The 429603-nt window shown below is 49.7% G+C and carries 385 protein-coding genes, 2 tRNA genes, 35 pseudogenes, 2 CRISPR repeat arrays, 2 riboswitches and 1 other annotated feature; of the genes and pseudogenes, 320 read left to right on the plus strand and 102 right to left on the minus strand.

What is annotated here, in order from left to right:
• The first annotated feature begins 162 nt into the window (after positions 1 to 162).
• The 10 genes and pseudogenes from B9L21_RS05255 to B9L21_RS05300 all read left to right on the plus strand — a co-directional run.
• Positions 163 to 1281: an RNA-guided endonuclease InsQ/TnpB family protein gene (locus tag B9L21_RS05255; RefSeq protein WP_063857299.1), complete on the plus strand. Its 1119-nt coding sequence runs from the start codon at positions 163 to 165 to the stop codon at positions 1279 to 1281.
• Between the two features lie 385 nt (positions 1282 to 1666).
• Complete coding sequence (locus B9L21_RS05260) at positions 1667 to 2098, plus strand: MrcB family domain-containing protein (protein ID WP_063857313.1); 432 nt, start codon at positions 1667 to 1669, stop codon at positions 2096 to 2098.
• A 456-nt stretch (positions 2099 to 2554) separates the two neighbouring features.
• Positions 2555 to 3790, plus strand: coding sequence for a DUF3238 domain-containing protein (locus B9L21_RS05265; protein ID WP_063857312.1), 1236 nt, complete (start codon positions 2555 to 2557; stop codon positions 3788 to 3790).
• 141 nt (positions 3791 to 3931) lie between these two features.
• Positions 3932 to 4267, plus strand: a complete 336-nt coding sequence (locus tag B9L21_RS05270; RefSeq protein WP_044744776.1) for a hypothetical protein — start codon at positions 3932 to 3934, stop codon at positions 4265 to 4267.
• Positions 4268 to 4326: 59 nt separating this feature from the next.
• A pseudogene (locus B9L21_RS05275) lies at positions 4327 to 4854 on the plus strand (transposase); the annotation flags it as partial.
• Between the two features lie 123 nt (positions 4855 to 4977).
• Positions 4978 to 6012, plus strand: a complete 1035-nt coding sequence (locus B9L21_RS05280) for a nuclease domain-containing protein (protein ID WP_225995618.1) — start codon at positions 4978 to 4980, stop codon at positions 6010 to 6012.
• A gap of 224 nt (positions 6013 to 6236) precedes the next feature.
• Positions 6237 to 7784, plus strand: coding sequence for a type I restriction-modification system subunit M (locus B9L21_RS05285; protein WP_063857310.1), 1548 nt, complete (start codon positions 6237 to 6239; stop codon positions 7782 to 7784).
• A complete protein-coding gene (locus B9L21_RS05290; RefSeq protein WP_082828109.1) occupies positions 7781 to 9025 on the plus strand; it encodes a restriction endonuclease subunit S in 1245 nt (414 codons plus the stop codon). Before B9L21_RS05285 ends, B9L21_RS05290 begins: the two co-directional genes overlap by 4 nt.
• Before the next feature lie 35 nt (positions 9026 to 9060).
• Positions 9061 to 10356: pseudogene (locus tag B9L21_RS05295) on the plus strand (type I restriction endonuclease subunit R); the annotation flags it as partial.
• Positions 10355 to 10724: pseudogene (locus tag B9L21_RS05300) on the plus strand (transposase); the annotation flags it as partial. The pseudogenes B9L21_RS05295 and B9L21_RS05300, both read left to right, overlap by 2 nt.
• Before the next feature lie 2 nt (positions 10725 to 10726).
• On the opposite strand, the pseudogene B9L21_RS05305 reads toward B9L21_RS05300, so the two are convergent.
• Positions 10727 to 10975, minus strand: a pseudogene (locus B9L21_RS05305) (DUF6444 domain-containing protein); the annotation flags it as partial.
• Positions 10976 to 11345: 370 nt separating this feature from the next.
• On the opposite strand from B9L21_RS05305, the pseudogene B9L21_RS05310 reads away from it, so the two are divergent.
• Positions 11346 to 11900, plus strand: a pseudogene (locus B9L21_RS05310) (transposase); the annotation flags it as partial.
• A gap of 629 nt (positions 11901 to 12529) precedes the next feature.
• Here B9L21_RS05310 and B9L21_RS05315 read toward each other — a convergent pair.
• Positions 12530 to 13000: a hypothetical protein gene (locus B9L21_RS05315; RefSeq protein ID WP_063165560.1), complete on the minus strand. Its 471-nt coding sequence runs from the start codon at positions 12998 to 13000 to the stop codon at positions 12530 to 12532.
• Between the two features lie 755 nt (positions 13001 to 13755).
• Here B9L21_RS05315 and B9L21_RS05320 point away from each other — a divergent pair.
• A complete protein-coding gene (locus B9L21_RS05320) occupies positions 13756 to 14289 on the plus strand; it encodes an IS630 family transposase (protein WP_063165561.1) in 534 nt (177 codons plus the stop codon).
• Positions 14290 to 14520: 231 nt separating this feature from the next.
• Here the strand turns inward: B9L21_RS05320 and B9L21_RS05325 are convergent, their stop codons facing one another.
• On the minus strand, positions 14521 to 15204 hold the full coding sequence (locus B9L21_RS05325; protein WP_063165562.1) for a Crp/Fnr family transcriptional regulator: 684 nt from the start codon (positions 15202 to 15204) through the stop codon (positions 14521 to 14523).
• Positions 15205 to 15521: 317 nt separating this feature from the next.
• On the opposite strand from B9L21_RS05325, the gene argC reads away from it, so the two are divergent.
• The 9 genes from argC (at position 15522) to clpB (ending at position 28020) form a co-directional block, all read left to right on the plus strand.
• On the plus strand, positions 15522 to 16556 hold the full coding sequence (gene argC, locus B9L21_RS05330) for an N-acetyl-gamma-glutamyl-phosphate reductase (RefSeq protein ID WP_063165563.1): 1035 nt from the start codon (positions 15522 to 15524) through the stop codon (positions 16554 to 16556).
• A 16-nt stretch (positions 16557 to 16572) separates the two neighbouring features.
• Positions 16573 to 17805 (plus strand): bifunctional ornithine acetyltransferase/N-acetylglutamate synthase, encoded by a 1233-nt coding sequence (argJ, locus tag B9L21_RS05335; RefSeq protein WP_063165564.1) that lies wholly within the window; start codon positions 16573 to 16575, stop codon positions 17803 to 17805.
• A gap of 12 nt (positions 17806 to 17817) precedes the next feature.
• A complete protein-coding gene (argB, locus tag B9L21_RS05340) occupies positions 17818 to 18594 on the plus strand; it encodes an acetylglutamate kinase (RefSeq protein WP_063165565.1) in 777 nt (258 codons plus the stop codon).
• Positions 18591 to 19751, plus strand: a complete 1161-nt coding sequence (locus B9L21_RS05345; RefSeq protein ID WP_063165566.1) for an acetylornithine transaminase — start codon at positions 18591 to 18593, stop codon at positions 19749 to 19751. Before argB ends, B9L21_RS05345 begins: the two co-directional genes overlap by 4 nt.
• Positions 19752 to 19839: 88 nt before the next feature.
• Positions 19840 to 20904: a carbamoyl phosphate synthase small subunit gene (locus tag B9L21_RS05350; RefSeq protein WP_063165567.1), complete on the plus strand. Its 1065-nt coding sequence runs from the start codon at positions 19840 to 19842 to the stop codon at positions 20902 to 20904.
• Positions 20897 to 24025 (plus strand): carbamoyl phosphate synthase large subunit, encoded by a 3129-nt coding sequence (locus B9L21_RS05355; RefSeq protein ID WP_063165568.1) that lies wholly within the window; start codon positions 20897 to 20899, stop codon positions 24023 to 24025. The genes B9L21_RS05350 and B9L21_RS05355 overlap by 8 nt, the downstream gene beginning before the upstream one ends.
• Positions 24022 to 24960 (plus strand): ornithine carbamoyltransferase, encoded by a 939-nt coding sequence (argF, locus tag B9L21_RS05360; protein WP_063165569.1) that lies wholly within the window; start codon positions 24022 to 24024, stop codon positions 24958 to 24960. Before B9L21_RS05355 ends, argF begins: the two co-directional genes overlap by 4 nt.
• A gap of 184 nt (positions 24961 to 25144) precedes the next feature.
• Positions 25145 to 25324, plus strand: a complete 180-nt coding sequence (locus tag B9L21_RS05365; protein WP_011230299.1) for a YjzC family protein — start codon at positions 25145 to 25147, stop codon at positions 25322 to 25324.
• 107 nt (positions 25325 to 25431) lie between these two features.
• Complete coding sequence (gene clpB, locus B9L21_RS05370) at positions 25432 to 28020, plus strand: ATP-dependent chaperone ClpB (RefSeq protein WP_050368359.1); 2589 nt, start codon at positions 25432 to 25434, stop codon at positions 28018 to 28020.
• Between the two features lie 262 nt (positions 28021 to 28282).
• Here the strand turns inward: clpB and B9L21_RS05375 are convergent, their stop codons facing one another.
• Entirely contained in the window at positions 28283 to 28471 is a 189-nt protein-coding gene (locus tag B9L21_RS05375; RefSeq protein ID WP_033009318.1) for a YjzD family protein, read from the minus strand.
• 134 nt (positions 28472 to 28605) lie between these two features.
• Here B9L21_RS05375 and B9L21_RS05380 point away from each other — a divergent pair, with 134 nt between their 5' ends.
• Complete coding sequence (locus B9L21_RS05380; RefSeq protein ID WP_047817922.1) at positions 28606 to 29346, plus strand: alpha/beta hydrolase; 741 nt, start codon at positions 28606 to 28608, stop codon at positions 29344 to 29346.
• A gap of 35 nt (positions 29347 to 29381) precedes the next feature.
• On the opposite strand, the gene B9L21_RS05385 is transcribed toward B9L21_RS05380, so the two are convergent.
• Positions 29382 to 29630 carry a hypothetical protein gene (locus B9L21_RS05385; protein ID WP_050368360.1) on the minus strand — a complete coding sequence of 83 codons (249 nt, stop codon included), beginning with the start codon at positions 29628 to 29630 and terminating at the stop codon, positions 29382 to 29384.
• 274 nt (positions 29631 to 29904) lie between these two features.
• Between B9L21_RS05385 and B9L21_RS05390 the strand changes: the two genes are divergently transcribed.
• The 5 genes from B9L21_RS05390 to B9L21_RS05410 all read left to right on the plus strand — a co-directional run bounded on the left by B9L21_RS05390 (position 29905) and on the right by B9L21_RS05410 (position 34188).
• Positions 29905 to 30837: a beta-ketoacyl-ACP synthase III gene (locus B9L21_RS05390; RefSeq protein ID WP_044743391.1), complete on the plus strand. Its 933-nt coding sequence runs from the start codon at positions 29905 to 29907 to the stop codon at positions 30835 to 30837.
• 50 nt (positions 30838 to 30887) lie between these two features.
• Positions 30888 to 32129, plus strand: a complete 1242-nt coding sequence (fabF, locus tag B9L21_RS05395; RefSeq protein ID WP_033009311.1) for a beta-ketoacyl-ACP synthase II — start codon at positions 30888 to 30890, stop codon at positions 32127 to 32129.
• A 141-nt stretch (positions 32130 to 32270) separates the two neighbouring features.
• Entirely contained in the window at positions 32271 to 33062 is a 792-nt protein-coding gene (locus B9L21_RS05400; protein WP_050368361.1) for a DUF2268 domain-containing protein, read from the plus strand.
• Positions 33063 to 33155: 93 nt separating this feature from the next.
• Positions 33156 to 33362 carry a hypothetical protein gene (locus B9L21_RS05405; protein ID WP_033009308.1) on the plus strand — a complete coding sequence of 69 codons (207 nt, stop codon included), beginning with the start codon at positions 33156 to 33158 and terminating at the stop codon, positions 33360 to 33362.
• An 85-nt stretch (positions 33363 to 33447) separates the two neighbouring features.
• Positions 33448 to 34188 carry a YjbA family protein gene (locus B9L21_RS05410; RefSeq protein ID WP_033009307.1) on the plus strand — a complete coding sequence of 247 codons (741 nt, stop codon included), beginning with the start codon at positions 33448 to 33450 and terminating at the stop codon, positions 34186 to 34188.
• Positions 34189 to 34238: 50 nt separating this feature from the next.
• Here B9L21_RS05410 and trpS read toward each other — a convergent pair whose 3' ends face one another.
• Together trpS and B9L21_RS05420 are read right to left on the minus strand one after the other, a co-directional pair.
• Positions 34239 to 35222, minus strand: a complete 984-nt coding sequence (gene trpS / locus B9L21_RS05415; RefSeq protein WP_063165570.1) for a tryptophan--tRNA ligase — start codon at positions 35220 to 35222, stop codon at positions 34239 to 34241.
• Between the two features lie 50 nt (positions 35223 to 35272).
• Positions 35273 to 35505 (minus strand) — a binding site (T-box leader).
• A gap of 50 nt (positions 35506 to 35555) precedes the next feature.
• The gene (locus tag B9L21_RS05420; RefSeq protein WP_063165571.1) at positions 35556 to 35930 is read right to left on the minus strand and encodes a DUF3899 domain-containing protein; all 375 of its coding nucleotides are present in this window, start codon (positions 35928 to 35930) and stop codon (positions 35556 to 35558) included.
• Positions 35931 to 36347: 417 nt separating this feature from the next.
• On the opposite strand from B9L21_RS05420, the pseudogene B9L21_RS05425 reads away from it, so the two are divergent.
• The 7 genes and pseudogenes from B9L21_RS05425 to B9L21_RS05450 all read left to right on the plus strand — a co-directional run.
• Positions 36348 to 37187: pseudogene (locus B9L21_RS05425) on the plus strand (peptide ABC transporter substrate-binding protein); the annotation flags it as partial.
• Between the two features lie 131 nt (positions 37188 to 37318).
• Positions 37319 to 37417: pseudogene (locus tag B9L21_RS17880) on the plus strand (transposase); the annotation flags it as partial.
• Positions 37418 to 37449: 32 nt separating this feature from the next.
• Positions 37450 to 38250, plus strand: a pseudogene (locus tag B9L21_RS05430) (peptide ABC transporter substrate-binding protein); the annotation flags it as partial.
• Positions 38251 to 38391: 141 nt separating this feature from the next.
• Positions 38392 to 39321: an oligopeptide ABC transporter permease gene (gene opp3b / locus B9L21_RS05435; protein ID WP_014195171.1), complete on the plus strand. Its 930-nt coding sequence runs from the start codon at positions 38392 to 38394 to the stop codon at positions 39319 to 39321.
• The gene (gene opp3C, locus B9L21_RS05440) at positions 39318 to 40340 is read left to right on the plus strand and encodes an oligopeptide ABC transporter permease (RefSeq protein ID WP_014195172.1); all 1023 of its coding nucleotides are present in this window, start codon (positions 39318 to 39320) and stop codon (positions 40338 to 40340) included. Before opp3b ends, opp3C begins: the two co-directional genes overlap by 4 nt.
• A 21-nt stretch (positions 40341 to 40361) precedes the next feature.
• Positions 40362 to 41423: an ABC transporter ATP-binding protein gene (locus tag B9L21_RS05445; RefSeq protein ID WP_063165572.1), complete on the plus strand. Its 1062-nt coding sequence runs from the start codon at positions 40362 to 40364 to the stop codon at positions 41421 to 41423.
• Entirely contained in the window at positions 41416 to 42351 is a 936-nt protein-coding gene (locus tag B9L21_RS05450) for an ABC transporter ATP-binding protein (protein WP_063165573.1), read from the plus strand. The genes B9L21_RS05445 and B9L21_RS05450 overlap by 8 nt, the downstream gene beginning before the upstream one ends.
• 117 nt (positions 42352 to 42468) lie before the next feature.
• On the opposite strand, the gene B9L21_RS05455 is transcribed toward B9L21_RS05450, so the two are convergent.
• The gene (locus B9L21_RS05455; protein WP_063165574.1) at positions 42469 to 42651 is read right to left on the minus strand and encodes a hypothetical protein; all 183 of its coding nucleotides are present in this window, start codon (positions 42649 to 42651) and stop codon (positions 42469 to 42471) included.
• A 305-nt stretch (positions 42652 to 42956) separates the two neighbouring features.
• On the opposite strand from B9L21_RS05455, the gene spxA reads away from it, so the two are divergent.
• Complete coding sequence (spxA, locus tag B9L21_RS05460; RefSeq protein ID WP_008878970.1) at positions 42957 to 43355, plus strand: transcriptional regulator SpxA; 399 nt, start codon at positions 42957 to 42959, stop codon at positions 43353 to 43355.
• Between the two features lie 52 nt (positions 43356 to 43407).
• Here spxA and B9L21_RS05465 read toward each other — a convergent pair whose 3' ends face one another.
• The gene (locus B9L21_RS05465) at positions 43408 to 44076 is read right to left on the minus strand and encodes a TerC family protein (protein WP_063165575.1); all 669 of its coding nucleotides are present in this window, start codon (positions 44074 to 44076) and stop codon (positions 43408 to 43410) included.
• Positions 44077 to 44292: 216 nt separating this feature from the next.
• Between B9L21_RS05465 and mecA the strand changes: the two genes are divergently transcribed.
• The 4 genes from mecA to pepF all read left to right on the plus strand — a co-directional run bounded on the left by mecA (position 44293) and on the right by pepF (position 49892).
• Positions 44293 to 44973: an adaptor protein MecA gene (mecA, locus tag B9L21_RS05470; protein WP_063165576.1), complete on the plus strand. Its 681-nt coding sequence runs from the start codon at positions 44293 to 44295 to the stop codon at positions 44971 to 44973.
• Positions 44974 to 45068: 95 nt separating this feature from the next.
• A complete protein-coding gene (gene cls / locus B9L21_RS05475) occupies positions 45069 to 46577 on the plus strand; it encodes a cardiolipin synthase (RefSeq protein WP_063165577.1) in 1509 nt (502 codons plus the stop codon).
• A 169-nt stretch (positions 46578 to 46746) separates the two neighbouring features.
• Positions 46747 to 48036, plus strand: coding sequence for a competence protein CoiA (locus B9L21_RS05480; protein ID WP_143424842.1), 1290 nt, complete (start codon positions 46747 to 46749; stop codon positions 48034 to 48036).
• Positions 48037 to 48068: 32 nt separating this feature from the next.
• The gene (pepF, locus tag B9L21_RS05485) at positions 48069 to 49892 is read left to right on the plus strand and encodes an oligoendopeptidase F (protein WP_063165578.1); all 1824 of its coding nucleotides are present in this window, start codon (positions 48069 to 48071) and stop codon (positions 49890 to 49892) included.
• Positions 49893 to 49905: 13 nt separating this feature from the next.
• Here pepF and B9L21_RS05490 read toward each other — a convergent pair whose 3' ends face one another.
• From B9L21_RS05490 to B9L21_RS05510, 5 genes are all read right to left on the minus strand, one after another.
• Positions 49906 to 50103 (minus strand): hypothetical protein, encoded by a 198-nt coding sequence (locus B9L21_RS05490; RefSeq protein WP_063165579.1) that lies wholly within the window; start codon positions 50101 to 50103, stop codon positions 49906 to 49908.
• A 273-nt stretch (positions 50104 to 50376) separates the two neighbouring features.
• Positions 50377 to 51270 carry a ClpXP adapter protein SpxH gene (gene spxH / locus B9L21_RS05495; RefSeq protein ID WP_063165580.1) on the minus strand — a complete coding sequence of 298 codons (894 nt, stop codon included), beginning with the start codon at positions 51268 to 51270 and terminating at the stop codon, positions 50377 to 50379.
• Positions 51263 to 51676: a globin gene (locus tag B9L21_RS05500; protein WP_063165581.1), complete on the minus strand. Its 414-nt coding sequence runs from the start codon at positions 51674 to 51676 to the stop codon at positions 51263 to 51265. The genes spxH and B9L21_RS05500 overlap by 8 nt, the downstream gene beginning before the upstream one ends.
• Before the next feature lie 101 nt (positions 51677 to 51777).
• On the minus strand, positions 51778 to 52383 hold the full coding sequence (locus B9L21_RS05505; RefSeq protein ID WP_063165582.1) for a lytic transglycosylase domain-containing protein: 606 nt from the start codon (positions 52381 to 52383) through the stop codon (positions 51778 to 51780).
• Positions 52380 to 52970 carry a CYTH domain-containing protein gene (locus B9L21_RS05510; RefSeq protein WP_063165583.1) on the minus strand — a complete coding sequence of 197 codons (591 nt, stop codon included), beginning with the start codon at positions 52968 to 52970 and terminating at the stop codon, positions 52380 to 52382. The genes B9L21_RS05505 and B9L21_RS05510 overlap by 4 nt, the downstream gene beginning before the upstream one ends.
• A 134-nt stretch (positions 52971 to 53104) precedes the next feature.
• On the opposite strand from B9L21_RS05510, the gene B9L21_RS05515 reads away from it, so the two are divergent.
• The 4 genes from B9L21_RS05515 to B9L21_RS05530 all read left to right on the plus strand — a co-directional run bounded on the left by B9L21_RS05515 (position 53105) and on the right by B9L21_RS05530 (position 56069).
• Positions 53105 to 53482, plus strand: a complete 378-nt coding sequence (locus B9L21_RS05515) for a hypothetical protein (protein ID WP_063165584.1) — start codon at positions 53105 to 53107, stop codon at positions 53480 to 53482.
• A gap of 125 nt (positions 53483 to 53607) precedes the next feature.
• The gene (locus B9L21_RS05520) at positions 53608 to 54246 is read left to right on the plus strand and encodes a GTP pyrophosphokinase family protein (protein ID WP_063165585.1); all 639 of its coding nucleotides are present in this window, start codon (positions 53608 to 53610) and stop codon (positions 54244 to 54246) included.
• Positions 54243 to 55061 (plus strand): NAD kinase, encoded by an 819-nt coding sequence (locus B9L21_RS05525; RefSeq protein ID WP_063165586.1) that lies wholly within the window; start codon positions 54243 to 54245, stop codon positions 55059 to 55061. Before B9L21_RS05520 ends, B9L21_RS05525 begins: the two co-directional genes overlap by 4 nt.
• A gap of 108 nt (positions 55062 to 55169) precedes the next feature.
• Positions 55170 to 56069, plus strand: coding sequence for an RluA family pseudouridine synthase (locus B9L21_RS05530; protein WP_063165587.1), 900 nt, complete (start codon positions 55170 to 55172; stop codon positions 56067 to 56069).
• A gap of 8 nt (positions 56070 to 56077) precedes the next feature.
• Here B9L21_RS05530 and B9L21_RS05535 read toward each other — a convergent pair.
• Positions 56078 to 56584, minus strand: a pseudogene (locus tag B9L21_RS05535) (hypothetical protein); the annotation flags it as partial.
• A gap of 138 nt (positions 56585 to 56722) precedes the next feature.
• On the opposite strand from B9L21_RS05535, the gene B9L21_RS05540 reads away from it, so the two are divergent.
• From B9L21_RS05540 to B9L21_RS05560, 3 genes and pseudogenes are all read left to right on the plus strand, one after another.
• Entirely contained in the window at positions 56723 to 57025 is a 303-nt protein-coding gene (locus tag B9L21_RS05540) for a hypothetical protein (RefSeq protein ID WP_089134987.1), read from the plus strand.
• 496 nt (positions 57026 to 57521) lie between these two features.
• Positions 57522 to 57728 (plus strand): annotated as a pseudogene (locus B9L21_RS18255) (IS200/IS605 family accessory protein TnpB-related protein); the annotation flags it as partial.
• Positions 57729 to 58021, plus strand: a pseudogene (locus B9L21_RS05560) (IS200/IS605 family accessory protein TnpB-related protein); the annotation flags it as partial.
• A gap of 60 nt (positions 58022 to 58081) precedes the next feature.
• Here the strand turns inward: B9L21_RS05560 and B9L21_RS05565 are convergent.
• Positions 58082 to 58321: pseudogene (locus B9L21_RS05565) on the minus strand (metallophosphoesterase); the annotation flags it as partial.
• A 118-nt stretch (positions 58322 to 58439) separates the two neighbouring features.
• Positions 58440 to 59615, minus strand: a complete 1176-nt coding sequence (locus B9L21_RS05570) for an FtsW/RodA/SpoVE family cell cycle protein (protein WP_063165589.1) — start codon at positions 59613 to 59615, stop codon at positions 58440 to 58442.
• Between the two features lie 199 nt (positions 59616 to 59814).
• On the opposite strand from B9L21_RS05570, the gene fabI reads away from it, so the two are divergent.
• Positions 59815 to 60591 (plus strand): enoyl-ACP reductase FabI, encoded by a 777-nt coding sequence (fabI, locus tag B9L21_RS05575; protein ID WP_063165590.1) that lies wholly within the window; start codon positions 59815 to 59817, stop codon positions 60589 to 60591.
• A gap of 119 nt (positions 60592 to 60710) precedes the next feature.
• On the plus strand, positions 60711 to 61121 hold the full coding sequence (locus tag B9L21_RS05580) for a CotO family spore coat protein (RefSeq protein ID WP_063165591.1): 411 nt from the start codon (positions 60711 to 60713) through the stop codon (positions 61119 to 61121).
• A gap of 173 nt (positions 61122 to 61294) precedes the next feature.
• On the opposite strand, the gene B9L21_RS05585 is transcribed toward B9L21_RS05580, so the two are convergent.
• On the minus strand, positions 61295 to 62341 hold the full coding sequence (locus tag B9L21_RS05585; protein ID WP_063165592.1) for a CotS family spore coat protein: 1047 nt from the start codon (positions 62339 to 62341) through the stop codon (positions 61295 to 61297).
• A gap of 231 nt (positions 62342 to 62572) precedes the next feature.
• Between B9L21_RS05585 and B9L21_RS05590 the strand changes: the two genes are divergently transcribed.
• Genes B9L21_RS05590 through B9L21_RS05600 form a run of 3 tightly spaced genes read left to right on the plus strand, consistent with a single transcriptional unit; the run spans position 62573 to position 65316 of the window.
• The gene (locus tag B9L21_RS05590; protein WP_047817938.1) at positions 62573 to 63712 is read left to right on the plus strand and encodes a glycosyltransferase family 4 protein; all 1140 of its coding nucleotides are present in this window, start codon (positions 62573 to 62575) and stop codon (positions 63710 to 63712) included.
• A 5-nt stretch (positions 63713 to 63717) separates the two neighbouring features.
• Positions 63718 to 64737, plus strand: coding sequence for a CotS family spore coat protein (locus tag B9L21_RS05595; RefSeq protein ID WP_063165593.1), 1020 nt, complete (start codon positions 63718 to 63720; stop codon positions 64735 to 64737).
• 18 nt (positions 64738 to 64755) lie between these two features.
• On the plus strand, positions 64756 to 65316 hold the full coding sequence (locus tag B9L21_RS05600; protein WP_063165594.1) for a hypothetical protein: 561 nt from the start codon (positions 64756 to 64758) through the stop codon (positions 65314 to 65316).
• A gap of 56 nt (positions 65317 to 65372) precedes the next feature.
• Here B9L21_RS05600 and B9L21_RS05605 read toward each other — a convergent pair whose 3' ends face one another.
• The 3 genes from B9L21_RS05605 to B9L21_RS05615 are packed head-to-tail and all read right to left on the minus strand — an operon-like array spanning position 65373 to position 68769.
• Complete coding sequence (locus B9L21_RS05605) at positions 65373 to 66536, minus strand: glycosyltransferase family 4 protein (protein WP_063165595.1); 1164 nt, start codon at positions 66534 to 66536, stop codon at positions 65373 to 65375.
• Entirely contained in the window at positions 66533 to 67489 is a 957-nt protein-coding gene (locus B9L21_RS05610) for an NAD-dependent epimerase/dehydratase family protein (RefSeq protein WP_063165596.1), read from the minus strand. The genes B9L21_RS05605 and B9L21_RS05610 overlap by 4 nt, the downstream gene beginning before the upstream one ends.
• The gene (locus B9L21_RS05615; protein WP_063165597.1) at positions 67486 to 68769 is read right to left on the minus strand and encodes a UDP-glucose dehydrogenase family protein; all 1284 of its coding nucleotides are present in this window, start codon (positions 68767 to 68769) and stop codon (positions 67486 to 67488) included. The genes B9L21_RS05610 and B9L21_RS05615 overlap by 4 nt, the downstream gene beginning before the upstream one ends.
• 179 nt (positions 68770 to 68948) lie before the next feature.
• Between B9L21_RS05615 and B9L21_RS05620 the strand changes: the two genes are divergently transcribed.
• On the plus strand, positions 68949 to 69755 hold the full coding sequence (locus tag B9L21_RS05620) for a UTP--glucose-1-phosphate uridylyltransferase (protein WP_063165598.1): 807 nt from the start codon (positions 68949 to 68951) through the stop codon (positions 69753 to 69755).
• A gap of 66 nt (positions 69756 to 69821) precedes the next feature.
• Here the strand turns inward: B9L21_RS05620 and B9L21_RS05625 are convergent, their stop codons facing one another.
• The 3 genes from B9L21_RS05625 to B9L21_RS05635 all read right to left on the minus strand — a co-directional run bounded on the left by B9L21_RS05625 (position 69822) and on the right by B9L21_RS05635 (position 72367).
• Positions 69822 to 70904 carry a glycosyltransferase gene (locus tag B9L21_RS05625; protein WP_063165599.1) on the minus strand — a complete coding sequence of 361 codons (1083 nt, stop codon included), beginning with the start codon at positions 70902 to 70904 and terminating at the stop codon, positions 69822 to 69824.
• The gene (locus tag B9L21_RS05630) at positions 70901 to 71905 is read right to left on the minus strand and encodes a phosphotransferase (protein ID WP_063165600.1); all 1005 of its coding nucleotides are present in this window, start codon (positions 71903 to 71905) and stop codon (positions 70901 to 70903) included. The genes B9L21_RS05625 and B9L21_RS05630 overlap by 4 nt, the downstream gene beginning before the upstream one ends.
• Positions 71906 to 72064: 159 nt before the next feature.
• Positions 72065 to 72367, minus strand: coding sequence for a hypothetical protein (locus tag B9L21_RS05635; RefSeq protein ID WP_063165601.1), 303 nt, complete (start codon positions 72365 to 72367; stop codon positions 72065 to 72067).
• A 180-nt stretch (positions 72368 to 72547) separates the two neighbouring features.
• Between B9L21_RS05635 and B9L21_RS05640 the strand changes: the two genes are divergently transcribed.
• The gene (locus tag B9L21_RS05640; RefSeq protein WP_063165602.1) at positions 72548 to 72898 is read left to right on the plus strand and encodes a DUF1360 domain-containing protein; all 351 of its coding nucleotides are present in this window, start codon (positions 72548 to 72550) and stop codon (positions 72896 to 72898) included.
• Positions 72899 to 73083: 185 nt separating this feature from the next.
• Here the strand turns inward: B9L21_RS05640 and B9L21_RS05645 are convergent, their stop codons facing one another.
• Together B9L21_RS05645 and B9L21_RS05650 are read right to left on the minus strand one after the other, a co-directional pair.
• Positions 73084 to 73848: a hypothetical protein gene (locus B9L21_RS05645; RefSeq protein WP_063165603.1), complete on the minus strand. Its 765-nt coding sequence runs from the start codon at positions 73846 to 73848 to the stop codon at positions 73084 to 73086.
• 102 nt (positions 73849 to 73950) lie between these two features.
• A complete protein-coding gene (locus B9L21_RS05650) occupies positions 73951 to 74670 on the minus strand; it encodes a hypothetical protein (RefSeq protein WP_063165604.1) in 720 nt (239 codons plus the stop codon).
• Positions 74671 to 74824: 154 nt separating this feature from the next.
• Here B9L21_RS05650 and B9L21_RS05655 point away from each other — a divergent pair, with 154 nt between their 5' ends.
• The 11 genes from B9L21_RS05655 to B9L21_RS17570 all read left to right on the plus strand — a co-directional run bounded on the left by B9L21_RS05655 (position 74825) and on the right by B9L21_RS17570 (position 79968).
• Positions 74825 to 75160: a hypothetical protein gene (locus tag B9L21_RS05655; protein ID WP_063165605.1), complete on the plus strand. Its 336-nt coding sequence runs from the start codon at positions 74825 to 74827 to the stop codon at positions 75158 to 75160.
• Between the two features lie 272 nt (positions 75161 to 75432).
• Entirely contained in the window at positions 75433 to 75657 is a 225-nt protein-coding gene (locus B9L21_RS05660) for a hypothetical protein (RefSeq protein WP_063165606.1), read from the plus strand.
• Between the two features lie 27 nt (positions 75658 to 75684).
• A complete protein-coding gene (locus B9L21_RS05665; protein ID WP_063165607.1) occupies positions 75685 to 75888 on the plus strand; it encodes a hypothetical protein in 204 nt (67 codons plus the stop codon).
• Between the two features lie 158 nt (positions 75889 to 76046).
• A complete protein-coding gene (locus B9L21_RS05670) occupies positions 76047 to 76253 on the plus strand; it encodes a DUF1657 domain-containing protein (protein WP_020958988.1) in 207 nt (68 codons plus the stop codon).
• 95 nt (positions 76254 to 76348) lie between these two features.
• Positions 76349 to 76825, plus strand: coding sequence for a YhcN/YlaJ family sporulation lipoprotein (locus B9L21_RS05675; protein ID WP_063167323.1), 477 nt, complete (start codon positions 76349 to 76351; stop codon positions 76823 to 76825).
• A gap of 11 nt (positions 76826 to 76836) precedes the next feature.
• Positions 76837 to 77316, plus strand: coding sequence for a stage V sporulation protein AC (gene spoVAC / locus B9L21_RS05680; protein ID WP_063165608.1), 480 nt, complete (start codon positions 76837 to 76839; stop codon positions 77314 to 77316).
• Positions 77316 to 78329 carry a stage V sporulation protein AD gene (gene spoVAD, locus B9L21_RS05685; protein WP_063165609.1) on the plus strand — a complete coding sequence of 338 codons (1014 nt, stop codon included), beginning with the start codon at positions 77316 to 77318 and terminating at the stop codon, positions 78327 to 78329. Before spoVAC ends, spoVAD begins: the two co-directional genes overlap by 1 nt.
• Position 78330: 1 nt before the next feature.
• Positions 78331 to 78687 (plus strand): stage V sporulation protein AE, encoded by a 357-nt coding sequence (spoVAE, locus tag B9L21_RS05690; RefSeq protein WP_063165610.1) that lies wholly within the window; start codon positions 78331 to 78333, stop codon positions 78685 to 78687.
• An 11-nt stretch (positions 78688 to 78698) separates the two neighbouring features.
• Positions 78699 to 78905: a DUF1657 domain-containing protein gene (locus tag B9L21_RS05695; RefSeq protein WP_063165611.1), complete on the plus strand. Its 207-nt coding sequence runs from the start codon at positions 78699 to 78701 to the stop codon at positions 78903 to 78905.
• Between the two features lie 12 nt (positions 78906 to 78917).
• Complete coding sequence (locus B9L21_RS05700) at positions 78918 to 79778, plus strand: DUF421 domain-containing protein (protein WP_063165612.1); 861 nt, start codon at positions 78918 to 78920, stop codon at positions 79776 to 79778.
• 19 nt (positions 79779 to 79797) lie between these two features.
• Positions 79798 to 79968 carry a hypothetical protein gene (locus tag B9L21_RS17570; protein WP_168157876.1) on the plus strand — a complete coding sequence of 57 codons (171 nt, stop codon included), beginning with the start codon at positions 79798 to 79800 and terminating at the stop codon, positions 79966 to 79968.
• Positions 79969 to 80098: 130 nt separating this feature from the next.
• On the opposite strand, the gene B9L21_RS05705 is transcribed toward B9L21_RS17570, so the two are convergent.
• Positions 80099 to 80419, minus strand: coding sequence for a thioredoxin family protein (locus B9L21_RS05705; protein WP_063165613.1), 321 nt, complete (start codon positions 80417 to 80419; stop codon positions 80099 to 80101).
• A 128-nt stretch (positions 80420 to 80547) separates the two neighbouring features.
• Here B9L21_RS05705 and B9L21_RS05710 point away from each other — a divergent pair, with 128 nt between their 5' ends.
• The 3 genes from B9L21_RS05710 (at position 80548) to B9L21_RS05720 (ending at position 81372) form a co-directional block, all read left to right on the plus strand.
• Positions 80548 to 80784 carry a hypothetical protein gene (locus B9L21_RS05710; RefSeq protein WP_063165614.1) on the plus strand — a complete coding sequence of 79 codons (237 nt, stop codon included), beginning with the start codon at positions 80548 to 80550 and terminating at the stop codon, positions 80782 to 80784.
• Between the two features lie 77 nt (positions 80785 to 80861).
• Positions 80862 to 80993, plus strand: coding sequence for a YjcZ family sporulation protein (locus B9L21_RS05715; protein WP_082816535.1), 132 nt, complete (start codon positions 80862 to 80864; stop codon positions 80991 to 80993).
• Positions 80994 to 81114: 121 nt separating this feature from the next.
• Complete coding sequence (locus B9L21_RS05720; protein WP_063165615.1) at positions 81115 to 81372, plus strand: stage VI sporulation protein F; 258 nt, start codon at positions 81115 to 81117, stop codon at positions 81370 to 81372.
• 40 nt (positions 81373 to 81412) lie between these two features.
• On the opposite strand, the gene B9L21_RS05725 is transcribed toward B9L21_RS05720, so the two are convergent.
• Genes B9L21_RS05725 through B9L21_RS05735 form a run of 3 tightly spaced genes read right to left on the minus strand, consistent with a single transcriptional unit; the run spans position 81413 to position 83136 of the window.
• Positions 81413 to 81847: a GNAT family N-acetyltransferase gene (locus tag B9L21_RS05725; protein ID WP_063165616.1), complete on the minus strand. Its 435-nt coding sequence runs from the start codon at positions 81845 to 81847 to the stop codon at positions 81413 to 81415.
• A 1-nt stretch (position 81848) separates the two neighbouring features.
• Entirely contained in the window at positions 81849 to 82370 is a 522-nt protein-coding gene (locus B9L21_RS05730; RefSeq protein ID WP_063165617.1) for a YjcG family protein, read from the minus strand.
• Positions 82371 to 82407: 37 nt separating this feature from the next.
• On the minus strand, positions 82408 to 83136 hold the full coding sequence (locus B9L21_RS05735) for an alpha/beta hydrolase (RefSeq protein ID WP_063165618.1): 729 nt from the start codon (positions 83134 to 83136) through the stop codon (positions 82408 to 82410).
• 187 nt (positions 83137 to 83323) lie between these two features.
• Positions 83324 to 83434: riboswitch (SAM riboswitch) on the plus strand.
• A 202-nt stretch (positions 83435 to 83636) separates the two neighbouring features.
• Between B9L21_RS05735 and B9L21_RS05740 the strand changes: the two genes are divergently transcribed.
• Together B9L21_RS05740 and metC are read left to right on the plus strand one after the other, a co-directional pair.
• On the plus strand, positions 83637 to 84740 hold the full coding sequence (locus B9L21_RS05740; RefSeq protein ID WP_063165619.1) for a methionine biosynthesis PLP-dependent protein: 1104 nt from the start codon (positions 83637 to 83639) through the stop codon (positions 84738 to 84740).
• A 3-nt stretch (positions 84741 to 84743) separates the two neighbouring features.
• Positions 84744 to 85922, plus strand: coding sequence for a cystathionine beta-lyase (metC, locus tag B9L21_RS05745; protein WP_063165620.1), 1179 nt, complete (start codon positions 84744 to 84746; stop codon positions 85920 to 85922).
• A 107-nt stretch (positions 85923 to 86029) separates the two neighbouring features.
• On the opposite strand, the gene B9L21_RS05750 is transcribed toward metC, so the two are convergent.
• Together B9L21_RS05750 and B9L21_RS05755 are read right to left on the minus strand one after the other, a co-directional pair.
• A complete protein-coding gene (locus B9L21_RS05750) occupies positions 86030 to 86239 on the minus strand; it encodes a hypothetical protein (protein ID WP_063165621.1) in 210 nt (69 codons plus the stop codon).
• 16 nt (positions 86240 to 86255) lie between these two features.
• The gene (locus B9L21_RS05755) at positions 86256 to 86696 is read right to left on the minus strand and encodes a hypothetical protein (RefSeq protein WP_063165622.1); all 441 of its coding nucleotides are present in this window, start codon (positions 86694 to 86696) and stop codon (positions 86256 to 86258) included.
• Between the two features lie 271 nt (positions 86697 to 86967).
• Here B9L21_RS05755 and B9L21_RS05760 point away from each other — a divergent pair, with 271 nt between their 5' ends.
• From B9L21_RS05760 to B9L21_RS05775, 4 genes are all read left to right on the plus strand, one after another.
• Complete coding sequence (locus B9L21_RS05760; protein ID WP_413229270.1) at positions 86968 to 87663, plus strand: glycosyltransferase family 2 protein; 696 nt, start codon at positions 86968 to 86970, stop codon at positions 87661 to 87663.
• Complete coding sequence (locus B9L21_RS05765; protein WP_063165624.1) at positions 87663 to 88784, plus strand: glycosyltransferase family 4 protein; 1122 nt, start codon at positions 87663 to 87665, stop codon at positions 88782 to 88784. The genes B9L21_RS05760 and B9L21_RS05765 overlap by 1 nt, the downstream gene beginning before the upstream one ends.
• Entirely contained in the window at positions 88781 to 89836 is a 1056-nt protein-coding gene (locus tag B9L21_RS05770) for a polysaccharide pyruvyl transferase family protein (RefSeq protein ID WP_063165625.1), read from the plus strand. Before B9L21_RS05765 ends, B9L21_RS05770 begins: the two co-directional genes overlap by 4 nt.
• 119 nt (positions 89837 to 89955) lie before the next feature.
• Positions 89956 to 90028, plus strand: a tRNA-Val gene (locus tag B9L21_RS05775).
• A gap of 596 nt (positions 90029 to 90624) precedes the next feature.
• Here B9L21_RS05775 and B9L21_RS05780 read toward each other — a convergent pair.
• Positions 90625 to 90854, minus strand: a pseudogene (locus tag B9L21_RS05780) (tyrosine-type recombinase/integrase); the annotation flags it as partial.
• 315 nt (positions 90855 to 91169) lie between these two features.
• Between B9L21_RS05780 and B9L21_RS05785 the strand changes: the two are divergent.
• Genes B9L21_RS05785 through B9L21_RS05795 form a run of 3 tightly spaced genes read left to right on the plus strand, consistent with a single transcriptional unit; the run spans position 91170 to position 93680 of the window.
• Positions 91170 to 92447, plus strand: coding sequence for a hypothetical protein (locus B9L21_RS05785; protein WP_063165906.1), 1278 nt, complete (start codon positions 91170 to 91172; stop codon positions 92445 to 92447).
• Positions 92413 to 93015, plus strand: a complete 603-nt coding sequence (locus B9L21_RS05790) for a hypothetical protein (RefSeq protein ID WP_063165905.1) — start codon at positions 92413 to 92415, stop codon at positions 93013 to 93015. Before B9L21_RS05785 ends, B9L21_RS05790 begins: the two co-directional genes overlap by 35 nt.
• 5 nt (positions 93016 to 93020) lie before the next feature.
• Positions 93021 to 93680 carry a hypothetical protein gene (locus B9L21_RS05795; protein WP_063165904.1) on the plus strand — a complete coding sequence of 220 codons (660 nt, stop codon included), beginning with the start codon at positions 93021 to 93023 and terminating at the stop codon, positions 93678 to 93680.
• Positions 93681 to 93949: 269 nt separating this feature from the next.
• Here the strand turns inward: B9L21_RS05795 and B9L21_RS05800 are convergent.
• Positions 93950 to 94402 (minus strand): annotated as a pseudogene (locus tag B9L21_RS05800) (tyrosine-type recombinase/integrase); the annotation flags it as partial.
• Positions 94403 to 94662: 260 nt separating this feature from the next.
• Here B9L21_RS05800 and B9L21_RS05805 point away from each other — a divergent pair.
• The 10 genes and pseudogenes from B9L21_RS05805 to B9L21_RS05855 all read left to right on the plus strand — a co-directional run bounded on the left by B9L21_RS05805 (position 94663) and on the right by B9L21_RS05855 (position 104464).
• Positions 94663 to 95124, plus strand: a complete 462-nt coding sequence (locus B9L21_RS05805) for a restriction endonuclease (RefSeq protein WP_063857308.1) — start codon at positions 94663 to 94665, stop codon at positions 95122 to 95124.
• Positions 95124 to 95627: a DUF4652 domain-containing protein gene (locus tag B9L21_RS05810; RefSeq protein ID WP_063165903.1), complete on the plus strand. Its 504-nt coding sequence runs from the start codon at positions 95124 to 95126 to the stop codon at positions 95625 to 95627. The genes B9L21_RS05805 and B9L21_RS05810 overlap by 1 nt, the downstream gene beginning before the upstream one ends.
• A 1120-nt stretch (positions 95628 to 96747) precedes the next feature.
• Entirely contained in the window at positions 96748 to 98682 is a 1935-nt protein-coding gene (locus B9L21_RS05825) for an N-6 DNA methylase (RefSeq protein WP_063165902.1), read from the plus strand.
• Positions 98683 to 99378, plus strand: coding sequence for a hypothetical protein (locus B9L21_RS05830; RefSeq protein WP_063165901.1), 696 nt, complete (start codon positions 98683 to 98685; stop codon positions 99376 to 99378).
• 116 nt (positions 99379 to 99494) lie between these two features.
• Positions 99495 to 101042, plus strand: a complete 1548-nt coding sequence (locus tag B9L21_RS05835; protein ID WP_063165900.1) for a type I restriction-modification system subunit M — start codon at positions 99495 to 99497, stop codon at positions 101040 to 101042.
• On the plus strand, positions 101039 to 102241 hold the full coding sequence (locus B9L21_RS05840; protein ID WP_063857306.1) for a restriction endonuclease subunit S: 1203 nt from the start codon (positions 101039 to 101041) through the stop codon (positions 102239 to 102241). Before B9L21_RS05835 ends, B9L21_RS05840 begins: the two co-directional genes overlap by 4 nt.
• A gap of 35 nt (positions 102242 to 102276) precedes the next feature.
• Positions 102277 to 103569, plus strand: a pseudogene (locus B9L21_RS05845) (type I restriction endonuclease subunit R); the annotation flags it as partial.
• Positions 103563 to 103694, plus strand: a pseudogene (locus B9L21_RS17275) (IS982 family transposase); the annotation flags it as partial. The pseudogenes B9L21_RS05845 and B9L21_RS17275, both read left to right, overlap by 7 nt.
• A 169-nt stretch (positions 103695 to 103863) precedes the next feature.
• Positions 103864 to 104106 carry a hypothetical protein gene (locus B9L21_RS05850; protein ID WP_063165527.1) on the plus strand — a complete coding sequence of 81 codons (243 nt, stop codon included), beginning with the start codon at positions 103864 to 103866 and terminating at the stop codon, positions 104104 to 104106.
• Positions 104107 to 104122: 16 nt separating this feature from the next.
• Positions 104123 to 104464: an FAD-binding protein gene (locus tag B9L21_RS05855; protein ID WP_082816532.1), complete on the plus strand. Its 342-nt coding sequence runs from the start codon at positions 104123 to 104125 to the stop codon at positions 104462 to 104464.
• A gap of 14 nt (positions 104465 to 104478) precedes the next feature.
• Here the strand turns inward: B9L21_RS05855 and B9L21_RS05860 are convergent.
• Positions 104479 to 105524, minus strand: a protein-coding gene (locus B9L21_RS05860) for an IS630-like element ISBs2 family transposase (protein ID WP_089134988.1) whose coding sequence is annotated in 2 segments (ribosomal slippage) — positions 104479 to 105018 and positions 105021 to 105524 — 1044 coding nt in all. Because the reading frame shifts where the segments join, the coding sequence is not laid out codon by codon here.
• 259 nt (positions 105525 to 105783) lie between these two features.
• Between B9L21_RS05860 and B9L21_RS05865 the strand changes: the two genes are divergently transcribed.
• The 4 genes from B9L21_RS05865 (at position 105784) to B9L21_RS05880 (ending at position 110124) form a co-directional block, all read left to right on the plus strand.
• A complete protein-coding gene (locus B9L21_RS05865) occupies positions 105784 to 107043 on the plus strand; it encodes an ATP-grasp domain-containing protein (RefSeq protein ID WP_063165529.1) in 1260 nt (419 codons plus the stop codon).
• Between the two features lie 94 nt (positions 107044 to 107137).
• Complete coding sequence (locus B9L21_RS17575; protein ID WP_063165530.1) at positions 107138 to 107386, plus strand: hypothetical protein; 249 nt, start codon at positions 107138 to 107140, stop codon at positions 107384 to 107386.
• Positions 107387 to 107749: 363 nt separating this feature from the next.
• Positions 107750 to 108955, plus strand: a complete 1206-nt coding sequence (locus B9L21_RS05875; RefSeq protein ID WP_063165531.1) for an ATP-grasp domain-containing protein — start codon at positions 107750 to 107752, stop codon at positions 108953 to 108955.
• Positions 108956 to 108960: 5 nt separating this feature from the next.
• Complete coding sequence (locus B9L21_RS05880) at positions 108961 to 110124, plus strand: MFS transporter (protein ID WP_172796418.1); 1164 nt, start codon at positions 108961 to 108963, stop codon at positions 110122 to 110124.
• A gap of 51 nt (positions 110125 to 110175) precedes the next feature.
• On the opposite strand, the pseudogene B9L21_RS05885 reads toward B9L21_RS05880, so the two are convergent.
• Positions 110176 to 110358: pseudogene (locus B9L21_RS05885) on the minus strand (IS4 family transposase); the annotation flags it as partial.
• 177 nt (positions 110359 to 110535) lie between these two features.
• On the opposite strand from B9L21_RS05885, the gene B9L21_RS17885 reads away from it, so the two are divergent.
• The 17 genes and pseudogenes from B9L21_RS17885 to B9L21_RS05965 all read left to right on the plus strand — a co-directional run bounded on the left by B9L21_RS17885 (position 110536) and on the right by B9L21_RS05965 (position 128790).
• Positions 110536 to 110730 (plus strand): hypothetical protein, encoded by a 195-nt coding sequence (locus tag B9L21_RS17885; RefSeq protein WP_225995631.1) that lies wholly within the window; start codon positions 110536 to 110538, stop codon positions 110728 to 110730.
• A pseudogene (locus tag B9L21_RS17890) lies at positions 110679 to 111035 on the plus strand (UPF0236 family transposase-like protein); the annotation flags it as partial. The gene B9L21_RS17885 and the pseudogene B9L21_RS17890, both read left to right, overlap by 52 nt.
• A gap of 8 nt (positions 111036 to 111043) precedes the next feature.
• Positions 111044 to 111616, plus strand: a complete 573-nt coding sequence (locus B9L21_RS05895) for an Rpn family recombination-promoting nuclease/putative transposase (protein ID WP_082816568.1) — start codon at positions 111044 to 111046, stop codon at positions 111614 to 111616.
• Between the two features lie 532 nt (positions 111617 to 112148).
• Positions 112149 to 115394: a type I restriction-modification system endonuclease gene (hsdR, locus tag B9L21_RS05900; protein ID WP_063166553.1), complete on the plus strand. Its 3246-nt coding sequence runs from the start codon at positions 112149 to 112151 to the stop codon at positions 115392 to 115394.
• Positions 115395 to 116873: an N-6 DNA methylase gene (locus B9L21_RS05905; RefSeq protein ID WP_063166552.1), complete on the plus strand. Its 1479-nt coding sequence runs from the start codon at positions 115395 to 115397 to the stop codon at positions 116871 to 116873.
• Positions 116870 to 118336 carry a restriction endonuclease subunit S gene (locus B9L21_RS05910; protein WP_063166551.1) on the plus strand — a complete coding sequence of 489 codons (1467 nt, stop codon included), beginning with the start codon at positions 116870 to 116872 and terminating at the stop codon, positions 118334 to 118336. Before B9L21_RS05905 ends, B9L21_RS05910 begins: the two co-directional genes overlap by 4 nt.
• A 418-nt stretch (positions 118337 to 118754) precedes the next feature.
• Positions 118755 to 119495, plus strand: a complete 741-nt coding sequence (locus tag B9L21_RS05915) for an HNH endonuclease (RefSeq protein ID WP_063166550.1) — start codon at positions 118755 to 118757, stop codon at positions 119493 to 119495.
• An 84-nt stretch (positions 119496 to 119579) separates the two neighbouring features.
• Positions 119580 to 119723, plus strand: a pseudogene (locus B9L21_RS18190) (transposase); the annotation flags it as partial.
• 407 nt (positions 119724 to 120130) lie between these two features.
• Positions 120131 to 120946, plus strand: a complete 816-nt coding sequence (locus tag B9L21_RS05925) for an electron transfer flavoprotein subunit beta/FixA family protein (RefSeq protein WP_063166549.1) — start codon at positions 120131 to 120133, stop codon at positions 120944 to 120946.
• A 31-nt stretch (positions 120947 to 120977) separates the two neighbouring features.
• Positions 120978 to 122027, plus strand: coding sequence for an electron transfer flavoprotein subunit alpha/FixB family protein (locus tag B9L21_RS05930; protein WP_063166548.1), 1050 nt, complete (start codon positions 120978 to 120980; stop codon positions 122025 to 122027).
• Entirely contained in the window at positions 122020 to 123315 is a 1296-nt protein-coding gene (locus B9L21_RS05935; RefSeq protein WP_063166547.1) for an FAD-dependent oxidoreductase, read from the plus strand. Before B9L21_RS05930 ends, B9L21_RS05935 begins: the two co-directional genes overlap by 8 nt.
• Positions 123297 to 123602, plus strand: a complete 306-nt coding sequence (locus B9L21_RS05940; protein WP_063166546.1) for a ferredoxin family protein — start codon at positions 123297 to 123299, stop codon at positions 123600 to 123602. Before B9L21_RS05935 ends, B9L21_RS05940 begins: the two co-directional genes overlap by 19 nt.
• Positions 123603 to 123607: 5 nt before the next feature.
• On the plus strand, positions 123608 to 123808 hold the full coding sequence (locus B9L21_RS05945) for a hypothetical protein (RefSeq protein WP_063166545.1): 201 nt from the start codon (positions 123608 to 123610) through the stop codon (positions 123806 to 123808).
• 115 nt (positions 123809 to 123923) lie between these two features.
• On the plus strand, positions 123924 to 125366 hold the full coding sequence (locus B9L21_RS05950; RefSeq protein ID WP_063166544.1) for a glycoside hydrolase family 1 protein: 1443 nt from the start codon (positions 123924 to 123926) through the stop codon (positions 125364 to 125366).
• Between the two features lie 359 nt (positions 125367 to 125725).
• Positions 125726 to 126529, plus strand: coding sequence for a glycosyltransferase family 8 protein (locus B9L21_RS05955; protein WP_225995629.1), 804 nt, complete (start codon positions 125726 to 125728; stop codon positions 126527 to 126529).
• A gap of 28 nt (positions 126530 to 126557) precedes the next feature.
• Entirely contained in the window at positions 126558 to 128069 is a 1512-nt protein-coding gene (locus tag B9L21_RS05960; protein WP_063166542.1) for a glycosyltransferase family 8 protein, read from the plus strand.
• Positions 128070 to 128235: 166 nt separating this feature from the next.
• Positions 128236 to 128790 carry an NADPH-dependent FMN reductase gene (locus tag B9L21_RS05965; protein ID WP_063166541.1) on the plus strand — a complete coding sequence of 185 codons (555 nt, stop codon included), beginning with the start codon at positions 128236 to 128238 and terminating at the stop codon, positions 128788 to 128790.
• Between the two features lie 134 nt (positions 128791 to 128924).
• Here B9L21_RS05965 and B9L21_RS05970 read toward each other — a convergent pair whose 3' ends face one another.
• Positions 128925 to 129890: a multicopper oxidase family protein gene (locus tag B9L21_RS05970; protein WP_063166540.1), complete on the minus strand. Its 966-nt coding sequence runs from the start codon at positions 129888 to 129890 to the stop codon at positions 128925 to 128927.
• 228 nt (positions 129891 to 130118) lie between these two features.
• On the opposite strand from B9L21_RS05970, the gene B9L21_RS05975 reads away from it, so the two are divergent.
• Positions 130119 to 130208, plus strand: a complete 90-nt coding sequence (locus tag B9L21_RS05975) for a helix-turn-helix domain-containing protein (protein ID WP_015374211.1) — start codon at positions 130119 to 130121, stop codon at positions 130206 to 130208.
• 441 nt (positions 130209 to 130649) lie between these two features.
• On the opposite strand, the pseudogene B9L21_RS05980 reads toward B9L21_RS05975, so the two are convergent.
• Positions 130650 to 130760: pseudogene (locus B9L21_RS05980) on the minus strand (zinc ribbon domain-containing protein); the annotation flags it as partial.
• A gap of 124 nt (positions 130761 to 130884) precedes the next feature.
• Here B9L21_RS05980 and B9L21_RS05985 point away from each other — a divergent pair.
• Together B9L21_RS05985 and B9L21_RS05990 are read left to right on the plus strand one after the other, a co-directional pair.
• Positions 130885 to 131787 (plus strand): annotated as a pseudogene (locus B9L21_RS05985) (ISLre2 family transposase); the annotation flags it as partial.
• Between the two features lie 240 nt (positions 131788 to 132027).
• Positions 132028 to 132201 carry a twin-arginine translocase TatA/TatE family subunit gene (locus tag B9L21_RS05990; RefSeq protein ID WP_063165627.1) on the plus strand — a complete coding sequence of 58 codons (174 nt, stop codon included), beginning with the start codon at positions 132028 to 132030 and terminating at the stop codon, positions 132199 to 132201.
• Between the two features lie 166 nt (positions 132202 to 132367).
• On the opposite strand, the gene B9L21_RS05995 is transcribed toward B9L21_RS05990, so the two are convergent.
• The 4 genes from B9L21_RS05995 to B9L21_RS06010 all read right to left on the minus strand — a co-directional run bounded on the left by B9L21_RS05995 (position 132368) and on the right by B9L21_RS06010 (position 135883).
• Positions 132368 to 133693 carry a hemolysin family protein gene (locus B9L21_RS05995; protein ID WP_063165628.1) on the minus strand — a complete coding sequence of 442 codons (1326 nt, stop codon included), beginning with the start codon at positions 133691 to 133693 and terminating at the stop codon, positions 132368 to 132370.
• 76 nt (positions 133694 to 133769) lie between these two features.
• Positions 133770 to 134459 (minus strand): zinc metallopeptidase, encoded by a 690-nt coding sequence (locus B9L21_RS06000; protein WP_063165629.1) that lies wholly within the window; start codon positions 134457 to 134459, stop codon positions 133770 to 133772.
• A 19-nt stretch (positions 134460 to 134478) separates the two neighbouring features.
• On the minus strand, positions 134479 to 135438 hold the full coding sequence (locus B9L21_RS06005; RefSeq protein WP_063165630.1) for a sporulation protein: 960 nt from the start codon (positions 135436 to 135438) through the stop codon (positions 134479 to 134481).
• A 19-nt stretch (positions 135439 to 135457) separates the two neighbouring features.
• Positions 135458 to 135883 (minus strand): MerR family transcriptional regulator, encoded by a 426-nt coding sequence (locus tag B9L21_RS06010; RefSeq protein ID WP_172796416.1) that lies wholly within the window; start codon positions 135881 to 135883, stop codon positions 135458 to 135460.
• A 659-nt stretch (positions 135884 to 136542) separates the two neighbouring features.
• Between B9L21_RS06010 and B9L21_RS06015 the strand changes: the two genes are divergently transcribed.
• Positions 136543 to 137421, plus strand: a complete 879-nt coding sequence (locus tag B9L21_RS06015) for an IS982 family transposase (protein ID WP_063165631.1) — start codon at positions 136543 to 136545, stop codon at positions 137419 to 137421.
• Between the two features lie 889 nt (positions 137422 to 138310).
• Here B9L21_RS06015 and B9L21_RS06025 read toward each other — a convergent pair.
• Entirely contained in the window at positions 138311 to 138721 is a 411-nt protein-coding gene (locus B9L21_RS06025; RefSeq protein ID WP_063165632.1) for a type II toxin-antitoxin system HicB family antitoxin, read from the minus strand.
• A 27-nt stretch (positions 138722 to 138748) separates the two neighbouring features.
• The gene (locus tag B9L21_RS06030) at positions 138749 to 138940 is read right to left on the minus strand and encodes a type II toxin-antitoxin system HicA family toxin (RefSeq protein WP_063165633.1); all 192 of its coding nucleotides are present in this window, start codon (positions 138938 to 138940) and stop codon (positions 138749 to 138751) included.
• Positions 138941 to 139416: 476 nt separating this feature from the next.
• Here B9L21_RS06030 and B9L21_RS06035 point away from each other — a divergent pair, with 476 nt between their 5' ends.
• From B9L21_RS06035 to B9L21_RS06070, 8 genes are all read left to right on the plus strand, one after another.
• The gene (locus tag B9L21_RS06035; protein ID WP_063165634.1) at positions 139417 to 142194 is read left to right on the plus strand and encodes a tetratricopeptide repeat protein; all 2778 of its coding nucleotides are present in this window, start codon (positions 139417 to 139419) and stop codon (positions 142192 to 142194) included.
• Positions 142195 to 142454: 260 nt separating this feature from the next.
• A riboswitch (TPP riboswitch) is annotated at positions 142455 to 142564 on the plus strand.
• 72 nt (positions 142565 to 142636) lie between these two features.
• Positions 142637 to 143722 carry a long-chain fatty acid--CoA ligase gene (locus B9L21_RS06040; protein ID WP_063167325.1) on the plus strand — a complete coding sequence of 362 codons (1086 nt, stop codon included), beginning with the start codon at positions 142637 to 142639 and terminating at the stop codon, positions 143720 to 143722.
• Positions 143719 to 145170 carry an acyl-CoA reductase gene (locus tag B9L21_RS06045; protein ID WP_063165635.1) on the plus strand — a complete coding sequence of 484 codons (1452 nt, stop codon included), beginning with the start codon at positions 143719 to 143721 and terminating at the stop codon, positions 145168 to 145170. The genes B9L21_RS06040 and B9L21_RS06045 overlap by 4 nt, the downstream gene beginning before the upstream one ends.
• Positions 145171 to 145184: 14 nt before the next feature.
• Positions 145185 to 145931 carry an ABC transporter ATP-binding protein gene (locus B9L21_RS06050; protein ID WP_063165636.1) on the plus strand — a complete coding sequence of 249 codons (747 nt, stop codon included), beginning with the start codon at positions 145185 to 145187 and terminating at the stop codon, positions 145929 to 145931.
• A complete protein-coding gene (locus B9L21_RS06055; RefSeq protein WP_063165637.1) occupies positions 145928 to 146683 on the plus strand; it encodes an ABC transporter permease in 756 nt (251 codons plus the stop codon). The genes B9L21_RS06050 and B9L21_RS06055 overlap by 4 nt, the downstream gene beginning before the upstream one ends.
• On the plus strand, positions 146680 to 147714 hold the full coding sequence (locus B9L21_RS06060) for an ABC transporter substrate-binding protein (RefSeq protein WP_063165638.1): 1035 nt from the start codon (positions 146680 to 146682) through the stop codon (positions 147712 to 147714). The genes B9L21_RS06055 and B9L21_RS06060 overlap by 4 nt, the downstream gene beginning before the upstream one ends.
• A gap of 12 nt (positions 147715 to 147726) precedes the next feature.
• Positions 147727 to 148497, plus strand: coding sequence for a 3-oxoacyl-ACP reductase (locus B9L21_RS06065; protein ID WP_063165639.1), 771 nt, complete (start codon positions 147727 to 147729; stop codon positions 148495 to 148497).
• Positions 148498 to 148700: 203 nt separating this feature from the next.
• On the plus strand, positions 148701 to 149021 hold the full coding sequence (locus B9L21_RS06070) for a hypothetical protein (RefSeq protein ID WP_063165640.1): 321 nt from the start codon (positions 148701 to 148703) through the stop codon (positions 149019 to 149021).
• 85 nt (positions 149022 to 149106) lie between these two features.
• On the opposite strand, the gene B9L21_RS06075 is transcribed toward B9L21_RS06070, so the two are convergent.
• Positions 149107 to 150357: an aminopeptidase gene (locus B9L21_RS06075; protein ID WP_063165641.1), complete on the minus strand. Its 1251-nt coding sequence runs from the start codon at positions 150355 to 150357 to the stop codon at positions 149107 to 149109.
• Positions 150358 to 150706: 349 nt separating this feature from the next.
• Here B9L21_RS06075 and B9L21_RS06080 point away from each other — a divergent pair, with 349 nt between their 5' ends.
• Positions 150707 to 152143, plus strand: coding sequence for a sodium/proline symporter (locus tag B9L21_RS06080; protein WP_063165642.1), 1437 nt, complete (start codon positions 150707 to 150709; stop codon positions 152141 to 152143).
• Between the two features lie 145 nt (positions 152144 to 152288).
• Here B9L21_RS06080 and B9L21_RS06085 read toward each other — a convergent pair whose 3' ends face one another.
• The 3 genes and pseudogenes from B9L21_RS06085 to B9L21_RS06095 form a co-directional block, all read right to left on the minus strand.
• Positions 152289 to 152513, minus strand: a complete 225-nt coding sequence (locus B9L21_RS06085; RefSeq protein ID WP_063165643.1) for a 4-hydroxyphenylacetate 3-hydroxylase C-terminal domain-containing protein — start codon at positions 152511 to 152513, stop codon at positions 152289 to 152291.
• Between the two features lie 325 nt (positions 152514 to 152838).
• Entirely contained in the window at positions 152839 to 153975 is a 1137-nt protein-coding gene (locus B9L21_RS06090; protein WP_014195317.1) for an IS110-like element ISGka2 family transposase, read from the minus strand.
• Between the two features lie 275 nt (positions 153976 to 154250).
• Positions 154251 to 154727 (minus strand): annotated as a pseudogene (locus B9L21_RS06095) (IS4-like element IS5377 family transposase); the annotation flags it as partial.
• Between the two features lie 155 nt (positions 154728 to 154882).
• On the opposite strand from B9L21_RS06095, the pseudogene B9L21_RS06100 reads away from it, so the two are divergent.
• Positions 154883 to 155524, plus strand: a pseudogene (locus B9L21_RS06100) (ISLre2-like element ISGsp3 family transposase); the annotation flags it as partial.
• An 895-nt stretch (positions 155525 to 156419) separates the two neighbouring features.
• On the opposite strand, the gene B9L21_RS06115 reads toward B9L21_RS06100, so the two are convergent.
• The 6 genes and pseudogenes from B9L21_RS06115 to B9L21_RS06140 all read right to left on the minus strand — a co-directional run bounded on the left by B9L21_RS06115 (position 156420) and on the right by B9L21_RS06140 (position 160626).
• On the minus strand, positions 156420 to 157295 hold the full coding sequence (locus B9L21_RS06115) for a hypothetical protein (RefSeq protein ID WP_033025400.1): 876 nt from the start codon (positions 157293 to 157295) through the stop codon (positions 156420 to 156422).
• A 476-nt stretch (positions 157296 to 157771) separates the two neighbouring features.
• Positions 157772 to 157954: pseudogene (locus B9L21_RS06125) on the minus strand (AAA family ATPase); the annotation flags it as partial.
• 1 nt (position 157955) lies between these two features.
• Positions 157956 to 158191 (minus strand): annotated as a pseudogene (locus B9L21_RS06130) (hypothetical protein); the annotation flags it as partial.
• A 349-nt stretch (positions 158192 to 158540) separates the two neighbouring features.
• The gene (locus B9L21_RS06135; RefSeq protein ID WP_020755374.1) at positions 158541 to 158786 is read right to left on the minus strand and encodes a hypothetical protein; all 246 of its coding nucleotides are present in this window, start codon (positions 158784 to 158786) and stop codon (positions 158541 to 158543) included.
• Positions 158787 to 159045: 259 nt separating this feature from the next.
• A pseudogene (locus tag B9L21_RS17895) lies at positions 159046 to 159141 on the minus strand (ISL3 family transposase); the annotation flags it as partial.
• Between the two features lie 180 nt (positions 159142 to 159321).
• Positions 159322 to 160626: a diguanylate cyclase domain-containing protein gene (locus B9L21_RS06140; RefSeq protein WP_168157877.1), complete on the minus strand. Its 1305-nt coding sequence runs from the start codon at positions 160624 to 160626 to the stop codon at positions 159322 to 159324.
• 276 nt (positions 160627 to 160902) lie between these two features.
• Here B9L21_RS06140 and B9L21_RS06145 point away from each other — a divergent pair, with 276 nt between their 5' ends.
• The 8 genes from B9L21_RS06145 to B9L21_RS17580 all read left to right on the plus strand — a co-directional run bounded on the left by B9L21_RS06145 (position 160903) and on the right by B9L21_RS17580 (position 167572).
• Positions 160903 to 161418: a DoxX family protein gene (locus B9L21_RS06145; protein WP_063165645.1), complete on the plus strand. Its 516-nt coding sequence runs from the start codon at positions 160903 to 160905 to the stop codon at positions 161416 to 161418.
• 253 nt (positions 161419 to 161671) lie between these two features.
• Positions 161672 to 163327: an AMP-binding protein gene (locus tag B9L21_RS06150; RefSeq protein ID WP_063167326.1), complete on the plus strand. Its 1656-nt coding sequence runs from the start codon at positions 161672 to 161674 to the stop codon at positions 163325 to 163327.
• A gap of 58 nt (positions 163328 to 163385) precedes the next feature.
• Positions 163386 to 164933 carry an acyl-CoA carboxylase subunit beta gene (locus B9L21_RS06155; protein WP_063165646.1) on the plus strand — a complete coding sequence of 516 codons (1548 nt, stop codon included), beginning with the start codon at positions 163386 to 163388 and terminating at the stop codon, positions 164931 to 164933.
• A 316-nt stretch (positions 164934 to 165249) separates the two neighbouring features.
• Entirely contained in the window at positions 165250 to 165534 is a 285-nt protein-coding gene (locus tag B9L21_RS06160; protein ID WP_063165647.1) for an autorepressor SdpR family transcription factor, read from the plus strand.
• Entirely contained in the window at positions 165521 to 166168 is a 648-nt protein-coding gene (locus tag B9L21_RS06165) for an SdpI family protein (RefSeq protein ID WP_063165648.1), read from the plus strand. Before B9L21_RS06160 ends, B9L21_RS06165 begins: the two co-directional genes overlap by 14 nt.
• 22 nt (positions 166169 to 166190) lie before the next feature.
• Positions 166191 to 166973 (plus strand): YhfC family intramembrane metalloprotease, encoded by a 783-nt coding sequence (locus tag B9L21_RS06170; protein WP_063165649.1) that lies wholly within the window; start codon positions 166191 to 166193, stop codon positions 166971 to 166973.
• Positions 166970 to 167335 (plus strand): VOC family protein, encoded by a 366-nt coding sequence (locus B9L21_RS06175; RefSeq protein ID WP_063165650.1) that lies wholly within the window; start codon positions 166970 to 166972, stop codon positions 167333 to 167335. Before B9L21_RS06170 ends, B9L21_RS06175 begins: the two co-directional genes overlap by 4 nt.
• Positions 167336 to 167434: 99 nt before the next feature.
• Complete coding sequence (locus B9L21_RS17580; RefSeq protein WP_168157878.1) at positions 167435 to 167572, plus strand: hypothetical protein; 138 nt, start codon at positions 167435 to 167437, stop codon at positions 167570 to 167572.
• A 46-nt stretch (positions 167573 to 167618) separates the two neighbouring features.
• Here B9L21_RS17580 and B9L21_RS06180 read toward each other — a convergent pair whose 3' ends face one another.
• Positions 167619 to 167801, minus strand: coding sequence for a small acid-soluble spore protein H (locus B9L21_RS06180; protein WP_063165651.1), 183 nt, complete (start codon positions 167799 to 167801; stop codon positions 167619 to 167621).
• A 245-nt stretch (positions 167802 to 168046) separates the two neighbouring features.
• Here B9L21_RS06180 and bioF point away from each other — a divergent pair, with 245 nt between their 5' ends.
• Positions 168047 to 169219 (plus strand): 8-amino-7-oxononanoate synthase, encoded by a 1173-nt coding sequence (gene bioF / locus B9L21_RS06185; RefSeq protein WP_063165652.1) that lies wholly within the window; start codon positions 168047 to 168049, stop codon positions 169217 to 169219.
• Between the two features lie 83 nt (positions 169220 to 169302).
• Here bioF and B9L21_RS06190 read toward each other — a convergent pair.
• Both B9L21_RS06190 and B9L21_RS06195 read right to left on the minus strand, forming a co-directional pair.
• Positions 169303 to 169376: transfer RNA gene (locus tag B9L21_RS06190), tRNA-Pro, on the minus strand.
• Between the two features lie 310 nt (positions 169377 to 169686).
• Complete coding sequence (locus B9L21_RS06195; RefSeq protein ID WP_063165653.1) at positions 169687 to 170148, minus strand: Uma2 family endonuclease; 462 nt, start codon at positions 170146 to 170148, stop codon at positions 169687 to 169689.
• A 73-nt stretch (positions 170149 to 170221) separates the two neighbouring features.
• On the opposite strand from B9L21_RS06195, the gene B9L21_RS17585 reads away from it, so the two are divergent.
• The 5 genes from B9L21_RS17585 (at position 170222) to B9L21_RS06215 (ending at position 174193) form a co-directional block, all read left to right on the plus strand.
• A complete protein-coding gene (locus B9L21_RS17585; protein ID WP_156485820.1) occupies positions 170222 to 170386 on the plus strand; it encodes a hypothetical protein in 165 nt (54 codons plus the stop codon).
• 138 nt (positions 170387 to 170524) lie between these two features.
• Positions 170525 to 171499, plus strand: a complete 975-nt coding sequence (glsA, locus tag B9L21_RS06200; RefSeq protein ID WP_063165654.1) for a glutaminase A — start codon at positions 170525 to 170527, stop codon at positions 171497 to 171499.
• Positions 171468 to 171872, plus strand: a complete 405-nt coding sequence (locus B9L21_RS06205; RefSeq protein WP_063165655.1) for a hypothetical protein — start codon at positions 171468 to 171470, stop codon at positions 171870 to 171872. Before glsA ends, B9L21_RS06205 begins: the two co-directional genes overlap by 32 nt.
• 430 nt (positions 171873 to 172302) lie before the next feature.
• On the plus strand, positions 172303 to 172746 hold the full coding sequence (locus B9L21_RS06210) for a MaoC/PaaZ C-terminal domain-containing protein (RefSeq protein ID WP_063165656.1): 444 nt from the start codon (positions 172303 to 172305) through the stop codon (positions 172744 to 172746).
• 133 nt (positions 172747 to 172879) lie between these two features.
• Positions 172880 to 174193 (plus strand): MFS transporter, encoded by a 1314-nt coding sequence (locus tag B9L21_RS06215; RefSeq protein ID WP_063167327.1) that lies wholly within the window; start codon positions 172880 to 172882, stop codon positions 174191 to 174193.
• 488 nt (positions 174194 to 174681) lie between these two features.
• Here the strand turns inward: B9L21_RS06215 and B9L21_RS06220 are convergent, their stop codons facing one another.
• Positions 174682 to 175626 (minus strand): transposase, encoded by a 945-nt coding sequence (locus tag B9L21_RS06220; protein WP_063165657.1) that lies wholly within the window; start codon positions 175624 to 175626, stop codon positions 174682 to 174684.
• A 735-nt stretch (positions 175627 to 176361) separates the two neighbouring features.
• Here B9L21_RS06220 and B9L21_RS06230 point away from each other — a divergent pair.
• The 5 genes from B9L21_RS06230 to B9L21_RS06250 all read left to right on the plus strand — a co-directional run bounded on the left by B9L21_RS06230 (position 176362) and on the right by B9L21_RS06250 (position 181648).
• Positions 176362 to 177366 carry a LacI family DNA-binding transcriptional regulator gene (locus B9L21_RS06230; RefSeq protein WP_063165658.1) on the plus strand — a complete coding sequence of 335 codons (1005 nt, stop codon included), beginning with the start codon at positions 176362 to 176364 and terminating at the stop codon, positions 177364 to 177366.
• A 158-nt stretch (positions 177367 to 177524) separates the two neighbouring features.
• Entirely contained in the window at positions 177525 to 178604 is a 1080-nt protein-coding gene (locus tag B9L21_RS06235) for a Gfo/Idh/MocA family protein (RefSeq protein ID WP_063165659.1), read from the plus strand.
• 59 nt (positions 178605 to 178663) lie between these two features.
• The gene (locus B9L21_RS06240) at positions 178664 to 179413 is read left to right on the plus strand and encodes a ThuA domain-containing protein (RefSeq protein ID WP_063165660.1); all 750 of its coding nucleotides are present in this window, start codon (positions 178664 to 178666) and stop codon (positions 179411 to 179413) included.
• Positions 179410 to 180564 carry a Gfo/Idh/MocA family protein gene (locus tag B9L21_RS06245; protein WP_063165661.1) on the plus strand — a complete coding sequence of 385 codons (1155 nt, stop codon included), beginning with the start codon at positions 179410 to 179412 and terminating at the stop codon, positions 180562 to 180564. The genes B9L21_RS06240 and B9L21_RS06245 overlap by 4 nt, the downstream gene beginning before the upstream one ends.
• A 112-nt stretch (positions 180565 to 180676) precedes the next feature.
• Positions 180677 to 181648 (plus strand): sugar phosphate isomerase/epimerase family protein, encoded by a 972-nt coding sequence (locus B9L21_RS06250; RefSeq protein WP_063165662.1) that lies wholly within the window; start codon positions 180677 to 180679, stop codon positions 181646 to 181648.
• Positions 181649 to 181819: 171 nt separating this feature from the next.
• On the opposite strand, the gene B9L21_RS06255 is transcribed toward B9L21_RS06250, so the two are convergent.
• The 3 genes from B9L21_RS06255 to B9L21_RS06265 form a co-directional block, all read right to left on the minus strand.
• Positions 181820 to 182287 (minus strand): CBO0543 family protein, encoded by a 468-nt coding sequence (locus tag B9L21_RS06255; protein ID WP_063165663.1) that lies wholly within the window; start codon positions 182285 to 182287, stop codon positions 181820 to 181822.
• Positions 182288 to 182561: 274 nt separating this feature from the next.
• Positions 182562 to 182894, minus strand: coding sequence for a hypothetical protein (locus tag B9L21_RS06260; RefSeq protein WP_063165664.1), 333 nt, complete (start codon positions 182892 to 182894; stop codon positions 182562 to 182564).
• Between the two features lie 66 nt (positions 182895 to 182960).
• Complete coding sequence (locus tag B9L21_RS06265; protein ID WP_063165665.1) at positions 182961 to 183422, minus strand: CBO0543 family protein; 462 nt, start codon at positions 183420 to 183422, stop codon at positions 182961 to 182963.
• Positions 183423 to 183645: 223 nt separating this feature from the next.
• Between B9L21_RS06265 and B9L21_RS06270 the strand changes: the two genes are divergently transcribed.
• From B9L21_RS06270 to B9L21_RS06350, 17 genes are all read left to right on the plus strand, one after another.
• Entirely contained in the window at positions 183646 to 183972 is a 327-nt protein-coding gene (locus B9L21_RS06270) for a nucleoside triphosphate pyrophosphohydrolase (protein WP_063165666.1), read from the plus strand.
• The gene (locus tag B9L21_RS06275) at positions 183965 to 186412 is read left to right on the plus strand and encodes a DEAD/DEAH box helicase family protein (RefSeq protein ID WP_063167328.1); all 2448 of its coding nucleotides are present in this window, start codon (positions 183965 to 183967) and stop codon (positions 186410 to 186412) included. Before B9L21_RS06270 ends, B9L21_RS06275 begins: the two co-directional genes overlap by 8 nt.
• Before the next feature lie 102 nt (positions 186413 to 186514).
• Positions 186515 to 187306 (plus strand): putative hydro-lyase, encoded by a 792-nt coding sequence (locus B9L21_RS06280; RefSeq protein WP_063165667.1) that lies wholly within the window; start codon positions 186515 to 186517, stop codon positions 187304 to 187306.
• 872 nt (positions 187307 to 188178) lie between these two features.
• A complete protein-coding gene (locus tag B9L21_RS06285) occupies positions 188179 to 188568 on the plus strand; it encodes a DsrE/DsrF/DrsH-like family protein (RefSeq protein WP_020278573.1) in 390 nt (129 codons plus the stop codon).
• Between the two features lie 25 nt (positions 188569 to 188593).
• A complete protein-coding gene (locus B9L21_RS06290) occupies positions 188594 to 188839 on the plus strand; it encodes a glutaredoxin family protein (RefSeq protein ID WP_011231561.1) in 246 nt (81 codons plus the stop codon).
• A 46-nt stretch (positions 188840 to 188885) separates the two neighbouring features.
• The gene (locus B9L21_RS06295) at positions 188886 to 190013 is read left to right on the plus strand and encodes an MBL fold metallo-hydrolase (RefSeq protein WP_063165668.1); all 1128 of its coding nucleotides are present in this window, start codon (positions 188886 to 188888) and stop codon (positions 190011 to 190013) included.
• 174 nt (positions 190014 to 190187) lie between these two features.
• Positions 190188 to 190757: a class I SAM-dependent methyltransferase gene (locus B9L21_RS06300; protein WP_063165669.1), complete on the plus strand. Its 570-nt coding sequence runs from the start codon at positions 190188 to 190190 to the stop codon at positions 190755 to 190757.
• A 504-nt stretch (positions 190758 to 191261) separates the two neighbouring features.
• Positions 191262 to 191657 (plus strand): hypothetical protein, encoded by a 396-nt coding sequence (locus B9L21_RS06305; protein WP_063165670.1) that lies wholly within the window; start codon positions 191262 to 191264, stop codon positions 191655 to 191657.
• The gene (locus B9L21_RS06310; RefSeq protein WP_063165671.1) at positions 191624 to 191884 is read left to right on the plus strand and encodes a metal-sensitive transcriptional regulator; all 261 of its coding nucleotides are present in this window, start codon (positions 191624 to 191626) and stop codon (positions 191882 to 191884) included. Before B9L21_RS06305 ends, B9L21_RS06310 begins: the two co-directional genes overlap by 34 nt.
• 104 nt (positions 191885 to 191988) lie before the next feature.
• Complete coding sequence (locus tag B9L21_RS06315; protein ID WP_047818515.1) at positions 191989 to 192216, plus strand: sulfurtransferase TusA family protein; 228 nt, start codon at positions 191989 to 191991, stop codon at positions 192214 to 192216.
• Positions 192217 to 192267: 51 nt separating this feature from the next.
• The gene (locus tag B9L21_RS06320; protein WP_013145017.1) at positions 192268 to 192750 is read left to right on the plus strand and encodes a DsrE/DsrF/DrsH-like family protein; all 483 of its coding nucleotides are present in this window, start codon (positions 192268 to 192270) and stop codon (positions 192748 to 192750) included.
• A 14-nt stretch (positions 192751 to 192764) separates the two neighbouring features.
• Positions 192765 to 193130: a rhodanese-like domain-containing protein gene (locus B9L21_RS06325; RefSeq protein ID WP_063165672.1), complete on the plus strand. Its 366-nt coding sequence runs from the start codon at positions 192765 to 192767 to the stop codon at positions 193128 to 193130.
• Positions 193131 to 193142: 12 nt separating this feature from the next.
• Complete coding sequence (locus B9L21_RS06330; RefSeq protein WP_063165673.1) at positions 193143 to 193439, plus strand: rhodanese-like domain-containing protein; 297 nt, start codon at positions 193143 to 193145, stop codon at positions 193437 to 193439.
• 21 nt (positions 193440 to 193460) lie between these two features.
• Positions 193461 to 194030 (plus strand): sulfurtransferase TusA family protein, encoded by a 570-nt coding sequence (locus tag B9L21_RS06335; RefSeq protein WP_063165674.1) that lies wholly within the window; start codon positions 193461 to 193463, stop codon positions 194028 to 194030.
• Positions 194031 to 194079: 49 nt separating this feature from the next.
• Complete coding sequence (locus tag B9L21_RS06340; RefSeq protein WP_063165675.1) at positions 194080 to 195216, plus strand: MBL fold metallo-hydrolase; 1137 nt, start codon at positions 194080 to 194082, stop codon at positions 195214 to 195216.
• Between the two features lie 83 nt (positions 195217 to 195299).
• Positions 195300 to 196082, plus strand: a complete 783-nt coding sequence (locus B9L21_RS06345; RefSeq protein WP_063165676.1) for a sulfite exporter TauE/SafE family protein — start codon at positions 195300 to 195302, stop codon at positions 196080 to 196082.
• Positions 196083 to 196231: 149 nt separating this feature from the next.
• Positions 196232 to 196618 carry a DUF302 domain-containing protein gene (locus B9L21_RS06350; protein ID WP_011231549.1) on the plus strand — a complete coding sequence of 129 codons (387 nt, stop codon included), beginning with the start codon at positions 196232 to 196234 and terminating at the stop codon, positions 196616 to 196618.
• A gap of 317 nt (positions 196619 to 196935) precedes the next feature.
• Here B9L21_RS06350 and B9L21_RS06355 read toward each other — a convergent pair whose 3' ends face one another.
• From B9L21_RS06355 to B9L21_RS06395, 10 genes are all read right to left on the minus strand, one after another.
• Positions 196936 to 197376 (minus strand): DUF4871 domain-containing protein, encoded by a 441-nt coding sequence (locus tag B9L21_RS06355; RefSeq protein WP_063165677.1) that lies wholly within the window; start codon positions 197374 to 197376, stop codon positions 196936 to 196938.
• Between the two features lie 325 nt (positions 197377 to 197701).
• The gene (locus B9L21_RS06360) at positions 197702 to 198487 is read right to left on the minus strand and encodes an SDR family oxidoreductase (RefSeq protein ID WP_063166458.1); all 786 of its coding nucleotides are present in this window, start codon (positions 198485 to 198487) and stop codon (positions 197702 to 197704) included.
• Between the two features lie 106 nt (positions 198488 to 198593).
• On the minus strand, positions 198594 to 198815 hold the full coding sequence (locus B9L21_RS06365; protein WP_063166459.1) for a hypothetical protein: 222 nt from the start codon (positions 198813 to 198815) through the stop codon (positions 198594 to 198596).
• A gap of 523 nt (positions 198816 to 199338) precedes the next feature.
• A complete protein-coding gene (locus tag B9L21_RS06370; protein WP_012749092.1) occupies positions 199339 to 200619 on the minus strand; it encodes an IS110 family transposase in 1281 nt (426 codons plus the stop codon).
• A 189-nt stretch (positions 200620 to 200808) separates the two neighbouring features.
• The gene (locus B9L21_RS06375) at positions 200809 to 201216 is read right to left on the minus strand and encodes a hypothetical protein (RefSeq protein ID WP_063165678.1); all 408 of its coding nucleotides are present in this window, start codon (positions 201214 to 201216) and stop codon (positions 200809 to 200811) included.
• Between the two features lie 159 nt (positions 201217 to 201375).
• Positions 201376 to 202113: a hypothetical protein gene (locus B9L21_RS17900; protein WP_225995621.1), complete on the minus strand. Its 738-nt coding sequence runs from the start codon at positions 202111 to 202113 to the stop codon at positions 201376 to 201378.
• Positions 202114 to 202130: 17 nt separating this feature from the next.
• Positions 202131 to 203318 (minus strand): hypothetical protein, encoded by a 1188-nt coding sequence (locus tag B9L21_RS17905; RefSeq protein ID WP_225995622.1) that lies wholly within the window; start codon positions 203316 to 203318, stop codon positions 202131 to 202133.
• On the minus strand, positions 203311 to 203562 hold the full coding sequence (locus B9L21_RS06385; RefSeq protein ID WP_063165679.1) for a hypothetical protein: 252 nt from the start codon (positions 203560 to 203562) through the stop codon (positions 203311 to 203313). The genes B9L21_RS17905 and B9L21_RS06385 overlap by 8 nt, the downstream gene beginning before the upstream one ends.
• A gap of 393 nt (positions 203563 to 203955) precedes the next feature.
• Positions 203956 to 205074 carry a fatty acid desaturase family protein gene (locus B9L21_RS06390; protein WP_063165680.1) on the minus strand — a complete coding sequence of 373 codons (1119 nt, stop codon included), beginning with the start codon at positions 205072 to 205074 and terminating at the stop codon, positions 203956 to 203958.
• Positions 205075 to 205517: 443 nt separating this feature from the next.
• Entirely contained in the window at positions 205518 to 205931 is a 414-nt protein-coding gene (locus tag B9L21_RS06395) for an EamA family transporter (RefSeq protein WP_063167329.1), read from the minus strand.
• Between the two features lie 370 nt (positions 205932 to 206301).
• Here B9L21_RS06395 and B9L21_RS06405 point away from each other — a divergent pair, with 370 nt between their 5' ends.
• From B9L21_RS06405 to B9L21_RS06430, 4 genes and pseudogenes are all read left to right on the plus strand, one after another.
• Positions 206302 to 207150 (plus strand): Cof-type HAD-IIB family hydrolase, encoded by an 849-nt coding sequence (locus tag B9L21_RS06405; RefSeq protein WP_011231545.1) that lies wholly within the window; start codon positions 206302 to 206304, stop codon positions 207148 to 207150.
• A gap of 1268 nt (positions 207151 to 208418) precedes the next feature.
• Positions 208419 to 209192, plus strand: a complete 774-nt coding sequence (aroD, locus tag B9L21_RS06415; RefSeq protein WP_011231543.1) for a type I 3-dehydroquinate dehydratase — start codon at positions 208419 to 208421, stop codon at positions 209190 to 209192.
• Positions 209193 to 209302: 110 nt separating this feature from the next.
• The gene (locus B9L21_RS06420) at positions 209303 to 209869 is read left to right on the plus strand and encodes a shikimate kinase (RefSeq protein WP_011231542.1); all 567 of its coding nucleotides are present in this window, start codon (positions 209303 to 209305) and stop codon (positions 209867 to 209869) included.
• Between the two features lie 508 nt (positions 209870 to 210377).
• Positions 210378 to 213636: pseudogene (locus B9L21_RS06430) on the plus strand (hypothetical protein).
• A gap of 159 nt (positions 213637 to 213795) precedes the next feature.
• On the opposite strand, the gene B9L21_RS06435 reads toward B9L21_RS06430, so the two are convergent.
• On the minus strand, positions 213796 to 214140 hold the full coding sequence (locus B9L21_RS06435; RefSeq protein ID WP_063165681.1) for a hypothetical protein: 345 nt from the start codon (positions 214138 to 214140) through the stop codon (positions 213796 to 213798).
• Between the two features lie 114 nt (positions 214141 to 214254).
• Between B9L21_RS06435 and B9L21_RS06440 the strand changes: the two genes are divergently transcribed.
• From B9L21_RS06440 to B9L21_RS06450, 3 genes are read left to right on the plus strand one after another with little or no spacing between them, the layout of a single operon-like run.
• Positions 214255 to 214455 carry a glycosyltransferase family 39 protein gene (locus B9L21_RS06440; RefSeq protein ID WP_225995623.1) on the plus strand — a complete coding sequence of 67 codons (201 nt, stop codon included), beginning with the start codon at positions 214255 to 214257 and terminating at the stop codon, positions 214453 to 214455.
• Positions 214386 to 215231, plus strand: a complete 846-nt coding sequence (locus B9L21_RS06445; RefSeq protein WP_063165682.1) for a glycosyltransferase — start codon at positions 214386 to 214388, stop codon at positions 215229 to 215231. Before B9L21_RS06440 ends, B9L21_RS06445 begins: the two co-directional genes overlap by 70 nt.
• Positions 215203 to 215613 (plus strand): GtrA family protein, encoded by a 411-nt coding sequence (locus B9L21_RS06450; RefSeq protein ID WP_063165683.1) that lies wholly within the window; start codon positions 215203 to 215205, stop codon positions 215611 to 215613. The genes B9L21_RS06445 and B9L21_RS06450 overlap by 29 nt, the downstream gene beginning before the upstream one ends.
• 196 nt (positions 215614 to 215809) lie before the next feature.
• Here B9L21_RS06450 and ltaE read toward each other — a convergent pair whose 3' ends face one another.
• The 3 genes from ltaE to proB form a co-directional block, all read right to left on the minus strand.
• Positions 215810 to 216841: a low-specificity L-threonine aldolase gene (ltaE, locus tag B9L21_RS06455; RefSeq protein ID WP_063165684.1), complete on the minus strand. Its 1032-nt coding sequence runs from the start codon at positions 216839 to 216841 to the stop codon at positions 215810 to 215812.
• Between the two features lie 77 nt (positions 216842 to 216918).
• The gene (locus tag B9L21_RS06460) at positions 216919 to 218163 is read right to left on the minus strand and encodes a glutamate-5-semialdehyde dehydrogenase (RefSeq protein ID WP_063165685.1); all 1245 of its coding nucleotides are present in this window, start codon (positions 218161 to 218163) and stop codon (positions 216919 to 216921) included.
• Positions 218160 to 219284, minus strand: a complete 1125-nt coding sequence (gene proB, locus B9L21_RS06465; RefSeq protein WP_063165686.1) for a glutamate 5-kinase — start codon at positions 219282 to 219284, stop codon at positions 218160 to 218162. Before proB ends, B9L21_RS06460 begins: the two co-directional genes overlap by 4 nt.
• Before the next feature lie 835 nt (positions 219285 to 220119).
• Here proB and ilvD point away from each other — a divergent pair.
• The 3 genes from ilvD to pcaF all read left to right on the plus strand — a co-directional run bounded on the left by ilvD (position 220120) and on the right by pcaF (position 224595).
• Positions 220120 to 221799, plus strand: a complete 1680-nt coding sequence (gene ilvD, locus B9L21_RS06470) for a dihydroxy-acid dehydratase (RefSeq protein WP_063165687.1) — start codon at positions 220120 to 220122, stop codon at positions 221797 to 221799.
• A gap of 584 nt (positions 221800 to 222383) precedes the next feature.
• Positions 222384 to 223241: a 3-hydroxyacyl-CoA dehydrogenase gene (locus B9L21_RS06475; protein WP_063165688.1), complete on the plus strand. Its 858-nt coding sequence runs from the start codon at positions 222384 to 222386 to the stop codon at positions 223239 to 223241.
• Positions 223242 to 223386: 145 nt separating this feature from the next.
• Positions 223387 to 224595, plus strand: coding sequence for a 3-oxoadipyl-CoA thiolase (gene pcaF, locus B9L21_RS06480; protein WP_063165689.1), 1209 nt, complete (start codon positions 223387 to 223389; stop codon positions 224593 to 224595).
• Positions 224596 to 224806: 211 nt separating this feature from the next.
• Here pcaF and B9L21_RS06485 read toward each other — a convergent pair whose 3' ends face one another.
• A complete protein-coding gene (locus B9L21_RS06485; RefSeq protein ID WP_063165690.1) occupies positions 224807 to 225340 on the minus strand; it encodes a gamma carbonic anhydrase family protein in 534 nt (177 codons plus the stop codon).
• A 243-nt stretch (positions 225341 to 225583) separates the two neighbouring features.
• On the opposite strand from B9L21_RS06485, the gene B9L21_RS06490 reads away from it, so the two are divergent.
• Positions 225584 to 226006 carry a YqcI/YcgG family protein gene (locus B9L21_RS06490; protein ID WP_063165691.1) on the plus strand — a complete coding sequence of 141 codons (423 nt, stop codon included), beginning with the start codon at positions 225584 to 225586 and terminating at the stop codon, positions 226004 to 226006.
• Positions 226007 to 226224: 218 nt separating this feature from the next.
• On the opposite strand, the gene B9L21_RS17590 is transcribed toward B9L21_RS06490, so the two are convergent.
• Complete coding sequence (locus B9L21_RS17590) at positions 226225 to 226398, minus strand: hypothetical protein (protein WP_021095998.1); 174 nt, start codon at positions 226396 to 226398, stop codon at positions 226225 to 226227.
• Positions 226399 to 226480: 82 nt separating this feature from the next.
• Between B9L21_RS17590 and tnpB the strand changes: the two genes are divergently transcribed.
• The 6 genes from tnpB to B9L21_RS06520 all read left to right on the plus strand — a co-directional run bounded on the left by tnpB (position 226481) and on the right by B9L21_RS06520 (position 233792).
• Positions 226481 to 227605, plus strand: coding sequence for an IS200/IS605 family element RNA-guided endonuclease TnpB (tnpB, locus tag B9L21_RS06495; RefSeq protein WP_063165692.1), 1125 nt, complete (start codon positions 226481 to 226483; stop codon positions 227603 to 227605).
• 198 nt (positions 227606 to 227803) lie between these two features.
• A complete protein-coding gene (locus B9L21_RS06500; protein WP_063165693.1) occupies positions 227804 to 229294 on the plus strand; it encodes a peptide MFS transporter in 1491 nt (496 codons plus the stop codon).
• 317 nt (positions 229295 to 229611) lie between these two features.
• Positions 229612 to 230712: an ABC transporter ATP-binding protein gene (locus B9L21_RS06505; RefSeq protein ID WP_063165694.1), complete on the plus strand. Its 1101-nt coding sequence runs from the start codon at positions 229612 to 229614 to the stop codon at positions 230710 to 230712.
• Positions 230709 to 231653, plus strand: coding sequence for a carbohydrate ABC transporter permease (locus B9L21_RS06510; protein WP_063165695.1), 945 nt, complete (start codon positions 230709 to 230711; stop codon positions 231651 to 231653). The genes B9L21_RS06505 and B9L21_RS06510 overlap by 4 nt, the downstream gene beginning before the upstream one ends.
• Positions 231650 to 232462, plus strand: coding sequence for a carbohydrate ABC transporter permease (locus B9L21_RS06515; protein ID WP_063165696.1), 813 nt, complete (start codon positions 231650 to 231652; stop codon positions 232460 to 232462). The genes B9L21_RS06510 and B9L21_RS06515 overlap by 4 nt, the downstream gene beginning before the upstream one ends.
• Positions 232463 to 232478: 16 nt before the next feature.
• Positions 232479 to 233792, plus strand: coding sequence for an ABC transporter substrate-binding protein (locus tag B9L21_RS06520; RefSeq protein ID WP_063165697.1), 1314 nt, complete (start codon positions 232479 to 232481; stop codon positions 233790 to 233792).
• Between the two features lie 289 nt (positions 233793 to 234081).
• On the opposite strand, the gene B9L21_RS06525 is transcribed toward B9L21_RS06520, so the two are convergent.
• Positions 234082 to 234603: a hypothetical protein gene (locus tag B9L21_RS06525; RefSeq protein WP_089134992.1), complete on the minus strand. Its 522-nt coding sequence runs from the start codon at positions 234601 to 234603 to the stop codon at positions 234082 to 234084.
• 378 nt (positions 234604 to 234981) lie between these two features.
• On the opposite strand from B9L21_RS06525, the gene B9L21_RS06530 reads away from it, so the two are divergent.
• Positions 234982 to 236133 carry a CapA family protein gene (locus B9L21_RS06530; protein WP_063165698.1) on the plus strand — a complete coding sequence of 384 codons (1152 nt, stop codon included), beginning with the start codon at positions 234982 to 234984 and terminating at the stop codon, positions 236131 to 236133.
• A gap of 44 nt (positions 236134 to 236177) precedes the next feature.
• Here the strand turns inward: B9L21_RS06530 and B9L21_RS06535 are convergent, their stop codons facing one another.
• Together B9L21_RS06535 and B9L21_RS06540 are read right to left on the minus strand one after the other, a co-directional pair.
• Positions 236178 to 236771: a class D sortase gene (locus tag B9L21_RS06535; protein ID WP_063165699.1), complete on the minus strand. Its 594-nt coding sequence runs from the start codon at positions 236769 to 236771 to the stop codon at positions 236178 to 236180.
• Positions 236772 to 238088, minus strand: a complete 1317-nt coding sequence (locus B9L21_RS06540) for a processed acidic surface protein (protein WP_063165700.1) — start codon at positions 238086 to 238088, stop codon at positions 236772 to 236774. It abuts the gene before it with no gap.
• Between the two features lie 346 nt (positions 238089 to 238434).
• Between B9L21_RS06540 and B9L21_RS06545 the strand changes: the two genes are divergently transcribed.
• The 15 genes from B9L21_RS06545 (at position 238435) to B9L21_RS06620 (ending at position 253937) form a co-directional block, all read left to right on the plus strand.
• Complete coding sequence (locus B9L21_RS06545; protein WP_063165701.1) at positions 238435 to 238752, plus strand: hypothetical protein; 318 nt, start codon at positions 238435 to 238437, stop codon at positions 238750 to 238752.
• A gap of 172 nt (positions 238753 to 238924) precedes the next feature.
• Positions 238925 to 240415, plus strand: coding sequence for an alkaline phosphatase family protein (locus tag B9L21_RS06550; protein ID WP_063165702.1), 1491 nt, complete (start codon positions 238925 to 238927; stop codon positions 240413 to 240415).
• A gap of 522 nt (positions 240416 to 240937) precedes the next feature.
• On the plus strand, positions 240938 to 242419 hold the full coding sequence (locus tag B9L21_RS06560) for an aldehyde dehydrogenase family protein (RefSeq protein WP_225995624.1): 1482 nt from the start codon (positions 240938 to 240940) through the stop codon (positions 242417 to 242419).
• A 77-nt stretch (positions 242420 to 242496) separates the two neighbouring features.
• A complete protein-coding gene (locus tag B9L21_RS06565) occupies positions 242497 to 243303 on the plus strand; it encodes an enoyl-CoA hydratase/isomerase family protein (RefSeq protein WP_409071343.1) in 807 nt (268 codons plus the stop codon).
• 149 nt (positions 243304 to 243452) lie between these two features.
• A complete protein-coding gene (locus B9L21_RS06570) occupies positions 243453 to 244328 on the plus strand; it encodes a PaaX family transcriptional regulator C-terminal domain-containing protein (protein WP_063165705.1) in 876 nt (291 codons plus the stop codon).
• A gap of 91 nt (positions 244329 to 244419) precedes the next feature.
• The gene (locus B9L21_RS06575; protein ID WP_063165706.1) at positions 244420 to 245394 is read left to right on the plus strand and encodes an MBL fold metallo-hydrolase; all 975 of its coding nucleotides are present in this window, start codon (positions 244420 to 244422) and stop codon (positions 245392 to 245394) included.
• 307 nt (positions 245395 to 245701) lie between these two features.
• Positions 245702 to 246637, plus strand: coding sequence for a Phenylacetic acid catabolic protein (locus B9L21_RS06580; RefSeq protein WP_063165707.1), 936 nt, complete (start codon positions 245702 to 245704; stop codon positions 246635 to 246637).
• A complete protein-coding gene (locus tag B9L21_RS06585; RefSeq protein ID WP_063165708.1) occupies positions 246637 to 246957 on the plus strand; it encodes a metal-sulfur cluster assembly factor in 321 nt (106 codons plus the stop codon). Before B9L21_RS06580 ends, B9L21_RS06585 begins: the two co-directional genes overlap by 1 nt.
• Positions 246954 to 247169, plus strand: coding sequence for a hypothetical protein (locus tag B9L21_RS06590; RefSeq protein ID WP_063165709.1), 216 nt, complete (start codon positions 246954 to 246956; stop codon positions 247167 to 247169). The genes B9L21_RS06585 and B9L21_RS06590 overlap by 4 nt, the downstream gene beginning before the upstream one ends.
• 17 nt (positions 247170 to 247186) lie before the next feature.
• Positions 247187 to 247831, plus strand: a complete 645-nt coding sequence (locus B9L21_RS06595; RefSeq protein ID WP_172796440.1) for a Phenylacetic acid catabolic protein — start codon at positions 247187 to 247189, stop codon at positions 247829 to 247831.
• A gap of 156 nt (positions 247832 to 247987) precedes the next feature.
• Positions 247988 to 248785 carry an enoyl-CoA hydratase/isomerase family protein gene (locus B9L21_RS06600; protein WP_063165711.1) on the plus strand — a complete coding sequence of 266 codons (798 nt, stop codon included), beginning with the start codon at positions 247988 to 247990 and terminating at the stop codon, positions 248783 to 248785.
• A gap of 112 nt (positions 248786 to 248897) precedes the next feature.
• Positions 248898 to 250487, plus strand: coding sequence for a benzoate-CoA ligase family protein (locus B9L21_RS06605; RefSeq protein WP_063165712.1), 1590 nt, complete (start codon positions 248898 to 248900; stop codon positions 250485 to 250487).
• Positions 250488 to 250507: 20 nt separating this feature from the next.
• Positions 250508 to 250957: an acyl-CoA thioesterase gene (locus B9L21_RS06610; RefSeq protein WP_063165713.1), complete on the plus strand. Its 450-nt coding sequence runs from the start codon at positions 250508 to 250510 to the stop codon at positions 250955 to 250957.
• A gap of 75 nt (positions 250958 to 251032) precedes the next feature.
• Positions 251033 to 252811 carry an adenine deaminase C-terminal domain-containing protein gene (locus B9L21_RS06615; RefSeq protein WP_063165714.1) on the plus strand — a complete coding sequence of 593 codons (1779 nt, stop codon included), beginning with the start codon at positions 251033 to 251035 and terminating at the stop codon, positions 252809 to 252811.
• A 148-nt stretch (positions 252812 to 252959) separates the two neighbouring features.
• Positions 252960 to 253937: a bile acid:sodium symporter family protein gene (locus tag B9L21_RS06620; protein ID WP_063165715.1), complete on the plus strand. Its 978-nt coding sequence runs from the start codon at positions 252960 to 252962 to the stop codon at positions 253935 to 253937.
• 146 nt (positions 253938 to 254083) lie between these two features.
• Here B9L21_RS06620 and B9L21_RS06625 read toward each other — a convergent pair whose 3' ends face one another.
• The 3 genes from B9L21_RS06625 to B9L21_RS06635 form a co-directional block, all read right to left on the minus strand.
• A complete protein-coding gene (locus B9L21_RS06625) occupies positions 254084 to 254905 on the minus strand; it encodes a rhamnogalacturonan acetylesterase (RefSeq protein ID WP_082816538.1) in 822 nt (273 codons plus the stop codon).
• 99 nt (positions 254906 to 255004) lie between these two features.
• Positions 255005 to 255460: a CBO0543 family protein gene (locus B9L21_RS06630; protein WP_225995625.1), complete on the minus strand. Its 456-nt coding sequence runs from the start codon at positions 255458 to 255460 to the stop codon at positions 255005 to 255007.
• A complete protein-coding gene (locus B9L21_RS06635; protein WP_063165716.1) occupies positions 255387 to 256538 on the minus strand; it encodes a DUF2515 domain-containing protein in 1152 nt (383 codons plus the stop codon). Before B9L21_RS06635 ends, B9L21_RS06630 begins: the two co-directional genes overlap by 74 nt.
• Before the next feature lie 86 nt (positions 256539 to 256624).
• Here B9L21_RS06635 and shc point away from each other — a divergent pair, with 86 nt between their 5' ends.
• The 3 genes from shc (at position 256625) to B9L21_RS06650 (ending at position 259563) form a co-directional block, all read left to right on the plus strand.
• Positions 256625 to 258481, plus strand: a complete 1857-nt coding sequence (shc, locus tag B9L21_RS06640; RefSeq protein WP_063165717.1) for a squalene--hopene cyclase — start codon at positions 256625 to 256627, stop codon at positions 258479 to 258481.
• 61 nt (positions 258482 to 258542) lie between these two features.
• Positions 258543 to 258827, plus strand: coding sequence for a hypothetical protein (locus B9L21_RS06645; protein ID WP_063165718.1), 285 nt, complete (start codon positions 258543 to 258545; stop codon positions 258825 to 258827).
• 430 nt (positions 258828 to 259257) lie between these two features.
• Entirely contained in the window at positions 259258 to 259563 is a 306-nt protein-coding gene (locus B9L21_RS06650) for a 4a-hydroxytetrahydrobiopterin dehydratase (protein WP_063167333.1), read from the plus strand.
• 285 nt (positions 259564 to 259848) lie between these two features.
• Here the strand turns inward: B9L21_RS06650 and B9L21_RS06655 are convergent, their stop codons facing one another.
• From B9L21_RS06655 to B9L21_RS06665, 3 genes are all read right to left on the minus strand, one after another.
• Entirely contained in the window at positions 259849 to 260700 is an 852-nt protein-coding gene (locus B9L21_RS06655; protein WP_413229271.1) for a carbohydrate ABC transporter permease, read from the minus strand.
• A 28-nt stretch (positions 260701 to 260728) separates the two neighbouring features.
• Positions 260729 to 261616, minus strand: a complete 888-nt coding sequence (locus B9L21_RS06660) for a carbohydrate ABC transporter permease (protein WP_063165720.1) — start codon at positions 261614 to 261616, stop codon at positions 260729 to 260731.
• A gap of 75 nt (positions 261617 to 261691) precedes the next feature.
• Positions 261692 to 262930, minus strand: coding sequence for a sugar ABC transporter substrate-binding protein (locus B9L21_RS06665; protein ID WP_063165721.1), 1239 nt, complete (start codon positions 262928 to 262930; stop codon positions 261692 to 261694).
• Between the two features lie 649 nt (positions 262931 to 263579).
• On the opposite strand from B9L21_RS06665, the gene bglX reads away from it, so the two are divergent.
• From bglX to B9L21_RS06755, 18 genes are all read left to right on the plus strand, one after another.
• Positions 263580 to 265751: a beta-glucosidase BglX gene (bglX, locus tag B9L21_RS06670; protein ID WP_063165722.1), complete on the plus strand. Its 2172-nt coding sequence runs from the start codon at positions 263580 to 263582 to the stop codon at positions 265749 to 265751.
• Between the two features lie 12 nt (positions 265752 to 265763).
• Complete coding sequence (locus B9L21_RS06675; protein ID WP_089134993.1) at positions 265764 to 269108, plus strand: GH36-type glycosyl hydrolase domain-containing protein; 3345 nt, start codon at positions 265764 to 265766, stop codon at positions 269106 to 269108.
• A 142-nt stretch (positions 269109 to 269250) separates the two neighbouring features.
• On the plus strand, positions 269251 to 270234 hold the full coding sequence (locus tag B9L21_RS06680) for a LacI family DNA-binding transcriptional regulator (RefSeq protein WP_063165723.1): 984 nt from the start codon (positions 269251 to 269253) through the stop codon (positions 270232 to 270234).
• 42 nt (positions 270235 to 270276) lie between these two features.
• Complete coding sequence (locus B9L21_RS06685; RefSeq protein ID WP_413229268.1) at positions 270277 to 271650, plus strand: sigma-54 interaction domain-containing protein; 1374 nt, start codon at positions 270277 to 270279, stop codon at positions 271648 to 271650.
• Positions 271651 to 271888: 238 nt separating this feature from the next.
• Positions 271889 to 272575, plus strand: a complete 687-nt coding sequence (locus B9L21_RS06690) for a CoA transferase subunit A (protein WP_063165725.1) — start codon at positions 271889 to 271891, stop codon at positions 272573 to 272575.
• Positions 272576 to 272604: 29 nt separating this feature from the next.
• Complete coding sequence (locus tag B9L21_RS06695) at positions 272605 to 273264, plus strand: CoA transferase subunit B (RefSeq protein WP_023633765.1); 660 nt, start codon at positions 272605 to 272607, stop codon at positions 273262 to 273264.
• A 22-nt stretch (positions 273265 to 273286) separates the two neighbouring features.
• Positions 273287 to 274606, plus strand: a complete 1320-nt coding sequence (locus B9L21_RS06700; protein ID WP_063165726.1) for a GntP family permease — start codon at positions 273287 to 273289, stop codon at positions 274604 to 274606.
• Between the two features lie 58 nt (positions 274607 to 274664).
• The gene (locus tag B9L21_RS06705) at positions 274665 to 275468 is read left to right on the plus strand and encodes a 3-hydroxybutyrate dehydrogenase (protein WP_413229269.1); all 804 of its coding nucleotides are present in this window, start codon (positions 274665 to 274667) and stop codon (positions 275466 to 275468) included.
• 33 nt (positions 275469 to 275501) lie between these two features.
• Complete coding sequence (locus B9L21_RS06710) at positions 275502 to 276677, plus strand: thiolase family protein (protein ID WP_063165728.1); 1176 nt, start codon at positions 275502 to 275504, stop codon at positions 276675 to 276677.
• Between the two features lie 378 nt (positions 276678 to 277055).
• Positions 277056 to 280295 (plus strand): BTAD domain-containing putative transcriptional regulator, encoded by a 3240-nt coding sequence (locus B9L21_RS06715; RefSeq protein ID WP_063165729.1) that lies wholly within the window; start codon positions 277056 to 277058, stop codon positions 280293 to 280295.
• Between the two features lie 400 nt (positions 280296 to 280695).
• Positions 280696 to 281904: a substrate-binding domain-containing protein gene (locus B9L21_RS06720; protein WP_082816602.1), complete on the plus strand. Its 1209-nt coding sequence runs from the start codon at positions 280696 to 280698 to the stop codon at positions 281902 to 281904.
• Positions 281905 to 281986: 82 nt separating this feature from the next.
• Positions 281987 to 282736 (plus strand): ABC transporter ATP-binding protein, encoded by a 750-nt coding sequence (locus B9L21_RS06725; RefSeq protein ID WP_063165730.1) that lies wholly within the window; start codon positions 281987 to 281989, stop codon positions 282734 to 282736.
• Entirely contained in the window at positions 282737 to 283441 is a 705-nt protein-coding gene (locus B9L21_RS06730; RefSeq protein ID WP_063165731.1) for an ABC transporter ATP-binding protein, read from the plus strand.
• Positions 283442 to 283458: 17 nt separating this feature from the next.
• Entirely contained in the window at positions 283459 to 284325 is an 867-nt protein-coding gene (locus B9L21_RS06735; protein ID WP_063165732.1) for a branched-chain amino acid ABC transporter permease, read from the plus strand.
• 3 nt (positions 284326 to 284328) lie between these two features.
• Positions 284329 to 285315 carry a branched-chain amino acid ABC transporter permease gene (locus B9L21_RS06740; protein ID WP_143424844.1) on the plus strand — a complete coding sequence of 329 codons (987 nt, stop codon included), beginning with the start codon at positions 284329 to 284331 and terminating at the stop codon, positions 285313 to 285315.
• A gap of 46 nt (positions 285316 to 285361) precedes the next feature.
• Positions 285362 to 286222, plus strand: coding sequence for an alpha/beta fold hydrolase (locus B9L21_RS06745; RefSeq protein ID WP_063165733.1), 861 nt, complete (start codon positions 285362 to 285364; stop codon positions 286220 to 286222).
• Positions 286223 to 286242: 20 nt separating this feature from the next.
• Positions 286243 to 287136: an alpha/beta fold hydrolase gene (locus B9L21_RS06750; protein ID WP_063165734.1), complete on the plus strand. Its 894-nt coding sequence runs from the start codon at positions 286243 to 286245 to the stop codon at positions 287134 to 287136.
• Between the two features lie 36 nt (positions 287137 to 287172).
• Positions 287173 to 287949 (plus strand): 3-hydroxybutyrate dehydrogenase, encoded by a 777-nt coding sequence (locus B9L21_RS06755; protein WP_063165735.1) that lies wholly within the window; start codon positions 287173 to 287175, stop codon positions 287947 to 287949.
• Positions 287950 to 288182: 233 nt separating this feature from the next.
• Here the strand turns inward: B9L21_RS06755 and B9L21_RS06760 are convergent, their stop codons facing one another.
• Entirely contained in the window at positions 288183 to 288710 is a 528-nt protein-coding gene (locus tag B9L21_RS06760) for a YceI family protein (protein WP_063165736.1), read from the minus strand.
• Positions 288711 to 288874: 164 nt separating this feature from the next.
• Between B9L21_RS06760 and B9L21_RS06765 the strand changes: the two genes are divergently transcribed.
• The 4 genes from B9L21_RS06765 (at position 288875) to B9L21_RS06780 (ending at position 293219) form a co-directional block, all read left to right on the plus strand.
• Positions 288875 to 289732, plus strand: a complete 858-nt coding sequence (locus B9L21_RS06765) for a MurR/RpiR family transcriptional regulator (protein WP_063167336.1) — start codon at positions 288875 to 288877, stop codon at positions 289730 to 289732.
• A 133-nt stretch (positions 289733 to 289865) separates the two neighbouring features.
• Entirely contained in the window at positions 289866 to 290753 is an 888-nt protein-coding gene (murQ, locus tag B9L21_RS06770; RefSeq protein WP_063165737.1) for an N-acetylmuramic acid 6-phosphate etherase, read from the plus strand.
• A 24-nt stretch (positions 290754 to 290777) separates the two neighbouring features.
• Positions 290778 to 292142, plus strand: coding sequence for a PTS transporter subunit EIIC (locus B9L21_RS06775; protein WP_063165738.1), 1365 nt, complete (start codon positions 290778 to 290780; stop codon positions 292140 to 292142).
• A gap of 12 nt (positions 292143 to 292154) precedes the next feature.
• Complete coding sequence (locus tag B9L21_RS06780) at positions 292155 to 293219, plus strand: MupG family TIM beta-alpha barrel fold protein (protein ID WP_063165739.1); 1065 nt, start codon at positions 292155 to 292157, stop codon at positions 293217 to 293219.
• A gap of 132 nt (positions 293220 to 293351) precedes the next feature.
• On the opposite strand, the pseudogene B9L21_RS06785 reads toward B9L21_RS06780, so the two are convergent.
• Positions 293352 to 293615: pseudogene (locus tag B9L21_RS06785) on the minus strand (DNA-binding domain-containing protein); the annotation flags it as partial.
• Positions 293616 to 293750: 135 nt separating this feature from the next.
• Here B9L21_RS06785 and B9L21_RS06790 point away from each other — a divergent pair.
• The 36 genes and pseudogenes from B9L21_RS06790 (at position 293751) to B9L21_RS06965 (ending at position 335279) form a co-directional block, all read left to right on the plus strand.
• A complete protein-coding gene (locus B9L21_RS06790) occupies positions 293751 to 294698 on the plus strand; it encodes an aldo/keto reductase family protein (RefSeq protein ID WP_063165741.1) in 948 nt (315 codons plus the stop codon).
• Between the two features lie 180 nt (positions 294699 to 294878).
• Positions 294879 to 296594: a sigma 54-interacting transcriptional regulator gene (locus B9L21_RS06795; protein WP_063165742.1), complete on the plus strand. Its 1716-nt coding sequence runs from the start codon at positions 294879 to 294881 to the stop codon at positions 296592 to 296594.
• Between the two features lie 254 nt (positions 296595 to 296848).
• Positions 296849 to 298036, plus strand: a complete 1188-nt coding sequence (locus B9L21_RS06800) for an iron-containing alcohol dehydrogenase (RefSeq protein WP_063165743.1) — start codon at positions 296849 to 296851, stop codon at positions 298034 to 298036.
• A gap of 31 nt (positions 298037 to 298067) precedes the next feature.
• Positions 298068 to 299399, plus strand: a complete 1332-nt coding sequence (locus B9L21_RS06805) for a GntP family permease (protein WP_047757960.1) — start codon at positions 298068 to 298070, stop codon at positions 299397 to 299399.
• A 16-nt stretch (positions 299400 to 299415) separates the two neighbouring features.
• On the plus strand, positions 299416 to 300879 hold the full coding sequence (locus B9L21_RS06810; protein ID WP_063165744.1) for a CoA-acylating methylmalonate-semialdehyde dehydrogenase: 1464 nt from the start codon (positions 299416 to 299418) through the stop codon (positions 300877 to 300879).
• 486 nt (positions 300880 to 301365) lie between these two features.
• Positions 301366 to 301662, plus strand: coding sequence for a UPF0175 family protein (locus tag B9L21_RS06815; protein WP_225995626.1), 297 nt, complete (start codon positions 301366 to 301368; stop codon positions 301660 to 301662).
• Entirely contained in the window at positions 301655 to 302158 is a 504-nt protein-coding gene (locus tag B9L21_RS06820) for a DUF3368 domain-containing protein (protein WP_063165745.1), read from the plus strand. The genes B9L21_RS06815 and B9L21_RS06820 overlap by 8 nt, the downstream gene beginning before the upstream one ends.
• A gap of 142 nt (positions 302159 to 302300) precedes the next feature.
• Entirely contained in the window at positions 302301 to 303758 is a 1458-nt protein-coding gene (locus tag B9L21_RS06825) for a PTS mannitol transporter subunit IICB (RefSeq protein WP_063857351.1), read from the plus strand.
• A 313-nt stretch (positions 303759 to 304071) separates the two neighbouring features.
• Positions 304072 to 306162 carry a BglG family transcription antiterminator gene (locus B9L21_RS06830; protein ID WP_063165747.1) on the plus strand — a complete coding sequence of 697 codons (2091 nt, stop codon included), beginning with the start codon at positions 304072 to 304074 and terminating at the stop codon, positions 306160 to 306162.
• A gap of 5 nt (positions 306163 to 306167) precedes the next feature.
• The gene (locus B9L21_RS06835; protein ID WP_050367360.1) at positions 306168 to 306611 is read left to right on the plus strand and encodes a PTS sugar transporter subunit IIA; all 444 of its coding nucleotides are present in this window, start codon (positions 306168 to 306170) and stop codon (positions 306609 to 306611) included.
• Positions 306611 to 307771 carry a mannitol-1-phosphate 5-dehydrogenase gene (locus tag B9L21_RS06840; RefSeq protein WP_063165748.1) on the plus strand — a complete coding sequence of 387 codons (1161 nt, stop codon included), beginning with the start codon at positions 306611 to 306613 and terminating at the stop codon, positions 307769 to 307771. The genes B9L21_RS06835 and B9L21_RS06840 overlap by 1 nt, the downstream gene beginning before the upstream one ends.
• Before the next feature lie 182 nt (positions 307772 to 307953).
• Positions 307954 to 308782: direct repeats of the CRISPR family, unit length 30 nt; unit sequence GTTTTTATCGTACCTATGAGGGATTGAAAC.
• Between the two features lie 100 nt (positions 308783 to 308882).
• Positions 308883 to 309803, plus strand: a complete 921-nt coding sequence (locus B9L21_RS06845; RefSeq protein WP_063165749.1) for an Rpn family recombination-promoting nuclease/putative transposase — start codon at positions 308883 to 308885, stop codon at positions 309801 to 309803.
• 381 nt (positions 309804 to 310184) lie between these two features.
• A complete protein-coding gene (locus B9L21_RS06850; protein ID WP_063167338.1) occupies positions 310185 to 311225 on the plus strand; it encodes a Bug family tripartite tricarboxylate transporter substrate binding protein in 1041 nt (346 codons plus the stop codon).
• 52 nt (positions 311226 to 311277) lie between these two features.
• The gene (locus B9L21_RS06855) at positions 311278 to 311733 is read left to right on the plus strand and encodes a tripartite tricarboxylate transporter TctB family protein (protein WP_015375035.1); all 456 of its coding nucleotides are present in this window, start codon (positions 311278 to 311280) and stop codon (positions 311731 to 311733) included.
• Positions 311734 to 311746: 13 nt separating this feature from the next.
• Positions 311747 to 313273, plus strand: a complete 1527-nt coding sequence (locus tag B9L21_RS06860; protein ID WP_063165750.1) for a tripartite tricarboxylate transporter permease — start codon at positions 311747 to 311749, stop codon at positions 313271 to 313273.
• A 75-nt stretch (positions 313274 to 313348) separates the two neighbouring features.
• Positions 313349 to 314958 (plus strand): annotated as a pseudogene (locus B9L21_RS06865) (ATP-binding protein).
• 13 nt (positions 314959 to 314971) lie between these two features.
• Positions 314972 to 315664 (plus strand): response regulator, encoded by a 693-nt coding sequence (locus B9L21_RS06870; protein ID WP_044743595.1) that lies wholly within the window; start codon positions 314972 to 314974, stop codon positions 315662 to 315664.
• Between the two features lie 193 nt (positions 315665 to 315857).
• The gene (locus tag B9L21_RS06875) at positions 315858 to 316793 is read left to right on the plus strand and encodes an AEC family transporter (protein WP_044743596.1); all 936 of its coding nucleotides are present in this window, start codon (positions 315858 to 315860) and stop codon (positions 316791 to 316793) included.
• Positions 316794 to 316976: 183 nt separating this feature from the next.
• A CRISPR array of direct repeats spans positions 316977 to 317815; the repeat unit is 30 nt; unit sequence GTTTTTATCGTACCTATGAGGGATTGAAAC.
• Between the two features lie 174 nt (positions 317816 to 317989).
• Positions 317990 to 318892 carry an Rpn family recombination-promoting nuclease/putative transposase gene (locus B9L21_RS06880; RefSeq protein ID WP_063167339.1) on the plus strand — a complete coding sequence of 301 codons (903 nt, stop codon included), beginning with the start codon at positions 317990 to 317992 and terminating at the stop codon, positions 318890 to 318892.
• Between the two features lie 700 nt (positions 318893 to 319592).
• Positions 319593 to 320609 carry a LacI family DNA-binding transcriptional regulator gene (locus B9L21_RS06885; RefSeq protein WP_063167340.1) on the plus strand — a complete coding sequence of 339 codons (1017 nt, stop codon included), beginning with the start codon at positions 319593 to 319595 and terminating at the stop codon, positions 320607 to 320609.
• A gap of 17 nt (positions 320610 to 320626) precedes the next feature.
• Complete coding sequence (locus tag B9L21_RS06890; protein ID WP_063167341.1) at positions 320627 to 322171, plus strand: gluconokinase; 1545 nt, start codon at positions 320627 to 320629, stop codon at positions 322169 to 322171.
• Positions 322172 to 322379: 208 nt separating this feature from the next.
• Positions 322380 to 323051 (plus strand): annotated as a pseudogene (locus B9L21_RS06895) (permease DsdX); the annotation flags it as partial.
• Between the two features lie 117 nt (positions 323052 to 323168).
• The gene (locus B9L21_RS06900) at positions 323169 to 324566 is read left to right on the plus strand and encodes a methyl-accepting chemotaxis protein (RefSeq protein ID WP_021321537.1); all 1398 of its coding nucleotides are present in this window, start codon (positions 323169 to 323171) and stop codon (positions 324564 to 324566) included.
• 289 nt (positions 324567 to 324855) lie between these two features.
• On the plus strand, positions 324856 to 326112 hold the full coding sequence (gene urtA / locus B9L21_RS06905) for an urea ABC transporter substrate-binding protein (protein ID WP_033005789.1): 1257 nt from the start codon (positions 324856 to 324858) through the stop codon (positions 326110 to 326112).
• A 61-nt stretch (positions 326113 to 326173) separates the two neighbouring features.
• Positions 326174 to 327067, plus strand: a complete 894-nt coding sequence (gene urtB, locus B9L21_RS06910; protein ID WP_042380689.1) for an urea ABC transporter permease subunit UrtB — start codon at positions 326174 to 326176, stop codon at positions 327065 to 327067.
• Positions 327068 to 327078: 11 nt separating this feature from the next.
• On the plus strand, positions 327079 to 328137 hold the full coding sequence (gene urtC, locus B9L21_RS06915) for an urea ABC transporter permease subunit UrtC (protein WP_063167342.1): 1059 nt from the start codon (positions 327079 to 327081) through the stop codon (positions 328135 to 328137).
• Positions 328112 to 328876, plus strand: a complete 765-nt coding sequence (urtD, locus tag B9L21_RS06920; protein WP_063165751.1) for an urea ABC transporter ATP-binding protein UrtD — start codon at positions 328112 to 328114, stop codon at positions 328874 to 328876. Before urtC ends, urtD begins: the two co-directional genes overlap by 26 nt.
• Positions 328855 to 329556 (plus strand): urea ABC transporter ATP-binding subunit UrtE, encoded by a 702-nt coding sequence (gene urtE / locus B9L21_RS06925; protein ID WP_063165752.1) that lies wholly within the window; start codon positions 328855 to 328857, stop codon positions 329554 to 329556. The genes urtD and urtE overlap by 22 nt, the downstream gene beginning before the upstream one ends.
• Before the next feature lie 84 nt (positions 329557 to 329640).
• Positions 329641 to 329946 (plus strand): urease subunit gamma, encoded by a 306-nt coding sequence (gene ureA / locus B9L21_RS06930; RefSeq protein WP_020755308.1) that lies wholly within the window; start codon positions 329641 to 329643, stop codon positions 329944 to 329946.
• A gap of 44 nt (positions 329947 to 329990) precedes the next feature.
• Positions 329991 to 330326, plus strand: a complete 336-nt coding sequence (locus tag B9L21_RS06935) for an urease subunit beta (protein ID WP_015375019.1) — start codon at positions 329991 to 329993, stop codon at positions 330324 to 330326.
• Positions 330323 to 332032 carry an urease subunit alpha gene (ureC, locus tag B9L21_RS06940; RefSeq protein ID WP_063165753.1) on the plus strand — a complete coding sequence of 570 codons (1710 nt, stop codon included), beginning with the start codon at positions 330323 to 330325 and terminating at the stop codon, positions 332030 to 332032. Before B9L21_RS06935 ends, ureC begins: the two co-directional genes overlap by 4 nt.
• A gap of 10 nt (positions 332033 to 332042) precedes the next feature.
• On the plus strand, positions 332043 to 332489 hold the full coding sequence (gene ureE, locus B9L21_RS06945) for an urease accessory protein UreE (RefSeq protein WP_050367339.1): 447 nt from the start codon (positions 332043 to 332045) through the stop codon (positions 332487 to 332489).
• Complete coding sequence (locus B9L21_RS06950) at positions 332482 to 333159, plus strand: urease accessory protein UreF (protein WP_033025553.1); 678 nt, start codon at positions 332482 to 332484, stop codon at positions 333157 to 333159. The genes ureE and B9L21_RS06950 overlap by 8 nt, the downstream gene beginning before the upstream one ends.
• 49 nt (positions 333160 to 333208) lie before the next feature.
• Positions 333209 to 333823, plus strand: coding sequence for an urease accessory protein UreG (gene ureG / locus B9L21_RS06955; RefSeq protein WP_033011718.1), 615 nt, complete (start codon positions 333209 to 333211; stop codon positions 333821 to 333823).
• Positions 333820 to 334635, plus strand: coding sequence for an urease accessory protein UreD (locus tag B9L21_RS06960; RefSeq protein ID WP_015375015.1), 816 nt, complete (start codon positions 333820 to 333822; stop codon positions 334633 to 334635). The genes ureG and B9L21_RS06960 overlap by 4 nt, the downstream gene beginning before the upstream one ends.
• Before the next feature lie 20 nt (positions 334636 to 334655).
• Positions 334656 to 335279, plus strand: coding sequence for an urease accessory protein (locus B9L21_RS06965; protein ID WP_015375014.1), 624 nt, complete (start codon positions 334656 to 334658; stop codon positions 335277 to 335279).
• 110 nt (positions 335280 to 335389) lie between these two features.
• Here B9L21_RS06965 and B9L21_RS06970 read toward each other — a convergent pair whose 3' ends face one another.
• Together B9L21_RS06970 and B9L21_RS06975 are read right to left on the minus strand one after the other, a co-directional pair.
• Positions 335390 to 335869, minus strand: a complete 480-nt coding sequence (locus B9L21_RS06970) for a GNAT family N-acetyltransferase (RefSeq protein ID WP_063165754.1) — start codon at positions 335867 to 335869, stop codon at positions 335390 to 335392.
• 329 nt (positions 335870 to 336198) lie between these two features.
• Complete coding sequence (locus B9L21_RS06975) at positions 336199 to 337368, minus strand: MFS transporter (protein ID WP_063167343.1); 1170 nt, start codon at positions 337366 to 337368, stop codon at positions 336199 to 336201.
• A 270-nt stretch (positions 337369 to 337638) separates the two neighbouring features.
• Between B9L21_RS06975 and B9L21_RS06980 the strand changes: the two genes are divergently transcribed.
• Both B9L21_RS06980 and B9L21_RS06985 read left to right on the plus strand, forming a co-directional pair.
• Positions 337639 to 339018, plus strand: coding sequence for a D-serine ammonia-lyase (locus B9L21_RS06980; protein WP_063165755.1), 1380 nt, complete (start codon positions 337639 to 337641; stop codon positions 339016 to 339018).
• A 51-nt stretch (positions 339019 to 339069) separates the two neighbouring features.
• Entirely contained in the window at positions 339070 to 339627 is a 558-nt protein-coding gene (locus B9L21_RS06985; protein ID WP_020960046.1) for a sugar O-acetyltransferase, read from the plus strand.
• Between the two features lie 60 nt (positions 339628 to 339687).
• Here B9L21_RS06985 and B9L21_RS06990 read toward each other — a convergent pair whose 3' ends face one another.
• On the minus strand, positions 339688 to 340338 hold the full coding sequence (locus tag B9L21_RS06990) for a cyclase family protein (protein ID WP_063165756.1): 651 nt from the start codon (positions 340336 to 340338) through the stop codon (positions 339688 to 339690).
• Between the two features lie 426 nt (positions 340339 to 340764).
• Here B9L21_RS06990 and B9L21_RS06995 point away from each other — a divergent pair, with 426 nt between their 5' ends.
• From B9L21_RS06995 to B9L21_RS07135, 30 genes are all read left to right on the plus strand, one after another.
• Positions 340765 to 342201, plus strand: coding sequence for an aldehyde dehydrogenase family protein (locus tag B9L21_RS06995; RefSeq protein WP_063165757.1), 1437 nt, complete (start codon positions 340765 to 340767; stop codon positions 342199 to 342201).
• Positions 342202 to 342545: 344 nt separating this feature from the next.
• Positions 342546 to 343310, plus strand: a complete 765-nt coding sequence (locus tag B9L21_RS07000) for an enoyl-CoA hydratase (RefSeq protein WP_063165758.1) — start codon at positions 342546 to 342548, stop codon at positions 343308 to 343310.
• 283 nt (positions 343311 to 343593) lie between these two features.
• Positions 343594 to 343698, plus strand: a complete 105-nt coding sequence (locus B9L21_RS17595) for a hypothetical protein (protein WP_236933440.1) — start codon at positions 343594 to 343596, stop codon at positions 343696 to 343698.
• A 213-nt stretch (positions 343699 to 343911) separates the two neighbouring features.
• On the plus strand, positions 343912 to 344259 hold the full coding sequence (locus B9L21_RS07005) for a hypothetical protein (protein ID WP_089134994.1): 348 nt from the start codon (positions 343912 to 343914) through the stop codon (positions 344257 to 344259).
• 207 nt (positions 344260 to 344466) lie between these two features.
• Positions 344467 to 345483: a LacI family DNA-binding transcriptional regulator gene (locus B9L21_RS07010; RefSeq protein ID WP_063165760.1), complete on the plus strand. Its 1017-nt coding sequence runs from the start codon at positions 344467 to 344469 to the stop codon at positions 345481 to 345483.
• Between the two features lie 300 nt (positions 345484 to 345783).
• The gene (locus B9L21_RS07015; protein WP_063165761.1) at positions 345784 to 346788 is read left to right on the plus strand and encodes a Gfo/Idh/MocA family protein; all 1005 of its coding nucleotides are present in this window, start codon (positions 345784 to 345786) and stop codon (positions 346786 to 346788) included.
• 17 nt (positions 346789 to 346805) lie between these two features.
• The gene (locus tag B9L21_RS07020) at positions 346806 to 347993 is read left to right on the plus strand and encodes a Gfo/Idh/MocA family protein (protein WP_063165762.1); all 1188 of its coding nucleotides are present in this window, start codon (positions 346806 to 346808) and stop codon (positions 347991 to 347993) included.
• A gap of 62 nt (positions 347994 to 348055) precedes the next feature.
• Positions 348056 to 349081, plus strand: a complete 1026-nt coding sequence (gene iolG / locus B9L21_RS07025; RefSeq protein ID WP_063165763.1) for an inositol 2-dehydrogenase — start codon at positions 348056 to 348058, stop codon at positions 349079 to 349081.
• 143 nt (positions 349082 to 349224) lie between these two features.
• A complete protein-coding gene (locus B9L21_RS07030; RefSeq protein WP_063165764.1) occupies positions 349225 to 350193 on the plus strand; it encodes a sugar ABC transporter substrate-binding protein in 969 nt (322 codons plus the stop codon).
• 983 nt (positions 350194 to 351176) lie between these two features.
• Positions 351177 to 352688 carry a sugar ABC transporter ATP-binding protein gene (locus B9L21_RS07035; protein ID WP_063165765.1) on the plus strand — a complete coding sequence of 504 codons (1512 nt, stop codon included), beginning with the start codon at positions 351177 to 351179 and terminating at the stop codon, positions 352686 to 352688.
• A gap of 17 nt (positions 352689 to 352705) precedes the next feature.
• The gene (locus B9L21_RS07040) at positions 352706 to 353710 is read left to right on the plus strand and encodes an ABC transporter permease (protein WP_011231383.1); all 1005 of its coding nucleotides are present in this window, start codon (positions 352706 to 352708) and stop codon (positions 353708 to 353710) included.
• Positions 353711 to 353729: 19 nt separating this feature from the next.
• Positions 353730 to 354572, plus strand: a complete 843-nt coding sequence (locus B9L21_RS07045) for a sugar phosphate isomerase/epimerase family protein (protein ID WP_011231382.1) — start codon at positions 353730 to 353732, stop codon at positions 354570 to 354572.
• A 21-nt stretch (positions 354573 to 354593) separates the two neighbouring features.
• A complete protein-coding gene (gene iolD / locus B9L21_RS07050; RefSeq protein ID WP_063165766.1) occupies positions 354594 to 356528 on the plus strand; it encodes a 3D-(3,5/4)-trihydroxycyclohexane-1,2-dione acylhydrolase (decyclizing) in 1935 nt (644 codons plus the stop codon).
• Between the two features lie 18 nt (positions 356529 to 356546).
• Positions 356547 to 357473, plus strand: coding sequence for a myo-inosose-2 dehydratase (gene iolE, locus B9L21_RS07055; RefSeq protein ID WP_063165767.1), 927 nt, complete (start codon positions 356547 to 356549; stop codon positions 357471 to 357473).
• An 18-nt stretch (positions 357474 to 357491) separates the two neighbouring features.
• Complete coding sequence (gene iolB, locus B9L21_RS07060; protein ID WP_063165768.1) at positions 357492 to 358316, plus strand: 5-deoxy-glucuronate isomerase; 825 nt, start codon at positions 357492 to 357494, stop codon at positions 358314 to 358316.
• A gap of 36 nt (positions 358317 to 358352) precedes the next feature.
• A complete protein-coding gene (gene iolC / locus B9L21_RS07065; protein WP_063165769.1) occupies positions 358353 to 359360 on the plus strand; it encodes a 5-dehydro-2-deoxygluconokinase in 1008 nt (335 codons plus the stop codon).
• Between the two features lie 20 nt (positions 359361 to 359380).
• Complete coding sequence (locus B9L21_RS07070; RefSeq protein WP_063165770.1) at positions 359381 to 360841, plus strand: CoA-acylating methylmalonate-semialdehyde dehydrogenase; 1461 nt, start codon at positions 359381 to 359383, stop codon at positions 360839 to 360841.
• Between the two features lie 79 nt (positions 360842 to 360920).
• Positions 360921 to 361808: a class II fructose-1,6-bisphosphate aldolase gene (gene fba, locus B9L21_RS07075; RefSeq protein WP_063165771.1), complete on the plus strand. Its 888-nt coding sequence runs from the start codon at positions 360921 to 360923 to the stop codon at positions 361806 to 361808.
• A 31-nt stretch (positions 361809 to 361839) separates the two neighbouring features.
• On the plus strand, positions 361840 to 363030 hold the full coding sequence (locus B9L21_RS07080; RefSeq protein ID WP_318825730.1) for an MFS transporter: 1191 nt from the start codon (positions 361840 to 361842) through the stop codon (positions 363028 to 363030).
• 407 nt (positions 363031 to 363437) lie between these two features.
• Entirely contained in the window at positions 363438 to 364484 is a 1047-nt protein-coding gene (locus tag B9L21_RS07085) for an aldose epimerase family protein (protein ID WP_063165772.1), read from the plus strand.
• A gap of 263 nt (positions 364485 to 364747) precedes the next feature.
• Positions 364748 to 366085 (plus strand): xylose isomerase, encoded by a 1338-nt coding sequence (gene xylA, locus B9L21_RS07090; protein WP_063165773.1) that lies wholly within the window; start codon positions 364748 to 364750, stop codon positions 366083 to 366085.
• A gap of 13 nt (positions 366086 to 366098) precedes the next feature.
• A complete protein-coding gene (gene xylB / locus B9L21_RS07095; RefSeq protein ID WP_063165774.1) occupies positions 366099 to 367598 on the plus strand; it encodes a xylulokinase in 1500 nt (499 codons plus the stop codon).
• A gap of 115 nt (positions 367599 to 367713) precedes the next feature.
• Complete coding sequence (locus B9L21_RS07100) at positions 367714 to 368016, plus strand: hypothetical protein (RefSeq protein ID WP_011231363.1); 303 nt, start codon at positions 367714 to 367716, stop codon at positions 368014 to 368016.
• 305 nt (positions 368017 to 368321) lie between these two features.
• On the plus strand, positions 368322 to 369365 hold the full coding sequence (locus tag B9L21_RS07105; RefSeq protein ID WP_063165775.1) for an NAD(P)H-dependent flavin oxidoreductase: 1044 nt from the start codon (positions 368322 to 368324) through the stop codon (positions 369363 to 369365).
• Between the two features lie 107 nt (positions 369366 to 369472).
• A complete protein-coding gene (locus B9L21_RS07110; protein ID WP_063165776.1) occupies positions 369473 to 370660 on the plus strand; it encodes an iron-containing alcohol dehydrogenase in 1188 nt (395 codons plus the stop codon).
• A 171-nt stretch (positions 370661 to 370831) separates the two neighbouring features.
• Positions 370832 to 371233, plus strand: a complete 402-nt coding sequence (locus tag B9L21_RS07115; protein ID WP_063165777.1) for an acyl-CoA thioesterase — start codon at positions 370832 to 370834, stop codon at positions 371231 to 371233.
• Positions 371234 to 371686: 453 nt separating this feature from the next.
• Positions 371687 to 374113, plus strand: a complete 2427-nt coding sequence (gene nirB, locus B9L21_RS07120) for a nitrite reductase large subunit NirB (protein WP_063165778.1) — start codon at positions 371687 to 371689, stop codon at positions 374111 to 374113.
• 195 nt (positions 374114 to 374308) lie between these two features.
• A complete protein-coding gene (nirD, locus tag B9L21_RS07125; protein WP_063165779.1) occupies positions 374309 to 374614 on the plus strand; it encodes a nitrite reductase small subunit NirD in 306 nt (101 codons plus the stop codon).
• Positions 374615 to 374631: 17 nt separating this feature from the next.
• Positions 374632 to 376773, plus strand: coding sequence for an assimilatory nitrate reductase catalytic subunit NasC (gene nasC, locus B9L21_RS07130; protein WP_063167345.1), 2142 nt, complete (start codon positions 374632 to 374634; stop codon positions 376771 to 376773).
• Positions 376774 to 376965: 192 nt separating this feature from the next.
• Positions 376966 to 378177, plus strand: coding sequence for a nitrate/nitrite transporter (locus B9L21_RS07135; protein ID WP_063165780.1), 1212 nt, complete (start codon positions 376966 to 376968; stop codon positions 378175 to 378177).
• Positions 378178 to 378314: 137 nt separating this feature from the next.
• On the opposite strand, the gene B9L21_RS18040 is transcribed toward B9L21_RS07135, so the two are convergent.
• Together B9L21_RS18040 and B9L21_RS07140 are read right to left on the minus strand one after the other, a co-directional pair.
• Positions 378315 to 378449 carry a hypothetical protein gene (locus B9L21_RS18040; protein WP_257722321.1) on the minus strand — a complete coding sequence of 45 codons (135 nt, stop codon included), beginning with the start codon at positions 378447 to 378449 and terminating at the stop codon, positions 378315 to 378317.
• Entirely contained in the window at positions 378409 to 378624 is a 216-nt protein-coding gene (locus B9L21_RS07140; protein ID WP_063165781.1) for a Fur-regulated basic protein FbpA, read from the minus strand. The genes B9L21_RS18040 and B9L21_RS07140 overlap by 41 nt, the downstream gene beginning before the upstream one ends.
• A gap of 182 nt (positions 378625 to 378806) precedes the next feature.
• Here B9L21_RS07140 and B9L21_RS07145 point away from each other — a divergent pair, with 182 nt between their 5' ends.
• From B9L21_RS07145 to B9L21_RS07180, 8 genes and pseudogenes are all read left to right on the plus strand, one after another.
• The gene (locus B9L21_RS07145; RefSeq protein WP_063165782.1) at positions 378807 to 379112 is read left to right on the plus strand and encodes a MerR family transcriptional regulator; all 306 of its coding nucleotides are present in this window, start codon (positions 378807 to 378809) and stop codon (positions 379110 to 379112) included.
• A gap of 274 nt (positions 379113 to 379386) precedes the next feature.
• Positions 379387 to 379698, plus strand: coding sequence for a PTS sugar transporter subunit IIB (locus B9L21_RS07150; RefSeq protein ID WP_063165783.1), 312 nt, complete (start codon positions 379387 to 379389; stop codon positions 379696 to 379698).
• A 1-nt stretch (position 379699) separates the two neighbouring features.
• Positions 379700 to 380032 carry a PTS lactose/cellobiose transporter subunit IIA gene (locus B9L21_RS07155; protein WP_063165784.1) on the plus strand — a complete coding sequence of 111 codons (333 nt, stop codon included), beginning with the start codon at positions 379700 to 379702 and terminating at the stop codon, positions 380030 to 380032.
• A 16-nt stretch (positions 380033 to 380048) separates the two neighbouring features.
• The gene (gene celB, locus B9L21_RS07160) at positions 380049 to 381368 is read left to right on the plus strand and encodes a PTS cellobiose transporter subunit IIC (RefSeq protein ID WP_063165785.1); all 1320 of its coding nucleotides are present in this window, start codon (positions 380049 to 380051) and stop codon (positions 381366 to 381368) included.
• Positions 381369 to 381393: 25 nt separating this feature from the next.
• A pseudogene (locus tag B9L21_RS07165) lies at positions 381394 to 382176 on the plus strand (glycoside hydrolase family 1 protein); the annotation flags it as partial.
• Positions 382177 to 382268: 92 nt separating this feature from the next.
• The gene (locus B9L21_RS07170; protein WP_225995630.1) at positions 382269 to 383198 is read left to right on the plus strand and encodes an IS982 family transposase; all 930 of its coding nucleotides are present in this window, start codon (positions 382269 to 382271) and stop codon (positions 383196 to 383198) included.
• Between the two features lie 12 nt (positions 383199 to 383210).
• Positions 383211 to 383846: pseudogene (locus B9L21_RS07175) on the plus strand (glycoside hydrolase family 1 protein); the annotation flags it as partial.
• 151 nt (positions 383847 to 383997) lie between these two features.
• Positions 383998 to 384711, plus strand: a complete 714-nt coding sequence (locus B9L21_RS07180; protein WP_063165787.1) for a GntR family transcriptional regulator — start codon at positions 383998 to 384000, stop codon at positions 384709 to 384711.
• 72 nt (positions 384712 to 384783) lie between these two features.
• Here B9L21_RS07180 and B9L21_RS07185 read toward each other — a convergent pair whose 3' ends face one another.
• A complete protein-coding gene (locus B9L21_RS07185; protein ID WP_063165788.1) occupies positions 384784 to 385917 on the minus strand; it encodes an MGDG synthase family glycosyltransferase in 1134 nt (377 codons plus the stop codon).
• Positions 385918 to 386079: 162 nt separating this feature from the next.
• On the opposite strand from B9L21_RS07185, the gene B9L21_RS07190 reads away from it, so the two are divergent.
• The 4 genes and pseudogenes from B9L21_RS07190 to B9L21_RS07205 all read left to right on the plus strand — a co-directional run bounded on the left by B9L21_RS07190 (position 386080) and on the right by B9L21_RS07205 (position 388998).
• Positions 386080 to 386655, plus strand: a complete 576-nt coding sequence (locus B9L21_RS07190; RefSeq protein ID WP_063165789.1) for a YkoP family protein — start codon at positions 386080 to 386082, stop codon at positions 386653 to 386655.
• 60 nt (positions 386656 to 386715) lie between these two features.
• Entirely contained in the window at positions 386716 to 387570 is an 855-nt protein-coding gene (locus B9L21_RS07195; protein WP_063165790.1) for a metallophosphoesterase, read from the plus strand.
• Positions 387571 to 387739: 169 nt separating this feature from the next.
• Positions 387740 to 387952, plus strand: a pseudogene (locus B9L21_RS07200) (sodium:proton antiporter); the annotation flags it as partial.
• A gap of 119 nt (positions 387953 to 388071) precedes the next feature.
• Positions 388072 to 388998 carry an endonuclease I family protein gene (locus tag B9L21_RS07205; RefSeq protein ID WP_063165792.1) on the plus strand — a complete coding sequence of 309 codons (927 nt, stop codon included), beginning with the start codon at positions 388072 to 388074 and terminating at the stop codon, positions 388996 to 388998.
• A 138-nt stretch (positions 388999 to 389136) separates the two neighbouring features.
• Here the strand turns inward: B9L21_RS07205 and B9L21_RS07210 are convergent, their stop codons facing one another.
• A complete protein-coding gene (locus B9L21_RS07210) occupies positions 389137 to 390096 on the minus strand; it encodes a bile acid:sodium symporter family protein (protein WP_063165793.1) in 960 nt (319 codons plus the stop codon).
• Positions 390097 to 390239: 143 nt separating this feature from the next.
• On the opposite strand from B9L21_RS07210, the pseudogene B9L21_RS07215 reads away from it, so the two are divergent.
• The 13 genes and pseudogenes from B9L21_RS07215 to B9L21_RS07275 form a co-directional block, all read left to right on the plus strand.
• Positions 390240 to 390374, plus strand: a pseudogene (locus tag B9L21_RS07215) (FeoB small GTPase domain-containing protein); the annotation flags it as partial.
• Positions 390375 to 390665: 291 nt separating this feature from the next.
• Entirely contained in the window at positions 390666 to 391262 is a 597-nt protein-coding gene (locus B9L21_RS07220; protein ID WP_063165795.1) for a DUF5317 domain-containing protein, read from the plus strand.
• Between the two features lie 343 nt (positions 391263 to 391605).
• Positions 391606 to 393432, plus strand: a complete 1827-nt coding sequence (locus tag B9L21_RS07225; protein WP_063165796.1) for a diguanylate cyclase — start codon at positions 391606 to 391608, stop codon at positions 393430 to 393432.
• A gap of 175 nt (positions 393433 to 393607) precedes the next feature.
• Positions 393608 to 394063: a c-type cytochrome gene (locus tag B9L21_RS07230; RefSeq protein WP_033010814.1), complete on the plus strand. Its 456-nt coding sequence runs from the start codon at positions 393608 to 393610 to the stop codon at positions 394061 to 394063.
• Between the two features lie 21 nt (positions 394064 to 394084).
• Positions 394085 to 395953 (plus strand): Sec-dependent nitrous-oxide reductase, encoded by a 1869-nt coding sequence (nosZ, locus tag B9L21_RS07235; RefSeq protein ID WP_063165797.1) that lies wholly within the window; start codon positions 394085 to 394087, stop codon positions 395951 to 395953.
• Positions 395954 to 396004: 51 nt separating this feature from the next.
• The gene (locus tag B9L21_RS07240; RefSeq protein WP_042382788.1) at positions 396005 to 396571 is read left to right on the plus strand and encodes a hypothetical protein; all 567 of its coding nucleotides are present in this window, start codon (positions 396005 to 396007) and stop codon (positions 396569 to 396571) included.
• The gene (locus B9L21_RS07245) at positions 396568 to 397869 is read left to right on the plus strand and encodes a nitrous oxide reductase family maturation protein NosD (protein WP_063165798.1); all 1302 of its coding nucleotides are present in this window, start codon (positions 396568 to 396570) and stop codon (positions 397867 to 397869) included. The genes B9L21_RS07240 and B9L21_RS07245 overlap by 4 nt, the downstream gene beginning before the upstream one ends.
• Positions 397866 to 398663, plus strand: coding sequence for a hypothetical protein (locus B9L21_RS07250; protein ID WP_063165799.1), 798 nt, complete (start codon positions 397866 to 397868; stop codon positions 398661 to 398663). Before B9L21_RS07245 ends, B9L21_RS07250 begins: the two co-directional genes overlap by 4 nt.
• Positions 398660 to 399322 carry an ABC transporter ATP-binding protein gene (locus tag B9L21_RS07255; protein WP_033010819.1) on the plus strand — a complete coding sequence of 221 codons (663 nt, stop codon included), beginning with the start codon at positions 398660 to 398662 and terminating at the stop codon, positions 399320 to 399322. Before B9L21_RS07250 ends, B9L21_RS07255 begins: the two co-directional genes overlap by 4 nt.
• A 1-nt stretch (position 399323) precedes the next feature.
• The gene (locus tag B9L21_RS07260) at positions 399324 to 400235 is read left to right on the plus strand and encodes a FixH family protein (protein ID WP_225995627.1); all 912 of its coding nucleotides are present in this window, start codon (positions 399324 to 399326) and stop codon (positions 400233 to 400235) included.
• Positions 400236 to 400420: 185 nt separating this feature from the next.
• A complete protein-coding gene (locus tag B9L21_RS07265) occupies positions 400421 to 401173 on the plus strand; it encodes a DeoR/GlpR family DNA-binding transcription regulator (RefSeq protein ID WP_063165800.1) in 753 nt (250 codons plus the stop codon).
• Complete coding sequence (gene pfkB / locus B9L21_RS07270; RefSeq protein WP_063165801.1) at positions 401170 to 402081, plus strand: 1-phosphofructokinase; 912 nt, start codon at positions 401170 to 401172, stop codon at positions 402079 to 402081. Before B9L21_RS07265 ends, pfkB begins: the two co-directional genes overlap by 4 nt.
• Positions 402082 to 402106: 25 nt before the next feature.
• Positions 402107 to 403978 carry a fructose-specific PTS transporter subunit EIIC gene (locus B9L21_RS07275; protein ID WP_063165802.1) on the plus strand — a complete coding sequence of 624 codons (1872 nt, stop codon included), beginning with the start codon at positions 402107 to 402109 and terminating at the stop codon, positions 403976 to 403978.
• Positions 403979 to 404034: 56 nt separating this feature from the next.
• Here B9L21_RS07275 and B9L21_RS07280 read toward each other — a convergent pair whose 3' ends face one another.
• Positions 404035 to 405012 carry an MBL fold metallo-hydrolase gene (locus B9L21_RS07280; RefSeq protein ID WP_063165803.1) on the minus strand — a complete coding sequence of 326 codons (978 nt, stop codon included), beginning with the start codon at positions 405010 to 405012 and terminating at the stop codon, positions 404035 to 404037.
• 88 nt (positions 405013 to 405100) lie between these two features.
• Between B9L21_RS07280 and B9L21_RS07285 the strand changes: the two genes are divergently transcribed.
• Complete coding sequence (locus tag B9L21_RS07285) at positions 405101 to 405502, plus strand: secondary thiamine-phosphate synthase enzyme YjbQ (protein ID WP_063165804.1); 402 nt, start codon at positions 405101 to 405103, stop codon at positions 405500 to 405502.
• 121 nt (positions 405503 to 405623) lie between these two features.
• Here the strand turns inward: B9L21_RS07285 and map are convergent, their stop codons facing one another.
• Together map and B9L21_RS07295 are read right to left on the minus strand one after the other, a co-directional pair.
• Entirely contained in the window at positions 405624 to 406373 is a 750-nt protein-coding gene (gene map, locus B9L21_RS07290; RefSeq protein ID WP_063165805.1) for a type I methionyl aminopeptidase, read from the minus strand.
• 208 nt (positions 406374 to 406581) lie between these two features.
• Positions 406582 to 407886 (minus strand): ATP-binding protein, encoded by a 1305-nt coding sequence (locus B9L21_RS07295; RefSeq protein WP_063165806.1) that lies wholly within the window; start codon positions 407884 to 407886, stop codon positions 406582 to 406584.
• A gap of 264 nt (positions 407887 to 408150) precedes the next feature.
• Here B9L21_RS07295 and B9L21_RS07300 point away from each other — a divergent pair, with 264 nt between their 5' ends.
• From B9L21_RS07300 to B9L21_RS07325, 6 genes are all read left to right on the plus strand, one after another.
• Positions 408151 to 410517: an immune inhibitor A domain-containing protein gene (locus B9L21_RS07300; protein WP_063165807.1), complete on the plus strand. Its 2367-nt coding sequence runs from the start codon at positions 408151 to 408153 to the stop codon at positions 410515 to 410517.
• 306 nt (positions 410518 to 410823) lie between these two features.
• Complete coding sequence (locus B9L21_RS07305; protein WP_063165808.1) at positions 410824 to 411072, plus strand: hypothetical protein; 249 nt, start codon at positions 410824 to 410826, stop codon at positions 411070 to 411072.
• 232 nt (positions 411073 to 411304) lie between these two features.
• Positions 411305 to 412099, plus strand: coding sequence for a uroporphyrinogen-III synthase (locus B9L21_RS07310; RefSeq protein WP_063165809.1), 795 nt, complete (start codon positions 411305 to 411307; stop codon positions 412097 to 412099).
• A gap of 186 nt (positions 412100 to 412285) precedes the next feature.
• Positions 412286 to 413302 carry a 2-oxoacid:acceptor oxidoreductase family protein gene (locus B9L21_RS07315; protein WP_172796415.1) on the plus strand — a complete coding sequence of 339 codons (1017 nt, stop codon included), beginning with the start codon at positions 412286 to 412288 and terminating at the stop codon, positions 413300 to 413302.
• Entirely contained in the window at positions 413293 to 415587 is a 2295-nt protein-coding gene (locus B9L21_RS07320; RefSeq protein ID WP_033010899.1) for a thiamine pyrophosphate-dependent enzyme, read from the plus strand. The genes B9L21_RS07315 and B9L21_RS07320 overlap by 10 nt, the downstream gene beginning before the upstream one ends.
• A gap of 141 nt (positions 415588 to 415728) precedes the next feature.
• Positions 415729 to 416256, plus strand: a complete 528-nt coding sequence (locus B9L21_RS07325; RefSeq protein WP_063165810.1) for a hemerythrin domain-containing protein — start codon at positions 415729 to 415731, stop codon at positions 416254 to 416256.
• Between the two features lie 216 nt (positions 416257 to 416472).
• Here B9L21_RS07325 and narI read toward each other — a convergent pair whose 3' ends face one another.
• Genes narI through B9L21_RS07345 form a run of 4 tightly spaced genes read right to left on the minus strand, consistent with a single transcriptional unit; the run spans position 416473 to position 422929 of the window.
• Positions 416473 to 417177 carry a respiratory nitrate reductase subunit gamma gene (gene narI, locus B9L21_RS07330; protein ID WP_063165811.1) on the minus strand — a complete coding sequence of 235 codons (705 nt, stop codon included), beginning with the start codon at positions 417175 to 417177 and terminating at the stop codon, positions 416473 to 416475.
• A complete protein-coding gene (gene narJ, locus B9L21_RS07335) occupies positions 417153 to 417728 on the minus strand; it encodes a nitrate reductase molybdenum cofactor assembly chaperone (protein ID WP_063165812.1) in 576 nt (191 codons plus the stop codon). Before narJ ends, narI begins: the two co-directional genes overlap by 25 nt.
• A 52-nt stretch (positions 417729 to 417780) precedes the next feature.
• Entirely contained in the window at positions 417781 to 419253 is a 1473-nt protein-coding gene (narH, locus tag B9L21_RS07340; RefSeq protein WP_063165813.1) for a nitrate reductase subunit beta, read from the minus strand.
• Positions 419243 to 422929 (minus strand): nitrate reductase subunit alpha, encoded by a 3687-nt coding sequence (locus B9L21_RS07345; protein WP_063165814.1) that lies wholly within the window; start codon positions 422927 to 422929, stop codon positions 419243 to 419245. The genes narH and B9L21_RS07345 overlap by 11 nt, the downstream gene beginning before the upstream one ends.
• A 172-nt stretch (positions 422930 to 423101) precedes the next feature.
• Between B9L21_RS07345 and B9L21_RS07350 the strand changes: the two genes are divergently transcribed.
• From B9L21_RS07350 to B9L21_RS07370, 5 genes and pseudogenes are all read left to right on the plus strand, one after another.
• Entirely contained in the window at positions 423102 to 423605 is a 504-nt protein-coding gene (locus B9L21_RS07350; RefSeq protein WP_063165815.1) for a metal-dependent hydrolase, read from the plus strand.
• An 86-nt stretch (positions 423606 to 423691) separates the two neighbouring features.
• The gene (locus B9L21_RS07355; RefSeq protein ID WP_063165816.1) at positions 423692 to 424444 is read left to right on the plus strand and encodes an alpha/beta hydrolase; all 753 of its coding nucleotides are present in this window, start codon (positions 423692 to 423694) and stop codon (positions 424442 to 424444) included.
• Between the two features lie 145 nt (positions 424445 to 424589).
• The gene (locus tag B9L21_RS07360; protein ID WP_063165817.1) at positions 424590 to 428753 is read left to right on the plus strand and encodes a tetratricopeptide repeat protein; all 4164 of its coding nucleotides are present in this window, start codon (positions 424590 to 424592) and stop codon (positions 428751 to 428753) included.
• Between the two features lie 90 nt (positions 428754 to 428843).
• Entirely contained in the window at positions 428844 to 429107 is a 264-nt protein-coding gene (locus tag B9L21_RS07365; RefSeq protein WP_063165818.1) for a hypothetical protein, read from the plus strand.
• Positions 429108 to 429313: 206 nt separating this feature from the next.
• Positions 429314 to 429603, plus strand: a pseudogene (locus B9L21_RS07370) (RNA-guided endonuclease TnpB family protein); the annotation flags it as partial.

A 429603-nucleotide genomic window follows, 5' to 3' on the forward strand; every position in this document is an offset into this window, starting at 1 on the left:
GTTCGCCGTTTTTTCTCTGGGCAGCTTCCTCTCGATTGGAAATCCGGGATGGCCGCTGCTTTGTTTGAGTATGCCCAAATTTATGGAAGGCGTATGTATAATTTTGGATAATCAACACTCGTGATATTATATAATATATTTAGTGAAAGAGAGGTGAGACAAATGGACATGACGTTAACAGCCAAAATCAAAATTTACCCAACAGCGGAACAAGCAGAAGTATTGAAAGCCACCCTTTCCGCTTATCGACAAGCGTGCAACGCTGTGTCTGTTGTGATTTTTGACACAAAAGTGCTTGCACAAGCCAAGTTACACGACATGACCTATCGTCTACTTCGATCAAACTACGCTTTGCGTTCGCAAATGGCGCAATCTGTGATTAAAACGGTGATCGCTAGATACCGTTCCCTAAAAAGCAATGGTCACGAATGGACATTGGTTCGCTTTAAAAAGCCTGAATATGACCTCGTTTGGAATCGAGATTACTCCATTGTTCAAGGGTTATTTTCTGTCAATACACTAGAAGGACGAATCAAAGTGCCATTCGAACCAAAAGGCATGGAACCATATTTTGATGGCTCATGGACGTTTGGCACAGCCAAACTCGTCTACAAGCATAACAAATTCTTTTTGCACATTCCCATGACCAAAACGATTCCAACCGTGGATGAACACAACATCCGCCAGGTGGTCGGTGTCGATGTGGGTGTTAACTTTCTTGCAGCAGCTTATGATTCGCAAGGGAAAACCACCTTTTTTAACGGGCGAAAAATCAAGCATATGCGTGCCAAGTACAAACGAATGCGAAAAACCCTCCAGCAAAAAGGGACGGCTTCTGCGCGTCGGAAGTTGAAAACAATCGGACAACGAGAAAACCGTTGGATGACGGATGTGAACCATGCTGTCACGAAGGCACTCGTTCGTCAATATGGAGAACGTACCCTTTTTGTATTAGAAGATTTAACAGGCATTCGTGAAAAAACAGAACGTGTACGTATCCATGACCGATATGAAACCGTATCGTGGGCGTTCTATCAGTTCCGTCAAATGTTAGAGTATAAGGCACGTTTGCATGGGTCAAAAGTGATGGTGGTTGCTCCGCATTACACCTCTTTGACATGTCCAAAGTGTGGTCATACGGAAAAAGCCAATCGAAACAAGCGTACACACACCTTTTGTTGCCGAACATGCGGATACACCTCAAACGATGACCGCATTGGTGCTATGAACCTTCAACGAAAAGGAATAGAGTACATCGTTGAAGGAACGACACAGGCATGACCTGCGTCGTTGGGCAGTTGTCAACCTGCCCCTAATGCAACCCCAAGTCAAGGAAGGAGGACGAAGTCCGCTCGCACTTCTGGGGAGTTGCAAGCCCCCACTTCAAGCGTTAGCGAAGTGGGGGTAGTTGACAAAGAACGAAACGATATCATGCAAGCCTTTGATCGATGGCTTATATCCATGAACATCCGGAGAAGGTGCTGCAGCGCTTGGGGGATGGGGCGTGATGAGAAGTCCACTCTTCATGTTGCATGTATATACATAAAGAACGCCTGCTCGTGACGAAAGAAGCGGCTCTCTCACTAGTTCAGAGAGCCGCTTTTTTAGTAGAATAGAAGAAAAATAGAAACGAAGAATAACATTTCTATACGAAGGAGTTATTCCCATGTCATTGCACGATCTTTTCCGCCAAGTGATGGCCATTTACGAACAAGAAAAACGCGAAAAACTGTCAAAAGAGCGACGGTCGTTTCAGCTGGTGACACGAGCGATTCCAGAGGTGTTGAAAACATTGCCTTTCTTACCGCCTGACCGGTATGTGGTGAAAGGTTCTGTCGGTCAAGGGGTGTGGACCGACGTGCCGTGGGTGGCGGTGATGGATCAAGAGGTGACGGATTCGACGCAACGCGGGTATTATATCGTCTACTTATTCAGTGAAGATAGGCGCCGGCTCTATTTGACGCTCGCCCAAGGAGTGACGGAGACGCCGAGAGACGAAATGGAGCGGGTGAAGCGGGACATCCGCCAACTCATTCCCGCTGAAGACTTTCATTCTACAGGAGATCTGCCAGCAAGGGCTATTTTTATACTTGTCTGAGTTTTATCTAGCACCACGGGTTCAACTTGTTTGTCGAGTAATGTTGAATTTTTAGTAGCGATTCTTCTTGACTTTTTTTTTTTGGAAAATATAATTGTCAAAAAGCATTAGAGGAGGTGTATTTTCATGAGCGGAAAAATTATAGTTCGACAAAGGGGATAGCTGTAATAATGGTTTGGCTTGTTTAATAAGTTGGGACCATTGAACAAGGGATGTTCATTGTTCATTTACGGGAAGTTGATTTGGAATTCGAACAAGCGATGATCCCTCAACCAATGTGAAAGATGCTGCGACGTTTACCTGCCCTCATATACATGCAACACCAAGAGTGAACTTTCCATTCATTACAAACTCTAAACATTGCAACAATTCCTCCAGACGCTCATGGATATGCTCTAGGAACCGCTCAATCGCTTGGATGATATCCCGAAATGAGATTGGAGTGGGATTTCTTTTATGAAGAAAACGATTTCGTTAGCAACCATTATTATTTTATTATTATCTCTTGGCACTGTTACTAACGGTTTCTCGGATTATATTGAGGTGTATTCAATTGAAAAACACAAGGATAGCTTGCGTTTAACCTGGAAACAAATTTCTAATGCTAAGAAATATGTTTTATATGATAAAAATGGAGCAGTTTTGTATGAGGGAAATGAAAGGGAGTTTATTCACAAAAACCTAGTAATGGGTGAAATGTATGAGTATGTTTTAGCTGCATTTGATAAAGACGATCGTTTATTGACTAAAATGAATATTATTACAAACACATTACATCCTCTATCGAATGATAGTGTGAAGGTAGATATGTTTTTGAACGAAAGAATGATAAAAATTGATTGGTCAGATATACCACATATTCAAAATTATACAGTTTACCGTGATGGTGAGCCAATAATGATTGTTTCACAGAGTGAGTTTAAAGACTTTAATGTGTCTTTTGGTCGAGAATATATGTATACCATTGAAGGAATCGAAAAAGTAAAAAAATTTGACGAAGCAAAAGGCAAAGTAGTTGAAGATGAAAAAAATCATGTTATCCTAATCCCTTTGAGGCAAGTAATTGATAAGCGTAATACGCATTTTCAGGAATTCTCTAAGTCATTCTCAACATTTGCAGTTGACCCCGTAACTTCTTATCGCAATACCACATTCATTAAGCCTGCTAAAATATCCGCGCCAGACGGTTACTGCTATGGAGGAGATAATCGTAATTTTTCCGCGTCTGCTAGCACATATCGTACTCGAATTGATCTTTCGATTTATTGGCGGGATGGGTCCTATGGATTTTCAAAATATACAAGAGATTCTATCCGTTATAATAAAAACGATAATGGCACATGCGGTTCAAATGAATTGGCAAGGCAAAATGCTGGGACATCAGGTATAACGGCTGTAAAGGAATGGATTACACCGGGCGAAGCACAGTTTCAAATTTCTCATTCTGTTGGATTACCATTTTACATGGGGGCTCCACCAAATATTGATTACAGTTATAGTTTAAATATTCAAAAGAGTGGAGTTACTTATATTAGTGGTAGCCATGATCAGTATCCTTGGCATGAAATTTATAGATCAGATAACGGGGGAACGTGGAAAACTCTGTATCAATTTGATCCTGATGTTGCAGGTACAAATGTCAATTATTTATTTCCTTGGTACCCCAATAAAAAAATCGCAGTGGGCAAGTAATTTTGCATTTAAATAAAGAATTTTCGATATTGATGTCCCGTTTTTATCACCTGACAAGCGGGTACGTTGACAAGAAGGGCAAACAATGCCATGTAAAGCAAGATTGCAACTTTATATTTATATAATAAGGGGATAGTATGAGTGAAAAAATTTTTTGTAGAGGTTTTGTGGGCGTTTGTCATGTTCACGTTTTCTCTCTCTTTGTTTAGTGATTTTGCCTTTGTCATTGCCATTTTACCGTTTGCGGCATTGGCTATTTTTCTTATATGCGCAGTGACAGAAGTGTTTGTTTCTTATTTTGAGAGAAGATGGGGAGTGAAGTGGGGTTGGACAGTTGTTTTAGGAATTGCAATGGTTACGTCGCTTCCTTTTTATCCGTCTTTTGTCTTTATGATTCCCATTTATATTGGGGCAATGGGGTATTATGCAGGGAGGCGACTATTTACTAAATTTTGTAGGATGCAAGGAAAAGCTTAATCACTCACTTTTTGCACCCTCCCGACGAAAATCGGGAGGATTTTTTGCGCTCATCGTCGATGGAGACGCTGTATCTTTTGCGCCTGGACGTCGAATTCGACCAAAATGCGTGGGAACAGGCGAGACGGAAAGCGTCCCGGTTTGTCCTCGTCACGACCGTTCCGAAGGAATGGAAGGGCCAACCCATGGATGCTCAAGAGATCTTGAAGCTGTATAAAGGGCAAATCTCGGTGGAAATGAACTTCGCTTTTTTGAAAGACCCTTTTTTCACGGATGAGATTTACGTCAAAAAGCCAGAACGAGTGGCGGTATTAGGCTATTTGTTTCTGTTGGCCTTGGCCATTTACCGCGTTTTTCAGCGCCGGGTGCGTCAGTTCATTACACCAGAACACCCGTTGAAGGGTCCTGGAGGCCGCAAGCTGACCCGGCTGACGGGGCAGGCAATTTTTCAGCTGTTTCAATATGTGAACGTCGTCCTGCTCAAGCTGCCGGATGGACGCATCCAACGCTCACTGGATCGCTCCCTCACCCCTGATCAGCGAAGGATTCTGCAGGGATTGGGCATGGATGAGAGCATCTACGTGTAACGTGATACGGAACGACGAGCGATGGTAAAAAAGGATTACCATCGCTCGTCGTGTTGGCCAAAAAGTTATTCTGAAAAACTAAATAAAAAAATCCTTTGTTTTGACCTTGTTAAGGTGTGAAATGTGAGTTCAACTACCATTTTCGACGCCAAATACCGCCTGGACTTCGCCGTTTCGGGCAGCTCATACGAAAAACGGTACGGAATGCCGGGCCCGATGGAAGACGACATCAACACGATGCACCGCTACCGCGATTCGCTTGTCGCCCGCCGCGGCGGCCCATACGAGCGCACCGCCTTTGGCGCCTACGTGCTGTTCCCGTGGCATGACGAAGACAGCTACCAAGCGCACCCGCTGTACAAAAGCATCAACGACGTCAACATCGGCGGCCTGCCGTTTTTGCCGAACGCCACCCGCCTGGTCGAGCAGTTCATCGAGCGGCTGATTGAAAAGAATCCCGAAGAACTGCAAAACGAAGGCATTTTGCCGCAAGGGATCATCGAAGAATGGCGGTCGGCGTTCGATGAGCATGTGCTCGTCGGCATGGTGCCAAGCGCGCGGCATTACGAAGCCTATGTGAAGCATCGCTTCTACCATATCCCGGTCAAGCAGCTGAAAAAAGGCTGGCAAGACGCGCGCTACATCGCCCTTTACCCGAAACAAGGAGCTGCCCCGCAAAACGGGGTCACGTGCTTTGGCAAAATCACCGCTGTGAACATCGTCAAACGATCGGCCATCACCGAGCTGCCGAAACGAAGTGATGAGGAATACGTTCGCTTCGAAGTCGAAAGCTGGCACTTTCTCCAACACGTCATCCGCCCCGTCGGCTACGGCATCGCCGTTTATGCGATGACGACGCTCAACACGCTCAAACAGGCGAAAGAACTGCCGGAACTGTTCATGAAATCAAGCGAGGAAATCGCCCTTTGGCGCATACTGCGGCGGCTGTCCGACCGCATCCGCTTCGACCTTGACGCCCGCTACTTGGATCAGGCGTCCAAGATCACCGCGTACCGCGTCAAAAACGTGTCCATCCGCCTGGAAAGCGGCCGACTCATCATCACAAACGGCGCAAAGTACAAAACAATCCCCGCCGACCTGCTCCGCAAGCAGCCGTCGGCCGTGTTTCGCGAAGTGGTGGGGATGATGGGGGAGTGAATGATGGATGATCATGCGTTTATGATCGAGAAACGAGGCCGTGCCTCCATGAACAAGTCGTGTGCATGATGATCAATTTTTGTTTCGACAAATTTCGATATTGTTTTCCGGAATGTTTTAGTAAAATAGATGTGAGCCCATGGTCAAACATGCTTAGATTATTTCAACTGCGTTGAAAGAACGATTCTTTTTATGATTTTGAAACTAACAGGGGTGAACAGCATATGACTGTAAAAGCAGACATCGATTTTCAGAAGGATTTATTTGAGGCAGCCAATAAAATGCGTGGGAGTGTGGCTCCTGCTGATTATAAACACTATGTACTTCCGTTAATCTTTTTGCGCTATCTTTCCAATAAGTACGAACAGCGTCGAAAAGAATTAGAGCAAATTGTAAAAGATCCAAGCAGCGATTGGTATACAGAAGATGATGAAATGCGGCAAGTCATCATCACTGACCCGGACCAATATAAGGCAGAAAACGTCTTTGTAGTGCCTGAAGAAGCAAGTTGGTCTTATATTATGAAAAACGCCAAACAGCCGAATATTAAAGAGATTCTTGATAACGCAATGAAGCGTCTTGAAGAGGAAAACCCAGAACTGGAAGGCATATTGCCGCGAATTTACCAAGGTTCGAACTTGCCGCCTGAAAACGTGGCGGGATTAATCGAAATTTTTTCCCGTGATGTATTTAGCGCCAATACGGATGACAGTGTAGATATATTGGGCCGTACATATGAGTATTTTATTAGTTCGTTTGCCGCTTCCGAAGGCAACAGAGGCGGAGAATTCTTTACACCGTCAAGTATCGTTAAATTGCTTGTTGCCATGCTGGAACCGAAAAGCGGGATTGTGTTTGATCCTGCGTGCGGCAGCGGCGGGATGTTTATACAAAGTGAAGAATATGCGCCAAACAAACACGCTCTTTCGTTTTACGGGCAAGAAAATGTGGTAACGACCGTACGTCTTGGAAAAATGAACGTTTTATTGCATGGCATCAATGCGGAAATTCGTTTAGGAGACTCGCTGTTAAACGATCAGTTCCCTGATTTAAAGGCCGATTACGTGATTGCCAATCCGCCGTTTAACCAAAAAGACTGGGGAGCAGACCGTTTATCAAAAAATGACCCGCGCTTAATCGGGCCAGTTACAAACAGCAATGCAAACTATATGTGGATGCAGCACTTCCTATATCATTTAAATGATACAGGTACAGCAGGATTTGTCATGGCAAACGGAGCCATGACAACGAATGTGAAAGAGGAAAAGGAAGTTCGTCAAAAATTAGTGGACGAAGGATATATTGACTGCATTGTTCAATTACCTGAAAAACTGTTCTTTACCACAGGCATTCCATGCTGCTTATTCTTTTTAAGCAAAAACCGTGATGGCAAAAACGGCTACCGGGCAAGAAAAAATGAAATTTTGTTTATCGATGCCCGCAAAATGGGAACCCTCGTTAGTCGTAAGCAAAAAGCGTTATCTAAAGAAGAAATTGATAAAATCGCAGCCGTTTATCGTTCCTACAAATACGATGGGGCAGAAGGATACGAAGACATTGCCGGGTTCTGTAAAGTTGCCACAATTGAAGAAGTACGAGCCAATGACTACAAATTAACACCGGGGATTTACGTTGGGACGGAAGTATCCAATGAAGACGATGTACCGTTTGAAGAAAAAATGGCTGAATTAACTCAGCGTCTTTTAGAACAGTTTAAAGAATCGAATCGCCTTCAAGAAAAGATTAAGAGAGACTTGGAGGGATTGATGTGAGTGAGTGGAAGCAGATATCATTAGGAAATTTAGTAGAAAGTATCTCTAAAAGACATGCTTTTAATAAGGATCGTTTAATATTTCTTAACACATCAGATATTTTTAATGGAAAGGTTTTAAATAATGAATATACAGATATAAATACTTTACCGGGACAAGCAAAGAAGAGTATTCAAAAAAACGACATTTTATTTAGTGAAATTAGACCTGCGAATAGAAGGTTCGCTTACATTGATTTTGAATCAGAAGATTATGTAGTATCAACAAAACTCATGGTATTACGTCCTAAAAACAATGATATTCTACCGAAGTATTTGTACTACTTTCTAACTTCGGAAGAATCTCTGCGGCACCTTCAGGAAGTAGCGGAATCTAGATCGGGAACCTTTCCACAGATTACTTTTTCTGAAGTGAAAGAGATGGTTATAAATTTACCCCCACTAAAAGAACAGCAACGTATAGTTGAAGTTATTGATTCTCTAACAGAAAAAATTGAACTTAACTTAAAAATTAACGAAACTCTTGAAGAAATGGCCATGACGCTTTACAAGCATTGGTTTGTTGATTTTGGACCGTTTCAAGATGGAGAATTTGTGGAGTCGGAATTAGGGATGATTCCAAAGGGATGGGAAATTAAAAAATTATCTGATATCGTGGAAATTAGAACAACTTCAATAAATCCAAGTAAAACACCGGGTGAGTTTTATTACCATTATAGTATCCCAGCTTATGATGAAGGAAAACTCCCTTCATTGAACTCCGCTGAGTCGATCAAAAGTAATAAATATCTTATTGAAACTGATACAGTTTTAGTATCTAAACTCAACCCTGCGACTCCAAGAATATGGACTGTTTATTTTAAAAAAGAGTCAAAGAACAAACAAATCACTTCAACAGAATTTATACATTATGTTCCAAAGCAAAATATTAATTTTGCTTGGCTAAATTGCTATTTAAGATCAGATGATTTCCAAAATGAATTTAAATCAAATGCAACTGGAACAACACATAGTAGACAAAGAGTTTCTCCAAAAGTAACAAAGAATTTTTTAGTTGTAATTCCTCCTTTCGATGTTATGGCTAGTTTTAATAATAAAGTATCGAGTTACTTTAAATTGATAGATCAAAATTTAAAGTCAATAACTCTTTTATCAGAAACACGAGACTATCTCATTCCTCGTCTTTTATCTGGTGAAATTGATGTATCAAAAGCAGAAAAACAAGTAGAAGAAGTACTTTAAATTGGATATAGATTCGACTAGGAGGTGCAAGCAGCATGGCAACGAGACCTCTAGGTGAAACGGAATTTGAAGAGACGACGATTGAACGTTTAAAGCGGTTAGGTTATGACTATCTTCATGCGCAGGAATTGTTTCAGCGTGGAGAGCGTGACAGTCTTCACGAGGTAGTTCTTTACGGTCGGTTGGAAGCCTTCTTAAAGAAGGCTTATCCGGCCATACCGGAACAAGAAATCAAAAGGCTTGCTCAAATTTTGACGGCGCCGGATGGGGTAAAACTGATTAACCGAAATATGCATTTTCACCAAATGTTGACGAAAGGACTTGAATTTTCTTATGAGGTAAACGATGAAACGTACACGCCTCATGTTTTCCCGATCGATTGGGAACATCCGGAGAACAATGACTTTTTAGTGGTTAATCAATTACCGATTGAAGGGCGCATGTCCCGCCGGCCAGATATCGTTATATACATTAATGGTTTGCCACTGATTGTGTTTGAGTTGAAAAATCCGAACAACGAGCAAGCGACTGTTTATGATGCATATACCCAAATTCAAAACTATACGTATGATATCTCGCAATTATTTAACTACAACGCTTTTGTTGTCATTTCCGATAACGTGGAAACGAAGCATGGGATGCCGTTTGCCGATTACGATTTCTTTGCCTCATGGAAATCGATTGATGGACGAAGTGTCGATAACAACCGCGCCAACACGATGCGCACGCTGATTGAAGGATTATTCCCAAAAGACCGTCTGCTAAATTATATTCGTAATTTTATTGTCTTTTTGGAGGAAGGAAGCAAAATTACAAAAATTGGCGCGAAATATCACCAATTTTTTGGTGTAAACTTCGCTGTCAATGAAGCGATCCGTGCAACGCGTCCGGATGGAGATCGGAAAATCGGGGTAATGTATCATACAACTGGTTCGGGCAAATCGCTAAGCATGTTATTTTTCGCAGGAATTTTATCGCGCCATCATGAAATGGAAAACCCATCTATTGTCATTCAAGTGGATCGTAATGACTTAGATGAACAGTTGCATGATACGTTTGTGCAAGGGAAATCATACATCGGCCATGTGCACCACGCGGAAAATACCGAACAGTTGCGAACATTACTGAGAGGGGAAGCAGGGCAAATTATTTTCTCCACTATTGAAAAATTCCGTAAAAAAGAGGGAGAAACCCGACACCCTGTTTTATCGGAAAGACGAAACATTGTTGTGATTGCCGATGAAGCACATCGCACCCAAGCCGGTTTTGCGGGCGGATTTGCCGCTCAGTTGCGTTATGCTTTGCCGAACGCTTCCTATATTGGATTTACTGTTGCTGGACAAAAAGATTAAGCAGATTGAAATCATTCCTAAGCATCATGCCAGGTTCTTTGAGATTCAGTACAAATATGAAATGCCTGAAGATCAAAGAGAATTAAACGACCAAAAAGCACTGGCAATTGATTTAGGATTAAACAATCTTGCCACTTGTGTCACATCAGACGGCAGATCATTCATCATTGATGGGCGGAGATTAAAAAGTATAAATCAATGGTTTAACAAAGAAACAGGCTTTGCTTGCTATGAATCGCAATAATAAAGTGAATGATTATATCAACAAGACTTGCCGTTACATCATTAACTACTGTATTGAAAATCAAATTGGCAAACTTGTCATTGGCTATGCGGAAACATTACAACCGCGGGAGGAACGCTTTTTCTCAAAACGGTCAGAAGATGGGGGCAAATGGCTATTGGAGCTGTTTTTTTTCGTGCGTGCTTCCAGCTCTTGAACACGGTACTTCAGTTGTTCATTTTCTTTGCGTAGTTGTTTGTTTTCGTGACGCAAATGTTCATTTTCTTGAATGAGTTGATGAATGAGCTGTTTTTGTTGTTGAACTTTGCCGATTAAGCTCTCAACTGTAAATACAGCTTGTTGTACCGTCAACATGCGATTCACCTCCTTGTCTATCAATATTCACATCATAGACAAGAAAAGAAGAAAATATTCAGCTCACTTTATGATGTGGCTGAATAGTTACCAGGCAACAAAGACGCGACACCTAATATATTTCCTGCTTTTTTCTTGTCTAACACTACAAAACCCCCCTCTGTTGATAATAACTTTTTGAATTATAGCCATTCGTTAATTCAACAAGAAACCACCTTCGATTTCCAACATTATACATTATTTAAAGACCGGAGTAAAGTTAAGTCCATATAATTGTGTAAAAAGGGAAATAGAAAAAGAGCCATGTTGCTTCCCCTTTGGTAGAATAAATAGTGGACCAAAAACACCAAACATAAGGAGGAATGCAACCATGGCTCAATATCATATTACCCTAAATGATGAACTTTTGCACGGGTGATTCACCAGAGATGAGGGATTAGTGAAGCTGCTGGAACAAGCCTTAAACCAAATCCTCGAGGCGCAAGTGGAAGAACAGCTGGGGGCTCGCTGTTATGAACGAACGGAAGAACGAAAAGGTTATCGAAACGGTTCGTATCCACGCCAGCTGACGACCCGGGCGGGACGGTTGACCTTGCGCGTTCCACGAACAAGAGATGGAGAGTTCTCTACGGAACTGTTCCAACGGTATCAACGGAGCGAACAAGCACTGGTACTGGCACTCATGGAAATGGTGGTAAACGGGGTGTCTACTCGAAAAATCACCCAAATCACAGAGGAGTTGTGCGGCACCTCGTTTTCCAAATCCATGGTTTCCTCGCTGTGCAAGGGGCTGGATCCGATTATTCAAGACTGGAATTACCGTTCCCTTCATGAACACGTGTATCCGTTTGTACTGGTGGATGCGATTTATACGAAAGTCCGGGAAGATGGACGGGTACGTTCCAGAGCCGTGTTGATCGAAATCGATGAAAAATGGATGTCAGGGCGCAAATACTTGGATATGGCTGAATATTGGCAGTGGCGGAAAATGAAAAAGCAAGAAGCTCGATTGGTGAATCAGGAAGATTCGGAAATGAAAAGAGTGGGATAACCCCTTCGCTGTGTCAAGGAGAACGTGGAATACCGGAGCGAAGCGAGGATATGCCGCGAAAACTCCTTGACACACCTGTTCCTTGACAACATGATCATTTGTCCGGAAAGGCGACCGGCAGGGAGACTTGCCGGACTTACCTACCATACGTCAAGTCATCAGGTCCATGTTGTCTATCAAAGGGGAATTTACACAATCATTTGGACTTGACCGACCGCTGTTGCAGAGAACATGACTGTTGCTACGGATTAACAGGACAAGATTGGCCAAATGATGGTTGTGACGCAATATTATGTAGTTGTGTATATGCTGTTGATCCTTACGGGGTTGCATCAATGGCAATTCAAGCTGTTATGTGCATTTAATTCAAACATGTTTGATTCGTCTATATCTTCCATTCGTGGATAAGAAGCAAAAAAGCGGAGTGTCTATTGTTTATGTAAATAGGCATTCCGCTTTTCTTGTTTTTTATAAGAGAAAGTTGCTCTTCATGAAGTTTGTTCTTAAATTGTGGATTTACCCCACAATCCATTTATCAATATTACATATAAAGTAGGGACTATAGATGCAAGTAACATGAAAATAGGGAAAAGTTTGTAATAAGACTTTAAAAGGCGAATGGATTTAATGTAAAAATAGAGCGCTACAACTAATGCAGTATAATATGCTGGGAAGAATACCCAAGGATTAAGTTTATCTTGATGAAACCCGATTGTCCAACCAACCCCAATAACCAATAGTAATAAGTTAAAGCCAACAACGGATAAAGCAGCCCATTTTAAATCGCCTTTCGTCTTAAATACACTCGTTATGGCGATGCCTAATGTAATAAGGATTAACGCCATTAAAATAGATTTGTATATATCAGGATGATCATGCATTATTTCCACCATTCCAATGATCCAATATAAGATAGTAACCGCACAGCTGCACAAACTAATTACTATCCAACTTATCTTCTTGATTTTAACCACTCCCTTTAGCATATTACATAAATTAATTTTTTGGTTCAAAATATATTATATGTAAAAATAAGTTAATTAACAATAATAAATCCTAACAACCATATAATTGTCCTAATTAGTGAAGGATAACAAAAATTATGTAATAAGTTCTGTTGTAAGTTTGCACATCTTTTCAGTAACATACATAAAATCTGAAGAGGCTCTTTGTTGGGATCCGCTACCTTAAACGTTCTTCTGCAGCTATTCGAACGATTTTTTCATCGATTTGCCCTTTTCATTAAGTATTCGTAAAGGGGTAAGTAGTAGCGAGCGTATTGATTACCCTAGGATATCCTTGGAATTATAAAGCGATTACCTCCATCGCTGCTAGGGTGAATATCGGGATCTTCGTTTCGGCCATCTTCATTATATGTTTGACACATTTATTCAGTTCCTCTAAGGTCAGCGCTTTTATTTGATACCACCATAATAATTCGTTAGTTCAATGGCCGATGTTGGTTGAACTTCAGTCACGTTTTTGGTTAATATCAACGTATATATGTTTGCCGATACATTCGGCAGTTGAACATAAAATTAGGGATTTTCTGCGAGTAGCATTGTATGCTGTGGATATTAGACCATATCAGATATGAGGAGAAAAGTGTTTCTGATGTTTGGGAAACAGGATCAACCACCATTATCTAATGATCAAAGTTACACACGTTCTTTTCATCGTCAAGGGACCGCTTCGCTTATAAATTAAACATCACAGGCTATTAAAAAACTTGATCACCAAGGAGACAGAAGATGCTGTTCTTCTGTACATCGATGAAACCCATATCCGCTCTTACCATGTCTTGCAGTCCACATGGTCAGAAGTCGGCCGCCAAAAACAAGTGCCGACGTTCGGCCATCATGCCCACGCATCGCGGTTTGGCGCGGTCAACATCCACGATGGCGAAACGGTGCTTCATCAAACGACTGCTGCCAATGCCGCGACGTTCTTGAATTTCTTGAGAATGCTCAAAGAGCGCTATCCAGACCGTCTCATCGTCTTGGTGTTGGATCACGCCCGCATTCACCATGCCAACATGGTCAAGGAGTTTTTGCGGGAAGAAGGGCAGTGTTTTCACTTTCTTTCCCTTCCTCCCTATTCGCCACAGCTGAACCCGATCGAACGCTTGTGGAAATGGCTGAAAGACACCGTGATCGCCAATGTGTTTCACAAACATCGAAACGATATCGTCCAGACCTTTGTTTTTGCGTGTTACCCGCCGTATGTACATGCCTACATTACAAACGATATTCTGCTATTTTAAAAGTTTAAATTATTAATTCGTGTGTCTATGAAATTCGGCGTTTTTTTAGGATCCACATCGCGAAATCTTTGATATAACAGCACTTTGGCCAGTTTCATTTGCCTGAAATGGCCTTAAAACTGTCGAACTCGGGAACCAAATGGTAAGAAAAAGAAACAGAGGATGTCCTCAAAAGGTCGGTTTAACGACCTTTCGAGACAGCCTCCTTCTTTTTTTCGCCGCACTTGCCCGTCAGTCAATGCTGCACAGCTCGGGCGGGCAGCCTTCGCAGGCGATCTCATCGCGCAAGTATTGCAAATGGTGAACGCGAATTTTTCCTTTTTGCACGGAGATGACGCCTTTTTTCCGCAAGTCGCCGAGCATGCGGTTGACGACTTCGCGGGCGGTGCCGCAAAAGTTGGCAAGCTCTTGGTTCGTAAGAGGCAGGTCGATCAAAATGCCGTCTTCTTTCATCACGCCGTAGCTGTTGCAAAGGCGGATGAGCGTGGAATAGAGCGCCCCTTTTTTGCCATGTAAAATCAAATCGCGGAATTTCGTTTGCGTTTTGCGGAAATGGAGGCTCATCCATTTCATAAACTCAATCGCCAGTTTCGGGTTGTTGGCGAGCTCTTGTTCGAGCCTTTCGCGCGGAATGGCGGAAACGACGCCGTCTTCCAGCACTTTCGCCGTCAACATGTAGCGGGCGCCGGGGCAAAAGAGCGTCAGCTCGCCGATCAAATCGCCTTGGCTGCAAATGCGCAGCGTCAGCTCCTGCCCATCCATATTCGTCTTGCTAATTTGAATTTTGCCTGATTGAATATAGTAAAGTTCGTCTGCTTTTTCCCCTTCTTGAAACAAGTACGTTCCTTTTTTGACCGAAATCGTGCGGTAAATCGCTGCCAGCAACTCCCGCAGTTCTACAGATACATGATCCATCCCATCACAACCTTCTATATATCGTTATAAAAGATTTTACAGTAAAAAAAAGGGAAGTCAATATAAGGACAGTGGAAATATTGAAAAAATGTTGAACGTTTCGTTCGAACAACCGTCCGCTCTTTTCAATAATGGGGGCCGTGCCAACTGACGGGCATATCCATCTCGCAATTCCGCTGCGGAGCCCTTCCTTTTCCGATCCTTTAAGCGGGAAAAGGAGAAAAATTCCATAAAAATTATTAAATATACATTTGATTTTATTTTTATACAGTATTATAATGAGAACTACATGAGGCATACGGGTGAGGGGGAACGTCATGAAAGTGGCAATCATCGGGGCGACGGGGTACAGCGGCGCGGAGTTGTTCCGCTTGTTGCACGGGCATCCGCATGTGAGCCGCTGCGACGTTTTCTCGTCGTCGCAGGACGGGGTTCATGTATCGGAAAGTTTCCCGCACGTCGGTTCGGTCGATGGTGCGGTGTTGCATAAACTTGAAATCGAGGCGCTTTCCCGTTACGATGCGGTCTTTTTCGCCACGCCGCCCGGGGTGTCGGGGGAGTGGGCGCCGGCGCTCGTGGATCGGGGAGTGAAAGTGATCGATTTATCGGGCGATTTCCGGTTGAAAGACGGCGCGGTGTACGCACAATGGTATGGGCGCGAGGCGGCGCCATCTGCGTATTTAGAGCGGGCGGTGTACGGATTGACCGAGTGGAACCGCGAGGCGGTGCGCGGAGCCGTGCTCCTATCCAATCCGGGCTGCTATCCGACAGCGACGCTGCTTGGCTTGGCGCCGCTTGTCAAAGAAGGATTAATTAAGGAAGACTCGATCATCGTGGACGCCAAATCGGGCGTATCGGGCGCGGGGCGGAAAGCAGGGCTTGGGACGCATTTTTCCGAAGTGAACGAAAACGTGAAAATTTATAAAGTGAACGTCCATCAGCACATTCCGGAAATTGAGCAAACGCTGCAAACGTGGAATGAAGCGATGGAGCCGATTACGTTCAGCACCCATTTGATTCCGATGACACGGGGCATTATGGCGACGATCTATGCGAAGGCGAAACAACCGATTTCGCCAAACGACTTGGTAGATTTATATAAAACAAGTTATGAAGGTTCGCCGTTTATCCGCGTTCGCAAGGCCGGGCAATTTCCGGCGACGAAAGAAGTGTACGGCTCAAATTATTGCGACATCGGCCTCGCCTACGATGAACGGACGGGACGGGTGACGGTCGTGTCGGTGATCGATAACTTAATGAAAGGTGCTGCCGGGCAGGCGGTGCAAAACTTCAATTTGATAATGGGGTGGGATGAGGCAGCGGGCCTCCGATCCTTGCCGATCTATCCGTGAGGGAAGGGGAAAAACGATGACGATCACAAAACAAACGGGGCAAGTAACGGCGGTCGCCGATGGAACGGTCGTCACGCCGAAAGGATTTCAAGCGGCCGGGGTGAATGCCGGGCTGCGCTATTCGAAAAAAGATTTAGGGGTTATTCTATGCGACGTGCCAGCTTCAGCCGCCGCTGTGTATACCCAAAGCCATTTCCAGGCGGCGCCGCTCAAAGTGACGCAGGCGAGCCTCGCTGTAGAACAAAAATTGCAGGCGGTCATCGTCAACAGCGCGTGCGCGAACGCCTGCACCGGTGCGCAAGGGCTCAAGGACGCCTATGAAATGCGCGAGCTGTGCGCGAAACAGTTTGGCCTGGCGCTGCACCATGTGGCCGTCGCTTCAACGGGCGTGATCGGGGAATATTTGCCGATGGAGAAAATTCGCGCGGGCATCGAAAAGCTTGTTCCAGGGGCGACGATGGCGGATGCTGAAGCGTTTCAAACGGCGATTTTAACGACGGATACGGTGATGAAGCGCGCCTGTTACCAAACGACCGTCGATGGGAAAACGGTCACCGTCGGCGGGGCGGCGAAAGGATCGGGGATGATTCATCCGAACATGGCGACGATGCTTGCGTTCATTACGACCGATGCCAACATTTCTTCGGCGGTGCTGCATGATGCGCTCCGGTCGATTACCGATGTATCGTTCAATCAAATTACCGTCGATGGCGATACGTCGACAAACGATATGGTCGTCGTCATGGCGAGCGGCTTGGCCGGAAACGATGAACTGACGCCGGATCATCCGGAGTGGGAACACTTTTATGAGGCGTTGCGGAAAACGTGCGAAGACTTGGCGAAACAGATCGCAAAAGACGGCGAAGGGGCGACGAAGCTCATTGAAGTGCGCGTGCGCGGCGCGAAAACGGACGATGAGGCGAAAAAAGTCGCGAAGCAAATCGTTGGCTCCAACTTAGTGAAAACGGCTGTTTACGGCGCAGACGCCAACTGGGGGCGGATCATCGGCGCGATCGGTTATTCGGATGCCGACGTGAACCCGGACAACGTTGATGTCGCCATCGGGCCGATCGTGATGCTGAAAGGAAGTGAGCCGCAGCCGTTCTCGGAGGAGGAAGCGGCCGCCTACTTGCAAAATGAAATGATCGTCATCGATGTCGATCTTCATATCGGCGATGGCTTTGGGATTGCTTGGGGCTGCGACTTGACGTACGATTATGTAAAAATTAATGCCAGCTACCGGACGTAAGGAGAGAGAAAGATGAACAAAACGGTCGTCATCAAATGCGGCGGCAGCGTGCTTGATGAGCTGTCCCCTGCCTTTTTTGCCAGCGTCAGAACGATGCGGGAACAAGGGATGGATGTCGTCATCGTCCACGGCGGCGGGCCGGAAATCGGGCAAATGTTGAAAAAACTGGCGGTGCCGAGCGAGTTTGTCAACGGCTTGCGGAAAACGACGAAAGAGGTGCTTGCCGTTGTGGAAATGGTGCTCTCCGGCAAAGTGAACAAACAGCTTGTCGCGATGCTCAGGCAGCACGGTTTGCCCGCGGTCGGTGTTTCCGGCGTGGACGGGGGGCTGCTCGAAGCTGAACCGATTGACTTTGCTAAACTTGGCTATGTCGGCCGTGTGAAAACCGTTCGTTCCCAGCTGTTGCGCACGCTGCTTGCGGCGGGCTACATCCCGGTCATTTCCCCGCTTGGCATCGATCAAAACGGGCAAACATACAACATTAACGCCGACACGGCGGCTGGGGCGGTCGCAGCGGCCATCGGCGCCAGCCAGCTCGCGTTTGTGACGAACGTGCCCGGCATTTTGCGAGACGGCGCGCTCGTGGCCGAGGCGACGGCGGAAACGATTGAACGACTGATCGAAGACGGCGTCATCACGGGCGGGATGATTCCGAAAGTGAAAGCAGCGCTCTCCGCCTTGTCCGATGCGCTGCCCGAGGTGATGATCGTCAGCGGCAAAACGACGTTTTACCAGAACGGAACATGGCACGGCACAACGATTCGCAAAGAAGTGGGGGTATATTTATGAGCGCGCTGTTTCCGACATACAACCGTTGGAAGATCGCCGTCCAAGCCGCGGAAGGGACGGTTGTGACCGATGTGAATGGAAAACAATATCTCGACTTTGTCTCCGGCATTGCCGTCTGCAATCTCGGCCATCGCCATCCGCACGTCCAAAAGGTGATTGAAAAGCAGCTGAATCAATATTGGCACGTATCGAACTTGTTTACGATTCCCATTCAAGAAGAGGTCGCGTCCTTGCTTGTCGCCCACAGCGCCGGCGACTGCGTCTTTTTCTGCAATAGCGGAGCCGAGGCGAACGAAGCGGCGCTGAAGCTGGCGCGCAAACATACTGGGAGACACAAAGTCATTACGTTCCGCCAGTCGTTTCACGGCCGCACGTTCGCGACGATGGCGGCGACCGGGCAGGAGAAAGTGCATAGCGGTTTTGGTCCGCTGCTTCCGGAATTCATTCACTTGCCGCTGAATGATGTCGACGCTCTCAAGCAGGCAATGAACGAAGAAGTGGCCGCGGTGATGCTTGAGGTCGTCCAAGGGGAAGGCGGCGTCCGCCCGGTGGATCCGGCGTTTTTGCAAATAGCGTCGGAGCTGTGTCAACAGCACGGGGCGCTTTTGATCATCGACGAAGTGCAAACCGGCATCGGACGGACCGGGAAGCCGTTTGCGTACCAGCACTTTGATGTGGAGCCGGACATCATCACCGCAGCGAAAGGGCTTGGAAGCGGCATTCCGGTTGGGGCGATGATCGGCAAAGCGTTTTTGAAAGAGTCGTTTGGACCTGGGGTGCACGGGTCGACGTTTGGCGGCAACCCGATCGCGATGGCCGCCGCCAAGGCGACGCTTGAAGTTGTGTTTGATCCGGCGTTTTTGCAAGATGTGCAGGAGAAAGGCCGCTATTTGCTTGCACGCCTCCATAACGCGCTCGCTTCGCTTGACATCGTCAAGGACGTGCGCGGGCTCGGGTTGCTGGTCGGAATCGAGTGCCAAACGGACGTCGCACCGCTGTTGCCATTGATTCACGAAAACGGCTTGCTCGTCCTTTCGGCGGGGCCGAACGTGATCCGCCTGTTGCCGCCGCTTGTCGTGACGAAAGCGGAAATCGATGAAGCGGTGGACATTTTGATAAACGTGTTGAACAACGCCAACGCCTCAGCCGTCTTGTAAACGGACGGCCGACGGCTTAATTTTTATTCCTGTTCATGCATAAAAATTCTTGAACGGTTATAAAAACTCAAACGATGAGGTGGCGCCAATGAAAGCGTACTTGCATGTGGCGAGCGGAAAAACGTTCAGCGGCGAGCTCGCCGCTCCGCTTGAAGAAAAGGTGAGCGGGGAGATCGTTTTTTTCACCGGCATGACCGGTTATCAAGAAGTGTTGACCGACCCGTCGTATAAAAACCAAATCATCGTTTTTACGTACCCGCTGATCGGCAATTATGGCATTAATGAAGACGATTTTGAAAGCAAGCGGCCGCACGTCGAAGCGGTCGTCGTCTACGAAGCGAGCGGCACAGGATTTCATTACGGGGCGAAATACAGCTTGGCAGAATACTTGCAGCATTGGAACATTCCGCTTCTCACGCATGTGGACACGCGCGCCCTTGTGAAAGAAATCCGCACCGCTGGGACGATGATGGCGGAATTAAGTTTGTCGCCGATTTCAGCCGTTGGAGGCGAGGAAGTAGTATTTCCCGTGCGTGCGGTGTCAACGAAAACGATCGAAACATACGGCGAAGGCGGCCCGCATTTGGTGCTCGTCGATTTCGGCTATAAAAAATCGATTTTGCAGTCGCTTCTTGCGCGCGGCTGCCGGGTGACGGTTGTGCCGCATGATACGGCGCCGGAAGCGATTGACGCGCTGAAACCGGACGGGCTTGTCCTCTCGAACGGCCCGGGCGATCCGAAACAGTTACGCCATCAGCTTCCCGCTATCCGTCAGCTGATCGACCGGTATCCGACGCTTGCGATTTGCCTTGGCCATCAGCTCGTTGCCTTGGCGTACGGGGCGGATACGGAAAAACTCCGCTTCGGGCATCGCGGCGCCAATCAACCGGTGTGGGACGCGGTGAAACAAAACGTGATGATGACATCGCAAAACCATAGTTATGTCGTCAAAGAAGGCAGTTTGGTGGGCAAACCGTTTGACATTCGTTTCATCAACGTCAACGACGGTTCGGTCGAGGGCATCGTCCATCGCCATAAACCGATTTTGTCGGTGCAATATCACCCGGAGGCGCATCCGGGGCCGCACGATACCGGCTATATTTTCGACGAATTTTTGCAAACCGTGTTCAAGGGAGAGAACGTGTATGCCTAAAGATTCTTCGCTTCAGTCGATTCTCCTGATCGGGTCGGGGCCGATCGTCATCGGCCAGGCCGCCGAGTTTGATTATTCCGGCACACAAGCGTGCATCGCCTTAAAGGAAGAAGGATATCGCGTCATTTTAGTGAACAACAATCCGGCGACGATCATGACCGATGAAGTTCATGCCGATGCCGTGTATTTTGAACCGCTCACCGTCGATGCGGTCGAAGCGATTATTGCCAAAGAACGCCCGGACGGGCTGCTCGCCACGTTCGGCGGCCAGACAGGGCTCAACTTGGCGTTTCAGCTGCATGAAGCCGGCGTGCTTGAAAAGTATGGGGTGAGACTGCTCGGAACACCGATTGAAGCGATTAAGCGCGGGGAGGACCGCGAAGCGTTCCGCGCGTTAATGCACGAGCTTGGCGAACCGGTGCCGGAAAGCGAAATTGTTACAAGCGTCGAGGAAGCGGTCGCGTTCGCCGAACAAATCGGTTTTCCGATCATTATTCGTCCTGCGTATACGCTCGGCGGGACGGGCGGCGGCATTGCCGAAAACATGGAGCAGTTTCTCGCGCTCGTAGAAAAAGGATTGAACGAAAGCCCGATTCATCAATGTTTGATCGAACGGAGCGTCGCCGGATTTAAGGAAATTGAATATGAAGTGATGCGCGACCAATCGAATACGTGCATCACGGTTTGCAATATGGAAAACGTCGATCCAGTCGGCATCCACACGGGCGATTCGATCGTCGTCGCACCGTCGCAGACGTTGACCGATGAGGAGTACCAAATGCTCCGTTCGTCGGCGGTGAAGATCATTTCCGCCTTAGGGATCATCGGCGGCTGCAACATTCAGTTCGCCCTTGACCCGAACAGCAAACAATATTACTTGATTGAAGTCAACCCGCGTGTCAGCCGCTCGTCAGCGCTGGCGTCCAAGGCGACCGGCTACCCGATCGCCCGCATTGCGGCGAAGCTCGCGGTCGGCTATACGCTTGCGGAACTCGTCAACCCGGTGACGAAAACGACGTACGCCAGCTTTGAACCGGCCTTGGACTATGTCGTCGTCAAGTTTCCGCGCTTGCCGTTTGACAAGTTTCCGCATGCGGATCGGAAACTCGGCACGCAAATGAAGGCGACCGGGGAAGTGATGGCGATCGACCGCAACATGGAGCGGGCGTTTCAAAAAGCGGTGCAGTCGCTCGAAGGCAAAAACAACGGACTGTTGTTGCCGGAGCTTTCGGTGAAAACGAATGATGAGCTGAAACAGCTGCTTGTCGACAAAGACGACCGCCGCTTTTTCGCGATTTTGGAACTGCTCCGCCGCGGGGTGGCGGTTGAAGCCATTCACGAATGGACGAAAATCGACCGCTTTTTCCTTTGCTCGTTCGAGCGGCTTGTCGCCCTTGAAAAACAGGCAGCGGCTGCAACGTTGGACACGATTGAGGAGCAAACGTTCCGTTTCTTGAAAGAAAAAGGATGTAGCGACGCCTTTTTAGCTGAAACGTGGGGCGTGACGGAGCTTGACGTGCGCAACAAGCGGAAGGAACTTGGCATCGTGCCGTCATACAAAATGGTCGACACGTGCGCGGCCGAATTTCATTCAGAAACGGATTATTACTACTCGACTTATTTCGGCGAAGACGAGCGAAAACAACCGAGCGGCAAAGAGAAAGTGCTGATCATTGGAGCCGGACCGATCCGCATCGGCCAAGGCATTGAGTTCGACTACAGCTCTGTTCATAGCGTGTTCGCCTTGCAAAAAGAGGGCTATGAAACGGTGATGATCAACAACAATCCGGAAACGGTGAGCACCGACTTTGCCGTCGCCGACCGTCTGTACTTTGAACCGCTGACGCTTGAGAGCGTCCTCGATGTTATCGAAGCGGAACAAATCAAGCATGTCATCGTTCAATTTGGCGGTCAGACGGCGATCAATTTGGTCAAAGGGCTTGAAGAAGCCGGCGTGCCGCTGTTGGGCGTCACGTACGATATGATTGACCAGCTCGAGGACCGCGATCGTTTTTACCAGTTGCTTGAGGAGCTTGACATCCCGCACGTACCGGGCTTGATGGCGAACAACGCCGAGGAGCTCGCCGCCAAAGCGGCTGAGATCGGCTGCCCGGTGCTGCTTCGTCCGTCGTATGTCATCGGGGGCCGCGGCATGTTTATCGTCCATAGCGAGGCGCAGCTCGCTGCTTTGATCGAGCAAGGCGAGTTGACCTATCCGATTTTGATTGATGCGTATTTGGACGGGAAAGAGGCAGAAGCGGACATCGTGACGGATGGAACAGACATCGTGCTGCCGGTCATCATTGAACACGTCGAAAAAGCCGGCGTCCACTCCGGTGACAGCTATGCTTGGCTGCCGGCGCAGACGCTCACAGACGAAGAAAAAGCGAAAATCATCGACTATGCGGGCCGGATTGCGAAAAAACTCGGCTTTAAAGGAATTATGAACATTCAATACGTCATTGCGGACGGCAATGTATATGTCCTGGAAGTGAACCCGCGCGCGAGCCGGACGGTGCCGATCGTCAGCAAAACGACCGGCGTGCCGCTGGCGCAAATTGCGACAAAATTATTGCTTGGGAAATCGCTTGTCGACATCGTGGACGAAAAAGCGCGCGGCTTGGCGGTCATGCCGTACGCCGTGTTAAAGTATCCGGTCTTTTCGACCCATAAGCTGCCGGGGGTTGACCCGGTGGTTGGGCCAGAGATGAAATCGACCGGCGAAGGCATCAGCATCGCCGCAACGAAGGAGGAAGCGGCGTATAAAGCGTTTTATCCGTATTTGCAAAAGAAAGCGAACGCGAACGAGGTCTATGTCATTGGCAACATCGACGCCGAGCTGGAGGCGGAGATGACGGCGAAACAGCTGACCATCGTCGCTGATGTCCCGTTTTCCGATTGGGTGAAGCGCGACACGGCGCTCGCGGTGATCGACTTGGGCAAAGAGGAAGGCGAAGCGAACAAACGAATGACTGCGTTGTCCCGACAATTGCTCGTCTTCACGGAACGTGAGACATTGAAGCTCTTCTTGCAGGCGCTCGATGTCGATCATCTTGATGTGCAGCCGATCCATGGCTGGTTGGAAAAGAAAAAACAGGCAGAACAGGCGGTGATCGCATGAATGCAGTGATGTCATTAAAAGGGAGAGATTTTTTAACGCTTCTTGATTTCTCGACAGAAGAAATTTTGGACTTGCTGGCGTTAGCAACTGATTTAAAAGCGAAACAAAAAGCCGGTGTATCGTATACGCCGCTTTCCGGGAAAACAATGGCGATGATTTTTGAAAAGCCGTCAACGCGCACGCGCGTGTCGTTTGAAGTCGGCATGATTCAGCTTGGCGGCCAGGCGATGTATTTAAACGGAAACGATTTGCAGCTTGGCCGCGGCGAAACGATCGCCGATACGGCCCGCGTCTTGTCGCAATACGTCGATGTCATTATGATTCGCACATTTGCCCATCAAAAAGTCGAGGAGTTGGCCGAATATGCGTCCGTTCCGGTCATCAACGGCCTGACGGACGACGATCATCCGTGCCAGGCGTTGGCGGATTTGCTGACGATTTATGAAGTGAAGAAAACGTTCCAAGGCGTCAAGCTCGCCTATGTCGGCGACGGGAACAACGTCGCCAACGCCTTGCTTGTGGCCGCGGCGAAAGTCGGCATGGATGTCGCCATCGCCTGTCCGCCGGGCTATGAGCCAAGGAAAGAATATGTCGAGGCGGCGTGCCGGATCGGTGAACAGACAGGCGCCGCCGTCACGGTGACGCACGACCCGCTTGTGGCGGTGGCGGGGGCGGATGCGATTTATACGGATGTCTGGACGAGCATGGGCCAAGAAAGCGAAAGTGCTGAGCGGCTACAAGTGTTTCAGCCGTATCAAGTCAACGAAGAGCTCGTCAAAGCGGCAAAACCGGATTATCTCTTTTTGCATTGTCTGCCGGCCCACCGCGGCGAAGAAGTGACGGCCGGCGTCATGGACGGTCCGAACTCGGTCGTCTTTGAGCAGGCCGGCAACCGGCTTCATGCGCAAAAAGCGATTTTGTTGTCCGTTTTATAGCAAAGGGGGAATTCCCGTTTCGGGAGTTCCTTTTTCACTTTGAAAAGGATTTCGAGGGGAGAGCTCCTTTTCGTTGTGAACAGCTTGGCGTTCCGTTTGCGATCTTCCATCATTTTCCTTCTTATGAACAGCGATGAAACCGGGCATGATAACAAATGCAATCGAAGCAAGGGGGATGAAACAAATGGGCCAACCGCGCCATTTCAAACCAGGCGATAAAGCGCCGAACAACGGCGTGTATATTGAAATCGGCGAAACGGGAGACAATGTAAAGCACCCGAAAAAGCTGAAACTGAAAGCCGGCGATACGTTTCCAGAAACGTCGAACCATAACCGGCATTGGACGTATTTGCGCAAACCGTGAAGCAGAACAAAAGCCATTCCAAGCATGGAGTGGCTTTTCATTTGCCGTGCGCTTTGCGATCCGCTATAATGATTTATGGTCAAAGAAGGTCAAATGGAGGGGACGGCATGGACGCAAGCCGTTTGACGGAAAAACTGCAAGAGGCGCTTATGGCGGCGCAGTCGATCGCCAAAGAGCGGCATCATCAACAGCTTGATGTCGAACATCTTCTGCTGGCGCTCCTCGAGCAAGAAGATGGCTTGGCGCCGCGGCTGTTTGCCCTTTGCGGCGCCGACCGCGCTCAGGCGATCCGCTGGCTGCAAGACCGGCTTCGCCAAAAGCCGGAAGTGCACGGAGCGGGAGAGGGACAGATGTACGTTGCGCCTGCCTTGGCGCGGCTGCTTGAGGAGGCGGAAAACGAAGCGAAGCGAATGCAAGATGAGTACATATCGGTCGAACATGTGCTGCTCGCGCTGTCTCATGGCGCCGAGCCGGTTGCCCGGCAACTGGCATCGTTTGGCTTGACAGAGGAAGCACTGGTAGAAGCCGTGAGAAAGGTAAGGGGGAATCAACGCGTGACGAGTCCACATCCGGAAGCAACCTATGAAGCGTTGGCCAAATACGGGCGCGATCTTGTCGCCGAGGCGAAGGCGGGAAAAATCGACCCGGTCATCGGCCGCGACAGCGAAATTCGCCGCGTCATCCGCATTTTGTCGCGGAAGACGAAAAACAACCCGGTGCTGATCGGTGAGCCGGGCGTTGGGAAGACCGCTATTGTCGAGGGGCTCGCCCAGCGCATCGTGCGCAAAGACGTCCCGGACGGGTTGAAAGACAAAACGATTTTCGCTCTTGACATGAGCGCGCTCGTCGCCGGAGCGAAGTTTCGCGGTGAGTTTGAAGAGCGGCTGAGGGCTGTATTGAACGAAATTAAAAAAAGCGAGGGCCGCATCATCTTGTTTATCGACGAGCTGCACACGATCGTTGGCGCCGGCCGGGCCGAAGGGGCGATCGACGCCGGCAATATGTTAAAGCCAATGCTCGCCCGCGGCGAGCTGCGCTGCATCGGGGCGACGACGCTTGATGAGTACCGACAATACATCGAAAAAGACCCAGCGCTCGAACGCCGCTTCCAGCAAGTGCTCGTCCAAGAGCCGACCGTCGAGGATACGATTTCGATCTTGCGCGGATTGAAAGAGCGATACGAAGTGCACCATGGCGTGAAAATTCACGACCGGGCGCTCGTCGCGGCCGCGGTGTTGTCCGACCGCTACATCTCGGATCGCTTTTTGCCTGACAAAGCGATCGATCTCGTTGATGAGGCGTGCGCAACGATCCGGACGGAAATGGAATCAATGCCGTCCGAGCTTGATGAAGTGATGCGCCGCGTCATGCAGCTGGAAATTGAAGAGGCGGCGTTAAGCAAAGAGACGGATGAAGCGAGCCGCGAGCGGCTGGCGGCATTGCAAAAAGAACTCGCTGACTTGCGCGAAAAAGCGAATGCCATGAAAGCGCAATGGCAACAAGAGAAAGAGGCGCTTGACCGTGTCCGCCGCGTGCGCGAGGAACTTGAGCGGGCGAAGCGTGAGCTCGAGGACGCGGAAAACGACTACGATTTAAACAGGGCGGCCGAGCTGCGTCATGGACGGATCCCGCAGCTTGAGAAGCAGCTCAGGCAGCTCGAGCAAGAAATCAGCGAGCAACGGGAAGGAAAATTGCTGCGCGAGGAAGTGACGGAAGAAGAGATTGCCGAAATCGTGTCGCGCTGGACAGGCATTCCGCTCACCCGCCTTGTCGAAGGGGAGCGGGAAAAGCTGCTGCGGCTTCATGAATGGCTCCATAAGCGAGTCATCGGCCAAGACGAAGCGGTGGAGCTCGTCGCCGACGCCATCTTGCGGGCGCGGGCCGGGATGAAAGACCCGAACCGTCCGATCGGCTCGTTTTTGTTCCTTGGACCGACCGGCGTCGGCAAAACGGAGCTGGCCAAAGCGCTGGCCGAGGCGCTGTTTGACAGCGAGGAGCAGCTCATTCGCCTCGATATGTCCGAATACATGGAAAAACATGCTGTCTCCCGTTTGATCGGGGCGCCGCCCGGCTATGTCGGCTATGAGGAAGGCGGCCAGCTGACCGAGGCAGTGCGGCGCAAGCCGTATTCCGTTCTATTGTTCGATGAAATCGAAAAAGCTCATCCGGACGTGTTCAACATCCTGCTGCAGCTGCTCGATGACGGACGGCTCACCGACTCGCACGGGCGGACGGTCGATTTTAAAAACACAGTCGTCATTATGACATCGAACATCGGCTCGCCGCTGTTATTGGAACACAAAGACGGCGACATCGATGAACAGACGCGCAGCCAAGTGTTTGACCAATTGCGCGCCCATTTCCGCCCAGAATTTTTAAACCGGATCGACGATATCGTCTTATTTAAGCCATTGTCGATGAATGAGGTGAAAGGCATCATCGAAAAGTTCGCCCGCGAGCTGTCGGCCCGTTTGGCCGATCGGCATATCGAACTCGTGCTGACCGAAGCGGCGAAGCAATACATCGCCGAAGCGGGCTTCGATCCGGTCTACGGCGCCCGCCCCTTAAAGCGGTTTATGCAAAAGCAGATCGAAACGCCGCTTGCGAAAGAGCTGATCGCTGGGCGGGTGAAAGATTACAGCACCGTCACGGTCGATGCCGAAAACGGCCGGCTTGTCATTCGCCCGTCAGCATGAAACGAGTCGAAGAGGCGGGGGATAGCCGGGGGAAGAGACGCGCTTCTTGCTGGCAGCGTCAAACGTTTTTATGCCCCCATAAAGCCCATCCCATTGAGCATTGTGGGGCACGTGGCCGGCTGCAGAAAACACCAACCTACACCCATCAAGATGGAATCCCTCCTCGACTTACGCCTATATACGTGTTGGAATGGGGCTTCTCGATGACAAAAACAACGCCTTGGGACTTTCAACCCAAGGCGTTGTCTTATGAGGAGAATGATCAATGGCGATGATCCCCAGCCGGCTCGTCCGGAATCAAAGCGGCGACGACAAGGACTAAAACGGTCACGATCACGCCGAGCAAGGCGCCGGTTGTGAAGTTGTAGCCGATGCCTTGCATCGAGCCCATGACGTACGTCGCCATTTGCACAAGCAAAAACGTCCAAAAAAACGTCCAAAACAAGCGCATCCCATTTCCTCCTATCTTCGCATCATTCCTTTTCCTATCATATCATAATTTGCTCGTTTAGGCATATACCCGGGCGTTTTTTTCTGCCCGGCATATCGTATACTGTACAATTATGTATCGTCAAACAAGGGTGAATGGAAACGATGGCAGGACAACGACGGTTTTTCCAACTCGATGAACAATGGTGCATCGTTCACGTGCCGGAGCGCCCAAACGGGTTTGCCCTTTTTTTAATGGGCGATGGCGACCATTTCGTGAATGAACAGACGAGTTTTTGGCTCGAGCATCCGAGACGGCGCCAGTGGCTGGACGAGTGGCTTGAACAAGGGTACACGGTGTTTTCATCTCATTTGTACGGCCGGCATTGGGGAAGCCCGAAGGCGGTCCGGCTGGCGCGCCAACTCATCTACTCGGTATTGAAAAGCGAGATCGTCAACCGACGCATCTATATCGTCGCCGAAGGAATGGGCGCGCTCGTCGCCCTGCAGTTGCTTGGCGTCATGCCGAGGCAAATCCGCGCCGTCGCCATGCTCAACCCTTGCCTTGATGTGCGCGCCCAGCTTGAACACGAGCGGGGCCACCCATTCGTGTATCGGCGGATGGTAAAAGAAATCGCCCTCGCTTACGGATTGAAGGAAGAGGAAGTGCCGGAGGGTGTCCCGTCTCTTTTCCTTAGCCCGCACGATGTCCCGGTGATGATTTGGCAGCTCGCCGGCGTGAGCGAATACCCGTCCGCATTGCATAGCCGGAAGTACGAACAATGGATGAAAACAACCAACCACCGGGTGCGCATCGTCTACCAGCTGCCGGAAAAGCGGCGCCAGCTTGCTTGGCAGATCGGGCAATTTTTTCGCCAATATAACGAACTCCCGTAAAGAGCGAAGGCAGACGCATGAGGTTGTTGCGTCTGCTATTTTTTCAATCCATCGATGAGCGAGGAGATTTTTTTGATGAGCGGTTTCAGCTGCTGCAACGAGTCCGTCAGCGTACCGACGTTTTCGACGAGTTTCATCAAATCAATGTTTGGCAGCGGGAGCGGCTCCGTTTTTGTTTGTTCGTCCCGCTGGCCGGTCCGTTTTGGAGGAAAGGGGCCGAACATGAGGTGGGAGAAGCGGTCGCGCTCTTCACGGCTTTGCCGGGATGATGGGACGTTCGCCATAAAATCAGTCCTCCTTTTTTCCTCATCGTTTGCTTGTCATTGTATTGTATGGCGGAGGTAAAACGTTGGTTTGGACAAATGCCTTCGGGCGGGAAGAAAGCAATAGGATTCCGGCCGGGAAGGCGCGCTTTTGCTATTGCGCATATGCGCTCTTTCCGTTAAAATTAGTACCAAGTAATAATAATTGGTTATGTGGACTGATTGTACGTTGACAATTGTGCTGTACTTGGGAGGCTTTTCGGTTATTTTGGAAGAAAAAAAGGAGATGAATGGTATGGGAGCAGGAATTATCGGGGTCGGCCGCTATGTGCCGGAAAAGGTGTTGACCAACGCCGACTTGGAGAAAATGATGGATACATCAGACGAATGGATTCGGACGCGCACTGGGATTGAGGAACGCCGCATTGCGGCAGATGACATCGATACGTCCGATATGGCGTATTTTGCTGCCGAAAAGGCGCTTGCGGATGCCGGTGTCGAGGCGAAAGACATCGATCTCATTGTCGTTGCTACCGTAACGCCAGACCGTTCCTTTCCATCAGTTGCTTGCATGCTGCAAGAGCGGCTTGGGGCTGTCAACGCCGCGGCAATGGATCTCAGCGCCGCCTGCTCCGGATTTATGTACGGAATGGTCACGGCTGCCCAATTTATTGACACGGGGGTTTACAAGTATATATTAGTAGTGGGGGCCGATAAGCTGTCAAAAATCACCGATTGGACAGACCGCAATACGGCGGTGTTGTTTGGCGATGGAGCCGGTGCGGTTGTCATGGGCCCAGTGTCGCCAGGGCGGGGCATTTTATCATTTGAATTGGGCGCTGACGGAACAGGAGGAAAACATTTATACAAAGACGAATATATCGTGATGAACGGCCGGGAAGTGTTCAAGTTCGCCGTCCGGCAGATGGGAGAGTCAAGTGTGCGGGTGCTTGAAAAAGCGGGGCTGACAAAAGAGGATGTCGATTTTCTCATTCCCCATCAAGCGAACATCCGTATTGTGGAGGCGGCGAGACAGCGGCTCGAGCTGCCGGAGGAAAAAATCTCGACAACGATTCGCCGCTATGGAAACACATCCGCGGCCTCCATTCCGATTTCGCTCGTGGAGGAGCTGGAGGCAGGAAACATTCGCGACGGTGATCTCATCGTCATGGTCGGGTTCGGCGGCGGGCTGACATGGGGCGCGATCGCCTTGCGTTGGGGCCGTTGATGTTCTGTATCCCAACATCATTATCCAGAATAAAGGAGAGGCAGAGGAATATGGAAAAAAGACGAGTCGTCGTGACCGGAATAGGCGCCGTCACCCCGCTGGGGAATGACGCAGAAACGACGTGGAAAAACATTGTCGCCGGCCAGTCCGGCATCGACATTGTCACCCGCGTCAATCCAGATGATTTTCCAGCGAAAGTGGCGGCAGAAGTGAAAGATTTTGATCCGTCGTTGTTTATGGACCGCCGCGAAGCGCGGAAGATGGACCGGTTTACGCAATACGCCGTGGCGGCGGCGCTCATGGCGGTGAAAGATGCGAATTTGGAAATCGGTGAGCATAACGCCGAGCGGGTCGGTGTTTGGATCGGCTCTGGCATCGGCGGTATGGAGACGTTTGAGCAGCAGTTTGAAATTTTCCAGCAGCGCGGCTATCGCCGGGTGAGCCCGTTTTTCGTGCCGATGATGATTCCGGATATGGCTGCGGGGCAAGTCTCAATCATCCTTGGGGCGAAAGGAATGAATTCATGCACGGTCACCGCTTGCGCGACGGGCGCAAACTCGATCGGCGACGCGTTTCGGGTCATTCAGCGCGGCGATGCGGATGTGATGATCGCGGGGGGAACGGAGGCGCCGATTACGAAAATGTCGTTTGCCGGCTTTTGCGCGAATACGGCCCTTTCGACCAATCCGGATCCGAAAACGGCAAGCCGCCCGTTTGATAAAAACCGTGATGGCTTTGTCATGGGGGAAGGGGCAGGCATTATCGTGCTTGAAGAGCTGGAGCATGCGTTGCGCCGCGGGGCGAAAATTTACGCGGAAATTGTCGGCTACGGCGCGACGGCTGACGCATATCATATCACTGCACCGGCGCCGGGCGGTGAAGGCGGCGTGCGGGCGATGCGACTGGCGCTGCAGGATGCCGGCTTGCAGCCGGAGGACATCGACTACATTAACGCCCACGGCACAAGCACGGAGTACAATGACAAATATGAGACGATCGCCATTAAAGAAGTGTTTGGCGACCATGCCTATAAGCTTGCGATCAGTTCTACAAAATCGATGACCGGTCACCTGCTTGGCGCAACCGGCGCGGTGGAAGCCATTTTCTCTGTGTTGGCGATCCGCGATGGTGTCATTCCACCGACCATCAACTATGAAACGCCGGATCCGGAATGCGACTTGGACTATGTGCCGAACGAAGCCCGCCGGCAGACTGTGCGCGCAGTGTTAAGCAATTCGTTTGGATTTGGCGGCCATAACGCGACATTGATTTTCAAAGCGTATGCGCAATAGATAGCAATGAAGGCCATTAGCCTCGGCCGGACGAACCCGGCCCCGTTGGAAGACGGGCGCCGGGCTTCACTCCGGACGGGGCTTTTTTCGTTCACCGTCCCGGTTGCCTTGACATAAGGTAGCAAAAAGGGAGGGAAGACGATGGGACTGGCTCCAACTGATCGTTGGCTTGAACAAGATGAAGGCGATCCGCTCCGTGTTTGCGCCCGGCTGGCGCCGTTTTTTGCCGATGCACCAGCGCGCGCCATTCATCGTTATTTATGCTTATATGGCATGTATCGAAGCGCCCGGCAGGCCGTTCGCCTTTTGCCGGAGATGAAGGCAAAAGGCCTTTGGGAGCGGCTTGCCCGCTTATATGACGAACAGCGGGTGAGATGGAAAGGGCCTGACGTTCCGGTGTTTTTGCTGCCGGCCGATGATGAAAACCGGAAACTTTTGCGCGAGTTTCGCGGAAAAGGAGGAGTGGCGTTTGCCGATAAGCTCGTTTTCTTTTTGCTGCCCGATCATCGCGACGAGGAGGTCGCGGCATTGGTGGCGCATGAGTACAACCATGTTTGCCGGCTGAAGCAGCTGCCGTATGGCGGCAAAGAGGCGACGCTGTTAGATGCGGTGATTATGGAAGGGCTGGCAGAACATGCGGTCGCTGAAACAGTCGGACCGGAACAATGCGCCGACTGGACGTCGTATTATACTGACAGGGAGATCGAGCGGTTTTGGCGCCGCTACATCGCCCCCAATCAAGATGCCGCTGTTTCGCACCCACTCAGCTCCCGCATTTTATACGGCCTTGGGTGGTATCCGAACATGGGCGGCTATGCAGTCGGTTATGCCATCGTCCGCCGCTGTTTGGAGCGGGGGTATTCATTGGCTCAATTGATGGCGATGGAGGCGAAACAAATGGTTGCTTTAGCCGGTCTGGACAGCCGCGGGTAAGGCGGGATGGACCAGGGGCGATGATAGGCATCTTGTCCACCGAACAGGCATATACGTAAAGAAAGGACGTGGACAAGAAGGAAGGGAAGCCCGATGGTCCGCCTGTTTTTTTATTTGGTCGGCTTTGGTTTTTCGGTCGTCGGCGGCATGATGATGATCGTCTATTTAAACATCATCACCCCGGAGCACGGGTTTGGTGAATACGCTGCTTATATCGCGACAAGGGCGGAATGTTATTTATTGCCGCTCGGCTTGTTGCTTATGTGGGCGAGCTTGTCGTTTCCAAGCCGTGGCTCATAGTGGGGAAAAGAGGGCGAAATGGAATAAAATTCTGCCCCTCTGCCTATACTGATGGACAAACACGTCTGGAAGTGAGGGGTATCACATGCTTTACCTGCACGACATTTGGGTGAACTGGTTTGAAGGTGAAGAGAACGGGTACAACGTCTGCCATTTTCACGAATGGCGCAAAGACGACCAAATTGAGTTGCTTGACCAAGTACCGCTGTTAAAAGTGTCCCCGGCTCTATTCCAATATATTGAAAACAGTTTATCCGACCTTCCGAAGCCGCTTTTGGACGATGTGTACCAAAAAGCCTATGTCCGCAAAAACCATGAACGGATTCAGCTCGATTATTGTTTCGTTGTGACCGACGGAGCTGGCATTTTGGCCGTCGATACGATCGGCTATCATATTCCGATCCGCAAAAGCCGCCTCATTCCGCGGCAAGAGCAGCTTGTGTACGAGATGGCCGCCGAGACGGAAGAGCGGGCCTACCCGCTGCCGAAGTACGAAAAAGAGTACCACATTTTGTCGCCGGCGCCGGAGTTGATGTGCGGATTGACACGGAAAGAGCGGCAGTTGAAACAGCTGTTGTTTATGGCGCTTGACCAGCTGCATTCAACGAAAAACAGCGCCGAGGTGCGCTACTGGTATACAGAATGGGCCCCGGAAAAGTACGCAGATATTCAAAAAATGTCGTTTGAGGAAGCGTGGGAACGGCTGTACGAAGAAACGAAACACGGCTGGTCTGCACGGCACGAGCAGCTATGTGAAAACTTAATTAAAGGCCAGCCGTTTTTCGAAAAGCTTTGGGAAATGGAGCAAGAGCCGAAAGTGAATTAAAAAACGGGCCAGGGCGCTATGCGCCCGCCCGTTTTTTGTATGGCGCCTTCTTACCGCCGCCCGAGGCCCATCGCTTTCTCCATTTTGCGCACCATTTCTGAGGCGACGCGGTTCGCTTTTTCCGCTCCTTCATCCAATACGCGGTCAAGCTCCTCGCTTTCCATCCAATGGTGATACCGTTCTTGAATCGGCCGGAGCGTTTCGATGACCAATTGGGCCAGGTCGGCTTTGAAGACGCCGTATCCTTTTCCTTCGTATTGCTGTTCGAGCTCCTCGATCGATTGGCCGGATAACGTCGAATAAATATTGAGCAAATTTGAAATGCCCGGTTTTCCTTCTTTGTCGTAGCGGATCGTTCCTTCCGAGTCGGTGACGGCGCTTTTGATCTTCTTCTCGATCGTTTTTGCATCGTCAAGCAGTGTGATGTATGCTTTTGGGTTCGGATCGGATTTGCTCATTTTTTTCGTCGGGTCGACAAGCGACATGATGCGGGCGCCGACTTTCGGAATGCGCGCCTCAGGGATCGTAAACAGCTCGCCGTACCGTTTGTTGAACCGTTCCGCCAGATCGCGCGTCAGCTCGATATGCTGCTTTTGGTCTTCGCCGACCGGGACGATGTCGGTGTTATAAAGCAAAATGTCAGCGGCCATCAGCGGCGGGTACGTGAGCAGCCCGGCGCTGACCGCCTCTTTGCCGGCTGACTTGTCTTTAAACTGCGTCATCCGCTCGAGCTCGCCGATATACACAATGCACTGCAGCATCCACGCCGCTTGGGCATGCGCCGGCACTTCCGATTGGATGAACAGCGTCGCTTTTGTCGGATCGATGCCGACGGCCAAATACAAAGCGGCAAGGCGGCGGATGTTTTTCCGCAGTTCGTGAGGGTCTTGCGGAACGGTAATGGCGTGTTGGTCAACGATGCAAAAATAACAGTTGTATTCATGCTGCAATTCGACAAACTGCCGCAGCGCCCCAATATAGTTGCCAATGGTGATGACGCCGCTTGGCTGAATGCCGGAAAAAATGGTTTTCATCGATCTTCACTCCCTCAAGCCAAAAATAAAAAAGGCCCTGCCAGCCCTCTGATAGGGACGGTAGGACCGCGGTGCCACCCTACTTATTGCGCGGAAAAGCGCAATCGCTCAGCCCATGCTTTGCGCATGGCCCCCTGTAACGCGGGGAACGTCCTCGCCTACTGCGTCGCCGGTTCGGCGGGAAGCTCGAAAGCCCATTCCATATGGCTAGCCGCTTGTTCGCACCTTCCACAAGCTCTCTGAAGGCATCGCCATATGTACTTTTCTTTCTCATCGCTCGGTCTATTCTAAACTTGCCTTATATTATACGGAAAACATTCAGCTGTTGCAACCTTATTGCACGGCATATCCGGCGGCGATCATCGCGAGAAACAAAAGGAGTCCGGCAAAAAGGAGCGGGTACGTGATGGCGAAACGCCGCGGACCGGGCTGTTCCTCCGATTCATGTTCTGCTGCCGCTTCCTCAAGATACCGCTCCACCCTCGTGCTGCTTCTGCGCAATCGGCGAAACCCGTATGCAAATCCGCTGAAAAACCCGCGTTCATAAACAAACAAAAGCCCGCCAGCCGAAAGCGGCACAAGAGAGAGCAAAAAGGTGGTGTTAATAAAGGCAACCGCCGTCCATGCCCCTTGCCAGAAAACGATAAGCGCACTGGCCGCCAGCATAGCGGCCACCATCCACCCTGTTCGAACGGCGATCCGTTTCATTTTGTCTCTCCCGCCTTTCCAATTCGTTGTTTTTATTTTAACATATGTAAGAGGAAGGATTGTCAATGTTATTAACAACGTTATATCAGAAAATTTGTATTCATCTTGGAAACAGAGGAACAATTTGCTTTACAATAGGGATGAGGGGCGAAAAACCTATGTTGTAAGCGTTTTCTAATATATTGACAGAAATTTTTTATTTACAACAGCGTCAAAAGTCGGTAAAATGCAGATGTAAATACAAGCCGATCTTCCTGTCTGTTTTAAGTAATTAGAAATTTTTTATTTAACAAAATAAAAAAATCCTTTTCAAATATACTAATACAGGATATAATAAGCGATGTAAGTGCAATCTTCTGAAATCAAATCATTCAGAAGATTTGCAATACGCTACATAAATTTTAAGGGGGGTTTTTAGTGAAGAAGCGATTTTCTTTATTCCTCGCTCTTCTTCTGGCGCTGTCGACGTTCCTTGCAGCGTGCGGCGGAGGCGGGGACGATAATGCCCAAGGCGGCGAAAAGCCAGCCGAGAAGAAAGAGCAAGTATTGAACTTGCTTGAAACATCAGAGATTCCATCGCTTGATCCGGCGCTCGCTACGGACCAAGTATCGTTCATCGTTTTGAACAACGTCATGGAAGGTCTTTACCGTTTAGGGAAAGACAATAAGCCTGTGCCAGGGGTAGCGGAAAGCTACACGGTAAGCGAAGACGGCAAAACGTATACGTTTAAGCTTCGTCAAGATGCGAAATGGTCAAACGGCGATCCGGTGACGGCGCACGACTTCGTGTTCGCATGGAGACGAGTGCTTGACCCGAAAACGAAAGCGGAGTATGCGTACATTATGTACGACATTAAAAATGCTGCAGCAGTCAATACGGGCAAATTGCCAGTTGACCAGCTCGGCGTCAAAGCTCTCGATAATTACACGCTCCAAGTCGAGCTTGAAAACCCGATTCCGTATTTCATCAGCTTGACGGTATTCGGTACGTTCATGCCGCAAAACGAAAAATTCGTTAAAGCCCAAGGCGACAAATACGGTTTGGAAGCCAATACGACGCTGTACAACGGCCCGTTCGTCTTAAGCGAATGGAAGCATGAGCAAGGCTGGACGTATGCGAAAAACCCGAACTACTGGGATAAAGATACGGTCAAGCTGGAAAAAATCAACGTCAAAGTCGTAAAAGAGACCGCAACAATGGTAAACCTTTACGACACGAAAAAAGCGGATCGCGTTATCCTAAGTGCGGAGTTTGTTGATAAATGGCTCTTCACCACAAGTTGTACTTGATCATTTAAGGTAGGTGTGCATAGAGGGTACAAAAAATGCGAATTTTCCTGTATGGTAAAGGTGACCAAACCAAACCATGGAGGGAAATTCGCATGTACTCTAAGATCAAGCTGATGAAACGTCGGGGATACGGATACCGAAATATCCAGCGTTTTGCACTGCGGGTTCGGCTGGAAACAGCTAACATACTTTCATGACAGGTGCAAGTACATCTTTTGGTGATGAACCTGATAAATATAAAAACGACAAAAATTTCCACACGTATCTTGAACCATCGATTTTCTGGCTGCGCATGAACACGAAGAAAGAACCGTTGAACAACGTCAACGCTCGCAAAGCGATCGCGATGGCTATCGATAAAGAGGCGATGGTGAACACGTTGTTCAACAACGGCTCGGTTGTGGCCAACTATGCGGTTCCGAAAGACTTCGTCACCGGTCCGGACGGCAAAGACTTCCGTGACGCTAACGGCGATTTAGTGTCGTACAATGTGGACGAAGCGAAAAAATTGTGGGAGCAAGCGAAAAAAGAGCTTGGCAAAGATAAATTCACTATTGAATTGTTAAACTATGACGACGACGTCGCGAAGAAAGTCGGCGAATACTTAAAAGAACAGCTTGAAAAGAACTTGCCTGGCCTTACGGTCAACATTAAACAACAGCCGTTCAAACAAAAACTTGAGCTAGAAAGCAATATGCAGTATGAACTATCCTTCTCTGGCTGGGGTCCGGACTATCAAGACCCGATGACGTTCCTTGATCTGTGGACGACAAATAACCCGCACAACCAAACGGGCTGGTCGAATGCTGAATATGACAAGCTGATTAAAGATGCGAAAACGACGCTGCTTGGCGACTTGCAAGCCCGTTGGGACGCAATGTTGAAAGCAGAAAAAATCCTCTTTGAAGAAATGCCAATTGCTCCGCTGTATCAACGCGGCCGTGCGTATTTGCAACGTGAATACGTAAAAGACATTGTTATTCATTCATTTGGTGGAGATTATAGCTATAAATGGGCGTATATCGAGTAACCGTTCTCTAGGAGGTGCGGAGGAGAGTATATGCAAGGGCATATACTCTCCTTTTGCCTGCCAAGGCGAAAAATGTCGAAAAAACTTGAAGATTGAAATACCATTGGTATTAAACAGGAAATAAACAGAGGAGGTGCAGCCATGGCGCGGTATACGATTCAGCGGCTCGTATATATGGTGATTACGCTGTTTATTATTGCGACCGTGACGTTCTTTTTGATGAAGCTGTTGCCCGGTTCGCCGCTGCAAAACCAAGAAAAATTGACCCCAGAGCAGCGAGCCATCATTTTGAAAGAATATGGGCTCGACAAACCAGTGCCTGTCCAATACGTTCAATATTTAGGCAACTTGTTAAAAGGAGATTTGGGTGTTTCGTTCCAGTATGACAACCGGCCGGTAACAGAGTTGATCGGCGACCGGATCGGCCCGTCGGCCCAGCTTGGGTTCCAGGCGATCGTCTTGGGCACGCTCGTCGGTTTAGTGCTCGGCATTTTGGCGGCTATTCGCCATAACAGTTGGGGAGATTATACAGCCACGGTCATTGCAGTCATCGGGATTTCCGTTCCGTCGTTCGTGTTGGCCGGATTTCTGCAGTATTTCATCGGTGTTAAACTGCAATGGCTGCCGGTCGCGTTTTGGGAAGGGTTTAAGTATACGATTATGCCGACGTTGGCGCTGTCTGTCGGCGTCATTGCCAACACCGCCCGCTTTATGCGTACGGAAATGCTTGAGGTGCTGTCATCCGATTATATTTTAACAGCCCGCGCGAAAGGGATTAGCAATGCGGGGGTCATCATCAAGCATGCGATCCGCAACTCGCTCATTCCAGTTATCACAATTCTCGGACCGATGGCGGTCAACTTAATGACGGGAACGCTCGTCATCGAGAAAATTTTTGCCGTTCCCGGTCTCGGCGAGCAGTTTGTCCGTTCGATCGAGCTGAACGACTACCCTGTCATTATGGGCACTACGTTGTTTTATTCGGCGTTATTGATTTTTGTCATTTTTATCGTTGATATTCTCTATGGGATTGTCGACCCACGCATTCGTTTAGCGGGAGGGAAAAAATGATGGCGAAACAACAATACGACCAGCTTTCACCGGAATGGTTTCAGCCCGCCCCGCCGAACGTCGGCGAGCAGGAAAAAATCAGCCGCCCAAGTTTGACGTTTTGGCATGACGCTTGGCTTCGCCTGCGCGAAAACAAAGCGGCGATTGCCGGGCTGACCATGATTATCATTTTAGCGTTATTGGCGATTTTTGCCCCAATGGCAAGTGAACGTTCCTATAAAGAGCAAAACTTAAGCCATGCGAAACTGCCGCCCAAAGTTCCGGTGTTGGAGCATATTAGCTGGCTGAATTTAGACGGGAAGGACGCCAATGGCGTTGATGTATATAAACAGCGCGGCGTGAAAGAGTACTATTGGTTTGGCACCGACGATTTAGGCCGCGACCTGTGGGTGAGAACATGGTATGGCACGCGCATCTCGCTGTACATCGGTTTGTTGGCCGCGTTGATCGATTTGTTCATCGGCATTGCCTATGGCGGCATTTCCGGCTATTATGGCGGCCGGGTCGACAATGTGATGCAGCGGATCATCGAAATTTTAAACGGGATTCCGTATTTGATCGTCGTCATTTTATTTATCTTAATTTTTGAGCCGGGGATTATTTCGATCACGCTGGCGATGGTCATCACCGGCTGGACGACGATGGCGCGCATTGTCCGCGGGCAAATATTGAAGCTAAAAAATATGGAATATGTGCTGGCCGCACGGACGCTCGGGGCGTCTAATTCACGGCTTATTTTTAAACATTTAATCCCGAACGTGATGGGGCCGATCATTATTACGACCATGTTTACGATTCCTACGGCGATTTTTACCGAGGCGTTTTTAAGTTTTATCGGTCTTGGCATCCGTCCGCCGGAAGCGTCGCTCGGTTCGCTCGTCAGCGAGGGATTTAAGTCGATTCAGACATATCCGCATTTGATTATTATCCCATCGATTGTCATCAGCTTGCTCATTTTAAGCTTTAACTTAGTGGCCGACGGGCTGCGCGATGCGCTCGACCCGAAAATGCGCAAATAACGGACGGAAGGGGTGAAACCGATGGAGAAAATTTTGCAGGTGAACGATTTGCATATTTCCTTTGACATCCACGCCGGTGAAGTGCAGGCGGTTCGCGGCGTCACGTTCGACTTGTATAAGGGAGAAACGCTGGCGATCGTCGGCGAGTCGGGGTCTGGGAAATCCGTGACATCCAAGGCGTTGATGCGCCTGTTGCCGACGCCGCCGAGCCGAATCAAGCAAGGGGAAATTTTATTTGAAGGAAAAGACTTGACCAAGCTGTCGGAGAAAGACATGCAATCGATCCGCGGGGCGAAAATTTCGATGATTTTCCAAGATCCGATGACGTCGCTCAACCCGACGATGACGATCGGAAAGCAAATTATGGAATCGATTTTAAAACATCAAAAGCTGTCGAAAGAGGAAGCGCGCAAACGGGCGATTGAACTATTGCAGCTGGTCGGCATTAAAAACGCCGAGCTGCGCATGAAGCAATACCCGCACCAATTTTCCGGCGGAATGCGCCAGCGTGTTGTCATCGCCATCGCCTTGGCGTGCAATCCGAAAATTTTGATCGCCGATGAACCGACGACCGCGCTGGATGTGACGATTCAGGCGCAAATTTTGGAGCTCATGAAAGACATTCAGAAAAAGCTCGGCATGTCGATTATTTTCATCACCCATGATTTAGGGGTTGTCGCCAACATGGCCGATCGAGTGGCGGTGATGTATGCCGGGAAAATCGTGGAGATCGGCACGGTGGATGAAATTTTTTACAATCCGAAACATCCGTACACGTGGGGATTGCTCGCCTCGATGCCGAGCCTTGATCATAAAGATACGGAGCTGTATTCGATCCCGGGCTCGCCGCCGGATTTGTTAAATCCGCCAAAAGGCGATGCGTTTGCGCCGCGCAATCCGTATGCGCTCAAAATCGACTATGAGCTCGAGCCGCCGATGTTCCAAGTGTCTGATACGCACTATGCGGCGACATGGCTGTTGCATGAAAAGGCACCGAAAGTGGAACCGCCGGCGATCGTGCGCGAACGGATGAAACGGTTTGCTGACATCGTCGCCCGGAAAGGAGGGAAGCCGCGTGGCTAAGCAAAAGCTGCTTGAAGTGAAAAACTTAAAACAATACTTCCCGGCCGGCCGCGGCGAGGTCGTCAAAGCGGTCGACGGCGTCACCTTTGACATTTATAAAGGGGAAACGTTCGGCCTTGTCGGCGAGTCGGGCTGCGGCAAGTCGACAACGGGGCGGACGATCATTCGGCTGTATGAGGCGACAGACGGAGAAGTACTGTTTAACGGCGTTAACGTACACGGCAAAAAATCAAAAAAAGAGCTGAAAGAGTTAAACCGAAAAATGCAAATGATTTTCCAAGATCCGTATGCGTCGCTCAATCCGCGGATGACGGTCGCCGACATTATCGCTGAGGGCATTGACATCCACGGATTGGCGAAAACGAAAGAGGAGCGGATGCAGCGCGTCTATGAGCTGCTTGAGACGGTCGGGTTGAACCGCGAGCATGCGAGCCGCTATCCGCATGAGTTTTCCGGCGGGCAACGCCAGCGGATCGGCATCGCCCGGGCGCTCGCCGTCGAACCGGAATTCATCATCGCCGATGAGCCGATCTCGGCGCTGGACGTTTCCATTCAGGCGCAAGTCGTCAACTTGCTGAAGCGCCTGCAGCGTGAAAAAGGGTTGACGTACTTGTTTATTGCCCATGACTTGTCGATGGTCAAATACATCAGCGACCGGATCGGCGTCATGTATTTCGGGAAAATGGTCGAGCTCGCTGAATCGGAAGAGCTGTACCGCAATCCGATCCATCCGTATACAAAGGCATTGCTCTCCGCTATTCCGCTTCCAGATCCGGAAACGGAGCGGACGCGCAAGCGGATCGTCTACGACCCGGCGCAGCACGGCTATAAAGACGGGGAAGAGCTCGAATTTCGCGAAATTACACCGGGTCATTTCGTGCTTTGTTCAGAAGAGGAGTATAAGCAATACCGGGCGATGTATGCCTAAACAGCCTGCTTGGCGGAAGGAATCGTTCCGGTGGGCATGGACAGCGCCGTCTCTTCACCGACGCTCAATGCGAACGGAGAAGCAGACGGCGCGATGTCATGCGTCCATTTCCGGGCGTTATTTTTTTCCTCCGACGAAATTCCACCCTTGTTGGATGCGGCGGGAAGCCTCAACATGCTTCTCTCTCTTATTTCGGCCGAATAGCCGTTCTCCAATCGTGTTGCCTATGCTCCCCATCAAGGCGGTGATGCCGACGATCAATGCTGAAGCAATGACAAAGTCAACGAAATAGCCGGCCATAGTTCTTCCTCCCCTTTTTCTCTTCTACTTTGATTGTAGAGGATTTTCCTCCCTATTGAAAGAGGGAACGAAGAAAATTGCATTAATCGTTGAAAAACTATATCTTTCTCCACTGATTTATTGTATAATATATCATGTTAAAGTCATTTCAATTTGCAAATGATTAACAAGACGGCCGACCGCCCGGCAGGTGGGATAGGCCGTATCGCTATGCCGCCAAGCGTGTGAAAGCAGGCATAGTTGCATGAGCCCGTCAGCTCACGGGCACGGAAGCAAGGGATTCCTTGTAAAAAGGAGTGATCAAAATGGTCAAGCTATACACATCACCGAGTTGCACGTCGTGCCGGAAGGCGAAGGCGTGGCTCGAGAAGCATGATATTCCTTATGTTGAACGCAATATTTTCTCCGAGCCGCTGACGGTCGAGGAGATTAAAGAAATTTTACGGATGACGGAAACGGGGACGGATGAAATCATTTCGACCCGCTCGAAAGTGTTCCAAAAGCTGAACATTAACCTTGAATCTTTACCGCTGCAAGATTTGTACGAGCTTATTCAAAAAAATCCGGGCATTTTGCGCCGGCCGATCATCATCGATGAAAAGCGGCTTCAAGTCGGTTATAACGAAGATGAAATCCGCCGCTTCCTGCCGCGCAAAGTGCGGGCGTATCAGCTCCGCGAAGCGCAGCGGTTAGTGAACGGGTGATCAAAAAACTTCTACATGGCACGCCATGTAGAAGTTTTTTATCAGCGTCCGGTCAGTGCCATTTGACAGTGCGCGCCCGGCGGTTGGCCGCAAAGCCGAGCACAACGGCAAGAATGGCCGCTGAGAGCGGGAAGAGGAGTTCCCAACGCGGATCATAAAACGGGCGCAGCTGTTCTTCGGCGGCGATCATTTTTCCGGCGGTGTAAGCCAATAAGGCACCGCCGATATAAATGAGAAACGGGAACCGTTCCATGGCATAAAGAATGATTTTGCTGCCTACAATGATGATAGGAACGGAGCAGAGAAAGCCGAAGACGACAAGCCCGATATGGCCTTGGGCCGCCCCGGCGATGGCGATGACGTTGTCCATGCCCATGACGATATCGGCGGCAACGATCGTCCGCACCGCTTTCCAGAGCGATGGTTCCGCCTTAATCGTGGCCGGTTTTTCGTCTTTTTGCCCAATCAGCTTCAAGGCGATCCAAAAGAGGATGAGGCCGCCGGCAAGCTGCAAAAACGGAACAGTCAACAGCCACACAACGGCCGCCGTCAATAAAATACGGACGGCGATCGCCAGCGCCGTACCGAGGACGATGGCGATGTTCCGCTTCTGTTCCGGCAAATTGCGGCTCGCTAACGCAATGACAACCGCATTGTCCCCGCCGAGAATGACATCGATGCCGATGATTAATAAGATCGAGACGATATATTCATCCACCATAGGCGTCCCTCATTCCGTCCGTGTTCATCACCATTATAGTAGGGCATGGCCGGTTTCATAACCAATTTTTAAAAACGCGTTTTTTTATTTCCCTTCCTTCGCTTTTTATCATAAAATATAAAGTACAAGATATAAGTTTTCATTAATAAAGAGAATGTCTAGGGGCACGATCCCTTCCCTTTTTTATTTCTTTGTTTAGAAGGGAGAGTTGAGAAGATGGAAATTGAACGCATCAATGATCATACGGTAAAATTTTATATTTCGTATGTTGATATAGAGGAGCGCGGTTTTGACCGTGAAGAGATCTGGTACAATCGGGAACGGAGCGAGGAACTGTTTTGGGAAATGATGGATGAAGTCCATGGTGAAAGCGATTTTTCGCTCGACGGCCCGCTTTGGATTCAAGTGCAGGCGTTGGAAAAAGGGCTTGAAGTTGTCGTGACGAAAGCGCAGTTGTCCAAGGACGGGAGCAAGCTTGAGCTGCCGCTTCCGGAAGAAAGATGGCGCGAGTTCTCGGTGTCGGCCGATGAGAAGATCGAATCGCTGTTTGGCCACCATTTCCATTTTGGCCGAAGCGATGCCGCCGAAGGCAGCGGGGAGCAGGACGTCCTCCAGTTTGTCATTTCGTTTAAAGATATCGAGGACGTGATCTCCTTGGCGCATCGCGCGGACTTTTCCAGCTTGTCGAACCGCCTGTTCCAGTTTGAAGGGCGCTACTATTTGTTTGTCGAATTTGACGAACAATATAGCGAGCATGAAGTAGACAATATGCTCAGCCTCCTTCTGGAATACGGAAACGATTCGCAGCTGACGATTTACCGTCTGGAAGAATACGGGATTGAAATTATGGGCGACAACGCGCTCGAAACAGTAAAAGGATATTTTCCAGCCCCATAACGTTTCCATTTCGCCGATTTCGCTGCCAGAAATCGGCGTTTTCTTCGTTAGAAAGGGAAGGGCAGTCATCATGAAAAGCAGGTGGAGGGGTTTCGTTGAGAAACGCGTCTAGGGTGGCGATTCTCGTTGTTCTTGTCGGCGTGCTGCTGGCATTGACGCACGATTATTGGGGAGGGAAGCTGCTCGGCATTTTCAGTGTGCTCATCTCGTGCTCGGTCGTCTTTATCGCGTTTGTCATTTCACTCGAGAACCGAAAACCATCGCAAACGATCGCCTGGCTGGCAGTGTTAGGCAGCTTTCCGTTTGTTGGGTTTTTGTTTTATTTATTGTTTGGGCGCAACTATTGGCAACAGCGGCGCTTTAAAAAGAAGGCGGAATCTGATGAGGCGGTGTTGCTGAAGTTTCAAGAGCCGTCGCCGATCGCCATAGAGCGGCTGCCGATGGCACCCCATCAGCGCCCGCTGTTGCATCTCGCCTATCGCATCGGCCAACATCCGGTTTCATTGGCGTCGCAGACGGCGGTGTTGACGAATGGCGAAGAGACGTTTGCCGCGATTTTTAACGAGCTGGAAAAAGCGGAGCACCATATCCATTTGGAATACTATATCGTCCGCCATGATGGAATCGGCCAAAAACTGAAGCATGTCCTGATGGAAAAGGCGCGCCAAGGCGTGCGCGTTCGTTTTTTGTATGATGCCGTCGGCAGCTGGAAGCTGTCGAGCGCCTACATTGAAGAGCTGCGCGCGGCTGGGGTGGAGATGATTCCGTTTTCGCCGGTGCGTCTGCCGTTTTTGAGCAACCAAATCAACTTCCGCAACCACCGGAAAATCATTGTCATCGACGGGGGCGTCGGTTTTGTCGGCGGATTGAACATCGGGGATGAATATTTAGGGAAAGACGAGTATTTTGGATTTTGGCGCGATACCCATTTGTTGATTCGGGGAGAGGCCGTCCGGACGCTGCAACTCATTTTCTTGCAAGACTGGTATTATATGACGGGTGAACGGTGGTTGACGCCGGAATATTTATCACCGCCGCTCATTGTCGAAGAAGGCCAGGGCGGGGTGCAGCTCATCGCCGGCGGTCCGGACCAAAAGTGGGAAGTGATTAAACAGTTGTATTTTGCCATGATTACATCGGCGAAACGGTCGATTTGGGTCGCCTCGCCGTACTTTGTGCCAGATGAAGACATTTTAACGGCGCTGAAAGTAGCGGCGCTAAGCGGCATTGACGTCCGTCTGCTGGCACCGAAGCGCCCGGACAAAAAAATCGTCTTTTACGCCTCGCGTTCGTATTTCCCAGAACTGCTGGAAGCCGGGGTGAAAATTTACGAGTACGAAAAAGGGTTTTTGCACAGCAAGGTGATCGTCGTCGATGGCGAGCTCGCTTCGATCGGCACCGCAAACATGGATATGCGCAGCTTTCATTTAAACTTTGAAGTGAACGCATTTTTGTATTATACGGACAGCACAAACAAACTTGTGCGCGACTTTTTGGAAGATTTCCGCCATGCTTCCCTCATTGATTATGAGCAATTCCAGCAGCGTCCATTCCGGGTGCGGATCGTTGAATCGGTCTCTCGCCTGCTGTCGCCGCTGTTGTAGAACCGTGTTTTTGATCGCCTCTGATGCAAGCCCGCCGATTCGGCGGGCTTTTTTATTGACACGGCTAAAGTCGGCAGGAAAATGAGGGGCGTTTGTCGAAACGATAGGCGGACGAAGACAGAAGGGATGTCTTCGAAAGGACAGCAACAAACAAAAGGGAGGGAGCATCTTGTTTGTCGCCATTTCAGCCGATGGCCGGCCCATTTCGCTCGCTGGGGCGGAAAGGTGGAGCCCGGAGCGGCTTGTGGAATTGAGGAACGATGAACCGTTTTTTTGTCCGGCTTGCCGGAAGGAGGTTGTGCTGCGGTCCGGCCGCCATCGTCTGCCGCATTTCGCCCATCGGAAAGGGACGGTCTGTCCGTTCGAGCATGAACCGGAGTCGGAGCGGCATTTAACCGGAAAGCGCGATTTGTTCGCATGGCTCGTCCGCCAAGGGGTCGAAGCGAAGCTTGAGCCATATTTGACCGCCATCGGGCAGCGTCCTGATGTGTTATTCCGCTATGGCCCCCATCTGTATGCCCTCGAATACCAATGTTCCCCGATCGATGAATCGCTGTTTTGCGAACGCAATGACGGCTACCGTCGCCTCGGCATCCGGCCGCTTTGGGTGTTAGGGGCGCATCACTTGCGGCGCTCGCCGAAACGCCCGAATGAAGTGTCGCTCTCCCGCTTTCAATGGCTGTTTGCCCGCCGTGTTCCGTTTTCCGTTGCCCCTCATGTATGGTACTATAGTCCGGAAACGAAGCGTTTTATCTTTCTTTCTCGACCGTTGCCGCTGTCGGTGCGCCGCACGTTGGCCACCATCGATTCGCTCCCGCTTTCCTCGCTGTCGTTCGCCGCTTTGACTGCCGCCCATCCGCAGCCGCTTCCGCCGACATTTTGGGAACAATGGCTTGAAGGGAAAAAACAATGGCGCCGCACGTTCCCGCTTTATCCGAATAAGGCGGTGCGCCGCATTTGCGCCGATTTTTATCAAGCCGGCATCGTCCCGTCGCTATTTCCGACTGAAGCCGGCTGGCCATTGCTGCGTGGCTATTTATGGGAGACGGCCCCATTCATTTGGCAAACATACGTCCTTCTGCCGCTCCTTCGCCAGCAGGGAAAGCCGCTGCCGCTGGCAGCGCTCTTTCGGTGGATCGATGGGAAAATCCGCACCGGGCGGCTCGCGCCGCGCCGCCTGCCGCTTGTCGGTCAGGACACTTACCGGCAGGCCGTCCGCGAATATTTACATTGGTTACGTTTGCTCGGCTATCTCCGCTGCGAGAGAGGGAGTGGGGTTTGCTTGGCCAAGCCGCTGTCGTTTCCAGCGACGGTCGAGGATGTCATCCGCCAAGACGCCGCTCTTCTTGAGCAAATTCACCGGACGCCGGCGCTGGCGACATATCGGGTGACGCTCGAATTTGGAACTGAAGGGAAAAATGAGCAAAAAACAGGAAAAGAGGGGGAAAATAGTGAATAATAATTCCTGTATCGATTGTTTAAGGAGGGACTATAGTGGTGGAAGAGAACAAGGCAACGAAATCGCTTCCGTCCCGGAGCGAAATCCCTGTCGAGGAAACGTGGCGGCTCGAGGACATTTTCCCGACCGATGACGCTTGGGAACAGGAGTTTCAGCAAGTGAAGGCGATGATTCCGAAGATCAGCGAATACAAAGGGCGGCTTGGCGAATCGCCGGAAGTGATGTATGAAGCGCTGCAATACCAAGATGAAGTGTCGATGCGCCTCGGCAAGCTGTATACATACGCCCATATGCGCTATGACCAAGACACGACGAACGCGTTTTACCAAGGGATCAACGACCGGGCGAAAAGCTTGTACAGCGAAGCGTCGAGCGCGATGGCGTTTATCGTGCCGGAAATTTTGGACATTGATGAAGCGGTGTTGCGTTCGTTTTTGGAGCAATACGAACCGCTCAGGCTGTATCAACACGCGCTAGATGAAATTACGCGCCAGCGCCCGCACGTCTTGTCAGCTGAAGAAGAAGCGCTGCTGGCACAGGCGGCTGAGGTCATGCAGGCGACATCATCGACATTCAGTGCGTTAAACAACGCTGACTTAACGTTCCCGACGATCCGCGACGAAAATGGGGATGAGGTGGAAGTGACGCACGGCCGGTTTATCCGCTTTTTGGAAAGCACCGACCGCCGCGTCCGCCGCGATGCGTTTCATGCGGTATACCATACGTACGAGAAGTTTCAGAATACGTTTGCCAACACGCTTGCGGGCACGGTGAAAAAAGACAACTTTTTCGCCCGTGTCCGCCGCTACAGCTCAGCGCGGGAAGCGGCATTGGATGCGAACAAGATTCCAGAGAGCGTCTATGATAATTTGATTGCCACGATTCACGAGCACTTGCCGTTGTTGCACCGGTATGTGCGGCTGCGCAAAAACGTGCTTGGGCTCGACGAACTGCATATGTACGACTTATACACCCCGCTCGTGCAAGATGTAAAAATGGAAGTGACCTACGGCGAAGCGAAGCAATATATGCTTGACGGGCTGGCGCCGCTTGGCGAGGAATATGTAGCAATCATCAAGGAAGGGCTTGAGAACCGTTGGGTCGATGTGCGCGAAAATAGAGGAAAGCGAAGCGGAGCCTATTCATCAGGGGCGTACGGCACGCATCCGTACATTTTGCTGAACTGGCAAGACAACGTAAACAACTTATTTACGCTCGTGCATGAGTTCGGTCACTCGGTCCATAGCTACTATACGCGCAAAACACAGCCGTATCCGTACGCCCATTATTCGATTTTTGTTGCTGAAGTGGCGTCGACATGCAATGAGGCGCTGTTGAACGATCATTTGTTGAAAACGATCGATGATGAGAAAAAACGGCTATACTTGTTGAACCATTATCTTGAAGGGTTCCGCGGCACCGTCTTCCGGCAGACGATGTTTGCCGAGTTCGAGCATTTGATCCATCTGAAAGCGCAGGAGGGGGAAGCGCTGACGGCAAAGACGCTCACGTCGCTCTATTATGACTTGAACAAAAAGTATTTCGGCGAGGATATGGTGGTTGATGAAGAAATTGGCCTTGAATGGGCGCGCATCCCGCATTTTTATTACAACTATTACGTGTATCAGTATGCGACCGGCTTCAGTGCAGCGACGGCGCTCAGCAAGCAGATTTTAGAGGAAGGCGAGCCGGCGGTGAAACGGTATATCGACTTTTTAAAAGCCGGCAGCTCCGATTATCCGATCGAGGTGTTGAAAAAAGCGGGCGTCGATATGACAAGCGCCGAACCGATCCGCCAAGCGTGCCAAGTGTTTGCGGAGAAATTGGAAGAAATGGAACGCTTGCTTGGAAAGTAAAACGGATGCGGCGTTATAGCCACATCCGTTTGGACGGAAACCCCTTAAACTGGTGGCGGCGATTCCAGGCTGCCACCAGCCCAAGCAACGAGAAAAACAAAAGCGGCATCGTCACCCAAAGCGGGATCAGCTGCATAAGCCCTAAAAGGTTGAGGAAAAACGAAGCGACGGCGGCCGCAATCCAAAGGAATAAACCGATTCGTCTTCTCATCAACGCCGCCTCCTTTTCGTCTGCTTTTAGTTGAATATATGTACATGGCCTGCGTAATCATGACAGGTGCCAAAGGTGAGGCGAATTATGACAATAATGTGAACAAACGAGCAAACGGGTTGTCAACGGGTGTGGCTGTTTGTTAAGATAAAGATGTGAACGGAAGACAAAACTGATACCCCTTTGTTTGACCGTGAACAATTTCTCCCATCCCCTTTGTTGTCTTGACAACAAGAAGAAAGCCCGGCGTCAGCCGGGCTTTCTTCTTGTTTTCTAAGGCAGGGCGTCTTCAATATAGCGCCAAAACGTTCCGTGTTTGACAGGCACCCGCTCTACTTTTTGCTTCAGCTGCAGCTTTTTCAGTTCCGTTTCCGCTTCCTGGATGGTCCAATTGTACACAACGGCAACTTCTTTCGAGGCGACGAATTTAAAATGGCTTAAAAATGACTCGAGCGGAGGAGGAGGGGACGGCTCGGGATGGAAGCCAAGCATTTCAGCGATTAGTTCGACGTAAATATCATACGGATAGCATCCGGAAATTTTAATGCCTTCGTCTTCAATGTTTTCATTAAACAACACGAGTGTCGGCGTTTCGTCGACATCCATTTCCGAGGTGATTTTGACATCACACTGAAGCGCTTTTGCGGCCCCTGGCGAATGCATGTCGCGCAGGAATTCATCGACATCCAGCCCGGCTTCGGCGGCGCATTCCGCCAGTACAGCCAAGTCAGCGACGTTTTGTTTTTCGAGAAACAGCTGTTCTTGCAGCTTGCGCAAAAAGCGAAGGCCGGCTCGTTTTCCTTGCATTTCTGCCGCTTTAATGGCGAGTGATGGGGCAAACGGGCTCGAGACCGGGTTCTCAAGCCAGACGCTTCCGTCGCATGACATGCCAGAACGATTGGCTGTCCATTCCCACGCCTTCGCCATCGCTTCCGGTTTCGCTCCTTTGCGCGTGTTCCATGTCGCCCATTTTCCGCTCAATACGTATCTTATAGTAAAAAAATGGCCGTATTCAATCGTCAGCTTTTTGATGACCGGTTCAAGCCCCCAGCATTCCGGGCATAACGGATCGATAAACAAATACAACTCAAGCGGTTTGTTCGTGTTGCCTAACGGCTGGGAGGAGGCGCAAGGCGGCGCCGCTTTCCCAGCAAACTTCTCACTCAAGGGAATGCTCCTTTCTGTCCAAATGATCCGGGGTATTGATCATATGGTGGGCGGTGAGCACAAGACGGTGATAAAATTGTTCGCGCGCTGGCCCGGACAGGCCGATTTCATCCATGGCCGCCCGCATACAGGCAAGCCACGCTTCTGCCCGTTTCGGTGTAATTTCGAACCGAAGATGGCGCGCCCGCATCATCGGGTGGCCATGCTCGGCGGTATAAAGCGGAGGCCCGCCCAAATATTGCGTTAAAAATTGTTTTTGCTTGCGGGCGATTTCCGTAAAATCGTCAGGGAAAAGAGGGCGCAAGTCCGGGTGTGCGGCCACGCGCCGGTAAAACGCTTCGACAAGCTTCGCCACCGTTTCCTCTCCGCCGATCGCCTCATAAAGGGTTTGCCATTGTTCTGCCATTGCGGATGCTCCTTTTGCTTGAAAATCATTCGTCGTCGTTTGATTGCTATTTTATCAACAGCGGACATTTATCTCAAACAAAGTGACTTGAACACCGCGATTTACGAGCGGTAGCTTCGCAGCACACGCTCAACGTATGCCTTCGTTTCCGCAAACGGCGGCACGCCGCCGTAGCGGTCGACGCGGCCTGGTCCGGCGTTGTAGGCAGCCAAGGCGAGAGCGGTGTCACCGCCATAGCGGTCAAGAAGCTGACGCAAATAGTTTACCCCGCCGTCGATGTTCTGCGCCGGATCAAGCGGATCGTCAACGCCGAGCATTTTCGCCGTGCTCGGCATGAGCTGCATCAACCCAAGCGCCCCGGCCCGGCTTTTGGCATCCGGGCGGAAGTTTGATTCGTGGCGAATGACGGCACGGACGAGCCGCGGATCGACATCATATTTTTCCGCCGCAGCGGCAATGAGGGCATCAATAGAAGACGGCGCGACGGAAGCTGCCGCCGCCTGACTGTCTAATTTAGCGGCGCCGTTGCCGGCAGGGGCCGGATTCCGAAGCTCGTGGATCGTTGGTTCCGCTTGACTGCCAAGGTATTCGGCAAGGAGGCTGGAAAACAGCGATGGAACGGGCGATGGTAATAAGTTTGCGCGTCCAGGTGAGAACGTCTGCAACGCTTGCCATTCGACAAGCAATTTTAACGGTGAAACGGTCATCCTCTTTCCCCCATTTCATACTTGCGGGCGTAAAAGCGGGCGATTTTATTCGGCGCCGGGCGACGCGGGATGCCGAGCGTCCTGAGCAGGCGCAAAAACCGCTCCTCGCCCGCTTTGGCGTTGTCTGTCTCATATTCGAGTTCATAATCTTCGCTTTCTAAGTAACGGTTATGGTCAAGGCATAGCATGCCGCCTTCATATGGCCACTCGGCACGGTCCGTGACGAGGGAGCCGAAGCAACGGACAGCGCGCGGATCGACGTCCATTTCCTTAAGCAGCAACGCGACCGCCCCCCGCGGGGCCGCCCCGGCGAGCAACGCCTCCGCTTCAGACGGAGCGAGCGGTTCGTGTGTTTCTAAGAGCGATCCGTCCGCTTGCGTTTGTTTCAATGTCAAGGTGAATCGCCCCTCTTTCACCCGGATGCGCAACGCGGCTGCCTGTTCTTTCAAGGCGAACGAAGGGGTGTCAAAGTAATGGTTTTCCTGGCGGCGGAAAGCGCCGTCATCGAGGCGGAAGGCGGAACGAACCGCGTCAAACTCCGCTGCAGTCAACAAGTTTTTGAATTCAATTTCTACTTCTTGACGCATGATAGTTCTCCTTTGGGCAAGGCATCGTCTCTTTCTATTATCAGTTGTTTTTCGGCGAATATCAATTATTTCGTCTGCATAGGGTGAATATGGTAAAATAAAGGGCGGATGGTTGATGCGGAAGGAGAGAAACCATGAATAACAAAGTGACCGTTGAACGGGCGGAGCGGAAAGACGGCCGGCTTTGGCTGCATGTTGACGATGTTCCGGTTCCGCTCGCGAACGTGACGCCAAAACGCCATATGCTCGTCGATTCGGATGGACTGGCGTTTGTGTACATTTTGGAAACGGCTGACCGCTTTCTTTACGTCATCATCCCGAGGCAGTGGTGGCCGGAGTTGAAAGCGGCGTTTGCCAAGGAAGAGACGATCTGGCTTGAGAGCGGGGGGACGGCGGTCGAACTCGAACAGTTTGGCGAAGAATTAGCCTACTTGCTTGAAAATATTCGCGGCAACGCCAATTATGGCGAGACGCTTGAACGGTCGGTGCAAGAAGTGTTTTTTGCTGAATAAGCGAGCTGGGGCCTGCCTTTAAAAGGGGGAACAGGGGGAGCGGAGGCCGCTAAACCAGCCGGTGGATGCTCCAACGAGGGCGGCGGAGGCCGAAGCAGACTGAAAACACGCAGGCAGGTGATACGATGGTGAAACATTGGGACTTGTTTTTAGCTCCGTATAAACAGGCGGTCGAAGAGCTGAAGGTGAAACTAAGGGGGATTCGCGCCCAGTTCGAGATGATCGAGACGCATTCGCCGATCGAATTTGTCACCGGGCGGGTGAAGCCGATTGCCAGCATTTTGGATAAAGCGCAAAAGAAAAACATCCCGCTCGACCGCCTCGAGGAAGAGATGCAAGATATTGCGGGGCTGCGCATTATGTGCCAGTTTGTTGATGACATTAAAACCGTCGTCAAGCTGCTGCGCCAGCGCAACGATTTTACGATTGTTGAGGAGCGCGATTATGTCACGCAAAAAAAAGAGAGCGGCTATCGCTCATACCATATCGTGATTCGCTACCCGGTGCAGACGATCCACGGGGAGAAAAACATTTTGGCCGAAATTCAAATTCGGACGTTGGCGATGAATTTTTGGGCAACGATTGAACACTCGCTGAACTATAAATATAGCGGCCGTTTTCCGGAAGATATTAAAGCACGGCTGCAGCGTGCGGCGGAGGCCGCCTACCGCCTCGACGAGGAAATGTCGAAAATCCGCTTCGAGATTCAAGAAGCGCAAGCCGCTTTTTCACGAAAACAAGAAGCAAAAGGGGAAGGGCAATGAAACGAACGGACGCGCCGCTGGCGTTTGCCATTATCTCAAAAGGGGATGATACGTCGAACGCCCTCGCGCAAAAGATGAAAACGTATTTGCTTGATTTCGATTTGCGTTACGATGAAGAAGCGCCTGATTTGGTCGTTTCCGTCGGCGGGGATGGAACGCTTTTATACGCGTTCCACCGCTATTGCCACCGGTTGGACAAGACGGCGTTCGTCGGCGTTCATACCGGCCATCTCGGCTTTTATGCTGACTGGGTGCCGGAAGAAATTGAAAAGCTTGTCATCGCCATCGCCAAAACGCCGTACCAAGTCGTTGAGTACCCGCTGCTTGAGGTGACGATCCGCTATCTTAACGGCGGAAGCGAGGCGAAGTATTTGGCGCTCAATGAATGCACGGTAAAATGCGTCAGCGGCACGCTCGTCATGGATGTGGAGATCCGCGGCGACTTGTTTGAACGGTTTCGCGGCGACGGGCTGTGCATTTCGACGCCGACCGGCAGCACGGCATACAATAAGGCGCTCGGCGGAGCGATTTTGCATCCGTCGCTTGAAGCGATTCAAGTCACGGAGATGGCGTCGATCAACAACCGCGTCTTTCGGACGATCGGCTCGCCGCTCGTGCTGCCGGCGCACCATACGTGCCTGCTGAAGCCGGTCAATCATGTTGATTTTCAAATTACGATCGACCATTTGTCGCTGTTGCATAAAGAGGTAAAATCGATTCAGTGTCGGGTCGCCGATGAAAAAGTGCGTTTCGCCCGCTTCCGCCCGTTTCCGTTTTGGCGGCGGGTGCGCGATTCGTTTATCGCCGATCGGTAGCGGGCGTTCAGCCCTCCTCGGGCGGCGTGCCGCTAGTGCGCTGCGGGCGGATGTGCCCGTTGCCGAACGATGAAAATTTGCAACGATGAATAGAGAGGTAGACGACCATTGCCGCCATTTACGCTGACATTTTTAATCGATGAACAGCATGATGGAAAACTGCTGCGCCAATTTTTGCAAGAGAACGGCATTTCGCGGACCGCGCTCACCGATATTAAATTTCACGGCGGGGCGCTCTATGTGGACGGCCGGCCGGTCACGGTCCGCCACGTGTTGCGCGCGGGCGAGATGCTCACGGTCGCCTTTCCGCCGGAGAGGGCAAGCGACTGGATGGCTCCCGAAGCGATGCCGCTACATATCGTTTATGAAGACGATTACGTCCTTGTCGTCAACAAACCCGCGGGGCTGGCGACGATTCCGTCGCGCCATCATCCGGGCGGGACGCTGGCCAACGGTTTATTGCATCATTACCGGCAGCAGCAGCTTGATTCGACCGTCCATATTGTGACAAGGCTCGACCGCGACACGTCCGGGCTCGTGCTCGTCGCCAAGCACCGCCACGTCCATCACTTGTTGTCGGCGCTGCAGCAGGAAGGAAAAGTAACACGTACGTACGAGGCGATTTGCCACGGCGTCATCGCTGAAGACGAAGGAACGATTGATGCGCCGATCGGCCGGCAAAACGACAGCATCATCGCCCGTGAAGTGCGCGAGGATGGAAAGCGGGCCATCACCCACTTCCGCGTGCTTGAGCGGCTTTCTGGCTATACATACGTTTCGCTTCGGCTTGGGACGGGGCGCACGCACCAAATCCGCGTCCATTTGGCTTATCTTGGCCATCCGCTCGCCGGCGATGAGCTGTACGGCGGACGCCGGGAGATGATCAGCCGCCAGGCGCTTCATAGCCGGCAGCTGTCGTTTTTTCATCCGTTTGCCCAGCGCCTATACACGTTTGCCGCTCCGCTTCCCGATGATATGGCGCGCCTCATTAAGGCGATGCGCCCATAAACGGTTGATCAAGAAAACGTGCGGAATTTTTCCGGTACGTGGGGCATCGACGATGGAACAGAAACTGTCTCCATTTCCGGGTAGCGCAGCGCGGTCAGCGCACCGCCAAACACACAGCCGGTGTCGATGTTGACGGTCTGGCCGACAAAGCGCGGCTTTTCCACCGGCGTATGGCCGTAAACGACCCATGCGTCGCCGCGATACCGTTTCGCCCAGTCGCGGCGCACGGGCGTCCCATCCGGATTCGTTTCGCCCGTGATGTCGCCGTAAAGGACAAACGTCTTCACTTTTTTGTCCATCCGGCCGATATAATCGTGGCGAATGCCGGCGTGGGCGATGACGAGGCGGCCCTCATCCAAAACTGCATAGAGCGGCGCTCCTTCATACAGGCGAATGAACTTGCGGCGGATCATCTCCTGTTCGCTCGGAAGCAATGCATGGTACTCGGCGACCGTCGTCTCGAGACCGTGGGCGATTTGCACATTTCGGCCTAAAAAAAAGCGGTATAATTTATCTTAATTAGGCGAGAAGACTCCCACTTCAACGAAGCGAAGCGGAGTAAGTGGGAGATGAATCGCCTTAACTATATTTTGCTGAAAATAGGATAGATTCAGTAAAATATAGTATCATATAGTTAGATGGGAGGTGAAAACATGTATTTTTGTATCAAACAACAGCTAAATGGTTTGACCAAAGAAGAATACTTGACTCTTCGAGAACTGTGCCATATTGCCAAGAACATGTACAACGTCGGATTGTACAATGTCAGACAATACTATTTTGAACACAAGGAATTTCTTAATTATGAGAAAAACGATCATCTTGCAAAAACTAACGAAAACTATAAGCTGTTAAACAGCAACATGGCACAGCAAATTTTAAAAAAGGTTAATGAAGCCTTTAAATCTTTCTTTGGTTTGATCAGTCTTGCCAAACAAGGAAAAACGCAATATTAATCTAGGAAAAAAGACAAATCAAAACTTTGTCAATATTCCTCTCGGTAACATAAAAGAAAAACTAGAATATCTTTGTGAATTTTACGGCATTGAATTCTTGAAACAGGAAGAATCCTATACGTCTCCAACGCAATATGAATCTAGGAAAAAAGACAAATCAAAACTTTGTCAATATTCCTCTCGGTAACATAAAAGAAAAACTAGAATATCTTTGTGAATTTTACGGCATTGAATTCTTGAAACAGGAAGAATCAATCTAGGAAAAAAGACAAATCAAAACTTTGTCAATATTCCTCTCGGTAACATAAAAGAAAAATTAGAATATCTTTGTGAATTTTACGGCATTGAATTCTTGAAACAGGAAGAATCATATACGTCTCAAGCCAGCTTTTTTGACGGCGATGAGATTCCTGAATATAATGCCGACAATCCAAAAGAATATAAGTTCAGCGGCAAACGTATTAAGCGCGGCTTGTATCGAACAAAGTCTGGCAAACCTATGAATCGCAATAATAAAGTGAATGATTATATCAACAAGACTTGCCGTTACATCATTAACTACTGTATTGAAAATCAAATTGGCAAACTTGTCATTGGCTATGCGGAAACATTACAACGCAATATGAATCTAGGAAAAAAGACAAATCAAAACTTTGTCAATATTCCTCTCGGTAACATAAAAGAAAAATTAGAATATCTTTGCTGTATTGAAAATCAAATTGGCAAACTTGTCATTGGCTATGCGGAAACATTACAACGCAATATTAATCTAGGAAAAAAGACAAATCAAAACTTTGTCAATATTCCTCTCGGTAACATAAAAGAAAAATTAGAATATCTTTGTGAATTTTACGGCATTGAATTCTTGAAACAGGAAGAATCATATACGTCTCCAATGGCGCATTAAACATCTTAAAGAAAAGTAAAGCTGTAGACCTGAGTGTCTTATGCTCTAGCGGCGAAGTGGACACGCCTCAAAGAATAAGGATTGCTTGAAGCAGTCAAACTTCTTTGGAAGCCTCCACTTCAAATTTTCGCTAGAAAATTAAGTGGGGGTAGTTCACTGCAATGGTTGCCGGGCACATAGTGGGCAAGCTTGCGGTCGACAAGGGTGCAGACGATGTCAATCATTTTTAGCGACTCAGGGCCGCGGTCAGTCAAGTCACCGACAAAACCGAGCTTCCGCCCGTCCGGATGGATTGGAATTCCCTCGTCCCATACGTAACCGAGTTTTTCTGTTAAAGCGGTAAATTCACGGCAGCAGCCGTGAATATCGCCGACGATGTCGATCTGCATCTTGTACGCTCCTTTCTGACCACGTATAAGTTATTAACAGCGTACCCGCCCGGCGGGGGAAACAGACATCGGCAGCCGGGCAAAAAAACAAAGCCGCTTACCGGCAGGCAGCAAGCGGCTATTCGTCGCTGGCGAACATAAATTTCCTTGTCCGTGAATGGACGTTTAAGATGAGTCCAATCGCCAGCATATAAGTGGCCAGCGAGCTTCCCCCGTAGCTGACAAACGGCAGCGGCAGTCCGGTGATCGGCAAAAGCCCAATCGTCATGCCGATGTTTTGGAACACTTGGAACGTGATCATGCCGGCGACGCCGGCGCATAAATAGCTGCCGTACAAATCGTTGCTCTCGAGCGCAATATGGATCATGCGGTAGATAAGCAGGAAAAAGAGCGAAATGACGATGCTCGAGCCGACAAATCCGAACTGTTCGGCGATGACACCGAAAATAAAGTCGGTATGCGCCTCAGGCAAGTATACTTGCAAATTGCCAAGCCCTTTCCCGTACAGTTCCCCCGACCCGATGGCCATAAGCGAACGGATGAGCTGGAAGCCTTGCTCGTTTGAATATTCATACGGGGCAAGCCAGCCATAAAACCGATTTAGCTGATAATCTTCTTTAATGATATATTGATGAAAGAAATCAGGAAAATAAAAGAAAATAAAGACGACCGTCGCCACGACCGCCACCCCGGAAAAGACGATGCCGAAAAGAATGCGCCAGCGGATGCCGGAAACGAGCACCAAGGTAGCGGTGATGGCGGTAAATACCATCGACATTCCCAAGTCCGGCTGTTTGGCGAGCAAAAAGAGGGGCGGCAGGACCGCGAGAGCGATTTTGCCGAGCAGTTTAAAATCATCTTGAACCGTCGGTTCAGGGTATTTTTCCCGGTGGTTGACGATGATGCGGCTCAAAACGAGAATCATAAAAATTTTCATTAACTCGGATGGCTGGAAGTTTCCGCCCGGGAGGCTGTACCAGCTGGTTGCCCCTTTGATCGTGACGGTTCCGGGAACGTTCAGCTCAAGCCCGAGCAACAGCAGCATGCCGAGTCCGTATAAATACCAGGCGATTTGAAACAGCCGATCGTAGTCGATAATCATCGTCAAGGCGATGACGACTGCGCCAACGGCGTACCATTGCAGCTGCTTGGAGGCGAAGTTGACGCTTTGCAGCTTCTCTGGCAGCATCGTTTCCGCACTGTGAATGGCGATGGCGCTGATGACGGCCATTAAGAATAAAAGAAACAACAAATGGTAATCGAGCTTCGATTGGGAAAAACGATCATGATCCATGGAACGATCCTCTCCATTCAAATGTACCATATACCATATTAACGAATTCGGCTTGTTTTGCAAAGTGGGAAAAACCGCCGCCGGCGTTAAGAAAGCGGGAGGCAAAAGGACGGCGGTGCATTTACATTGTCTGCCGCATATCATATAATGGAATTAACACCTGGTGCTAATAATAAATAACAATTAGGAGGATGAGCGAATGACATTATCATTGGAAGGACGTACATATGTCGTCATGGGAGTGGCAAACAAGCGGAGCATCGCTTGGGGCATCGCCCGCTCGCTCCACGCCGCCGGCGCCCGTCTCGTGTTTACATACGCCGGAGAGCGCTTTGAAAAGGAAGTGCGGACGCTTGTCGACACGCTTGAAGATGAACGTTCGCTTCTGTTGCCGTGCGATGTGGCAAACGACGAGGACATCGCTCAATGCTTTGCGCAAATTAAAGAACGGGTCGGCGTCATTCACGGTGTCGCCCACTGCATCGCCTATGCCAATAAGGACGACTTAAGCGGCGAATATATGAAAGTGAGCCGCGACGGCTTTTTGCTCGCCCATAACATCAGCGCCTATTCCCTCACCGCGGTGGCGCGCGAGGCGAAGGAGCTCATGACCGAGGGGGGGAGCATCGTCACTCTGACGTACTTAGGCGGCGAGCGCGTCGTGCAAAACTATAACATCATGGGTGTGGCGAAAGCGTCGCTCGATGCGAGCGTTAAATATTTGGCAAACGATTTAGGCAAATACGGCATTCGCGTCAACGCCATTTCTGCCGGACCGATCCGCACGCTGTCAGCGAAAGGGGTCGGCGACTTTAATACGATTTTAAAGCAAATCGAGGAGCGCGCCCCGCTCCGCCGGACGACGACCCAAGAAGAAGTCGGCGATGCAGCGCTGTTTTTGTTCAGTGACCTGTCGCGCGGCATCACCGGGGAAATCATCCACGTCGATTCCGGGTATCACATTTTAGGATATTAAAAATGAATGAGGCAGCCGTCCCGACCGATGGGACGGCTGTTTTTTGTCCGTCGAGGGGCAATTATTGGAATCAAAGGCATACATATATAAGGGAAGGCAAGCATGGAAGGAGGATTGGCGTGCGGAAACAAAAAGTGGTAGAAACCGAGCCGTTGCTTTACATTGTGCAGCCAAAGGCCATGCGGGCTGCGGCGCATATGCAAGAAACGTTTACATGGACGAACCGCCCCCAACAGAAAGAAACGACAGATGACACCGAACAGATTGAAGAGGGGGAGGAACAGAGGGCGTTTTTCATTAAAAAGGAGTTTCAGGCGATGACGCTTGATGAGCAGCTCGCTTTTTTAACGAGGCTGCCCGCCCATTTGCCGCCGCTTAAATGCCAGTTTGCCACGAAAGAACAAAGCTATGAAGGTGTGCTGAAACGATGCACGGCGACCGAGTTGACGGTCGCCGATGAACGAGGAAACGAAACGGCCATCGGGCGCGCACAACTTCTTTCTGTGACGATGATCGGGTTTATGCAATAAAGGCACTTCGAACAAGTCATTTCCCGATCAGGCGACCCTCTTCGTCCGGCTGCCATTGTTGAAGACGTGAAGAAGCCGGCGGGCATCAAAGGTTGCTGCTGCACATGCCCGCCGCGTCGACTTGCGTCGGCCGCGTTCCTGGGGCCGTCTGCCGGCCTGGAATGCCCGTTTTTCTACAACGAAGCGAGCCGTCTCTCGATTTCCCCCCATTTGGCCTGTTCGTATGCCATTGCCTCGGCCAGTTCCGTCTCGGCGAGGGGCACGTTCCGGATATATTTTTCCACTGCCAGCTCATGCAAATCGTACGGAAACAGCAGATCGATCAACAGCACTTCTTTTTCCTTTTTTGTCAGCGGACGCACTTCCTCATACGCTTCGAGCACGATATCGGCTTTTGTTTTCCCTTGCGGGTCTCTGTCAAACAAAAACGGAGCCATCATTTTACGGACATCGCGAATCGGCAAGTCAAAGGCAGCTGTATCGAGGTCGATGATCCAGACGTTTCCGTCTTCTCCGCGCAGCGAGTTCCCTGTCCCATAGTCTTGGTGGCAAAGCGACGGCCGTTTCTTCAGCTGCTCCACCCATGCCTCGTAATGAGAATCGAGGAGCTGCTGCAACACTTCCTCTCCTTTTTCAATAAAGCGGTCGATTTCGGCTAAATACAAGCGGGAAAACGGATCGTCGCGATCCAACTCGGCGAGCTGTTTCCACGCCTCGAGCTGCCGGCAGCGCTTCATGTAATGCTTTGGCCATTTGCCGAGTTTGCTGAACACCGGCACGCCCGGCGGCGGTTCGTAACCGGACGACTGCGCATGAAAATGGGCAAGGGCGCCGATCATGGCGGTTAAATCGTCGCGGATCGCCAAATCAAACGGCGTTCCTTCGATCCAGTCGTACAGCACAAACAAAAACGGTCCGTACTTTTTAAATAGGCGGTGGTCGCGTGTCTCAATGATGCGCGGGACATAAAGCCCCTTTTTCGCCAAAGCGTCTTGCGCGTAAATCGAGAAGAGCGCCTTTTTTTCCGGGCGGCGAATGCGCTTTAAGCATTTCGGTCCGCCATCGGTATGCACTTTCCAGACGAGCGCCATTTGCCCGCTTTGCACGACGTCAATCGCTTTGGCTTCTATGTCCCACTGCTTTAACAGCAGACGCGCCATATGGACGAGCCGTTCAGCGGCGGCTGACGGCGCGGTGGAATAGACGGTTTGATCAGCCATCGTCAGTCCCTGCTTTCCTCTTTTTTTCTACTGTATGGCGGGCGCCGGCTGCTGTCCATAGCCGTTTATCCCGAGACGAAAAAAACGGGTGAACGTCCAGCCTGTTCTCCACCTCGAAGGGCGTTTGACGGATGCCCGTTTGCTTCACGGGCATGCACAGTAGGGAAGGAGCACACGTATGATATAAAAACAAGCTTTTGCCTGAACTTTTCGAGAAGATGGGGGAATGTCATGAAAATCGCCATGATTGCAACGGAAAAACTGCCGGTGCCAGCCATCCGGGGAGGGGCGACACAAATTTATCTCGATGCAACAGCGGCGATCATGGCGCGAAAACACGACGTCACGGTGTTGTCGATTCGCGACCGTGAGCTGCCGGATGAGGAGAAGAACAAAAACGGGGTCGCCTATCGTCGCTTCGCCCAAGAGACATACGTACAAGAAGTAGCCGCCCATTTGCGCACGGAAGCGTATGACGTCATTCACGTATGCAACCGGCCGCGCTGGATTCGCCACATCCGCGAAGCTTCGCCAGACAGCGCCATTGTGTTGAGCGTCCATAATGAAATGTTCCGGGACGATAAAATTTCGTATGCCGAAGGGATCGATTGCATTAATACGGTTAAACAAATTGTAACCGTGAGCGACTATATCGGGGCGACCATTTGCGACCGCTTCCCGCAGGCGGCTGGAAAAGTGGCGACTGTTTATTCAGGGGTCGATGGGAAGACGTTCCAGCCGAAATGGACGGCGCAAGGAGCGAAAATCAATGCGGCTGTCCGCCGCGAGCTCGGGCTCGAGGGGAAAAAAGTCGTGCTGTTTGTCGGGCGGTTGAGCAAAGTGAAAGGCGCCCATTTGCTTCTTGAGGCGCTGCCGTCAATCACCGAAAAGCATCCGGAAGCGGTGATCGTGTTTGTCGGCTCGAAATGGTTTGGCGCTAATGAGGTAAACAGCTATGTCCGTTACTTGTATACGCTCGGAGCGCTGTACGAAAACAATGCGATGTTTATTCAGTTCGTCAAACCAGAGCAAATTCCGCAGCTGTACACGATGGCTGATCTGTTCGTTTGTCCGTCCCAGTGGCAAGAGCCGCTGGCGCGCGTTCATTATGAAGCGATGGCGGCTGGGCTGCCGATCATTACGAGCAACCGCGGGGGGAACCCCGAGGTCGTTGAGAACGGCAAAAACGGCTACATCGTCAACGACTTCAGCAACCCCGAAGCGTACGCCGCACTCATCAACAAACTGCTTGACGAACCGGCTTTTGCCAGTCAAATGGGCAAATACGGGCGGCAGAAGGCGGAACGCGAATTCAGCTGGGAAGCGGTGGCCGCAAAGCTGTTGCGCGCTTACGGGGAAGAAAGGGGGTAAAGCGGTTGCAGTCACCATGGATTGCTGCCAAGGTGCTTGAGCTGTATCCGTACCAAGTTGAACAAATAGAGCTTCAATCGGTGCGGCCGAAGGAAACGGTCTGGACGGTTGCGACAGCTGAGGGAGAGAAGATGCTGCGGCAACGGGAGGCGGTGCCGGGGCGGATGCTGTTTTATGCCGAGGCGCATCGGCATTTGCAACAGCGGCAGTTTCCGATCGCCCCGTTATGCCGGACGAAAAACGGGGGGCTGTGCGTCGCCGGCGGAACGCAGGCGTACGCGCTATATGATGCCGTCAGCGGCAAGGAAGTGAGTTATTACGATGTCGAACAGCTTGAACATGTGTTTGAATTTCTCGGTTTGTTCCACGTTGCCTCACAACAGTTTTCTCCAAGCCCGAAGGCGAAAAAGCGAAACCGGCTCGGAAAGTGGCCAAAGACGTATACGTGGAAACTGCAGGAGCTGTCCGGCTACAAGAAAATGGCGGCTTCGTTCGTTGATGATCCGTTTTCCATCTTGTTTTCCGAGACGGTCGGTGCGATGCTCGACGCGGGCGAGGAAGCGGTCGAGCAGCTAGACAGCGATGCCTACGCCGAATGGACAGCTGGTCCGAACCGATGGACAGGGTTTATTCATAAAGACATTTCCTTGTCACACCTCGTCGAAACGGAAGAGACGATGATGATGCGCTATCTGCCAGCGGTCGTCATCGACTTGCCGGTGCGCGACATTCAAGTGCTGCTCCACAAAGTAATGAAAAAGATGGCGGTGTGGGATGAAGAATTGGCCGCGCGGCTGATTCAGGCGTATCACCGCACCCACCCGCTCACCGACGAGCAGTACAGGCTGCTTGAGGCGGAGCTGTTGTTTCCGCACTTGTTTGCCTCCGTCGCCCGCAAGTATTATTTAGGGGCAAAAGACAATTGGTCAGATGAAAAATATATGTGGGAGCTGCAGACAGCCATTACGGTCGAGCGGACAAAACAAGATGCGCTTCGCCGTACGCCGCTGCCATCGCTACTGTAAAGAAGGAGGTGCCTAACGTTGGATCACATTCCGAAACTCGACTTGCAGCCGTTTCGTTTTTCCCCGCCCGGACCGATGGGGTGGGGATGGATGGAAGACGGTGAGTTTTTCGATCAGCTATTGCTCGGCGTAGTGGAAGCGGAAGAAGAGGAAACGGACGCTGACGTGCCGCCCGTCCTTGTCGAGCTGGCCGGAGAAGGGGAATGGCAAGAAGCCGCTGTCCCGCTGCCGCCAATAGTGGAACACAAAAAAGAAACGCGTTCGTCCGCGCCGAAAAAAGAAAAACGTCTAAAACGGCGAGAGGAGGCAAGCCAAAGCGAACGTTCGAAACGGCGAGAGGAGGCAAGCCAAAGCGAACGTCCGAAACGGCAAGCGAAGGCAGCCCGGGACGAACAATCGGAACCGTCGGAGAAGCCGGCTGCCGTCAGCCGTCCAAAACAGCACGAACCGGCGGAACAAGAAAGAGAAAAGCCGTCCGAGCGACGGATGGCCGTCTCGTTCGCCATTTCTTCCGCCCGTATTCCCCAGCCGAAAGCGGTGGGAACGCATAAAAAAGGAAACGTATTTACGATCGGATAAGGAGAAGGATGCCGCATCACAGGCATCCTTTTGTGATGACTCCGGCCGCCCGGCTGCTAGAGGCCGGCGGTTTGCCGCTGATGGGCGGCGAGCGCCTCGTTATAGACCGCTTCAAGGCGGCCGGCGACGTGTTCAAATTGGAAGTTCGCCTCCACCCTCTCCCGCGCTGTTTCAGCCATGCGCCGGGCGTGTGTTTGTTGTTCAAACAGATAGCTGATCGCTTCCGCGAACGCCTGCTCGTTCGCATAATCATCAACGACAAGCCCAGTTTGGCCGTGACGGACGATTTCAGTGTTGCCGCCGCGGTTGGTCGTCACAACCGGAATGCCGGCGGCCATGGCCTCGTAATGGACGCGGGCGAGCGGCTCGTGCCATTGGGAGCTGCACACAAACACGTCAGCCATTAAAAGCAGTTTCGGAATATGGCGGTGCGGCACGTAGTTCGTGAAGATGACGTGGTCACTTAGCGGCGCGGCGAGCTGATGCAGCCAGTCGATGTATTCGCTTCGGCTGTTGTCGCTAAACCATTTTCCGCCGGCGATGACAAGCACTGTCTCAGGATGGCGGGCCAACAAGGACGGCAAGGAGCGAATCAGCACATGCGGCCCTTTTGTTTTGCTAAGCCGGCCGATAAATAACACTACTTTTTTATCGTCGAGTCCATGCGCCCGGCGCTCGGCTTGGCGGATGCGCGCCCCCTCTTCCGTCCAAACCGGGACGTATTGCTGCAAGTCCACTCCGGAATAAATGACATTGATTTTTTTTGGATCGACCGGATAGCGGCCTGTTACCGTCCGTTTAATATATTCGCTGACGGCAGTCAGCCGCGTGCATGCCGCCAGTGCCCGCTCAGCTTCTTCCGGCGTGATTTTCAGCGGTGAAAACATGTCGTTATGAAGGCTCAGCACAAAGGCGCTGTGCGGCGCCGCGGCCTGGTAACTAGCGAGCGGCGCAGGGCGATTGAACACATGGACGACGTCGAAACGGTTTGCGGCCAGCGCACGCGCCACATCAGCTTCATATGTCATCTTCGGAAAGCGGATGTAGCGGATGTTTCCAGTTGTCTCTTCATGCGGCAAGAGCGGATCGGCGACAGAGAAAATGGTCAGTTCGTGGCGGCGGGCAATGAGCGGAGCGATTCCGTCAATCATCACTTGAATCGCACCGCCCTTTATTGCCGGTGAAGGCAGTTTTTCTGTGCAAACGTAGGCGATGTTCATGTCTGACCACCTTCGTATAATGAACGGATGTATTCGATTTCTTTTTGCAGTCCATCGATAAGCGTGACCGTCGGTTCGTATGCGAGCAGCCGCTCTGCCTTCGTCAGGTCGGCCCATGTCTGTTTCGGCTCCCCGCGGGCGGCTGGCGTATAATGGATTGTCGCCTTTCTCCCGGTCAGCGCTTCAAGCAGGCGAATCACCTCATTGACGGATGCCCGTTCTTTTCCGCCGATGTTGATCGTTTCTCCGACTGCGCGGTCCTGCTCAAGCGCGGCTGCTGTCCCGTTGATACAGTCGGAAATATAGGTGAAGTCGCGCGACTGCGTGCCGTCGCCGAATACGGTGAGCGGCTGGCCGGCGAGCAGTTGGCGGATAAAGCGGTGGAACGACATATCGGGGCGCTGGCGCGGACCGTAAACGGTAAAATAGCGCAAAATGACGACCGGCACAGCAAACTCGCGGAAATAGACGCGGCATAAATGCTCACCGGTAAGTTTCGTAATGCCGTATGGGGAGAGCGGAACCGGTTCGAGCGTTTCGGACAGCGGGCCGCTCCGCTCGCCGTAAACGGACGAGGTTGAAGCATAGATGAACCGTTTGAGCGGCAAGTCTTTGCACGCTTCAAGCAGCCGCTGCGTAACGGAAATGTTGTGCACCGCATAAGCGGCAAAGTCCGTTCCCCAGCTCGTTCGCACGCCGGGCATGCCGGCTAAATGGTATACGGCATCCACATCTGTTAACAACGCGGGCAAGTCGGCGGTCAGCAGATCGGTCTCAACGAATGTAAACCGCGGATGGGCTTGCAACTGGGCGATGTTTTTTGCTTTCAGCGGCGCCGGTGTCGGGCCGAGAAAGCCGTCGACGCCGATGACTTGGTGCCGGTCGTTTTCGAGCAGTTTTTCACATAAATGGGAGCCGATAAACCCGGCCGCCCCGGTGACGAGGATGTTCATGGACGCCCCACCCCCATGTAGCGCAAACCGCTCTGTTCGACAGCAAGGCGATCCAAACAATTTCGTCCGTCAAAGACGAGCGTCCCGTTCATCGCTGCTTTCACCTCTGACCAGTCAAGCGTGCAAAATTCGTCCCAGTCGGTGGCGATGACTAAGCCATCCGCTCCTTGGATCGCTTCGTGCACCGACCGCACTTGTTTGACATTGGCAAGGGGGGATGTCAGCGTCGCCTTCGGGTCGTAGGCGGCGACCGTGCAGCCCGCTTCGCTTAATCGACGGATGAGCGCTTCGGCGGGGGAAAAACGGGTATCGTCCGTGTTCGGCTTAAAGGCGATGCCAAGCACAGCGATTTTTTTGCCGTGCAGCGGGGCAAGCACTTGATTCAGTTTGTCGAGGCAAACGTCGAGCTGGGTGGCGTTGACCGACTGCACTGCTTGCAACAGGTGCGGCTCGACATGGCGCGAGCGCGCCGCATGTTCGAGCGCTTTCACATCTTTTGGAAAGCAGGAGCCGCCATAGCCGAGACCGGCTCGCAAAAAATGCGGGCCGATGCGCGGATCGAAGCCGATCCCGCGGGCGATGTCGTTGACATCGACGGCAAACGCGTCGCAAATGCGCGCCATTTCGTTGATAAAGGATATTTTGGTTGCTAAAAAGGCATTGGCGGCGTATTTGATGAGTTCCGCTCCAGTGAGGCTCGTCGTGACGTAAGGAGCGTTGATGCCGGCGTACATTGCCTGCACGACAGCGAGCGACCGATCGTCGTCCGGCTCGAGGCCGACGACGATTTTGTCCGGGTGAAACATATCGTAAACGGCCGACCCTTCGCGCAAAAACTCCGGATTGGACACGATGCGAAATAAATGCGGCGCCATTCCTTTCCGGATGAGCTCAGTACGCATCCATTCATTCGTTCCCGGCGGGACAGTGCTTTTCGTGATGATCGTTTTGTATGATTCGACCGTTGCGGCTAGGCGTTCGAGCACCGCTTCGATATAGCGCAAGTCGGCGCTGCCGTCCGGCCGCGGCGGAGTGCCGACGCAAATGACAATGACGGCCGCCCGTTTAATATAATCCCAGCGGCCGCTAAATGTTAAATAGTTGCAGTTTTTAGTGACCAACTCTTCTAACCCCGGTTCATAAAACGGGATTTCCCCGTTGTTGAGCAGGCGAATTTTCCGTTCATCTTGATCGATGCAATGCACCTCATGCCCAAGTTCAGCAAGGACGGCTGCAGTGGTCAGTCCGACGTAGCCAGCGCCGATGATGCAGATGTTCATGCTAATAGGCCTCCTTCGCGAAATCTCCGGCTTTTATAGCGTATTAACGGACAAGCTTTGTTTGCTACATGACAAGCGCCTAAAACGCCGGAAATCAGACGGCCTATTTTCGGGGGACAACCTTCCCTGCCATTCGGAACCGAATACGATAAAGATATAGAAGACAAGGGGGGGAAGCGATGGTCAAAAAAGCGATCATCCCCGCGGCCGGGTATGGGACAAGAGGCTTGCCGGTGACGAAAGTCATTCCGAAAGAGATGTTTCCTATCGGCGCTAAGCCGGCGATTCAATATATTGTGGAGGAGGCGTTTGCCTCGGGAATTGAGGAGCTGCTCATTATTGTCTCGCGGGCGAAAAGCTTAATCGTCGACTACTTTGACCGCTCTTTAGAGCTCGAGGCGTTTTTAGAACGGCGGAATAAGACACATTTGTTGAAGGAGGAGTTCATCCCTTCCGGACAAATTTATTATACGCGCCAGCCGTATGCGCGGGGATTAGGGGATGCCGTCCGGCTTGGCAAGTCGTTTGTCGGCGGCGAGCCGTTTGCCGTGCTGTTGCCTGACGATATCGTGTTGCATGAAGGGACTCCGGCTATTCGGCAGCTCATTGAGCAGTACGAACGATGTGGGCAAAGCGTTGTCGGTTTAAATCAAGTAGGGAGAAACGAATTGCATAAATACGGCGTCATCCGCGGTGAACCGCTCACCGATGGCGCGTATAGCATCACCGATATGGTGGAAAAGCCAAAAACGAACCCGCCGTCCGACTTGGCCGTCATCGGCCGCTACGTGTTCACGCCGGCCATTTTTTCCTATTTAGAGGCGCTGCCAACCCTCGGAGACGAAGAAATTCAGCTGACCGAGGCCATCCGCCGTCTGGCGGCCGCGGAAGGATGCCAAGGGAAACTGATCGCCGGAACACGGTTTGATATCGGTACAGCTGACGGCTATATGGCGTTGCTTTCGGCCGTTTGGAAAGAAAATTAAACGCTCCTCCGCCTACGCGCATAGTTGGAAATGAGGGCGGTTCGGAATGAAAAAACCAGGTGCAAACTACCTGGTTTTTTTTCTCAGCCAATCGTACAGCCGTTCTTGCTCTTTAATTTGTTTGGCGACGTCAAACCGCTGCTCAATCACTTTGCGCGCCCGCTTTGTAAACAGCGGAATCTGCTCTGGGTGTTCAAGAAAAAAGCGGATGCCGTTCGCCAGCTCTTTGTCGTCTTTCTCCGGGGCGAGGTAGCCCGTGCGCCCGTGTTCGATCAGTTCAGGGATGCCGGCATGATTCGTCGAGATGACTGGCAGCCCGCTCGCCATCGCCTCTTTCAGCACGTTCGGGATGCCTTCGATGTCCCCGTCAGAGGCCGTCTCGCTCGCTAGGCAAAACAGATGGGCGCGGTTCATTTCTTGAGCGATGGCGGCCGCATCCATGGCGCCAAGCAATTCGACAAATGGGGTCAGCCCGAGCTCATTGATGAGCCGGCGAATGTTTTCCTCATCTTTCCCGCTCCCGATAATGCGGAGGCGGCAGCGGGGATGTTTCGCATGCACGTGCTTGAAGGCGCGCACGAGCGTTAAAAAGCCTTTTTTCTCGACGAGCCGGCCAATCGAAAGAATGACGATGTCCCCATTTTCCGGGATCGTTCGTTCCTGATAAGGAAATAAATCGAGTTCAATGCCGCCGTAGAGGACATGGATTTTTTCTTGAGGAAACCCTAAAGTGATCAGTTCATCGGCTAAGTAACGGCAGACGGGAAGAAAGAGCGCCCCGTGCTGTTTGAGCAGGCTATACCGCTTTTGGTTGCGCCGCAGGCTGTTCCCTTTTGCGGAGCCGTCACGGCCGCGGATGCTGACGACAAGCGGAATGCGATGGGCGATGCAAAGCGGGAGAATTTCAATGGCGTGTTTGCCGTGATGAGCATGAATGGCCACGATATTTTGTTCTTTGACGAAACGGTCGAAATTGTTGATATCGTTGAGGTGATAATAATTAACGAGAGGAAACGGGTGGCTGCCATCATCAGCGAACGACCCGATCATGATCGACCGGTATTTTTTTAGATGAACCATTTGGTTGTAAATAAAGCGCTGGTTAATTTTCATTTTTTCATGGATAAAGTGGGCGATCGTTTGTTTCATGTTCTCGATCCCTCGCTTTTTAGTAAATCGGACAAAAAAGCGAATTTTTTCGTTTCCTGTTCGGCGAGACGGGTGAGCAAGTCCAAAGACGATGGGTTGCTTGCCGCCCGTTTTGGCTTTTCAAGGCTCACCGCTTCGTTGTAAAACACGTGCGGAAACATGGCATCGGCCAAGTAGACGCTTTTATACGGAACGTACGGCAGGCAGATGGAAAAGTAAAGTTCAAACAACGGTTGAAGCCGTTTGATGACATTGTTTTTCGGGTTTTTCGTCAAAGAAATGAGCAAAAAACGAAAATCGTCAAGCGGAAGGCCGTAATAGGCGCGGTCAAAGTCGATCATCACCACATTGTTGTTTTCCGCCAATAAAAGATTGTTGCTGTTATAATCCCCGTGGCAAATGGCTTTTCGCTCCGCCGCCTCACGGCAAAAGCCGGCCAGGTTGCTTTTTTCAAGCAGCGCATAGCTCTGGTCAGCAAGTCGCGTCATCTGTTTCATTATATGAGAAAGAGCCGTCCCATTCGCAGCTGTTTTCGCCAGCTCTTGCAATTGTGCCACTTTTTGACGGTGTGCGCACAGCACCTCTTTCGGCTCCGGAAAGGAAGGAGAGCCGGTGCCGATCCACTCGGTAAACAGGCTGTCGGCATGGAAGCGGGCCAATCCCTCGATTCGTTGCTGGAAAGATGGCCTTGTTTCGCTTAAGGGGACATAATCCATTAAATAGTAATAACTGTTTTTTCGGTGAACGTAATATTGTTTTGTTTTAGTCTGGAAAATTTCCGGGACGTGAAATCCTGTGTCGTATAGCTTGGAATGAAGCAAGATCGGAAAATTGGTTTTCTCTTCATTTAGCCGCTTGAGCACGTACCGCTGGCCCGTTTTTTTGTTTTGTACAAGCCATACTTTTTCTTCCTTCAGTTCACCGATGACGTCGGTCTCGGTTTCCGATAGGCCGTAATGGTTTAACACGTCAAATAGCAGGCGAGATCGTTTCGAAGCCAAGGTCAGTTCCTCCTAGCATCATTGTCGATTAGTAAAAGTGTATGTAAGAGAAAAAGAGTTGGTATAGACAAGCGCACCAGCTAACGAGAAAACGGCGCCGTCAAAAACTAAAGCGCCGGCTGCGCTGTTTGGGCGCCAGCCGGCGACGCTATGTTCCTGTTATTCCTCCTCGTCATCCACATTGGTTGATGAAGCCGGCCGCATGGAAGCAGGGAGATCGATTGCCGTGATCGCCGTCGCATTGAGGGAAAGCGGGCGCCCCCCATCTTCGTAAAAACGGTCAACCAACAGCGAAACGGTGTTCGTCCGCGGCTCGAAATCGAGAAAAAGCGCGTTGTAATATGTCTCGTTGGCGGTGTGTACGTTCACTTCTGTGTTCGGCGGAAGTGCCGTCAGCTGTTCATAAAGAGCGCGGGGAAGGCGGGGGCGGGTCGGCCGCTGATCGAAAAATACATGATACATTGTGTCGCCTCCTTTCTTTCTTATCTCTTGTGTTAAAAACCTATACTCCATCATATGATTGGCGTAGGAGAGCGTTTGGGTAAACGTCCGCACGAAGGCGAATTCGCCCGCCGCTAGATGAAGCAAAGAGGAAAAGAGACCTCCTTTTGCGGCCATGGGGAGCGGAAAGGGGAGAGGAATGTGGATGATCCGTTTTCGTTTGTTCTTCTTTGTCTGGCCAGCTTCCGCCTGACGAGGCTCATCGCATATGATGCGATCATGAACTGGCTGCGCCGGCCTTTTCACGAGTGGGTCGAAGAGGAGCTTCCAGACGGAAGAAGGGAAGTAGTTCTCGTTTTGAAGGGAAGCGGGCTGCGGCGCTGGTTCGGCGAATTGTTGAGCTGCTACTGGTGCACCGGGATATGGTGTGCGGCGTTTTGTTACGCCGGCATGATGCTTTGGCCGACCGTCTTTCAACCGTTCATCGTGCTGCTTGCCATTGCCGGCGGTGCGGCGCTCATTGAGACGATTGTCAGCAGATGGCTGTCATAGAGAGGCATGGCTAGTGATCGGCCAATGCGGATGGCCCATCGATGCTGCTGGCCAATCGCTGCTTTGCAAGGCCCGGCGTCGCTTAGGCTGTCGTTAGCCGTCGGAATGAGAACACCGGCCTAAGAGCAGGCCGGCGAAGAAAAGAAAGCGCGCGGTTGGGCGTGCGAAACGATGGAAAGGACCGGTTACCATTGGATGGCGATATGGTTGGCCGCGGGAACGCCTTTTGGCAATTCGGCGCAATACACAAAGCCGTCGACCGTCAACGACCGGGCGCTGCCCGACGGGCGGACGGCGATTTCAAATTGGGAGAAGCGCCGCTCTTCACCGGGTTCAAGCGGGGAGCCATGGAGCGGGGCGATCCAATATTCGCCGTTTTGCCGCACTTTTTCCCGCCAGTTTTCTTGGGTGAACGTCCAGCTTTCTCCGCTGCTTGCGGCAAGCAGTTCTTGTTCAGCACGGGCGCTTTGCGGCAGCACAATTTTTCCGCTCAGCACCGCTGTTTTGGGCGGGGAGAGACGGAGACAGACAATGAGATGGTGAAGCGGCGTTGTTCCGCTGTTGCGAATGATGAAATCGCCGATTACGGTCATCTCTTCCTCGTCAAGATGCGACGGAATGACGACAGAATAGTGGAACAGCGCCAACACAGAGGCGGTCGGCTCGGCGGTTGTTTGTTTTCCTTCGGAGCGATGATGTTCCGCCTCTTCTAGGGCGATTTCGGATAACAACAATTGGCGTTCCAAGGCAGCGATTTTTTTCTTATATGTTTCAACGTTGACGGTTTCTGCTTCGCGGAACTTTTCTTTCCAATAGGCGCTGCGCATTTTTTCCTTGGCCAGCTCGGCTTCTAGTTGCTGCAACTGTTGCTTGCATGAGGCAGCTTCCGACCGGTAGTGGATGATTTGCTGCTGCAGGCGGAGGTGTCGGTCATCGTTCGTGTTTTTCACTTGCTTTCCACCCCTTCCATTTTTATCTTATGTACGCACAGCGGGCAAATGCCATATAAAAAAGGCTGTTGTTGGGAACAACAGCCTGAACGGTGCCGGACGTTACATGGCCGGGAATACGTCTGGGCATTGCGGCGGGAATTTGTTCGTCGGGCAAAGCACGGCTTCAGCAAGTTCTTCCCGCGGCTGGCAGAAACGGGCTTCGACTTCGATTTTGACATCGGCTTCCATTTGGACTTCAAGGCACAAGGTGATGGAAACGTCGAGCTGGGCAAAGTTGTCCGTGCAAACGAGGCTCGTGTCGCATTCGAAGAAAGAAATATGGCAGTTGAGTTGCGTGCCTTCTGGAGCGCATAAGATGAATGTTTGCGCCGTGGCAAACGGAATCGGTGACGACTGGCAAATGACCGTGCCGGTCGGGCTGACGATTTGCACGACGACGTGCCCTTTGACGAGCGCTTTGACTTTTTGCAGCGTGACGATCTCACCAGAAGGAAGCGTGACGTTTACAGGCTGCCGGCCGTTTGGTTGCGTAATTTCCTGGCAAATCAACGCGTCCTGGTCAACGACTGGATCGATCGGGTTTCCTGCAGCATCGGTTAAGAAGCAGCGGATCGTCAAAGCTTGCGGGTCCATCGCTTGCGCCGTCAAGAATTCACACATTGTTCCTGTCCGCTGGCAATTGGTCGTTGGAAAAATCATTTCCAAATCGTCGCCGCTGAAGCTGCGCAACGGTACATCAATTTGGCGCGTCACCCAGTCGTAAACTTTGCGGGTTCTGATGCATACTTTTTCTTTATCGCGACGATGATAATGGCCCATTTTCTTCGTTCCTCCTATCGTTCATTTGTTCCCCAACGCCTGATGGTTTGGGACTACTGTATACTATGAACGACATGGGTAAATGTGTTGGGACAGATGCGGATTTTTTGCCGACGGACGCATGCCGGAGACGAAACAAAGGGGGAGATGACGAATGAAAGAAAAACAAGGGACGATCCATACGGAAAAAAGAGGAATGGATGAACGGCGGCTGATGGAACGGATCACCGAGCTGGAGCGCCGGCTGAAAGAGGTGGAAGCGGAAAATATTGTTTTGCGGGAACTGGCCTACCAAAGCGAACAGCGTTACGAACAAATCAAACAGCTCATGAAAGAAAACGACGAACTGCGCCGTCAATTGCAACAGCTGCCGCAGCCGGAAGCGTCGGGCGATGTTGACAAGGAAGAACGGCCGGACAGTTGGTTTTTCCATACGCTTAGGCAAGAAAACGCGATTGCGCCCCGTCCGGAGCGAGGCAGCAAAAAATGAGAAGCACCCTTGGCCTATACGGCCATACAATAGCAATAGCCATACATTTTTCTATACGGGGGGATGAAGCCATGATGAAACCAACTCCGCCGAAACCGACGACGTGGGCGCTTTCCTCGACAACCCAGCCGGTGCGGCGCCCACGAGGCTGCGGCTGCGGCCGGCCGCCGGTCGTAAAGAAATAGCAAGAGGCCGTGAGAGACGCCTATACTCCGTTTCCTTTCCTTGCATAGTCTAACAGTGCAACTAGGCGAAAGGAAGGGGGGATGGGGATGTCGGATCGAAAAAAAGCAAAAGTCATTCACGTTGATAAGCTGATCATTCACGCCGATGACGTCGTGATTGTGCCGCGCGGACGCATTCGTGATCCATGGCTGTTCCCGCATCGTGCTGATGCCGAGATCGAAGCCATTGAAGATGTGCGGGATGGAGCAGGGCGCGATGAGGGAGGACACGATCGGGACGAAGGGGAACGGAGGCCGTTCTCATGGATTTAGTCATGAGGCAAATGGGGGATATGAACAGTGGAGCGTTTTAAAAATTACGGGCTTTGGCTTGGAATTGGGTCGTTTGTCGTATTGGCCCTTGAGACGTTCGGCGTCGATATCGACCTTGGCAAATACGAGCAGCTGTATCACGCGCTGTTAAGCGTTTTAGTGATGGCCGGCATTTTAAACAATCCATCGCTTGGCCGCGGTTATTCTGACAAAGTCGACAAACAGTCATAAACGGCAAGGGCGCCTGTGGCAACGGCGCCCTTTTTGCGCCCGAAAAACCGGAAGTGCGGCGGACTGTTTTACAGTAAATGACAATTATAATTTGCCGGGGAAAAACCATTCTAATCATTGTCACCACCAATTCAACCACTTAAGGGAGGACATGAATCATGACTGTTGCTACACAAGTGAAACAAACGTTAGCTGGATTAAAAACCGCCCAAGCGAGCTTCGAAACGTTTGCGCTGCAAACGGAAAACCAAGCCGCGAAACAGCTTTATCAGCAAGCTGCTCAACAAACGCAAGCGGTCATCGATTTAGTCAACTCGCGCGTGCAAGAAATCCAAAACGAAGAGCCACAATATAAACAGCAGTAACATTTGCGGAGGCAGATGTTGCGGTTCGGGCGGAAAGGTTGGCGGCACGCCAACCTTTTCCCCGCCTGACGGAAATACATAAAACGAATGGGTTGATGACGATGAAACAATGGTGGTTGGCGGCGATGGCTGCCTTCATGGTGGTCAGCGGCTGCGCGAAAGAGGAAACAGAACAAAAACAATCGCTGCAAGGGGCGGATTTGATGCGAGCCCAAACGTCTGGGACGGCCAAAGGGGCTCGGCTCGACCAAGGACCGGCCGAGCGGGCCGCCGCCTATTTACGACAGCGCCGGGACATCCGCGATGTGGTGGTGGTCAACAGTGGAGACCGGCTGCTCGTCGCGTATCAAATTCCCCATATGCAGCGATGGAACCGAAAGAAGATCGAAAAAGACGTTGAAGACCGACTGCGCGATATGTTTCCCGGTTACCAAGTTGTTTCCTCAAGCGATTTAAAAATCTTTTGGAAAACGCAGCAATTAAAAACAAAGATGGTCAACAAACGCTGGGATCAGCGGGAGGTCAACCGGGAAATCGGGCGCATTGAAAAGCTGAGCAAAGAGCAGACATAAGAGGTGTCATTATGGCGAATGAAAAGCGGAAAAAGTTAACTCCGGTTCAACAAGAGTATCACTTATTTGAAAAAGAACGGGAAACAAAGCGCCCGATCGTTCGCAACTGCGCCTGCGCCTTTCTCGTCGGCGGGACCATTTGTGCGATCGGACAGGCGATCTCTTATTTTTATATGTATTTCTTTGACTTCACCGAGCAGACGGTAGGGAACCCGACGGTGGCGACCATGGTTTTTTTGTCAATGATTTTAACCGGCCTTGGCGTCTATGACCGAATCGCTCAGTTCGCCGGAGCGGGGAGCGCTGTGCCGGTGACGGGGTTTGGCAACGCCGTCATTTCCGCGGCGATTGAACACCGAACAGAAGGATTCGTGCTCGGCGTGGGTTCCAACATGTTCAAGCTCGCCGGCTCGGTCATTTTGTTCGGTACGTTTGCGGCATTTGTCATCGCCCTCATCAAAACGATTGCCATACAGTGGGGGGGATTGTAATGCTGAAAGGGCATCGCACTTGGGTATTTGCGAACAAACCGGCCATTGTTGCGACCGCCGCCGTCGGCGGGCCGTTTGAGGCCAACGGCCGCCTCGCCGACGATTTCGATCTTCTTCACGAAGATTTATGGCTTGGCGAGGAGTCGTATGAGAAAGCGCACCGCGTTTTGCTTGAGGAAGCGGCATTTCAAGCGATGGAAAAGGCCGGTTTGGAGAAGGAACAGGTGCAGTTTTTCATCGCCGGCGACTTAATTAATCAAATGACGCCGACTAGCTTCGCCGCCCGGACGCTCGGCGCCCCGTATCTCGGCATTTTCGGCGCTTGCTCCACATCAATGGAAGGGCTGGCGCTCAGCGCTTTTATTACAAACTATGGCGGGGCAGACTATATATTGACCGGGGCATCGAGCCATAACACCGCCGTCGAAAAACAGTTCCGCTATCCGACAGAGTACGGCGGACAAAAGCCGCCGACGGCGCAGTGGACCGTCACTGGCGCCGGGGTCGCCATCGTCAGCCCAAAAGGGGACGGGCCGCGCGTGACGGCAGCGACGATCGGCCGGGTCGTCGATATGGGAATGGCCGATCCGTTTAATATGGGCGGTGCGATGGCACCGGCGGCGGTCGATACGATTGAAGCGCATTTACGCGATATGCAAATCGATGCATCGCACTATGACTTGATTGTCACCGGCGACTTAGGGAGAATCGGGCGTCAAGTTTCCCTAGATTTGTTGCGTCAGCACGGCATTGAGATTGATGAGGAGCGTTACCAAGATTGCGGGCTCCTTATTTACCGCGATGGGCAGCCCGTGCTGTCCGGGGCGAGCGGGGCGGCTTGTTCCGCTGTGGTCATTTACGGCCATTTGCTCAAACGGATGCGGCGCGGCGAGCTGAAGCGCATTTTAGCTGTAGCGACCGGTGCGTTATTGTCGCCATTGTCGTTCCAGCAAAATGAAACGATTCCGTGCATCGCCCATGCGGTGGCGATCGAGTATGGAGGTGAGGCGTAGCGTGCTAGCCATGTTTTTTTGGGCGTTTGTCGTCGGCGGGTTGATTTGCGTCATTGGCCAGATTTTGCTGGATGTTTTTAAGCTCACCCCCGCCCATACGCTGACGATTCTCGTTGTCACTGGAGCGATTTTGGATGGATTTGATTTGTACGAACCGCTCATCGACTTCGCCGGCGCCGGGGCAACGATTCCGATTACAAGTTTTGGAAACTCGCTCGTCCACGGGGCGATGCAGGAAGCGGAAAAACACGGCATCGTCGGCGTGTTGACCGGCATGTTTGAAGTGACAAGCGCCGGCATTTCCGCTGCCATCGTCTTCGGATTTCTCGGCGCGCTTTTGTTCCGCCCGAAAGGATAGGAGGGACGTTCATGACCGTTGCTTCGCAAGTGAAACAAACGTTAGCGAGCCTAAAAGGCATTCACGCTGGGCTGCAACAGTTGGCGCTCACATCGCAAGACGAAACAGCGCAGCGGACGTTTCATGAGGCGATGCTCGCCACCGAGGAGATCATCGCCGAACTGAAAGACCGGGTCGGCCGACTCGAATTCGAGGAGCCGCAATATCATGGAAAGTAAGGAGCATGATCCATGCCTGTATGGTTAGAAGCCGCCATTCGTTCCGTTTGTATTTTGATCGGACTGTTTATCATTACTCGCATTCTCGGCAAGAAGCCATTGGCGAAGCTGTCATTTTTCGAATATATTGTTGGCATTACGGTCGGTGACATTGCCGGAACAATGTCTGTCGATTTAGGGATTTCCCTCGAGGAAGGGGTCACAAGCATTTTAATTTGGTCGCTCATCCCGGTGCTGGCCGCCCGCATTTCGCTGCGCAACAAAAAGTTCCGCGATTTCGTCGAGGGCAATTCGACCGTCTTGATCAAAAACGGCAAAATTTTGGAGGAGAACTTAAAGCGAGAGAAATACACAGTTGACGAGCTGCTTGAGCAGTTGCGCAAAAAAGATGTGTTTCGTGTCGCGGATGTCGAGTTTGCCTTGCTTGAGCCGAATGGCGATCTGAACGTCTTGTTGAAGCGGGAAAAGCAGCCGCTTACGGTTGGCGATATGTTTCCGAACCCGCCGCGGGAAAAAGAGCCGCAAACCGTCATTATGGATGGCATGATTTTGGACGAGCCGCTTGCGACGATGGGGCTTGGCCGCGGCTGGCTGAAAGAACAGCTTGATAAGCAAGGAGTAGCGGTCGAAAACGTCTTCCTCGCCCAAGTCGATTCATATGGACAGCTGACGATTGATTTGTACGATGACAAAATTCAAGTGGCCGAGCCGCAGGAGAAAAAGCTGTTGTTGGCTGCAATGAAGAAAGTGCAAGCCGACTTTGAGCTATACGCGTTGCAAACCGATTCGGAAGAGGCGAAGGCGCTGTACGAAACCAATGCGGCGAAAATGACGGAACTCATCCAAAAAGTCGAGCCGCTATTGCGAAACTAATGTTGAGGAGGATCCGATCATGGAGAAGAAACGGACAAAAACAACGGATGAAGAAATTCAGATTCAGCTGAAAACGGACGGCCGCCCTGAACGGACGCGGACGACCGATGAAGAAATTTCGATTGAATTTATGTTCGATAACGGCCGTGTGACGCCCCAGCCGCAAGATTACGACGAAATCGAATATTAAGCGTCTGATGATCGGGAAAGGTGTCCCCCAACATACCGGGACACCTTTTCCTGTTGTTTCCTCTCCACCAAAACAATGGTTCGAAAATGATTACAGCGCCTTGTTTTTCCATGCCGCCGGGAGAAGGGAATTAAACGGGCAATAATTGCAAAAACGCGCGCACCTCTTCCGGTGTTTTCGCGTTGGCGCTATGCAGATGAGCGATTTTTTCCCCGTTTTGGAACACAAGCAAGCTCGGAATGCCGAGCACTTGATATTTCTCGCCAAGCTCCGGAAATTGGTCGCGGTCGATCTCAAACCAATCGTATTGCCCGTAATCGCGAATGATGTCATCGATAAACATGTTCAAGCGCACACAGTCAGGGCACCAAGTCGTGTAAAATTTGACGACAGCCGGCTTGCTGCCGGAGATGGCCGCTGTAAACTGGTCATTCGTTTCAATGGGTTTCATGCGTGTTTCCTCCATTCCATATTGTCGTTCATCTTTACTTTACCATATGGTGCGGCAAAAAAAGAACGGCAACGCCTTCACCTTCGGACACCGGTGTTGCATACAACAGAAAGAAAGGGGGGGAAAGTGTGAGCAAAGAGCTGGAAAAGGCGCTTGAAGCATGGGTTGCCTCAAGAAAAGAAGGACATGAACAATTCATTCGTCTGTTCGAACAGTGGGGGAACGATTTCAACAAACAGCTGCAGGAAATCGAAAAACTAAACAATGGATTTTTAAAAAGCGTACAAGGCAACTTACATTACGTTGAGCAATGGTTTACAAAAAAAGAAAAAGAGTTTGCTGAGCTGTTTCGCCTATTTGGCTGACAAAATGGCACGTGCGCCCATACGCCGCCTTGAGGTGATGAATACGATACAGTAAACGGAGAAGGAGGTGCACGAGAATGGGCTTCTGCGGCTACGGATTTCCGCACTACGGCTACGGCTATGGCGGATTTGGCTATGGCGGTGGCTTTGTGCTGATTGTCGTTTTGTTCATCTTGTTGATTATTGTCGGCGCAGCATTTGTCGGCTAACGAAAAACGAATCCGATACGGGCCGTTTCGGCGCCTCGAACGGCTCGTATTTTTCTTTTCCCTTATGATGCACCTTCTTGCAGAACAATCATACGATATACAGGGAGAAGGAGGCAGGAAGATGGATCAACAATTTTTTAAAAACATTGAAAAGAAAACGGGCGTCAATATGAAAGACATTTTTGAGCTTGCCAACTCGCTGCAAAATGCGAATTTCAACGATGAAAAAACGGTGCGCCAAGTGGTGAAGCGGGTCGCGCAAATCGCCAATCGGAAGGTGCCGAAAGAACTCGAAGACCAAATCGTCAAAACGATCGTCCAGAGCGGCAAACAAATTGATTTTAATACGATTGCCAATATGATGAACAATAAAAAATAAGCCAAAGGGAGCTGCGCGCGCAAGCTCCCTTTTATTCGGCTTATTCGAGCGATTTCACCATCGTGACGTGGGGGATGCCGGCATCCATAAACACGCCGGACACCACCTCATAGCCGAGTTTTTTGTAAAACGGTTCGGCGTGGGTTTGGGCGTTCAGCTTCACTTTTTTCGCCCCTTTTGTTTTTGCAAGCCGCTCAATGGCTTCCATCACCATCCGCCCGGCACCGCAGCCGCGGTAGGACGGCAGCACGCAAATGCGTTCGATTTTGCCGACCCCTTCATCGATGAAGCGAAGCCGGCCGGCCGCGACCGGTTTTTCGCCATCATACAAGACGAGATGGGATGATTCTTGCTCAAACGCATCGATTTCTTCTTCTTCCGGCACGTTTTGCTCCTCGATAAAGACGAGCCGGCGGACGTGCAAAGCGTCCTCATATAAGGATCGGTCGTTTGTTGTTCCAATGGCGATGTTCATGTTATACCGTTTCCTCTCCTCCAACGACAAAGGTTTCATAGACGGTCCATGATCCGTTCTCGAGCTGGTACAGAAGATGGAACCGGTCGATCGTCTCTTCAAAATGCACGTTTTGCAGCTTCAGCTGGCTGTAGACGTCGGCATATTCCGCGCCCGGCAAATCGCGGCCGATCGTAATGTGCGGCACGAACACAAATTCCGGTTTTGCGGTGAACAAGCCGCTGTGCAGCTGCTCATGAAGGCGATCAAGCACGTCATTTGGCTCCACTTTCAAATAAATGATGTTGCTTGTCGGGTAAAACGAGCTGAATTTCGTCACTTTGATCGGAATTGGAGGTGTTTCCGCTGCGATGCGGCGCAGCTCCTTCGTCATCTCTTTCAATTGTCCCTCATCCGCTTCAAACGGATATTTCAACGTAATATGCGGCGGGATGAGGGCGTAATGGCTGTCATACCGTTTCCGGTACGAGTTGGCAAAATCTTGAATGCGCTTCGACGGAAATAATACAATGCCGTACTTCATCCCGATTTCCCTCCTTGGATGGTTGGTTTTCCATTGTTTACAGCGACAAAATAGCAGATACAGCCCTTGGCACATCAGGCTGCCAATACGTCCACGCATGGCCGCCAGCAAACTCATGGTACGTATAGGTGAACCGTTTTTCCATAAACAAGTCCCGCGCCATTCGATTTGGTGTAATAAAGTCGCGTACATGGCCGTCCGTTGTTTTCACGGCTGTTTCTTCCGTGCCGACGGAATGGTAAATCGAAAGAAGCGACGGATCGCGGAACGCGCGGATGCACGCCAGCACCGAGTCATCGATATAAGGGGACTGCATGGCGATGTTTCCAAATGTATGCGGATACAACAGACCGGCTAACAGCGAGACCGTTCCGCCGAGCGAATCGCCGATCAACGCCCGGCCTTTGCCGATTTGGTAGGTCGGCAGCTCGTCGTCCAAAAACGGAACGAGTTCATGGGCTAAAAAGCGAATGTACGCTTCGCGCTTTTGGCCCGCCGGGTGATATTTCTCGTAGCGGTCGTTCACATTCCGATACGGGATGCCGACAACGATCGTCCGGTCGATCGTTCCTTCCTCCATTAGCGTTTCGATGACGTGCTTCATTTTTCCGTACATAAAATAATCTTTGCCGTCTTGAGCGATTAGTAAAGAATATTTGTGAAGCGGAGAAAAATTGCTTGGCAAATAGACGAGCAGTTCGATTTTCTCTTGAAGTTCTCCGCTGTACAGCGCGTAATCACGCATCGTTCCTGTTGCGGCTGCCATGACCATCCTCCATGAAAACGGTAAGTTCACCTGTTATTGTAACATATTTTGGCGAAAAGATGTTAATGAAGGGCTCGAATTTTTCGTGAATTTGCCGAACATTGCCAGCGTCAAAAAAAGGACTTGCCAAAACGGCCGGAATGGGTTACATTTTTTTATAAATTAACAAAATTGAATACACGTCCTGTTCTTATCGAGAGAAGCGGAGGGAACTGGCCCTGTGAAGCTTCAGCAACCAGCCGTTTGGCGGCCAGGTGCTAAATCCAGCGAATTGAGCGCTCAATTCGGCAGATAAGAAGAAGCATGACCATGGGTATGGAAAAGTCTTCTTCTTCGAAGACTTTTTTTATTTTCCTTTGTTTAGGCGGCCGCTTCGCCGACATGTGAGGCGGGCCAAAGCCGAGGTGCTCGGTTGCCGAGACAGGCAGCAGCGCTTCGGGCGCCATGGCCGTCGGCCGTTTGACCACGAGGGAATTTTTCAGCAGAAGGAGAGAGATGAGATGGAGAAACTGGAAACGTTGTTAGCGCAAATGGGAAACCGGAGCGAAACGGCGACAGGAACGGTCAACCCGCCCGTCTATTTTTCAACTGCCTACCGCCACGCCGGCATTGGGCAGTCAACCGGGTTTGACTACATCCGCACCGGCAATCCAACGCGCAAAATCGTCGAAGAGGCGATCGCCAAGCTGGAAGGCGGTGACCAAGGCTATGCGTTCAGTTCCGGCATGGCCGCCATTCAGACGGTGCTCGCCTTGTTTGAGAGCGGAGATGAGTTTCTCGTATCGGCCGACCTTTACGGCGGCACGTACCGCCTGTTTGAGCGCGGCTGGCGCAAATACGGCCTCGGCTTTCATTACGTCGATTTTGCTGATCTCGCTGCCGTGGAAGAGAAAATCACGGAAAAAACGAAAGCCATCTTTTTGGAGACGCCGACAAATCCGTTGATGCACGAGGCGGATATTTCGGCGGTCGCCAAGCTGGCCAAACAGCATGGGCTATTGTTGATTGTCGATAACACGTTTTACACCCCGGTGCTTCAACGCCCGATCGAACAAGGGGCTGATATTGTCATTCATAGCGCGACGAAATATTTAGGCGGCCATAACGACGTCTTAGCTGGTCTGGTTGTCGCCAAGGGCGAGGAACTTTGTCAACGCTTGGCCGAGTACCATAACGCCATCGGCGCTGTTTTGTCGCCGTTTGATTCCTGGCTGCTGATCCGCGGGATGAAAACGTTGGCGCTAAGGATGCGCCAACATGAAGAAAACGCCAAACAAATCAGCGCCTTTTTGCGCGAACATGAAGATGTCACCGACGTCTTGTACCCGGGAAGAGGAGGGATGTTGTCGTTCCGGATTTCTGATGAAAAATGGGTGAACGGCTTCTTGCAAAGCTTGCGCCTCATTACGTTCGCGGAAAGCTTAGGCGGGGTTGAAAGCTTTATTACGTATCCGGCGACACAGACGCACGCTGACATTCCAGAAGACATCCGCATCCGAAACGGCGTCTGCAACCGGCTACTCCGCTTCTCGGTCGGCATTGAACACGCCGACGATTTAATCGCCGACTTGGCGCAGGCGTTCAAAAACATGAAAGAGGTGTGAGCGATGGAACGGGAATGGTCGTTTTCAACGAAACTGCTCCATAACGAATGGAAAGTCGACCGCGCAACTGGGGCGGTGAGCGTGCCGATCCAGCACGCGTCCACGTTCCATCAGTTCGATTTCGACTCGTTTGGCAAATACGACTACAGCCGCTCCGGCAACCCGACGCGCGAAGCGCTTGAGGAAACGATTGCCGCACTAGAAGGCGGCGTGCGCGGGTTCGCGTTCGCCTCCGGCATGGCCGCCATCTCCACGGCCTTTTTGCTCCTGTCCAAAGGCGACCATGTGCTTGTGACGGAAGACGTCTACGGCGGCACATACCGGATGATTACCGAAGTGTTGAGCCGCTTCGGCATCGAGCATACGTTCGTTGATATGACCGACCTCGAGGCGGTGGCGGAAAACATCCGTCCGAACACGAAAGTCATTTATATGGAAACCCCGTCCAACCCGCTGTTAAAAGTGACCGACATTCGCGCTGTCGTCGAGCTGGCGAAAGCGCATGGCTGTTTGACGTTTTTAGATAACACGTTTATGACCCCGGCGCTGCAGCGCCCGTTAGATCTCGGCGTTGACCTTGTCCTCCACAGCGCGACGAAGTTTTTAGCCGGCCATAGCGACGTCGTCGCCGGACTGGCGGTCGTAAAAGACGAGGAGCTCGGCAAACAGCTGTACAAATTGCAAAACGCCTTTGGCGCCGTCCTCGGCGTCCAAGACGCCTGGCTCGTGCTGCGCGGCATAAAAACGCTCCACGTCCGGCTGAAACAGTCGTCCGAATCAGCGGCCGCCATCGCCGCCTATTTGGCGGGCCATCCAAAGGTGGAGGCAGTGTACTACCCAGGATTGGCGCACCACCCGGGCCATGCGACCCAGCACAATCAGGCGGTGGGGTTCGGTGCTGTGCTGTCGTTCCGCCTAGCGGATGAAGAAGCAGCCCGGACGTTCGTCCGCCACGTCCGCCTGCCGGTGTTCGCCGTCAGCCTTGGCGCCGTCGAGTCGATTTTGTCGTACCCGGCGAAAATGTCGCACGCCGCCATGCCGAAAGACGAGCGGCTTCAGCGCGGCATTACCGACGGCTTGCTGCGGCTGAGCGTCGGGCTTGAGGATGTCAACGATTTGATCGCCGATTTTGAGCAGGCGCTGTCGTTTGTCAATGAGCGTCCGTCGATTTCGGCGCGATAAAGAAGCGAAAAACAAAAAACGGCTATGCTGTCGCGGCAAAGCCGTTTTCCAACCGCCCGATAAGGTATGCACCGTTTCAGCGGATGCATACCTTATCTCGTTTGCTGTTACAGTTCGCGAATAAAGTTAACAGCTGCAAGCGGGATCAGAACGGTTCGCGTTTCCCGCTCATATCCGCCTGCCTCGGCCAAGAGCTCAATGGTTCCGTCCTCTACATCGGTCAATTGTCCTTCAAGCAAGTTGTTATCGGTCGCGACTTGGATCGTTTCGCCGATCAGGCGGCGGAGCTGCTCTTCCAATGTGGCCGCAAAGTCCATCGTTTCCTCCCTCCTTTCAGTCTAGACGGGCGACGGCTTGAATGCTGGCAAACGGAACATAGACGAAGCGACCAAGCGCATCTTCGAGCACAACATAATCGTTTCGGACGGCGATGACAGTGCCGGCCACCGGTCCGAAATTAACCGTAATTTCTACCGTTTCACCGATCAAGTCTTCAAGCTCATCGCGAATATCCCCCACCGGTGGTGCGCCGGTGCGCAGCGCAGCCAAAATCGCCTGCAACAACTCGCGCTCATCTTCTAAGATGGCGCGCTGCTCTCGCTCCTCCTCAAGCATTCTGCGCAAAATCCGTTCCGCATCGCCCCCGTGATCAGCAATGTCTTCTAACAACGAAGTAATCTGTTCGACAGCCGAATCATCGAGATCTAGTTTTTCGAGCCATTTGCGAATTTTTTTCAACTCTTTCGCCGCCTGGCGTAAATGTTTATGGCCCAATCTGTTTTCCTCCTTTCTCTGATTCCGGTTCGTTAACTACGTATATGCATCGCTCTTCCATTCGACACGGGTGCGTATCCGCGGAAAAAAGAACGATTTTTTTTTGCCGCAGGAATGGGGAAAACGGTCGAATTTTGTTAGGAAGGACGGGGGGATAAACAGGAAAAAAGATAGAGAGACAAGGAACATTCTACTGTTTTTCGAGAAAATCAACGATCGTCTCTCACCGTTAAGAAGAAAACTCGATATATAGTAGGTGAGGTGATTGATGATGACGCCAAAGCGAAAACATGACTTCATCAGCGTCGTCATTCCATGCTACAACGCTTCCCGCTACATTCAAGACTGCCTCGACGGACTCGCCAAGCAAACATACCAACAGTTTGAGGCGATTATTGTTGATGACGGTTCCGAGGACCGAAGCGAAGAAACGGTAAAACAATGGATGAAACAACGTTCACCGTTTTTCCCGATCGTGTATAGCAAGCTGCCCCGCAACACCGGCTTTGCCGGGGCGTTAACGGTCGGCTATTTTTTAAGCGCCGGCGAGTACATCGCCGTCCATGACGCCGACGATATCTCTCACCCCGAGCGGTTGGAAAAACAACTTTCCTTTTTGCGCCAGCACCCAAACATCGCTTTGGTCGGCACAAACTACGCCGCCTTTCCCGACGGTCATTTCGAGCGTCAGACGCCCGCCAACTGGCTGGCGTACGGGCGCGACATCCGCCGTGTATACGCCGAAGGCAAACATTGCATTTGCCACGGAACGATTATGTTCCGCGGCGAAGTCTTCGATCGGCTCGGCGGGCCGACAAGACGCATTCACGGCGCGGAAGATTACGAGTTTATTGTCAAGTTTTTAAACGTGAAGCTCGAAATCGACAACTTGCCTGAGATCCTTTACTATTACCGCAGCCATCCGAAACAGCGCTCACGCCAGTTTTACCAGAAAGGAGGGGGTTGATGATGCGCGTCTTGATGGTGCTAGACGGCCTTGATTTCGGGGGAACGGAAACACACACCTTAAGTTTGGCGAAGGAAATGGCGGCCCGCGGCATTCACATCGCCGTCGCCGCCCGCAGCGGGGCGCTCGTCCACCGTTTCAGGGCCGTTGGCTGTCCGTTTTATCCTATCGATTTTCCAGCGGCGATCGACATAGACGAGCAACGGAAAGAACGGCTCGTCGAGCAGCTTGAAGCGGTGATTCAGAAGGAAAACATCTCGATCGTTCACGCTCACCAAACCCCATCCGGCATCCTCGCTGCCCTTGCAGCGCATCGCCGTGGCATTCCGGTTGTCTTTACCGCCCATGGCACGTACTATCCGCCGTCCGAATTGGAAACGATGCTCCGCTTAGCGTCAGCCGCCATCGCGGTCAGCCCGCCCGTCGAGCGGCATATTCGCCCGCTAGCGGCAAGGCGGTTTCTCATTCCAAACGGCATTGACACGAACGAGTTCGCCCCGCTCGGCCGCAAGGGACGGCAGGCGCTCGGCATCCCGGATGACGCCCTTGTCATCGTCTACAGCAGCCGGCTCGCCTGGGCAAAGGCAAGCATTTGCTTTATGCTTTTAAAAGCGTGCAAAGATATAAAACGGCTGTTTCCAAACGTGCATGCCGTCGTTGTCGGAGACGGGCCGCGCTTTTCGGACGTCGAGAACTTGGTCCATCTCATCCACCAAACGTGCCGCGAGACGTTTATCCACCTCGTCGGCGAACAAAGCGACATGGCGCTATATTACTCGCTCGCCGATCTCGTCGTCGGCACCGGGCGAGTCGCCTTAGAAGCCATGGCGTGCGGCAAGCCGGTGCTCGCCGCCGGCAATCACGGCTACTTCGGCCTCGTCGAGCCGAACTCGTATGATGACGCGTGGGAATGCTACTTCGGCGACCACGGCTCACGCCAAGGCTGCAGCCGCTACATCCTTTCTCAAGATATAAAACGGCTCCTGCAATCCCCACTATATCGCGAACAACTCGGCCAGGCCGGACGGGAGTGGGTCATGCGCCAGTTCCATATTCAAACGTGCGTCGATCAAGTGCTGAACGTGTATGAATCATTGTTGAAAGGGGAAACGAAACGATGAAAAAGGTGCTGTACATCGGCTGGCTCGGATTTCAAAACATCGGCGATGAACTGTTATGGAACGTCTTCGCCGCCTCAGCCCGCCAATACGCTCCGGACGTTCGGATCATTCCGTCAACGCCCAAGGTCAATTGGAAAGACACCGCTCCGTACGATGCCGTTGTGCTTGGCGGCGGCTCGCTCTTGCTTCCGGGCTATATGGCCGTTTTGCGCCAAGCGCATGAAGCGGGAAAACAAATATGGATATGGGGAAGCGGCATCGACTGGATCGGCCAAGCGGAAACGGACGCCTTGCGCGCAGGCGCCAGGCCAGCGCTTGACCGTCATTTTTCCGCCAACGACGCCGAGCTGTTCCGCACCGTCCTCGCTTCAGCCGCCTTCGCCGGCATCCGCGGCCCGCTCAGCGAAGCGGTCTTAGATGCGTTAGGCGCCCGTTCGCCAAACGTCCGCGTCATCGGCGACCCCGGGCTGCTTCTGTCGCCTGCCATGCCTGCCGAGCAGCCAAGGACAGAAAAAACGATCGGCATCAACTGGGGGACGACATACAACCGTTTATTCGGACAAAATGAAACGCTCGTCGAAGACGCCCTCGCCCGCGCGGCCAAAACGTGGATTGACGCCGGCTATCGGATTTACTTGTACATCGTTTGGCCAAATGATCGCCCTGCCTGCGAGCGGCTGTACAAGAAAATCAACTGCCCGGAGCGCGTCACCTTCGACCGCACGTTATACAACGAACAGCAGCTCATCGAACGGCTCCGCCCATTGACAGCCACCGTCAACTTTAAACTCCACGCCAACCTATTGTCCCTGGCCGCCCGCGTTCCGGCCGTCATGCTCGGCTACCGGTTGAAAGTCTTCGATTTCGCCGCCTCCCTCAGCCTCGAACAGTACGTCATTTCCACCGCCAGCCCGCAGCTTGATACCGAATTGGTCAAAACGGTGGCCCGCGCTGAGAAGCAGCGTAGCCGCATCATTGAGCAATACGAAGCCGCCCGCCGCCACTACACCCCGCTCCTGCTCGAACCGTTCCGACACGGGCTGTTTCTTTAGGGGGAAGGCGTCTTCCCCTTTTTTCACCATGAACAGCGATTTTTTAAAAAAAAGTTGTTGACAACGTGTATGCTCGTCTATATAATTAAAAATGTGTTCGATAGCGGACAACAAAATATGATTCCGTAGCTCAGCTGGGAGAGCGCCACCTTGACAGGGTGGAGGTCGCTGGTTCGAGCCCAGTCGGAATCATCAAGTGAAATCCCTTGAGCCACAAGGCTTCAAGGGATTTTTTATTTCTGTTGTCATTCGTTATTTTTGGTGTTTTTGGTGACTTGGTGTGATTTTTGGAGTGATTGATGTGAACTACCCTCCACTTACCACCCTTTCGGGTTGCTTGAAGTGGGGGCTTCTCGGGTAATCCTGTCTCATGACAGAAAATCGACCGAGCTAACCCTCCTGTTCCAGGAGTTTGTATTTTCATGCTAATTCTAACAAGCGCAATCCTTCTTTTTTGATATTAATTGCTGAATTATAATCACGGTTGTTTAGTGCAAAATGAAAGTACAGAGTTCTGCAACAAAAAAGTGCAGAGCTTCATGGCATAAAAAAAGGCTTGCCAGCTCCTAAAATTCCCTCTACTGTTAAGGTTGTGAAGAACAAAACAGTGGATTATGTCTTCTGTTGGCAGGCGAAACGATCGATCGAGTTCTTTCCGCTACCTAGGGCATTTTCTATGACCGAAATGCCCTATTTGTGCTGGGCTTTTTTATACACTAGCACTGGGGTGAATAGTTACTTATTTAAAATCACCCATAATAAAATAAATGGTTTTTAATGCATTTATTTTAATAGTTGGGCATTACCCCCATAAAATCTACCAGATCACTGTAGCTGTCCTTTAAGTATCAAAGTATCGCGATGTTGTGGCGATATTGTTATAACCAGCAAGACTCCACACTTTCTCGATATCGCTGTTCGTCACCTTTAGCATCCACTTACAAAACGTATGGCAGAACATATGTGGAGTTAATTTTTTATTCAGCAGGCTGTAACTTTCAATCATTCGTTGGATGCCTCAAAAACCAAAAATGGAAATTAATTCAAGAAAGCATTAAATTCCATGCTTTGCAACAAAATCGGTTATTGTAGTTAAGACCGGATCCGCTCCCTCATCCTGAAAAGTATCAGCACTTAGAGAAGTTTCAAGTTACCAAGTCTAAGCATTTAGAACTAGAGCGATAATGTGCATTGACAGAACTTCATATGGATAAAAAAGCCCGGAATTGGATTATATTAGAAATTTATCATGAATGCTATAATTGTAATTGCTCAAAATGGCAAAAAAATCTAAAATATTATGTTGTAATATTACTGGGGGAAGTGGTTCAAAATGACTATTAGTACAAATAGTACAAATAACGTTTTATATGACTATAAGTTTAGCTTACTTAGAAATTTTGGGATAAATCAACTTAAAAATTACCTAAAAACAAAAATTGAAGACTTTAATAAATTATTTAGACAGGCTTCTGGGAGTTCTTACGAAAAAATTCAAACAGTATTAAATGAACAGGTATCCCAAGGTTTTGACGATAGTGAAATAGATAAAACATTCTTTGAGGCTATAGTACATTTGTTTCCTGAGAGATGTTATTACTTGAATATAACTACAGACTTAACAGCAAATGAAGCCTTTCAAGAGCTAAAAACATCGAGTAAATATTCACCATATATTGAACGTAAGTTGTCTCAAGTTGTACACCCAGATGAAAAGTTAATTACAATTAGACAAGAAGGAAACAGAATTATTTTTCTTTTTAAATTGGGAATGGCGGAATTAGGTATAAAAAAAGAAAAATGTGCTTTTTATGTTTCGTGTATACTAGACTTTAAACATAAGCATATGGAAATACGTTTAAACCAACATTTGTTAAGGAACACTACAAACATACAGTTAAGACACGTAATTAATTATATGTATCAATTCGTTAACAACCAATTACCAATTGCTTTAATCGCGTCAAAACCTGGAGAAGCAAAAATACATAAAGGTTTATATAAATTGTTTTTAGATGAATCTAACAAGTCCTTAAGATTAATAAAAAAAGAAGTTGCCAAAAATGAAGAAAAGGAAAGTACCAAGTTAACGGAGAAAGAATTAAGACAAAATATCTCTAAATACTTGAAAGAGCAACTCCACATATCCAATCCAGATCCTTTTGTAGAGAAAGTAATGACTGTTAAATATCAAGATACTGTTCATAACATGAAACTAGAAGATTTTATTAAAGACGGCGGTTATATTTTTGGATTCGGTTTTATTGATCGAAAAATAACTAGGTCAGTCAATCGAAACGAGGATCACAAGCCTGTTTACTATTCTAAAATTTACTGGAATCTAAAGGATTTGGTAAAAGAATATGAAGAAATATCAGAGATTGGAGTTTATTGGAGATTTAATAAGAATGATTTTATGAAAAGGCTTACTGGTAAAGAGAAGGAAGAGGATTTGTCATTTGTCGAGGTAGCATTTAAAGAAATTCATAGTGTGTTGGAAATTCATTATTATGTAGATTATACCCAATCGAATTCATTAGCCTCATCTGTAGACGAAAGGAGGATTAAGGAAGAGTATGTTATTCAAAAGATTAAGGGATTTATACAATGAAAATGAAGTTCTTGCCAAAGAATATCCTCTAGATGAATATTTTCCTTTGCTACAGAATTTTATTGCAAAAGAGGTTAGTTTAGGAGCTGAGTACCTTAGTCCTTATAGATTCGCATTATCGTATTCGAAATCTCCAAAAGAAGCTATTCGCTTCTTTTTAGGACTGACTGATAGTGAACATATTATAAAACAACAATTTAAATATGAATGTGATAGGTGTGGTAAAATAAACATTATTAAAGATGAAGAATCTCTATTTAATTTTAAATGCAGAGAATGTGGTTTTGAAGATAATCTTACTTCTTCACCTGATTACTTAAGCGAGGTAAAGTTACTATTTAGAATTAATGAAGAGTTGCTGGAGGAAGTTAAAAAAAATTTAAAGGATAACCCCCTTTCTAATGTATTACAATCGTCTTCAGCTGTATTAGAAAGGGGGATAGATGAAGAAGTTTCTCTAGAATCAGCTGAAGAACTGATTTATAAAGATGGGAAACCTATTGGCAAAAGATCAATGGAACTCCAACGAAAAATCAGAAGATACAGAGATATAATGTATAGGGGATAAAAGTAATGTCAGGTAATAGACAAGAAAAGAGACAATCTATTACACCATTCCACTTAATTTTATTAGTAATCTTTCTAGCTGTGTTTTCAAGCTTTTCACTTATTTTATTACTTATTAATAAGAAATTCCTAATTGATGAAAAAAGTGTAGATCTCTTGGATATGTATATAAGGGCTTCTTTTGTATTGATTGGAAGTACACTTTCTGGAATTGTAGCTTTCTTCATATTTTATTTACAAGAAAAGAGTAAGGAAAGGGAAAAGAAAGAAAACGAAGAAAAACATTACGAAAATATAAGAGATGAATTCGAAGATAACCGTGCAGTATTAAAAAAAGTCATAAAAATAATGGGGGAAGGCTCTTTATCCGACTTGGCTGCTGAAATTGCGGAGGAAAAGGAAGTAAAGGAAATTTTCCTAGCGGTGTATACACAGCTAAACTTTACATTTTACTTGGATTTCCTGAAGGAGTTAAAAAACAAAGAATATAGTAATCATATAAAAGCTTTCAAGAAATCATATCAGATTTACAAGTACTTAGATTTAATTATTAATAAATTAGAAAATAAGGAAAATATCGAACAGATCTTAAAGTTAATAAAAGATGATATAGTTGAAATGAATGAACTTTATTTAGGTACCATATTTAAAGATAAAGATGAATAACTGGATTTGTATAAGCTGTTACTTTAGAAGCTATCGCTCAGATCCTAGATATTGTGTAAAATTCCCTTCAAGGAGCTAGATGCAACCAACAGGTAAAGTTGGTCCTTACGTTCCTTTATTAAGAGTTCAAAATTAGTACTGTGGCGTTAAAAATACTTGGACATATTTAAAAGATGAGACTGAGTTACAAAATAATCGAAAGGATATCCCCAAAGTTTACAATTTTAAAGGGATATCCTTTTTAATATCAACTTTCATCAGTCTTAATGTTAAAATTTCGGCAATGCCTCTACAGCATCCGCCAAATCACTATAGCTTTCTTTTAAATATCGTGATGTTGTAGCGATATTGCTATGACCAGCAAGCCTTCGTACCTTCTCGATGTCATTGTTCGTCGCTTTTAACATCCATTTACAAAGCGTATACCGGAACATATGGGACGTCAGTTTTTTATTCGGAAGGCTGTAACTCTCGATCATTCGCTGAATGTCCCGAACCGAAAATTCCGGTGATCGCTGACTGTAAAAGACGTATGGCGATTGAGCGATATGCGGCTTCTTTTTCGCCATTCCTGCGCGAAACTCGAACCAATCCTCCAATTCCGCCAGCAAGATATTCGAGATCGACACCGTTCGGACTTTCATCCCCTTTCCCACGATCCGAATGTGTTTTAACTCCAAATCTAAGTCTGTTAATTTAAGATTCGACAGTTCTTCCACACGCTTTGAATAACCCTCTTCCTTGAATAATTCTTTAAGAACAGGAAAAAAGATGTTACAATTAAGTTAATATTATACGATTAAAATGAAAGATTGAAAAAGCCGATCTAGGATGGCTCTAAATTCTAATGAAACTAGTGATGAAAATGATATTAAACTTTTTCTTCTACTTGATTAATAAAAATATGCTTTGTTAAAAACACAGATATTTTAAGTTGCTTACATTATTCTGATAATACTTGGAGGTAAATGAGGTAAATAATATGATTAATTGGAAAGAGGTAAAACCTTCAAATTTTGAAAAGTTTATATTCTACGTTTTAGGTAAAATGGGATTTCATGACAGAAGATGGTATGGAAAAGGAGGGGGAGATGGTGGTAGAGACATTGTTGCATATACTACTGAAGAACTCCCCTTCAACTTAGAATATCAAAGAAAGTGGATTTTTCAGTGCAAAAAATGGGGGAAAATGCCATCTAACAACACAATAATTAATGAGATTCAAACTGCTCGTCAACACAAACCTGATTTTTGGGTTTTAGTAATTACAGTTGATCCTACACCTAATCAAATTGACTGGTTTAATAGGTTGAACACAAATGGTGACTTTCCATTTAAGATTAAGTTTATTCCATTAGCAGTTATAGAAGAAATAATATATACATATCCCGAGTCGAAAAATATATTATATTATGGAGATATTAATGAAGGGAGTTTGGTGTAGTGTATAAGTTAAAATACGATGAGATCGAAAATAAATTAATTCAAATTGATCCCCATGGTAAAGAAACGGTAATTGCTAGTGAATTTCCCTCTAAGCCAGTATTTTCTCCTAATAATCAAATGGCTATCTATATAAATCCTTTAGAATGGGAATGCCTTGGTAGTTTATATTTATACAATTTGCAAAATGGATACATTGAAGAAATTATCTCACCAGACGAAGACCAAAATATACCCAAATATGCGATATGGATAGATAATAATAACATCGCTGTAATTATTGGTTATGGTTTTGGTACTGTCCATGTAGGCGGAAATGTTTTTATTTATCATATTCCAAGTGCGAAACTAAAAAAAATTACTTCATACCCTCCTGAAATTCAAATCACAAAATTAACAATTAAAGGTGAGATAATGAGCCTAAATGGTATTAAGTATATTGATGAAGCTCTAAATGAGTTCAGGGAATATTATGATGAAATACCACTTAGCCAGCTGTTTTAGGCTTTCAAATTCTATAGTAAGGTAAATTATTGAAAAGGATAGATTCGTTCACAGTATCTATCCTTTTAAATTTTCATTTTAACGATTAATAATAGCATTCTACTCATACCCATCAACCGGAGTTCGACAGTTTTGAGGCCGTTTTAGGCAAATGAAAATGGCCAAAATGCTGTTATATCAAGGATTTTGCGATGTGGATCCTCGAAAAAACGCCGAATTTCATAGGCATACGACTGGTTTGTTTTAACTTTTAAAACAGCTGAATTTCGTTATGGGCATGTACATACGAAGAGTGATACGCAAAAACAAAGAGGGAACGACCGTGGCGTATCTCCAGTTGGCTCACAACGAATAGGATCCAAAGGCCAACTATGTGAAAGCGAAAGTGATTTATTCGTTTGGGCGCGAAGATGAGGTGAATCACGAAGAGGTAAGAGGAATTACATTTCTCCTTAAAAATAACTGAACAAGGTTCGTTTATCGTAGAAGAGCATTCAGGTATATTCTTTCCAATTGATGTTTAATTTCTGGTTGGGAGGATTATCTAAGTTTTGTAATAGGATTTCCCAAAAGCGATCGCTTTTGGGTCCCCCTGTTTATTGCAAAATTAAAGTGCAGAGATGTGCAAAATTTTTATGCAAATGGTTATGCAGAGGGGCTTTACATGGAGGGGTAGCCATGATAACCTGTTTGGGTTTGCCAAATCTGTTACAGCTGGCCGCTTGGCAAAAGAATCATGGTTGCAGAGGCTCCATGTCAAGCCCTCAATAGCGAGAATTCAGATTGAATTTTTATGCAATATAAACGAATTTATATACTGCAATACTCTGCACTTTTTCCTTGCAAAAAACATCCCCCTCTATTACATTTATCATGGCTCAAATTATGGTTCATAATTCCTGTTTTTTGAGGAATCGTAACCAAACATAAAAAGAATTAAAAATACCCTTTATAAAAATTCATCGATATGCTATATTTACAACGTAAGGATCATCAGTTATACCTTGTTTTAGCGTCACAATACAATGAACAATCTTTTGCATAAGGAAATTTTTTTGTACCAATCCAATCTAATAAAGGAATCGAAAATTCCTTTTGAAAAAATTAAGGAGGAAATGTGATGAACAACGAAAAAGCATTACCGTTTATTTATGAATTGACAAATCAATTCGACAAGAAGGAAATGGAAAAAGGATTAGTAATAGAATTATTAAAGCTGCATACTTTGTTTTTTGCCATGGAGAATGAAAAATATGGTGAGAAGCTCACAAACATCATAACAAGGGAAGAACTTAAAAATCGCCGCGGAAATGTAAAAGAGACCATCCAATCTTTATACCGTACGCTTGAAAGCATAGAGCCTTCACTCTCTGGCGTGTTTCTTAACGATACATTCAAGAACATCGAGGAAACCACTCTTTATAAATTAGTGGTCCTTCTTGAACGATATGGATTAACGAAAACGGAGTATCAAAATAACGAGGCTACGACAGTTTTTTTTGAAACATTAATAAAAGAGCTGCTTGCATCTTCAAAAGGTTATGACTTCACACCTGATGGCCTGTCACAGCTAATGATTCAGGCATTAAAGCCAATTACGGGATCCGTATATGACGGAACCGCTGGAATTGCAAATATACTGGTTGATGCCTACCGATACGCTAAAGGCAAAGGAAAAGATATTTCTGTTTATGGACAAGAGATTAACGAAGAGTTATATGTTATTGGCAAGCTGAATTTGTTTGTCAATCATATCTTGCCAGAACAGGGAGATATGAAATTGGGTGATACCATTCGTGACCCGAAATGGCTCGAAAATGGGCGTCTGATGCAATTTGACTATATTATGATGAATTTCCCATTCGGTTTAAGAGATTGGGGATATGAGTTTGCCATCAATGACCCTTATCATCGATTTGAATTATATGATCTTCCATCTAAATCACAAGGAGATTATTCCTTTATATTACATGCATTGGCGTCTTTAAATCAGGAAGGGAAAGCGGCATTAATCGTTCCTTTTGGAACACTGGTTAGAGGTGCGGCAGAAAGAAAAATTCGTTCCATCCTATTAAAAGACGATGTAATCGAAAGCATTGTTTCCCTTCCAAACAATTTATTTAGCGGAACGGGTATTCAGGTGGCGCTTCTTCTATTGAATAAACATAAACCAAGCCACAAAAAAGGCAAAGTGCAATTCATTAATGCCGAAGGGGATTATGAGCGGACAAGAACACAGAAATATTTGACTTCCAAACATGTCCAGAAAATCATTGAAACGCTCGAGGAATATGAAAACAAAGAAAAATACTCACGCATTGTTACTATAGATGAAATTGCCGAAAATAATTGGGACTTAAACCCATCCTTATACTTCATTCATGTGGAACTGGACACAGAATTCGGCAAGATCGTCTTTAATAAGAAAAAATACGAAAGCGAAGCGGAAAAACTTGTGCAGATCGGGGACATTGCGGAGGTCATCCGCGGCGTGAATCTTCCAACCCGCAGACAAATCGAAAGTGCAGACGGGGAGTTATTCCCTGTTATTCAAATACGAGATATCGAAAATGGAGAAATACGATTTGAAACCATTGATGAATTTCCGATTCAAACAAGAGATGTACAGCGTGTTACCGCACAGCCGGGGGACATTTTAGTGTCAAGCAGGGGAACCCAACAGAAAATTGCCATTGTTCCGGAATACGATGGAACGATTTTAGTATCGAATATGTTTATTATCATTCGCCTTCATTCTACAAAAGAAGTCGATCCTGTCTACGTCAAACGTTTCTTAGAAAGTCCGATTGGCCAATACTTTTTTGAAGCTCATCAAAGCGGATCTATTGCAACAGTTTTAACTCCAAATGATATTCGCTCCATCGAGCTGCCTTTGCTTCCTATTGAGCAGCAACAGGAGATGATTAGACAATTGGAAGAGGCAGATGAATTAATTCGCAAAGCTTATGAAGAGAGAAAGAAAAAATACTTTGATGCTTATCAAAAATTTGGCATCGGAGCTTTTATCCGACCAATGACAAAGCAGGGGGAATGAGTGTTGAAAAAGAAACTTCTTCTTGAATTAAGAAATAGTTTAAGAAGACGAGGATTTTGGGTGAACGTAGTAGATGAGGAATTAGTTTTGGATCTATGGTATTCAAAATCTAACTTCATCGAAATGGTCAGTTTATTAACAGCATTACAAATAGGCGTTAGCATTGGCGAACAAGGGATTCGGCTGAAGCCGAATACCCTTGTTTCGGATGCACTATTCCAGCAAATAGAGTTTTTTCATCGACAAGGATGGAACTGGTTTTCTGTTTCAAGACCACAAGAAGTCCCAGCGGCATGGAATCATAATCCGGACAATGACCTCTCTATATTAGATTTGGACAGCGGGATTGCTAGTCTAGTATTTGCATTAAATAAAGTCGGGTTATATACTTCTATGAGTTGTGACGGCCATGGGCAAAGAGAACCAAACATCTGGCTACACAGACAGGATTATGCTGAAACAATCCGGAACATACTTATGGAAGCTAATCAACAAGTCAGTTTTGCGTATGATTGGGAAATAAAGAAAGGATATAGAAATATTGTTCTAACCGCAAAGAAGCGTTTATCCAACGATAAATGGGATGTGGAGAAAATACAGGATGATGCATTAGCTTTATCAGAATACATTTATAAAAACTATTCTGCATCTACTGGTAAGAAGTTGAGTCGTTATAATAGAGTTTCTAAGGAATAGGGAACGCTGTATAATTAAAGTTGGAACACTTTGGAGCATCCTAATGATTTCAAGTCTTTACTTTTGTTTTTCAACAAATCCTAGTATGAAAAAGATAAAGAAACAGGAGGCAGAGTATGACTGTAAAAGCAGACATCGATTTTCAAAAGGATTTGTTTGAGGCGGCAAATAAAATGCGCGGGAGTGTGGCTCCTGCTGATTATAAACACTATGTTCTTCCGTTAATCTTTTTGCGCTACCTTTCTAACAAGTATGAAAAGCGCCGAAAAGAATTAGAGCAAATCGTAAAAGATCCAAGCAGCGATTGGTATACGGAAGATGATGAAATGCGGCAAGTCATTATCACCGATCCGGACCAATATAAGGCGGAAAACGTCTTTGTAGTGCCTGAAGAAGCAAGTTGGTCTTATATTATGAAAAACGCCAAGCAGCCAAATATCAAAGAGATTCTTGATAACGCGATGAAGCGTCTTGAAGAGGAAAACCCAGAACTGGAAGGGATATTGCCGCGAATTTACCAAGGTTCGAACTTACCACCTGAAAACGTAGCAGGATTAATCGAAATTTTTTCTCGTGATGTATTTAGCGCCAATACGGATGACAGTGTAGATATATTGGGCCGTACATATGAGTATTTTATTAGTTCTTTTGCCGCTTCCGAAGGCAACAGAGGCGGAGAATTCTTTACGCCATCCAGTATCGTTAAGTTGCTTGTTGCTATGCTGGAGCCGAAAAGCGGGATTGTGTTTGATCCTGCGTGCGGCAGCGGTGGGATGTTTATACAAAGTGAAGAATATGCTCCAAACAAACACGCTCTTTCGTTTTACGGGCAAGAAAATGTAGTAACGACCGTACGTCTTGGAAAAATGAACATTTTGTTGCATGGCATCAATGCAGAAATTCGCTTAGGAGACTCGCTATTAAACGATCAGTTCCCTGATTTAAAGGCCGATTACGTTATTGCCAATCCGCCATTTAACCAAAAAGATTGGGGAGCAGATCGTTTATCAAAGAATGACCCGCGCTTAATTGGGCCTGTTACAAACAGCAATGCGAACTATATGTGGATGCAACACTTTCTATACCATTTAAATGATGCAGGCACCGCAGGATTTGTCATGGCAAACGGAGCGATGACAACGAATGTCAAAGAGGAAAAGGAAGTTCGTCAAAAATTAGTGGACGAGGGATATATTGACTGCATTGTTCAATTGCCTGAAAAACTGTTCTTTACAACAGGCATTCCATGCTGCTTATTCTTTTTAAGCAAAAACCGTGACGGCAAAAACGGCTATCGGGCAAGAAAAAATGAAATTTTGTTTATCGATGCTCGTAAAATGGGAACCCTCGTTAGTCGTAAGCAAAAAGCGTTGTCTAAAGAGGAAATTGATAAAATCGCAGCCGTTTATCGTGCCTATAAATACGAAGGGGCAGAAGGATACGAAGACGTTGTTGGGTTCTGTAAAGTTGCAACAATTGAAGAAGTTCGGGCAAATGACTACAAATTAACACCGGGCATTTATGTTGGAACAGAAGTATCAGATGAGGATGATATACCATTTGAAGAAAAAATGGCTGAATTAACACAGCGTCTCTTGGAACAATTTGAAGAATCGAATCGCCTTCAAGAGAAGATTAAGAGAGACTTGGAGGGATTGGTTTGATAAAAAAAGAATGGAAATTAGAGTCTATGGGAGATCTTTGTGATATAAGTTCAAGTAAAAGGATATTTATGAAGGAATATGTAAATGAGGGTATTCCTTTCTACAGATCAAAAGAAATTATTAAGAAACATCATGATGAACCGATAAATGAAACTTTATATATATCTACAGAAAGATATGAAGAGATAAAGGAAAAGTATGGTGTACCAATTGAAGGAGATTTATTACTGACATCTGTGGGTACGTTAGGTGTACCCTATCTTGTGAAAAAGGAAGATAAATTTTATTTTAAAGACGGAAATTTAACATGGTTTAAAAACTTTCGTTCAGATGTTTTAAGTGAGTATATTTATTATTGGTTTCAATCTGATGTAGGAAAAAGAGAAATAGATAAAATTACAATAGGTTCAACGCAAAAAGCAATAACTATTGATTCATTAAAAAAATTATCAATATTGTTACCACCAATAAATGTACAGAGAAAAATCTGCGATATATTGCACTCCATTAACTATAAGATTACTTTAAATAAACGTATTAACAGTACATTAGAAGAAATGGCTATGACCTTATACAAACATTGGTTTGTTGAGAATGGGGATTTAGAGAGAGTTTCAATAGAGGAGTTTGGTAGTATTATTGGTGGAGGAACACCTAAAACAACAGTTGCAGAATATTGGGATGGTAATATTCCTTGGATTTCGGTAAAGGATTTGAATTCAGCTGTGATCATTGAAACAGAGAAAAAAATAACTGAAGCAGGGCTGAATAATAGTTCCACAAAATTATTACCATCATTCTCAACAGTTTTATCGGCAAGAGGTACAATCGGAAACATCAGTATTATAGGTAAAGAGATGACTATGAACCAATCGTGCTACGCAGTAAAGGCAAAAGATGAACTGGACTGTTTTGTATTTTTAACCTTAAAAAGTTCAATAAATACCTTGATTAGTCAGTCACATGGTTCTGTATTTAACACTATAACAAAAGATACATTAAAATCATTAGAGTTACCGTTTAATAAGGATTTTGCAATTAAATTTGAGAAGAAAGTAAAACCTATGTTTTTACAAATATTATCAAACACTTTAGAAAACAAAGAGTTACAAGACATTAGAGACTATCTCCTCCCTCGCCTTTTATCAGGTGAAATTGATGTATCTAAAGCAGAAAAACAAGTAGAAGAAGTACTTTAAATTGGATATAGATTCGACTAGGAGGTGCAAGCAACATGACGAGACCTCTAGGTGAAACGGAATTTGAAGAGACGACGATTGAACGTTTAAAACGGTTAGGTTATGACTATCTTCATGCGCAGGAATTGTTTCAGCGTGGAGAGCGGGACAGTCTTCACGAGGTAGTTCTTTACGGTCGGTTGGAAGCCTTCTTAAAGAAGGCTTATCCGGCCATACCGGAACAAGAAATCAAAAGGCTTGCTCAAATTTTGACGGCGCCGGATGGGGTAAAACTGATTAACCGAAATATGCATTTTCACCAAATGTTGACGAAAGGAATTGAATTTTCTTATGAGGTAAACGATGAAACGTACACGCCTCATGTTTTCCCGATCGATTGGGAACATCCGGAGAACAATGACTTTTTAGTGGTCAATCAATTACCGATTGAAGGACGCATGTCCCGCCGTCCAGATATCGTTATATATATTAACGGTTTGCCGATGATTGTATTTGAGTTAAAAAACCCGAACAACGAGCAGGCGACTGTTTATGATGCATATACCCAAATCCAAAACTATACGTATGATATCTCGCAATTATTTAACTACAACGCTTTTGTTGTCATTTCCGATAACGTGGAAACGAAGCATGGAATGCCGTTTGCCGATTACGATTTCTTTGCCTCATGGAAATCGATTGATGGACGAAATGTCGATAACAACCGCGCCAATACGATGCGCACGCTGATTGAAGGATTATTTCCAAAAGACCGTCTATTAAACTATATTCGTAATTTTATTGTCTTTTTGGAGGAAGGAAGTAAAATTACAAAAATTGGCGCGAAATATCACCAATTTTTTGGCGTAAACTTCGCTGTCAATGAAGCGATCCGTGCAACGCGTCCGGATGGGGATCGGAAAATCGGGGTAATGTATCATACAACGGGTTCGGGTAAATCGCTAAGCATGTTATTTTTCGCAGGAATTTTGTCTCGCCACCCGGAAATGGAAAATCCATCTATTGTCATTCAAGTGGATCGTAATGACCTAGACGAACAGTTGCATGATACGTTTGTGCAGGGGAAATCATACATCGGCCATGTGCATCACGCGGAAAGTACCGAACAGTTGCGAACATTACTGAGAGGGGAAGCGGGACAAATTATTTTCTCCACTATTGAAAAATTCCGTAAAAAAGAAGGAGAAACCCGACACCCTATTTTATCGGAAAGACGAAACATTGTTGTGATTGCCGATGAAGCACATCGCACCCAAGCCGGTTTTGCGGGCGGATTTGCCGCTCAGTTGCGTTATGCTTTGCCGAACGCTTCCTATATTGGATTTACTCGATTCTCGTAGACCAATACCGGATCACCGACATTCGAGCGAATTCCATGGCCGGGTTTGAAGTGGCACTCGATGGCATCTTGTTGGCTTATTCCTTGGTCACACTAGGGCTGGTTGAGCGCTGACGCTCAACTAGCACCACGGGTGAAAATAATATATTTGTTCAAACTAATAAGGAAAACGTACCTTTAATTGTTAATGCCCTCGTGGAGCACGGAATCGATGTATATAATGTTAATATAGCTTCGGCCACACTAGAAGATAAATTTCTTCAAATGACGGGAGATGGTACTATTGAGTAATTTGTACAATTTTATTAATTTAGTTAGAAATGAAAATATGAAACTCTATCTTCAAAGATCAAATCAGGTAATGATGGTTCTTCTTATTATTTTTGTAATTGCTGGAGCGATAATTGTTACTATTGGTAGTAAGCAACATGATGAGTCGGAAAATCTTCACTGGAAAACAGATTTAAAAGAGTATAATGAACATTTGGAAAAATTGGCAGTCGAACATCCTGAATTAAAACGCTGAACATAAGAATAACAACATTGCTTTAATCGCTGGTAAAACTATTTTAGCAACTGGGGGTCTAGGTTTTTTATATCGTTATACTGATAATCCTTCGGATGTAAAAGGCGAAGGTATTTTTATGGCATGGAAACATGGAGCAACTTTAATTGATATGGAATTTGTACAATTTTATCCTTACTGGTTAGTACATCCTAGAAGTTTTGATATCGGTACTAAGCTCTTTTCTCTAGGAGCTGTAATGAGAAATAAAAATGGCGAAAGAATAATGGATAAATATCCTGCCAAAGAACTTGAAACACGTGATATAGTATCTCGTACTATGTCTCTTTCTGAGACAGTATATTTAGATGTTATATAAGTTGAATTAAAGATTTACAACTGAACACACAAACGATCGATCGTTTGTTCTGGTTTCTGGTTGATTCGCTGAATAAAGGCTTGGACATTCTTTCTAATTTCTTGCACACTCGAATAGAACACGTTGTAAATCACGTCTGATTCCAGCCATTTCCATAGCCCTTCAATCAAGTTCAATTGCGGACTGTATGGTGGCAAAAAGACGAGCTCTAACCGATCTTCGTGTTCTTTTAAAAATGGCTGAATGAGTTTGGCATGGTGAATTCGAGCGTTATCTAAAATCATCACTATTTTGCCTGTGGGATAGCGTTCTAACACAAGTTGAAGAAATCGAAGAAATGTTTCCGCGTCATAGCGTTCTTCTTCGATGCAAAACACTTCCCCTGTTTCGTAGTTCAACGTGCCAATCAACTTCAGCCCTTGATGTTTTCCAAACGTCGGAATGATTCGTTGTTTTCCTTTGACAAACCATGTTTTTTGAATCGCTTGGTAATCACGAATCATCGACTCATCTTGAAAGAGGACATGGGCGATGTTCCCATCTACCAGTTTTTTTTTACTTCAGGGAAGGTGATTTCGACGAATTCTTTTTGTTTCTCTTCATCGGCATTGGCTAGTGTATAGGTCGGTTTCGTATAGCTTAGCCCTAACCGATGCAGAATGTCACTTGTTCCGCGAAGCGTGTATGTTGGCCCCCACTTTTGTTGAATGAGTTCAGCGATTATCGCAAGCGTCCAATTATATTTTGCTTCGAATCCCACATCTACGGGGAGCTGATGTTCAATGATCAAAGCCAGCTCTTTTTCCTGCTCAGGGGTCAATCGACGTGGGGCGCCAGGTGAGTATTTCATCTCCAGTCCATCAAGACCGCGCTGGGCGTAGGCATGAATATAGTTATAAATAGTTTTCTTGGATCGACCAATAATCGTTGCGATTTCTCCTTTGGTATATCCCTGCAAATGAAGATAAATCGCTTGGTAGCGTTCATATGCTCGTTTACTTTTTGCTTCTTTCATGGCAGTGGACAACTTTTCGATCTCGTCTTTGTGATTTGGCATCATATTTTCTCTCCGTTCCCCTATTTTCTCTTTGTATTTATTCGCCGTGGAACGGGAGAAAACCTTTATTTCAATTTATATAATAAAGAAGGCTGTACTGTGGTAATAACAAATAAACGTGCAAAATTAATTTTACCTCCACTTAGTCTGGTTCTGTGAATCCTACAAAATATACTTTTCATTTAATTTTAAATCTAAAAGCATTTTGTTTTTTACAAAGATAAAACAAAATCAAAAAATAAACCGAAGTAGGGGATTAATTATGAAAAAACATTTATTAATGCTTGAATTAAATCGTGGTCCATCAGGTATAGAATATTTAAAGGCGGCAAAAAAATTAGGAATATTCGTGACATTGGTTTCATTTAAACCTACGCACTATCTCAAAATGGAGAAACAACTTGGTTCCTCCATTCTTGAATACGTAGATAATATTCTAGTCATTGATACCCATCATAATATTAACAAGTTAATAGACACAATTATTGAGTATAATAACATTTATAAAATAGATGGGGTAATAGGAACTTACGATTTAGAGATGTTGCAGGCTTCTTTATTAGCTAAAAACCTTGGATTAATTGGAACAAATCCATTAGCTGTAGAGATTTCAAGAAACAAATTTCTCACAAGAAAAGCGTTATATGAAAGTAATATTAAAGTTCCTAAATTTGCTCTTGTAAATGGTTTAGAAGAAGCAATTGAGTTTGGAAACAAAATAGGATACCCATGCATTTTAAAGCCTGTTGATGGTCAGGGAAGTGACAATGTAGTACTTATTACGAGTCCAGAAGGATTTAAAGAACCAATTGAATTTCATCGGAATAATCCAATTTATTATAGAGGGGTTAAAAAATATCCTAAGTTGTTAGTAGAAGAATATCTAGAAGGTCCTTTAGTTAGTGTAGAAACTATATCCTATCAAAATGAAGTTTATGTACTAGGTATTACTGATCGTACAGTAGGGAAACCCCCGTATTTTGTTGCTGAAACAGCTTCTTTTCCGGCCAAAATTGATAACGAACACGAAGTTATACAAATGGTAATAGATGCATTACAAGCTATCAACTTTGACTTTGGACCAGCACATACCGAAGTTATTATTACAGAGGATGGTCCTAGAATCGTCGAAATTAATCCAAGATTAGCTGGAGGATCCATATCTTTAATGATGAATTGGTCTTTTGGAAGAAGCATACATGAAGAAATTATAAAAATGTATATGGGGATGCCGTTTTCCTTTGAAAGTAAAAGAAGAGGCATAGGAGCATATTTACGTATTTTTTCGGATAAAACTGGGATTTTAAAAAACATAGAAGGTATAGACTTAGCATATCAAGTACCAGGAATAAAAAATATTTATTTAGAACATGAATTAGGAGATTTAGTTTCTCATAATCCTAAAGGATTAGCTGATGGGCTAGGAGTAATATCAGCTTTTGGGGAAGACAAAGAGGAAATCATGAAGCATCTTTATGAAGCACGGTCAAAATTAAACATTATTGTATCATCAAGTCGATAAAACATTCCTTAATTTTAAAGTCCTGCGGTATTTTCTCGTGTCAGATGGTGTACGAGATAGCAGCGCATGCGGGTGAGGCGCAGGAGAACGATAATTGCTCCTCCATGACTGTCGTCATCTTGAGGTGGCCAAAACGGGGCCGATCGACAATGACTCAAGCATCGAGGTCATCGGTTTTATCCAAGTCGACATAAGCATCTTTAAATTTGCGAATCAGCTTGGGATTGATCGTAAACACCTTGAAATTCCAAGCCTGTATGGACTCCTGTTGATGGAAGAACATAGCCGGATACCAACTAAGGACGAAGTGGCTTCCATGCAGATAAGAATTTCGGATGGCTGAGTCTGTTGACCAGTCGCCCTCGCGAATAAGAACTCACGTTGGGCTATGGGCAGCCCTGGAAGTCGCCACTTCCAGCATGGGGTGCCAACGGGAACAACCTACTGGTTGGAAGTTCAAACAGGAGCCGGGGAAACAGACTTAACAAGTAGTCAAAGCTACAGGGGGAGAGAAGAGGTTCCCCGATGATCCTCGAGATCATTATCCGAGAGTATCGCGAAAAGTCCGCCCCCCGTATTTCTTCTATGGGGAGGGGAGCCTCGTCCCCCCCTCCCCTCAATAAATGAAGTTGTCAAGGAACAGCAATGGAACTGGAAATTTGCTTAAAAATTATTTCTAAACTTATTATACAAGGGGTGTTCATTAATGGAATTTAATGCAATGAAAAGAAAAAGAATGATTATGATTGGAGGTTGGACCCGGTTATACCGTAAAGCTGTCCAATGTGGGTTTGAATTAACCGTAGTTCAAGAAAAAGATAAAATTAAACTCGAGGATTTTAATTATATAGAACAGCTTATCACTTTTTCAATAGATGATCTTAACGTTTTAGATGTAATACGCATATTACACCAAAAACAACCCTTTGATTGTGTTGTATCCATGCAAGAGAAAGGACTTTTAACGGCAGCGTATATTCAAGATATGCTACAAATTAAAGGTAACCCAATAGATCCTGTACTTCTTACAAAAGATAAGGTAAGAATGAGAGAACATTTAGTTAAGCATGGTCTAAAATCTGTTCCTTTTAAAGCTATTACCAAAGTGGAAGATGTAGTTGAATTTATTAACAGAGTCGGATTTCCAATCATTTTAAAACCGGTTTATGGAACAGGTAGTAGACAAATACATAAAATAACCGATTTAGATCAAATCCAAGAAGCCTTATCTTCTATTCAAAAAGAATACGATTCGAATGTCGTCTTAGCGGAAAAATTTATGGATGGAGTTGAAGTTAGTGTAGAGTCTTTTACTTGGGATGGCAAACATACAATAATAGCCGTTACAGATAAAATGACTACGGGCAGTCCTTATTTTGTTGAAACTGGACATTGTATTCCTAGTTCATTACCTGAAAAGACAATTTTAGAAATCAAATATTTAACAATAGAATTTCTAAAAAGTATTAACCATTGGATGGGACCTTCTCATACTGAAATTATTATTACAGATGATGGTCCATACATTATTGAATCTCACACTCGTGCTGGTGGGGATTTTATATATGATTTAGTAGAAATGGTATATGGGGTTGACATGTTTACTCTTTTATTTGAAGGATTAGCAGGAAAAATTCCAAAGGTTAAGCTAAAAGAAGATCGTGGCGCAGCTGCAATTCAGTATTTTAATTTTGCTCCGGGGAAAATTACAAAAATTGAGGGTATAGAAGAAGTTAGGAAAAGCCCAGGAATCAAAAAGTGTCAAATTGATTTAGAGGTAGGAGCAGAGATCAAACCATTTACAAACTCTTCTGAAAGATATGGGTATATTATAGCTGAAGGTAGAACAAAAAAAGAGGTGTTGGAAAACATTGAGGCTGCATTGGGTAAACTATCCATTGAAGTGGAGTGAACAAATTGCTTCGATTATCACAATCTGTTTTAGTTAATACTGCTTTTCGAAAATATTTTATAGGTACAACTATTTCTTCTATTGGAAATGGAATGCAATTTATAGGGATAGCATGGTTTCTTTATAAACTTACTGGTAGTTCGTCTTCAATGGGATGGTTGCTTGCTACTTCAAGCTTATCGGGCATCCTATTTTCCCCATGGATAGGTGTATTAATTGATAAATGGGATAGAAGAGTAGTATGTATAATTGCAGACTGCTTTCGAGGGACAATAGTATTAATTATACCTATATTGTACTACTTAGATGTTTTATTAATCTGGCAAGTTTATTTAATTGTTTTTTTGATGTCAATAGGAGATCGATTTTACTTACCGGCCTCCGGAGGATTAGTTCGTGAGATAGTTCCTAAAACTAATCTACTTTCTGCTAATTCCCTGAGTAGTATGTTTAATCAATTGGGTCTACTAATAGGAACAAGTATTAGTGGGATTATTATGATGCATTTTAGTCCGGTTTTTGTAATGTTATTAAATGCTGTATCATTTTATGTGTCAGCCTTTTTTACCTTTTTGGTTAGAAATAATATAGTACTACCTAATAATGATTCTAAAAAATCCTCTAATTTTTTTAGTAGATTCTTAGAAGGAGTTCAATATCTAAAATACAATAAATTAGTACTATGTATAGCAGTTATTCAGTTAATTCTTTATATTGCTCTTTATACTTCTAATGTACTGTTACCGTCATTCACTGGGGAAATTTTGAAACTTGGTGCAAAAGAGTTTGGAATAATAGATTCTGCATGGGCTGCTGGTGCTATTGTAGGAGGGTTTCTATTATTAAAAATTACTAGTAAAATAGATGAACACAAATTCTTAAGTATAGGCATGTTTTGTTTAGCCGGTTCTATTATTATATTTTCTAACTCTAATGGTTTAATCCAAGCAGTAATAGGTTATTTTTTGATGGGATTATTTTTTGTTAGTACACGGATTAATTCTGATACACTAATCCAATCTAATGTAAAAACAAATTTCCAAGGTAGGGTAAAAAGCACAATATCAATGGCAATTTCTTATATAAGTTTTACTTCATATTTGTTAGTTGGATATTTAGGAGATATCACGAGTGTTGATTATCCAAAATTATACACGCGCCTTCCATAAATTTAGGCATACTCAAACAAAGAAAGCAGCGGCCATCCCGGATTTCCAAAGGAATCTTGGCCATCCGTATAGAGGCCCCACATCGGCTCCGTGGCGAAAGCTTTTCCATTGATGCATGGCGGCTAGCAGGAAGAAGTGAATCCACTCGCGCAACGTAAAGGTTCGAGACGAATCACGATATCCAACCGCTTCAGCAGTCAGTTGAATCTCGTCATCCGAAAGTGTGAGTAAAATATTTGTGGGTAACGTTCAGGAAGGATCCCCGATGAGAGTTGCGAACTTTTGTTCGCGACGCTCGTCGGGGCTACCAAGCGAAGCGCGGTAGGAAAAAGCGGATCTCATGCAAAAGGACTCTCTCCCTGCTATGATAGTGATTGTCCACATCAACCGAAAACAGGAGGGAAAGAGTCCATGAAACATCTTACCACAGAATGGCCTTTATTAAAAGAGCTGGAGGAACAATTGTTGAGAACTCTTCAAAACGTGTTGGCGGCCCCTGTCTCGCTGCACCACCCTGTTTCCCAACGGCATGGCCGGGTGCTGTTGGTGGAAGCCAAGGGGTGGAGACGGCCGGCATGCGTCCGATGGGCCACGCCGAGAGCGTGATGAGCCGGTTCGCGTACCGGGTGAAATCCCGCCGCAGCTGGAAAGACCAAGGACTTTAGTCGTTTCTGAAGGAGATGGTGGCCCGAATCGACGGAATATGGCGGAGAAAGGGGCAGTTGGAGGAGGAAGAGCCCCGGAGGGCAGTCTCGACCCCGACGAAGCCCAAGCGGATCGAACAGGCCAAACGGAAGGCAGGACGGTTGTTGGCGGATGTGATGCGTCAGAACATCCCGTATCTTCAACAGTTATCGGGGACACCGATTGATCAAGCGTTGCCGACGCTTCGGGACGGTGGGCGGATGTAAAAAAATAGATTGAAAGAAAGTCATCTCAAGAGTATAATGGCCAAAATAAATGGACTGCTCCATTAGCGTTTAAAGACTACTTCCATCAAGGTGAACTCTTTGGTGAACAAGTATTAGATTTCAAATATATCTTATTGGACATCAATCGAATGGAAAAAGATGAATTAATAAATAACGAGAACTTGATATCGTCTATATTTTATCTTGATCGTACCGTCAAGAATGAAGAAGAGATCTTTGAAAGATTAAACACCATTTCACGAGTCCTCCAATATATCCCGCGGGAAGATTTCTTGGTATTTAAAAATTGGGTAAAACATATACTAATCAATAGGTTCCCAGAAGAACAGTCTGGAGAAATAATAAGCCTCATTGAAAATTCGAATCAAGAGGAGGTGTCCTTTATGATTTCAGGGCTAGAGCAAAGTTATAAAAAAAATACAGAAAACGCATTAGCTGTTGTGAAGTTATTACTTGAAGGAAAGACGGTTGAGGAGATATCTGAGAAATTAAATTTACCGCCAAAAAAAGTTATAGAAATAAAAGAGATATTTGAGTCTATTAACAGCAAATTGAATTAACACGTTCTGCGGCAAAGGCAGGACGTTTTTTATTTAAAAAACGAATAATTTTTCAAGAAATTTAAGTGCCAAGAATCCGAGTTCGACAGTTTTTAGGCCATTTTAGGCAAATGAAATTGGACATTTTTCTTCAAAAAACGGCGGCCTTGATCAGCGAACCAAACTGACGGCCAAACAAGTGCAACTCTTTGCGGCCCTAGGGCTGGAGCCTCCTCCGAAGATTCTAGGCATTCATCCTCGCACCTACATACACGCCCAACGTATGCCCCAATGCCTCTCGTTCCTTTGGTATCAAGGGATGAGAGGCATTTTGTTTGCCTCGTCACTGTCGAACTCGGGGAATCCTTGTTGAACAGGAAAAGCCGTTGTTTGTTATTTTGTCTAAATTTATTCCTAATGAAACTGAATGTATGATGAAATGTGAAATGCTGTAAAGTTTTATGGTAAAATGGAACTGCATAGTCTTCTGAATATTTGTCAGGCATTAGAGTGATTCGGGAAACGACCAATGCGTATGGAGGAAAAATTGAAGATGGCGCACAATTTCCGTTTTTTAGAAGGAAAATGGGAAGTCCTCGCCCGTGTTGGGGAAACAGCGGAACGAAATGTATATCAAAATCCAAACGTGGCGATGAGTGAGCTGAGAAAATTTGCGGAAACGATTACAAAATATATTTTAGCTTTAGAAGAAATTCGGGAAGAGCGGGGAACGGATCAGCAAGAACGTCTAAGAGTTCTGTTGTACGAGCAAATTATCCCGAAAGAAATCTATGACTTATTGACGGTCATTCGGTTGAAAGGAAATGAAGCGGTACATAATCCGACTTATGGAGAAGTAAACGAAGCAAAGGCTTTATTGCATATGGCGTTCCGCATCGCCGTTTGGTTTATGGAAGTGTATGGCGATTGGTCATTCCAAGCTCCAGAGTATATCGAACCGACACCGCAAACCTCTATCACAGCAGATGAGTTCGATCAGATCGTTCAATCATACGAAGAAAAGCTCGCTCGATTGGAAACGGAGCTTGAAAAGATACGGAAAGAACAGCTATATATTAGCAGTGAAGAGAAGCAAAAACGACGTGAATTCTCTCAACGTGCCATCGCGAACTTTGAATTGACGGAGGCGGAAACCCGTCTTCTTATTGACCAACAATTACGAGATGCCGGGTGGGAGGCGGACTCTGAAAAGTTGCGATTCTCCAAAGGCGTTCGTCCGGAAAAAGGGCGAAACATGGCCATCGCCGAATGGCCTTTAAAACGCGGTTACGCCGATTATGCGCTATTTGTTGGTCTTGAACTGGTGGGCATCATCGAGGCGAAACGCGCCAGCAAAGATATTCCAGCGGACATTGAACAAGCAAAAGAATACGCCCAATTAGTCGTTCGACATGGCAACGAAGTGATCCATGAGCCGTGGGGAGACTATTTTGTTCCGTTTCTCTTTGCGACGAATGGGCGGCCATATTTAAAACAACTCGAACAAAAATCAGGCATTTGGTTTTTAGATGCTCGTAAATCAACCAATCATCCGCGTCCCCTTCAAGGATGGTATACTCCTCGTGGGCTGAAAAAGCTATTGGAACAGGATATTGAACGTTCAGAACAATTTTTGCGTGATGAAAAATTTGATTATTTGAAATTAAGACCTTACCAAGTGAAAGCCATTCAAGCTGTTGAAAAAGCACTCGAAGAGAAAAAACGCAGCATTTTAATCGCCATGGCAACCGGAACAGGGAAGACGAGAATGGCGATTGGCCTCATTTACCGATTGCTTAAAGCGAAACGCTTTAACCGCATCTTATTCCTTGTCGACCGAAAAGCGCTAGCGGAACAAGCAGAAAGCGCGTTTAAAGAAAGCAAGATGGAAAGTTTCCATACGTTCACCGAAATTTATAGCTTACAATCGTTATACGATCAAAAACCAGATGACGAAACGAAAGTGCATATCGCTACCGTACAAGGGATGTTAAAACGGATTTTTTATAACGACCGCTCGGGAGACATCCCGCCGGTGGATCAGTATGACTGCATCATTGTGGACGAAGCCCATCGCGGTTATACGCTAGATAAAGAAATGGATGAGGTCGAACTGCAATTTCGCGATCATCAAGACTACGTCAGCAAATACCGCAAAGTGCTCGATTATTTTGATGCCGTCCGCATCGGATTGACGGCGACGCCGGCGCTTCATACGACAGAAATTTTTGGACCGCCTGTCTTCACGTATTCTTACCGGGAAGCGGTAGTGGATGGCTATTTAGTCGACCATGAACCCCCGTATCAATTTGAAACGGTGTTGAAAAAGGAAGGGATTACGTGGGCGAAAGGGGAAACGGTCGATGTGTATGACACGGTGACAGGAACGATTTCGCAAGAGTATTTAGAAGACGAAGTCAACATTGACGTGTCGCAGTTTAACACCAAAGTCATTACCGAAAGCTTTAATCGTGTCATCATTCGCGAATTGACGAACTATATTTCTCCGGATGATGAAGGAAAAACGTTAATTTTTGCCGCCACGGATGATCACGCTGACTTAGTCGTTCGCCTTTTAAAAGAAGAGTTCGAAAATCTATACGGCGAAGTCGAAGACAACGCGGTGATGAAAATTACCGGTTCAATTAAAGATCCTTCCGGTGCGATCCGCCGCTTTAAAAACGAAAAATATCCAACTATTGTTGTTACCGTTGATTTGCTGACGACGGGGGTGGACGTGCCGGCGGTTACGAATCTCGTCTTCTTGCGTCGTGTCCGTTCGCGCATTCTGTATGAACAAATGTTGGGACGCGCGACGAGAAGATGCGAAGAAATCCAAAAAGACCATTTTAAAATTTTTGACGCGGTTGGAATTTATGAATCTTTAAAGCCGTATACGAGCATGAAGCCGGTCGTAACGCGTCCGAATATTTCGCTGACTCAGTTAGTCGAAGAACTAGAGGGACTAGAAAAAACGGAACATCTTCACTATCAAAAAGAACAACTTATCGCCAAAATCCAGCGGAAAAAGCGGAAATGGTCCGATCGGCAGCACCAAGACTTTCAAGTGCTGTCCGGCGGCAAAACGGTCGATGAGTTTATCGATTGGGTAAAAGCCTTGCCGCCGGAGGAATTACTTGTACAATTAAAAGAGTACAAGTCGATGTTCCGCTATATGGATGAAAATCGCTACCGGGAAAATAAGCAATATATTTCCACACATGAGGATCAACTGATCGCGGTCAAACGCGGCTACGGAAACGCGGAAAAGCCAGATGACTACTTGCAGTCGTTCGGCGAATTTATTCGCAACAATATGAACAAAATTCCGGCTTTAATGATCGTTTGCCAGCGGCCGACCGAGCTAACGAGGGAAGAACTGAAAAAGCTGCTGCTTGAACTGGACCAAAAAGGCTTTTCCGAGAAAAAACTGCAAGCGGCGTGGCGGGAGGCGAAAAACGAAGACATCGCGGCGGACATCATCGCCTTCATTCGCCAACAAGCACTAGGCGATCCGCTCATTAGCCATGAAGAACGGATTAAAAACGCCATGAAAAAGGTTTACCAAATGAAAGCATGGCCGCCGGTGCAAAAGAAATGGCTCGAACGCATTGAAAAGCAATTACTGCAAGAATCCGTTCTTCATCCAGATCCGGAAAAGGCTTTTGAATATGAACCATTTAAGAGCCGTGGAGGCTTTAAGCAGTTAAACCAAATTTTCGACGGACAATTAGCACAGATTGTTCGTGAAATTAATTCTAATTTGTACAACTATCATCAAAAGAAGGAGCAAGCGTAGATGAACAACAGAGAGATTGTACAAAAGCTTTGGAACTTATGTAATGTTCTACGTGATGATGGAATTACTTATCATCAATACGTTACGGAGCTAACTTATCTGTTATTTTTAAAAATGATGAAAGAAACCGGTCAAGAATATATCATTCCCGAAAACTATCGCTGGGATTCGTTAGTAGAAAAAGACGGGATTGAACTAAAAGAGCATTACCAACAGTTGTTGCTTGATTTAGGAAAAGAGGAAAATGAATTATTAAAACAAATTTATACGGACGCGACATCGAATATTAGAGAACCAAAGAACTTGGAAAAAATTATTCAATCCATCAATAACTTAGATTGGTATAACGCCAAGCAAGAAGGTTTAGGCGATTTGTACGAAGGACTGTTAGAAAAGAACGCGAGTGAAGTCAAATCAGGAGCGGGGCAATATTTTACGCCTCGCGTCCTTATTGATGTCATTGTCGAGCTCGTAAATCCACAGCCGGGCGAGCGCTGCCATGACCCCGCCGCGGGAACCTTCGGCTTTATGATCGCGGCCGATCGTCATGTGCGTGAACAGACGGATGATTATTTTGACTTATCCCAAGAAGAAATTGAATTTCAAAAATACAAGGCCTTCTCTGGAGTAGAGCTGGTCAGAGATACGCATCGCTTAGCGGTCATGAACGCGCTGCTTCATGATGTCCATGGTGAAATCTTGTTAGGCGATACCCTCTCATCACTTGGTGAGCGTCTGAAAAATTATGACGTGATCTTAACGAATCCGCCGTTTGGGACGAAAAAAGGCGGCGAACGGGCAACACGAACAGACTTTACCTTTACGACATCAAACAAGCAGCTGAACTTCTTGCAACACATTTACCGAGCTTTGAAACCGAATGGAAAAGCACGAGCCGCTGTCGTTGTCCCTGACAACGTCTTGTTCGAAGGCGGAGTCGGCGCCGACATTCGTCGCGACTTAATGGACAAATGCAACTTGCATACGATTTTACGCTTGCCGACCGGGATTTTCTACGCCCAAGGAGTGAAAACGAACGTCTTATTCTTCACCCGCGGAAAAACTGACGTCGGCAATACGAAAGAAGTATGGGTGTACGATTTACGGACGAACATGCCGTCTTTCGGCAAGCGGAATCCGTTGACGAAAGAACATTTTGCAAGATTTATCAAGGCCTATACGGCAGAAGACCGCCGCCAAGTTAAAGACGAGCGCTGGAATGTGTTTACAAGGGAAGAAATTGCGAAAAAAGGCGACAGCTTAGATATTGGCTTAATTGCTGATGAATCCCTATCCGTCTACGAAAACTTGCCAGACCCCATCGACTCCTCCGAAGAAGCGGTGAAAAAATTAGAATTGGCGATTTCGCTGCTAAGCGAAGTCATCGCCGAGCTAAAAGCGGTCGAACAACCTAATAGCTACCAAGCAACGAACGAAGTGCTGAAAGTGGCAGAAACATCTGAGGTGCTTAAAAAATGAGCAAAACGAAACAAAAAACGCTGGAAGAACTACTGGAAGAAGCGTTAGTGCCGGAAGACGAACAGCCGTATGAAGTGCCGGGGAATTGGGTGTGGGTTAGACTAGGTAGTATTAGTAGGTTTATTGACTATCGAGGTAAGACACCTAAAAAAACTGAATCAGGTATAAGACTAATCACCGCTAAAAATGTTAGGATGGGTTATATCCAAGACGAACCTAAAGAATTTATTAGTGAAAAAGATTATGATTCATGGATGACTAGAGGGATTCCAAATGTGGGTGATATATTATTTACAACCGAAGCACCTTTAGGGAATGTGGCTCAATTAGATATTAATGAGAAAATTGCGCTCGCTCAAAGGATTATCACAATCTCCCCTTATCAGCCACTTGAAAAGACTTTCTTTAAATATTGTTTAATGAGTCCACAAATGCAAGCTCTAATTAAAAGTAACGCTACTGGAACTACTGTTTCTGGGATAAAAGCGAGTAGGCTAAAGGAAATAGAGGTGCCTTTAGCTCCTTTACACGAACAAAAACGCATTGCTGAGAAAATCGAGTGGCTTTTTGCGAAAATTGATGAAGCGAAGCAGTTGATTGAAGAAGTGAAAGAGTCGTTTGAACTTCGCTGGGAAAGCATTTTAGACAAGGCGTTTAGAGGAGAGCTAACTAAAAAATGGCGATCTATGAACTCAATGACTGAAAAAGCTGATGATATTTTTAAAGAAATTCAAAAGGTCTATAAAAAAAGCAATAAAAAAGATGAAGACGAAATGAATCCACCTTATCAGATTCCTCAAAATTGGAAATGGGTTAGATTAGGTGATATTGTCGATATTAACCCACCTAAGAAGAAGCTAGCCGATATAGAAGATGATCAAATTTGCACATTTATTCCTATGCATTCTGTGAGTGATAAAACTGGTGAAATAGAAAATCAGGAAATTAGGAAGTATGCTGAAGTAAAGAAAGGTTATACATTTTTTCTTGAAAATGATATTCTTTTTGCCAAAATAACTCCCTGTATGGAAAATGGAAAAACAGCCATTGCGCAAAATTTAATAAATGGGTTTGGATTTGGATCAACTGAGTTTCATGTAATTAGAACAAATCCTTATATTAACAATAAGTTAATATATTATTTACTCCGATCTAAAAAATTTAGGATGGAAGCTAAAAAAGAAATGACAGGGGCAGTAGGTCAACAACGTGTACCTAAATCATTTTTGGAAAATTATTTATTTCCATTCCCGCCAAAAGGAGAACAGGACAAAATTGTTGAGTTATTGGATAACTTGTATGCTAAAGAAGTTGAAATTAATAAAATAGAGGTATTAGAGGGAGAAATAGATTCGATACGCCAATCCATCCTCAACAAAGCCTTCCGTGGCGAACTTGGTACAAACGATCCAACCGATCAACATGCCATTAAGTTGTTAAAAGAAGTGCTGAAATCGAAATAAACCATTTATGTAAGAGCTCACTCAACAAGTATGGAGTGAGCTCTTTTTCCTCTTCACTACCATTTTCCTCCCTTCCGACGAAAATCGGGAGGATTTTTTATGTCCATTGTCGAATGAATCCTTGACGAACAAGGAAAGAGAAGGAGTTTTTCGCTCGTAGATGTTGAAGTCAGCGCCACCACTGGATCATCGAGACAATATGGCTCTTTATAGCGATGCAGACGGTAACGGATCTTGCCCTACCGTAACGGGATGGGGGCGCGTCGTATCAGTCACATCTTTGAAATGGCGTGTGCAGCTTGCGACGAGGGCTGCGTTTTTTGGCAAATAAATTTATGTTAGAGATTTGTTTCACCCATAATAATGTTAGTTTTAGAGGTAAATGGTTGATAATATCTATGCGCATTGGGGGATGACAATGAAAATTTATGCTGAGCCGCTGGCCATATCCACCGATCAATGGCTGGACATGTTAAACGATCGAAGTGTATTCCGTGAAGAAGATGTGGAGCTGATCCGAACATTGTATTATTTTCCGGATTGTCGCGCATCGGGGAAAGAGCTGGCGCGTTTTTTAAACAAAGTCAGCCATTCCCCTTTAAATGCTCAAGTAGGAAGATTGGGCAAACGCATTATTCGAAAATATCCTGATGTTCAGTTTCCTATTCGTGAGGATGGGAAAATACGGTATTGGCATATTCCTTTTTTAGGAGAAGAGCGTCGCGATAAGTATATTTGGCAATTGCGCCCTGAATTACGCGAGGCGGTGCGCCGATACGAACAAACGGACACGGATCATCAAAACGATACGTTATTGCCGAGCGAGCTGGAGGATGTCTCGCTGCGCGAAGGCGGCAAAAAGCTGGTCGCTGTGAATCGGTATGAACGAAATGCAAGGGCGCGGAGGCTTTGTTTGCAAAAGCACGGCTACCGTTGTTCCGTCTGCCAATTTGACTTTGAGCAAGTTTACGGAGAAATCGGGAAAGGATTTATCGAAGTTCATCATCTCCTTCCGCTGAGCGAGATTGGTGAGCAATACACGGTGAACCCGTTTGACGATTTGCGTCCGGTCTGCCCGAATTGCCATGCCATGTTGCATAGGGGGAATTTGTCTATTGAAGAATTGAGGGAGATTGTTGAAACACGTAGGAGGATTTAGTTTGTTGTTGAGCGTCTGGCCAAATGCATTTTGGGATTGCTTGGCCGGGCTCTATCAAATTGCGGCGGCCGAAGACAAGTGGTTGAAAGGGAACGTCTCATGCTTGAACATTTTTCTTCAAAAAACGGCGGCCTTGATCAGCGAACCAAACTGACGGCCAAACAAGTGCAACTCTTTGCGGCCCTAGGGCTGGAGCCTCCTCCGAAGATTCTAGGCATTCATCCTCGCACCTACATACACGCCCAACGTATGCCCCAATGCCCCTCGTCCCTTTGGTATCAAGGGATGAGAGGCATTTTGTTTGCCTCGTCACTGTCGAACTCGGGACACTGTCACTCGTCCAAACAGAATGAGTGATCATCTCAAGCTGGAACAGCCTCCTGCTCTTCAGCGTGAGCAGAAGTTAGGGAATGTTCAGTGTTGATTAGACAAACTATTCTAGTACATCGACAAAACCATATTAATATTATTTTTATAATATATATATTGATTATCTTCAGCATTACTTCCCTTTCATAGACAGGCTGTGAGAATCTTGAACAAAATAGTAAAATATTTGACAAAAACTTCAGGAAATTTTCTGATCATGCTAGAATATGAATATAGGAAGATAAACCATTTTGGGGGGTGGATGTATGCTACATATTGTAGCTTGTATTAAGCAAGTGCCGGATACGAAGGTTGCCAAGATCAATCCGAAGACGAATACGATCGACCGCGCCAGCGCCCCGGCGATTTTAAATCCGTATGATGCGCACGCGGTAGAGGAAGCTGTCCGCCTAAAAAAGAGATATGGCGGCGTCGTTTCCGTATTGACGATGGGTCCGCCGCCGGCGGTGAAGGCGATTCGAAAGTGTATTGAGCTTGGCGCTGATGAAGGGTATATGATTTCCGACCGCGCGTTCGCCGGGGCGGATACGTTAGCGACGAGCTATGCGCTGGCGAAGGCGTTGGAACAAATCGCGAAGCAGCGGCCGATTGATTTGATTATTTGCGGAAAGATGACCATTGACGGTGATACAGGTCAAGTGGGGCCAGGCATCGCCCGCCGCTTGGATATTCCGCCGCTCACCGGTGTAAACAAAGTCGTGGAAATTAACAAAGAAAAAGGATATGCGATCGTCCACCGCAAGCTGGAAGATGGCTATGAAGTCGTGAAATCGACGCTCCCCTGTTTATTCACCGTTGAAAAAGAAATTAACGACATCTCCTTTGCGCCTTTACCCAACATGATCAAAGCCGCACGATATCACCCGACGATTTGGACTGCAGACGATTTAGAAAATGTTGACCGCAAACAGTTAGGATTAAAAGGCTCCCCAACGATTGTTTCAAAAATATGGACGCCGCCGAAGCCAAAAGGCGGCGAGCTGCTGGAAGGAACAACAGAAGAAAAAGTCGAACAACTGCTTTCGATCGTTCTTGAGAAAAAAGAATTGTTTCAATCATAAAAACAGAGACATAGTGGGAGGGGATTTTTGTATGAATTTGGAAGATTATCGGGGGATATGGGTATACATTGAAGTGAAAGACGGAAATGTGGCCCCTGTTTCCTTGGAGCTGCTCGGAGCCGGGCGGATGCTGGCGGATAAACGCGGCACAGAGTTAGGCGGGGTGTTAATTGGAAGCGGTGTCAAACCGCTCGCGACGACGTTGTTTGCCTACGGGGCCGACGTTGTCTATGTATATGATGATCCGATTTTTGAACATTATCGCACAGAGCCGTATATGCGCGCATTGCTGGATTGCTGTCACAAGCATAAGCCGGAAGTATTGTTGTACGGGGCGACGCCAACAGGAAAAGACTTAGCAAGCGCCATTGCCACCGATTTGCCAACAGGGTTAACCGCCGATACAACGATACTCGATATTGAAGAAGACACCGGGTTATTGCTGGCGAGTCGGCCGGCGTTTGGCGGCAACATTATGGCGACGATTTTATGCAAAAAGTACCGCCCGCAAATGGCGACAGTCCGGCCAAAAGTGATGAAGGCGCTTTCGCCTGACCCGGCACGGACCGGCCGGATCATCGAGGAGCAGATCGAGCTGCACGAGGAACAGATGCGGACGAAAGTGCTTGAAGTCGTAAGAGAAACGGTGAAAAAAGCACGCATCGACGAGGCGGACATCGTTGTGGCCGGCGGCAAAGGAATGGGCAGCAAAGAAGGATTTCAGCTCATCCATGAGCTGGCGGATGTCCTCGGTGCGGCGGTCGGCGCCAGCCGCGATGTCGTGGAAGCCGGCTGGATCGACCACCATCATCAAGTCGGGCAAACCGGGGTGACGGTGACGCCGAAGATTTACTTCGCCATCGGCATTTCGGGTGCGATACAACATATCGTCGGCATGCAAAACTCCGAGCTGATCATCGCCATTAATAAAGATCCGAACGCGCCGATTTTCCAAGCGTGCCATTACGGCATTGTCGGCGATGCGCTGGAGATCGTGCCGCTACTCATTAAACGGTTGAAAGAAGAGCTTCCGAAATTAAACGCATCGGCCGATGCGAAGGAGGAAATCCGCCATGCCTGAAAAGTTTGATTGTATCGTCGTCGGAGCGGGGCCGGCCGGAACGGCGTGCGCCTATGAGCTCGCCAAAGCCGGAGTCAACGTATTATTGCTTGAGCGCGGCGAATACCCAGGATCGAAAAACGTCATGGGCGGCGTGCTCTATCGAAAAATGATGGAAGACATTATTCCGGAGTTTTATAAAGAGGCCCCGCTCGAGCGGCCGATCGTTGAGCAGCGGTTTATGCTGATGGATAAAGAGTCGGCGGTGACGTTCAGCTATAAAGGATTGGAGTGGGGGCGCGAGCCGTACAACAACTTTACCGTTTTGCGGGCGAAGTTTGACCAATGGTTTGCCGAGAAAGCAGTCGAACAAGGGGCGTTGCTCGTTTGTGAAACGGTGGCACTCGAATGCATCGTTGAAAAAGGCCGCGTCGTCGGTGTCCGCACCGACCGCCCGGACGGCGAGGTGTATGCCGATGTCGTCGTGCTGGCGGACGGCGTGAACTCGCTTTTGGCGAAACAGCTCGGGTTTCACCGCGAATGGCGGCCGGATGAAGTCGCGCTCGCAGTGATGGAAATTGTCAAGCTCGATAAAAAAGTGATCGAAGAACGTTTCAACCTTGAGCCGGAGCAAGGATGCACGATCGAGCTGCTCGGCGATGCAACAAAAGGCATATTAGGAACCGGATTTTTATACACCAATAAAGACACCTTAAGCATCGGCGTCGGCACGCTGCTTTCCGGGCTGATTAAGCATAAGATTAAACCGTACGAACTGCTTGAATACGTGAAAAACCACCCGATGATCCGCCCATATCTCCAAGGGAGCGAGCCGGTCGAGTACTTGGCGCACTTGATTCCGGAAGGCGGCTACCACTCGATGCCGAAAGTGGTCGGGGACGGTGTGCTTGTCGTTGGGGATGCCGCCCAGCTCGTCAACGCCATTCACCGTGAAGGGTCGAATATGGCGATGACTTCCGGACGCCTGGCAGCCGAAACGATCATTATGGCGAAAACGTACAACGATTTCTCGGAAAGCATGCTTGACCACTATCGGCTGAAACTGATGGAAAGCTTTATTGTCCAAGACTTGAAGAAGTATAAAGATGCGACCCATCATTTTGATGCGTTCCCGCAATATTTTGAACGCTACATTCCGCTGCTCAACCGGGCGGCCAGCCACATGTTTACGGTCGATGGGGCATCGAAATGGGAAAAACAGAAAAAAATTTGGCGCGATCTTGGCTCGGTGAAGGAAAAACTCAAATTGGCGCGTGATGTGTTCAAGGCATGGGAGGTGATGAAATAATGAGCCATTTGCCAACGATTGAGGAAAAACAATACTTAGTCCGCTTTAATGCCGATACGAAATCCCACCTTCACGTCCTTGATCATGACATTTGCCTGACGAAATGCCCGGATAAAATTTGCACGATTTTCTGCCCGGCGGCGGTGTATAAATGGGAGGGAACGCGGATGCATGTCGGTTATGAAGGCTGCCATGAATGCGGCAGCTGCCGCATCGGCTGTCCGTATGAAAATATTCGTTGGGAGTATCCGAGAGGCGGTCACGGGATCGTCTTTCGGCTAGGGTGATCGTTATGTTCCACATCGGGGATTGCGTCATTTTTGCCTGTGATGGGGCGAGGGGAATCGTGCTTGAAATGAATGATCACTCTTGCCACGTGTTATGGGAAGACCGTTTCGTCAGTTGGGAGAAAAAAGAGCTGTTAACGGTCGATGTGGAGTTGACGAAAAGGCAAACGATTCGTGTTTCTTCCGATGTCAACCACCCGTTGTAAGGGTGGTTTTTTATGGGGGAGAAGAAACAGCGGAACGAAGCATTCGTCGGTGTAGGCGGAGCGGCGTTTGTGGTAAGCTAGTGGGGAGGCATACTTGCACAGGAGGGACTGACTAGTGGTTACAACGAACGAGGCGTTTCCCACCAACTTTTTATGGGGAGGAGCGACGGCGGCCAACCAGATCGAAGGAGGATTTGGCGAAGGAAACAAAGGGGTAAGCATTGCCGATGTGCTTCCGGGAGGAAAGATGAGGCAACAACTGCTTAGGGAAAAAGGGTTGCAGTTTGCCATTGATAAGGAGAAGTACACATACCCGAACCATGAAGCGATCGACTTTTACCACCGGTATAAAGAGGATATAGCCCTGTTTGCTGAGATGGGATTTAAAGCGTTCCGCCTATCGATCGCCTGGACGCGCATCTTCCCGAACGGCACCGAGCTTGAGCCAAATGAAGAAGGGCTTGCCTTCTATGATCGGGTGTTCGATGAGTTACATAAATACGGGATTGAGCCGGTGGTGACGATTTCCCATTATGAAATGCCGCTCCATTTGGCCAAAGAATACGGTGGCTGGCGGAGCCGCGAACTGGTAACGTTGTTTGAACGTTACGCCAAGGTGATTTTCCAGCGTTATAAAGATAAAGTGAAATATTGGCTGACGTTTAACGAAATAAACGGTGCGCTCCATTTTCCGCTCATGAGCATGGGATTTGTGCCGGAAAGCGAAGAGACGAAATATCAAGAGTTGTTTCAAGCGTTCCATCATCAATTTGTCGCCAGCAGCCTGGCGGTGAAGGCGTGCCGCGAGATCATTCCGGACGCAAAAATCGGCTGCATGATTCTCGCCGCCCCGGTGTACCCGTACGACTGCAATCCAGAAAACGTCATGCATGCACTTGAAGAGGAGCGGCTGTTGAATTTCTTTTGCGCCGACGTTCAAGTGCGCGGCGAGTATCCATCCTTTATGAAACGCGTGTTCGACGAGCGCGGGGTGAAACTCGATATTCGCGACGGGGATTTGGAACTGATCAAGAAGCATACGGTCGACTATATCGGTTTAAGCTACTATATGTCCGTCACCCAGAAAAAAGACAAGATGGATGATGAGCTCATCCCCGGCAGCGTATTTGATGGGGTGAAAAACCCGTTCCTTAAAGCGAGCGACTGGGGCTGGGAGATCGACCCTATAGGGCTGCGCATCATTTTAAACCGGTTGTACGATCGGTATCGCGTACCGCTTTTTATTGTGGAAAACGGGCTTGGGGCGCATGACAAAGTGGAAGAAGACGGCTCGATTCACGACGATTACCGCATTGACTATTTGCGCCGTCATATCGAAGCAGCGCGTGAAGCGATCGCCGATGGCGTCGAATTGATTGGCTATCTCGTATGGGGCTGCATTGACCTCGTGAGCGCCTCGACCGGCGAGTTTTCAAAACGGTACGGGTTGATTTATGTCGATAAACATGACGACGGCAGCGGGACGCTGGAACGGAGGAAGAAAAAGTCGTTTTACTGGTACCAGCGTGTGATTGTGACGAATGGGGAAGTACTGTAATGTTTGGCGGCCGGAAGGTGCATCATTTTGGATAGAACGGATTCTAAGATGAAAGGCAAAAGGCGGGCGGCAAACGAGAGCAACCGGTTTTAATGAGGTCATTTGCCTTTTTCACGGGCAGTGTTCACCGTTTGGTGGCGTTGCCCGTTTTTCGTGGGAAGCATCAGACGGTGGAATGGCGCCTTGTCTGTTTTTGGGGCCACCCATTGCCTACAATGGTCTTGCCGGTGGATAGGTCTTGAAGCTTAGATCAGGCGCTGTGATGTAATGAAGATAGACGCATATACAGAGAGCAATGTGGTGTCTTCGGACATACAATAGAAAAGGCAATATTAGAGAAAAAGGAGTGGTTCATTTTGGTGATTGTGTCAGCGACGAACGATCATTACGCCCAACACTTAGCGGTAATGTTAACATCGCTATTAAAAAATCAAAAAATGAATCGCCCAATCCATATTTATATCCTGTACAGCGATCTTTCTACCATCAGCATGGCGAAGCTCCAACGAGTTGTTGGGCAGTTTCATACGCCAATCACCTTTCTTCGTGTCGACGTCCAATTGTTTGCCGATTTTGCGTCTGGTTCGGGAGGGCAAAAATACATCAGCAAAGAAGCCTACTACCGGATGATCATCCCTGATGTGCTCGGTGAGGAGATTTCGAAAGCATTGTATTTGGATTGCGATATCATCGTCAGAACCGACCTCACGGAATTATGGGAAACGAATATCGAGGAATATGATCTAGCGGCAGTGGACGAGTCACGGGTGCTGACCAAATCGGATCGGGACATTCGAATGAACAGGCTGTCGTTGCCCCCGGATTCCTATTATTTTAATTCTGGTGTATTACTAATGAATCTAAAACGGTGGAGGGAGAAAAACATTTCTGCCGAATTGATGGAGTTTGTCAAGTCCCATGGCGACAAGCTCGCCTTAATGGATCAAGATGCGTTAAACGCAGTCCTTTTCAACCGCTGGCTTCGCCTCGATGACAAATGGAACTTCACCGCCGCCCACTCTGCAAAACGGTCGTCCAAAAAGGCAGCCATTCTCCATTTCACCGGTCCTGAAAAACCATGGAATTCGAAAAGTCCGTTTGCGAAAGAATATCGCAAATATTTAAAAAAGTCGTTATGGGAAAAACCTTTATCGCTGGAATGAGTGCTTTCATTGAAGGGGGTGAAGACGATTGTTCGAACGAGTGTCGATCCTCATTCCGTACAAACCTGACAGTGGCATCCGAGACCGCAATTTTCATTGGGTAAAAGAGTTTTACGAAAAGATGTTCCCTGAAGCTGAAATTTGCGTCGGTGTTTCTGAAGAAGAGCCGTTCAATCGAGCGCAGGCCATCAACCGTGCTGCCAAACAAGCCACCCGCGATCTATTCGTGATTATCGATGGGGATATTTTTTGCGACCCGGAAGTGATGAAAGATGCTGTTGAACATGCGATCAAGGCGCCATGGGTCATTCCTTTTCGCAAAATTGTGCGAATCACTGAGGAAAACTCGCGGATGTTGTTAGAGACCTCTCCAACTTGGCCAGTCGAGGTGACGGAGTTTGAGCTTATTCATACGTCGGAGTTTACGCATCTTGGAGGGTTTAACGTCATTTCTCGCGATCATTTCCTAGCGGTCGGGGGCTTTGACGAGCGGTTTTCAGGATGGGGAGGGGAGGATGACGCCTTCAGCTGCGCCGTGAATACGCTATGTGGCCGCTACAAGCGGCTCGAGCATACGATTTATCATCTGAGGCATCCGGTCGTCGGGTATGAGAACAACCCAAAAGGCGAGCGCAATTTGATGCTTCGCGAGTTGTATTATGAAGCCGAGAACGACAAAGCGAAAATGAAGCGCGTCCTTTCGCAGGCTAAGAGCATTTTTCAACGACAGGACAAAGAGGAGAGGAAAAAAAGCGGGAAACAGGCGAAACAGAAAGAGACCATTCACATTGTGACGGCGGCCAACGATGCTTACGCTGAGCCGTTAGCGGTGATGCTTTGTTCTTTGTTGAAAAACAAAAAATCGGACAATCCAATTCATATTTATGTCATCGGTAGCGACATCAGCGAAGAAAAGAAATCGCTGTTAGTGAAAATCGCCAAAAAGTATAAGGCAAAAATGGATTTTAAACATATCGATCGAGCTGTGTACAGCGAGTTTGCAACCTTCGCTTATTTGACGAGAGAAACGTATTACCGCCTGTCCATTCCGGAGCTCTTTGACGAAACGGTTGAGAAAGTGCTGTATCTCGACTGTGATCTCATTATAAAAAAGGACATTACGGAGCTATGGAAGATAGATATCAGCGGATATTTGTTAGGCGCAATTGAGGATCATTGGATAAAGCAATCAAGAAATGTTGATTTGTTTATGCCGGAGAATTCGAAGTATTTTAATGCCGGTGTGCTGTTGATTAACGTAAAAAAGTGGCGCGAGCAGCATATAAAAGAACAAGTGATGGAATTCCTCCGTGCGCATTCAGACCGCATTCAATATTGCGATCAAGACGCACTGAACGCCGTTCTTTTCGATCAATGGCTGCCGTTGGACCTGAAATGGAATTTTCAAACGTACCATTTATACGATCCGGTCGCTAAACTCAAACCGTCGATCATTCATTATACCGGGGAGAATAAGCCGTGGAATGCCGATCATCCGTTGAAAAAGTATTATTTGAAATATAGAAAAGGGATTTTCTAAACGTACCGTACATGGGTCGAAACGTTTCCGGTCGACAAGCAGGAAAGAAGTAAAAGAAGTTTATTGTATGGTAAACTAACAAGGAAGGACATGGATTCCATGTTCTTCCTTGATTATTAGAAAAATGATATTCAAATGGAAATCAATGAACGGAGGAAGGACGCCAATGAATATCGTTGCATTGGTCGGAAGCTTGCGGACAGAGTCCTATAATCTCAAATTGGCGAAGTTCATTCAAGAACGGTACAAAGACAAATTCCAACTGAACATCGCCGATATCGAGCGGCTGCCGCATTACAACCAGGACGATGAACTGAACCCGCCTGAAGCGGTGGTGTCGTTTAAGCGGCAAATCGCCGCAGCCGATGGTGTGTTGATCATCACGCCCGAGTACAACTGGTCGGTTCCAGGCGTATTGAAAAACGCGTTGGACTGGCTGTCGCGCGTTGATAAGGTGTTGATCAATAAACCGGTGATGACCGCCGGTGTATCAGGCGGGATGATGGGAACGATTCGGGCGCAGCTCCATTTGCGCCAAATCTTGCAAAGCCCAGGACTCTCAGCCAACGTCTTGCCGCCTGCTGGGAATGAGGTGCTGATCAACTTCGCCAGCCAAAAATTTGATGAATCGGGACAACTGATAGATACGGCAACCATCGACTTGTTGGATCAAGTGATCGAACAGTTTGTGCAATGGATTCATACGCATCGCGAACGGTGAGCGCGCCGTTCACTTTTTCTTTCGGCTGACGGTGAGTCCGAGTAAGTTAAATAATTTGCTTGACTATCAAGCAGGTGCAAGAGAATCGAGAGAAGAAAAAACGGCAGCGATGCCGTTTTTTCTTGAATGCTCATCTATTTCGCATAGCGGACCATCGTAAGCATGCCGCCCATGTCCTTTATCGAATGCATGTTGGTTGTATGGTGAGGTTTATGACAGTGAAAGACCCAATTTCCCGGGTTGTTGGCCAAAAATTCGATGTTCCATGTTTCTCCTGGCGCTACATTAATCGTGTTTCGTTTTAATCTTGCCATCATAGGAATCGGATTTCCGTCAACCGCGGTGACACTAAACTCATGCCCGTGAAAATGCATCGGATGAGAATCCATACTTAAATTGCCAAGGCGAATACGGACGCGCTCGCCATATCGGACAAATAAAGGAGCGGTATCAGGATAGGCTTTGCCGTTAATTGTGAAAAAATTAAACATCATTGACATTGGATCGATGTCATATATATTTGATGCCGATTGTTTGGAAGGGTGATCATTCATTGGATGGCTGCTAGTTTGCTGATGCATCTCCATCTGCACAGCCCACTCTTGAAGCAACAGAACATAATCGCGGTCCACGGGTTCTTCGTATATGCCGCGCGAAATAAGCATGCCTACTAATCCCATTAACTCTTGTTTTGCATCATGGACATGGCTGTGGTACATAAACGTTCCTGACTGTTGGATGCGAAATTCATACGTAAAACTTTCCCCCGGTTGGATAATCGGGCTGCCCCCAGGGCCGGGTACGCCGTCCATTCGGTTGGAAACAATTAATCCGTGCCAATGGACGGATGTCGCTTCTGGCAAACGGTTTTCGACTGTAATTTGAACATAGTCCCCTTGATTGACAAGAATTGTCGGCCCGGGAATACTTCCGTTGTATCCATACCCGCGGATTTTAATTCCGTTTACCAACTCATGCACGACCGGTTCCGCCCGCAAGTGAAATTGTTTTACCCCGTTTTTGAGAACCCGAAATGGCGCATCTTTTACATTGGGCGTGATAATAGGCGTTTGAGGATTTCCCGGCAAGTAACCATGCATTCCCTCTTCCCCCTTTAGAGAAGGTATCACAATTTCATCATATGCTGCGGCATGTGTGGATAGTCGTTTGATCATCCCGAACCGAGAAGACCCCCACTTCCACGCGTGAGCGTCAGTAGGGGATGAATCGGTGTCTTCCCTCATCGATCTTCCTCTTGCATCAAAAGAACAAAAGGTATAAAATGGGCACGAACAGAACAAACGTTCCCTAAAATAGGAGGGAAGGTCATGCATAGAGCCTATCGGTTTCGGTTGGATCCCACCCGAAAACAAGCGGAGCTCATCAACCAAACGATTGGGTGCTGCCGGTTTGTGTAAAGTCTTTTGGCCGAGTGGAATCAAGCGTATGAAACAACAGGGTCGGGGCTTGGCTGCAAAGAGTGTTCCAAAATGAGAGGCTTCGTTTGCTGTCTTTGTAAGGCAGCTGAACCGTGGGACGCACGGGGATGGCTTGGTTGACAGCCTGCCGTGGGGCGGGTGTTCCCAAGAATCTCCCACCTCTAAAAGGCCGGTGAAAAAAGTACACCCTGAGGCAGGGATTTAGGGGGCTTATGTCGAAAAAGGAAGAAAAATCGTTGGAATGGAGCGTGAGCGGATCATGAAAGCCCCCAAAAACCCTTCGACTCAGCCTGCTTGCGGCACGCGCTTTCTGCCGTTCAGTCGCTCCCTTCTCGCTCGGTTGAAAGGTAAATTCATTGAGCCGGCAAGCCTATGTATTTTTTCTTGCAATTCTCTGCACTTTTTGCTTGCAAAAAACACACGGTCTAATACTAAGCCACAAATACATTTATATACACGTTCGGACAATGACATTTCTTTTTCGTTTCCACAACGGGAACATTTTTTTGTCGAGGGAAACCATTTACCTACTGTAGATGAGCATTTTTCATTACAATAATTTCCATGGTTAGAGAGACAAACAGGGAACCCCTTAGGCGACATGGAGCTGTTTTTTGATCACATCAATGGGAATCTCTTGCTTCGCGGCGTTATAAAGCACGGCCGAGTGCTGTTTGTGGAGGCGGATGGGCTGTTCATTTCCCGCCAGGGGAAAGGGAAACGGGCGAAAGAAGAGAAAATCCTGGCGGTTCACGAGGGATGGAAACGAAACGGTTCGCAGCTCGAGCTCGTGAACCGGCGCCACTACCTCCATGAAGGGGCGGGAGACGTGTGGGAACGGTTTGAAGAGTGGCTGATGAACGAATATGCCTATGACCCGTGCCGGGACCTTTTGATCATCAACGGCGACGCGGCGTCGTGGATCACGGCCTGCCGGGAGTATTTTGGGAAGCGGGCGTGCTTTCAGCTGGATCGATTTCATGTGGCGCGGGAGCTGCGTCAGTGTCTGTCCGGCCATCCGCGTTGGCGGGAGGTGCGGAAGAAGCTGGCGAAACAAGACGAAGAAGGACTTTTGGTCGAGCTGAACAGCGCGGTCGGCACGTTGGAGGACGAAGGCAAAGAACAACAGCTGGCCGCCTTGATTCGCCGGATCGAGTCGATGCCGGGATGCATCCGGGACTATCGGGAGTGGCTGTCGGAGCAAGGGGTGGAGACGACCGGCATGCGTCCGATGGGCCACGCCGAGAGCGTGATGAGCCGGTTTGCGCATCGGGTGAAATCCCGCCGCAGCTGGAAAGACCAAGGGCTTCGGGCGTTTCTGAGAGCGACGGCAGCCCGAATCGACGGGATCGGGTGGAGAAAGGGACGGTGGGAGGAGCAAGAGCCCCAGTCGGCCGTCTCGGCCTCAACAAAGTCCAAGCGGATCGAACAGGCCAAACGGAAGGCCGGACGGTTATGGGCAGATGTGGTGCGTCAGAATCTACCGTGTCTGCAGCGGTCATCCGGGACGCCGATCCATCAAGCGTTGTCGGCGCTTCGGGATTTTGGTTGGGTGTAAAAAAATGGAATACAATATCATCACTTCAAGATGAGGGATGAGAGTCCGAAAGCGCTTACGATATCAATTCCTGAAAATGGTTCGCTAACTAGTGATTGACAACACCCGTAGTGAACCGAAAAAATGTTCTCCACAAAGTCTTGACTGACTCTTTAGACTAACATCAATGGTCTCCTTCGTTCGTGTGTGATACAATGACGGAGAAAATGGATGATAAAGCAAACGCAGGGAGCGAGTGACATGAACATTGGTTTTGGCGAAATTGCACTCATTGTTTTCTTTGCGCTTTTAATTTTCGGGCCGAAAAAATTGCCTGAGCTTGGAAAGGCCGCTGGAAAAACACTGCGCGAATTTAAGAAGGCTACAAATGGGATTATTGACGACGAAGAACAAAAAACCCAAAAACACGATTAGTTAGAGTAAGCACTATTAACGTGTGATAATAAGATACACATCAGCGGTCTGTTAGGCAATTGTTATATGGGCATCTATCCATATTAGAGTATTAGAATTAGAAAGGGTGTCCCAAAAGCAGTCACTTTTGGGACATCCTTTCTTTCATTTCTTAACTGCTATTTTGTTATTGCTTCCTGTACGGTAAGTGAAGGTTTTTTGCACGTTTCGTGATTTCGACCAATTGGACATGGCGCCCTTCCATTTTTAATACCTTAAATTCATAATCGCCGTAGGAAAGAGTGTCGCCTTGTTGAATATCAAATTTTTCTGTTAAAATCCAACCACCAATCGTATCAACATCCGTATCATCGATATCCGTTCCAAGCAAGTCATTTATATCTTCAATCAATACTTTTCCATCAACAATGGTGGTATGTTCATTCACTTTGCGAATCATCGGAACTTCGTCAATATCAAACTCATCTTGAATCTCACCGACAATTTCCTCTAATATATCCTCAACTGTTACAAGTCCAGCCGTTCCGCCGTATTCATCTACTAAAATCGCCATATGAACTCGTTCACGCTGCATTTTGACGAGCAAGTCATGAATAGGGATGGATTCGATTACTTGTATGATTGGGCGGATATAATCATCTAACTTCTTTTCAGTGGCCTTTGGATTTTGAATACAATCCGTTAATATTTCTTTTATGTTTACCATACCAACGATATGGTCTTTATCTCCGTCTATAACAGGATAGCGCGTATATTTTTCTTGCTTTATCGTTTCAAAATGTTCCGCAATGGAACGGTTTTTATCTAGTGCGACAATTTCTGTACGCGGTACCATGATTTCTTTGGCAATCCGATTGTCAAACTCAAAAATATTGTTTACGTATTTATATTCCGACTGATTAATTTCTCCACTTTTATAACTTTCAGATAAAATCAAGCGCAATTCTTCCTCTGAATGGGCCACTTCATGTTCGGATGCTGGTTTTAACCCAAATAATCCGGTAATGACGCGAGCAGAGCCGTTTAATGCCCAAATAAACGGATACATTATTTTGTAGAAAAAGATTAAAGGTCTTGAACATAACAGTGTAATGGTTTCTGCTTTTTGAATTGCCAATGTTTTCGGAGCCAGCTCTCCAACGACCACATGCAAAAAGGTAATCGTTGCAAATGCAATCGCAAAAGAAAGGAAAGACGCCACAGACTCATTTAAATTCATTCGTTCAAATACAGGGTGAAGCAAATGCTCCACCGTTGGTTCACCAAGCCAACCAAGCCCTAATGCGGTAATGGTGATACCAAGCTGGCAAGCTGATAAATATTCATCCAAATTAGAGATGACTCTTTTGGCAGCCCTAGCGTTTCGATTTCCTTCAGCTATCAGTTGATCAATGCGTGTACTGCGTACTTTAACAATGGCAAATTCGGATGCAACAAAGAATGCCGTTAAAGCAATTAAAACACCAACCATCAGTAAATTAACTATCTCCAATTAAGCTCTCTAGCTGTATGCAAACAGCTAGAGAATCCACCTCCTGTTAATTTGGCTATACCTTTAATTTATTACGTTACTCTTCTTCATTATTCCCTTGGAAGAAAATCATAACAAACTTGATTAACTCTAACACAGAAATTAATGCCGCAGCTACATAGGTTAATGCAGCAGCATTTAAAACTTTATTCACTCCCCGTACTTCATCATTGAGAATAAATCCTTCAGCAAGAAGAAGCTTTTTGGCGCGAGAACTCGCATTAAATTCTACCGGTAACGTAATTACTTGGAATGCCACGGCTGCTGAAAAGAGAATAATGCCAAGCCCAATGAGTGAAGCTTGATGCAACAAAAACCCGCCTAACAATAGAAATGGAGCAATTCCAGAAGAAAAATTCACCACTGGAAACATACGATGCCGCAAAACTAATGCGCCGTATGACTGTTGATGCTGGATTGCATGGCCAACCTCATGGGCAGCTACTGATATAGCCGCGATAGAACGTCCATAATAAACAGGTTCAGACAATCGAACAGTGCGTGACAATGGATCATAATGATCTGTCAATGTACCAGGCACTAGTTCAACGGGAACATGATATAAACCATTGGAATCTAAAATCTTTCGTGCTACCTCAGCTCCAGTAAGAGACGAATTAGCACGGACTTCCGTCCATTGATTAAATGTACCTTTTACTTTAAATTGTGCCCAAAGTGACAGTCCGAATGCTAAAAAGATGAGAATGTCCATTGGATGAAATAACATTGCATTCTCCCCCTGCTACTTAAAATTCTTCATCTTCTCCACCAAAGAAGTCCACAAAAAATCCTTCTTCCTCTTCTTCAGCTTCCTCCTCAAAACCAAAGGCTTCCTCGATGGCATCATCCACGAGCTCTTCCACTAACATTCCGGCAAACATTCCTGCAGCAAAGCCGCCAATCGCTCCCATCATGCCATGTCCTTGTCCATGAGAATGAGGAATGCGGGAATAGTGAGCCATGTAGGATGATGCTGTATATTGATACGGCTGCTCGATCATTTCTTGAATCATTTCGCGAAGTTTGTCAGCTAGTATGCTTACATCGGTTAATTCTGTATGTGCGAAAAAGATTTCCCGTTTTAACTCTTTTTCCTGCAAACCAAAGGCTCCTGCATATACATCTACTTCAAGAAGCAGGCGAACTCCCTCTTCTTCTAAAAATGCAAAAAACTCAACTTCTTGAACAACTTCTCTAAATTGTTCCGTTGGAAACAGTTCGAATTCTTGGCCATACGGTTTTAGTGATCCTGAAGTTGCCTTTTCCCGGAAGCCTAGCTTTTCAAAAGCAATGAAGATTTTTTCTAAAGGCAATGGTGGAAGAATTTGTACTGCATCTTCATCCAAATGATCTACACCGCCTGCAATATCAAGACGGGTAACAAACGTGTAATGAATACCGTGTCTTGACACTGGAAGAGTTTTTGGCAATTCATATGCAAAAGGCAATACTTTTTTCTCGCCAGCCTGAATGACAAAGGCAGAAGCTACTGGAATCGTTGCCACTGTTTTTGTTTGCGATTGCCCGTTTTGGTTTAATGTTAAACGAAGTTCTACATCAATTTTGTTGATATGCTGTTCTACTGTTCCTCCTTCAATGAAAAATTCACCGCTAATGGTCTCTCCCAATCGTACTTGGGAATGATGCAGCATAAGGTTGATATTCGCAGAACCAATCCCCAGCTTCGATAAAAATTTTCTAAACATTCTTTCATCTCTCCTAACATTAAATAAAAGGATTTTCTCCAAGCAATATCGCTAATGTTTGTAGCAAAGTATAACCTTGTTGGGCCAGTGGTTTTGTCATCAGCTTGATCTGTTGTTCATTTAATTGTTTAAGTAACGGTTTTAATTCCAACAGTTCTTCTTGAATATGTTTCATTTCTTCTTGAAGGTGCTCAATTTTATCTACAATTTCATCCGCAGCATCTGGTTGACTTTGGATAATCTGCAATCGCTCTTTGATTTCCTCCAGAGTTAAATGCTGTTTTTTTAATGCATCAATTAACTGTAAACGTTCGAAACTTTCTTCGGGATAATAGCGATAATTTGTTTCGGAGCGAACAGGTTCTAGCAACCCTAATTGTGTATAATAATCAATGGTTCGTTTCGAAACGCCAGCTAATTCTGCAAGTTCACCAATTTTAAACAACTTCCCAATGAACTCACTCCCTAATATTTTTCGTAATGCTAATTAGATTATATTCTTAAAAAACTGTACAGTCAAACGTTATACTGTTGATTTTTGTTTCAAATTCGTTTCAATCACTACATACGAATATATTTTGATTTTGGATTCATGAATAAAATAAAAAACCTAAAGAAAAAACTTTAGGTTCAATAAAAACTAACTCAACATTTTGAGACATCCTAAGCAAATGAGAATGGCTCCGGGAATAAATGTCTCCTTTTTCATTATTTTAGTTCGTGATAATTTCCGACCGATTATTAAACCTAAGCGAATAAATAAAATATTCATCAAACCTACCTAAGTAGTTGTTATAAGTGGTGTCCCCCATAAATGAGGCACTTATTCCTGCGCCAAAGATATCCGTCTCATTGACAAGATTATACCGTTTAATCAATGTCTTTTAACAAGTATGATCTTTATCTTTGAGATCGTATTTGTTAAATTACATAAACATAAAAAACACTTACATGGCGTAAGTGTTTAGCTGATTAATTCAATTCTTTCAATTTCTTTTTCATAACCCGTGGTGCTAGATAAAATCAGACAAGCATAAAAAATAGCCCTTGCATGAGGATCTCCTTAAAATGAAAGTGCGACCAAACATTTAAAAGGAGAATTCACTGCAAGAGCACTTTCATTTTACAACAGATCGAGCCAAACTTCAAAAACAATATGAAGCGATTTTGTTCTTTGTATCGGCTCAACTATCGAGTATCCAGATTCCTCTTCAACGTCGAAATCGTCATTTGTTGAAACAGGAAGACGAAGTCATCATCACCGTCCATGTCCTTGGAAAGTTGTTGGGCTTCACTTCCGAACGGGCTTGGCACCGGTTTGTGATTGGGAATTTGTTTCCCAAGGCCTTGTTCCCTGAGCGCTCTCGGTACAACCGTCGCTGCCGAGCGCTTAGCTTTGCGATCAAGTGGATTCGGCGCCAGCTGGCCAAGCGCGGGCAACACCATGCGTATGCGGTCGTGGACAGCTTGCCGATCGAGCTGTGTCATTCATCCCGAATGTATCGCGTCAAACGGTTTCGTGGAATCGCCGATATTGGCTATTGTGCTTCCAAAAAGACCGCTTTCTATGGGTTGAAACTTCATCTGCAGGTCACCGACCAAGGGCTTCCGATGGGATATGTCGTCACCGAAGCGTCTTGTCACGACCGGGTGGCCGCTGAAACCGTCATGACGCAAATTCCACATCCGTATAACCTAGGTGACAAAGGGTATATCAGCCAAACGCTGCAAAAGAAGCTGTACGAAGAACACCAAGTCGCTTTTTGGACGCCCGTTCGAAAAAATCAGCGAATTCGCCAATCGGACGCATGGAAACAGTGGATGAAGCGAAAACGTAAAGTGGTTGAAATCGTGTTTTCGATTTTAGTCGATTCGTATCGGATCACCGAGATTCGAGCTAACTCGGTTTCTGGATTTGAAACGGCGCTGGATGGTATTTTACTGGCTTACTCGCTTGTTGTTCTTGGGCTAGTTGAGCGTTAAGACTCAACTAGCACCACGGGTTTTTAATAATATTATCATAGTTGGTGTTTATCTGCCATTACAGAGAAAATACAGTTAAAAGAGTGATATGTCATTTGGTACTTAAAATGAGGAAATGCGGATAAAATTCAATGGATTAAACTAAAATGGTCTGCACATGTTGGCGGTGCAGATGAGTTTGACGGAGAAACGAAAGAATACGAAGTTGAATTGAAATTGAAGTAATGAAGCCTACTCACTTTGAGTAGGCTCCTTTTTTATCCATATCTCCTCAAGCGGTCTCTTCAGTTCTGTACAGATCGCATAGGCCAGATGGAACGAAATGTTGGAAAGAGAAAAGGCGGATGACTCCGCCTTTTTTGCACGGGATAGCAGCCGAAAATAATTTTGCACAAATTTTGCACGGGATGAACGAGCATGTCCATTCATCCTTGAAATATCAATGGTTTTATGATGCGGTTATTATCCCTCCTGGACGCCACTTACATACGAAAAGTGCGCGAAACAGCGCTAAAGAAAACTCTCTATCGGAAGCACGGACTGTCGTGCGACGATCGAGAGTTTTTTTTGTAAAGAACATAAGGACAGCCTGCCAAGGCTGGAGAAATCGAGAGAACTTAGTGAGGCGGGTAAGGGAAACGGCAGCGGAAATGTGAGGGCGTCATCTGTATACAACCCAGCGACTCAGCAGGATAGAGCAACGAGCGGGACATCTTTGAATGGGCTTCGAGTTGCCCCGACGCATCAGGCTTCTTGGAGTTAGCTGGCAGAGGAAGGGGCACCGGCCCTAAGCTTGAAGTTGCTGAAACATCAAAAAACGCATAAAAGAAAGCCTCTGTTGCCTATATGGGCGAAGAGGCTTTTTCAGCATTATTATATTTTATTTAATTTATCGATCACTTGCACCAAGATGCTTTTTTAACGCTTCTTGAAGAATCTGCGAGTAATTCACATCATATTGTTTCGCAAGGTCATCGAGCCATTTTGGGATCGTCAACGTCTTTTTAACGGCTCTGTTTTCCATTTCATATCTAAAAGGTGGCATCCATACCTCAATGAACGCGATGGCTTGATTGGTTTGTGTTTGAATTTCCGATACTTTCGAAGGCTGAGGGATTTCTTCATTTTCCTGCTCTAAGCCATACAGATGTAATGCCACTGCTTCTTTTGCCATTTGAAATGCTTCTTCTTCTGTATCTCCGCAAGTAAAGCAGCCAGGAAGATCCGGAAACTCAACAGATATTCCATCGCTTCCATAATCGAAAATAGCTGGATAGATATAGCGGTCTTTTTTGTGCATATATGTGAACCTCCTTTTAGGCGAGGCTTATAATAGCCCCGCCTGTTTGAGTATACTTTTGACTGTTTTGATTGGTAAGTTTTTCTTTGGATGAGGGATGGTTACAAGTCCAGGTTTACTGGGATGTTTAAACTGATGGTGACTGCCGCTTGTTCTTACTATGTACCATCCGTCTTGTTGTATGATTTTGATTAATTCCTTTGAAGAGTAATTCTTCATTTCCCTCCCTCCTTGGGTTTATTATAACACGTATTATAACACGTATCAATACTTTTTTATTGTTTTTTGTCGTGTAAATGCCACTAATAACTGTAGATGAGCAAATTGGCTAACATAAATTTACAACCAAACAAAAAAGGAGACATGAACCCGACTCCTTGAGTAAAGTAGATGTGCTCAAAACCCATTCACCCAAGGACATGGAGATTATTGTAATGAAAAATGCTCATCTACAGTAACTTTATTTTATTATAAGATCACGCTTATTTGGGACACAGAAAAAAACACCTATGCTGTCTGTTTTCTGAACTCAATAGGAGGCAGGCAGTTTCGTTTGGGTCTGAATTCGAATTCCCCGTTTACCGCAACCGCAGAAGCTTTTTGTCTTGCAAATGAAAACAAATTGAAACGTTCATGGCGGCGAAAGTTTGTTAAAATGTATAGGATAGAAATAAAATCATAAAACGCGCCATACAATGAACATGCATGGCAAATACGTGAATCAGGTGATGGATATGGGGTTCGAACAGCAACTTGTTCATAAAACGTTTTATGAAACGTTAATCGATGGAGGAGAGCGCGACCTTGTCGGCACGTTCGGGGATATGTTCTTCGCCGCGTACCGGGATGGGGCTGATTTGTCGTCCATTCGTTTTGCTCAAGGGGAAGTGTATTTCCATCGCCGCGACTATGAGACTGCCATTTTCAAATGGGAAAACGTCCATAACGGGTTGCGCCCATGGGCGCAAAAAAACATCGCGGACAGCTACTATGAGCTTGGACAGCTTCAGCTCGCCGAAGAGCTGTACCGCTCGATTGAAGCGGAAAGTGAAACGCTCCAGGCAGAAATCATCTTGCGCCTATTTTCGCTCTACCGCGAGTTAGGTGAAAGAGAAAAAGCGGATGAAATGATTAAGCGCGGGGTGGCGCTTTACCCGGATTACCCGAATATGACCGAATGGGCCCACGCCTTTTTCGAGGAACAAGGCGATTGGGGAAGTGCCATCGAGCTCGCCTTAGGAGAAGCGGTGCGGACGTCAGCGCGCCGCTGGGCGGACATTTTAACGGGCTATGTGGAACAAGGGCACGCGCGGATGATGGCGCCCGCGCGGTTTTCACGGTGTTTGGCGCTGTTGTACGAAACCGATCGGGTAAAATTTGAGCGGTTAGTGCAGGCGTTGTGGAACGGCTATCAAGATAGTGATGTGTATTTTCCGTGGCTGGCGGAATGGAACCGTCTTTACGATGAGCTGGCGATTGGCCGTGATTATGAGTGGAAGCGAATCCCCGCCCTTTTGGCTGGGGCGTATGACGGGTTAGTGAGAGGGCCGTATCGGTTGAAAGAGCTCGTTGAGGTCGTGCCGCCGCTCTTAAAAAGCTGGGTGAATTTGGCCGACGGACGCGGGATGGCGACGGCCGCCGCCGCCTTGTTGGCATGGAGTGAGAAATTCCCGGAAGGCTTTGATGACGAAACGGTGAAAAACGCCGCGAAACAGCTTGTTTGTGCGAATCGGCAATCAGGGGAAGCGGGCGTGGCGCTATTTGAAGAAATGGCCGACTGGGCCGAGGCGCAGCGCGCAGGTTCTCATTTCCGCTTCCGCTGGCTCGTGCGGCAGCTTTCCGATCTGCGGACGCACCGCGTTCTTGTCGCTGGGGCGTCGCGAAACGAGCGCCTGGCGTTTTTGCGCACGGTGGTCGGCGAAGCGGCGTTAGTGGCGCCGTCCGCTCCGGTGCTCGTTTGGAAAAACGGCGGCGAGATCGAAGTGGCGAAAATCAGCGATGAACAGTTTACCGTTTTTGCAAGCATCGATGAGTTTCAACAAGCATCAGGGGGACGGGGAAGCCGCTTTCCTGACGATGCGGTCATCGAGTGCACAGCGCCGCTTTCGCTCGTGCCGCAAGAGGTAGCTTTGCTGGATATCGGGCCGCTTGGCGGACGCGCCTCTTCTGATCATGAGGCGCTTGTGTCGTTCCCGCTCGCCGATAGCATTCTTTTCCTTCTGAACGGCGATGATCCGCTTTCCAGTGTCGATGAACAACTTGTGCTGCAGCTTTGCGAGCGGGCGCCGCACACGCCGATTCACTTTTTGCTTCCTCCGGGCGACGGGATGATCGATGAGCAGGAGGAGTTGCGGATCGCCCGAGAAGTTGAAGCGCACATTCGCACCATCGTTCCCGGGGCGAACGTGATCGTCTATTCACCGCACGCGCCAAGCCGCAAGCAGCAGCAGGCGCTCGTTGACCTGCTTGGCGAAGTGCGCCATCACCGGTCTTCCGTCCGTCGGGAAGAAGCGATATTGGCGACGATTCGCCAATTCATTGCCCATTTGTTCCGGCAGCGGGCTGAGGCGGAAAGCCGGTTGGCGGAGTCGGTCGTGTGGAGAAAGGAAATGGCGGCCAAGCTGAACGGAGCGATTCACCAGCTCGGCGATCAGCAAGAAGAAAAGACGGTGAAAATCGTGAAAGCGTTCCGCGCGGTTTTGGAAGAGACGCGGACGGCCTTGGCAACGGCGATTCCCGACATGTTGCGCAAGTCGGCCGACTTTGTGCGCGAAGACAGCGACTTTGCCCGCCTTCACCTTGAACTGAATGATCAAGTGAACAAACAGCTTCGCGCTTATATCGATGAAGAGGTATTGCCGAAACTGCACCGCGCCTTGGAAGATTGGATTGCTGCGGCAAAAGAGGAATTTGACGAATGTCAGGCGTTTTTATATGAAATGGGTGAAGGGTTTAACGCCATGTTTGGCGAGGAGCGGCTGAAGCTTGAATGTGATTTCCGCATCCTTTCCGATTGGCAGCGTGATATCGACCGGCTTGCAGGCGGGGCGCAAATTGATAAGCTGAACATTTTCCTCCGCCGGACGCCGGGGCAGCTGCTGTTGAAAGGAGCGGGCAAACTGCTTGGCGCCTTTACGCAAAATAAGGCGATGTTGGCGCAAAAGTATAAGCAATTGATCGAAACGCAAGATTACGCCGATGTGGCGGAAACGGTTGCCGAGCAGTTGTTGCTGCCGTTTGAATGGTTTGCCAAATCGCTTGAGCGCGACATCGCCCAGTTTTTCCAAGCACCGTCGGCCGTGTTAAACGAAACGTTGGAACGGCTGGAGCTCGAAATTGCCGCTCAAGAAGGGGAGTTAAAACAGATGCGCACAAATCCGGAGGCGTACCGCGACCCGCTTGTTCTCTTTGGCATCCGTTTGCGGCAGTGCGAGCATCTGGCGCAGGCCGCTTCTGCGGCGGTTCGGGTATAGAAAAAATCGGCCGGACATCGGCCGATTTTTCTTCCTTTCAGACAGGTGAAGCAAGAACGGAGGACAACGACCACCGATGGAAGGGCATCGTTTTGCTTTAGGCGAAGACGAGCAAGAACGGTTGCGGTTTTCTTATCGTGCCGCGAATGCCGCTGGCTCTTGCTATACGTAGACGTTGATACGAAGGGATGGGGGATGCTTCCATCGCTTTTTTTCTTGCATTCTTTTTTTCTAAAGAGTAGACTTTGATTGTAAAAACATAATATGTTTACGGGAGCTTGTGGAATCAGGCTGAGAGTACGGCTAATCCGCCGTTGACCGTTTGAACCTGTTGGATAATGCCAGCGCAGGGAAAGAGAGTATACATAAGCACTTTGCCTGCGTGCAAAGTGCTTTTTGGCATGGATCGAAAGGCGCGATCGAGCGGAAAGGGTGGGGAAAGATGACACAACAAGAAATGATCGAAAGCTTGCTTCAGTTGATCAATAAAGAAACGTCCACAGAGGAAGAATTCAATGAGCATGCGCTCATGTTATTTGCCTATCAATATGAAAACAATGTTCCGTATCGTACATATTGCATGCAAAAAGGAAAAACGGCAAGAACGGTGAAAACATGGCGGGACATTCCGGCTGTGCCGATTAACGCCTTTAAAGAATTAACGTTAAGTTGTGTTCCTCCCGAACAGGCTGAACGCGTGTTTATGACGAGCGGCACGACGCAAGGAGTGCGCGGGAAACATTACCACCCGGCGTTAAGCGTGTACGATCAGTCAATGATCGTCAATTTTCAAAAGCGGTTCATGAAAGAGCGCAACAAAATCAAAATGGGTATTCTTTTTCCGACAGAAGACGAGCTGCCGAACTCTTCGCTCGCCCATTATTTAGCGCTCGCTGTCAATGTGTTTGGCACGGAAGACAGCCGGTATTTTGTCAACCGGGATGGCCTTGACATCGACCGGCTTCTTGCTGAGCTGGAACAGGCGGAACAGTCAGGTGAGCCGTACGCCCTGCTAGGCGCTTCGTTTAGCTTCGTTCATTTGTTTGAGGAGCTCGCCAAACGCGGCAAAACGTTCCGCTTGCCGGAAGGGAGCCGGATTCTTGATACGGGCGGCTTTAAAAATCAGTCGCGGGAAATGGACTTGGACGAGTTTTACGACACGCTGTCTTCGTTCCTTGGCGTCCCGCGCCGCGAGTGCATCAACATGTATGGGATGACCGAGCTGAGCACGCAATTTTATGATGACGGAAATGAGACCGTTCCGTCGGTGAAATCGGGACCGCATTGGATTCGCACAAGGGTGATCCACCCGTTAACCGGAGAAGAGATGCCGAAAGGAGAACGCGGCGTCCTCGTTCATTGCGACCTCGGCAACTTTAACTCGGTAACGACGATTTTGACGGAAGATACGGGCGTGGAAACAGACGGCGGGTTCTTATTGCTCGGCCGGGTGCAAGGGGCGGAAGCGAAAGGCTGTTCGATCGCGGTCGAAGAATTCATCCGCGCGGCAAAGGGGACATCCGAATGAGAGAATATGCCGGCTATCTCCCCTACATCGGGGATGAACCGATTGAAACACGTGTGTTAACGTTTGAAAAAAACGGAGAAAGAGTCGAAGTGGAAGTTCCTCTTTTAACGGTCGAGCAGCTGAACAAAGTGATGGGAAAAGTGAAACAAGCCAGCGCCCAGTTTCTCAAATCGCTTTCGGTGACGGAGATCATCGACTTGCTTGACCGAGTGATGGCACAGCTGTTGGACCGCCGCCATCCGTACCGGCAAAAGGCGGAACAAGTGCTGCCGATTGTGACGGGCTATGATGAAGAAATGGTCCGTTTAGGGTTGACCTCGTATTTCAAAACGTTCCGCAAGCCGCAGCTGCAGCGGTTTCTTGTGGAGGACTTGGAAAATCCGTTGCTTCTTGACGATTTTCAACCGCGGGCCAAAGGCGGCTTTTCCAAAGCAGTCGGCCCGGATGTCATCGTTCACGTTTGGGCGGGAAACGTGCCGGCGCTGCCGTTATGGAGCCTTATTTCCGGGTTGTTGGTGAAGTCGGGGAACATCGGGAAAGTGTCGAGCGCCGAGCCGTTATTTGCCGGTTGGTTTGCCCGCTTGTTAGTGGAGGTGGAGCCAAAATTGGCCGATTGCCTCGCTGTTGTTTGGTGGAAAGGCGGGGATATCGAGAGGGAGCGCGCCGTGTTTGGGCAAGCTGACGTTGTTGTCGGCTATGGAAGCAACGCGTCGCTCGAAGAGATGCAGCGCCGCCTTCCGGTGACGGTCCGATTCTTGCCGTTTGGGCATAAAGTGAGTTTCGGCCTCGTTTCCCGTTCCTGTCTTGATGCGCGCAAGGCGTGGCAGGCCGCCCACCAAGCGGCGCTCGATATCGTGCGCTATGACCAGCAAGGGTGTTATTCGCCCCATCTGTTTTACGTGCAAACCGGCGGAAGCGTGTCGCCAAAAGAGTTTGCCCGCTATGTCGCCCACGAGCTGAACTGTTTTGCGAAACGGTTTCCGCGGCGTCCTCTTTCCCTTGAGGAAATGGCGGCGCAAGCAAGTTGGCGGCAGCGCGAAGAATTGGGCGTGCTGGCGAACAAGGAAAAGGAAGTGCTCGGAAACGAAGCAGGAGACTGGACAGTTGTTTACGAACCGGAACGCCGGGAGTTTGCCGCGAGTTGCCTAAACCGGGCAGTGAAAATCGTCGCCTTTGATGACATTTCACAAGTGATTGCAGAAATCGCCCCGTATCGGGCATTGTTGCAGACGGCGGGGGTGGCTGCCTCGCCAAAAGAGCTGTTCGAATGGGCGGAGCAGTTAGGAAAGGCGGGTGTCACCCGCATTACAGCGCTCGGGCATATGACGTCCCCTGAAGCGGGCTGGCATCATGATGGGCGCTTTAATTTGCGCGATCTTGTGCAAATGGTCGACATTGAATCAGCGGCTGAAGCATATGCGGAACAGTTCGCTCCTTATGTCGATTAAGGAGGAAAATAGGGATGAGCTTTTTGCAGCTAGACCGTGTGACGTATCGTTACCAAGGGTTGACACCGGTGATCGACGGGGTCAGTTGGACGATCAATGAAGGGGAATTCCATTGCCTCGTCGGGAAAAGCGGCTGCGGCAAGACGACGTTGTTAAAGCTTGCGGCCGGCCTGTTGCAACCGGATGAAGGGGCCGTTTATTTGCGAGGCGAAAAAGTGACGAAACCTTCCTCTTCGATCGGCTATGTTTTTCAAGCGCCGACGTTGCTTGAATGGAAGCGGGTCATCGATAATGTTTTGCTGCCGATCTCGCTCAAACGAAAACCGGCGAAGGAAGATTACGAGTTGGCGCACGATTTGCTCGAGCGGGTCGGGTTGTCCGCCTACCGCGACCATTACCCGGCTCAACTGTCCGGCGGCCAGCAAAGCCGGGTGGCCATGGCCAGAGCCCTCATTCAACGGCCGGCGCTTTTGTTTTTGGACGAGCCGTTTGCGGCATTGGACGCCATTACGCGCGAAGAATTGCAAGCTGACTTGTTGACGCTTTGCCGGCTGCAAAACACAAGCGTCTTGTTCATTACCCACGATATTGCTGAGGCCGTATATTTAGCGGATCGCATCGCTGTCATGGCCGCCGGGAAGATTGTCTATGCGCTCGACGTCGACCTTCCGAAACCGCGAACGTTAGAAATGCGCTATGAGCCGCGATTTAACGAGCTTAGTTTTCACGTGCGGCAGGCGATGGAGGGGGTGAAGCGATGAATCGGGCGCCCGTTTATTCGCTAGTCTTGTTTGTTGCGCTTCTTCTCGGATGGGAGCTGGCCGCTAGGCAAATGTCGGAGCTCGTCCTGCCGGCGCCGTCGGTCGTCGCCGCGACACTTTTTGATGGCATAAGGACCGGCTATTTTTGGCCGCACATCGTTCGGACAAGCTTGGAAGTGTTGCTTGGCCTTGGCTTAGGAAGCGGCCTTGGCCTCATCGTCGGCATTCTCATGGGGGAAATTGAATTTTTGCGCAACTTGTTCTTCCCGTACGTCGTCGCCAGCCAGGCCGTGCCGAAACTCGCCTTGGCGCCGTTGTTTATTCTTTGGTTTGGTTTCGGCATGACGTCGAAAGTGGTCATTACGGCCTTGATTTGTTTTTTCCCTTTGCTTGAAAATACGGTGACGGCGATTCAATATACGGATCGGAACAAACTCGAACTGTTTCGCGTGTTAGGCGCGACGCGCTGGCAAACGCTCATTCATTTGAAACTTCCCGCCGGGCTGCCGCATATTTTCGCCGGTTTTCGCGTGGCCGTCGTCTTGGCGGTCGTCGGGGCGGTCGTCGGCGAATTTATCGGCGCCAGCGAAGGGCTGGGAGCGATGATTATTGCTTCCCAAGGAATGATGGACACCCCGCTTATGTTTTCCGTCTTGCTTTTATTGACGCTGTTGGGCATGGCACTCTACCAAATCGTTCATTTCTTTGAAAAACGATTAGCAAAACCATATGAAAAGGAGACAAGAAAATGAGACGAAAAACGATGGTCACCGTATGGCTGCTAGCCATCGCTTTGTTCTTAGCCGCTTGCGGTGCGGCCGGGCAGAAACAGGAGGAGGCGGGCCGAACGACGGGAAAGGCGAAAGAAGAAAAAACAGAACAGCTGCGTGTGGCCCTTTGGAGCCAGCCGATCACCGAGCAAACGAACTTGCTGGCGGAAAAAGAAAAAGGCTTTTTTAAAGAAAAAGGCTTGAACGTGACGCTCATTCCTGGCGCCGGCGGCGGCGATGCGATCAAAAACATTCTTTCCGGACAAGCCGATATCGCTTTTACGGATCCCGGTTCACTGTTTTTTGCGTTAGATAAAGGAGCGAAATTAAAAGTCATTTACAATATTTATCCGCAAAACGTCTTCAACGTCGTCTCGTTAAAAGACAAACAAATCACGAAACCGGAAGACTTGAAAGGAAAGAAAATCGGCGTGTACAGCTTATCGAGCGGAACGCGGCAAAACTTATTAGTGCTGTTGCATCAAGCCGGGCTTTCGGAAAACGATGTGACGATTGTCGAAACCGGTTTGTTAAACTTTGCCCCGCTTATGCAAGGGCAAGTTGATGCGACAGCGGCGACCGATACCGGGCTTGTGATGGCGAAGGAAAAAGGATTAGGGGACGTCAACGTCATTGAAGTGAAAAACTATCTCAATATCCCGAGCGACGTCTTTGTCGTTACCGAGAAGACGTACAACGAGAAAAAAGAGTTGTTGCAAAAGTTTTTAGAAGCGTATCGAAACAGCGCCCAATGGATGATCGACCACCCGGAGGAAGCGGCGTCGTTAGCCGTCAAATACGCCATCGATGGCAAGGACGAGCAACGCAACTTACAAATCATCCAGTTGCGAAATGCGTCGAGCGTTTCGCCATTGACGGAAGAAAAAGGGTTAGGGGCGCTTGATGTAAACGTGCTGCAACAAGCTGCGAACACGTACAAAACGTTAGGCTTAATCAAAAACGACATCCACATGGCGGAAGTTGTCACGAATGAGTTGCTTCCAAAACAATAACGGAGGACGAAAATGGGGATGTTCTCAGGAAAAGTGATCGTTGTGACCGGTGCGAGCCGGGGCATCGGTGCGGCCATCGCCCGCGCGTTTGCCCGTGAACATGGGACGGTCGTCGTCAACTATTTGCAAAATCAGCAGGCGGCGGAACAAGTGGCCGCCGCCTGCATTGAACTTGGCGGTGATGCTTGGGCCGTCCAGGCCGATGTCACCTCGGAATCGGCGGTCAAGCAGTTGATCGAGCAAGTGATGATGGAAACAGGGAAAATTGATGTCGTCGTCAACAACGCGTTCGCGCCGTATGTATTCGACCCCGACGAGCGCAAACTGGCGTGGGAGCTTGTCTGGGAAGATTATCAAGCGCAACTGGACGGGGCGCTGCGCTCGACGCATTATATGTGCCAGGCAGTGATTCCGATCATGAAAAAGCAAGGCGGGGGGAGTATTATTAATATTGTGACAGACTTAGTCGCCCGCCCGGTCGTTCCGTATCATGACTACACGACGGCGAAAGCGGCGCTCGTCGGCTACAGCCGCAACTTAGCGGCGGAGCTCGGTCCGTTTGGCATCCGCGTCAATTGTGTCGCTCCCGGCTTAGTTTACCCGACGGACGCCAGCCGGCGGACAAAGGAAGAAGTGAAGGAAATGCTGATCGCTCAAACACCGCTGCGGCGAATCGCCACTCCTGAAGATGTCGCCGGGCCGGTTCTCTTTTTAGCGTCTGATTGGAGCCGCTTTATGACCGGACAAACGTTGTTTGTCGACGGCGGACTCGTCATGCGCTAGCGAGGCATTTGAAATTAGCCTGGTTTTCTAAGCTGCCCTCAAGAACGGATCATAAAGGGCAGCTTCTTTTTTCTGTCATTTTATATAGAACATGGCGGTTCGTTATGGTATGATATGATTAGATATTGTTAGAATGTTTAGAATATTTCCTGCCCCACAAACACATGCCCGCTGAATTTCTTCTTAGAAAAGAGGGACGAGCTATGACCGCTTCATTATGGTTTCTTTTGTTTGTGTTGTTGATGTGCGGCGTGTTGTTGCGCCACATCACCATTTTGGCAGTCAGGAATGAACGGAAGAAAAATGCATTCGTTTCCCAATACATCTTTGTTGCGCTCGTCACATTATGGTTTACCCCTCTTTATGTGAGCGTGAAGTTGGCGGTTTTCCTTGGCGTCGGTCAATACGGGCTTGTGCTCTGGCTCATTCTCTTCCTCATCGGGGTCGTTTACGTCATGAAACGGACGGAAAAGGAAAGAAAGGCGCTGCAAGAGGAATATCACCGCCGGGCAGGCTCGGCATGAACCGAGCGCCCGGCCGTTCGAAAGAAAGGAAGGCTGTTTCCGAAAAGCGGGTCAAATCGCTCGGAAACAGCCTTTTTTGAACGGATCAGACAGACGATTTCAGTTCAAACGCCCAGTTGCCGCGGCGAAAAATCGGTTCGCGTTTGCCGTCTTTCGTCACGCCGTCGATGTTCAGTTCGGCCGAGCCGATCATAAAGTCGACGTGGACGAGGCTGTCGTTGACGCCGCGGCGGTCAAGCTCTTCTTTGGACAGCGCCGCGCCGTTTTCGATGTTCGTCGGGTACGCTTTGCCAAGCGCAAAATGGCAGGCGGCGTTTTCATCAAACAGCGTGTTGTAAAAAATGAGATTGGACAGCGATACGGGCGACTGGTGCGGCACGAGGGCGACTTCGCCGAGGCGGCGCGCCCCGTCATCGGTATCAAGCAAATGTTTGAGCGTCTCATATCCTTCTTCGGCGCTGAAATCGATGACTTGACCGTCTTTAAAGGTGAGCGTGAAGCCGTCGATGATGTTGCCGTTGTAATTGAGCGGCTTCGTGTTGCGGACCGTGCCGTTGACGCCGTCTTTATGCGGCATCGTAAACACTTCCTCGGTCGGCATGTTCGGGTTGAAGCGCACTCCGGTTTGGCTGGTCGCCGCGCCGCCGTGCCAAACGTGCCCGTCGACGAGCTCGACCGTGATGTTGGTGCCCGGCGCTTCGTAAACGAGCTGTTTGTATTGCTTGTTGTTTAAGTAATCGACGATGCGGGCGAGCCGATCGTTATGTTCGCGCCAAGCGGCGATCGGATCGTCTTGGTCGACGCGGACGATGTGGAAAATCGCTTCCCATAATTTGTCGATGGCTTCTTCATCACGCAGATCGCCAAATACTTTTCGCGCCCATGCGGCCGTCGGGACGGAAATGAGCGACCAGCAGTTCCGGTCGGCCATGATGGCGCTCCGGTAGTTGGCGAGCGCTTGGGCGGCCGTTTTATTGGCGGTGGCGATCCGCTTCGGATCAACATCTTTCAATAAGTCCGGGTTCGGGGCGTAAATCGACAAAAAGGCCGCTCCTTGTTCGACGAGCTCTTCCATCCCTTTTGCCCGCCACATTGGATATTCGGAAAACGCTTCCTCCGGGGCATGGTGAAACTTGATATATGTAAGCGCCTCATCGTTCCATTCGACATACACGTGTTTTGCCCCGGTTTCATACGCCGTTTTGGCGATTTTCCGAACGAGCGGCGCCGCCTCGAGCGGAGCGTTGACGAACAGCGTCTGCCCGGGCTGAATGTTCACCCCGACTTTCACCGCCAGTTCGGCGTATTTGTCCAATTCCTTCTCCCAACGGTTCATCTTCCTCACTCCTTTTTTGGACTGACTCATCTCCACTTTATTATAATTCCCGCCGCCTCGCAACTTAGGGAGCTTTACATGTGGATGCTGTCCGGACGAGAGCGAAACGTTCCGATGTAGGACGCGCCTCATGTTGGAATAACAGGATGGGTTGACACATATGTAAAGAGTAAAGAAGGTTCCATGGTGAAGAGCAACAAACTTCGTTGTCACCGGCACTATCGTCGCAGCCTGATGATAGTGCCATTTTTATGAAAAGGGGGTGGGATGGCGGAGCAAAAAGAGAGGGACGGACTGACAGATCAGGTGTGCGCCTGTGCAAAACCATACCAAACAGGGAGGAACAGCGATGAATGGCATCATCTTGGCGGAACTCGTGCTGTATTGTCTTGTGATGGCAGCGCTTGGCTATTGGTATGGGAAAAAGGAGATGAGCCATTCCGACTTTTTGCTTGGCGGAAAAAAACTTCCCGGTTGGGCGCTCGCGTTTTCCGAGCGGGCGACAGGCGAATCGGCATGGCTGCTGCTTGGCTACACGGGTTTTGTGTTTGCAAGCGGCCTTTCTGCCATTTGGGTGGCCGTCGGCATTGTCATCGGCATTGTGTGCGCCTGGCTTTTTTTGGCTGACCGGTTTCGCCAAGAGGCGGAGCGGTACGGTGCGCTGACCTTGCCCGGCTATTTAGCGAAACGGTTCGGCGCGCATGGGCAAACGATTTTATGGCTTGCGACCGTCCTTATTTTTAGCTTTATGATGTTTTATTTCAGCGCGCAAATTGCCGGAGCGGGCAAGACATTGTTTACCGTTTTCCATATCGACCCAGCGCTTGGCATGGTCATCAGCGTGGCGATTGTCATTATCTTGTCATACACCGGCGGGTTCGTCAGTGTCGTTTGGACGGATATGATTCAAAGTGTGCTCATGCTGGCGACGCTCGTGATTTTGCCCATTGTGGCGTTCGTGGAAATTTATAGTGGTGGCTTGTCGATCAGTGAAGCGCTCCATCACGCAAAACCGGGCCTCGATTCATGGACGGGGGGAGTCACTGGATTTGCGCTCGGGCTATTGCTGTTTAACAATTTTGCCTGGTTTTTCGGCTATCTTGGCGGACAGCCGCAACTGAGCGTCCGCTTCATGGCGTTGAAAGACGCCCGCGAGGCGAAAACGGCCAAAACAGTGGCGATCGTTTGGACATTATTGGCGTATGGCGGAGCGTTTTTGATCGGCCTTGCGGCGATTGCCCTTTACCAAGGACAATCATTCACCGATGTCGAGACCGTGCTGCCGAAAATGGTGTTGGACTTGTTGCCGCCATGGTTGGCCGGGCTGCTGTTATCCGGCATTTTGGCCGCCATCGTGACAACGGCCGATTCGCAGCTGCTCGTGATCACGAGCTCCATCAGCGAAGATATTGTCCGCCGCTCGCTGCGCCTCCGCCTGTCAGAAAGGCAGCTTGTCGCGCTTTCCCGCGCGGTGGTGGTCATCGCCGGGTTGCTTGGCTTGGTGCTGGCGATGACATCCGAATCGCTTGTGTATTTCATTGTCAGCTGGGCGTGGGCTGGAATCGGCTGCACGTTGTCACCGGCCATTTTACTCTCCTTTTTCTGGAAACGGTATTCCGGCATCGGCGTCATCGCCACGATCCTGGCTGGGTTTCTCAGCACGGTCATCTGGATTTCCTCGCCGCTTGAGGCCATCATCAGTTCACGGTTTACGACGTTTGCCATTGCGCTGGCGGCCGGGGTGCTGTTCAGCCTGTTGTTTCCCGATCGTCAGCGGACGATGTGATCGATCGCGTCAATCCATTCGCATGAGGGTGTCCCGAAAGAGGCGGGACACCTTTTTTCTACACGAAACGCTTGATGATATCCAGCCTCTTTGAAGAAAAGGCGGGCGTTTATGCCGGTCCGGTGCGGTGTTTGCTGCTGTTTTGTCAACGTTGTTCGCTGTCCAAAAACCGTCGCACCATTTGGGCGCATGCCTCCCGGTCGTAGCGATGGTAAAAGGTCGTCGCAAACCGGGCCGGATCGCCGAAGAAAAACCGTTCGTACAGCGTCTGCCGCGTCCCAAAGGCGCTCATCACCAAATCCCAGGCGAAGCGGAACAGCTGCACCCGCTGTTCGGCCGGAAGCGTCGCTATTTGACCGAAGATTGTCAATGCGCTCGATATACTCGGTTCCGTTAATAATGGCCATAGTTTCCATCCCCTTTTTCCGTGAAAATCCCCACCACTTGGTGAGTGCGGTATACGCTCCTGATCCGTGAGGGTATACTGAAAATGGCCAAAAAAGGCAATAGGAAAGCAGAGGTGCCCGATTTTAGGCATCTCGTATAATTTTTCCGTGAAAATCCCCACCACTTGGTGAGTGCGGTATACGCTCCTGATCCGTGAGGGTATACTGAAAATGGCCAAAAAAGGCAATAGGAAAGCAGAGGTGCCCGATTTTAGGCATCTCGTATAACCTGTCTGCCTTTTGGCTAGACTAAATAAGTTGTGGTTGGCGGAACGGCTCTTTGCGGGAGATCATGCAAAAGATGATCACCAACATCCGCCGAGCAATGGCGATGAGGGCTTTTTTCTTCCCGCACCGGGCCGCCAACGACCAAAACTTTCGGGACAAGGGATGCGTCTTGGATCGAGCTGCTGACCATGCCGCCTCGCATAACGCCGATCGGAGATGGGGATTGCCTTTTGTCGTGCGCGTGCTCTTTCGCTTTCCGGCGCTTTCATGGTTGCCGGGGGACAATCCAGTCCATGAAGCCGCCCGTTCCGGCGTTTCAAAGACGCTCATGTCGGTTCCCATCTCGGCTATGATGACGGCGGCGGTTTGTTTTTTCACTCCGGGCATGGTCATCAGCAGGTTCACTTCCTCGCGATACGGCTCGAGCAGGCGGTCGATGTGCTGGTCGACTTCTTCGATTAACTGCTCCAATTCCTCAACGTGTTTCCACAAGAGGCGAAGGAGACGGAGCTCGTGTTCGGTCAAGGTGCCGAGCAGCGAATCGTACACCGCTTGCTTTTTCTTTTTGAGCCTTCCGCGCAGGCATTGATCCAACTCGTCCTTGTCCACGTATCCCTTCTCAAGCAGCCGGGCGAGGATGTCTTTTCCGGAAACGCCGAAGAGATCGGAGAGGACCGAGCCGAGTTTGACATTGGAAGACTCGAGCACTTTTTGAATCCGGTTTTTCTCCGAAGTCAGCTGTCCGACCCACTTTTTGCGGAGGCGGGTAAAATCCCGCAATTCGCGAATATCCGCTGGGGGGACGAAACTTTTTTCAACGAGTCCATGGCGGAGCAGCTTGGCGATCCACTCGGCGTCCGAGACATCGGTTTTTCTTCCCGGGACATTTTTGATCCGCTGCGGATTGGCCAGTGTCAAGTCGACATAGCCCTCGAGGAAGGCGAAGACCGGTTTCCAATACACGCCGGTGGATTCCATGGCGACATGGGTGACGCCATGTTCTTCGAGCCACTCAAGCAGGTCGCCAAGTCCCTTCGAGAACGTGGAGAAGGTTTGAATGTCCTTTTGAATGTGTCCATCTTCTTCCCATAGCGCGCAGGCGACGATGGTTTCGGCATGAACATCCAATCCTGCGCAGCGAGGATAGATGACATCCATGATGAAAATCCTCCTTTTCGATGATCGAGTGCGCAAACAGCGAATCCACGGGAGAAATGCGGCAGTTTTCCGTTCGTCGTCACCTTTCCTCCGCATCGGGAAAGGGCGGACAATGGGTGGTGCACCCAGTGGATTCAAACACTTTTCCGTACAGGGTCTAAGCCACCATTAAGCATAACGTCCTGTTGAACTGTTTGCGCCTACTCTTCATTATGGGAAGAAAAGGGAGATTTTCATGCCCGGGTGGAGAGCAAAAATTGCTCATGGAACTTTTCCGTTTCCACCACGTCTGCCGGCAGCGAGGATTCCGGCGAATACGCGACGTGCAGCTTCACTCCGGCGCGTTCGCCGTGATACGGCGCCCATGGGAGGCGGTTTTTCCCGACCGTGACGGTCGTCGAATCCACCACCCGAAGCGGTTTGGGAAACCGAAGCGAACGGCGGGTTTGGCGGTTGCACTTGGAAATGATCAACGCCAACAAGCGTTTCATGATGTCATAGGGAACTTCTTTCGCTTTCTTGGATACTGTGGAATAATGGAATCGCGGCAATCCATACAGAGGCCCCACATCGGCTCCGTGGCGAAAGCTTTTCCATTGATGCATGGCGGCCAGCAGGAAGAAGTGAATCAACTCGCGCAACGTAAAGGTTCGAGACGAATCACGATACCCAACCGCTTCGGCAATCAGTTGAATCTCTTCATCCGAAACAAGTTTTTGCATCAAATTCGGGAGTGTGGTATGCTTGTTCATAGAGAGCACCTCCTGGGTTTGTTTGTGTCGGTCATACGGAACGACCAGCGATGGTAAAAAAAGGATAGCCATCGCTCGTCGTGTTGGTCAAAAAGTTATTCTGAAAAACTAAATAAAAAATCCTTTGTTTTGACCTTGTTAGGGTGCGAAATGTGAGGTGGATCACGGCCTGCCGGGAGTATTTTGGGAAGCGAGCCTGCTTTCAGCTGGATCGATTTCATGTGGCGCGGGAGCTGCGTCAGTGTCTGTCCGGCCATCCGCGTTGGCGGGAGGTGCGGAAGAAGCTGGCGAAACAAGACGAAGAGGGGCTTCTCGTGGAGCTGAACAGCGCGGTCGTCACGTTGGAGGACGAAGCGAAAGAGAAGCAGATGGCTGCCATGATCCGCCGGATCGAGTCGATGCCGGGATGCATCCGGGACTATCGGGAGTGGCTGTCGGAGCAAGGGGTGGAGACGACCGGCATGCGTCCGATGGGCCACGCCGAGAGCGTGATGAGCCGGTTTGCGCATCGGGTGAAATCCCGCCGCAGCTGGAAAGACCAAGGGCTTCGGGCGTTTCTGAGGGCGATGGCGGCCCGAATCGACGGGATTTGGCGGAGAAATGGGCAGTTGGTGGAGGAAGAAGAGACCCGAACGGCGGCCTCGGCCTCAACAAAGTCCAAGCGGATCGAACAGGCCAAACGGAAGGCCGGACGGTTATGGGCAGATGTGGTGCGTCAGAATCTACCGTGTCTGCAGCGGTCATCCGGGACACCGATCCATCAAGCGTTGTCGGCGCTCCGGGATGGTGGTTGGATGCAAAAAAATGGAATATCGTATCATCGCCTCAAGATGAGGGATGAGAGTCCGAAAGCGCTTACGATATTAATTCCTGAAAATGGTTCGCTAACTAGTTATTGACAACGCCCGTAGTGAACCGAAAAAATGTTCTCCACAAAGTCTTGACTGACTCCATCCGAAACAAGTTTTTGCATCAAATTCGGGAGTGTGGTATGCTTGTTCATAGAGAGCACCTCCTGGGTTTGTTTGTGTCGTTACTCACATTCTACAGGAAAGGTGCTCTTTTTTCTATACCCTTTGGATTTTATTGGATAATCAACACGCCTGATATAATATATTATATCACGCATGTTGACTTTGAGCAAAAGAAAAAAGCGATTGAAACATTTAACATATTTTGAAACCTGCTTAGTACGGAAATAACTACCCTAGCTGGGTAGTTATTTTCCCGTGTGAATATGAGTTGGCGGATACAAAGGTGTTTTTTGCAAGAAAAAAGTGCAGAGTATTGCAGTATATAAATTCGTTTATATCGAATAAAAATTCAATCTGAATTCTCGCTATTGAGGGCTTGACATGGAGCCTCTGCAGCCATGATTCTTTTGCCAAGCGGCCAGCTGCAATAGATTTGGCAAACCCAAACAGGTTATCATGGCTGCCCCTCCATGTAAAGCCTCTCTGCATAACCATTTGCATAAAAATTTTGCACATCTCTGCACTTTAATTTTGCAATAAACAACCTGTTTTGAAGTATCGCTTCGATTGACTCGAAAGAAAAATATTAGGGTGCGAAATTGTGAACGATACTTCTTATAAATATTAATGCAGCAATTATAAGAACAACTAAAATTATCGTTAGTGTTATTGCTTCTATGTTTTAGTAATGAACCAATGAGAAGCAGCTTGCGTGCAATCATATACACATTTTTAAAAGTTCTTTTAATTGTCCCCAACATTGATTTTCTTGCCAATATTTATTATTCGCTGTCGATGGATGTGGCAGAGGAATGATATATATTTTTTTATCTTTTACCTTTAATACCGTTTTAAAAGCAACGGAGTTTGAATAAGTTCCCCCAGCTTCTATATTAAACTGATAATCTCCGTTCCTTTTTATTCTAATATTTATATTAACCTTCTTATTTTCAGTATGTAATATATTAAAATCGTCCTCTAAAGTTGCTCCTTTGTTAAAGATTTTTACTAAAAAATAAGTTACTTCTTCAGAAAAAGAGAATATAAAACATTCATTTTTTATTTGATTTATTCTTTCTTCAAGGAATCTGAACTCAACTTCTTCAAAATATTTTATGAACGAACCCTTACTTCCTAAACCACTTACCTTATTATCATGATCGACTAATACAGTTTTGACTAGTTCTGTAAAACAAAAATCTAGTTCTCGCCCTTTAATTTCCGCTAGCAGCCTATAAATCTTATCTAATCTCTTATATATACCCGTACCGGATTGAATAATTTTTTTATAGAAATCATTGCAAAAGGTATTCCAATCTTGCTTCGATCTATCGTATTCCTGCTTTAAATACTTATTAACTAATCCATATACTGTAGATACAAACATGACAGAAGGTTTACTTCCAAAATTCTCGGTTAAGATATCTGGGCATGGAGAACAGCCTGTATTAATTTCTCTTATTATGTTATCAATAGAAAAATATTTTGCGTCTAGTAAATTTAGACCGGCTCTGTCATTTGTATTTAGATTTATCCAAATTTCATCATTGATCTTATCATCCATTTTTAATTTTAATTTATTGGTAAATGCCATGTACCCCTTACTCCTTTGTAATTTTTTTATTTACTTATTCTTCTCGATTAGCTTTAATTCCTTCTTAAACTAAACTGTCTTATTATGCCCCAGTTGACCTAAAAAAGAAGAAGATCAAATGACCTTCTTCTTGAATACTTTGGTGACAGATAGGTTTCTACTGCTATCTCGAAAATATGAAATTGTAGAACATGAAGATTTGAAACGTTCGATTTGTTGTCAATCAAGACAGCTCCTTATTAAGCTTATACAGATACTAAGCTGTAAATTAGCACATTATTTCAGAATCCCTTTTTCAAATTATTTCAGGCGGATTCGGAAATAATGTGCAAAATTTTTGCGGATTGTTCCGGATTTTGCACATTCTTTCGGAACGTTTGCACGCTCTTTCAGATGAAGATTTCCAGCGCGCCTGATGGACCGACGGAAAATGGAAAAGTGAAAGCACAAAAGAGGCCGATTCGGCCCCTTTCGTGCTAATACCCCATTTCCTCTGCGGCCATGCGCACCACTTCTTCGTCAATGACGTCCTTTTTCAGCTGATGCCCGTATAACAGGCACGTCGTGGCCAACGTGTTGATCACCCGAGGCCATCCCCGCAACTGCAGGGCAATCGCCTCTAACGCCGATGGAGTGAAGATCAGATGCTTCGCCCCGGCCTAGGAGGAAAGAAGGCAGCACACTCACGGTTTTGCGACACTCTCGCGAGCGTATCGTGCGATCCAAAGGCGATACTCCCCCTCTGCCGTCAACGCATAGCGCTGGTAGTATCCGTGACGATGCAAGGGGCGGCGGGATGGACAGTGGGGGCATTGGTTCACGTCGGGAAAATCGTTCCCTTTCCCACGATCCGTATACGTTTGAATGTCAATGCCAAAGTCGTGAAACTGGATCACACTTCTTCCCCCCTCTATTGAAACGAATGGAAATCTTTGTCCGAATCAATTCACAAAAAATTTAGCACATTCTTTCAGAAAAGGGGAGAGGGCTTTCTGAAGGAATGTGCAAAAAAATGGCTCTTTTGTTCCGAAATAAAGTGATAATTTACATTTAAGACTTAATTTAAAATTTAAGCTCTGTTAAACAATAATGTTGATAATTTAGCAAATAAAAAAGAACCCATTGCTTATCAAGACCTAAATTATAAAAAGCCTTAAAAAATAAAGGAACGTACATATTAGTCATGTATAATATGTATGCTCTTTTTATCTTTTACTAAACTAAACACCCGTTAGTTCAAGAAGTTTACTTTTGAAAATCTGCTATGTTCCAATTCATTTTAGGATTAACTGTATCCATAAACTTCTTAATTTGTTCTTCACTTAAATCTTTTTCACCAGTCGAATTTTTCGCATATGATACAAGTTCCCAAGTTTCATCATAAGGTTTCTTCGGTGCTTTCCACCTAATGCTAAATGTATAATCAACGCCATCAATCTTTACTTTCATAATCAATATATCGCCAAGAAGTATAAACTTACTCATTTCCATTTTTATATACCACCTACTTTTGTGTATTTACAGGAGAAAAAGAAAGATTGCAACTACGGGCAGAATCTTTGAATAAGAATATTTTTTTATGGTTCACTAATCCCCATTGCCAATAGCAAAAGAAAAGCAATGGCCAAAACCGCTCCATTTCCTATCAAGCTGATAATTGGCAGAAAGAAACGTTTCGTCATCAACCACGAGAACACAGCGAATAAAATACCAATAATTGGTTCATCACCAAAAGATGTACTTGCACCTGTCATGAAAGTATGTTAGCTGTTTCCAGCCGAACCCGCAGTGCAAAACGCTGGATATTTCGGTATCCGTATCCCCGACGTTTCATCAGCTTGATCTTTACAGGGTCTAAGCCACCATTAAGCATAACGTCCTGTTGAACTGTTTGCGCCTACTCTTCATTATGGGAAGAAAAGGGAGATTTTCATGCCCGGGTGGAGAGCAAAAATTGCTCATGGAACTTTTCCGTAAAAACCGTTTATGGCCATTGTATGCGCGCCTAGAAAAAAGGGAAGGAGGTTCATCCGCGAGCGGGACAGGCGATTTCCACCCGGTTGCGCCCGTTTTGTTTAGCACGGTATAGCGCCTGATCGGCAAGGGAAAGAAGCGCCTCGGCATGCTCATTTGGCTGCGGGATGGCGACCGCGGCTCCGACGCTGACAGTGACGCAGTTGGCAGCGGGCGATAAGCGGTGTGGGATGGCCAGCCCTTCAATGTTCAACCGTATTGCTTCAGCGGCCGCTGCCGCTTTTGACGGCGAAGCGTGCGGCAAAATAACAGCGAACTCCTCGCCGCCATAGCGTGCCGCCGCCCCGCCGTATTGCTTGGCTGTTTGTTCAAGCGATAAGGCGACTTTGCGCAAACAGTCGTCGCCGCATTGGTGCCCGTATGTGTCGTTAAACCGTTTGAACGCATCAATATCGATCATAATCAAGGCCAGCGGGGCGTTTTGTTGTTTGGCGCTTTCCCATTCACGGGCGAGCAGCTTATCGAACGAACGGCGGTTGGCGATGCCGGTCAATCCGTCAAGCGACAACATGCGCTGCAGCAAATCGTTCGCCTTTTTCAGCTGCTCCTCAGCCTCTTTTCGCAGCGTAATGTCGCGGACGACGGCGATCATCCCTTTGCCGCCGCCGAGTTTGCGCACCGTCGTCTCAAGCCAGCTTTTTGTGCCATCTTTTTTACGGAAGCGGAAACAAAACGTCAAAATATGAAATGCCCCGCCTGTTTCTATCGATCGCGGCAGAAGCTGTTGATCTTCGTTTCGCTCAATCCATTCAAATACAGAGCGGCCGAGCAGTTCTTCCGGTTCATAGCCGAGCAGGTAGCGGCAGGCAGGCGAAACGTACACGAGCGTTCCGTCTGCGGAGATTGTTGCGATGATGTCCGAACAGTTTTCCGCGATAAATCGGTATTGTTCTTCCCGCTGCTGGAGCTCGCATTCGATCATTTTTTGTTCACTGATGTCGGAAAACAAGGCGACATAGTTGGCAATCTGCCCAGACTCATCTTTCACAGCGTCAATATGAAGCCGTTGCGGATAAACCGTCCCATCTTTTTTTCGATTCCAAGTTTCCCCTTGCCATTGCCCCGTCCGCAGCAACGACTCCCACAATTGTGCGTAAAACAACTCCCCGTGTCTCCCTGACCGCCATAAGCGCGGCGTTTTTCCAAGCACCTCGTCTTTAGAGTAGCCGGTGATCGTTGTAAATGCCTGATTGACAAAAAGAATTCGGCTGTCGGCATCGGTCACCATCATCCCTTGGCTTGTATGTTCGACGATTTGCCTGTACCACTCGTATAAATGTTTCTGGTTTAACGGCATATTCACCATTTCCCCCATCGCATCTTACCGTTCCTTCTCTGTAAAAATTAACATTTTTTATTTTATTTTCTAGACTATTTCTCAAAATGTCAATCCTTTTTCCTAGGATAAAAGACGCTCTTATTTTGATTTTAGGGAAAAGTTATATTCGTCATGATTCAGTCATAACTTTTTGGCTGTATTGTGAAATGATGAACAAATCCATTTCATCGAGTAAAAAAAAGATTAAGATAAAAGTGTAAAGAACAATTGTAAAAATGAAAGGGGAGGAACAAAATGGTTGTCAAATGGTTGCGCGAACATGTCACAGCGTCGGCGTTGATGGTGGTGTTAAGGTTGTATTTAGGGTATGAATGGATGATGGCGGGGTGGGGAAAAATCACGCAAGGGTTTGACGCCACCGGATTTTTAAAAGGAGCGTTGGCGAAAGCCGCTGGCGAACACCCGGCCGTGCAAAGCTGGTGGGCGGGCTTTATCGAAAGCGTAGCGCTGCCGAATGTCGGATTGTTCAACTTCCTTGTGCCATGGGGGGAATTTCTCGTCGGGATCGCGCTCATTCTCGGATTGTTTACGACTTTTGCCGCACTTATGGGAGCTGTCATGAACTTCGCTTTCATGTTCTCGGGCACGACGAGCACGAACCCGCAAATGGTGCTGCTCACCGTCTTCATCCTCGTCGCCGGAGCCAATGCGGGACGATACGGTTTGGACCGGTGGGTGTTGCCATATCTCCGTCACTGGTGGACGGATAAAACGCATCGTCCACACCGACCGGCGGCAACGCATCAATGACCGCCATCAAGCCGCGTGCGCTGCTTCAGGCTTCCTCCTTTTCCGAACGGCCGCTCCTTCTCCAACGTGGAAGGGGGCGGCCGTTTGCCGCGTCGGAGAAAATAGTTTGGCTGTTCGAGAAAGGAAATTGACGAATGACGGCGAAATGATATGCATATAGATGAAGCAGGAGACGTGAACAAGTGTTTGAAAGCGTTTTCTAAAAAGGGACATACTAACCGTTCAGTATTTTTAATAAGGGATGGTGAAACGGATGAACAAAACACGTCCGTATTGGCCGAGCGGATTGCCGAAGAAGCTCCGCTATGTGCTCGGCGAACAGCCGCTCTATCATTATTTGCGCCATCGCGGCGAACGCGAGGAAAACGAGCCGGCGTACATCTTCTACAACAAGGTGGTCACTTGGGGAACATTGCTGGATCACGTCCGCCGTTTTGCCCGCTATTTGCAGGAAAAAGGGGTGAGGAAAGGGAGCTATGTCGCCTTGTACATGCAAAACTGTCCGCAATACATCATCGCCCACTTCGCCATCCAGCAGTTAGGCGGCGTCGTCGTCCCGCTCAACCCGATGTACCGGGAATCGGAGCTCGCCTATTTTTTCGCTGAAGTGCCGCTTGTCGGCATCATCGCTGGGGAAGAAGGATTATCCCGCATTCAACAAGCTGAACAACAAACGGCGCCGCTGTCGTTTACGGTCGCTTGTCATTACGGCGACTATGCGGATCCGGCAGGGGAGATCCCGCTTTGCGAGGAGGTGCTGCAACCGAAGCAGACGTGTGAAGGCGCGGATGAGTTCACCGCCATCATTGCCACTTCTCCGCCGCTTGATGAGACCGCTCCCATTGACTTGTGGAACGATGTCGGATTGATCGTTTTTACGTCGGGGACGACCGGTCGGCCGAAAGGAGCGATGCTCCCGTATGGCAGTGCGCTCTTTAAGACAGCGGCGTCCGCGCAGGCGAACCGGCTGACGGAAAAACGCGAACAGCTTATGGCCCATTCCCCGCTTTGCCATATTGCCGGCATGGTGATGGGACTGAATATGCCGGTGTACACCGGCCATCCGTGCGTATTATTCACCCGCTTCGACCCGCTGGCAACGATCAAAGCCATCGAAACGTACAAAGTCACGGCATGGTACAGCATCGCTCCGATGAACGCGGCCATCCTGCAGGCGCTCTCTTCTGTCAATGCGGATTTATCGAGCCTAAAACGCAACTTAGCGACAAGCTTCGGCCTGCCGGTGACGAAAGACCTTGCCGAGCGGTGGGCGGAAGCGGCCGGCGGCTGCCTGTTGTACGAAGCCGCCTACGGGCTGAGCGAGACGCATACGTGTGACACGTTCATGCCGGATGACCGTGTGAAATTTGGCTCGTGCGGCATCCCAACGTATGAGACGGACATTCGCATCGTGGATCCGGAAACGAAACAAGAGCTCGGGCCCGGACAGTCGGGGGAAATTGTCGTCAAAAATCCGGGGGTTTTTAAAGGCTACTTCCGCCGCGCTGATGCGACGAACGAGACGCTGAAAGATGGGTGGGTGTACACTGGCGATATCGGGTATGTCGATGAAGACGGCTATTTGTATTTCCAAGGACGGCTGAAAGAGATGATCAAAGTGTCCGGCTACAGCGTCTTTCCGGAAGACGTCGAGGCGTTGTTGAACGAGCATCCAGCCATTAGACAATGTGCGGTCATCGGCGTGCCTGACCCGATGAAAGGGGAAGTGCCGAAAGCGTTTGTTGTTCTTCACGATTCGTACAAAGGAAAGGTGGCGTCGTCGGACTTGATCGAATGGTCGAAAACGAATATGGCGGCGTTCAAGTATCCGCGTTATATCGAGTTCATGGATGAATTGCCGGCGACGCCGTCAGGTAAAGTATTGAGAAAGCTGCTGCCACGGGAATAACATAGCGGCGGAGGTTGGCGCGAGCCGCCCCGCCTTTTCCGAAAAAAGGGGGATTATGATGGGGAGTTTGCGGCAATTAACAGACGAACTGATGGCGAAAAAAGCACGCGCCGCGTTGGGCGGCGGCGCGGAGAACATCGCTAAGCAGCACGAGAAAGGGTTGCTAACTGCTAGAGAGCGGATCGACAGGCTTGTGGATGCAGGAACCTTTATCGAGTTTGGACGGCTGAACGCGTCCGACCAGCCCGCCTTGGCAGAAACAACGTATGGAGACGGGCTTGTCGCCGGCATCGGCAAAGTGAATGGCCGCCCGGCGGTCATTATTGCCGGGGATAAAACGGTGCTCGCGGGAACAGAGGGGAGCGTTCATTTGCGCAAGTCGCGGCAGATGCATGCATTGGCTGTGCGCAATGGCTTGCCGATGTTTTTCCTCCATGAAGGCGGCGGGTTGCGCATGCCGGACGGGATGGGGTCGGACGGAATCAGCGATAAACTGTTTCCACGCGAGCTGCTCACCCACCACCGGCAAGTGCCGACGATGGCGGCAATTTTGGGAGACAGCTACGGCGGTCCGACATGGACGGCGGTGAGTTGCGATTTTGTCACGCAGCTGAAGGGGACATGCATGGCGATCGTGGGGCCGCGTATGCTCGAATTGGCGAATGGGCAGCGCGTCGCGCCGGATGAGCTCGGCGGCGTAGACATCCACCATCAATATACCGGACAGATTGACGCCGATGGCGAGACGGAGGCAGAATGCATCGAGCAACTGAAACGATTTTTTTCATACATGCCGCAAAATGCGAACGAGCGGCCGCCGATGCGGAAGACGGACGATGATCCATACCGGATGGTGGAGGAAGTGTTTTCGATTTTGCCGGACAGACAGAGCCGTGTCTATGATATGCGGCGAATCATCACCTGCCTTGTCGATGATGGCGATTATTTTGAGTATCAGAAACAATTTGGCAAAGCGCTGATCACCACCTTGGCACATTTGAACGGCCATGTCGTCGGCATCATCGCCAATCAGCCCAATCAATATGCAGGAGCGCCTGGGCCGCAGGAATGCCAAAAGGCGACGGAATTTATTTGTTTGTGCGACTCGTATCATATTCCGCTTATTTTTTTGCATGACACGCCGGGGTTTCGCGTCAGCGTCGAGGCGGAAAAAGCGAAAATGGCGACGAAAATCATGGTGTGGAATCAGGCGCTGGCACTAACCACCGTCCCGAAAATCTCGGTTGTCATCCGCAAAAGCATCGGGGCGGCGTACGGCAATATGTGCGGGCCGGGTATGGGAGGAGATGTGGTCGTCGCTTGGCCGAGCGCGGAAATCAATTTCACCGGTCCGGAAGTTGGAGTGAATGTTGTATACGGCCGCGAGCTTGAACGCGCCGACAACCCGCATGAGCGGCGTCAAGAGTTGCTTAAGCAGTGGTCGTTTGACAGCTCGCCGTATGAGGCGGCGCGCAAACATTTGATCGACGATGTCATCCATCCAGCAAAGACGCGGAAATTCCTTTGCCAGACACTTGAATATTTGCTTACATCCAAGCGCGAAAAAAGCGAGCGCTTGCTCGCCGCTTGGCCGACGGGGTTTTAACGGAAGTCAGTGGGAAGCCAAGCCCTACGTTACCATGGACTCGGGGGCGCCTAGTTGTGCGCGCTCCTTTCCACTGATATCTACGTGGGAAAACGAGAAAAGACGTTGACAGTCGAATGGAAATGAAATATTCTTTAATTAATAGCGAATCGTTTATCCGATATTTAGATGTTTTTCTAAATATCTAACTATATACGTATATATGTATGAAAACCTGTCACATTGGCGCATAAGAGGCAACGACAAATGAAAGCTCTCCCGGTGGCTTCCAACTCCTTAAGATGCATCCAAAATCGTTCACAAGGTGGGATTACCATTGTCGTTCAACGAGGCGTTTAAAGCGATTGCTGATCCGACGCGCCGAAAAATTTTAACGTTGCTGCGAACGGGGGATTTGACGGCAGGGGAAATCGCTTCGCACTTTGATATGCAAAAACCGAGCGTATCGCATCATTTGAAAATTCTAAAGCAGGCTGATTTGGTGCAAGACCGGCGTGAGGGACAGCATATCTACTACTCTCTGAACACGACAGTGTTTCAAGATTTGCTTCGCTGGTTTTACGATTTTGTCGAAAAGGGGGAGAGACATGATGAACGTTAGCCGGCTGACGATCGTGTTGACGGTTCTCGCTTATTTCTTGAGTGTGGCCGCCCTTCCGTATTTGCCGGATCAAGTGGCGATCCATTGGAACGCATCAGGGGAAGCTGATGGCTTCAGCAGCAAATGGTTTGGCGCGTTGCTGCTGCCCGTTCTCATGACGGTGTTCACGCTTTTAATGGCGGTCTTGCCGAAGCTCGACCCGAAAAGAGAAAACTACGCCCGCTTTCAAAAAAGCTATCGTATTGTCAATGCGGCGCTTTCCTGCTTTTTCTTGGCGCTGCATGCCGTGACATTGGCGTACAACCTTGGATTTTCCATCGATGTTGGGGCGGCCGTGCCGCTTGCCATCGGCGGTCTGTTTCTTGTCATCGGAAATTATATGCCGAAAATCAAACACAATTATTTCATCGGCATTCGCACACCGTGGACATTAGCGAGTGAGACGGTTTGGCATAAAACGCACCGTCTTGGCGGCAAAGTATTTACCGCGATGGGGATTTTGTCGATGCTCACCGCGTTTTGGCGCGGAGAGATGAGGGCTGTTTTGTTTCTCGTCATCATCGTTGTCGGCAATTTGTATCTCATCGTTCGATCGTTTCTTTATGAGCAGCAAGAACAGCGCAACCGTTCATAAATAAGCGGGAGGGGGAGAGGACGTGGGAATGATCGGTGCGGCGGTGCAGCTCTCCATTTCATTGTTTGTTCCAGTTGGTCTCGCATGGTACGGAAGAAAAAAAGGATGGCTTTCGTGGAAAGCGCTCGGCATCGGAGCGCTGATGTTTTTCGTGTTTTCACAAGTGTTGGAAAAAGCGCTTCACATCGCTGTCCTTGAACCAGGACGGCCGGCGCTGAAAGGGACGGACAGCGTTTGGCTCTTTGTGTTGTACGCCGCGCTGGCCGCCGGTGTGTTTGAGGAAATCGGCCGTTATGTCGGGTTTCGCTGGCTGTTGAAACAAAACCGGACGTATGGCGACGGCCTGTCATTCGGGCTTGGGCACGGCGGGGTGGAAGCGATGCTGCTTGGCGTGTTTGGCGCTGTGAACGCGATTGTGCTTCTGAGTTTGATTCAATCAGGCGCCTTCGACAAAACGATCGCCCCGTCGCTCCCGGCAGGCCAGGCGGAGCTGATCAAGGAACAAGTGCTGCACACGCCGTTGGCAATGTACGTGTTGGGCGGCTTTGAACGGCTGTTTGCTTTGGCGGTGCATGTGGCGCTGTCGCTCCTTGTTTTGCTTGGCGTGCGCCAGCGGCAGTTCCGTTATGTCCTGTACGCGATTTTGCTTCACGCGGCGATGGACGTCTTGCCGGCGCTCTATCAAGCGAAAGTGGTCAAAAACATTTGGGTGGTCGAGGGAGTGCTGCTCATTTGGGCGGTTGCGGCGGTTTCGTTCATCCGCCGGATCAAACCGGCATTCGCACAGGGGGGAGAGGAACGATGATTCGGATCAAACGGCTTGATCATGTGCAAATTTGTATTCCATTTGGCGCTGAAGATGAGGCGCGGGCGTTTTATACGGATGTGCTCGGTTTTCAGGAAATCGAAAAACCTGAGTCGCTGAAGGCAAACGGTGGGCTTTGGTACAAAGTCGGCGATATCGAGCTCCATATTGGAGCAGAAAACCGCGACGGCTACAACAGCAAAAGCCACCCGGCGTTTGAAGTGGAAGATGTCGAAGCCGCGCGCCGTTATTTGGAATCACAAGGCGTCGTGACGCAAGATGAAAAACCGATCCCAGGGGTGAAGCGTTTTTCCTTTCGCGATCCGTTTCACAACCGGATCGAGTTGTTGGAAAAAGTGTAAGATCGTTTAGTCATCCATTAGATCGGGCAGTGTTTTGCTCCTTCGCGATAGTAACCGCTTGTCATTCAGGGCATGCTAGAGACGAAGGAGGGAATCGCGATGGAGAGAAAAGCGAACAACAAGCGCAGCGACAAATCTGTCCGCACCGCTGATGCCCGGACGGCAGGCCGCGCGTCGATGAGGGAACAAGCTGTGCAAGACGCCTATAAAACGCGGGAAGAGGTAACGGCTGATTAACAAAAAAGCGGGAGAAAGGACGATTCCTTCTCCCGCTTTTTTGTGGTTACGAATGCTCTTCTAAGCTGGCGACCGGCACGCTTTGTTTTTGATTCGGATTGTCAAGCGGATGGATGGTTGCCATCCCTTTTTGCTGATCGACATGCTCAATGTAAATGCGCTGGCCGTTGTACGTGACATTCGCCATCACTGGCGATGAGGCGATTTCTTGCGCCCGACGAGCATCCATTTTCAGCACCTCCTTAGTTCGCAAGATGAACGGAAATAGGGACGTTTCAGACAGATATAGTATGACTTTTTGAGGGACGGGCTATGCATAAAGAGAAAAAAGGACCGACGCAGCAGTCACTGACTTATATAAATAAACATTGTTCTAAATAATCAATTAAACAAACTGTACAGACGGTACTAGTGAATTAGCGGATTATTTTGTAAACTTTATTTTATAAATAGTTTACATATAGGGGGATGAAGATGAAAACAGAGATTTGTTTCGAGTTGAACAAACTAGAGCAAAAAGCGCAAAAACGCCAGCTGTGCCGAGCGGAGGCATCAGGCGCTTCGGTCATCCTAAACGGAAAGCCGATGTTGAATTTAGCGTCCAATAATTATTTGGGGTTAGCGGATGACCAACGGCTCATTGAAGCGGGCTGCGAGGCGATGCAAAGGTACGGGGCTGGGGCGGGGGCATCGCGGCTCGTCGTCGGCAACCATCCGCTGTACGAACGGGCCGAAGCTGCGCTGAAACAGTGGAAACAAGCGGAGGCTGCGCTCATTTTCAACAGCGGTTATACCGCGAATATCGGTGTGCTGACGGCGCTGATTCGCCGCGATGATCTCGTCTTTAGTGACGAGTGGAACCATGCAAGCTTAATTGACGGGATTCGCCTGAGCAAAGCCGCCTGTTTCCGCTATCGGCATAATGACGTCGATCAGTTGGAAGCATTATTAAGGCAATCTCCGCCGGGCAAACGAAAATGGATCGTCACCGATGCTGTCTTCAGCATGGATGGCGATCTGGCGCCATTATCGGAGCTTGTCGAGCTGAAACGGCGCTACCGCGCGATGTTGGTTGTCGATGAAGCGCACAGCGGCGGGGTGTTTGGACCAAACGGCGAAGGGCTGCTTTGTCATTTCGGGCTTGAGAAGGAAGAAAATGTGATCGCCATCGGCACCTTCAGCAAAGCGCTCGGCAGCTTCGGGGCGTATGTAACTGGCGAGCCGTGGCTGATCGACTACTTGATAAACAGCGCCCGCAGCTTCATTTTTACGACCGCCTTGCCGCCCGCTGTCCTTGCGGCCAATGAAGCGGCCATTCATATCGTCCAATCCGAGCCGGAGCGGCGCGGGCGTCTGCATGCCTTAAGTGAACGGTTCCGCACGAAACTGACACAGCTCGGCTTTGGCACCGGCGGCAGCGAGACGCCGATCGTTCCCGTGATCGTCGGTCCGAACGACCAAGCTGTGGCGATGAGCGAGTTGCTGCAGGAAGCGGACATTGCCGCCATCGCCATCCGGCCGCCGACCGTCCCTGAGGGAACGGCGCGCATTCGCTTTTCCGTCACCGCCGCCATGACGGCAGAAGACGTTGATATGGCCGTTGACCGTATCGCTTGGGCAGGAAGGCAGATCGGGTTGATTTCCTAGGGGAAAACAGCGTCACGAGGAGGAAACGCGTGAGAGAACAAAAAAACCAGCCGGGCGTTTTCCGGCTGGTCTCCTTCGATCGATCGGGATGACAGGATTTGAACCTGCGACCCCACGCACCCCATGCGTGTGCTCTACCAAGCTGAGCTACATCCCGAAGAGGTTGGTCAGACATACTTCATTATACAAGAAAAACAGGATAAGATCAATGGCTAATTTTCCATGAAGTCAGAAAAGGATGCCGTTGAAAGGCCATCGGCATCCGACGAGGCTTCGTCTGTCAGCCATGGATTAACCGTGCTCTGAAACGGGGGGGGGATGCCATCGATCGGGCCATTCGCTCCAACTGTTTGCGAATCTGGCCGCGGCACACTCCGCTGTGGTAACAGCCGACCGTCTCGATGCCAAAATCAAGCAACTTTCGGACAGACCGTCTCGCTTCGTCCATATCGGGCGTTTCCTGTTTTCTACACGCCTTGGAACACGAGCGCTGTGTCAATCGTTCCGATGACAGAATCGAACATTTCGCCACAGGCGATGATCGTTTCGGCGTATCGATCATGTTCGAGTGTGCACTGACGGATCGTTTTGTTGTAGGGGTCGGCGATCCAGTATTCTTCCACTCCGTAGGCGCAGTACAAATCTTTTTTCAGCGTCACATCGATTTTGTAGGTTGACGGGCTGACAACTTCGATGACAATGAGCGGCCGCCCCTTATAGCCGCCGATGATTTTTTCCGGCCGTTCGCAATAGACAGCGACATCCGGCTGGATAAACTCGTTCATCACGTTTCCGTTCTTTTCGAGTTTCACGGATAAGTTGGAAATCGGTTGGCATGGGCTTTTTCCTTTGATCATGGAAACAAGATTGTCGCAAACGATTTGATGTTCCCATGACGGGGACGGGGACATATTGATGGCTTCTTGCATGCTCCTCACCTCTTTATTCATTATACTTGAAACCGTTCTCCCTTGCCTACAACAAGGTTGTTAGAGAAAGACGATGGATGTCTATGTGCTCGAAGAAGGGAGATTCCGCCATCAAGGGATGTATGTTCGCGATGAGACGATTCCTGTCCGCCCCTTTCCCGGATTTGCAATCGATTTGAAAAACGTGTTTGCGGAGGAAGAACAAGAAAAAACAGATGCCGTTCAAACAACAGGCTAAGGACATCTTGAGAGGAGCGGGGCCGTTGTTTGCCGGCGGCCCCGCTTGGCGAGGGCAAAGCGAACCTATCGGTAATTGCTGCTGTTTGAACCGTTTGGGCATAGAAACGGAAAAAACAGGCGATACTAACGATCGGTGATGAATGTGTACAATCAAGAAGAACTGGCCCGCTTTGTCGAAGAAGCGAAGCAGTACGCCCGCTACGGAAAAGTGGCTGACTACATCCCCGCCTTAGGCAAGGCGAACCCAAGTGAGCTGTCGATCGCCATTTACACGCCGGACGACGAAGTGGTAAGCGCCGGCGATGTAACGGTGAAAGTGACGCTGCAAAGCATTTCCAAAATTCTTGCCTTGGCCCTTGTGTTGATGGATCACGGAGAAGATGACGTGTTCCGCAAAGTCGGCATGGAGCCGACAGGAGACCCGTTCAACTCGATCGCCAAGCTCGAGGAAGTGCAGCCGGCCAAACCGCTTAACCCGATGATTAACGCCGGGGCATTGGCGGTGACGCACATGATCCGCGGCCGTTCGGTCGAAGAGCGGCTCGGGCGGCTGTTGGCGTTCGTGCGCCGATTGGCAGGCAACGAACAGATTACGTATTCAAAAGAAGTGGCTCAATCGGAGTTTGAAACCGCGTTTTTAAACCGGTCGCTTTGCTATTTTTTAAAGCAGCACGGCATTATTGATGAAGACGTCGAAGAGTTGATGGACTTGTACACGAAGCAATGCGCCATTGAGATGACATGCATCGATTTGGCGCGCATTGGCTTAGTATTCGCGCTTGACGGGCGCGACCCGCATTCGGGTGAGCCGCTCATGCCGCTTGATGTCGCCCGCATTTGCAAAACGTTCATGGTCACGTGCGGCATGTACAATGCATCCGGGGAGTTTGCGATCAAAATCGGCATCCCCGCTAAAAGCGGCGTCTCGGGCGGCATTCTCGCCGCCGTCCCTGGGCGGTGCGGCATCGGCATTTTCGGCCCGGCGCTCGATGAGAAAGGGAACAGTCTCACCGGGATCAAGCTGCTTGAGCGGCTGTCCAAAACGTATTCATTAAGCATTTTTGGAGGAGGGAATGACAGTGAAAACATTTACGGTCCAGTTTCACCGTGAAGATGATGTGGAAGCGATGAACGTCGGCAAGTTGAGCCAAGACGAATTTGACAAAGCGACCGAAGGCGGAACGCGGCATTTGTTTGATCTTGACACGAACATCGGCTATTTTGTCTTTTTTGACGCTGAAGACAACGAAGGGAATGTGTCCTACTTAATGCTTCAGTATGAGGAGGACAACGAAGACCCGAGCGCGTGCTACAGCTTCGAGCTAAAAGATTTTTACGAGTTTATGGCGCTCTATTTGAACGACCTCGAATTCGCCGACGAAGAAGAAATGGCTGAAGACGGCGAGGAAGAATATGGCCCGATCCACCATTTGGCGCATTTGCTTTACCATGTCGTTGAGGAAGGGAGGACGGTGGAGGTGTGAGATGGCGATCCCGGACGGAACAGTCCGGGAGTTTTTATTGATACGACTATGAAAGATAAGTGACACTCCTCCACTTATCAACTCCACCGTTTAGAAGATGGCTACCTAGACATAAGCTTTTCGCTGCTAACATTGCCTTGTTCTCGAGTAGAGGTGAGGGGACTAGCCTGTTACATTATTACAGCCGTTTAGAAACAAGAAATCATAAATAACCGTTCTATCCGCCACTTCTCATTCATATGTTAGTGACAAGTATGAGGCCAAACCGTTGTGAAGACCCGAGCGGTTATGTCTCGTGATTTTCGATGATAGTTCGCCTGAAATATACTGAAAATTGCAAAAAATTGATCAGCGAATCGTTTTTCCGTTGCTTGAAAGGGGGTGGGGATGGGTTGACTCTTTTTGAACATGAAACGAAAGGGGGATTTCATTGCGTTTTGACCGACCTTTTGAAGGGTATGCCGTAGGCGAGCGCTATCGGTCGCGTGGGCGGACGATTACCGAGGCCGATATTGTGCAGTTTGCCGGCGTTTCCGGTGATTTTTATCCGCTGCATACGGACCGAGAATATGCGAGGCAGACACGGTTTGGCGAACGGATCGCCCACGGGATGCTGACAATGTCGGCAGCGACTGGGCTATGGATGATGGAGCCGGGATGTGTGCTCGCTTTTTACGGCATCGACGCGCTCCGCTTCGTCCGCCCGGTGAAAATCGGCGATACGATTTACGTTGAATCGGAAGTGAGGCAGTTGACTGAGCGGGGCGAGACAGCGGGGCTTGTCACGGTGCATCAACAAGTCGTCAACCAACACGGTGAGACGGTCATCGATGCGGTTGTGCATGTGCTTGTGGCGCGGGAAGGAAAGAGGTGAACAGCGGTCGGGGCGCTGCTTTGGAAGCCGTCGTGAAAGAGAAAGATGGTTTTTGTAAGCGCTAACATTAAAGGGTAATCGGCTAGAGCTGCTTCAGCTATTATTCATTCGTTTTTCCGCGGTTTCACATATGATGAAAGGGGTGTTGGCAGCAGTGACAACGACGATGGATGCGGCGGAATTAAAACGCCAAAAAAGGCGGGCCGCGATTTCGAGTGTGGTCGGCACGACGATTGAATGGTATGATTTCTTCCTTTACGGGACGATGGCCGCGCTTGTGTTTCCGCAGCTCTTTTTCCCGCAAAGCGACCCGTACGTAGCGCTTATGCAGTCGTTTACAACGTTCGCCTTAGGGTTTGTCGCCCGGCCGGTCGGGGCTGCGATTTTCGGCCATTTCGGCGATAAAATCGGCCGGAAGGCGACGTTGGTCGCCACTTTGTTGTTGATGGGGCTGGCGACGGCGTTGATCGGTTTGATGCCAACGTACGAACAAATCGGCTTATGGGCCCCAGTCTTGGTGACCATACTCCGTCTCATTCAAGGCATCGGAGTCGGCGGAGAATGGGGCGGCGCCATTTTGATTGCGATGGAGTGGGAAGAAGGAAAACGGCGCGGATTGATGGCTTCGCTGCCGCAGATGGGCGTGCCGTTTGGGCTGTTGTCCTCTTCGCTCGTGACGACATTAATGCTCGCGACTGGCGGTGACAGCTTTTATGCGTGGGGGTGGCGTGTGCCGTTTCTGCTTAGTTTCCTGTTGATTGCCGTCGGCCTATATATCCGGCTGAAAGTGCTCGAATCGCCGCTGTTCCAAGAAGCGATGAAAAAACAAGAAACGAGCAAGATGCCGGTCGGCGAGGTTCTCGCCAAACATCCGCGTGAAATTCTTTGGTCCGCGCTCGCACGGGTGATCGAAAACGGGTCGTTCTATATTTTTGTTACGTTTATCGTCAGCTACGGAACGACATTTTTGAAAATGGACAAAAGCATTTTCGTCAATGCGACGATTATTGCGGCCATTATCAATGCGCTTTCCATTGTGTATTCCGGCCATTTATCCGACCGGTGGGGGCGGCGGCGCGTCTATATGACAGGCGTCATTTTGCTTATGCTTTGGGCGTTCCCGTATTATTGGCTCGTCAACACAAAAAGCGTAGGTCTGATTATGTTGGCGACGATCATTGCCATGGTGTTCCATGGTATGCTGTATGGTCCGCAGGCAGCCATGATCGCTGAAAACTTCCCGACGCGCCTGCGCTACAGCGGCGCTTCGCTCGGCTACCAGTTGGCATCGATCATCGCCGGCGGCCCGGCGCCGCTCGTGAGCACGTGGCTGCTGCATAAATACGGGAGTGCAACGGCCATCTCCTTCTATATCGTCGTCATGGGCTTGATCTCGCTGGCCGGGGTGAAAATGCTGCAAGACCGAGCGCGCCAGGCGCTTGATTAATCCGAGCCCCCTTCCATGTTGCGGGCGCCTTTGCCTGAACGCAAAGGCGCCCTTTTACCTTGTCTGCTTGCAGTGTGGACGGTCGGATATGTTTGGGTGAACTACCCACCACCTACGCTTCGCTTAGAGGGAGGTGGGGGGTTCAAGCGACTTGTGCGTGTTCACTGAACGGTAAGCTACACACAACAACCCTTTACGCTTCCCTTCGTTCCGAAGGTGTCCGTTTGAACCATAGACGATCATATTCATCGGCGATGGCCAACCGAAATTCATCTCCCACCTACTTATTGGGCGATCACCCTTCACATTCCTTGAGGTGGGAGACTTCTTTCGGAAATTACGTTAAACATCTTTGTAGGTCACAGTCTTTACCAATGCGGAAGTCCTTCAGCAACTAGGACATGCCGCTCATACGGCGATCCGTTGGCCGTTTCGCCAACCGTCTTCGTTGGGCATCTCCCAGAGCCATCCCCTTGTTTTTTATTTTCCTACTCTTTAAGCAATGCCTGAACATCTTTCACTGGAAGATCCACCAACTGGGCAATGTCTTTCTCCGTCATTCCTTTGCGCGCCATGTTGCGGATCAGTTGCTTCATTCCCTGTTTCATTCCCTGTTTCATTCCCTGTTTCATTCCCTGTTTCATTCCTTCTTCCATTCCTTGCTTGATCCCTTGTTGAAGCCCGCGTTTCATCCCTTCTTCCCATCCTTCTTTCCTTCCCTTTTGCTCATAGGAAATGATCAGCTCCAATACTTTCTCTTTTTCTTTTGTTTCCATCGCCTTCACCTCTCTTTGCAGTTGTTGCTCTTCCTCCTCCGACAGCTTCACATATGTTTCAAAAAAGCCCAACAACAGCCTTTGCCTCGCTTCATCCAGCTCCAATCGCACCAACATGCGCAAAAACTCTTTTTTTAACTCGATTTTTTCACTTTCAGTATACCCCATTTTGCCAAGAAGGGCAGCCGAAATCGGATTGTTATGCCGAATATAATCCCGCCAATGTTTCTTGCGCAGCTCTACGGGAAAAAAGTGAAACTTTAGCACCTCACCAAAGGGAAACTCAATCGAAAACAAGGATGGTTCATCACGGAGGGTATCATAGCTGAAGACGGCGATCGGAACGATGCGGGTGCGGTATTTTTCGAACAGACGGCTGAAATAAAGAAACATTCGCTCGGGGAATGACAGTTGGATGTACGCCTGGTTTTCTACATGCACAATGATCAATCCGTCTTCTGCTCTCAGCTTCGTCTCAACCAATAGATCGACGCGGTATTTTTCACCTGCCGTGACATCGGTAAACAGTTCTTCGGACAGAAAGGACAAATGGCTGAAATCAATGTGTTCGTGCATCTCGGGGAAAAAGAGGAGAATAAACTCTTCGAAGAACGTTTGGATTAGTTCTTTGAACAATCGGTCATGGTCAATGGCCATTCGATCACCTCACTTTGAAACTTTACATCAATACTGATTCGTGAACAGAAGAAAAAATCCTGCATGGAAAATATAAACTCACATTTCGCACCCTCCCAACGAAAATCGGGAGGATTTTTTCGTTCCGATGTCGAATGAATCCTTGACACACAAGGAAAGTGAAGGAGTTTTTCTCTCATGAACGTTCAAGTCAAAAAGGTCTGTCATACGGAACGACCAGCGATGGTAAAAAAAGGATAGCCATCGCTCGTCGTGTTGGTCAAAAAGTTATTCTGAAAAACTAAATAAAAAATCCTTTGTTTTGACCTTGTTAGGGTGCGAAATGTGAGTATAAAAAATGGATAACTAGGAAAAACCTCTGTTTTGTATTTACTTCCCATTTATACAAGCACCGGCCTGCCAACACCGCAAATGTTGCTGGACTTCTGGCTCTTGTCGAAAGAGCGGGGGTGCGCTAGTCTTGGACAATGCCCGGATTCATCATGTGATAAGTCTTTTATAGAGACTAAGATTTGAATCTTGTCCCGCCTACGCTTGCGGTTGGAGTGAGAAGCATCGATTCGTCCCATGCTTACGCTTGCGTAGAAGCTTTCTTGATACGGGATGATCTTTTTAGCCTATGAGAAAGGGGCAAACCATGTCTAAGACGGATTGAAAAAACAACGCTTGACAATTGCCCTGTCTTTCCGATACGATGGAGATGTAATCGATTACATAACTGAGAGGACTACACCGATGGCAAGCATAAAAGACGTAGCGAAGCGGGCAAACGTATCGACGGCCACCGTGTCGCGCGTATTGCGCAACGCGGACAACGTCACGGAGGAGACGAGGCAGCGCGTGCTCGAAGCCATTGAAGCGCTGAACTACCAGCCGAACGTGCTTGGCCGATATTTGCGGAGGATGGAGACCGAAACGGTGCTCGTCGTTGTGCCCGATATTACGAATCCGTTTTTCTCAAAGGTGTTGCGCGGCATTGAAGCGGTCGCCCTCGAGCATGGCTATCAGGTGCTGCTCGGCGATACGCAAAATGACGCCCGGCTTGAGGAGCAATATTTGAATGTGCTGCCGCAAAGACAAGTGGACGGGATGATTTTTTTAACCGCTCGCATCCAGAAAGAACTGATGGAAGAAATGACGCGGCAGTTTCCAATCGTCTTGGCGTGCGAGTATTTGGAAGGGACGGACATCCCGACCGTTTCGATCGATAACATCAGCAGCGCCCGCAAGGCGACAGAGCACTTGATCCGCCTTGGCCATCGCCGCATCGCCCATCTGTCCGGGCCGATGAACATCATTTTGAGCCGCGATCGGTTGCGCGGCTACTACCAAGCATTGGCGCAGCATGGAATCGATGCCGACCCAGGGCTCGTGCAAGAAGGCGACTTTTCCTACGAATCGGGATACAACATGACATTGAAGCTGCTCGCCTTTGAAGAGCCGCCGACCGCCATTTTCGCCGCCAACGATGAGATGGCGATCGGGGCGATCAAGGCGGTCCGCCACCGCGGCGGGCGCGTTCCGGACGATGTGGCGGTCGTCGGATTTGACGACATTCAAATGGCCTCGATTTTTGAACCGAGTCTCACGACGATCGCCCAGCCGATGTTTGAGATCGGCCAAAAAGCGATGGAGCTGTTGCTTCAGCTGATCGAAGGGGGCGAGGTCAGCCGCCGCCAGTTTGTTTTGCCTGACCACCTCATCATTCGCGACTCGTGTGGGGGGGAGCGTCTAGTTTGATGGAAGCGCTCCCTTCCCCGGCGGCAGAGGAGCAGGTCAGTTTTTTTGTAAATGTGATGTAATCGATTACATCACAAAGGGTGTTACTTCAAACAAATAATAGAGGCGACGTGGAAGCAAGTCGCGCGAAAACAAATGAACGCAAGGGGGAAATCGATATGGAAAACGCACGCCCAATCCGCCTCGGCTTGATTGGAGCTGGAGGGATTTCCAACGAACACATCAAAGCGGCGCTAAAGCTTTCGGAGCGCGCCGTCTTGCAGGCGATTTGCGACGTCAATGAACAAGCAGCCGTGGAAAAAGCGAAAACGTATGGCATTCGCAACGTGTACAGCGACTACAAAGAGCTGCTCACCTCACCAGATGTCGATGCCGTCATCATCACCGTGCCGAACTTTTTGCACGCCCAAGTGGCGGTCGACAGCTTGCGGGCCGGAAAACACGTTCTTTGCGAAAAGCCGATGGTAACGAAAGCGGAAGAAGCGGATGCCATCATCCGCGCCCGCGACGAATCGGGGAAACAATTTATGGTCTCGCTGAACAACCGATTCCGTCAAGCGGCGCAATGGCTTCATGAACGCATCGCAGAAGGCGCGTTCGGCGACATTTATTACGCGAAAACGGGCTGGGTGCGCCGCCGCGGCATTCCCGCATGGGGGGCGTGGTTTTTTGACCGTGAGCGCTCCGGAGGCGGTCCGCTCATCGACTTAGGCGTTCATATGCTTGATGTCACGCTTTGGCTGCTTGGAAACCCGAATCCGATCGCGGTGACGGGGAAAACGTACGCCAAATTTGGCCCGCGCCACCAAGGGGCATGGCCGGGAACGGCGTTTGCGCCAACCGCCTCGTATACGGTCGAAGACTTCGCTTCGGCGTTCATCCAGCTCGAAAACGACGCGACGGTGCTGCTTGAGACGAGCTGGGCGTCGCACATCGAAGAGGAGCGGGCGTATGTCGAGTTTCTTGGCACCGAAGGCGGCGTGCGCTGGGAGTGGAATGTGGCTGGAAACCGCCAAGAAGTGAAATGGTTCCGCCATGAACACGGCGTTCCAGCGGATGTCACCCTCCATTTTGACGATCAAGGCGAACGGGTGGCGCTCCTTGACCATTTCTTGACGAGCATCGCCGGGAACACATCACCGCTTTGCACGGCGGAACAAGGACTCACGATCGCCAAAGTGCTGGAAGCGATTTATGCCTCGTCCGAACAAGGGCGGCAAGTCCGCATTGAATGGTAAAGATCAACTGCTTTGTGCTTGCCGTGGCAAGCCGAAATCCAATCGAGGGGGAAGAACATATGACAACACCGATCCGCGTCGTCGTCTGGAACGAATTTCGCCATGAAAAGAAAAATGAAAAAGTAAGAGCCATTTATCCGGAAGGGATGCACACCGTCATCGCGAGCTACTTGGCTGAAGCCGGGTTTGACACAGCGACCGCCGTGTTGGATGAACCGGAGCACGGCTTGACCGATGAGGTGCTCGACCGGTGCGACGTTCTCGTCTGGTGGGGGCATATCGCCCATGACGAAGTGAAAGACGAAGTGGTTGAACGCATCCACCGCCGCGTGCTTGAAGGAATGGGGCTTATTGTTCTCCACTCCGGACATTTCTCGAAAATTTTCAAAAAGCTGATGGGAACGACATGCAATTTGAAATGGCGCGAGGCGGATGAAAAGGAGCGTCTCTGGGTCGTCGCCCCGGGCCATCCGATCGTCGAAGGGATCGGACCGTACATCGAGCTTGAACAGGAAGAAATGTACGGTGAGTTTTTCGACATTCCGGAGCCGGACGAAACGATTTTCATCAGCTGGTTTGAAGGCGGGGAAGTGTTCCGCAGCGGCTGCACGTTCACGCGCGGGAAAGGGAAAATTTTCTACTTCCGCCCCGGCCATGAAACGTATCCGACGTACCATCATCCAGATGTGCTGAAAGTGATCGCCAACGCCGCCCGCTGGGCCGCGCCGGTCAACCGCGGGGAAATCGTCTTCGGCAACGTCAAGCCGCTGGAACCGATCAAAGCGAAACAAGGGGGAACAGCGCGATGAAACCGATCAACGTCGGCATCGTCGGCACGGGCTTTTCCGCCTCGTCCCATATCGAGACGCTCCGCCGCCTGCCGTTTGTGAACATTGTCGCCATTGCCTCAAGCAGCCAAGAAAAAGCGGAGGAAGCCGCGCGCCGGTTCGGGATTCCGAAAGCGTACGGCGACTACCGGGCGCTGATTGACGACTCGGACGTGGAAGCGGTCCACAACTGCACGCGCAACGTCTTGCATTTTCCGATTAACAAGGCCGTGCTGGAGGCGGGGAAACATTTGTTGTCGGAAAAGCCGCTCGCCATGGACAGCGAGCAGTCGACCGAACTGAAACAACTGGCGGACAAAAGCCCGGGTTTGAGCGCTGTCTGCTTCAACTACCGCCACTACCCGCTCGTCGCTGAGGCGAAAGAGCGGCTCGCCCGCGAAGCGAAGCGCGTCCATTTCGTCTATGGCGGCTATGTGCAAGACTGGCTCCTTTATGACACCGACTACAACTGGCGGCTCGATCCGGCGCAAAACGGCCCGTCGCGCGCCATCGCCGACATCGGCTCGCACTGGTGCGACACAGTGCAATACGTGCTCGGCAAACGCATCGTCGAAGTGTTCGCCGATTTGCGCACCGTCCATCCGGTTCGCTACAAGCCGAAGCAGGAAGGAAGCACGTTCACATCCGGACGCGCTCAAGACGCCGAACCGGTCCAGATTGATACGGAAGACGGCGGCAGCGTGCTCGTCCATTTTGCTGACGGCACCCACGGCGCATTCACGATTTCTCAAGTGAGCGCCGGCCGGAAAAACCGGCTCTATTTTGAAATCGCCACCGATGCCATGACGCTCGCCTGGGATCAGGAGCACCCGAACCGCCTCTGGGTCGGGCGCCGCAACGGCCCGAACGAAGAAGTCGTCCGCGACCCGGCGCTCTTGTCGCCGCGTGCCGCCTCGCTCGCCCATTACCCGGGCGGCCATGAAGAGGGCTGGCCGGACGGGCTGAAAAACTTGTTCTTAGACTTTTACAGCGCCATCAGCCGGAAACAGCGCGGCGAGGCGCTCGGCGAGCTGCCGTTTGCGACGATCGCCGACGGCCATCATACGATGACGATCGTTGACGCCATTTTGGAAAGCCACCGGACGAAACAATGGGTGCGGGTGGCGGAATAAACAGCGTCAGCGCGGCCAGCACGGGCGCGAACGGCGCGCCAAAACAAAACGACACGGTGGGGCCGGCCGCCGACTGACCGGCCCTACACCGCAAGAAGGGGGAGAAACATCAATGAAAGTAGGCGTATTTACCGTCTTGTATCAACAGCTGCCGTTTGAAGACATGCTCGACAAAGTGGCCGCGATGGGCATTGAGGCCGTCGAGCTCGGCACCGGCAATTACCCGGGCAGCGCCCATTGCGATCCGGATGACCTGTTAGACCAGCCGGAAAAAATCAAGGCGTTGAAAAAAGCGGTTCACGACCGCGGACTCATCATCAGCGCGCTCAGCTGCCACGGCAACCCGCTCCATCCGGACAAAGCGTTTGCGAAACAATCGCATGACACGTGGCGGAAAACAGTAAAACTCGCCGAGCAGCTCGAAGTCCCGGTCATCAACGCCTTCTCCGGCTGCCCGGGCGACCACCCTGGCGCCAAATACCCGAACTGGGTCACGTGCTCCTGGCCGCCGGACTACTTGGACATTTTAAAATGGCAATGGGACGAAGTCGTCATTCCGTACTGGCGCGAAGAAGCGGCGTTCGCCAAGGAGCACGGCATTCATCAAATCGCCTTTGAAATGCATCCGGGCTTTGTCGTCTACAATCCGGAAACGCTCCTCAAACTGCGCGAGCATGTCGGCGAGGCGATCGGCGCCAACTTCGACCCGAGCCATCTCCTTTGGCAAGGCATCGACCCAGTCGAAGCGATCAAATGGCTCGGCCGCGAAAAAGCGATTTTCCACGTCCATGCGAAAGATACGTACTTGGACGAAGCGAACATCCGCAAAAACGGCGTGCTGGATACGAAACATTACAGCCAAATTCTTGACCGCTCGTGGGTGTTCCGCACCGTCGGCTACGGGCAAAGTGAAAAACGGTGGCGCGACATCGTCAGCGCCTTGCGCGCCGTCGGCTATGACTATGTGCTCTCCATCGAGCATGAAGACATGCTCGTCTCGATCGACGAAGGGCTGTCCAAAGCGGTGGCGCTCCTCAAGCACGTGCAGTTTAAAGAAGAACTGCCCGAGATGTGGTGGGCATAAAAAAGGAGGCGGCAAGGAGCGAGGGGCTCTTTGCCGCCGATGGTTGTTTTTCGCATGTTTGGCATCCTTCCGTCAACGGTTTTCGGGAAACAAGAAATCGAGCGTCCATCTTGATTCTCAAATGGCGAAGGGGGATGGTTGGGCTTTATTGTTGGGTCAATCCCCATCCTCCTAGCCAGTTGCCTGCCCCCACCTATGAATCAGCTTCATGAGCATCCGAACGGAAAACGATAAAACGAAAATGGTGAGAAACGAATACATCCACGTCCATCGGTGGTATTCAATCAAATCCGTGTACTTTTCATAAAACACCTCAACGACTGTCAAAACACCGGCATACAATGCGCACTGGACAATAATTCCAGGCAGGCGGGAATGGTACGAAGTTTGGTAAAAATAAACACAAACGGTCGGATAAAGAAAGTATTCAAAAAGAATGCTCGCTTCAAAATATTTGCCTAAAAAACGGACAGGGTACTCTAACAGCTTGGCTTCCACAACAATAACGCCAAAAAACGAGGAAAAGTACGCTTTTAACAGAAACACTAAAATTTTGTCTTTGATGGGCGGGGTTCGCAAGCTGAAAAATAGTAGAATGATGCCAACAACAAGCAACCCCCACAAATGGATTCGGTCCATCCGTTCATCGTCTCCTATGATGACTTTGCTTATTGGTTAGTATGTGCGGCTTGGTGTCAAATCATCTTCAACTAGGCTGTTTTTGTCCGTACTTTGTCGCCAGATGGAGAGACCACTCCATATCCGCAAGCCGTTGTATGAAGGGGAAACGGTGGTTTTTCCCTGTCTTTCTAAGCATCATGTGCATCGTATCCAAGACGAAGAAAGAGAGGGACAAGGATTCGCTGGCAGCTTCAGTGTCCCCATGATCCAGCAAGTGCGTCAGCCCTGCATCTTACACAGCAAGCGCCGCTTGGCGGCGGATGCGCCCTTTCATGAACAGAAGCCGATGCCCATCGACGGTCAAATCGATCATCGCCCCATCGAGCACATCGTGTCCCGACTTCCGTTCATTCGCCTGCAAATACGCGACCCGATACCACTTCTGGCCGTATTCAAAGTACATATACCGCCCGCGGCGAAAATCGATCCAAAACTTCACCGGCTCCCCGTTCACGGTTTTCCAGACATACCCCCACGCCCGGTCCTGGCGAACCGGCGCCATTTTCGGCCGCGCCGAATTGATCGCTTCATAGTACAATCGGTGTTTCACGTCAAACAGCACCACGATTCTTGTCCCCTTTCGGATAGGCTATAGTATATGTATAGCGCTTCAAAGGAAAAGTAGACATGCCTACTTCTCCGTCTTCCCCACCACCCGCCCCGCAAGCAGCCGAACGGCGAGCGTTAAGAAAAACATGGTCACGAAGGAGTACACCCATGTCCAGCGGTGGTACTCAATCAAATCCGTATACCGCTCAAATACTACCTCTACCCCCGTCAACACCGCCGCATACCCCGCACATTGCGCCGCCACGCCCAACCAGCCCGAACGCCTTGATGTCGCATACACATATACGCTAACGACCGGATAGAGAAGATATTCAAAAATGACACTATTGTCCGTATAAGCCGCAAAAAAACGGACCGGATACTCGAGCAGCCCGGCCCCAGCCACGATCGCACCGAAAAAACTCGCCGCATACGCATTGAGCAGAAAGGAGATCGACACTTCCCGCAACGACAACAAGCGGAAACTAAACAAAAGCAGACCGACGCCGATCGCTACAAGCAGCCAAAGAATGAGCCATTCCATACAAGCCTCCAAGCACGAATCATGTCGATTTTTCTTTAATATGGCACGGAGGAGGGGGGAGTATGTGAGTCTTTTGGTTTAGTTATTTTGTGACGATTGATAACAGTTTTATTTAGCCAGAAACAATAGTCCTTAGAAAAAGGGCCTTCTGCTTGTTCTTTCTATGAAAAAAAGGCGAGATCTTGTAAAATAATCGTATAGTCTCGTAGATGGAGGAATAGATATGCCGATATACAATAAACTCGTTCGCGACCGCATCCCAGCCATTATCGAACAAGCCGGAAAAACGTTCACCGCTCGCATACTCGATGAGGAAGAATATAAGAAAGAACTGCAGAAGAAAGCGTTTGAAGAGCTTGAGGAGTATGTTCAGGCAGCGACCGACGAGGCCGCCATCGAAGAGCTTGCGGATGTGTTGGAAATTATTCATGCCTTAGCCGCGTGTCATGGCGCTTCGATCGAACAAGTGGAACAAATCCGGGCGAAAAAAGCAGAAGAACGCGGGGGCTTCCGTGAAAAAATTTTTTTAGTCGAGGTTCATGATGAGTAAAGTCGAGTTGATTTCACGGCGGCTCATTGACAAGCTGCAGGAACAAATAGGCCGCTCATCGACGATATACATATTGACGTCGTTTGCCATGAAATCCGGGGTTCGCCTATTGAAGGACAGTTTGCGGGTAGCGGCAGAGCGGGGGGCAGACATCAAAATTTGTATCGGTGATTACTTGTTTGTCACCCAGCCGGAAGCGCTGTGTGAACTGATTTCGATTCATCCTGACATCGAAGTGCGTCTGTTTAGAAGTGATGGGATTTCGTTTCATCCGAAGGCTTATCTGTTTGAGGACAGCGAACAAGGCTACTTTATCATCGGGTCTTCTAATTTATCTCATTCAGCTCTCACAGACGGCATCGAGTGGAATGTGGGGCTGGATAAAAGTGTTGATGAAGATGTATTTGCCGAAGCGATGGAGCAGTTTTTAAAGCTGTTTTACGCTCCGGAAACGGTGCCGGTCAACGCCGAAACGATCGCTGACTATGAAAAACAGTATCAAGATAATCACCAACGCCATCCCAACTTATCTCGTACATGGGCTGAGACAGAGGAAATCGAGTTAATGCTTCCGTCGGAAACGGAAAAGAAGCAAGAAGAAGAGACGGCGGACAAGGCCGATGTTGTTCATGAGACGGCTACTCCATATGGAACGATCCAGCCGCGCTTTGCCCAAGTTGAGGCATTGGAGCGGTTGGAAGCTGCGTATGAAGAAGGATACGACAAAGCGATGGTTGTCATGGCGACCGGGTTGGGAAAAACATACTTGGCTGCTTTTTTTGCCCGCCGTTTTTCGCGAGTGCTGTTCATCGCCCATCGCGAGGAGATTCTTCGCCAGGCAAAACAGTCGTTCGAACGTGTGATCCCGGATCGAACGGCGGGTATATACGACGGCAATCAAAAAGATGGAAATGCGGATATGGTGTTTGCCTCGATCTTTACGCTGAGCATGAAAAAACATTTGCTTTCGTTTCGTCCTGACTCATTTGACTTGATTATTGTCGACGAGTTCCACCATGCGGCGGCTCGCTCATATGAGCGCGTCCTTCGCTATTTCCGGCCGGAGTTTTTGCTTGGCATCACCGCCACTCCAGATCGGAACGACAATAAAGATGTGTACGCGATTTGCGATGGAAACGTTGCCTACCGCATTGACTTTATTGAAGCAGTGCAGCGCGGTTGGCTTGCGCCGTTTCGCTATTATGGCGTGTACGATGACACTGATTATTCGCAAATCAAATGGCTCGGCAGCCGCTATGATGAGAAAGAATTGCTTCAAGCGCAGCTTCGCGAGGAGATGGCGGAAAACATTTTGCGAGCATGGGAGCAATATAAGAAAACAAGAACACTTGTTTTTTGTTCATCGATTCGGCAAGCCGATTTCTTGTGCGAATATTTCCGCCGCCATGGCTACCGGACGATCAGCCTTCACTCGAAGCAAACGGACATCCCGCGCCAACAGGCCATTGCCATGTTGGAACACCGTGAACTGGACGCTATTTTCACCGTCGACTTGTTCAATGAAGGGGTCGATATTCCTTCTGTCGATACACTTTTGTTCGTGCGGCCGACGGAATCGTTGACCGTCTTCACCCAGCAAGTCGGGCGCGGGCTGCGGCTGTATGAGGGCAAGGACTACTGCGTGATCATTGATTTAATCGGAAACTACCGCAATGCTGATGTCAAACTGCGCCTCTTTGATGCACAGCGGGGCGAAACGAAGAAAAAGGCGAGGGAATCCGTTGTGCCAACGGTTCCGGAACCATGCGAACTGCATCTTGATGTCCAGGCCATCCATCTTCTCGAGGAGATGCAGAAAAAACGCCAACCGCGCAAAGAACGGCTGCTGGCCGATTACAGACAGCTCAAGCAAGAGCTTGGACGTCGTCCGAGCTACATGGAGTTGCACTTACACGGCAGAAGTGAAGCAGCGGAATATAAATCAGAGTTTAAGTCGTATTTTGGCTTCCTTTATTGGGCAGGGGAGCTGTCGGATTTAGAGAAGGAAGTGTTTCTTAAGCATGAACCGTGGCTTGTTGAGGTTGAGCGGACGGTAATGTCGAAAAGTTATAAAATGGTTGTCTTAAAAGCCATGCTCGAGCGCGGGCCTTCGGGCTGGCATGAGCCCATCACTCCGCAACAAGCGGCACCGTTCTTTCACCAGTATTTAACAGAAAAAGAATACCGGAAGCGCGTTGATTTTTCCGATGGGGAAACGAAACGACTTTGGGAGTACGACGAGGAAAAGGTGAGCAAACTGATCGCCCGCATGCCGATGACGAAATGGAGCGGCAGCTCAAAGGGACTGATCTCCTTTGCAAACAATGTGTTTGCGCTCCAATTTTCCATCGCACATGAACATGAAGAAATCTTGTACAACTGGACGAAAGAAATTTGTGAGTATCGGTTGCATGTGTATTTTGAGAGGAAAAGTGGATAAATGAGGATAGGAGTATCATCCTTAATAACTACACAGGATATTCGGTCACATGTGCTTACTCGAGGGGAAGCGGCAAATAGAATCTAAGGGGGAGAGGGTAAAGTGTTTTCTGTTGCATCAATAAACCCAACAGAGGCTCGGCGGATGATACGAAATAACGAATGGATAAAACCGACGGCAGGAGTGGCAAACGGCTATACACAAGCTAACCTAGTTGTTTTGCCAAAAGAATTGGCGTTTGAGTTTCTCCTATTTTGCCAACGCAATCCGAGGCCTTGTCCGGTATTGGATGTGACGGAGCCAGGATCATGGGTTCCAAACCTGGTGGCACCGAACGCAGATTTACGTGTGGATTTGCCGAAATACAGGATTTATCGAAATGGCGTACTAACAGAAGAGAGAACAGACATTATTGATCTTTGGAATGAAGAAATGGTCGGTTTTCTATTAGGGTGCAGTTTTACGTTTGAGCATGCTCTAATGAATAATGGAATCCCCGTTCGCCATATTGAAGAAAGCCGGAATGTTCCGATGTATAAAACGAATATTCCGTGTGTAAAAGCAGGAAGATTTGAAGGGCCTATGGTTGTAAGCATGCGCCCTATCCGTCGTAAGGACGTGGTAAGGGCAGTCCAAGTCACAAGCCGTTTTCCATCTGTTCATGGGGCTCCTATTCATATTGGTGATCCAGAACAGATAGGAATCAAGAACATTCATCAACCTGATTTTGGTGATCCGGTCACAATACATGAGGGAGAAGTCCCTGTGTTTTGGGCTTGTGGGGTTACACCTCAGGCTGTTGCGATGGAAGTAAAGCCGGAAATTATGGTTACTCATGCTCCAGGGCATATGTTTATCACCGATTTGCGTGATGAGCAGTTTGGAGTTTTGTAGCGCAAATGATTTCTTTATCTCGATCCGGAAGAAAAAAGACGATTAACGTTTTGGTAATCGACAGAATTCGTGGTGATCGTTGTTTCTATAATGGATAGATGGACAAGTCATCAACTACATGCGTATTTGAATATGGAAAGAAGGTAGGAGAAGAAATTCTCTAAGCAAAATCTATACTTCTAAAATAGAAATCGTTGATTGACTTATTTCTGTAGATGAGTATTTTTCATTACAGTAATTTCCATTCCCTAAGAGACAAACAGGGGACCCCTTAGGCGACATGGAGCTGTTTTTTGATCACATCAATGGGAATATCTTGCTTTGCGGCGTCATAGATATTCATGAGACATGAACCTCCTTGTGGGTAGTTGGTAGCACATCTATTCTAACCAAGGAATCGGGTTCATGTCTCCTTTTTTGTTTAGTTTGTAAATTTATGTTAGCAAATTTGCTCATCTACAGTACCGTAATCAAAGTGTAATGAATCGTGCGAAGTAGTGTTGATGGGGATATGAAAATGGAACGAAGTAATAGTAAGAAGTAAAGAACACGGGTGGCTGTTTTCTTTGCCGTTCGTAAAGAAAGTGTTTATAGCCATCGTCTTAGTTCGTGTCTCAATAGCGGTTATAGTGGATGGTTCTTTGGAGCATCAACGTGAGTGACTGTGGAATTGGATACAGGGGAATATGGGGATGCGCTGAAAAAGCAGCGAAAATAACGCTGCTTTTTTGTTGACAAACAAAAAAGCATTCGATAACATGGTTAGTGTAATACACATACATGTATATGTATGTGTCTGGGCGACATGTATGTATAGAATTGAGTTAAGTACTCAAACATAATGACGAAAATATTCAAGGAGGTTGTTTTCGATGAAAGTGGCGATTATTGCAGCAAACGGCGGGTTGTTTGATGCGTACAAGGTGTTTAACATTGCGACAGCGGCTGCGGCGGCAGACGCAGAAGTCGGCGTGTTTTTCACATTTGAAGGGTTGAATCTCATCCATAAAGAGGCGCACAAACAATTGCCGATTCCTGAAGGGAAAGAGCATTTTCAACAAGGGTTCCAAAAAGCGAACGTTCCATCGATTGCCGAGTTGCTTCAAATGGCGCAAGAGATGGGTGTTAAACTGATCGCTTGCCAAATGACGATGGATGTCATGGGGCTTGACAAAAACCAATTCGTCGATGGCATTGAGGTGGCGGGAGCAGCGACGTTCCTGCAGTTTGCGAAAGACGCCGATATTACATTGGCCTTCTAATCGAAAGAGAGGAGGAAAGAGAATCATGGCACAAGTTACTGTTTATACTACAACGACGTGCCCATACTGCGTCATGGCGAAAAACTTTTTGCGCGCTCAAGGGATTCCGTTTAAAGAAGTGAATGTCGAATTCGACCCGGAAGCAGCGCGCAGACTGGTGGAAACGACGGGGCAAATGGGCGTGCCCCAAATCGAAATCGGCGGCCGTTGGGTGCTCGGGTATGATCCAGATGCCATTATGGCATTGTGGAATCAGACGAATCATCGTTGAGAATAATGGACCATTGACAAAACCATAAGATCAGGAGGGGATATCGTTGGCAAAAACGATTTCGGTCAAAGAGATCGCCAATAAAATTATGCGCGGCGAGGAGTTGTTTATCGTAGACGCCCGCAATCCCGAAGATTTTGCTGATTGGCGTATTGAAGGAAAAGGAGTCGAAGTCGTCAACATTCCGTATTTTGAAGTGTTGGATGGCATTGAACCATATTTGGACCGTTTGCCGAAAGAGAAAAGCAAAACGATTTATGCCGTTTGCGCGAAGGGCGGTTCGTCAGAGTTTGTGGCCGAACAGTTGGAAGCAGCGGGCTATACGGACGTTTATTCGATCGAAGGCGGGATGAAGGCATGGAGCGAGCATTTGGAACCCGTAAAAATCGGTGAGCTGAAAAGCGGAGGGACGATTTACCAATTCGTCCGCCTTGGCAAAGGGTGTCTCTCGTATCTTGTCGAATCGAACGGTGAGGGGGCGTTGATCGATACGAACCGCATGACTGACGCTTACGTCCGTTTTGCGAACGAACACGGCATTACAATCAAGCATGTGCTCGATACGCACTTGCATGCCGACCATATTTCTGGCGGGCGTAAGTTGGCGGAAGAACTGGGTGCGACGTATTACTTGCCGCCGAAAGACGCAGAAGAGGTGACGTTTACCTACACACCGATTCAAGATGGCGACCGCATCCACGTTGGCCATGTCGTGATTGAAGCGTTGTATTCACCGGGACATACGATTGGCAGTACATCGTTTATTGTAGATGATCAATATTTATTAACCGGCGATATTTTGTTTGTTGATTCGATCGGACGCCCAGATTTGGCGGGGAAAGCGCAAGACTGGGTGAGCGATCTGCGGGAAACCCTTTATCGTCGTTATAAACAATTGGCGGATGATTTAATTGTGTTGCCAGCCCATTATATGGGGCCGAAGGAAATGAACGAGGACGGCAGTGTCGCTGAACGGTTGGGGATTTTGTATAAGAAAAATCACGGACTGAATATTTCTAGTGATGAAGAGTTTCGTCGTACCGTGACAGAAAACTTGCCGCCGCAACCGAACGCTTATCAGGAAATTCGGCAGACCAATATGGGGAAACTGCATCCGACAGAAGACGAACAACGGGAAATGGAAATCGGTCCAAACCGTTGCGCCGTTCGATAAAAAAGGAGCCGGCGTTTTCGAATGCCGGCTTTTTTCATCGGGTTGAACAATTGAGATTTCGTAGTTCTGGAAACCAAACCGCGCAGCAGTTGTTTAATGCTATGATCCTGTGTTGATGAAGGAGAAAATGGAGAATACGATTAAAATGAAAAGTCAGGAATCGGAGGGGAACGAATGACAGGGCATCGTTTTCATCATGAACATGCCGAACGGTTATTGGATCCGAAGCGCAAAGAATGGATCGACCCGGAGAAGGCGGTTTCGGTGTTGTCAGTGAAACCGGACGATACGATTATGGATCTAGGGGCAGGGAACGGTTATTTCACGATTCCGTTGGCGCAAGCAACAAACGGAAACGTATATGCGGTTGACGTGCAGCCTGAGATGATCGAATTGCTAAAGCAGCGGGCGCAACAGCTAGGGATGACGAACATACAATACCAAGTCGCGGATGTCGTTTCGACGTCGCTACCTTCCCGCTCCATCGATAAAGGTATCATGGCGTTTGTCTTTCATGAAGTGGAGCAAAAAGATGCTGCCATTGATGAAATTCGCCGTGTGATGAAGCCGGACGGGACGTTTCTTTTGATTGAATGGGAAGCGATAGAAAGCGAAATGGGACCGCCCTTGCATGAGCGCATTCCGTCCGATCAGTTGCTTTCCTATATGAAACAAAAAGCGGGGCATGTGGAACTTGTCCGTTTCCATCCAGCTGTCTATGGCTTGTTGATTCGTTGGACGTAATCCGATTTTTCAGAGGGCGGATAGTCGCACCGAGTACGCGGTGCAACAATCCGTTTCTTGATTTGAGAAGGTGATTGTTGAGCATCGTTCTTCATGGTATCACCGGTCTTGTAAAAGGCCGGTGAATCATGGGGACTACAAGGAACAAAAAACTGATGTGACAAAGTTTCTCTATTTGATAAATATTGTCGGAAAATAGCGCGTTTCGTTACATCACCAGCTTTTTTGGAAGCCTAGAAGGTTGGTGAAAAACAGCTGTTTGTCTTGATCGATGATTGAACGCGTGAACATAGAGGCTGATGTAACAAGTTTTTTCTACTTGGGAAACGATTCCGAGAAGCGGTTGCGTGAGTAAATCACCAGCCCGCTAGAAAAATGACAGGTTTCCCTGCCTGCAGCGGTTTTTGTGGAAAAGCAAGACGGTTGGAAATACATTCCTGTTGATTATATACTATTAGGGGTATATAATCACTTTGCATAGATAAAGAAGAGGAGGGTGAGATATTGATTGGGGGCAGTTTGTTGCTGATTTTTCTCACTTTGTTCATCGTAGCGCTGTATCGGCGCTACGGTCCGGTAAAAGGCGTTTTGTGTCTTTCGGTCGATCAAGTGTCGAACCACTTGCTTATTGTCGATTTGCGTGATTATAATGAAATCAACGACCGTATGTTTCGCCATGCACTGCATATCCCTGTTGCCTATATCAAACGGCAGCTGTCATCCATTCCGCGGCAGCCATTGCATGTGGTTGCTCAAGATGTGGTGGAAAAAAATATTGGCATTCGGCTGCTGCGCCGCTACGGTTATGAGGTGAAAAGCTACTCAATCGCGGCTTGTGATTGTCGAACAAGGAGGCGAGCCAACCGATGGAATACAATAAAGAAATCAAAAACCGCTTAAAACGGATTGAAGGACAAATTAAAGGCGTCCTCGGTATGATGGAACAAGGCAAAGACTGCAAGAGCGTCGTTTCCCAGCTGTCGGCGGCGCGCAATGCCATTGATCGCGCCATTGCCGTCATCGTCAGCACCAATTTGGAACATTGCCTGCGGGAAAGCATGGAAAAAGGAGAAAACGCAGATCATCTTGTCAAAGAAGCCGTCGAACTATTGGTCAAAAGCCGTTAATGCGTTGCTCAACAAAAAGGTGTTGACAACGTTCTTTTTCTTGTAGTAATATACCCATAGGGGTAATGGTAATAAACTTTATCTAACCAAGGAGGTCATCAATGATGAATGTAGCAAAAGTATTGGATGCCAAAGGACTAGCTTGCCCGATGCCGGTGGTGAGAGCGAAAAAAGCGATGGACGAATTGCAATCAGGTCAAGTGCTCGAGGTGCACACGACCGATAAAGGGGCGAAAAACGATTTGCCGGCATGGGCGAAAGCGAGCGGCCATACGGTGCTTGAGATGAAAGAAGACAACGGTGTGTTGATGTTCTGGATCCAAAAAGGATAATGTGTGCACATTTTTATACCCATACAGGTATGAAGGGAAGGAGGCAGCCAGATGACACAGCCGAAGAAAAAGACGACGATCATTTTGTTCAGCGGCGACTATGACAAGGCGATGGCGGCTTACATCATCGCCAACGGCGCCGCTGCCTACGACCATGACGTGACGATCTTTCATACGTTCTGGGGGCTGAACGCCTTGCGGAAAGAGGCGTCGGTTCCAGTGCAAAAAGGGTTTCTTGAAAAGATGTTCGCGAAAATGATGCCGCGCGGCGCGGACCGCATGGGGCTGTCGCGCATGAATTTTGCCGGCATCGGCCCGAAGTTGATCAAAAAGGTGATCAAAAAGCATAACGCCATGCCGCTTCCGCAGTTGATCGAAATGGCGAAAGAGCAAGGTGTCAAGCTTGTCGCCTGTCAAATGACGGTCGATTTGCTGGGGCTGAAGCCGGAAGAATTGATCGACGGCATTGAGTTTGCGGGGGTGGCTGCGTATTTGGCTGATGCTTCGGAAGGAAATGTGAACTTATTTATTTAAAATGAGGGAAGGGTATGTCACAAACCATCATCAACATCGTGTTGTTCGTTTTGCTTGCTTGGTTTCTCGCCAGTCGTTTCATTCCGCCGAAAGGTGTGCAAATGATTACGACAGCGGAGTTAAAACGGCGGCTGAAACAACCTGGCGTGCAATATATTGACGTGCGCACTCCGATGGAGTTTCGCTCTTTCCACTTGCCGGGCTTTCGCAACATTCCGCTGCACGAATTGGCTGCACGTGCTCGCGAACTATCGAAAGAAAAAGAAGTGGTGGTCATTTGTCAAAGCGGAATGAGAAGCCAAAAAGCGAGCAAATTATTAAAGAAAATGGGATTTCAGCACGTAACGAACGTCAAAGGCGGTTTAAGCGCTTGGCAGTAGAGGAGGATGACGATGAAAACAATCACAACGAAAGAGGTGGAAGAACGGCTTCGCGCCGGAGAGCCACTTCGGATCATTGACGTGCGCGAACCGGATGAAGTGGCCGCAGGAAAAATTCCGGGAGCGGTCAACATTCCGCTCGGTTTGATCGAGTTTCGCATGCATGAATTGGACAAAAATGAGGAATACATTCTCGTCTGCCGTTCCGGCGGCCGCAGCGGCCGTGCCGCGGAGTTTCTTGACAGCCGCGGTTACCGCGTCATCAACATGACAGGCGGCATGCTCGCCTGGGAAGGGCCTGTCGAATAAGCTGTAAGGAGGGATTCGTTCATGATTAAAGTTGATATGACCGTTGATGCGAAAGGACTGTCCTGCCCGATGCCGATCGTTCGAACGAAAAAGGCGATCAATGAATTGCAACCGGGTCAAGTGCTGGAAGTGCAGGCGACGGATAAGGGATCCAAAGCCGATATTAAAGCATGGGCGGAAAGCACAGGGCATCAATATTTAGGAACAATTGAAGAAAATGGGGTTTTGAAACATTATATCCGCAAGTCAGCGGAAAATGAAACACGCAAAGAAACGGCATTCCCTCATGTCGTATCGAATGAACAATTGCAAGAAAAACTTCACGATCCGGATTCGTTCGTCTTGGATGTCCGTGAACCGGCGGAGTATGCGTTCGGCCATATTCCAGGTGCGGTTTCGATTCCGCTCGGGGATCTTGACAGCCGAATGACAGAGCTTCCGAAAGACAAAACGATTTACGTCGTGTGCCGCACAGGGACACGGAGCGATTTGGCCGCACAAAAGCTGGCCGAAAACGGATTTGACCGTGTGCGCAACGTCATTCCAGGCATGTCGCAGTGGAATGGGCCGCTTGATTCCGCTCAATCATAATTGAGCGGCCTTTTTCAACAAACTAATATACACTAGGGGGTATATGGGCATGGTGAAAGAAATGACTGTACAACAAATGACGGAAAAGGTGTTAAACAAAGCATCGTTGTTTATCTTGGACGTTCGCAATGAAAGCGATTTTCGCGATTGGAAAATCGAAGGGGAAAACTTCGCGTATTTGAACGTGCCGTATTTCGAATTGATTGACGGCGTGGATTCGATTGTCGACCGTCTTCCGAAAGACCAAGACATCGTCGTCGTGTGCGCGAAGGGCGGATCGGCGGCGTTTGTCGCTGAGCAGCTGGCAGAAGCCGGGTTTGACAACGTGTATACGCTCGCCGGCGGGATGCAGGCGTGGAGCGAGCATCTCCATCAAGCGAAGGTATACGAAGATGATCAATTGAAAATTTACCAATTCATCCGCGTCGGCAAAGGATGCCTGTCGTATATGATCATCTCAGGAAGCGAAGCGCTTGTCGTCGATCCATTGCGGTTTGTCGATGTGTATGAACAAGTGGCCAAACAAGAAGGGGTAACGATCACGCATATCGTGGATTCGCACTTGCATGCCGATCATTTGTCCGGCGGCAAAGCGCTGGCTGAACGAACGGGAGCAGCATATTACTTGATGAAAAGCGAAGGGGCGGTGTTCGATTTCAAGCCGCTTGAGCAACATGAAACGATCGACTTTGAAAACGTTCATCTTGAAGTGCTGGCAGTGAAAACGCCGGGCCATACGCCGGGCAGCGTCTCGTTCTTCGTCAACGGAAAATGGTTGTTCTCAGGTGACACGATTTTTGTCGGCGGTCTCGGGCGTCCGGACCTTGGCGGCAAAGTGGCCGAATGGGCAGAAGATTTGTATCACACCGTATATGAAAAAGTCACAGCCATGGCTGATGATGTCATCGTCTTGCCGGCGCACTACGCGAACTTAGACGAAGAAATCAACGCGGAGGGGTATGTCGGCGATGCGTTAGGCCGTATCCGCGCCCGCAATGAGATGATGCAAAACAAACCAAAAGACGAATTTATCGATCTTGTCATCCAAAGCGCCAAAACGGAAACCCCGCCGAACTTCGAAGACATTGTCGCCATCAACCGCGGTCTCAAAACGGTGGATATCGAAACACAACGAGAGCTTGAGATCGGCCCGAACCGCTGCGCGCTGCATCATACTCATGCCTAATGAGCGGTTGCTTAGGTAGAGGGGGATGTGCTGAACAGATCCCCCTCGTTTTTCAATAAAGATCAAGAGAGGAGGCGTAAAAGGTGGACATATCGCTTCAGTTTATCATTGTCATCTTTTTGATCGGCTTTATCGGCTCCTTTATTTCCGGTATGGTCGGCATTGGCGGATCCATTATTAAATATCCGATGCTGCTATACCTCCCGCCGTTGTTTGGGCTGGCGGCGTTCAGCGCCCATGAAGTGTCGGGGATCAGCGCCGTGCAAGTGTTTTTCGCCACGATCGGCGGCGTATGGGCGTACCGGAAGGGCGGCTACTTGAATAAATCGCTCATTTTGTATATGGGGGCAAGCATTTTCATCGGCAGTTTCGTCGGCGGCTATGGCTCGAAGCTAATGAGTGAAGGAGCGATTAACGTTGTCTACGGCGTGCTGGCGGCGTTGGCAGCGATCATGATGTTTGTTCCAAAAAAAGGGATCGATGACATTCCGCTCGACCAAGTGACATTCAACAAATGGCTGGCGGCCGTCTTGGCGTTTCTGATCGGCGTCGGGTCCGGCATCGTCGGGGCGGCGGGGGCATTTCTACTTGTGCCCGTTATGCTCGTCGTCTTGAAAATTCCGACTCGAATGACGATCGCTACTTCTTTGGCGGTGACGTTCATTTCCTCGATCGGCTCGACGTTCGGGAAAATCACCACCGGCCAAGTCGATTACGTTCCAGCGTTCATCATGATCATCGCAAGTTTGCTTGCCTCACCGCTCGGGGCGAAAGCCGGACAAAAGATGAATACGAAAGTGTTGCAGGTGATCTTGGCAGTATTGATTTTGGCGACAGCAGTGAAAATTTGGGTGGATATTTTATGATCGAAGCGCTTGAAAGGCGACGGGTCACGGGAAAAGACATGTGAACGCTGGAACTGATCATGTGTCGCCGTCCGTTTTCTGCGTGATGGTGAGCGATCGATTTGGGCATGCTAAACAACGGGAAAACATAACGAAGGGAAGAAGGAGCGATGTTCCATTACACGGTTGACGTGCCAACAGACATGGGCGAAACGATCGAGCATTTGGAAGAGAACTTGAAACAAGAAGGATTTGGCGTGCTCTGGCAGTTTAGCGTAACCGAGAAGCTGCAAGAAAAGGGGCTTGATTTTTCCACGCCGATGGTCATTTTGGAAGTGTGCAACCCGCAAGAAGCGGCGCGGGTGTTAAATGAAAACTTGTTGGTCGGTTATTTTTTGCCGTGTAAACTCGTTGTCTATCAAGAGAACGGCACAACGAAAATCGGCATGCCGAAGCCGACAATGCTTGTTGGCATGGTGAACGAGCCGGCGTTGAAGGAAATCGCGGAAGATATTGAGAAAAGGTTGGTCGCTTGCATTGACCAATGCCGTCAGTGAAAAGGAAAAAGGTGTCCCACAGACTAAAGGGTTCCGTTTTGAGGTGCAAAAACAAAAAAATGGTCGAAAATGACACTATTTTTGACAAATCAATTAGCATTCAATTAAATTAAAAAGCAGGGTAATTGCTAACGGATTCACATTAGGAAGGGAAAATGTTAAATAATACATCAAATAGCAAGGTAATTAGCAATACATTTAAACAAAAATAACAATATAAATCGCAAAGAAAAACGCTCAGATTTTCATTCTGAGCGTTTTTAATACTTATTAGTGTTTCTTATTGAACTGAAGATTCCCATTAATTAAAGAAATGTTTAGTTCTTAACCTCAACAACAAATTCATCAAAAAATTTATTGTCGATAAACACTTTAATTTTCCACAGTCCTGGCGAAGGGAAAGATACTTGTGAACGAGCATGTCCTTGAATTTCTTTATCTTTCGGCGTTAACTTTTCATCTTTAAACAGGATTGGATTGATTTCTTTATTGGTATCTTGGTGAACAGCCTTTACTTCCCATTCTTTATAAGAAATATCCTCCGAACCCCAAAAATGCCACATCCACTTTTGTCCTTTTCCTGCTTTTACTTCACCACCGATGATGCCTATTTTTCCTTCCTTACCAAACATTTCACCATAGTCCGTAGAGAACGTTGGACTAACTTCCCATTTTTCTTCTTTAGATTTCTCTACATTATTCGAACATCCCACCAAAAGAAGCAAAAATAAAAAAATACAAGAAATAAATTGTTTCAACGTTTCTCCCTCCCTCTAGAAATGTTGATCTATCAAGGCTTTTCGGCCTCTCAGGGGTGTCCAAAAAATATTTTTCGACAAAATCCCTTACATCCTTTTTCAGTTTTGTGGATATCTTACAGACCTAGGGTGCGAAAAATACATGTTTTCACCTCCCATCTAACTATATGATACTATATTTTACTGAATCTATCCTATTTTCAGCAAAATATAGTTAAGGCGATTCATCTCCCACTTACTCCGCTTCGCTTCGTTGAAGTGAGAGTCTTCTCGCCTAATTAAGATAAAAATCCTTCCCGTCCCCCGTACGAATACTAAACCGGGGTTAAATCGCTTTCACCATGCCGCCATCGACGATCAACGCCTGCCCGGTGACGTACGAGTTTGCCTCCGACAGCAAAAAGACGACAACGTTGGCAAACTCCTCAGGCGTTCCGTAACGGCCGAGCGGAATGGCGCTTCTCATGCGCGCTTCCATTTCCTCTTTCGTAATGCCGAGCTTTTCCGCGTTCACCTTGTCTAAAAAGGCGACCCGTTCCGTCGCGATCCGTCCGGGAGCGACTGTGTTGATCAAAATATTGTCAGGGGCGAACTCCGCCGCAAGCGTTTTCGTCAGCCCGACAATCCCGGTGCGGAACGTATTGGACAAGATGAGCCCCGGAATAGGCTCTTTGATGGACGACGAGGCGATATTGACAATTTTGCCGCCTTTTTTCTTTAAATAAGGCAGCGCTTCACGAATCAGCCGAATGTAGCTCAATAAATTGAGCTCGAACGCGTATTGCCAGTCTTCGTCGCTCACTGTTTCGAACGTTCCCGCCGGAGGGCCGCCGGCGTTATTGACAAGCAAATCGATCGTTCCAAACGTCTCCACCGTTGTCGCGACAAGTCGACGGATGTCATCCGCTTTCGTCACATCGGCGCGCACATAAGCGACGCGCCCCTTATGTAAACTGCTCAGCTCCTCGGCGACTTCCTGCAGTTTTTCCTCATTCCGGCTTGTAATCATCACGTTCGCTCCTTCAAGCACAAGCGCCCGGGCAATCGCCTTGCCAAGCCCTTGGCTTGAGGCGGCAACCAACGCCGTTTTCCCGGCCAATCCGAACTCCATGGTCATCCCCCCCGAAAAAAATAGTCATAACAAATAACAATATTCGCGCTCGTTCGCCATTTTCCTTCTTTACGGATCCGCGAAAAAAAGCGATTCGCCTAGCGAATCACTTTTTTCCTTCCATTAGCTCCCGAAAACGTTTCATCCCTTCTTCCACTTCAAGATGGTCAACGTGGAATGGGCCACGGTTGGCCGACTGCAGCGGATCAGCATCGCTTCGCACCCCGATCGCCTTGGCGCCGTCGGCAGTCGCATCATTGATGATGCTTTCGCGGGCGCCGTCGCGGTAAAACTCGTGCGGATGGTCGTTTCGTCCGCGCTCTGGCATATAATCCCCTCCCTCTAGAAATGTTGATCTATCAAGGCTTTTCGGCCTCTCAGGGGTGTCCAAAAAATATTTTTCGACAAAATCCCTTACATCCTTTTTCAGTTTTGTGGATATCTTACAGACCTAGGGTGCGCCCTCCCTCTAGAAATGTTGATCTATCAAGGCTTTTCGGCCTCTCAGGGGTGTCCAAAAAATATTTTTCGACAAAATCCCTTACATCCTTTTTCAGTTTTGTGGATATCTTACAGACCTAGGGTGCGCTTCGCGGCCACGGCTGGTTATATTTTCCTGCCGCGGGGGGAAGCATATTCGATGCACCCTTTGGATCTCCGCGTCGCTGATGAGGACGAACCCTCCCATGTCTCCGGGCGTCTTCGCGCCAACATTCCCTCGTTCGGTCTCGTCATCAGGCGGAGGCCGGCCAAGCTCCTTTAGGGACTCAAGGTCGAATGGATGAAATCACGCCAGCTTCTCCGGTGTCATCTCGTTGTCCAACGATTCTTCCGTTCGCAGGGGGGAGGCCTTAGGCCGCCCGTTGCACCTGGGACAAGACGTCCTGTTTCATTCGCTCCGCGTCAAACGCTTGTTTCTTCGTACAAATCGCAAACAGCACATTCAACAGCTTCCGGCACAAGGCGACGATGGACTGCTTTCCGGTCAGCGGATTGACGGATCGGGTCGTATAATACTCATGCAGCTCGCGAAACGCCTCGTTATGCCGAATCAGCGGAATCATCGCCCGAAACAGCACCGAGCGCAACCGTTTCCGTCCCCGTTTGGAGATGTGCTTTTGCCCTTTGCGCTGGCCGGAGGAGTTCTCCTTGAGCGTCAGGCCCGCCAACTTCACCAATTGGCGCGGGTCCCGATAATGGGCGAAGCTGCCGATCTCCGCCAGCAGATCGATGATCGTGGCGTCTCCCAACCCGTCGACCGTTTTCAACCATTGGTACTCCATCGTCGTTTGAACCAATGCCTTCAACTCGGCGTCCAGTGCAGCGATCTCCGCCTCCAATTGGCGGTATCGGCGGACGAGCGCGGCGATCTCAAACCGGGCCATCGCTGTCCCTTCCGTCACCCCAATCGAGTCCTTCGCGGTGTTGATCAACGCCTGAATTTTGGCCTTCTGCGGGCATTTCATCCCTTCGCTTTGCCGGTACACCTCAAGAAGCTCCTCCACCGTCCGGCCGGCCATATCAGCCGGAAGCGGCGTCCACTCCAACACCGAAAGCGCCGTTTTCCCCAAGTCACGAAACACGGTCCAAAACTCTGGAAAATACCGATCCGTCCAGCGGACGATCGCGTTTTTCACCGCCGTCTGTTCCTTGCGGAGCTTCTCTTTGAGCGTGCTCCCCACGCGCAAATCGGCTTCAATCTCGTGCAGCAGCCGGGGAACGAGGAATCGTCCGTCTTTTGCCAGTCTGGCAATGACCAGGGCGTCTTTGGCGTCGTGTTTCGTCGGCAGGTTGTCATCAAGTTCTTTCGACCGGCACACATGCGCCGGGTTGACCATGACCAACGGGATCCCGTGCTCCTCGAGGAAGTAGGCCAGGTTCAACCAGTAGTGCCCGGTCGGCTCCACGGCGACGATCACCTCTGACTTCCCGAACGCTTGCATCGCCCCCTGAATCGCTTTATACAGCTGTTGAAACCCCTCTTTCGACTGGAAGATCGGGAACGATTTGCGAAGCACGCGCCCCCGGTCATCCACGAAGCAGGCGTAGTGGGTTCGTTTCGCGATATCAATACCCACGACAAGCGTTTGTTCGGTTACTTGATCAATTTTATAGTTTTGTGTACAATTCATCTGAAGTCCTCCTTGGTATGGTGAGTGATGTGGTTGACACCCCTGTATCATACCAAGAGGGCTTTTTTTGATCAAGTCCCCGGAAAAGCTCCTAACGGGAATGCTCCTATCTTCATTTATAAAAGATGAATAAAGTGGTAAGTTTGTTTCTTTATTTATTGAACTAATCTCGTTAATACAATGACTAAATTATTTTAAATCAGCCAATTTCCCTCCTGTCATAATCTCAAACAAGAGAGCTGAGCTTTCTTTTGTTAATTGAGCATATTGACCATCTCTTTTAACAATTTCAAATTTGTCTTTATTAGGGCTAATCCAAACATCATAAGTTACCGCTTTTGCTTCAATGGATTCATCTTTAGCAACAATTTGAAAGCTATAATCTGGTAAACGTGCCATTTGCACTTCGGCATTTTCCCAATCAATATTATTTAGTATTTTATTTAACTGTGAAACTTTTTTATTATCAGTGATTTCTTTAGAACCTTCATCACCAAAAACCACAATTTTTTGTTCTTTGTTTTTTATTTCACTTGCACATCCCGTTACTACAAACAAAAACACTATCATTAAAGAAAATAAAGCCTTAATTTTCAAATGATTACCCCCTTTTCTAATTAGACGCTAATTTATCTTTTAGAGTTTCGTATTAAAAAAATTAACAGAACCCATAATATCAACAGAGCTATTTAATATATATTTAACATTAAATACCAAATTCCCTTTAAAAAATCACCCTAATATCCATAGGGCGATTTACTTAAAATAAATGATGTCATTCATGGTGAATTGTCGGTCGGTCATTCCAAGTCTTTGTGCAGGTGTCAGTTTCTTATCATCAAATGATTTATAAGGCAGACAAAAATTATAAAATGTGCGAAGAATCGTTAACGCATATTGAGCGTATTTCGGATTACAGTTGGAATAAATATAACTTTTCCCATCTCCTCTTGCTGTTACAAGAGGTCTTTCTAATATCGAAATCCTACGGCGAATTTGTTGCATAAACGCATTGACAGAATGGTCGTTCACGTTGAGAACCATATTTGCAATATCTTTTGGTTCGTAAGAAGATAAATCGGTTGTACAATCAACCATCCGACTTCCTTGGTCAACAGAAGGCAGGGGATGTTCAATCGGATTTTTCGCCCATTTCCGATGATATTTTCCATTGATATGGACCGTCTCATGAAATTGGTGAGTTTGAAATATCTCCTCTAATTTTAAAAAAGCAAGTTTGGATAAACTTTCTCCCACATATCCTTTACTAATTCCCCAAGCTCTTAAATCCATTCTTGCTTGCTGTGCTTCGTTAAATGCATCCGTTATGCTTTTGGAACGGTCGATTTTACAAAGAAAGTGATGAGCGTCTCCCAAACGAATTTCTTTTGAAAATACACGAAAAAGGGAAGTCATAATCGAATAATCTTCATCGGTAATAAACCTCCATTCGCTTGCATTTACCATTTGTTTGATTAACCATAAATGTGCCATTGTTGTGTATGTCGAATTTACATGACATCCATCAATGTATTTTTTCTTCTTTCAAATTCATTTCGATATTGAATGTCTAACGGTGTGTCGTTTGGTGATGGCGGCGATGGTGCGTAAGAAAAACGCAATCTCGCGTTCTTTCGAGCATATTCATATAAGCAGTCTTCTTTATATAACCATGTATCTTTTTCAACATCTTCAAGTGAAATATTCCAATCATATGCCACATCCGACCTAAAGACATATCTCGAAAATACTTCACTCGTTACAACGATATGGGTAGGAAAATGTTTATCCTCTAAGTTGTTGTATCTCCCGTTTGCTTCACCCTTTTTACGGACATTGTTTAAAAAATAAATCATTTTATCGGTATTTAACCACATATACTGAAATGACTTCTTTTCAAAAGCTTGTGTTTCATGTCGTTCCAAAAATTCCAAACATCTTCTATACAGCCACTCAAGTTTTTGGTAATACGTTTGAGAACCGATTTGAAGGATTTCACATGTACGTTTAACAGGAATTCGATTGATGATTTGTTTTGCAAATATCGGCAAGATGTCATTCCTTTTTTGATGATACCGAAATGTTTCTTCACGATTGGGAAGAACATTCGCGATTTTTCTACACGTTTTACATTGCCATTTTTGCGATTTTCCGCTGCTTTTTCCTCTTCGATAAAATTCACTCGGATGAGTAAATGGGGTGACACTACTTTTTAAACAACCATCACGATGAAATTGGTAATCAGGTTCCCAATCTTTTACTTTATCGTTGGTCGCTAATCGTTTGATTTCTTCTGCAACAGACCAATTGGAATAAGGTTCTGTTGTACAATTCCATGTTACCCCAATATGTGGTCGGATAGGGTCTGAGTTACACACAAAACGTTGACTGGCATGTTTGCCGCTACCGCTCATTTTGTATCTGCTTGGTTTATATCTGGCATTTTCAAATCTTTCTTGAGGCAAACCGAACCATTTACAAAATGGATTGGTACAAGTGTTCATTTGGATTTCAAATGTCTGACCGTTGTAATTGACTTTCACAGGTCTAAAAAGAACATCCCGATATTTTTTAGCAAAATCGATACGACTTAGCAGGGAATAGTCTTTCTGTCGCGAATTTATTTCCATATCTGTAATGGGTAGGTCGATGGTTACAATTTGGTCATTCATTGTTGCTAATCGTTTCAGTTTAGCCAATCATTTCTTCCTCCTCATCGGTATCCGAAAAAATTTGGGAGATAGCTCGTTTATTACGCCGTTTATTTTTTAGCCATTCTATAAATCCAGGGTCATCCCGAAGATTTTTTAAGAACATATCAACGACTTCATCTTCGGTGTAACCTGTGTATTGTGCATAATATTTTACGATATTTTTCGTTTGTTCAGATACGGACCAATTGGGTTTAACGTCTAGTTTTTCTTTCGGTTTGATATATTGCATTAAAAATGCCCTCCTTCAAATGACATTGAAAATGGCAATGAAATTGACATATCAATTGGCAAAGGTCAACCTCTCTTCATAAATTATTTCCATCTTCTACATTCCTTAAACATTTCCTTCCAAAAACAGTGTCATTTTTAATAAAAATTGAAATAAATGCTGTTATAACAATAAAAAATGACGTACCAGAATGGTTGTCATTTGGCACGTCATTTTACATGTCAATTTTTTATTTTGCACCCGAAAACGGAACCCGTTACCCACAGACGGGGCACCTTTTGGTTGTGCACATATAAACGGAAACGCAGGTTTGCCGAAAGAAAAGCGCTCTTTTCCCCTCTTCGCCGCTATTTGATCCACATAGGAGGCGGACGGCCGCAAAGCCCATCCTTTCTACAAATTCTCTTGCCCCGCTGCTTTTTTTGTTTTTGCCCGTTTTTTGGCTGCGCGCGGCTGTTTTTCCGTTTCCAGCTCGCGATGCACAATCCGGTCGGGGTTGAGCCCATTGCCGAGCGTGCCGTACACATGGCCTTGCTTCGGCTCGATGAGCTCGTTGTGCTCGTAGTAGACGCGCGGCGTTTTCCAAAGGGCGGCCAACGCTTTTCCCATCGGCATTTCGTGGTAGCGGTCGGGCCACATTTGTTTGATGTATGTTTTCACGAGCGGGTAGTACTTCGAGCTCATCGCAGGAAAGAGATGATGTTCAGTATGGTGCGAAAAGTGGAAGTGGAGGATATCCACCCACTTTGGCACGGTGACCGACAAACTATTCGCCAACGGATCGTTGACCGGCACTAACGGATTGAGACGATGGTTGGTTGCGATATAGCTCATGACGATCGTGTTGGCGACAAGCAGCGGAAGCAAAAAGGCGAACAGCCATTTTTCCCAGCCGACAAGCCATAACAGCCCGAGCCATGTCGCCCAAGGCAAGAAAAATTGAAATAGGACAACCGCGCGGTTTTTCCAGCGAAAGTCGTGGAAAAAGTAAAACAGCATCCGCACCGAATGAAGGGTAAACATCACCGACAAGGAACTAAACGAGAAAAACGCGCGAATCGGAAACGGGATGCGGTATACCCAAGAGAGCAGGCGGCTTTTCGCTAATTTCTCCATGCTTGGCCACGCGTCCGGGTCTTTTTCTTCATGCTGGGTATGCACATGGTGGCTGGCGTTATGCCATTTTCTCCACAACTTCGGACCGGTGCAAAGCGGCCAAAACGCGATTGCGCCGAGAAGATCGCGCAGCCAAGGTGTACGGACGACGGTGCCGTGCAAAATTTCATGTCCTAAAAATCCTAACGCGGCAAAACTGAAACCAAGCACAACAGAGATGAGGAGGTTCCATACCGGGTGAAGATGAAAAAGTGATACAGCGAGGATGCCGGCGATGACGAGCCCTACATAAGCCAAACCTCCAAACAAGCGGGACTTCACGGGTTGAAACGCTTTTTTCGGCAAATGCGGGGAAATTTTCGCCGCATACCAGCCGAACGGGTGAAAATCGTTCATTCCATATCTCCTTCCAGTTACTCTCCGTCCGATCAGCAGCGGTGCAGCCTTCCTTTCCACTCACCATCTATCGCAACGAAGAACGTTGATTCAAATTCATCCCCAAAGTGCCGTTTTCTGTATCTCATAGGTGGGAAGGCGAAAACGGGTTTTTGGTTCATTCAGTTCATGATATCATCTTTTTGCTTGTTCCGTCAATTTGATTAGGGGGATGTTATGCAAACTCGTGGTGCTAGATACAATCGGATAAACAGAAGAACTGCTCTTGCTTTTGGATTGCCGGTGACACAAAAGCGGACCCATGATCGGCATGGTTGTTGGCGACCGTTGAGCTAGCTGGGCGCTAATGTTCAGCTGGCGCTATGGATTCATTCACGGATCAGCGTATTGCCGAATGGCGGGAAACGGTCAGAAGCAGGCCAGCCGCCCAGGATGGCAGCTGGCTACAACATCATAACCAACGTCCCCGCGGTGATGAGCAGCACCCCGATCACGACCTTCGCGGAGAGCGGTTCACCGAGAAACATCGCCGCAAACAAAATCGTCAGCACCAAGCTCGATTTGTCAATGGCCGAGACGCGGGACACATCACCGATTTGGATCGCTTTGTAAAAACAAAGCCATGACAATCCGGTCGCCGCCCCGGACAAACATAAAAACCACCAGCTTTTCGCAGAAATGGCTTTCATACCGTGATGGGCGCCGGTCATCCACACGATGGCCCAGGCAAGGACAAGCACAACCGCGGTGCGAATGGCGGTCGCCAAGTTCGAATTGACGTTTTCAATGCCGATTTTTGCCAGCACCGATGTCAGCGCCGCAAACACCGCCGCCAACAAAGCATACACGATCCACATATCGATCCCTTCGCTTTCGTTGAGAATTTTTCTCATCTATTATACTATGAGAAGGAAGAACATTTCACCATTTTTCCATTCGTTTGTTATAATGGAGGGCAAGCACCACTTTTGTGAGCTGGGCGTTAAGATGAGCACAAATCCCCCTCGTTCTGATGAAGTGCGCCAATGGTTCGCACCGTTTGTGATCGAAGAACCCGACAGCTATCAGAATAAAAAGGAAGCGTTGCAGAACAAGAGCAGATGGAGTCAGGCGCTGACGTGCGGAGAGAAGAGGGCGGACATTTCCAACTTTCCACTAGCCCCTGCTTCTGTCGGAACACCGTTTTTCCAGCCGCTTTTGGCATGACGAAAGAAAGAGGGATGAGAGATGTTGATTGCACTCGATATGGACGGAACGCTATTAAACGGGGAAGGAAAAATCAGTGAACGAAACCGGGCGGCCATCACCGCAGCGCAGGCGCAGGGCCACATCGTCGCCGTCGTGACAGGGAGGGCGCGCAAAGACGCGCTCGCCCCGCTTCGCGAGGCGGGCATTATCTGCCCGATTGCCAGCTTAAACGGCGCGGTCGTTTCGCTCGAAGACGGCACGGTCATCAGCGAGGCGCCGCTCGAGCGGACAATCGTCCGTCCGACGCTTGAGTGGGTGCGCGAACAGTCCGATTTGTATTGCGAGACGTACACGGGCGATGCGGTCTATGTCGGCCTGCACAACCGCGCCCAATGGGAGGCGCTCGCTTCCGGGATGGCCGATGCGGCGCCAGAGGTGAAGTGGCTCGTGAACAAGCAGTTCCAGCAGGCGCGGGTGATGTATGTCGATGACATCCGCACGGTGTGGGACGACCCGCAGACGGTGATGTATAAGCTGCTGATTTTCGCCCTCGACCGCGAGCGGCTGCGTGATGCAGCGTCGCGATTCGCCGCGCTCCGTGGCGTCACGGTCACCTCGTCGCACCCGCACAATATTGAGATGAACAATGAACGGGCGACAAAAGGCGAGGCGCTCAAACAGCTGGCCGCCCATTACGGCATCGATGTGCGCGACACGGTCGCCTTTGGCGACAGCCATAACGATTTGTCGATGTTTGAGGTGGCGGGCTGCCGCGTCGCCATGGCCAACGCCGCCCCCGAATTGAAAGCGAATTGTGATTTCGTCACCCTCTCCCATGAAGAAGACGGCGTGGCGGCGGGGCTTGAGCGGGTGCTTCGGCAACGGTGAGCAGAAGCGCCCTTTTCCCCATTTTGTACACCCCGGCTGCAAAAACGGGAGAGGTGTGCATGAGGATTTTTTCTTCGATTATCGAAAGAAAGAAATAATTGATCTATATAGGTTGTAATAAAGAAATTCCGACCTCCATGTCCGTCTTTACTTTATCACCTAACAAGCTGGCACGGTGGCAAGAAGAGCGAACAATGCCATGTAAAACAAAATTGCAACTTATATATCAAGCTTTTGGACGATGATGATTTCAGTCAACTGTACAAGTTGACATAACCACATTTATTTTCGAGGGATGCAAGGGGGCAAAACAGCCTTTTGTTGCCTTAGAAGATCAATAGTAAAACAAAGGTGCTCTTGATCAAGTTGGGTCTCGTTGAGAGGACGTAAGTGACAATGAATAAGCGAGAAGGGAATCGTTATGTCGAAAACCCAGCAGAGAACTGGTTTTTGCCGTCTTTCCGGGTTTTTTCATGTTTTAAGGGCATTGCGGATGGCTGCGTCTAAAAGAGGGAAAATCCGTCTTGAGGGAGAAGCTGGCATATGATTTAGAAAGAAAAAACGTTTGGACATTGGTGGTAGTCATATGTTCGCTCTTTATTTTCCGACAGACGACCCTCGCTTCCATTTTGTACGGGGGTAGCCCAAAATAAGTGAGAGATGAATGCCATTCAGTCTAACCTAAATCGTTGAATATTTCCAACAAATGTACTTTTGTACGTTGTTCTTCGGATCAAGGGTGAAAAAAGGCGTGTGAGGCGTAAAATCTTCAACGTTTGATTTTCCCATGCTCACCGAGGTGCGAAAACCAAGCGAATGCAGAAAAATGTGGATGGTTCAGCGTACAAGATTGCTGAACAATGATTTTTTTGCTAATCTTTCTACTAAAGAGCTAGAAGGCCGGTGAAAAACGATGGTCTTGACCAAATCGATGGAGTTCATCAGGAAAGAAGAGATGATTTTACAGAGCTGCTCAACTTGAGAAGAGCTGGTTTTGAGCTGTTTTTTCATTAAGTCACCAGTCTTCTAGGCGTTCAACGTGGCCGGTCGTTTTTCTTGCGAAGAGCGGAAAAGGAGACGATTGAAGCATGGCGGGAAGAGAGGGGGCAATCGGATTATAATAAAGAACAATTTGCTTTCCGTTTGTATAAGCGTAGCAGAGTCATCGCGAGATCCAGATGGGCCATGCTGTTCTGCCCACTTGGTAGTTTTTTTTTGCGGCTAGCCGCCGCTTTCTGTTCGACAAACCATGATTGGGGGAACCATCGATGAATATTTCACCGAAGGCCATCAAGGTCAGAAATATATGGATCGGCGGTACTGAGCCGTGCATTTGCGCTCCCGTTGTTGGGGAAGACGACCGGAAAGTGTTGCGCGAGGCGGAGGAAGTGTGCCGGAAGCAACCGGATTTGCTTGAATGGCGGGCTGATTTTTTTCGGGCGATTGATGACCAAGAGCGCGTATTGGCGACGGCCAACGGGTTGCGGAACATAGCGGGAGAGATTCCAATTTTGTTTACGATCCGTTCCGAGCGGGAAGGGGGGCAGCCGATTCCGCTCAATGAAGCGGAAGTGCGGCGGTTGATCGAAGCAATCTGTCGAAGCGGGGCAATCGATTTAGTAGATTATGAGCTAGCTTATGGGGAACGCATCGCCGACGTGCGCCGCATGACGGAAGAATGCAGCGTCTGGCTCGTCGTGTCGCGCCATTACTTTGACGGCACTCCGCGGAAGGAAACGCTCTTGGCTGACATGCGCCAAGCCGAGCGGTACGGTGCCGACATCGCCAAGGTAGCGGTTATGCCTAAATCGCCGGAAGATGTGCTTGTTTTGTTGCAAGCGACGGAAGAAGCGCGGCGCGAGCTTGCCATTCCGCTCATTACGATGGCGATGGGGGGGTTGGGCGCCATTACTCGGTTGGCTGGATGGCTGTTTGGTTCGGCGGTGACGTTTGCTGTCGGAAACCAAAGCTCCGCTCCGGGGCAAATTCCGATCGATGACGTGCGGACGGTGCTTTCTATTTTGCAAACGTACAGCCGTTGACCGGTTTTTGTTGAAAAGCAACTGCGATTGGAAAACGATTATTTGACCATGACTTTTCCTCCTGCTATACACGGAAATATAGCGGGTTCGGCACGAAAGGGGGATGCATCATGAGCAGGCAAACCACCATCCCGCTCCGCGAGCGGAACATCATTTTAATCGGCTTTATGGGAGCGGGGAAAACAACGATCGGGCAGCTGGTGGCGAAAAAGCTGTACCGCGATTTTATCGATGTCGACGCGGAAATCGAGCGGCGGCAAGGGATGTCGATTCCGGAGCTTTTCGCGCAAAAAGGAGAAGCGTATTTTCGAAAGGTGGAACGGGAACTCATCGTCGATTTATGCACAAATACAAGGTTGAAAATCCTTTCGCTCGGCGGCGGAGCGTATTTGCAGGAAGACGTGCGGCGCGCCTGTTTGGCCCACGGCATCGTCTTTTTCCTTGACTTGTCGTGGGAGCATTGGAAGGAAGAGCGGCTGCCGCTCATTGTCGACAGCCGCCCGGTGCTGAAAAACAAAACGTTGGAAGAGGTGGAGCAGCTGTTTTTCCAGCGGCAGTCGGCTTACGCCCTCCATCATTCCCGCGTGGTGTTGAATGAGCTTGAGGCCGAACAGGCGGCCGAGCAAATTGTCGAGTCGATCAAATGGACGTGGGATGTATACGAACCGAATCGGTAGACTTTCATGATGAAAAGGCAGGCTCTTGTCGGGAGCTTGCCTTTTCGTGTTGGATGGCCGCGGCGAGAGCCGGTGGCGGAGCGGTAATCTGACGGTAATGATGCAGGCCGACTTCGTGCCCCGGTTGGATGGCCGCATCGAAAGCCGGTGATGGAGTGAGGGAATGCAACACCGTCATCGCGGTTTTTCCAATAGCGAGTTTTGCGGGCGCGGTCAAAGCGGTTCGGCGCTGGGGAGCCGGATCCGCTTGTCCTCACCTTGCGTTCAGTCTCGCATCCTTGATCGGCAAGGGTGTGGATGTGAGTGATGGACGGACTCATGTTTTCGGAAGCCATCAGAGAGGCCTGTTTCGTGTCGGGGATCGGACATTGGAGCATGTTCAGCGAGTGGGGGAGGACGAACGGCCCGACGTCTCTTTTCTTTTTGGGCAGAAATGCCTGTTTGTTCTTGCTGGACAAGCGCTCCTTTTGTTATAAGGAAGATACCGGGTGTGAGGGAGAGTGGGAAGATGGAGAAAAAGGTGTTACGCTGGCTTTATGTGTATATTGTCTTGGCGGTGCTGCTTCTGTCGGCGCCGTATTGGCTTTGGTGGTTGAAGCCGGAAACGGAGCTTGAGCTGCTCATTGTCGATGACACGGTGCCGGATCGGTCGTACCGCGAGCACCAAGGGCTTGTTTGGCTGCTCCGGGCGCAAAAGTACGTGCACCGGAACGGTGAGACGTATGATGCGGCGCGCGATTATGTCGGATTTGTGCCAAAGGGCGGCGGGGCATACGAAGTGCGTCCGCTTCCGAACACGATGGATCGCTATGATGCCGTGTATGTCGCTGACACGTACGGTGTCTATGAAGAAGAATTTGTTCGCCAGCGGACGGACGGGGCGCGGTCGGCGAAAGTGCACGGCGGGCTGGACGGCGAGACGGTGAAGGCGCTTTGGCGGTTCGCCCGGGAAGGGGGAAACACGTTGATCGCCGAATTCAACTCGATGGCCCACCCGACAGCGCAGGAGGTGCGCGCGTCGTTTGAATCGCTGTTCGGCTTGCATTGGACGGGGGGGGATCGGGCGTTATTTTCCCGATTTATCCAGCCGGGAAGTGCCGGCGTGGGTCAGGGAGAACTACGAACAACAATATGGGACGCCGTTTGCGTTTCGCGGTCCGGGAATTGTGCTCGTGGATGAACGGGATCGGTTGATCGTTTTGGACCGGCGCGATCTTGGCGGCGATGGCGTCGTGTTTTCGTATACGAAAGCGGGGAAAGCGCGGTGGGGCCAACACGAGCGCGTTCCTTATTCGTACTGGTTTGACATCGTCCAGCCGCTTGATCCGGACGATGTGTTGGCGACCTATACGTTGTCGCTTTCCAAACGCGGGAGCGAGAAACTGCGCGCCATCGGGGTTCCGGTTTCGTTTCCGGCCGTTGTCCGCTATGAGACGCGCACGTACCAGTCGTACTACTTTTGCGGCGATTACGCTGATCAAGGCAGTGTGCCGTCGATTTACCAAACGGTTGGATTCGATCGATGGCGCAAGTGGACGGCGAGCAGCCGCCCGGATGATGAGACGGCGTTTTATTGGAAAGTGTATGTGCCGATGATGAAAGCCATTTTGCAAGAAATCAAAACGTATCAGGAGGAGAAGAAGCAGCCTGCCGCTGCGGAAACGGCGGAGCAGGACGGCATCCGCTTGGCGGGGACGGTCGGGCGCGACGATCTGCAAGTATACCGCCGCGGGCGGTGGGAGCCATTGCTCATCAAAGGCGTCAACCTCGGCATCAGCAAACCCGGCGCGTTTCCGGGCGAGGCGAACATCACGAAGGAAGAATACTTCCGCTGGCTTCAGTATATCGGGGCGATGGGGGCGAACGCCGTCCGCGTCTATACGATCCATCCGCCGGCGTTTTACGAAGCGCTCTATGAATACAATCAAACCGCCAAGCAGCCGCTCTATTTGTTTCACGGCGTTTGGATCGATGAAGCGATGATGCTTCGGATCAAAGATGTTTGGTCCCCCGCGGTGGACGGGGCGTTTCGTGCCGAGATTCGCCGCACGATCGACATCATCCACGGCAACGCCAACATTCCAAAGCGGCCGGGCCACGCCGGGGGAGTGTACCGATATGACCTTTCCCCTTATGTCCTCGGGTGGATTTTCGGCGTCGAATGGGATCCGGACGTTGTTGCCGCCACGAACAAAGCCCATCGCGGATCAGGGGATTACCGCGGGACATATGTGTATACGAAGGGAGCAAGCCCGTTTGAAGCGTGGCTCGCGCGTGCGGTCGACGAAGCGGTCGGCTATGAGACGGAAACGTATGGGTGGCAGCGGCCCGTGAGTTTCACCAACTGGGTGACGACCGATTTCCTTCGTCATCCGGCCGAGCCGTTTGTCAAAGAAGATCTTGTTTCCGTCAATCCGAATGTCATGTACGCCACCGACAAGCTGCGCGCCGGATGGTTCGCTTCGTATCATATTTATCCGTATTATCCGGATTTTTTGAACAGAGAAGAAACATATATCCGCTATATTGACTCGCGCGGCGAGCATAACAGCTATGCCGGCTACTTGCATGAGATGAAGGCCGCTCACCGGATGCCGATTCTCGTCGCCGAGTTCGGTGTTCCTTCGTCGCGCGGCATGGCGCACCGAAACGTGCACGGCAAACACCAAGGGTTTCTGTCGGAACATGAACAAGGGATGATCGACCGGAAGTTGTTTGAAGATATCGTTCATGAGCGAATGGCCGGCGGGCTGTTGTTTTCGTGGCAAGATGAGTGGTTTAAACGAACGTGGAATACGATGGAGTATGACAATCCAGACCGCCGTCCATTTTGGCTGAACGCACAAACGAACGAACAACATTTCGGTCTTCTTCGCTTCGACCCGGGGCCAAGCGCAGCGGCGACGATCCAAGTCGATGGGCGGAAAGATGATTGGGCGTTCAATGGAATCGATCCCGTATGGTCGGACGGGGAGCGGGCGCTGTATGTCACGAGCGATGAAGGGGATTTGTACGTGCGGCTTGACGGTGCGCGCATCACCGATGAAACAACGACGTACATTGCGTTTGATACGATTCCAGGCCAAGGGCAATCGCGCCTCCCGGGCCTTTCCGGCATGCGTACGTCGGGGATTGACTTTGCTTTAGTCATCCATGGAAAACAGCGCGCCCGGCTGCTTGTCGACAGCTACTATGACACGTTTTCTTATCATTACGGCTATCAGCTGCACATGATGCCGGCGGCGCCGTACGCCCATCGCAAAGATAACGGAGTATACCACCCGATCCGGTTGACGCTGAATAAAAAGCTCGAAGAAGCAGATGGCAAGGCCGTGCCGTTTGACTCGTATGAAACCGGGGTGCTTCGCTTCGGCACCGCCAACCCGGCCGATGCGGCCTATGACTCGCTTGCCGATCTCAGCGTGAGCCGCCGCGGTGATATGTATGAAATTCGCCTGCCGTGGGCGCTGTTGAATGTCACCGATCCAAGCCGGCGCGAGGTGATGGGCGATATCTGGTCAAAAGAAGGTCTAAAAAGCCGAGAGATCATCCCCGGCATCCGCCTCGGCGTGTACGTCGCCAACGGGGAGCGCTCATTTTCGTTCCCGGCGATGGAAGGGAATGTGCTGCCGGTTCAGCGGTTTTACACGTACACGTGGCCGACATGGGAGACGCCGCGCTACCACGAGCGGCTGAAGCCGTCGTATGAAGCGATGAAAGCGGCGTTTTCCGGCGCGGACATCGCCAAGCAGCAAGGAAACGAATAAGAAGAACGCCCCGCAACATTGGCTGCTGTTCGACACAACGATGATCGGTCAAGGCGGTTGTCTGTCCAAAAAAGAAGCCGGCAAGCACGAGACAAAAGCCCAACCGGCCGTCAAGCAAAAAACATGCTGGCGGCCGGTTGGCTTGTTTCTTTTTCGTTTTCAGGAGATTTCGTTTTGTCCAGCCCGGGAACGGAGTTTTCGTTCATGTTGGAGGGTTTTGCGGGCGAGGAAGTCAACCGTTTCCTGCGTTTCCGACCATTCAAGGCGCCAATAGTTCATTTTCGTTTCCAAGCGCTCAAATCGAGCATCCGTGCGCTTTTCCAAATCCAAAAGTTTTTGGTGCAACCGGTCTTCCGTCTCTCGAATTTTGGCATACAGCCGATTTTCTGTATCCTGAATCTCGGCGCGCAATCGATCTTCCATTTCCTTCATTTGTTGACGGAGTTGACCGGAATGCAGGTCAAGCGCCTTTAGAATTTGCTGCACGATCGTTTCTCCTTCCATGAGTTTCACCTCCTTTACTCTGATCATAGCACATGGCCGGCATCGGGAAAATGAAAATCTAGTCCGCTCGTTTCATTTTTTCACCAAACCGTGGGCCGGACAGACAGCGGCGCGGTGGGCAAGTTTCATCTTTTCTTGCTCCCGGTGTTCGTCGCTGTGGCGCGGACGAACAATATTGATGCCGTATTGGTGTTCACATTGCTCTTAGCGACTTGGATGCTGATGAAGGCGGTGATGACGCAACGATGGACGTGGCTGGTTGGCAGTTTTGCGGTCGTCGGTATCGGGTTCAATATGAGAAAGATGAGACGGTGAAGTACATTGACTTCTCCCGCAATTTCGGCCATCAAATCGCGATTACAGCAGGAATGGATTACGCCTCTGGTCAGGCTGTCATCATCATTGACGCCGACTTGCAAGATCCTCCTGAACTGATTTTGGACATGATTGCGCGTTGGAAAGAAGGGTATGATGTTGTCTATGCCCGGCGCGTCAAGCGGAAGGGGGAGACGTTGTTCAAGCGATGGACAGCGTATGTGTTCTACCGCTTGCTGCGGGCGTCGACCGAGATCGACATTCCCGCTGATACCGGCGATTTCCGTCTCATTGACCGGAAAGTGTGTAATCAGTTACGCTATATGCGGGAGCGAAATCGTTTTGTCCGCGGGCTTGTCAGCTGGGTCGGTTTTCGGCACATAGAGGTGGAATACGAGCGAGAGCCGCGGCTGGTTGGCAAGACGAAATACCCGCTCAAAAAGATGATTCGCTTTTCACTCGATGGCCTTTCATCATTTTCGCATAAGCCGCTCAAATTGGCGAGCTGGCTTGGGTTTGCTTTGTCGGCGGCAAGTGCAATCGGCATGATGGCGGTGTTGTACTTGAAGTGGTTCACCCATTCGATCGTGGCCGGATGGGCATCGCTGTTGATGGTCATGCTGTTTTGCAACGGAGCGACGATGACGATGCTTGGGATTACCGGTGAATACATCGGCCGCATTTACGATGAAGTGAAAGAGCGGCCTCTATATATTGTCAATGAAACATGGGGAGTCGGAACGAGACATGAACGAAAGTCTTCCTACATTCCGTAAAGAAAAACAAGCCATATGGCGGTTTGCCGTCGTCGGGGTGGGCAATACGGCGGTCGACTTCGCTGTCTTTTTTCTGCTCACCGCCGCAGGCGTTCCTGCGGCCGTGGCGCAAGTCGGTTCTTACGGCGCCGGGGTGGCGAACAGCTACGTTTGGAACCGGCGCTGGACGTTTCAAATGAAGCAAAGGGCGAATATCGGGGAATTGCTTCGGTTTCTTGCGGTCAACGGGCTGTCGCTCGGGGGGTCGCTTGTCGTCTTGTTGGCGGCCGAACGGCTCGGCCCGCTTTGGCTCGCGAAAGGTGTGGCCACGGTCATGGGCATGGCGGTGAATTTCATCGGCAGCCGTTGCTGGGTGTTTGCGGCACCGCGAAGCGAACGTTGACAGAAAGCAGGGATGGAGAACAACGAAAACGACCCGAAAGCCATTAGGCGGTCCAGGTCGTTTTCTGGTTAGAAGGGACTGTAAAGGAAAACGATATTTTACAAAATCTATTGCCTTTCAGAAAAAAGAAATATAGTGTTCAAAAGGTGTTTCCAAATCGGGAAGGATGAAAACTCATACCTATTCACTGAATCTGTTAGGACAATTGCTGCTTGATTCGTTCGAGTGCGGTTTGCACTAGATCGGTGGTGATTTCCCGGTGGGTGACGAAGCGAATGACGCCGTCATCAAATGGGCTGGCCAAAATGCCGGCCGCTTTCAAAAGGGCGATAAACGCTTCGTTGGAAAGCCCGGTGTCGTGAATATGGCAAAGGCCGATGTTCGTTTCGACTCCATCGACATCGACGGACAAGCCGGGAATGGCCGCCAGCCCGTTCGCGAGCAGGCGGGCGTTTGCGTGGTCTTCGGCAAGGCGGTCGACCATTGTTTCAAGGGCGATGATGCCCGGCGCAGCCAAGACGCCGGCTTGGCGCAGACCGCCGCCGAGCCGCTTCCGCCATTTGCGAGCCTCCTTAATGAATGCGCGGCTGCCGGCCAGCACCGATCCGACCGGTGCGGACAGTCCTTTTGAGAGGCAGATTTGCACCGTATCGGCATATTGCGTGAAATCCGTTACCGGCACTCCGGCGGCGACGGCGGCGTTAAACAGCCGCGCTCCGTCAAGGTGGACGGGAACGCTGCGTTCGTTGGCGACATGGTAGATCGCTTTCATCGTTTCCACGGAAATGACTTTTCCCCCGGCTTTGTTATGGGTATTTTCCAAGCAAACGAGCCCGGACCACGGATGGTGGATGTCGTCGCTGCGGATCGCTTTTTTGATGTCATCCGGGTCCATCGCACCGTTTGTTCCGCGGATCGGCCGCGTTTGGACACCGGCGAGCGCCGCTGCTGCTCCCGCCTCATACAAGAAAATGTGCGATTCGGCTTCCAATATCACCTCATCCCCCGGGCGGCAATGCGTCAAGATGGCGACTTGGTTTCCTTGCGTGCCGCTTGTGACGAACAAGGCGTCTTCTTTTCCAAGCATTTTGGCCGCCAACGCTTCTAAACGGTTGACGGTCGGATCTTCGCCGTATACGTCGTCACCAACTTCGGCTTCTGACATCGCCCGGCGCATCTCTGGCGTCGGTTTGGTCACGGTATCGCTGCGAAAATCAATGAACGGCATCGTGGCATCCCTTCTTTCCTGATCGTTGTGTGCATCGAAAGGACGGGAGTGCAGGGGTTCCCGCTTCCCGCCCTTGGTTACACGGTTCGAATTTGCCCTGTCCCGTACACGAGCGATTTCGTTGTCGTGATGGCCACAAGCCCCATCGGCCCGCGGGCGTGCAGCTTTTGCGTGCTGATGCCGATTTCTGCCCCGTAGCCGAACTGTTCGCCATCCGTGAAGCGGGTGGACGCGTTATGGTACAAGACCGCCGCGTCGACCGCTTGGAAAAAGCGGCGGACGTGCGCCTCGTTTTCGGTGATGATCGCTTCCGAATGTTTCGTCCCGTAGCGGCGGATATGCTGAATCGCTTCATCGACATCGGCAACGAGTTTCACGGCTAAAATCGGCGCCAAATATTCCGTATGCCAGTCTTCTTCCGTCGCTTCGTGGACAAACGGATACATAGCGGCAAGGCGGTGGTCGCCGCGCAGCTCGACGCCGCGAGCGTGAAGCGCATCAAGCAGTTCGCTAGCATGTGGCCACCGTTCATGAATGAGCACCGTTTCGACGGCGTTGCAGACGGACGGACGCTGCAGTTTGGCGTTTAAGACGATATCGACCGCCATCGGCCGCTCGGCTGATTCGTCGATGAAAATATGGCAGTTGCCGACACCGGTCTCGAGCACTGGCACGGTGGCGTTTTCGACGACCGAGCGGATCAGCCCCGCTCCGCCGCGCGGAATGAGGACATCAAGATACTCGTTGAGGCGGAACATGCGCTGGGCCGTTTCCCGGCTCGTGTCTTCGAGCAGCTCAATGGCTGTTTCCGGGATGGCCGTTGTGCGAAGCGCCTCTTTCATGACGGCAACAAGCGCTTTGTTGGAATGAAGCGCTGATGAGCTGCCGCGGAGCAGGACGGCGTTGCCCGTTTTTAGGCAAAGGCTGGCGGCATCGACCGTCACGTTCGGGCGCGCCTCATACACCATGCCGATCACCCCAAGCGGCACGCGCACCGTTTGAATGCGAAGCCCGTTCGGCCGCGTCCACTCCTCGATGACTTCCCCGACCGGGTCAGGCAATGAGGTGACTTGGCGGACGCCGCCGATGATTTGATCGATCCGTTCATTCGTGAGCTGCAGCCGGTCAAGCAAAGCCGGCGACAGCCCTTGCGCGCGGCCGGCGGCCATATCTTTTTCGTTCTCCGCCAAAATGACGGTGCGTTCGCGGTCGATGGCTTTGGCGATCTGTTCCAACGCCGCATTTTTTTCTTCGGTAGACAGCATGGCCAACGTTTGTGACGCCGTTTTCAACCGTTCGGCTTTTTCAAGCAGTTCGTTCATCTTTGTACACGCTCCTTTCGCAAAGTGACCCAATTGTCGCGGTGGATGACTTCCGGGCGGTGAAGGTAAGAGTATTGCCGCGCCTCTTCGCTCGGCCGCCCTTTCACTTTTTTCAAATCGGCGGCGGCGTAATACACTTGGCCGCGGCCGATGGTAATGCCTTTTTCGTTGACGACGTCGACGACATCCATCGCATGGAAGTCGCCGGAAACGGCCGTGACGCCGGCCGGAAGCAAGCTTTTCCCACGGGCAAGCAGCGCTTCCTCGGCACCGCTGTCAACCGTGATCGTGCCGGAAACGGGTGCATGATAGGCGATCCATTGCTTGCGCATTTGCATTTGTTTCGGAAACGGAACGCCGATATACGTACCGTCGCCTTTTCCGGCTAAAATATCAGCCAGTTTTTCTTGGCCGCTTCCCGTGCCGATGAAGACGCTGACCCCAAATGAGAGCGCCTTTTGCGCGGCGAACAGCTTTGAGCGCATGCCGCCGGTGCCGACCGCTGAGCCGCTGCCGCCGGCTGAGGCGAGCATCTCGCTTGTAATCTCCGGCAAAAAGGCGTACTTTTTCGCCTGCGGGTTCGTTTTCGGATTGGCGTCGTACAGCCCGTTAATGTCGGTGAGTAAAACGAGCGCATCGGCGTGCAGAAAGCCGGCGACAAGCGCTGATAGCATATCATTGTCGCCAAATGTCAACTCTTCGACGGAAACGGAGTCGTTTTCGTTAATGATCGGCACGGCGCCGTGTTCAAGCAATGTCGTGATCGTCGCAAACAAGTTGCGAAACCGCTCGCGGCTGTAAAAATCGCTGCGCGTCAACAACAATTGGGCGGCGGTGAAGCCGAATTGGGCGAACGCCGCGCTGTACGCCTGCATCAACAAGCTTTGTCCGACGGCGGCAGCCGCCTGTTTACCGGCGATCGTCGTCGGCCGCGCCGGGTAGCCTAACGGCCCGAACCCGGCCGCAACCGCACCGGACGTGATGAGAATGACGTCATGGCCGAGCTGTTTCATATAGGCGATCGCTTTGACATGGTCGAGCAGCTTGTCATGGCAAAGGCCGCCTTTTGGATCCGTGAGCGAACTGCTCCCGATTTTGACAACGACGCGCTGCCGTTTCATGGGATTCCCTCCTTTGCGTGTTTTGCCGCTGTCGATGCCATTGTTCTTTGCCGCCAGCTGGGAAGGCGGCCAATAAAAAACGCTTTTCCTCCTTTTGCAAAAGGACGGAAAAGCGTTCCGCGGTACCACCTTTTTTGGCGCACAAAGCGCCCACCTCTAGCCTGTAACGCAGGCATGCGGCTTATGTTTGCATAAGCGGCCGTCTAGGGCAGGTTCAACCGGCTTCCCGCGAGGAACCTTCCAGCCTATGGGTTCCACTCTCTGGCGCGTTCCCTCGGTTTACTAGTCCCGTGCCGTTCCCGTTGGTTGATTGTCAAGCATCCGCTCAACCATTTTATAGTTTGTAAGAAATTATGCCCCTAAACGCCGGGAATGTCAAGGGGAGCCACCCATTTTTACGCCGCTCTGCCGCAGGAGTCTGATGAAATCAAGCCCGCCTCTGCCGACATGGGGCTGCATGAGATGAGAAGCTGATGTGACAACGTTCCTTAGATTTAGGAAATATTGTGTGACATACTCCCACCACCTACGCTAACGCTTCGAGGTGGGAGTTTCTCGGGTCATCCCGTCTAACGGCAGGAAGTTGACCGAGCGATCCCCGTGTGCCCCACGGTTCGAGATCCAGTTAGGCCATACCTAACTGTTTCAGGCCTTCCTTTTTGAGATTGAACCGAAATTCATCTCCCACTTTCCCTTCGTTTCGAAGTGGGAGACTTCTTTCGGACAGAGGTTACAAAATGTGAAAACGCATTCAGAATAAAGATAATTGTCATTTTATTAGAAAAAGTGGTACAATACTAGCAACCTATCAATCTGATCGATGGAGGGACGCTCAATGAAAACACGGCGCAGCGACATGATTAAAAAAGGATTTGACCGCGCCCCGCACCGGAGCTTATTGCGGGCGGCGGGCGTGAAAGAAGAAGATTTTGACAAACCGTTTATCGCAGTGGTGAACTCGTACATTGACATTATTCCCGGGCACGTCCATTTGCAAGAGTTCGGAAAAATTGTCAAAGAGGCGATCCGCGAAGCGGGCGGCGTGCCATTTGAAATGAATACGATCGGTGTCGATGACGGCATCGCCATGGGCCATATCGGGATGCGCTATTCACTCCCGAGCCGGGAAATTATCGCTGACTCGATTGAAACCGTTGTTTCCGCCCACTGGTTTGACGGCATGGTGTGCATTCCGAACTGTGACAAAATTACGCCAGGAATGATGATGGCAGCGATGCGGCTCAACATTCCGACGATTTTCGTCAGCGGCGGGCCGATGAAAGCCGGCGTGACGAAAGACGGGCGGAAAATTTCACTCTCGTCCGTGTTTGAAGGAGTCGGGGCGTATCTAGGCGGCTCGCTTGATGAAGAAGGGCTGATGGAACTTGAGCGGTACGGCTGTCCGACGTGCGGGTCGTGTTCGGGCATGTTTACGGCCAACTCGATGAACTGTTTGGCTGAGGCGCTGGGGCTCGCCTTGCCGGGCAATGGCACAATTTTAGCGGTTGACCCGGCGCGCAAAGAGCTTGTCCGCGAATCGGCGAAACAGCTCATGTATTTGATCGAACACGATATTAAACCTCGTGACATCGTTACGGAAAAAGCGATCGACAACGCGTTTGCGCTCGATATGGCGCTTGGTGGCTCGACGAACACGGTGCTGCATACGCTCGCGATCGCCAATGAGGCCGGCATCGACTATTCGCTCGAGCGGATTAACGAAGTGGCGGCGCGCGTGCCGCATTTGGCGAAGCTCGCTCCGGCGTCGGATGTCCATTATATCGAGGACTTGCACGAGGCCGGCGGCGTATCGGCGGTGTTGAACGAGCTGTCGAAAAAAGAAGGCGCACTCCATTTAGACACGCTCACTGTTACCGGCAAAACGCTCGGGGAAAACATCGCCGGCTGTGAAGTAAAAAACTATGATGTCATCCGGCCAATCGATAACCCGTATTCGGAAACGGGCGGGCTCGCCATTTTGTTCGGCAACTTGGCTCCAGACGGCGCTGTCATTAAAACCGGTGCCGTTCAAGGCGGTATCACGCGCCATGAAGGGCCGGCCATCGTCTTCGATTCGCAAGAAGAAGCGCTTGAAGGCATCGCCAGCGGCAAAATCCAACCGGGGCATGTCGTCGTCATCCGCTATGAAGGGCCAAAAGGCGGACCGGGCATGCCGGAAATGCTCGCGCCGACATCGCAAATTGTCGGCATGGGGCTCGGCACAAAGGTGGCGCTTGTGACCGACGGGCGGTTCTCCGGCGCCTCGCGCGGCTTGTCAATCGGCCACGTCTCCCCGGAAGCGGCTGAAGGCGGACCGATCGCCTTCATTGAAGACGGCGACATGATCGAAATCGATACAGTGAAACGGACGATCAACGTCAAGCTGTCCGATGAAGAGCTCGAAAGACGGAAAGCGAACTGGAAAGGCTTTGAGCCGAAAGTGAAAACCGGTTACCTCGCCCGCTACTCGAAACATGTGACATCCGCGAGCACGGGGGGGATTATGAAACTTTGATAGTGAAAAACAGACGATGACCTCATCAGGAAGTCTCCCGCCTTTGTGGAAATGAAGGCGGGAGATACGCTTTGATAGTGAAGGAAAGAAGCGTTCCCACTTCTCTTTTTCTCATATGTCATCTTGCTATCGTGATCTATGTGCTCCTCAACGAGTTGCCTCTCTTTCTGATTGTCTAGCGGGAAGATCTAGTGTGTTTTTTCTGCTGATTCCTTTGTTGCCTCATTGAATGCCATGCCGAGCCATTTTTTTTGCTTCAAAGTGTTGAACAAAAGCATTGACATTTTTGAATATTTCATCTATTTTAAAGTATAGCAAAGCTATATTGCGTTATATAAACGTAAGTCATGTAAACGTAATATAGTATTCGATGTTTAAACATGTTTGGAAGCGTTTTTAAAGAGTCGATGGCGACGTCGCTGTTTGACGGCCCGCATCCGTTCCATCCACACGGTGTCGAAGGCAGTCGCAGGCATGGTGCCTAAGAACGCGTTTATAGATGGATCGGCAATGATAGAACGCGGCCAGACTTTCAGCGTGTTGCGTCATCCACAATACGAATGAAAAAGAGAGGGGAAAGAACGATGATTGAACGTCTCGTTGTTGTCGGCAGTGGCGTAATGGGAAGAGGAATTGCTTACGTCGGCGCTGTCGGCGGGTTTCAGACGACACTGGTTGATGTTAAGCAAGAACAACTAAACAGTGCTCGAAGCGAAATCACCGCCATTTTTGAGCAAGCGGTCGCTCGGGGAAAATTGACGCCTGGTGCACGTCAAGAAGCGGAAATGCGTCTTTCCTATTCGCTTGATCTGGCTGCTGCGGTGCAGGATGCCGATCTGGTGATTGAGGCGGTGCCGGAAAAGCTAGAGTTGAAAAAGCAAGTATTCGAAACGATTGATGCCCATGCGCCGGCGTCGTGCTATTTGGCGACGAACACATCAACGATGAGTCCGACGGAAATCGGCTCGTTTACGAAGCGGCCGGAGCGGGTTATCGCCATGCACTTTTTCAATCCGGTGCATAAGATGAAGCTTGTCGAAATCATCCGCGGCTTGGAAACGAGCGACGAAACGGCGCAAGTCGTGAAAGAAGCCGCCGAGCGAATGGGGAAAGAGACGGTTGTTGTCAATGAGTTTCCTGGGTTTGTAACAAGCCGGATCAGCGCGCTTGTCGGCAATGAAGCGTTTTATATGCTTCAAGAAGGCGTCGGCACGCCAGAAGACATTGATAAAGCGATTAAACTTGGCCTCAACTTCCCGATGGGTCCGTTTGAGCTGGCCGATTTAGTCGGGCTCGATACACGGCTGAATAACTTAAAATATTTGCATGAAAAGTTGGGCGAAAAATACCGCCCAGCGCCGCTGCTTGAGCAGTATGTGAAAGCGGGGCGGCTCGGCCGCAAAACGGGCAGAGGAGTTTACGATTATACAAAACAAGACTGAAACCGAGGGACATCGATAGAAGCAAAAAAGCGCGGGGGAGGGGATGCCCTCTAGCGATGCTGTTGCCGTACGGAGTTTCATCTAGCTGTACGATCCATCAAGAATGAAACGGCTATCTAAGGCCGTTTTTTAAGGGGGAGAGAGAATGGGAAGAGAAGTCGTGATTGTCGATGCCGTGCGCACGCCGATTGGCCGCTACAAAGGGGTGCTAAAAGAGGTGCGGCCGGATGATTTGGGTGCGATCGTTATTCGGGCGCTCATTGAGCGAAACCCGAATGTACCGGTTGAACAAATTGATGATGTTGTCTTTGGCAACGCCAATCAGGCTGGCGAAGACAACCGGAACGTCGCCCGCATGGCGGCGCTGTTAGCCGGGCTGCCCAAGGAAGTTGCCGGTGTGACGGTCAATCGGCTGTGTGGTTCTGGGCTTGATGCTGTGAATTATGCGGCGCGGGCGATTTTCGCCGACGAGGCGGATATCGTGATCGCCGGCGGGGTAGAAAGCATGACGCGCGCTCCGTTTGTGATGGCGAAGCCGTCAAGCGATTTTCCGCGCGGCAATATCGAAATGTATGATACAACGATCGGCTGGCGCTTTATCAATCCGAAACTGCACGAAATGTACGGCACCGACAGCATGCCGCAAACGGCGGAAAACGTGGCGAAGCGGTTTGGCATTACGCGCGAGGCGCAAGATGAGTTTGCCTATGAAAGCCAAATGAAGGCGAAACGGGCGATGGAAACGAACCGATTTGCGGATGAACTAGTGCCGGTCGTTTACCACGACCGAAAAGGCAACCGGATTGTTGTTGACAAGGATGAACATCCGCGTCCAGATACGACGCTTGAAAAGCTGGCAAAACTGCCGCCGCTGTTTGAAAACGGCACGGTAACAGCCGGCAATGCTTCGGGTGTGAACGATGGGGCGGCGGCGCTGTTGTTGATGAGTGCCGATAAAGCGAAAGCGCTCGGTTTGAAGCCGTTAGCCAAATACGTGACGTCGGCTGTCGCCGGCGTCGAACCAGCCGTGATGGGGATCGGCCCGATTTTTGCGACGCGCAAGGCGCTGCGCCGCGCCGGCCTGTCCGTTCATGACATCGGGCTTGTCGAGCTGAACGAGGCGTTTGCCTCGCAAGCGCTTGAGTGCATCCGCCAGCTTGAACTAGACCGAGAGAAAGTCAATGTCAACGGCGGGGCGATTGCCCTTGGTCATCCGCTTGGGGCGAGCGGTGCCCGCATTTTGACGACATTGATTTACGAAATGCAAAAACGTGGCGTTACCTATGGATTGGCGACGATGTGCATCGGCGTCGGCCAAGGGATCGCAACGATTGTGAAAAACGCGGACGAATAAGGCTTTTTCACATGAATAAGGACAGATGGCTTACCATTGGTGAGGGTGTCCCAAAAGGATCGGGACACCCTCTTTCATCACTATATATACGCACTGAATACTTATGCTATGCTATATCTTGTATTTCTCTTGGAAACAGACGACCTTTTGGGTCGGCCTCGTCTTGTATGCACGGACCGGTTTCCCTGCTGACCATCCGTCCTTATTTTGTTTAGTCGCGGTTTTGATCGCTTCCCGCCAGCTGCTCGCGATACTCTTTTCCTTTTTGCACGTATGTATCGATCGACAGCTGGATGAGCGCCAAATCTTTGTCCGTCAGCTCGCGGACGACCTGGCCAGGAGAGCCGATGACAAGCGAGCGCGGAGGAATTTTTTTGCCAGACGGAATGAGCGTGTTGGCGCCGATGATGCATTCTTCACCGATTTCCGCCCCGTCTAAAATGGTCGATCCCATGCCGATGATCGAACGCCGGCGAATTGTGCAGCCATGGAGCACGACGTTATGCCCAACTGTCACCTCATCCTCGACAACAAGCGGCGAGCCAGCATATAAATGGCATGTCGTATTGTCCTGGATGCTCGTGCGGGCGCCGATCGTAATCGGTCCTTCATCACCGCGCAGCACGGCGTTAAACCAAATCGTTGATTCTGGACCGACGGTGACATCGCCAATCAAATAAGCGCCCGGCGCAACAAAAACCGTTTCATGAACGTTCGGTCGTTTTCCGTTATACGGATACAGCATTCCCAATCCCCCTCGAGTGTGTTATTGTTATAATACATTAAGTATAACACATTTATCGCAGGGGAAATGTGACGAATAATGTCTGTTTCCTGATCTTCGTTGAAAAGTGTGGAAACTTTGGCGACACGAAGGTTCCTACAGAAACGAATTTTTACCGATTTGCCGGCCAGCTTTGCTGCGGACATTCACCTATCCTCCTATGGCGCGAGCACAATGTAACGGTGCTAAGGGGGATGGGGAGAGATGCAATTGTGTAACCAACAGGCGGATAAAAACCAATGGCTGCCATGGCAGCGGGAGGCGTTTACGGCTTTTGCAGCTAACATGATGAATCCAAGCCGGCCATTTCCGTGCATTTCGGTGGTGCAGGCGTACGCATTGGGCGATCTGCGCTACGGGTTTGCCGGCGACCCGTGCAACATAGCGGCAGCCGAGGAGCTCGCGGCGCTTCTTGCCGAGTTTGCCGAAACGTCCCGCCAGGCCGGGACATATCCGGTGCTCGTCGTCTTTTTTGACACCCCGCCCGAACTGGCGGAAGGCTACACCGTCAGGCAATTTGAACAGCTGTTTTGGCAGCTGCTCGGCCGGACGAGCGCGTTCGATGCGGGCGGCTGGCCGGCCGATGTGCCGCTTGATCCGCACGATCCGCTTTGGGAGCTTTGTTGAGCGGAGCTAACAGCTTGAAAGAGCTTGTTAAAACACCATAACCGCTGCCTGTTTTCCAAGGCAGTGCACTAAGCGCCCGGCAGCGGGCACTTTTTTTATCATCGTTTCGAAAAAAGACTTCCGCTTCTCGGTGTGAGTGTAAGTGGTGGGCGTTCAAAAAAATAAATCGCGACCATTCAGTATTTTTATCTAAAATTAGCAATTCATCTCCCACCTCTTTAGGTGGGAGATGAATTGCTTTCTTTTTCTTGACGTTCTGATTGTTCAAGAGCCACTTGCAATAGGTGAAAAATTGCTTGTGTGCGAGTGCCAAACCCTTTTTGTTCTTTGTATTTGTCTACTCTCTCTAAAAGAGTTTTTGGGAAACGTAATACAACTGATTGTTTTTCCATGCTTTCACCCCTGAAAATGATATACATTTAATATCAATTATGATATGCTATGTATATAATAACACAAAAGGGGGTGAAAGTCATGATGGTCAATAAAGCATACAAATTCCGTATCTACCCAAACAAAGAGCAAGAAGCGTTGATGACGAAAACATTCGGTTGCTCGCGTTTTGTATTCAACTATTTTTTAGCGAAATGGGAGGATGCTTACAAAGAAACAGGGAAAGGGCTATCATATAATGCCTGTTCTTCTCAATTAACACAACTAAAAAAAGAATTAACTTGGTTAAACGAAGTGGATAGTGTTGCTCTACAATCCTCATTGAAAAACCTTGCCGATGCGTATGCTCGCTTTTTGAAAAAGCAAAACGACAAACCACGCTTTAAATCGAAAAAGAATAAGGTGCAATCCTACACAACGAAATATACAAACGGAAATATTGCTATTGATGGAAACAAAATCAAACTTCCGAAACTTGGGTTTGTTCGTTTGGCAAAAAGCCGTGAGGTAGAAGGCCGCATTTTGTCGGCTACGGTGAGACGAAATCCGAGCGGGAAATACGTTGTGTCCATTTTAGTTGAAGCAGAAGTACAAGAGTTGCCTAAAACGGGTTCAGCCGTTGGCATCGATGTTGGTTTAAAGGACTTTGCCGTTCTTTCCGATGGAACAAAGTATGAAAATCTGAAATGGTTTCGTCAGTTAGAAAAGAAACTAGCGAAAGCACAACGCATTCTTTCCAGACGAAAAAAAGGCGGTTCGAATTGGAATAAGCAACGAATAAAAGTTGCACGATTGCATGAAAAAATCACAAACGCACGACACGATTATCTACACAAAATCTCCACCGAGATTGTCAAAAACCACGACATCATCGGTATGGAAGATTTGTCAGTAGGTAATATGCTAAAAAATCATAACCTTGCAAAAGCCATTCAAGAAGTATCATGGTCAATGTTTAAAACCATGATCGTATACAAAGCCAAATGGTACGGGAAACAAGTCGTCACCGTAGCGAAAACCTTTCCGTCCAGCCAGCTTTGTTCGTGCTGTGGCTATCAAAATAAAGACGTGAAACATCTCGCTTTGCGCGAATGGGAATGCCCCGTGTGCCGTACCCATCATGATCGAGATGTGAACGCAAGTATGAATATCAAAAACGAAGCCGTCAGGCTTCTAACCGCAGGAACTGTGGGGATCGCCTACTAAGATATTCGCTCGATAAAGCGAAGTTCGTAGGAATCTCCCACTTCGAAGCGAAAGTGGGAGTAGTTCAATGAAGTGATATTATTCAGATAAAGTTGAAAAAAACTCGGTTTTTTATGTAATCATAGCTTTCTATAAAAGTTTTTTGACAATATAAACAGAATAAATTATTATAGTAAAAGAATTAAAGGAGGGTTTGTCATGTCATCAATCAATAAGCAAGAAATCGCTGCCAGCGTTCCCCAGCGAGGCTTTTTCGGCCATCCGAAAGGGCTGTTCACGCTCTTTTTTACGGAGTTTTGGGAGCGCTTCTCGTACTATGGCATGCGTGCCATTTTAGTGTATTACATGTATTATGAAGTGTCGAAAGGCGGGCTAGGGCTCGACGAACAGTTGGCGCTCGCGATCATGTCGATTTACGGGGCGCTTGTGTACATGTCCGGAATCATCGGCGGCTGGCTCGCCGACCGAGTGTTTGGAACTTCACGGGCAGTCTTTTATGGCGGCATTCTCATTATGGCTGGCCATATCGCGTTGGCGTTGCCTGGCGGGGCGGCGGCGCTGTTTGTGTCGATGGCGCTCATCGTTCTTGGCACCGGGTTGTTAAAGCCGAACGTCTCCAGCATTGTCGGCGATATGTACAAGCCTGGCGATGACCGCCGCGACGCCGGATTCAGCATTTTTTACATGGGCATTAACCTCGGGGCGTTTTTGGCTCCACTTGTTGTCGGCACGGCCGGGATGAAATACAACTTCCACCTCGGGTTCGGGCTCGCCGCTGTCGGCATGTTTCTTGGGCTTGTTGTGTTTGTGGCGACAAGAAAGAAAAATCTCGGGCAGGCGGGAACGTATGTACCAAACCCGCTGACGCCGGCTGAAAAGAAAAAAACGGCTGTGATCGCTGCGGCCGCAGCGGTCGTCATGGCTGTGCTGCTCGCGATCTTGATTCCAAACGGCTGGTTTACGGTGGAAACGTTTATTTCGCTCGTCGGTATTTTAGGCATCATCATTCCGATCATTTATTTTGTCGTGATGTACCGCAGCCCGAAAACGACGGCCGAAGAGCGGTCGCGCGTCATCGCCTACATTCCGCTGTTTGTCGCTTCGGCGATGTTTTGGGCCATCCAGGAACAAGGGTCGACCATTTTGGCGAACTATGCGGATAAACGGACACAGTTGGATGTCGCTGGCATTCATCTCTCGCCAGCTTGGTTTCAGTCGCTCAACCCATTGTTCATTATCATCTTAGCGCCGGTGTTCGCTTGGATGTGGGTGAAGCTTGGCAAACGGCAGCCGACGATCCCACAAAAATTTGCCCTTGGCCTTTTGTTTGCCGGCCTGTCGTTTATCGTCATCCTCGTGCCGGGATATTTCAGCGCCGGAGAGCTCGTCCATCCGATTTGGCTTGTGTTGAGCTATTTCATCGTTGTGCTCGGTGAGCTTTGCTTGTCGCCGGTCGGCCTGTCAGCGACGACGAAACTCGCCCCGGCGGCGTTTTCGGCGCAAACGATGAGCCTTTGGTTTTTATCAAACGCTGCGGCGCAAGCGATCAACGCCCAGCTCGTCCGCTTTTACACGCCGGAGAATGAAACGGCGTATTTTGGCACGATCGGTGGGGCGGCGCTCGTCTTAAGCTTGATCTTATTCGCGCTCGCGCCAAGCATCCAGCGGTTGATGAGAGGGGTTCGTTAATTGCCGTCGGATGTTTGTCGTTGCTTATGGAAAACAATCAAATTTAAAGACAGGACGCTCTGCGTTGGCAGGGCGTCTTTTTTATCATCCTAAACCGGGAAGACTTATAAGTCAGCCCAACCGAGGGACGTACGGGGACAGCTTGGTGAACCGTCCTCCGAAGGGCGGGAGGGACAATAATCTCCAAATTTAAAGTGTTAGCGCAGGGAAGAACGTTCAATTACGAAATATTTACATAAATCGAAAAGTACGTTCAGACAGTATTTACAAAAATGGATTACGATGGAATAGAAAACAGAAAAAGAGGGGGGAAGGGAATGGCGTTTCTTGAGCTTGTCGAAGTGACGAAATCGTATGATGGAAAAAAGCGGGCTGTGGAGAATGTGAGTGTGGCGATTGAATCAGGAGAGTTTTTTGCTCTTGTTGGCCCGTCAGGATGCGGCAAAAGCACGATTTTGCGGCTGATTGCCGGCCTTGAATCGCTGACGTCGGGTTACGTATTGATCGACGGGCAGGTAGCGAACGACTGGCCGCCCCACACCCGTCAATTATCCATGGTTTTTCAAAACTATGCGTTATATCCGCATTTAACGGTGGAGCAAAATATGCGAATCGTCTTGCAGGCGCAAAAGGTGTCGAAAGAAGAACAAATGAGGCGCTGCATGGAAGCGGCAGAAATGCTTGGGATAACGGACGTATTGCAGCGGAAGCCGCGGGAGCTATCAGGAGGACAGCGCCAGCGTGTCGCCTTAGGGCGGGCGATCGTTGCAAGAACTCCGCTTTGTTTAATGGACGAGCCGCTCTCCAATTTAGATGCGAAACTGCGGGCTAAAATGCGCAGTGAACTTCGCCGCTTGCAACGGCAGCTCGGCATGACGGTCATCTATGTCACTCACGATCAAACAGAGGCAATGACGATGGCAGACCGGGTGATGATTTTGCATGCCGGACGCCCGCAGCAAGTTGGCGCTCCGCTCGATATTTACAATAGCCCAGATAACACGTTTGTCGCTTCATTTATCGGAACGCCGCCAATGAACTTGGCAGAGGCGCACGTACTTGAACATTCGCTGCTATTGCAAAACGAGCGGCCCGTTCGTTTTATGCACCGCCCTTTGCCTAAGGTGGAACGGGTGACGATCGGCCTTCGCCCGGAGCATATCTATCGAGCAGAACTAGGCGAGGGGCATGTGACAGCCAAAGTTGTCCATATCGAATGGCTTGGCAATGAGACGTTCGTGACGTTTGAGCTGACGAAGCATCTTCATTGGACGGCACGATGGAACGGACAATGGAACATAAGACTAGGGGAATTGGCATCATTTTCGTTTGACGAGCGAGCGCTGCTCTTTTTCGATGAGCACGGGCAACGGATCGGGCCCCCGATCAGGAGGGAGGAGGTGCGGATTGACGGATGAATGAACGTGTTTCGCCGGTCTTTCCGCCATCGCCATGGCCGGCTCAAGCAAAACAGGCGGCTCGGCAAACAACCGTGAAGTCATGGTTGGAAGGAATGATGTACCTTTTCCCTTCCCTTCTTCTGTTCGGTATATTTTTATTTTATCCGTTAGGTCGAACGTTGTACTTAAGTGTGTTTCATACAGACTACCAAGGGAAGCCGACGGAATTTGCTGGTTTAGCGCATTTTGCCGCCTTGTTTCAAGACGAGACGTTTTGGCATAGCGTAAAGACGACGTTTCTATTCGCGGCGCTCACTGTCCCGGCTACAATCGTGATTTCGTTCGGTCTGGCGCTGCTCGTCCATGAAAAGCGGAAAGGAATCGGGATCTTTCGAACGTTTTTCGCTTCTACGATGGGAATGAGCGTGGCCGCCGCTTCTGTCATTTGGCTGTTTATGTACAACCCAGCGATTGGGATCATTAACCGCTTGTTGTCTACGGTCGGCTTAACCCCTGTTTCGTGGCTGCTTGATCCCGATACGGCGTTGTATGCGGTGGCGGTAGCAACGATATGGATGAATATTGGGTTTACCTTTTTGTTGTTGCTAGCCGGCCTGCAAAACATCGACCCGTCCTTGTACGAAAGCGCGCGCATTGCCGGATTTAGCTATTGGCGCCAATTATGGGCGGTGACCGTGCCGCTGCTATCGCCGACATTGTTTTTTGTCACGACTGTCTCGCTCATTCAAGCGTTGCAAACGTTTGGACAAATCGACTTTTTAACAAAAGGCGGACCGGTCGATGCCACGAATGTGTTCGTTTATGCCATTTACCGGGAAGCGTTCGTCAACTACCAGTTCGGTTTCGCGAGTGCCCAGGCGATCGTATTGTTTCTAATCATCGCCGTAATCACATTTTTGCAGTTTCGGTTTGCTGAGAGGAAGGTGCACTATCAATGAGAGCGGTGCGGACAGCTTTAGATTATGGGGTGTTATGCTTATGTTCGGTGCTTCTCTTATTTCCTATGGTCTATGCTCTCTTGATGAGTTTCATGGATGGAGCCGGTATTTTGGCGGGGCATCTATGGCCTGATCGCTGGGAGTGGGTCAATTATCAAGCGGCTTTTGAACAGGCGCCGCTTGGTCGTTATTTGTTCAATAGTGTATTGGTCGCCTCAGTGATTACGGTCGGGCGCCTGATCGTTTCGAGCTTGGCTGCTTTTGCCTTTGTGTTTCTCCGTTTTCCGGGCCGAGATCTATGGTTTTACGTTTGCATTGCAACGATGCTTGTTCCGTGGGAGGCGACTGTCATTCCGAATTTTTTAACGATCCAGCAGCTCGGCTGGACGAATGATTACTTAGGGTTAACGGTGCCGTTTTGGGCGATGGCATTTGGCATCTTTTTATTGCGGCAGCAGTTTCGCCAAATTCCTTATGAGCTGTACGAGGCGGCCCGTCTGTCCGGCATCGGGAATTTCCGCTTTTTTTGCCGCGTCGTGCTTCCGCTTTCGAAAACGGGATTGGTGACGTTAGCTGTTTATAGTTTCTTAGATGCTTGGAATATGTATTTATGGCCGCTGCTCGTTACGAACGATGACCGCTTCCGCACCGTGCAGATTGGGCTGAAACAGCTACAGACGCAGGAGATTGCGAGCAGCTGGGGGGTCGTCATGGCAGCGGCTGTCGTCGCGATGCTGCCGACATTGCTGCTGTTGTTTGCCGGCCAGAAGCAATTGCGCAAAGGGTTTATGCAAGGAGCGATTCAATAGCGGGGAGGAGAAAAAGGTGAGAAACGTGCTGATTGTTTTACTGGCTTTAGTATGGCTTGGAGCAGGATGCTCAAGCGTCGGTTCCAATGGGGGGGCGGCCGGTAAAAAGACGGAAGTCGTGTTTTGGCATTCGATGAGCGGGGACTTGCAGACGGTGTTACATGACATTGTAGCGGATTTTAATCAAACCCATTCGGAAATTGAGGTAAAGCCTGTGTTTCAAGGTACATATGAGGAAGCGCTGACGAAATGGAACACGGTAGCTGGGACGGAAGAGGCGCCAACGATCATGCAGACGTTTGAAGTCGGAACGAAATATATGATTGACAGCGGGCAAATCGTTCCCGTGCAAACATGGATCGATAAGGATAAGTATGACGTTTCGCAATGGGAGAAAAACATTGTCAGCTATTATACCGTTGATGGCCGCATTTACTCGATGCCGTTTAACTCCTCAACGCCTGTGTTGATTTACAATAAAGATGCATTTCGCGAGGCCGGGCTCGATCCTGAGAACCCTCCGCTCACCTACAGCGAGCTGAAAGAAGCGGCGAAAAAGTTGACGAAGAAAAAAGGAAACGAAACGGTGCAATATGGGTTTTCGATTTTGAACTATGGCTGGTTTTTTGAAGAGATGGTGGCGGTGCAAGGTGGATTGTATGTGAACAACGATAACGGTCGAAGCGGCGATGCAACGAAAGCGGTGTTTAACGAAGAGGAAGGAAAACGGGTGTTTGAGTTGATCCGCGATATGCATCGAGACGGCACGTTTTATAACGCCGGTCAAAACTGGGACGACATGCGTGCTGCCTTTCAGGCTGGGAAGGTAGCGATGTACTTGGATTCGTCCGCTGGTGTCAAAACAGTGATCAATCATTCACCATTTGATGTTGGCGTCTCCTATTTGCCTGTTCCGGATGGTGTTGAACGCCAAGGCGTCGTCATCGGAGGGGCTTCACTTTGGATGATGAAAGGAAGCAGCGAAGAGGAACAAAAGGCGGCATGGGAGTTCATGAAATATTTGACAACCGCTCCGGTTCAAGCGGAATGGCACGTGCGGACGGGTTATTTTGCCATTAACCCCGCTGCCTATAAGGAACCGCTTGTCAAAGATGAATGGAAAACATATCCGCAGTTAAAAGTGACCGTTGACCAGCTGCATGAAACAAAATCAACCCCTGCCACCCAAGGGGCGCTAATCACAGTTTTTCCGGAATCGCGGCAACATGTGGTGAAGGCGATGGAACGGTTATATGAAGGGGTTGATCCGCAAGAGGCGCTCAATCAAGCAGTGGAAGAAACGAATCAAGCATTGCAACGGGAGAACTGATTGAAGTGCCGTATTGAGGATGCAAGCAAGGCCACACGGGTTGATCCCGTGTGGCTTTTTCGTAAATCAGCGGGAGATCCGCATCCTCCTGTCGCCAAAAGGCCGGCCAATGCCTGCAGCCGCTTGAAGTGCCTGTGCTGAAACAGCTTATGCTAGCCCATGGCATTGATCCGGCCCGCAAAGCGCGGAGATGGCGTGCGAAAGAACGGATCGTCCGGTTTATCGCCGAGTCGGTGGCAAAACAAATGGAAAAGGGAGACGTTTTCCTGGAGCAATAACGTTGTGCCTGCTAGTTCGCCGTTTTCAGCAAGTGAATCTCCTCTTCCGTACGGGCGATGCGGCTAATTTGATAGTCGAGCCGCTGATGAATGAGCGAGATGTCTTCTTTTGTCGCCATTTGTGTGCGAATATCGACGATCTCTCCGTGAATGGCGGCGGTGTCATGGCGCATGGCATCTTGAATGCTTCTCTGTTCAAGCTGGTTGTCGCGGACGGCCTTGACCATTTCCGTATTTTCTTTCACTTGTTCTTTCAGCCAATGAAGTTCTTCTTCTTGCTTGTCCATTCGTTTCTCAAGCTTGTCTACTTTTTGTTTTACTGCCTGTACTTCTTGCTTCATAGTGTCCATATCTTGCTTCATGGTTTCCATATCTTGCTTCATGGTTTCCATGTCTTGCTTCATGGTTTCCATGTCTTGCTTCATGGTTTCTATATCTTGCTTCATCGTCTGCATGTCTTGCTTGATCGCAGCCATATCGTTCGCTAGGTTTTGCACCAGTTCCGTCAATTGGTGAAGAAGCTGTTCCTGCATGGGAGCACCTCCCTTCGATCACATCATTCGGGGCATTTCCGGAGCAGAAAGGCAGAGGAGTATAACGTGCGAGGGCGGGGAGGAAATGCCTGCATGTTCATTATACCATAGACAAGGCGGGCCATCATCCATAAATGGCTCAACAATTAATCGAGAAAAAGAATGACAAAAGAAGGAAGAGAAGGGAAGTGTGTCGAAAAACTATAAAGCGGATCGGTTTGCGGTTCAGATGACCGCGGGAAGGCTACCGAAGACGTTTTTGAGGAGAGGGGAGAGCAGATACATCATGATCGTTGGGCTACGCCCTTCACCCCTTTGAAGTGGGAGACTTCTTTCGGAATTATGTTAAAAAACGGCTGATCGATAGGGGAAGGGAGAATGAACTTGGTTGTTAGGAGAAGAAACGCAGCACTTGCATTTCTTTTGTCATTATTTTTATTTTCATGCAGCAACGTACCTGAACGCGGCGCCCAAGAAGTGTTAGCGGCGCGGAACGGGGCGGTGAAGACGGCGGCTATGCATCCGCCGCTGCCCGGTCCGGCTGACAAAGCGGCGGTAGCGCTCGCCTCAGCGAAACGAGCGGCGCCGAACGAAGTGCGCATCACGGTAAGCGCAGCGGGCGATGTGACGCTTGGACGCGACGAAAATTACGGCTATGCGTATTCGTTTGACGATGAAGCGAAGCGGCATGGCTTGCGCTACTTTACGAAGTATATTGAGCCGATCTTCAAAAACGATGATTTTACGACCGTCAATTTGGAAACGACGCTGACGACAGCAACGCGTAAGGCAAGCAAAACGTTTCGTTTCCGCGGCCACCCGAGTTATGCGAAAATTTTAACATACGGGGGCATTGATGCCGTGAACTTGGCAAATAATCATACATACGATTATTTGCAAAAAGGGTATGAAGATACGATCGCTAATCTCAAAAAAGAAAAGGTCGGTTATTTCGGCCGAACGCTCCGGCTGATGAAAACTGTCAAAGGCATTCAAATTGGAGCGCTCGGCTATGAAGGCTGGAGCAATACAAGCACATTGCGCAAACAAATTGCTGGTGACATTCGCGCCTTGCGGAACCAAGGAGCCGATCTCGTCCTCGTTCATTTTCACTGGGGGGTCGAACGAAGCTATGTGCCAAACAGCACCCAAAAGGCGCTCGGCCGCTTTGCCATTGACAGCGGCGCCGATTTGGTCGTCGGCCACCATCCGCACGTCGTTCAGGGGATTGAAGAGTATAAAGGCAAATTCATCGTTTACAGCCTTGGCAATTTTCTGTTTGGCGGAAACAAAAACCCGAGCGACAAAGATACGTTTGTCTTCCAGCAGACATTTTCTTTCCAAAACGGCAAGCGCACGGCAAAGAAAGAAATTCGCGTCATCCCGTTCCGTATCTCGTCAGTGACGATACGAAACAACTACCAGCCGATGCCGCTTACGGGAAAAGAAGCGAACCGCGTGAAAGGGAAAATTATTTCATTGTCGGCGAAAATGAAAAAGCCGACATGGACGGCATACGAAGTGAAGTAAAAAGGATGGCCTCTGTTTCGGCCATCCTTTCGCTTTTCACAAGATTAAGAGCGCTCATTGACTAAGTTGGCGATGAGCACGTACCGCTGTGGGGCAGAACCGATGTAGCGGAACGGGTAGCACGTTGAAACAGTGAGCGTCGCTTTCGGTTTAGGAACGATGACCGTTCGGTCATCGGCGTCAACGATGCGCACTTTGCGCACGTTATAGGTGAACGTACCGGCAGACGTGCGGACGATGAGGATATCGCCTTGGCCGACTTCGCCGAGCCGGCGGAAGACTGTATCGCGATGGCCGGCGAGGACACAGTTGTCCGCTTCGCCCGGCAGGACGCTCCCGGCGTAATGGCCGACCCCTTTTTCCAGCTCGTCCTCATCTGTGCCGTGGTAAATCGGCAAGCTGGCGTTGAGCTTCGGGATGATGAGTTCACCGATTTGTTCACCTGTTTTCGGTCGGTCCGGGTAGAGCGGAGCAGGGGCCTTAACAGGTATAGCGCCTATTTGCTGTTCCGTTTTCGCTGGCAGCGGTTTGACTGCTTCAAGGCTGTTTTTCCACTTGACCCCGTAGACGCTGACTAAGGCGACCCCGGCTGTTATCAAGCCTGCTCCGAAGAGGCGCACCATCCGTCGACGGTTCATTTAGTTCGCCTCGGTTTCTCGACGGAAGCGGGCAAGAAATGCGCCGGCAGCGATTAAGGCCAAGCCAAACAGCATGTGCGTCGCATATGGGGAGGCCGTTTTCGGCAGTTTCGCCCCGGCTTCGGTTCGCTTCAACGGCTTCGGCGGTGCCGGCTTCACCACTTTTTCGATTTTCGCCGCTTGTCCTGCGTCTTGCAGGTCTTCACCGATTTCATCGAAAATGTCGGAGGCAAACATTTCTTCATTCATGACAACATCAGCAAGCAGTCCGCCTTCTGTGCTGTAAATTTCAACAAGCAAATCATAGCCATTCGCCGATTCCATCGCTAGCAGCGCCGATAAGCTCAGCGGCTTTTTCTCACCGTCTTTTGTCAAATAAAACTTCGCTTCCAATTGAAAGGCAGCGAGGAGGTCATTCCATACATCAGCGATTTCGGCAATTTGCGCCGGCGAGAGTTCCGTGATGCTCGCAAAGTCGTACGCGCCGATCGCCTCGAGTCGTCTCCCTATTCCTTCCATTTTCTCGGCAAATTGCGGGTCTTCCATATTGAGCGACTCAAAATGGCTGTATAACTTCTCTAATTCCGCTTCTGTCAAGCCAAGTTCGTCCAAATCAGGAAGCAAGTAATCGACGACTGCTTCCGAGAGCTCCTCGATGGTCGTATAGTGATCAAGCGAATCGTCGTTTCTGGCTAACAGTTTTTCGAGTTGCGGCTTCGTCATGCCGATCTCTTGCAAAAATTCGTTTAATGTCTCATCGGTGAGCGGAGTTAAGCTTTCATAATAGTCGACCATATCACTTAACTCGCCGATGGAGCCGTAATCATTCACCGATTCACCGTGTCGGCTGAGCAAAGCCATAAGCTCCTCTTTTGTCATTCCGCGCTCGTTTAGAAAGTCAGCCAGCGTTTCGTCCGTAATCGGGATCGAGTAGTCTTTGAAAAACTCGATATACTCTTTTAAATCATCAGAAAATATAAATGCATCCGTAATCGCGTCATCAGCCTCAATTTCTCCGTTGTCAATGAGCATTTGCCGGAGTTGCTCCTCGGTTAACCCATATTTTGCGAGCAGCTGCGCCAAGTTTTCTTCTGTCAGCGGTTCGCCAAGTTCACTGCGAAGTTCGTCGACGCCGTCAAAATCGTCGAGCGTATCCCCCTCATAGTCTAAGTAATTTTCCAGCTCTTCGACGGTAAGATTGACTTCGTCTAAATATTGGGCTAAAGCCGGGTCGTTGCGCTCAATGGCGAATGCTGAGGCCGGCCATGAAGCTGCGGCCACAGAGGCTGCCAGAGCGAAAGGAAGAACTTTTTTCATTAAGATGCCCCCTGCTGTGTAAATGTATACGAAACTAAGTATAGGTGCAAGACAAGGGGATGGAAATAGTCAAATATATGGAAAGTTTGCAAGTCCGGAGAAAAGGGAAGGAATGGTCGGGCTCCATCAAAGAGGGGATGAAAGCCATTGGGGAGGGAAGATGCTTGTAGGATGCCCGTTTTGCCTTTCTAGTGATGAAATTCAACATATTTCGAATTATTGTGATACAGCTTTTTAACCAAGCCGGACCGCCCGTGTCCGTTAACGTTTTCCACGTATGACTTTCCGTCAGCAACGTATGCTAACCGTTGAACAGAAGCCGTTAGGCAAAGGAGGTGTACGTGCGATGGATCGCTTATTCCGCCTGTTCGCCGTTCGGCGCGGCCGTGGTCTATGGAATCAATGGCGAATGCTCCCCGGACGGCGGCGAAACAATAACGCGATATGGGCCCTCGTCAGCTTAGGCTTCGGTGCAGCTGCCGCAGCGATGCTTGGCGCCAGAAGAGGTGCGCGCATGGCACCGATGCCCAGGGGGCCGGTGCAAAATATGATTCGCGGCTTAAACCGCTGGATGGGGCGCCGGATGGGAACGACGCGGCTTGCCACAGCAGAATTCGCCGAAGAAATGGCTCCTTGGCGGCCGGGAGACGAAGAGAAAAAATAATGACGGTTGCCCCTTTGCTCAATCGGCCGGCAGCATGGCGCCTGCCGGCTTTTTCTTTTCATTTTAGCATGCCCTGCTTCGTTTTCCGTCTATGTATATTGGCTAAACTAACGCTGTAGGAAGGCGCTTTCTGCCGCAGCTTGGCGGAAGTATAGCGAAAGGGGGATGAAGAATGCCAAAACGGGTCATTCTGTTGATCATTGATTCATTAATGTATCCCGCCCTCGAGAAGGCGGTGAGCGAAGGGGTAGCTCCGGCTTTCCAGTTTTTTATGGAAAAAGGGGCGGTATATCCGAACGTAGTGACCGCCTTTCCGACGATGTCCGTCACGGTCGACAGTTCGCTTTTGACCGGAACGTATGCGGACATCCACCGGGTGCCTGGACTTGTTTGGTTTCATGACGAAGAGAAGCGGCTGATCAACTATGGAAGTCATGTGCGGGAGTTATGGAAACTTGGTCTTTTGCGGGCGCTTGATGATGTGGTCTACCGCTTGAATAACGAACATTTAAGCCAGAGCATCGCTACCATCCACGAGGAGCTGGCGGCCAAAGGGAAGGAAAGCGCCTCAATTAATGCCCTTTTGTATCGTGGAAATACGGATCATCCGCTTCGCCTGCCGGCGCTGCTTACGTTGTTCAAGCCATTTCGCAGCTGTCGGAAAACGAAAGGAACCTGTTTGTTTACATACGGATCATTTGCGCGGCTTGGCCCTTCAAACCAGAACGGCCACTTTTGGCAAAAGTATGGATTTAACAACCGTTTTTCCGCTCAAGAGCTCGTTCATCTCATCCGGGCAGACCGTTTGCCGCCTTTTACCATTGTCTATTTTCCGGATATGGACAAAATCGTCCATAAGCACGGACCAATGGATACAAAAGGAATCGCCCAAACGGACAAGCAGCTGCAAGCTATCCTGCACTGTTACCCGAGCTGGGAGGAAGCGCTTTACGACAAATGCTGGATCATCATGGGGGATAACGGGCAAGCACCGATCCGCGCCGACCGAAAGAAAGCGCTCATCGACTTGCGCCAGCTGCTTCGCTCATACAAAATTATGGCATTAAAATGCGGGGTGAAGGAAGACGATGAAATTGTGCTGGCGGTCAATGAGCGCATGGCCTTTATTTATACACTCAATTTGCACCGCGTTTCGCTGGCGAAGCTTGCCGAGACGCTGCGACAGGACGGTCGGATTGATGTCATCGCCTGGCTGGAGAAAGACGCGGCGCACGTCATTTCAGGCGTTCGGAGCGGAAAGCTCACGTTTCGGCCAAACGGGGTGCAAACGGATGAGTACGGGCAGCGATGGGATGTTCAAGGGGACCTAGGCGTGCTCGATTTGACAGCCAGCGGCGGGCGCATTTCGTACGGCGATTATCCCGACGCGTTGGCTCGGCTGTATAGTTCTTTGACGTCGCATCGCGGGACGTTTCTGATTGTCAGCGCCGCCCCGGGGTTTGAATTTATCGGTGAAGGGTCGCCGACCCATGTCGGCGGGGCGAGCCACGGCGCATTGCACCGCCACGATTCGCTCGTGCCGATGATCGTCGCCAGAACGGATTCAGCGCCGAAGCATTTGCGCGTCATCGACCTAAAAGAATGGATGTTGTCGCTGCTTGAAGGGGAAACTATGCAGGAAATCCGCGAGTCGGATGTGTGAACGTTTTGTCGGAAAATAATAAAATGGAGCGACCGGAAGTAGCGGGACGGTGTGTATCACCGTCTCATTTTTTATGGAAATTTAAGCGATCGTCTTCATTCCGTAGAACAGAAACGTGAATAGAGGAGGCAGATGGCCGGACGGTAGTGAGGGTGAAAGAATTGGTCGTCCTGGGCTGAGTTTTCTCATTCTCAGAAAGAATGAGGGTGGGAATGTTTCTGAAAAAAGAATGGTGTAAATTTTCATTTTTTTTTAGTTTTGTAATTGACAAACCGTTGTTAGTTTAATAGTATTATGTTAAACAGACGATATTAAACAAAACATAATAATCACAAAGAGGTGTCTGACGGATGCCGGCACGTAAGGAGGTACGCTGTTCATTTTGCGGTTCAGCGAATGTAGCGCCGTTATCGATGTTTGGAACCGCTCAGCTTGTGTCGCAATATTATTGCCATCAATGCAGGAGTGTGTTTGAGCGGGTGAGATGGAGAAACGATGCCAATGAGGAAGGGGAGACCATTGATGACGATCAAGAAGCATTATCCGCTGTTTATTAACGGCCAGTATGTTGAAAGCAGCAACGGTGAAGTGTTTGAAACGGTCAATCCGGCGACAGAAGAAGTGATTGCGACGGTCGCCAAGGCGACAAAAGCGGATGTGGACCGTGCTGTCGAAGCGGCGCGTACGGCATTTGAGTCGGGCAAATGGCCGAAAATGACGGCGGCAAAACGCGCGCGTTTGCTCAATCAAATCGCCAACCTCATGAGAGAGCGGTTCAACGATTTAGTGTATGCCGAAGTGCTAAATAGCGGCAAAACGGTCGATGCGGCGAAAGGGCAAATTATGCAGGCAATTGAGGATTTTGAATTTTACGCGGCCGCGGCGATTACGCTGCAGGGAGATACAAACCAAGTGCCGAACGGATTTTTCAACTATACGGTAAAAGAGCCGGTCGGCGTATGCGGCCAAATCATCCCGTGGAACTATCCGCTGATGATGGCAGCTTGGAAGATAGCTCCGGCATTGGCAGCGGGATGTACGGTCGTGTTAAAGCCGGCAAGCTACACGCCGATTACCGCTTATATGTTGGCGGAAATTTGCCAAGAGGCCGGGGTTCCCGATGGCGTCGTTAACGTGATTACAGGAAGCGGTTCCGAAATCGGCCCATATATGACCGAACATCCGGGGATTGATAAGGTGGCTTTCACCGGGGAGACAGAAACCGGCAAAGACATTATGCGGCGCGCCTCTGGGACGTTGAAACGGGTGACGCTCGAACTTGGCGGAAAATCGCCAAATATCGTGTTTGATGATTGCGATATAGAAGCGGCTGTCAACGGTTCACTTTACGGTATTTTTTACAATACAGGGCAGTCGTGTGAGGCACGCTCACGGCTGTTTGTCCACGAAGCCATTTACGACGAATTTATGGAGAAATTTATTGAAAAAGCTTCCCGCATCCGCGTCGGCAACCCGTTTGAAAAAGGGGTACATATGGGAGCGGTCATTTCGCGAAGCCATCAGCAAGTGATCGACGGCTATGTGAAGCTGGCGGTTGAGGAAGGCGGCGAAGTGCTGTACGGCGGAAAAGTTCCGGAAGGCGACGAGTTTGCGAAAGGCTACTGGTATATGCCGACGGTGATCGGAAACGTCACAAACGATATGCGCGTGGCGCAGGAAGAAATTTTCGGGCCGGTCGTCGTCGTCATGAAGTTTCGCGATGAGGAAGACGTCATCCGGCAGGCGAACGATACGATTTTCGGCTTAGGGTCGGCCGTATGGACGAAAGACCACGGAAGAGCCCATCGCGTCGCTTCGCGCATCCGGGCAGGGATTGTCATGATCAACTCGCCGATTTCCGCCTTCCCGGGCACGCCGTTTGGCGGGTACAAGCAGTCAGGATTTGGCCGTGAGCTGGCACTGGAAACGTTGAATTTGTACACCGAAACGAAGAGCGTCGTCTCTTATATCGGCAGCAAGCCGTTGAACCTGTTTGGCATTTAACAAGGCAGATTGATGCGCTCGGATCACCATAGCTGGGATAAGCGGTATTTAAAACAAACATATCATATTATGGAGGGATGAAGATGGCAAATGCGGTAACGGTAGAGAAAAAATATTTGACGGTTGTGAAAGAAGAAGGGATTGCCGAGATTCATTTGCACATTAACAAGTCGAACTCGTACGATCTGGAATTTTACAAAGAATTCAACGCGGCGATTGATGACATCCGCTTCGATCCAGACATTAAAGTGGTCATCATCATGAGCGATGTGCCGAAGTTTTTCTCGGCGGGGGCGGACATTAACTTTTTGCGTTCGGCCGACCCGCGGTTCAAAACGCAATTTTGCTTGTTCTGCAATGAGACGCTTGATAAAATCGCCCGCTCGCCGCAAGTGTATATCGCTTGTTTAGAAGGGCATACAGTCGGCGGGGGCTTGGAGATGGCGCTCGCGTGCGACTTGCGGTTTATGGGGGATGAAGCAGGAAAAATCGGGCTGCCGGAAGTGACGCTCGGGGTGTTGGCTGGCACAGGCGGGACGCAGCGGCTGGCGCGGTTGGTCGGCTACTCGCGGGCGCTGGATATGAACATTACGGGAGAAACGATCACGCCGCAAGAGGCGCTTGACATCGGGCTGGTGAACCGGGTGTTCCCGCAGGCGGAAACGAGAGAGCGGACGCGGGAGTATGCGCGCAAGCTCGTTAACAGCGCGACGTATGCGATTTCAAACATCAAGCTGTCGATCATGAACGGCAAAGAAATGCCGCTTAATGTGGCGATCCGCTATGAAGGCGAGCTGCAAAACTTGCTGTTCCGTTCGGAAGACGCCAAAGAAGGGTTGAGCGCATTTTTGGAAAAACGCCAGCCAAATTGGAAAGGGATTTAACACTTTGTTCATGCATATCGGCCGTTTCGGCCGATATGTTTTTATGTAAAAACGATCATTTTATGTAAAAATAATCATTCTAAGATTGAAAAAGAGAGGGGAAATGTAACATAATAAAAGAAAAATCTGAAAAAGACAGGTGTGTTGCAATGAAGCCAAGGGCACTTATGTTTACGCTATTCGGGGAATATATTCAACATTATGGGAATGAAGTGTGGATCGGAAGTTTGATCCAGATGATGTCTCACTTCGGCATTTCCGAGTCGTCCATTCGCGGGGCGGCGCTAAGGATGGTGCAGCAAGAATTTTTTGAAGTGCGGAAAATCGGCAATAACAGCTATTACTCGCTGACGCCGAAAGGGAAGCGGACGATGATGGACGGATTCACCCGCGTCTATTCGCTTCGGAACTATAAATGGGATGGCCGCTGGCGCGTGTTGACATATTCTGTTCCGGAAGAAAAGCGAGAGCTGCGCAGCCAGATCCGCAAAGAATTAAGTTTAATGGGATTTGGCCTTATTTCTCACGGAACGTGGGCGAGCCCGAACCCGATTGAACCGCAAGTCATGGAATGGATTAAAGATTATCATTTAGAGCCGTATGTGATTTTATTTACGGCGGATTCCATCGTGTCGCACAGCAACGAGCAAATCATCGAGCGCGGTTGGGATTTTGCCTATATCGCCAAAGAATATGACAAGTTTATTGAAACGTACGAGCAAAAATATGAGGAGTTCCAAAAGCGGGCTTGGAACAATGAGCTGACCGACCGCGAATGTTTTATGGAACGGACAAAGCTCGTGCATGAATACCGGAGCTTCTTCTTTATTGACCCAGGGTTTCCGCACGATTTATTGCCGCACGACTGGAGTGGAACGAGAGCGCGGGAGTTGTTTTTCAATGTCCATCAGCTTCTGGCTATTCCTGCCATTCGATACTTTGAAACGCTGTTTGAGCCCGCTCCGGACCGTGAATCGGCGTTCAACCGCGATAAGGCGATCAACCCGTTTATGGAGATGATTTAGCGGTCGGACTGAAAACATCGGCGGATTCGTTTTTCGATTGGATGTTGCATAGAGACAAAGAGATCACGATGATAGAGGGGAGAGGAAACAGATGCTACATAAAGACATTGAAGCCGTGGGGGACGGGATTTATCGCGTCCCGATTCCCGTCCCGTTTCCGATGAAGTATGTGTATTGTTACGTATGCCAAGAGGCGGACGGGTGGAGCTTGGTTGACGTTGGATTTCGTTGCCCTGAGGCCATGCGCGCTTGGGAAGCGGCCTTCCGGCAATTAGGAATCAAGCCGCGGCACGTTCGCGCCATTTATATCACCCACTTCCATCCCGATCATTTTGGCCTTGCCGGTTGGATGCAGCAACAGACGGAAGCGCCGATATGGATCAGCGAACCGGATCAGGCGATGGCCGAACGGGTGTGGGGGGAAGAGAGTTCCCAAGCGAGTGAAGTTGCTGCACTGTTTCGCCGCCATGGCGTTCCGGATGAACTTGCGGCTGAAATTGAAGAGAACATGTGGAAGTTATCATTGCGCGTCAGCCCGTTTCCGGTGTTAACGGTTTTAGATCACCGCGAGATTGTGCTTGGGCAGCGTCGGTGGACCGTCATCCCGGTTCCAGGGCATAGTGACGGGCTGGTCAGTTTTTATCAGCCGGAGTCACGCCAACTGTTAGTATCGGATCATGTGCTTGACCGCATTACTCCGAATATTAGTGTATGGCCGGGCGCCCATCCGAATCCGTTAGAGCAATATTTCGCCTCTTTGCGTAAAGTCGAGGAGCTTGATGTCGATGTTGCCTTGCCTGCCCACGGGGCGGTGATCCGCCAGTTTCGCGAGCGGATCGGTGATATTTTCCGCCATCATGAACAACGGTTGCAAAAGATGAAAGCGCTGACAGAGAAGGGGCGCACCGCCTATGAAGTGGCCCATCTCGTGTTTGGTCATAAGCCGCTGACCGCGCACCAATGGCGGTTTGCGGTGGCGGAAACACTAGCGCATTTAGAATATTTGCGCTCTATCGGTCAAGTGCAAACAGAGGAACGTGACAATCTGATCGTGTATGGGTCATGACGAGCAGCCAGCTGTGCAGACAGCTAGGCTTTTTTTTTGTCTCGTTAAACAATAAGGGATTACGTTGTGCAGCTTCCTGATTGAATGAAAAATATACGGACGGAAAACAAACATTGAACGTTACAAAAGACGATCTGCAAGGAATGGCCAAAGCGAGGAAAGGAGATATTTAGAACATCTAAGGAAATAAAAACAAAAAATAATTTTCAGATTTTTTCTATTTTTAAGTTGACAACGAACTTTATAGTGTATTAACATTATGTATAGAATACGATAGTCAAAAAAACGTAATAAAGAGGGTGGAAACATGGATCAAGCGACGTTGCTGAAAGAAAAAGTTCAAAACGGATTTATCGTCGAAGGGATCGAGGATATGAATGAGGAGTATTTGGCAGCATTGAAACAGACATTGACGATCGTCGGCGACACCGAACTGTTAAGCGTTCCGCCGCTATTAACCGTGTACGATCAGGCGCCGACGCTCAACAGCAAAATTACGGCGTTGGCCATTATGCAGGACGAAATCGGCCATGCCCATATCGCGTACCGGCTGCTGAAAGATTTAGGCGAAGACGTCGATCAGCTGCTTTACGAGCGGGAAGCAAACCGCTGGAAAAACCCGTACGCTTTCGATTTTGAACTGTCGAACTGGATTGAACTAGGTGTCTTTAACGCCTTTTTTGACCGGGCGGGCTACACGCTCCTTGGTGACGCGTTTGAACATACGTCCTACGGGCCGTGGAAGCGGGCGCTCGTGAAAGTCGACAAAGAAGAGCTGTTCCATCTCAGAAACGGGGAAATCATTATGAGAACGGCCATGCAAGATCCAAACTTACGTGAAGAAGTACAAAAAGCCGTCGATTGGATGTTTTTAATGGCACTCGAGTTTTTCGGGGTGGAAGACCGGCTGAAAAGCCGCTCGGCGCAACTTGAGTACCGCCTAAAAGGACGGTCGAACGATGAACTGCGGCAAAAATGGCTGTCAACGGCCGTTCCGTTCTGCGAATCGATCGGTGTTAAAGTCCCTGCCCATTACGATGAAGAACAGCAAAAATACGTGCTCGATGTGCCGTTCCCGTGCAAGTTTGATCCGGTGAATAAGAAATGGCTGTTCGACCAGCCGGATACGTGGGATAACGTCATCAAACGGTTTAAACAGCGGGGTCCGAAAAATAAAGAATTCGTTGCCCGGATTCAAAAAGGAGCCAAAGAGCTTGAGCAATTGCGAAAGGAAGCGGTGTGATGGGCAAGCAGGATACCGAAAAATATTGGCAGGCGCTGAAAGAAGTGATGGATCCAGAATTTCCGATCAGCGTCGTCGATATGGGGTTGATTTACGAAATTGAAAAAAACGACGATGAATTGCATGTCACCATGACGTATACGGCGGTATCGTGCGCCTGTATGGAATGGATCGAGCAAGATATCCGCGACCGTTTGCTTAAGGAAGAAGGCATTCGCGATGTGCATATTCACGTCGTCTGGGATCCGCCGTGGACGGTTGAGCGGATCAGCCCGGAAGGACGCGAAAAATTAAAATATTGGGGGGTGAGCTCAACATGACGGCGACCCAACAACGAAAAACGTTTGATATTTTCGCCCGCGTAAAGCGGGGCGACCAATTGGCCCATATCGGCACAGTGGAAGCGGAAAATGAAGAGCTGGCGAAAGTGTATGCTTCCTATACGTACGATGAAGAGGACTGGGCGGAAATGGTCGTTGTCGACCGCAGCGAGCTCGTTTGGGTGAGAAAACCGAAATGGCTGTTTGCCTAGAAAGGGGTGGAGGATCAATGGAACCGATGCAGTCTAGTGTACATTCGCTCGTCGAACTGCTTGAAACGATCGCTGACAATAAATACGTGCTTGGCGACCGCCTTGTGGAAGTCGGGGTCAGCGGTCCAAATTTGGAAGCGACGCTGGCCGCGATCGCGATGGCCCAAGGAGAATTAGGGCACGCGCGCTTGCTGTACAACTGGTGTTTTGATTTACGCGGGTTGAAAGGAAAAAAACCGGAAGTTTACGGACAATCCGGAAAAGCGATGGCAAGCGCCGTCAACGTTCATAACTGGATCACGCTCATCGCTGCGCTATATACCGTGAACACGGCCATTGATGCGGTCTTGCAATCGGCGCTGCAAGCGAACCATCCGGCAGTTGTTTCTAAAATTCAAAAGCTCGTCCGTGAACAGCAAGACCATATCGTTTACGCGAAAAACTGGGCGCAGCAGCTTATCCATGATCAAGGTGCCGTTCCGCACCGTTTCCGCCAAGCGTTGAATGCTGCGGCGAACGAGGCAGCGGTTTGGTTAAAGAATGTCGAGGACAAGAAAGAGCTGCAGGAGGAAGGGTATTTGCCGAAAGGAGTCCAACTTGTTGAACATTTGCAACAGGAATTGAAAGCGGTTGCCGCTGAACCATTTGTTCAGTTGAAATAAGAAAGGCACAACAGGAGGTGAGAAAAAACAAGCACAAAACGAACGGTGTTCTTCATGTTTTCAGAAATACAAAGACGGAAATGAACTTTCAAAAACGGGTGATTCAAACGTTGCCTGCATCACATCAAAAAATTCATAAGGAAGGAGAATACAAGGATGGTAGCTGTAGAAACGAAAAAACAATACTTGACGGTCGTCAAAGAAGAGGGGATTGCCGAGATTCATTTGCACATTAATAAATCGAACTCGTACGATCTGGAATTTTACAAAGAATTCAATGCGGCGATTGATGACATCCGCTTCGATCCAGACATTAAAGTGGTCATCATCATGAGCGATGTGCCGAAGTTTTTCTCGGCGGGGGCGGACATCAACTTTTTGCGTTCGGCCGACCCGCGGTTCAAAACGCAATTTTGCTTGTTCTGCAATGAGACGCTTGATAAAATCGCCCGCTCGCCGCAAGTGTATATCGCTTGTTTAGAAGGGCATACAGTCGGCGGGGGCTTGGAGATGGCGCTCGCGTGCGACTTGCGGTTTATGGGGGATGAAGCAGGAAAAATCGGGCTGCCGGAAGTGACGCTCGGGGTGCTGGCTGGCACAGGCGGGACGCAGCGGCTGGCGCGGTTGGTCGGCTACTCGCGGGCGCTGGATATGAACATTACGGGAGAAACGATCACGCCGCAAGAGGCGCTTGACATCGGGCTGGTGAACCGGGTGTTCCCGCAGGCGGAAACGAGAGAGCGGACGCGGGAGTATGCGCGCAAGCTCGTTAACAGCGCGACGTATGCGATTTCAAACATCAAGCTGTCGATCATGAACGGCAAAGAAATGCCGCTTAATGTGGCGATCCGCTATGAAGGCGAGCTGCAAAACTTGCTGTTCCGTTCGGAAGACGCCAAAGAAGGGTTGAGCGCATTTTTGGAAAAACGCCAGCCAAATTGGAAAGGGATTTAAGCGCTACGGTTATGAAGCCCTTGAAATGGGAAGTCGGCTCATCCATTTCCAAGGGCTTCCTTATGCACACTCATCAAGCAATCTAATTTTCATAGAAATGGGATGGTGAGCGATGGAATTGCGCGGGTTCGGAAGGCTGTACAATGCGGCGGGGCTGTTTATTGATCATAACGTTCACAGTGGATTAGGCGATAAAACGGCGATTTATTACCGCGATGAGCAAATTTCGTACCGGACATTGCAAGAAAAAGTGAACCAAACTGGCAATATGCTGCGGCAGCTTGGCTATAAGCTCGAAGACCGCATCGTTATGGTTTGCCATGACACGCCCGAGTTTATTTACACGTTTTTCGGCGCCATTAAAATCGGGGCGGTGCCGATCCCGGTCAATACGATGATGCAGCCGTCGGATTATGAATACTTTTTAAACAACAGCCGGGCGAAAGGGTTGGTCATTCATGAAGACTTGTGGGAGCGCCTTGAGCCGGCACGGAAACGGTTTGCTTTTTTGGAGCACGTCATTGTCATCTGTGAAAACGCTAACAAAACTTTAGAGGGGACACTCTCGTTCCATCGATTGCTTCAACGCGCTGATAAAGAGCTCACAGCGGCTCCCACAAGTAAGGACGATGCTGCGTTCTGGCTGTTCAGTTCAGGAAGCACCGGGGAGCCGAAAGGAGTCATCCATTTGCAGCACGATATGGAGTATGCATTAAACACTTATGCCAGACAAGTGCTGGAAATGAATGAACATGACCGTTGCCTCTCTGCATCCAAACTGTATTTTGCCTATGGTCTTGGCGGAGGCATGTATTTTCCACTGGGTGTTGGCGCTTCGACCATACTCATCAAAGAACGTCCGTTGCCGGAAACGATGTTCCAGGCGATTGAAACGTACAAACCGACGATCTTTTTCGGCGTGCCGACGTTGTATGGCGCCATGATTGATTACGTCGAAAAAACAGGCCGGCGCGTTGATGTCAGTTCATTGCGCGTTTGTGTGTCTGCCGGTGAAGCGTTGCCGCCGTCTTTTTACTATAAATGGAAAAAGTTATTTGGCGTTGACATTTTAGACGGCATCGGCTCGACCGAAGCGTTGCACATTTTTATTTCCAACCGCATTGGCGATGTCAAACCGGGAAGTTCCGGAAAAGCGGTGCCAGGTTACGACGTGAAGATTATCGATGGGCAAGGAAAGGAACTGCCGCCGAATGAAGTCGGGGACTTGATTATTCGCGGCGACTCGATCGCTCACGGATATTGGAATCTTCATGAGCAAAACAAACAAAAATTCGTCGGTGAATGGCTGTATATTGGCGATAAGTATTACTGTGATGAGGAAGGGTACTACTGGTATTGCGGACGTTCCGACGATATGCTGAAAGTCGGCGGCATTTGGGTTTCCCCGATTGAAATTGAAAACTGCCTGCTGCAGCATGAGGATGTGTTGGAAGTCGCGGTCGTCGGTGTGGAAAATGAAAAAGGCTTGACCGTTCCAAAGGCGTTTGTCGTTCTGAAAGACGGAGTCACACCATCAGCAAATAAGCAAGAAGAACTGAAACAGTTTACGAAGCAACAGCTGGCCCACTATAAACACCCGCGCATTATCGAATTTATTGACGAACTTCCGAAAACAGCTACAGGAAAAATCCAGCGTTTTAAATTGCGGCAATTGTTGGAGCATCAGAGCATCAATCAATGAGGTGAGAGGAACGATCAGCCATGAAACGGAATCAATTTCAAGTCCGCGTAAATTTTGGTGATACTGATGCGGCCGGCATCGTCTATTATCCGAATTACTTTAAATGGTTTGATATTGCCGGGCACCAATTTTTTCGCAGCATCGGACTGCCGCCGGCGAAACTGATGAACGAACAAAGCATCATTCTCCCGCTGCTTGACGTCGGCTGTACGTTTGAGCACCCGCTGTATTACGATGACATTATTACGATTAAAACGGCGGTCGAAGAAGTGAACCGCAAAACGATCAAGCTGCGCCATGAAGTGTTCCGCGGAGAAGTACGAACCGGCCATGGCTTTGAACTTAGAGGCTGGGTGAAAGAGGAGAACGGGCGTATTTTTGCGGTTCCCATTCCAGACGATGTTCGGCAGCTGCTTGAAGAAGATGGCATAGGGGAGTGCGCCTACATCAATCCGTTGCTCAATGCTTGATGGATGTTGAAAGCCAAGCTCGCATCGCTGCGTCTTGGCTTATCGTTGCGATAGGCTGTGAAAGGGGGAAGTTCTTTGATTCGAACAGCGAAGCGAACCGAACTGATTGAAGTAGCGCAAGGGCGCCGCCCGGCCGATATCGTCATTCAAGGAGGAACGGTCGCTAACGTCTATTCCGGTGAATTTTTGCGCCAAAACGTTGCTATTTATCAAGATGCGATTGCCTATGTTGGGGAAAATGAGGTCGCGGTTGATGAGCATACGGTTGTGATTGACGCAGAAGGGATGTATGTGTCCCCTGGGTTCATTGAGCCGCATGCCCATCCGTGGGTGCTTTACAATCCCGTCAGCGTGACCGCCAAAGTGCTGCCGCTCGGCACGACAACAACGGTCAATGACAACTTATTTTTTTATTTGCATTTTGGCGCCGACGGATTTCGACAGCTGATCGAAGATTTGCGGGCTTTGCCCGGCCATTTCTTTTGGCTTGTCCGCCTCGTATCACAGGCCGATTTCCCCGGCGAGCGCGACTGGTTTCATCCGCAATGCATCCAAGAACTGCTGGCGATGGACGATGTCGTTGGGACGGCGGAAGTGACACGATGGCCGCTGCTGTATCAAGGCGATCCGTTTTTACTTGAAACGATTGAAGCGGCAAAACGCGCCGGAAAAGTCGTTGACGGGCATACGGCCGGCTGTTCGTATGAAAAACTGAACAGCATTGCCGCAAGCGGCGTCAGCGCCTGTCATGAAGCCATCACGGCTGAGGAAGCGCTCCATCGGCTGCGGCTTGGCATGTGGACGACGCTCCGCCATAGCTCGCTCCGCCCAGATTTTCCCGAAATTATCCGCTTAATTACCGAGAAAAACGTGAGCACGCAGCGGATTACGATGACCGTAGACGGTCCGCACCCGGGCTTTATTGAGCGGGAAGGGTTTGTCGACGGATTGGTCCGGAAGGCGGTGGAGCTTGGCGTACCGCCGATGACCGCCTTGCAAATGGCGACGATCAATGCGGCGACATATTTGCGGTTGGACGATGAAATCGGCGGCATCGCCCCGGGGAAACTGGCGGATGTCATTTTGCTTCCTGATCTTGTCACTTTCAAGCCATCGCTTGTGATCGCCAAAGGCCGCATCGTCGCCCGCGACGGCGAGCTGCTTGCGCCGTTGCCTGAGATCGACTGGAGTCGATACGTATCGAAAAAACCGTTTCTGTTCGCGAAAGAACGGCTTGATGATGAGCGTTTATACCGCTATCCGCACCCGAAGCCGGATCAGCCGGTGCCGGTCGCGTATTTTAAAAGCAATGTCATTACCCAACGGAAAGAGGTGGCTCTTCCGTCTGTTGACGGCTATGCGGATCTTTCCCATCATCGAGGGTTGTTGTATGCCGCGCTCATCGCCCGCAACGGGCAATGGGTGGCTAAAGCCATTTTGGAGCGGTTTGCCGTCGATATTGATGGCATGGCGTCCACCTATAACACCACGACCGAGCTACTTGTCATCGGCAAACGTCCGGAAGCGATGGCGGCGGCAGCGAAGCGCGTGCATGAAATGGGCGGCGGGATTGTTGTCATCGATAGCGGCCGACCGGTGGTGGAAATTCCGCTGCCGTTTACCGGCATGATGACAACCGACCATTCGTTTGACACGGCTGTCCGTTTCCATGATGAGTTGCTGGCCGCTCTTCAAGAGCGCGGATTTCCGTTCCATGATATTTTGTACACGCTGTTGTTTTTAACATGCGACTTTTTGCCAGGACTTCGCTTGATTCCGTACGGGTTGTACGATGTCAAACGGAACGAGATTTTGCTGCCGGCGGAAAAGATCGGGGAAAAAGTAGCGAAATAAGCCATAGCGCGTGCGGCCGCCTAATCGTCGGCCATCGGTTTCATGGAAAATGGGTTATTCTCATCAGACGATGACGATGTATAATTAAAAGAGGAGACGAATCGAAGGCGATGATCCTCACTCATGACGAGATTTGGAGATGAAACCGATGTGGCAATCGATCAACCGCCGGCTTGAGAAGGCGCTGCCGTTTCTTACGCCGGCAAGCGTGGCGGCCGGCATCTGGCTGGCGGACGAACTGCACGGCTATGCCGCGCTTGTGCCGTGGCTGTTTGCGTTGATGACGTTTAGCGGCAGTTTGCGCTTGCGTTTGGCTGATTTGAAAGAGGCGCTCATCCATCCTCGTCCGATCGCTGCGGCGCTATGCCTGCTTCACCTTGTCGTCCCGCTTTGGGCGTTTGGGCTTGGCCATCTGTTTTTTGGCAGCGACCGTTTGACGGTGATCGGGTTTGTGTTGGCAGCCGCCATTCCGACCGGGGTGACGAGCTTTATTTGGGTGTCGCTCGGCCGCGGAAACTTGGCGCTTGCCCTTTCTGTCATTTTGATTGATACGTTTTTATCGCCCATCATTGTGCCTCTGACGTTGCTTGTATTGGCCGGAAGCGCGGTCGAGCTCGACGTGGGCCAGATGATGCTCGGTTTGTTTTTGATGATTATTTTGCCGTCACTCGCCGGCATGTTCGTGAGCGAACGGCTGTCTACTCAAGCGAACGAGCAGCTGGCGGTGGTGCTGTCCCCGTTTTCCAAGCTGGCGCTGGCGCTTGTCGTCATGATCAACAGCGCAGTCGTCGCCCCGTATTTTGGCCGTGTTGACGCCCGGCTGTTTTTCATGGCGTTGCTTGTCTTGGCGATCGCGAGCTCCGGCTATTTTCTTTCTTGGATGGCGGCCCGATGGCTCAGGTTTGCCCCGTCGGATATTATTGCGTTAACGTTTACCGGGGGGATGCGCAACATCAGCGCCGGTGCGGTGCTTGCCATGACCTATTTTCCGCCGCCAGTGAGCGTGCCGGTCGTGCTCGGCATGCTGTTTCAGCAAGTGCTCGCGTCCCTATACCACCGCCTGTTGCATAAAACGTACCATTCACCAACGAGCGGCAGAGCGCCATACGTCGGAAGCGCCCGGTAGGGATGGAAAGGGCAGGCGGTATGCCGGCTGCCGGACAGCGTCTAGCGGGAGTAAAAAGGGAAAACACCCCCGTCCTAAGTGGGACGGGGGCGGGAAAAAGCAGGTGAGGCGCTGCCGATGTCACGGTGTTTCGCCGCTGAGGCGGTCTAGTGACCGCCTGGCTGAATGGTCTCGTATGGCGAACGGATGAGGTGGCGGCGAAGAGGGAGATTCAGTTCGACGATGCCTTCGACGACCAAACGGGCGATTTCCTTCGCCCCGCGCTCATGAAAATGGGTGTTGTCTTTGATGCCTTTCGGATAATTGGGGTGCTCGCCCGGCTCAAGCCATAAAAACCACCGCTTCGTCCGTTCCGGTCCAAGCTGTTCAAACCGTTGTTTGCTTTTCGTTGTCAAATCGATCACTGGGACACGTTCGTGTTTTCCGAGCGCTTTCATGGCGGCAGGATAGTGTCCGTGGGAATCGAGCGTCTGTCCGTCGGCAGAAAACCGCCGCCGCTCGACCGGGGTGATGAGGATAGGAATCGCCCCTTTGGCCCGGGCGCCGTCAATATATTGTTGTAAGTACGCTTGGTAAGAGGTGAACGGTTCGGTGTAACGCGTCGGATCGTTCGCCTTTTCATCGTTATGGCCAAACTGAATGAACAAATAATCGCCTTTTCTGAGCTCCCGCAAAATGCGCTCAAGCCGCCCTTCCTCAATAAAACTTTTCGCGCTTCGGCCAGAAGCGGCCATATTTTTGACTACTACGTGATCGTCAAACCAGCCGTCAAGCATTTCCCCCCATCCGGCTCGCGGGGCGCGGGAGCGGGGAGCAGCGGCGACCGTCGAGTCGCCGGCCAAATAGATGACAATGGTCGTTCCCCGTCTTGCCTTGGCTGCGTCTCCATTCGTCGCTGTCCTAGCCATTAGAACGGCGCCGATGGCGATGATGACGGAGCACAAGAAAGCGGCTTGTTTTCCTTTCAAACATGTTCCTCCTACTCAACAACAGTTCATCCTATTTTCGCCAACAGTTCGTTTCGCTGTTATCTTGGCTTGTCAGCCGCTTGTTTATGCGCATCGATGCTAGTCAATCCGTTGAAATCGGCGATAAAAGCTCCAGATGATGGCGAGAAATACGCCATACCCAGCAAAAGAATACGAATGCCTCCACAGAGCGGCGTGAACGAACAAGCCGTACGCTTCTGCTTTCGTTTCGAATGTTGCCATCAATGCAGCCGATGCGATGATCAAACCAATGCGTCCGAGGCGGCCAAGCCGCTCCATCAGCCAAAGAAACAAAACGGTGCATAGCGGAAGAACCACCATCGTAAAGAAAATATCGATCGAAAAGAGGGAGGGAAACGGGCGCTTCGGAAAGGCGTACACTCCTTTTCTAGTGAAATATAAATCCAAATACGTCCCGGCCCAAGAGGCAAGCAGCGCCGAGGCGAAATAGGCGCGGCGCCTAGCGCGCGTGGAAGAAGGCGTTTTTGGCGATGATCGCCAGTTCGATTTTTTCAAGTGTTTCACAATACGCATGAATGATCTCCCCATTGATCGGTTGTTCCGGTTTAACGAGATAGCGGACGACGTGCGGATCTGTAAACCAGTCGCCAGGTTCGGCCGCCTCATGGGCGACGTTTTTCCACGCATGGCGAAGCTGCGGGCTGTACAGGCGCGGGGCGCCGGGAACGATTTGGCAGTCGCGGATGCGGCGGCGGTACGGTTCCCTTGGAAACGATTCACACACATCGTTAAACAAGTGCGGCCAATAATCTTTGCGCGAGCCGGTATGTGGATGGCTGACAGCCCAGCGCACCGCATTTTCCAGCGTTTCTTCATTGTCAAACAAAATCGAATACAGCCGTTTGCCGAGCAAAATGCGTTCATGGAGCGACTCAAACTGGTGAAGCGTTTGGCCGATCAAGGCGGTGCCGCCTTGGCCATCGTCATGCGGGAACAAGATGTGATTGAAATGGAGCAGCTCTTGCAGTTGAAATTTGAGTGTCTGAAAGACGGTTTGCTGAAATACGGGATGTTGAATGACTCGTCGTTCCAAATAGCTTTGTTCGTTAATCACGAGGGCGATGGCCAACGTGTACAGATCGCCGCGGTGCCAAAAATGGTTCCATATCGTTTCCATAAATGTCGAAACGCCAACATACGGCAATAAATAAAAGAGCGGTCGGCCGTGCTTTTGGCTTTCTTCATACAGCAGAAACTGCGGATAAATATCTTGGAAAATCAGCCAGTTGCCGCGCTCCAAAAAAGCAAAAAATGACTGCCGTTCTTCTTCCGAGAGCAGCCGCATGAGCAGCTCTCCTTTTAAGTCGGTCATATTCCAGCCACCGTTGCGCGACACCATATGCCCTAAAAACGCCCAATGAATTTCGCGATGGCGCAAGTAAAAATCGAGATACGCCGCCGTTCGGGTCACATTGTTTTCGTTGTGTTCCGCAGTCACCGCCCGGATGCGGCTGATGAACTGCCGTTCTTTGGCGGTTAAGTCACGTTCAGATACGGTCGTGTCCCCTTTCTTTTGCTTTTTCTTTAGTTCCCGATAGACGTCAACAAGGGAAAGGGGAAGGGATGACGCTTTCGGCCTCAAGCAACGCATAGTGATCCCCCTTTTGGTGCATCGACGGCCCACCGGACGAATAAATATGGAAGGAAACGGAATTTTGTGAAAAAGGAAGGCGATGCATGGTGGCCGATGAACGAAGCGCGTTGATTGCCGCGCTCAAACGGTCGCAAGCGGCCGACGGATCGTGGCGGTTTCCGTTTGAAACAGGCATTTCGACAGACGCCTATATGATCATTTTATTGCGGACGCTTGAAATAAATGATGAACCGTTGATTCAAGCGCTCGTCGAGCGAATAGAGAGCCGGCAAGGGGAAAACGGGGCGTGGAAGCTCTTTGCGGATGAAGGCGACGGCAACGTCACCGCGACAGCGGAAGCGTATTATGCGCTGCTTTACTCCGGTTATCGGCAACCAACTGATCCGCACATGCAAAAAGCGAAACAGTACATTTTGGACATGGGCGGCCTTGACCGCGTTCACTTGTTTACAAAGGTGATGCTTGCGTTGACCGGGCAGTACCCATGGCCAGGCCGTTTTCCGCTGCCGCTTGAATTTTTCTTGCTTCCGCCGTCGTTTCCGCTCAATATGTACGACCTTTCCGTTTACGGAAGGGCGAATATGATCCCGCTTCTCATCGCGGCCGACAGCCGCTACAGCCGGAAAACGGCCAAAAGCCCGGATCTGTCTGATTTGTTTGCCCTGCGCGGCGATTGGCGGATGCCGGAAGGCCGGTCGCTGCGATCCTACGTCAAACAGTCGCTCATCGGGCTTCCTGCCGCGCTGCATCAAGCCGCTAAACAGCGTGCGGTCCGTTATTTGTTTGAGCATATTGAACCGGACGGCACGCTGTACAGTTACTTCAGCTCGACATTTTTGCTGATTTTTGCGTTGCTCGCGCTCGGCTATCGGAACGATGATCCGCTTATTAGGAAGGCTGTCCGCGGCTTGCGCTCGTTGCGGACAACAATCGACGGGCATGCGCATATGCAATATACGACCGCCTCGGTTTGGAATACGGCGCTAGCGAGCTATGCGCTGCAAGAAGCAGGTGTGCCGCTGACCGACCGGACGATCGAAAAAGCGAACCGCTATTTGTTGTCGCGTCAGCATGTCCGCTACGGCGACTGGGCGGTGCATAACCCGTATGGCATACCGGGCGGCTGGGGGTTTTCCGATGTCAACACGATGAACCCGGACGTCGACGATACGACTGCCGCGCTGCGCGCCATCCGCCGGGCGGCAGCGAAAGAGACAGCGTTTCGCCATGCGTGGGACCGGGCCAACCGATGGCTGTTTTCGATGCAAAACGATGACGGCGGCTTTGCGGCGTTTGAAAAAAACGTCAGCCACCGCTTTTGGCGCTATTTGCCGATTGAAGGGGCGGAGTTTTTGTTGATGGATCCATCCACCGCTGACCTCACCGGACGGACGCTCGAATATTTCGGGACATTCGCCGGGATCACGAAAGACCATCGCGCCGCCGCCCGCGCTGTCGACTGGCTGCTAAGCCATCAAGAGCGAAACGGCGCATGGTACGGCCGCTGGGGGATTTGCTATATATACGGCACATGGGTGGCCATCACCGGACTTGCAGCCGTCGGCGTTCCCGCTCACCATCCCGCGCTGCAAAAAGCTGTCCGCTGGTTGTTGAGTATCCAAAACGATGACGGCGGCTGGGGCGAATCGTGCAAAAGCGATGGAGCGAAAACGTACGTGCCGCTTGGCGTCAGCACGCCGGTCCATACCGCCTGGGCGCTTGATGCGCTAGTCGCCGCTGCCGATCGTCCGACCGCGGAAATGAAAGCCGGCTTTCGCGCCTTATTCCGCCTGCTTCATCACCCGGATTGGACCGCCTCGTACCCGGTCGGACAAGGAATGGCCGGCGCCTTTTACATCCACTACCATGGCTATCGTCACATATTCCCGCTGCTCGCCCTGGCCCATTACGAGCAAAAGTTCGGCCCGCTCGACGATTAGCCGTCCGCCTGCCGTTTGCCTGTTTGGCTATACTAACAAAAAAGCAAAGGAGGCAAACGGCATGACCAAAATCAACGGACGCCTGATCACGGGCACGTACGATGAACAAGGCACCGCCTTTACCATTCAGCGGTTCAAAACGTTCCCAGTCGAGTCCGTGCTCCGGCAAAGCGAGCTTGAGCAGTTGGAAGCATACTTACGGCGCCATGAAACCGAACAGGAAGGACAGGTCGTTATCCTGTACGACCAAATGCCCGTCTGGCTGTCGGCCGACGAAGTCGGGCAATGTCTCGCTGATTTGGAAGCCATTCGCTCCCAATGGCCGCACCAGCAAACGGAAACATAAACGGCTAACAGAAGGTTTACGCGCCAGAACCGCCCGCCATCACTTGCTGCGTTTCACTGTTGCCGGGCTAACTTGAAACGAACACGGGTCTTCGTAAGCAGAAAAGGGAGGTGCCATCGTAGGCAGATGGCATCTCTGTTCTATGACAGCTGCAGCCATCTAATGGTATAATAGAGGCAAAGCTGGTGGATCAAGGAATGGACTTGAAACTGTGCCTAGGCATTCATACGAGCGGTATACACATTCAGCGGACGCCCAATGGGACGGACGGTGCGGGCTGAATGGGTAGAGCCCCCTGTGGCACGGTCTCCCTCATTTGTCCATCGCTGGTGAATGGGATGTCGCCTTGCGACCGTTTTTTCGCGATTGTTTGCTAAGCGCCGGGTTCGCCGGCCGACAAATTTCAACATATCGAGAGCGAGGGATAAAGGTGCGGCTGACCGAAACAGAAGTGCAAGCGCTGCTTGCTGAGACAGACGGCTGGAAGCTGACTGACGAGCGGTGGATTGTGAAAAAATACCGCTTTCAGGACTATTTGCAAGGAATCGAGTTCGTTCGGCAAATCGCCGCCATTTCCGAAAGCGCGAACCACCATCCGTTCATTTCGATCGACTACAAGCTTATCACCGTGAAACTGTCATCATGGCGGGCGAAAGGGTTGACGAAGCTCGATTTTGACTTGGCCAAACAATACGATGACGTGTATACACAAATGAAGCAGGGGGAAGGGGAATGATGGACAGCTGCACAGTATTCATTTTCCATCATGGGATGGCTCGGGAAGTCTTCACTTCAAAAACGTAAAGTTCTAATCGGCATATCATTCAAAATGGAAGAGTCCCCAATTCCCCTTCATCGATAACGGAAGTAGAGACGAAGTTGCATGTCGATGAGAGGGGGCTTCCGGTCAGCGGCCATTGGCTTAAGGATGACCGGAAACGATTGGGGCGGACAACGTTTTACTATGGCATGAATCTTTTACACTGAATGTCATTTCGACAGTAAAGAGATACTGGCACTTTTATTTCATACCGGAAATGGTATAACTTTCGATAATGTGTTTTTGGAAGAAGAGAAAAACTATGATAATTGGAACAACCATAAAAGTGGATCCTGCCATTTGCAGAGCAAAATTTCCTCCATATTGTCCCTTTAATAAAGATAAAGCAACTGATAATGTGTAAAGACTTTCATCGTTAGCAATAATGAGAGGCCAGAGGAAGCTATTCCAGCCGGCGATGAATGTTAAAATCCCTTGTACTGCAAGAATTGGTTTGCAAATCGGCAAAACAATTTGGGTGAAAACCCGGAATTCGTTGGCTCCGTCCAGACGAGCAGCTTCCAGCAACTCATCTGGAATCGTTGACATAAACTGTCGGAACAGAAAGATGCTAAACGCCCCCACAAGTCCAGGTAAAACAATCCCTGCCATTGTATTGGTTAAGTGCATTTCATTTAAGATTAAATACACAGGAATCATTGTAACCTGACCAGGGATCATCATGGTGGCTAATACAAGATAAAACAATTTTTCTTTCCCTTTAAATTGAAACTTAGCAAATCCATATCCGGCCATTGCATTTAAAAACAACCCGACAAAAGAGCAAAGGACAACAATGATCGTGTTTTTCAAGTATAGCGCAAAGTTCATATTTTCAAATAGATAAACGAAATTTTCCAAGGTGAGCTGGTCAGGCCACAGAGTTGGAGGGATTTGCATGACCTCACTTTCCGTTTTAAAAGCGGATAAAATCATCCAAATAAACGGAATAGAGATAAGAACCCCGCCTATTGCCAACGCAATACCAGCAATCCATTGCTCACTTTTCCCTTTTCCCCAAAAATACGTAGATTGACTTTTTGCCGTTTTCAATGCCATAGGTGTCACCTCAGTCTCACTCTCAATAATGTCCCTCTTTATTTTGTAATCGGAATTGAACAAGTGTTACTATAATAATGGCAATAAACAAGATAAATGATCCTGCTGCGGCATAACCGAATTTGCTGAATTCAAAACCGTTTTGATAAATGAATAATGCTACGGAGGTGGTACTGTCCAGCGGACCGCCTTTCGTCATGATAAACGGTTCTTCAAAGAACTGCAGCCAGCCAATCATAGTGGTAATAGACACAAAGAAGATGGCATATCGCAGCAATGGAATGGTTATCTTTGTAAGTTGCTTCCACCCATTTGCCCCATCAATCTGTGCTGCCTCGTAATACTCTTTCGGAATTCCTTGCAAAGCGGCTAAAAAGATGATCATGTTGACACCGATAGCTCTCCATAAGGCCAATATAATTAATGAGACTTTCGCCATCGTCGGGTCTTGAAGCCATGGAATGGTTGGCAAATGGAGTAGTTTCAATATGTAATTAAATAATCCGAATTGAGGATTATACAAATAGCTCCATACTACGGCAATCGCTACAACATTGGTAATAGAAGGCATGTAAAATATAACACGGAACATCTTAAAGATGGGTGATTTCCCGAAATTAATAAGAAGAGCGATGCCCAAGGAGCAAATAATAACGAGTGGAACACCGAAAATGACGTAAAAAAGCGTATTATAGATCGATTTGATAAAAACCGGGTCGGCAAAGATGTCTTTATAGTTTTGCAAGCCTACAAAACTAATCGCTGACCAGTCGGCTAATCCTGCTAAATCAATATCCGTAAAACTAATGATCAGGGCGATGAAAATCGGCAGAATTGAAAATAATATTAACAGAATAACGGCTGGTGCGATAAAGAGGTACGGTGTTTTATTACTAGTAAAACCTTTCACGGGCTCTTTCCTCCGTTATACCTGAAATAGTAGGTTAACTAGCAGGAGATCCTGCTAGTTAACCGTGAAGCTAAGCTATTTACTTAAAATTTCCTCGGCTTTTGCATTGAATACATCCATTTCTTTTTGTACGTTTGCTCCGCCGCGATAAATCTTTTCAAAGCTCTTCAAGTATGTTTGGGCAATTTCTTCCCACTGTTTGATCATCGGCATTGGCTTAGAAGCCTCCATTTGTTGCCCAAATGTTTTATACAATTCATTTTCTTGTAAAGCTTTATCTTGCCATGCTTCTTTTGTAGCAGGAAGGGAATTGGTCATTTCCATCCATTTGACTTGCGTTTTCGGACTGCTCATGAATGCGATAAATTTCAATGCAGCGTCTTTATGCTTCGTATATTGGAAAACTGACAAGTTAGAACCGCCCAACGCCGAGATGTTGTTTTCCTTTTTTGGGAGAACCGCTGTTGCCCATTTTCCTTTTAAGTCAGGGGCTTGATCGTTGATTAACTTAACCATCCAAGGGCCGCTGATGAACATCGGAATGATGCCGCTTCGGAAGGCTTGTACGATATCCATTCCTAAGTCTTTCGGTGCAGAACCATCCTTAAAGAAGCTGTTCAAATACTCTACAGCCTCTACAAATTCTTTTTGGTTGAACAGCGGTTTGTTCTGTTCGTCAAGCAATTTAGAGCCGTTTTGACGGGCGAACATAAACGCCAAAGTTTGTTCATTAGTATCAATGCTTATCCCATATTTATTGTCGCTCGGTTTAGCTAATTTTTTCGCTGCATCTCGCAATTCTTCCCATGTTTTTGGAGCCTCATTGTATCCGACTTCTTTCAATAAATCTGTACGATAGTAGAGAACTCGCGTATCAATGTACCATGGAATGCCTACTACTTTGTCTTCATACTTTGTTGTTTCTATAGAACCGGGATAGAAGTTATCTTCACTAAACTCAGGATACTTTTGAATATATGGTTTTAAATCCAATAGTGCATTAGCCGATGCAAACTCAGGGATCCAAGTTGTGCCCATTTGGATAACATCAGGCCCTTTTTTGGATGCTACAGCTGTTAATAGTTTATCGTGGGCTTGATCCCAAGGGATGGCTTGGACTTTCACATCGATATCTGGATTTTCTTTTTCAAAGTCTGTTACGATTTTTGGAAGGGATTTTGCCTCTTCTCCCATTGCCCATACGTTAATGGTTGTTTTATCTGTTGATGTGCTTGATCCGGACGAACAGCCTGCAAGTGTTCCTGAAATAAGAAATGTACTTAGTAAGGCGGTTGTCAAAAATTTTTTTCTCATTACGACATTCCCCCAAACATTCTTTTTCCTTATATCATCAAGAAATGCAAATGGTAAAACCATCCTGTTAATTGTCATATTTTACTTATTATACATAAAAATTACTATCTGTTAGTTGCTATTTTCATTTTTGATTGGTTGGCAGAGCTTCCTCATGAGTGCTCATTGTTTCCTAGGTAGACAAATAAGGCAACTTCTCTCTTTCTGTCCCCCCCCCCTAAATGATAATGGTTTATTGTTAGTCTAAGCCTAAAACAGACGGTTGGCAACTCCCCCCCTGGTATGTGTGGTGATGTTTCAATAAAGGTGAAACGTTTCGATATATGACAAAAAGTCAACCGAAACAACCTTTCGATTGAAACGTTTCGATAAAATTATTATAATCCTATCTGTAATCGTTTTCAAGCATGTTTTTTAATTCTTTAATCAATTTATTTAAAACATTTATCTTAAGAGGGATTTGTGTATAGAAATAGTAGTAAAAGGTGATGTTTTTTGTGTTTTTTGGAGAAACGTTTCGATAAGAAATTGACTCATCCTAATGAAAGCGTTTATAATCCAATTATAAACCAATCGAAACGTTTCTATTCTTTGTGATTGCTAGAGAACCAATACGTGTTTGTAGCAACAAAAAATGGGGGATCAGAAAATGACGGAACAAGAAAAAAGGATACTCACTATTATTGAAGAGATGACATTGGATGAGAAAGTTGCCCAATTGGTGCAGCTAGCCCCACCTTTTTTCGAGGGAGCAGCAAACGAGGGACAGATTACAGGTCCCATGGCAGCGATAAAAGTGAATAAAGAAGTCGTTCGCAATAGCGGCTCAGTGCTCGGTACCTCAGGTGCGAGAGAAGTTATTCATATTCAAAGAACCCATTTGAAGAACAATCGCTTAGGCATCCCTTTGTTATTTATGGCTGATGTGATTCACGGCTATAGAACCATTTTTCCGGTTCCACTGGCAATTGGCTGTTCATGGGATTTGGAACTAGCCGAAAAGAGTGCTGAAATTGCCGCTAAGGAAGCCGCGATATCGGGAGTGCATGTGACGTTTGCACCAATGGTTGACTTGGTACGGGATCCGCGCTGGGGGAGAGTGGTAGAATCGACAGGAGAAGATCCTTACTTAAACAGTCAGTTTGCCCGGGCGTTTGTTCGCGGTTTCCAAGGGGAGAACTTGCAAAATGATTTTGATCGGGTTGCTGCTTGTGTTAAACATTTTGCTGCGTATGGAGCACCAGAAGGCGGGCGCGACTACAATACGGTTAACATGTCCGAACGGCAGTTGCGGGAGTCCTATTTGCCTGCTTACAAGGCTGCGATTGATGAAGGCTGTGAAATGGTGATGACATCGTTCAATACTGTAGATGGTATTCCGGCTACAGGAAACCGATGGCTGATGCGAGATTTGCTTCGAGATGAATGGAATTTTGATGGTGTCCTGATTTCGGACTGGGGAGCTGTCAAAGAAATGATTCCACATGGTGTGGCTGAGGATGAAAGGGAAGCGGCTTATAAAGCCATTCAGGCAGGGGTGGATATTGAAATGATGTCCGCATGTTACATTCACCACCTCAAGGAGCTCGTCGAAAGCGGATGGGTTGACGAAACATTAATTGATGAGGCCGTATTCCGCATTTTACGGTTAAAACAAAAATTAGGGCTGTTTGAACATCCGTATCGGGGAGCCGATGAGAAACGGGAAAAAGAGATCATCCTCTGCGAAGAGCATCGTCAAGCAGCACGTGAATTAGCAACAAAATCATGCGTTTTATTAAAAAATGAAGGGGTTCTTCCGCTTAACCGGGACAAGAAGATCGCTTTGATTGGGCCGTTTGCTCAAAGCGGCGATATTTTAGGTCCGTGGTCATGTCTTGGTTCCAAAGATGAGGCGATTCCGTTATATGACGGGTTCAAAATGAAAGTTGATCCATCGCTTCTTTTGGTTGCTAAAGGATGTGACATTGAAACAACAACGGAGAAACAGTGGCAAGAAGCTCTTGATATTGCTCGTGAAGCAGATGTCATTGTGTTAGCGTTAGGCGAGCATTCAGACATGAGTGGAGAAGCTGGGTGTCGTGCGGATATTCGTTTGCCAAGAGTTCAACTTGAATTGATTTCGGAACTAAAACAGTTTAATAAATCGTTGATTGCTGTGTTATTTAACGGGCGTCCTCTCGATTTACACGGAGTGGTCGATCAAGTAGATGCCGTTTTAGAAGCATGGTATCCAGGAACAGAAGGTGGGGCAGCTATTGCTGATTTATTGTTTGGAGATGCGAATCCTTCTGGAAAATTAACGATGTCATTCCCATATTCGGTCGGGCAAATACCAGTGTATTACAACTGTTTCAATACCGGTCGCCCGAAAGATGCGCCGGATGCTCAAGAACGTTATGTATCGCAATATTTGGATATTCCAAATGAACCGTTGTTTCCATTTGGATTCGGGTTGAGCTATACAACATTTTCATATAGCGAAGTAGTGTTGTCTTCAGATTATATGACTCCAGACCAACCTCTTTCCATTTCTGTAAACGTAACGAATACAGGAAAAGTGGCTGGTGAAGAGGTGGTTCAGCTTTATGTGCGTGATATCGCAGGAGAAGTTGTTCGTCCGGTGAAAGAACTAAAAGGGTTTCAAAAAGTCTTTCTGCAACCTGGCGAAACAAAAAAGGTAACATTTACTTTAACAGAGGAGCAACTTCGTTATTACCATTCGGACTTGCAATTTACAAGTGATGCTGGAACATTTGTTGCTTATATTGGCCCCAATAGCCGGGATGTAATGGCTCTTACGTTCAAGTTGGTAAAATAAGGAGAGATAAAGATGGCGATGATAGCAGATTCAACATTTAACATCGAAGCGGGAGATTACCGATTTACTTTTTTGAATAGTGGCGACCTTTGTGTAGCAACGCATAAAACAACGATGATTAATCAGGTGATGGCTAACCCGATCGATGGATCATTGAACAATCTGTATTTGCGGATACACAACGATTCTGGTATAAGAGTGTTTCCGCTGTTGGGAATTCGCTCTGAAAGCAAAGTAGGTTTTTCAAATTCCCAAGTTTTTTGGGAAGGAAAGATTCATCACATTCGTTATCGTGTGATCTTTACCCTTACAGAACAGGGAGTTTGGTTTTGGGATGTGACTGTTGATGGTCATGATGCAGAAATCGATATCATTTATGGCCAAGATTTAGGCCTTGCTGATAAAGGTGCTGTTCGAACAAATGAGGCGTTTATATCGCAATATATTGATCACAAAGTATTTAAAGACGAGCATAAAGGATTTGTTGTCTGCTCCCGTCAAAACTTGCCTCAACATGGATCTTTTCCTTATATACAGCAGGGGGCTTTAACAAAAGCCGTTGGCTATTCAACAGACGGTTTCCAATTTTTTGGGTTGTCATATAAGGAAACCAATGAACCTGAAGCATTGACAAAGGAAACTCTTGCTAATGAAGTGTACCAGTATGAGTTCGCTTATATTGCCTTGCAATCTGAGAAGGTAAAATTAAAAGGGGAAGCACGATTTGTTTTTTATGGTCTTTTTAAAGAAAATCATCCTTCAGCCGTTACTTCCTTAGAGTATGGAAAGGAGATATTCGATGCCTGGGAATGTGTAAATGCTAAAGGGGAAACAGCTGTTCAAGTTGTGGATAAGATAAAAATTTCCTCTGTTTTCGGAGCACCTTTGAGATCGGAGTCAATGACAAAAGAAGAAGTGGATCATTTCTTTCCCAAGCGTTATCAGGAAGAATGGGATGGAAACCAACTGCTTTCCTTCTTCACGGAAACATATGAGCATGTTGTTTTAAAGAAAAAAGAATTGCTTGTTGAGCGGCCACACGGTCATATTATTCTATCTGGAAAAAATACAAAACGGTCATCCAACATCATGACGTCGACATCTTATATGTACGGGGTGTTTAATTCGCAAATTGCTGTTGGTAATACATCGTTCAACAAAATGTTAACGAATACCCGTAATGCGTTGAACGTCATGAAGACACCCGGTCAACGCATTTACGTAGAAATAGATGGTGTATACCGTTTATTAACCATGCCATCGATGTTTGAAATGGGATTTAACTATGCACGGTGGTTTTATAAAACGACAGACGATTTGTTGATTATTACGAATTATACAACGGTTGATGCACCAGAAGTGCATTTGCATGTCCGCTCTGCCAGCGGCAAAGCCTATCGTTACCTTGTTACGAACCAAGTATCGATGAATAACCATGAATACGAAGTACCGTTCCTGATGAAAACAAAGGGGCAAACGATTTCGTTTTATGCGGATCAAGCATCGGATAGTGCTAAAACATATCCTAACTTATGTTATCAGTTGCAGGTATCTGGTGCGGATGTTAAGGTCGCGGATGAACGAAAGTTTGCATCAAACGTTTTGCCGCAGTCTGCTTCTCTTGTTGTTCTGGACGTAAGTGCAACGAGTGAGTGGACAATAACAATCCAAGGCCTTCTTGACGGTAAGGAAATGCCTTTTGTTGGACGGAAGGCGGAAACAGAAATTGAATGTTATCGTGCCTTTTATCAAACAGTCATGAACGGGTTTTTCTTATCCCAGAATGGGGAAGTAACGGATGAACTGAGAAGAGTGAATGCTCTTGCTTGGTGGTATACACACAATATGTTTGTTCATTATTTAGTTCCACGCGGACTCGAACAATATACTGGGGCTGCTTGGGGAACGAGGGACGTATGTCAAGGGCCAACCGAGTATTTGATGGCAGCCCAACATTACGGAGCAGTTCGCGATATTTTAAAAACCGCATATTCTCATCAGTATGAAAACGGCAACTGGCCACAGTGGTTTATGTTTGACGAGTACTCTCGGGTTCAGCAGGAAGAAAGTCATGGCGATATTATTGTTTGGCCATTGAAAGTGTTGGGGGACTATTTGATTGCAACGAAAGATTACGGCATTCTGCAAGAAAGGGTTCCTTATACGAAACGAGACAGTTTCGAGTTTACAGAAGAAACGGCTACTATATGGGAACACGTCAAAAAAGCGATTGCCTGCATTAAACAACATTTTTTACATGGGACGCATCTATCATCGTACGGGGATGGCGACTGGGATGACACACTTCAGCCGGCTAACGCTCAACTGAAACAATATATGGTAAGTAGTTGGACGGTTGCATTAACTTACCAAGCTTTTCGTCAGTTATCGCGCGCTTTAGTAGATGTGGATGGAGAAGAGGCGACACAACTTAAAGCATTGGCTTCGGCAATCGAGGCAGATTTTCATCGCTATATACTGTCATCAGAAGTAATTCCGGGGTTCATCTATATGGAGAAACCGGGGAAAGTAGAGATGATGCTTCATCCCGACGATGCAAAAACAGGAATTCACTATCGTTTGATTCCGATGACCCGAGGAATCATCAGTGAATTGTTGGCACCAGAACAGGCAGAAGCTCATTATCAACTTATCAAGGAGAAATTGTATTTTCCAGACGGTGTTCGTTTGATGGATCGGCCTGCTAGGTATGATGGAGGCGTAAGCACTCATTTTAAGCGTGCCGAACAGGCAGCTAATTTTGGTCGGGAAGTTGGCCTTCAATACGTCCACGCTCATATTCGTTTTGTCGAGGCGATGACGAAACTAGGAAAGGCTGAAGAAGCATGGAACGGCTTATCAATTATTAATCCAGTAGGAATTCAAGACGTTGTGCCGAATGCAGAACGACGGCAAAGTAATGCATATTTCAGTAGTTCAGACGGAAAATTTAACACGCGCTATGAAGCGCAAGAGCAGTTTGACCAATTGCGTGAAGGAAAGATACCGGTAAAAGGCGGCTGGCGTATTTATTCAAGCGGTCCAGGGATATATATGAATCAGTTGATTTCCCATTGTTTAGGAATTCGTCTGTTGGCAGGTGATCTCGTCATTGATCCGGTACTACCGCAAAAGCTTGATGGGCTCGAGTTTCATTTTAAGTGGATGGGGCGTCCAGTTACATTTGTTTATCATCTTCGCGGTCAATATATAAATCGTGTTGTCGTTAATGGCCGGGATATTGAAGCACAAACCATGACAAACCGTTATCGTAACAGCGGTGTTCGAATTAGCCAACAAGATCTCAACGGCTTACTAAGAGAGGATTCGAATATCATTGAGATTTTTATGCAGTAACGTTTGAGCGGTCTTGATAGGGCCGCCATATTTTTTGGGGAATCAGGGAGAGAATAGAAGCGATCTGGATTTGTATAAAAAATTAAGTAAACAATGTATAATATATGGAAAGAGTACGTGGGTTAGATAGGAGAGAGTTTTGATGGTTAGTATTAAAGACATTGCGAAAAAAGCGGGAGTTTCTATATCAACAGTTTCTTATGCTTTGAACGGCAGTCCGAAGGTAACAGAAGAAACGACCGCGAGGATTTTAGCGATTGCGAAAGAATTGAATTATGTGCCGAACGCAGCGGCGCGAACATTAAAAAAACGGGAAACAAAAATTATTGGCGCTTTTTTAACTAATTATAGCGGGGCATTTTATGGTCAGCTGCTGCAAGGGATGCTTGAAACTTTGGAGAATAACGGGTATGAACTTATTGTCTGCAGTGGTAAACAGTCACATCGTTTTTTGCCGGAACGAATGATTGATGGCGCTATCATTTTAGATCAAACGTTTTCCAGTGAAGAATTGCTTAACTACGCCGACCGTGGACATAAACTAGTCGTTCTGGATCGAGAACTGGATCATCCAAACATTAGCCAAGTATTGCTTGATAATAAAGCTGGCGCTACCTTGGCAATGGATTATTTAATCGAGAGGGGCCATCGTAAAATCTATGTTGTTACAGGACCGAAGGGTTCATATGATTCTGATCAGCGTTTGAAAGCCGTCAGGCAAGTGATCGAACGCCATCCGCATATCGATTATACAGAGATTGAAGGGGACTTTCATAAGCCGTCTGGAGAACGTGCAGCACAGCAAATTATCGAGAAGTATGACCAACCAGTTGCAGTCTTTTGTTTAAACGATGAAATGGCGATTGGTATGTACAACTTTTTGGATAAGACAGATTATAAAGTCGGTGAGCATATTCACATTATCGGTTTCGATAACATTGAAGTGTCTCGTTATACTCGTCCTCGTCTAGCAACCATTGAATATTCAAAGCGCAAATGGGGCTCTATTGCTTCCGAACATCTATTGAAACTAATTGCTGGTGAGCCGGTAGAGCCTGAGAGAATTTATGTTACCCTAATTCCAGGAGAATCGGTGCAAATAGTAGATGGAACTGTTGGAAGTTAAAAAATGGATGGGCAAACAAAGGGGTAAAAGTGGGGGAGGGAGATGATGGAGAACAAATCTACAGTCTTTCAGAACGAAATGCTGAAAACTATTATTGACAGTGCTCATGAGGGAATTGTCGTTGTGGATGAAAAAGGAAAAATCATTTATATAAATAAAAGTTATTGCGAGTTTTTGGAAAAAGAGCAGGAAGAAGTTATCGGCAAGCACGTAACGGAGGTGATTGAAAATACGAGAATGCATATTGTTGTTCAAACCGGAAAAGAAGAGATGGCTGATTTACAATATATAAAAGGAAACTATATGATTGCCAACCGTATTCCCATTGTGATCAATGGGAGAATCGTCGGAGCGGTCGGAACAGTTATTTTTCGCGATGTTCATGAATGGAAACGGATGAATAGCCATATTAAAAGTTTGTTATTGCAATTACAAACGTATTTAGAGGAAAGGAACGAGGACAATGGAGCGAAATATACATTAAGAGATATTGTTTCCCAATCAAAACAAATGGAAATGTTAAAGGAGCGAGTAAAACGTATTGCTGATAGTGACGTTTCGGTGTTGATTCGCGGGGAAAGCGGCACGGGTAAAGAGTTGTTCGCCCATAGCATTCATCAGTTAAGCAGCCGAAGTCATAAGCCGTTTATCAAGGTCAACTGCGGTGCTATTCCCGATCACTTATTGGAATCAGAACTGTTTGGCTACGAAGAAGGAGCCTTTACTGGAGCGAAAAAAGGCGGAAAAAAAGGAAAGTTTCAATTAGCTGATGGCGGAACGGTTTTTCTTGATGAAATTGGCGATATGCCGTTGCATATGCAAGTGAAATTGTTGCGCGTTTTGCAGGAGAAGGAGATTGAACCGGTGGGGGCAACAAAAACAGTTCCCGTCGATGTCCGAATTATCGCTGCTACCAATCGGCCCTTGGAAAAGTTGATCGAAGAAAAACGGTTCCGTGAAGATTTATACTACCGTATTAATGTCGTGTCGATTTTCATTCCTCCTTTGCGTGAGAGGCCAGAGGATCTCAGCGCATTGGTGCATCATTTCGTGAATAAGATCAGCAAGCGCTTGGGAAAACGAATCACAGCCATTGATGAGAACGTATGGCATATTTTTTCTCAACATTCATGGCCGGGGAACATCCGTGAACTTGAAAATGTCATGGAAGTGGCTGTTCACTTTGCTGAAGGAGAAACGATTACCGTTGAAGCATTACCGGAGTATTTAAGAGCCAATTCCGTATATCAATTGCAAGGAAAAACACTAAAGCAGCTGCTTGAAGAAACGGAGAAGGCAATTATCAAAAAAAGTTTGTCGCTTCATCAGAACGATAAAGTAAAGGCAGCTGAGGCTTTAGGCATTAGCAAGTCAACGATGTATGAGAAGATAAAAAAATACGGTCTGGATGGTTAGTTTTCCGGAATCTTGGAATTTGTTCCGAGATTCCGGATTTTTTGTGTGAACAACATACAAGTGAAGTAGTGTTTGGGTAAGGAATAAAGTTTTTATTGAACAAATGTCCGAGTTTTTGGAATAAAGAAAGAGATGTTGAACTCGTTATTCTGTCTGCTCTTAATATATTTTGTTGGCATCATTCTTGCTTGTATAAGTGAACGAAGAAATCAATAACACATAGGGAGGTAAAACACCAATGAAGCAAGTACATTCGTCTTTTATCGAGGCGGTGAAAGACATTCCAGATGGGGCAACGATTATGGTTGGCGGCTTCGGTCTTGTCGGCATTCCGGAAAACTTAATTCTCGCGTTAGCGGAAACCGGTGTCAAGGATTTAACGGTTATCTCCAATAATTGCGGTGTGGATGACTGGGGACTGGGATTGCTCCTCAAAAATAAGCAAATTAAGAAAATGATCGCTTCTTATGTTGGAGAAAATAAAAAGTTTGAACGCCAAGTTCTCAATCAGGAAATAGAAGTGGAATTAATTCCCCAAGGAACGTTGGCGGAACGTATTCGCGCTGGTGGGGCCGGAATTCCAGCCTTTTATACTCCTGCCGGAGTTGGCACTCCGATTGCCGAAGGGAAAGAAGTCCGAGTATTTAACGGCAAAGAGTATATTCTTGAAACAGCGTTAGTTGCTGACTTTAGTTTAGTGCGTGCGTGGAAAGGAGATAAAATGGGGAACTTGATTTACAATAAAACAGCGCGCAACTTTAACCCGATGATGGCGGCAGCAGGGAAAGTTACGATTGCAGAAGTGGAGGAACTTGTGGAAATTGGAGAATTGGATCCGGATCACATTCATACGCCGAGCATTTATGTACAACGATTAGTAGTTGGAAAACAAGAAAAACGGATTGAACGTCTAGTTGTTCGCTAGTATGTCAAAGAAGGGAGCAAGTGAAAACAATGAATAAACAATCCATTCGTGAAAGAATTGCCAAGCGTGCTGAACAGGAGATTGAAAACGGTTTCTACGTCAATTTAGGGATTGGAATACCAACTCTTGTCGCCAATTTTATTCAATCGCATAAAAAGGTGGTGCTGCAATCTGAAAACGGATTGTTAGGGATTGGACCTTACCCTCTCAAGGATGAGGTAGACCCCGATTTAATCAATGCCGGGAAAGAAACGATAACGGCTATTCCCGGAGCTTGCTATTTTAGCAGTGCCGAATCATTTGCCATGATCCGTGGCGGTCATATCGATGTAGCTATTTTAGGAGGAATGGAAGTTTCGGAAGAGGGTGATCTTGCTAATTGGATGATCCCTGGAAAAATGATTAAAGGCATGGGAGGAGCGATGGATCTAGTGCATGGAGCGAAAAAGATTATTGTTGTTATGGAGCATGTTAGCAAGGATGGAAAACCGAAGATTGTGAAAAAGTGTAGTCTTCCGTTGACAGGAAGGAAAGTGGTCAACCGCATTATTACCGAAAAAGCGGTTATAGACGTGACCGAGAATGGCTTGAAGTTAGTAGAAATTTTGGATGGAAGTAGCGTCGAAGAGATTCAATCTCTGACAGAACCAACATTGATTATCGATGAAACGCTTTTTATTCAGGCATAATTTTGTCTAGGGGTGATCGGGGATGTGGAGCATGATCGGTCTAATTGGGGGATTGGCATTACTCATTTATTTAACCATGAGAGGAATGAATTTATTTATTGCTGCGCCACTATGCGCATTCGTAGTGGCTGTTTTCAGCGGATTGCCGCTCTTTCCGCAGTTGGTTGGCGGAGGGGAAGCCAATTTAGTCGGAAATTATATGACGGGATTCTCAAGCTTTATTCAATCTTGGTATCTAATGTTTTTATTAGGTGCTATTTTTGGTAAATTAATGGAAGACAGTGGGGCGGCTCATAGCGTTTCGAAATGGATTGTGGATAAGTTGGGAATGAAGCATGCAGCGTTGGCCATTGTGATTGCTTGTGCCGTTTTAACATATGGAGGAGTCAGCTTATTCGTCGTGGCATTTTCTGTTTATCCGATGGCTGTGAGTTTGTTTAAGCAAGCTAATTTGCCGCGCCGCTTTATTCCAGCAGCCCTTGCGTTTGGTTCTGTGACATTTACGATGACGTCAGCGGGGTCTCCCGAAATTCAAAACTGGATTCCGATTGAATATTTAAAGACGTCTCCATATGCTGGATGGGAAGTCAGTCTCATCGTTGCAATTTTTATGGCTTTGTTCGGCTACTGGTGGTTGAAGAAAATGATCGATAAAGCAGTGGCGAGAGGGGAGAGATTTGTTTCTAGATTAGGCGACCCGGTCGAAGAAGGCCAAGAACTGCCTCATCCCGTTCTCGGTCTCATTCCGCTTTTGGTTGTATTAGTGATTTCGTTTGTGTTTCATGATTCCTTAAAACAATCGGCACTCATTGTGGCTTTGCTTGGTGGTGTCATCGCTACGTATGTATGCAATTATAAGTATTTCAAAAATTTTGAAAATGCTGTATCTGAGGGAACGATCGGAGCATTAATCGCCTTAGGGAACACAGCGGCGGTGGTTGGGTTTGGCGGCGTGGCGAAGGCTGTTCCTGCCTTTCACACAGCGGTAGAAACGATTACGAGCATTCCGGGCAGCCCATTAATTGGGGGAGCTATTGCGGTTAGTGTCATTGCAGGAATGACGGGTTCAGCATCTGGAGGACAGGCTATTGCGTTGCCGCTCATCGCGCCGCACTATCTGGATATGGGAGTCAATCCGGAAGCGCTGCATCGTGTGGTTGCCATTTCTTCTGGAGCACTCGATTCGTTGCCGCATAACGGATATGTAGTTACAACGATTCGAGCGATTTGTGGGGAAACCCATCAGGATGCCTATAATGCGGTAGGGGCTTTAACCGTGATTGTTCCTGCGCTAGGGACGGTGTTGGCAATCATTTTATTTTCCCTTGGTTTAGGAATCTGAAGAAGTGCACAAAAGGGAAATGTCGTTTTATTGAAAGGATAGAGGGCATCACGCTTAGATGAAACATCGGTGGGGGGATCAGATAGTGGTAAAAGGAAAAGTAATGTTGATTACGGGAGCAGCGAGCGGAATTGGGTATGAAATGGCGAAAACCTTTGCTGAAAACGGCAGTAAAGTTGTGCTCACAGACATCCATAAAACAGCCATGGAGAAAGCGGCTGAATCGCTGCAAAATAGCGACTATGAGGCGATTGGCCTGAAGTGCGATGTCACGTCTGAGGAAGAGGTTAAAGCGGCCTTGGATGAAACGTTGAACCGATTCGGGCGGATTGATATTCTGATTAACAATGCAGGATTGCAGTATGTAGCCAATATTGAAGATTTTCCAACGCAGAAATTTAAACAGCTTGTTGATGTTATGCTCGTAGCCCCATTCATTGCTATTAAACATGTTTTTCCAACGATGAAACAACAAAACTATGGCCGTATTATTAACATCGCCTCCATTAACGGCTTAGTCGGTTTTGCTGGAAAAGCAGCATACAATAGCGCGAAGCACGGGGTCATTGGTTTAACAAAGGTGGCGGCCCTTGAAGGAGCACCGTATGGAATTACGGTTAATGCTCTATGTCCCGGATATGTCGATACACCGCTTGTCCGTAACCAATTGAGTGATTTAGCGGCTGCCAGAAATGTTCCGTTAGAAAAAGTATTGGAGGAGGTCATTTATCCGCTTGTGCCACAACGGCGTCTGTTGTCGGTTGAGGAAATTGCAAACTATGCGCTGTTTTTAGCGAGTGAACAAGCAAGAGGTATCACCGGGCAGGCGGTTGTCATCGATGGCGGGTATACGGCACAGTGAAGATGTTATGTGATGAGGGAGGAGCGATACAGAATGAGAGAAGTGGTCATTACAGCAGCCGTGCGCACACCGATTGGAACATTTGGCGGCGTCTTTAAAGACCTGTTGCCAACAGATTTAATTGTTCCTGTTTTAGAGGAAGCAGTAAAGCGCAGCCAAATTGAGAAAAGCGAAGTAAACGAAGTGATTTTGGGGCATTGCATTCAGAGGACGGATATACCTAATACAGCAAGAACGGCTGCCTTGCTAGCCGGATTTCCTCATACAACAACCGGTTTTACGATTCAGCGCCAGTGCGCTTCTGGAATGCAAGCGATTATTTCGGCGGCTATGCAAATTGAAGTCGGGCTGAGCGATGTGGTCATTGCCGGCGGCGTGGAAGCCATGAGTTCTAGTCCGTATATAGTAAAGCAGTATCGTTGGGGGGCGCGTTTACAGCACCAGCAAGTCTATGATAGCGTTTGGGAAGTTCTTGAGGACCCCATTCACCATGTGATGATGGGGGAAACGGCCGAGAATCTTGCCGAACAGTACGGGATCACAAGGGAAGAGCAGGATGAGCTGGCGTTGTTAAGCCATCGACGAGCTATTTTGGCGATGGAATCGGGATACTTTGATTCTCAAATTGTTCCGATCACGGTAAAAACACGGAAGGAAGAGATAGTTGTAACGAAAGATGAGCATCCACGAGCCGATGTGACGAAAGAAAAATTGGCTTCTTTAAAACCTGTATTTCGAAAAAATGGAACGGTAACAGCAGGGAATGCGTCGGGAATTAATGACGGTGCTGCTGCGCTTGTGCTCATGTCCGCCGAGTATGCGCAGCAACGAGGAATCCAGCCGCTTGCGAAAGTAGTTGGTTATGCTGTTGCCGGAGTGGATCCTCTAGTGATGGGACGCGGTCCGGTTCCAGCGGTACAAAAAGGATTAGAAAGGGTAAATTGGACGTTAGCGGAAGCCGATTTAATTGAAATCAATGAAGCATTTGCTGCTCAGTATTTAGCTGTAGAAAGGGAACTGCGTTTAGATAGAGATAAAGTGAACGTAAACGGAAGCGGCATCAGCTTGGGACATCCGATTGGATGCACAGGAGCGCGTATTGTCGTCAGTCTTATTCATGAGTTGCAGCGCCGTCAGCTTGAAAAAGGAATTGCCTCTTTATGCGTGGGCGGTGGAATGGGAACGGCGGTGTTTATTGAGGCTTTGTAAAGACTGGGCATAATATTTGTAAGGTGTTCCTAGAGTCAAAAATCGAACAACGAAGGGAGTCCAAAAGCGTCTGCTTTTAGGCTCCCTTGATCTATTTTTTGTTTCTTTCTCCTTTGTGGAGCAATTCACAACAATGGCATGAAAATCGAGTAGGATTTTTTCGGGCAACTGTCGAATAATCCACTATTGAGAATCTAGAGGGGCGGTGATTTAGTACAAAATAGTGCTATTCCATCTGTTTCTCAGTTAGAAAAACCTGGCGAAATCAGCCTTCTTTTTTGGCGAGATGCCGCTGATTTGCTCGTGGCAGCCATTTTTCACCGGCCTTCTAGAGATGTGCTCAGTTCAACAGGAATTGTTCATCAGAGGGGGGATTGAATGAACTATCTATCTTCAGTTATAGAGACAAAGTTTATTCCGCCTTATCTCAAGGAAACGGTGATTGTACGCCCATCCTTGATGAAAAAATTAATTCGTATGAAAAACTATCCCCTCACCATTATTCACTCGGGACCGGGTTATGGCAAAAGTACATCGTTGGCTTTGTTGCTTAGCAATTCATATACACCGTTTTGCTGGTATACGGTTTCAGAACAGGACGATAACTTTTTTCCTTTTCTTATCCATATGGTCTATTGTGTTCGTACGCTATTTCCTGATTTTGGGATGGAACTGCTGACGGTCCTTGAACAAGAGGCTTCTTCTAACTATGATCAAGAAAAAGTTGAATTTATTTGTTCAAAGTTTATTAATGAGATGAAAGCCCTTCGCGAGGAATTTATCCTTGTACTCGATGATTTTCACTTGCTTGACCGTTCGGAATGGATCAGTCGATGGATGAAACTGTTTATCGTGCACAAGCCAGCGAATGTTCATCTTGTGATCTCAAGCAGAGGCCGCCCTCCTTGGGATATTTTAGAGACGATGAAAGTCAAAGGGGAAATGTTAGAGATCACGGAGAAGGACTTAGTATTTTCGAGAGAGGAAATAGATGTCTTGTTTTCTGATTCCTACGGAATTCCTTTGGACTGGGAGACTGTCGAACAAATCTATACTATGACAGAGGGATGGATCATCGCTATCCAGATGATTTGGCACCAAATGAAAATGAAGCCGGATTATTCATTTTCTAACACTCAATCGGCCTCTATGGATGATTTATTTCGTTTTCTGGCTTTAGAAGTGTTTTTTAAGCAGCCAGACGTGGTGCGTGATTTTTTAGAGCGGACCAGTGTGTTTGAAGAATTCTCGGAATCTGTTTGTCATCTATGGTTTTCAGAGGAAGATACACGTTATATTTTAGACTACTTAATGAGGCAAAATTTATTTATCAATCCGATTAGTGAGGGACGATACCGTTATCACGCATTGTTCCGGGAATTTCTGCAATCACAAATCAGTAAAAAGGCAGACGTTTTTTATCATACTCATCAACAAGCTGCTGATTATTATATTCGTTCGCAAAACTACGAAAAAGCGATCCTTCATTTGTTAGAGATCAAGGAGTACGAGCGGATAGCTGTCATCCTTCAGCCCAACGGCAGATCGATGTTGGAAGAAGGGAAAATCGAGACACTTCTCAAAGTTCTTCTTCAAATTCCCGAACATGTAAAAAATCAGTACTATATGCTTTGGTTTTATCAAGGGGAAATTTATCGATATCGATCACAATACGAAGAGGCCCTCGATTGCTATCGACGGATGGAAAGCAACGCGGAGATAAAAAATGATGGAATCGGCATAGGTTTAGGAGTGGAAGGGCAAGCAAGGGTATATCTTGACACGGTGCAACCGAGCAAAGCAGATCCATTGTTGAGAAAAGCCATTGTATTACTGGATCACCCACACTCTGATCAGTTTGGTGGGAATGAGAGAAAACGATCACTGTATGTTCTTATGGCTGAAAATTTGCTGAATATGGGGAATACTGTGGATGCGGAAAAGTGGTATTTACAAACGAAATCGTTCGAAGATGGTACAAAACATTTAAAAATGATTGAATTAGAAGCGCGGCTTTATTTAAGAACAGGGCGGCTTAAACAAGCAAAAGAAATTTTGAAAAACTATAGGGAAAAGCAAAACGAGCAGCTATATTTATCGAGAGCGCACCGGACGAGTGAAATTTTACTGGCGCTCATTTGTGTATATATGGGAGAAGTCGAAGAAGCAAAAAAACTGGCTGAGTCGGGAATCCTCCAGGGAATCAAATGGAAAGCACCTTTTGTTGAGGCTTGCGGATGGATGAGAAAAGGACATGCGTTGCAGTTCAATCATGTATATGAGCAAACAATGGCTATTCATTGTTATGAAACAGCCATTTGTATGATGGATGATATGAACATTTCACGCGGAAAAGCTGAGCCTTGGATGGGATTATGCTTGCTGTATGGAAGAAGCGGCTGCTATGATCTAGCATTGGAATGTGGGATGAGAGCGCTTTCGGAAACAGAAAAGGTGAAGGATATTTGGCTGTCATCATTTATTCTCCTTGCCCTAGGAATTGCGTTGTATTATAGCGGTGATATTCAAAAAGCACGACAAATGTTTCACCAATGTTTATCGATCTTTCAGCAATGCGGTTGTCAATACGGTTTAATGGTTTCATATTTTTGGATCTCGCTGCTGGAATTTGAGCAAAAAAATGAACAGGCATTTCATGCATCCTTTCAACAATGTTTGCATCTGATCGATAAACAAGATTATTCATTTTTTGTTGAGAAAAAAACATTGTTTGGTCCGAATGACTTACAAAGCATCATACCGATGTTAATGAAAGCGAAAAAACAAGGGATCGAAACACATACCGCCAGTCGATTGCTTGAACGAGTGGGAATGAAAGACGTTTCTTTTCATCCTGGCTACACGTTGAAAGTTCGCACTTTGGGAGAGTTTAAACTGTTTTTGGGACAGAAAGAAGTGAGTGAACGGGAATGGAAGCGGGAAAAGGCCAAAGAACTGTTTCAATTGTTCATTACCCGGCGCGGCCAGCTGTTGCCGCGAAGCAAAATATTATCTTTGCTTTGGAAGGACAGTCATGAAGCGGCAGCGGAACGGGATTTTAAAGTGGCGCTGAACGCGTTGAACAAAGTCATCGAACCCCATCGTAAAGCGCGTTCGGAATCATTTTTTATCGAAAGGCGGGGGGTGTTGTATGGATTAAGCAGTAAAGCGGTCATTGAAATTGATGCTGTCCAATTTCAAACGTTGATTGAAAAAGGATTGGAAGAGAGGGACCGAGACGCGGCTGCCGAAATGTTAAAACAAGGACTCGGTCTATACCAAGGCGATTATTTGCCGGATCGTCTTTATGCGGACTGGTGTGCCGAAGAGAGAGAAAGACTGCTCCTTTTATTTTTGAAGGGAGCGGAGCGGTTGGCGCAAATTAACGTGTCGCAGGAGAATTTTGATGAAGCGATTTATTGGTGTGATCAAATACTGGCTAGAGACCGTTGTTGGGAAGAAGCCTATCGGTTGTTGATGTATTGCTATTATCGGAAAAATAACCGTACTTATGCGGTCAAGCTATATAAAAAATGCTGCGAGCAATTGAAAAACGAGCTTGGTGTCGAACCGTTGGAAACGACAAAGCAAATGTTTGAAATGATTACAATGAATTGACGGCACGTTTGTCTGCGATAATATCGATTTTCACGATGTGTTCATCATCTGGGGTTATGGTATACCGCCTCCTTCCTATCTTTCATTGGCATCGCAAGCCTTGTAACGCGTTCAGGGGAGCCTCTTTCAAGGGGCACTGGGTTGTTCTCCTTGTCCAATGTGGGTGACGTACGTTCAGTCGCTTCCTAGCTCTAGCATATTACGGGCGGGGAGCGTTTTATTTTGGTGCTAGGTGTCGTCAAATCATATTTGCCTATGTGTTCCGCCGTTTAGGAGGCGGTTTTTTTGTCGACAGATGTTTGTAACTGAATTGCAACTGTTTTATCTCATAATACATTCAAACGATGTTAAACCAAAGGGGGAAGGCGAGTTGAAAAGAAGGAAAAAATTGTTTAACTGGATGGGGACTCTGGCTGTCGCTGCCCTTTTCTTCGTATCGGCATGTAGCAGCAAAACAACTGAAGACGATCAAGAGAGTGGGGGAGACACTGTCGGTCAAGGCACAATCAAAATTGGTGTGCTAGCGTCTTTAACAGGTCCGTTGGAGGCGTATGGAAAACAGACAGTTAATGGATTCGAGTTGGGGCTTGATTATGCGACAAACGGCACTCGAGAAGTAGCGGGCAAAAAAATTAAGGTTATTTACGAAGATACGGAAACGAAACCAGATACGGCGGTACAAAAGGCAACAAAGCTGTTTGAAGACGACGGTGTAGATATCCTTGTCGGTTCTAGTTCATCAGGCGATACACTTGCTGTTTTGCCGCTTGCGGAAGAATACAAAAAAGTGATGGTCGTTGAACCAGCGGTAGCCGACAGCATCACCGGCGCAAACTGGAATAAGTATATTTTCCGCACCGCTAGAAATTCCTCGCAGGATGCGATTGCCGGGGCGCAAGCGATTGCCAAGGAGGGGGGCAAAATTGCTACGCTTGCCCAAGATAATGCGTTTGGACGTGATGGTGTAGCAGCGTTCAAAAAGGCGGCCGAAAAACTAGGAGCTGATATCGTCTTGGAAGAGTACGCTGATCCGCAAGGGGTGGACTTTACTTCCAATATTCAGCGAATCATCGAAAAGAAACCGGATTATTTATTTGTGATCTGGGCTGGCGCAAATTCCCCGTGGAAACAGCTGTCCGACATGAAGGTGCAAGAAAAAGGCATTAAAATTTCAACCGGCGCTCCGGATATTGCTGCACTGAAGACGATGAACGATATTGTTGGCATGGAAGGATTTACAGTGTACCATTACACCCTTCCAAAAAACAAAGTTAACGATTGGCTTGTCGAAGAGCACAAAAAGCGGTTTAATGGCCAAGTTCCAGATTTATTCACTCCAGGAGGAATGTCGGCGGCGATCGCTATTGTGGAAGCATTGAAAAAGACAAATGGCGATGCTAGTGGAGACGCGCTCGTTAAGGTTATGGAAGGCATGACATTCGAAACCCCGAAAGGTAAGATGACGTTCCGAAAAGAAGACCATCAAGCGTTGCAGACACTGTATGCTGTTAGGTTAGAACGAAAGGAAGGATTTGATTACCCGGTTCCTGTATTGATCAGGGAGCTGACTCCTGAAGAAACGGAGCCACCGATCATGAATAACCGGTAGACATCCACAGGGGAAGGGGATTCACATGCATTGGTTTGATCCTCCCCTTCCTCCCCTCAAAATAAAACAAGGGAGTGGGAAAGTGGGAACGATTTTAGAAACGAAACAGCTGACGGTTCGTTTCGGGGATCATGTGGCTGTAGACCATGTCAGCATCCAAATTGAAGAGCATGAGGTAAAGTCCATTATCGGCCCGAACGGGGCGGGAAAAACAACGTTTTTTAACTTATTAAGCGGACAGCTAAAACCGACGCATGGCCATGTGTTTTTTAAGGGGGAAAATATTACAAACCTACCTCCAGCTTTGAGAACAAGAAAAGGAATCGGACGATCTTTTCAGATTACTAATGTTTTCCCGCAACTGACTTGTTTTGAAAATGTCCGTCTTGCTGTGCAATCCAAGTCTAGGGTGTATTTTAACTGTTTTTCGAATGCAAAACGTTTTAAGGAAATTGAAGAGAAGGCATATGAGTGGCTCGAGCTCGTCTTGTTAGACAATAAGGCGGATGAGCTGGCTGTTCATCTTGCACACGGCGAAAAGCGGAAGTTGGAAATTGCCATGCTGCTTGCGTTAGAGACAGATCTTTTGCTTTTAGACGAACCGACAGCAGGTATGTCTCTTGAAGAAGTTCCGAAAATTCTTGAGGTGATTCAAAAAATTAAAGAACAACGAAATCGAACAATTTTATTAATCGAACATAAAATCGATATGGTTCTTGATTTGTCCGATACGATTATGGTGCTTTTCAACGGACGGTTACTTGCTGATGGAAAACCGAAGGAAATTATCAAGAATGAGCAAGTTCAGTCGGCATACTTAGGGGGAATATAAATGACTCTTTTGAAAGTGGAGGGCATTCATACATTTATTCAGCAATATCATATCCTCCAAGGCGTGTCATTGGAAGCAAAAGAAGGAAGGGTGACGGTCTTACTAGGGAGAAATGGGGCAGGGAAAACAACGACATTGCGTTCGATTATGGGGTTTCACAAAGTTAGCCGCGGTACCATTTATTTCAAAAATGAGCGTGTTGACTCTTTAGCCCCGCACGAAATCGCTCGTAAAGGAATTAGTTACGTTCCAGAAGATCAGGGAATTTTTAACGGGTTGACGGTCGGAGAAAATTTATACATTGCTATGCGGAAAAATGACGAAAAAGAGTCAGAGCGGCTCGATTATGTGCTGGCTCTTTTTCCTGACCTGAAAACATTTTGGCATAAGAAGGGCGGTCATCTAAGCGGCGGACAAAAGCAAATGCTTGCTCTTGCTAGAGCATATATCCAAGACAGTCAGTTGATGCTCATCGATGAACCGAGTAAAGGATTAGCCCCGATTATGGTTGAGAAGGTTAGTGAATCGATTATGGAGATGAAAAAGAAACGAACCATTATTCTTGTTGAACAAAATTTTATGATGGCCAGTGCAATCGGCGATGATTTTTACATTATTGACAATGGACGAACGGTTTATAGCGGAAAGATGGAACAATTGAGAGAAGATAAAGAGATGTGCCGACAGTATTTAGGGATTACGTAACAGGAGGGCAGGAGTATATGGACATTGTATTCAGTTTGATCATTAACGGCTTGGCGACGGGAATGCTGCTTTTTCTGCTCGCGGCTGGCCTCAGTCTTATTTTCGGTTTAATGGATGTGCTAAACTTCGCTCACGGGGCGCTGTTCCTTTGGGGGGCGTACGCCGGAGTTTGGGTTTATACATTAACGGATCATTTTTTGTTAGGAATATTGGCTGCAGTTGCGGCGGGGGCGGTCCTCGGGGCTTTACTAGAGCGGTTCATTATTCTCCCTGTTTACGGAAATCATACTCAACAAATTTTAATCACTTTAGGTGCCATGCTTGTGTTAGGGGAGTTAGTCAAAGTATTTTGGGGACCAAATCAAATTATGGCACAACCTCCGAAATATTTGTCGGGAAGCTGGGGAATTGGTGATTTCGTCGTCATTAAATATCGGCTGTTTATTATTTTCATTGGCCTCGTTGTATTGATTGCATTGTTGCTCCTACTAAACAGGACAAAAATCGGCTTAATTGTTCGCGCCGGTGTGATGAATAAAGAGATGGTTCAAGCGTTAGGAATTAATATTCGGAATGTATTTTTGTTTGTATTTATTCTTGGAGCATCCATGGCCGGGCTTTCCGGCATCCTCCTAGGGCCGTATTCCGGAGTCATTCATTCAGGGATTGGTTTGGAGTATGGGATTTTGGCATTCATTGTGGTGGTTATTGGAGGTATGGGAAGTATCGTTGGTTCTGTATTGGCTTCGGTGCTAGTCGGGCTGGCCGGCTCATTTGCGGCGTATTATATACCGGAAATTTCAGTTGGTGTCAATATGCTGCTTATGTTACTCATTTTAATGTTTAAACCGTCAGGACTAGTCGGAGATCGGGAGGTGACATAAGAAATGCAGCCATCAAAACGCTTCTTCCTGTCGTTCTTTATTTTGTTTGCTCTCGCTATGCTGCCTTTTCTTTATGATTCCCGGACATGGCTCATATTGTTTAGCCAAATTTTTATCTTCGCTGTATTTGCTATGAGTTATGATTTGCTGCTCGGGTATACGGGGGTCGTGTCATTCGGTCATGCGATGTTTTTCGGGATTGGTGCGTATACATTCGCCCTTTTCATGAAAAAAGCAGATGAATCAACCATGTCAACCGTGCTTTTGGCTGCTCTTGTAACAATCGCCTTATCAATGATTCTTAGTTTTATCATCGGTATGCTGACATTAAGACTAAAAAATCATTATTTTGCGATGTTAACCTTAGCTGTTGCCGGCTTGCTAATGGTAGCAGCAGAAAAATGGCGTTCCTTAACAATGGGGAATGATGGGTTTACTTTTATGGTGCCAGCTCTGCTTCGGGATCGATGGTCCTTTTATTTTGTTTCTCTCTTATTTATGGTGATTTCTTATTTCTGTTTACGCCGGTTCACAGAATCTCCTCTTGGAAAAGTACTGGCAGCGATCCGGGAAAACGAGACGCGGGCCGAGTCGCTTGGTTATCGTGTGCTCTATTATAGAGTCATTGCCAACGTGGTGGCGGGCATGTTTGCCGGATTAAGCGGCATGTTATATGCGGCGAGCTTACGTTTTGTCAACACATCGGTTTTCTCGACCGAAATCACGCTTGATGCGCTGTTAATGACGATCATCGGTGGTGTTGGCACCTTAATCGGGGCAATCATTGGCTCTGGTCTTATTGAACTAGCGAAACACGGTTTGATGGGTCTAGCGAAGGTACATTGGGTTTTTGAACGCTGGATTATCTTTTTCGGGATGGTTTATATTCTTGCTGTTATGTTTTTTCCAAAAGGGATTGTCGGCACAATCAGACAATGGAGGGATAAAAAAGCAAACATCGATACAACCAACCGTGAAAAAGCAGTATGAACAATCTTTCTAACGAGGATCGAAAATTAGGAAAGGAGCTGGGGCTATGAAAGATAAAAAAATAAAAATTAATGGTATTGATCTTCATTTAGTTGATTTCGGCGGGACAGGAGAAACGATTATTTGCATCCATGGTTTAACGGCGAATAGCCGCTACTGGGATTCAGTAGCCGAGCGGTTAATAGATAGTTATCGTGTGTTGGCCATCGATTTGCGCGGACGCGGTGATAGCACGAAACCCGCATCCGGATATAATATTCGCCAGCATGTCGAGGACATTTTGCAAGTTCTGGACTTTCTCAAACTCGAAAAAGTGATTTATATGGGTCATTCCCTTGGGGCGCTGATAGGTGTCAGCTTTGCCGCCACCTATCCACAACGATTATCACGTTTAATTCTTGTAGATGGAGGGGCAAATGTTGACGAACAAGTATTTGAAAAAATCCGTCCAGCTATCGACCGGCTTGATATGGTATTTCCTGATTTTACAACTTATCTGAACGAAATGAAGAAAAACCCTTTGTTTAGTGATTGGAACGAATATGTTGAACAATATTTTTATGCTGATGTCGAGCACCGGTTTGATGGTTCTGTCTGTTCGAAAGTATGTAAGAAAGCTATCATAGAAGAATTGAATATGTTGAAGCAAACAGCAATTGATGAGTTTTATGAGCACATCAATATTCCAACTTTATTATTATGGGCTCCGGATTCTTTCGGAGATGGCAAGACGTTTATGGTGACGAAGGAAAAATGGAGACAATTAACCTCTTCTTTATCCCATAGTTATTTTGTGGAGATCGATAATGCCAATCATTACTCGATTATTTTATCGAAGTATGAACAATTGGTAGATGAAGTTAAGAAGTTTTTACAAGATACGAAGAACATTTGTTTTCAAAACTAACTCTAAAGGCAGGGGACGATATGAAACATGTAGAATTAAAATCAGTTATACTGCCTAACGGGGAAACGATCGGCTATCGAGAAAGGGAGGGAGGAGAAAAGCCTGTCCTTCTTGTCCATGGCAACATGGTTTCATCTATGCATTGGGATGTTCTGTTTGAACGGATGGACGAGGTATATAAGCTTTATGCAGTTGACTTGCGCGGCCAAGGCATTTCGACCTACAATCGCCCGATTCAGTCACTGAAGGATTTTTCGGAAGATATTAAGCAGTTGCTCGATACGCTTGGCCTAAAAAAGGTGTCCTTGGTCGGCTGGTCGATGGGTGGCGGTGTGTGTATGCAATTTGCTGCTGATTATCCTGATCAAGTAGAAAAACTTGTTTTATTGGCCTCTGTTTCTACAAGGGGATATCCGTTTTACAAAGTGGATGAGCAGGGACAACCAATCTTGACCCAGCGGTTGAGAACGAAAGAAGAAATCGCTCGCGATCCTTTACGAAGCATTCCGATTACTGATGCGTATCGAAAAAAAGATAAACATTTTTTAAGACAACTGTTTAATGTAACCATGTATGTGTGTCATCAACCTTCACCAGAAAGGTACGAAGCCTATTTAGATGAGGTGCTGAAACAAAGGAATTTACTCGATGTGTACTATGCGCTAAATTATTTTAATATTAGTCATTTTGACAATGGTCTGACTGATGGGTCAGGTGAAGTGGACCGTATTACGGCTCCCACGCTTGTTGTTTGGGGCGAACATGATGTAGTTGTCACGAAGAACATGCAGGACGAGATTGTTCATGATTTTAGGGGAAGGGCGAAGTTTACCGTATTACCCAATGCGGGACACTCACCATTTACCGACAACCCTAACGAGTTGCTGCAGCAACTGCAAAGTTTCCTTAGTTAACTGACGAAACCAATACAGCATAGGAAGGTGAGAAAGGTGATCGTTAATCGCACAGCCCTCGTCACCGGAGCGGCGCGGGGGATCGGTTATGAAGTGGCGAAAACGTTGGCAACCAACGGCGTGAACGTCGTGCTTGCCGATTTGAAGCAGGAAGAGGTGGAACAGGCGGCAGAGTCGTTGCGGCAGCTAGGTTGCGAGGTCGTCGGCGTCAAGTGTGATGTGACGGCGGAAGAAGAGGTGAAGCAAACGATCCATGAAACGGCCAAACGGTGGGGGCGCCTCGATATTGTCGTGAACAACGCCGGTTTGCAATATGTCGCCAATATCGAAGACTTTCCGACCGAGAAGTTTGAGCAGTTGATCCGCGTCATGCTCGTTGGACCGTTTTTGGCCATTAAGCATGCGTTTCCGCTGATGAAGGAGCAGCGCTACGGCCGCATCATCAACATGGCGTCGATCAACGGATTGATCGGGTTTGCCGGAAAAGCCGCCTACAACAGTGCAAAACACGGGGTAATCGGCTTGACGAAAGTGGCGGCGCTAGAAGGGGCACCGTACGGGATTACGGTGAACGCGCTTTGTCCGGGGTATGTCGACACAGAACTCGTCCGCAATCAGCTCGCTGATTTGGCGGCGACAAGAAAGGTGCCGTTGGAGAAGGTGCTCGAGGAAGTCATTTACCCGCTCGTGCCGCAGCGGCGGCTCTTGTCCGTTGAAGAAGTCGCCCATTATGTTCTCTTTTTGGCAGGCGAACAAGCGAAAGGCGTCACTGGGCAGGCGGTCGTGATCGATGGCGGGTATACGGCGCAATGAGGCGAAACAAAATGTTGGCATCGCACAGCGGTTCAAAGCTGAAAAGGGCTGACAAAGAAGGTTCAGCCTCTCCGTAGAATACGTAGTCTGAATGGTTTCGTATGCAGATCGCCGGCAAAGATGGATGGACCAAAAAGGAGATTCGCCTTCAATGCAGCATCGTGTTGTTCCGCGTGTATATAGCACAAAAGAAGGTGTCCCGTTGCTTCGGGACACCTTCTTCGCTGCACCGTTCAGCTGAGGGCAAACTCAAAGCTGGCGTTGAGTTTCACTTCTTTTCCGACAAGGAATCCGCCAGTTTCGAGTGCAACGTTCCATACTAATCCGTAGTCTTCGCGATTAATCGTTCCTTCGACGTCAAAGCCGACGGTGATGCCGCCGGTGAGCGGGTTTTTCACTTGGCCGTTGTACTCGACTTTGAACGTTTCCGTTCTCGTCACGCCGCGAATCGTCAGCTGTCCAGTCACTTCATATTCGGTGTCGGACAGTTTGCGCACCGAGTCGCTGACAAAGGTAATGGTCGGATAGTTCTCGACATCGAAAAAGTCAGCTGAGCGGAGGTGGTTGTCGCGGTCGGCGTTTTTCGTATCGATTGAAGCGGCGTCAACCGTTACCTTTACTTTCAGCGACTCCAGTTCATTCACATCGCCTTGCACGTCGACGTCAAAGTTGGCAAATTCCCCTTTTGCTTTGGAAATCATCATATGCCGGACTTGAAAAGTGATCGAGCTGTGCGCTTTGTCAAGTTGGAATGTTGTCATTGTTCTCCCCCTCTTGGTTACTTAATGATCTCATCATTAATCATAGCAAATATATATCTTGAATTCAAACATTTTTTATTCAAGTTTTTTTATGATGTAGAGTCCAAAGGGATATCCGTGATAAGATGGGGATAGCAACGGTGGCCGGAAAGGATGGGACCATGATGAGTGAAATAGGGATCTTAACGAAAATCGAACAGCAGCTTGAGCAATTGTCACCGGCGGAACAAAAAGTGGCTGCCTATCTTCTTCGCCATGCGGAGCTGATTCCAACGATGACCACCAAAGAACTGGCGCGGGCGGCTGATACAAGCGAGGCGAGTGTCATTCGCTTTTGCAAGGCGATCGGCATCGGCAGTTTTCCAGGATTGAAGCTGGCACTTGTCCGCGAGTTGGCGATGGCGGATATGAACATTAACGATTTTTCCATCATTGACAAACCGAATGCGCCGTATGAGCTGTTTATGAAAGTGACCTATGTGAATAAGGCGGCCATTGAGGCGACGACGACAACACTCGATAAGCGCGAGTTAGAAAAAGCCGCTGAGGCGATGATGAAAGCCGAGAAGGTGGTTTTTTACGGAGTAGGCGGCTCCGCGGCCGCAGCGGTGGACGCTAGTTATAAGTTTACGAAGCTTGGCTACATGGCGGTAACATCGCCTGATTTTCATACGATGCTGCCACTGGTGGCCCATTTGAAAGAAGGAGATGTGTTCGTCGCCATATCGACGTCAGGGCGGACGAAAGATGTCCTGGAGATCGCCCGGTTTGCAAAAAAGCAGCAGGCGACGGTCATTGCCATTACAAAGCTTGATCCTTCATCACCGTTATATAAGGAAGCGGATATTCGACTTGCGCTGCCGGATGTTGAGCAAGACCATCGCATTGGCAGTATGGCATCGAGAATGGTGCAGCTCAACGTGATCGATGCCTTGTATTTGATTACGTTCCATCGGGTGGGAAGCCGGGTCATTGAACGATTTCATCAAACAAGAGAAGAAGTGGTGCGGTTGCGGAGGTAAAGCGGGCCTGAGACGGGCCCGCTTTTTTGTGGGAATGTTTCAAACAAAAAAGAATAGATTGATATTTTATTTCATAAATTTATAATATAATTATGAAATATAATTTCTTAAAACGTGCAAAGAGGTGACAAAATTGCTTGAACATCTCGCGACAGAACAACGAAACGAAAAAACGAAACATTTGGATGAAATGACGACAAAAGAAATTTTGCACGTCATGAACGAGGAAGATCAGGCAGCAGTTGCCGCAGTAGCTGAGCAACTTGATTGTATTGAAAAAGTCGTCCATCTTGTCATCGCCGCATTTCGGCGCGGGGGACGGTTGATTTACGTCGGGGCGGGGACGAGCGGCCGGCTCGGATTGCTTGATGCGGTCGAATGCCCGCCGACATTTGGGACTGAACCGTCCATGGTGCAGGCGGTCCTTGCCGGAGGACCGGAAGCGATTGCGAAGGCGGTGGAAGGAGCGGAAGATGATGAAGAGGCTGCTGTTCGCGATTTACAGGCAGTCGGCTTGACGGAAAACGATGTTGTCATCGGCATTGCAGCAAGTGGCCGAACGCCATATGTGGTCAGCGCCCTTCGTTATGCCAAACAAATCGGGGCATCGACCGGAAGCATCGCCTGCAATAAAGGAGCCGCCATCAGTCAGTATGCCGATGCGGCGGTGGAAATCGAAACAGGGCCGGAAGTGTTGGCTGGTTCAACGAGGTTAAAAGCTGGGACAGCGCAAAAAATGGTGCTCAACATGATTTCTACGGCAGCGATGGTCGGTATTGGCAAAGTGTATGGGAACTGGATGGTCGATGTACAGGCGACAAATGAAAAGTTAAAAGAGCGGGCAAAGCGCATTTTAATAGAGGCGACAGGAGTCAGCGCCGAAGAGGCGTCCCACTATTATGAACAGGCCAAAGGGGAGGTGAAAACGGCGATCGTGATGATTTTGCGCCAATGCGGTTATGAAGAGGCAAAAAAACGACTGCAACAAGCAAAGGGGTTTGTGCGTAAAGCGCTTGAATAACGAAATAAGGGGGAGAGAACGATCATGACTCGAGAACAACAAATCGCCATATCGATACTTCAGTACGTTGGGGGAAAAGAAAACATCATCCGCATTGCCCATTGCATAACGCGGGTGCGCGTGTCACTGCGCGAGCCGGGCAAAGCGAACATGGACGCCTTAAAACAGATCGAAGGGGTCATGGGAGTCATAGAGGATGAGACTTTGCAAATTGTCGTTGGCCCTGGTGTTGTCAATAAAGTGGCGGCTGCGCTATGCGAACTTACCGGTCTAGAACTTGGGGAAGTGATCGAAAATGAGGCTGAGGATATTGCGGAGCGGACAAAAGCAAGGGTGAAAGCGCGTCAGCAAACGCCGCTAAAGCGGTTGCTTCGCAAAATCGGCAGCATCTTCATCCCGCTCATTCCCGGGTTGGTGGCGTCAGGGATTATTAACGGAATCGCCAACTTTGCGAAAAACGCCGGCGTTGATCCGCAGACGACGTGGCTGCAGCTGTTGTTGTTGATAGGCGGGGGGATTTTTGCCTCACTTGGCGTGTTAGTCGGATATAATACAGCGAAAGAGTTTGGCGGCACTCCTGTATTAGGGGCGATTGCCGGTATTCTCGTCTTCAACCCGGCATTGGCTGATATAAAGCTATTTGGGGAAGCGCTTACACCTGGGAGGGGAGGCCTGTTTGCGGTCTTGCTTGCCGCTTGGCTCATGGCGGCGGTCGAAAAACGGGTGCGTTCGTTTGTGCCGAATGCGGTCGACATTATTGTCACGCCGCTTATCACCGTGTTAATCGTCTGTCTGTTTACCTTGATCGCCGTGCAGCCGCTTGCCGGTTGGTTGTCGTTCGCGATTACAAGCGGGCTGAAAGCGGTGCTTGACATCGGCGGAGTAGTCGCGGGTGCTGTGTTGGCCGGAACGTTTTTGCCGCTCGTGATGGTCGGACTGCATCACGGATTAACCCCGATTCATATGGAGTTGATTCAAAAATTGGGTTCGACGCCGCTACTGCCGGTATTGGCGATGGCCGGAGCTGGTCAAGTCGGGGCGGCGATCGCCGTGTATGTCAAAACAAAAAACGAGCGGCTTCGCAACATTATCAAAGGGGCGTTGCCGGTTGGATTTTTAGGCATCGGGGAGCCGCTGTTGTACGGGGTGACATTGCCGCTTGGGCGGCCGTTTGTTACCGCGTGTCTTGGGGCGGCGGTCGGCGGTGCATTTCAAGCGGTGATGAAAACAGCGGCGCTTGGCATTGGCGTATCCGGGCTGTCACTCATCCCGCTTATTTCCGATGGAAAGTATGTGATTTATTTCATTGGACTCGTCATTTCGTACACGTTTGGCTTCCTATTTACGTATTGGTTCGGGTTTAAAGAAGAAATGGCCGCGCATATTTAGTGGGGGATGATAATGCTTTCTTTTTCGTTTTATCTTTTTCAGCCGCTCGAGCAAATTGAAGACATCTTTCGGCTTGTAGCGCAGCTTGGGGCGAAACAATTGTTCACCTCATTGCATCTTTCAAAAGGCCAAGAGCTTAGGGAGCGAAAAAAGCTTGATCATATCGGCCAGTTTGCTTCCCGCTATGGCATCGGGGTCGTGGCTGATGCCACCCCCGCCGTCATAGCACGTCTGTCAGCTGATGCCGACATTACAACGGTGCTCGGGCGTTGGGGGATTGTCGGGCTGCGGTTGGATGCCGGTTTTTCTATGAAAGAAGCCGCTTCGTTGTCCAACCAAATGAGTGTCGTGCTGAACGCAAGCACGGTGACAGAACGAGAATGTAAGGAGCTAGCCTCTTATCAAGCGGACGAATCCAATGTAGAGGCATGGCATAATTTTTATCCCCGTCCGGAAACAGGGCTGGGAAGGGAGACGATGTTAGCGCAAAATCAATTGTTGCGTCGGTGTGGCATCGAAACGATCGGTGCGTTTATCCCTGGGGATGCGAAAAAACGAAGTCCTCTTTATGAAGGGCTACCGACATTGGAAGCGCATCGGAACGCTGATCCGGTTTATGCTTATATTGAACTTACGGAAACCTATGGCGTGAATAAGGTGTTCGTCGGCGACCTGGCCGTATCGGATGGGGTGCTTAGGCGCATGGATTGGGTGCGGTCAGGCGTTATCCCCATCCGCTACCGGCCGATTGTTGGAGCGGGTTGGTTGTCTTTGGTCGAAACGGTGCATACGAACCGGCGCGATGCGGCTCGCGATGTGATTCGTTCCGTTGAATCGCGCTGCTCCATTGCATGGCCGCAGGAAGCGTTGCAGCCTCTCCCCCCGGTGCCGCGTCGGGCAGGCCGCATCACGATCGATAACGAACGTTATGGCCGGTACGCCGGTGAACTGCAAATGACTTTGGTTGACCTCCCGCCCGATGACAGAGTCAATGTGATCGGTGAGGTGATCGAGGAAGATATGCCGTTGCTTCGGTACATTCGCGGCGGCCGCCGCTTTTGTCTCATTCGTTGGTAGCAGGAAGACTCCATCGACGGCTGGCGTGATGAAGATATAGAGAGGTGGCTGCCTGATTCTTTGTCGCGCCTAGGGGCAACGAGGGCAAGCCCATGGCCTGCCCTCGACCTTGAAAAGGCGTATCATCACCCTCTAGATTCGTTTCAGTTCGAGAAAAAAAGCCATTAAAAACTTCCGCACATTCATCCGGCATTCCGTCTCGTTCTGGCCTCGCTCGAGTTCTTTCATGCGCCGGCGGATGTCCGCAAAATCAAACAGTCTTGGCGCGAAATGCTCAAACGTCGGATTGGTGTAATCGGTGAGGCCGAGGGAGGCGAGATGGGTGAACGCCTGCAAGACAAGCCGACGGATGCGCTGTTCCATCGCTCGCGCTTCTTTGCTTGTTTCCGCAGACGGCCGACGGATGCGGCGCGGTCTTCCACTGATCGTTGTGAATAGTCAGGCAAATTCCTTTGCAAAGAAACAGCTGAGGATTATAATGAGAGAGTAATCTATTTGGCATTAATTGCATTAAAGGGGAGGGGAAGGAAAATGAAGTACCGAAAACTCGGCCGCACCGGGCTTAAGGTGAGCGAAATCAGTTTAGGTAGCTGGCTTACATACGGCAATTCCGTAGAAAAAGAAACCGCCATCCGCGTCATTGACAAAGCGTATGAGTTGGGCATCAACTCGTTTGACACGGCGAACGTGTATGCGCGCGGGGAAGCGGAAAACATCGTCGGCGAGGCGCTCCGCAAATATCCGCGCGAGTCGTACGTCATCGCGACGAAAGTGTTTTGGCCGATGGGCGACGGCCCGAACGACCGCGGCTTGTCCCGCAAACATGTGTTTGAGCAGCTCCATGCGAGCTTAAAACGGCTGCAGCTCGATTATGTCGATATTTACTACTGCCACCGTTATGACAAAGAGACGCCGGTCGATGAAACGCTGCGCACGATCGACGACCTCGTCCGCCAAGGGAAAGTGCTCTATGTCGGCGTCAGCGAATGGACAGCCCAGCAAATTCAAGAAGCGCTCGGCGTAGCCGATCACTATTTGCTCGACCGAATCGTCGTCAATCAGCCGCAATACAACATGTTTCACCGATACATCGAAAAAGAAGTCATTCCGGTGTGCGAACAAAACGGCATCAGCCAAATCGTCTTCTCGCCGCTCGCCCAGGGGGTGCTGACCGGCAAATACAAACGAGGGCAAGCGTTGCCGGCTGACAGCCGCGCCGCCGATCCGAAAGCGAACACGTTCATCCAAGGATTGCTCAATGACGAAGTGTTCATGAAGGTGGAACAGCTCGAAAAAGTCGCTGCTGAACTTGGCATTACATTATCGCAGCTTGCGCTCGCTTGGGTATTGCGCCAGCCGAACGTTGCCAGCGCCTTAATCGGCGCCAGCCGTCCGGAACAAGTGGAAGAAAACGTCAAGGCGGTCGATGTTGTGTTAAGCGAAGAGGTGCTGGAGAAAATCGAGGAGATTTTAGCGTAACGGGAATGCGGAGACAGGCCAGTGAGGCGCCTGTCTCCGTTTTTTGATGAATGGAACGCATTCGCGCCCCCAGTTGTCGGCCGACCGTTTTTTCTCCATGATTTTCAAGACAAAAACAGAAGGATTTTTTGATGCCGGCGGCGAACGGTACGTGAAAAAGAACAGTGAAGGGGGATTACAATGACGGTTGGTCATGGCGCATCAGCGACCCTTGGCCGCCATCAAACGTTGCAGGAGGCGGTTCAGTTGCTAGCGGCACACGGGATAGACGCCGTTGATGTCGTCGATGAATACGGGCGCACGGTCGGGCGATGTACGTGGCGGATGGTGCTGCGGGCGGTGGCGGATGGAATGGATCGCGCGATGACAGTAGAAGATGTATTGGCGGTATTTTCATTAGAGGGTGAAACAGAGAAGAGAAACGCCCACTCGGAAACGCCCGATGCAGAAGATGATTCGGGCGCGGCAGCTGAGCTTGAACGATTAAGGGGCGAGCTGGAGGAAACGCACCGTCTGGCTGAAACGATGAAAACGGTGCTGGATGCGGCGTATGAAGGGGTCGTCGTCGTCGATGGGAACGGGGTCATTCGGGAAATCAACCGGGCGTACTGCCAGTTTCTCGGCATCCGGCGAGAGGATGCGATCGGAAAACATGTGACGGAAGTGATCGAAAATACCCGTTTGCACATTTGCGTGCAATCCGGTATTCCGGAGCGTGGATATATTCAAAAAATTTACGGCCAGCCGATGGTTGTGCACCGCATCCCGATTTGGCGTGACGGCGAAGTCATCGGAGCGATTGGGATGCTCATTTTCCAAGGGGTATCGGAAGTGTACGAAATTTTCCGGCGCCTGCAAGAGCTGTCACGCGAGGCAAGCCGGAAGGAGAAAAACGGGGCGGCAGCGCCAAAACAAGAGGCGGCCACCTCCGCCGCCGTAGGGGTGGAGCGCATCATTGGCCGCCATCCGACGATTGCGGCGGTGAAACAAATGATCCGCCGGGCGGCGCGCGTGCCGTCGACCGTATTGATCACCGGCGAAAGCGGAACGGGGAAGGAAGTGGCGGCGCGGGCGATTCATGAGGCGGGCCCGCATGCGGACGGACCGTTTGTCAGCGTGAACTGCGCCGCCATCCCGGAGGCGCTTTTGGAAGCGGAGCTGTTCGGCTATGAGGATGGGGCGTTCACCGGAGCGAAAAAGGGAGGCAAGCCCGGCAAGTTTCAGCTTGCCCACCGAGGGACGCTGTTTTTAGACGAAATCGGTGATATGCCGCTCGCGATGCAAGCGAAGATTTTGCGCGTGCTTGAGGAAAAGAAAGTAGAGAAAGTCGGCGGACTGTCCGAAACGGAGGTGGATGTGCGCATCATTGCCGCGACGAACAAACCGCTCGAGGAGATGGTGCGGGGCGGAACGTTCCGGGAAGATTTGTTTTACCGCCTGAACATTATCCGCATCCATCTCCCGCCGCTGCGTGAACGGAAAACGGATATTCCCGCCTTGCTTGCCTACCATATGGAGCGTCTTTGCCGGCAGTTCGGCGTCACGACGAAATCGTTTGCGAAAGAGGCGATGGAGGTGTTGATCAGCTATTCATGGCCGGGAAACATTCGCGAGCTGGTCAATGTCGTCGAGTGGCTCATTAGTATGGTGGAAGGGGAGAACATTGAGCGCGAACATTTGCCTGCCTATTTGTCTGCCATTCAGCCGATGGCGGCATCTATGCAATATGGCGGTGTGAACATCGCCGACCGGTGGAAAGAAATGGTCTACCAATCCGAACGCGAACGCATCGCTGCCGCCCTTGTCGCGGCGAACGGCAATAAGGCGGAAGCAGCGAGGAGACTCGGCATTCACCGATCTACATTATATGAGAAATTAAAAAAGTATGGATTTTGAACGCTCCCCGCTGAGAAGGAGGGCTTCTCGTCCGTGATGATCAACAACGGCAGACTGACCGTTGTTTCTTTTTTGTTGAGGGGAAAAGGATGTCGGGAGAATGTCGGATAATGTAGGGGATGTGTAGGTGAAGTGTAGGGGGCATTCCGTTAAAGAGATGGAAAATTCGTAATTGTAACGCTTTTCTGGTTTGGCACAAAGTTTGCATATAGAAGATATTGAAAACGGTATCAAATGAAAAGGGAGGCGGAATGATGTACGAGTTGTTGGTGCCGAGTCGGGTCATTTATGGGCGCGAAACGTTTCGTGAAGTCGGCAGGCAAGCGAAAGCGCTTGGGTCGAAAGCGCTCATTGTGAGCGACCCGGTGATGGAGAACATCGGCCTTGTCGCCCGGTGTGAACACTATTTGCAAGAGGCGGGGGTGCCATTTGCCAAGTACACAGGGGTCGACAAGGAACCGACGGATGTTCATGTAAAAGAAGCGCTTGACGTCTGCCGGAGTGAGCAATGCGATGTCATCATCGCTCTTGGCGGCGGCAGCAGCATCGATGCCGCGAAGGCGGTGGCAGTGATGATGACGAATGAGGGAACGATCAGCGACTATGTTGGCAACGCTAGGATGTTCACGGAAAAACCGGTGCCGCTCATCGCCATTCCGACGACGGCCGGCACCGGTTCCGAAGTGACGAAAGTGACGGTCATTATTGATACGAAGACAGACGTCAAAATGATGATTTCCCAGCCGGCGCTCCTTCCGGCCGTGGCGATCGTTGACCCGCTTCTTACTGTCTCATGCCCGCCATCCGTTACCGCGGCAACCGGTGTCGATGCGCTTTGTCACGCGATCGAAGCGTATATTTCCCGACGCGCCCATCCCGTGACCGATGTGCTGGCGCTATCCGCCATTGAGGCGATCATCGGCCATTTGCGCCGGGCGTACGAAAACGGTCAAGACATCGAAGCGCGGGAGAAAATGGCGATCGCGGCCATGAAGGCCGGCATGGCGTTCTCGAATGCCTCGGTAACACTTGTGCACGGCATGTCGCGGCCGATCGGAGCGCTCTTCCACGTGCCGCACGGCGTGTCCAATGCGATGCTGTTGCCAGGGGTGCTTGAATTTACAAAAGACAGCGCCGGAGAACGATTGGCAGTGATTGCCCGGCTCATCAACCCGCAGCTGAAGGACGTTTCCGATGCCGAAGCGGCCGATGCGCTTGTTGAAGAAGTGAAACAGCTTTGCCGTGATTTGCACATCCCGAATATGAAAACATGGGGCATTGACAAAGCGGCATTCGACAAAGCAGTCGATAAAATGGCGGCTGATGCGCTGGCAAGCGGCAGTCCGGCGAATAACCCAAGGGTGCCGACTCATGAGGAAATTGTCGCGCTGTATCATATTTGTTACGACTATCAGTATGGCACCAATACGGTCAGCCGTTAAATGAAGCAACGGTCAAAAGAGGGGGAAAAGTATGCTGGGGATGATTGGTTTATTGGCCTCATTGGGATTGTTGATCTTTTTGACAATGAGGGGGATCAATATCATTATTGCCGCGTTGATCAGTTCTGTTCTTGTTGCGCTGACAGGCGGATTAAACTTGGAAAAAGCTTTGATGGAAAGCTATATGACGGGCTTTACCGGCTATTTCGCCAGCTGGTTTCTTATCTTCTTAGCCGGGGCGATTTTTGGCAAAGTGATGGAGGACACCGGGTCAGCTGACTCCATCGCTCATTGGGTAAAAGAAAAGTTTGGCGCTAAACATGCTGTATTGGCGGTCGTTGCTGCCTGCGCCATTATGACATACGGCGGTGTCAGCTTGTTTGTCGTCGGCTTTTCTGTTTACCCGATCGCCGTGTCACTGTTCCGTCAGTCGAATACGCCGCATCGTTTTATTCCGGCCGCCATGGTGTTCGGCTCGGTTTCGTTTACAATGACATCTCCGTATTCACCGGAGATTCAAAACATCATTCCAACGCAATTTTTCCATACAACGCCGGGGGCTGGGGGATGGGTAGGCATTTTCGTCGGCGCAACGATTGCTGTGGCTGGTTCCCTCTATTTAACGCGTGTTGTCCAAAAAGCGAAACAAAACGGCGAAACGTTTTCCTTGCCATACCGAACCGGCGACGTTTCCGGTGCGGTGAGTGAAATTGCTGCTTCGCTCGAGCGCGGCGCCGGCCGTCCGCTGCCGAACATTGTTTGTGCCATCCTTCCGTTAGTGGCGGTGATTGTTTCATTAAACATTTTGGCAAAATTCATTTCTTCGACTTCAGCAGGGGTCTTGTCACTTGTCCTTGGTATTGTGCTTTGCTGGGTGTTAAATGCGAAATTCGTCCGCAAATTTTGGGAGGCCATGGCGTCCGGCGCCCAAGATGCGTTAGTCGCTGCCGCTAATACGTGCGCCGTCGTCGGCTTCGGAGCGGTGGCGAAAAATGTGCCGGCCTTTCAAAAAGCGGTTGACGTCCTTGTGAACATTCCTGGACCGGAACTGCTCGGATTGGGGTTGGCCGTCACGATTATTTGCGGCATGACCGGATCGGCTTCCGGCGGTCTCGGTATTGCCTTGCCAATCCTAGCGCCGATTTATCTGGCGAAAGGGCTTGACCCCGGCGCCATGCATCGGGTAGCAACGCTTGCTTCCGGTGGCCTTGATTCGCTGCCGCACAACGGATACATTGTGACGACGATTCGCGCCGTCTGCCATGAAACGCACGAGCGGACGTATAAGCCGATATTCGTTCTGTCGGTTATCATTCCGCTTGCCGGCATGTTCTTAGCCATTCTCTTATACTCGATTTTCTAGAAAGGTGGTTTCATTCATGAGCTCTGTAACCGAAACAAAAACATTGAAAAACTTTATTGGCGGCCAATGGGTCGCTTCGACATCCGGAAAAGAAGAAATCGTGCCGAACCCGGCGACAGGAGAAGTGCTGGCGAAAGTGCCCCTCTCTTCGCGCGAGGAGCTTGATGCAGCGGTCGCGGCCGCCAAAGAGGCGTTCCGTGAATGGCGGAAAGTGCCGGTTCCGCGCCGCGCCCGCATTTTGTTCCGCTACCAGCAGCTGCTTGTCGAGCATTGGGAAGAACTTGCCCGTCTCGTGACATTGGAAAACGGCAAAGTGTACGAGGACGCGTACGGCGAGGTGCAGCGCGGCATTGAATGCGTCGAGTTTGCAGCGGGGATTCCGACGCTCATGATGGGGCAGCAGCTGCCCGATATTGCGACGAATATCGAATCGGGCATGTACCGCTATCCGCTCGGTGTCGTCGCCGGCATTACGCCGTTTAACTTCCCGATGATGGTGCCGTGCTGGATGTTCCCGCTCGCCATCGCTTGCGGCAATACGTTCGTGCTGAAGCCGTCTGAGCGGACGCCGCTGCTCGCCAACCGCTTGGCTGAGCTGTTTACTGAAGCCGGACTGCCTGCAGGAGTATTGAATATTGTCCATGGGGCACACGAGGTCGTGAACGGCATTTTAGAACATAAAGACATTAAAGCTGTTTCGTTTGTCGGCTCGCAGCCGGTTGCGGAGTACGTATACAAAACGGCCGCCGCCCACGGCAAGCGGGTGCAGGCGCTCGCCGGCGCGAAAAACCATTCGATCGTCATGCCGGATGCCGACCTTGATATGGCGGTGACGAACATCATCAACGCCGCCTTTGGTTCGGCGGGTGAGCGGTGCATGGCGTGCTCGGTCGTTGTCGCTGTCGGTGATATCGCTGATGAGTTGGTGGAGCGGCTCAAACAGGCTGCTGACCGCATCCAAATCGGCAACGGGCTTGACCAAGGCGTCTTTTTAGGACCGGTCATTCGCGAGGCGCATAAAGAGCGGACGATCAAATACATTGAAATCGGCGAAAAAGAAGGCGCGCTCCTTGTCCGCGATGGCCGTCGCGACGCTGCCACAAGCGGAAAAGGCTACTTCGTCGGCCCGACGATTTTTGACCATGTCAAGCCGGGCATGACGATTTGGACGGACGAAATTTTCGCTCCGGTTCTGTCCGTCGTCCGCGCCCGCGACTTGGATGAAGCGATTGAGATCGCCAACCGGTCGGAGTTTGCCAACGGCGCCTGCATTTACACCGACAGCGCCAAAGCGATCCGCCAGTTCCGCGAAGAAATCGACGCCGGCATGCTTGGCGTCAACGTCGCCGTCCCGGCGCCGATGGCCTTCTTCCCGTTCTCGGGCTACAAAAACTCGTTCTATGGCGACCTTCATGCCAACGGCCGCGACGGCGTCGAGTTTTACACGAGAAAGAAAATGGTGACGGCGAGGTATCAGTAAAATAGGCTGTAAGAGGGTGTCCCAAAAGGATCGGGACACCCTTTCTTATTACCGTATATAGACAATATGTTGTGTTTTGTTAAGGAAAATTACCCTTTTGGGTCAGTCCCCTTTTTATCACCTCGAACCGAGAAGGCCTCCACTTCCGAGTAGGAGCGTGAGTAGGAATGAACCGGCGTCTGTCACTAACGTCTTCCTCTTGCGCCAAAAAACAATGGAAGGGTTTCGATTGCGATCGTTTTTTTGAGGAAGTTCAACGATGGGATGCGCAAGGATGGCTTAGCTGACCGCTTACCGTAGGTTAGGCTGTTGTCAAGAAATCCCCTAATTCTCTACATGAGCGCGGGTGGGGAATGTTCAGTTGAGTCGGTTTCATTTCCAGCTTGTTGAGCGTGTAGTAAAAATTTAGGGGATACTATTCGTTCTGTGACCGCATCCAAAAGGAGCAGAGTGTGATAGAATAAAATAAAAAAGGGTGTGAGTTCGATGGCCATGGACTATTTTCAGGTGAACTTGCCGAAAGAGTTTTTGTCCGCCATTAATGAATTGGAAGGCAACACAGTTGAGGCAAAAATAAAACTTTCATTGGCGATTGGTTTGTTTGTTGGAAAACAGGTGACGCTGGCGAAAGCGGCTGAATTGTCAGGAAAATCCTTAGGAGAATTTATCGATGTATTGCGTTCGAAGGCGATTCCTTGGATGGAGTATACGGAGGAACACATCAAAGATGATTGGGACACGGTGCAAAAATTGAGCAATGAAAATAGGGATCGCAATGAATAGAGTCACGGTCAATTCTACACCGATTATAGGTCTGTCGATCGTTGGGCAATTGACTCTTTTGTCTGAACTATTTGATGAAGTATATGTTCCGGAAGCTGTCTATCAAGAAATTGTTCATAACCGTGCCCCACGCCATTATGGAAAAGGGGAGCTCAAACGATTGGTCAGCGAGGGGGTGTTTAGGCTATATAAAGTGAAAAATTACAATATTGTTAAAAGTTTATATGGAAAATTCCATGCCGGGGAGTTAGAAGTTATTATTGGAGCGAAAGAACTTGGTGCTCAAGTCGTTGTGATGGATGAGCATGCTGCCAGATCCTTGTCGAAACAATTCCTTTTACGACCTATCGGCACAATAGGAATTTTGATTCTTGGAAAGAAGAATGGGAAAATAACGGAAGTAAAGCCGCTGTTAGACACTTTGCTTGAAAATGGATTTTATCTTTCCCGACGTCTTTATCAAGAGGCTTTGTTACTAGCGGAAGAAACGCTGTAGCCCTGCCCGCCATGCTGGGCTTTTTTCTTTTTTAAAACCTGTCAACAACCCCCTTGACAAAGTCGCATTTACTTATCATTGAAGGCCGGTTGTAAGCGTTTTAAGATAAAGGTACAGTCAAACAAAAAGGAGGAACAGCTTCATGACGCATACAACCGGAAACGAAACAGGCTTCCGTGTAAAGATTCAACGGTTTGGCAGTTATTTGAGCGGCATGATTATGCCGAATATCGGAGCGTTTATCGCTTGGGGGCTGATTACGGCGTTATTTATTCCGACCGGCTGGCTGCCGAATGAGACGTTTGCCAAGCTGGTCGGGCCGATGATTACGTACTTGCTGCCGCTATTGATCGGGTATACGGGCGGCAAAATGGTTTACGACGTCCGCGGCGGTGTCGTCGGGGCGACAGCGACGATGGGGGTCATCGTCGGTTCGGAAATTCCGATGTTTTTAGGTGCGATGATCATGGGGCCGCTCGGCGGCTATGTGATCAAAAAAGTGGACGGCCTCTTCCAAGGAAAAGTGAAACAAGGGTTTGAGATGCTTGTCAACAACTTCTCGGCCGGGATTGTCGGCGGCGTGTTGACGCTGCTCGCCTTTGAAGGGGTCGGTCCGGTCGTCACCGCCATCAGCAAAACCTTAGCGGCAGGGGTCGAAAAAATTATCGATTGGCATTTGTTGCCGCTGGCGAACATTTTCATCGAGCCGGGGAAAGTGCTGTTCTTGAACAACGCGATCAACCACGGGATCTTGAGCCCGCTCGGCGTCGAACAAGCAGCGCAAACCGGGAAATCGATTTTATTCCTGTTGGAAACGAACCCTGGACCGGGACTTGGCATTTTGCTGGCGTACTGGCTGTTTGGCAAAGGAATGGCGAAACAATCGGCACCGGGAGCAGTGATTATTCACTTCTTAGGTGGAATTCATGAAATTTACTTCCCATACATTCTTATGCGCCCGATCTTGATTTTAGCGGCGATTGCCGGTGGAGTGAGCGGGGTATTCACGTTTACGATCCTCCATGCCGGGTTGGTGGCCGTACCGTCGCCAGGAAGCATTTTCGCTTTGCTCGCGATGACGCCGAAAGGAAATTACTTTGGCGTGCTCGCTGGTGTGTTTGTCGCCGCAGCAGTATCGTTCCTTGTCGCTTCGGTTTTCTTAAAAGCGGCGAAGCAAAAGGAAGAGGAAGAAGATTTGGCGAAAGCAGCGGAGAAAATGGAGCAGTTGAAAGGGAAAAAGAGCCAGGTCGCTGTCGCGCTGCAATCACAAGAAGAAGTCACGGCGTCTGCGATCGCAGCGGAACAAGCTGTTCCTGTACGGGTGAAAAAAATTGTCTTTGCCTGTGACGCCGGAATGGGGTCGAGTGCGATGGGGGCGTCGATTTTGCGCAATAAAGTGCAAAAAGCCGGCCTTGGCATTGAAGTCACGAACACGGCGATCAACCAGCTGCCGGCCGACGCCGATATTGTCGTCACCCATCAAAATTTAACCGACCGGGCGAAAGCAAAATTGCCGAACGCCTACCACGTATCGGTTGAAAACTTCTTAAACAGCCCGAAATACGATGAGTTGATCGAGCAATTGAAAAAGAACGCGTAAATCGGCATGAGACGCAGGGGAATGGGATTTTCCCTGCGTTTTTTGCTTTGCGATTTCGCGGTTACCTTGACTGCTTGGGACACTTTTATCCGCTCTCATCCGTATGAGTATGCCCGTACGCTGTGAACTTTGTCAAACGACGAAAGAGAAAAATACATGCAAAAATTAAAAGCTGTCAACAATAACAATGACGAAAACGAAACATCTATTCATTGTCAAATCAAGAAAAAAGACCTTACAATAAGAAATGAGAAGACGATCAAACATTTTAAACATGTCAACAGTACCGCCTAAGGATAGGAGGTGAACGGCGATGTACGTATCGGCACGGGATCGAAAGCTGCTTGAGCGTTTGTTGGCCGATGATCGGGAAATGACGGTCGGCGAACTGGCTGAGGAGCTGAATGTCAGCGCCCGCACGATCCACCGTGATTTGCAAGGCCTTGAGTCCGTTTTGCGGCGCTACGGGCTCGAGTTGGTGAAAAAAGCGGGGGTCGGCATTCGCCTCGTTGGGGAAAAGAAACAGAAGCAAACGCTGGCTGCGGAGCTGCTTCATCTTTCTCACCGTGAATATACGCCGGAAGAACGGCAGCTGATGATTTTAATCGCCTTGTTGGAAGCAGACGAGCCGGTGAAACTTGTCTCATTGGCGAATGACTTAAACGTTACGGTCGCTACGGTCAGCTTGGATTTGGATAAACTGGAACAAACAGTCGAAGCGTATGGGCTTTCGCTTATTCGCAAGCGCGGATACGGCGTCGAGCTCACCGGTTCCGAATCGGCGAAACGGCGCCTCATTGGCGAACTGCTATTTCGGCATGTCGATGAACACGAGTTTTTGGCACTGATGAAAGAGACGATCCAGAGACGGTCGGACGACCCACTCGATACAGTGGCGGAAAAACTGCTCGGGCTGGTCGATCGGAAAAAGCTCGCCGTCATTGAACAACAAATCGAGCAGGTGAAAGAAACGTTCCCGTTTACGATGGCCGACAGTTCGTACATTGCCTTCGTCGTTCACTTGGCGCTCGCCATCGAGCGCATCAAGCGGGGGGAAGCGATTCATTTCGACCCGCGTGATTTGCAGGCGCTTCAGGCGACGAGAGAGTATGAAATCGCGGAGGCGCTTGCCGAATCGTTAGAAAGAGCGTTTGGCATTGACATCCCAAAAGAAGAGATCGGCTATATGACGATGCATTTAATGGGGGCGAAATGGCGCAGCCGCCAAGGAATGGTGATGGAGGAGCCGAGTTTGGCCGTCGGCATGAAAGCGCAACAGCTCATTCGTTTCGTCAGCCGGGAGCTCGGTGTCGATCTGTCCACCGACCGGACGCTATACGAAGATCTCGTCGTTCACTTGAAACCGGCTTTGTACCGTTTAGAGCACGGGATGGGGGTCGCCAACCCGCTGCTTGATCAAATTAAGCAAGACTACGCGGAACTGTTTGCCATTGTCGCCGACGGAACAAAGCAGCTGTTTGGCGATGTTTCAGTGCCGGAGGAGGAGATCGGCTATTTAGTGCTTCATTTTGCGGCTGCACTGATGCGGGAGAAAAAAGGCTGGCGGGCGCTCGTCATTTGTTCGAGCGGGCTCGGGACGGCAAAAATATTGGCGACAAGGCTGAAGAAAGAGATTCCGGACATCGTTTCGCTGGAACAAGCGTCCGTGTTTGAATGGAAAGAGAAAGATGCAAGCGCGTATGATCTTGTCGTCTCGACCGTGCCGCTGGCCGATGAAGCCGGCTCGTATTTTACCGTCAGCCCGATGCTGACGGAAGAGGAAGCGCGGGCGATTCGTGAATTTTTAGAGCGAAAATCGGCCGCTGAAAAGCGGATGAGGAAAGAGTCAACCGCACAGAGAAACAGGCCAGCGCTCGAGGCGATGAAGGCGGTTCGGCGCATCAGCGAGACGATCATCCACCTGTTGGACGGTTTTTCCCTCGAGGTGGTCAAGGGGCGCTCTGTTCATGAACTATTGGCGGACGCGTGCCGCCGCCTTGAACGAAGTGGCGTCATCGTCGATGCCGATGTCGTCATCGAGGAGCTGCGGCGCCGCGAGTCGCTTGGCGGGCTTGGCATCCCCGGCACCACATTGGCGCTGTACCACGCCCGAAGCTTCGCGGTTCTTCGCCCATCGCTTACGATGTACCGGCTTGATGCGCCGCAAACGGTGCCCGGCATGGACGGAGAGCCGATGGAGATCAACACGGTTGTGCTGCTGCTCGGGCCGTCAGATGCCGATAAGGAGATGCTCGCTGTGTTAAGCGAGGTCAGCTCCTTGCTCGTGAAGGATGAGCAAAGCCTTGCCGTTTTGGCGCATGGCGGCGAGGAAGAAGTGTATTCACTTGTCAGCGCCCATTTGGAGCAATTTTTTGATCATTACTGGACATCAACGAAGGAGTGAAAACGATGGTAACCCATTCGATTTTAAACAAAGAAAACATTGTGCTAAATGCCCAACCCAAAACAAAAGAAGAGGCGATCCGCCTTGCTGGCGAGGTGTTGGTCAAGCAAGGATATGTCGCCCCGGCATATGTTGATGCGATGCTTGAGCGGGAAGAACTGACATCAACGTATATCGGCAACAATGTCGCCATTCCGCACGGAACGGAAGCAGCCAAAGCGCTCGTGAAACAGTCCGGCATTTCGATCGTGCAAGTCCCGGGCGGCGTCGATTTTGGCGGCGGCAATACGGCTCTGATCGTGATCGGCATTGCCGGCAAAGACGGGGAGCATTTGGATATTCTGTCAAAACTGGCGCTCGTCTGTGCGGAAGCGGACAATGTCGAAGCGATGGCGAACGCCAAAACAGAAGAAGACATTCTTGCGCTGCTCAATGAGGTGAACGGCTGATGCAGGCGGTTCATTTTGGCGCTGGCAACATCGGCCGCGGCTTTATCGGCAGCTTGCTGGCAGCGTCGGGATATAAGGTCGTTTTTGTCGATGTCAACGAACAAATCGTCCGCCTGCTCAAGGAGCGGGGGGAGTATCGCGTCATTGTCGCCGGCGAGCAGCGAGAAGAACAATGGGTGCGCGGCGTCTCGGCGTTGAACAGCCAAACAGAGCGGGAGCAAGTCATCGCGGCGATCGCCGCCGCTGATTTGGTCACGACCGCCGTCGGCCCGCACATTTTGCCGGCCATCGCCCCCCTTGTTGCCGATGGGCTCAAGCAGCGGCTGGGCGTTCAGCAAACTCCGCTTCATGTCATCGCGTGCGAAAACATGATTGGCGGCACGGAGACGTTGAAGCAGCACGTGTTTGCCCATCTTTCCGAAGCCGAACAACAGCTGGCGGGCGAGTCGGTCGGCTTTCTCAACTGCGCGGTTGACCGCATCGTGCCAAACCAAACGAACGATGATCCGCTGGCGGTGACGGTCGAGCCGTTTTTCGAATGGGCGATTGAAACGCGCAACGTCATCGGCGTGGTTCCACCCATTCAAGGGGCCCACTTCGTCGCCGACTTAGGCCCGTATATTGAACGAAAGCTGTTCACCGTCAACACCGGCCATGCCCTTGCCGCCTACTTAGGCTACCTAAAGGGATGCGAAACCGTGCAAGAGGCGATGAAAGACAGCGCCATTCGGGCGGGCGTCGAACAGGCGCTCAGCGAATCCGGAGCGGTGTTGGTGAAAAAGCACGGTTGGGAGGCAGATGCGCACCGCACGTATATCGAGACGACGATCGGACGATTCATGAATCCGGCGCTGTCCGACGACATCATCCGCGTCGCCCGCTCGCCGATCCGCAAACTTGGACCGAACGACCGCCTCGTCGCGCCAGCCGTGCAATATTGCGCCTTATTCGGCAACGCCCCGCAAGGCTTGGCTAAAGGAATCGCCGCCCTCCTGCGGTTCGATGATGCCCGCGATGCGGAAGCCGCTGCCCTTCAACAAACAATCGCCCAGCACGGGATCGAAGGCGCGCTTCGGCAATATGCAGGCCTTGAGAGTGGGCACCCGCTTGTGGCGGCGGTGAAGGACGAGTACGGAAGAATGAAGAAAAACAAAAACTGACCGTCTTGCAAATGTCGTCGACCTCCAATCGTGCAAAAATCCCGGGGGATCGACGACAATATTTTTTTGCGTCAAAATCCTACAACCAACACGGCTCAGCAGTATTGACAGAATTTTTGAAACGTGATATTCTGAAAACAGCTCAGAGAGAAAAAGCTTGATTTGATGCGTATGGTTTGGGGGTTTTTATCGTACCTATGAGGGATTGAAACCAATGACGAGCCGCCAACCACCCATCATTAGTCGCGGTTTTTATCGTACCTATGAGGGATTGAAACTAGAATTCCTCCAAGCAAATGTAATCGTGCGCTTTGTTTTTATCGTACCTATGAGGGATTGAAACATGGATGAGGAAAGTTTGCAGCTGTCCCTTTTTGAAGAGTTTTTATCGTACCTATGAGGGATTGAAACACGGACATATTGACAGGGGTTCAAACGATTGCGGAGTTTTTATCGTACCTATGAGGGATTGAAACTTTTACCAAGATACAACACATGAAAAAGGCATCCATTTGTTTTTATCGTACCTATGAGGGATTGAAACATCTCATATCTTCTTAAAGCTTTGCGAAACTCTTGAAGTTTTTATCGTACCTATGAGGGATTGAAACTAGTTATGTTGAATCCCGATCATAGTGTCGATGAAGTTTTTATCGTACCTATGAGGGATTGAAACTAGCGAAGAAAACACCGAAGCACAAAAAGCCGGACACGGTTTTTATCGTACCTATGAGGGATTGAAACTTCGCGCCTGGCGACATCGTTTTGATTTACGACCCGTACGGTTTTTATCGTACCTATGAGGGATTGAAACATTCCCCCTTAATGAAATTGGCTTGCCAAAAACACCGTTTTTATCGTACCTATGAGGGATTGAAACCAAGAAACCAAAGCACTCGCCCCGAAACGAACGGGCGTTTTTATCGTACCTATGAGGGATTGAAACTACTCACTCGTACCGTTCCAATCGGACTGTTTCGGGCTTTTATCGTCCCCATCAGTGATTGAAACACTGTGTAGTACGGCACAACTTTTTCTGTCCCCCATGCAGGATTTTCACCCCCTGTTTGCGAATGGATAGAATCGAACACGTTCAAAGAGGGGTGATCGAATGGCCATTGACCATGACCGATTGTTCAAAGAGCTGATTCAAACGTTCTTCGAAGAGTTTCTTCTCCTCTTTTTCCCCGACATCCACGAGCATATCGATTTCCGCCATTTGTCCTTTTTGTCCGAAGAACTGTTTACCGATGTCACGGCAGGCGAAAAATACCGCGTCGATCTATTGGTCGAGACGAAGCTGAAAGGGGAAGACGGGCTGATCATTGTTCATGTGGAGAATCAAAGCTACGTGCAACCATCGTTTCCAGAGCGCATGTTTATCTATTTCAGCCGTTTGTTTGAAAAATACCGCACCCGCATCGTTCCGATCGCTGTCTTCAGCTATGAGGCCCTTCGCGAGGAACCGTCCGTGTTCTCAATCGAGTTTCCCTTTGGCGACGTGCTGCAGTTTCGCTTTTTCCCCGTGGAGCTGCGCAAGAAACATTGGAGAGACTATATCCGGCATGACAATCCGATTGCGGCTGCCCTTCTTAGCAAAATGGGGTATACTGAAAGTGAGAAAATCGAGTTAAAAAAAGAGTTTTTGCGCATGTTGGTGCGATTGGAGCTGGATGAGGCGAGGCAGCGGCTCTTGTTGGGCTTTTTTGAAACATATGTGAAGCTGTCGGAGGAGGAAGAGCAACAACTACAAAGAGAGGTGAGGGCGATGGAAACGAAAGAAAAAGAGAAAATGTTGGAGCTGATCATTTCCTATGAGCAAAAGGGAAGGAAACAGGGGTTGGAAGAAGGGATCAAACAAGGTATGAAACAGGGAATGGAACAAGGAATGAAACAGGGGATGAAACAAGGAATGAAACAAGGAATGAAACAGCTGATCCGCAACATGGCGCGCAAAGGAATGAAGGCGGAAGACATTGCTAGGTTGGTGGATCTTCCAGAGGAAGATGTTTGGGAATTGCTTGAAGAGTAGGGGAATCCAATACAAAAGGCGGCCATCTAACGAGGACAGTTGGCGGTGGCAAAAGAGGTAGAGGAAATCACTGATTCGTAAGTGATCGATTGTAGAAAACGGATGATCGTCCGGTCACATGAAAGAGGAGGAACAAAAATCAGAAAGTATGTACCGTGCCAACGTTTTATGCACCGTCGGCCTTGAAAGGCAGGCGGCCTTTTTTTGTTATGGGGCTCCGGCGTTCCGCTAGGCGTCTTGGCCATATGAGATCATGTCGGCTATATGTCCATGAACAAAATGCACAAAATTCATTTTATTTTCAAAAACTTCACGTTCATCCCGCGGCATGGTAAGGTTGTGATTGAAAACGTTATCAAAAAACAAGGGGGCAAGGGAGAAATGAAGAAAACGAAATGGTGGGGATTGCTCGCTGCAGGGATGATGACACTGGCTTTGGCGGCCTGTGGGGGCAATGAATCGGCGGGGTCGAAACCGTCCGGTTCCAACTCCGGTTCGTCTGCTTCCAACTATCCGACGAAGCCGATTACGATTGTTGCTCCGTCTGGGGCGGGCGGCGGTTGGGATTTAACGGCCCGCGCGGTCACGAAAGTGTTGGATGAGACAGGGCTTGTCAAACAGACCATGACGGTCGAAAACAAACCGGGCGGCGGCGGGGCAGTCTTTATGGCCGAATACGCTACCCAGGATGTGAAAAACGATTATAAGCTGTTTGTCAATTCACCGCCGATTATCATCAATAACTTGAAAAAAGAAGGGAACAGCCCGTTCGGCTACAAAGACACAACCCCGCTCGCCCAGTTGACAAAAGACTTTGGCGCGATTGTGGTTAAAGCCGATTCAAAGTTTCAAACGTTGACCGACTTGCTGAACGCCATTAAACAAAATCCGAAATCCGTCACCATTGCCGGAGGGTCGGCACCAGGGTCGATGGACCACTTAGTGGCGATTTTGCCGATCTATAAGTCGGGCATCGATCCAAAATCAGTCAAGTATGTTTCGTACGATGGCGGCGGAGAAGCGATGGCGGCGCTGCTTGGCGGCAATGCGGATGTGATTGCGACGGATGCGTCTTCGGTTGGGGAATATTTGAAGGCCGGCAAAGTGCGGGTGTTGGCGGTTTCCGCTCCAGAACGCCTCGGCGGAGTGCTGAAAGACGTGCCGACGATGAAAGAGCTTGGCGTTGATGCCGAGTTTACGATTTGGCGCGGCGTGTTCGGGCCGAAGGAAATGTCTTCGGAAGCAAAAGCGTTTTGGGAAGAGACATTGAAAAAACTGTCTGAGCATGAAAAATGGAAAGAAGAGCTGCAAAAACAAGGTTGGGAAGCAGAGTACCGCAATTCGGAAGAGTTTACGAAATTTTTGCAAGAGCAAGAGCAGCAAGTCGGCGACCTGCTGAAGTCGCTTGGGATGCATAAATAACTCGAGGGGGAAGAGCATTCTTCCCCTTTTTCCAAAAGCGGGAGGGAAAGCGATGAACAAAACGGCTGACCGGATCGCGGCGGTGGCGTTTTTGGCTGTGGGCGCTTTGTTTATGGTGGAAAGTTTGCGCATATCGAAAAGCGCCTACGGCAGCGCTGTCGGGCCGAATGTGTTTCCGTTTTTGCTTGGACTTGTGTTGGTTTTATTAAGCATAAAACTGCTGTTTGAGACAAGAAATTATTCAGGCGCAACAGGGGAGAAACTGCCGCGGCAATATAAAAAGTTTCTTGTCATTTTCATCGCCGCCATTTTCTATGCGGCGTTGCTTGAAACGGTTGGATATGTGATCACGACATTTCTCTTTCTTGTCATCGGCTTTCAAACGATGGAAAAAGGGGCGCTGTGGAAATCGATCGCCATTGCGGCTGGTTTTTCGTTAGGCGTATATGGCCTTTATGTGAAACTGTTGCAAGGAACATTGCCGAGCTGGCCGATTTGGTTCCAATGAAAGGAGGGGCATCATGGACACACTATCGTTTTTGTTTGACGGATTTCAGACGGCGCTTCAGCCGCATAACTTGCTGTTTGCGTTTATCGGGGTGTTGATCGGCACGGCGGTCGGCGTGCTTCCTGGGATCGGGCCGATGAGCGGGGTGGCGTTGCTCATTCCGGTGACGGCGTCGATGACATCGGGTTTGAGTCCCGAGCAGGCGGCCGCCAGTTCGATCATTTTGTTGGCCGGCGTCTATTACGGGGCGATGTACGGCGGGTCGACGACGTCAATTTTGTTAAACACGCCCGGGGAATCATCGTCTGTTGTCACGACGCTGGACGGCTACCAAATGGCGCGGCAAGGCCGGGCTGGAGCGGCGCTGGCGATTGCGGCGATCGGTTCGTTTGTGGCGGGGATTGTGTCGCTCATCGGTCTTGTATTATTAGCGGAGCCGCTGTCCAATGTCGCCTTGAAGTTCGGTCCGGCGGAGTATTTTTCGCTTATGCTGCTGGGGCTTGCTGCGGTGAGCGGCCTTGCCGGCAAATCGATGACGAAAGCGTGGATCATGACGGTGTTCGGCTTGTTGCTTTCCACGATCGGGCTCGACAACGTCTCTGGCGTCGCACGCTTCACGTACAACATTTCCTATTTGTATGGGGGGCTGGAGTTTTTAACCGTAGCGGTCGGGTTGTTTGCGTTGGGAGAAGTGTTTAGAGCGATTCTCCATCGGGAAACGAACGAAGGGGAAATTGCTAAAATCGGGTGCATCTTGCCAACCAAATCGGACTTGAAGGAAAGTGCCGGCCCGATTGCCCGCGGGTCGCTGCTCGGATTTTTCATCGGCGTGCTGCCGGGAGCCGGAGCGACGTTGGCCTCATTTTTCTCTTATATTCTTGAAAAGAAAATCAGCAAACATCCGGAAAAATTCGGCCAAGGGACGATCGCCGGCGTCGCGGCGCCCGAGTCGGCGAACAACGGTGCGTCTGGAGGCGCGATGATTCCGCTGTTGACGCTCGGGATTCCGGGGTCCGGGACGACGGCGATTTTGATGGGAGCGCTCATTATGTACAACGTCCAGCCAGGTCCGCTGTTGTTTGATGAACATCCGGCTGTTGCCTGGGGATTGATTGCGAGCATGTTTATCGGAAATGTGATGTTGTTAATTCTCAACATGCCGCTTGTGAAACTATTTGCGAAAATCATCCAAACACCGACGAAGTATTTGTTGCCGCTCATTATCGCCATCTCTGTATTCGGCGTGTATGCGGTGCAAGTGACGACGTTTGATGTGTTTCTGTTGTTGGCATTTGGCTTGCTCGGCTATTGGCTCGCGGAACACGATTACCCGCTCGCGCCTCTTGTATTGGGGCTTGTGCTGGGGCCAATGATTGAAAACAACATGCGCCGGGCGTTGACGGCATCCAACGGGGACTATCTCGTGTTCGTTGAAAAGCCGATTTCGCTCGTCTTGTTGGTCATCGCCTTATTGTGGATTGCCGTGCCGTTTTTCATGAAATTACGAGGAAAAACCGTCATTGTCAATGAAGATATGTAATAATAGAAAGAAAGGCTTTCTTCCTTTAGTGGAGGATGGTCTTTCTTTTCATTTTTCCGTTTGGAGGACAGCACGATGAAACTGCAAACACGGTTGATGATGATCATTTGTTCGCTGCTTTTGTTTGTCATCGTGTTTCTTACGTTTTTATTCCAACATATGTTCGCGGAGACTATCAAACAACAAATCGGCATGCGGGCGCTGAACGTGGCGGAAACCGTCGCGTCCACCCCGCTTGTGCGCGAGGCGTTCCGCGACCCCGATCCGTCCGTGCGCTTGCAGCCGTTTGCCGAATATATTCGCCGAAAGACAGGGGCGGAATACGTCGTCATCGGCAACCGCCAAGGAATCCGCTATGCTCACCCGCTGCCGGACCGGATCGGCAAACCGATGGTCGGGGGCGACAACGGTGAGGTGCTCAAAGGCAAGGCCATTATTTCGGAGGCGGTCGGTTCACTCGGTCCGGCAATCCGCGGAAAAGCGCCGGTTTTGGATGAAAACGGACAGGTGATCGGCATTGTTTCGGTCGGTTTTTGCTGGAAGATATTCAGCGCACGGTGTGGTCGTATCGTATAAAGATTTTTCTTTTCTCCGTTCTTGCTCTCTTTCTTGGAGCGGTGGGCGCCATGGCGATCGCCAGGGCGGTGAAAAAATCGATTCATGGCCTTGAACCGGAAGAAATCGGTTTGCTCTACCAAGAAAAGCAGGCGATTTTAGAGGCAATTCGCGAAGGAATGGTGGCCATCAATCAAGAGGGAACGATTACAATGGTCAACCAAACGGCGCTGAAGCTGCTTGGGTATGAGAACGAACGCGATGTGTTGGGAATGCCGATCTTGCAGCTTATTCCCCACTCGAGGCTGCCTGAAGTCATTCGGACGGGGCAGGCAGAATTTGACGATGAAATGGTGTTAGGGGAAGAAACCGTCATTGCCAACCGCATTCCGATCAAAGACAAGCAAGGGCGTGTGATCGGAGCGGTATCGACGTTTCGAAACAAATCGGAATTGTATCGCTTGACCAAAGAGTTATCGCAGCTTCGCAGTTATGCCGATGCCTTGCGCGCGCAAACGCACGAATTTTCCAACAAGCTGTATTTGATCTCTGGCCTGATTCAACTGGAATCGTATGAGGAAGCGCTTGAACTGATCGCAAAAGAGACCGACTTGCAACAAAACATCGTCCGGTTTGTCATGAAAGAAATTCCGGATCCGATCATCGGCGGTCTGCTGATCGGCAAGTTCAATCGCGCCAACGAGCTGAAAATTGTGTTTGAGATCGATCGGGAAAGCAGTTTCCGTGATGTGCCGCCATGGATGGACCGGGACCATCTAGTAACCATTATTGGAAATGTAGTAGATAACGCCATGGAAGCCGTTCTCCATAACGGAAAGGAAGAGAAACGGGTGGCCGTTTTTTTGACTGACCTTGGCAATGATTTGATTATTGAGGTTGAGGATAACGGATTAGGCATTGACCCAGCTGTAGCGGAACGGATCTACGAGCGCGGCTTTTCAACGAAGGCTGCCGGAGGGCGGGGGTATGGGCTTGATCTAGTGAACCGGGCGTTGACAATGCTCGGGGGGCAAATGACGTATCGATCTGAGCAAGGAGCAGGCACGGTATTTACCATCATGATCCCAAAGCGGCCAGCCCATGTCGGGCGGCAGGACCGCCAAGGCTAGAAGGAGGGAACCGATGTTGCCGATTCGTGTACTGATTATTGAAGACGACCGCCGCATTGCGGAAATCAATCGGCGCTTTGTCGAGAAAGTGAACGGTTATGAAGTGGTCGGCATCGCCACGAACGCTGAAGAGGCAAGGGAATTGACGGAGGTGTTGCGGCCAGACATGTTGTTGCTTGACGTCTATTTTCCCGATATGAACGGCCTTTCGTTTTTGAAATGGGTGCGAGAGCGTTTTTCCGATATCGATATTATTATGATCACCGCAGCACGAGAAGTGGAGGCGCTGAAGCAAGCGCTGCATGGCGGAGTGTTTGATTACATTATCAAGCCGATTATGTTTGACCGATTCGCCGACACATTGCATCGATATAAAGAGTACTATGACAAAATGCAGCGGTGGGTGAAAGAGAAAGAGTGGATTGGCCAAGAAGAGGTTGATGCCTTAATGGGAAGAGAAGTGTCCGTTAAGGAACAGCCTATGTTGCCTAAAGGCATTCAGCCGTTGACCTTAGAAAAAGTGTTGGGGGTTGTGAGACAGTGCGCAGAAGGCATCACCGCTGAAGAAGTGGGGCGGCAAATCGGAACCAGCCGGACGACGGCCCGCCGTTACTTGGAGTATCTCGTCTCCGTCGGCCAGGTGACGGCCGATATTGCCTATGGATCCGTTGGGCGGCCGGAACGAGTTTACAAGAAGAAAATGTAGGTATAGAAGGCTGGTGATTTCGTGAAAAATCACAGAAAATGGACTTTTTTCAAATAGAGAAGTCTTGCAAAATCAACGCTTCTCTTTCGGCCGAAAACAATGGATTCAGCGAAATCAGTTGTTTTTCACCAGCCTTATAGATTTTCAAAAATGAAACATCCATTATATGGAGAAAGAAAGAGAGGAGAGCGTCTTGGCTGTTTTTAGCGGCATTTTATTGCAAGTGATGGTTCCGATGTTATTGATTGTCGGCTTGGGGGCAGGGCTTCACCGCTTCTTTCATCTTGACCTCAATACGTTATCCAAATTGAACATGTACGTCCTGTTGCCGGCAGTCGCATTCATCAACGTGTATGACAGTGAGTTGAATGGAAAGGTGTTGGCGGCCATCTTAGCATTTCTCTTGTTGCAAAACAGCGGACTGATCGTTTTGAGTATGATGATGGCCAAGTTGTTCAAATTAGAACGGAGTTTGTCAGCCGTATTTCAAAACACCATTGTGTTGAACAACTCAGGTAATTTCGGCATCCCGGTCAGTCAGCTTGTATTTCATCAACATCCGCTCGGGGCGACGATTCAAATTATGGTGACGATCTTTCAAAATTTCTTGACGAATACATATGGGGTATATCAGTTCGTATCCGGGAATGGAAAAAGGGAGAAATGGACTGCGGAGATATGGAAAAATCCCGTCCTTCACGCGCTGTTGCTTGGCGTGGTCTGCCGATGGCTCCACGTCCCGATCCCATCATTTTTATGGACGCCGCTTCAGCGGGTCGCCGATGCGTTTTTAGCCATCGCCCTCTTTACGTTGGGAGCGCAAATCGCCTACGCTCGGTTTACTGCCTTGCCGCCGCTTGTGTATGTGAGTGTGTTCGGGCGCTTGATATTGTCGCCGCTGTTGGCTGGGTCTTTGATCTTTCTATTAGGAATGGATGGCGTGACGGCTCAGGCATTGCTCATTGCCAGTTCGTATCCATGTTCACGCAATACGGCGCTGTATGCGCTCGAGTATGACTGCCACCCCGATTACGCCGCCCAGGCAGTGCTGGTGTCGACCTTGTTGAGCGCCATTACCGTGACAGGCACAGTATATGCGGCCCGTCTGCTGTTTCCGATTGGCGGATGAAAACGGGGGCAAGTTGTCGTCGACCTCCAATCGTGCAAAAATCCCGGGGGATCGACGACAATGTTTTTTTGCGTCAAACTCCTACAGCCAACGCGGCTAGACCGTATTGACAGAATTTTTGAAACGTGCTATTCTGAAAACAGCCAAAAGGGGAAAAGCTTGATTTTATGCGCATGGTTTTGGGTTTTTATCGTACCTATGAGGGATTGAAACTCTCCTTTTAGTGAAACATTGTGGCCGCTATATTGGTTTTTATCGTACCTATGAGGGATTGAAACAAATTTTCCAATACTTTTAATGTACGGTTCAATTTTATCCAGTTTTTATCGTACCTATGAGGGATTGAAACTGGAAGAACACAAAGAGAGAACACAAGAGCAACCGATCGTTTTTATCGTACCTATGAGGGATTGAAACAAAAACGAAGTGAAACGGTTGACCGAACTGACAAAAGTTTTTATCGTACCTATGAGGGATTGAAACGAAGACGCATATCGCTACTTGGCTAGAGTGCTTCCGTTTTTATCGTACCTATGAGGGATTGAAACACCCGTGACCGCGTCGATCACAACGCCTCGCGGCGCGTTTTTATCGTACCTATGAGGGATTGAAACTTGACAACGACGATCATGTGATCGAATTTTACACACGGAGTTTTTATCGTACCTATGAGGGATTGAAACCACTGGACGTAAATTCGGTTCGAGAGTGATTACAGTAGAGTTTTTATCGTACCTATGAGGGATTGAAACAGTTCGTTTTTTCAAGACACGATGATATGCTGTGTCCTCGTTTTTATCGTACCTATGAGGGATTGAAACTAGCCGGCGCCGGGATAGCCTTTCTTCCTCGCCTCCGTTTTTATCGTACCTATGAGGGATTGAAACTCCCGATGGTCGTTATGGAATACGAGAACTTGCGTGGTTTTTATCGTACCTATGAGGGATTGAAACAAAATCGTGTACCGATGGAACCCGTCAACGATGATGAACGTTTTTATCGTACCCATGAGGAACTGAAACTGTCTCCTGCCACAGCTGAACCACCGCTGAGTTCAGCTTGTTTTACCGCTCGACATAGGAAAAGGACAAATGCGAAATGGCACATGCCAAAAAAACGCGGGGGGAAACAAGAAGGAATTCGGCCGCGAAGGGCGAATACAGTACGGTGAATCCGACATTGCAGGGAGGGAAAACGTGGCGAAGAAGCGAATTGACCATGACCGGTTGTTCAAAGAGCTGCTGTCGACATTTTTTGAGGAGTTTTTGCTTCTTTTCTTTCCCGACGTGTACGAGTACATTGACGTTCACCATCTCTCTTTCCTCTCCGAGGAACTGTTCACCGATGTGACGGCCGGAGAGAAGCACCGCGTCGACTTGTTGGTCGAAACAAAGGTGAAAGGGGAAGACGGGCTCGTCATTGTCCATGTCGAGCATCAAAGCTACACCCAGCGGACCTTCCCCGAGCGAATGTTCCTCTACTTCAGCCGCTTGTTTCAAAAATACCGCCGCCGCATTCTCCCGATCGCCATCTTCAGCTATGACGAACAATACGACGAACCTTCCTCATTGGTCATGCAGTTTCCGTTTTTGACCGTTCTTGACTTCCGCTTTTTGACGGTGGAGCTATGCAAACTGCCGTGGCGCGCGTACATCCGCCATGCCAACCCTGTCGCCGCTGCCTTGCTAAGCAAAATGGGGTATAATGAAGATGAGAAAGTCGACGTGAAAAAGGAATTTTTGCGCATGCTCGTCCGCCTTGAGCTGGATGAAGCGAAACAGCGGCTGTTGTTCGGTTTTTTCGAGACGTATTTGCGGTTATCCGAAGAGGAGGAAATCCAACTGCGACACGAGGTGAGCCAAATGGAGACGAAGGAAGCAAAGCGTGTGATGGAACTCATCGTCTCATACGAACAGCGGGGGATGGAAAAGGGAATCCAACAAGGAATCGAACAGGGGATGAAGCAAGGACGCCAACAAGGGATCGAGGAAGGGAAGCTCGACGTGGTGAAGAGAATGCTGGCGAAAGGGTACGATGTCGACACGATTCACGAACTGACTGGGCTGCCGGTCGAGACGATTGAAAAGGTGAGGCAGTAAGTCGGATGCCCCCTGGCTAGAGCGAACGTCGCCGCCCGCAATGGCGTCAAATCCCTCATAAAGGGCGGCGGCCGTCTTGTTAGAGCCTTCGGACGTTTCGTTCCCAGGGGAGGTTTTTGGAAACGCCGTGTTTTGGGAACTTTTTCGATTTATGAACGGCGTTTTTCTTTTATGATCAGTCTTCTAATTTTTTACCGTTTTCTCACGAATTTAAAAACCATAAAAACAGCTAAAATAACGACACCTATAAAAAGGTAGCCTAAAATAGACGTCATGGTAGTCAGCATGTCCCATTCTCCTTTTTGTTAATTGGTATCGGTATACAATTGTGCTTGTGAAGCTCTAATAAACTCATTATGTTCTTCTGCGGCTTTCACAGATGTTTCAGAAACGCCAAACGATAATGTAGAAAATACTAAAACAAACGACAGGTAAAAATAGGTATTTGTTCATAAAAATGAATCAATGCATTGCTTAGTGCAAAATGAAAGTACAATCTATGAAGCCGTTTGGCGCGATCCATTCGGGCGGAATGACATCACTCGATCGGCAAGCTGTCACGGCCGTATACCATTCATTGATTTTTAGATTTCAAACAAAAACTATTGTAAACCGCTTTCACTTGGTTTATAATAAAGCTAAACCGGTTTATGAAAACGCTTTTGAACTAAATCGATTTAGTACGAGAGAGGGATCCCTTTTGAAAAAAGTAACGATGGCCGATGTCGCGAAATTGGCCAACGTTTCGAAAAGCACCGTGTCGCAATACTTAAATAAGCGCTATGAATATATGAGCGAGGAGACGAGAAAACGCATCGCCGAGGCGATTGAAGAGCTTGGGTATCAGCCGAACATCATCGCCCGCAGTTTGAAGCAAAAGACGACAGCGACCATTGGCGTGATTGTTTTTAATATGCTTCATATGATGACAACGCAAGTGCTGCACGCCATTGAAGAGGAATGCCAAAAGCGCGGGTTTCAAGTCATTGTCTGCAATTCCGGCGATGATCCGGATAAGGAAAAAACATATGTTGATACGCTGCTGGCGAAGCAAGTGGACGGGTTGATCGTGTTTCCGACAGGGAAAAATGAAGAGGTCTACCGCCGCCTTGTGGAGGAACGCTTTCCGCTTGTGTTTGTCGACCGGATGGTGCCGGGAGTGGAGGCAGACAGCGTGCTGCTTGATAATGCAGGTGCAGCGGAAATGGCGGTTCAGTATTTCGCTTCCCAGGGCCGCGATCGGATTGCGATTGTCACCCCGCCGCTTGTCTCTTACAACGTGCCGCGGATGGAGCGGTTGGAAGGGTTTCGGGCGGCTATGCGCAAAAGAGGACTGGACGTTGAAGATGGGAACATCATCGCCGCTGATCCGGACGCGCTGCCGGAAGTGTTGAAACAACGGTTTGCCGAACCGAAGCGGCCTAATGCCTTGTTTGCGATCAACGACTTGACGCTGATGGGGGTTTTGCGGTTTGTGAAAGACGCAGGGGTTCGTGTGCCGGATGAGGTGGCGATCATCAACATCGATGATGTGCCGTTTGCCGACATTTACACGCCGGCGCTGACAACCATCGCCCAGCCGACGTTTGCGATGGGGAAAAAAGCAGCTGAGCGCGTGTTTGAACAAATGAAAGCGAAAAAAGCCGACGGTCCGCGCGTATTTCGTTTCTCCCCGACATTGATGGAACGGACATCGATCAGGCGGGGGAAGGAATGAAGAAGGGAGGAGAAACGATGGCGATTCATGAGGACGTCGTCATTGGGATTGATATTGGAACGACAAGCACAAAAGCGGTTGTGTTTGACGGGCGGGGGAAGGTGCTGGCTTCTCACCCCGTCGACTATCCGATCATCCAGCCGCATCCGGGGTTTGCCGAGCAGGATCCCGATGAACTGTTCGCGGCGGTCGTTCAAGCGGTCGGGGCGGTGACGGTCCGCCACGGCATCCGCCCAGAACAGGTGAAAGCGATGGGTTTGAGTGCGGCGATGCACTCGATTATGGCGCTTGACGAGTCGGGCCGGCCGCTCACCCGCCTCCTCATCTGGGCGGACAACCGAAGCGTGGCTCAAACGGAGCGGCTGTGGAAAGAGCAAAACGGGCTTGCCATTTACCGGCGGACGGGGACGCCGATCCATCCGATGTCCCCGTTGCCGAAACTGCTTTGGCTGAAAGAGAAGCAGCCGGATGTGTTTCGGCAAGCCCGCTGGTTTGTCTCTGTGAAAGATTATGTGCTTTACCGTCTATACGGCGATTATATCGCTGACCATTCGCTCGCTTCAGCGACCGGTTTGTTCTGCCTCGATACGCTTGATTGGGACGAGGATGTGCTTTCGTTTCTTGGCATAAGCCGCGAGCGGCTGCCGCGTTTAGTCCCAGCGACATACATCTTGCAAGGGATGAAGAAAGAATGGGCGGATAAAATGGGGGTATCCGCTGACGTGCCTGTTGTGATCGGAGCAAGCGACGGCGTGCTCGCCAACGTCGGCGTCGGGGCGGTGCTCCCAGGTGAAGCGGCCATTACGATCGGGACGAGCGGGGCGGTGCGGACGATTGCGGCAAAACCGACGACCGATGAAAAAGGGCGGACGTTTTGTTATGCGTTGACGCCCGGCTATTGGGTCGTCGGCGGACCGACGAACAACGGCGGCATTTTGCTTCGCTGGCTGCGCGACGAGTTTGGCGCCCAAGAGCGGGAAGTGGCGAAAAAGCTCGGCATCGATCCGTATGACTTGTTGACGAAATACGCGGAACGCGTCCCGCCGGGGGCGGAAGGGCTTGTGTTTTTGCCGTTTTTGTCGGGCGAGCGGGCGCCGTACTGGAATGCGAACGCGCGTGGGACGTTTTTTGGCCTTGGCCTTCATCATAAGCGCGAGCATTTCATCCGCGCTGTCATGGAAGGCGTCTGCTTCAGCATTCTCTCGGTCGCTTTAGCCATTCGCGATGTCACGGGGCCGATGTCGGAAATCCGTGTCTCGGGCGGATTCGCCAAGTCGCCGTTTTGGCGGCAAATGCTTTCTGATATGCTCGGCAAACCGCTCATCGTGCCGCAGACGCACGAGGCGTCGGCGCTAGGGGCGGCTGCCGTGGCGCTTTACGCGTTAGGCGAGCTGCCGTCGCTGGAAACGGTGAAAACGTGGATCGACACAACGGCCCGCCATGAGCCGAAGGAAGAACATACGCTCATTTACGCTGAACTGTTTGATTTGTATGCCCGCTTGTATGAGCGATTGAAAGAGGAGTTCGACATCATCGCTGCGTTTCAGCGGCGGAGTGGGTAAAGGGAGGAAGACTAAATCGATTTAGTTGGCTATGATCGGGCGCTAAATCGATTTAGCCCTTTCCTTCAAAGATCTGAAAACGTTTGCTTTGTTCACTAAATCGATTTATCTCAAAGATAAAGGAGGAGCTTGTGATGGGAATCGCCATTGTTGTTGCTGCTATTATCGTGTTATTATTGCTCATTAGATTGTGCAGCATAAAGAAGCACGTGAGCTTCCTGGCTTTGGCAATACGCTGTTCACGATTTTGCTTCCGGTCATTTTGATGTTGATTGCCTCTGTGGCAAACGTGACGCTTGATCAAAAGTCAGAAGCGGCGAAAGTGTTGCGCTTTATCGGCGACCCGATTGTTGCGCTCTTGATCGCGACGGTTTATTCGTTCTTCAGCTTAGGCTACGCCCGCGGCTTCCATCGCGACGCCGTGCTGAAGTTCGCCAATGACTGCCTTGGTCCGGTCGCGAACATCCTGCTTGTCATCGGGGCGGGCGGCGCATTCAACAAAGTGCTGCTTGATTCCGGCATCGGCGAACAAATCGCGGAAGTGGCGAAACACTCGCACTTCTCTCCGCTCCTGTTAGGCTGGGGCATTGCGGCGCTCATTCGCGTAGCGACGGGATCGGCGACCGTCTCGATGATGACCGCTGCCGGCATCGTTGCCCCCATCGCGGCTACCATGCCGGGAACGAATATGGAACTGCTTGTCTTGGCGACCGGCGCGGGTTCGTTGATCTTGTCGCACGTCAATGACTCCGGCTTCTGGATGATCAAAGAATATTTCGGCATGACGGTGAAAGAAACGCTCATGACATGGACAGTCATGGAAACGATTATTTCGGTGGTGGCGTTTGTCTTCATTTTGTTATTGAATATGGTTCTCTAGCCTTTTCCAGGCAAGACGCTCGTTTTTAGAAGAACGGGCGTCTTATTTTTATATGTTCTTTTGTTATATTTTATATTATAATTATGTAATAAAAAATGACATAAGGAGTGACGCCTGTTGATTTTTGCGAGACGTGCGGAACGAAAAATAAAGCGCGAACTGGATCAGCCTCGACGTGAGGAAACGCAGGGAGGACCGCAACAAATTGCAAGGCAAATTGTTGTGGCGGTTGATCAGCTCAAAGCAGCGATGGAACAGATGAAGATGGCGGCACTTTCGCTGAATGACATTTCCGATTCAAGCCGGAATAGTGCGGCAGAGCTGATGGACCATAGCGAGAAAACGGTGGAGTATACGGAAAAAGTGGCGAACAAAATGCGAACAATCGAGGAGGCGGCTAGGGAAATCGCTGCATCTTCGCGTGATATGTATGCGAGCAGCCAGCAGTTTTCCGAACATTGGCTGCATTCATGGAATTCATTGGAGACGTTGCAAAAAGAAATTCGAACACTGCGCTCCCACCATGAAACGTTATTGGAACAAATGGACCATCTCGTTCATCATTCGCGACGCATCAATGAAATTATATCAGCGATCGGCGAGATTTCGCAGAAAACGAAAATTTTGTCGCTCAATGCCAATATTGAGGCGGCTCGTGCGGGAGAACATGGGCGCGGGTTTGCGGTCGTCGCGCGGGAAATCGGCATGTTGGCGAATCAAACGTCGGAAGCTGTCCAGCAAACACAGGATATTTTGTCCCTTATTCAACGCGAAATCGCAGCGACAACCGATATCGTTCGCGAAGAAACAAAGCAAATCGATGTTGAAGAGAAAGAAATGGAAGCGATTATGTCGTTCCTTCATTTGCTGCAGCGACAGCTGAATGATATGACGGACCTCGTCTCCTCTTCTGTCCGGTCAGCGTCTGGGCAGTCGGACAGCGTGAAAGAAATCGCCGTTCTCCTAGAAGAAATCGTGCAATTGAGCCGGGAAAATCAACGGTTTGTCGAGCGAGTGACGGCGGATATGAACGAACAGCATGAAAGCGTCGAACAGATTTTGCGCATTAATGAAGCGCTGCAAAAGACAGCGGAGGAGCTGCAACAAACGGTCGGACGTGATTGGATGAGAGAAACGATTTCTGTCGATGATGCGGTCGTGAAAAACACGATTCAGAAACTATCGGCTTTGCTTCAGTCAGCTCCGTTGGAACAAATGGATGAGGCCATGCATCAACGCGTGCTGGATCGATTTTTATCTGAGAATGGAGAGATTGAGGCTGTCTGGTCGAATCGTCTTGATGGGGCGTTTGTCTATTCGAATCCGCCGGCGGGCTTGGTCAACGCCAAAGTCCGGTCGTGGTTTCAGGAAGCTTGTAGAGGAACAGTGTATGTTTCCGATCCGTATGTATCGGCATTGACGAAACATCTTTGCGTCACGGTGTCCGCTCCCATTAGGGATCATAACGGTCAAATTGTCGGGGTCATTGGAGTGGATTTGTCGCTTGTGAAATGAACGCTGCCCCAAAAAGGTGCATGTGTGCCTTTTTGGGGCATGTTTTGTTTTTCGACCTGGCTGATTGGTCGGAAGATGATTGATAATAAATATAACAAAAATATGTAATAAAATATGACAAATATGTTGAGTCCGTGAAACGTGGGCCTTATACTGCTAATCAAGAACAAATCCTCAACGTGGAGAACATGCATCGCTTTTGAGGAACAAGGGAGGGATGCGCTCTTTTAGATGAACGAGGGGCAGGAATTCATCGATGTTTCAAATGAATAGGGGGAAGGGTGTGCGAATGAAACCAGCATTCATGTGGAAATTATGGCTGCTTTTATGCGTCAGTGTTTTTGCTCTTGGGGGATGTGCGGCGTCATCAGCAGTGGATCAAGCCAAAAACGAGAATCAAAATGATTCATCTTCGGCTGGCAAAGAAGGGGATGTGGTCAAAGTAGGAATCCTTCACTCGTTAAGCGGAACGATGGCCATCAGTGAAGTATCGTTGCGCGATGCCGAGTTAATGGCCATTGAGGAAATCAATGCATCGGGCGGGCTGCTCGGCAAGAAGATTGAACCGGTTGTGGAAGATGGAGCGTCCGACTGGCCGACATTTGCCGAAAAGGCGAAAAAATTGCTGCAAAAAGATCAAGTGGCCGCCATTTTCGGCGGTTGGACATCGGCGAGCCGCAAGGCGATGCTTCCGGTTGTGGAGCAAAACAACGGGCTGCTTTGGTATCCGGTGCAATATGAAGGGATGGAGTCGTCTCCGAACATCTTTTACACTGGGGCGACGACGAATCAACAAATCGTTCCAGCGGTCAGCTGGCTCTTGAAAAACCGCGGCAAGACGTTTTTCTTGCTTGGATCGGATTACGTCTTTCCGCGGACAGCGAACAAAATCATCAAGGCCCAGTTGAAGGCCGAAGGTGGGCAAGTGGTCGGGGAAGAATATACGCCGCTCGGCCATACCGATTATAGCACCATTATCAGCAAAATCAAACAAGTGAAACCGGCTGTCGTCTTCAATACGCTCAACGGCGATAGCAATGTCGCCTTTTTCAAACAGTTGAAAGACGCTGGCATCACACCGAAAGACGTGACGGTGATGTCCGTCAGCATCGCAGAAGAAGAAATACGCGGGATCGGGCCGGATGTGTTGGCCGGTCACTTGGCTGTGTGGAACTATTTTCAGACGACCGATACACCGGAAAATAAGGCGTTTGTACAAAAGTATAAAGAAAAGTACGGGCAAGACCGCGTGACCGATGATCCGATTGAAGCGGCGTATACAGCCGTTCATTTATGGGCCGAAGCAGTGAAAAAAGCCGGCTCCTTTGATGTGGATCAAGTGAAAAAAGCGGCGGCCGGCCTTGAATACAAGGCGCCGGAAGGAACGGTGAAAATTGACGGGGAAACGCAGCATTTATGGAAAACGGTGCGCATTGGTGAAATCCAAGCGGACGGACAATTCAAAGAGTTATGGAATTCCGGTCAGCCGGTGAAGCCGGATCCGTATTTAAAGAGCTACCCATGGGCGAAAGGATTAAGTGAATAGTTGCATGGGGAGGAAGGCATGTCCTTCCTTCTTGCCCAGCGGACATGAGAGGGGGACGGCGATGTTTATTGACCAATTATTCAACGGGCTGAGCGTCGGTTCGATTTTGCTTTTGATCGCCATTGGGTTGGCGATCACCTTTGGATTGATGGGCGTCATCAATATGGCGCACGGTGAACTGATGATGGTCGGCGCGTACACAACCTACGTCATTCAACAAATCTTTGCCCATCATGCGCCGCAATCAGCGGGGATGTACTTTGTCATTGCCATTCCGTCGTCGTTTCTCATCGCTGCCTTGCTTGGGTGGGGGTTGGAAAAAAGCTTGATCCGCCATTTGTACCACCGCCCGCTGGACAGTTTGTTGGCGACATGGGGGATCAGTTTGATTTTGCAACAGACGGCCCGCCTCATCTTTGGGGCGCCCAACGTGGCGGTTGTGCCGCCAAGCTGGCTGGATGGCGGAATCCGCTTGTTTGGGGCGGTGTTTCCGTATAAACGGTTGTTTATTCTCTGTCTTGTATTGGCGATCGTGTTCTTTCTTTATATGTATTTAACGAAAACACGAGCTGGCCGACGCATTCAGGCTGTCACCATGAACCGGCCGATGGCGGCCTGTCTCGGCATTGCCACGCAAAAGGTCGATGCTTACTCGTTTGCCATCGGTTCAGGATTGGCGGGGGTGGCGGGATGTGCGTTGACCTTGCTTGGGCCGATTGGGCCGACGATCGGCACGTACTATATTGTCGATGCATTTATGGTCGTCATTTTAGGAGGAGTGGGAAAACTGGCTGGGACGCTGCTAGGAGCGTTTGGCCTCGGCTTAATCTCCACCTTTGTCGAATATTCCACAAGCGCCACCATCGCCAAAGTCATTGTGTTCGTTCTCATTATTGCGTTCTTGCAATGGAAACCGTCCGGTCTTCTTAGCTTGAGGACGCGGTCGCTCGATTGAGGGGAGGAAGCATCGTGAACAAACGTTGGGGATACTGGCTGTTTTTCGTTGCTTTGTTTTTGGCGCCATTTTATTTAACGGAGTTTCGCCTGTCTTTGCTTGGCAAATTTCTTTGCTTTGCCATCGTGGCGGTCGGCATCTCCCTCATTTGGGGATATACCGGCATTTTGAGCCTCGGCCATGGGGTGTATTTTGGATTGGGTGCTTATTGCATGGCGATGTATTTGAAGCTCGAAGCTTCGCGAGGGCATTTGCCTGATTTTATGGAGTGGAGCGGCGTGCGCGAACTGCCGTGGTTTTGGAAGCCGTTTGCGCATCCGATGGTGGCCATCGCCGCCGCGATCGCTCTTCCTACGTTGCTCGCTGCGCTATTAAGCTATTTAACGTTTAAAAATCGGATTCAAGGCGTCTATTTTTCTCTCCTTTCCCAGGCGGTTGTTGTCGTGTTTGTTACGTTGTTTATCGGCAAGCAAGAATGGACAGGCGGAACGAACGGCTTGACCAATTTTTCGACCGTGTTTGGTTTTTCGCTGTCATCGCCGCTCACCCAAATCGTTTTGTATTGGCTGACAACGGCCTGTCTCGCTCTCATTTTCGTCGCGGCGCGCCGCTTGACGTCCGGACGGTTGGGGAAGGTGCTCATCGCGATTCGCGACGCGGAAAACCGGGTTCGTTTTTTAGGATTCAATCCGACCGTCTATAAAGTGTTTGTGTATAGTTTGTCAGCAGCCTTTGCCGGGGTGGCTGGGGCGTTGTTTGTCCTGCAAGTCGGGCTCATTTCCCCGGAGATGATGGGGATTATTCCTTCGATCGAAATGGTGTTATGGGCCGCTGTCGGCGGACGCCAATCGCTCATGGGCGCGATCATTGGTGCGATTGTCATGAACACGGCGAAAAGCTTTTTAAGCGAAAATTATCCGGATCTATGGCTGCTTTTGTTAGGCGCCTTGTTTGTCGTTGTTGTGTTGTTTGTTCCGAAAGGATTGGCGGGTATTTATGAATCGCTCGCTGCCGTTCGCATCAAAGCAAAAAGGGGGCATGAACGTGAAGCCCGTGTTGATGTGTCGTGACGTCGTCGTTGACTTCGATGGATTTCGTGCTTTGCAAGGTGTTGATCTCGCGGTTTACCCCCATGAAGTGCGATTTTTGATCGGTCCGAACGGAGCGGGAAAAACGACGCTGCTCGATGTCATTTGCGGGCGGACGAGAGTGACGGACGGGCGGGTGCTGTTTTTTTTCCATGACATCACGCAACGGCCGGAATATGAGATCGTGCAAATAGGCATCGCCCGGAAGTTTCAAAGCCCTTCCATTTTTCCGTTTTTGACGGTGTGGGAAAATATGGAGTTAGCCATGCGACAAGATCGGCGTCTGCGTTCCGTTTTGCGGGCGAAGTTGACTGGAGAAGAGAAAGAAATGATGGCAGCACAGCTAGAGAAAATTGGATTGCTCGATGAACGTCATCGCTTAGCGGGCTCACTGTCTCATGGCCAAAAGCAGTGGTTGGAAATCGGCATGCAGCTCATTCAGCGTCCGCAGCTCCTCCTATTGGATGAGCCGATCGCCGGCATGAGTGCGGCGGAGCGGGAGCGCACGGGGGAATGGCTCCATGAAATGGCCGAACATTGTGCGGTCATTATTGTCGAGCATGATATGGACTTTGTCCGCCGCTATTCCAAACAAGTGACAGTCATGCATGAAGGAAAAGTATTGTGCGAAGGATCGATGGATGAAGTGCAGCAAAACGAACAAGTGATCGATGTGTACCTTGGAAGGGGGAAAAACGCGTGCTGCGCCTCCGGGATGTAACGGCTGGCTATGACGGAAGTGTGGTGCTCGATCATGTTGACATGGATGTTCCTCTTGGTCGGGTGACGGCGGTGTTGGGCAGAAACGGGGTTGGAAAAACGACGTTGATGAAGACGATCATCGGGTTGATTCGCCCGATGTCAGGCGTCATCGAATGGGAGGGGGAAGATATCACGCGCTGGCCGCCGGAGCGGCGGGCGCGAGCGGGGATCGGCTATGTGCCGCAAGGGAGGGAAATTTTTTCGGCGTTGACGGTGGAGGAAAATATTCTTCTCGGGCTGGAAGCGCAGGCCGAAAAAGTCCGTCCCCAGCCGACCCTTGATGAAATGTACGCGCTGTTCCCGATTTTAAAAGAGATGCGCCAGCGAAAAGGAGGAGATTTAAGCGGCGGACAGCAGCAACAGCTGGCCATTGCCCGCGCGTTGGCCGGCCGGCCGAAACTGCTCTTGCTTGATGAACCGATGGAAGGCATTCAGCCCTCGATCGTTGCGTTGATTCATGATGCGATTATGAAAATCGCCGAAGAAAAGCAGGTTGGCATCATATTGGTCGAACATAACGTGGAGCTGGCGTTTTCTTGTGCCGATCGTTTCTATATTTTGGATCGCGGCGCTGTCGTGGCGAAAGGGGATGTCGATGGGGCTGATTTGACTTATATTCAATCGTTTCTTGCTGTTTAAGCAGCAGACAGCGGTGTTAGCGAATGAGAGATTTTTTGAACCTGCGAGTATAGGCGGGAGCATTCAAGAGGGGGGAAGAGATGAGTGAAACTGACTCCGCGTGAACAGGAAAAGCTGCTGATCGTCGTTGCCGCTGATTTGGCGCGCCGCCGGAAAGAGCGGGGCTTGAAGCTAAATTATCCGGAAGCGGTGGCGCTCATTACGTATGAACTGATGGAAGGAGCCCGCGACGGGCGGACGGTGGCGGAGTTGATGCAATACGGCGCAACGATTTTGACGCGCGATGATGTGATGGAAGGCGTCGCTGACATGATCGACGAGATTCAAGTCGAGGCGACGTTTCCGGACGGCACGAAACTCGTCACGGTCCACCAGCCGATCCGGTCGTAATAGCGCCGGCCGATTCCGATGAAGGTGGATAAAGGAGTGATCTTATGATCCCAGGAGAATACCGATTGCGCGACGAACCGATTGTGTGCAACCGGCAAAAGCCGGTTACGAAGCTGACGGTCATAAACCGCGGCGACCGCCCGGTGCAGGTCGGTTCCCATTTTCACTTTTTTGAAGTCAATTCGTTTCTCGAATTTGACCGACAGGCCGCATACGGAAAACATTTGAACATCCCAGCCGGGACAGCGGTCCGTTTTGAACCCGGGGATGCGAAGCAAGTGGAGCTTGTCCCGTTCTCCGGCAAGCGCCGGGTGTACGGATTAAACAATATGGTCAACGGTCCGCTTGATGACAACGGGAAGGAGGGAGCAAGAGAATGAGTTTTTCCATGTCAAGACGGCAATACGCGGATATGTTTGGACCGACGACCGGGGACTGCATCCGGTTGGCGGACACAGACTTATGGATTGAAATTGAGCATGACTATACCGTTTACGGCGATGAAGTGAAATTCGGCGGCGGGAAGGTGATTCGCGACGGGATGGGGCAGCATCCGCTCGCTGTCCGCGACGAAGCGGTCGATTTAGTGTTGACGAACGCCGTCATCGTTGATTACACCGGCATTTACAAAGCCGATATCGGGATCAAAGATGGAAACATCGCTGCCATCGGCAAGGCGGGGAATCCGCTGTTAATGGACGGCGTCAATATTGTCATCGGCGCCTCAACGGAAGTGATCGCGGCCGAAGGGAAAATCGTGACCGCTGGAGGAGTGGATGCCCATATCCATTTCATTTGCCCGCAGCAAATCGAAACCGCCCTGTCATCCGGCATTACGACGATGATTGGTGGCGGGACCGGACCGGCGACTGGAACGAATGCCACGACGTGCACGCCGGGAGAGTGGAACATTTACCGGATGCTTGAAGCCGCCGAAGCGTTCCCGATGAATCTTGGGTTTTTAGGAAAAGGCAACGCGTCGGCAAAAGAGCCGATCGCGGAGCAAGTGCGCGCGGGCGCGGTGGGACTTAAGCTTCATGAAGACTGGGGAACGACGGCGGCAGCGATTGATGCGTGCTTGCAAGTGGCTGATGAGTACGATGTGCAAGTCGCCATTCATACCGATACGTTGAATGAAGGCGGGTTTGTCGAGCATACACTGAAGGCCATTAACGGACGTGTCATCCATACATACCATACGGAAGGGGCGGGAGGCGGACATGCGCCCGATATTATGAAAGTCGCCAGCTTCCCGAACATTTTGCCTTCTTCCACGAACCCGACGCGGCCGTATACGAAAAACACGCTCGATGAGCATTTAGATATGTTAATGGTGTGTCATCATTTAGATCCGTCCGTTCCAGAAGACATTGCCTTTGCTGATTCGCGCATCCGCAAAGAAACGATCGCGGCAGAAGACATTTTGCACGACATCGGCGCCTTCAGCATGATCAGTTCCGACTCGCAAGCGATGGGGCGCGTCGGGGAAGTCATTTTGCGCACGTGGCAAACGGCCGACAAAATGAAAAAACAGTTTGGCCGCTTGCCGGAGGAAACGGGGCGAGGCGATAATGTCCGCGTCAAACGGTACGTAGCCAAATATACGATCAACCCGGCTATCACTCATGGCGTCGCGGAGTATGTCGGGTCAGTCGAAGTCGGAAAATTCGCAGATTTGGTCGTTTGGCATCCCGCTTTTTTCGGGATCAAGCCTGAGCTCGTCATCAAAGGCGGGATGATCGCCTACAGCGTGATGGGCGACCCGAACGCCAGCATTCCGACGCCGCAGCCCGCTCTGTACCGCCCGATGTTCGCCAGCTATGGCGCCGCCGTCGCGAAAACGTCCATTACGTTTTTGTCCAAAGCGGCGTTCGAACGCGGCGTCCCTGACAAACTGCGATTGCACAAAATCGTCAAACCGGTTGGAAACATTCGTTCGTTAACGAAACACGATATGGTGTTCAACAACGCCATGCCTCAAATCGATGTCGATCCGCAAACGTATGAAGTGAAGGTCGATGGACGGCTCATCACGTGCGAACCGGCTGAAGTTGTGGCCATGGCGCAACGATATTTTCTATTTTGAGGTGATGATGATGATTGTAGAAACGGTTATCGGCAACATTCGAACTCTTTCTTCTCTCCCCCCGCACATCGAACGGGTGTACATGCCAAGCGATGATTTAGTAAAACGAATTCAGCGGGTGGTGACCGACCACGGGAGGGAAATTGGCATTCGCTTGAAAGAAGCGAAAGAATTGGTAGACGGAGATGTGTTATGGATGGATGAGCATAATGCCATTGTCGTATCCGTTCTTCCCGATGATTTGCTTGTCATCCAGCCGGTTTCCATGAAACAAATGGGGGAGATCGCTCATCAGCTCGGCAACCGCCACTTGCCCGCCCAATTCGAGGAAGGGGAAATGCTCGTCCAATACGACTATTTAGTCGAAGAGCTGCTCCAGCAACTCGGCATCCCGTACAAGAGGGAAAAACGGAAAGTAAAACAAGCGTTCCGCCATATCGGGCATCGCCATGACTGACCAACAGTTGTTGTGGCTGCTGCAGCTCTCCGATTCGAATTTTCCGTCTGGAGCATTTTCCCATTCCTTTGGGTTTGAAACATACATGTACAATGAACAAATTTGCGATGCCAAAACGTTTGGCGATGTGCTTGTCGCTTATATTCAGACCCAGCTGACGTATACGGATGGATTGGCGTGCCGGATCGCCTATGAGCAGTTGGAAGTCGACCGTATGGAAGGACTGCGGCGGCTGAACGACACGCTGTTTGCTCTCTGCTTGGCGAAGGAAACGCGAGAAGGAACGAGAATGATTGGGGGGCGCTTATGGAAACTGTGCCGCGACATTTACGGAGTCGATGAATTGGATGAGATCGTGCAAACGACGCGGTCCATTCATCCGGCCATTGTGTTTGCGGCGGTTGGCCGCAAAATCGGAGCAGCCAAACAAACGACGGTGCTGACGTATTTGTTTGCTTCCGTACAAACGATGGTGCAAAACGCGGTCCGCGGCATTCCCCTCGGCCAGACGGATGGGCAAAAGCTGCTCGTCATGGCGCAGCCATATTTGATTCATGCCGCGAGCATCATCGAGACACTCGATGAAGAGGAGCTCGGGGCGGCAGCCGTCGGCTTGGAAATCGCGCAAATGCAGCATGAACGTCTTCCTGTTCGATTGTTTATGTCGTAAATCTTGTTTGACGTGGAACGAAAGAAGGACAGAGAAGGGAGAATCCAGAATGGAACCGGTACGAATCGGCATCGGCGGCCCGGTCGGCGCCGGCAAAACGATGCTTGTCGAGAAGCTGACGCGGGCGATGCATCGCCGCTTTAGCATCGCGGTCATTACGAATGATATTTATACAAAAGAAGATGCCCAATTTTTAATCAAACATAGCGTCTTGCCGGAAGATCGGATTATCGGCGTCGAAACGGGCGGGTGCCCGCATACGGCCATTCGCGAAGACGCATCAATGAATTTTGCGGCCATTGATGAACTGAAACGGCGCCATCCAGATGTGGAACTCATTTTGATCGAGAGCGGCGGCGATAACTTGGCGGCGACCTTCAGCCCGGAGTTGGTCGATTTCTCCATTTATGTCATCGACGTCGCCCAAGGGGAGAAAATTCCGCGCAAAGGCGGACAAGGGATGATGAAGTCGGATTTGCTCGTGATCAACAAAATCGATCTTGCCCCTTACGTCGGCGCCAGTCTGGAAGTGATGGAACGGGACGCCAAAGCAGCGCGAGGGGCGAAGCCGGTCATTTTTACAAATTTAAAAGAAGAGATTGGTCTTTTTGACGTTGTGGATTGGATCGAAAAACAGGTGCTGCTGGCAGGGCTGGAAGAATGAGCTGGACGGGGCGTTTGCGATGTACAGCGGTCGTGAAAAACGGCCGCACCGTCATTTTGGACAACTATAGTGAAGGGGCGCTGAAACTGATGCGTCCTGTTTACCTCGACCCGGCTCATCCGACGTTATATCTTGTCCACGTGGGCGGCGGGTATGTCGATGGGGATTCATATGATATGGAAATCTTCCTCGAGCCCAGCGCCCGGTTGATGGTGACGACCCAGTCGGCGGCGAAAATCTACAAAACTCCTTCAACGCCTGTAAGGCAGTATACACGATTGTCACTTGGGGAGCAAAGCGTACTTGAATATTTCCCCGACCCGACGATCGCCTATGAGCATGCGCGCTTTTATCAAGAAACGACGGTGTACATCACGCCAAGCTCCACGTTTGTTTATGGCGAAATCATCACGCCTGGATGGTCGGAAAGCGGCGAGCTGTTCCGCTATGATTGGATTCGCTCGAAACTGAAGGTGTATCAAGACGAGGCGCTCGTTCTGTTTGATCATCTGTACTTGGACTCGCGGCAGCACTTAACGAGCATGCTGCAGCTCGGCGGCTACACGCATGTCGGATCATTCGTGGCTCTTTCTCCGTTCATCACAAAGGAAGTGTTAGAACAGTTCAACCAATTCATGGAAGAGATGCCGAAAGAGGTTCGCTGCGGTTTTTCAGCGGCAGCCGTTCCAGGCTTTTCTGTACGTATATTGGCGTATGAAACATCGGCCATCGAAGCGATATTCCAACGCGTCCAACAGTTCATTCGCCAACAATGCGGTGAGAAAGCGCCAGTCTGTTGGAGGAAATATTGACAAGGGAAAGGAAGAAGACAATGGGAACGATATGGCCTGTGCTCTTGTTTGGATTGCTGCTTGGAATGAAACATGCGACGGAACCGGATCATGTCATTGCCGTTTCGACCATTGCCAGCCGGACGAAAAAACTGTCCCTTTCATCGCTGGCCGGCATGTTTTGGGGAATTGGCCATACGTTGACGCTGCTCGTTGTTGGGATGGCGATGATCGCCTTTGAGCGGCAAATTCCTGAACAGATTGCTTCTTATCTCGAAATGGGCGTCGGCATCATGATCGTTATTCTAGGAATTGCTAGTTTCCGTTCGACAATGAGGCTGGATCATCATCACCAGGGCGATATTCATCATTTACATGTGAAATCGACATTGATTGGCATCGTCCACGGTTTAGCCGGCAGCGCCGGAATGGTGTTGTTGACGATGACGACGGTCAAAGGAACTTGGATGGCGCTTGCTTTTATTTTGATTTTTGGCCTAGGAACGGTCATCGGCATGATGCTGTTCACGACGTTTCTCGGGATTCCGTTTGTTTGGATGAAAGCGAAACAGCAAGTCATGAATCAATGGATCGTGAAAACCGTCTCCCTCATCAGCATCGCCTATGGGGTCTATTACATGTATCATATCGCCGCCGAAATTTGACGCTCCTCGCGGCTGGCGTCATAGGTGGAGGGTTGTTCAAAACAAAGAAGCACCGGTCTTGGGAGAAGGCCGGTGCTTCTTTTTCGATGCGGCGTCATCGCCACTTCGTGTCACGCCAGTGGTTTTACAAGCAACAACTCATCTCGAATAGGAATGCCGTCAGGACTTGTTTTCGGAATGTTTGGCTTGATTTGTCGCGCCTTGTCGACAGCGTTGGGAAAGACGTTCACAATTTGATAGCCGCGCTTTTGATAGAAACGAAGGGCATGCAAGTTGTCGTTGGTAGTGATCAGTTGAACAGCCGTGCACCTTTGTTGTCTCGCCCATGCCTCTGCCTCATGCAAAAGGGCGCTGCCGATGCCGCGGTTTTCCATTATGCTGTCTAGCGAGATGATCTCGCATTCGTTTCCACGAATCACAAACGTAATGAGTCCGACGATCCGAGATCCATTCTCAACAGCCGCAAATCCATCCAGCTCGCTGCAGGTATAGATGCCGGTCGAGACAACCATTTGCGGGCTTCCCCAATGGTCGTTGAAAAATTGGTTGACGATGGCGCGGTCCAACTGTTTGGTTGGAACGATGTTCAAGGCGATCCTTCCCCTTTGTGCAGATGATGATTTTCACCCCAATGCATAAGCCGTTCACTTCCGTGCGTGAGTTTGACACTCCGCACGCCTAAAGGCGTGGGATTCTTGGGTCGTTCGCGTCCTCATCCATTTCTAGTTCGGATAACGCCCAAATTCAGGGGTGTGTCATCACCCCGTCCCATCGGGTTAGGATGTACCCCAATGGGCGGCGCACCTGTGACCAGTGCGCTAGGTTAGACGGGGCTCGCTTTCATCCCACCCCTCAAGGAGTGGGCTTTCTCGCTCGCTGATCTGTAACAGGGGATGTCCACATCCGTCCTCCTCTTGTGTCAAAGGGCCGAGTCTTTTTGCATCATGGCTCGTTGAAACGATTGAAAAACAGCGAAGGAAATGAATGTTAGCACAATCCCTGACATATATGGCAAACTGGACTTTAAGGTGAACAACCAGCCGGCGATCGCCGGACCGCCGATGCGGCCGAGCGAATCGAACGATGATAAGACGCCTGTTGCGCTTCCTTGGCCGTCCGCCGTATATTTCGTCAACAACGCGGAGACGCATGGGCGGATGATGCCGTTTCCAATGCCGAAAATCGTTAAATAGAGCGCGGCTGTCCAAAAGCTGTGAACGAATAAAATGAGAAAAAAGCCAACTGCTGACAAGAACAGCCCGACACGAATGACAGCGCCTTCCCCGAATGAGCGGATCAGTTTTCCAAGAAGCCCCCCTTGAACGACGGCTCCTGCAAGCCCCATGATCATAAAGATGTAGCCAAGTTCCGTCGACGAAAGTCCCGCTCGTTCAGCGGCAAAATAGGCGAACGTCGCCTCAAGTCCGGCGAGGGAAAACGTTGTGATCAGCTGCAGTAGGTATAGGCGCGCTACAGGCCCTTGGAGGGCGGCCGCAAGCGATGGCCGCTTTGTTCGTATATTCATTCGTTTTTCTCTCGGAAGCGACTCATGCAAGAAAACGAAAACGAATAGAGCGGTCAAGAGCGCCAAGCAGCCTGCCATCCAAAACGGAGCGGTTAAGCTCGTTTTCGAGAACACGCCGCCGATCCCCGGTCCGAAAATGAATCCAAGCCCAACGGCCGCTCCGATCATCCCCATTCCTTTGCCCCGGCCTTCTTCCGTTGTCACATCTGCGACGTACGCCATAGCGGCCGGCATCGTGGCCGCCGATAGACATCCGCCGATGATGCGAGCGGCAAACAACATCCAAAGTGTTGTGGCGGCGGCGAGCAAGAAAAACGAAAGTGCTAAGCCAGAAATACCGATGAGCAACATCGGCTTTCGTCCATATTGGTCCGATAGTTTCCCCCACATCGGCGCAAATAAAAATTGCATGAGCGAATAAACGGCCATCAACCAGCCGAGTTGTGTCGGGGAAGCGCCGATTGTTTCAGCGTAAAACGGAAGGACGGGAATGATGATGCCAAACCCGGCCATGACCAAAAACATCACAAGAAACAAAAGCGATAAATCACGGCGATTGCCCATGATCATCATCTCCACGATATGGTTTGCCTCTTTCATCATAATGGAAAGACAGGCGTTTTTCAAAGCAGATCGCACCTTGCTTGGCCGTTCCGACGAGGCTGGGGATCACTCCTGAATGTCGCCCACAAACCATTTTCCTTCCTCCCCATTGACAATGGAAGCGGTTTTCGCGAGACTGGAGGTAAACGGTTCGACAAACAATGAAGCGGACTTTGGACCGGCATCCGCCAAGGGTGCGAAACGACAAACACGCATGGGAGAGAATGGTGCATGATGACCAAAAACGAAATCCAAAAGTGGGTAAAGGAATTCCCGCTGCTTGAAACGATCATGGCGGCCGAAGAGGTGTTTTGGCGCAATCCAAAATATCACGCGTTTGCGCAAGCTATTCGAACGATTCCTTTACGTGAACGCGATGTCAAGGAGGCCGAAGAGCGATTACGCCGCTTTGCCCCCTACATCGCGAAAGTTTTTCCCGAGACGCGGCCGGCCCATGGCATCATCGAATCCCCTTTAGTCCGGATTCCGAACATGAAACAGCGTTTGGAAAAGATGTTTCAGACCAACATTGAAGGGGAGCTGCTGCTGAAATGTGACAGCCATCTTCCCATCTCCGGATCGATCAAGGCGAGAGGGGGAATTTACGAGGTTCTGAAACATGCGGAAGACCTCGCGCTCGTAAACCATATGATCACCATGGGGGACGACTATGCGGTGATGGATAGCGAGGAATTCAGACAGTTTTTTTCCCAATATTCCCTTGTCGTCGGTTCGACAGGGAACTTGGGCTTGAGCATCGGCATCATCGGGGCAAAGCTTGGATTCCGCGTCACCGTTCATATGTCAGCCGATGCGAAACAATGGAAAAAAGACTTGTTGCGAAGCAAAGGGGTCACCGTCATCGAACATCTCACCGATTACAACAAAGTGGTGGAAGAGGCGCGAAGACAGTCCGCCGAGGATCCAACGTCGTATTTTATCGATGATGAAAACTCGATCCATCTGTTTTTAGGCTATGCGGTGGCGGCGTTTCGGCTGAAAAAGCAATTAGAGGACATGAACATCACGGTTGATGAAAAACACCCGCTCTTTGTGTATCTTCCTTGCGGCGTCGGCGGCGGTCCGGGCGGGGTGACGTTTGGGCTGAAGCTCGTGTACGGCGATCATGTGCATTGCTTTTTCGCTGAGCCGACGCATTCGCCTTGCATGCTGCTTGGGTTGATGACAGGAGAGCACGACCGCGTGTCGGTGCAAGATTTTGGCCTCGACAATAAGACCGAAGCGGACGGGCTGGCGGTGGGGCGGCCGTCGCGGCTGGTGGGGAACATGCTTGAGAACGTCATCAGCGGCGTCTATACGGTGGACGATGCGACGCTTTACCGCTTGCTCGCGGCGATGGTGGAAACGGAGGAAATCTATTTAGAGCCGTCCGCCTTGGCGGGGGTGGCGGGGCCTGTTCGGCTGTTTCGTGATTTGGCGGGGCAAACGTACGTAGAGGCAAACGGTTTGAAAGAAAAGATGAAAAACGCCGTCCATATTGGCTGGGCGACAGGCGGAAGCATGGTGCCAAAGGATGTGATGGAGGCCTATTATCGGGAAGGCGTGCGCATCGAAACGATGACAGGGAACGGTTTTTCTGAAGGACGATAAGATCATTCCATGGAGTTTTGAAACGAATGCATGAAATGTTGGAGGGGTTCGATGAAAACCGAAAAAGAAAAGATGGTGGCGGGACACTTGTACAATCCTGCTGATCCGGAGCTCGTCAAGGAGCGGGAGCGGGCGCGGCGGCTCGTTCGTTTGTATAATGAAACGTTGGAAACGGAATATGAAAAGCGAACCGCTCTGCTCAAAGAACTGTTCGGTTCAACGGGAGAACGGCTGTTTATCGAGCCGAACTTCCGCTGCGACTACGGCTATAACATTCACGTCGGCGAAAACTTTTTTATGAACTTTGATGGCGTGATTTTGGATGTATGTGAAGTGCGAATCGGCGACCATTGCTTCATCGGTCCCGGTGTGCACATTTATACGGCGACTCACCCGCTCGATCCGCACGAACGAAATTCCGGGTTGGAGTACGGAAAGCCGGTTGTGATCGGCCATAACGTCTGGATCGGCGGGCGGGCCGTCATCAATCCGGGCGTCACGATCGGCGACAACGCTGTCATTGCCTCAGGGGCGGTCGTGACAAAAGATGTCCCCGCCAACGCGGTCGTTGGCGGAAACCCGGCGAAAGTGATCAAATGGCTCAAATAGCCCAAGGCCGCGCCCCGCGCAAAGCATGTGCGGGGCGTTTGGTTGCATCATCCTTCTTTGTTACGCCCACTGCACCGCCACCGCCCGAACAGGCGAACCGTCGCAGCCAGGCAAGGAAAGGGGGAGGGCAATAATATACGGATCATCAAAATCGATTCGCTCGAAGTTCACGAAATTTTCTCCGATCACCCCGTTGGCGCCAAGAATAAGTTCGTGGGCGCGGAACGACGAGCCGTCCGGCGGGTCGATGTTGAGCGCGTCGATGAAAAACGTCCGCACGCCTCGCTCCAGCATCGCTTCAATCACCTCCGGCGCAACGTACGGATGGGAAAAATACCGCTTTGTTCCGGCGTATTGCGACCAGCCGGTATGAAACAACACAATGGTTCCCGGCGACAGCTTCGGGATATACGGAGCGGCATCGGCCATCGTCACCGCTTCGCCTTCCGCTTTTCCGGTGGCATTGATCACGACGCCGCGGCCAAGAAAATACGTGAGCGGCACGTCATCGAGCCGCCAACCGTGTTCGCAAAAGTGAAACGGCGCATCCACATGCGTGCCGCTGTGCGACCCAAGCACCAAGCGGCTGACGTGATAGCCGTCTTGGGCGAACGTCGCTGCCGGTTCGATTTTAGGCTTCGGATCCCCCGGGTACACCGGAGTTTGGGCCGTGATCGGCATGGTGAGGTCGATGAGTGTTTTGATGTTCATTTCCAAATCTCCTTCTACACTATTTTTGGCTGCTTTTATCATACAACAAAAACATAGGAGAAGGAGGAATTAGAAAGCCATCATCATGCCTTGCGGGGCTGAACGGTTAGCTGAGGAAATGTTGCGCCGAACGTTGGGCGGCCGGTGACCAAGGGCTATGTTGCTTGTCTTTCCGCGAACAGGGGCAAGCAGTTTGGCGGCAAACCGAGCGACGGAGTGTTATCATAGAGAGGGGAGGGGAACGTCACCCGTAACGAGAGAGGCGAATGATGGCGCTGCATGGCAACGGACGGCTTTCGTAAACAAAGGACAAGTGGAAGGATTTTCACGCGCGATGGCGAATGAAACAAATAAACAGGGCATGCGGGACATATACTGAAGGGGAAAATTTCGGCCGCGTGCTTAAAAGAAGGGAAGGGTGAAAAGATGTCAATCGCGGTGCAGAAACAGAAGCTATACATCAACGGCGAATGGCGGGAAGGGAAGTCTTACACTGAACTGAAATCACCGTATTCACGCGAGACGATCGCCGAGATCCCGGCTGCATCGGAAGAAGAAGTTGACGAAGCGATCGCGGCGGCGTACGCCGCGCGGCAAACGATGGCCGCTATGCCTGCTCATGAGCGGGCCGCCATTTTAGAGCGGGTTGTCGAGCAGCTGAAAGCGCGGCAGGAAGAAGCGGCAAGGTTGATCGCACTGGAAGCAGCCAAACCGATCATCACGGCGAAAGGGGAAGTCGCCCGCACGATTCAAACGTACAAATTCGCCGCCGAAGAAGCGAAGCGCATTCACGGGGAAACGCTGCCGCTTGACGCCGCGCCGGGCGGGGAACATCGCATCGCCTTGACGGTCCGCGAGCCGATCGGCGTCATTGGAGCGATTACGCCGTTTAACTTCCCGATGAACTTGGTGGCCCATAAACTTGGCCCGGCCATCGCCTCGGGCAACACCGTTGTGTTGAAGCCAGCCAGCCAAACGCCGCTGTCCGCCTACTTTATTGCCGAACTGTTCGAAAAAGCCGGTTTGCCGAAAGGGGCGCTCAACGTCGTCACGGGAAGCGGCCGCACGGTCGGCGACAAAATCGTCACCGACCCGCGCATCAGCATGATCACCTTCACCGGCAGCCCGGAAGTCGGCATCGCGATCCGCAATAAGGCGGGCTTAAAGCGGGTGACGCTCGAGCTCGGCTCGAACTCGGCCGTGATCGTCGATGAACAGGTCGATCTTGACCGCATCATCCCGCGCTGCGTGTTCGGTGCGTTCACGTTCCAAGGGCAGGTGTGCATTTCACTCCAGCGCATTTACGTGCATGAGAATTGTTATGACGAATTCGTTGAGAAATTTGTCACGGCGGCCAAACAATTGAAGACGGGTGACCCGCTCGATCCGAATACCGATGTGTCGGCCTTAATTACGCCAAATGACGTCGATCGGGCGCTCTCTTGGATCGAAGAGGCGAAACAAGGCGGCGCCAACGTTGTTCTTGGCGGCGAACGCGACGGCAACATCCTGCTTCCGACCGTCATTGTCGACGCCGAACCGACGATGAAAGTGTCGTGCCAAGAAGTGTTCGCCCCGATTGTGTTGATCAACCGCGTCCGCTCAATCGACGAGGCGATCGAGCTCGTGAACGACTCGCGCTATGGCTTGCAGGCGGGCGTGTACACGGACAACGTCCATACGGCATGGAAAGCGGCGAAACAATTGCACGTCGGTGGCGTGCTCATTAACGACATCCCGACGTTCCGCGTCGACCATATGCCGTACGGCGGCGTGAAAGAAAGCGGGTTCGGCCGTGAAGGCATTCGTTATGCGATTGAAGAAATGACGGAGTTGAAGTTGATTATTTTTAACGAAAACTAAAATTATAGATGGAAAAAGTTAGGGTAAATGAGGGGTCCGATTGGAGATGGGTTGTTTCCTTTGTTTGCGTGGCTTCTGCCGTTTGTGCTGTTTGTGGCAGTTAATATGGATCGCCTTCTCCATCGGGAGTATGGGGTGCCGGCTCGAACGGATCGAGCGGCTGCTTGCTGCTTTAGGCGAGGAGAAAGGACGGCTGTAAAGAAAGCAGGCAAACATACACGGTAAAATGCAATGAAAGGGAGGGTGCCTTGACTGCGGGCACCCAGTTTTTCATGCACAAAAAAGGAATTTTGCCCTCCGATCGGGAAATGAATAAATGAATGATGATTCAGAGGGGGAGAACGATGGAAACAGTTGTTTTGACATTTGACCAAAACAAAGCAATACTGGAACTCAATCGCCCGCAGGCGCTCAATGCGATGGATGTACAAATGTTGCATGAGCTCGTCGACGCGCTGCGGAAAATCAAGGAAAGCGACGCTTCCGTTGTCGTCATTCGCGGCAAAGGAAGAGGATTTTCGGCTGGGGGCGACATTAAGACGATGCTCGCTGTCGATGATCCAAACCAGTTTCAGACGGTGATGAATACGATTCGGGAGATGATCATACTCTTGTATACGATGCCGAAAATCACCGTTTCCCTCATCCATGGCCCTGCGGCAGGCCTTGGATTCAGCTTCGCCTTGGCAAGCGATTACCTGATCGCGACAAAAGAAGCGCGCCTGGCGATGAATTTCATCGGCATCGGCCTCATCCCTGATGGCGGCGGGCATTTCTTCCTGGCGCAGCGGGTCGGCAAGGCGAAAGCGAAACACATCATCTGGGAAGGAAAACCGATGAGCGCGGACGAAGCGCAGCAGCTTGGGCTCGTTGACTTCGTTGTCGAAAACGAGGAGCAGGCCGAACCATTCATCGCTTCCTTGCAGGAAAAACCGCTCCAAGCCATGATCGCCACGAAATTGCTGTATGTCGAACAAACAAAAGAGGAGTTGCTTCGCGTGCTCGAACTTGAAACCGACGCCCAACAGCGCATGCGGCAAACCGAAGACCACCGCGAAGGCGTCCGCGCCTTTTTAGAAAAACGGAAGCCGGTGTTTCGGGGGAGGTAGGAAAATGCAATGATCAACTCCTGCCCAATTACGCTCAAGCGTACTTGGCAGGAGTTGCTTTTAGTTTTAAACGGAAAAAACTGGCTCTTCACCACAACATGTACTTGACAAGCAATACGGTTTCCTGCCCAAAGATGTGCAAAAATCACTGATTTGTTGATTTTCCCTCACAAGCGTAAATAGGGTATGTTCAGAAAAAATCAAGTACAACTTTTGGTGAAGAGCCAACAAAGTGTATATAACAAGCGATTTGCCCATCTTCGCTTGGCAAGAGTGTGATCTTATGGAAAGGGAGGTAGGGGAAGGAACGATAAGTGAGAAATTGGAATTTGATATACATCCATATGAAATCAAGACGTTTCTCATAGGTCTCAAATATATAAGTTGAAACTTTGTTTTACATCCAGTAGAGCGCCCGCTGCATTCTATCAAAATGACTTGTTATGAAGGAAAACAGAATCGAACAATCGGAAAATCTTTATTGCAACTTATATAGTATAACCCGTGGTGCTAGATAAACTCAAACAAGCATAAAAATAGCCCTTGCATGAGGATCCCCTTAAAATGAAAGTGCAACCAACCATTAAAAAGGAGGATCCCTATGCAAGAGCACTTTCATTTTACTACAGATCGGGCCAAGATTCAAAAGCAATATGCCGCCATTTTCGTTTTTGTTTCTGCTCAACTTTCATGCATTCAGGTGCATCTTCATCGTCGAAATCGCCATTTGGTCAAGCAAGAGGACGCTGTCATCATCGCCATTCCGTCTGAGACATGGGAGCAGTGGATCCAACAAAAACGCAAAGTGATCGAGACGGTGTTCTCGGTTCTGGTTGACCACTATCGCATCACGGGGATCCGAGCCAATTCGATTATCGGATTTGAAGTGGCACTAGACGGTATATTGTTAGCTTATTCCCTGGTTACACTTGGGCTAGTTGAGCGCTAAAGCTCAACTAGCACCACGGGTATTTGTATATTGTTGTTTAAGAAAAATCCCCTTGCTGGTTAGAAATCTTCCTTCTGGCCGGATATAAAGGGGATCTTTTTCTATATTGTATTGAAAGAAAGTGGAAAAACCATTAAAATAACATTAAGAAGGGCAAGCGCTTTACCTAACGAGCTTGACTACAACAGATGGAGAGAATGATGAGCGATGAAAGTAACCATTTACGACGTTGCCAAAAAAGCTGGTGTATCCATTTCAACGGTGTCAAGAGTACTCAACAATACCGGGCGCATTAGTGAAAGAACGAGAAAAAGAGTCCTTCGGGTAATGGAAGAGCTGCATTATCAACCGAGCATGGTCGCCTCGGCGTTGACTGGGAAGCGGACAAGAACGATTGGCCTTGTCATCCCTGACGTAGCAAACCCATTTTTTTCTGAAATCGCTAGGAAAGTGGAAGATCGGGGGAGAGAACAGGGATTTAACGTTCTGATGTGCAATACGGACAACAACCCGGAGACGGAAGAAATGTATCTTTCTTTATTGCGCCAAAAAAGCGTGGATGGCATCATTATCGGAACCACAACGAACAATTATACAATGATCAAAGAGCTGTTGGAAGAGAATTTCCCTTTGGTTTTTATTGCCCAAGACATCCCGGAGCTGGCCATTAACGTGGTGAGAGTTGATGATTTTTTAGGGGGATATCAGGCTGTCTCGCATCTTGTTTCCCTAGGACATCAACAGATCGCGATCATGCTTGGGAATTTAAGTCGCACAAGCGATAAATACAGGCTACAGGCCTATCAGCAGGTGCTTCAAGAGAACGGCTTGAAATGCGAAGAATCTTGGATTGTATATACGGACTATTCGATGGCTGATGGAAAAAGGGCGGCGATGGAGCTGTTGCAGCTGACCCCAAGGCCGACAGCGGTTTTCGCCTGTTTTGATTCTCTTGCCGTTGGCATTTATCAGGCGGCCAAAGAGTTGGGACTCCGCATTCCCGATGATCTGTCGGTGGTTGGATTTGATAATACGATTTTATCGGCCATTATCGACCCGCCGTTGACGACAGTCGCCCAACCTATTGAAGAAATGGGAAGGCAAGCGGTTGACCTGCTAATTGCCCAAATTGAAGAGACCAATCATACGAAACAGCGGATCATTTTGCCGCCTCATCTAGTGGTAAGGAAATCGGCCTGTCATATCGCTAAAGTGAAATCGTAAGGATGTGAGCAGATTGTTTTTATGAAATAATAGATGTTACCGGAGAGAACGTTGAATTTAAGGAGAAGAACAGCTGTAAATAGCTGTTCTTTTGTTTTTTTAATAAAAATTCTATAAATTTAGAAAAAAACACTTGATAAAATGATAGGTTGAGGGTAAAATAAAAAACAAAAGGAAAGCGCTTGCTCAAAAAATGATGGGGATTAGATTGCACTATTTATTCACGGACAGATAACCATTGTTTTCGATGCATTAGAAAGCGCTTCCTTGTTCTACAACGGAAATGAGGAGGAGAAAATCATGACTCGGGTGAAAGTAGGAATTTTGGGAGCCGGAGGGATTGCCAAGGTACATACGTCGATCCTAAAGAAAGATGAGCGGGTTCAAATTATTGGGGTAGCGGATATTGTGGAAGAAAGAGCCGACGCGTTAGCGAAGGAAGCCGGGGAAGCAAAAGCGGTCAAAAGCCTCGAGGAATTATTTGATCTTGGTGTAGATGCTGTTTACGTGACGACGCCAAACACGATGCATGTTGAGCCGGTACTAAAATGTCTGGAAAACAATGTGCATGTGTTCTCAGAAAAACCGATGGCGACTTCTTTGGAGGGGGCAGAGCAGATCAGGCAAGCGGCTGAACGATCAAAGGCGATTTACAACTTGGGAATGAACCGTCGATATGCGTCAGTGTACAAAAGAGTCAAGGAATTGATTGATTCCGGAGAGGTAACCCCCTATTTGGCTCATGTAAAAATGAACCGCGGCGAACTGTTAAATCCTCCTTGGACGGCAAACCCGAAGGTGACGGGAGGCTTCTTGTATGAAACTCCTTTCCATTTGATGGATCTATGCCGTTATTTATTTGGTGAAGTACAAACGGTTTACTGCGAAGCAAAACAAAACATTTCGACAGAGGAATTAGATACATTCGCGATTATGATGACATTTGTCTCGGGGACGATCGTCAATTTTGTGACGTATGCCCATGCCGGATGGAGCTTTCCGTTTGAGAGTTTGGAAGTTTATGGGAAGTATAGCACGGTCGCAACCCAAGAACTCGAAAAAGTCATGTATGCCCCAGGGTTGCAGCAGGCGGCGCACATTCATGATTTCTATCAATTATCCATTGAAGAAAAATGGGGATATAAGGAAGAGGATCGTCTGTTTATTGATGCCATTATCCATGGAACAAAGCCTCCGGTGACAGCTGAAGATGGATTCCGCTCGATTCAATTGCTAGAGGCGATTTATGAAAGCGCTAAAACGGGGAAAATGATCGACTTTCGCCACGCAGCGCCGTCAAAATAAAAGAGGCGGGTGAGAGAATGAAAGAGAAAAAACGAGTCCGGATTGGCATGGTTGGTTATAAATTTATGGGAAAAGCGCATAGCCATGCGTTTCGCGATCTTCCCTTCTACTTCGACACAGATGTTACCCCGGTTCTGCAAGCCATTGCGGGCCGGGACGAGCAAGGGGTCAAAGAAGCGGCGCAAAAAATGGGATGGGCATCGTACGAAACAGACTGGCGCCGCCTGATTGAACGGGATGATATCGATGTCATCGATATTGTTACTCCAAACAATACGCATGCGGAAATTGCAATCGCGGCAGCGAAAGCAGGAAAACATATCATTTGTGAGAAACCGCTTGCTCTCACATTGGAACAATCGCTTGAAATGTTGGAAGCTGTCAAGCGAGCAGGTGTAGTTCATATGATTTGTCACAATTATCGTTTTGCTCCGGCGGTTCAGTTTGCCAAGCAGTTGATCGCACAAGGGCGACTGGGGAAAATTTACCACATTCGTGCTACGTTTTTGCAAGACTGGCTGATGGATCCGAACTTCCCATTAATATGGCGTCTGAAAAAAGAAGTGTCCGGATCAGGCACACACGGGGATCTTGGGGCGCATATCATCGATTTAGCCCGTTTCTTAGTCGGAGAATTCAGCGAAGTCGTCGGCATGATGGAGACGTTTATCAAAAAACGGCCGCTTGGGGATATGGATATCCATTTAAAAGGGCGCGTTGAAGGCACGGCATGGGGAGAAGTGGATGTTGATGATGCCTCCGCCTTCTTGGCGCGTTTTGAAAACGGGGCTTTAGGAGTGTTTGAAGTCAGCCGTTTTAGCAGAGGGAATCGGGCAGGCAACCGTTTTGAAATTAATGGGGAACGCGGCTCGATTCGTTGGGACATGGAAAATATGAATAACCTTCAAGTGTACCTCGAAGACGATGAGCGCGGACTGCAAGGATTCCGGACGATCAACTGCACAGAGGTGGAGCATCCGTATGCCTCGGCTTATTGGCCGGCTGGGCACATTATTGGCTATGAACATACATTTATTAACTTGTTGGTGGAAATGATGAATGGCATTGCCGGCGGGTACAACCCTTCGCCGAACTTCGAAGACGGTGTTCGCAATCAAGCTGTGCTTGAGGCGGTGGAACGGTCAGTGCAAACTGGGGGATGGGTAAGCATTTCTGAAGTGTTGCCGTCCGTGCAGATGCAATAGTGTTGATTAGAGTAGGATCAGCAGGAAAGCGATTACATTAAACAAAGAAAGGTGTGTGGACCATGACCGTTCGTTGTGCAGTTCTCGGTTTAGGGCGCCTGGGACATCATCATGCGAAAAATTTGGCGACTCACCAAGTAAGCGGCGCGAAACTGGTAAGTGTGGTCGATCCTCTTGGAGAAAGAGCAGAGCAGTTTGCACGGGAATATGGGATTGAGCGGTGGACGAAAAACCCTGATGATGTATTCGAGGATCCGACAATCGATGCCGTCGTGATCGTGACTCCAACGAGTACGCATGCAGAGATGATTGCAAAAGCAGCTAGAAACGGCAAAGCGATCTTCGTGGAGAAACCGCTTACCCAAAGTTTAGAGGAAGCTGATGAAATTATTCAAACGATTCAGGAGACAGGCGTCATTTGCCAAGTCGGCTTTATGAGACGGTTCGATCCTGCTTATGCCGAGGCGAAGCGAAGAATCGAAGCGGGGGATATTGGCAAGCCGATCTACTTTAAAGGGATTACAAGAGATGCAGGTTCTCCCCCGGCTGAGTTTATCCAACATAGCGGCCGCGTATTTTTGGATGTTTCGATTCATGACTATGATATTGCCCGTTACTTAATGGGGGCGGAAATTACATCTGTTTCTGCTCATGGAAGGGTGCTCTTGCATCCGTTTATGGAAGAGTTTAAAGACGTAGACCAGGCGATTACGTATGTCCACTTTGACTCTGGCGCAGCCGGGGATATCGAGGCAAGCCGGAACTCGCCATACGGGCACGATATTCGTACAGAAATCATCGGCACAGAAGGTTCGCTGTTTATTGGCACTTTGCGCAACCAAAATGTCACATTGCTGAATGCCAAAGGAAGCACGTACGAAATCATCCCTGATTTCCAAACGCGCTTCAATGATGCATACCGTTTAGAGCTTGTCCACTTTATCGAATGCATTCAAAACCGGCAAACGCCAAAAGTAACCGAAATTGATGGAAAAGTGAACTTAAAAATCGCCATTGCGGCGACTGAATCGTTTGACACCGGAAAAACAGTATGGATCGAAGGGCATGTAGCTGAGCAAACACGTTAATTGACGGCAGCGAGGCTATTCTAGGCTTCGTTTGTCATAAAAAACGTCCATAGGTCGGTTTCGCTCTCCATCGAGAGATGAACATGACAGCTATGGATAAAGAAGTTTGAAAGAAACAAAGGGGACAAGGGGGCAAAAGGAAGATGAAAGGTCGAATGAAGTGGGTGTCGTTAGTCGTATTGCTGTTTAGTTTTTCGTTGCTGTTTGGTTGTAACAAACAACAAGAAACAGCCCAATCGGGAGACAAATCGGGAAAAATCGTCATTGGCGCAGCCCTTCCGGATTTTGATGACAAATGGCTAAGTTACTTGCAAGACGGAATGAAAGAGTATGCCAAAACGCAAAAAGATGTAGAAGTCATTTACGTCGATGCGATGAATGACGCAAACAAGCAATTGTCTCAAGTGGAAAACTTCATTCAGCAAAAAGTCGATGCGATTGTCATTATCCCTGTTGACACTGTTTCGGCTCCGCAGATGGTTGAGAAGGCTAATCAGGCTAACATTCCGATCGTTGTTGTCAACCGTATCTTTGATGGGGTAGACAAAGCGACCGCTTACGTCGGTTCAGAGTCAATCAAATCCGGCATTATGCAAATGGAAGAAGTAGCAAAAATGTTAGGCGGTAAAGGAAACATTGCCATTATGAACGGCCAAATGGGGCATGAAGCGCAGATCAAACGGACCGAAGGAAACAAGCAAGTGATCAAAAAATATCCGGGGATGAAAGTCGTCCTTGAAGGAACGGCCGAGTGGGATCGCGCCAAAGGAATGTCGTTGATGGAAAACTGGCTGCAATCTGGTAAGAAAATCGATGCCGTTGTAGCGAACAACGATGAAATGGCGATTGGTGCAATTATGGCTCTTGAGGCTGCCGGAAAGTTAAACGACGTTATTGTAGCGGGAATTGACGCGACACCAGATGCCCTTGAATACGTGAAGCAAGGGAAATTGAAAGTGACCGTCTTCCAAAATGCCAAAGGACAAGGGCAAGGCGGACTAGAAGTGGCCATTAAAGCCGCAAAAGGGGAAAAAGTTGAGAAGTTTAACTGGATTCCGTATGAACTCGTCACGAAAGATAATGTTGATGAGTATGTCAAAAAGTGGCAATGATGTCCCGTTTTAACGTAATTTCCTAAAGAAGTCTCCCGCCTCAAGGAACGTGAAGGGCACAGACCAGTGAGTAGGCGGGAGATGAATTTCGGTTGGCAATCGCCAACGAAAACGAATAGGATCGTCTATGGTTAGAACAGACACCTTCAGAACGAAGGGGAGCGTAAAGGGTTCTTGTGTGTGGCTTACCGTTCGGCGAACACGCACAAGTCGCTTGAAGCCCCCCGCCTCTAAGCGAAGCGTAGGTGGTGGGGAGTTCACTGCTACTCGGCTGTAAAGGGTATTGTCCAAAAGGTGGCTTACGGCAATCTTGCAGATGTCCCAAAAGTGTTTGTATAACGTTCACTTTTGGGACATTTTTTAGCGGTGAAATGAATGGGAATAACAGTTTCCGTTTGTTATCCCTCTTTATGAGTGAATTAGGATGAAAGGACACTATATTAGCCAGTGTCCTTTCATTCAAACGGCAGCTGCCGATAAGGCTTTTGCGGTTTGCGATCTCGTCAGACGATCAAAAAACCGGTTGGCAGACGTTCATAAAATAGTTTGTAACTAAGGATATTTTTTAAGAGGGAAAAAGATAGGTTAGAGTAAGCGCTTGCCCAGCTTGCAATGAGAAGAGGGAAGGTAACGTCTTTCTTGGCTGCCGGTGTTGCACGGACAATTCCCTTAACAACAATGAATGATCAGTTATAAGGCAATCACAAGGGCAATTTTACTGAAGATTTAAAAAAAGTGTTGTAAAAAATGCAGAAAAGCTATAGAATAAAAGTAGGGAAAGCGCTTTCCCTAACAGACGGGTGCAGCAGTTGCGGAAAGAGCCCTACTGTTGCGCATAAAAGCGCATTCATGAACGAAAGCGCTAAATAAGGTAATTTTGTTAACTTTGTTCGGACGACGCCATTTCTTTCCGAACGCATCGCAGCAACTGCTAGTGCCTTTCAGAAAAAACAGTGAACCTTGGTGGAGATGGGGGGAAGTGTATGAGCGAAGACTATGTGCTGGAAATGATATACATAACCAAAGAATTTCCAGGCGTCAAAGCGTTAGACGGTGTGCAGCTGAAGGTTAAAAGAGGCACGGTTCACGCGCTCATGGGAGAGAATGGGGCTGGGAAATCGACATTGATGAAAATTTTAATTGGCATTTACACGCCGGACCGAGGCAAGATTATCCTTGACGGCGAAGAGTTGAAAGTCTCCACGATCAAACATGCGCTTGATAGAGGCATTTCAATGATTCACCAAGAGTTAAGCCCTGTTCCGAACATGACAGTAGCGGAAAACATTTTTCTTGGCAGGGAGCCGAGTTATCCGTTCGCCGGCTGGGTCAAAATGAAAGAGCTCGTCAAAAAGACGAGGCAACTATTCGAACGGCTTGAGATCGATATTGATCCCAATGCGAAGATGGCGGATTTGAGCATCGCCAATATGCAGATGGTGGAAATTGCAAAGGCGATTTCTTATCATTCGAAGCTCATTATTATGGACGAACCAACGTCTGCGATTACAGAGAAAGAGGTTCACCACCTTTTCCGGATTATCCGTTCGTTGAAAAAAGAGGGAGTTTCCATTATTTATATTACCCATAAGATGGATGAGCTCGAACAAATCACCGATGAGGTGACCGTGCTGAGGGATGGCAAGTACATCGGGACGAAGCCGAGCCATCAAATGACAAGAGATGAACTCATTCAAATGATGGTTGGGCGGGAACTAAATCAAATTTTCCATAAACCAAAAGTCCCGATTGGGGAAGTGGCGTTGTCGGTTCAAGGGTTGACGAAAAAAGGGAAATTTCATGATGTGAGCTTTGAAGTGCGAAAAGGGGAAATTGTCGGATTTGCCGGTTTGATGGGATCCGGAAGAACGGAAGTATTAGAAAGCGTTTTCGGTGTTGCTAAACCGGATGCGGGAGACATTTATGTCCACGGAAAAAAGGCGACGATCCGCTCGGCGCGGGATGCGATTCGGTATGGAATGGGATTGTTGACGGAAGACCGAAAACTGACAGGGCTGTTTTTACCGTTGTCTGTCGAGGACAACATGATCACGGTTACGGTCAACCAGTATACGAAGGCGGGTTTTTTGCAGCAACGAAAAATCCGCGAAGACTGCCAACGGCTTGCTGAACAGCTTTCGATTAAAACACCGAGCTTGCAGCAGTTGATCAAATACTTAAGCGGAGGCAATCAGCAAAAGGCACTCATTGCCCGTTGGCTGCTTCATAACCCGGATATTTTGTTCCTCGATGAACCGACAAGGGGAATCGATGTAGGAGCGAAAGCGGAAATTTATAATCTGATTTTTGAGCTCGCCAAGAATGGCAAAGCGATCGTCGTGGTTTCGTCTGAGATGCCAGAAATATTAGGATTGAGCGACCGGGTTATTGTTATGCATGAAGGGAGAAAAATGGGAGAACTAACGAGGGAAGAAGCGACCCAAGAGCGGATTATGCAGCTGGCAACGGGCCAGCTGATCGAGACGAAAAGATAAGGATAGGGGGAATGGAGATGGAAAGCCAAGTTTCTGTTACGAACAAGCGGGAGAAGGCAGGGGTTTCTTCCACGGCCACGTCGAAGGACAAATTGTATCGATTTTTCGACCGCTATGGAATGTTGATGATTCTCATTGGGCTCGTCATTTTGATGTCCATTCTTTCGCCGACGTTTTTTACAACCGGCAACTTATTAAATATCGTTCGGCAAATGTCGGTCGTCGGCATTGTCGCGATTGGCGTCACGATTGTCATTATTACGACCGGCATTGATTTGTCATCGGGATCCGTCATTGCACTTGTGTCGGTTGTGGCCGCCAGTTTTGCCCACCCGGATACGTATCCCGTGATTGTTCCGATTTTGATTGGTCTTGGGTTAGGGCTTTTGACTGGGGTCATAAACGGAACGATTATTTCGAAGGCGAACATTGCCCCGTTTATCGTCACATTGGGCATGATGACGGCCGCGAGAGGGGCAGCGCTGTTATTCAGCGACGGGAGACCGATTGGGAATTTGTCGCCATCGTTCTTATGGATTGGCCAAGGAGATGTTTTGGGGATTCCGGTTCCGATTCTCATCTTTGCGCTTGTAGGGGTCATTTCTTACATTCTCTTAAATAAAACGAAGTTTGGCAAATATGTCTATGCAATCGGCGGAAATGAGCAGGCCGCCGTCATTGCCGGGGTCAATGTCGATAAATATAAGATTTTCGTTTACGGATACGCTGGTCTGTTGTCCGGATTGGCGGGGGTCATCTTGACTTCGCGCATTTCCTCGGGGCAGCCGACGGCAGGGATGATGTATGAACTCGATGCCATCGCTGCGGCGGTCATTGGCGGTACAAGCCTTGCTGGCGGGATTGGGACGATCGGCGGCACGATTGTCGGTGCGCTCATTATCGGGGTGATGAACAACGGACTTGACTTGTTAAACGTTTCGCCGTATTGGCAACAAATTCTGAAAGGCGTCATTATTACGGTGGCGGTGTTCATCGATTCCCGCAAAAACCGGAAATCATAATCAGGGGGAGCAAAGGCTCATGAAGATTGTGTTTAATGAGGCGACAACACTACAAAACTCCACATTAAAGAACGACTTAGATCTATGCGAAAAGCACGGTTATGACGGCATTGAAATTCGGCTTGATAAGTTGAAAGAATTTCTCGCTTCCTATACGGTTGACGACTTGAAACAATTCTTTGCTTCTCATCGTTTAAAACCGTATGCCTTCAATGCGCTGGAGTTTATCACGTTCCGTGATGAGGAAGGATTTGGCCAAATTCGCCGCGATCTGCAGTTTTTGTGCGAAATTGGCCAGCAAATTGGCTGCAAAACGGTGATTGCAGTTCCGACGTTTGACGTAGGCGATTATACCAAGGCTGAAATTAAGGCGGAAACCGTTCGCGTACTGCGGGAGTTAGCAGAGTTAAGCGAACCATATGGCGTAAAAATCGCGCTTGAGTTTTGCGGATATCCCAATTGTTCCGTTAACACGTTCGCGCAGGCATATGAGATTGTCAAAGAGGTGGACAGCGGCCAAGTGGGCCTTGTTCTCGACTGCTTCCATTTTCACGCCATGAACTCCCGGCTTGAGGACTTGCAAGCGGCGGATCCGAAGGACATTTTCGTATTCCATATGGATGATTGTGAAGATTTGCCGGTTGGCGCATTGCGCGATCACCATCGAGTGTGGCCGGGGGACGGGGCGATTGACTTGGATGGCATTTTACGTACGCTCCAAGCCATTGGCTACAATGAAATGGCTTCCATTGAGTTATTCCGCCCCGAGTATTGGCAATGGGAAGCAGAAGAAACGATTCAAACCGGAAAGGCAAAGATGGAGAACGTTCTCCGTCGGTATTTTGAGATCGAACGAGTTTGAACATCTACGGGAGGGAAACCGGTGAAAACGATCCGCTTAACAACCGCCCAAGCGTTAGTCAAGTTTTTAAATCAGCAGTATGTGGAGTTCGATGGCCACATCCAGAAGTTTGTCAAAGGCATTTTTACGATTTTCGGCCATGGCAACGTACTCGGCCTTGGCCAAGCGCTTGAGGAAGATCCAGGAGAGCTCGAAGTGTACCAAGGGCGCAATGAGCAAGGCATGGCGCATGCGGCGATTGCCTTTGCAAAACAAAAACACCGGCGGCAAATTATGGCGTGCACATCGTCTGTCGGTCCTGGAGCAGCGAATATGGTGACAGCAGCGGCGACGGCTTCAGCGAACCATATTCCGGTTTTATTGCTTCCGGGGGATACGTTCGCGACTAGACAACCCGATCCGGTACTCCAACAAATTGAGCACTGGCATGATTTGACGGTTTCCACAAATGATGCATTTCGTGCCGTCAGCAAATATTGGGATCGCATCAGCCGCCCCGAGCAGCTGATGTCGGCGATGATTCAAGCGATGCGGGTACTGACCGATCCCGCCAACACCGGAGCAGTCACCATTGCCTTGCCTCAAGATGTGCAAGGGGAAGCGTACGATTTTCCTGAATCCTTTTTTCAAAAACGGATTCACCGCATTGAACGCCGTGTTCCGGCGAAAGCGGCGATTCATGAGGCGGTGGAGCTCATTCGCAGAAAGAAAAAACCGATCATCATTTGCGGCGGCGGTGTCCGTTATTCGGAGGCGGCGGAAGAACTGAAACAGTTTGCCGAGAAATTTCACATTCCTTATGGGGAAACGCAAGCCGGCAAAAGCGCGGTGGAAAGCGCCCACCCATACAATCTCGGGGGAATTGGCGTCACCGGCAACCTTGCCGCCAATATAATCGCGAAGGAAGCCGATTTGGTCATTGGGATTGGCACTCGTTACACCGATTTTACGACAGGGTCGAAACAGCTTTTCCAACATCCTGAAGTAGAATTTTTGACGATCAATGTCTCGGTCTTTGATGCTTGCAAATTGGATGCCGTCCGCGTAGTGGCAGATGCGAAACTTGCTCTTCTCGCCTTAACCGAAGAGTTGGAGAAAATCGGGTATCGATCCGGCTATACGAATGAAATAGATATCGCGAAAAAGGCTTGGGAAGAAGAGCTTAACCGGCTGTATCACGTCCGCTACCGCCAGTCGGGCTTTAAGCCGGAGGTGGCCGGCCATCTCGATGAGGTGTTAACTGAGTATTCGGAGTTTTTCGGTTCCTCGTTAACGCAAACGGAAGTCATTGGCGCGATTAACGAGTGGATCGATGACGACGCCATTATCATCGGAGCGGCAGGCAGCTTGCCGGGGGATTTGCAGCGCATGTGGGTGGCGCGCCGGCCCAATACGTATCATATGGAGTACGGCTATTCGTGCATGGGGTATGAGATTGCTGGTGCCCTTGGCGTGAAAATGGCGGAGCCGGATAAAGAAGTCTATGCGATGGTCGGCGATGGCAGCTACTTAATGCTTCACTCGGAGCTTGTAACGAGCATTCAGGAAAAGAAAAAAATCAATGTTCTCCTATTTGATAATGGTGGATTCGGTTGCATTAACAACTTGCAAATGGGTCATGGAATGGGCAGTTTCGCCACAGAATTCCGCTACCGCAACGGAGAAACCGGGCGCTTAGACGGGAGCTTGATTCCGATTGACTTCGCGCAAAGCGCGGCCGGTTACGGGGTAAAAACGTACAAAGTGTGCACGCTTGAGCAATTAAAAGAAGCGCTCGAAGATGCCAAACAACAATCGGTGTCGACATTGATCGATATTAAGGTGCTTCCAAAAACGATGACCCATGATTATGAGTCATGGTGGCATGTCGGGGTGGCGGAAGTGTCCCGGAACCCAAAAATTGCGGAGGCATACAAGCGGAAAGAACAACAATTGCAAAGGGCAAGAAAATATTGAACAACTGGAGTGAGAGAGATGGAAAAAACGGTTCATCCTTTTCGTATCGGTATTGCGCCGATCAGCTGGGTCAATGACGATATCCCGGGATTGGGCGACCATTACACACAAGATCAAGTGTTATCCGAAATGGCGGAGCTTGGATATGTTGCAACGGAAATGGGGCGCCTCTTTTCCCAAGATCCCCCATCATTGAGGGCAAAACTGAACCAATATGGCATCGAGCTCGCCAGCAAATTCATCGGCGTGCTCTTTTCAGACCGTTCTCGTCTTGAAGAGGAACTCAAGACGTTCCGGTCTTGGGCGGAATATTTGCACGATATGGGATGCAAGTATGCGATTGTCTGCGAGATGGGGGGATCGATGCACTGGGATCCGCGCCGGGCGCCAGAAGAAAAAACGATTCAACGGCTCACGGATTCCGAATGGGAGTCCCTTGTTGATGGATTGCATCGCGCCGCGCATATATGCCAAGAGCTAGGAATGAAACTTGTTTACCACTTTCACGCGGGAACAGTCGTCGAAACGGCGGAAGAGATCGATCGCTTAATGGAGTTGACGGATCCGAATCTTGTCCATCTCTTGTATGACACAGGGCATGCGTTATATGGCGGATATGATCCAGTTGAACTGTTGCATCGGTATGCGGATCGCATTCAATACGTTCATTTAAAAGACATAAGACACGATGTGCTCGAGCAGGTGAGACGGGAACAACTCGACTTTCGCACGGCGGTGCTGCGTGGCATGTTTACGGTTCCTGGAGATGGATGCATTGATTTTGTTCCGATTTTTTCAAAATTGATTGAGATGGGCTATAACGGCTGGATCATCGTCGAAGCAGAACAGGACCCGGCTGTGGCGCACCCGTACACGTACGCCAAAATGGCCAAAGAATATATTGACCGCCTTGTTCATCATCTCTTGGCGGCCCAAAAGCGGTAAGGGGGGGAGGATGAAACGATGAGCCGACTGGTCATACCAAGCCATCCGCCGAACGAAGAAGGGAACGTCGTCCGTGTGACGCCGGAATCGGCGGGATGGGAATATGTCGGGTTTGAAGTGTATGTATTGGCAAAAGGGCAAACGTTGCGAAAAGAGACGCTTGCGCAAGAGGCTTGCCTTGTTCTTCTTAAAGGGAAAGCGAACATATCGACGAAGCAGGAGCGGTGGGAACAAATCGGGCTGAGAATGGATGTGTTTGAGAAAGTTCCGCCGTACTCGGTCTATGTTCCGGCCAACGATGTATATGAAATTGAAGCCGTAACGGACGTGGAAGTAGCGGTTTGCCTCGCGCCGGGCAAAGGGACATACCCGGCGCGGCTGATCCCGCCAAGCGAAGTAGGAGTCGAAATACGGGGAGCAGGAAATATTGAACGGCGGGTGCATAACATTCTTCCGGAATCCCAACCGGCCGACAGCTTGCTTGTCGTTGAAGTGTTTACGCCGGAAGGAAACTGGTCGAGCTACCCTCCGCATAAACATGACCAAGACAACTTGCCCCATGAGTCGTATTTGGAAGAAACGTATTATCATAAAATCAATCCCGGTCACGGTTTTATGGTGCAGCGTGTGTACACCGATGATCGTTCCATCGACGAAACGATGGTCGTGAAAAACGGGGATGTCGTCTTAGTCCCGAAAGGCTACCATCCGGTTTCCGCTCCTCCAGGGTATGAGGGGTATTACTTGAACGTCATGGCTGGGCCTGTACGGACGTGGAAGTTCCATAATGACCCGGACCATGAGTGGGTGATGGAAAGCAAGCTCGCGGCCAAACAGAAGTAGAAACGATCCAAAAAGATGATAGAAAGAGGCGGTTCGATGAGTTTCCTCCCATTTGACCAGCAAAAACCGTTCGATTTTATCGCCGTTGGCCGGCTATGCATCGATTTGAACGCCAATGAAATCCATCGGCCGATGGAAGAAACGGTGACGTTTACGAAATATGTCGGTGGGTCTCCGGCGAACATCGCCATCGGCATGGCGCGGCTCGGCATGAAAACGGGATTTATCGGCCGGGTTGCTGACGACCAAATGGGTCGATTTATTGTCCGATATTTAAAAAACAATGGAATTGATACGTCCCATGTCATTACCGACAAGTCCGGCAGTGTGACGGGCTTGGCGTTTACCGAAATCAAGAGCCCGACCGACTGCAGCATCCTAATGTATCGCGATAATGTCGCTGATTTGAAGCTGGAACCGAACGATATTGACGAAGACTATATTCGGCGCGCCAAATGCCTGTTGATTTCCGGGACAGCTTTAGCGAAAAGCCCGTCAAGAGAAGCGGTGTTTTTAGCGTTGGACTACGCAAGACGCCATGGAACCGTCGTTGTGTTCGATTTGGATTATCGCCCATATACGTGGCAATCCAAAGAGGAAACAGCGATCTATTACAACTTGGCAGCCGAAAAATGCGACGTGATCATCGGCACGAGAGAAGAATTTGACATGATGGAGCGGTTTGACGGCCAGCGGCGCGATGATGAACAAACAGCGCGAAAATGGTTTGATTACAACGCGAAAATCGTTGTCATTAAGCATGGCAAAGACGGGTCTATTGCTTATACGAAAACTGGAGAAACGTTTGTCGGCACGATTTTCCCAGCAAATATTGTCAAAACGTTTGGGGCCGGCGACTCGTATGCCGCAGGATTTATCTACGGGCTAATGAACGATTGGCCGATTCCAAAGGCAATGGAATACGGGGCAGCTGCGGCGTCGATTGTCATCTCAAGCCATAGCTGCTCGGATGCGATGCCGACATTGGCGCAAATCGAACAGTTCATCGAACAACATCGCAACGGTTCAGCCGCTCGGAAATAAAAAGAAGGGGGAACATGGACATGACGATGACAACGGGAGTGCAAACCTTAAAAAACTATATTGGCGGGCAATGGGTCGAGTCACGTTCCGGGAAGACGGAAGCCGTTCCGAACCCGGCAACGGGCGAAGTGCTGGCCTACGTTCCGATTTCAAGCCGCGAGGAGTTGGACGAAGCGGTCCGAGCTGCCAAAGAGGCGTTCAAAACATGGCGCAAAACGCCGGTGCCGCGTCGGGCAAGAATCTTGTTTAAATATCAGCAGTTGCTTGTCGAGCATTGGGAAGAGCTGGCCCGATTGGTGACGTTAGAAAACGGCAAAAGCTACAACGAAGCATATGGGGAAGTGCAGCGCGGCATTGAATGCGTCGAATTTGCGGCCGGTGCGCCGACGCTCATGATGGGGCGGCAGCTTCCAGATATTGCGACCGGCATTGAATCGGGGATGTACCGGTATCCGATCGGCGTCGTGGGGGGCATCACGCCGTTTAACTTCCCGATGATGGTCCCTTGCTGGATGTTCCCGCTGGCGATTGCGTGCGGAAACACGTTCGTCTTAAAACCGTCCGAGCGCACGCCGATGTTGGCGAATCGTTTGGCTGAACTGTTTAAAGAGGCTGGGCTTCCGGACGGGGTGCTTAACATCGTCCATGGGGCGCATGATGTCGTGAACGGGCTGTTGGAGCACCCGGATGTGAAAGCCATCTCGTTTGTCGGTTCCCAGCCTGTCGGCGAGTATGTGTACAAAACGGCAGCGGCTCACGGCAAACGGGTTCAAGCGTTGACGGGGGCGAAAAACCATTCCATTGTCATGCCGGATGCCGATTTGAATGTTGCGGTCCGTGAAATTATTAACGCGGCGTTCGGCTCGGCGGGAGAACGGTGCATGGCGGCGTCGGTCGTTGTCGCGGTTGGGGAGATTGCCGATGAACTTGTCGAGAAGCTGGTGGCGGCCGCGAATGAATTGAAAATCGGCAATGGGCTGGAGGAGAGCGTCTTTTTAGGCCCGGTCATTCGCGAAGCCCATAAGCAACGGACCGTGAAGTATATTGAACTTGGGGAAAAGGAAGGGGCCATTCTGGTGCGCGACGGACGAAAGGACACCGCGGTTCAGGACAATGGATACTTTATCGGTCCGACGATCTTTGACCGAGTCACTACTGACATGACCATTTGGAAAGACGAAATTTTCGCCCCTGTGCTTTCGGTCGTACGGGTCGAGACATTAGATGAAGCCATTGAGGTGGCCAACAAGTCTCCGTTTGCCAATGGAGCGTGCATCTATACAAGAGACGGGGGGAATGTCCGCAAATTCCGCGAGGAAATCGACGCTGGCATGTTAGGCGTCAACTTAGGCGTTCCCGCGCCGATGGCGTTCTTCCCGTTCTCCGGGTGGAAAAACTCGTTTTATGGCGATCTTCATGCGAACGGCATGGATGGCGTCGAGTTTTATACGCGCAAAAAAATGGTGACCTCCCGCTGGTAATGCGTTCGAAAACGTATCAAGCGCCACAAGAGTGCTTGATACGTTTTCCGTATATTGAAACAGAAAAGGAGGGCGAACAATGCCGCTTGTGTCGATGAAAAACATGCTGCAACGGGCATGGCAAGGAAGATATGCCGTCGGACATTTCAACATCAACAATTTGGAATTTGCTCAGGCCATTTTGCTGGGGGCTGAGGAAGAAGAAGCGCCGGTCATTTTGGCCGTGAGTCCGGGATATATTGACCATCTCGGTGGGTTGCGGACCGCAGCGGCCATGGTGAAAGAGCTCGTGAAGGAGTACCGCATCACGGTGCCAGTCGCGCTTCATTTGGATCACGGCTCTTCCTATGAACAATGCCTCGAAGCGATGGAAGCCGGGTTTACTTCGGTGATGATCGATGCATCCCATCATCCGTTAGAACAAAATATTTCCATCACGAAACAAGTCGTCAAAGCCGCACGGGAGTTTGGCGCCTCGGTCGAAGCGGAAGTGGGGAGGATCGGGGGGCAGGAGGACGACTTGGTGGTGGACGAAGCAGAAGCCTTGTATGCCATTCCTGAGGAATGCGAACGCCTTGTGAAAGAAACAGGGGTCGACTGCCTCGCTCCGGCGTTAGGTTCGGTTCACGGCCCGTACAAAGGGAAGCCAAAGCTGGGATTTGCCCAGATGGAAGAGATCGGGCGCCGAACTGGGGTTCCTCTTGTCCTGCATGGCGGAACAGGAATTCCGCTGGCCGATATTCAAAAGGCGATTTCCTTTGGAACAGCGAAAATCAATGTCAACACCGAGAACCAATGGGCCTTTACCCGCGGCATTTGCCGCATGTTCCGCGAGAACGAGGGACTGTATGATCCGAGGAAATACCTTGGCGCCGGGAGAGAAGAAGTGAAACAGACGGTCAAACAAAAAATTCGCGAATTCGGTTCGGCAAAGAAGGCAACAGAGGCCTTGTTGCCTTCGGTGTAGCCATACATGAACGCGCAAAGGGGGGAGTGGGGTGGCTCACAGCCCATGGCGCAAGGATGTGGCGATGTTCCTCATCGCCTCCTTTTTCTTTTGGTTGTCTCTTTTTATTTATATGCCGATCCTGTCTCCGTATGTGGAACAGCTGGGAGGGGCGTATTCGTTTGTCGGGCTTGTCTTGGGCAGTTACGGCCTCATGCAGTTTTTATGCCGCATTCCGATCGGCCTTGTCTCAGATATGGTGCAACGGAGAAAACCGTTTGTCATGATCGGCATGGCGGCTGCGATGGGAAGCGGGTGGCTGTTTGCGCTCACGAACAGCTTAGGATGGGCGCTGGTGGCAAGAGCGCTCGCTGGCGTCGCCGCCGCGACGTGGGTCGTCTTTACGGTTCTGTATGCTAGTTACTTCCGTTCGGAAGACATCCACCGGGCGATGGGCCAAATTTCGCTTGTCGTGGTGTTGGCGCAGCTCGTGGGCATGACGGCAGGCGGTTCGATCGTGGACCGCTGGGGATGGCATGCCCCGTTTTGGGCCGGGGGATGGCTGGCCGCGGTGGGCGCCGTTCTCTCTGTATCGATCAAGGAGCAAAAACAACGAGGCGAATTAGTGCGGCCGCAAACCGTCCAGCTGAAAGACCTTTTTTCCGTTATGAAAGAACCGTTGTTGCTCAAAGTCTCCGTTTTATCCGTGTTGGCCCACGGGATCATGTTTACGACCATCTTTGGCTTCACACCGGTGTATGTCCTAAAAGCCGGCCTTGACGAACGAGATTTGTGCTTTCTAATGATTTGTTTTATGATTCCTCACGCCATCGCGACGGTGTTCATCGGAAAGACCGTAGTGCCTTTATTCGGGAAATGGCGATCCTTGGTCATTGCCTTTTTCGGCAGTGCCGTGTTTACGTTTTTGATTCCGGTTGCCGGCGGAAGCTGGTTGGTTTATCTCGTCCAAATCGGGAGCGGCTTTTTCCTCGGCCTCTTGTTCCCATTGTTGTTAGGAATGTCGATTGAATCCGTCGATGAAAGCAAAAAAGCGACCGCGATGGGAACGTATCAGGCGATTTACGCAATCGGCATGTTTGGTGGCCCGTACCTCGCCGGCATCGTCAATGAGCTCATCGCCCTTCCCTTCGCCTTTTATTTTGCCGGCACCCTTGGGCTCGTCGCCATAGGGCTGATCGTCGTGTGGAAGAGAAAAGAGAGGGGGCTGGTGTTAAATGACTAACAATCTCGAAGTTTATCTACGATGAGGAATTGATCTTCTTTTCTTTTGCGAGCGTGTTTTAGGAGAGAAGAAGCCCTTTTTTGAATTGGTGTACATTTGAAATGTCGATTTAGGATGGACGAGCAATTATGATGGTATAATTGAATTGATTGAATAAGTTCTTTTAATTCTATACCTACTTAATACTATGAGGTTTGGCCATTTTTTAGGTTCTTTTTAGCCAGTATAATTGATATGATTGATAGGAGTATTGAGGCAGCTACTTTTATCTAGAATTAACATTACACATGTTGCATGGTATTCGCCGGCACTCGTGATTAGGATCAAACAATCGCGGGCGCTCGACGCTTGCCGCACATCGATGAAAACAGGAGCGATCGTGCGGTTATGAAGGAAGGGGAATCGGGATGAACATTACATACGAAAAGTGGTCCGAACTGAATGGAAACGATATTCTCTTGTTCACCTTGACAAACGATCGCGGCATACAATTGTCCGCGATGAACTTTGGGTGCATTGTGACCAAACTGCTGGTTCCTGACCGGATGGGCAACATTGAAAATGTGGTGCTTGGGTTTGACCGATTTGAGCCGTATGTCGAGAACGCCCCTTATTTCGGCGCCGTGATCGGCCGGGTGGCGGGGCGCATTCGTGGAGCGAGCTTCGAACTTGATGGAATCACATATCAACTGGCGAAAAACGAACACAACAACCACTTGCACGGCGGGCCGAACGGATTCCACCGCGTGCTTTGGCAGGCCGAGCCCGTCCAGCGCGACGATGCGGTCGGCGTCGTCTTTTCGTACACAAGCCCAGACGGGGAAGAAGGGTATCCGGGGGCGGTTGATGTGCAAGTGGCGTATTGGCTTAACAATGACAACGAATGGACCGTCACCTACCGGGCTCGTTCGGACAAAACGACGCTTGTCAACTTGACGAACCATACGTATTTTAATTTGAGCGGCAACGGCAAGCGCGATATTTTAGACCATACGCTGGCCATCCAAAGCGCTCGCGTACTCGAGTTGAATGAGGAGCTGATTCCGACGGGCCGCGTCTTGGATGTCGCTGGCACGCCGTTTGATTTGCGGCAAGGAAAGACGATCCGGGAGGCGGTCGAATCGGGGCATCCGCAAATTGCACTCGTCGGCGGGGGTTATGACCATCCGTTTTGGCTCGATCGGCATCATGACAAAGAGATTGTGCTTTCCGACCCGGAGAGCGGGCGGGTGCTGACGGTGGAGACGGATGAGGTCGGCGTGGTGGTGTATACATCGAACCAGCTGCCGGAAGGGTTGGATCTAGGCGGCGTGCCGTCGCGGAAATATTTAGGCATCTGCCTGGAAACGCAAGGGCTGCCGGATGCGATCCATCATCCGCAGTTTCCGTCGATCGTATTGCCGGCTGACAAGGAGCAGGTGTCGATGACAAGGTATCGATTTAGTGCTGACTAAGTTGAATTTTAAAATCTGAAAGTAGTTGTGGAAACAGAAAGTCATCATAACAAGCGTCGGAATGTAAAGCATTATGTAATAAAAAACGGTAATATCTAGAGTGTGGGGGATCGTATGCCCATCCCCCCTGTAAAACTTCAACTAACATAGTTGTGGTTTTACAGGTGAAAACACTTTGTTTATACGATAGACAAACAAACATGAAAGCGTTATAATGAAACTGAAACAAATCATTCTCGCTTATTTTTAAGGAGGACTTGGATATGGCATACTTCCCGAATGTCGGCACCATTCCATATGAAGGACCAGAGTCGCGCAATCCGTTGGCGTTTAAGTTTTATAATCCAGAAGAAAAAGTCGGCGACAAAACAATGGAGGAGCATTTGCGCTTTTCAGTGGCGTATTGGCATACGTTTACGGGGGATGGATCGGATCCGTTTGGCGTCGGCAATATGATTCGTCCATGGAATACGTACGGCGGCATGGATCTGGCGAAGGCGCGCGTCGAGGCGGCGTTTGAGCTGTTTGAAAAGCTGAACGTTCCGTTTTTCTGCTTCCATGACGTCGACATTGCGCCAGAAGGGGAAACGCTCAGCGAGACGTATAAAAACTTAGATGAAATCGTCGATATGATTGAAGAATACATGAAAACAAGCAAAACGAAGCTGCTTTGGAATACGGCGAACTTGTTCAGCCATCCGCGCTTCGTTCACGGGGCGGCGACGTCGTGTAACGCTGATGTATTCGCCTATGCGGCGGCAAAAGTGAAAAAAGGGTTGGAGATCGCGAAGCGGCTCGGGGCGGAAAACTACGTGTTCTGGGGCGGACGGGAAGGTTATGAGACGCTGCTGAACACGGATATGAAACTGGAGCTTGACAATTTGGCCCGCTTCTTGCGTATGGCGGTCGACTATGCGAAAGAAATCGGTTTTGACGGTCAGTTTTTGATCGAGCCGAAGCCGAAAGAGCCGACGAAGCATCAATACGATTTTGACGTGGCCACGGCGCTGGCGTTCTTGCAAACGTACGGGCTCAAGGATTACTTCAAATTCAACATCGAAGCGAACCATGCGACGTTGGCGGGCCATACGTTTGAACATGAGCTGCGCGTCGCCCGCATCCACGGCATGCTCGGTTCGGTCGATGCGAACCAAGGTGATACGCTGCTTGGCTGGGATACGGACGAATTCCCGACCGATTTGTATACGACGACGTTGGCGATGTATGAAATTTTGCAAAACGGCGGCCTTGGGCGCGGCGGCTTGAACTTTGACGCGAAAGTGCGAAGAGGCTCGTTTGAACCGGAAGACTTGTTCTACGCTCATATTGCCGGGATGGACAGCTTTGCGATCGGGTTGAAAGTCGCTCATCGCTTGTTGGAAGACCGCGTATTTGAACAGTTCATCGAAGAGCGGTACAAAAGCTATACGGAAGGCATCGGCCGCGAGATCGTCGAAGGGACGGCGGACTTCCACAAGCTGGAGCAGTACGCCTTGCAGCTTGGCGACATTCGCAATACGTCCGGCCGTCTTGAGCGCTTGAAAACGTTGCTGAATCAATATTTGCTCGAAGTCAGCGCGCCGAGTGGATCTCGTTCGTGAAAGAGGGATGAGCGTGGAATATGTCATTGGCGTCGATTTAGGAACGAGTGCCGTCAAAGTGTTGCTTGTCGACCGACACGGCGTGGTGAAAGGGGAATGGACCGAGTCCTATCCCCTCTACCAGCCTCATTCCGGCTATAGTGAGCAGCGCCCGGACGATTGGGTGGAGAAGACGATTACGGCGTTGCGCCGCGTTTGGGAAACGGCGGGCATTTCTCCGGAGTCGGTCGTGGGCTTGAGTTTTTCTGGGCAAATGCACGGGCTTGTGCTGCTCGATGGCGACGGGAACGTCGTGCGCAACGCGATTTTATGGAACGACACGCGAACGACAGCCGAGTGCCGGGAAATTGAAGCGAAAGTCGGTCGAGAGACGTTGCTTTCGATCGCAAAAAACGAGGCGCTTGAAGGGTTTACGCTGCCAAAACTGTTGTGGGTGAAAAACCATGAACCCGAGCTGTACGAGCGGGCGCGGGTGTTTTTGTTGCCGAAAGATTATGTCCGCTTCCGCTTGACCGGGCACATGGCGATGGATGTATCGGATGCGGCGGGGACGCTGCTGTTGGATATCAAAACGAAAACGTGGAGCGAGGCGATCGCCCGGGCGGTCGGCGTCGATCTCACGCTTTGCCCGCCGCTTGTCGAGGCGACGGCGTTCGTCGGGACGCTGCGTCCGGAGGTGGCGGAACAGACCGGGCTGCCGGCATCGGTGAACGTGTTCGCCGGCGGGGCGGACAACGCTTGCGGCGCGGTGGGCGCCGGCATTTTGGCGGAAGGGAAGATGATGTCAAGCATCGGCACATCCGGCGTTGTGCTTGCCTATGAACAAAGCGGGGAAAAAGATTTCGCTGGACGAGTGCATTACTTCAACCATGCCGAGCCGAACGCCTACTATATTATGGGGGTGACGCTGGCGGCGGGCTACAGCTTTGACTGGTGGAAGCGGACGTTTGCCGAGGACGTGCCGTTTGCCGAGATCGTCCAGCGCGCTGCCGAGTCGCCGATTGGCGCCAACGGCTTGTTGTTTACGCCATATTTGGCCGGCGAGCGGACGCCTTATGCGGACGCCGATATTCGCGGGTCGTTTGTCGGCATTGATTCGGCGCAGACGAAATGGGATTTCGCCCGCGCGGTCATCGAAGGCATTACGTTCTCGCTCAACGAGTCGGTGGAGATCATCAAAGCGAGCGGCAAAACGATCGATTCGGTCGTCTCGATCGGCGGCGGGGCGAAAAGCGCTGAGTGGCTGCAAATCCAAGCCGATATTTTCGGCATCCCGGTGGAAAAACTGAAAAACGAACAAGGGCCGGGACTGGGCGCCGCGATGATCGCCGCCTGCGGCGTCGGCTGGTTTGATTCGCTCAAGGAATGCGCCGACGCGTTCAAACAAGTCGATTCCATCGTCGAACCGCGGCCGGATGCGGCGGCGAAATACAAAGAGCTGTTTGCGATTTATCGCGATGTATATCCGCGTACGAAAGAACTGGCGAAACGGTTAAAGGTGTTTCGGCCGTGACGATAAACTCCCTAAACCAGTGGATGGTTTGGGGAGTTTTTTGTTTGATCAAGCAATAAGGCAGGATGACCCGCCACGTTTGTCGAAAGGAGAACTTGAAAGGTGGAGATGAAACATGGACATTCGAAAAGAATTCGAACATCTTCAATATTTCTTTGACTCGTATTACAATCAGACGTTTTACAATGCTCAATTAGAAGAACAGTTTTTGCGATTTCTAGCGGATGAACCGGAGTGGGTGGTTCGTGCCTTGAAGCTGGAAGTAGAGAAGCTCGAACGCATCCACCATCGCCGCGATACGGAGACATGGGCAAAAATCGAAGAACTTGTTCATGAAAACAGCATGCGCTATTTTTCGTTTGAGGATGGCAAAACGTTTATCAAAGTGGCCAGCCGTTTGTTAAAGGATATTGAGTAAAGGGACAAATCATGAACAAACAGCCTGTTTATTGGACGTCAGGTGACAGCGATTAGGCATGGATCGTATTGTTCGCTTTATGTTTCGATCGATTGATTGAACAACGGATAACACCTGTTCTTACCATATGTATGTGAGATGTTGAAAACGCGCCGCGTTGGCCGGACAGCTGTCGTTCATGGAGCGTGCAAAAGACATAGTCGGCGTAAAGATTGATTCGACAAAGGGGGGAGGAAATCCGAGCACGAAGCGCGAAAAAATAGGAGAGGGGCAAAACGGTTTTAGCCGAAAGAAGGGAGATACGTATGTTCTCTACACTTCCCATCCCGATCATTCAAGCGCCGATGGCAGGCGGGGTGTCGACGCCTGAACTGGCCGCGGCGGTGTCGAACGCCGGAGGGCTTGGATTTTTGGCTGGCGGGTACAAGACAGCGGAAGCGATGAGGACAGAAATTCACAAGCTGCGAACATTCACCGACCGTCCGTTTGGGGTGAATGTGTTTGTGCCGGGGGATAAAGTGGTCGATGGAGAGGCGCTTGGCCGCTATCGCGCCGTATTGGCGGCTGAGGCGGAACGGCTCGGCGCAACAGTCGGCGAGCCGAAATGGGAGGACGATGATTGGGAAGCGAAACTGGATGTGCTGCTTCAGGAGCAGGTGCCGGTCGCGAGCTTTACGTTTGGCTGCCCGGACAAAGCGGTGATCGCCGCCTTGCAAAAAGCTGGGTCGTTTGTGATCGTGACGGTGACATCGGTGGAAGAGGCCCACATTGCATCTGAAGCTGGCGCGGACGCCCTTTGTGTGCAAGGGGCGGAAGCGGGCGGGCATCGCGCGTCGTTTCGCAACGATCCAAAGCAGGATGAGGCAATCGCGTTGTTCCCGTTGTTGGCCGACGTGCGCGCTTCGGTTCGGCTCCCGCTTGTGGCGGCGGGCGGGATCATGGACGGGCGCGGCATCGCGGCGGCGCTCAAAGCGGGGGCGAGCGCGGTGCAGCTCGGGACGGCGTTTTTGCGCTGCCCGGAAAGCGGGGCGCATCCGCTCCATAAGCAAGCGCTTGCCGATCCGAGGTTTACCGAAACGGCTATGACACGGGCGTTTACCGGCCGGCCGGCGCGCGGGCTGGCGAACCGCTTTATGGCCGAATATCGCGACCTAGCACCGGCGGCGTATCCGCACGTGCACCATATGACGAAGCCGCTGCGCGCTGCCGCCGCTAAGGCGGGCGATCCGGAACGGATGTCGCTTTGGGCTGGAGAAGGATACCGGCTGGCGCGGGAACTTCCGGCGGTGGAGCTTGTCGAGGAACTGAAGCGGGAGCTGGAGGAGGCTTGGCAAGATCGTGCATTTTAGCTTGTGTTGCGTTGCCGCGAGCAGGTGAACCAGGAAGTCGTTTGTTCCAATACGGCACGGTGTCCATTATTCCTATAAAAAATGTTGAATAAGGGGGAGAGGAAACTATGACCGTAGCCCGCATTGTGTTTCCGCCGCTCAGCCATGTCGGCTGGGGGGCGCTTAAGCATTTGGTTCCGGAAGTGAAGCGGTTGGGAGCGAAACATATTTTAGTCATCACGGATCCGGCATTGGCGAAAATCGGCCTGGTTGAGCAAGTGACGTCTCCGCTCCGGCAAGAAGGGTACAGTGTGCACGTATATACGGACGTTGTGCCCGAGCCGCCGCTTGCGACAGGGGAAAAGGCGGTGGCGTTTGCCCGCGATGGGGAGTTCGATCTTGTCATTGGCGTCGGCGGCGGCAGCGCGCTGGATTTGGCGAAATTGGCGGCCGTTTTGGCGGTGCATGACGGTTCGGTCGCCGACTACCTAAACTTGACAGGAACGCGGGCGCTCGAGAAAAAAGGGCTGCCGAAAATTTTGATTCCGACGACATCAGGCACCGGATCGGAAGTGACGAACATCTCCGTCTTGTCCTTAGAAACGACAAAAGATGTCGTGACGCACGATTACTTGTTGGCCGATGTGGCCATCGTCGATCCGCAGCTGACCGTTTCCGTTCCGCCGCGGGTGACGGCCGCAACCGGGATTGATGCGCTCACCCATGCGGTCGAAGCGTACGTGTCGGTCAACGCGAGCCCGACATCGGATGGGTTGGCGATCGCGGCCATGCGCCTCATTTCCCGCTCATTGCGCAAAGCGGTGGAAAAGGGAATGGACAAACAGGCGCGCACGGATATGGCGAACGGCAGTTACCTGGCCGGTTTGGCGTTTTTCAACGCTGGGGTGGCCGGCGTGCATGCGCTCGCGTATCCGCTCGGCGGGCAGTTTCATATCGCCCATGGCGAATCGAACGCCGTGCTTTTGCCGTATGTGATGGGTTACATCCGTCAAAGCTGCACGAAACGAATGGCTGATATCTTAAACGCACTCGGCGGCAACTCGAGCTTTTTGTCCGAAGTGGAAGCATCGTATCGGTGCGTTGAGGAACTGGAACGGCTTGTCGCCGATGTCGGCATTCCGAAGACATTAGGTGGATTTGGCATCCCGGAAAGCGCGCTAGAAAGCTTGACGAAAGATGCCGTCCAACAGAAACGGCTGCTCGCCCGCAGCCCGCTGCCGCTGTTGGAAGCCGACATCCGCGCGATTTACGAGGCTGCGTTTGCCGGGACGATCGTCGAGCCGGGCAAGGTGTAAACCGTTGGGAAACAGGCGCTGCAAACGGCGCCTGTTTGTTGGGATGATATATGACTTCCACATGCCAGCCTTCGCGCTGCATGATCCGCCAAACCAACGTTCTCTCAGGCAGGAATCCACGCGGCGAAGCGCGAATCAATGGAAAGAAACGGTGAAGGGAGATGGCAGGCGATGTTTACAACGGTGATTACGCCGCGCGTGTCGGAAACGGACGGCGTCGGCCATATTAATAACACCACCGTTCCAGTCTGGTTTGAAGCGGGACGGCATGAAATTTTCAAACTGTTTACGCCGGATTTGTCGTTTCGGCGCTGGCGGATGGTAATCATCCGCATGGAAGTCGACTATGTTAACCAAATGTATTACGGACAGGATGTGACGGTGTACACCGGCATTGAACGCATCGGCAATACGAGCCTTACGATTTATGAAGAAATCCACCAAAATGGGGTGGTTTGCGCCAAAGGGCGGGCGGTGTATGTCAATTTCAATTTTGACACCGGGCGGCCTGAGCCGATTCCCGATGAGATTCGAGCGCAACTGCATGAACATCTCTGGCAGCCGGGGGAATAGCAACGATACGAAAGGAGGCAACTTGCAGGGGCAAGTTGATAGGTGGCTCACGATCCACCGGCGGTCTCCCTATGAGCCATTTTCAGTGTGAAACGGTCTCCAGACGATGAGCTGGAGACTGTTTTTTGTGCAAATATCGTGTAATAAAAAGTGACATAAATTCACTTGAGCTATAGAAGGTAATCGCGTTACATCCGTATATTTCTCGGTTTTATCGCTCGATCATTCATTTTTAACGTTAAAAATATGTTATATTATTTGACAATCTAGGTGTATCTCTCGTTTTCATGTGATATCATGGGCATAACAAATAAAGGCAAAGGGGGAGCGGCGATGATTTCGCAAACGAGAGAAGTTGGAATATGGACGTTGCTGGTGATGACGATTCGGTTATGGCTGCGCAGTTAGCAGCTGGTTAGCTTGACACATCAATGAAGACGGAGGGATGAGAACATGAAACGGAAATTAGTGATGGTCGGCAACGGCATGGCAGGGGTTCGCTGCATCGAGGAGATTTTAAAATTGGACCGCGAGGCGTTTGAAATGACCATCTTCGGCAGTGAGCCGCATCCGAACTACAACCGGATTTTATTATCTACGGTGCTGCAAGGAAATACATCCATTGAGGAGATTACGCTCAACAGTTGGGAATGGTACGAGCAAAACGGCATTCGGCTGTTTGCCGGCGAAACGGTGACGGAAATTGACAGCGAGCAGCGGCTTGTCCATACCGACCGCGGGCGGACGGTCGAATATGATGAATTGATTTTGGCGACCGGCTCAAACCCGTTTATTTTGCCGATACCGGGGGCGGATTTGCCGGGGGTCACGGCGTTTCGCGATATTAAAGATTGCGAGCGGATGATCGAATATGCGAAAACGTATAAAAAAGCGGCGGTCATCGGCGGCGGTTTGCTTGGGCTCGAAGCGGCGCGCGGGCTGCTCAACTTAGGGATGGAAGTCGATGTCATCCACATTTTCGATTATTTAATGGAGCGGCAGCTTGATCCGACCGCTTCGAAGCTGCTGCAACGGGAACTCGAGAAACAGGGAATGAACTTTTTGCTTTGCAAAGAGACGGCTGAACTGTTCGGCAACGGCCGTGTCGAAGGGGTGCGGTTCAAAGACGGAACGGAAATCGCTGCTGACTTAGTCGTCATGGCGGTCGGCATCCGTCCAAACGTTGATTTAGCGCGGAAAAGCGGAATCGCGGTAAATCGGGGGATCGTCGTTAACGACTATTTAGAAACGAGCGTGCCGCACATTTACGCGGTTGGCGAGTGTGCCGAACATCGCGGCGTCGTCTATGGGTTGGTCGCTCCGCTTTATGAACAAGGGAAAGTGCTGGCGGAAGCGATTTGCGGCCGGAAAGGGCGGCCGTACGAAGGGTCTGTCGTCTCGACTCAGCTTAAAGTGTCGGGCGTCGACGTGTTCTCGGCCGGTGAGTTTATGGATGGCGAAGGAACGGAGTCGATCAAACTGTACGATGAAGCGCGCGGCATTTATAAAAAAGTCGTCGTCCGCGAAGGGAACATCGTTGGTGCGGTGCTGTTTGGCGATACGAGCGAAGGAAGAAAACTGTTCGATATGATTCACCGCGGCGATTCGCTCGAATCGCTCTCGCTTTCGTTATTTGCGCCGATTTCGACGGAAGGAAAAGGAAGCCTTGTGGCGGCGATGGCCGACAATGATGTCGTTTGCGGCTGCAACGGGGTAACGAAAGGAGCGATTTGTCAGGCGATCGCCGAACACGGATTAAAAACGGTTGCTGAGGTGCGCGACTGCACGAACGCTTCCCGTTCGTGCGGAGGCTGCAAAGGGCTTGTCGCCGAGCTGCTCGAGTATATGCTTGGCGCAGAAGCAAGCCGGTATGCGACGAAAGAAACGGTATGCAGCTGCACGGACTTAAGCCGTGATGAAGTGATCAAAGCGATCAAAGAGAAACGGCTGACGACGGTGAAAGAAGTTATGTATGTGCTTGAATGGAAAAACGAGGAAGGTTGTTCGAAGTGCCGACCGGCGCTCAACTATTACTTGGGAATGCTCTATCCGGGCGAGTACAACGAAGAAGTGGAATCGCTGTTTGTCAACGAACGGTTGCACGCTAACATTCAAGCAGATGGCACGTACTCTGTCGTGCCGCGCATGTACGGCGGGGTCACGACCGTAGAGCAGCTGCGGAAAATCGCAGACGTCGCTGAAAAGTACAACGTGCCGATGATCAAGTTGACAGGCGGGCAGCGCATTGATTTGCTTGGGGTGAAAAAAGAAGATTTGCCGCGCGTTTGGGCCGAGCTCGGCATGCCGTCAGGCTATGCATACGCCAAGGCGCTGCGGACGGTGAAAACGTGCGTCGGTAAGCAGTTCTGTCGCTTCGGCACACAAGACTCGACCGGGCTCGGCATTCGGATGGAGCAAACGTTTGAGCGGTTGAAAACGCCGCATAAAGTGAAAATGGCTGTTTCCGCCTGTCCGCGCAACTGCGCAGAATCCGGCATTAAAGACGTCGGGATCGTCGGCGTTGAGGGCGGCTGGGAAATTTACGTCGGCGGCAACGGCGGCACCCATTTGCGCGCGGCGGATTTGCTTTGCACGGTCAAGACGGAAGAAGAAGTAATCGAGATGACCGGTGCTTTTTTGCAATATTACCGTGAGTCGGCGCACTATTTAGAGCGAACGTCAAAATGGGTTGAGCGTGTCGGGCTTGAGCATATCCGCGAGGTGCTGTTTGATGTTGAAATGCGCCGCGGGCTGCTCGAGCGGCTCCATCAGGCTCTGGCAGCGACGAAAGATCCGTGGCGGGAAATCGCCGAAAGCGAGGAGCTTCGACAAACGTTGTTCCGTGACATGGCGGAGAAAGAACCGGTTCCGGCGGAATAAAGAGGTCGGTTGATGGTTGTGGTTTGGTTGGATGTTAAACGGTAGGAAAAGGCGGGGCTAGACGGGAAAGTTTCGCCGCCAATATGTAAGCCGTGTGAGATCATAAAGCCGACGCGGCGGTCGGCGGCGAAAAACGGTTGTCGGCCCTGTCCATTTTTGGTGGTGCATCAACGTTATTTTGGGGAGGAAGAAACGATGGCAAAAGTAGAAATTGGACGGATCGATCAGCTGCCAAAACGGCTTGGAAAATGTGTGCGCATCGGAGCGCTTGAACTTGCTTTATTTCGTACGGGTGAAGACCGGGTATATGCCGTTGAAAACCGCTGTCCGCATAAAGGGGGCGACTTGTCACAAGGCATCGTCAGCGGAGAGTTCGTGTTTTGTCCGCTTCACGATTGGAAAGTTTGCTTAAAAGACGGCCAAGTGCAGGCGCCGGATGAAGGATGTGTCAAAACGTACCGCGTCACCGTCGAGGATGGCCACTTGTATGTCGAGTTATAGGAAATGGGTGAGTGTTGATGACGAATGAGTTGTTGCGCTATTTTCGGGCGAAGGAAAAAGAGCGAGCATCGGAAACGGCCGCGGCTACGCAGTGCCCGTTTTGCAGCGTCCAATGCACGCTTCAGCTTGTCGAAGAGCGGATTGTGGAACGGCGCCGCTACAAGGCGATTCCGACCGATAACCCAACATCGCACGGCCGTCTTTGCGTAAAAGGGATGCACGCCCATCAGCATGCTCTCCACCCGGAGCGGCTTCTGTTTCCACTTGCCAAGGTGAACGGCCGGTTTGTGCGGGTGAGCTGGGACGAGGCGCTTGCTATGATCGCAGAACGGATTGATTCCATTCAAAACGAAGACGGGGCGGATGCGTTTGCCGTCTACGGCGGCGGTTCGCTGACGAATGAAGAGGCATATTTGCTTGGGAAATTCGCCCGCGTGGCGCTCGGGACGCGGCATATTGACTACAACGGCCGCTTTTGTATGTCGGCGGCTGCCGCGGCGATGAACGATGCGTTTGGGCTTGATCGGGGCTTGACGAACCCGCTGTCCGACATCCCGCTTGCTGGTACGATCATTTTAGCGGGCACTAATGTCGCGGAATGCCAGCCGACATTGATGCCATATTTTTACGAGGCGAAGAAAAACGGCGCCTTTATGATTGTCGTGGATCCGCGGCAAACGAGGACAGCGGAGATGGCGGATTTGCATTTGCGGCTGAAACCAGGAACCGATGCAGCGTTGGCCGACGGATTAGCAAAAGTGCTGCTTGAGGAAGGATATGTCGATGAAACGTTCGTGCGCGAACGGACAGCCGGGTTTGCCGAATGGAAACAGCATATCGCGGCAGTAGATATTGACGAGGTCGTCCGCGTGACCGATGTACCGGCCGAGAAAATTCGCCTAGCGGCAAGGAAGTACGGGGAGGCGGCCGAAGCGATCGTGCTCACCGCCCGTGGCCTTGAACAGCAAGCCGACGGGTATGTGGCTGTAAGAAGCTGGATTAATGTCGTATTGGCCACAGGGAAAATCGGCCGCCCCGGTTCAGGATTTGGTTCCATCACCGGGCAAGGGAATGGGCAAGGTGGACGCGAGCATGGGCAAAAAGCCGACCAACTGCCCGGCTACCGGAGCATTGAACATCCAGAACATCGCCAACATATCGCGAGCGTATGGGGCGTTTCGCCGGATGAGCTGCCGCGAAAAGGGGTGTCGGCGTATGAAATGATAAAAAAAATCGCCACCGGAGAGATTACCGGGTTGTTTGTCATGGGGTCGAACCCGGTTGTCTCGAGTCCGAACGCCGCATTTGTCGCCAAGGCGCTGCAAAAACTGAAGTTTCTTGTGGTCGCTGACTTGTTTTTGTCAGAAACGGCCGAGCTGGCCGATCTCGTTTTGCCTGTCTCGTCGTATTTGGAAGATGAAGGGACAGTGACGAACGTCGAAGGGCGAGTATGCTGGCGGCCGGCAGCGCGGAAACGGCCAGGGGAAGTAAAACACGATTGGGAAATTTTATGCGCGATCGCTCACAAGCTTGGCAAAGGCCAGTACTTCTCCTTCGCCTCGGCTGAAGACATTTTTAACGAACTTCGGCTCGCCAGTCGCGGCGGCAAGGCGGATTATTACGGGGTGACGTATGAGCGGCTGCGTCGCGAACGTGTGTATTGGCCTTGCCCGGATCCTAGCCATCCCGGGACAGCGCGGCTGTTTGCCGAACGGTTTGCCCATCCGGACGGCAGGGCACGGTTTGCTGTTCTCCCGTCTGGAGCGGAAAAAGAGGAGACGGATGAATTATATCCGCTTTATTTAACGACCGGGCGAGTGCTCGCTCATTACTTGAGCGGAACGCAGACGCGGCGCAGCCCGGCGCTGGCGGCCCGGCAGCTGGAGGCAATCATGGACATCCATCCGAAGACGGCCAAACAATACCGGATCGGCCCGGGCATGCTTGTGCGCATTGAAACACGGCGCGGCACGGCGGTCGTCCGCAGCCGTTACAACGACCAAATTCGCGAGGATACGATTTTTGTTCCGTTCCATTGGAGCGGTTTGCAGCAAATTAACAACGTAACGGCCGATGAACTTGACCCTTATTGCCGGATGCCGGCGTTTAAGCGCTGTGCGGCCCGGGTGCGGCCGGTTGTTGATTTAGGGAGAAACTAGACAAATAACAGCAAGAAAGGAAGTGAGCAGCCATTTTGGGTTGGCGGGCAGAACAAAAGACAGAAGAACGTTGCGTAGGCGTTTGTCGCAAAAAAACTCTCCGACGCATACGGCGGAGAGCAGGTGGAGAAATCGCTTTCAATACGAATTTTACCATAGTGGAACTCCTATGACAAGGAGGAACAAAAAAAGATGAAGATGAAGTCGTTTTGGCGGGCAGGACATGCTCCGACGCTGTTGTCGTCGTTTCTTTATTTCGATATCAGCTTTATGATCTGGAATTTGCTTGGCGCGCTTGGCGCGTTCGCCGCTGAACAATTTGCGCTCACGCCTGTAGAAAAAGGGTTGATGGTCGCCATTCCCGTGTTGGGCGGGGCGCTGCTGCGCATTCCGATGGGAATGCTCGCTGACCGTTGGGGGGGAAAGCGGGCTGGTCTGCTCGGCATGGTAATAACAGCTGTTCCACTTGTATGGGGGTGGCAGTTTGCGGATCGGATGACCGATGTGTATGCGCTCGGTTTTTTATTGGGGGTAGGTGGCGCCAGTTTTGCTGTCGCCTTGCCGCTGGCGAGCCGTTGGTACCCGAAAGAATATCAAGGATTGGTCATGGGGATCGCTGGGGCGGGCAACAGCGGGACGGTGCTGGCGACGTTGTTTGGCCCGCGGCTCGCCGAAGTGTACGGCTGGAATGCGGTGTTTGGCTGGGCGCTCGTGCCGCTTGCAACCGTCTTCTTCCTGTTCGCTTGGCTGGCGCGCGACTGCCCGACGGCAGTCAAACCGGTTGCTATAAGGGAGTATAAAGCGGTGCTTCGTAGGAAAGAATCATGGACGTTTTGCTTTTTTTACAGTTTGTCGTTTGGAGGATTTGTCGGGTTAACGAGCTATCTCGGCATGTTCTTCTTTGATGAATACGGCGTCAGCAAAGTCAGAGCCGGCGACTTTGTCACGGCGGTCGTCTTCGCCGGCAGTTTCGTCCGCCCGTTTGGCGGCTACTTGGCCGACCGAATCGGCGGGATGAAGCTCCTCGTCTTTTTGTTTGCCGCTAGTGCGGCTTTGCTTGTTGCTATCGGCACGCTCCCGCCGCTTGCTGCGATGTTCGGGCTGATGATTGCTCTGTTTCTTTGCTTTGGGGCTGCAAACGGCGCTTTGTTTCAAGTGATTCCGACCGTATTTCCGAAAGAGATCGGACTGTTGACCGGCATCGTTGGCGCGGCCGGCGGGCTGGGCGGGTTTTTGCTGCCGAACGCGCTCGGAATAATGAAACAGTGGACGAATTCGTATGCTTACGGGTTTTGGATGCTTGCCCTGGTGCTTGGTGCGGCGGTCGTGTTGGCCCGTCGTCTGCACATGCGGGCCACGGCAGCTGTCTGTCTCCCGCAAGAAGCGACCGAACAATCCGGATAAGAAGAAAGAAGGTGTCCCAAAAGGATCGGGACACCATTTTTATCCATGCGCGATGAACGATTGTGCCATTTCATAGATTGTATTTCTGTTGAACAGATCGATTCCTTGTTGCGGGCGGCTGGCCGGTGAATGTGCCGCTAGCGGTTTTGCAAAAAGCGAAGCAGCTCATCAGCCTGGCTGCCGACAAGTGTGATCAGCTGTTCAAACATGGCGTCGCGCTGTAAGTCCAATTCAATGATGCGCTTTGCCAGCTCGAGCGCTTGTTTGTCCATACCGGTCTCCTCCTTCCATGCTGTAGGCGGGATTGAATCGTTCGTATTCGCGGCGCAGTTCAGCCATCGTCCATTGTTCGAGTCGCTCGCGGCCGTCCGTCAAGCCGGCTTGCATGAGCTGTTGAATGTAAAATTGTTTTTGCCGCCATACTGCGCTTCGCATCCATTTTCCCATCCGCTTCCCCCCTGTGTTTTTTGTCTTTACGATACCATCGTTTTCTTCAGTATACAGCGAGTGTGTTAAGCTCATTTACAGGAAATTTAAAAAATATGTTAATTTTATTTACAAAAGTTAACGGACCATATTCATTTTTTGTATAATCGTGTTATAAAAAGTAACATAAAGAGGTGAGGGAAATGACGGTGAATCCGCATGAAGAGAACTATAAACAGAAAAAAGTCATTTCGATCGGCATTGTCAGTGAACTGACCGGATTGTCGCCACGTCAAATCCGCTATTATGAGGAACGGAAACTCGTGTTTCCTGACCGCTCGAAAGGGATTCGCAAATATTCGTTTGCGGATGTGGAGCAGCTGATGAGAATCGCCGACCAGCGCGAGGAAGGGGTATCCACGTATGAAATTCGTCAAGAGATGACAAAAGAGTTGCGTGAGCGGATGCTGAAGGGGCAAATGAATGCCCATTTTCGGCTGCGTTCGTAAGGAAAGATTCAACTGACTGCTCCTTCGCCTAGCATAGCACATAGGGGATCATTTAGTCATATACGAGCAAACCATAAGTCCGGTAATAAAAACATTTGGTGTTTAGCGCGTACAGAAGGATCAGTGCGCGCTGTTTTTTTTGCGGGTACAAAGGGGAATTGATTAAAAATATTAATCTTTTTTATTAAATGACTAGACAAATAAATTAAAATGTATATAATTAATATTGAAAACGATATCATTTTTTCATTCAATACAAAGGGAGGAATGAACTGTGAAACGAATTTTATTAGCGTGCAGCGCTGGAATGTCAACGAGCTTATTGGTGACGAAAATGCAGGAATACGTCAAATCGATTGGTGAAGAAGCGGAGATTTGGGCGGTCGGTCAAGACCAGGCAAAGAAGGAAATGGAAAAAGCTGATGTTGTGTTGATTGGCCCGCAGATGAGCTTTTTAAAAGGAGAGTTGCAAAAAGAGGCGCAAAAATACGGGATTCAAGTGGACGTCATTGATATGGTTGCCTATGGGATGGCGGATGGAAAAAAAGTGTACGAACAAGCACTGAAATTAATGGGGGAAAAATAAGATGGAAAAAGTGGACATACACCAACTTACGAATGAACAAATTGCTTTTCACATTATTTTGCATAGCGGCAATGCTCGTAGCAAAATTGTCCAAGCCATTCGTGAATATCGCTCCGGTCAAATTGAGGAAGCGGAACGATTGATCGAAGAAGCGGAACAAGAGTTAGGTATCGCACATGATGTCCATTTTCAACTTATCCAAAAAGAAGCGGGCGGAAAGCCAACGGAGATCACCTTGCTTCTTATGCACGCAGAGGACCATGTCATGTCAACGCTGGCGATGAAAGAGGTTGTGAAAGAGATGCTTGCTTTGTTAAAGGAACGGAATATATAAAAAGGAGGGCTGTCAAATGAACGGAGCTTTATTTGAGAAATTGAGCAAAGTGCTCGTTCCGATCGCCGGAAAATTGAATAACAGTCGTTATTTGCAAGTGTTGCGTGATGCGTTTATGTTGGCGTTCCCGCTAACAATTTTCGGTTCCATCGCAGTTGTCATCGCCAACTTGCCATTTTTAGATAAGATCATGAGTGAAAGCAGCCTGAATATGTTAAAAGATATGCTCGGTGTTGCCCCGAATGCCACGATGGGTGTGATGACGATTTTCGTTGTGTTTGGCATTGGCTATTATTTATCGAAAAGTTATGAAGTTGAAGGAATTTTTGGCGGCGCGATTGCCTTGGCTTCATTTCTTTTGCTGACGCCGTTTGTGGTCCAAATAGAAGGAAAGGAAGCGGTGCAAGGTGTCATTCCGCTTGATCGTCTTGGTGCGAAAGGAATGTTCCTTGGCATGATGACCGCATTTATCGCTGGGGAAATTTACCGGAAAGTGGTACAGAAAAACATTACGATTAAAATGCCGGCCGGGGTTCCACCGGCGGTTGCGAAGTCATTTGCGGCATTAATTCCGGCGGTGGTCACCCTGACCTTTTTCCTTGTCGTCAACATTATTGTAACACAAATATTTAAAACAAACATGCACGATGTGATTTACAATGCTGTACAAGCCCCGCTTGTCGGATTAGGAAGCGGCATCATTCCAACATTGATCGCCATTTTTGTCGCCCAAATTTTATGGTTTTTTGGGCTGCATGGGCAAATCATCATTAACTCGGTGATGGATCCAATTTGGAACACACTGTCGCTTGAAAACTTAAATGCGTACACACAAACAGGAGAGGTTCCGCATATCGTCAGCAAACAGTTTATTGAAATTTATACGGTCGGGATGGGCGGAACGGGAATGACGCTTGCAGTCATTTTTGCGATATTGCTCTTTATGAAGAGCAAGCAAATGAAGCAGGTAGCTAAGCTTGGGCTCGGACCCGGAATTTTCAATGTCAATGAACCGATCATTTTCGGTCTGCCAGTAGTGATGAATCCACTCGTCATTGTCCCGTGGATTTTGGCGCCCATGATCGTTACGCTGGTCACTTATTTGGCGATGTCTTCCGGGCTTGTGCCGCCTCCAAATGGTGTAGCGGTGCCATGGACCGTACCGATTTTTATTAACGGTATTATGGCGACAAACTCGTTAGCTGGCGGGCTGTTGCAATTGGTCAATTTCTTGATTGTGCTTGTTATTTGGTTCCCGTTCTTAAAATTCATTGACCGGATGAACTTGCAAAAGGAGAAAGAAGAGGAGCAAGACTCTACAAAAAATGTATCATAACTACGCAGCAAATGAGGTGAATTAGATGGAGCAGCAATTGAAGCAGCCAATCACATACCGCTTCCCTGCCGGTTTTTGGTGGGGAAGTGCGACGTCTGCAACACAAATTGAAGGGGCAGCCAACGAGGGGGGGAAAGGGAAAAATATTTGGGACCATTGGTATGAGAAGGAGCCACATCGCTTTTTTAACGGTGTCGGTCCGTCAACCACATCAGATTTTTATCACCGCTACAAAGAGGATATTGCTTTGATGAAGGAGATCGGGCATAATTCATTCCGGTTTTCGATTTCGTGGTCACGCTTGATTCCGGATGGAGTTGGTGAAGTCAATCCAGAAGCTGTTCGGTTTTACAATACGGTTATTGATGAACTGTTGACGAGTGGTATCGAGCCGTTTGTGAATTTGTACCATTTTGATATGCCGTTAGCAATGCAAAATATCGGAGGCTGGGAAAGCCGCGAAGTCGTGGATGCATACGCCCGCTATGCAAGCATTTGCTTTGAATTGTTCGGGGATCGGGTAAAAAAGTGGTTTACCCACAATGAGCCGATCGTTCCGGTGGAAGGCGGGTATTTATATGATTTTCATTACCCGAACATCGTAGACTTTCGTCGCGCTGTACAAGTGGCTTACCATACGGTGATTGCTCATGCCAAAGCCGTTGCCGCCTTCCGCAAGGCGGCTATCCCCGGGGGACAGATTGGCATCATTTTGAATTTGACGCCGTCTTACCCGCGCAGCCAGCACCCCGCTGATGTGAAAGCGGCGCATATTGCCGATTTGTTGTTTAACCGGAGCTTCCTAGAAGGCCGGTGAAAAAAGTACACCCTGAGGCAGGGATTTAGGGGGCTTATGTCGAAAAAGGAAGAAAAATCGTTGGAATGGAGCGTGAGCGGATCATGAAAGCCCCCAAAAACCCTTCGACTCAGCCTAAGATTCAAAAGCAATATGCCGCCATTTTCGTTTTTGTTTCTGCTCAACTTTCATGCATTCAGGTGCATCTTCATCGTCGAAATCGCCATTTGGTCAAGCAAGAGGACGCTGTCATCATCGCCATTCATCTTTTAGGAAAGCTGCTCGGTTTTACTTCTGAATGGGCGTGGCATCGTTTTGTCACGGGAAATTTGTTCACAAACGGCTCGTTTCTCGAACGTTCCCGGTATAACCGCCGCTGCCGGGCGCTTGGCTTCGCTATCAAATGGATCCGCCATGAGCTGGCAAAACGTGGCCAACATCATGCCTATGCCGTCGTGGACAGCTTGCCGCTCCCATTGTGCCATACGGCAAGAATGCATCGCGTCAAACGGTTTCAAGAGATCGCCGACATCGGGTATTGCGCTTCCAAAAAGCAATGGTACTACGGGTTGAAGCTGCACCTTCAAGTGACCGATCAAGGGCTGCCAATGGGGTATGTGGTGACGGAAGCATCTTGCCACGATCGAATCGCAGCCGAAAGCGTGATGACCCAAATTCCCCACCCGTATAACTTTGGGGACAAAGGATTCATTAGCCGTGACTTGCAAAAAAGGCTGTACGAAGAATACCAAATGGCGCTTTGGACTCCGTCTCGAAAAAACCAGAAACATCGTGCGTCTGAGACATGGGAGCAGTGGATCCAACAAAAACGCAAAGTGATCGAGACGGTGTTCTCGGTTCTGGTTGACCACTATCGCATCACGGGGATCCGAGCCAATTCGATTATCGGATTTGAAGTGGCCAAAACCGGAATTGGGAGCAGGAAGTCCTGCTCGTCTTCCCATCCTTTGGCGCCAAACGGCGGGGAGAATGGCCTCCAAAATTCGACATGTGGGAAGTCTATGCCCCATTAATTCACCGGCCTTCTAGATCCTGCGGTGAAAGGAGAATACCCGCAAGATTTGATTGAACTGTTGGATGAACACGACTTTTTGCCTGTAACGGAAGCCGGTGATCGTGAGTTGATCAAAGAAAACACGATTGATTTGCTCGGCATCAACTACTATCAACCGCGCCGTGTCAAGGCAAAAGAGCATCTCCCCAATCCGGATGCCCCGTTTTTGCCGGAGCGATTTTTCGATTATTATGCTATGCCTGGACGGAAAATGAATCCGTATCGCGGTTGGGAAATTTACGAAAAAGGCATTTATGATATTTTAATCAATATCAAAGAAAACTATGGAAACATTGAGTGCTTTATTTCTGAAAACGGGATGGGCGTCGAAGGGGAAGATCGGTTTCGTAATGAAAACGGCATGATTCATGATGATTACCGAATTGCTTTCATCCGCGAACATTTAAAATGGGTGCATCGCGCGATGGAAGAAGGGGTCAATGTGAAAGGCTATCACCTTTGGACGTTTATGGACAACTGGTCGTGGACCAACGCTTATAAAAACCGGTACGGGCTCGTTGCGGTTGATTTGGACAACGGCTTGAAGCGGACGATCAAAAAAAGCGGCTATTGGTTTAAAACAGTTGCAGAAAATAACGGATTTTGAATGAAGGAAAGGGCGTCCCGGGCAACAGTGGGGCGCTTTTTCTGACTGAGAGGATGAACGAAGAAGCAGGAAGAGGAGAGCACATTAGCTATTGTGCAGGCAGCCGATTGTTCGTACAATGGAAACAGAATCATAGCGAGGGATGAAAACAATGCCAAAGTATGAGAAAATTTCAAACGAAATACGTAGACGAATTAAAGAGGGGCTCTATTCCCCAGATGAGCCGATCCCTGATGAAATCTCGCTCGCTGAGGAGTTTGGCTGCAGCCGGATGACGGTAAAACGGGCGCTTGATGTGCTCGTGTCCGAGGGGCTGTTGTATCGAAAGCGCGGCCATGGCACATTTATTGTGAAATCCGCGATGCTTAACGGATTAGTGAACGTTGTCAGCAACGAAACGCTCGGCTTGACAAATTTATTGGAAGGACGAAAGGTGACAAGCCGTGTGATCACCTTTGAAGTGCTGTTTCCATCTGATGAGGTGGCTTCTCATTTATGCGTCCATGCGAACACACCGGTGTATCACTTAATCCGGTTACGGAATGTGGATGGAGAGCCGTACGTCATTGAGCGGACATATATGCCTGTTCATTTAATTCCAGGGCTGAATGAAACGGTGCTCCACGGTTCCATTTATCATTATATTACCCATGAGCTCGGGTTAACCATTGCCGGATCGCACCGAAAGATTCGCGCCGATAAACCGAACGAGTTTGATCGGCAATACTTGCAATGTGCGCCCGATGATCCTGTGTTGGAGTTGGAACAGATTGGCTTTTTAAACAATGGGGAGCCGTTTGAGTATTCATTTTCCCGCCATCGGTATGATAAATTCGTATTTGTCACCGTCAGCACCCGTCGCTAAAAGGCGTCTGCCCAGCTGTTTTGAGGCAGGCGCCTTTTTCTATATATGGAGGAGGTGATCAAGTCAGAGCGGTTACAACTTTTGCCGAGACGGCACGGCCGCTAAAAATCGCTCGTAAATAACAAGCGCCGGGTCGGCTGGGGAGAGGGTGCGGTGATAGTCGTCGATCTTGGCGAGGCAGCGGGCCAGTGCCGGCGAGTTTAAGGTCGAGACGATCGCCTCTGACAGTGACGGAAGCCGGCGCCAATGGCGGAAATCAAAAACGAGCCCGTCATCGCACAAGAGACGGAAGTTGATTTCCTCTTGCCCCGGCAACATGGCATAAATGAACGCCGGTTTTCGCTTGCGGAGACATTCGCTTAGAGTGACGCCGCCCGGCTTCGTAAGCACAAAATCAACTTCATCATACAGGGCGCTCATGGCTGCAGGCGACGAAATATAACGGAGCGGGAGAAGACGCGGATGGTTGTTCTTTCTCAACCGTTCGTACAGCTGTTCGTTTGTGCCGCATAACACATAATAGTCAACCGGGTCATTCGGTGCGATTTTACGGAAGAGCTGCTCCCAATCGCCAAGGCCTAGGCTGCCGCCGCTAATGAGCCCGATGTAGCGGCTGCGCACAGCCCGCGGCGCCGGCGGCCGGGCGGTAAACGCCGGGTGAACGGGAATGCCGGTGACGGCGATCTTCTCGGTGGCGACTCCTTTTCCGGCTAATGCTTCCTTCATGGCCGGATGGCCGACAAAATGGCCATCAATGGCTGTTTTTCCCCATAAGTTATGGACAAAATAATCGGTATACACGTTGACGACAGGAATGTCGATTTCCCCACGCTGTTTAAGAAGATCGAGCAAATGCGATGGAAACGCATGCGTACAGATAATAAGCGCCGGCTTTAGGCGACGGATCAGCTGTTTCAGATGGCCGCCAAACAGCCACTCATAAGGCGGGAATGACGGCGGTTTGGAGACAGGGCGCAAAACAGAGCGGCGGTAGGCGGCGCTGTATGCCTTCGGCGCATGGTGGATGCAGCGCAAATAAAAGCGCGAAATCCACTGCTCTTTGGCGCCGAGCCGCGAGGAAAGCAGTTCGATTTTTTCACACTTCACAGCGCGGTCAATCGACCGCAACCCTTCGGCCAGCGCCTCAGCAGCCCGATGGTGGCCGGACGGAAGCTGAAGGAGCGGAAGAAAAAGCACCGTTGTCATAATGATCACAACCTAGCATAAATTTGGGGTTTGATTTCAGTATGCACGGCCTGCGATCGGTTATGCGATGGGGCTATGCTCCTTTTTTCCCCATTTATAATGCGCCGGCAAATGTTCCACAATGTTAATGCATAAGATCCAAGGCAAAGGAAGGATGCGTGCATGAAGGAAAAAGCGGTCCAATGTTTGTTGGCGATGTGGGGAGCCATCGATCCGATTTATTACGCCTGTTCCCGGCTCGAATACGCCGGCGAGGAGCGGGATGGGCGCCGCTCCATTTTTCGCGTCCGCCCGCTCCAGTACAAAGGGGAGACGATCCGCCTGTCGGACGGAACGACGATTGCGGCGAACGATTGGCTGTTGAAAATCCATCTTCACAACGTCCGGCTCGTGCGCGACCTGTTTCGTTATGACAGCGACATTAAAAAAGGGCGCTATCTTCTCGAGCAAGTCAAAGCCGGCTTGCCGTATGTCGCCTACCATCTTTATCACCATCAACATTCTGAACGGATGAAAGGGATTATCGGCATTACGATGTTAAACAAAGGATGCGAACGGCTTGGATTTGAAACGGTAGATATTTCTAATCCGTTGTACCGTTGGTTCAAAACAGCGGCGCTTGTGCCGATGATGGCGGTGGCCCGGCCAGGCCTGTCGCCGTTTAGCCGGCCGCCGAAGTATTTGTTGATGTCGAAAGAAAAGCTGTTTTCCTTATACGGTTACCATCTCATCCACTAACTCCCTCTTTCTTCTCTCCTCCTTTTCACTATAATGGTTATCGAGGGAGGAGAGAAGACAATGACGTTCTTTTTCATCATTCTATCATTCTTTTTGTTGTTCGCTTTTGGTCTTCGAAAAGCACACCGCAACACGTATGAAGCGGTTTTGCATAAAGTTCAGGTCGGCAGCCCGAAGGACGGAAACAACGCTATTCGCATTTTACAGCTGTCTGACCTTCATTTAGAAAAGCTGTCTATTTCCCCGGATGATTTATACGAAAAGCTGAAAGGGGAACCGGTTGACTTGATTGCTTTGACCGGTGATTTCCTAGACCGCGAAGCGAGCATCGCCAAACTCGGGCCGTATTTGACGGCGTTGAAGAAGTTGCAGCCAGTTTATGGCATGTATGCGGTGTTCGGCAACCATGACTACGTGCTTCAAGGCGAGCCGCTTGAACGCTTGAAGGCGACGCTTGAGGAGCACGGCTGCATCGTGCTGCAAAACGAAACGAAGACGATTACGGTTCACGGCCAAACGGTCAATATTATCGGCATTGACGATTTTTACACGGGGCGCAGCGACATCAAAAAGGCGTACGCCGGCGTGAAGAACGGCATCAACTTAGTGTTGACGCATGACCCGGACATCGTGCCGCATATGAGAGACTATCATTTTGATTATTTGTTGTCCGGCCACTTTCATGGCGGGCAAATTCACTGGCCAAAGCCGTATCATTTGGCGAAAATGAGCAAAACGCTCACTGAGCGGAACATGATTAAAGGCTATCATGAATGGGACGGCAAGCCGTTTTATATTAACGAAGGGCTCGGGCAAACTGGAGTGAACATCCGGATCGGCTCGAAGCCGGAAGTGACGCTCCACTTGTTGTCGTTGCCGTCCGTTTCACAAAGCGAAACGGTCAAAGCTGTCTAAAAGGCAGCTTTTTATTTATTTCTCCTTTTGAAAACGCTTTCTGACCTGCTCAGCATGGCGGATCGCTTCGTCCTCGTCTGCCTTATGCCACGAACGGGGAAAAGGGATAACGAACTGCATAGAAAAAGGAAACAACCGCCATACTTTTAAGGAAAGGAACGAATTGTCAATGGAGCCGTCGTGGAAGGCGCTGTTGCCATTTTTAGTGGTCATCCCGATTTCGATTTGGACGAAGCAAGTAATCACTGGGCTGTTTGTCGGACTTTTCGTCGGCAGCTATTTGATGCCGCCATCGCTGCTTGGCGGTCTGCGGACGGTGCTTCATTATGTTGTTGACAACTTGATGCAGACAAACAACATTCGCATTATTATTTTTCTATACCGCATTTTTCTATACCGCGCTCCTGTTCGGTGCTACGTCGTTTCTTTTTCGCTAGCCATGTTGCCGTCTTCCCCCCTTTCCATGGTAAACTAAAGGAAAAGAAAGAGAGGGGAACGGCGATGGAGGAGGCGGCACGGCAGCTTGAGGAGCTTGGCCAATGGCGAACAGACGATGCCGCCGCGCAGCTTGAACAGCTGAGCGAGCGGCTTGCTGAAGAGGACGCGTATTACCGTGCTGGAGAAGACCGGCAGGCGCGCGAACGGTATTACCGTTATGTGCCGTTTGACGGAGACGGATTGATGCTGTTTGTCCGCTATCATGAGTTAGTGGCGCACACCCATAAACGGCGTCTGCCGTATTTTTTCAGCAAAGACGAGTATTTGTACACATGGGTTGACTTACAGCCGGACGGGACGGTGCGCAGTTTGTATTCCGGCGAGCGAAAAGATCCGAAAACGTTGATCGTCCAAGATGTTGAAACGATGAAGCGGCGCTATGACGAGTTTCGCCAACTGTTAAAAAAAGCGAAACAGGGGCCGGGCGATGTGCGCGAGCGGATGAAAACGATCGAGAAGCAATGGAAATTCAATGCTGAACATGTCGTGCCGCAGTCATGGTTCGGTGCCCGTGAACCGATGAAAGGCGATTTGCACCATTTGTTCGTCTGCCAGCCGGAGTGCAACACGCTTCGGTCGAACTTCCCGTACGCTGACTTTCCATTTTACAATCCGGAAGATCCGAGCGAACAGATCCAGAACCGATGCGGCGTCGCCCATAACGGCTATTTCGAGCCGGAGTACGGCAAAGGGACGGCCGCACGGGCGATGTTGTATTTTTTGCTTCGCTACCCGAAGGCAATTGCAAAATCGTTCCGGCGCAAAATCGATATTCCGCTTCTTGTCCGCTGGCATGAGCAATTCCCGCCGACGGTGTACGAATACCATCGCAACAGCGCTATTTTTTTTATTCAAGGCAACCGCAATCCGTTCATCGATCTTCCCGAGTTGGCTAGGCGGATGGTGTTTCCGTTTGAAGGGGCGCTGTGAAATGAGGTGAAAGGCGGATGCCTGCCTGTTGTCCCGGGTGTCAAGGAATAAGGAAGATGAGCAGAAAAGCTGTCTCCGAAAAACGATCGTTCGTTTCGGAAGACAGCTTTTTTGCTGCTAGATAAAGCGTGAGAGAGGTTAAGCGGAAATCGTCTTGTCATTCGCTGTTTGGCGGTCTGCTTGTTTGCGGAAGTATGTGGCGACAATCGGACCGGAAATATTGTGCCAGACGCTGAAAATGGCGCTCGGAACGGCGGCGAGCGGCGAAAAATGGGCGGTCGCTAAGGCCGCACCAAGCCCCGAGTTTTGCATGCCAACTTCGATGGAAATCGCCTTTTGTTTTGGCGGCGACAGGCGAAACAGTTTGGCAAACCAATACCCAAGCAGCAAGCCCAGCCCGTTATGAACAACGACAATAAGAAAAATAAGAAATCCGCTTTTGGCAATGGCCGCCTGGTTTTGTCCGACGACGGCGGCGACGATGGCCACGATGGCGATGACAGAAACGAGCGGCAGCGCCGGGATGCACGCTTTGACTTGCTTTTGGAACAGGGCCTGGGCGATGAGTCCTAAAAGGATCGGAATCAGGACGACTTTGACGATCGACCAAAACAAAGCCGCGGCCGATACGGACAGCCATTTTCCGGCTAAAAGCAAAATGAGCGAAGGCGTCAAAATCGGCGCTAAAATCGTCGAAACAGAAGTGACAGCGACTGACAGCGCCGTATCTCCTTTCGCCAAGTACGTCATGACGTTGGACGCCGTGCCGCCCGGACAGCAGCCGACTAAAATAATGCCGAGCGCCACTTCACGCGAAACCGGCAGAAAGTAAGCGAGCAAAAACGCGATAAGCGGCATGATCAGAAACTGGGCAACGACGCCGATCAACACCTCAAGCGGACGCTTGAATACTTCTTTGAAATCATCCGCTGAAAGCGTCAATCCCATGCCAAACATAACGATCCCTAAAAGCGGCACAATATACGGAGCGATCCACGTAAACGCGCCGGGAGCGAAAAAAGCAAGCGCACCAAATAGAAGCACCCAAATCGCAAACGTATTGCCGCCAAAGTTGCTGATTCTTCCTAGTGTATTCACTGTACTCACTCCTTGAACAAAGATGGGAAAGATATACAAGAAATTATATACATTTTTTTGAAAAGTTCAACTAACGAATCGCCAAATTTTGAAGAAACGTTGACAATATGGAGTCGCTGTGAAAAAATTCACTCCCTTTTTCTCTCATCATCGCTTTAAACATGGTCGATGTCGCTGAAAAACGCGGCGTCAAAATCGATGCCGCCAAGCTGTCGCGCCATCTCGGCGTCCCGGTTGTTCCGGTCATCGCCCGGACGGGAAAGGGGACAAAGGAGTTGTCGTGCACCATGCAGATAGGAATCCGTTTTCTTTATGTGCTGTATAAGCGGGAGAACGTTTCATAAAGCGTAGGCTCTTTTTCACCGTTCGCTAGATATACGGCGCGCTGTTTTTGTCGTTTCTTGTTCCGAAAAACAATGAAACCAAGAGAAATAAGACGATATTTATTGAAATTTGTTCGCAGTTAGGACGAATAGCCTATTTACATGAGATGAAAAAAACGGTAAAAATAGAAATGAGGACAGCAGTTTAGAAAAGAGAGAAAATTCCGTTTTTGAGGGGACAGCATCATGGTTTACGATGGGATCATTTTGTCGTTGTTAATCGGCTGGTTTCGCGGCGGAAGCCTGAAAGGGTTGGCCAACATGAAATTGCGCGGCGGTTGGTTGTTTCCGCTCTTGTTGGCGGTGCAGGTTGTCATCTTTTTCCTTCAGGAAAAAGTGGCATGGATCGCGAAAATGAGCAATGTGATTTTCCTTCTCGTCTACATCACCGGGCTTGTGTTTTTATGGCTCAACCGCCATCAGCCAGGATTTTCGGTTATTTTCGCCGGCGTCTTGCTCAACTTTATTGTGATGGCGGTCAATGGCGGGCGGATGCCAGTATCGGTCGAAGCTGCGCAATTTCTCGGCCGCGAATATATTGAAGCGTTAAAAGCCGGTCTGTACGGCAAACACCAGGCGATCACATCGGATACACTTCTGCCGTTTCTCGGCGACATTATTCCGCTGTCTCCGCCGTATCCGCGCCAACAAGTCATCAGCATCGGCGACGTTGTGATGAACGTAGGGGCGTTCTTGTTCATCCAGCATCTGATGCTCAGTGCACCGCGCCATGGGGCAGACGATGCTGAAGAAACAGCGGGCGCTCCTGCGATCAATAAATAAAATTACAATTTTGAGGAGGAGAAGAAAATGAAAGTCAAAGTGAAACAAGTGTTGATCAACCTGTTTATCCTTGGTTCGGTGATTGTGGCGTTGACGTCGGGGTTTAGAATTGGAAGCTAAAGTTTAAGAAAGGCAGAATTGTAGACAAAATAGAAGAGAATGGGTATTTTTCTAAAGTTGGAATTGACTTTTAAAGACAAATATGGTAAAAACGTTGTTTAAAGGGATACATTGTGTAAAAAGAAAAAATGCTGTTTTGGTTTTCTTTATCACCCTTCTTAGTACATTTTGTGGTAAAGAGCCAACAGAATTTTTTTTTGATAAAAATGAGAGTGATTATAGGATGACTCCGACATTAAAATGGCAAGGGAAAATATATTTATTTTTCATTTCTTCCATTAGTTTAATTGTTTTTATTACAGGAGATGGATTTTCTACTCCATCTCTTAAAGATTGGGTTTTTGTTTATTTTTTAGTGTCCGCTGTCCTTTTATTAAGCTATTTTTCTGTTCATCTCCCGCCTAAGGATAATTCTTTTTCGATGGATTCGGCCATTTACTTAGCTGTTATGTTTTTGTATGGTATTTCCCTTGCATTGAAGGTTCTATTGATTAGTATTTTAGTAGAATTTTTATATAAGCGAAAAATGGCATGGTGGAAACATCTATTTAACTTTTCTATGTATTCTTTGATGATTGCGGGAGCTTTCTACTCCTTTTTGTTGTTTGGTGGACAGATTGGAGAAATTAAAACTGATCATTTGTTTCCGTATATGATTAGTTTGTTAGTATATTTTTGTGTGAATATTAGTTTAATATTTATGTTCTTTGTTTTCTTAGAGCGTGTATATAAAGGTGCTTTTAACTTTGGTGTCTTGCTTGAGGCCATGGTTAGTTACTGTGTTACTTTAATATTATCGCTTGTTCTAGCTATTTTATTAGATAAAGAACAATATTTTGGTTTGTTTTTGTTTATTGTTTTAGTCATTATTCTATCAGTAGTATTTAAGAAATTTATAAATCTATATGAGTTAGTATCTAACCGCGCCAACAAAGACCATCTCACCGGCCTATACAACCACGGCTTTTTCAAAGAAACGCTCAAGGAGCAGTTTTCCGACTGCAAGATGCTCAAGCAGCCGCTGACGCTGGCGTTTCTTGACTTGGACGATTTTAAAAAATATAACGACCGAAACGGCCATTTGCAAGGGGATCGGTTGTTGACGTTTTTTGGGAAGCTGCTGCAACAAGCAGTTGAAGGGACGAACTTTACTGCCGCCCGCTATGGCGGTGAAGAGTTTGCCATTTTAATGCCCAACACGACGAAAGAAGACGCGCATGCATTTTTAAACCGGTTGCGCAAAGAAGTGAACGATACATATTTTGACGGCGTCGAGCATATTCCGTATCGTTGCCTGTCGTTTTCGTGCGGCATTGCCGAGATGGAAAAAGATATGTATGAAAGCAATGAGCTCATCCATCGGGCTGATCAGGCGCTCTATTATGCGAAGGCGCAAGGGAAAAATAACGTGCAATTGTATGATAAGCATAATATGTGCCTGGATGAAATTAAGTTTAAACAAGACTTGGAAGCGCTCGAGCAGCAAGTGAAGTTTTTTCTTTCAAAAGACGTCTATACATACCGCCATAGCAAACGAGTGTTTAAATATGCGGTCGAGTTTGGCAGCTGCCTCGATGAGTTGACTGATCACGAGCGGCAGACGCTCATTTTGGGAGCACTCATTCACGATATCGGCAAAATCGAAGTGCCGCGCGATATTTTAAATAAGCAAGGGAAGTTGGAAAAACACGAGTGGGAGATTGTCAAGAAACATGTCACATGGGGGCGGGAAATCATTGCGGCGGAGAAGCGGTTTGATGATTTGCTTCCGCTCATCGAACTGCATCACGAACGGTATGATGGAAAAGGGTATCCGTACGGGCTGAAAGGGGAAGAAATCCCGAAACTGGCCCGCATTTTGTGTATTATCGACTCGTTTGATGCCATGACGACGGAACGGCCGTACCAGCGGACGAAAACGTTCGAAGAGGCGGTCGAGGAAATTGACCGTTGTGCAGGGACGCAGTTTGACCCGGCCTATGCGGCGAAGTTTATCGCGTTTGTGCGCGAGCGTTATTTGCCGCTAGCTGAGATGCAACAACTGAATTGAACAAGGGAAAGGACACTTGCCGGTGGCAAGTGTTTTTTGTTTTTCACCGTTTTGCCACGCTTTTGCCAAATAATGTTCACTGATCTTGGAAATGAAGTGACTTTTTGCACAGTGGAGGTCAAGGGCGGGTGGCTATAATGGTAAACGAATTTCTCACTGTAGAAGGAGGAGGGGCATGAAACAAACGGTCGTCATTTTTCTCATTAGCGCTTTGATCGGTTTGGCTGGCGGTTATTCGTATTTTCAGTTGGGAGGAACGAAAGGAGAGACGAATGCGACGCAGGCAGGAAAACAAGAGACGGCTCAATCGTCCCAACCATCAGCTTCGACAGAGGATGGGAAGGGGGCGGGCAAGACAACAAACGCTAGTACGCAGGACGGGACTATCCTGCAACAAAAAGGTTGTCTCTCTTGCCACTCTGTTTCCAAGCTTAACTTGCAAGGAGGGACGACCGGTCCGGATTTATCGAACGCTTATCGAGAAGTCGAGGGCAAACACGGCAAGCCGATTGAAGAGTTTTTAAAAGCGCCGACGTCTGCGGTGATGTCTGGGGTGATCAAATCGAATCCGCTGACAGATGAGGAGCGGGCCGAAATTATTGCTCTCTTAAAAGAAGCATCCGAAAAGTAAGAAACGATGGGAGGAACGAGAGTGAAGAAAAAAGTGATTTCCGCGTTGTCAGGGTTGGCAGCTGGAGTGTTGGCGTCAACTGTCTTTTTCGGCAATTTTTCCACTCCTGATACCGTTTCGACTGCATCGGCCAAAACCGATGCGGAAAAAGTGTACGTTCCGTTTGGTGAAAAAGATGAATATTACTTGTTCGCCTCTGGTGGCCACTCGGGGCAAATGTTTATTTACGGGGTGCCGTCGATGCGGCGCATTCGCACGGTTCCTGTCTTTTCGCCCGATCCGGCGACCGGCTACGGCTGGGATACCCATTCGAAAAAAATGCTTGGCGGCTATACGTGGGGCGATTTGCATCATCCGGCTTTCTCGGAAACGAATGGAGAATATGACGGCAAGTATATGTTTGCGACCGATGTGGCGAACAGCCGGGCGGCAGTGATGGATTTGAAAACGTTTACGGTCAAAGACATGATCGAAGTCCCCAATACGAGCGGTCCGCACTGTGCCGCGTTTGTGACGGAGAATACCGAATACTTATTTTTGCCGACCCGATTTTCCGTTCCGATCGGCCATCAGTACGCCTCGCTTGATGAGTATAGCGAAAAATACCGTGGCGTCATGAGTGCGGTCACGTTCAATGAAAAAGCGCAAAAGCTGCACATTGCCTATCAAGTTGCGCTGCCCCCGTGGTCGTACGATTTGTCCGATGCCGGGAAAAAAATATCAAAAGATTGGGCCGTGCTGACAACGTACAATACGGAAGAAGCGACAACAAACTTGGAAATCAACGCGTCTCAAGAAGACCGCGATTTTATCGTGTTGTTCAACTGGAAAGAGCTTGAGAACATGGTGAAAGCGGGGAAATATGACAATGTCGGCGGCCAAAAAATGATCTTTCCGGAAAAGCATAAAGGGGGCATTTATTTGGTACCGGTCGCCAAATCGCCGCATGGCGTCGACGTTACCCCAGACGGGAAATATTTCATCGCCTCCGGGAAGCTCGCCCCGTTGTTGACGGTATTTTCGTTTGAAAAGGCGTTTCAGGCGATTGAAAAGAAAGAGTTTGCCGGCGAGCGGAACGGCATCCCGATTTTGAAATACGAATCGGTGATGGAGCGGGAAGTCAATCCGGAAAACGCGCTTGGGCCGCTGCATACGCAGTTTGATGACAAAGGCATGGCGTATACGACGATGTTTATTTCGTCTGAAATTGTGAAATGGAATCCGGAAACCGGCGAAGTGCTTGACCGCGTTCCGGTTCAATATTCGCCAGGGCATGCCGTCGCGGCGGAAGGGGATACCGTATCTCCGGACGGCAAATATTTAGTGTCGCTCAACAAGTTGGCGAAAGACAGCTATTTATCGGTCGGGCCGTCCCACCCGGAATCGATGCAGCTCATTGACATTAGCGGTGACAAAATGAAAGTGATCCAATCGTCGCCGGTCGATCCGGAACCGCACTATGGGCAAATGATCAAGGCCGATAAAATTAAAACGGTTGAAGTGTACCCGAAAGAGAACAACAATCCAGACGCTGTGTACAACCAAAAAGACGCCCGCATCGTCCGGAAAGGAAATGAGGTGCACGTCTACGGCATCGCAATGCGTTCGAAGTTTATTTTTGATGCCAATGCGAAGCGGCCGGACGTCATTGAAGTGAATGAAGGAGATAAAGTTGTCATCCACCTGACGAACCTTGACTTTGATGAGGACATTACCCATGGTTTTGCCATCAACCAGTATAACTTGAATATGGAAATTCAGCCGGGACAAACGAACACGATCGAGTTTACCGCCAATAAGCCGGGAACGTACCCGTTGTATTGCACGAACTTCTGTTCAGCGCTGCACCAAGAAATGACCGGGTATTTGTTGGTAAAGCCGAAACAATAAACCGAGGGGGCGGACGCGCCCCCCCTGACTAACAAAAGAGGTGTGAAGAAAATGGCTGCAGCGAAACTGTCTCCGTTGTCTGCCGTCTTTGTCGGCGCGGCCGGAGGATTGCTGCTTTTGTCTTTAGCGTTTCCTTGGTGGGGGATGGATTTCATCGCTCCGCAATATCCGGAAGGATTAGAGATTATCGTTTATCCGAATCGGCTTGAAGGGGATATCGACATTATTAACGGACTCAATCACTATATCGGCATGAAGCCGTTTAGTGAAGAGAGCTTTCCGGAACTTGGCTATTTGTCCTACATCGTGATCGCTATGGCCATAGCGGCATTCATCATCGCGTTCACGAGAAGCAAAAGAGGGCTGTACGTGTTCATCGCCGCCTTTCTCATTGGCGGGGCGCTCGGTCTTTACGATATTCATCGCTGGCTCGCTGACTTTGGAACGAATTTAAACGATAACGCCCCGATCGATATCGATCCGTTTGTGCCGCCGATTTTCGGAGAAAACCGGATCGCCAACTTTACGACGTTCAGCTATTTTGCGACCGGTGCGTATCTCGTCGGTGCCGCGTTCGTTTGCCTGCTCGTTCCGCTATGGAAGGAGAGAAAAACATGAAGCGATGGCTGCTCATTTCCTTGTTCATTTTTTTCTTTTTCGATGTTCCGAAAGAAGCGGCTGCCGGCCAGACGCTGCAGCAACTGATTGACGCTGCTCCGGCTCACGGCACGATTCGCCTAACAGGCCAAACGTACATTGGCGATATTGTCATCGACAAACCGCTGACCATCATCGGCACAAAAGGCACGGTCATTCAAGGAAGCGGGCGCGGCAATGTGATTTCGATCAAAGCGCCGCATGTCACCATTACGCATGTGACCGTCACGAACAGCGGAAAAAGCCGGAGCACGCAAGAGGAATACGTCGGCATCAAAGTTTATTCCGATTATAATACGCTAGAACACATAACGGTAAAACAATCGTTTCATGGCATTTACTTGAGTCAGGCGCATCACAACCGGATTGCCAACGTACGGGTGATCGGCGAACAAAACGGAGAAATCGCCGGACAAGGAAATGGGCTGCACATTTATTATTCTAATTTTAATGAGCTTGAACATAACACCATTATCGGAACGAGAGATGGCATCTTTTTTGACTACGCCAATCATAACGTCGCCAAAGGAAATGAAGTGTCTCACACCCGTTACGGGCTTCACTACATGTATTCGGATGATAACGCGTTTGATGACAATACGTTTATGCTTAATAACGGCGGGGCGGCGATCATGAACTCGAACCGGATTGTCCTGAAAAACAACCGCTTTTTCTTCAACAAAGGAATGCGCTCGTTTGGGTTGTTGCTGCAGATGGCAAATGACAACCGGATCATTGGCAATACGTTTTATCAAAACGAGCGGGGATTGTATATTGATCAGTCGAACGATAATTTTTTGCAGCGAAATGTCTTTTTGCAAAATGAGATCGGCATTGAGCTTTGGTCGAGTTCACAGCGGCAAACGTTTACGGAAAACCGGATTTGGAAAAATACGATTGCTGTCGCGCGCCTTGGCGGCGGGGACAGGAATAGGTGGGATTTTCGCGGGGTTGGCAACGACTGGGGCGGCGAAGCGGCGTTGCTTGATTTGAACCAAGATGGGAAAGGGGATTCCCCGTTTCGCTATGCGTCTTCCTTTCATAAGTTAGCGGAAGAAAATGAACTGGCGTATTTGTTTTTGTCGTCGCCGAGCTTAGGTGTCTATGAGGCGATCAACGAATGGCGGCAGACAGACGAAGTGATGGCGGTCGATCATGCGCCGCTTGTGAAAAAGACCATATCAGCCGGCTGGTGGTGGGGACTGCTCGGCTTTGGAGCCATCGCGGTGATCGTGCCGAAAAGGAGGATTCGGAGATGAGCTACATTTGGAAAGAATGGCTTGAGCTTTCGCGGGGGAAGGCGTTTTGGCTGTTTTTTCTGCTCGTTGTTGCCGCATCGCTTTCCGTATTGATGAGCGCAAAATCGTTGCCGGCTGAGCATGGACTGACTATTTTTTTGCAGATGCTGTTTGACATGAATGCGTACATCGTTCCGCTTCTTTGTTTATTTTTTGCTTCTTTTTCCGTCATGCAGGAGAAAGAGCAGCGGACGATGGTCATGATTGTCGTCAAAAGCGGGCCGCCTTGGATGTTTTTATGGAAAAAAAGCGCGGCGATCCAGCTCATTACAATGACGGTGTTTGTCATTTGGTACTTCGTTTTGATCATTCCGGCCAAGTTTTTGTTTGTCTTTCATTTATCGTATTTTCTTTCTTTTTTGCTCGCCACGATGGTGCTTGTGTTTATTTTTAATCAAATTGGAATTTGGCTCGGTTTCGCGTGCAAGACGAAAATTCAGTTGATTGGCGCCAACTTGTTTGCCGCGTTCTTTTTCATTTATTTGTATGACTTTGCGCTGCTTTCTGTTTTGCCGTCGGTGACGTATGACAATGTGCATGTGTTCTCCTTCGTGTATTTTCTGCAGCCGCTTCATGCGCTCCGTTTTTACTTAGAGACGTCGCTCGGGATGTTCTCGCTCGATTATTTGTCGCGGACGATGAAAAAATTTTTCTCCTTCTCTCCCGGCGTCCTTGTTGCGCTCAATATCGCGGTCTGGGGGATGGGGGCGCTAGCGGCATCGATGCTGTGGAGCCGAAAGGGGGAAGAACGATGATTGAAGTGGCGGGATTGACAGTTTCGTACCGAAACAACAAAGTGCTTGATGATGTCCATCTTGTCATTCAGAAAGGGGAGCGGTGTGCTTTAGTCGGGCGAAACGGCGCCGGCAAGTCGACATTGATTCATAGCTTGCTGAACTTGCTTCCGGCAGCAAGCGGAACGGTGTATATTGACGGCATTGATCATCGGCGGCACGAGTGGAAAAAGAAAGTCGCCTATTTGCCGGAAAAGTTTCAGCTGTATCCTCAGTTAACGGGGGAGGAAAATGTCCGCTTTTTTGCCTCGTTGCACGGCGCGGTCGATGAAGAGCGGATCGAAGACGTTTTGCACACCGTCCGGTTATGGGAAGCGCGCCATATGAAAAGCAAGCAGTATTCGAAAGGGATGCTGCAGCGGCTCGGGCTTGCTATTATGCTGTACTACGATGCTGACTTGCTGATTTTAGACGAGCCGACAAGCGGGCTTGATCCGTTAGGAAGGGCGGACGTGCTGGCGATTTTACGCTCTTTGCCGAACAAAACGGTGTTGCTGTCGTCGCACCATATTGACGAAGTCAGGCAGCTCTGCACCCATGTCGCCTATTTGGAAAACGGGAAGATCACGAAATACCGAGTCGAAGATTTTGAGCTTAGCACACTGATGGAGGGAGAATAAAGTGAGGCAACAATGGATGATCGTGATGGCAGCGCTTCTCTTCTTGCTTGCCGGGTGTCAAGGAAACGATTGGACGGTGTCGGTGAAAACGACCCCTTTTTATAAGGAAGGGACGGCTTCTTCGTTTGCGGTCGCCATCCAAAAGGACGGGAAGCCGGCGGGTGGGCTTGAAGTGACGGCGGTCTTTGAGATGGCGAATATGGATCACGGGCAAACAGTCGTCCAATTGGCGGAGAAGGAACCCGGCCTTTATGAAGGGAACGTGCAGCTGCCGATGGACGGAGAATGGGACGCTTTGTTGCAAATCAAAGACGGCGATGAGACGGTCGAAAAGCTCGTTACCCTCAAGGTGAAGAAGCAAGACGTGGCAGCGATGATCAATGGCACCGCGATTACAGCGGCAGAAGTCAAGTTCTACCAAACACGCTGGCAAATTGAGATCTCTTCGGCCATGGAAGCGGTCAAAAAGCAGTATCGCGGCGAAGAGCTCAACGAGCGGCTCAGTTATTGGAAACGGCAGTTGAATGAGACGACTGAGCCCCGCTCCGCTGTTACCCGTCTCATTGAACTGCACTCGATGGCGCTGCTTGCCGAAGAAAAAGGCTATTCAGTAGATGAACCGGCCGTTGATCGTGAAGTGGAAAACAGAAAGCGGCAATACGAAGGGAGCGAAACCGCTCAAACACTCATCCGCCAATACGGTGAGGCGGCATTTTGGAAGCAAGAACGGCGGTATGTCCAGCTCGTTTTGTTGGCGCAAAACGTGTGGAACGACATGGTAGAACAAGTGAAAAATGAGCATCCGAATGTAACGGAGGCGGAGATGCGTTTTTTGGCGCAAAAGAAGTATGACGAGTTGCTCGTTTCCCAAATCGACTCTTTGTCCATTCAACTGTATCTTTCCGGACGATAGTTTAGAAACATTGCCTGATCGGAATGAAAGGCAATGTTTTTTTGTTGTTGATGAATGATTATGATCGTTTTAAATACTATTTTTGATTAATATTGAGTGATAATGAATGATTTTGATTGATTTTTTCTTTGCTTTCGCTTATGATAAGGGTACAAGCGATATCGCTCATCATGGGAGGTGGGAACGTGTTGACCGAAGAGCGCCACCGCCTCATTTTGGAACTTTTGGCGCAAAAAGGAGTTGTCAAGCTGCAAGAGCTCGTAGAGGCGACCGGTTCGTCCGAGTCGACGATTCGCCGCGATTTGACGCAGCTTGAAAAAGAAAAACAGCTGCGCCGCGTGCACGGCGGAGCGGCGTTGTTGCAGCAAAAACGCGAAGAGTTAAGCGTGTCGGAAAAGTCGCTGAAATATATAGAGGAAAAGCGGCGGATCGCCGCCTATGCGGCCAGCTTGGTGCAAAAAGGAAACTGCATCTATTTGGACGCGGGAACGACAACGTGGGAAATGATTCCGCACTTGGCTGACAAAGAAGTCACCGTGGTCACGAACGGCGTGATGCATGTGGAGCGGCTGCTTGAGCATAACGTCACGACGTACTTAGTCGGCGGCATGATTAAGCCGAAGACGAAAGCGTTAATCGGCCGCGGAGCCATTGAGTCGCTGCGGCAGTACCGCTTTGATCAATGTTTCATCGGCGCCAACGGCGTGCACGACGAATATGGCTATACAACGCCGGATCCGGAAGAGGCGCTCGTCAAATATACGGCCATGCAACTGGCGCAACGTGCGTATGTGCTTGCGGATCATTCGAAGTTGAATGAAAGCGCGTTCGCCAAAATCGCCGATTTGCATGAGGCTGTATTAATTACGGATGAGTTGGATGAAGAGTGGCAAGAACGATACAAAGCAAAAACAACAGTAGAGGTTGTCGCCCTATGATTTATACATGTACGTTAAATCCATCGGTTGACTATGTGGTTCATGTTGATGAATTGCGTGTCGGGGAATTGAACCGTGCGATGAAAACGTTGACATTCCCGGGCGGGAAAGGGATTAACGTGTCGCGCGTGCTCAAGCGTCTTGGCGTCGACAGCACGGCGCTCGGGTTTGCGGGCGGATTTACCGGTGCGTTTATCGAAAACGAACTCCGAAAAGAAGAAATCGCCTGCGACTTCGTTCATGTTCCCGGCCAGACGCGCATTAATGTAAAGCTGAAAGCCGGGCTTGAGACGGAAATTAACGGTCAAGGCCCGGCCATCGCCAGCGAGGATGCTGCGCAGCTGACAGCGAAAATCGAGGCGCTTTCCGCTGATGACGTCCTTGTGTTGGCGGGAAGTGTGCCGCCATCGCTGCCGGCGGATGTATACGAGCAGCTGGCAGCGGAGACAGTGAAGCGGCAAGCCCGCCTTGTCATCGATACAAGCGGTCCGGCGCTCCGATCGTTGCTTGCCTGCCGGCCGTTTCTTGTCAAGCCGAACCATCATGAGCTTGCTGAGCTGTTTGGCGTCTCTGCGCTGACGAAAGAAGAAGTCGTCATCTATGGCCGCCGTCTGACCGAGATGGGCATTTGCCATGTCATCGTATCGATGGGCGGTGACGGAGCATTTTATTTCGGCAAGGAAGCTGCGCTGTTTGCTGAGGCGCCTAAAGGAACGGTGAAAAATTCAGTTGGGGCGGGCGATTCGATGGTTGCGGGCTTTTTAGCCGCCTATGCGGGCGGAAAACCGATCGCGGAAGCGTTCGCCTACAGCGTAGCGGCCGGAAGCGCAACGGCGTTTTCCGAAGACTTGTGCACGAAAGAGGAAGTGGAAACACTCGTCGGCCGCGTTCGCGTCGTGCGTTTATAAGCGGAAATAAAGGGGGATCACACAAATGAAAATCACCGATTTGTTGACAAAAGAAACGGTCATTCTTGAGCTTCAGGCGAAGACAAAGAGCGAAGTGATTGATGAGCTGGCGGCGAAGCTCGCTGAGGCGGGAGCGATCGGCGATGTCGAGACGTTCAAACAAGCCATATGGGCGCGCGAAAAGCAAAGCACGACCGGCGTCGGGGATGGCATCGCCATTCCGCACGCCAAAACGGCGGCGGTCAAGCGCCCGGCCGTGGCGTTCGGCCGTTCCGTGGAAGGCATTGATTATGAGTCGCTCGATGGCAAGCCAAGCCATTTGTTTTTCATGATCGCCGCGCCAGAAGGAGGGGAGCAGACGCATTTGCAAGCGTTGGCCCGATTGTCTTCGATGCTGATGGATGCATCGTTCCGCGCCGAGCTTGAAAACGCTTCAAGCGAAGAGGAAGTCGTTCGTTTGCTGGCGGCAAAAGAAAGCGAAGAGGAAGCGCCGTCGTCGCAGGCCGCACCGACTGGCGGTGGGCGGAAAGTGCTCGCCGTTACCGCTTGCCCGACCGGGATTGCCCATACGTATATGGCTGCCGATGCGCTGAAGGCGAAAGCGGCGGAAATGGGCGTGACGATCAAAGTGGAGACAAACGGCTCTGACGGGGTGAAAAATGCCCTCACCGCACAAGAGATTGAAGAAGCTGCGGCGATCATTGTCGCGGCCGATAAACAAGTCGAAATGGACCGCTTTGACGGCAAACACGTGATCCAAGTGCCGGTTGCACAGGCGATCCGCCAGCCGGAAACGCTCATTGAGCAGGCGCTGCGCCAAGATGCGCCGATTTACCGGGCGAGCGGCGCTTCGCGGGGCGGTGCGGGAGCGGTGAAGCCGCGCACCGGTTTTTACAAACATTTGATGAACGGTGTTTCGAATATGCTTCCGTTCGTTGTCGGCGGCGGGATTTTGATCGCGCTTTCCTTCACTTTCGGCATTAAAGCGTTCGACCCCAACGACCCGTCGTACCATCCGTTTGCCAAAGCGTTGATGGATATCGGCGGCGGCAATGCGTTCGCCTTAATGATTCCCGTGCTTGCCGCGTTTATCGCGATGAGCATCGCTGACCGGCCGGGATTTGCGCCGGGGATGGTCGGCGGCTTTATGGCGGCCAACGGCGGCGCTGGTTTCCTCGGCGGATTGATTGCTGGTTTCCTAGCCGGGTATTTGGTCGTCGGATTACGGAAACTGTTCAGCCGCCTGCCGCAGTCGTTAGAAGGCATTAAACCGGTGCTGTTGTATCCGCTGTTCGGCATTTTCCTGACTGGCATGATTATGATGTATATTGTCATCGATCCGGTGAAAGCGCTGAATGAAGGGTTGAAACATTGGCTCGAAGGTATGGGAACGGCGAACTTAGTGCTGCTTGGCGTGGTGTTAGGCGGCATGATGGCAGTCGATATGGGCGGTCCGATTAACAAAGCAGCGTTTACGTTCGGAATCGCCATGATCGACGCCGGCAACTATGCGCCGCATGCGGCCATTATGGCCGGCGGGATGGTGCCGCCGCTCGGATTGGCACTGGCGACGACATTCTTCAAGAAGAAGTTTACGAAAGCCGAGCGCGAGGCCGGCAAAACGTGCTATATTATGGGGGCTTCGTTCATCACGGAAGGGGCGATTCCGTTTGCGGCGGCCGATCCGGTGCGGGTCATTCCGTCGATTATCGTCGGCTCAGCTGTAGCCGGGGCGCTGACGATGCTGTTTGGCATCGGACTTCCGGCGCCGCACGGCGGCATTTTCGTCATCCCGATCGTCAAAGGAAGCGCATGGCTTTACATCCTTGCCATTTTGATCGGCTCCATCGTCACGGCACTGATGATCGGGCTGTGGAAAAAAGAAGTGAAAGAATAAGAGAAAAAGCGTTCCGCGGGCAGCGGAGCGCTTTTTGCCTGTCGGAGCGGCGGGTTTTATGGCTTGTTTCCGCCCGATTCAGCACGTCTGCATCCCCCGCTTGCGGCTAGTTGGGCGGAGATGTCCGTCACCTCGCCAAGCTTCAGGCAAAGCAGGCGGGCATCGTCCAACCCGCGCCGCCGCCACTCGGCCCGTAGGCGGTCGAGTGCTTCTTTCGGCGTATCGTCGGCGAGGCGGAACGCCCCGTAATGCATCGGGACAAACAGACGGGCGCGGCAGTCAAGGAATGCCTGCACCGCCTCTTCCGGCGTCGTGTGCTGCGGTCCCATAAACCATTCCGGCTCATACGCGCCGATCGGCAGGAGGGCATAGTCGACCGAAAACCGCTCGCCGATGTCGCGAAAGCCGCGGAAATAGCCGCTGTCGCCAGCAAAATAAACCGTCGGTGCGCCGTCTGCTTCAATGACCCACCCGCCCCAGTGCGACGTATTCGTATCCCAAAGCGTTCGCCGCGTCCAATGTTGGGCGGGAACAAACGTGAGCGATACGCCGTGAAAGGAGGCCGTCTCCCACCATGACAATTCGGTGACATGACGGCAGCCGCGGCGGCGGAGCAGGCGGCCGAGGCCGACCGGAACGAATACATGCGGATCACCGGGCAAGCGGCGGAGGCTGCCGAAATGCAAATGGTCATAATGGCCGTGGGAGATCAAAACGGCGTCAACCGATGGCATCTCCTCAAGCGGTACGCCTGGGGCTGACAGGCGTTTGGCCGTTCCCATCCGCTTCGCCCAGACGGGATCGGTGACGATCGTGATGCCGTTCATTTGCACGACGAACGTCGAATGGCCGATCCAACAAAGCTGCGGCCGTCCGTTCGGGTGATGAAGCCGGTTCCATTGCGGCGGCACGGCGTGCGGTACGACGTACGACAAGTCTTTTTGCTTTTGTTTCCGTTCCTGCTGCCAGCGGCGAAAATCGGCCCACGTTTTTTGCGTCGATACGTTATCTAAATTTTCGTACCGTTTCGGCATCGTTTTTCTCCCCTTGTTTGTTTGCGCTATAATTAGAGTAGCAAACATTGCTTTCCGGTACAAAATCTTTGTTCAGGTGGTGGAATCGATGCTTCGTTCCTTTACGATCCGCACGGCGAAGCGGGATGAAATGATTGAGATTACTTCATTTGTCGAGGAAACAGTGCGCCAGTCTAACGTAGAAGAGGGAGTGGCGATCGTCTATTGTCCGCACACGACGGCAGGAATCACGATTAACGAAAACGCTGACCCTGATGTCAAGCGCGACATGATGCGCCGTTTTGATGAAACGTATCCGTGGGAGCATCCGCTTGATCGCCATATGGAAGGAAACACGGCCGCTCATATGAAAGCGAGCACGGTTGGCGCGTCGCAGCACGTCATTATTCACGAAGGCCGACTGCTGCTTGGGCGCTGGCAAGGTGTGTATTTTTGTGAATACGATGGGCCGCGCCAGCGGACGTTGTATGTGAAAGTGATCGCAGGCTAGCAACCATAATTGTATTATGTAAACAAAAAGGATAAGGCGGAGAGACGATAGGTAGGTTAGCAAGAAGTTTGGGACCATTATAGATAACCCCCGGACAAAGTGTTTTGTCCGGGGGTTACCGTTACGCCGGTGTCGTTAAAATGAGCGGTCCGTTTTTTGTAATGGCAATCGTATGTTCATATTGCGCTGAGTACGAGCCGTCGATGGTTCGCGCCGTCCAGCCGTTTGCGTCCATTTTGCTTTGCCAAGCTCCCATGTTCACCATCGGTTCGATCGTAATGACCATCCCTTCTTTTAGGCGCATTCCTTTTCCTTTTTCACCAAAATGGGGGATGTACGGTTCTTCGTGAATTGTCGGACCGATGCCGTGCCCGGTGAAATCGCGGACGACGGAAAACCCGTGCGATTCGACGTACGTTTGAATGGCATGGCCGATATCGCCGATCCGGTTGCCGAGGACGGCCTGTTCAATTCCTTTATACAACGATTCTTCTGTCACTTCCAACAGTTTTTGCACGTCTTTGCCGACGTCGCCGATGGCGTACGTCCAAGCGGAATCGGCGAGTGCCCCGCGCCAGTTGACGACAAAATCGATCGTGACGATATCGCCTTCCTTGAGCGGTTCGTTGCGCGGAAATCCGTGGCAAATTTCATCGTTCACCGAAGCGCATGTGGCGTACGGATAGCCGCGGTATCCTTTTTGTTCCGGCTTGGCTCCGTATTTGGCCAAAAATGTCTCGACGAACCGGTCGATCTCCATAGTGGTCACCCCCGGTCCGATGCGTTTGGCGATTTCTTGATGGCAGGCAGCGAGCAGCTTCCCAGCCTCGCGCATCAATTGAATTTCCCGTTCTGTTTTGACGTGAATCATGCCAACGTCTCCTTTTCTCTCGATGTGTTTCCATTCCTATAGTATTGTAACAAAAACAGCGGCGTTGATAAACCGCGGCGAAACAAGCGAAGAGATGAAAAGGATGCCCGAAAAAACGAAGGCATCCTTTTTTTGATAACGATTATCCTCCTTTTGCCGTCCTGCTTTCAACGAAAAGGGGAGTCTTTACGGCTGCTTCCAATCATGCTTACAGCGCGGCAAACAGCTGTTTTTCCTTATCGGAAATCGGAGAAGGGGACGGGGACGGAGCGAGCGGCAAATAAATCGATACCGTCGTTCCTTTATGTATTTCGCTTTCGATTCGAATCGTGCCGTTCATCGATTCAATGATGCGGTACACAACCATCATTCCAAGGCCGGTGCCTTTGATTCCTTTCGTTGTAAAGTACGGCTCGCCCAGCCGTTCCAGCTGTTCTTTCGTCATGCCGACGCCGGTGTCGGCGATGCGAATGAGCACGCGACCATTGTCGATCGAGACGTATATTTGCAACGTCCCGCCGTTTGGCATCGCTTCAATGGCGTTTTTTATGACATTGAGCAAACATTGGCGGAATTTTTCGCGCTCGCCGATGACCGAAAAAGGGGCAAGCGTTGTCTTCATATCAACGCAATTCATATTGGCAAGCGGACGGATGATGTCGACGACCCGTTCGATTTCGAGCTTGACGTTCAGTTTTTCCGGCGTTTCCGGCGCGGGTTTCGCGAACGTCAAATAATCGGTAATGATCGCTTCCGCCCGGTCGAGCTCTTCCATGGCGATGCGCGCATATTGGCGCCGTTTATCAGCGGCGAGCGGCTGCTCTTCAATCAGCTGGATAAACCCGCGGGCCGCGGTGAGCGGATTACGGATTTCATGAGAGATCGAGGCCGCCAAATGGGTGACCGCTTCCATCTTCTCGGCACGAATAATCCGTTTGCGCAACGCGATATTATGGTGCACCATCTCTCGAAAAGCGCAAACGATAAACATGCTTGCTGGCTGCACAAGCAAAAAAATAAGCGAGACGGAAAGCGGGGGACGATCGAAGGGAGCCATCCACCCTGCCATGGCGACCGTCAACAGGCCGGAAGCGAAGCTGAGCAATGTCGCTAGCAACGTTCGTTGTTTAGCTGGCAGCTGCGCAAACGTTTTAGTCAATAAACGGCTTGCTGCTGCGATGGCGATGGAAACGACGGCGGTGATCAAGATGCCGATCCCCCCAAATAAAGAGCGATAAGCAATGGTGACGATCGCTAGGCATGCCGCCGCTCCTGATCCGCCATACAAGCTGCCGAGCCAAAGTGGGATTTGCCGCAAATCGAAAATCAAGTTGCTTTCTGCGCCGACCGGAAGAGTGATGCATAGGACGATCACGACAGCGTAGCAGACGGTCGGCAAATAAAGGCGGAGGCGCCTCGGTCCTTTTTCTTGTTCCGTCCAAAACGGGACGAGAAACACCGGCAGGAGAATAAAAAATAAGTTGAGTAAAAAATCTTTGAAAATACTAAGCATCGCGACACCTTCTCTCCCATCGTCAGCTGCACAGCACGAATTTCTACAAAAACTGCGAATATATTACATTGTAACCGGAAAGTGCCCGGGATGTTAAGGCAGAATTCATAGCCTTTTTTTGATATAAATCTTGTTTTTTCGACAACGGTAGGTAAAAAGAACTATTTTGTGTCTGTGAAAAAATTCTCTTTCATTTTGCTAGATATTGTATAATATTTTAATTATATAGAATTCTACTAAAATTTTGATTGGGGGAGAGTCTTTTTGAAAAAACGGTCTATTCTCTCATTGACGGCGGCGTTGTCGCTCGGAATCGGGCTATGGGCAGCGCCGGCAAAAGCGCCGCAAGCGGCCAGCGCGGCGGCGATTCCGGCGGCGAAGCAAGGCGGGCCGTTCGATTTCGCGATTGTCAACGAAGAAAAGCTGGCGGAGATGTTAAAACGAAACGGAACGCTTCGCGCCAATGCGACTCCGGTGGAGGCGGAGCAGGCGGTGCGCGAGTATTTGCGGCAAAAGGCGGCCCACATGCCGCGGGAGAAGGGAGAACTGTACGAAAACGAGAAGAAGCGGGCCAAAGCATTGCAAGATCAACAGCAGGCAAACGGCGTGCTGAATGGGAAAGGGAAAAAACTCGGCCAATCGAAAGCAACTTCCGTGCCGTCTGTCCAACCGGAGCCGTGGAACGGAGACAAACGGGTCGACCGGGTGCTCGTTTTGCTCATCGAATATCCGGATTTTCCGCACAACAGCATCCAGCCAAATGAAACAGACATGTATTACGAAGACTATACACGCGAGCACTATGAGGACATGATTTTTGGCGGCGATGACGGCTATTATGAAGGACCGAACGGTGAAAAGCTCATCTCGGTGAAAAAGTATTATGAAGAGCAATCGGGCGGCAGCTATTCTATCGAAGGAAAGGTTGCCGGCTGGTACAAAGCCCAGCACCCTGCCAGCTATTACGGCACCAATGTGCCGGCGCCGGACGGGAACGACGCGAACCCGCGCGCGCTTGTGCGTGAAGCGCTCGCGGCGGCAGCCAACGATCCGTCCATTAACTTGCGCGAGTTTGACCAGGAGGATCGGTACGATTTGGACGGCGACGGCAACTACCGTGAGCCGGACGGCTTGATCGACCATTTAATGATCATCCACTCGAGTGTCGGTGAAGAGGCGGGCGGCGGTTCGCTTGGCGGCGATGCCATTTGGTCGCACCGTTGGAATTTAGGATCGGTATACCGCATTCCGAACACGACGGCTGAGGTGCCGTATTGGCGCGGCCAACTGGCGGCCTATGACTATACGGTCGAGCCGGCTGATGGGGCGGCGGGAGTGTTTGCCCACGAATACGGCCATGATTTGGGGCTGCCGGATGAATACGATACGATTTACTCCGGATTGGGCGAACCGATTGCGTACTGGTCCATCATGTCGAGCGGCAGCTGGGCGGGGCGCATTCCGGGCACCGAGCCGACCGGCTTCAGCGCCTGGGCGAAACAGTTTTTGCAGTCAACTATGCCGGGAAGCAACTGGCTGCACGGAACGACCGTCGAATGGGATGAAGTGACGGAAAAAGGGGTAGAGGTAGTATTGGATGAAGCCAATACAAAAGGGACAAACAACGATGCGGTGCGCATCAACTTGCCGGACAAGAAAACCGTCATCGCTTCTCCGGCTGCCGGCGCCTATGCGTACTTCTCCGGCAAGGGGAACGATTTGAACAGCTCTATGTCCACGACGATTGATTTGACCGGCGCATCACAAGCGGTATTGACGTTTGATACATGGTACGCCATTGAGAAAGATTGGGATTACGGCGCGGTGGAAGTGAAGGAGCAAGGTTCAGGCCAATGGGTCACTGTTTCAGGAAATCTTACAACGACCGACAACCCGAACGGGCAAAATCCGGGCGACGGCATTACCGGCACATCAGACGGCTGGGTGAAAGCCGAATTTGATTTGTCAGCGTACGCAGGCCAAACGGTTGAGCTGCGTTTCCGTTATGTCACCGATGCGTATGTATCGGAAGCCGGCTGGTATATTGACAATATTCAAGTGACGGCGGACAAAACGGCCGTACTTACGGACGGAGCGGAGAGCGAGAGCGCCTTCGCGTTGGACGGTTTTGCGAAAAGCGACGGCACGCTGCGCTCGAAACATTACTACTTGCTTGAGTGGCGCAATCATCGCGGCGTCGATGAAGGATTGGCCCATATTTTGCGCGGCGATCAACTGCTGTCGTACGACCCGGGCCTTGTTGTCTGGTATGTCGATGAGTCATATGACAACAACTGGACGGGCATCCATCCGGGCGAAGGGTTCCTCGGCGTTGTGGACGCTGATCAACACGCGTTGAAATGGTCGGGCAATACGGTGGCCTCGACGCGCTATCAAGTGCATGATGCGGCGTTCAGTTTGCAAAAAGGTGCGCCGTTCCGCGTTAAAATTGACGGCTCGCAACTGATCGACAACGACACATCGCCGCTGACGGTTTTTGATGACAGCCGATCGTACCACAATAAAGGAGCCGTTGATGCCGGACGGAACGTGCCGGGGTACGGCTTGAAAATCCGCGTCGTCGGTGAAAGCGCCGACCGCACTGCGGCGCGCGTATTGATTTACCGCTGATGCGAAGCGCAAAACGGGTGTCCCGAAGGCAACGGGGCACCTGTTTTGTGCAGATGCGCACTGAACTATTCCGGAAGTTTTTATCTCGCTCCTTTCGCAAACAACAGAAGGTTTTTAGCTAATGTAGGGAAAACGAAAATAGCGTTCGGTTGATCGAAGGCGGAAAACGTTGGTGAAACGTTGAGCAATAGTTCTCGACATCATTTGTCATTCATTCGTCGAATTTGTTGATTTTTCTTCACTCCTTTTTCCGTCTTTTCCTTTTATAATCATAAGTAGGAATGGATGAGAAGGGGGAGCGAATGAATGAAGGAATTGTGCCAGCAGCTTTCGGTGTGGATTGCCCAAAAGCAGCCAGTGCGCGTGCAAACAGCGCAAGGGGAAGCGGTCGTGTTGCCGGTCAAGTTGTACCAGGAAGCGCGCAAACTGTTCGTTTACAACCGGCAAATGCGGTTGATGAACATCCCGCTAGATGGGATCATCTCTGTGCAGCCGACGCGCATCACCGGCTCGTTTGACCGCCGGGGAGAGGAAGCCACTGTACATACTCGCTAAGACGGTAACACGCGCCTTTAGGGGCGCGTTTTTTATGGTGTAGCTTATGCTATTGGCAGCACTGGAGCGGATGTTCTGGCAGCTGCAGCTACCATTTCGGTGAGCAGAAACGTGTTGGCCGCCGGTATTGGCGGCGGTGTTTGCTAGGCGGTGCCTTTCCGTTTTTGTTGCGCGGGATGGAGCGATCTTTTAGAATGGAAGGGACAGATACCGACGATTAGGAGGAAAGAACATGCGCGGCAAACGGATTGCCTTATGTGCTTCGCGCAAGTTGGACGAGATGACAGCCCTGATTGAAAAGCAAGGAGGAACGGCCGTCATCCGTCCGGCACAGGGAACGGTATTCGCCAAAGGGAAAGAACTGGGGGAAGAAATGCGGGCGGTCATCGCGATGCGGCCGGACTGGATCGTGTTTACGACCGGCATCGGAGCCGAGGCGCTTTGGGAAGCGGCTGAAAGAGAAGGGATGGCTGCTGAGTGGACACAAACGGTCCAAGAAACGAACGTTGCCGCCCGCGGCTATAAAACAGTGGCGGTCTTAAAAAAAGCCGGCGTCATCCCGATGACAGCGAGCGAGGACGGAACGACGAAAGGGCTGATCCGCGCCCTTGGTGCGCACGACTTTGCCGGCAAGAAAGTCGTTGCGCAGCTGTACGGCGATACCGCGCCGGCCTTAAAGCAATTTTTCCTTGCGCGCGGCGCATCGTATACACAACTGTTCCCGTACCGGCATGTCGCCCCGGATCGGGAGACGCTCGAGACGCTATACAGAGAAATCATCGGGCGTGAGGTCGACGCCGTCTGTTTTACATCGGCGATGCAAGTCCGTTTTTTCTTTTCGTTTGCCCGCGAGAAACAAGACATCACCCCGCTGCTTGAGGCGTTCCGCACCGATGTCGTCGCTTGCGCTGTCGGTAAAGTGACGCAAGAAGCGCTCGAGGAAGAAGGAGTCAGCCGCGTCATTGCTCCGGAACATGAGCGGATGGGAGCGATGATTGTGACGCTTGCCCGTTATTTTCAACAATAAGCCCCGTTGGGGGCTTTTTTGTTTTATATCAACTGTCCCGTCTGTTATATAAGAACTCATCTTGTCGTTAACTGTTTTATATTATGTGTTTCATCAAAAATGCTAAACTGTTTGTTTTTTGTCACAGTTTTTCGAACGTTTTCCGCTTATAATAAAACTGGGGATGTATTTTGCATATGGGAGGGGATGACGATGCTGCCAAAAACAAATGAGCAAGGCTTTTTTGAGATCCGCCTTGAGTCGATCGGCGGGCTCGGGGCAAACTTGGCGGGAAAAATGCTCGCTGAGGCCGGAGTGTTATGGTCGGGACTGAATGGGGCAAACTTTTCCTCGTACGGTTCCGAGAAAAAAGGAACACCGGTCAAAAGCTTTATCCGCTTTTGCGAGCCGCAGATTGAAATTCGCGACCATAGCCCGATTGCCACCCCGCACGTCATCGGTGTGTTTCACGAGGCGCTCGCTAAAATGGTCGATGTGACGAGCGGCCTTGTCGCTGACGGGACGGTAGTCGTCAACTCAACGCGCGGATTTGATGACATTCGCCGCGACTTGCGCCTTCCTTACGGGACGTTAGTGACAGTCGATGCGCTCGGCATCGCCGTTGAGGAACAGGTGAAAATCAATACGCCGATGATAGGAGCGCTGTTGCGTGTTTGTCCCTTCATCCAACCGGAAGCGATGGAGGTGGTGATTCGCCAGACGTTCGCCACAAAAGCGCCGCATCTCGTCGAAGCGAATCTTCGTGCTTTTCGTCGCGGGTATGAGGAAGTGCACATTCAAACAGTTCCCGCTCCGGCGGAGGAAAGAACGTTCGTCCGCCCGGCTCCTCGATTTGGCTATGAAACGCAGCTGATCGGTGGGGTTATTGTCGCTGGCGGAAATAGTTTGTTGAAAAATGTAAGCGGTTCCCGGCAGGGGTTTTTGCCGCGTTGGGAAGCCGATAAATGCATTCATTGCGTCGCCTGTGACAACGTCTGTCCCGACCTTTGCTTCGTCTGGGAGGAACGGGTGGACAAAAAAGGGCGCAAACAGATGTTTTTAGCCGGCATTGACTATCAATATTGCAAAGGCTGTTTAAAATGTGTTGAAGCGTGTCCGACAGCTGCGCTTGTGGCCGAACGGGAAACGCCCGGGTTCGCCGAAGCGCATTCGTTGAAACATTCGTTTTCGTTCATGAAAGGGGGAATGGAAGCATGGCAATGATTGAAAAAGATATTGAGATGACCAACCGAGCGGTGCAAGAGACGACGTTTGCCTCCGGCAATGAAATGGCGGCGTTAGCGGCGAGCCAAATTAACTATCACATTATGGGCTACTTCCCGATCACGCCGTCAACGGAAATCGCCCAGCTGCTCGATCAAATGAAAGGGCGGGGCGAGCATGAAACGAAGCTCATTCCAGCAGATGGCGAGCACGGTTCAGCGGGGATTTGCTACGGCGCGTCGCTCATGGGGGCGCGCGTGCTGAACGCCACGAGCGCCAACGGGCTGATGTACATGCTTGAACAGCTGCCGGTGCAATCAGGCACCCGTTTTCCGATGGTGCTGAATCTCGTCACCCGCTCGGTCAGCGGCCCGCTTGATATTCACGGCGACCATTCCGATTTGTATTTTACGCTCAACACCGGCTGGGTCGTGCTGCTGGCCCGCACGCCGCAAGCGGTTTACGATATGAACGTCATGGCGCTCAAAATCGCCGAGCATGAGGACGTCCGCCTGCCGGTCATCATCGCGTACGACGGGTTTTTCACCTCGCACCAAAAACGGAAAGTACATTATTTTCGCGATCGGGAAACGGTGCAGGGGTTCATCGGCCCGCGCAAAGAAGGGTTCCCGACAGCGGCTGATCCGAAACGGCCTGTGACGATCGGGGCGCATATGGGCGGGGATGATTTGATCAACAACCATTATCAACAGTCCGTTGCTTTGTACCGGGCTGGCGATGTGTTCCGGCAGGTGGCCGCGGAATATGAAGCATGGTCGGGGCGCCGCTATGAGCCGCTCGATTTATACCGGATGGAAGATGCCGAAGTGGCGCTGTTTTTGCTCAACTCCGCAGCAGAGACAGCGAAAGATGTAGCTGATCGTCTGCGTAAACAAGGGGTGAAGGCGGGCGTCATCAGCCCGAACATCATTCGTCCGTTTCCGGCCGAGGAGATCCGCCAGGCGCTGAAACATGTGAAAGCGCTGTTGATCGGCGAGCGGGCCGATTCGTACGGGGCGCACGGGGCGAACATGACGCATGAAGTGAAAGCGGCGCTGCAGGAAGACCAAAACAATCAAACGATCGTATTAAGCCGCGTTTACGGCCTTGGCGGCAAAGATTTTTACGCCGAAGATGCCGAAGCGTTGTTCCGGATGGCCATTGATGCGATGGAAAAAGGAAAAGCGGAAAAAACGTTTGATTATTTCGGCCACGTCCCCGGACGTCTTGAACGGCAACCGAAACGGCTGCTTGAACCGCTTCATGGCGATGCGTTTCGCAGCGGGCTCATCCACGTGACGGTCGACGACAAAACGAAACGGCTAAACGTTAAAATCCCGCCGCTGCGGGCGTTGACGGCCAAGCCGAAGCGGCTCGCCCCAGGGCACGGGGCATGCCCGGGATGCGGTATTTTCCCGGGGCTCGAGCTGTTTTTCAAAGGAATTGAAGGCGATATCGTCGTCTTGTTCCAAACCGGGTGCGCGTATGTCGTTTCCGCCGCGTATCCGTACAGCTCGCATAAACAAACGATGGTGCACAATTTGTTCCAAAACGGGGCGGCCACGCTCTCCGGCATGGTCGAAGCGTTCTTTGAACTGAAGCGGCGCGGCGAGCTTGACGTCTCGGATGATGTCACGTTTGTCATGGTCACCGGCGACGGCGGGATGGACATCGGCATGGGGTCGGCTATCGGGGCGGCGCTGCGCAACCATAAGCTGATCATCATTGAATACGACAATGAAGGCTATATGAACACCGGGGCGCAAATGTCGTACTCGACCCCAATGGGACATATGACCACGACGACCGGGGTCGGGAAAGGACAGCGCGGAAAATCGTTCCATCATAAAGATACGCCGCAAATCATGGCAGCGACGAACATCCCGTACGTCTTCACCGGAACGGAAGCGTTTCCGCAAGATTTGGTGAAAAAAGCAGCGAAAGCGCAATGGTATGCACAGCATGAAGGAACGGTGTACGGCAAGCTGCTCATTACTTGTCCGCTTAACTGGAAGTCAGAAGAACGGTACGGGGAAACCATTTTGCAGGCGGCGGTGAATTCGTGCTTTTTCCCGCTGTACGAAGTCGAACGGGGGAAAACGACGATCACGTACGACCCGGAGGCGAAAGGACGCCGCGTCCCGTTGAGGGAATGGCTGAAATATATGGGAAAAACGAAACATTTGCTCCGAAAAGAAAACGAAGATTTGTTGCGCGAGTTGGAGGAGGAAGTCGAACGAAGATGGACGATCTTAAAAGCGAAGCATGAACATCCGTATCTATAAAAGGATTACTGCAGCACGCCGCGCGCGTGCTGTTTTTTTTTGCGCTTCCCTGTCGGCGGTGTGATATGACTCACAACGATGGAGATGCTGCACACAGTATAATGGAAACAACGGACGGATCATAAAAAGGAGGAATCGATGATGCATTCATTTTGCCATATGGGCGGCCCTGAAGGGGTGAAACTATGCGCCGGACTGGCGCAATTAAAACAAGAACACGGCCCGCTGCGCGTCCAAATGGAGCAGCTGCTTGCCACAGCGGAAGCGATCGGCCAAGGGACAGATGACCGCAACTGGCGCGAGCCGCTCGCTGATTTGAGAGAAAAAGTTGAATCGTTCGTCGCCGCTCTAGATCCGCATTCGGAGCGGGAAGAAGGCGTATTGTTCCCGATGATGGCTCGGTACATCGGGCGGACGACCGGCCCTATTGCCGTCATGGAATACGAACACGAACAGGCGAAAGCGCGCCTTTCCATGTTTTTAGAAAAGACCGCCCAGCTGCCGGAGAACATCGACAGCAGACAGGCGTTGATGCTTGCCGGCGCGGTCATCGAGGCGCATCACATTTTGGATGAGCACTTCATGAAAGAGGAGAACGTGCTCTTCCCGATGGCCGAGCGGCTGTTGTCCGATGCGGAGAAAGAAGAGCTGTTTGCGCGCATTAACTAAGTAACAAATGGAAAACAGGATGCCCCAAACGACGGGCATCCTGTTTTTTATTATTGGTTCATTTATTGGCAGGTTGTTATGCATGATCGTTAGGATATGCGGAAGCGCACGTTGTTTCGTTTCCGCCGCCGTTAAAGTTGACAGGCCGGCTGTTAGGCAATCGGTTTGCCCCCGCCTGTTCAGTTTAGGGTTCCTGATGTGACGCACGCCGCTCGCTTATTTGGCGCGGTTGAACGGCTCTGCTTGTTTTGGCATTCGCTTCCGATAGACGACGTAGCTGCGCTGCAAGTAGCGGAGCGGAAAGCTGAACACGTGAACGAGGCGGGTGAACGGCCAGACAGCGAACAAACCGAATGCAGCGAGAATATGAATTTGAAACCAAAGCGGCACCGTTTCCATATAAGCTGGGTTCGGACGGAATGTAAGAAGGCCGCGAAACCACGGGCCGATCGTCGTCCGGTAATCAAACCCGTGCGAATCGATGTTCAGAAACGTTGATGACAGCCCGCTGGCGATGACAGCGAGCAAAAATCCAAGAGCAACCCAATCGCCGGTGCTGCTTGTCGCCCGCACGCGCTTTACCGTGAGGCGGCGGCGGAACAGGATCACTAAACCAACGAAGGCCGCCAAACCAGCCGGAATGCCGCCCGCCAAGGCGATGACGTGGTACATCTCCTCCGTAACGCCTAACGCCGTGTAAAACGGTTCCGGAATGAGAATGCCCATCACGTGGCCGACGAAGACGAACAAAATGCCCCAGTGGAAGAGAAGGCTTCCAAGGCGCAATTGCCGTTTTTCGAGCAGTTCGCTTGATTTGGATGTCCAGCCGAACTGATCGCGCTGGTAGCGCCAAACATGGCCGGCGATAAAGAGCACAAGCGACAAATAAGGAACGATCACCCAGAGAAATTGGCTAACCATGCCGTTGCACTTCCTTTCGGGATCGGCGTGACGCCGAGTTGGATAAAGGTAACGTCGAGCGTTTCAAATAGCTGTACGTACGGGCTGCCGGCGGCTGCCAACCGCTCGCCGATTTCGCGGATATGGCCGGCATAATCGGCGAGCAAGGAAATGGCATGAGGCTCCTCCGCATAGGCGAGAAATTCGAGCATGAGCGGCAAGTAGTCGGGCAGCTCGCGGTCGGAGACGGCGAATCCGGCCGCCTCGTAGCGCGCTTTTAAGGCGACGAGCTCGATTCCGCGCTCGCGTTGTTCACCGTTTGTCATATACGTAAGATACAAATTCGTTTTTTTGCCGAAATCAAATGTTTCGACATATTGCTCCATCCGCTCTCGAGCCGAGGTGGCCGCAAGCTGTTCGGCCACTGCCAAAAGCGGCGTACGGACGGTTTCATCCTCGAGCGAACGGATGGCCTCGAGGCAGTCGGGAAGCGATTCAGCCCACTGTTCGTCCGGATAGGACAACAGATAGGACACACATAAAAAGACAATTTGCCGTTGTTCGCTGTTCATCGTGCATCCTCCATTTTTGTTGTGTAAGGGGAAGGGGGGCATGGCCCCGCCCTCATGAAAGCGTGCCGCAGGCGCCTGGACCGCCGGCAAATGCAAGCCCGCAGCTGCCTTGTTCGGCGTAGAGGTCAGCGACTTCCTCGCGATGCGATGCCGGAATGACGAAGCGGTCTTCGTATTTGGCAATCGCGAGCAAACGGTACATCTCTTCAATGTCTTCACGGCTTAAGCCGAGCGACTCAATGAGGCGGATGTCCGGCTGTTTGTTCGTTTGTTTCGCCCGCATATACGAACGCATCGCCGCCATTTTTTTCAATGTCGTGCGGATGTGCGCCGTATCGCCCGCCGTCAGCAAATTCGCCAAATATTCGATCGGAATGCGCATTTCATCAATGGCCGGGAAGATGTCATCGGCGCTCGCTTGGCTTCCTTTTCCTTCGATCGTATTCATGATCGGGCTCAGCGGCGGAATGTACCATACCATTGGCAGCGTCCGGTATTCCGGATGCAGCGGCAAAGCGATTTTCCAGTCGACGATCATTTTGTAAATCGGCGAGCGCTGCGCCGCGGCAATCCATTCATCCGGGATGCCGGCTTTTTTCGCCTCAGCGATGACAGTCGGATCGTTCGGGTCAAGGAAAATATCCAGTTGGGCATGGTACAGCTGTTTCTCATCGGCGACGCTCGCCGCTTCTTTTACTTGATCCGCATCATACAGCATGACGCCGATGTAGCGGATGCGGCCGACGCACGTTTCCGAGCAAATGGTCGGCAGGCCGGCTTCGATGCGCGGGAAACAGAGCGTACATTTTTCCGCTTTGTTCGTTTGCCAGTTGAAATATACTTTTTTGTACGGGCAGCTCGTGACGCAATACCGCCAAGCGCGGCAGGCGTTTTGGTCGACGAGGACGATGCCGTCCTCGTCGCGTTTGTACATGGCGCCCGACGGGCAGCTCGATACGCATGACGGATTGAGGCAATGTTCGCAAATGCGCGGCAAATACATCATAAAGACATCCTCAAATTCCGCTTGGATCACCTGCTCCATTTTGACAACGTTCGGATCACGCAAACCGGTGATATGGGCGCCGGCCAGGTCGTCTTCCCAGTTCGGCCCCCACGATACTTCCATCCATTCGCCGGTGATGGACGATTTCGGCCGGGCGACCGGCTGATGCCGTTTTTGCGGGCTGTTCGTCAATGTTTCGTAGTCGTAGTTCCACGGTTCGTAGTAATCATCGATCGTCGGCTGGTACGGGTTGTAGAACAAGTTGACGAGCCGCATCGCTTTTGAGCCGGACTTTAGCCGCAATTCGCCGTCTTTTAACTCCCAGCCGCCTTTATATTTCTCTTGGTCTTCCCACTGTTTCGGATAGCCGATCCCCGGCTTTGTTTCGACGTTGTTAAAGTACATATATTCCGCACCGGGACGGTTCGTCCACGTGTTTTTGCATGTGACGCTGCACGTGTGGCAGCCGATGCATTTATCCAAGTTCATGACCATGCCGACTTGCGCTTTAATCTTCAAGCCAATCAACCTCCTCTAATTTGCGGATGACAACGAACAAGTCGCGTTGGTTGCCCGTCGGTCCGTAATAGTTGAATCCGTAGCTTAATTGCGCGTATCCGCCGATCATATGCGTCGGTTTCACATGGATGCGTGTCGGGCTGTTGTGCGTGCCGCCGCGGTTGTTCGTCAGCTTCGTGCCCGGCACGTTAATATGGCGGTCTTGCGCGTGGTGCATAAACGCCATGCCGCGCGGCAGCCGGTGCGAGACGACGGCGCGGGCGACGACGACGCCGTTTTCGTTGAAACATTCAATCCAGTCGTTGTCGTTGATGCCGGCTTCGGCCGCATCATCTTTGTTCATCCACACGGTCGGCCCGCCGCGGAACAGCGTCAACATCGGCAAGGAGTCGAAATACATGCTGTGGATCGACCATTTGTTATGCGGCGTCAAATAGTTCAAGATGACTTCCTTTCCGTTTTCTTTCGGGCGTTTGTTTGAAAACGGACGGTGCGGCAACATCGGCTTGAACGTCGCCATCGTTTCGCCAAACTCGCGCATCAGTTCATGATCGATGTAAAACGACTGCCGGCCGGTCAACGTCCGCCACGGGATGAGCCGTTCGACGTTCGTCGTAAACGGCGAGTAGCGCCGCCCGCCTTTTTCCGAGCCGCTGAACGCCGGCGAGGTGATGACCGTTTTCGGCTGGGCGGTGATTTGTTCAAACGTAAAGCATTCTTCCTCGCGTTCTTTCGCTAAATCGGCCAATTTCAAATCCGTCTTTTTCTCAAGCGCCTCCCACGCTTTCACCGCCATTTTGCCGTTTGTAGTTGATGACAGCGTCAAAATCGCTTCAGCCGCTTTTTTCGCTTCGCTGATATCCGGGCAGCCGTCGGCGATGGAAGCGCGCCGGACAGTGCCGAGCCGGCGTTTCAACTGTTCATACTCGTCTTTCGCTGACCAGGCAATCCCTTTTGTGCCGATCGGCTGGCGGGCGACGTTCGGACCCAGGGCGGTCATTTGATCGTAAATGAGCGTATAGTCGCGCTCGATGACATGAATGTTCGGCATCGTTTTGCCCGGAATCGGTTCAGTTTCGCCTTTGCTCCAGTCTTTCACTTCACCGAACGGCTGCGCCAGCTCTTGCGCCGTATCGTGCAACAGCGGAGTGGCGACGACTTCTTTCATCGGCTTTAAGCCGGCTTGTTTGGCGACATCAGATACGGCTTTCGCAAGTGATTTGAAAATATCCCAGTCCGAGCGCGCTTCCCAGAGCGGAGGCACGGCTGGATTGAACGGATGGACGAACGGATGCATATCCGTGCTGCTTAAGTCATGTTTTTCATACCATGTCGCTGCCGGCAGGACGACATCGGAGTAGAGCGCGGTGCCGGCCATGCGGAAGTCCAGGTTGACAAGCAGATCGAGCTTGCCTTCCGGCGCTTCATCGCGCCAGCGGATTTCTTCCGGGCGCAGGCTGTTGCGGTCATCGTTTAACAAGCCGTTCGTCGTGCCAAGCAAATGTTTTAAGAAGTATTCGTGCCCTTTGCCGGAGCTTGAGATTAAGTTGGCGCGCCAGACGATCAAGTTGCGCGGAAAATTCGCCTCGTTGTCCGGATCTTCGATCGCAAACTGCAATTCTTTCTTTTTCAGCTGTTTCGCAACATAGGCGCCGATCTCTTCCGGCGTGCGGGCTCCATGGCTTACTGCTTCGTTGTACAGCTCGATGCCGTTTTTGTTAAACGTCGGGTACGACGGCAGCCAGCCAAGCCGCGCGGCCAAGACGTTGTAATCGCCAGGGTGTGAATAGCGCGCTTTTTTGGCCAGCGGTGAGATGAGCTCATCGACCGGCCGCTCTTCATAGCGCCATTGGTCGGTCGCAAAGTAAAAGAATGACGTGCCGTTTTGCAATTTCGCCGGTCCGACCCAGTCGCGAGCAGTGGCGATCGTCTGCCATCCTTCCGCCGGGCGCAGCTTTTCTTGCCCGACGTAATGGGCCCAACCGCCGCCATTCACCCCTTGGGCGCCGACGAACAAGACAAGGTTCAAGACGGCGCGGTAAATCGTATCGGAGTTGAACCAATGGTTGATCCCGGCGCCGACGATGATCATCGACCGGCCGTTTGTGTCGATCGCGTTGTCGGCAAACTCACGGGCGATTTTCACGACGAGTTCGCGGTCGACGCCGGTGATCGCTTCTTGCCACGCCGGGGTGAACGGCACCTCGTCATCATACGAGCGGGCAACGACACCGCCGATGCCGCGGTCGATGCCGTAGTTGGCCAAAATCAAGTCATAGACGGTCGTGACATAAACGTCGCCCGCTTCGGTGTGCACTTTTTTCACCGGGACCGCGCGTTCGATCGTTTTTCCGCCCTCAGCGGTGAAATACGGAAGCTTTATCGACATGACCTCATCTTCGCTTCCTAAAAACGACAGGCGCGGCTCAAGCGGCTGTTTCGTTTCCTCATCAACAAGGTGCAAGTTCCATTTTCCTTTGTCTTCCCAGCGCGTGCCGATCGTTCCGTTCGGCACGGCAAACGTGCCGGTGTTCTCGTCATAGATGACCGGTTTCCATTCGGCGTTTCCCGTTTGTTTGCCAAGATCTTTCGCCAATAAGAAGCGGCCGGCCGTCCATGCGCCACCGTCTTGTTTTAACGTGACGACAAATGGAAAATCGGTGTATGTTTTCGCATATTGTTCAAAATACGGGACAGTCCGTTTGACATAATATTCGTTTAAAATGACGTGCCCCATCGCCATCGCTAAAGCGCCGTCCGTTCCTTGTTTCACCGACAGCCAATCGTCGGCAAATTTCGTCGACTCGGCGTAATCCGGGCTGACGGACACGACTTTCGTGCCGCGGTAGCGCACTTCCGCTAAAAAGTGGGCGTCCGGCGTTCGGGTGAGCGGGACGTTTGAGCCCCACGTGATGATGTAGCCGGCGTTGTACCAGTCGCTCGATTCCGGCACGTCCGTTTGGTCGCCCCAAATTTGCGGCGATGCCGGCGGCAAGTCGGCGTACCAATCATAAAAGCTTAATATCGGGCCGCCCATCAGCTGCATAAACCGCGCCCCAGCGGCATGGCTGACCATCGACATGGCTGGAATCGGGGAGAAGCCGACGTTGCGGTCCGGGCCGTATTTGACGACCGTATACAATAAAGAAGCGGCGACAAGCGTCAATGCTTCATCCCAGCTGACGCGCACGAATCCGCCCTTCCCGCGCGCCTGTTTGTAGCGCTTCGCTTTTTCGCGGTCTTCAACGATGCTTTTCCACGCCTCAAGCGGGTTGTTTGGATGATGGGAGAGCGCCTCGCGCCACATGTCAAGCAAGATGCCGCGGACATACGGGTATTTGACGCGCAGCGGGCTGTACATATACCATGAGAAGCTCGCGCCGCGCGGGCAGCCGCGCGGTTCAAAATCCGGCATATCCGGCCCGGTCGACGGATAGTCGAGCTGCTGTCCTTCCCAGGTGACGATGCCGTTTTTGACGTAAATGTTCCAGCTGCACGATCCCGTGCAGTTGACGCCATGGGTCGAGCGGACAACTTTGTCGTGCTGCCAGCGGCGGCGGTACGCGTCTTCCCAGGCGCGGTCGCCGTAGGTTGTTTCGCTATGGCCGTCGGCTTGGCGCTCGATCGGCCGAATATATTTGAAACGGTTGGCAAGAGGGGATCGTTTTCGTTTCATTTGCTTCACTCCTTATTAGCGTTGTGTACTTTTAACTATAGCCATGATGTCAATAACGCGATGTTAACTTTGTCACACCTAGCGCCATTGTCACAAATTCGTCAAAGAAACGAACAAATATTCTTTGTTATGGTATAATGGGGAAAACGATGGAAGTTTGAGGGGATGTTTGTTGCGATATTCGAGTCATGTTATTGTTTCCTTATGCTTGGGGGCGGCGGCGACGGCGTATACGGCGCTTCCGTTTACCGCTGCTTATACGGCGGGGCTTGTCATCGGCAGCCTTCTTCCTGACATCGATGAGCCGTCGTCGTATGTCGGCCGCCGTTCGTTCGGCGTCGCGGGGAAAGTAAAAGAAGCGTTCGGCCATCGCAGGATGACGCATTCGCTCATCGTTTGGGGCATCCTCGCCGCCGCCCTCTGGCGCGAATCGGCGTCGCCATTTGCCACCGGGGTCGTGCTTGGTTATTTGTTTCACATTATCGAAGACTTTTTTTCTGTCCAAGGGGTGCCTTTGTTTTGGCCGTTTTCTTCCAAGCGGTGGAAAGTGCCGCTCTATCGGACGGGAAAAGGGATGGAAAAGGTGTTCGTTGCCGCTGCCTGGGTCGGCTTCGTTTATTTTGGCGTCAGCGGATTGTTTTACGAATGGTGGCGGTCGCTTTTGGCCGTTTGGTGACCGAGTGGAAAAAGAGGGAAAAAGGGCGGAGCGTCGAATACATATTTTTTAGGAGAAAAAACAACTGAACAAGAGGAGAGGAGAAAATGAACGAACAATACCCTGTACTGCCTGGCGCCGAGCCGTTTTACGTCGAACACGGGCCGGTCGGGGTGCTGTTATCGCACGGGTTCACGGGCACGCCCCACAGCATGCGCCCGCTCGCTGAAGCGTATGCGAAAGCCGGCTATACCGTTTGCCTGCCGCGCTTAAAAGGGCACGGAACGCATTACGAAGACATGGAACGGACGACGTTCCACGATTGGGTCGCCTCAGTCGAAGAAGGATATGAATGGCTGAAACAACGATGCCCAACCATTTTTGTCACCGGGCTGTCGATGGGCGGGACGCTCACGCTTTATTTGGCGGAACAGCACCCGGAAATCCGCGGCATCGTGCCGATTAACGCCGCTGTCGACATCCCGGCCATCGCCGCTGGGATGACGGGCGGGGGCGAGGTGCCGCGGTATCTTGACTCGATTGGATCGGACGTAAAAAATCCCGATGTCAAAGAGCTGGCGTACGAAAAAACGCCGACGGCATCGCTCCTTCAGCTGGCTAGGCTGATGGCACAGACAAAAGCGAAACTCGATCGCATCGTCTGTCCGGCGTTGATTTTTGTCTCCGACGAAGATCACGTCGTGCCGCCGGGAAACGCCGACATCATCTTTCAAGGCATTTCATCGACGGAGAAAGAGATCGTCCGCCTCCGAAACAGCTACCATGTGGCGACGCTCGATTACGATCAACCGATGATTATTGAACGGTCTCTCGAATTTTTCGCCAAGCACGCCGGATAAAACGAATCGGTATATGGCTGATCCTGTTCAAAGGAGAGGCCATTTTTTGTTTGTCGGTATTTTTGTGAAAAAATATGTGGCTGTTTTGCCGGGCTTGTTCTACACTTATAAATAGCTGGGAAAAGAATAAGGGAGTTTTCTTTGTATGAATCATATCAAACCGATCGCATTGCTCGTTGAAGAAAAACGAATCGTGGATGCCCTTGCCCAGGTGCGGCCGCATTTAGAAAACATGGGATTGTTTCAATGGCGGCCGCTCATGGCGTCATGGGACAGCATCGAGCCGTTTCGGGCGCTCATCCGGCTGTTTGATTATGCGCTCATGTACCGCCATAGCGGGCTTGTCGCCCGCTATGCCCACCGGAAGTTGAACACGCTGCAGACGTTAGCTTGGGTGTGCGACGAATGGCTTGAGACCCGCCGGCCGCTCGATGTTGAAGAAGCGCTCACGCCGCGTCTTGCCCAAGCGCTTGAAGGCAAGACGGACGAGCCCGATGAAGCGATCGCCCGAGCGGCGTTTGTGTTAGTGCGGGCGCTGCTCGATATGCAGCGGGCCGATGAGGCGCGCGAATGGATGGATGTAGTCGCCCGCTACGAGACGGTGCCGATCCATGACAAATGGGGCTATTTTTACATTGAAATCGGCGACCGGAAGCGGGCGGAGCAGGCGGTCCGGGCCGGGTTGGACGATCCGAAGCGCGGCGATATGTGCTATTTGCTTCTCGCTGACCTGTATGCACTTGACGGCCGTCATCACGAGGCGCTGGCCGTTCTTGAGGAGGGAAGGCGGCGTTTCCCGCAAGTGTTGTCGTTTTACGCGGAACGGGCGCGCCGCCTGCGCGATGTAGGCGCCTACCGCGAGGCGCTCGCGGCGATGGAGGAGCTTGACCGCTTGAATCCGCTCCATATGCATCGCCGTTATTTCACCCATTTACGCGCTGAACTGTATGATCAGCTCGGAGAATGGGAGAAGCTTGAGTCGTTGGTAAGAGCCGAGCCGCAGCTTGAGAAAACGCCGTATGCCCGCGCGCTCGGGCGGCAAAGGGAGCGGGCGGTCGTACTGCCGCTTGTTCCGGTTGTGCAAAAACATAACTACTGTGTGCCGGCAAGCATCGAAATGATGCTTCGCGTACTTGGCGCTCCGCGGACGCAAGATGAGGTGGCCGAACATATTTTTGACGTGCGCGGCTCTAAATTGTCAACGACCGTTCAATATTTGGAGGAGCTCGGGTTTGTTTGCCGCTTTTTCATCGGCTCGCCTGCCCGCTGGAAGCGGTTCATCGATGAAGGAATCCCGGTCCTCTTGAGCGTCGACTATGAACAGTCATCCCACGTGCAAGTGCTGTTTGGCTACGATGAGCGGCTCGCGGCGTTTTATGTGCAAGACCCGAATGTATTCGACCCGTTTGTCGTTCTTGAAGAAGAGATTGAAAAATGGTACGCCGGGACGCATTATTTGTCGATTGTTGCGCTTCCCCGGGAAAAAGCGGCGCTCGCCGCCGAGCTTCCCGAGGAGGAAGATCGCTATTTTCGTGAACTTCATGCCTTTGCGGAAAAGATGGATGAAGACGAACAGGCGCATTTCGATGCGTTTGTCGCTTTTTTGCGCCGGCATGAGCACGTTCCGTATACATGGCTGTATGTCATGAAGCATTTTAGCAGCGATGAGGCGAAACCGCTGGTGTTGGATTATACCGGGCGTGTCTTGAAGCGGTATCCCGGGCATAACGATCTGTTGCTTGCAGCGGCGAAAGCTTATGTTTATACACAAGAAATGGAGCGGGCGGAACAGGTGTTGAAACAGACAAAAGGAAACATGCAAAGTCCGCTGTACCATTACTTGCGCGGCCGTATTGCTTTTTTTATGAGCCGCTATGAAGAAGCGGCCCGCTATTTTCGCGCCTCGCTCCAGCTTGACCCGGATCAGCCGGAAGTGTGGAGCTACAAGGCGCTCGCTTTGGTGTATGCTGGGCATACGGAACGAGGGCTCATTTGCTCGCAGGTGGCGGTTCGCTTGTACCCGGGCGATCTGTTTATCGAAACGAACCATGGCGTGTTGTTATTCCACGCAAAGCGTTTCGCTGAAGCGCGCGAATGGTTTGACCGTCTCGTGCGCCGCGAGCGGCGCGATGCCTATCTTTGGTATGAGCGGGCTCGCTGCGATTTGGAGCTTGGCCGCCGGCGCAAGGCCGAGCGCGGCTTTCGCGTTGCCAAGGCGCTCGATCCGCGGGAGCCGTACCCGTACGTCGTGCTCGCCGACTTGTATGATGACGATGGCAACCGGGAACAGGCGAAAGCAGTGCTCAACGAAGGGCTTGCCGCCGCGGAACGGTTGGCGCCGCTTTATGTTCGGCTTGGCGATTTCTATATGGACGAAGGAGAGGCAGAAAAAGCCGCTTGCTGCTATGAGCAGGCGTTGGCCTTGGATGGGGATGATGTGTTCGCTCAGCTTGGGCTGGCCTCCGCCTTGGTGGAGCGCGGGGACGGAGAGGCAGCAAGACGGCATGTGGCCGAACTGCGCACCCGTTTTGCCAACAACAGCGAGTATTGGCTGAATGCGGGCAAATGGCTGATGGCTTACGGCTTTGCCGACGATGAAGAGGGGCGCGGGACGGCGCTGTCATGGCTCGAGGAAGGGCTGCGCCTTGCTCAGTTTGATGCGGAAGAGGCGTACGAGTTTTACATCGACCAGCTGACAACACCAGCTCTTCGAGAGCGCGGTCGGACGTTTTTGGAGCAGCTCATCACCGCTCGTCCCAGTTTAGCTTCGGCTCATTCGTCCCTCGGTGTCCTTTACGAGCGGCAAAACCGGCCGTCTAAGGCCATGGCCGTATACCGAGAGGCCGCTGCCATGGACCACCCGCTTTCGCTCTTCCGGCTCGCGGAGCTGTGCGCTTCGCTTGGGCGCGAAAACGAGGCGAAACAGCATTATGAAGCGTGTCTCCGCGCGGATCCGTCATTCGCCCTCTGCCATTTTCGTTTGGCTGTGTTATATGGGGGAGAAGGAGAGAAGGAGCAGCAGTGCGCCCATTTGCTTCAAGCGGTCCGCCTTGCTCCGCTGCGCGCCGATATCGAATCGATGGCGGCGCTCATCGAACCTTCTGCGCTCCTTTCGGCGCTGGCTGACGCCCGTCGGCAGGCTGGGGAGGCGTGGTATTATGACAGCCTCGGCTATGTATATGGAGCGCTCGGGCAGAACGAGCGGGAGAAAGAAGCGGTGGAAAAGGCGCTCTCGCTCGCTCCGCACGATCGCGAGGCGCTTCACCATTACGCCAAAGTGATGATAAAGGAAGGAAAAGCGAAAGAAGCGATGGAGATGCTCGAACAATTGATGGCCGAGTATCCGGGCGATGAATCGCTTTATGCCACTTACATCGCCATGTTTCCAAAAAACGGACGAGGCTTGGCGCGGCTGCGCCGCCGACTGAAGCGTTTGCAGGCCGACCGCCAGAGAAAACGTGCGATCTATGCGCGTGCTGCCGCAGCTCTTCTTCCGTATTGGGAAGAGGAGCTGCAGCGGATGGATGAAATGCCGGGGCGGTGGTGGACGAAAATGAAGGCATGGGTCGGGAAGTTTTCGTTGTTTTCCGCCATCATTGATTTGTACGAAGAGGCGATCAGCCTTGACCGCGAAAACGCGGAAGCGTATGCCGAGCTGGCTCGCTTTTATGCGGCGGTGGAACTGGAGGACGACGCCGCAAAAATGTGGCGCAAGGCGCTGGCGAGCGGTTGGGAGCCTGAACTGGCGCGTGAATTTGTCAAGCATTTGTTGGCGGCTGACGATGCCAAACAATGCCAAGAAGCGCAAACATGGCTCGATCGGCTGCTCGCCGATGACCCCGATGATGTCGAGCTGCGCGTTTTGCAGGCTGCCGTTTGGCTTCAAGATGGGCGGCAGGAACAAGCCGAACGGCAGCTGCAGGCGATCGTGGCTGAAGAGCCGCTCGCCCGCGGCGCGCTCTTCTTGCTTGCCGAACGATATGAGGAAACGGGGCGCTTGCAAGAAGCGACAGCGCTTTGGGAGCGCTGCGCCGAATGGTATTCTGAAGACGGCGAGTGGCATCTGCATCTGGCGGCGATGTACGAGGAAATGGGGCGTCTCGACAAGGCGCTGGCGGCCATCGAACGGTGTGTTCATGCGGCGGAAGATGCCCGCCTTCGTTACGAGCGAGCCCGCTATCTTTCGCTCCTTGGGCGTTTCGATGAGGCGAAGCGGGAACTGGACCGGGTTCTTTCCAACGATGAGAGCGAAGAGTGGGCGGCGTTAGTGGCCGAGGAGCCGGCCTTTCAGCACATGGCCCGGGTGTGAGCGGCGGCCTTCAAGCTTTTCTTTTGCTGAGAAGTTTGCTATTGTATGAGAAGAGAAGATGGACGAGACAAAAGGAGGTGAACGGGACGCATGGAAGCGCCGATCGAATTATTCGTCTATATGTCGCTTGTCGGGGCATTGTGGATGATCGTAAAAGGGCATAAGAGCGCGCGTCGGAGAGCCGCTTCGCTGTTTTGTGAGCCGCTGTTGGCCTCTGTTCGCGAGCAAGGGGCGAATGGAAGCGCCACGAGCGCGGCGCTTCCATCGCGCCCGCCGTTTTTGCCGCAACGGCGGAAAATCCCGATGCGGGAACAGGCCAGCCGAACGGATGAAGATGGAAGGCCCTCTCCTTGATGAACGCGCATCATGTTTGGACAAGATCAAGGAGGGCTTTTCATGAAGAAATGGATCATGATTTTATCTTAATTAGGCGAGAAGACTCCCACTTCAACGAAGCGAAGCGGAGTAAGTGGGAGATGAATCGCCTTAACTATATTTTGCTGAAAATAGGATAGATTCAGTAAAATATAGTATCATATAGTTAGATGGGAGGTGAAAACATGTATTTTTGTATCAAACAACAGCTAAATGGTTTGACCAAAGAAGAATACTTGACTCTTCGAGAACTGTGCCATATTGCCAAGAACATGTACAACGTCGGATTGTACCATGTCAGACAATACTATTTTGAACACAAGGAATTTCTTAATTATGAGAAAAACGATCATCTTGCAAAAACTAACGAAAACTATAAGCTGTTAAACAGCAACATGGCACAGCAAATTTTAAAAAAGGTCAATGAAGCCTTTAAATCTTTCTTTGGTTTGATCAGTCTTGCCAAACAAGGAAA

It is taken from the genome of Geobacillus uzenensis (genome assembly GCF_002217665.1).
GTDB lineage: Bacteria > Bacillota > Bacilli > Bacillales > Anoxybacillaceae > Geobacillus > Geobacillus subterraneus.

Bases quoted from the DNA above. Each gene is read 5' to 3' on its own strand.
- B9L21_RS05255 (WP_063857299.1), top strand. From the start codon at position 163: ATGGACATGACGTTAACAGCCAAAATCAAAATTTACCCAACAGCGGAA.
- B9L21_RS05260 (WP_063857313.1), top strand. From the start codon at position 1,667: ATGTCATTGCACGATCTTTTCCGCCAAGTGATGGCCATTTACGAACAA.
- B9L21_RS05265 (WP_063857312.1), top strand. From the start codon at position 2,555: ATGAAGAAAACGATTTCGTTAGCAACCATTATTATTTTATTATTATCT.
- B9L21_RS05285 (WP_063857310.1), top strand. From the start codon at position 6,237: ATGACTGTAAAAGCAGACATCGATTTTCAGAAGGATTTATTTGAGGCA.
- B9L21_RS05325 (WP_063165562.1), bottom strand. From the start codon at position 15,204: ATGGATCATGTATCTGTAGAACTGCGGGAGTTGCTGGCAGCGATTTAC.
- argC (WP_063165563.1), top strand. From the start codon at position 15,522: ATGAAAGTGGCAATCATCGGGGCGACGGGGTACAGCGGCGCGGAGTTG.
- argJ (WP_063165564.1), top strand. From the start codon at position 16,573: ATGACGATCACAAAACAAACGGGGCAAGTAACGGCGGTCGCCGATGGA.
- argB (WP_063165565.1), top strand. From the start codon at position 17,818: ATGAACAAAACGGTCGTCATCAAATGCGGCGGCAGCGTGCTTGATGAG.
- B9L21_RS05345 (WP_063165566.1), top strand. From the start codon at position 18,591: ATGAGCGCGCTGTTTCCGACATACAACCGTTGGAAGATCGCCGTCCAA.
- B9L21_RS05350 (WP_063165567.1), top strand. From the start codon at position 19,840: ATGAAAGCGTACTTGCATGTGGCGAGCGGAAAAACGTTCAGCGGCGAG.
- B9L21_RS05355 (WP_063165568.1), top strand. From the start codon at position 20,897: ATGCCTAAAGATTCTTCGCTTCAGTCGATTCTCCTGATCGGGTCGGGG.
- argF (WP_063165569.1), top strand. From the start codon at position 24,022: ATGAATGCAGTGATGTCATTAAAAGGGAGAGATTTTTTAACGCTTCTT.
- B9L21_RS05365 (WP_011230299.1), top strand. From the start codon at position 25,145: ATGGGCCAACCGCGCCATTTCAAACCAGGCGATAAAGCGCCGAACAAC.
- clpB (WP_050368359.1), top strand. From the start codon at position 25,432: ATGGACGCAAGCCGTTTGACGGAAAAACTGCAAGAGGCGCTTATGGCG.
- B9L21_RS05375 (WP_033009318.1), bottom strand. From the start codon at position 28,471: ATGCGCTTGTTTTGGACGTTTTTTTGGACGTTTTTGCTTGTGCAAATG.
- B9L21_RS05380 (WP_047817922.1), top strand. From the start codon at position 28,606: ATGGAAACGATGGCAGGACAACGACGGTTTTTCCAACTCGATGAACAA.
- B9L21_RS05385 (WP_050368360.1), bottom strand. From the start codon at position 29,630: ATGGCGAACGTCCCATCATCCCGGCAAAGCCGTGAAGAGCGCGACCGC.
- B9L21_RS05390 (WP_044743391.1), top strand. From the start codon at position 29,905: ATGGGAGCAGGAATTATCGGGGTCGGCCGCTATGTGCCGGAAAAGGTG.
- fabF (WP_033009311.1), top strand. From the start codon at position 30,888: ATGGAAAAAAGACGAGTCGTCGTGACCGGAATAGGCGCCGTCACCCCG.
- B9L21_RS05400 (WP_050368361.1), top strand. From the start codon at position 32,271: ATGGGACTGGCTCCAACTGATCGTTGGCTTGAACAAGATGAAGGCGAT.
- B9L21_RS05405 (WP_033009308.1), top strand. From the start codon at position 33,156: ATGGTCCGCCTGTTTTTTTATTTGGTCGGCTTTGGTTTTTCGGTCGTC.
- B9L21_RS05410 (WP_033009307.1), top strand. From the start codon at position 33,448: ATGCTTTACCTGCACGACATTTGGGTGAACTGGTTTGAAGGTGAAGAG.
- trpS (WP_063165570.1), bottom strand. From the start codon at position 35,222: ATGAAAACCATTTTTTCCGGCATTCAGCCAAGCGGCGTCATCACCATT.
- B9L21_RS05420 (WP_063165571.1), bottom strand. From the start codon at position 35,930: ATGAAACGGATCGCCGTTCGAACAGGGTGGATGGTGGCCGCTATGCTG.
- opp3b (WP_014195171.1), top strand. From the start codon at position 38,392: ATGGCGCGGTATACGATTCAGCGGCTCGTATATATGGTGATTACGCTG.
- opp3C (WP_014195172.1), top strand. From the start codon at position 39,318: ATGATGGCGAAACAACAATACGACCAGCTTTCACCGGAATGGTTTCAG.
- B9L21_RS05445 (WP_063165572.1), top strand. From the start codon at position 40,362: ATGGAGAAAATTTTGCAGGTGAACGATTTGCATATTTCCTTTGACATC.
- B9L21_RS05455 (WP_063165574.1), bottom strand. From the start codon at position 42,651: ATGGCCGGCTATTTCGTTGACTTTGTCATTGCTTCAGCATTGATCGTC.
- spxA (WP_008878970.1), top strand. From the start codon at position 42,957: ATGGTCAAGCTATACACATCACCGAGTTGCACGTCGTGCCGGAAGGCG.
- B9L21_RS05465 (WP_063165575.1), bottom strand. From the start codon at position 44,076: ATGGTGGATGAATATATCGTCTCGATCTTATTAATCATCGGCATCGAT.
- mecA (WP_063165576.1), top strand. From the start codon at position 44,293: ATGGAAATTGAACGCATCAATGATCATACGGTAAAATTTTATATTTCG.
- B9L21_RS05490 (WP_063165579.1), bottom strand. From the start codon at position 50,103: ATGAGAAGACGAATCGGTTTATTCCTTTGGATTGCGGCCGCCGTCGCT.
- B9L21_RS05500 (WP_063165581.1), bottom strand. From the start codon at position 51,676: ATGGCAGAACAATGGCAAACCCTTTATGAGGCGATCGGCGGAGAGGAA.
- B9L21_RS05505 (WP_063165582.1), bottom strand. From the start codon at position 52,383: ATGACCGTTTCACCGTTAAAATTGCTTGTCGAATGGCAAGCGTTGCAG.
- B9L21_RS05510 (WP_063165583.1), bottom strand. From the start codon at position 52,970: ATGCGTCAAGAAGTAGAAATTGAATTCAAAAACTTGTTGACTGCAGCG.
- B9L21_RS05515 (WP_063165584.1), top strand. From the start codon at position 53,105: ATGAATAACAAAGTGACCGTTGAACGGGCGGAGCGGAAAGACGGCCGG.
- B9L21_RS05520 (WP_063165585.1), top strand. From the start codon at position 53,608: ATGGTGAAACATTGGGACTTGTTTTTAGCTCCGTATAAACAGGCGGTC.
- B9L21_RS05525 (WP_063165586.1), top strand. From the start codon at position 54,243: ATGAAACGAACGGACGCGCCGCTGGCGTTTGCCATTATCTCAAAAGGG.
- B9L21_RS05540 (WP_089134987.1), top strand. From the start codon at position 56,723: ATGTATTTTTGTATCAAACAACAGCTAAATGGTTTGACCAAAGAAGAA.
- B9L21_RS05570 (WP_063165589.1), bottom strand. From the start codon at position 59,615: ATGGATCATGATCGTTTTTCCCAATCGAAGCTCGATTACCATTTGTTG.
- fabI (WP_063165590.1), top strand. From the start codon at position 59,815: ATGACATTATCATTGGAAGGACGTACATATGTCGTCATGGGAGTGGCA.
- B9L21_RS05585 (WP_063165592.1), bottom strand. From the start codon at position 62,341: ATGGCTGATCAAACCGTCTATTCCACCGCGCCGTCAGCCGCCGCTGAA.
- B9L21_RS05590 (WP_047817938.1), top strand. From the start codon at position 62,573: ATGAAAATCGCCATGATTGCAACGGAAAAACTGCCGGTGCCAGCCATC.
- B9L21_RS05605 (WP_063165595.1), bottom strand. From the start codon at position 66,536: ATGAACATCGCCTACGTTTGCACAGAAAAACTGCCTTCACCGGCAATA.
- B9L21_RS05610 (WP_063165596.1), bottom strand. From the start codon at position 67,489: ATGAACATCCTCGTCACCGGGGCGGCCGGGTTTATCGGCTCCCATTTA.
- B9L21_RS05615 (WP_063165597.1), bottom strand. From the start codon at position 68,769: ATGAACATCTGCATCATCGGCGCTGGCTACGTCGGACTGACCACTGCA.
- B9L21_RS05620 (WP_063165598.1), top strand. From the start codon at position 68,949: ATGGTCAAAAAAGCGATCATCCCCGCGGCCGGGTATGGGACAAGAGGC.
- B9L21_RS05625 (WP_063165599.1), bottom strand. From the start codon at position 70,904: ATGAAACAAACGATCGCCCACTTTATCCATGAAAAAATGAAAATTAAC.
- B9L21_RS05635 (WP_063165601.1), bottom strand. From the start codon at position 72,367: ATGTATCATGTATTTTTCGATCAGCGGCCGACCCGCCCCCGCCTTCCC.
- B9L21_RS05650 (WP_063165604.1), bottom strand. From the start codon at position 74,670: ATGGGCCATTATCATCGTCGCGATAAAGAAAAAGTATGCATCAGAACC.
- B9L21_RS05655 (WP_063165605.1), top strand. From the start codon at position 74,825: ATGAAAGAAAAACAAGGGACGATCCATACGGAAAAAAGAGGAATGGAT.
- B9L21_RS05660 (WP_063165606.1), top strand. From the start codon at position 75,433: ATGTCGGATCGAAAAAAAGCAAAAGTCATTCACGTTGATAAGCTGATC.
- B9L21_RS05670 (WP_020958988.1), top strand. From the start codon at position 76,047: ATGACTGTTGCTACACAAGTGAAACAAACGTTAGCTGGATTAAAAACC.
- B9L21_RS05675 (WP_063167323.1), top strand. From the start codon at position 76,349: ATGACGATGAAACAATGGTGGTTGGCGGCGATGGCTGCCTTCATGGTG.
- spoVAC (WP_063165608.1), top strand. From the start codon at position 76,837: ATGGCGAATGAAAAGCGGAAAAAGTTAACTCCGGTTCAACAAGAGTAT.
- spoVAD (WP_063165609.1), top strand. From the start codon at position 77,316: ATGCTGAAAGGGCATCGCACTTGGGTATTTGCGAACAAACCGGCCATT.
- B9L21_RS05695 (WP_063165611.1), top strand. From the start codon at position 78,699: ATGACCGTTGCTTCGCAAGTGAAACAAACGTTAGCGAGCCTAAAAGGC.
- B9L21_RS05700 (WP_063165612.1), top strand. From the start codon at position 78,918: ATGCCTGTATGGTTAGAAGCCGCCATTCGTTCCGTTTGTATTTTGATC.
- B9L21_RS17570 (WP_168157876.1), top strand. From the start codon at position 79,798: ATGGAGAAGAAACGGACAAAAACAACGGATGAAGAAATTCAGATTCAG.
- B9L21_RS05705 (WP_063165613.1), bottom strand. From the start codon at position 80,419: ATGAAACCCATTGAAACGAATGACCAGTTTACAGCGGCCATCTCCGGC.
- B9L21_RS05715 (WP_082816535.1), top strand. From the start codon at position 80,862: ATGGGCTTCTGCGGCTACGGATTTCCGCACTACGGCTACGGCTATGGC.
- B9L21_RS05720 (WP_063165615.1), top strand. From the start codon at position 81,115: ATGGATCAACAATTTTTTAAAAACATTGAAAAGAAAACGGGCGTCAAT.
- B9L21_RS05725 (WP_063165616.1), bottom strand. From the start codon at position 81,847: ATGAACATCGCCATTGGAACAACAAACGACCGATCCTTATATGAGGAC.
- B9L21_RS05730 (WP_063165617.1), bottom strand. From the start codon at position 82,370: ATGAAGTACGGCATTGTATTATTTCCGTCGAAGCGCATTCAAGATTTT.
- B9L21_RS05735 (WP_063165618.1), bottom strand. From the start codon at position 83,136: ATGGCAGCCGCAACAGGAACGATGCGTGATTACGCGCTGTACAGCGGA.
- B9L21_RS05740 (WP_063165619.1), top strand. From the start codon at position 83,637: ATGGAGAAACTGGAAACGTTGTTAGCGCAAATGGGAAACCGGAGCGAA.
- metC (WP_063165620.1), top strand. From the start codon at position 84,744: ATGGAACGGGAATGGTCGTTTTCAACGAAACTGCTCCATAACGAATGG.
- B9L21_RS05750 (WP_063165621.1), bottom strand. From the start codon at position 86,239: ATGGACTTTGCGGCCACATTGGAAGAGCAGCTCCGCCGCCTGATCGGC.
- B9L21_RS05760 (WP_413229270.1), top strand. From the start codon at position 86,968: ATGACGCCAAAGCGAAAACATGACTTCATCAGCGTCGTCATTCCATGC.
- B9L21_RS05765 (WP_063165624.1), top strand. From the start codon at position 87,663: ATGATGCGCGTCTTGATGGTGCTAGACGGCCTTGATTTCGGGGGAACG.
- B9L21_RS05770 (WP_063165625.1), top strand. From the start codon at position 88,781: ATGAAAAAGGTGCTGTACATCGGCTGGCTCGGATTTCAAAACATCGGC.
- B9L21_RS05785 (WP_063165906.1), top strand. From the start codon at position 91,170: ATGACTATTAGTACAAATAGTACAAATAACGTTTTATATGACTATAAG.
- B9L21_RS05790 (WP_063165905.1), top strand. From the start codon at position 92,413: ATGTTATTCAAAAGATTAAGGGATTTATACAATGAAAATGAAGTTCTT.
- B9L21_RS05795 (WP_063165904.1), top strand. From the start codon at position 93,021: ATGTCAGGTAATAGACAAGAAAAGAGACAATCTATTACACCATTCCAC.
- B9L21_RS05805 (WP_063857308.1), top strand. From the start codon at position 94,663: ATGATTAATTGGAAAGAGGTAAAACCTTCAAATTTTGAAAAGTTTATA.
- B9L21_RS05825 (WP_063165902.1), top strand. From the start codon at position 96,748: ATGAACAACGAAAAAGCATTACCGTTTATTTATGAATTGACAAATCAA.
- B9L21_RS05835 (WP_063165900.1), top strand. From the start codon at position 99,495: ATGACTGTAAAAGCAGACATCGATTTTCAAAAGGATTTGTTTGAGGCG.
- B9L21_RS05865 (WP_063165529.1), top strand. From the start codon at position 105,784: ATGAAAAAACATTTATTAATGCTTGAATTAAATCGTGGTCCATCAGGT.
- B9L21_RS05875 (WP_063165531.1), top strand. From the start codon at position 107,750: ATGGAATTTAATGCAATGAAAAGAAAAAGAATGATTATGATTGGAGGT.
- B9L21_RS17885 (WP_225995631.1), top strand. From the start codon at position 110,536: ATGAAACATCTTACCACAGAATGGCCTTTATTAAAAGAGCTGGAGGAA.
- hsdR (WP_063166553.1), top strand. From the start codon at position 112,149: ATGGCGCACAATTTCCGTTTTTTAGAAGGAAAATGGGAAGTCCTCGCC.
- B9L21_RS05905 (WP_063166552.1), top strand. From the start codon at position 115,395: ATGAACAACAGAGAGATTGTACAAAAGCTTTGGAACTTATGTAATGTT.
- B9L21_RS05910 (WP_063166551.1), top strand. From the start codon at position 116,870: ATGAGCAAAACGAAACAAAAAACGCTGGAAGAACTACTGGAAGAAGCG.
- B9L21_RS05915 (WP_063166550.1), top strand. From the start codon at position 118,755: ATGAAAATTTATGCTGAGCCGCTGGCCATATCCACCGATCAATGGCTG.
- B9L21_RS05925 (WP_063166549.1), top strand. From the start codon at position 120,131: ATGCTACATATTGTAGCTTGTATTAAGCAAGTGCCGGATACGAAGGTT.
- B9L21_RS05930 (WP_063166548.1), top strand. From the start codon at position 120,978: ATGAATTTGGAAGATTATCGGGGGATATGGGTATACATTGAAGTGAAA.
- B9L21_RS05935 (WP_063166547.1), top strand. From the start codon at position 122,020: ATGCCTGAAAAGTTTGATTGTATCGTCGTCGGAGCGGGGCCGGCCGGA.
- B9L21_RS05940 (WP_063166546.1), top strand. From the start codon at position 123,297: ATGGGAGGTGATGAAATAATGAGCCATTTGCCAACGATTGAGGAAAAA.
- B9L21_RS05945 (WP_063166545.1), top strand. From the start codon at position 123,608: ATGTTCCACATCGGGGATTGCGTCATTTTTGCCTGTGATGGGGCGAGG.
- B9L21_RS05965 (WP_063166541.1), top strand. From the start codon at position 128,236: ATGAATATCGTTGCATTGGTCGGAAGCTTGCGGACAGAGTCCTATAAT.
- B9L21_RS05970 (WP_063166540.1), bottom strand. From the start codon at position 129,890: ATGCATGGTTACTTGCCGGGAAATCCTCAAACGCCTATTATCACGCCC.
- B9L21_RS05975 (WP_015374211.1), top strand. From the start codon at position 130,119: ATGCATAGAGCCTATCGGTTTCGGTTGGATCCCACCCGAAAACAAGCG.
- B9L21_RS05990 (WP_063165627.1), top strand. From the start codon at position 132,028: ATGAACATTGGTTTTGGCGAAATTGCACTCATTGTTTTCTTTGCGCTT.
- B9L21_RS06000 (WP_063165629.1), bottom strand. From the start codon at position 134,459: ATGTTATTTCATCCAATGGACATTCTCATCTTTTTAGCATTCGGACTG.
- B9L21_RS06005 (WP_063165630.1), bottom strand. From the start codon at position 135,438: ATGTTTAGAAAATTTTTATCGAAGCTGGGGATTGGTTCTGCGAATATC.
- B9L21_RS06025 (WP_063165632.1), bottom strand. From the start codon at position 138,721: ATGCACAAAAAAGACCGCTATATCTATCCAGCTATTTTCGATTATGGA.
- B9L21_RS06030 (WP_063165633.1), bottom strand. From the start codon at position 138,940: ATGAAGAATTACTCTTCAAAGGAATTAATCAAAATCATACAACAAGAC.
- B9L21_RS06035 (WP_063165634.1), top strand. From the start codon at position 139,417: ATGAACATGCATGGCAAATACGTGAATCAGGTGATGGATATGGGGTTC.
- B9L21_RS06040 (WP_063167325.1), top strand. From the start codon at position 142,637: ATGACACAACAAGAAATGATCGAAAGCTTGCTTCAGTTGATCAATAAA.
- B9L21_RS06045 (WP_063165635.1), top strand. From the start codon at position 143,719: ATGAGAGAATATGCCGGCTATCTCCCCTACATCGGGGATGAACCGATT.
- B9L21_RS06050 (WP_063165636.1), top strand. From the start codon at position 145,185: ATGAGCTTTTTGCAGCTAGACCGTGTGACGTATCGTTACCAAGGGTTG.
- B9L21_RS06055 (WP_063165637.1), top strand. From the start codon at position 145,928: ATGAATCGGGCGCCCGTTTATTCGCTAGTCTTGTTTGTTGCGCTTCTT.
- B9L21_RS06060 (WP_063165638.1), top strand. From the start codon at position 146,680: ATGAGACGAAAAACGATGGTCACCGTATGGCTGCTAGCCATCGCTTTG.
- B9L21_RS06065 (WP_063165639.1), top strand. From the start codon at position 147,727: ATGGGGATGTTCTCAGGAAAAGTGATCGTTGTGACCGGTGCGAGCCGG.
- B9L21_RS06070 (WP_063165640.1), top strand. From the start codon at position 148,701: ATGACCGCTTCATTATGGTTTCTTTTGTTTGTGTTGTTGATGTGCGGC.
- B9L21_RS06075 (WP_063165641.1), bottom strand. From the start codon at position 150,357: ATGAACCGTTGGGAGAAGGAATTGGACAAATACGCCGAACTGGCGGTG.
- B9L21_RS06080 (WP_063165642.1), top strand. From the start codon at position 150,707: ATGAATGGCATCATCTTGGCGGAACTCGTGCTGTATTGTCTTGTGATG.
- B9L21_RS06090 (WP_014195317.1), bottom strand. From the start codon at position 153,975: ATGGATGTCATCTATCCTCGCTGCGCAGGATTGGATGTTCATGCCGAA.
- B9L21_RS06115 (WP_033025400.1), bottom strand. From the start codon at position 157,295: ATGGCATTTACCAATAAATTAAAATTAAAAATGGATGATAAGATCAAT.
- B9L21_RS06135 (WP_020755374.1), bottom strand. From the start codon at position 158,786: ATGGAAATGAGTAAGTTTATACTTCTTGGCGATATATTGATTATGAAA.
- B9L21_RS06140 (WP_168157877.1), bottom strand. From the start codon at position 160,626: ATGCCGTTAAACCAGAAACATTTATACGAGTGGTACAGGCAAATCGTC.
- B9L21_RS06145 (WP_063165645.1), top strand. From the start codon at position 160,903: ATGGTTGTCAAATGGTTGCGCGAACATGTCACAGCGTCGGCGTTGATG.
- B9L21_RS06150 (WP_063167326.1), top strand. From the start codon at position 161,672: ATGAACAAAACACGTCCGTATTGGCCGAGCGGATTGCCGAAGAAGCTC.
- B9L21_RS06155 (WP_063165646.1), top strand. From the start codon at position 163,386: ATGGGGAGTTTGCGGCAATTAACAGACGAACTGATGGCGAAAAAAGCA.
- B9L21_RS06165 (WP_063165648.1), top strand. From the start codon at position 165,521: ATGATGAACGTTAGCCGGCTGACGATCGTGTTGACGGTTCTCGCTTAT.
- B9L21_RS06175 (WP_063165650.1), top strand. From the start codon at position 166,970: ATGATTCGGATCAAACGGCTTGATCATGTGCAAATTTGTATTCCATTT.
- B9L21_RS17580 (WP_168157878.1), top strand. From the start codon at position 167,435: ATGGAGAGAAAAGCGAACAACAAGCGCAGCGACAAATCTGTCCGCACC.
- B9L21_RS06180 (WP_063165651.1), bottom strand. From the start codon at position 167,801: ATGGATGCTCGTCGGGCGCAAGAAATCGCCTCATCGCCAGTGATGGCG.
- bioF (WP_063165652.1), top strand. From the start codon at position 168,047: ATGAAAACAGAGATTTGTTTCGAGTTGAACAAACTAGAGCAAAAAGCG.
- B9L21_RS06195 (WP_063165653.1), bottom strand. From the start codon at position 170,148: ATGCAAGAAGCCATCAATATGTCCCCGTCCCCGTCATGGGAACATCAA.
- B9L21_RS17585 (WP_156485820.1), top strand. From the start codon at position 170,222: ATGGATGTCTATGTGCTCGAAGAAGGGAGATTCCGCCATCAAGGGATG.
- glsA (WP_063165654.1), top strand. From the start codon at position 170,525: ATGAATGTGTACAATCAAGAAGAACTGGCCCGCTTTGTCGAAGAAGCG.
- B9L21_RS06215 (WP_063167327.1), top strand. From the start codon at position 172,880: ATGAAAGGGGTGTTGGCAGCAGTGACAACGACGATGGATGCGGCGGAA.
- B9L21_RS06220 (WP_063165657.1), bottom strand. From the start codon at position 175,626: ATGGCCATTGACCATGACCGATTGTTCAAAGAACTAATCCAAACGTTC.
- B9L21_RS06230 (WP_063165658.1), top strand. From the start codon at position 176,362: ATGGCAAGCATAAAAGACGTAGCGAAGCGGGCAAACGTATCGACGGCC.
- B9L21_RS06235 (WP_063165659.1), top strand. From the start codon at position 177,525: ATGGAAAACGCACGCCCAATCCGCCTCGGCTTGATTGGAGCTGGAGGG.
- B9L21_RS06240 (WP_063165660.1), top strand. From the start codon at position 178,664: ATGACAACACCGATCCGCGTCGTCGTCTGGAACGAATTTCGCCATGAA.
- B9L21_RS06245 (WP_063165661.1), top strand. From the start codon at position 179,410: ATGAAACCGATCAACGTCGGCATCGTCGGCACGGGCTTTTCCGCCTCG.
- B9L21_RS06250 (WP_063165662.1), top strand. From the start codon at position 180,677: ATGAAAGTAGGCGTATTTACCGTCTTGTATCAACAGCTGCCGTTTGAA.
- B9L21_RS06255 (WP_063165663.1), bottom strand. From the start codon at position 182,287: ATGGACCGAATCCATTTGTGGGGGTTGCTTGTTGTTGGCATCATTCTA.
- B9L21_RS06265 (WP_063165665.1), bottom strand. From the start codon at position 183,422: ATGGAATGGCTCATTCTTTGGCTGCTTGTAGCGATCGGCGTCGGTCTG.
- B9L21_RS06270 (WP_063165666.1), top strand. From the start codon at position 183,646: ATGCCGATATACAATAAACTCGTTCGCGACCGCATCCCAGCCATTATC.
- B9L21_RS06275 (WP_063167328.1), top strand. From the start codon at position 183,965: ATGAGTAAAGTCGAGTTGATTTCACGGCGGCTCATTGACAAGCTGCAG.
- B9L21_RS06285 (WP_020278573.1), top strand. From the start codon at position 188,179: ATGAAAGTGGCGATTATTGCAGCAAACGGCGGGTTGTTTGATGCGTAC.
- B9L21_RS06290 (WP_011231561.1), top strand. From the start codon at position 188,594: ATGGCACAAGTTACTGTTTATACTACAACGACGTGCCCATACTGCGTC.
- B9L21_RS06300 (WP_063165669.1), top strand. From the start codon at position 190,188: ATGACAGGGCATCGTTTTCATCATGAACATGCCGAACGGTTATTGGAT.
- B9L21_RS06310 (WP_063165671.1), top strand. From the start codon at position 191,624: ATGGAATACAATAAAGAAATCAAAAACCGCTTAAAACGGATTGAAGGA.
- B9L21_RS06315 (WP_047818515.1), top strand. From the start codon at position 191,989: ATGAATGTAGCAAAAGTATTGGATGCCAAAGGACTAGCTTGCCCGATG.
- B9L21_RS06320 (WP_013145017.1), top strand. From the start codon at position 192,268: ATGACACAGCCGAAGAAAAAGACGACGATCATTTTGTTCAGCGGCGAC.
- B9L21_RS06325 (WP_063165672.1), top strand. From the start codon at position 192,765: ATGTCACAAACCATCATCAACATCGTGTTGTTCGTTTTGCTTGCTTGG.
- B9L21_RS06330 (WP_063165673.1), top strand. From the start codon at position 193,143: ATGAAAACAATCACAACGAAAGAGGTGGAAGAACGGCTTCGCGCCGGA.
- B9L21_RS06335 (WP_063165674.1), top strand. From the start codon at position 193,461: ATGATTAAAGTTGATATGACCGTTGATGCGAAAGGACTGTCCTGCCCG.
- B9L21_RS06340 (WP_063165675.1), top strand. From the start codon at position 194,080: ATGGTGAAAGAAATGACTGTACAACAAATGACGGAAAAGGTGTTAAAC.
- B9L21_RS06350 (WP_011231549.1), top strand. From the start codon at position 196,232: ATGTTCCATTACACGGTTGACGTGCCAACAGACATGGGCGAAACGATC.
- B9L21_RS06360 (WP_063166458.1), bottom strand. From the start codon at position 198,487: ATGGAGTTCGGATTGGCCGGGAAAACGGCGTTGGTTGCCGCCTCAAGC.
- B9L21_RS06365 (WP_063166459.1), bottom strand. From the start codon at position 198,815: ATGCCAGAGCGCGGACGAAACGACCATCCGCACGAGTTTTACCGCGAC.
- B9L21_RS06370 (WP_012749092.1), bottom strand. From the start codon at position 200,619: ATGAATTGTACACAAAACTATAAAATTGATCAAGTAACCGAACAAACG.
- B9L21_RS17900 (WP_225995621.1), bottom strand. From the start codon at position 202,113: ATGGCACATTTATGGTTAATCAAACAAATGGTAAATGCAAGCGAATGG.
- B9L21_RS06385 (WP_063165679.1), bottom strand. From the start codon at position 203,562: ATGCAATATATCAAACCGAAAGAAAAACTAGACGTTAAACCCAATTGG.
- B9L21_RS06390 (WP_063165680.1), bottom strand. From the start codon at position 205,074: ATGAACGATTTTCACCCGTTCGGCTGGTATGCGGCGAAAATTTCCCCG.
- B9L21_RS06395 (WP_063167329.1), bottom strand. From the start codon at position 205,931: ATGTGGATCGTGTATGCTTTGTTGGCGGCGGTGTTTGCGGCGCTGACA.
- B9L21_RS06405 (WP_011231545.1), top strand. From the start codon at position 206,302: ATGTTGATTGCACTCGATATGGACGGAACGCTATTAAACGGGGAAGGA.
- aroD (WP_011231543.1), top strand. From the start codon at position 208,419: ATGAATATTTCACCGAAGGCCATCAAGGTCAGAAATATATGGATCGGC.
- B9L21_RS06420 (WP_011231542.1), top strand. From the start codon at position 209,303: ATGAGCAGGCAAACCACCATCCCGCTCCGCGAGCGGAACATCATTTTA.
- B9L21_RS06435 (WP_063165681.1), bottom strand. From the start codon at position 214,140: ATGGAAGGAGAAACGATCGTGCAGCAAATTCTAAAGGCGCTTGACCTG.
- B9L21_RS06445 (WP_063165682.1), top strand. From the start codon at position 214,386: ATGGACGTGGCTGGTTGGCAGTTTTGCGGTCGTCGGTATCGGGTTCAA.
- B9L21_RS06450 (WP_063165683.1), top strand. From the start codon at position 215,203: ATGAACGAAAGTCTTCCTACATTCCGTAAAGAAAAACAAGCCATATGG.
- ltaE (WP_063165684.1), bottom strand. From the start codon at position 216,841: ATGCCGTTCATTGATTTTCGCAGCGATACCGTGACCAAACCGACGCCA.
- B9L21_RS06460 (WP_063165685.1), bottom strand. From the start codon at position 218,163: ATGAACGAACTGCTTGAAAAAGCCGAACGGTTGAAAACGGCGTCACAA.
- proB (WP_063165686.1), bottom strand. From the start codon at position 219,284: ATGAAACGGCAGCGCGTCGTTGTCAAAATCGGGAGCAGTTCGCTCACG.
- ilvD (WP_063165687.1), top strand. From the start codon at position 220,120: ATGAAAACACGGCGCAGCGACATGATTAAAAAAGGATTTGACCGCGCC.
- B9L21_RS06475 (WP_063165688.1), top strand. From the start codon at position 222,384: ATGATTGAACGTCTCGTTGTTGTCGGCAGTGGCGTAATGGGAAGAGGA.
- pcaF (WP_063165689.1), top strand. From the start codon at position 223,387: ATGGGAAGAGAAGTCGTGATTGTCGATGCCGTGCGCACGCCGATTGGC.
- B9L21_RS06485 (WP_063165690.1), bottom strand. From the start codon at position 225,340: ATGCTGTATCCGTATAACGGAAAACGACCGAACGTTCATGAAACGGTT.
- B9L21_RS06490 (WP_063165691.1), top strand. From the start codon at position 225,584: ATGCAATTGTGTAACCAACAGGCGGATAAAAACCAATGGCTGCCATGG.
- B9L21_RS17590 (WP_021095998.1), bottom strand. From the start codon at position 226,398: ATGGAAAAACAATCAGTTGTATTACGTTTCCCAAAAACTCTTTTAGAG.
- tnpB (WP_063165692.1), top strand. From the start codon at position 226,481: ATGATGGTCAATAAAGCATACAAATTCCGTATCTACCCAAACAAAGAG.
- B9L21_RS06500 (WP_063165693.1), top strand. From the start codon at position 227,804: ATGTCATCAATCAATAAGCAAGAAATCGCTGCCAGCGTTCCCCAGCGA.
- B9L21_RS06505 (WP_063165694.1), top strand. From the start codon at position 229,612: ATGGCGTTTCTTGAGCTTGTCGAAGTGACGAAATCGTATGATGGAAAA.
- B9L21_RS06510 (WP_063165695.1), top strand. From the start codon at position 230,709: ATGAATGAACGTGTTTCGCCGGTCTTTCCGCCATCGCCATGGCCGGCT.
- B9L21_RS06515 (WP_063165696.1), top strand. From the start codon at position 231,650: ATGAGAGCGGTGCGGACAGCTTTAGATTATGGGGTGTTATGCTTATGT.
- B9L21_RS06525 (WP_089134992.1), bottom strand. From the start codon at position 234,603: ATGCAGGAACAGCTTCTTCACCAATTGACGGAACTGGTGCAAAACCTA.
- B9L21_RS06530 (WP_063165698.1), top strand. From the start codon at position 234,982: ATGAACTTGGTTGTTAGGAGAAGAAACGCAGCACTTGCATTTCTTTTG.
- B9L21_RS06535 (WP_063165699.1), bottom strand. From the start codon at position 236,771: ATGAACCGTCGACGGATGGTGCGCCTCTTCGGAGCAGGCTTGATAACA.
- B9L21_RS06540 (WP_063165700.1), bottom strand. From the start codon at position 238,088: ATGAAAAAAGTTCTTCCTTTCGCTCTGGCAGCCTCTGTGGCCGCAGCT.
- B9L21_RS06545 (WP_063165701.1), top strand. From the start codon at position 238,435: ATGGATCGCTTATTCCGCCTGTTCGCCGTTCGGCGCGGCCGTGGTCTA.
- B9L21_RS06550 (WP_063165702.1), top strand. From the start codon at position 238,925: ATGCCAAAACGGGTCATTCTGTTGATCATTGATTCATTAATGTATCCC.
- B9L21_RS06560 (WP_225995624.1), top strand. From the start codon at position 240,938: ATGACGATCAAGAAGCATTATCCGCTGTTTATTAACGGCCAGTATGTT.
- B9L21_RS06565 (WP_409071343.1), top strand. From the start codon at position 242,497: ATGAAGATGGCAAATGCGGTAACGGTAGAGAAAAAATATTTGACGGTT.
- B9L21_RS06570 (WP_063165705.1), top strand. From the start codon at position 243,453: ATGAAGCCAAGGGCACTTATGTTTACGCTATTCGGGGAATATATTCAA.
- B9L21_RS06575 (WP_063165706.1), top strand. From the start codon at position 244,420: ATGCTACATAAAGACATTGAAGCCGTGGGGGACGGGATTTATCGCGTC.
- B9L21_RS06580 (WP_063165707.1), top strand. From the start codon at position 245,702: ATGGATCAAGCGACGTTGCTGAAAGAAAAAGTTCAAAACGGATTTATC.
- B9L21_RS06585 (WP_063165708.1), top strand. From the start codon at position 246,637: ATGGGCAAGCAGGATACCGAAAAATATTGGCAGGCGCTGAAAGAAGTG.
- B9L21_RS06590 (WP_063165709.1), top strand. From the start codon at position 246,954: ATGACGGCGACCCAACAACGAAAAACGTTTGATATTTTCGCCCGCGTA.
- B9L21_RS06595 (WP_172796440.1), top strand. From the start codon at position 247,187: ATGGAACCGATGCAGTCTAGTGTACATTCGCTCGTCGAACTGCTTGAA.
- B9L21_RS06600 (WP_063165711.1), top strand. From the start codon at position 247,988: ATGGTAGCTGTAGAAACGAAAAAACAATACTTGACGGTCGTCAAAGAA.
- B9L21_RS06605 (WP_063165712.1), top strand. From the start codon at position 248,898: ATGGAATTGCGCGGGTTCGGAAGGCTGTACAATGCGGCGGGGCTGTTT.
- B9L21_RS06610 (WP_063165713.1), top strand. From the start codon at position 250,508: ATGAAACGGAATCAATTTCAAGTCCGCGTAAATTTTGGTGATACTGAT.
- B9L21_RS06620 (WP_063165715.1), top strand. From the start codon at position 252,960: ATGTGGCAATCGATCAACCGCCGGCTTGAGAAGGCGCTGCCGTTTCTT.
- B9L21_RS06630 (WP_225995625.1), bottom strand. From the start codon at position 255,460: ATGCGTATTGTGAAACACTTGAAAAAATCGAACTGGCGATCATCGCCA.
- B9L21_RS06635 (WP_063165716.1), bottom strand. From the start codon at position 256,538: ATGCGTTGCTTGAGGCCGAAAGCGTCATCCCTTCCCCTTTCCCTTGTT.
- shc (WP_063165717.1), top strand. From the start codon at position 256,625: ATGGTGGCCGATGAACGAAGCGCGTTGATTGCCGCGCTCAAACGGTCG.
- B9L21_RS06645 (WP_063165718.1), top strand. From the start codon at position 258,543: ATGACCAAAATCAACGGACGCCTGATCACGGGCACGTACGATGAACAA.
- B9L21_RS06665 (WP_063165721.1), bottom strand. From the start codon at position 262,930: ATGAGAAAAAAATTTTTGACAACCGCCTTACTAAGTACATTTCTTATT.
- bglX (WP_063165722.1), top strand. From the start codon at position 263,580: ATGACGGAACAAGAAAAAAGGATACTCACTATTATTGAAGAGATGACA.
- B9L21_RS06675 (WP_089134993.1), top strand. From the start codon at position 265,764: ATGGCGATGATAGCAGATTCAACATTTAACATCGAAGCGGGAGATTAC.
- B9L21_RS06680 (WP_063165723.1), top strand. From the start codon at position 269,251: ATGGTTAGTATTAAAGACATTGCGAAAAAAGCGGGAGTTTCTATATCA.
- B9L21_RS06685 (WP_413229268.1), top strand. From the start codon at position 270,277: ATGATGGAGAACAAATCTACAGTCTTTCAGAACGAAATGCTGAAAACT.
- B9L21_RS06690 (WP_063165725.1), top strand. From the start codon at position 271,889: ATGAAGCAAGTACATTCGTCTTTTATCGAGGCGGTGAAAGACATTCCA.
- B9L21_RS06695 (WP_023633765.1), top strand. From the start codon at position 272,605: ATGAATAAACAATCCATTCGTGAAAGAATTGCCAAGCGTGCTGAACAG.
- B9L21_RS06700 (WP_063165726.1), top strand. From the start codon at position 273,287: ATGTGGAGCATGATCGGTCTAATTGGGGGATTGGCATTACTCATTTAT.
- B9L21_RS06705 (WP_413229269.1), top strand. From the start codon at position 274,665: ATGAAACATCGGTGGGGGGATCAGATAGTGGTAAAAGGAAAAGTAATG.
- B9L21_RS06710 (WP_063165728.1), top strand. From the start codon at position 275,502: ATGAGAGAAGTGGTCATTACAGCAGCCGTGCGCACACCGATTGGAACA.
- B9L21_RS06715 (WP_063165729.1), top strand. From the start codon at position 277,056: ATGAACTATCTATCTTCAGTTATAGAGACAAAGTTTATTCCGCCTTAT.
- B9L21_RS06720 (WP_082816602.1), top strand. From the start codon at position 280,696: ATGGGGACTCTGGCTGTCGCTGCCCTTTTCTTCGTATCGGCATGTAGC.
- B9L21_RS06730 (WP_063165731.1), top strand. From the start codon at position 282,737: ATGACTCTTTTGAAAGTGGAGGGCATTCATACATTTATTCAGCAATAT.
- B9L21_RS06735 (WP_063165732.1), top strand. From the start codon at position 283,459: ATGGACATTGTATTCAGTTTGATCATTAACGGCTTGGCGACGGGAATG.
- B9L21_RS06740 (WP_143424844.1), top strand. From the start codon at position 284,329: ATGCAGCCATCAAAACGCTTCTTCCTGTCGTTCTTTATTTTGTTTGCT.
- B9L21_RS06745 (WP_063165733.1), top strand. From the start codon at position 285,362: ATGAAAGATAAAAAAATAAAAATTAATGGTATTGATCTTCATTTAGTT.
- B9L21_RS06750 (WP_063165734.1), top strand. From the start codon at position 286,243: ATGAAACATGTAGAATTAAAATCAGTTATACTGCCTAACGGGGAAACG.
- B9L21_RS06760 (WP_063165736.1), bottom strand. From the start codon at position 288,710: ATGACAACATTCCAACTTGACAAAGCGCACAGCTCGATCACTTTTCAA.
- B9L21_RS06765 (WP_063167336.1), top strand. From the start codon at position 288,875: ATGAGTGAAATAGGGATCTTAACGAAAATCGAACAGCAGCTTGAGCAA.
- B9L21_RS06775 (WP_063165738.1), top strand. From the start codon at position 290,778: ATGACTCGAGAACAACAAATCGCCATATCGATACTTCAGTACGTTGGG.
- B9L21_RS06780 (WP_063165739.1), top strand. From the start codon at position 292,155: ATGCTTTCTTTTTCGTTTTATCTTTTTCAGCCGCTCGAGCAAATTGAA.
- B9L21_RS06790 (WP_063165741.1), top strand. From the start codon at position 293,751: ATGAAGTACCGAAAACTCGGCCGCACCGGGCTTAAGGTGAGCGAAATC.
- B9L21_RS06795 (WP_063165742.1), top strand. From the start codon at position 294,879: ATGACGGTTGGTCATGGCGCATCAGCGACCCTTGGCCGCCATCAAACG.
- B9L21_RS06800 (WP_063165743.1), top strand. From the start codon at position 296,849: ATGTACGAGTTGTTGGTGCCGAGTCGGGTCATTTATGGGCGCGAAACG.
- B9L21_RS06805 (WP_047757960.1), top strand. From the start codon at position 298,068: ATGCTGGGGATGATTGGTTTATTGGCCTCATTGGGATTGTTGATCTTT.
- B9L21_RS06810 (WP_063165744.1), top strand. From the start codon at position 299,416: ATGAGCTCTGTAACCGAAACAAAAACATTGAAAAACTTTATTGGCGGC.
- B9L21_RS06815 (WP_225995626.1), top strand. From the start codon at position 301,366: ATGGCCATGGACTATTTTCAGGTGAACTTGCCGAAAGAGTTTTTGTCC.
- B9L21_RS06820 (WP_063165745.1), top strand. From the start codon at position 301,655: ATGAATAGAGTCACGGTCAATTCTACACCGATTATAGGTCTGTCGATC.
- B9L21_RS06825 (WP_063857351.1), top strand. From the start codon at position 302,301: ATGACGCATACAACCGGAAACGAAACAGGCTTCCGTGTAAAGATTCAA.
- B9L21_RS06830 (WP_063165747.1), top strand. From the start codon at position 304,072: ATGTACGTATCGGCACGGGATCGAAAGCTGCTTGAGCGTTTGTTGGCC.
- B9L21_RS06835 (WP_050367360.1), top strand. From the start codon at position 306,168: ATGGTAACCCATTCGATTTTAAACAAAGAAAACATTGTGCTAAATGCC.
- B9L21_RS06840 (WP_063165748.1), top strand. From the start codon at position 306,611: ATGCAGGCGGTTCATTTTGGCGCTGGCAACATCGGCCGCGGCTTTATC.
- B9L21_RS06845 (WP_063165749.1), top strand. From the start codon at position 308,883: ATGGCCATTGACCATGACCGATTGTTCAAAGAGCTGATTCAAACGTTC.
- B9L21_RS06850 (WP_063167338.1), top strand. From the start codon at position 310,185: ATGAAGAAAACGAAATGGTGGGGATTGCTCGCTGCAGGGATGATGACA.
- B9L21_RS06855 (WP_015375035.1), top strand. From the start codon at position 311,278: ATGAACAAAACGGCTGACCGGATCGCGGCGGTGGCGTTTTTGGCTGTG.
- B9L21_RS06860 (WP_063165750.1), top strand. From the start codon at position 311,747: ATGGACACACTATCGTTTTTGTTTGACGGATTTCAGACGGCGCTTCAG.
- B9L21_RS06870 (WP_044743595.1), top strand. From the start codon at position 314,972: ATGTTGCCGATTCGTGTACTGATTATTGAAGACGACCGCCGCATTGCG.
- B9L21_RS06890 (WP_063167341.1), top strand. From the start codon at position 320,627: ATGGCGATTCATGAGGACGTCGTCATTGGGATTGATATTGGAACGACA.
- urtA (WP_033005789.1), top strand. From the start codon at position 324,856: ATGAAACCAGCATTCATGTGGAAATTATGGCTGCTTTTATGCGTCAGT.
- urtB (WP_042380689.1), top strand. From the start codon at position 326,174: ATGTTTATTGACCAATTATTCAACGGGCTGAGCGTCGGTTCGATTTTG.
- B9L21_RS06935 (WP_015375019.1), top strand. From the start codon at position 329,991: ATGATCCCAGGAGAATACCGATTGCGCGACGAACCGATTGTGTGCAAC.
- ureC (WP_063165753.1), top strand. From the start codon at position 330,323: ATGAGTTTTTCCATGTCAAGACGGCAATACGCGGATATGTTTGGACCG.
- ureE (WP_050367339.1), top strand. From the start codon at position 332,043: ATGATTGTAGAAACGGTTATCGGCAACATTCGAACTCTTTCTTCTCTC.
- B9L21_RS06950 (WP_033025553.1), top strand. From the start codon at position 332,482: ATGACTGACCAACAGTTGTTGTGGCTGCTGCAGCTCTCCGATTCGAAT.
- ureG (WP_033011718.1), top strand. From the start codon at position 333,209: ATGGAACCGGTACGAATCGGCATCGGCGGCCCGGTCGGCGCCGGCAAA.
- B9L21_RS06960 (WP_015375015.1), top strand. From the start codon at position 333,820: ATGAGCTGGACGGGGCGTTTGCGATGTACAGCGGTCGTGAAAAACGGC.
- B9L21_RS06965 (WP_015375014.1), top strand. From the start codon at position 334,656: ATGGGAACGATATGGCCTGTGCTCTTGTTTGGATTGCTGCTTGGAATG.
- B9L21_RS06975 (WP_063167343.1), bottom strand. From the start codon at position 337,368: ATGGGCAATCGCCGTGATTTATCGCTTTTGTTTCTTGTGATGTTTTTG.
- B9L21_RS06980 (WP_063165755.1), top strand. From the start codon at position 337,639: ATGATGACCAAAAACGAAATCCAAAAGTGGGTAAAGGAATTCCCGCTG.
- B9L21_RS06985 (WP_020960046.1), top strand. From the start codon at position 339,070: ATGAAAACCGAAAAAGAAAAGATGGTGGCGGGACACTTGTACAATCCT.
- B9L21_RS06990 (WP_063165756.1), bottom strand. From the start codon at position 340,338: ATGAACATCAAAACACTCATCGACCTCACCATGCCGATCACGGCCCAA.
- B9L21_RS06995 (WP_063165757.1), top strand. From the start codon at position 340,765: ATGTCAATCGCGGTGCAGAAACAGAAGCTATACATCAACGGCGAATGG.
- B9L21_RS07000 (WP_063165758.1), top strand. From the start codon at position 342,546: ATGGAAACAGTTGTTTTGACATTTGACCAAAACAAAGCAATACTGGAA.
- B9L21_RS17595 (WP_236933440.1), top strand. From the start codon at position 343,594: ATGGAAAGGGAGGTAGGGGAAGGAACGATAAGTGAGAAATTGGAATTT.
- B9L21_RS07005 (WP_089134994.1), top strand. From the start codon at position 343,912: ATGCAAGAGCACTTTCATTTTACTACAGATCGGGCCAAGATTCAAAAG.
- B9L21_RS07010 (WP_063165760.1), top strand. From the start codon at position 344,467: ATGAAAGTAACCATTTACGACGTTGCCAAAAAAGCTGGTGTATCCATT.
- B9L21_RS07015 (WP_063165761.1), top strand. From the start codon at position 345,784: ATGACTCGGGTGAAAGTAGGAATTTTGGGAGCCGGAGGGATTGCCAAG.
- B9L21_RS07020 (WP_063165762.1), top strand. From the start codon at position 346,806: ATGAAAGAGAAAAAACGAGTCCGGATTGGCATGGTTGGTTATAAATTT.
- iolG (WP_063165763.1), top strand. From the start codon at position 348,056: ATGACCGTTCGTTGTGCAGTTCTCGGTTTAGGGCGCCTGGGACATCAT.
- B9L21_RS07030 (WP_063165764.1), top strand. From the start codon at position 349,225: ATGAAAGGTCGAATGAAGTGGGTGTCGTTAGTCGTATTGCTGTTTAGT.
- B9L21_RS07035 (WP_063165765.1), top strand. From the start codon at position 351,177: ATGAGCGAAGACTATGTGCTGGAAATGATATACATAACCAAAGAATTT.
- B9L21_RS07040 (WP_011231383.1), top strand. From the start codon at position 352,706: ATGGAAAGCCAAGTTTCTGTTACGAACAAGCGGGAGAAGGCAGGGGTT.
- B9L21_RS07045 (WP_011231382.1), top strand. From the start codon at position 353,730: ATGAAGATTGTGTTTAATGAGGCGACAACACTACAAAACTCCACATTA.
- iolE (WP_063165767.1), top strand. From the start codon at position 356,547: ATGGAAAAAACGGTTCATCCTTTTCGTATCGGTATTGCGCCGATCAGC.
- iolB (WP_063165768.1), top strand. From the start codon at position 357,492: ATGAGCCGACTGGTCATACCAAGCCATCCGCCGAACGAAGAAGGGAAC.
- iolC (WP_063165769.1), top strand. From the start codon at position 358,353: ATGAGTTTCCTCCCATTTGACCAGCAAAAACCGTTCGATTTTATCGCC.
- B9L21_RS07070 (WP_063165770.1), top strand. From the start codon at position 359,381: ATGACGATGACAACGGGAGTGCAAACCTTAAAAAACTATATTGGCGGG.
- fba (WP_063165771.1), top strand. From the start codon at position 360,921: ATGCCGCTTGTGTCGATGAAAAACATGCTGCAACGGGCATGGCAAGGA.
- B9L21_RS07085 (WP_063165772.1), top strand. From the start codon at position 363,438: ATGAACATTACATACGAAAAGTGGTCCGAACTGAATGGAAACGATATT.
- xylA (WP_063165773.1), top strand. From the start codon at position 364,748: ATGGCATACTTCCCGAATGTCGGCACCATTCCATATGAAGGACCAGAG.
- B9L21_RS07100 (WP_011231363.1), top strand. From the start codon at position 367,714: ATGGACATTCGAAAAGAATTCGAACATCTTCAATATTTCTTTGACTCG.
- B9L21_RS07105 (WP_063165775.1), top strand. From the start codon at position 368,322: ATGTTCTCTACACTTCCCATCCCGATCATTCAAGCGCCGATGGCAGGC.
- B9L21_RS07110 (WP_063165776.1), top strand. From the start codon at position 369,473: ATGACCGTAGCCCGCATTGTGTTTCCGCCGCTCAGCCATGTCGGCTGG.
- B9L21_RS07115 (WP_063165777.1), top strand. From the start codon at position 370,832: ATGTTTACAACGGTGATTACGCCGCGCGTGTCGGAAACGGACGGCGTC.
- nirB (WP_063165778.1), top strand. From the start codon at position 371,687: ATGAAACGGAAATTAGTGATGGTCGGCAACGGCATGGCAGGGGTTCGC.
- nirD (WP_063165779.1), top strand. From the start codon at position 374,309: ATGGCAAAAGTAGAAATTGGACGGATCGATCAGCTGCCAAAACGGCTT.
- nasC (WP_063167345.1), top strand. From the start codon at position 374,632: ATGACGAATGAGTTGTTGCGCTATTTTCGGGCGAAGGAAAAAGAGCGA.
- B9L21_RS07135 (WP_063165780.1), top strand. From the start codon at position 376,966: ATGAAGATGAAGTCGTTTTGGCGGGCAGGACATGCTCCGACGCTGTTG.
- B9L21_RS18040 (WP_257722321.1), bottom strand. From the start codon at position 378,449: ATGGACAAACAAGCGCTCGAGCTGGCAAAGCGCATCATTGAATTGGAC.
- B9L21_RS07140 (WP_063165781.1), bottom strand. From the start codon at position 378,624: ATGGGAAAATGGATGCGAAGCGCAGTATGGCGGCAAAAACAATTTTAC.
- B9L21_RS07145 (WP_063165782.1), top strand. From the start codon at position 378,807: ATGACGGTGAATCCGCATGAAGAGAACTATAAACAGAAAAAAGTCATT.
- B9L21_RS07155 (WP_063165784.1), top strand. From the start codon at position 379,700: ATGGAAAAAGTGGACATACACCAACTTACGAATGAACAAATTGCTTTT.
- celB (WP_063165785.1), top strand. From the start codon at position 380,049: ATGAACGGAGCTTTATTTGAGAAATTGAGCAAAGTGCTCGTTCCGATC.
- B9L21_RS07170 (WP_225995630.1), top strand. From the start codon at position 382,269: ATGAAAGCCCCCAAAAACCCTTCGACTCAGCCTAAGATTCAAAAGCAA.
- B9L21_RS07180 (WP_063165787.1), top strand. From the start codon at position 383,998: ATGCCAAAGTATGAGAAAATTTCAAACGAAATACGTAGACGAATTAAA.
- B9L21_RS07185 (WP_063165788.1), bottom strand. From the start codon at position 385,917: ATGACAACGGTGCTTTTTCTTCCGCTCCTTCAGCTTCCGTCCGGCCAC.
- B9L21_RS07190 (WP_063165789.1), top strand. From the start codon at position 386,080: ATGAAGGAAAAAGCGGTCCAATGTTTGTTGGCGATGTGGGGAGCCATC.
- B9L21_RS07195 (WP_063165790.1), top strand. From the start codon at position 386,716: ATGACGTTCTTTTTCATCATTCTATCATTCTTTTTGTTGTTCGCTTTT.
- B9L21_RS07205 (WP_063165792.1), top strand. From the start codon at position 388,072: ATGGAGGAGGCGGCACGGCAGCTTGAGGAGCTTGGCCAATGGCGAACA.
- B9L21_RS07220 (WP_063165795.1), top strand. From the start codon at position 390,666: ATGGTTTACGATGGGATCATTTTGTCGTTGTTAATCGGCTGGTTTCGC.
- B9L21_RS07225 (WP_063165796.1), top strand. From the start codon at position 391,606: ATGACTCCGACATTAAAATGGCAAGGGAAAATATATTTATTTTTCATT.
- B9L21_RS07230 (WP_033010814.1), top strand. From the start codon at position 393,608: ATGAAACAAACGGTCGTCATTTTTCTCATTAGCGCTTTGATCGGTTTG.
- B9L21_RS07240 (WP_042382788.1), top strand. From the start codon at position 396,005: ATGGCTGCAGCGAAACTGTCTCCGTTGTCTGCCGTCTTTGTCGGCGCG.
- B9L21_RS07245 (WP_063165798.1), top strand. From the start codon at position 396,568: ATGAAGCGATGGCTGCTCATTTCCTTGTTCATTTTTTTCTTTTTCGAT.
- B9L21_RS07250 (WP_063165799.1), top strand. From the start codon at position 397,866: ATGAGCTACATTTGGAAAGAATGGCTTGAGCTTTCGCGGGGGAAGGCG.
- B9L21_RS07255 (WP_033010819.1), top strand. From the start codon at position 398,660: ATGATTGAAGTGGCGGGATTGACAGTTTCGTACCGAAACAACAAAGTG.
- pfkB (WP_063165801.1), top strand. From the start codon at position 401,170: ATGATTTATACATGTACGTTAAATCCATCGGTTGACTATGTGGTTCAT.
- B9L21_RS07275 (WP_063165802.1), top strand. From the start codon at position 402,107: ATGAAAATCACCGATTTGTTGACAAAAGAAACGGTCATTCTTGAGCTT.
- B9L21_RS07280 (WP_063165803.1), bottom strand. From the start codon at position 405,012: ATGCCGAAACGGTACGAAAATTTAGATAACGTATCGACGCAAAAAACG.
- B9L21_RS07285 (WP_063165804.1), top strand. From the start codon at position 405,101: ATGCTTCGTTCCTTTACGATCCGCACGGCGAAGCGGGATGAAATGATT.
- map (WP_063165805.1), bottom strand. From the start codon at position 406,373: ATGATTCACGTCAAAACAGAACGGGAAATTCAATTGATGCGCGAGGCT.
- B9L21_RS07295 (WP_063165806.1), bottom strand. From the start codon at position 407,886: ATGCTTAGTATTTTCAAAGATTTTTTACTCAACTTATTTTTTATTCTC.
- B9L21_RS07305 (WP_063165808.1), top strand. From the start codon at position 410,824: ATGAAGGAATTGTGCCAGCAGCTTTCGGTGTGGATTGCCCAAAAGCAG.
- B9L21_RS07310 (WP_063165809.1), top strand. From the start codon at position 411,305: ATGCGCGGCAAACGGATTGCCTTATGTGCTTCGCGCAAGTTGGACGAG.
- B9L21_RS07315 (WP_172796415.1), top strand. From the start codon at position 412,286: ATGACGATGCTGCCAAAAACAAATGAGCAAGGCTTTTTTGAGATCCGC.
- B9L21_RS07320 (WP_033010899.1), top strand. From the start codon at position 413,293: ATGGCAATGATTGAAAAAGATATTGAGATGACCAACCGAGCGGTGCAA.
- B9L21_RS07325 (WP_063165810.1), top strand. From the start codon at position 415,729: ATGCATTCATTTTGCCATATGGGCGGCCCTGAAGGGGTGAAACTATGC.
- narI (WP_063165811.1), bottom strand. From the start codon at position 417,177: ATGGTTAGCCAATTTCTCTGGGTGATCGTTCCTTATTTGTCGCTTGTG.
- narJ (WP_063165812.1), bottom strand. From the start codon at position 417,728: ATGAACAGCGAACAACGGCAAATTGTCTTTTTATGTGTGTCCTATCTG.
- B9L21_RS07345 (WP_063165814.1), bottom strand. From the start codon at position 422,929: ATGAAACGAAAACGATCCCCTCTTGCCAACCGTTTCAAATATATTCGG.
- B9L21_RS07355 (WP_063165816.1), top strand. From the start codon at position 423,692: ATGAACGAACAATACCCTGTACTGCCTGGCGCCGAGCCGTTTTACGTC.
- B9L21_RS07360 (WP_063165817.1), top strand. From the start codon at position 424,590: ATGAATCATATCAAACCGATCGCATTGCTCGTTGAAGAAAAACGAATC.
- B9L21_RS07365 (WP_063165818.1), top strand. From the start codon at position 428,844: ATGGAAGCGCCGATCGAATTATTCGTCTATATGTCGCTTGTCGGGGCA.